This is a genomic window from Asticcacaulis sp. AC466, assembly GCF_000495815.1.
GTDB lineage: Bacteria > Pseudomonadota > Alphaproteobacteria > Caulobacterales > Caulobacteraceae > Asticcacaulis.
In genome coordinates, this window is the sequence record NZ_AWGE01000001.1 from 458,070 (window position 1) to 881,099 (window position 423,030).

393 protein-coding genes, 4 tRNA genes, 1 other RNA gene and 2 riboswitches (1 of these 400 cut by a window edge) are annotated in these 423,030 nt (G+C 59.8%); of the genes, 221 read left to right on the plus strand and 177 right to left on the minus strand.

The window, feature by feature from the left end; all coding sequences use genetic code 11:
- From sciP to flbD, 6 genes are all read left to right on the plus strand, one after another.
- Positions 1 to 27, plus strand: partial view of a CtrA inhibitor SciP gene (gene sciP / locus AEAC466_RS25145; protein WP_023456474.1) — the 3' end only. The gene continues 255 nt to the left of window position 1, outside the view; the window shows 27 of its 282 coding nt (coding positions 256-282); its start codon lies beyond the left edge, outside the window; the stop codon is at positions 25 to 27.
- A 324-nt stretch (positions 28 to 351) separates the two neighbouring features.
- Positions 352 to 2,040, plus strand: coding sequence for a flagellar basal-body MS-ring/collar protein FliF (fliF, locus tag AEAC466_RS25150; protein WP_023456475.1), 1,689 nt, complete (start codon positions 352 to 354; stop codon positions 2,038 to 2,040).
- Between the two features lie 11 nt (positions 2,041 to 2,051).
- Positions 2,052 to 3,074 carry a flagellar motor switch protein FliG gene (fliG, locus tag AEAC466_RS25155; protein ID WP_023456476.1) on the plus strand — a complete coding sequence of 341 codons (1,023 nt, stop codon included), beginning with the start codon at positions 2,052 to 2,054 and terminating at the stop codon, positions 3,072 to 3,074.
- Between the two features lie 78 nt (positions 3,075 to 3,152).
- Complete coding sequence (locus tag AEAC466_RS25160) at positions 3,153 to 3,800, plus strand: hypothetical protein (RefSeq protein WP_023456477.1); 648 nt, start codon at positions 3,153 to 3,155, stop codon at positions 3,798 to 3,800.
- Between the two features lie 12 nt (positions 3,801 to 3,812).
- The gene (fliN, locus tag AEAC466_RS25165) at positions 3,813 to 4,136 is read left to right on the plus strand and encodes a flagellar motor switch protein FliN (protein WP_023456478.1); all 324 of its coding nucleotides are present in this window, start codon (positions 3,813 to 3,815) and stop codon (positions 4,134 to 4,136) included.
- 3 nt (positions 4,137 to 4,139) lie between these two features.
- The gene (gene flbD / locus AEAC466_RS25170; protein WP_023456479.1) at positions 4,140 to 5,510 is read left to right on the plus strand and encodes a sigma-54-dependent transcriptional regulator FlbD; all 1,371 of its coding nucleotides are present in this window, start codon (positions 4,140 to 4,142) and stop codon (positions 5,508 to 5,510) included.
- An 11-nt stretch (positions 5,511 to 5,521) separates the two neighbouring features.
- Here the strand turns inward: flbD and AEAC466_RS0121900 are convergent, their stop codons facing one another.
- Positions 5,522 to 5,899: a ribosomal maturation YjgA family protein gene (locus tag AEAC466_RS0121900; protein WP_031238085.1), complete on the minus strand. Its 378-nt coding sequence runs from the start codon at positions 5,897 to 5,899 to the stop codon at positions 5,522 to 5,524.
- Positions 5,900 to 6,058: 159 nt separating this feature from the next.
- On the opposite strand from AEAC466_RS0121900, the gene AEAC466_RS25175 reads away from it, so the two are divergent.
- From AEAC466_RS25175 to AEAC466_RS25185, 4 genes are all read left to right on the plus strand, one after another.
- A complete protein-coding gene (locus AEAC466_RS25175) occupies positions 6,059 to 6,541 on the plus strand; it encodes a methylated-DNA--[protein]-cysteine S-methyltransferase (RefSeq protein WP_023456481.1) in 483 nt (160 codons plus the stop codon).
- Between the two features lie 211 nt (positions 6,542 to 6,752).
- Positions 6,753 to 8,840: a flagellar biosynthesis protein FlhA gene (gene flhA / locus AEAC466_RS25180; protein WP_023456482.1), complete on the plus strand. Its 2,088-nt coding sequence runs from the start codon at positions 6,753 to 6,755 to the stop codon at positions 8,838 to 8,840.
- A gap of 86 nt (positions 8,841 to 8,926) precedes the next feature.
- Entirely contained in the window at positions 8,927 to 9,427 is a 501-nt protein-coding gene (locus AEAC466_RS43545) for a DUF4262 domain-containing protein (RefSeq protein WP_023456483.1), read from the plus strand.
- A 118-nt stretch (positions 9,428 to 9,545) separates the two neighbouring features.
- Positions 9,546 to 10,058: a DUF4282 domain-containing protein gene (locus tag AEAC466_RS25185; RefSeq protein WP_023456484.1), complete on the plus strand. Its 513-nt coding sequence runs from the start codon at positions 9,546 to 9,548 to the stop codon at positions 10,056 to 10,058.
- A 57-nt stretch (positions 10,059 to 10,115) separates the two neighbouring features.
- Here the strand turns inward: AEAC466_RS25185 and AEAC466_RS25190 are convergent, their stop codons facing one another.
- From AEAC466_RS25190 to AEAC466_RS25205, 4 genes are all read right to left on the minus strand, one after another.
- Positions 10,116 to 11,168 carry an endo-1,4-beta-xylanase gene (locus AEAC466_RS25190; RefSeq protein WP_023456485.1) on the minus strand — a complete coding sequence of 351 codons (1,053 nt, stop codon included), beginning with the start codon at positions 11,166 to 11,168 and terminating at the stop codon, positions 10,116 to 10,118.
- Between the two features lie 2 nt (positions 11,169 to 11,170).
- Complete coding sequence (locus AEAC466_RS25195; protein ID WP_023456486.1) at positions 11,171 to 11,581, minus strand: flagellar FliJ family protein; 411 nt, start codon at positions 11,579 to 11,581, stop codon at positions 11,171 to 11,173.
- 77 nt (positions 11,582 to 11,658) lie between these two features.
- A complete protein-coding gene (gene fliI, locus AEAC466_RS25200) occupies positions 11,659 to 12,990 on the minus strand; it encodes a flagellar protein export ATPase FliI (protein ID WP_023456487.1) in 1,332 nt (443 codons plus the stop codon).
- Positions 12,991 to 13,048: 58 nt separating this feature from the next.
- Positions 13,049 to 13,936 carry a CmcJ/NvfI family oxidoreductase gene (locus AEAC466_RS25205; RefSeq protein ID WP_155913451.1) on the minus strand — a complete coding sequence of 296 codons (888 nt, stop codon included), beginning with the start codon at positions 13,934 to 13,936 and terminating at the stop codon, positions 13,049 to 13,051.
- A gap of 112 nt (positions 13,937 to 14,048) precedes the next feature.
- Here AEAC466_RS25205 and AEAC466_RS25210 point away from each other — a divergent pair, with 112 nt between their 5' ends.
- From AEAC466_RS25210 to AEAC466_RS43550, 7 genes are all read left to right on the plus strand, one after another.
- On the plus strand, positions 14,049 to 16,010 hold the full coding sequence (locus AEAC466_RS25210; protein WP_023456489.1) for a DUF2075 domain-containing protein: 1,962 nt from the start codon (positions 14,049 to 14,051) through the stop codon (positions 16,008 to 16,010).
- Positions 16,011 to 16,076: 66 nt separating this feature from the next.
- Positions 16,077 to 16,385 carry a hypothetical protein gene (locus AEAC466_RS25215; RefSeq protein WP_023456490.1) on the plus strand — a complete coding sequence of 103 codons (309 nt, stop codon included), beginning with the start codon at positions 16,077 to 16,079 and terminating at the stop codon, positions 16,383 to 16,385.
- Positions 16,386 to 16,697: 312 nt separating this feature from the next.
- Complete coding sequence (ctrA, locus tag AEAC466_RS25220) at positions 16,698 to 17,399, plus strand: response regulator transcription factor CtrA (RefSeq protein ID WP_023456491.1); 702 nt, start codon at positions 16,698 to 16,700, stop codon at positions 17,397 to 17,399.
- A gap of 193 nt (positions 17,400 to 17,592) precedes the next feature.
- The gene (locus tag AEAC466_RS25225) at positions 17,593 to 18,120 is read left to right on the plus strand and encodes an arsenate reductase/protein-tyrosine-phosphatase family protein (RefSeq protein ID WP_031238088.1); all 528 of its coding nucleotides are present in this window, start codon (positions 17,593 to 17,595) and stop codon (positions 18,118 to 18,120) included.
- Positions 18,121 to 18,246: 126 nt separating this feature from the next.
- A complete protein-coding gene (locus AEAC466_RS25230) occupies positions 18,247 to 18,612 on the plus strand; it encodes an ArsR/SmtB family transcription factor (RefSeq protein WP_023456493.1) in 366 nt (121 codons plus the stop codon).
- Complete coding sequence (arsC, locus tag AEAC466_RS25235) at positions 18,612 to 18,959, plus strand: arsenate reductase (glutaredoxin) (RefSeq protein WP_023456494.1); 348 nt, start codon at positions 18,612 to 18,614, stop codon at positions 18,957 to 18,959. The genes AEAC466_RS25230 and arsC overlap by 1 nt, the downstream gene beginning before the upstream one ends.
- A gap of 235 nt (positions 18,960 to 19,194) precedes the next feature.
- On the plus strand, positions 19,195 to 19,842 hold the full coding sequence (locus tag AEAC466_RS43550) for a DUF4142 domain-containing protein (protein ID WP_162148916.1): 648 nt from the start codon (positions 19,195 to 19,197) through the stop codon (positions 19,840 to 19,842).
- Positions 19,843 to 20,039: 197 nt separating this feature from the next.
- Here AEAC466_RS43550 and AEAC466_RS25240 read toward each other — a convergent pair whose 3' ends face one another.
- From AEAC466_RS25240 to chpT, 7 genes are all read right to left on the minus strand, one after another.
- Entirely contained in the window at positions 20,040 to 21,017 is a 978-nt protein-coding gene (locus AEAC466_RS25240) for an aldo/keto reductase (RefSeq protein WP_023456496.1), read from the minus strand.
- A 199-nt stretch (positions 21,018 to 21,216) separates the two neighbouring features.
- Positions 21,217 to 22,059, minus strand: a complete 843-nt coding sequence (locus tag AEAC466_RS25245; RefSeq protein WP_023456497.1) for a CheR family methyltransferase — start codon at positions 22,057 to 22,059, stop codon at positions 21,217 to 21,219.
- Positions 22,056 to 23,261, minus strand: a complete 1,206-nt coding sequence (locus AEAC466_RS25250; protein WP_023456498.1) for a protein-glutamate methylesterase/protein-glutamine glutaminase — start codon at positions 23,259 to 23,261, stop codon at positions 22,056 to 22,058. Before AEAC466_RS25250 ends, AEAC466_RS25245 begins: the two co-directional genes overlap by 4 nt.
- Before the next feature lie 102 nt (positions 23,262 to 23,363).
- Positions 23,364 to 23,729, minus strand: coding sequence for a response regulator (locus AEAC466_RS25255; protein ID WP_023456499.1), 366 nt, complete (start codon positions 23,727 to 23,729; stop codon positions 23,364 to 23,366).
- 27 nt (positions 23,730 to 23,756) lie between these two features.
- Positions 23,757 to 24,200, minus strand: a complete 444-nt coding sequence (locus AEAC466_RS25260; RefSeq protein ID WP_023456500.1) for a chemotaxis protein CheW — start codon at positions 24,198 to 24,200, stop codon at positions 23,757 to 23,759.
- Positions 24,197 to 26,644, minus strand: a complete 2,448-nt coding sequence (locus AEAC466_RS25265) for a chemotaxis protein CheA (protein ID WP_023456501.1) — start codon at positions 26,642 to 26,644, stop codon at positions 24,197 to 24,199. The genes AEAC466_RS25260 and AEAC466_RS25265 overlap by 4 nt, the downstream gene beginning before the upstream one ends.
- Before the next feature lie 287 nt (positions 26,645 to 26,931).
- The gene (gene chpT / locus AEAC466_RS25270; RefSeq protein WP_155913453.1) at positions 26,932 to 27,669 is read right to left on the minus strand and encodes a histidine phosphotransferase ChpT; all 738 of its coding nucleotides are present in this window, start codon (positions 27,667 to 27,669) and stop codon (positions 26,932 to 26,934) included.
- A 214-nt stretch (positions 27,670 to 27,883) separates the two neighbouring features.
- Here chpT and cysK point away from each other — a divergent pair, with 214 nt between their 5' ends.
- The 4 genes from cysK to mopJ all read left to right on the plus strand — a co-directional run bounded on the left by cysK (position 27,884) and on the right by mopJ (position 31,874).
- Positions 27,884 to 28,855 (plus strand): cysteine synthase A, encoded by a 972-nt coding sequence (gene cysK, locus AEAC466_RS25275; protein ID WP_023456503.1) that lies wholly within the window; start codon positions 27,884 to 27,886, stop codon positions 28,853 to 28,855.
- A gap of 108 nt (positions 28,856 to 28,963) precedes the next feature.
- Entirely contained in the window at positions 28,964 to 30,283 is a 1,320-nt protein-coding gene (locus AEAC466_RS25280; RefSeq protein WP_023456504.1) for a DUF2336 domain-containing protein, read from the plus strand.
- A 177-nt stretch (positions 30,284 to 30,460) separates the two neighbouring features.
- Positions 30,461 to 30,889 (plus strand): MucR family transcriptional regulator, encoded by a 429-nt coding sequence (locus AEAC466_RS25285; RefSeq protein WP_023456505.1) that lies wholly within the window; start codon positions 30,461 to 30,463, stop codon positions 30,887 to 30,889.
- A gap of 478 nt (positions 30,890 to 31,367) precedes the next feature.
- Entirely contained in the window at positions 31,368 to 31,874 is a 507-nt protein-coding gene (gene mopJ, locus AEAC466_RS25290) for a motility/cell cycle regulatory protein MopJ (RefSeq protein WP_023456506.1), read from the plus strand.
- A 35-nt stretch (positions 31,875 to 31,909) separates the two neighbouring features.
- Here the strand turns inward: mopJ and AEAC466_RS25295 are convergent, their stop codons facing one another.
- The 3 genes from AEAC466_RS25295 to AEAC466_RS25305 all read right to left on the minus strand — a co-directional run bounded on the left by AEAC466_RS25295 (position 31,910) and on the right by AEAC466_RS25305 (position 35,737).
- Entirely contained in the window at positions 31,910 to 32,623 is a 714-nt protein-coding gene (locus tag AEAC466_RS25295; RefSeq protein WP_023456507.1) for an ATP-binding cassette domain-containing protein, read from the minus strand.
- Positions 32,620 to 33,717, minus strand: a complete 1,098-nt coding sequence (locus tag AEAC466_RS44720) for a hypothetical protein (protein WP_162148917.1) — start codon at positions 33,715 to 33,717, stop codon at positions 32,620 to 32,622. Before AEAC466_RS44720 ends, AEAC466_RS25295 begins: the two co-directional genes overlap by 4 nt.
- A 208-nt stretch (positions 33,718 to 33,925) precedes the next feature.
- Positions 33,926 to 35,737 (minus strand): sensor histidine kinase, encoded by a 1,812-nt coding sequence (locus AEAC466_RS25305; RefSeq protein WP_031238090.1) that lies wholly within the window; start codon positions 35,735 to 35,737, stop codon positions 33,926 to 33,928.
- Between the two features lie 184 nt (positions 35,738 to 35,921).
- On the opposite strand from AEAC466_RS25305, the gene AEAC466_RS25310 reads away from it, so the two are divergent.
- Both AEAC466_RS25310 and AEAC466_RS25315 read left to right on the plus strand, forming a co-directional pair.
- Positions 35,922 to 36,698, plus strand: a complete 777-nt coding sequence (locus AEAC466_RS25310) for a sensor histidine kinase (protein WP_023456510.1) — start codon at positions 35,922 to 35,924, stop codon at positions 36,696 to 36,698.
- Between the two features lie 72 nt (positions 36,699 to 36,770).
- Positions 36,771 to 37,181: a SufE family protein gene (locus tag AEAC466_RS25315; protein WP_023456511.1), complete on the plus strand. Its 411-nt coding sequence runs from the start codon at positions 36,771 to 36,773 to the stop codon at positions 37,179 to 37,181.
- Here the strand turns inward: AEAC466_RS25315 and AEAC466_RS25320 are convergent.
- The gene (locus tag AEAC466_RS25320; RefSeq protein ID WP_023456512.1) at positions 37,178 to 38,206 is read right to left on the minus strand and encodes a hypothetical protein; all 1,029 of its coding nucleotides are present in this window, start codon (positions 38,204 to 38,206) and stop codon (positions 37,178 to 37,180) included. The genes AEAC466_RS25315 and AEAC466_RS25320 overlap by 4 nt on opposite strands.
- Before the next feature lie 92 nt (positions 38,207 to 38,298).
- Between AEAC466_RS25320 and AEAC466_RS25325 the strand changes: the two genes are divergently transcribed.
- The 3 genes from AEAC466_RS25325 to AEAC466_RS25335 all read left to right on the plus strand — a co-directional run bounded on the left by AEAC466_RS25325 (position 38,299) and on the right by AEAC466_RS25335 (position 40,325).
- The gene (locus tag AEAC466_RS25325) at positions 38,299 to 38,625 is read left to right on the plus strand and encodes a DUF1491 family protein (protein WP_023456513.1); all 327 of its coding nucleotides are present in this window, start codon (positions 38,299 to 38,301) and stop codon (positions 38,623 to 38,625) included.
- 113 nt (positions 38,626 to 38,738) lie between these two features.
- Positions 38,739 to 39,119, plus strand: coding sequence for a hypothetical protein (locus AEAC466_RS25330; protein WP_023456514.1), 381 nt, complete (start codon positions 38,739 to 38,741; stop codon positions 39,117 to 39,119).
- Positions 39,120 to 39,344: 225 nt separating this feature from the next.
- On the plus strand, positions 39,345 to 40,325 hold the full coding sequence (locus AEAC466_RS25335; RefSeq protein WP_023456515.1) for a cation diffusion facilitator family transporter: 981 nt from the start codon (positions 39,345 to 39,347) through the stop codon (positions 40,323 to 40,325).
- Here the strand turns inward: AEAC466_RS25335 and AEAC466_RS25340 are convergent.
- The gene (locus AEAC466_RS25340) at positions 40,322 to 41,497 is read right to left on the minus strand and encodes an MFS transporter (RefSeq protein WP_023456516.1); all 1,176 of its coding nucleotides are present in this window, start codon (positions 41,495 to 41,497) and stop codon (positions 40,322 to 40,324) included. The two genes, AEAC466_RS25335 and AEAC466_RS25340, sit on opposite strands and share 4 nt — an antisense overlap.
- Before the next feature lie 203 nt (positions 41,498 to 41,700).
- Between AEAC466_RS25340 and trhA the strand changes: the two genes are divergently transcribed.
- Positions 41,701 to 42,372, plus strand: coding sequence for a PAQR family membrane homeostasis protein TrhA (trhA, locus tag AEAC466_RS25345; protein ID WP_023456517.1), 672 nt, complete (start codon positions 41,701 to 41,703; stop codon positions 42,370 to 42,372).
- 91 nt (positions 42,373 to 42,463) lie between these two features.
- Complete coding sequence (locus AEAC466_RS25350) at positions 42,464 to 44,068, plus strand: peptide chain release factor 3 (RefSeq protein WP_031238094.1); 1,605 nt, start codon at positions 42,464 to 42,466, stop codon at positions 44,066 to 44,068.
- 134 nt (positions 44,069 to 44,202) lie between these two features.
- On the opposite strand, the gene AEAC466_RS25355 is transcribed toward AEAC466_RS25350, so the two are convergent.
- Together AEAC466_RS25355 and AEAC466_RS25360 are read right to left on the minus strand one after the other, a co-directional pair.
- Positions 44,203 to 44,622: an MAPEG family protein gene (locus AEAC466_RS25355; protein WP_023456519.1), complete on the minus strand. Its 420-nt coding sequence runs from the start codon at positions 44,620 to 44,622 to the stop codon at positions 44,203 to 44,205.
- A complete protein-coding gene (locus tag AEAC466_RS25360; RefSeq protein WP_023456520.1) occupies positions 44,619 to 44,930 on the minus strand; it encodes a CC_3452 family protein in 312 nt (103 codons plus the stop codon). The genes AEAC466_RS25355 and AEAC466_RS25360 overlap by 4 nt, the downstream gene beginning before the upstream one ends.
- 76 nt (positions 44,931 to 45,006) lie before the next feature.
- Here AEAC466_RS25360 and AEAC466_RS25365 point away from each other — a divergent pair, with 76 nt between their 5' ends.
- Complete coding sequence (locus AEAC466_RS25365) at positions 45,007 to 45,645, plus strand: TetR/AcrR family transcriptional regulator (RefSeq protein WP_023456521.1); 639 nt, start codon at positions 45,007 to 45,009, stop codon at positions 45,643 to 45,645.
- Here AEAC466_RS25365 and AEAC466_RS25370 read toward each other — a convergent pair.
- A complete protein-coding gene (locus AEAC466_RS25370) occupies positions 45,618 to 46,562 on the minus strand; it encodes a LysR family transcriptional regulator (RefSeq protein ID WP_023456522.1) in 945 nt (314 codons plus the stop codon). The genes AEAC466_RS25365 and AEAC466_RS25370 overlap by 28 nt on opposite strands.
- 106 nt (positions 46,563 to 46,668) lie before the next feature.
- On the opposite strand from AEAC466_RS25370, the gene AEAC466_RS25375 reads away from it, so the two are divergent.
- From AEAC466_RS25375 to AEAC466_RS25390, 4 genes are all read left to right on the plus strand, one after another.
- Positions 46,669 to 47,499 carry an oxidoreductase gene (locus AEAC466_RS25375; protein ID WP_023456523.1) on the plus strand — a complete coding sequence of 277 codons (831 nt, stop codon included), beginning with the start codon at positions 46,669 to 46,671 and terminating at the stop codon, positions 47,497 to 47,499.
- Between the two features lies 1 nt (position 47,500).
- Positions 47,501 to 48,340, plus strand: coding sequence for an aldo/keto reductase (locus tag AEAC466_RS25380; protein ID WP_023456524.1), 840 nt, complete (start codon positions 47,501 to 47,503; stop codon positions 48,338 to 48,340).
- Positions 48,341 to 48,471: 131 nt separating this feature from the next.
- A complete protein-coding gene (locus tag AEAC466_RS25385) occupies positions 48,472 to 49,812 on the plus strand; it encodes a hypothetical protein (RefSeq protein ID WP_023456525.1) in 1,341 nt (446 codons plus the stop codon).
- Between the two features lie 114 nt (positions 49,813 to 49,926).
- A complete protein-coding gene (locus tag AEAC466_RS25390) occupies positions 49,927 to 51,111 on the plus strand; it encodes a glycosidase (protein ID WP_052025050.1) in 1,185 nt (394 codons plus the stop codon).
- 9 nt (positions 51,112 to 51,120) lie between these two features.
- Here AEAC466_RS25390 and AEAC466_RS25395 read toward each other — a convergent pair whose 3' ends face one another.
- Both AEAC466_RS25395 and AEAC466_RS25400 read right to left on the minus strand, forming a co-directional pair.
- On the minus strand, positions 51,121 to 52,140 hold the full coding sequence (locus AEAC466_RS25395) for an SAM-dependent methyltransferase (RefSeq protein ID WP_023456527.1): 1,020 nt from the start codon (positions 52,138 to 52,140) through the stop codon (positions 51,121 to 51,123).
- Positions 52,137 to 52,934: a DUF1295 domain-containing protein gene (locus AEAC466_RS25400; protein ID WP_023456528.1), complete on the minus strand. Its 798-nt coding sequence runs from the start codon at positions 52,932 to 52,934 to the stop codon at positions 52,137 to 52,139. The genes AEAC466_RS25395 and AEAC466_RS25400 overlap by 4 nt, the downstream gene beginning before the upstream one ends.
- Positions 52,935 to 53,053: 119 nt before the next feature.
- Here AEAC466_RS25400 and AEAC466_RS25405 point away from each other — a divergent pair, with 119 nt between their 5' ends.
- Entirely contained in the window at positions 53,054 to 53,452 is a 399-nt protein-coding gene (locus tag AEAC466_RS25405; RefSeq protein WP_023456529.1) for a DUF2147 domain-containing protein, read from the plus strand.
- A 64-nt stretch (positions 53,453 to 53,516) separates the two neighbouring features.
- Here AEAC466_RS25405 and AEAC466_RS25410 read toward each other — a convergent pair whose 3' ends face one another.
- The gene (locus AEAC466_RS25410) at positions 53,517 to 54,527 is read right to left on the minus strand and encodes an AraC family transcriptional regulator (RefSeq protein ID WP_023456530.1); all 1,011 of its coding nucleotides are present in this window, start codon (positions 54,525 to 54,527) and stop codon (positions 53,517 to 53,519) included.
- Between the two features lie 125 nt (positions 54,528 to 54,652).
- Here AEAC466_RS25410 and AEAC466_RS25415 point away from each other — a divergent pair, with 125 nt between their 5' ends.
- The gene (locus AEAC466_RS25415) at positions 54,653 to 55,456 is read left to right on the plus strand and encodes a DUF2306 domain-containing protein (protein ID WP_031238103.1); all 804 of its coding nucleotides are present in this window, start codon (positions 54,653 to 54,655) and stop codon (positions 55,454 to 55,456) included.
- 286 nt (positions 55,457 to 55,742) lie between these two features.
- Here the strand turns inward: AEAC466_RS25415 and AEAC466_RS25420 are convergent, their stop codons facing one another.
- From AEAC466_RS25420 to AEAC466_RS25430, 3 genes are all read right to left on the minus strand, one after another.
- Positions 55,743 to 56,840: a DUF2336 domain-containing protein gene (locus AEAC466_RS25420; protein WP_023456532.1), complete on the minus strand. Its 1,098-nt coding sequence runs from the start codon at positions 56,838 to 56,840 to the stop codon at positions 55,743 to 55,745.
- A 5-nt stretch (positions 56,841 to 56,845) separates the two neighbouring features.
- Complete coding sequence (locus AEAC466_RS25425) at positions 56,846 to 58,111, minus strand: hypothetical protein (RefSeq protein WP_023456533.1); 1,266 nt, start codon at positions 58,109 to 58,111, stop codon at positions 56,846 to 56,848.
- Positions 58,112 to 58,243: 132 nt separating this feature from the next.
- Positions 58,244 to 60,061, minus strand: a complete 1,818-nt coding sequence (locus AEAC466_RS25430; protein ID WP_031238104.1) for an ABC-F family ATP-binding cassette domain-containing protein — start codon at positions 60,059 to 60,061, stop codon at positions 58,244 to 58,246.
- A 124-nt stretch (positions 60,062 to 60,185) separates the two neighbouring features.
- Here AEAC466_RS25430 and AEAC466_RS25435 point away from each other — a divergent pair, with 124 nt between their 5' ends.
- The 23 genes from AEAC466_RS25435 (at position 60,186) to AEAC466_RS25535 (ending at position 89,053) form a co-directional block, all read left to right on the plus strand.
- Positions 60,186 to 60,710, plus strand: coding sequence for a YcgN family cysteine cluster protein (locus AEAC466_RS25435; protein WP_031238106.1), 525 nt, complete (start codon positions 60,186 to 60,188; stop codon positions 60,708 to 60,710).
- Positions 60,711 to 60,826: 116 nt separating this feature from the next.
- A complete protein-coding gene (locus AEAC466_RS43555; protein ID WP_155913455.1) occupies positions 60,827 to 61,162 on the plus strand; it encodes a hypothetical protein in 336 nt (111 codons plus the stop codon).
- Positions 61,163 to 61,262: 100 nt separating this feature from the next.
- Positions 61,263 to 62,315, plus strand: a complete 1,053-nt coding sequence (locus AEAC466_RS25440; protein WP_031238110.1) for a LacI family DNA-binding transcriptional regulator — start codon at positions 61,263 to 61,265, stop codon at positions 62,313 to 62,315.
- Positions 62,316 to 62,641: 326 nt separating this feature from the next.
- Positions 62,642 to 65,527, plus strand: a complete 2,886-nt coding sequence (locus AEAC466_RS25445) for a TonB-dependent receptor (protein WP_023456538.1) — start codon at positions 62,642 to 62,644, stop codon at positions 65,525 to 65,527.
- Positions 65,528 to 65,705: 178 nt separating this feature from the next.
- Positions 65,706 to 67,646, plus strand: a complete 1,941-nt coding sequence (locus AEAC466_RS25450; RefSeq protein ID WP_023456539.1) for a glycoside hydrolase family 3 protein — start codon at positions 65,706 to 65,708, stop codon at positions 67,644 to 67,646.
- Complete coding sequence (locus tag AEAC466_RS25455) at positions 67,643 to 69,244, plus strand: tryptophan halogenase family protein (protein ID WP_023456540.1); 1,602 nt, start codon at positions 67,643 to 67,645, stop codon at positions 69,242 to 69,244. Before AEAC466_RS25450 ends, AEAC466_RS25455 begins: the two co-directional genes overlap by 4 nt.
- Positions 69,245 to 69,256: 12 nt before the next feature.
- Complete coding sequence (locus AEAC466_RS25460; protein ID WP_023456541.1) at positions 69,257 to 70,681, plus strand: glycoside hydrolase family 30 protein; 1,425 nt, start codon at positions 69,257 to 69,259, stop codon at positions 70,679 to 70,681.
- Positions 70,682 to 70,784: 103 nt separating this feature from the next.
- Complete coding sequence (locus AEAC466_RS25465) at positions 70,785 to 71,759, plus strand: DnaJ C-terminal domain-containing protein (protein WP_023456542.1); 975 nt, start codon at positions 70,785 to 70,787, stop codon at positions 71,757 to 71,759.
- A gap of 111 nt (positions 71,760 to 71,870) precedes the next feature.
- The gene (locus AEAC466_RS25470) at positions 71,871 to 72,302 is read left to right on the plus strand and encodes a hypothetical protein (protein WP_023456543.1); all 432 of its coding nucleotides are present in this window, start codon (positions 71,871 to 71,873) and stop codon (positions 72,300 to 72,302) included.
- A 1-nt stretch (position 72,303) separates the two neighbouring features.
- Positions 72,304 to 72,984, plus strand: coding sequence for a response regulator transcription factor (locus tag AEAC466_RS25475; protein WP_023456544.1), 681 nt, complete (start codon positions 72,304 to 72,306; stop codon positions 72,982 to 72,984).
- Entirely contained in the window at positions 72,981 to 74,453 is a 1,473-nt protein-coding gene (locus AEAC466_RS25480) for a sensor histidine kinase (protein ID WP_023456545.1), read from the plus strand. The genes AEAC466_RS25475 and AEAC466_RS25480 overlap by 4 nt, the downstream gene beginning before the upstream one ends.
- A 99-nt stretch (positions 74,454 to 74,552) precedes the next feature.
- Entirely contained in the window at positions 74,553 to 75,917 is a 1,365-nt protein-coding gene (locus AEAC466_RS25485; protein WP_023456546.1) for a hypothetical protein, read from the plus strand.
- A gap of 91 nt (positions 75,918 to 76,008) precedes the next feature.
- Positions 76,009 to 77,091, plus strand: a complete 1,083-nt coding sequence (gene ccmI, locus AEAC466_RS25490) for a c-type cytochrome biogenesis protein CcmI (protein ID WP_023456547.1) — start codon at positions 76,009 to 76,011, stop codon at positions 77,089 to 77,091.
- Positions 77,091 to 77,585 (plus strand): cytochrome c maturation protein CcmE, encoded by a 495-nt coding sequence (gene ccmE, locus AEAC466_RS25495; protein WP_023456548.1) that lies wholly within the window; start codon positions 77,091 to 77,093, stop codon positions 77,583 to 77,585. The genes ccmI and ccmE overlap by 1 nt, the downstream gene beginning before the upstream one ends.
- Complete coding sequence (locus AEAC466_RS25500; protein ID WP_023456549.1) at positions 77,582 to 79,573, plus strand: heme lyase CcmF/NrfE family subunit; 1,992 nt, start codon at positions 77,582 to 77,584, stop codon at positions 79,571 to 79,573. Before ccmE ends, AEAC466_RS25500 begins: the two co-directional genes overlap by 4 nt.
- Positions 79,570 to 80,046: a cytochrome c-type biogenesis protein gene (locus AEAC466_RS25505; RefSeq protein WP_023456550.1), complete on the plus strand. Its 477-nt coding sequence runs from the start codon at positions 79,570 to 79,572 to the stop codon at positions 80,044 to 80,046. Before AEAC466_RS25500 ends, AEAC466_RS25505 begins: the two co-directional genes overlap by 4 nt.
- 129 nt (positions 80,047 to 80,175) lie before the next feature.
- Positions 80,176 to 81,741, plus strand: a complete 1,566-nt coding sequence (locus AEAC466_RS25510) for a Do family serine endopeptidase (protein WP_031238116.1) — start codon at positions 80,176 to 80,178, stop codon at positions 81,739 to 81,741.
- A 178-nt stretch (positions 81,742 to 81,919) separates the two neighbouring features.
- Positions 81,920 to 82,591: a response regulator transcription factor gene (locus AEAC466_RS25515; RefSeq protein ID WP_023456552.1), complete on the plus strand. Its 672-nt coding sequence runs from the start codon at positions 81,920 to 81,922 to the stop codon at positions 82,589 to 82,591.
- Positions 82,592 to 82,684: 93 nt separating this feature from the next.
- A complete protein-coding gene (locus tag AEAC466_RS25520) occupies positions 82,685 to 84,205 on the plus strand; it encodes a sensor histidine kinase (protein WP_081714502.1) in 1,521 nt (506 codons plus the stop codon).
- Between the two features lie 131 nt (positions 84,206 to 84,336).
- Positions 84,337 to 87,279, plus strand: a complete 2,943-nt coding sequence (locus AEAC466_RS25525; RefSeq protein ID WP_023456554.1) for a bifunctional [glutamine synthetase] adenylyltransferase/[glutamine synthetase]-adenylyl-L-tyrosine phosphorylase — start codon at positions 84,337 to 84,339, stop codon at positions 87,277 to 87,279.
- 210 nt (positions 87,280 to 87,489) lie between these two features.
- On the plus strand, positions 87,490 to 88,068 hold the full coding sequence (locus AEAC466_RS0121925) for an RNA polymerase sigma factor (RefSeq protein ID WP_035429091.1): 579 nt from the start codon (positions 87,490 to 87,492) through the stop codon (positions 88,066 to 88,068).
- Positions 88,065 to 88,535: a hypothetical protein gene (locus AEAC466_RS25530; RefSeq protein ID WP_023456556.1), complete on the plus strand. Its 471-nt coding sequence runs from the start codon at positions 88,065 to 88,067 to the stop codon at positions 88,533 to 88,535. Before AEAC466_RS0121925 ends, AEAC466_RS25530 begins: the two co-directional genes overlap by 4 nt.
- Complete coding sequence (locus AEAC466_RS25535; RefSeq protein WP_023456557.1) at positions 88,535 to 89,053, plus strand: periplasmic heavy metal sensor; 519 nt, start codon at positions 88,535 to 88,537, stop codon at positions 89,051 to 89,053. Before AEAC466_RS25530 ends, AEAC466_RS25535 begins: the two co-directional genes overlap by 1 nt.
- 13 nt (positions 89,054 to 89,066) lie before the next feature.
- Here AEAC466_RS25535 and greA read toward each other — a convergent pair whose 3' ends face one another.
- The 5 genes from greA to AEAC466_RS25560 form a co-directional block, all read right to left on the minus strand.
- Positions 89,067 to 89,546: a transcription elongation factor GreA gene (gene greA, locus AEAC466_RS25540; RefSeq protein ID WP_023456558.1), complete on the minus strand. Its 480-nt coding sequence runs from the start codon at positions 89,544 to 89,546 to the stop codon at positions 89,067 to 89,069.
- Positions 89,547 to 89,605: 59 nt separating this feature from the next.
- A complete protein-coding gene (locus tag AEAC466_RS25545; protein WP_023456559.1) occupies positions 89,606 to 92,227 on the minus strand; it encodes a sensor histidine kinase in 2,622 nt (873 codons plus the stop codon).
- Between the two features lie 163 nt (positions 92,228 to 92,390).
- Positions 92,391 to 92,969, minus strand: a complete 579-nt coding sequence (locus AEAC466_RS25550; RefSeq protein WP_023456560.1) for a response regulator — start codon at positions 92,967 to 92,969, stop codon at positions 92,391 to 92,393.
- A gap of 91 nt (positions 92,970 to 93,060) precedes the next feature.
- Positions 93,061 to 95,685, minus strand: a complete 2,625-nt coding sequence (gene pepN / locus AEAC466_RS25555) for an aminopeptidase N (RefSeq protein WP_031238126.1) — start codon at positions 95,683 to 95,685, stop codon at positions 93,061 to 93,063.
- A 106-nt stretch (positions 95,686 to 95,791) separates the two neighbouring features.
- A complete protein-coding gene (locus AEAC466_RS25560; protein ID WP_023456562.1) occupies positions 95,792 to 96,346 on the minus strand; it encodes a hypothetical protein in 555 nt (184 codons plus the stop codon).
- A 396-nt stretch (positions 96,347 to 96,742) separates the two neighbouring features.
- Here AEAC466_RS25560 and ppc point away from each other — a divergent pair, with 396 nt between their 5' ends.
- The 14 genes from ppc (at position 96,743) to AEAC466_RS25630 (ending at position 118,970) form a co-directional block, all read left to right on the plus strand.
- Positions 96,743 to 99,418: a phosphoenolpyruvate carboxylase gene (gene ppc / locus AEAC466_RS25565; RefSeq protein WP_023456563.1), complete on the plus strand. Its 2,676-nt coding sequence runs from the start codon at positions 96,743 to 96,745 to the stop codon at positions 99,416 to 99,418.
- A gap of 241 nt (positions 99,419 to 99,659) precedes the next feature.
- The gene (zwf, locus tag AEAC466_RS25570; protein WP_023456564.1) at positions 99,660 to 101,147 is read left to right on the plus strand and encodes a glucose-6-phosphate dehydrogenase; all 1,488 of its coding nucleotides are present in this window, start codon (positions 99,660 to 99,662) and stop codon (positions 101,145 to 101,147) included.
- Positions 101,140 to 101,925 (plus strand): 6-phosphogluconolactonase, encoded by a 786-nt coding sequence (gene pgl, locus AEAC466_RS25575; protein WP_023456565.1) that lies wholly within the window; start codon positions 101,140 to 101,142, stop codon positions 101,923 to 101,925. Before zwf ends, pgl begins: the two co-directional genes overlap by 8 nt.
- Positions 101,926 to 101,935: 10 nt before the next feature.
- A complete protein-coding gene (gene edd, locus AEAC466_RS25580) occupies positions 101,936 to 103,765 on the plus strand; it encodes a phosphogluconate dehydratase (RefSeq protein WP_023456566.1) in 1,830 nt (609 codons plus the stop codon).
- A 4-nt stretch (positions 103,766 to 103,769) separates the two neighbouring features.
- Positions 103,770 to 104,780, plus strand: a complete 1,011-nt coding sequence (locus AEAC466_RS25585; RefSeq protein WP_023456567.1) for a glucokinase — start codon at positions 103,770 to 103,772, stop codon at positions 104,778 to 104,780.
- A gap of 75 nt (positions 104,781 to 104,855) precedes the next feature.
- Positions 104,856 to 105,488, plus strand: a complete 633-nt coding sequence (eda, locus tag AEAC466_RS25590) for a bifunctional 4-hydroxy-2-oxoglutarate aldolase/2-dehydro-3-deoxy-phosphogluconate aldolase (RefSeq protein ID WP_023456568.1) — start codon at positions 104,856 to 104,858, stop codon at positions 105,486 to 105,488.
- Positions 105,489 to 105,581: 93 nt separating this feature from the next.
- Complete coding sequence (locus AEAC466_RS25595) at positions 105,582 to 106,658, plus strand: LacI family DNA-binding transcriptional regulator (protein ID WP_023456569.1); 1,077 nt, start codon at positions 105,582 to 105,584, stop codon at positions 106,656 to 106,658.
- Between the two features lie 517 nt (positions 106,659 to 107,175).
- Positions 107,176 to 109,830, plus strand: coding sequence for a glycoside hydrolase family 3 protein (locus tag AEAC466_RS25600; protein WP_023456570.1), 2,655 nt, complete (start codon positions 107,176 to 107,178; stop codon positions 109,828 to 109,830).
- A 211-nt stretch (positions 109,831 to 110,041) separates the two neighbouring features.
- Positions 110,042 to 111,646, plus strand: a complete 1,605-nt coding sequence (locus tag AEAC466_RS25605; RefSeq protein WP_023456571.1) for a sodium:solute symporter family transporter — start codon at positions 110,042 to 110,044, stop codon at positions 111,644 to 111,646.
- 207 nt (positions 111,647 to 111,853) lie between these two features.
- Entirely contained in the window at positions 111,854 to 114,076 is a 2,223-nt protein-coding gene (locus AEAC466_RS25610; protein ID WP_031238134.1) for a TonB-dependent receptor domain-containing protein, read from the plus strand.
- Positions 114,077 to 114,303: 227 nt separating this feature from the next.
- Positions 114,304 to 115,818 (plus strand): MFS transporter, encoded by a 1,515-nt coding sequence (locus tag AEAC466_RS25615; protein ID WP_023456573.1) that lies wholly within the window; start codon positions 114,304 to 114,306, stop codon positions 115,816 to 115,818.
- Between the two features lie 15 nt (positions 115,819 to 115,833).
- Positions 115,834 to 116,931 carry a Gfo/Idh/MocA family protein gene (locus AEAC466_RS25620; protein WP_031238136.1) on the plus strand — a complete coding sequence of 366 codons (1,098 nt, stop codon included), beginning with the start codon at positions 115,834 to 115,836 and terminating at the stop codon, positions 116,929 to 116,931.
- A complete protein-coding gene (locus tag AEAC466_RS25625) occupies positions 116,928 to 117,980 on the plus strand; it encodes a sugar phosphate isomerase/epimerase family protein (protein WP_023456575.1) in 1,053 nt (350 codons plus the stop codon). Before AEAC466_RS25620 ends, AEAC466_RS25625 begins: the two co-directional genes overlap by 4 nt.
- A 3-nt stretch (positions 117,981 to 117,983) precedes the next feature.
- Entirely contained in the window at positions 117,984 to 118,970 is a 987-nt protein-coding gene (locus AEAC466_RS25630; RefSeq protein WP_023456576.1) for an alpha/beta hydrolase, read from the plus strand.
- 103 nt (positions 118,971 to 119,073) lie between these two features.
- On the opposite strand, the gene AEAC466_RS25635 is transcribed toward AEAC466_RS25630, so the two are convergent.
- Genes AEAC466_RS25635 through AEAC466_RS25650 form a run of 4 tightly spaced genes read right to left on the minus strand, consistent with a single transcriptional unit; the run spans position 119,074 to position 122,651 of the window.
- Positions 119,074 to 120,765 (minus strand): GMC oxidoreductase, encoded by a 1,692-nt coding sequence (locus tag AEAC466_RS25635; protein ID WP_023456577.1) that lies wholly within the window; start codon positions 120,763 to 120,765, stop codon positions 119,074 to 119,076.
- Between the two features lie 9 nt (positions 120,766 to 120,774).
- Positions 120,775 to 121,332: a gluconate 2-dehydrogenase subunit 3 family protein gene (locus AEAC466_RS25640; RefSeq protein WP_023456578.1), complete on the minus strand. Its 558-nt coding sequence runs from the start codon at positions 121,330 to 121,332 to the stop codon at positions 120,775 to 120,777.
- 20 nt (positions 121,333 to 121,352) lie between these two features.
- Positions 121,353 to 122,180: a 3-keto-disaccharide hydrolase gene (locus AEAC466_RS25645; protein ID WP_023456579.1), complete on the minus strand. Its 828-nt coding sequence runs from the start codon at positions 122,178 to 122,180 to the stop codon at positions 121,353 to 121,355.
- Between the two features lie 51 nt (positions 122,181 to 122,231).
- On the minus strand, positions 122,232 to 122,651 hold the full coding sequence (locus AEAC466_RS25650; protein ID WP_023456580.1) for a c-type cytochrome: 420 nt from the start codon (positions 122,649 to 122,651) through the stop codon (positions 122,232 to 122,234).
- Positions 122,652 to 122,827: 176 nt separating this feature from the next.
- Between AEAC466_RS25650 and AEAC466_RS25655 the strand changes: the two genes are divergently transcribed.
- Together AEAC466_RS25655 and AEAC466_RS43560 are read left to right on the plus strand one after the other, a co-directional pair.
- Positions 122,828 to 124,540 carry a GMC family oxidoreductase gene (locus AEAC466_RS25655; RefSeq protein ID WP_023456581.1) on the plus strand — a complete coding sequence of 571 codons (1,713 nt, stop codon included), beginning with the start codon at positions 122,828 to 122,830 and terminating at the stop codon, positions 124,538 to 124,540.
- A complete protein-coding gene (locus AEAC466_RS43560; protein WP_023456582.1) occupies positions 124,537 to 125,235 on the plus strand; it encodes a gluconate 2-dehydrogenase subunit 3 family protein in 699 nt (232 codons plus the stop codon). Before AEAC466_RS25655 ends, AEAC466_RS43560 begins: the two co-directional genes overlap by 4 nt.
- Here the strand turns inward: AEAC466_RS43560 and AEAC466_RS25660 are convergent.
- Positions 125,232 to 126,239 carry a LacI family DNA-binding transcriptional regulator gene (locus tag AEAC466_RS25660; RefSeq protein WP_023456583.1) on the minus strand — a complete coding sequence of 336 codons (1,008 nt, stop codon included), beginning with the start codon at positions 126,237 to 126,239 and terminating at the stop codon, positions 125,232 to 125,234. The two genes, AEAC466_RS43560 and AEAC466_RS25660, sit on opposite strands and share 4 nt — an antisense overlap.
- 99 nt (positions 126,240 to 126,338) lie before the next feature.
- Positions 126,339 to 126,494 (minus strand): hypothetical protein, encoded by a 156-nt coding sequence (locus tag AEAC466_RS44385; RefSeq protein WP_023456584.1) that lies wholly within the window; start codon positions 126,492 to 126,494, stop codon positions 126,339 to 126,341.
- An 83-nt stretch (positions 126,495 to 126,577) separates the two neighbouring features.
- Here AEAC466_RS44385 and AEAC466_RS25665 point away from each other — a divergent pair, with 83 nt between their 5' ends.
- The 4 genes from AEAC466_RS25665 to AEAC466_RS25680 all read left to right on the plus strand — a co-directional run bounded on the left by AEAC466_RS25665 (position 126,578) and on the right by AEAC466_RS25680 (position 131,490).
- Entirely contained in the window at positions 126,578 to 127,048 is a 471-nt protein-coding gene (locus AEAC466_RS25665; protein ID WP_023456585.1) for a hypothetical protein, read from the plus strand.
- 338 nt (positions 127,049 to 127,386) lie between these two features.
- Positions 127,387 to 128,973, plus strand: coding sequence for a hypothetical protein (locus AEAC466_RS25670; protein WP_035429103.1), 1,587 nt, complete (start codon positions 127,387 to 127,389; stop codon positions 128,971 to 128,973).
- 37 nt (positions 128,974 to 129,010) lie between these two features.
- The gene (locus tag AEAC466_RS25675) at positions 129,011 to 130,132 is read left to right on the plus strand and encodes an HlyD family secretion protein (RefSeq protein ID WP_023456588.1); all 1,122 of its coding nucleotides are present in this window, start codon (positions 129,011 to 129,013) and stop codon (positions 130,130 to 130,132) included.
- A complete protein-coding gene (locus tag AEAC466_RS25680) occupies positions 130,129 to 131,490 on the plus strand; it encodes an efflux transporter outer membrane subunit (RefSeq protein WP_023456589.1) in 1,362 nt (453 codons plus the stop codon). Before AEAC466_RS25675 ends, AEAC466_RS25680 begins: the two co-directional genes overlap by 4 nt.
- Here the strand turns inward: AEAC466_RS25680 and AEAC466_RS25685 are convergent.
- The gene (locus AEAC466_RS25685; RefSeq protein WP_023456590.1) at positions 131,481 to 134,684 is read right to left on the minus strand and encodes an autotransporter outer membrane beta-barrel domain-containing protein; all 3,204 of its coding nucleotides are present in this window, start codon (positions 134,682 to 134,684) and stop codon (positions 131,481 to 131,483) included. The genes AEAC466_RS25680 and AEAC466_RS25685 overlap by 10 nt on opposite strands.
- Before the next feature lie 411 nt (positions 134,685 to 135,095).
- Here AEAC466_RS25685 and AEAC466_RS25690 point away from each other — a divergent pair, with 411 nt between their 5' ends.
- Positions 135,096 to 136,856 (plus strand): ABC transporter permease, encoded by a 1,761-nt coding sequence (locus AEAC466_RS25690; RefSeq protein WP_023456591.1) that lies wholly within the window; start codon positions 135,096 to 135,098, stop codon positions 136,854 to 136,856.
- 20 nt (positions 136,857 to 136,876) lie between these two features.
- Positions 136,877 to 138,196, plus strand: a complete 1,320-nt coding sequence (locus AEAC466_RS25695; RefSeq protein WP_023456592.1) for an ABC transporter ATP-binding protein — start codon at positions 136,877 to 136,879, stop codon at positions 138,194 to 138,196.
- 18 nt (positions 138,197 to 138,214) lie between these two features.
- Here the strand turns inward: AEAC466_RS25695 and corA are convergent, their stop codons facing one another.
- The gene (gene corA, locus AEAC466_RS25700) at positions 138,215 to 139,183 is read right to left on the minus strand and encodes a magnesium/cobalt transporter CorA (protein WP_031238140.1); all 969 of its coding nucleotides are present in this window, start codon (positions 139,181 to 139,183) and stop codon (positions 138,215 to 138,217) included.
- Between the two features lie 333 nt (positions 139,184 to 139,516).
- Between corA and AEAC466_RS25705 the strand changes: the two genes are divergently transcribed.
- From AEAC466_RS25705 to dusA, 6 genes are all read left to right on the plus strand, one after another.
- Complete coding sequence (locus tag AEAC466_RS25705) at positions 139,517 to 140,809, plus strand: methyl-accepting chemotaxis protein (RefSeq protein WP_235074121.1); 1,293 nt, start codon at positions 139,517 to 139,519, stop codon at positions 140,807 to 140,809.
- Between the two features lie 545 nt (positions 140,810 to 141,354).
- On the plus strand, positions 141,355 to 141,837 hold the full coding sequence (locus tag AEAC466_RS25710; RefSeq protein ID WP_023456595.1) for a hemerythrin domain-containing protein: 483 nt from the start codon (positions 141,355 to 141,357) through the stop codon (positions 141,835 to 141,837).
- A 72-nt stretch (positions 141,838 to 141,909) separates the two neighbouring features.
- Positions 141,910 to 142,131 carry a hypothetical protein gene (locus AEAC466_RS25715; protein WP_155913457.1) on the plus strand — a complete coding sequence of 74 codons (222 nt, stop codon included), beginning with the start codon at positions 141,910 to 141,912 and terminating at the stop codon, positions 142,129 to 142,131.
- A gap of 294 nt (positions 142,132 to 142,425) precedes the next feature.
- Positions 142,426 to 144,558 (plus strand): catalase, encoded by a 2,133-nt coding sequence (locus AEAC466_RS25720; protein WP_023456597.1) that lies wholly within the window; start codon positions 142,426 to 142,428, stop codon positions 144,556 to 144,558.
- 27 nt (positions 144,559 to 144,585) lie between these two features.
- Entirely contained in the window at positions 144,586 to 144,957 is a 372-nt protein-coding gene (locus AEAC466_RS0121935; protein ID WP_081714503.1) for a response regulator, read from the plus strand.
- Positions 144,958 to 145,075: 118 nt separating this feature from the next.
- A complete protein-coding gene (gene dusA / locus AEAC466_RS25725; RefSeq protein ID WP_023456599.1) occupies positions 145,076 to 146,125 on the plus strand; it encodes a tRNA dihydrouridine(20/20a) synthase DusA in 1,050 nt (349 codons plus the stop codon).
- Here the strand turns inward: dusA and AEAC466_RS25730 are convergent.
- Positions 146,109 to 146,636, minus strand: coding sequence for a TIGR02281 family clan AA aspartic protease (locus tag AEAC466_RS25730; protein WP_023456600.1), 528 nt, complete (start codon positions 146,634 to 146,636; stop codon positions 146,109 to 146,111). The genes dusA and AEAC466_RS25730 overlap by 17 nt on opposite strands.
- 346 nt (positions 146,637 to 146,982) lie before the next feature.
- Between AEAC466_RS25730 and AEAC466_RS45100 the strand changes: the two genes are divergently transcribed.
- Positions 146,983 to 147,117, plus strand: coding sequence for a hypothetical protein (locus tag AEAC466_RS45100; RefSeq protein ID WP_255346288.1), 135 nt, complete (start codon positions 146,983 to 146,985; stop codon positions 147,115 to 147,117).
- Between the two features lie 163 nt (positions 147,118 to 147,280).
- Here the strand turns inward: AEAC466_RS45100 and AEAC466_RS25735 are convergent, their stop codons facing one another.
- The 4 genes from AEAC466_RS25735 to AEAC466_RS25750 form a co-directional block, all read right to left on the minus strand.
- Positions 147,281 to 147,655, minus strand: coding sequence for a hypothetical protein (locus AEAC466_RS25735; protein WP_023456602.1), 375 nt, complete (start codon positions 147,653 to 147,655; stop codon positions 147,281 to 147,283).
- A gap of 209 nt (positions 147,656 to 147,864) precedes the next feature.
- Positions 147,865 to 148,245, minus strand: a complete 381-nt coding sequence (locus tag AEAC466_RS25740; RefSeq protein ID WP_023456603.1) for a hypothetical protein — start codon at positions 148,243 to 148,245, stop codon at positions 147,865 to 147,867.
- Between the two features lie 225 nt (positions 148,246 to 148,470).
- Positions 148,471 to 150,195, minus strand: a complete 1,725-nt coding sequence (locus tag AEAC466_RS25745; protein WP_023456604.1) for a methyl-accepting chemotaxis protein — start codon at positions 150,193 to 150,195, stop codon at positions 148,471 to 148,473.
- Between the two features lie 273 nt (positions 150,196 to 150,468).
- Positions 150,469 to 151,620: a cell wall hydrolase gene (locus AEAC466_RS25750; protein WP_023456605.1), complete on the minus strand. Its 1,152-nt coding sequence runs from the start codon at positions 151,618 to 151,620 to the stop codon at positions 150,469 to 150,471.
- A gap of 623 nt (positions 151,621 to 152,243) precedes the next feature.
- Here AEAC466_RS25750 and uvrB point away from each other — a divergent pair.
- The 3 genes from uvrB (at position 152,244) to AEAC466_RS25765 (ending at position 156,001) form a co-directional block, all read left to right on the plus strand.
- Positions 152,244 to 154,400: an excinuclease ABC subunit UvrB gene (uvrB, locus tag AEAC466_RS25755; protein ID WP_023456606.1), complete on the plus strand. Its 2,157-nt coding sequence runs from the start codon at positions 152,244 to 152,246 to the stop codon at positions 154,398 to 154,400.
- A gap of 311 nt (positions 154,401 to 154,711) precedes the next feature.
- On the plus strand, positions 154,712 to 155,107 hold the full coding sequence (locus AEAC466_RS25760) for a hypothetical protein (protein ID WP_235074123.1): 396 nt from the start codon (positions 154,712 to 154,714) through the stop codon (positions 155,105 to 155,107).
- A gap of 222 nt (positions 155,108 to 155,329) precedes the next feature.
- Positions 155,330 to 156,001: a DUF3617 domain-containing protein gene (locus AEAC466_RS25765; RefSeq protein WP_052025034.1), complete on the plus strand. Its 672-nt coding sequence runs from the start codon at positions 155,330 to 155,332 to the stop codon at positions 155,999 to 156,001.
- Here AEAC466_RS25765 and AEAC466_RS25770 read toward each other — a convergent pair whose 3' ends face one another.
- From AEAC466_RS25770 to AEAC466_RS25805, 9 genes are all read right to left on the minus strand, one after another.
- Complete coding sequence (locus AEAC466_RS25770) at positions 156,002 to 156,427, minus strand: hypothetical protein (protein WP_023456609.1); 426 nt, start codon at positions 156,425 to 156,427, stop codon at positions 156,002 to 156,004.
- Positions 156,428 to 156,528: 101 nt separating this feature from the next.
- Positions 156,529 to 157,071 (minus strand): DinB family protein, encoded by a 543-nt coding sequence (locus AEAC466_RS25775; protein WP_023456610.1) that lies wholly within the window; start codon positions 157,069 to 157,071, stop codon positions 156,529 to 156,531.
- Between the two features lie 3 nt (positions 157,072 to 157,074).
- Positions 157,075 to 157,431 carry a dihydroneopterin aldolase gene (folB, locus tag AEAC466_RS25780; RefSeq protein ID WP_023456611.1) on the minus strand — a complete coding sequence of 119 codons (357 nt, stop codon included), beginning with the start codon at positions 157,429 to 157,431 and terminating at the stop codon, positions 157,075 to 157,077.
- Complete coding sequence (locus AEAC466_RS25785; protein ID WP_023456612.1) at positions 157,428 to 157,973, minus strand: 6-carboxytetrahydropterin synthase; 546 nt, start codon at positions 157,971 to 157,973, stop codon at positions 157,428 to 157,430. Before AEAC466_RS25785 ends, folB begins: the two co-directional genes overlap by 4 nt.
- Positions 157,974 to 158,117: 144 nt before the next feature.
- Positions 158,118 to 159,155, minus strand: coding sequence for a class II fructose-bisphosphate aldolase (gene fba, locus AEAC466_RS25790; RefSeq protein WP_023456613.1), 1,038 nt, complete (start codon positions 159,153 to 159,155; stop codon positions 158,118 to 158,120).
- A gap of 120 nt (positions 159,156 to 159,275) precedes the next feature.
- Positions 159,276 to 160,487: a phosphoglycerate kinase gene (locus AEAC466_RS25795; protein ID WP_023456614.1), complete on the minus strand. Its 1,212-nt coding sequence runs from the start codon at positions 160,485 to 160,487 to the stop codon at positions 159,276 to 159,278.
- 110 nt (positions 160,488 to 160,597) lie between these two features.
- A complete protein-coding gene (gene gap, locus AEAC466_RS25800) occupies positions 160,598 to 161,620 on the minus strand; it encodes a type I glyceraldehyde-3-phosphate dehydrogenase (protein ID WP_023456615.1) in 1,023 nt (340 codons plus the stop codon).
- Between the two features lie 213 nt (positions 161,621 to 161,833).
- Positions 161,834 to 163,459 carry a HAMP domain-containing sensor histidine kinase gene (locus tag AEAC466_RS43565; RefSeq protein WP_023456616.1) on the minus strand — a complete coding sequence of 542 codons (1,626 nt, stop codon included), beginning with the start codon at positions 163,457 to 163,459 and terminating at the stop codon, positions 161,834 to 161,836.
- Between the two features lie 3 nt (positions 163,460 to 163,462).
- Positions 163,463 to 164,194 carry a response regulator gene (locus AEAC466_RS25805; protein ID WP_023456617.1) on the minus strand — a complete coding sequence of 244 codons (732 nt, stop codon included), beginning with the start codon at positions 164,192 to 164,194 and terminating at the stop codon, positions 163,463 to 163,465.
- Between the two features lie 222 nt (positions 164,195 to 164,416).
- Here AEAC466_RS25805 and AEAC466_RS43570 point away from each other — a divergent pair, with 222 nt between their 5' ends.
- Together AEAC466_RS43570 and AEAC466_RS43575 are read left to right on the plus strand one after the other, a co-directional pair.
- On the plus strand, positions 164,417 to 164,821 hold the full coding sequence (locus AEAC466_RS43570; protein WP_023456618.1) for an EF-hand domain-containing protein: 405 nt from the start codon (positions 164,417 to 164,419) through the stop codon (positions 164,819 to 164,821).
- A gap of 180 nt (positions 164,822 to 165,001) precedes the next feature.
- Positions 165,002 to 165,538: an EF-hand domain-containing protein gene (locus AEAC466_RS43575; protein WP_023456619.1), complete on the plus strand. Its 537-nt coding sequence runs from the start codon at positions 165,002 to 165,004 to the stop codon at positions 165,536 to 165,538.
- Positions 165,539 to 165,808: 270 nt separating this feature from the next.
- Here the strand turns inward: AEAC466_RS43575 and tkt are convergent, their stop codons facing one another.
- Positions 165,809 to 167,791, minus strand: coding sequence for a transketolase (tkt, locus tag AEAC466_RS25810; RefSeq protein ID WP_023456620.1), 1,983 nt, complete (start codon positions 167,789 to 167,791; stop codon positions 165,809 to 165,811).
- Between the two features lie 149 nt (positions 167,792 to 167,940).
- Here tkt and AEAC466_RS25815 point away from each other — a divergent pair, with 149 nt between their 5' ends.
- Both AEAC466_RS25815 and AEAC466_RS25820 read left to right on the plus strand, forming a co-directional pair.
- On the plus strand, positions 167,941 to 168,237 hold the full coding sequence (locus AEAC466_RS25815) for a hypothetical protein (protein ID WP_023456621.1): 297 nt from the start codon (positions 167,941 to 167,943) through the stop codon (positions 168,235 to 168,237).
- Positions 168,237 to 168,563: a cell division protein ZapA gene (locus AEAC466_RS25820; protein WP_023456622.1), complete on the plus strand. Its 327-nt coding sequence runs from the start codon at positions 168,237 to 168,239 to the stop codon at positions 168,561 to 168,563. The genes AEAC466_RS25815 and AEAC466_RS25820 overlap by 1 nt, the downstream gene beginning before the upstream one ends.
- A gap of 31 nt (positions 168,564 to 168,594) precedes the next feature.
- On the opposite strand, the gene AEAC466_RS25825 is transcribed toward AEAC466_RS25820, so the two are convergent.
- Together AEAC466_RS25825 and AEAC466_RS25830 are read right to left on the minus strand one after the other, a co-directional pair.
- A complete protein-coding gene (locus tag AEAC466_RS25825; RefSeq protein WP_023456623.1) occupies positions 168,595 to 169,647 on the minus strand; it encodes an aminotransferase class V-fold PLP-dependent enzyme in 1,053 nt (350 codons plus the stop codon).
- Complete coding sequence (locus tag AEAC466_RS25830) at positions 169,644 to 170,384, minus strand: tryptophan 2,3-dioxygenase family protein (RefSeq protein WP_023456624.1); 741 nt, start codon at positions 170,382 to 170,384, stop codon at positions 169,644 to 169,646. Before AEAC466_RS25830 ends, AEAC466_RS25825 begins: the two co-directional genes overlap by 4 nt.
- Before the next feature lie 119 nt (positions 170,385 to 170,503).
- Here AEAC466_RS25830 and AEAC466_RS25835 point away from each other — a divergent pair, with 119 nt between their 5' ends.
- A complete protein-coding gene (locus AEAC466_RS25835; RefSeq protein WP_023456625.1) occupies positions 170,504 to 170,953 on the plus strand; it encodes an Lrp/AsnC family transcriptional regulator in 450 nt (149 codons plus the stop codon).
- 32 nt (positions 170,954 to 170,985) lie between these two features.
- Here the strand turns inward: AEAC466_RS25835 and AEAC466_RS25840 are convergent, their stop codons facing one another.
- The 3 genes from AEAC466_RS25840 to AEAC466_RS25850 form a co-directional block, all read right to left on the minus strand.
- Positions 170,986 to 171,414, minus strand: a complete 429-nt coding sequence (locus AEAC466_RS25840) for a GNAT family N-acetyltransferase (RefSeq protein ID WP_023456626.1) — start codon at positions 171,412 to 171,414, stop codon at positions 170,986 to 170,988.
- Positions 171,415 to 173,736 (minus strand): beta-glucosidase, encoded by a 2,322-nt coding sequence (locus AEAC466_RS25845; protein ID WP_023456627.1) that lies wholly within the window; start codon positions 173,734 to 173,736, stop codon positions 171,415 to 171,417.
- 190 nt (positions 173,737 to 173,926) lie between these two features.
- Positions 173,927 to 174,493: a hypothetical protein gene (locus AEAC466_RS25850; RefSeq protein WP_023456628.1), complete on the minus strand. Its 567-nt coding sequence runs from the start codon at positions 174,491 to 174,493 to the stop codon at positions 173,927 to 173,929.
- A 131-nt stretch (positions 174,494 to 174,624) separates the two neighbouring features.
- On the opposite strand from AEAC466_RS25850, the gene AEAC466_RS0121965 reads away from it, so the two are divergent.
- Complete coding sequence (locus tag AEAC466_RS0121965; protein ID WP_081714505.1) at positions 174,625 to 176,181, plus strand: MDR family MFS transporter; 1,557 nt, start codon at positions 174,625 to 174,627, stop codon at positions 176,179 to 176,181.
- A gap of 29 nt (positions 176,182 to 176,210) precedes the next feature.
- Here the strand turns inward: AEAC466_RS0121965 and AEAC466_RS25855 are convergent, their stop codons facing one another.
- Positions 176,211 to 176,489, minus strand: a complete 279-nt coding sequence (locus AEAC466_RS25855) for a 4Fe-4S dicluster domain-containing protein (RefSeq protein WP_023456630.1) — start codon at positions 176,487 to 176,489, stop codon at positions 176,211 to 176,213.
- Positions 176,490 to 176,625: 136 nt separating this feature from the next.
- Here AEAC466_RS25855 and AEAC466_RS25860 point away from each other — a divergent pair, with 136 nt between their 5' ends.
- The 6 genes from AEAC466_RS25860 (at position 176,626) to AEAC466_RS25885 (ending at position 181,555) form a co-directional block, all read left to right on the plus strand.
- Complete coding sequence (locus AEAC466_RS25860; protein WP_023456631.1) at positions 176,626 to 177,795, plus strand: hypothetical protein; 1,170 nt, start codon at positions 176,626 to 176,628, stop codon at positions 177,793 to 177,795.
- A gap of 382 nt (positions 177,796 to 178,177) precedes the next feature.
- A complete protein-coding gene (locus AEAC466_RS25865) occupies positions 178,178 to 178,780 on the plus strand; it encodes a 5-formyltetrahydrofolate cyclo-ligase (RefSeq protein ID WP_023456632.1) in 603 nt (200 codons plus the stop codon).
- A 36-nt stretch (positions 178,781 to 178,816) separates the two neighbouring features.
- On the plus strand, positions 178,817 to 179,665 hold the full coding sequence (locus tag AEAC466_RS25870; RefSeq protein ID WP_023456633.1) for a TIGR00282 family metallophosphoesterase: 849 nt from the start codon (positions 178,817 to 178,819) through the stop codon (positions 179,663 to 179,665).
- Between the two features lie 115 nt (positions 179,666 to 179,780).
- The gene (locus AEAC466_RS25875; protein ID WP_023456634.1) at positions 179,781 to 180,536 is read left to right on the plus strand and encodes a YebC/PmpR family DNA-binding transcriptional regulator; all 756 of its coding nucleotides are present in this window, start codon (positions 179,781 to 179,783) and stop codon (positions 180,534 to 180,536) included.
- A gap of 73 nt (positions 180,537 to 180,609) precedes the next feature.
- On the plus strand, positions 180,610 to 181,014 hold the full coding sequence (locus tag AEAC466_RS25880; protein ID WP_023456635.1) for a TM2 domain-containing protein: 405 nt from the start codon (positions 180,610 to 180,612) through the stop codon (positions 181,012 to 181,014).
- Between the two features lie 148 nt (positions 181,015 to 181,162).
- Positions 181,163 to 181,555, plus strand: coding sequence for a hypothetical protein (locus AEAC466_RS25885; RefSeq protein WP_023456636.1), 393 nt, complete (start codon positions 181,163 to 181,165; stop codon positions 181,553 to 181,555).
- 137 nt (positions 181,556 to 181,692) lie between these two features.
- Here AEAC466_RS25885 and AEAC466_RS25890 read toward each other — a convergent pair whose 3' ends face one another.
- Together AEAC466_RS25890 and AEAC466_RS25895 are read right to left on the minus strand one after the other, a co-directional pair.
- Entirely contained in the window at positions 181,693 to 183,075 is a 1,383-nt protein-coding gene (locus AEAC466_RS25890) for a hypothetical protein (RefSeq protein ID WP_023456637.1), read from the minus strand.
- A 151-nt stretch (positions 183,076 to 183,226) separates the two neighbouring features.
- Positions 183,227 to 184,615: a tetratricopeptide repeat protein gene (locus tag AEAC466_RS25895; RefSeq protein WP_023456638.1), complete on the minus strand. Its 1,389-nt coding sequence runs from the start codon at positions 184,613 to 184,615 to the stop codon at positions 183,227 to 183,229.
- 430 nt (positions 184,616 to 185,045) lie between these two features.
- Between AEAC466_RS25895 and AEAC466_RS0121970 the strand changes: the two genes are divergently transcribed.
- Both AEAC466_RS0121970 and ettA read left to right on the plus strand, forming a co-directional pair.
- Positions 185,046 to 185,555 carry a GAF domain-containing protein gene (locus AEAC466_RS0121970; protein ID WP_369794475.1) on the plus strand — a complete coding sequence of 170 codons (510 nt, stop codon included), beginning with the start codon at positions 185,046 to 185,048 and terminating at the stop codon, positions 185,553 to 185,555.
- Positions 185,556 to 185,699: 144 nt separating this feature from the next.
- A complete protein-coding gene (ettA, locus tag AEAC466_RS25900; RefSeq protein ID WP_023456640.1) occupies positions 185,700 to 187,367 on the plus strand; it encodes an energy-dependent translational throttle protein EttA in 1,668 nt (555 codons plus the stop codon).
- A gap of 73 nt (positions 187,368 to 187,440) precedes the next feature.
- On the opposite strand, the gene AEAC466_RS25905 is transcribed toward ettA, so the two are convergent.
- Positions 187,441 to 188,799 carry a S41 family peptidase gene (locus AEAC466_RS25905; protein ID WP_023456641.1) on the minus strand — a complete coding sequence of 453 codons (1,359 nt, stop codon included), beginning with the start codon at positions 188,797 to 188,799 and terminating at the stop codon, positions 187,441 to 187,443.
- A 145-nt stretch (positions 188,800 to 188,944) separates the two neighbouring features.
- Between AEAC466_RS25905 and AEAC466_RS25910 the strand changes: the two genes are divergently transcribed.
- Positions 188,945 to 189,403, plus strand: a complete 459-nt coding sequence (locus tag AEAC466_RS25910; protein WP_023456642.1) for an Lrp/AsnC family transcriptional regulator — start codon at positions 188,945 to 188,947, stop codon at positions 189,401 to 189,403.
- A 48-nt stretch (positions 189,404 to 189,451) separates the two neighbouring features.
- Here AEAC466_RS25910 and AEAC466_RS25915 read toward each other — a convergent pair whose 3' ends face one another.
- From AEAC466_RS25915 to AEAC466_RS43580, 4 genes are all read right to left on the minus strand, one after another.
- Complete coding sequence (locus AEAC466_RS25915; RefSeq protein ID WP_023456643.1) at positions 189,452 to 190,240, minus strand: GIN domain-containing protein; 789 nt, start codon at positions 190,238 to 190,240, stop codon at positions 189,452 to 189,454.
- A 10-nt stretch (positions 190,241 to 190,250) separates the two neighbouring features.
- Positions 190,251 to 190,811, minus strand: coding sequence for a DUF1700 domain-containing protein (locus AEAC466_RS25920; RefSeq protein WP_023456644.1), 561 nt, complete (start codon positions 190,809 to 190,811; stop codon positions 190,251 to 190,253).
- 3 nt (positions 190,812 to 190,814) lie between these two features.
- On the minus strand, positions 190,815 to 191,171 hold the full coding sequence (locus AEAC466_RS25925) for a PadR family transcriptional regulator (protein ID WP_023456645.1): 357 nt from the start codon (positions 191,169 to 191,171) through the stop codon (positions 190,815 to 190,817).
- A 273-nt stretch (positions 191,172 to 191,444) separates the two neighbouring features.
- Complete coding sequence (locus tag AEAC466_RS43580; protein WP_155913459.1) at positions 191,445 to 193,250, minus strand: hypothetical protein; 1,806 nt, start codon at positions 193,248 to 193,250, stop codon at positions 191,445 to 191,447.
- A 196-nt stretch (positions 193,251 to 193,446) separates the two neighbouring features.
- Between AEAC466_RS43580 and ruvC the strand changes: the two genes are divergently transcribed.
- The 3 genes from ruvC to ruvB are packed head-to-tail and all read left to right on the plus strand — an operon-like array spanning position 193,447 to position 195,612.
- Complete coding sequence (ruvC, locus tag AEAC466_RS25940; protein WP_023456647.1) at positions 193,447 to 193,956, plus strand: crossover junction endodeoxyribonuclease RuvC; 510 nt, start codon at positions 193,447 to 193,449, stop codon at positions 193,954 to 193,956.
- Positions 193,953 to 194,561, plus strand: coding sequence for a Holliday junction branch migration protein RuvA (gene ruvA / locus AEAC466_RS25945; RefSeq protein WP_023456648.1), 609 nt, complete (start codon positions 193,953 to 193,955; stop codon positions 194,559 to 194,561). The genes ruvC and ruvA overlap by 4 nt, the downstream gene beginning before the upstream one ends.
- Before the next feature lie 16 nt (positions 194,562 to 194,577).
- Positions 194,578 to 195,612 carry a Holliday junction branch migration DNA helicase RuvB gene (gene ruvB, locus AEAC466_RS25950; protein ID WP_023456649.1) on the plus strand — a complete coding sequence of 345 codons (1,035 nt, stop codon included), beginning with the start codon at positions 194,578 to 194,580 and terminating at the stop codon, positions 195,610 to 195,612.
- 209 nt (positions 195,613 to 195,821) lie between these two features.
- Here the strand turns inward: ruvB and AEAC466_RS25955 are convergent, their stop codons facing one another.
- From AEAC466_RS25955 to AEAC466_RS25970, 4 genes are all read right to left on the minus strand, one after another.
- Positions 195,822 to 197,060, minus strand: a complete 1,239-nt coding sequence (locus AEAC466_RS25955) for an ROK family transcriptional regulator (protein ID WP_023456651.1) — start codon at positions 197,058 to 197,060, stop codon at positions 195,822 to 195,824.
- Positions 197,061 to 197,390: 330 nt separating this feature from the next.
- Complete coding sequence (locus tag AEAC466_RS25960) at positions 197,391 to 198,326, minus strand: alpha-E domain-containing protein (protein ID WP_023456652.1); 936 nt, start codon at positions 198,324 to 198,326, stop codon at positions 197,391 to 197,393.
- Between the two features lies 1 nt (position 198,327).
- Positions 198,328 to 199,785: a circularly permuted type 2 ATP-grasp protein gene (locus tag AEAC466_RS25965; protein ID WP_023456653.1), complete on the minus strand. Its 1,458-nt coding sequence runs from the start codon at positions 199,783 to 199,785 to the stop codon at positions 198,328 to 198,330.
- 62 nt (positions 199,786 to 199,847) lie between these two features.
- Entirely contained in the window at positions 199,848 to 201,761 is a 1,914-nt protein-coding gene (locus tag AEAC466_RS25970; protein ID WP_023456654.1) for a class II glutamine amidotransferase, read from the minus strand.
- A 172-nt stretch (positions 201,762 to 201,933) separates the two neighbouring features.
- Here AEAC466_RS25970 and AEAC466_RS25975 point away from each other — a divergent pair, with 172 nt between their 5' ends.
- Together AEAC466_RS25975 and AEAC466_RS25980 are read left to right on the plus strand one after the other, a co-directional pair.
- A complete protein-coding gene (locus tag AEAC466_RS25975) occupies positions 201,934 to 205,215 on the plus strand; it encodes a transglutaminase family protein (RefSeq protein ID WP_023456655.1) in 3,282 nt (1,093 codons plus the stop codon).
- A 31-nt stretch (positions 205,216 to 205,246) separates the two neighbouring features.
- Positions 205,247 to 206,140, plus strand: coding sequence for a tetratricopeptide repeat protein (locus AEAC466_RS25980; protein WP_023456656.1), 894 nt, complete (start codon positions 205,247 to 205,249; stop codon positions 206,138 to 206,140).
- Positions 206,141 to 206,142: 2 nt separating this feature from the next.
- Here the strand turns inward: AEAC466_RS25980 and AEAC466_RS25985 are convergent, their stop codons facing one another.
- Positions 206,143 to 206,997: a tetratricopeptide repeat protein gene (locus AEAC466_RS25985; protein ID WP_023456657.1), complete on the minus strand. Its 855-nt coding sequence runs from the start codon at positions 206,995 to 206,997 to the stop codon at positions 206,143 to 206,145.
- A gap of 122 nt (positions 206,998 to 207,119) precedes the next feature.
- Between AEAC466_RS25985 and AEAC466_RS25990 the strand changes: the two genes are divergently transcribed.
- From AEAC466_RS25990 to AEAC466_RS26005, 4 genes are all read left to right on the plus strand, one after another.
- Positions 207,120 to 208,019: an SIMPL domain-containing protein gene (locus AEAC466_RS25990; RefSeq protein WP_023456658.1), complete on the plus strand. Its 900-nt coding sequence runs from the start codon at positions 207,120 to 207,122 to the stop codon at positions 208,017 to 208,019.
- Between the two features lie 62 nt (positions 208,020 to 208,081).
- Positions 208,082 to 209,254 (plus strand): patatin-like phospholipase family protein, encoded by a 1,173-nt coding sequence (locus tag AEAC466_RS25995; RefSeq protein ID WP_023456659.1) that lies wholly within the window; start codon positions 208,082 to 208,084, stop codon positions 209,252 to 209,254.
- A gap of 136 nt (positions 209,255 to 209,390) precedes the next feature.
- Positions 209,391 to 210,332, plus strand: coding sequence for a tetratricopeptide repeat protein (locus AEAC466_RS26000; RefSeq protein WP_162148919.1), 942 nt, complete (start codon positions 209,391 to 209,393; stop codon positions 210,330 to 210,332).
- A gap of 82 nt (positions 210,333 to 210,414) precedes the next feature.
- Positions 210,415 to 210,489 (plus strand) — tRNA-Val (locus AEAC466_RS26005).
- A 65-nt stretch (positions 210,490 to 210,554) separates the two neighbouring features.
- Here the strand turns inward: AEAC466_RS26005 and AEAC466_RS26010 are convergent.
- Together AEAC466_RS26010 and AEAC466_RS26015 are read right to left on the minus strand one after the other, a co-directional pair.
- The gene (locus AEAC466_RS26010; RefSeq protein WP_023456661.1) at positions 210,555 to 210,932 is read right to left on the minus strand and encodes a hypothetical protein; all 378 of its coding nucleotides are present in this window, start codon (positions 210,930 to 210,932) and stop codon (positions 210,555 to 210,557) included.
- A 2-nt stretch (positions 210,933 to 210,934) separates the two neighbouring features.
- Positions 210,935 to 211,291, minus strand: coding sequence for a response regulator (locus AEAC466_RS26015; RefSeq protein ID WP_031238159.1), 357 nt, complete (start codon positions 211,289 to 211,291; stop codon positions 210,935 to 210,937).
- Between the two features lie 128 nt (positions 211,292 to 211,419).
- Between AEAC466_RS26015 and AEAC466_RS26020 the strand changes: the two genes are divergently transcribed.
- On the plus strand, positions 211,420 to 212,295 hold the full coding sequence (locus AEAC466_RS26020; protein ID WP_023456663.1) for an N-formylglutamate amidohydrolase: 876 nt from the start codon (positions 211,420 to 211,422) through the stop codon (positions 212,293 to 212,295).
- Between the two features lie 260 nt (positions 212,296 to 212,555).
- On the opposite strand, the gene AEAC466_RS26025 is transcribed toward AEAC466_RS26020, so the two are convergent.
- Complete coding sequence (locus AEAC466_RS26025) at positions 212,556 to 213,377, minus strand: DUF599 domain-containing protein (protein ID WP_023456664.1); 822 nt, start codon at positions 213,375 to 213,377, stop codon at positions 212,556 to 212,558.
- Between the two features lie 216 nt (positions 213,378 to 213,593).
- Between AEAC466_RS26025 and ppa the strand changes: the two genes are divergently transcribed.
- Positions 213,594 to 214,130 (plus strand): inorganic diphosphatase, encoded by a 537-nt coding sequence (ppa, locus tag AEAC466_RS26030; RefSeq protein ID WP_023456665.1) that lies wholly within the window; start codon positions 213,594 to 213,596, stop codon positions 214,128 to 214,130.
- A gap of 500 nt (positions 214,131 to 214,630) precedes the next feature.
- Positions 214,631 to 214,906, plus strand: a complete 276-nt coding sequence (locus tag AEAC466_RS26035; protein WP_023456666.1) for a hypothetical protein — start codon at positions 214,631 to 214,633, stop codon at positions 214,904 to 214,906.
- Between the two features lie 104 nt (positions 214,907 to 215,010).
- Here the strand turns inward: AEAC466_RS26035 and AEAC466_RS26040 are convergent, their stop codons facing one another.
- On the minus strand, positions 215,011 to 215,190 hold the full coding sequence (locus AEAC466_RS26040) for a YegP family protein (protein ID WP_023456667.1): 180 nt from the start codon (positions 215,188 to 215,190) through the stop codon (positions 215,011 to 215,013).
- 106 nt (positions 215,191 to 215,296) lie between these two features.
- Positions 215,297 to 215,665 carry a DUF983 domain-containing protein gene (locus AEAC466_RS26045; RefSeq protein WP_023456668.1) on the minus strand — a complete coding sequence of 123 codons (369 nt, stop codon included), beginning with the start codon at positions 215,663 to 215,665 and terminating at the stop codon, positions 215,297 to 215,299.
- A gap of 138 nt (positions 215,666 to 215,803) precedes the next feature.
- Between AEAC466_RS26045 and AEAC466_RS26050 the strand changes: the two genes are divergently transcribed.
- From AEAC466_RS26050 to metH, 7 genes are all read left to right on the plus strand, one after another.
- Positions 215,804 to 216,760 carry an ArsR/SmtB family transcription factor gene (locus AEAC466_RS26050; protein ID WP_052025055.1) on the plus strand — a complete coding sequence of 319 codons (957 nt, stop codon included), beginning with the start codon at positions 215,804 to 215,806 and terminating at the stop codon, positions 216,758 to 216,760.
- Between the two features lie 16 nt (positions 216,761 to 216,776).
- A complete protein-coding gene (metF, locus tag AEAC466_RS26055; RefSeq protein ID WP_023456670.1) occupies positions 216,777 to 217,700 on the plus strand; it encodes a methylenetetrahydrofolate reductase [NAD(P)H] in 924 nt (307 codons plus the stop codon).
- 100 nt (positions 217,701 to 217,800) lie between these two features.
- Complete coding sequence (locus AEAC466_RS26060; RefSeq protein ID WP_023456671.1) at positions 217,801 to 218,865, plus strand: homocysteine S-methyltransferase family protein; 1,065 nt, start codon at positions 217,801 to 217,803, stop codon at positions 218,863 to 218,865.
- Positions 218,866 to 218,937: 72 nt separating this feature from the next.
- Entirely contained in the window at positions 218,938 to 219,615 is a 678-nt protein-coding gene (locus tag AEAC466_RS26065) for a type 1 glutamine amidotransferase domain-containing protein (protein ID WP_023456672.1), read from the plus strand.
- 119 nt (positions 219,616 to 219,734) lie between these two features.
- Positions 219,735 to 220,736: a D-alanine--D-alanine ligase family protein gene (locus AEAC466_RS26070; RefSeq protein ID WP_023456673.1), complete on the plus strand. Its 1,002-nt coding sequence runs from the start codon at positions 219,735 to 219,737 to the stop codon at positions 220,734 to 220,736.
- Positions 220,737 to 221,135, plus strand: a complete 399-nt coding sequence (locus AEAC466_RS26075) for a DUF4259 domain-containing protein (RefSeq protein ID WP_023456674.1) — start codon at positions 220,737 to 220,739, stop codon at positions 221,133 to 221,135.
- Positions 221,132 to 223,807 carry a methionine synthase gene (metH, locus tag AEAC466_RS26080; RefSeq protein WP_023456675.1) on the plus strand — a complete coding sequence of 892 codons (2,676 nt, stop codon included), beginning with the start codon at positions 221,132 to 221,134 and terminating at the stop codon, positions 223,805 to 223,807. The genes AEAC466_RS26075 and metH overlap by 4 nt, the downstream gene beginning before the upstream one ends.
- A gap of 30 nt (positions 223,808 to 223,837) precedes the next feature.
- Here the strand turns inward: metH and AEAC466_RS26085 are convergent, their stop codons facing one another.
- Both AEAC466_RS26085 and AEAC466_RS26090 read right to left on the minus strand, forming a co-directional pair.
- Entirely contained in the window at positions 223,838 to 224,029 is a 192-nt protein-coding gene (locus tag AEAC466_RS26085) for a hypothetical protein (RefSeq protein ID WP_023456676.1), read from the minus strand.
- A gap of 136 nt (positions 224,030 to 224,165) precedes the next feature.
- The gene (locus AEAC466_RS26090) at positions 224,166 to 225,053 is read right to left on the minus strand and encodes a hypothetical protein (RefSeq protein WP_023456677.1); all 888 of its coding nucleotides are present in this window, start codon (positions 225,051 to 225,053) and stop codon (positions 224,166 to 224,168) included.
- Between the two features lie 222 nt (positions 225,054 to 225,275).
- Between AEAC466_RS26090 and AEAC466_RS26095 the strand changes: the two genes are divergently transcribed.
- The 22 genes from AEAC466_RS26095 (at position 225,276) to AEAC466_RS26190 (ending at position 247,417) form a co-directional block, all read left to right on the plus strand.
- Positions 225,276 to 225,956 carry a TerB family tellurite resistance protein gene (locus tag AEAC466_RS26095; RefSeq protein ID WP_023456678.1) on the plus strand — a complete coding sequence of 227 codons (681 nt, stop codon included), beginning with the start codon at positions 225,276 to 225,278 and terminating at the stop codon, positions 225,954 to 225,956.
- Positions 225,957 to 226,141: 185 nt separating this feature from the next.
- Positions 226,142 to 226,456 (plus strand): hypothetical protein, encoded by a 315-nt coding sequence (locus tag AEAC466_RS26100; RefSeq protein WP_023456679.1) that lies wholly within the window; start codon positions 226,142 to 226,144, stop codon positions 226,454 to 226,456.
- A gap of 126 nt (positions 226,457 to 226,582) precedes the next feature.
- Positions 226,583 to 227,332 carry an N-acetylmuramoyl-L-alanine amidase gene (locus AEAC466_RS26105; protein WP_023456680.1) on the plus strand — a complete coding sequence of 250 codons (750 nt, stop codon included), beginning with the start codon at positions 226,583 to 226,585 and terminating at the stop codon, positions 227,330 to 227,332.
- The gene (locus AEAC466_RS26110) at positions 227,332 to 227,817 is read left to right on the plus strand and encodes a L,D-transpeptidase family protein (protein ID WP_023456681.1); all 486 of its coding nucleotides are present in this window, start codon (positions 227,332 to 227,334) and stop codon (positions 227,815 to 227,817) included. Before AEAC466_RS26105 ends, AEAC466_RS26110 begins: the two co-directional genes overlap by 1 nt.
- Before the next feature lie 90 nt (positions 227,818 to 227,907).
- Entirely contained in the window at positions 227,908 to 228,267 is a 360-nt protein-coding gene (locus tag AEAC466_RS26115; RefSeq protein ID WP_023456682.1) for a DUF423 domain-containing protein, read from the plus strand.
- 17 nt (positions 228,268 to 228,284) lie between these two features.
- An RNA gene (gene rnpB / locus AEAC466_RS43590) (RNase P RNA component class A) lies at positions 228,285 to 228,682 on the plus strand.
- Positions 228,683 to 229,128: 446 nt separating this feature from the next.
- Positions 229,129 to 229,587 (plus strand): division/cell wall cluster transcriptional repressor MraZ, encoded by a 459-nt coding sequence (locus AEAC466_RS0121975; RefSeq protein WP_035429126.1) that lies wholly within the window; start codon positions 229,129 to 229,131, stop codon positions 229,585 to 229,587.
- A complete protein-coding gene (gene rsmH / locus AEAC466_RS26120) occupies positions 229,584 to 230,564 on the plus strand; it encodes a 16S rRNA (cytosine(1402)-N(4))-methyltransferase RsmH (RefSeq protein ID WP_023456684.1) in 981 nt (326 codons plus the stop codon). Before AEAC466_RS0121975 ends, rsmH begins: the two co-directional genes overlap by 4 nt.
- Before the next feature lie 8 nt (positions 230,565 to 230,572).
- The gene (gene ftsL, locus AEAC466_RS26125) at positions 230,573 to 231,010 is read left to right on the plus strand and encodes a cell division protein FtsL (RefSeq protein ID WP_235074124.1); all 438 of its coding nucleotides are present in this window, start codon (positions 230,573 to 230,575) and stop codon (positions 231,008 to 231,010) included.
- Entirely contained in the window at positions 231,010 to 232,764 is a 1,755-nt protein-coding gene (locus tag AEAC466_RS26130) for a peptidoglycan D,D-transpeptidase FtsI family protein (protein ID WP_023456686.1), read from the plus strand. The genes ftsL and AEAC466_RS26130 overlap by 1 nt, the downstream gene beginning before the upstream one ends.
- Positions 232,765 to 234,231, plus strand: a complete 1,467-nt coding sequence (locus AEAC466_RS26135) for a UDP-N-acetylmuramoyl-L-alanyl-D-glutamate--2,6-diaminopimelate ligase (protein ID WP_023456687.1) — start codon at positions 232,765 to 232,767, stop codon at positions 234,229 to 234,231.
- A gap of 121 nt (positions 234,232 to 234,352) precedes the next feature.
- Positions 234,353 to 235,765 (plus strand): hypothetical protein, encoded by a 1,413-nt coding sequence (locus tag AEAC466_RS26140; protein ID WP_031238165.1) that lies wholly within the window; start codon positions 234,353 to 234,355, stop codon positions 235,763 to 235,765.
- Between the two features lie 219 nt (positions 235,766 to 235,984).
- A complete protein-coding gene (locus tag AEAC466_RS26145; protein WP_023456689.1) occupies positions 235,985 to 237,379 on the plus strand; it encodes a UDP-N-acetylmuramoyl-tripeptide--D-alanyl-D-alanine ligase in 1,395 nt (464 codons plus the stop codon).
- Positions 237,380 to 237,446: 67 nt separating this feature from the next.
- Positions 237,447 to 238,559, plus strand: a complete 1,113-nt coding sequence (gene mraY / locus AEAC466_RS26150; RefSeq protein ID WP_023456690.1) for a phospho-N-acetylmuramoyl-pentapeptide-transferase — start codon at positions 237,447 to 237,449, stop codon at positions 238,557 to 238,559.
- Positions 238,560 to 238,567: 8 nt separating this feature from the next.
- Positions 238,568 to 239,980 (plus strand): UDP-N-acetylmuramoyl-L-alanine--D-glutamate ligase, encoded by a 1,413-nt coding sequence (gene murD / locus AEAC466_RS26155; RefSeq protein ID WP_023456691.1) that lies wholly within the window; start codon positions 238,568 to 238,570, stop codon positions 239,978 to 239,980.
- Positions 239,981 to 240,161: 181 nt separating this feature from the next.
- Complete coding sequence (locus tag AEAC466_RS26160; protein WP_031238166.1) at positions 240,162 to 241,319, plus strand: peptidoglycan glycosyltransferase FtsW; 1,158 nt, start codon at positions 240,162 to 240,164, stop codon at positions 241,317 to 241,319.
- Positions 241,320 to 241,384: 65 nt separating this feature from the next.
- Positions 241,385 to 242,539, plus strand: coding sequence for an undecaprenyldiphospho-muramoylpentapeptide beta-N-acetylglucosaminyltransferase (gene murG, locus AEAC466_RS26165; RefSeq protein ID WP_255346289.1), 1,155 nt, complete (start codon positions 241,385 to 241,387; stop codon positions 242,537 to 242,539).
- Entirely contained in the window at positions 242,536 to 243,612 is a 1,077-nt protein-coding gene (locus tag AEAC466_RS26170; protein ID WP_023456694.1) for an AI-2E family transporter, read from the plus strand. The genes murG and AEAC466_RS26170 overlap by 4 nt, the downstream gene beginning before the upstream one ends.
- Before the next feature lie 66 nt (positions 243,613 to 243,678).
- Positions 243,679 to 245,115: a UDP-N-acetylmuramate--L-alanine ligase gene (gene murC / locus AEAC466_RS26175; protein ID WP_023456695.1), complete on the plus strand. Its 1,437-nt coding sequence runs from the start codon at positions 243,679 to 243,681 to the stop codon at positions 245,113 to 245,115.
- The gene (gene murB, locus AEAC466_RS26180; protein ID WP_023456696.1) at positions 245,112 to 246,017 is read left to right on the plus strand and encodes a UDP-N-acetylmuramate dehydrogenase; all 906 of its coding nucleotides are present in this window, start codon (positions 245,112 to 245,114) and stop codon (positions 246,015 to 246,017) included. Before murC ends, murB begins: the two co-directional genes overlap by 4 nt.
- Before the next feature lie 161 nt (positions 246,018 to 246,178).
- The gene (gene folP, locus AEAC466_RS26185) at positions 246,179 to 246,970 is read left to right on the plus strand and encodes a dihydropteroate synthase (protein WP_023456697.1); all 792 of its coding nucleotides are present in this window, start codon (positions 246,179 to 246,181) and stop codon (positions 246,968 to 246,970) included.
- A 129-nt stretch (positions 246,971 to 247,099) separates the two neighbouring features.
- The gene (locus AEAC466_RS26190) at positions 247,100 to 247,417 is read left to right on the plus strand and encodes a hypothetical protein (protein ID WP_023456698.1); all 318 of its coding nucleotides are present in this window, start codon (positions 247,100 to 247,102) and stop codon (positions 247,415 to 247,417) included.
- A gap of 120 nt (positions 247,418 to 247,537) precedes the next feature.
- Here AEAC466_RS26190 and AEAC466_RS26195 read toward each other — a convergent pair whose 3' ends face one another.
- Positions 247,538 to 247,888, minus strand: coding sequence for a hypothetical protein (locus AEAC466_RS26195; protein WP_023456700.1), 351 nt, complete (start codon positions 247,886 to 247,888; stop codon positions 247,538 to 247,540).
- Complete coding sequence (locus tag AEAC466_RS26200) at positions 247,885 to 248,151, minus strand: DUF1653 domain-containing protein (RefSeq protein ID WP_023456701.1); 267 nt, start codon at positions 248,149 to 248,151, stop codon at positions 247,885 to 247,887. The genes AEAC466_RS26195 and AEAC466_RS26200 overlap by 4 nt, the downstream gene beginning before the upstream one ends.
- A 64-nt stretch (positions 248,152 to 248,215) precedes the next feature.
- On the opposite strand from AEAC466_RS26200, the gene thiD reads away from it, so the two are divergent.
- The gene (gene thiD / locus AEAC466_RS26205; RefSeq protein ID WP_023456702.1) at positions 248,216 to 248,995 is read left to right on the plus strand and encodes a bifunctional hydroxymethylpyrimidine kinase/phosphomethylpyrimidine kinase; all 780 of its coding nucleotides are present in this window, start codon (positions 248,216 to 248,218) and stop codon (positions 248,993 to 248,995) included.
- A 103-nt stretch (positions 248,996 to 249,098) separates the two neighbouring features.
- Here thiD and AEAC466_RS26210 read toward each other — a convergent pair whose 3' ends face one another.
- Entirely contained in the window at positions 249,099 to 249,482 is a 384-nt protein-coding gene (locus tag AEAC466_RS26210) for a hypothetical protein (protein ID WP_023456703.1), read from the minus strand.
- Between the two features lie 399 nt (positions 249,483 to 249,881).
- Between AEAC466_RS26210 and AEAC466_RS26215 the strand changes: the two genes are divergently transcribed.
- The 3 genes from AEAC466_RS26215 to AEAC466_RS0121985 all read left to right on the plus strand — a co-directional run bounded on the left by AEAC466_RS26215 (position 249,882) and on the right by AEAC466_RS0121985 (position 253,468).
- A complete protein-coding gene (locus AEAC466_RS26215; RefSeq protein ID WP_031238169.1) occupies positions 249,882 to 251,081 on the plus strand; it encodes a phosphoserine transaminase in 1,200 nt (399 codons plus the stop codon).
- 160 nt (positions 251,082 to 251,241) lie between these two features.
- Positions 251,242 to 252,531, plus strand: a complete 1,290-nt coding sequence (locus AEAC466_RS26220; protein WP_023456705.1) for an adenylosuccinate synthase — start codon at positions 251,242 to 251,244, stop codon at positions 252,529 to 252,531.
- Between the two features lie 139 nt (positions 252,532 to 252,670).
- The gene (locus AEAC466_RS0121985; RefSeq protein WP_023456706.1) at positions 252,671 to 253,468 is read left to right on the plus strand and encodes a response regulator; all 798 of its coding nucleotides are present in this window, start codon (positions 252,671 to 252,673) and stop codon (positions 253,466 to 253,468) included.
- A 67-nt stretch (positions 253,469 to 253,535) separates the two neighbouring features.
- Here the strand turns inward: AEAC466_RS0121985 and rpoH are convergent, their stop codons facing one another.
- The 5 genes from rpoH to folE all read right to left on the minus strand — a co-directional run bounded on the left by rpoH (position 253,536) and on the right by folE (position 257,876).
- Positions 253,536 to 254,396: an RNA polymerase sigma factor RpoH gene (gene rpoH, locus AEAC466_RS26225; protein WP_031238171.1), complete on the minus strand. Its 861-nt coding sequence runs from the start codon at positions 254,394 to 254,396 to the stop codon at positions 253,536 to 253,538.
- 317 nt (positions 254,397 to 254,713) lie between these two features.
- On the minus strand, positions 254,714 to 255,751 hold the full coding sequence (locus tag AEAC466_RS26230) for an RluA family pseudouridine synthase (protein ID WP_023456708.1): 1,038 nt from the start codon (positions 255,749 to 255,751) through the stop codon (positions 254,714 to 254,716).
- Between the two features lie 95 nt (positions 255,752 to 255,846).
- A complete protein-coding gene (locus tag AEAC466_RS26235; protein ID WP_023456709.1) occupies positions 255,847 to 256,293 on the minus strand; it encodes a biopolymer transporter ExbD in 447 nt (148 codons plus the stop codon).
- Positions 256,294 to 256,588: 295 nt separating this feature from the next.
- Positions 256,589 to 257,023 (minus strand): ExbD/TolR family protein, encoded by a 435-nt coding sequence (locus tag AEAC466_RS26240; RefSeq protein ID WP_023456710.1) that lies wholly within the window; start codon positions 257,021 to 257,023, stop codon positions 256,589 to 256,591.
- Between the two features lie 190 nt (positions 257,024 to 257,213).
- Complete coding sequence (gene folE / locus AEAC466_RS26245; RefSeq protein WP_031238172.1) at positions 257,214 to 257,876, minus strand: GTP cyclohydrolase I FolE; 663 nt, start codon at positions 257,874 to 257,876, stop codon at positions 257,214 to 257,216.
- Positions 257,877 to 258,152: 276 nt separating this feature from the next.
- On the opposite strand from folE, the gene cysS reads away from it, so the two are divergent.
- The 6 genes from cysS to AEAC466_RS26270 all read left to right on the plus strand — a co-directional run bounded on the left by cysS (position 258,153) and on the right by AEAC466_RS26270 (position 264,015).
- Positions 258,153 to 259,562: a cysteine--tRNA ligase gene (gene cysS, locus AEAC466_RS26250; protein WP_023456712.1), complete on the plus strand. Its 1,410-nt coding sequence runs from the start codon at positions 258,153 to 258,155 to the stop codon at positions 259,560 to 259,562.
- Positions 259,562 to 260,116 (plus strand): SRPBCC domain-containing protein, encoded by a 555-nt coding sequence (locus AEAC466_RS26255; protein WP_023456713.1) that lies wholly within the window; start codon positions 259,562 to 259,564, stop codon positions 260,114 to 260,116. Before cysS ends, AEAC466_RS26255 begins: the two co-directional genes overlap by 1 nt.
- A 37-nt stretch (positions 260,117 to 260,153) precedes the next feature.
- Positions 260,154 to 260,582, plus strand: coding sequence for an iron-sulfur cluster assembly scaffold protein (locus AEAC466_RS26260; RefSeq protein WP_023456714.1), 429 nt, complete (start codon positions 260,154 to 260,156; stop codon positions 260,580 to 260,582).
- Positions 260,583 to 260,711: 129 nt separating this feature from the next.
- Positions 260,712 to 260,954: a membrane protein insertion efficiency factor YidD gene (gene yidD, locus AEAC466_RS44065; RefSeq protein ID WP_081714509.1), complete on the plus strand. Its 243-nt coding sequence runs from the start codon at positions 260,712 to 260,714 to the stop codon at positions 260,952 to 260,954.
- Positions 260,955 to 261,086: 132 nt separating this feature from the next.
- Complete coding sequence (gene thrS / locus AEAC466_RS26265; protein WP_023456715.1) at positions 261,087 to 263,015, plus strand: threonine--tRNA ligase; 1,929 nt, start codon at positions 261,087 to 261,089, stop codon at positions 263,013 to 263,015.
- Between the two features lie 4 nt (positions 263,016 to 263,019).
- A complete protein-coding gene (locus tag AEAC466_RS26270; protein ID WP_023456716.1) occupies positions 263,020 to 264,015 on the plus strand; it encodes a glycosyltransferase in 996 nt (331 codons plus the stop codon).
- A gap of 2 nt (positions 264,016 to 264,017) precedes the next feature.
- Here AEAC466_RS26270 and AEAC466_RS26275 read toward each other — a convergent pair whose 3' ends face one another.
- Positions 264,018 to 265,718, minus strand: a complete 1,701-nt coding sequence (locus AEAC466_RS26275; RefSeq protein WP_023456717.1) for an ArnT family glycosyltransferase — start codon at positions 265,716 to 265,718, stop codon at positions 264,018 to 264,020.
- Positions 265,719 to 265,841: 123 nt separating this feature from the next.
- On the opposite strand from AEAC466_RS26275, the gene AEAC466_RS26280 reads away from it, so the two are divergent.
- Both AEAC466_RS26280 and AEAC466_RS26285 read left to right on the plus strand, forming a co-directional pair.
- Positions 265,842 to 266,576 carry a glycosyltransferase family 2 protein gene (locus tag AEAC466_RS26280; RefSeq protein ID WP_031238175.1) on the plus strand — a complete coding sequence of 245 codons (735 nt, stop codon included), beginning with the start codon at positions 265,842 to 265,844 and terminating at the stop codon, positions 266,574 to 266,576.
- A gap of 126 nt (positions 266,577 to 266,702) precedes the next feature.
- Positions 266,703 to 267,215 (plus strand): hypothetical protein, encoded by a 513-nt coding sequence (locus AEAC466_RS26285; RefSeq protein ID WP_023456719.1) that lies wholly within the window; start codon positions 266,703 to 266,705, stop codon positions 267,213 to 267,215.
- Between the two features lie 326 nt (positions 267,216 to 267,541).
- Here the strand turns inward: AEAC466_RS26285 and AEAC466_RS26290 are convergent, their stop codons facing one another.
- Both AEAC466_RS26290 and phaR read right to left on the minus strand, forming a co-directional pair.
- Entirely contained in the window at positions 267,542 to 267,823 is a 282-nt protein-coding gene (locus tag AEAC466_RS26290; protein ID WP_023456721.1) for a hypothetical protein, read from the minus strand.
- 101 nt (positions 267,824 to 267,924) lie between these two features.
- Positions 267,925 to 268,572 (minus strand): polyhydroxyalkanoate synthesis repressor PhaR, encoded by a 648-nt coding sequence (phaR, locus tag AEAC466_RS26295; protein WP_023456722.1) that lies wholly within the window; start codon positions 268,570 to 268,572, stop codon positions 267,925 to 267,927.
- Positions 268,573 to 268,969: 397 nt separating this feature from the next.
- Here phaR and AEAC466_RS26300 point away from each other — a divergent pair, with 397 nt between their 5' ends.
- The 3 genes from AEAC466_RS26300 (at position 268,970) to AEAC466_RS26310 (ending at position 271,957) form a co-directional block, all read left to right on the plus strand.
- Positions 268,970 to 270,148, plus strand: coding sequence for an acetyl-CoA C-acetyltransferase (locus tag AEAC466_RS26300; RefSeq protein ID WP_023456724.1), 1,179 nt, complete (start codon positions 268,970 to 268,972; stop codon positions 270,146 to 270,148).
- 27 nt (positions 270,149 to 270,175) lie between these two features.
- The gene (gene phbB / locus AEAC466_RS26305; protein ID WP_031238178.1) at positions 270,176 to 270,898 is read left to right on the plus strand and encodes an acetoacetyl-CoA reductase; all 723 of its coding nucleotides are present in this window, start codon (positions 270,176 to 270,178) and stop codon (positions 270,896 to 270,898) included.
- A gap of 267 nt (positions 270,899 to 271,165) precedes the next feature.
- On the plus strand, positions 271,166 to 271,957 hold the full coding sequence (locus tag AEAC466_RS26310; RefSeq protein ID WP_235074126.1) for a DUF4908 domain-containing protein: 792 nt from the start codon (positions 271,166 to 271,168) through the stop codon (positions 271,955 to 271,957).
- A 13-nt stretch (positions 271,958 to 271,970) separates the two neighbouring features.
- Here the strand turns inward: AEAC466_RS26310 and gloB are convergent, their stop codons facing one another.
- Positions 271,971 to 272,738, minus strand: a complete 768-nt coding sequence (gene gloB / locus AEAC466_RS26315; protein WP_023456727.1) for a hydroxyacylglutathione hydrolase — start codon at positions 272,736 to 272,738, stop codon at positions 271,971 to 271,973.
- A gap of 71 nt (positions 272,739 to 272,809) precedes the next feature.
- Between gloB and AEAC466_RS26320 the strand changes: the two genes are divergently transcribed.
- The 3 genes from AEAC466_RS26320 to AEAC466_RS26330 all read left to right on the plus strand — a co-directional run bounded on the left by AEAC466_RS26320 (position 272,810) and on the right by AEAC466_RS26330 (position 275,195).
- Complete coding sequence (locus AEAC466_RS26320) at positions 272,810 to 273,571, plus strand: methyltransferase domain-containing protein (protein WP_023456728.1); 762 nt, start codon at positions 272,810 to 272,812, stop codon at positions 273,569 to 273,571.
- Positions 273,572 to 273,642: 71 nt separating this feature from the next.
- Complete coding sequence (locus AEAC466_RS26325; RefSeq protein WP_023456729.1) at positions 273,643 to 274,131, plus strand: SixA phosphatase family protein; 489 nt, start codon at positions 273,643 to 273,645, stop codon at positions 274,129 to 274,131.
- Entirely contained in the window at positions 274,131 to 275,195 is a 1,065-nt protein-coding gene (locus tag AEAC466_RS26330) for a quinone-dependent dihydroorotate dehydrogenase (RefSeq protein ID WP_023456730.1), read from the plus strand. The genes AEAC466_RS26325 and AEAC466_RS26330 overlap by 1 nt, the downstream gene beginning before the upstream one ends.
- Before the next feature lie 3 nt (positions 275,196 to 275,198).
- On the opposite strand, the gene AEAC466_RS26335 is transcribed toward AEAC466_RS26330, so the two are convergent.
- The 5 genes from AEAC466_RS26335 to flgF form a co-directional block, all read right to left on the minus strand.
- The gene (locus tag AEAC466_RS26335) at positions 275,199 to 276,506 is read right to left on the minus strand and encodes an O-antigen ligase family protein (RefSeq protein WP_023456731.1); all 1,308 of its coding nucleotides are present in this window, start codon (positions 276,504 to 276,506) and stop codon (positions 275,199 to 275,201) included.
- A gap of 108 nt (positions 276,507 to 276,614) precedes the next feature.
- Positions 276,615 to 277,349, minus strand: coding sequence for a flagellar basal body L-ring protein FlgH (gene flgH, locus AEAC466_RS26340; RefSeq protein WP_023456732.1), 735 nt, complete (start codon positions 277,347 to 277,349; stop codon positions 276,615 to 276,617).
- A gap of 51 nt (positions 277,350 to 277,400) precedes the next feature.
- Entirely contained in the window at positions 277,401 to 278,036 is a 636-nt protein-coding gene (locus tag AEAC466_RS26345) for a flagella basal body P-ring formation protein FlgA (protein ID WP_023456733.1), read from the minus strand.
- A 3-nt stretch (positions 278,037 to 278,039) separates the two neighbouring features.
- Positions 278,040 to 278,834, minus strand: a complete 795-nt coding sequence (gene flgG, locus AEAC466_RS26350; RefSeq protein ID WP_031238181.1) for a flagellar basal-body rod protein FlgG — start codon at positions 278,832 to 278,834, stop codon at positions 278,040 to 278,042.
- A gap of 20 nt (positions 278,835 to 278,854) precedes the next feature.
- A complete protein-coding gene (gene flgF / locus AEAC466_RS26355; protein WP_023456735.1) occupies positions 278,855 to 279,604 on the minus strand; it encodes a flagellar basal-body rod protein FlgF in 750 nt (249 codons plus the stop codon).
- 320 nt (positions 279,605 to 279,924) lie between these two features.
- Between flgF and AEAC466_RS26360 the strand changes: the two genes are divergently transcribed.
- From AEAC466_RS26360 to AEAC466_RS26395, 8 genes are all read left to right on the plus strand, one after another.
- A complete protein-coding gene (locus AEAC466_RS26360) occupies positions 279,925 to 280,590 on the plus strand; it encodes a flagellar basal body-associated FliL family protein (protein ID WP_031238182.1) in 666 nt (221 codons plus the stop codon).
- 1 nt (position 280,591) lies between these two features.
- A complete protein-coding gene (fliM, locus tag AEAC466_RS26365) occupies positions 280,592 to 281,773 on the plus strand; it encodes a flagellar motor switch protein FliM (protein ID WP_023456737.1) in 1,182 nt (393 codons plus the stop codon).
- 8 nt (positions 281,774 to 281,781) lie between these two features.
- The gene (locus AEAC466_RS43585) at positions 281,782 to 282,492 is read left to right on the plus strand and encodes a DUF6468 domain-containing protein (protein WP_023456738.1); all 711 of its coding nucleotides are present in this window, start codon (positions 281,782 to 281,784) and stop codon (positions 282,490 to 282,492) included.
- 72 nt (positions 282,493 to 282,564) lie between these two features.
- Positions 282,565 to 283,470 (plus strand): MotE family protein, encoded by a 906-nt coding sequence (locus AEAC466_RS26375; RefSeq protein WP_023456739.1) that lies wholly within the window; start codon positions 282,565 to 282,567, stop codon positions 283,468 to 283,470.
- 107 nt (positions 283,471 to 283,577) lie between these two features.
- On the plus strand, positions 283,578 to 284,030 hold the full coding sequence (locus AEAC466_RS26380) for an EF-hand domain-containing protein (RefSeq protein WP_023456740.1): 453 nt from the start codon (positions 283,578 to 283,580) through the stop codon (positions 284,028 to 284,030).
- Between the two features lie 112 nt (positions 284,031 to 284,142).
- Positions 284,143 to 287,211: a hypothetical protein gene (locus AEAC466_RS26385; RefSeq protein WP_031238184.1), complete on the plus strand. Its 3,069-nt coding sequence runs from the start codon at positions 284,143 to 284,145 to the stop codon at positions 287,209 to 287,211.
- A 139-nt stretch (positions 287,212 to 287,350) separates the two neighbouring features.
- Entirely contained in the window at positions 287,351 to 287,614 is a 264-nt protein-coding gene (locus AEAC466_RS26390; RefSeq protein ID WP_023456742.1) for a hypothetical protein, read from the plus strand.
- Positions 287,615 to 287,650: 36 nt separating this feature from the next.
- On the plus strand, positions 287,651 to 288,526 hold the full coding sequence (locus AEAC466_RS26395; protein ID WP_081714529.1) for an SPFH domain-containing protein: 876 nt from the start codon (positions 287,651 to 287,653) through the stop codon (positions 288,524 to 288,526).
- A gap of 81 nt (positions 288,527 to 288,607) precedes the next feature.
- Here the strand turns inward: AEAC466_RS26395 and fliP are convergent, their stop codons facing one another.
- Together fliP and AEAC466_RS26405 are read right to left on the minus strand one after the other, a co-directional pair.
- Entirely contained in the window at positions 288,608 to 289,366 is a 759-nt protein-coding gene (fliP, locus tag AEAC466_RS26400; protein WP_023456744.1) for a flagellar type III secretion system pore protein FliP, read from the minus strand.
- Positions 289,367 to 289,424: 58 nt separating this feature from the next.
- Positions 289,425 to 289,754: a FliO/MopB family protein gene (locus AEAC466_RS26405; protein ID WP_023456745.1), complete on the minus strand. Its 330-nt coding sequence runs from the start codon at positions 289,752 to 289,754 to the stop codon at positions 289,425 to 289,427.
- 136 nt (positions 289,755 to 289,890) lie between these two features.
- Between AEAC466_RS26405 and flgB the strand changes: the two genes are divergently transcribed.
- The 7 genes from flgB to cckA all read left to right on the plus strand — a co-directional run bounded on the left by flgB (position 289,891) and on the right by cckA (position 296,044).
- Entirely contained in the window at positions 289,891 to 290,304 is a 414-nt protein-coding gene (gene flgB / locus AEAC466_RS26410; protein WP_023456746.1) for a flagellar basal body rod protein FlgB, read from the plus strand.
- A 12-nt stretch (positions 290,305 to 290,316) separates the two neighbouring features.
- Positions 290,317 to 290,745: a flagellar basal body rod protein FlgC gene (gene flgC, locus AEAC466_RS26415; RefSeq protein ID WP_031238186.1), complete on the plus strand. Its 429-nt coding sequence runs from the start codon at positions 290,317 to 290,319 to the stop codon at positions 290,743 to 290,745.
- Positions 290,746 to 290,767: 22 nt separating this feature from the next.
- Positions 290,768 to 291,079: a flagellar hook-basal body complex protein FliE gene (locus tag AEAC466_RS26420; RefSeq protein ID WP_023456748.1), complete on the plus strand. Its 312-nt coding sequence runs from the start codon at positions 290,768 to 290,770 to the stop codon at positions 291,077 to 291,079.
- A gap of 314 nt (positions 291,080 to 291,393) precedes the next feature.
- The gene (fliQ, locus tag AEAC466_RS26425) at positions 291,394 to 291,657 is read left to right on the plus strand and encodes a flagellar biosynthesis protein FliQ (RefSeq protein ID WP_023456749.1); all 264 of its coding nucleotides are present in this window, start codon (positions 291,394 to 291,396) and stop codon (positions 291,655 to 291,657) included.
- Positions 291,658 to 291,659: 2 nt separating this feature from the next.
- Positions 291,660 to 292,490, plus strand: coding sequence for a flagellar biosynthetic protein FliR (gene fliR, locus AEAC466_RS26430; protein WP_023456750.1), 831 nt, complete (start codon positions 291,660 to 291,662; stop codon positions 292,488 to 292,490).
- 63 nt (positions 292,491 to 292,553) lie between these two features.
- Complete coding sequence (gene flhB, locus AEAC466_RS26435; RefSeq protein WP_023456751.1) at positions 292,554 to 293,630, plus strand: flagellar biosynthesis protein FlhB; 1,077 nt, start codon at positions 292,554 to 292,556, stop codon at positions 293,628 to 293,630.
- Between the two features lie 173 nt (positions 293,631 to 293,803).
- Positions 293,804 to 296,044 (plus strand): cell cycle histidine kinase CckA, encoded by a 2,241-nt coding sequence (cckA, locus tag AEAC466_RS26440; RefSeq protein WP_023456752.1) that lies wholly within the window; start codon positions 293,804 to 293,806, stop codon positions 296,042 to 296,044.
- Between the two features lie 34 nt (positions 296,045 to 296,078).
- Here cckA and AEAC466_RS26445 read toward each other — a convergent pair whose 3' ends face one another.
- The 4 genes from AEAC466_RS26445 to rpmE all read right to left on the minus strand — a co-directional run bounded on the left by AEAC466_RS26445 (position 296,079) and on the right by rpmE (position 298,383).
- Complete coding sequence (locus tag AEAC466_RS26445; protein ID WP_023456753.1) at positions 296,079 to 296,543, minus strand: hypothetical protein; 465 nt, start codon at positions 296,541 to 296,543, stop codon at positions 296,079 to 296,081.
- A 62-nt stretch (positions 296,544 to 296,605) separates the two neighbouring features.
- Positions 296,606 to 297,139 (minus strand): hypothetical protein, encoded by a 534-nt coding sequence (locus AEAC466_RS26450; RefSeq protein ID WP_155913461.1) that lies wholly within the window; start codon positions 297,137 to 297,139, stop codon positions 296,606 to 296,608.
- Between the two features lie 27 nt (positions 297,140 to 297,166).
- Positions 297,167 to 298,081 carry a heme-dependent oxidative N-demethylase family protein gene (locus AEAC466_RS26455; protein ID WP_023456755.1) on the minus strand — a complete coding sequence of 305 codons (915 nt, stop codon included), beginning with the start codon at positions 298,079 to 298,081 and terminating at the stop codon, positions 297,167 to 297,169.
- A 77-nt stretch (positions 298,082 to 298,158) separates the two neighbouring features.
- Complete coding sequence (gene rpmE / locus AEAC466_RS26460; protein ID WP_023456756.1) at positions 298,159 to 298,383, minus strand: 50S ribosomal protein L31; 225 nt, start codon at positions 298,381 to 298,383, stop codon at positions 298,159 to 298,161.
- 133 nt (positions 298,384 to 298,516) lie between these two features.
- Between rpmE and AEAC466_RS26465 the strand changes: the two genes are divergently transcribed.
- Entirely contained in the window at positions 298,517 to 300,352 is a 1,836-nt protein-coding gene (locus tag AEAC466_RS26465) for an ABC transporter transmembrane domain-containing protein (RefSeq protein ID WP_031238189.1), read from the plus strand.
- Here the strand turns inward: AEAC466_RS26465 and AEAC466_RS26470 are convergent, their stop codons facing one another.
- The 4 genes from AEAC466_RS26470 to thiE form a co-directional block, all read right to left on the minus strand.
- Positions 300,353 to 301,294: an SMP-30/gluconolactonase/LRE family protein gene (locus AEAC466_RS26470; protein ID WP_023456758.1), complete on the minus strand. Its 942-nt coding sequence runs from the start codon at positions 301,292 to 301,294 to the stop codon at positions 300,353 to 300,355. It abuts the gene before it with no gap.
- Positions 301,295 to 301,425: 131 nt separating this feature from the next.
- Positions 301,426 to 302,226 carry an inositol monophosphatase family protein gene (locus tag AEAC466_RS26475; RefSeq protein WP_023456759.1) on the minus strand — a complete coding sequence of 267 codons (801 nt, stop codon included), beginning with the start codon at positions 302,224 to 302,226 and terminating at the stop codon, positions 301,426 to 301,428.
- 87 nt (positions 302,227 to 302,313) lie between these two features.
- Positions 302,314 to 302,880, minus strand: coding sequence for an elongation factor P (gene efp, locus AEAC466_RS26480; RefSeq protein WP_023456760.1), 567 nt, complete (start codon positions 302,878 to 302,880; stop codon positions 302,314 to 302,316).
- Positions 302,881 to 303,059: 179 nt separating this feature from the next.
- Positions 303,060 to 303,689 (minus strand): thiamine phosphate synthase, encoded by a 630-nt coding sequence (gene thiE / locus AEAC466_RS26485; RefSeq protein WP_031238190.1) that lies wholly within the window; start codon positions 303,687 to 303,689, stop codon positions 303,060 to 303,062.
- A gap of 217 nt (positions 303,690 to 303,906) precedes the next feature.
- Between thiE and AEAC466_RS26490 the strand changes: the two genes are divergently transcribed.
- The 5 genes from AEAC466_RS26490 to AEAC466_RS26505 all read left to right on the plus strand — a co-directional run bounded on the left by AEAC466_RS26490 (position 303,907) and on the right by AEAC466_RS26505 (position 307,767).
- Positions 303,907 to 304,581 (plus strand): glycine zipper 2TM domain-containing protein, encoded by a 675-nt coding sequence (locus AEAC466_RS26490; protein WP_023456762.1) that lies wholly within the window; start codon positions 303,907 to 303,909, stop codon positions 304,579 to 304,581.
- Positions 304,582 to 304,729: 148 nt separating this feature from the next.
- Positions 304,730 to 304,915, plus strand: a complete 186-nt coding sequence (locus tag AEAC466_RS0122000) for a (2Fe-2S)-binding protein (RefSeq protein WP_031238192.1) — start codon at positions 304,730 to 304,732, stop codon at positions 304,913 to 304,915.
- Between the two features lie 143 nt (positions 304,916 to 305,058).
- Positions 305,059 to 305,544, plus strand: coding sequence for a bacterioferritin (bfr, locus tag AEAC466_RS26495; protein WP_023456764.1), 486 nt, complete (start codon positions 305,059 to 305,061; stop codon positions 305,542 to 305,544).
- Between the two features lie 113 nt (positions 305,545 to 305,657).
- The gene (locus AEAC466_RS26500; protein ID WP_052025036.1) at positions 305,658 to 306,590 is read left to right on the plus strand and encodes a class I SAM-dependent methyltransferase; all 933 of its coding nucleotides are present in this window, start codon (positions 305,658 to 305,660) and stop codon (positions 306,588 to 306,590) included.
- Positions 306,591 to 306,606: 16 nt separating this feature from the next.
- A complete protein-coding gene (locus AEAC466_RS26505; RefSeq protein WP_052025037.1) occupies positions 306,607 to 307,767 on the plus strand; it encodes an alpha/beta hydrolase in 1,161 nt (386 codons plus the stop codon).
- Positions 307,768 to 307,794: 27 nt separating this feature from the next.
- Here the strand turns inward: AEAC466_RS26505 and hisN are convergent, their stop codons facing one another.
- The 4 genes from hisN to AEAC466_RS26525 form a co-directional block, all read right to left on the minus strand.
- Positions 307,795 to 308,634 carry a histidinol-phosphatase gene (hisN, locus tag AEAC466_RS26510; RefSeq protein ID WP_052025059.1) on the minus strand — a complete coding sequence of 280 codons (840 nt, stop codon included), beginning with the start codon at positions 308,632 to 308,634 and terminating at the stop codon, positions 307,795 to 307,797.
- Positions 308,635 to 308,798: 164 nt separating this feature from the next.
- A complete protein-coding gene (locus AEAC466_RS26515; RefSeq protein ID WP_023456768.1) occupies positions 308,799 to 309,182 on the minus strand; it encodes a helix-turn-helix domain-containing protein in 384 nt (127 codons plus the stop codon).
- A 333-nt stretch (positions 309,183 to 309,515) separates the two neighbouring features.
- Entirely contained in the window at positions 309,516 to 310,040 is a 525-nt protein-coding gene (gene rcdA, locus AEAC466_RS26520) for a protease adaptor protein RcdA (protein ID WP_023456769.1), read from the minus strand.
- A gap of 148 nt (positions 310,041 to 310,188) precedes the next feature.
- Entirely contained in the window at positions 310,189 to 310,404 is a 216-nt protein-coding gene (locus AEAC466_RS26525; protein ID WP_023456770.1) for a DUF1192 domain-containing protein, read from the minus strand.
- A gap of 102 nt (positions 310,405 to 310,506) precedes the next feature.
- On the opposite strand from AEAC466_RS26525, the gene AEAC466_RS26530 reads away from it, so the two are divergent.
- Both AEAC466_RS26530 and AEAC466_RS44390 read left to right on the plus strand, forming a co-directional pair.
- Positions 310,507 to 311,493 carry an NAD(P)H-quinone oxidoreductase gene (locus AEAC466_RS26530; RefSeq protein ID WP_031238197.1) on the plus strand — a complete coding sequence of 329 codons (987 nt, stop codon included), beginning with the start codon at positions 310,507 to 310,509 and terminating at the stop codon, positions 311,491 to 311,493.
- A complete protein-coding gene (locus AEAC466_RS44390; RefSeq protein WP_023456772.1) occupies positions 311,490 to 311,633 on the plus strand; it encodes a hypothetical protein in 144 nt (47 codons plus the stop codon). The genes AEAC466_RS26530 and AEAC466_RS44390 overlap by 4 nt, the downstream gene beginning before the upstream one ends.
- Positions 311,634 to 311,642: 9 nt before the next feature.
- Here the strand turns inward: AEAC466_RS44390 and AEAC466_RS26535 are convergent, their stop codons facing one another.
- Positions 311,643 to 312,245, minus strand: a complete 603-nt coding sequence (locus AEAC466_RS26535) for a DUF6348 family protein (RefSeq protein ID WP_023456773.1) — start codon at positions 312,243 to 312,245, stop codon at positions 311,643 to 311,645.
- Between the two features lie 153 nt (positions 312,246 to 312,398).
- Here AEAC466_RS26535 and AEAC466_RS26540 point away from each other — a divergent pair, with 153 nt between their 5' ends.
- The gene (locus AEAC466_RS26540) at positions 312,399 to 313,112 is read left to right on the plus strand and encodes a DUF1013 domain-containing protein (RefSeq protein ID WP_023456774.1); all 714 of its coding nucleotides are present in this window, start codon (positions 312,399 to 312,401) and stop codon (positions 313,110 to 313,112) included.
- Positions 313,113 to 313,217: 105 nt separating this feature from the next.
- Positions 313,218 to 314,300: a glycosyltransferase family 4 protein gene (locus tag AEAC466_RS26545; RefSeq protein WP_023456775.1), complete on the plus strand. Its 1,083-nt coding sequence runs from the start codon at positions 313,218 to 313,220 to the stop codon at positions 314,298 to 314,300.
- 68 nt (positions 314,301 to 314,368) lie between these two features.
- Here the strand turns inward: AEAC466_RS26545 and AEAC466_RS26550 are convergent, their stop codons facing one another.
- From AEAC466_RS26550 to rpmI, 5 genes are all read right to left on the minus strand, one after another.
- Positions 314,369 to 314,584, minus strand: coding sequence for a flagellar basal body rod C-terminal domain-containing protein (locus tag AEAC466_RS26550; RefSeq protein ID WP_023456776.1), 216 nt, complete (start codon positions 314,582 to 314,584; stop codon positions 314,369 to 314,371).
- Between the two features lie 144 nt (positions 314,585 to 314,728).
- Positions 314,729 to 317,113: a phenylalanine--tRNA ligase subunit beta gene (gene pheT, locus AEAC466_RS26555; protein WP_023456777.1), complete on the minus strand. Its 2,385-nt coding sequence runs from the start codon at positions 317,111 to 317,113 to the stop codon at positions 314,729 to 314,731.
- 51 nt (positions 317,114 to 317,164) lie between these two features.
- Entirely contained in the window at positions 317,165 to 318,238 is a 1,074-nt protein-coding gene (gene pheS / locus AEAC466_RS26560; protein ID WP_023456778.1) for a phenylalanine--tRNA ligase subunit alpha, read from the minus strand.
- Positions 318,239 to 318,428: 190 nt separating this feature from the next.
- On the minus strand, positions 318,429 to 318,785 hold the full coding sequence (rplT, locus tag AEAC466_RS26565) for a 50S ribosomal protein L20 (RefSeq protein ID WP_023456779.1): 357 nt from the start codon (positions 318,783 to 318,785) through the stop codon (positions 318,429 to 318,431).
- 15 nt (positions 318,786 to 318,800) lie between these two features.
- Entirely contained in the window at positions 318,801 to 318,998 is a 198-nt protein-coding gene (gene rpmI / locus AEAC466_RS26570) for a 50S ribosomal protein L35 (RefSeq protein WP_023456780.1), read from the minus strand.
- Between the two features lie 223 nt (positions 318,999 to 319,221).
- Between rpmI and AEAC466_RS26575 the strand changes: the two genes are divergently transcribed.
- Entirely contained in the window at positions 319,222 to 319,689 is a 468-nt protein-coding gene (locus tag AEAC466_RS26575; RefSeq protein ID WP_031238198.1) for a GFA family protein, read from the plus strand.
- Here the strand turns inward: AEAC466_RS26575 and AEAC466_RS26580 are convergent, their stop codons facing one another.
- Positions 319,690 to 320,349, minus strand: a complete 660-nt coding sequence (locus AEAC466_RS26580) for a DUF3885 domain-containing protein (RefSeq protein ID WP_023456782.1) — start codon at positions 320,347 to 320,349, stop codon at positions 319,690 to 319,692.
- On the minus strand, positions 320,350 to 321,726 hold the full coding sequence (locus AEAC466_RS26585; protein ID WP_023456783.1) for an MFS transporter: 1,377 nt from the start codon (positions 321,724 to 321,726) through the stop codon (positions 320,350 to 320,352).
- Between the two features lie 240 nt (positions 321,727 to 321,966).
- Here AEAC466_RS26585 and AEAC466_RS26595 point away from each other — a divergent pair, with 240 nt between their 5' ends.
- The 4 genes from AEAC466_RS26595 (at position 321,967) to AEAC466_RS26610 (ending at position 325,482) form a co-directional block, all read left to right on the plus strand.
- Positions 321,967 to 322,860, plus strand: coding sequence for a DMT family transporter (locus tag AEAC466_RS26595; RefSeq protein ID WP_023456785.1), 894 nt, complete (start codon positions 321,967 to 321,969; stop codon positions 322,858 to 322,860).
- Between the two features lie 114 nt (positions 322,861 to 322,974).
- Entirely contained in the window at positions 322,975 to 323,796 is an 822-nt protein-coding gene (locus AEAC466_RS26600; protein WP_023456786.1) for a prolipoprotein diacylglyceryl transferase family protein, read from the plus strand.
- Positions 323,783 to 325,183 carry a radical SAM protein gene (locus tag AEAC466_RS26605; RefSeq protein ID WP_023456787.1) on the plus strand — a complete coding sequence of 467 codons (1,401 nt, stop codon included), beginning with the start codon at positions 323,783 to 323,785 and terminating at the stop codon, positions 325,181 to 325,183. Before AEAC466_RS26600 ends, AEAC466_RS26605 begins: the two co-directional genes overlap by 14 nt.
- On the plus strand, positions 325,180 to 325,482 hold the full coding sequence (locus AEAC466_RS26610; protein WP_023456788.1) for a hypothetical protein: 303 nt from the start codon (positions 325,180 to 325,182) through the stop codon (positions 325,480 to 325,482). The genes AEAC466_RS26605 and AEAC466_RS26610 overlap by 4 nt, the downstream gene beginning before the upstream one ends.
- Before the next feature lie 13 nt (positions 325,483 to 325,495).
- On the opposite strand, the gene AEAC466_RS26615 is transcribed toward AEAC466_RS26610, so the two are convergent.
- From AEAC466_RS26615 to AEAC466_RS26625, 3 genes are all read right to left on the minus strand, one after another.
- Positions 325,496 to 325,846 (minus strand): cupin domain-containing protein, encoded by a 351-nt coding sequence (locus AEAC466_RS26615; RefSeq protein WP_023456789.1) that lies wholly within the window; start codon positions 325,844 to 325,846, stop codon positions 325,496 to 325,498.
- Positions 325,847 to 325,905: 59 nt separating this feature from the next.
- Positions 325,906 to 326,427, minus strand: a complete 522-nt coding sequence (infC, locus tag AEAC466_RS26620) for a translation initiation factor IF-3 (protein WP_031238200.1) — start codon at positions 326,425 to 326,427, stop codon at positions 325,906 to 325,908.
- Between the two features lie 131 nt (positions 326,428 to 326,558).
- Positions 326,559 to 327,743, minus strand: coding sequence for a glycosyltransferase family 4 protein (locus tag AEAC466_RS26625; RefSeq protein WP_023456791.1), 1,185 nt, complete (start codon positions 327,741 to 327,743; stop codon positions 326,559 to 326,561).
- A 41-nt stretch (positions 327,744 to 327,784) separates the two neighbouring features.
- On the opposite strand from AEAC466_RS26625, the gene AEAC466_RS26630 reads away from it, so the two are divergent.
- Positions 327,785 to 328,546, plus strand: a complete 762-nt coding sequence (locus AEAC466_RS26630; protein WP_235074128.1) for an alpha/beta hydrolase family protein — start codon at positions 327,785 to 327,787, stop codon at positions 328,544 to 328,546.
- Positions 328,547 to 328,553: 7 nt separating this feature from the next.
- On the opposite strand, the gene AEAC466_RS26635 is transcribed toward AEAC466_RS26630, so the two are convergent.
- Genes AEAC466_RS26635 through AEAC466_RS26650 form a run of 4 tightly spaced genes read right to left on the minus strand, consistent with a single transcriptional unit; the run spans position 328,554 to position 332,120 of the window.
- A complete protein-coding gene (locus AEAC466_RS26635; RefSeq protein ID WP_023456793.1) occupies positions 328,554 to 330,131 on the minus strand; it encodes a GMC oxidoreductase in 1,578 nt (525 codons plus the stop codon).
- Positions 330,132 to 330,145: 14 nt separating this feature from the next.
- Entirely contained in the window at positions 330,146 to 330,943 is a 798-nt protein-coding gene (locus tag AEAC466_RS26640; RefSeq protein WP_031238202.1) for an SDR family NAD(P)-dependent oxidoreductase, read from the minus strand.
- A 28-nt stretch (positions 330,944 to 330,971) separates the two neighbouring features.
- Entirely contained in the window at positions 330,972 to 331,832 is an 861-nt protein-coding gene (locus tag AEAC466_RS26645; RefSeq protein WP_023456795.1) for a hypothetical protein, read from the minus strand.
- Between the two features lie 24 nt (positions 331,833 to 331,856).
- Positions 331,857 to 332,120, minus strand: a complete 264-nt coding sequence (locus tag AEAC466_RS26650; RefSeq protein WP_031238203.1) for a hypothetical protein — start codon at positions 332,118 to 332,120, stop codon at positions 331,857 to 331,859.
- 174 nt (positions 332,121 to 332,294) lie between these two features.
- Here AEAC466_RS26650 and clpB point away from each other — a divergent pair, with 174 nt between their 5' ends.
- Positions 332,295 to 334,877 (plus strand): ATP-dependent chaperone ClpB, encoded by a 2,583-nt coding sequence (clpB, locus tag AEAC466_RS26655; RefSeq protein WP_023456797.1) that lies wholly within the window; start codon positions 332,295 to 332,297, stop codon positions 334,875 to 334,877.
- 184 nt (positions 334,878 to 335,061) lie between these two features.
- On the opposite strand, the gene AEAC466_RS26660 is transcribed toward clpB, so the two are convergent.
- From AEAC466_RS26660 to rpmH, 10 genes are all read right to left on the minus strand, one after another.
- Positions 335,062 to 335,136 (minus strand) — tRNA-Glu (locus AEAC466_RS26660).
- 68 nt (positions 335,137 to 335,204) lie between these two features.
- Complete coding sequence (locus AEAC466_RS26665; RefSeq protein ID WP_023456798.1) at positions 335,205 to 335,705, minus strand: DinB family protein; 501 nt, start codon at positions 335,703 to 335,705, stop codon at positions 335,205 to 335,207.
- 1 nt (position 335,706) lies between these two features.
- On the minus strand, positions 335,707 to 336,555 hold the full coding sequence (dapD, locus tag AEAC466_RS26670) for a 2,3,4,5-tetrahydropyridine-2,6-dicarboxylate N-succinyltransferase (RefSeq protein WP_031238204.1): 849 nt from the start codon (positions 336,553 to 336,555) through the stop codon (positions 335,707 to 335,709).
- A gap of 76 nt (positions 336,556 to 336,631) precedes the next feature.
- The gene (locus AEAC466_RS26675) at positions 336,632 to 337,294 is read right to left on the minus strand and encodes a pyrimidine 5'-nucleotidase (protein WP_023456800.1); all 663 of its coding nucleotides are present in this window, start codon (positions 337,292 to 337,294) and stop codon (positions 336,632 to 336,634) included.
- 62 nt (positions 337,295 to 337,356) lie between these two features.
- A complete protein-coding gene (argB, locus tag AEAC466_RS26680; protein ID WP_023456801.1) occupies positions 337,357 to 338,292 on the minus strand; it encodes an acetylglutamate kinase in 936 nt (311 codons plus the stop codon).
- 39 nt (positions 338,293 to 338,331) lie between these two features.
- Positions 338,332 to 338,934: a DUF3052 family protein gene (locus AEAC466_RS26685; RefSeq protein ID WP_023456802.1), complete on the minus strand. Its 603-nt coding sequence runs from the start codon at positions 338,932 to 338,934 to the stop codon at positions 338,332 to 338,334.
- A 49-nt stretch (positions 338,935 to 338,983) separates the two neighbouring features.
- A complete protein-coding gene (gene yihA / locus AEAC466_RS26690) occupies positions 338,984 to 339,652 on the minus strand; it encodes a ribosome biogenesis GTP-binding protein YihA/YsxC (RefSeq protein ID WP_023456803.1) in 669 nt (222 codons plus the stop codon).
- The gene (gene yidC, locus AEAC466_RS26695; RefSeq protein ID WP_023456804.1) at positions 339,649 to 341,508 is read right to left on the minus strand and encodes a membrane protein insertase YidC; all 1,860 of its coding nucleotides are present in this window, start codon (positions 341,506 to 341,508) and stop codon (positions 339,649 to 339,651) included. Before yidC ends, yihA begins: the two co-directional genes overlap by 4 nt.
- Positions 341,509 to 341,604: 96 nt before the next feature.
- Positions 341,605 to 341,952, minus strand: coding sequence for a ribonuclease P protein component (gene rnpA, locus AEAC466_RS26700; protein ID WP_023456805.1), 348 nt, complete (start codon positions 341,950 to 341,952; stop codon positions 341,605 to 341,607).
- A gap of 145 nt (positions 341,953 to 342,097) precedes the next feature.
- Positions 342,098 to 342,238: a 50S ribosomal protein L34 gene (gene rpmH / locus AEAC466_RS26705; RefSeq protein ID WP_018080783.1), complete on the minus strand. Its 141-nt coding sequence runs from the start codon at positions 342,236 to 342,238 to the stop codon at positions 342,098 to 342,100.
- A gap of 201 nt (positions 342,239 to 342,439) precedes the next feature.
- On the opposite strand from rpmH, the gene AEAC466_RS26710 reads away from it, so the two are divergent.
- Together AEAC466_RS26710 and AEAC466_RS26715 are read left to right on the plus strand one after the other, a co-directional pair.
- The gene (locus tag AEAC466_RS26710) at positions 342,440 to 344,017 is read left to right on the plus strand and encodes a sensor histidine kinase (RefSeq protein WP_023456806.1); all 1,578 of its coding nucleotides are present in this window, start codon (positions 342,440 to 342,442) and stop codon (positions 344,015 to 344,017) included.
- 6 nt (positions 344,018 to 344,023) lie between these two features.
- Positions 344,024 to 344,545 (plus strand): hypothetical protein, encoded by a 522-nt coding sequence (locus tag AEAC466_RS26715; RefSeq protein ID WP_023456807.1) that lies wholly within the window; start codon positions 344,024 to 344,026, stop codon positions 344,543 to 344,545.
- Here AEAC466_RS26715 and AEAC466_RS26720 read toward each other — a convergent pair.
- Entirely contained in the window at positions 344,532 to 345,230 is a 699-nt protein-coding gene (locus AEAC466_RS26720) for an NAD-dependent deacylase (protein ID WP_235074143.1), read from the minus strand. The two genes, AEAC466_RS26715 and AEAC466_RS26720, sit on opposite strands and share 14 nt — an antisense overlap.
- Positions 345,231 to 345,248: 18 nt before the next feature.
- A complete protein-coding gene (locus AEAC466_RS26725; protein ID WP_023456809.1) occupies positions 345,249 to 347,057 on the minus strand; it encodes a gamma-glutamyltransferase family protein in 1,809 nt (602 codons plus the stop codon).
- 187 nt (positions 347,058 to 347,244) lie between these two features.
- Between AEAC466_RS26725 and AEAC466_RS26730 the strand changes: the two genes are divergently transcribed.
- Positions 347,245 to 347,321: transfer RNA gene (locus AEAC466_RS26730), tRNA-Arg, on the plus strand.
- Positions 347,322 to 347,654: 333 nt separating this feature from the next.
- The gene (locus AEAC466_RS26735; RefSeq protein WP_023456810.1) at positions 347,655 to 350,639 is read left to right on the plus strand and encodes a TonB-dependent receptor plug domain-containing protein; all 2,985 of its coding nucleotides are present in this window, start codon (positions 347,655 to 347,657) and stop codon (positions 350,637 to 350,639) included.
- Between the two features lie 489 nt (positions 350,640 to 351,128).
- Here AEAC466_RS26735 and AEAC466_RS26745 read toward each other — a convergent pair whose 3' ends face one another.
- The 3 genes from AEAC466_RS26745 to AEAC466_RS26755 all read right to left on the minus strand — a co-directional run bounded on the left by AEAC466_RS26745 (position 351,129) and on the right by AEAC466_RS26755 (position 352,376).
- Positions 351,129 to 351,554 carry an SRPBCC family protein gene (locus tag AEAC466_RS26745; protein WP_023456812.1) on the minus strand — a complete coding sequence of 142 codons (426 nt, stop codon included), beginning with the start codon at positions 351,552 to 351,554 and terminating at the stop codon, positions 351,129 to 351,131.
- Positions 351,554 to 351,976 (minus strand): DUF1801 domain-containing protein, encoded by a 423-nt coding sequence (locus AEAC466_RS26750; protein ID WP_023456813.1) that lies wholly within the window; start codon positions 351,974 to 351,976, stop codon positions 351,554 to 351,556. The genes AEAC466_RS26745 and AEAC466_RS26750 overlap by 1 nt, the downstream gene beginning before the upstream one ends.
- A gap of 73 nt (positions 351,977 to 352,049) precedes the next feature.
- Entirely contained in the window at positions 352,050 to 352,376 is a 327-nt protein-coding gene (locus AEAC466_RS26755) for an ArsR/SmtB family transcription factor (protein ID WP_235074134.1), read from the minus strand.
- Positions 352,377 to 352,526: 150 nt separating this feature from the next.
- Between AEAC466_RS26755 and AEAC466_RS26760 the strand changes: the two genes are divergently transcribed.
- Positions 352,527 to 355,394, plus strand: coding sequence for a M16 family metallopeptidase (locus AEAC466_RS26760; protein ID WP_023456815.1), 2,868 nt, complete (start codon positions 352,527 to 352,529; stop codon positions 355,392 to 355,394).
- 17 nt (positions 355,395 to 355,411) lie between these two features.
- Here the strand turns inward: AEAC466_RS26760 and AEAC466_RS26765 are convergent, their stop codons facing one another.
- A complete protein-coding gene (locus tag AEAC466_RS26765; RefSeq protein WP_031238208.1) occupies positions 355,412 to 357,418 on the minus strand; it encodes an O-linked N-acetylglucosamine transferase, SPINDLY family protein in 2,007 nt (668 codons plus the stop codon).
- Positions 357,419 to 357,682: 264 nt separating this feature from the next.
- Between AEAC466_RS26765 and AEAC466_RS26770 the strand changes: the two genes are divergently transcribed.
- Entirely contained in the window at positions 357,683 to 364,246 is a 6,564-nt protein-coding gene (locus AEAC466_RS26770) for a beta strand repeat-containing protein (RefSeq protein WP_023456817.1), read from the plus strand.
- A 108-nt stretch (positions 364,247 to 364,354) separates the two neighbouring features.
- Here the strand turns inward: AEAC466_RS26770 and AEAC466_RS26775 are convergent, their stop codons facing one another.
- The 5 genes from AEAC466_RS26775 to AEAC466_RS26795 are packed head-to-tail and all read right to left on the minus strand — an operon-like array spanning position 364,355 to position 371,185.
- Positions 364,355 to 366,028 (minus strand): thiamine pyrophosphate-binding protein, encoded by a 1,674-nt coding sequence (locus AEAC466_RS26775; protein WP_031238210.1) that lies wholly within the window; start codon positions 366,026 to 366,028, stop codon positions 364,355 to 364,357.
- Complete coding sequence (locus AEAC466_RS26780) at positions 366,028 to 367,176, minus strand: CaiB/BaiF CoA transferase family protein (RefSeq protein WP_023456819.1); 1,149 nt, start codon at positions 367,174 to 367,176, stop codon at positions 366,028 to 366,030. Before AEAC466_RS26780 ends, AEAC466_RS26775 begins: the two co-directional genes overlap by 1 nt.
- Before the next feature lie 15 nt (positions 367,177 to 367,191).
- On the minus strand, positions 367,192 to 368,361 hold the full coding sequence (locus AEAC466_RS26785) for an acyl-CoA dehydrogenase (protein ID WP_023456820.1): 1,170 nt from the start codon (positions 368,359 to 368,361) through the stop codon (positions 367,192 to 367,194).
- Positions 368,354 to 369,889: an L-piperidine-6-carboxylate dehydrogenase gene (gene amaB, locus AEAC466_RS26790; RefSeq protein WP_023456821.1), complete on the minus strand. Its 1,536-nt coding sequence runs from the start codon at positions 369,887 to 369,889 to the stop codon at positions 368,354 to 368,356. Before amaB ends, AEAC466_RS26785 begins: the two co-directional genes overlap by 8 nt.
- Positions 369,890 to 369,901: 12 nt before the next feature.
- Positions 369,902 to 371,185, minus strand: a complete 1,284-nt coding sequence (locus AEAC466_RS26795; RefSeq protein ID WP_023456822.1) for an NAD(P)/FAD-dependent oxidoreductase — start codon at positions 371,183 to 371,185, stop codon at positions 369,902 to 369,904.
- Positions 371,186 to 371,376: 191 nt separating this feature from the next.
- Between AEAC466_RS26795 and AEAC466_RS26800 the strand changes: the two genes are divergently transcribed.
- Both AEAC466_RS26800 and AEAC466_RS26805 read left to right on the plus strand, forming a co-directional pair.
- On the plus strand, positions 371,377 to 372,285 hold the full coding sequence (locus AEAC466_RS26800; RefSeq protein ID WP_023456823.1) for a LysR family transcriptional regulator: 909 nt from the start codon (positions 371,377 to 371,379) through the stop codon (positions 372,283 to 372,285).
- Positions 372,286 to 372,308: 23 nt separating this feature from the next.
- Positions 372,309 to 373,229: an ornithine cyclodeaminase family protein gene (locus tag AEAC466_RS26805; protein WP_023456824.1), complete on the plus strand. Its 921-nt coding sequence runs from the start codon at positions 372,309 to 372,311 to the stop codon at positions 373,227 to 373,229.
- 38 nt (positions 373,230 to 373,267) lie between these two features.
- Here AEAC466_RS26805 and tdh read toward each other — a convergent pair whose 3' ends face one another.
- From tdh to AEAC466_RS26830, 5 genes are all read right to left on the minus strand, one after another.
- The gene (gene tdh / locus AEAC466_RS26810) at positions 373,268 to 374,350 is read right to left on the minus strand and encodes an L-threonine 3-dehydrogenase (RefSeq protein WP_023456825.1); all 1,083 of its coding nucleotides are present in this window, start codon (positions 374,348 to 374,350) and stop codon (positions 373,268 to 373,270) included.
- 68 nt (positions 374,351 to 374,418) lie between these two features.
- On the minus strand, positions 374,419 to 375,609 hold the full coding sequence (gene kbl / locus AEAC466_RS26815) for a glycine C-acetyltransferase (protein ID WP_031238213.1): 1,191 nt from the start codon (positions 375,607 to 375,609) through the stop codon (positions 374,419 to 374,421).
- Between the two features lie 108 nt (positions 375,610 to 375,717).
- Complete coding sequence (locus tag AEAC466_RS26820) at positions 375,718 to 376,290, minus strand: XRE family transcriptional regulator (protein WP_023456827.1); 573 nt, start codon at positions 376,288 to 376,290, stop codon at positions 375,718 to 375,720.
- Positions 376,291 to 376,336: 46 nt separating this feature from the next.
- Positions 376,337 to 377,089 carry a 1,2-phenylacetyl-CoA epoxidase subunit PaaC gene (gene paaC, locus AEAC466_RS26825; RefSeq protein ID WP_023456828.1) on the minus strand — a complete coding sequence of 251 codons (753 nt, stop codon included), beginning with the start codon at positions 377,087 to 377,089 and terminating at the stop codon, positions 376,337 to 376,339.
- 370 nt (positions 377,090 to 377,459) lie between these two features.
- A complete protein-coding gene (locus AEAC466_RS26830) occupies positions 377,460 to 378,503 on the minus strand; it encodes a glycosyl hydrolase family 18 protein (RefSeq protein ID WP_023456829.1) in 1,044 nt (347 codons plus the stop codon).
- Between the two features lie 125 nt (positions 378,504 to 378,628).
- Positions 378,629 to 378,700, plus strand: a riboswitch (guanidine-III (ykkC-III) riboswitch).
- 15 nt (positions 378,701 to 378,715) lie between these two features.
- Here AEAC466_RS26830 and AEAC466_RS26835 point away from each other — a divergent pair.
- Complete coding sequence (locus AEAC466_RS26835; protein ID WP_023456830.1) at positions 378,716 to 379,585, plus strand: EamA family transporter; 870 nt, start codon at positions 378,716 to 378,718, stop codon at positions 379,583 to 379,585.
- Positions 379,586 to 379,591: 6 nt separating this feature from the next.
- Here AEAC466_RS26835 and AEAC466_RS26840 read toward each other — a convergent pair whose 3' ends face one another.
- From AEAC466_RS26840 to AEAC466_RS26865, 6 genes are all read right to left on the minus strand, one after another.
- The gene (locus AEAC466_RS26840; protein ID WP_023456831.1) at positions 379,592 to 379,948 is read right to left on the minus strand and encodes a Rieske (2Fe-2S) protein; all 357 of its coding nucleotides are present in this window, start codon (positions 379,946 to 379,948) and stop codon (positions 379,592 to 379,594) included.
- A complete protein-coding gene (maiA, locus tag AEAC466_RS26845) occupies positions 379,945 to 380,598 on the minus strand; it encodes a maleylacetoacetate isomerase (protein WP_023456832.1) in 654 nt (217 codons plus the stop codon). The genes AEAC466_RS26840 and maiA overlap by 4 nt, the downstream gene beginning before the upstream one ends.
- A gap of 9 nt (positions 380,599 to 380,607) precedes the next feature.
- Positions 380,608 to 381,879 carry a fumarylacetoacetase gene (gene fahA / locus AEAC466_RS26850; protein WP_155913463.1) on the minus strand — a complete coding sequence of 424 codons (1,272 nt, stop codon included), beginning with the start codon at positions 381,877 to 381,879 and terminating at the stop codon, positions 380,608 to 380,610.
- Between the two features lie 11 nt (positions 381,880 to 381,890).
- On the minus strand, positions 381,891 to 383,165 hold the full coding sequence (gene hmgA, locus AEAC466_RS26855) for a homogentisate 1,2-dioxygenase (RefSeq protein ID WP_031238214.1): 1,275 nt from the start codon (positions 383,163 to 383,165) through the stop codon (positions 381,891 to 381,893).
- 84 nt (positions 383,166 to 383,249) lie between these two features.
- A complete protein-coding gene (gene hppD, locus AEAC466_RS26860; RefSeq protein WP_023456835.1) occupies positions 383,250 to 384,293 on the minus strand; it encodes a 4-hydroxyphenylpyruvate dioxygenase in 1,044 nt (347 codons plus the stop codon).
- Between the two features lie 10 nt (positions 384,294 to 384,303).
- Positions 384,304 to 385,500 (minus strand): amino acid aminotransferase, encoded by a 1,197-nt coding sequence (locus AEAC466_RS26865; protein WP_023456836.1) that lies wholly within the window; start codon positions 385,498 to 385,500, stop codon positions 384,304 to 384,306.
- Positions 385,501 to 385,634: 134 nt separating this feature from the next.
- Here AEAC466_RS26865 and AEAC466_RS26870 point away from each other — a divergent pair, with 134 nt between their 5' ends.
- Together AEAC466_RS26870 and AEAC466_RS26875 are read left to right on the plus strand one after the other, a co-directional pair.
- A complete protein-coding gene (locus tag AEAC466_RS26870) occupies positions 385,635 to 385,985 on the plus strand; it encodes a hypothetical protein (RefSeq protein ID WP_023456837.1) in 351 nt (116 codons plus the stop codon).
- A gap of 158 nt (positions 385,986 to 386,143) precedes the next feature.
- Entirely contained in the window at positions 386,144 to 387,058 is a 915-nt protein-coding gene (locus AEAC466_RS26875; RefSeq protein ID WP_023456838.1) for a polysaccharide deacetylase family protein, read from the plus strand.
- Between the two features lie 4 nt (positions 387,059 to 387,062).
- Here AEAC466_RS26875 and AEAC466_RS26880 read toward each other — a convergent pair whose 3' ends face one another.
- From AEAC466_RS26880 to AEAC466_RS26905, 6 genes are all read right to left on the minus strand, one after another.
- Positions 387,063 to 388,241 carry a DUF1501 domain-containing protein gene (locus AEAC466_RS26880; protein ID WP_023456839.1) on the minus strand — a complete coding sequence of 393 codons (1,179 nt, stop codon included), beginning with the start codon at positions 388,239 to 388,241 and terminating at the stop codon, positions 387,063 to 387,065.
- Position 388,242: 1 nt separating this feature from the next.
- Positions 388,243 to 389,706 (minus strand): DUF1800 domain-containing protein, encoded by a 1,464-nt coding sequence (locus AEAC466_RS26885; protein ID WP_023456840.1) that lies wholly within the window; start codon positions 389,704 to 389,706, stop codon positions 388,243 to 388,245.
- A gap of 71 nt (positions 389,707 to 389,777) precedes the next feature.
- Entirely contained in the window at positions 389,778 to 390,641 is an 864-nt protein-coding gene (locus AEAC466_RS26890) for an isoaspartyl peptidase/L-asparaginase family protein (protein WP_023456841.1), read from the minus strand.
- Between the two features lie 69 nt (positions 390,642 to 390,710).
- The gene (locus AEAC466_RS26895) at positions 390,711 to 392,276 is read right to left on the minus strand and encodes a DHA2 family efflux MFS transporter permease subunit (protein ID WP_023456842.1); all 1,566 of its coding nucleotides are present in this window, start codon (positions 392,274 to 392,276) and stop codon (positions 390,711 to 390,713) included.
- Positions 392,277 to 392,368: 92 nt separating this feature from the next.
- Positions 392,369 to 393,565 carry an HlyD family efflux transporter periplasmic adaptor subunit gene (locus tag AEAC466_RS26900; protein ID WP_023456843.1) on the minus strand — a complete coding sequence of 399 codons (1,197 nt, stop codon included), beginning with the start codon at positions 393,563 to 393,565 and terminating at the stop codon, positions 392,369 to 392,371.
- Between the two features lie 21 nt (positions 393,566 to 393,586).
- Entirely contained in the window at positions 393,587 to 395,002 is a 1,416-nt protein-coding gene (locus AEAC466_RS26905) for an efflux transporter outer membrane subunit (RefSeq protein WP_023456844.1), read from the minus strand.
- Between the two features lie 124 nt (positions 395,003 to 395,126).
- Here AEAC466_RS26905 and AEAC466_RS26910 point away from each other — a divergent pair, with 124 nt between their 5' ends.
- On the plus strand, positions 395,127 to 395,804 hold the full coding sequence (locus AEAC466_RS26910) for a TetR/AcrR family transcriptional regulator (protein WP_023456845.1): 678 nt from the start codon (positions 395,127 to 395,129) through the stop codon (positions 395,802 to 395,804).
- Here the strand turns inward: AEAC466_RS26910 and AEAC466_RS26915 are convergent.
- Together AEAC466_RS26915 and cydD are read right to left on the minus strand one after the other, a co-directional pair.
- The gene (locus AEAC466_RS26915; RefSeq protein WP_023456846.1) at positions 395,791 to 397,338 is read right to left on the minus strand and encodes an amino acid ABC transporter ATP-binding/permease protein; all 1,548 of its coding nucleotides are present in this window, start codon (positions 397,336 to 397,338) and stop codon (positions 395,791 to 395,793) included. The genes AEAC466_RS26910 and AEAC466_RS26915 overlap by 14 nt on opposite strands.
- Complete coding sequence (gene cydD, locus AEAC466_RS26920; protein ID WP_235074137.1) at positions 397,338 to 399,005, minus strand: thiol reductant ABC exporter subunit CydD; 1,668 nt, start codon at positions 399,003 to 399,005, stop codon at positions 397,338 to 397,340. The genes AEAC466_RS26915 and cydD overlap by 1 nt, the downstream gene beginning before the upstream one ends.
- Positions 399,006 to 399,130: 125 nt before the next feature.
- Between cydD and AEAC466_RS26925 the strand changes: the two genes are divergently transcribed.
- The 3 genes from AEAC466_RS26925 to cydX are packed head-to-tail and all read left to right on the plus strand — an operon-like array spanning position 399,131 to position 402,071.
- Positions 399,131 to 400,723, plus strand: coding sequence for a cytochrome ubiquinol oxidase subunit I (locus AEAC466_RS26925; protein ID WP_023456848.1), 1,593 nt, complete (start codon positions 399,131 to 399,133; stop codon positions 400,721 to 400,723).
- Positions 400,724 to 400,735: 12 nt separating this feature from the next.
- Positions 400,736 to 401,896, plus strand: coding sequence for a cytochrome d ubiquinol oxidase subunit II (gene cydB, locus AEAC466_RS26930; protein WP_023456849.1), 1,161 nt, complete (start codon positions 400,736 to 400,738; stop codon positions 401,894 to 401,896).
- A gap of 52 nt (positions 401,897 to 401,948) precedes the next feature.
- Positions 401,949 to 402,071, plus strand: a complete 123-nt coding sequence (gene cydX, locus AEAC466_RS26935; RefSeq protein ID WP_023456850.1) for a cytochrome bd-I oxidase subunit CydX — start codon at positions 401,949 to 401,951, stop codon at positions 402,069 to 402,071.
- Between the two features lie 166 nt (positions 402,072 to 402,237).
- Here the strand turns inward: cydX and AEAC466_RS26940 are convergent, their stop codons facing one another.
- On the minus strand, positions 402,238 to 403,416 hold the full coding sequence (locus tag AEAC466_RS26940; RefSeq protein WP_023456851.1) for a polysaccharide biosynthesis protein: 1,179 nt from the start codon (positions 403,414 to 403,416) through the stop codon (positions 402,238 to 402,240).
- A 125-nt stretch (positions 403,417 to 403,541) separates the two neighbouring features.
- Between AEAC466_RS26940 and AEAC466_RS26945 the strand changes: the two genes are divergently transcribed.
- Genes AEAC466_RS26945 through moaC form a run of 3 tightly spaced genes read left to right on the plus strand, consistent with a single transcriptional unit; the run spans position 403,542 to position 404,699 of the window.
- Positions 403,542 to 403,772, plus strand: a complete 231-nt coding sequence (locus AEAC466_RS26945; protein ID WP_023456852.1) for a MoaD/ThiS family protein — start codon at positions 403,542 to 403,544, stop codon at positions 403,770 to 403,772.
- A gap of 4 nt (positions 403,773 to 403,776) precedes the next feature.
- Complete coding sequence (locus AEAC466_RS26950; protein ID WP_235074138.1) at positions 403,777 to 404,235, plus strand: molybdenum cofactor biosynthesis protein MoaE; 459 nt, start codon at positions 403,777 to 403,779, stop codon at positions 404,233 to 404,235.
- Positions 404,232 to 404,699 (plus strand): cyclic pyranopterin monophosphate synthase MoaC, encoded by a 468-nt coding sequence (moaC, locus tag AEAC466_RS26955; RefSeq protein ID WP_023456854.1) that lies wholly within the window; start codon positions 404,232 to 404,234, stop codon positions 404,697 to 404,699. Before AEAC466_RS26950 ends, moaC begins: the two co-directional genes overlap by 4 nt.
- A gap of 134 nt (positions 404,700 to 404,833) precedes the next feature.
- Here moaC and AEAC466_RS26960 read toward each other — a convergent pair whose 3' ends face one another.
- The 3 genes from AEAC466_RS26960 to AEAC466_RS26970 all read right to left on the minus strand — a co-directional run bounded on the left by AEAC466_RS26960 (position 404,834) and on the right by AEAC466_RS26970 (position 408,862).
- Positions 404,834 to 406,765, minus strand: coding sequence for a TonB-dependent receptor plug domain-containing protein (locus tag AEAC466_RS26960; protein ID WP_023456855.1), 1,932 nt, complete (start codon positions 406,763 to 406,765; stop codon positions 404,834 to 404,836).
- Between the two features lie 155 nt (positions 406,766 to 406,920).
- A riboswitch (cobalamin riboswitch) is annotated at positions 406,921 to 407,105 on the minus strand.
- An 80-nt stretch (positions 407,106 to 407,185) separates the two neighbouring features.
- The gene (locus tag AEAC466_RS26965; RefSeq protein ID WP_023456856.1) at positions 407,186 to 408,505 is read right to left on the minus strand and encodes a TadE/TadG family type IV pilus assembly protein; all 1,320 of its coding nucleotides are present in this window, start codon (positions 408,503 to 408,505) and stop codon (positions 407,186 to 407,188) included.
- A 75-nt stretch (positions 408,506 to 408,580) separates the two neighbouring features.
- The gene (locus AEAC466_RS26970) at positions 408,581 to 408,862 is read right to left on the minus strand and encodes a BolA family protein (RefSeq protein ID WP_023456857.1); all 282 of its coding nucleotides are present in this window, start codon (positions 408,860 to 408,862) and stop codon (positions 408,581 to 408,583) included.
- A gap of 71 nt (positions 408,863 to 408,933) precedes the next feature.
- On the opposite strand from AEAC466_RS26970, the gene AEAC466_RS26975 reads away from it, so the two are divergent.
- Positions 408,934 to 409,599 carry a J domain-containing protein gene (locus AEAC466_RS26975; protein WP_023456858.1) on the plus strand — a complete coding sequence of 222 codons (666 nt, stop codon included), beginning with the start codon at positions 408,934 to 408,936 and terminating at the stop codon, positions 409,597 to 409,599.
- 101 nt (positions 409,600 to 409,700) lie between these two features.
- On the opposite strand, the gene AEAC466_RS26980 is transcribed toward AEAC466_RS26975, so the two are convergent.
- Positions 409,701 to 410,414 (minus strand): GNAT family N-acetyltransferase, encoded by a 714-nt coding sequence (locus tag AEAC466_RS26980; protein WP_023456859.1) that lies wholly within the window; start codon positions 410,412 to 410,414, stop codon positions 409,701 to 409,703.
- A gap of 86 nt (positions 410,415 to 410,500) precedes the next feature.
- Here AEAC466_RS26980 and AEAC466_RS26985 point away from each other — a divergent pair, with 86 nt between their 5' ends.
- From AEAC466_RS26985 to AEAC466_RS27005, 5 genes are all read left to right on the plus strand, one after another.
- Positions 410,501 to 410,950 (plus strand): GFA family protein, encoded by a 450-nt coding sequence (locus AEAC466_RS26985; RefSeq protein ID WP_031238221.1) that lies wholly within the window; start codon positions 410,501 to 410,503, stop codon positions 410,948 to 410,950.
- Positions 410,951 to 411,064: 114 nt separating this feature from the next.
- A complete protein-coding gene (cobS, locus tag AEAC466_RS26990) occupies positions 411,065 to 412,066 on the plus strand; it encodes a cobaltochelatase subunit CobS (protein ID WP_023456861.1) in 1,002 nt (333 codons plus the stop codon).
- Between the two features lie 97 nt (positions 412,067 to 412,163).
- A complete protein-coding gene (gene cobT / locus AEAC466_RS26995; protein WP_023456862.1) occupies positions 412,164 to 414,011 on the plus strand; it encodes a cobaltochelatase subunit CobT in 1,848 nt (615 codons plus the stop codon).
- A gap of 1 nt (position 414,012) precedes the next feature.
- Entirely contained in the window at positions 414,013 to 414,999 is a 987-nt protein-coding gene (locus AEAC466_RS27000) for an esterase-like activity of phytase family protein (protein WP_023456863.1), read from the plus strand.
- A gap of 1 nt (position 415,000) precedes the next feature.
- On the plus strand, positions 415,001 to 416,011 hold the full coding sequence (locus AEAC466_RS27005) for a helix-turn-helix domain-containing protein (protein WP_031238222.1): 1,011 nt from the start codon (positions 415,001 to 415,003) through the stop codon (positions 416,009 to 416,011).
- A gap of 720 nt (positions 416,012 to 416,731) precedes the next feature.
- Here the strand turns inward: AEAC466_RS27005 and rpmB are convergent.
- The 7 genes from rpmB to AEAC466_RS27045 all read right to left on the minus strand — a co-directional run bounded on the left by rpmB (position 416,732) and on the right by AEAC466_RS27045 (position 422,624).
- A complete protein-coding gene (gene rpmB / locus AEAC466_RS27015) occupies positions 416,732 to 417,025 on the minus strand; it encodes a 50S ribosomal protein L28 (RefSeq protein WP_023456866.1) in 294 nt (97 codons plus the stop codon).
- A gap of 231 nt (positions 417,026 to 417,256) precedes the next feature.
- Positions 417,257 to 417,772 (minus strand): CarD family transcriptional regulator, encoded by a 516-nt coding sequence (locus AEAC466_RS27020; RefSeq protein ID WP_023456867.1) that lies wholly within the window; start codon positions 417,770 to 417,772, stop codon positions 417,257 to 417,259.
- Positions 417,773 to 418,156: 384 nt separating this feature from the next.
- A complete protein-coding gene (locus AEAC466_RS27025; protein WP_023456868.1) occupies positions 418,157 to 418,429 on the minus strand; it encodes a DUF1294 domain-containing protein in 273 nt (90 codons plus the stop codon).
- A 30-nt stretch (positions 418,430 to 418,459) separates the two neighbouring features.
- A complete protein-coding gene (gene fdxA / locus AEAC466_RS27030) occupies positions 418,460 to 418,798 on the minus strand; it encodes a ferredoxin FdxA (RefSeq protein WP_023456869.1) in 339 nt (112 codons plus the stop codon).
- Between the two features lie 93 nt (positions 418,799 to 418,891).
- On the minus strand, positions 418,892 to 419,206 hold the full coding sequence (locus tag AEAC466_RS27035) for an RNA-binding S4 domain-containing protein (protein ID WP_031238223.1): 315 nt from the start codon (positions 419,204 to 419,206) through the stop codon (positions 418,892 to 418,894).
- Between the two features lie 132 nt (positions 419,207 to 419,338).
- Positions 419,339 to 419,548, minus strand: coding sequence for a cold-shock protein (locus tag AEAC466_RS27040; protein WP_023456871.1), 210 nt, complete (start codon positions 419,546 to 419,548; stop codon positions 419,339 to 419,341).
- Between the two features lie 256 nt (positions 419,549 to 419,804).
- Positions 419,805 to 422,624, minus strand: coding sequence for a helicase-related protein (locus AEAC466_RS27045; RefSeq protein WP_023456872.1), 2,820 nt, complete (start codon positions 422,622 to 422,624; stop codon positions 419,805 to 419,807).
- A gap of 329 nt (positions 422,625 to 422,953) precedes the next feature.
- Between AEAC466_RS27045 and AEAC466_RS27050 the strand changes: the two genes are divergently transcribed.
- Positions 422,954 to 423,030, plus strand: a tRNA-Arg gene (locus AEAC466_RS27050).

Sequence of the window (423,030 nt, forward strand, 5' to 3'; positions counted from 1 at the left end):
ACGACCCGAATCCAGAGCTACCGTTAAATCAGGCGGTATATAAGAGATTTAGCAGCCACGCGTGGACTCCGCGCGTGGCTGTCATCTTATCAGGTTGTTGCCCAAGCGCGGCGCGGTCGCACCGAGCTGGATCTGGGCAACGCTAAGCGGGCTATATTTGTAAATCTTAACGATTTGTGGTAACGTCAAACCCAAGCCAATCAAGCGTTTTTGTCCACGCGCCTGATTAAATTCATAAAATTAACGCCACCAATTAACCCGCAATTAACCCAGCACTGGGAAATTACTGCCTAGTTCTAAGGCAGCGTGTGTTTGTGACGCCTGCCATAATGGTGATGGGGCGTATAACGCGTGGATTCGTTTTTCGCAGGCTTACAGAGGTTCGGTGTCGGACGGCTGACGGCGATCCTCGGCGCGGCGGGTGGGGCTGCGGCTGTTCTGGCCGCCATCTTTCTGCACTTGACCGCGCAACCCCAGGCGCTGCTCTATTCCAACCTCGATCTGAAAGAAGCCTCCCAGATCACCACCAATCTGGATCAGGCGGGTATCAAATACACCGCCCAGGGCGATGGGTCGACCATCATGGTCAATCGCGACGAAGTCGCACGGGCGCGGATGCTTCTGGCAGGCAAGGGGCTGCCGACGGCGGCTTCGGTCGGATATGAAATCTTCGACAATGCGCCGGCACTCGGTCAGACCGAGGCTGTGCAGAACCTCAATAACAAGCGCGCCCTGGAAGGCGAACTGGCCCGCACTATCACGACGCTGAAGGGTATTTCCTCGACGCGCGTCCATCTGGTTATGCCCAACCGTGAACTGTTCAGCGAAGTGGCGCAGTCTCCGACGGCCTCGGTCGTTGTTGGCCTGTCGGGTGCCGACCTTGGGGCTGATCAGGTCCGAGCCATCCGTAATCTGGTAGCGGGTGCGGTGCCCAATCTGAAGCCCGAAAACGTCACCCTGGTCGATGATCGCAACCATCTTTTGGCGGCGGGCGGCGAAGGCGAGGACAGCCTGGGTGGCATGGGGGCGATGCGGAAGAGCCAAATCGAGGATTCGTACCGTAAGCGCATCACCGACATTGTCGAGGGCGTTGTCGGCCCTGGCGCCGCGCGGGTTACGGTAACGGCGGATCTCGATCAGACCTCTACGACCAAGGAGCAGGTCGAATATAATCCGGATGGACAGGTTGTCCGCTCGACACGGACCGAAGAGTCGAAGGACAAGACGGCGGACCCCAACTCCAACGGCGCCGTAACGGCTTCGGCGAACATTCCCGGTGGTCAGCAAACGCCGGGCGGCTCGACTTCGACGAATGAGAGCGGCACGACGTCCGAGCTTACCAACTACGAAATTTCGACCACAAAGACGACATCTGTCAAAGCGCCAGGGGACATCAAAAAGCTGGCCGTCGCCGTCGTCGTTGATGGCACTCTGACTCCGTCCAAGGACGGCAAGGCGCCGCCGGCCTACGCTGCACGGTCGCCGGAAGACATGAAAAAAATCGAAGAGCTGGTACGCAACGCCGTGGGCATCGATGCCAATCGCGGTGACCAGATCGTGGTGACCAACCTGCGTTTCAATCACGGGGAAATAGACAGCGGCGCTGGCACACTGGCCAAGAAGTCGATGTTCGATTTCGACAAGAATGACATCATGCGGGCCGCCGAGGTTGCCGTGTTGTTTATTGTGGCCTTGCTGACCATCTTCCTGGTTGCCCGCCCGTTGCTCAAATATATCGGCTCCTCTCCGGCCACCTACCTGGCCGCCGCCAATGGCGGCGGTGCGCTGGCGGGGCCTGGCGGCATAGCCATGGCTGGCGCAGAACATGGACCGGGTATCCCGGGCCAATCCGGCGGCGCGCTGGACTTCAAGCCGGGACCCGGTGGGATGGTGCCCGTCGCCGCCGAAAACAGCAGTATCGACATCGCGCGCATCGAAGGACAGGTAAAGGCATCCTCGGTCAAGAAGGTTTCTGAATTCGTTGATCGCCACCCGGAGGAATCGGTATCGATCCTGCGGTCCTGGCTGCACGATAGTTAGGGGCCGGTCATATGAGCCGTAAAAATGCCATTGATGACCCCAAGCGTCTTTCCGGTGTGGAAAAGGCGGCCGTCGTCCTGTTGGCGTTGGGGGAGGACCACCTCCAGCTCTGGCAGGCGCTCGACGAGGAAGAGATCAAGGAAATCTCTCAGGCTATGTCATCGCTCGGCACGGTAGCCTCCCATGTGGTCGAAGACCTGCTGGTCGAATTCGTCTCGGGCATGAGCAATTCCGGCACCATCATGGGGTCGTTCGAGCAGACGCAGCGCTTGCTCGGCAACTTCCTGCCGCCGGAAAAAGTCGAATCCCTGATGGAAGAAATCCGGGGCCCGGCTGGCCGGACCATGTGGGACAAGCTCGGCAACGTCAACGAAGCTGTGCTGGCTAACTATCTCAAGAACGAATATCCGCAAACCGTTGCGGTCGTGCTGTCCAAGATCAAGGCCGATCACGCTGCCCGCGTGCTGTCATCCCTGCCTGAAGATTTCGCGCTCGAATGCGTGCAGCGGATGTTGCGCATGGAGCCGGTGCAGCGCGAAATCCTCGACAAGATCGAGCAGACATTGCGCGTCGAATTCATGTCCAACCTGGCGCGGACGTCGAAGCGCGACAGTCACGAATTGATGGCGGAAATCTTCAACAATTTCGATCGTCAGACCGAAAGCCGCTTTGTGGCCGCCCTGGAAGAACGCAACCGCGAATCCGCCGAACGCATTCGGGCGCTCATGTTCGTCTTCGAAGATCTATCGAAACTCGATCCCGGCGGGGTTCAGACCCTGCTGCGTGCTGTCGAAAAGGATCAGTTGGGGCTGGCGCTGAAAGGGGCCTCGGACAGTCTGCGCGATATGTTCATGTCCAACATGTCCGAACGCGCCGCCAAGATCATGCGCGACGATATGGAAAGCATGGGGCCTGTACGCCTGAAGGACGTCGACTCGGCGCAGATGGCTATGGTTCAGGTCGCCAAGGACCTTGCCGCCAAGGGTGAAATCATGCTGGCCGGTCAGGGAGGGGATGATGAACTTATTTATTAATCTGTGTTTACATCGCCTCTACCCTAACCCCTTCGTCGCGGCAGTTGTTGCGCGAGAGTGGATAATAGGAAGGGGCGCATGACCTTTCCCGTTCACAAAAAATTCGAGTTCGGCACCGTTTTCGGCGACAGCGGTGACGTTGTGGCGCGCGCGGCCCCGCCACCCAAGAAGTTCTTCACGCCTGAAGAGGTTGAGGATGTCCGCAGGACAGCCTATGCCGCCGGTGAAAGCTCGGCGACAGCACGGGCCCAGATGGCTCAGGCGGCTGCTTTGCAAACCTTTTCCGACGCGGCGCAGCAGGGATTGGGCGGGCTGACCGAAGTCATTCGCGAACATAAGGCGGCTGCGGTGCGTCTGGCCCTTGTCTGCGCGCAGAAAATCGCGGCCGAGGCGCTCGATCGTTTTCCCGGCGCCCCCCTCAAGGCGGCGCTCGACGCCTTGGGCCAGGAAATAGAGCCGGCGACGCGCCTGGTGCTGTTTACCAACAACGCCTCCGACGAGGTGAAGGTCGCCGCCGAGGAAGCCGCTATGATGGCGGGTTATCAGAACGGCGTGCAGTTCCGCGACAACCCCACCCTGCCCAAAGGTGCGTTCGAGGTGGTGTGGAGCGACGGCCGCGCCGAATACAATCCGAAATCCGTATTCGAGGTCCTCGAACGCGCACTCAACGAAGCCCTGGATGCCGAGTCCTATCACCAATCCCGCGCGCAAGCCGCGCATGAGTAAGGAATAACAGCCATGGCCGATTTAGGTCTGGAAGATTTTGGCGACGGTACTGGTCCGGCTGCCGATGAAGAAGGCGAAAAGTCTGCCGCCGATCTGGCGCCCGTCTTTGACGTGCCGGTCAACATCTCGGCCGTGCTGGGCAAGTCCTACATGTCGGTGTCGCAGTTGCTGAAACTGGGGCAGGGCAGCGTGCTGGAACTTGACCGCAAGGTCGGTGAGGCGATCGATATTTACGTAAACAACCGCTTGGTCGCGCGCGGTGAAGTGGTCGTGGTCGACGACCGCCTGGGCGTAACCATGACGGAAATTATTAAATCGGAAGATGCGGGTAACTAAGCCATGAGACTTCTCGTTGTTGGAAAACTGAGCGGCCAGCTCTCGGCCGCGGTCAAGATGGCCATGGAAACCGGCGCTAAGGTGGCGCACGTCGAAACCCCCACTCAGGCGACGGAAGCCCTGCGAAAAGGGCAGGGCGCGGATCTGTTGATGGTCGATTATGAACTCGACATCAAGACGTTGATCGAGGCGAACGAACGTGAACACATCTTCGTTACGGTCGTGGCCTGCGGCGTCAATCCCGACCCGCGCAAGGCGGCCTACGCCATTTCGCAGGGCGCCAAGGAATTTATTCCCCTGCCGCCCGATGCCGAACTGATCGCAGCCGTCCTCGCCGCCGTTTCCGACGATTCCCGCCCGCTGGTCACCAACGATCCGTCGATGCAGGCGGTGATAAAGCTGGCCGATCAGGTCGCTGCTTCGGATGCGTCGATCCTCATCACCGGGGAAAGCGGCGTCGGTAAGGAAGTCATGGCGCGCTACCTGCACGAAAAGTCGAAGCGATCGTCGCGGCCGTTCATTTCTGTCAACTGCGCCGCTATTCCGGACAATCTTTTGGAATCGGAGCTGTTCGGGCACGAAAAGGGCGCCTTTACCGGCGCCATGGCGCGGCGGATCGGAAAGTTTGAAGAGGCCGACGGCGGCACATTGCTGCTCGACGAAATCTCCGAAATGGATACGCGGCTACAGGCAAAGCTTCTGCGCGCGCTCCAGGAACGGGTGATCGACCGCGTTGGCGGGGCGCGTCCGGTGCCGGTCAATATCCGCATCCTGGCGACGTCGAACCGCAATCTGGCCCAGGCCGTCAAGGAAGGCGCGTTCCGCGAAGACCTGCTTTACCGCCTCAACGTCATTAATCTGGCCCTTCCGCCGCTGCGGGAGCGCCCGGCTGATATTCTGGCCCTATCGGAATATTTCGCCAAGAAGTATTCGGAAGCTAATGCCATTCCGCTCAAGCCGATCTCGCTGGAGGCCAAGCGTCGGTTGCAGGCCCATCCGTGGCCGGGCAATGTGCGTGAGCTGGAAAACGCCATGCATCGCGCCGTTCTATTGTCCGTTGGTACGGAAATCGACGCCGAAGCCATCCGTTTGCCGGACGGTCAGCCGCTGAATCCGGTCGCGCCTATTGGCTCCGATTACGTCGGCCGGGTTGCGCTGGCGGCGGAATCGGCAGCGCGATCCTTTGTGGGGTCTACGGTTGCGGAAGTCGAACAGAAGTTGATACTGGATACTTTGAGCCATTGTTTCGGCAATCGGACCCATGCCGCCAATATTCTCGGGATCTCGATTCGCACGCTGCGTAACAAGCTGAATGAATACTCGGCGGCTGGCGTATCTGTGCCAGCGCCGCAATCGGGCGCCAGTGCCGCTTAAGTTTAAACCTATTATATAAATCGCGATTTGCGGGCGGATTCGGCGATCACCACGCCGAGCCCGCCGGCGCCATAGGCGACAAAGTCTTTGGGATCGAAGCCCGTGCCAAGTACCACGCGGGCCAGGGCATTGTCATCCAAGCCCAACATGCCGACCAGGTTGTAAAACTGGCCGATTTCCACCGCCACGGCGATAATCAGGGTCAGAGCAACGGCAGGGATGACCGGCATCGGCGTGATTGCCCGGACTGTCAGGTAGATCAGCGCGACGACCAGGCTATCGCCGATATACGGACGCACCAGGCCATCATGCACGAAAACGGCGATCAATACCTCGATGAGGAAAACGGCCACCGCCGCGCCGGCATATCCGGGATGAAATCTGAGCATGGCCTGATTTACCGCGCACGGGCGGCGGAGGCGAGCCCCGTGCGGCGAAAAGCGCGGCCAGGTTTTGATGCGGCCAGGTTTTGATGCGGCCAGTCTTTGATTATGCGTCAGACGAAAAAAAGTATCCCTTTCACCACCGGGTGCGTTAAAAAACCGGACATGTCGCACGTCTTCAAATGGATGGATACGCCCGTCGGGCGCCTCAAACTGGTCGCCAGTCCCAAAGGTCTGGCTGCGGTCCTGTGGCCTGACGATTCTCCGCGCCGTGTGCCCTTGGGCGATGTGACTGAGGCGGTGGATCATCCGATCCTCGTCCACGCGGAGCGCGAACTGGCCGACTATTTTTCCGGACGCCGGACCGTCTTTTCCGTGCCGCTCGATTTCGCGGGCACAGCCTTCCAGACATCGGTGTGGCGGGCCTTGCTTACCATTCCGTTCGGCGAGACACGCAGCTATGGTCAGTTGGCGGCGCAACTGGGCAAGCCGTCGGCCAGCCGGGCGGTCGGTGCGGCCAATGGCAAAAACCCGATCTCAATTATCGCGCCCTGCCACCGCGTTATAGGTGCGTCGGGACACCTGACTGGCTTTGCGGGCGGACTGGAAACAAAGGCCTATCTGCTGCGTTTGGAAGGCGCGGTTTAGCCGGTCTACTTCTTTGTTTTTACGCGCTTTTTGATCCGAAAAGTGCATTACACTTTTCGGAAAGCGCTTTAAGACCCGCCTTAACGACTTGTTCACCATGGATCGGGTAATTTTTGCCTAGTCCGGACACCGGGCGTAAGCGCAATCCGAAGGAGCGGCCCGCCGCTGTCTGACAGATTACGCGCCCAATCCAAGTGCCCGGAGACCGCTTTTGGCTAATGCTGCGACGATACCTTTCAAGGCCTCCGAAATCGGCGGCTGGCTAAAGCGCGGCGAAGTCATCATGGCGGTCGGCGTGATCTCGATCATCGTGATCCTGATCGTGCCGATGCCGAGTTTCGTCCTCGACATCCTGTTGTCCCTGTCGATCACCTCGGCCATTCTGATCCTGATGACAGGCCTGTTCATCAAGAAGCCGCTGGAATTTTCGTCCTTCCCGACGGTGCTTCTGGTAACGACCCTGTTCCGACTGGCGCTTAACATCACCTCGATGCGCATCATCCTGACCCATGGCCAGGATGGGGGCGAGGCGGCGGGCGCGGTCATCCATGCCTTCGGCATGTTGATGACCCAGGGTAATTTCATTATCGGAGCGATCCTGTTCGCCATCCTGGTCCTCGTCAATTTCGTGGTCATCACCAAGGGCTCGGGTCGTATCGCCGAAGTCGCGGCGCGGTTCACCCTGGACTCGATGCCTGGCAAGCAGATGGCCATCGATGCTGACCTGTCGTCGGGCCTGATCGACCAAGAAGAAGCCAAGCTACGGCGCAAGGAGGTCGAACAGGAATCCGGCTTCTTTGGCGCCATGGACGGTGCGTCGAAATTCGTGCGCGGCGACGCCATCGCCGGTATCGTCATTACCCTGGTGAACATTGTCGGCGGTATCCTGATCGGTATCCTGCAACATGGCATGGATGCGGGCGAAGCCGCCAAGACCTACATGCTGCTGACCATCGGCGATGGTCTGGTGACGCAGATTCCAGCCCTGATCATCTCGATCGCCGCCGGCTTCCTGGTGTCCAAGGCGGGCGTCGATGGATCGGCCGACAAGGCCATCGTCCTGCAACTGGCCACTAATCCAGTGGCTTTGGGCGTCGTGTCGGCCGCATCGGGCGTCATGGGCCTTATCCCCGGCATGCCGATCCTGTTTTTCGGCGCCATCGCGCTGGGCACCGGAGCGCTGGCCTGGAAGATTGGCCGAAAGCTGCCACCGCCGACCAAGGCGGAACTCGCCGCCGCGGCCCAGAGTGCCGCCCCTCCGGAAGAAGAGCCGATTTCGGCGGCCCTGGCCATAGACGACGTGAAAATCGAGTTGGGCCTTGGCCTGCTCGGTCTTATCAACGATCTCGACGGCCGCAAGCTGACCGACCAGATCAAGGCGCTGCGCCGCACCTTGGCGCAGGAATACGGCTTCGTCATGCCGTCCGTGCGCATTCTCGACAATATGCGCCTGGCTAACCAGGGCTACACAGTACGTATCAAGGAAATGGAAGCGGGTACGGGCGAAGTGCGTATCGGCTCGCTCATGGCCATGGACCCAAGCGGGCGTCAGGTCGAATTGCCGGGCGAGCATATGAAGGAGCCTGCTTTCGGCCTGCCCGCGACGTGGATCGACGGTGCGCTGCGCGAAGAAGCCACCTTCCTCGGCTACACGATTGTCGATCCGGCCACAGTGATCACCACCCACCTGACCGAAATTCTCAAGGACAACATGGCCGACCTGTTGTCCTATGCGGAGCTGACGAAGCTGCTGCGCGACTTGCCTGCGGACGAAAAGAAGCTGGTCGAAGACCTTATCCCCGGCGTGGTGTCAACAGCCACCCTGCAACGGGTCCTCCAAGCCCTGCTCAAGGAGCGCGTGTCGATCCGCGATCTGCCGGCCATTCTGGAAGCCCTGGGGGAGGCGGCATCGCATACCAAGTCGATTACACAGATGGTCGAACATGTCCGTTCGCGTCTGGCGCGGCAACTGTGCTGGGCCAATCGCTCCGACGACGGGTCCCTGCCCATCGTTACCCTGTCGCACGATTGGGAAAACGCCTTTTCGTCGTCCCTGGTCGGTCAGGGTGAGGATCGCCAACTGACCATGGCGCCATCCGCGCTTCAGGACTTTATCCGCGCTGTGCGCGACACGTTCGAACGGGTGTCGATGAGCGGCGAAGTCGCCGTGCTCCTGACATCACCGACGATCCGGCCTTTTGTCCGCTCCATCGTGGAACGGTTCCGGGCCAATACGGTGGTGATGAGCCAGAACGAAATCCATCCGAAGGTGAAGCTGAAGACGGTTGGACAGGTATAGTAGGCCTGATGGTTCAGGCTTGAACGATGTTGTCACCGGCTTTACATCGGGGGGCTACGACCAGTTCAAGATATGGCGGCCCATTCATGACTTCCAATTCCAAGCCTGTGATATGGACGGCGCTCGATGCCGATGACCGGGAATTCACCCCGGCGGCGCGTGATTTTGTCGGCGCCATCCGCGCCCATGGCTGGACAGGCCATGATGATCACGACTGTAGCTATTCCATTGGGTTCCAGCGTGCCTTGGGCGTGCCGGAAATCGCCATTACCGGGCTTGATGCCGGCACGGCACGCGTTGTGCTGCGCGATGCCTGGCGGCTGATGGGGTCGGGAAAGCGCTACAAGATTGGCGTGCCATATGGCGACTTCCTGCACGATTGTCGCGTCGTTTTCCAGCCGGTCGCCAAGCGCCATTTCGAAAGCCAGCTTGGTTGGGCGCGCTGGTTTTATGCGGGTGACGACTTCGATTGCTGGCAAATGGTGCTACCGGACGGTGACGGACATTTTCCCTGGGAAGGCGGCTATGACGATAGCGAGACGCAGGCCGATCTGTCCGAAGGCGGGTGGAGCGGGCGGGTCCTTTAACCATACCTACCGACAGAACCACTTGACAACTCAGGGGTAAACGCCTTTTAGCTAAGGCGCGGACGACAAAATTCGCCTTTTCGGCGTTTTGTCGAATGAGTTTTTTTGGGGAAGTCGTATGCAGCGTACCATCAGACAGGTGTTCGGCACCACGCGCCCCCGGGACATCTGGAACGATCTCCTGACTTTCGACCGGCTTGTGTCGAAGCCCATTGTGCACATTGTTTACTGGTGCGGTCTGGGCCTATTGTTTATCTGCGCGCTCGGCTGGCTCGGCATAATGATCGGCACGGGGATAAAGGATGCCTCCGTCATGGGGTGGCTTCTGTCCTTTGGCCTGACCGTGGTTGGGTTTCTAGGCTTTCTGATCGGCGTCCTAGCCTGGCGGTCCGTATGCGAATTCTACCTGGCGGTCATGAACATTTCCGAAGATTTGCGCTACCTGCGCCAATTTCAGGAAAAGCTGACCCAGCCCGGCGCCAATCCGGCGCCAACGCCGGCCGGGGATACGACAACGGCAATGGATGTCGCTACAGCCGCCCCGCCGCCACCCGCGGCGCCGACCGATCCAGAAAAGAACCTGCTCGAAGATCCGTTCTTCCGTCCCCGCTTCGAAAAGCGCGAATTCTAACGCTTTCCGAGGCGTATGACACACGTTTCGGATCAAAAAGCGCGTAAAAACAAAAAATTAGAGCGTTACGGATTTGGCGAATATATGGGCGAGCGGCTTTGGCCGGCCTTGGCGGTCGAACAGGACCGGCTCATCCGGAAGCAGGTGTTGTCCGCCCTGCGGCGTATTCAGCCAGGAATCGGAATCGCGCAACGCCCACAGTGTCACGCCGTAGCGTTGCGTCGCGGGTATGTCGCCATAGGCGGTCAGAAGTTCTTCCAGCAGCCGCGCCTGTTTCAACCGGGGCTCGGCGATATTGGCGGTCAGATCGCCACGGACAGAAATATCCAGTTCGGACACGTGTACGATCAGGCCCAGCGAGGCGATATCGCGCAGGGCCTGGGTGATCAGGCCGGGCTGAAGATCGGCGGCGATGTGGGTCTGCGTGCCGATGCCGTGCAAAGGCGCACCGTCCTTCAATAGGCGTTCGCACAGCTTGAGGAAGGTCGTGCGCTTCTTTGGTGTGAATTCGAGATTATAGTCGTTAAGGAACAGGATGGCGCTCGGATCGGTGCGATGGGCGGCTTCGAAAGCCAGTCCGATATAGTCGTCGCCCAGCACCTTGCGCCACAGGCAGTCGCGCAGGCCACGGCCGTCATCCCATATGGGTTCGTTGACAACGTCCCAGCCGCGTATCCGCCCTTTGTAGCGTCCCATGACGTCGGAAATATAGGCGGCATAGGCATTGAGAAAGGCGTCAGGATTACCAGCCAGCGCCTGGAAATGTGTGCCGTCCTGAGCGTACCAGATCAGGGTGTGGCCATGCACGTCCATACGGTTTTGGGCGGCAAAGGCCATCAATGCATCGGCGCGGTCGAATTTCAGGCTGCCATCCGGCTGGAGGATATACTCCATCTTCATTTCCCATTCGGCGCTCAGCCGGGAGAAATGGGTCGTGGCGAGGTTTGCCCAAGCTGGGTCGGCCATGCGGCGCGCGGTCGTGGCGACGCCGAGCGGATAGGGGGCGATGGACTTAAGCGGTGGCACCTGACCATAGGGCGCGTCGGCGCAGGCGGTCATGGGCAAAACAGCGAGCGCGGCCGCGCCGGTTAACACGCCGCGACGATGCATAATCAGGCACGCTTCATACGCAGGGCCGCTTCGTCGAGCGCGGCGTTTTCAATACGCTTGTCGTTGGCGATGCGCTTGAGGTGGCTGAGTTCAGCAACGTGTTCGAACTTCTTCAGGTCTTCGAAGGCCATGCCAAGCGAATCGCGCACGCCTTCTTCTTCGCGCACGATCAGTTCAAGGTCGGCGCTGACGGCATCGCGGCGATGCTTGAAGCCCATCTTGTAAGCGCTCAGGCCGTGGCTGAGGCTGGCGTCCTGCGAGGCGCGGACACATTCCAACTCATATTCGGCGTCGAGAGTGGCGATTTTCATTTCCGCATGGGTGCGGCGGGTGACGACTTCAGCCAGACGTTTTTGCAGAGTTTCGACCTCAAATGTGGACAGGCGGATAAGAGACTTGGCCCACTTGGTCATAGGGAAACTCCGTTACATGTGTCTGGTGTTCAAGGCCGGCAGAGCCTTGCCGAAAGCGCGCTTCCGGCGGGTCGAAATTAACCCTTGCTAAGAATATCGGCCAAAAGAGTAAAGGACTCGTCAAGAGGTGTGTACTCTTCCTTACCTTGACGTAAAAATTGCTCGATGTCCGGGTTGAGAATAATGGCGCGATCGACGTCTGGATCGGCACCGGACCGGTAGGCGCCGATGCGGATCAATTCTTCCATATTGGCATAGCTGGACATCACCTTGCGCGCCTGACGCACCACTTCGCGTTCTGGTATCGATTGGCAGTCGGGCATGGTCCGGGAGATGGATTTAAGAACATCAATGGCCGGAAAGCGGCCACGTTCGGCTATGGTGCGGCTCATGACAATGTGCCCGTCCAGGATACCGCGCACCGCGTCCGCAATCGGCTCGTTATGATCGTCGCCATCCACCAGCACGGTGAACAGACCGGTGATGGGGCCGGTCTGGGTGCCGTCTTCCAGCATCGGGCCGGGGCCAGCGCGTTCGAGCAGCTTGGGCAATTCAGCGAAACAGGTCGGGGTGTAGCCCTTGGTCGTTGGCGGCTCGCCGGTGGCCAGGCCGATTTCACGCTGGGCCATGGCAAAGCGGGTGACTGAGTCCATCAGGCACAGGACTTCCAGGCCCTGATCACGCAGGAACTCCGACAGGGCGAGGGTCATATAGGCGGCTTGACGCCGCTTCAATGCCGGCTCATCCGAGGTGGCGACCACGACTATGGCCCGTTTCAGCCCTTCTGGGCCTAAGGTTTCTTCAATGAATTCGCGGACTTCCCGGCCCCGTTCACCGATCAGGCCGACGACGACGGCGTCGCAGGTGGCTTCGCGCGCCAGCATGGACAACAGGACGGATTTGCCGACGCCCGAGCCGGCAAAGACGCCGAGGCGCTGGCCGCGGCAACAGGTGGTGAAGACATCCATGGCGCGGACGCCCAGATTCAGGCGCTCACCCACCCGCGCGCGTTTATGCGCCGCCGGCGGTGCGGCCTTGAGCAAGTAGCCCTCCTTGCCCTGTGGCAGGGGGCCCAGGCTGTCGATCGGATCGCCGAAGCTATCGACGATGCGGCCAAGCCAGGCTATGGTCGGATAGACCTTGGCGCCTTCGGAGGAGATGCGGATTTCAGCGCCGGGCGTGACACCTTCGACCGGGCCGAACGGCATCATCAAGGCGCGGTCTTCGCGGAAGCCGACCACTTCGACGGGCAGGGGCGTGTCGTGACGGCGGATAATCTCGCAACGGGCGCCGACCTGCATGTAGCTCAAGCCGCCACGCGCCTCGATCAGCAGGCCGTTGACCACCGCCACGCGTCCGTAAACGCGCATGGGATCGATATTTTTCACCAGTTCGACAAGGTCTTGCATGGGATCGATTATGGTGAATGACGCCTTAAGAAAGGTTAACGCCACCAGCCATGCGCGGTCAGTCGTTCAGAATGAATATGCCGACCCGGTGTTCGCAGCTTTGCCGTTGGGGTGCATCCTGAGGGGTCTGAGGATCGGAAAAGGCTGTGTGAAAGCAGGTTTGCAGGCCCGTCCTGCGCCCATCCTTGAAATACTGGAAGACCTTGAAAGCCAGAACTTCCTTTGTTGTCATGGCGGGATAATAATACCAGGCCTGTTTGTCGCTATAGCGCAAGGACAGTTGGTTGGTGTCCTTGCCCGTTGGGCTAAAATCTACCAGAGCCGCCGGAACGAGGTCTTCCGCGGCGACCGAAGCGGGATCGCAGACCGCGAGCGGCATGTGCTGCAAGGGGGCGTCCATATAGACGGTGCGCCAGAAGTTAACCACGACGAAGCCTGCCACGTCCGGCCGGTCGAACCGCCGGCGCCACGACTGTGCAAACTCAGGCGAAGAGAAGGCTTCCAGGCTTTCCTGGTAGTCATCCGGTGTCAGGCCGTAGTCCTGGTGAACGCCCAGGGCATACGGGTTGTGGGTGCCCGGACCGCGCCGTACCAGCCCTGGGTACTGCACGATTTCCAATTTGAGGTCTGGCAACAGGGTTTGCCGGATTAGGGCATCGATTTCCGGCATGTAGATGCGTGCAATCTCGTTCTTGTACAGAGCGTCGGTTGTGCCGGAATCCCAGTCCGTGACCTGGCTATCATGACCAAGCAAGGCGAAGCCGTGTCGGTCAAGGCAGGTTTCGGGTGACAGCGCATCCTGTAAGTTGCGGGCATTATGGATAGAGATGGGAGCCGCCGCCGCCCACGGCATTACAGCCTCGGCAGGGCCGTTTATCCGGATTCTTAGGCGCCCATCCAACACCAGATCACGACGAATGAAGCCGTTCAGCATTGCCTCTGTCATATGGTCCTCGCGCGCGCCTGAATATGCCTGTTATTTGAAAATGGGTGGTGCTTATGTATTGACAAGACTTAAGGGCGCGTTTGATCGTCTGAGGACACGGGGGAGTAGCATAATGCGCGCCTACTATGCGGCGGATCGCGATAAATTTGTCGGCGATACGGACGACCATATTCTGGGCGAGCTGGCGCGCGGTCATAATTTCGCGCTGGAGCCTGCGCAACGCGACGCGTGGCGCCAACAGATCAATATTCTGCGCGGTGCGTTGAAGGATCAGGGCGGCTATACGTTATATTTTGAATTTTCTATTCCGCGCATGGGCAAACGCGCCGATGCGGTGCTGCTCATTGGCGATTGCCTGTTCGTGGTGGAATTCAAGGTCGGCAGCGCCGTCTTCGACCGCAGCGCCATCGATCAGGTTGAAGACTACGCCCTTGATCTGAAAAACTTCCATCAGGGCAGCCATGATTTGCCGATCGTGCCGATTTTGGTGGCGACGCAAGCCGCGGCCTCGCGCGACATTCAGCTTGAACTGGCGCTCGATCAGGTTGCGGCCCCTCTCTGCGTGGCGGTAACCGATCTCGGTGCGGTTATTCGCCTGATTGCGTCGCGTCATCGGACGGTGCTCGACGCCAAAGCCTGGGCGGCCAGTGGGTATCGGCCAACCCCTACAATCGTGGAGGCGGCCCGTGCCCTCTATGCCCGTCACGATGTGAAGGACATTGCACGGTCGGATGCGGACGCCATTAATCTGGGACGGACGCAGGACTTCATTGGCCAGGTCATAGACGGATCGAAGGCGAGGGGAAGGAAATCCGTTTGTTTTATCACCGGCGTGCCTGGTGCAGGCAAGACTCTGGCCGGTCTCAACATCGCCACCCAACGCAGCAACGCCCATGCCGACGAACATGCCGTCTTCCTGTCCGGGAACGGTCCCCTGGTCGATGTTCTGCGCGAAGCCCTTACGCGCGACCAGGCCGTCCGAACTAACCAGCCGAAAGCCCATGTCCAGCGTAAGGTGCGCACCTTTATTCAGAACATTCACGTCTTTCGCGATGAATATGTCAGCACCATCGACGCGCCCGTCGAACATGTGGTTGTCTTCGACGAAGCCCAACGTGCGTGGACCAAGGTGCAAGCGTCGAAATTCATGCAGCAAAAGCGCAGTGTCGCCGATTTCAATATGTCCGAGCCGGAATTTCTGCTCAGCGTCATGGATCGTCACACCGATTGGTGCACGGTGATTTGCCTGATCGGTGGTGGCCAGGAAATCAACACCGGCGAGGCTGGGCTTTCGGAATGGATGGCGGCGATCCGTGACCGCTTCCCCCACTGGGAGGTTTACGCCTCGGCGCAGATCGTTCAGCCCGACTACGACCTGAACCACGACGCCCGCGCCTTTATAGCCAAAGATCAGGTTACGCTGAGCGAAGACCTGCATCTGGGCGTCTCCATGCGATCGTTCCGCGCGGAGACCTTGTCCGATTTCATTTCTCATCTGCTCAATGGCGATGCCGTGGCCGCCCACGCCGCCCATGCCAAGCTCGACAAGTATCCTATATACCTGACGCGCGATCTCAATCAGGCCCGACACTGGTTGCGAAATAGGGCGCGCGGGTCCGAACGGTATGGTCTTATCGCCTCGTCCGGCGCTCTGCGGCTGAGGCCGGAAGGGGTGCATATCAAGGCGGCCATCGATCCGGCCAACTGGTTTCTCAATGATCGCTCCGATGTGCGCGCCTCGTTCTATCTGGAGGAGGTCGCCAGCGAATTCGACGTTCAGGGGCTGGAATTAGACTGGACCGGTGTGTGCTGGGACGCCGACCTGCGTTACGCCGATGGCGGCTGGCACGCCTACGCGTTCAAAGGGACGAAATGGCAGTCGGTTAATGACCGGTTTCGCCGGCTGTATCTGAAAAACGCTTACCGCGTCATTCTGACCCGCGCGCGTCAGGGCATGATCCTGTTCGTGCCGCACGGCGACGATGCAGACCCGACCCGGCCACGCCGTTTCTATGACGATACCTATCGCTTCCTTCAGGCGTGCGGGCTTGGCCCACTTATCCCAAATAGTTGATTATGGGGGTAAAAACACCAGTGATAGAATGGTCATCTGGGGTGGGCCTTGAACAGGAGTCCTGCCATGTTCTTTATGAAAGACGCCGCTCAACAGGCGCTTGATATCAATATCGGTCGCGTCCTTGAGATGCTCCGATCGGGTGTTCTTAGCCGTGACGCGGCGCGCGACGGGCTGCTGCGCTTTTTTGAAGGCGCCATCCGCCATGATGCCGGTGACCTTAATGCCTATCTGACGCGCATTCTGGAGCGGGTCGATACCGGCAGTCTGGATGTCAAGGACGCGCGCACCAAGCTGGTAAAGGCGGCGCTGGCGTCCGAAAAGAACGACCTGCGCTGCACTGACATTCTACACCGCATGGTGGAAGAGGTTTAAGCGTTTACCGCCCAAAATTGTCCGCGTTCATTTTTTTGTTCGAAAAATGGCGTGCAAACGACATAACGCGGGTGTGTGATTCAAATGACTCACGGTCAAAAAATGGCGGTAAAAATCCTGTGTATAAAGAGAATCGTTGACTCTCGACTCTTGCCCCCGATTCGCAAATCACCTTACCCCCTTACACTGAGTTTTCTAAACTGAGTTGTTAAGCTTAACGAATCTTAAGGGATTTCCTGTTTAGCATGAAGGTTAACGGCGTAGGCATGTGGCCTTCGCATCCTCGTTACCCACAAGCCGGGAGGGGCTTTTATGCGCGTACTACTGATTGAAGACGATAGCGCGACAGCGCAAAGCATCGAGTTGATGCTTAAGTCGGAAGGCTTTAACGTCTATACGACCGACCTCGGTGAAGAAGGCGTCGACCTGGGCAAGATCTATGATTACGATCTTATCCTGCTTGACCTGTCCCTGCCTGACATGTCGGGCTTGGAAGTCCTGCGCCAGCTGCGCGTCGGAAAAGTTAACACCCCGGTCATGATCCTGTCGGGTACGTCCGAAATCGACACCAAGGTCAAGACGCTCGGCGGTGGTGCCGACGACTATATGACCAAGCCTTTCCACAAGGACGAACTGATCGCCCGTATTCACGCGGTCGTCCGTCGGTCCAAGGGCCACGCCCAATCCGTCATCCGCACCGGCGACATCGTGGTTAACCTGGATGCCAAGACGGTCGAAGTGTCCGGCAACCGTGTTCACCTGACCGGCAAGGAATACGAAATGCTTGAGCTGTTGTCCCTGCGCAAGGGTACGACGCTTACCAAGGAAATGTTCCTCAACCACCTGTACGGCGGTATGGATGAGCCCGAACTGAAGATCATCGACGTGTTTATCTGCAAGCTACGTAAGAAGCTGGCTGTCGCCGCCGATGGCAATCACTACATCGAAACCGTGTGGGGCCGTGGCTATGTGCTGCGCGATCCGCATGAACAAGGGTCGATTGTCGCCGCTTAATCGCGACACCGAATGTATCAAGAAAGCCTGCCGACCTCTCTCGGCAGGCTTTTTTATTGTCCAATGCCGATGTGAATGTATGCGAACATTGTTCTTTCATTCACCTAATTCGTAAATTCTAGAATAAACAATCCGTAGTAGTGTCGGTAAACGGCCGGTTTGTAAGGCCGTTTCAGCTACTGGGGGCATGTATATGACGACGGCGTTTCGGATTTATAACGTTCTTTTCCTGGGCGTACACAATACGGCCAGATCCATTCTGGCGGAGGCGCTGCTTAATCGTCTGGGGGCCGGGCGTTTCGAAGCGCGATCTGCAGGTTTTGACCCTTCGCCGGTCATCAGTCCTTACGCCCTGGCCCTGCTGGAAAAGATCAATTACAAGGCCGACCGCCTGGCGACCAAATCGATGATGGCCGTGATGGGCGCCAATGATCCCGGCTACGATTTCATCATTCGCCTGTCCCCGGATCGCCGCGCCAACACCCTGGGCCGCGCGCCACAGTTTTTCGGTAAGCCTGTCTTCGTGGACTGGCATTTGCCGGACCCGTGCGACGTCATGGGGTCTTCCGGCGCAATCGCCGCCGCCTATTCCGATCTTTTCAACCACCTGGCAGCCCGTGTCGACGCCTTTGCCAACCTACCCGCAAGCGTATTGGAAGGCTGTGACATACAGGCGCGCCTGGAACATATGGGCGGTGAGTCTCTGCGCTTCGCGGCCTGATGGCCGTGCGGCGTCAATGAAAACCATACCGGTTTTTTGCAAAATCAGCCAACCTCGCCTTTATGTTTCCATAGTTTTGTAATAGTAGAACCCCGTCGATAATCAGTCGCTTACAAAGGCCCGAATATGATCAGTGATGACGCGGTGGTTAATCTGTTTGCTCTGGCGCACCCCGGTCGTCTCGCTGTTTTTCGCACCATTGTGAAGGCCGGGCCTGACGGCATGGCTGCCGGCAAGATTGCGTCGGCCAATGGTATTCCGGCCAATACGGCTTCCACCCATCTGTCTATCCTGACAGGTGCCGGCTTGCTCAGCGCCTATCGCGACGGCCGCTCGATTATTTATCGCGTCAACTTCTCGCACTATGCCGACCTGATGGGCTTCCTACTGGAAGACTGCACCGAAAATAACGCCGAGGCGGCGACCGCGCTTCATGAGTATTTCAAGGGTCATCCGGCAAGCGTGGCGCCTGTGCGTGCTGCGAAGGCCTAATGCCCGTTACCATATATCACAGGCCGCAATGTTCAACATCGCGGGCTGCGCTTGAATTGATCCGCAGCCGCGGCATCGAGCCAACCGTTGTTTTGTACGCCACGACGGGCTGGACACACACGCAGCTCATATCCCTGTTCGACGCCATGAAGGTCAGACCGCGTGACATGCTGCGTGTCAAGGGTACGCCAGCACAAGATCTGGGACTGACCGACATTACTGTCGGCGATGCGCGCATCCTGGCCGCAATGGTAGAACAGCCGATCCTAGTTGAACGCCCGATCGTGACAAGTTCAAAAGGGGCCGTCTTGGCGCGCCCCGTAGAGCGGCTGCTGGATATCTTATAGGCGTCGTCAGCTTAAAAGAAGATGACTAGACATAAATCGGCCTCGACCATGCCGTTTTTAAGACAAATTCAGGTTAAATTTATATAATCCAGATTAGATTCTTATTTTTTGACTAACATCAACACCTGCCGCCTTATCTAATTAGACACTTTTTGGCCGTTGCGTGTCATTATTGTCATCCATCTCGGATCGCACAGCTTTCCCCCTGTGCTCTTACTAAAGAAGGATGCTTATTATGAAGAAATTATCTTATAAGATCACGGGTGTTATAGCCGCCATCGCTGCTGCCACGGCTCTCAGTGCCGCCGCTCAGGACACCCAGGCTACTATGCCTCAGGACACAACGCCGCAAACGGCACCTGCCGCGCCGGCGACGACACCTGGTACGGCACCCCAGGCAACCGCGCCGACCGCAGCGGCACCCGTCGCCAGCACGGCGGCGGATGGTAATGCCGCCAAGGATTTCATGAAGGAAGCCTTCATGGCCAATGAATTCACGATCGCTGCATCGCAGCTCGCCGCCAGCCAGGGCGCCAGCGCCGAAGTCAAGGCGGCTGCCAAGACGGTACTGGACAACGGAATGAAGACGCGTGAAAGCATGATCGCCGCTATCCAGGGGTCGACATCGGATATGCACTTCGACCAGGGCTACACGCCGGAATATACCCAGAAACTGGGTGAACTCAAAGTCGCCAAGGGCGCCGATTTCGACACCAAATATGTCGCTGCCCAGGGTGAGGTGAACGATAAGGCGGAGACGGTATTCAAGGCCTATGCCGCGTCCGGTACGGACGAGTCGGTCAAGACCTTTGCCGCCAACACCCTGCCGATGCTGGATGCCAGCGGCAATGCGTTAGATCAGGTCTCGCAAGGTGGTCAATAGGCCTCTCTAGAGCGTGTCCCGGTCTGGATGAACCAGACCGGGACACGCTCTATTTCCTTGCTTTTACGCGCTTTTTTTCCGAAAAGTGCATCACACTTTTCGGAAAGCGCTTGCCCGAACCGGTCAGGTTCAGCCCTCCACCTGACTGCGGGTGAAAAAATCCCCTGGGAGTGATCCTGGGGGATTTTTTATGGAATTTACCGGTTGACCATTGCCAGGCTGGCCGCGGCATAGCGATCTCCGGCAAATCCGGTCTGAGCAATGACGTCTTCGATATCTTTCAGGTCGGTGGCCGTGAGATCAACCTCCGCCGACGCGATATTCTCCTGGAGCCTGTCGAGGTGCCGCGTGCCGGGAATGGGAACGATCCATGGCTTTTGTGCCAAAAGCCATGCCAATGCCAACTGGGCGGGTGTAACGCCCTTGGATTTGGCAAGTGCCTTAAGGGCATCGACGGCCCGGACATTTTGTGCTTTGGCATCACCGGTGAAGCGTGGGTTTTGAGCGCGGAAGTCGTTGTTCGCCAGTTCGCCCAAGGTGCCGGTCAGGAAGCCGCGGCCGAGCGGTGAATAGGGGACGAAGCCGATGCCCAGCTCTTCCAGGGTGGGCAGGATGTCTGCTTCTGGATCGCGCGTCCACAACGAATACTCGCTTTGCAAGGCCGTGACCTTTTGCACGGCGTGTGCCTTGCGGATCGTAACGGCGGACGCTTCGGATAGGCCGAAATGCTTGACCTTACCCGCCGTGATCAGGTCACCGACCGTGCCGGCGACATCTTCGATTGGGACCTCGGGATCGACGCGATGCTGATACAACAGATCGATCTCATCGATCTTCAGCCGCTTCAAGGACGCATCGACCACCTCACGGATATGGTCCGGGCGGGAATTGACCCCGGTCAGATGGCCGGGTTCCCCGAGCTTAAAGCCGAACTTGGTGGCTATGACCACCTGGTTGCGCACCGGCTTCAGGGCTTCGCCGACCAGTTCTTCATTGGTGAAGGGGCCATAGACTTCGGCGGTATCGAAGAAGGTGACGCCCAAATCCACGGCATCGCGCAGCAGTTTCAGGCATTGATCGCGGTCGGAAGGACCATAGGCCCAGCTCATGCCCATACAGCCAAGGCCGAGAGCGGAGACTTCGAGGCCAGACTGGCCGAGTGTACGTTTTTTCATGCGGAGGAGCCTTTCGCGGGTCGCCACCTATGTATGCTGCGAAGGTGGCGCGCAAAAGGGGCAGGTTTTCACATTCCGCGTGATATGACCCCGTAATATGGGCCGGGCGGCACGGTAAGTTGGCAGAGTGTCCCTGGAAAAATGACAAAACCCGCCAGCGTTAGCCGGCGGGTTAAGATTTTTGAGCGGGCAGAGCGCCTCAGGCGGTCTTGCGGATCGGCGCTTGAGCGCTGGCCGCATTTTTGATGTACAGACCTCGCATGCCGGGCATGGGCTTGAAGACATCCGTGATGCCAAGAACGGTTTCAGCAGCGCCCAGGAACAGGCAGCCATCATCGGCCAGCAGGTTGGCCATTTGCTCCAGCACGCGTTTCTTGGTTTCCAGGTCGAAGTAGATCAGCACATTACGGCAGTAGATGACGTCCTGCTTGCCGACCATGCGCAGGTCGTCGAGCAGGTTCATTTTCTTGTAGCGGACGGACGAGCGAATCTTTGGCGAAATACGCCACATTTCGTCGACCTTTTCGAAATGCTTGACCATCATGGTGATCGGCAGGCCGCGTTGCACTTCGAACTGAGTGTAGAGCCCAGCCTGTGCCTTTTCCAGACAGCGATCGGAAATGTCTGTGGCCAGGATGTCTAGCTTGATGCGCGGGAAAAGCATCTGCATCTCGTCCATCAGCATGACGAGGGAGTAGGGCTCCTGACCGGTCGAGCAGGCGGCGCACCACACCTTGATGTCGCCCGAAATGCGCGTCTTCGCCAGTGCGGGCAGGATGTCGCTCTTGAACTGGTCGAACGGCACCTTGTCGCGAAAGAAGAAGGTTTCGTTGGTGGTCATGGCGTCGGTAACGGCGACCATCAACTTTTCGTCACGCTTGGTGCGCAAGGCGGTCAGCAGGGCCGCCACATTAGCGAAACCTTCGCGGCGGGCGACAGGCGCCAGTCTCGATTCGATGAGATAGGTCTTGTCGGAGCCCAGGATCAGGCCCGAGCGGGTTTTGAGCGTGGCGGCAAGGTGTTCGATGTCTTCAGGTGTCATTGGTTTGGACGCTCCCCGCGCGCAAAAGCTTTACAGGCCGCGGACAGCCCTTCAATAGGTTTAATAAGTTCGGCCAGGCCGGCTTCGGCGACCGCGCCGGGCATACCCCACACGACGCTGGAGGCTTCGTCCTGGACCAGTACGGAGCCGTTGACGGCCACGAGCGCCGCCGCGCCGTCTCGGCCGTCATGGCCCATGCCCGTCAGCACCACCGCCAGGGCGTGGTTGCCGTAGATGTCGGCGGCAGATTTAAATAGGGGATCGACTGCCGGACGGCACCAATTGACCTGCGGCCCCTGGTCGAGCTTGATCTGCTTGACGATCGGGTCGTTCTTGATGGTCATGTGCCAGTCGCCGGGGGCGATGTAGATGTTGCGGCTTTCGATAAGCATGCCATCCTTGGCTTCCTGCACCTTTTGCGGCAGCGCCTTGTCGAGGTGCTCGGCCAGAATGGTGGTGAAGGTGGCGGGCATGTGCTGCACGATCAGCACGGGAATCTTCCAATCGGGTCCAAGCGCCATGAGGAAATTGCGCAGGGCCGGCGGGCCGCCCGTGGAGGCGCCGACAACAAGGCAGTCGATGCGCTTCGGTCCTGTGCCACCTGGGCGCAGGGTCGGTGCGGTTGGGGCATTGACCGGCTTGGACATGGGCCTGAAGCCGGACGCTGTGGCCGGCGCGGGGGATGAGGTGCGAGCTGTGGCGGCGGGGCGTGCCAGGGTCGACGGCGGTGGGACGCTGGTTGGCGAGGGGGGAACGGGCCATTGCCGAGTCCGGCCGCACAGGGCGCGAATCTTGGTCAGGAGTTCGGTGCGGAAACCGTCGGCGCCGCCTATCCGTGTTGAATCCGGCTTCGGGATGTAGTCAGCCGCGCCGAGTTCGAGCGCGCGCAGGGTGACATTGGCGCCCCGCGTTGTCAGGGTTGACGCCATCAGCACCTTGAGGCCCGGCTTGGCCGCCAGCAGTCTCGGGAGGGCTTCGAGGCCGCCCATATTGGGCATTTCAATGTCGAGTATAAGAACGTCCGGTTGAATTTCACGGACTTTTTCGATGCCCTTGGCGCCGTCAATCGCCAGTCCGGCCAGAACCATATCCGGTTCCTGCTCAAGCCAACGTGAAATCAACCCCCGCACGACCGCCGAATCGTCGACGATCATGATCTTCAGGGGCCGCAGGGACGCGGCGGTGGGGAGGTTCAATGACATAAAAAAACAGCCGAAAAAGGGAATACGCGATACGTTTTGTTGTGCGTCTCTCGGCCGGGAAAGTCAGAGTACGAGATAGGACTCCCCGGAAAGCACAATCGTTTACAGCAGGCCGACTTCCGAGAACTTGGCTTCAAGGATCTCGCCGTCGAACGGCTTCATGATGTATTCCGATGCGCCCTCGGTCAGGGCTTCGGTGATGTGCGCCAGATCGTTTTCGGTGGTGCAGAAAATGACGACCGGCGCCTTGCCGCCCTCTTCCTTACGCAACTGACGCAAGAAGGAAATGCCGTCCATGACGGGCATGTTCCAATCAAGCAATACAGCCGACGGCATTTTGTCTTTACAGGCTTTCAGCGCTTCCAGGCCATCATTGGCTTCGGTCACTTCGAACGACAGGTTCTCGAGGATGCGTCGGGCTACTTTTCGAATAACGCGGCTATCATCAACGACGAGACAGGTTTTCATACTGAAATTCCTATATTGGAGAAAAGGTTATGCGGCTTTGAGGTGCGCCGCATCCAATAGTGTGTGTGGATCCAACACTATCAGAAGTTCCTTTTCCAATTGATAAACGCCGACGATTATTTCTGCCCAGCGGGGCGGTAAATTTCCCGGCGCGGCATGGAATTTCTCATCGTCCAGCTTCAGAACTTCATCGACTGAATCGATGACCAGGCCGTAGCTGTCGCCATGTACTTCCAGACCTATCGCAAGGGGTTCGGGCGAGCCTTCCGGGCGCGGCGGCAGGCCAAGGCGGCGGCGCGCGCAAACAGCGGTCACGATGCGGCCGCGCAGGTTGAGCACGCCGGCGATTTCGGATCGCGACAGGGGAACGGGCGTCAGGCCGCGCGGATGGAAGACATCGTGGACGCGGGCGGCGTCGACGCCGAACAATTGGCCGCCGACTCGCAGGGTTACATAATCACGCAGGCTCATGCGACGGCCTTCTCTTGAGTTTGAGTGGCTGGGCGACGCTGGTGTTCAGCCAGGCCGCGCAGGTGGTAATGGTCAACATCGAGGATTTCGCAGGCGCGGCCAGCGATGATCGCGGTGCCGCGAACACCCGGACGGTCCGGCGACAGTTCTATGGTCATGCGGTCTTCGACCACATCGACGATTTCGTCGACGGCCAGACCCATGGCGTAGCCTTCGCCGGTAAAGACCAGGAGCGGCTGGATGTGTACGTCCTGCGCGTTCGACAACAGCAGACCGGAATAGTCGCCGTTGACGGTCAGGATCGGCATGAGTTTGCCGCGGTATTGCAGGGCCGCGCGTCCTTCCATGACTTCGATCTGCGACGATTCGACATGTTCCAGGCGCGTGATATGTTCCAGTTCGACCGCCTTGGGCGCGCCGTTGCCGGCTTTGAAGAGCAGCATGGCCACCTTTTCGGAAGCCGCCTGGTCGACGGTTTCCTCCGCGTCGGTCGCTTCTTTTTCTTCAAGCATGTTGCCGGCGCGTTCGCTCATGGCGTTCGGGTCAAGGATGAGTACGACCGAGCCGTCACCCAGAATGGTGGCGCCGGAGAAGACATCGACATCGCGCAGGATGGAGGCCAGCGGCTTGACGACAATTTCCTCAGTGTCGAGCACGTCATTGACGACAAGGCCGTAGCGGCGTTCCCCGACCTGGATAACCATGACGAAGGTGGCATCTTCATCCTTGGCAGTTTCGAGCAGGAGCGTCGGGCCGAGTTGGACCAGCGGGAGCAGCTTGTTGCGCAGACGCAGGACGAGCGCGTCATTGATCTTTTCGATACGATGTTCGGCATTGGCGCCGGTACGCACCAGTTCCATTACGGCCGTCTGCGGGACGGCGAACTTCTGGCCGCCGGCGCCGACGATCAGCGCGGACACAATGGCGAGGGTGAGCGGAATCTTGATCGTGAAAGTCGTGCCTTGACCCGGTACCGAGTTGAGATCGATCTGACCGCCGATCTGTTCGATATTGGTCCGCACCACGTCCATGCCGACGCCGCGGCCAGACAGGTTGGTAACCTTGGCCGCCGTGGAGAAGCCCGGCGCGAAGATGTAGCGGTGAATCTGCTGGTCGCTCAGGCTCTCGACTTCGGTCCGTGATGCCAGGCCCTTTTCGATGATCTTTTCGCGGATGCGGGCGGTATTCAGGCCGCGACCGTTGTCGGCGATGCGGATAACGATATAGCCGCCTTCGTGGAAGGCTGAGAGCTTGACCGTGCCGTTAGCCGGTTTGCCGAGCTGGATGCGTTCTTCGGTCGATTCCAGGCCATGGTCGGCCGAGTTGCGCACCATGTGGGTGAGCGGGTCGCGGATAAGCTCAAGTACTTGGCGGTCGAGTTCGGTGCCTTCGCCATCCATGACGAGGTCGATCTTCTTGCCCAGTTCATAGGACAAGTCACGCACCAGACGGGGCAGCTTCTTCCAAGCCGCGCCAATCGGCTGCATGCGGGTCTTCATCACGCTGTCCTGCAATTCCCCGGTCAGGGTGGACAGGCGCTGAAGCGGGGTTGCAAAGGCGGAATCTTCACGATTTCGGCTGATCTGGAGGAGCTGGTTGCGGGTAAGCACCATCTCGGAGACCAATGTCATCAGGCCTTCGAGCACGTCGACCGATACGCGGATGGACTGGGTGGTGGTGATGCCCTGGCCGTCCTCGCCGCCAAGTCCGGCCAAGGGTTCAGGTGCAGCCGCCGGGGCTTTTACCGCCGCCGCCTTTTCCGTCACCGGAGCCGCCGCGATGGGGGCGGGCGCTTCGATAGCCGCTGGGGCGGGTTCGTCGTTCATCCAGTCCGGCGCTTCGGCGGCTGCGAACGCCGCTTCCAGATCGGCTTCGGACACTTCGCCGGGACGCAGGACGCGACCGGTACCCGGATCGACTTCACCGGTTTGAAGGCCGGTGGCAGGGATGGAGGTGTCGACGGCAGCGGCTGACGGCGTGGGTATGTTGATTTCAGCTGGGTCAATTTCCGACCCGATCGGGCGAGCGGGGACTTCCATCGTCTGAACCGCGCTGAGGTCCACTTCCTGACCTTCAGCCATGGCTTCAAGCTGGAGGATCAGATCGTGATCGTCGCCGTCGGGTTCGTTGCCGGTGGCTTCCAGGCTGGCCAGGATTACCTTGATACGGTCGATCGAGTGCAGGACGAGGGTCACGGCCAGCGGCGTGACTTCCAGTTTGCCATCGCGGAAGCGGCCCAGCAGGGTTTCACCGGCGTGCGCTACGGCTTCGAGGCGCGACAGGCCAAGGAAGCCACAGGTGCCCTTCACCGTATGGACGAGGCGGAAAATATTATCGAGCGTCTTCCGTTCGGTCGGATTGGCTTCGAATTTGACCAGTTCGCTATCGACAACTTCAAGGCTCTCGGCGGTCTCGGTCAGGAATTCAGCAATTAAGTCGTCCACAGCTTACCCCGTTGTACTTTGCGGCCATGCCCAGCGTCGTTTTGACGGATTTCGAGCAGACCCTATCGGAGGTGATACTGAACAGCTTTGGTTAAGGGGCCGTTGCCAAAAGCTTACCAAAATCTGAATTTTCACGAATTTTCGTGAGATAGTTGTTTTTGTGGACTATTTAATCTCAACTTTGTGTCGTCTGCGACCATCTGGCGTAGAGCGCATACGTAAAACGGGCGCCGTCATGCGGCGCCCGTCTCAATATTTGTCTCAATTTTCGCCTCTGGGCGCCCGGTTCAGGCCGGCAGAATAATTTTAAATGAGAGGGCGTCTGTCTCGCTATGGAAGTCGAGCGTCCCGCCGGCGTCCTGGACGACACTATATAGCCAATGCGGCTGTATCCATTGGCCGTTCAGGCCATCGCCCAACGGCAGGCCGTTCAGGCCCTCTACGGCTTCGGGTTTTAACCGGGCGCGCGGGCCGCGCGCTTCGGCGGTCAGGACCAGTCCGTCATCGGTGGCGGTGGCTTCGAGTGTCGCCTTGCCGCCAGTCGGCAGAGAATTGCCTGCGAGAAGACCCAGATTTAGCAATGCGCGCGCCGCCGGCTTCTGAAATAACATGTTGGCAGGAATGGCGAAATCGAGCTCGGCGCGCATGGTTGTGTACATGTCCGACAGGATTTTTTCCAACTGGCCGCCATTGAACGCTTCGGAAGTCGTCGCGGCACCGAAGGCGACGCGGGCGAAATGGACCAGCGTCACCATCTTGGTGGCTGATGCCTTGATGAGGTTGAGCGCCTCCTGGCGCATATCCTGGGCGGACGGATCTTCGAGCAGGTCCAGGCCGGACATGATGGCGCCGGCAGGCGAAATGAAATCGTGGCACAGCTTTCCCACAAGTTGGGTGGCCAGGTCGTGCGCACGCAGTTCCAGCCCCTCCGGGGATGCAGGAGACGGGGCGGCGTCAGCCGTCACGGTATCCACATGCGTTTCCGCATTGGAAAGGTTAGGCGTTGACAGATCGTCCATGCTCATCTTGATATCCGGGGCTGTTTAGAAGGGCTGACCTTATATGTGAGGCGATTTGCCTTAACGGGGAAGCCCGGAGCGGCTAAAATCGGCCTCAAAGTAACGCCAAGATGTTTTAACAAGTCTTAACGAGGGGTTTACATAACCGCACGCGCGCGAGGCTCCCCGCTCACACCCTTTCAAAACAACAGACACAACAGACCGAACCCCGGAGATACCTATGGCCGATTCCGCCTCCCGTTACGCCCGCAAAGGCCGCGGCAAGATTTTTGATTCGATTCTCGATACCATGGGCGATACGCCGCTCGTGCGCCTGCCGCGCTTGTCGGCAGAATTCGGTGCCAAGGCAAACGTGTTGGCCAAGCTGGAATTCTTCAACCCGATGGCGTCCGTCAAGGATCGCATCGGTGTTTCCATGATTGAAGCCCTTGAAATTTCGGGCAAGCTGAAGCCCGGCGGCACCATCATCGAGCCAACATCCGGCAATACCGGCATCGCCCTGGCCTTCGTGGCCGCTGCCAAGGGATACAAGATCACTTTGGTCATGCCGGAATCGATGTCGATCGAGCGCCGCAAGATGCTTTTGCTGCTGGGTGCCAAGCTGGAACTGACGCCAGCGGAAAAGGGCATGCGTGGGGCGGTGAACCGCGCCCAGGAGCTGCTCGCCGAAACGCCGGGCGCCGTCATTCCGCAGCAGTTCGAAAACGAAGCCAACCCGCATATCCATGAAATTTCGACCGCCGAAGAAATCTGGAACGACAGCGACGGCGCGGTCGATGTAGTGGTCTCCGGCGTTGGTACGGGCGGTTCGATCACTGGTATCGGTCATGCGCTCAAGCGGAAGAAGCCGTCGGTAAAGATGATCGCCATCGAGCCGGAAGCCTCCCCCATCCTTTCGGGCGGCGAGCCGGGTCCGCACAAGATCCAGGGTATTGGGGCCGGTTTCGTGCCGGGCATCCTGGATCGTGGTGTCATCGATGGTATTGAAACCGTATCGAACGACGCCGCCTTCGCCATGGCGCGCAAATCCGCTCAGCTGGAAGGTCTGCCGGTTGGCATTTCGTCGGGCGCGGCGTTGGAAGTCGCCTTCCGACTGGCGGCGCGCGATGACTATGCCGGCAAGACGATCGTGGCCATTATTCCGTCCTTCGCCGAACGCTATCTGTCGACGGCGCTGTTCGAAGGGCTGTAAGCCTCTTCCTACTGAGCGCAGTTTGACGCCCGCCGGGACTTTGTACCGGCGGGCGTTGCTGTTTTCAGCCTATACAAAAGATTAACGGATCAGGGCCATTATGGCGGCATGTCGACCGCCAGCCTGCCCGCACATTCGCATAACGACGCCATGGCCATTGCCGAAAACGGCGCGGAAGGCAGAACCGTGCAGCCCACCGAATTGAGCAGCCTGGACGAAGTGTTCGATGACATGATTGTCCAGCCGACAGCGCCGAAATACCAGGCGCGGCATATTCTCCTCAAGCGTCTGGCCGATGTGGTCTGCCTGCCTGAATCGCGGGTCAATGCCTTCGAGCGTGCCGTGACCGCTGATCTTCTGGTCGAAATGTTGCGCGAATCCGCATTGCCGGACCGCATTCGCGTCGCCAAGCGTCTCACTATACTGGCTGAGGTCCCCAATTCGCTGATTCGCACCTTGATCACTGACGATGTGGACGTCGCCCGGCCCTTGATCGAGGATTGTGAAAGCCTGACCGATGCGGATCTGCATTATTGCGCCCGGCTTGGTACTCACCACCACCACATGCTTCTGGCCGGCCGCAAAGACCTGCCGGGCCTCTTATGTGAATTCCTGGTCGATACTGAAGATGTTCGTGTTGTCGAAGCACTGCTAAAAAATCAGCGCGCCCGTATTACTCAACCGGCACTTGAAGCTACTGTGGCGATGAGCCAAACGCATGTCCAGTTCATTCCGCTTATCCTCAAGCGTGTCGAATTGCGTCCGTCCTCGGCCTATGTGCTCTTCTGGTGGGCGGATACTGAGACGCGCCGCCAGATATTGACCCGATTTGGCGTCAATCGCGACATCATGCAGGACATGGCAGGCGATGTCTTCGCCATGATGGCCGCCGAAAAATGGCAGGATCCGCTGGCCCGCAAGGCCTTGCAGTTTATCGAGCGCCGCCAGCGCAACCGCGAAGCGCTTGAGCGCAGCGAATACACCTCTTTGGAGGCCGCGATCGCCGATGCGGCGCGCAATGGCATGACCCGCCATATGGCCGAAGAGATCTCCTATATGTGTGGCATCAAACCGGCGACGGGAGCGAAGCTGATGCGCGATCAGGGGGGGGAGGGGTTAGCTGTGTTATGCAAGGCCACGGGGCTGTCCAAGAAAGCCCTGCGTGCCTTGTGGAAAGCTTTGCGCCGTCCGTTGCGAACCGAACAGGGGGAGATGCATCCGCATCTGGCGGAGGTGCTGATCACTTATGACATTCTGGCCGTCGATCGCGCTCAAACCGTACTGCGCTATTGGAACTGGTCGCTGTCTTCGGCGCTGACCCATGTCATGTTACGGGCCATATCGAGTGGCGAAGACGTGGACCTCGAATCATTGACCGTTCCCCAGCGTGCAGCCATGCTGGCCTTTGCCGCCGATTTGAAGAGCTGACGCAGCGTATAGTAGATTATACGCATTGAAAACTTGGGCGAAGACATTCTAAATTCGCTTACGGGTAAGTATTTGCGTCGTCATAATTTGGGCACGGTGCATTTTTTTAGTGAATGAGGCTTGAATATTGCAAAGTCCTGGCTTAGGTAAAGCTCACAGTTTTCAAAGGACAATGTAATGGAAAGCAAGACGGATACCCTGGACATGACGGCAGATATCGTTTCTGCCTTTGTCGGCAATAATTCGGTACCTGCTAGTGAACTGCCAGCGCTAATTCAAAATGTCTATGCTGCATTGAACTCGATTTCTTCCGGCGAAGAGACGAAGGTCGAAGCACCTAAAGAACCGGCTGTTTCGGTCAAGAAGTCTATTTCTTCTGATTACATTGTCTGTCTGGAAGATGGTCGTAAGTTCAAGTCGCTCAAGCGCCACCTGCGTACCAAATACGGCATGAGCCCGGAAGATTACCGCGCCAAGTGGAACCTGCCCAAGGATTATCCGATGGTCGCGCCGAACTATGCAAAGGCACGCTCCGATCTGGCTAAGCAAATGGGCCTCGGTCAAGGCGGCCGTCAGGTGACACGCAAGACGCGCGTTAAGGCTTGATCTTGTGGCCTGATCTATATAAAATCTTCGAAGAAACCCCGGTCAAAAAGCCGGGGTTTTTTATTGCCGAAATTGAGTTACGGTCACGGATTTGAGGCCGATAGCGAAATATTACTAAACCCGCTCGATTTTTTACACCGACGCACGGCAATATTTTCCTGTGGCGAATTTGACTCAATTTGGTCTTATTCGATTACTTTTTACGCCGTGGCTGCACCAACTAACCCTTATTCATCCCCATGAATCAACGGATTAGACAGTTCTGGATAAAGTCTGCGTTAACCCTTTTTTGCTTGCCAAGGATTCACCAGTTAAGAGAAGGTGAATTCAGGTGATTCGCGAGCGCCTAAGATTTAATACCAGATTTGATTTAAGTGTTCGCGTCTTGTTCTCATTTTGATTTGTGTATGCGCGGCGCGGTTGCCTTGGAATTCCAGAACAATCGTAAGACCGCAAAGGGGCAAACGAACTTTTACTTATGGCTGGTTTAGCTTCCGAAATGTTGGCGGCCCTGCGCTCGCATGAGGACATTTTCCGTTACTGGAAAAGTTTGCGTAAACGTGGCCGCCTGCCATCCCGGCAGGACTTAGACCCGGCTGCCTTAAAACTCCGATTGCCGACCATCAGCCTTATAGACGTTCTGGATGGGCACCCGGCCAACAATCCGGGTTGTTTCCGTCAACGACTGGCGGGAACTGAATTGTTCAACGCTTACGGTGAAGAAATTACCGGCAAGATACTCGACAATATCTACACGCCGCCGGAAGCGCTATACTGGGCCGAACATCTGACCTTAGTTGTCGAAACCGGCAAACCGAATGTCGGGTTACATTCCATGGCCTGGCGAGGCGCCAAGGGGCTAAGTCTGTTCTGGCTGCGTCTGCCTTTGGCGTCGGATGGCAAGAATGTCGATATGATTCTTGGTCATGATGCTCTGATAGGCAAGGTTGACCTGTTGCAGAGCGGTATCCGTTCGGCCTCCTGACCTTACTCGCCTCAAAAGCGCTGGGTGGGTGAAAATTATCGCGGGAAAAGGTCGTATATCTGGGCTTCCATTTCGCCTACATTGCGGCGGCCGTCCGACATCTGTCCTTGATCAAAGACGCGCAGGATTTTTCCCTGATGGATCAATATGCCTTGGTCGCAGCGCGTCACAAAGGTTTCTACGTCGTGCAAAGCCGTCAAGACGCACCGGGAGGCGTCGGCATAGGCCCGTAGCTCCCGCTTCAGGTCATAGGCAGCCACGGGGTCAAGCCAATTGAACGGCTCGTCCAGCAAGACGACGTCAGGCGTACCCAGGAAAGCACAATAAAGGCTGACTCTTTGGCGCATCCCAGAGGACATGGAGCCGATAAGCGTGTCGCCAATGCGCGACAAGCCGAGTATGGTATAGATTGTGCTTGGTTCAAACGGGGAGACTTTTCTCAGATCGGCGAGTAATAAAATCAGCTCTTTTGCTGTCAGAGTTGGTGGCAATGAGTGAATATCTGGCGCGAAGCTAAATGTCTTTGCCCGTTCAGACAGATTGCCTGTGACGTCTTGGTCGTTATATTTAATTGTGCCTTCAGAGATAGGTAGGCGGGCGCACAAGGCCTTTAACAAGGTTGTCTTTCCGCTGCCATTGATGCCTAGAATGCCGAACCAACCGGGATGGATAGCAAAACTTAAATCCTTTAGGATTGGCCGCTTTTTTAGGTCCAATTTCAGGCCTAAGACCTCCAGTCGCGTCGTCATCCCGGTTCTTTCCATCTGCGTCGATCGAGCTTTAGATAGTTGAAGAATATTGTTCCAATCAACCACGCCAAGGCGAGACTGCTGGAAAGAAACGCGGCCTTTATCAGAGCGCCGAGAATAAGGTCGCGGATGGCGAAACCCACGGCACCGCCTTCCGATCGTGTCATGCCGTAAGCGTGCAAAAGAGCCAACCATACAAGTAAGGCGGCGAGAACGACGCCAAACGATAGTATCGCCAAGACTGCGGATAAGCCGGCGACGAACCCGGCCAGAAGACTCATCACCGCCGCCAGGCAGATGCGGAGCGCCGTCAGAGCCATAAGTATGCGTGATGCCTTCGCCGGCTGAAATGAGAGAAAGCGTAGCAAGCCAAGGTCAGGCCATGTCAGCGCTACGCCGCAGAGCAACCCGGCAACGCTGACCCCAATAAGGCTGATACGAATATCATTATTGTTGCTTGCCGACAGGCGTGAGGCGAAGGCGCATAGGGCCCAGAGTAATGGGATGGCGTATAAAGCGGGTATAGGTCCGATTTTGCGGCGCATTGCCAGCATACCACCAATCCATAAGGATACCGGTATGATCTTTGGACGTGCCGGTCGGACCTTCGGAAGACGAAATGACAGCTTCCTGCGGGTGCGATCGTTTTGGAAAAGTAAGCAGCTATAACGGATTATGGTGCCAAGTCCTGCCAACACTAATAACGCTGGGACATGCCGGATATGCGCCATTCCGACCGGGACCGAAATCAGGACAAGACTGCCTATTGTTAGCGTCAGGGCGCGCAATCGGCACCAGTTTTCAAGGTCTTGACCAAAGCCTATCCAAGGATAAAGCGGTCCTGAAAGCAGGTTCGCGCGCTGGGAGGCGTCCGGTGCGTGGTAGAAAGTGCCATACAGGCCAAATCCGACGACTATCGCGCAGATAGTCGCCACAATGGGGTGGGCAACCAGCCAGCCATCCAATTGATAGATGCCTACGGACGCAGCTAATATTACAGTTAGAATAGAAAGGCCGAACCAGAGATCGCTACCTGTCGCCAACGCGATATTGCGCCAAGTCAACAGTTCATAACGCGTTAGTGCGCCTCCCAAGCCCGTACGCCAACGTTGAAAAGCTTGCGACAACTGGAAGACTTTCAGAAAGGTATTATGCCTTTTTTCCGATCGAAAGTGAAAAAAGGGTCGAAGCGTCCGCAAAGCCCCTTGCGTTGGCGGGAAAGCACTTCGCGGTGTTGGACAAATGTCATCATACCCACCTCAAAATATCAAGCCTTCCGTTGAGCGCTTTAAGGCGCTTGGCTCAGCTCTTCGGCGGGCGAATAACGAAATCACTGAATTGGTTCAGACTCTCGGGCACCTGCGTGAGGTCTTCCAACGGATTGTGAAGGGGATTAAGCGCGGCGCGCGCAAAGGCTTCCAGCGACTGCACCACGCCTTGGGGTTCCGTCTGGACTGGGACAGGCATGGGCAATTCCGGCTGTTCGACCGATTGCATCACCGGCAGGCGTACCGTTACGGTCGTGCCTTCACCCAACTGGCTGGCCAGGGTCATGCTGCCGCCCAGCAGATGCGCCATGGCCTTAACGATAGACAGGCCGAGACCTGTGCCCATGGCCCGTTGTTCTGCCGGCCCGGATTGTTCATAGGGCTGGCCGATTCGGTTGAGATCGTCCGGCGCGATACCTATGCCGGTATCGGTGATAACGATATCGACCAGTTCCTCGGATTGGCTGAGATTTAGCGTAACGGTGCCGCCGTGCGGCGTGAATTTGACAGCGTTGGACAGCAGGTTGAGACAGATCTGCTTGACGGCGCGCTTGTCCGCCGTCACCGTCATAGCTGTCTGGGGCATGTGACTGACAATGTCGATGGCCTTTTCGTGCGCCTGTCCACGGATCAGCCGCAATGCGGCTGACACCGGTTCGCGCATGTCGAACCCTTCGAGCGTCAGTTCGTAGCGTTGGGCTTCGATCTTGGACATGTCGAGCACGTCGTTGATCATGTCCAGGACATGTTGGCCCGATTCCCAGATCAGTTGCGCGTATTCGGCATATTTCGGCGGCATCTCGCCGAACAACTGCAACCGCATGATGTCGGAGAAACCTATGACCGCGTTCAGGGGCGTGCGCAGTTCGTGGCTCATACTGGCCAGGAACTGAGTCTTGCCCTGATTGGCGCTTTCGGCATCGGCGCGCGCGGCCTCCAGGGCCGTTTCGTGGGCATGGGCGAGGGAGCCGTCGCTCATAACCCCGTAAAGCCGATTGTCGGTGCCTTTGCGCAGGCTGAGGAGGACGTAATGGTCCATGGCGGCGTGCGGCGTGAAGCCGAAGTCAGCGCGGCCGTCCATCATGGCCTGTTCCAACGCGGCCTTGACCCTCAGGCGGTCAGGCACGTGGGCCGATGCGGATAGCCCCAATTGCAGCAGGCTTTTCAGATCCAGTCCGGGGGGGGCTTCGCCATAGGCCGAAACGACGCGGCCATCTTCTTCCAGGCAGACCAGAAGGCTCGGTTGCTCGGTCAACATGCGTAACAGGCGTGCGCGGGCGTCTTCGGCCGCATCCACCCGTTCTACCCGAACCCGCAGTGCCGGCAGAACGGCCAGGCCGAAGCCGGCGACCATGGAGATATTGGCGATAATCGACAGCCAGAAGGATTCCTGTTCGTCGGGCAAGCGTATGCCGTGCCAGACGCCGATCAGAATGGCGAACAGGGCAACGCCGAAGGAGAGTGTGGCACCCAGAGAAATCAGTACGCGCTGGTTAAGGACGACGGCAGCCAGCAGCGGCAGGGCACACCAGGCCGCCAATGGTCCGGATATGCCGCCGGTCAGGCCTACGGCAATCAGGGCGCACAGGCCCCAAACCCACATAAGCAACTGGCGGGTGGCTGCACTGTCGCGGCTCAGCAGAAGGACGCATGCCGCACCGGGCACGGTGATCGCCACCATGGCGGAGAGCACGAACAGGCTGGCGGACAGAAATATAAGACCCAGCAGACCAGCCAATGTGAAGCTGGCCCAGCACAGATGCCAGACCATCACGCTTAACCGCAGACTCCTGACGCCCTCTTGGGCGGAAGGGGCTTCGTCCTGGAAGTAGGCTTTAAGCGGCACGCGGTTTCCCTGATTAGCAAGTCCTTGGATTTTAGACATAAACGGCTAAATAGCGAATGTCCTCGCCCTGAGAGCGAAGAATCACAGTCATCATGTCACAAAAGCGGCATTTTTTAACTATCACGCCACCTGTAACCGATACTTAACGGCGGCTGTATAGAGTTGGTTAGAAGGTTAGGTGTTCATGTCGTTGCCGCTCACTCAAACGGACGTAAAACCGGTCAGCGAAACGCCGGCCTGGAACCTGGAGGCCGCGCAACAGACGGCGGATCCGGGCGTGGCCAAGCGTGCCTTTCTGCGTATGGTCAGCCATGAACTGCGCACGCCGCTCAATTCCATTATCGGCTTTTCGGAAATCCTGCGTCAGGAATTGTATGGCCCGTTGGGGTCGCCGCAATATGTAGAATACGCCAATATCATCAAGGATAGCGGTTCAAAGCTGCTGGCCCTGTTCAACAATTTCATAGAAATTGTCCGGCTGGAGGGCGGCGGCGACTTGAAGCCCGCGCCGGAACCCGTCCTGCATGCCTTGGAAGATGCGGTCGCCAAGGTGCGTCCGCTGGCGACGACGCTTGGTATCCAGATTGAAATCCGCCTGCTGAACGATGAACTCCAGGCCATGTTCGATCCGCGTGGCCTAGCCTCTTGCCTGGATCAATTGCTGAAAAACGCCATCGATTTCACGGCGGAGTCTGGCACGATCGAAATCAATGCCCGTCCGGTCAATGACAAGGTCGATATCAGCGTCTTCAATCGTGGCAATGCACCGGATCAGGCGGACGTAGAGCGCCTGATGAAGCCGTTTGAGCAAGGCGACAATTCCGTCAATCGCAGCCATGAAGGCGCCGGTCTGGGCTGGGCGATTGTCCGGCTGAATGCGGAAGCCATGGGCGGCGCCTTCGGTGTCATTTCCCACCGTGGCGAGGCGCTAAAGGCGATTATACGTTTGACCCGGGCCTAGCCTTGTTTTGAGCCGGGCTTGAACCTGTGGGCCCAATCGACATATAGAGCGCATCCAACCGAAAGCGCGCCCATGTCCGAATTCCAGTCCCGCCTGACCGACCTGCTCGATGAATTCGAGCTGTTCGACGACTGGGAAGACCGTTATCGCTACATTATCGATCTGGGCAAGGACCTTACGCCGCTTGCCCCAGAAGAAAAAACTGACCGCAATAAGGTACTGGGTTGCGCGTCCCAGGTCTGGCTGGTCATTGATCCAGCACCGGAAGGCGTATTGCGTTTCCGCGGCGATTCAGATGCCTTTATCGTCAAGGGCTTGATTGCCGTGCTGGTGCGACTTCTAGACGGCCTGGCCTATAGCGAGATCCAGAATTTCTCCATTCGCGACACACTGGCAAAGCTCGGTCTTAACGAGGCTCTGTCGTCACAGAGAACCAACGGCCTGATGTCGATGGTCGAGCGTCTCAAAAAGGCGACGGCTTAACCTGCCGTATTGACGTGAATATTGGTGTAAGCCGATGGCAAGGCGACATAGGTTAGCCCGGTCACAAAATCGCCGACCTCGAAACGGCCATAGACGGGACCATCATCCGTACTGAATTCGACAACGATGTCTTCGCGCGGGTCCAGTTTGGCCATGGCAATCCAGGCGCGGCTGGGAAAATCGAATCGGATCGCGTCTTCGGCGGGGCGCGTGCCGGCATATTGGCCGGTGACGGTAAAGCCGGCTAGATTTGTTTTCACGCCCGGATGAAGGTCGGCCTGTAGATTGGTCATGCCGCTCGCCATAAAACTCAGGCTGCCGACGTCGGAAAAGCCGCGCGGCATCTGGCGGGTCAGGTCGTAGGGCGTGCGGTCAATGAGCCCGGTTGGCATCATGTCGGTGTTGCGCACCATGAGCCGGGCGGCGTAGGGGTGCGTTCCGTCCTTGAAATGCGCCATCAGGCTAAAACTATTGGTGTGCAGGCTGCCGAATACGCCCAGGGCCATGTCGGCCTTGTCGCTGTTCTGGTACTGGACGAGCCGCCAAACGACATCATCGCTATAGGCCCGGTTGGCGGCCCAGTCGGCACGGCCACTGTTCAGGTCAAGGTGCGGGACGGCCATGTAACGGCGAAAGCCGTTTTTCGCCGTTTCGACTTCGGTGGTCAGTTGCGGTGAATCGCACGCTGTACGGGCCGCCGCGTCGCGCGCCCGCGCTAGCCAGGGCGACAGATAGGACATGCTCAAACCGGCGCGCAAGGCGTCGTTGCGCGCCTGAAGGTAACCGGCCTTGAGCGCGCGACTGGTGGCCTCATCGAGAAGATGGCAGCGGGCGTCGGCCTGCACCATGAAATAGCGCTTCACCACCGGCAAGGTGTAGTTATCAGCGGTCTGCGCCACCAGCGGCCCCGCCAGCGCGGTCAGCCATACGGCTGCGCCCAGAGTGGCGCGACGAACCAGGGTGGCGCGACGAACCAGGGTGGCGCGACGAAGAAGAGGGGCGGCGGGACGCATTTTGGCGTTCATAAATCTGCTTTACGGGTGGTCTACAACAGCACTTTCAGGCAAGGTTATAGGCCAAAGCGCTTTAAACGGCGTTGCCAAGCAAGGTTAGCCAAATGTTACTTTCGGCGGATATCTGGGTCAGCGCCTTGTTGAGGCGCGTCGAACAGGCTGGCAGTTTCGCCTATATCGCCCGACGCGGTGACCGTAATTACGGTGCAGTGCTGGTCAAGGTCCTCAATTTGAGGTCCCGCGATGTTTATGTCCTGCGGGAGGCGCAAAAAGGGGAAACTACCGTATGGATGCGTCCGGTCGAAACCGTGACGGAGGCCGATCTCGATGACTGGATCGCGCGCCAGGTCAGGTACGATTCGGACCTGTGGGTGGTGGAAATAGAGGACGCAGAAGGCCGCCACTTCCTGACCGAACCCGTCGAGCTTTAAAATACTCACGCCGAAATCATATGGTGAATCAGAGATTTACCTTATTCTTCAACGGAAAGACAAAACCTTTGGAATAGTGTCCATCGCTTACCACTCTGACTAAAGGTAGCGTTTTGTATTTTCTTTTGAACGACATCATCCTTGATATCGAACCCGCGCGCATGATGCAGCCACTCGATGCTGAACGGTTTTCGGCGCTCAGCATCGATTACATCGCGCAACTGGGTAAGGAGATGTTTGCCGAAGACTCCCATGCGCATCGCCGCAATCCAGAACGCGCCCGCCGTCTGTGCTACCTCATTCATCTGAAGATGCCGCGCGTCAATGCCGCTCAGTTCTTCGCCACAATGCCAAACGGCCCTATCGAGAGCATCGATGCGTCTTTCAAGTCGCTCAACGAAATGGCCATGGCGCTGATGTACCAGCAACAGATGGCCGGCCAATTGGATGCCGCCAAGGTCGATTACGAAGTCTGGCACCGCATGGCGGCTTGATTGCCATTTGCTCCGCAAAATAGCGATCAAGCTCTTTTCCGGCAGAGGTTCGCGCAAACCTGCGCGACGCGCGGTCGCGCTTGCCAACGGCCAATTGGAAGAATTGGCCTTTGAGGGTGCTGTTCGGCGGATCTGTCGTTGAAATGTTATAATGTTAAATATTTCAGCTATTTATTTTTCAAACGGCCTCTAGCCGTATCCTCCAAAAACGCCTAGGTTCCGGCCATGGCACACGATCACGGCTCACATAATCACGGACATTCGCACGGTGACGACCATGGTCATGGCCCGGGCCATAATCATGCCCACGCAGGCGGTCATGGCCATTCGCACGCGCCAACCGATTTCGGGGCGCGTTTCCTGTGGGCGGCCGCGCTCAACACGGCCTTTATCATAGCCGAAGTCATTTTCGGGCTTAAGGCCAATTCACTGGCCCTGCTGGCTGATGCCGGTCACAATTTCAGCGACGCCATCTCTCTGGTCCTGTCCTGGGCCGCGTGGTGGCTGGCGAAACGCAAACCGGGCGGCAATTTCACCTACGGTTACCGCGGCGCCTCCATCATGGCGGCCTTGTTCAACGCGCTCCTGCTGATGGTGGCGGTCGGTGGCATTGTCTGGGAAGCCGTTCAGCGCTTCAATTCGGTACAGCCGGTGCAGGGCGACCTGGTCATGTGGGTGGCCGGCGCGGGCATTCTGGTCAACGGCTTTACCGCCTGGCTGTTCGCGCAGGGACAATCCGATCTCAACATCAAGGCGGCATTCGCTCACCTGGCCGCCGACGCGGTGGTGTCCGCCGCCGTGGTTGTCGCTGGTCTGGCTATGATCTTCACCGGCTGGGCCTGGCTCGATCCGGCGCTCAGCATAGTGGTGTCGTTGGTCATTGTCTGGGGCACCTGGGGCTTGCTGCGTGATAGCGTCCGCTTGTCCCTGCAAGGCGTGCCACCGCATATAAACGCCGCGAAGGTCAAGGCGTTCCTGGAGGGATTGGACGGCGTGTCCGGGGTTCACGACCTGCATATCTGGGGCATGAGCACGACGGAGGTGGCGCTGACCGCTCACCTGATCATGCCGGCAGGGCATCCGGGTGACGATTTCCTGCGGCATCTGGCTGAGGAACTGTCTCACCATCACGGCATCATCCACGCCACGGTTCAGATAGAGACCGGCGCCCACGCCTGCGCCCTTGAATCGGAAGACATGGTCTAGGCCGTCACGCGCCGTGGGCGGAATGCCAAGACCGCCAGCGCCAGCAAGGGCGCGCCCCCGCCGGCCAGGGCGATCCAGCTCCATCCGCCATTTTCATAAAGCAGGCTGGCGACGCTGGAGCCAATCGCACCGCCGGTGAATATGCCGGCCATGTAGATGCCGTTAATGCGCCCGCGGCTGAGGGGATCGAGGGCATAAATCGCACGCTGGCCCTGCACCATGTTCATCTGGACGCAGAAATCGAGGACGACGCCGAGCAAGGCCAAGGCGATGATGCCGCGCAGGCCGGGCAATAGCGTGATCAGCATGGCGGCCGCCGCGACTGCCAGGGCGGCGAAGGTAGCCTTGGTGGTATGGCCCGCGTCGGCCAGCCGCCCACTGAGCGGCGCGGCAAGAGCGCCGGTTGCGCCGACGAGGGCGAACAGGGCAATCTGGCTCTGGCTGAGGTGAAAGCGTTGCGCCAGTTCCAGTGGCGCCACCGTCCAGAACAGGGAAAAGGCGCAGAACATGCAGCCTTGCAGCAGGGTGCGCAGGCGAAGAGTCGGATATGACCGCCACAAAACGGCCAGGGACTGGATCAACGCCAGATAGGTCGTCTTGTGATCGGGCTGCCGCGACGGCAAAAGCCACGTCAGCAATCCGCCCATGACGATCATGAATGTCGCGCCGGTCCAGAACACGGCGCGCCAGCCGAAATGATCGGCGATCAGGCTGGATAGGGGCCGGGACAGCAGTATGCCCAAAACGAGGCCCGCCATGATATTGCCGACAACTCGGCCGCGCGTTTCGTCTGGCGCCATGTGCGCGGCCAGTGGAATTAGCACCTGGACAGCGACGGTGGCTATGCCGATCAGCAGGGAAACGATCAGGAAGACAGCGCCGTTCGTCGCCGTTGCCGCGAGAACCAGGCTCAGGCAGGCGGCGGCCAGCAATACAAGAATGAGGCGGCGGTTTTCCATCCGATCGCCGAGTGGCACAATGAACAGCAGCCCCAGCCCGTAACCGATCTGGGTCAGGGACACGATCAGCGAGGCGGCGTGGGCGTTCAGACCGATGTCCGGCGCGATCAGCGCGATGACCGGTTGACCATAGTAGAGATTGGCAACGATGACGCCGCAGGCGAAGGCGAACAGCCCGACAAGCGCGGGCGTCAGTGATTTGGAAGGGGGCATGGATATATCCGGCGGCGGGGAGGAGGATGCCACCGATATATAACCGCGATGGTTACAGACACAAGATATTGGTGATCACCCACGGCAAGCGAAGACTTTACTTTCGCCATATTTTTCGCTTACGTAAACGTAAGATACACTCCGGCTTCGCAAACGCAGAAATGTGATTGGGAAGGCTTACGCCAAACTCGTAAAATACACGCATGACCATCGAACAACTGACAGAAAAACTGGCCCACTACCCGACGCGCTGGGCACGCCATGCCGATCTTATCGTGCATATCGTGGCGCTCGCCTTTGCCTTGTTCGGCGGCGGCGTGGCCTTGGGGCTGGCCGTCAGCCATGGCCTGGTCGGGCGTATCGCCGCCATAACCATCTACGCGCTTGGCATGATCGCTATGCTGGCCTTTTCGCTGGCCTATAATTTTGCCCATCCCAACTGGCAGCCTTTCCTGCGTCGGCTCGACCATGCGGGCATTTTCCTGATGATCGCCGCCAGCTACACCCCCTTCACCACCCAGGCGCTTCAGGGCGGCTGGGCGCTGTGGATGAGCGTTTCGGTTTGGTCCCTTGCGGCCCTGGGTATCTTGGCGAAGCTGTTCCTGCCTGGTTTGGGCAAGGGTTACTGGGTATTTCTTTATTTGATCCTGGGTTGGCTGGTCGTCATCGCCATCAAGCCGATGGTGCGCGAAGTGTCTGCCCCCGCCATGATCCTACTGGCGCTCGGCGGCGTGGCCTATTCGGTCGGGACGATTTTTTACGCCATGAAGAGACTGAAATTCCGTCGCGCCATTTGGCATGGTCACGTGTTGACCGGCGCCGTATTGCATTATGTCGCCGTCCTGGTCGGTGTCGTGCTGGTCGGTCACGCCTGAGCGCTGGCGTCATCTCCACTGGCATCATCTCCAATGGCGTCATCTCCATCTGTCTTTGACTTTTCCCGGCCAAACGGCTAACGCCTGCGCCATGTCAAACACCCCCGAAACCGAAGCGCCGCGCCGGCGCACCTTCGCCATCATCTCGCACCCGGACGCCGGTAAGACGACCTTGACCGAACATCTGCTGCTGGCCGGGGGATCTATCCGTGCCGCCGGTCAGGTGCGCGCCCGGGGTGAAAACCGGCGGACCCGCTCCGACTGGATGAAGATCGAAAAGGAGCGCGGGATCTCGGTCTCGTCTTCGGTCATGACCTTTGAACACGACCGCAAGGTGTTCAACCTGCTTGATACACCGGGTCACGAAGACTTTTCGGAAGACACCTACCGCACCCTGACCGCCGCCGACGCCGCCGTCATGGTGCTTGATGCCGCCAAGGGGATCGAGCCACAGACGCTCAAGCTGTTCGAGGTCTGCCGCCTGCGTGACATCCCGATCATAACCTTCATCAACAAGATGGACCGTGAGGCAGAAGACGCCTTGGCCCTGCTCGATGAAGTGGCGGCGAAACTGCAACTGGATCCGAGCCCGCTCTATTGGCCGGCCGGGTCAGGCAATCGCTTCCGCGGTATGGTCGAATTGCAGACGGGGCTGTTTTACCCCTTCACCCGCCGCGACTCCGGCGCCGAATACGACCAGGGTCACGATGACGCCGCGCCGCTTGATACGGCAGTAGCCAAGGGGTGGCTTGACGCCACCGAGTTATCCGAGTTGCAGGACACCGCCGAACTGATCGAAGGCGGCTTCAAACCGTTCGACGAGGCGGCCTTTCTGGAAGGCCACATGACGCCGGTCATCTTCGGTTCGGCCTTGCGCCACTATGGTGTCAATCAGTTGCTCCAGGCCATCGGCGGGTTCGCGCCGCCGCCCAAGGTGGTTAAGGCTTCCAAGGCCGGTGTCGATACGGTGGTCGAGCCGACAGACAAGGAAGTCACAGGCTTCGTCTTCAAGGTCCAGGCCAATATGGACCCCAATCACCGCGACCGCATCGCCATGCTGAAGCTCACCTCGGGGCGGTTCCAGCGCGGTATGAAGTTGAAGGTACAGAACACGGGCAAGCAGTTGTCGGTCAATGCGCCGATCATGTTCTTCGCCTCTGATCGCGAACTGGCCGAAGACGCCTTTGGCGGCGACGTCATCGGCATTCCGAACCATGGCGTGCTGCGCGTTGGCGACAGCCTGTCGGAGTCCGGCGCCATCCGCTTTGCCGGTTTGCCCAACTTCGCGCCGGAAATTCTGCAACGCGTGCGCGTCAAGGATCCGCTTAAGGCCAAGCACCTCAAGAAGGCGCTTGAATCCCTGGCCGAGGAAGGCGTGACCCAGTTGTTCCGGCCATCGATCGGTTCTGATTTCATCGTCGGCGCGGTTGGGCAATTGCAGTTTGAAGTCATGGCCGACCGGCTGGCCAACGAATACGGTCTGGATGTCGTTTTCGAGCCGTCACCCTATGCCGAAGCGCGCTGGCTGGGCGGCGATGTGGCCAAGATCGAAGACTTCGCGGGGAAATACCGGTCTCAGATGGGCAGCGATATCGACGAAGCGCCGGTCTTCCTGGGCAAGTCGGGCTGGGAAATCAATTACGTGGCGGAACGCTTCCCCGACGTATCCTTCCAGCGCACCAAGGAGCGTGGTTAAACCTGTGACGACGCTTCGCCTGTTGTCAGGTGGCGGACGTCCCGGCGATAAAAAGACCCGGCAGGACAGACCTGCCGGGCCAGTCGACGCCCGCTAAGGGTAACGGACGCTAAAATCAAAGGCTGGCGCGCGTCCTAAATCAGCAGCCAGGCGCTGCGGGCGATCATGACCCCGAGCACCAGCCACGAGGCGCCGAACAGGACCACGCGCACGGCAATGATATTGATCAGGGCCTGCCATAGCGAATGCGCGATGCGCAGCAGGACGTATGTCCAGGCCAGCCCGACAAACAGCCTGTCCGCCTGACCGAGCAGGACGATGGTCAGGGTGACGGCGTAGAACAGCGGGGGCGCTTCGGTCAGGTTGTTGTAGTTGGCGGCCGGATTAAGCGCCCAATTGGGCAGTTTACGCATCGCCGCCCAAGTCGCGTTGTCATAGGTTATGCCCGCTTTTTTCATGGCGGTCAGGCGCGATACATACAGCCAGACCACCATGAAAAAGTGCAGGCCGCCCATGGCGAGGATGGATGAGAGCAGGGCAGTTGCCGGCGTCATTTGGCGCGCGTATTGCAGGTGGCGAGTTCGGCATCTGACAAGGTCTTGCCGCGCCAGGTAAAGGCCGTCACGGTGCCGGTCACGGACACGACACGCTGGCAGGATCGGCCGGCCGGCATATCGGCCACCACGGCGGCGTGACAGGCGTTGTCATGGCACGTCCATACGGCGCCGTCGATGATGAATTCAGCCTGGCGGCCCGGCGCGGACAATGTCAGTTCGGCGGATTGTACCTGAGGCGCGCGAGCCCCCGCAGGTGTGCCGACAAAAGTGGCTGCAACGGCTAACAGGATAAAGATGGGTTTCATGAACGGCTCCCTTGTAATTTTGTACTGACTTGCATAAATTAAAATCAACAGGCGTCTGTCAAGAGTTTTATGCAAAATGGTACAAAATAATTCTAAGCCGATCGCTCAGGCGCCGCGTCAGAAGGCACGGGGCCGTCCAAAGGCCTATGACCGCACGACCGCATTGAAGTCGATGCGGGATCTGTTCTGGGAGCAGGGCTATGCGGGAACATCACTTGACGACATGAGCGCGGTCACGGCCATGAACCGCCCCAGCCTGTATAACGCTTTCGGCGACAAGGCGTCCGCCTTCAAGGCGGTGCTGGAAGACTATGTCGATGATGTACGCCAGATGTATATGGCGGCCTTTGCGCCGGATGTGCCTGTGCGTGACGGCCTGACCCGTGTCTACGAAACGGCGATACATATCTATAATCGCGAAGATGGCGTCGGACGCGGGTGTTTCATGATCAGCGCGGCCCTGATCGACAGTGTCCGCGACCGGGACATCGCGGCCAAAGTGCTCGAAGCCCTGCACGAGATCGACCGCGCCTTCCGCTGGCGTCTCAAGGTCGCGCAGCAGGCGGGTGAGTTATCGCCCGATGCCGATATCGACACTCTGGGCATGGTGGCGTCGACAACCCACAACGCGGTGGCGGTACGTATGCGTGCCGGTGAGGACCTGGCGGTTGTCCGCCGGTTTGTCGCTCAGACGGTTGGATTGATCTGTGGATAGTCCGTAAGCGGACGATCTGGGTAAATCCGGTTGTTGCGAACAAAATCGATGAAAGTCCGCAGGCCCGCGCCCATCTGGCGATGCGGTGGATAATAGAGACGGAGGCCGGGATAGGCGGGCGTATAGTCGCTTAAGGCGCGCACGAGCCGGCCTTCGCGGATCAGACCGGTGACCGAGTGGTCGATAACATAGGCCAGGCCGTGGCCGGCCAGTGCCGCTTCGATCATCAGGTGGTCGCTGTTCAGAGTCAGGCGTCCCGGCACGTCGACGCTGATTTCCTCGCCGCGGACTTCGAATTCCCAACGGTACATAACCCCACTGGGCAAACGGCGGCGAATGCAGGCATGTGCGGTCAGGTCATGTGGCGCGGCGGGGGCCGGATGGGCGGCGAAATAGGCCGGCGACGCCACGACCGCCCAACTGTTTTCCGGCCCGAACGGTATGGCGATCATGTCCTGGGGGATTAGCTCAGCCAGGCGCACACCGATGTCGAAGCCTTCTGCGACGATGTCGATCGTTCGGCCTTCGACCACCAGATCGATGGCCATGTCGGGATATTGCTCCAGATAGGCCAGGACCAGCGGCGCCAGCCGCCGTGCCGCGCGCTCTGAGGCGTTTATCCGCAACAGGCCGGAGGGCGTATCGCGCAGGGCGTTGACATCTTCCATTGCGCCGGAAATTTCATGCAGGGCCGGCCGTATCCGCGCCAGGAACTGTTCACCGGCTTGGCTGAGCGACACGCTGCGGGTCGTGCGATGAAACAGCCTGACGCCGAGCCTCTGTTCAAGAGCGGAAATGGCGTGGCTGAGCGCTGACGGAGACAGGTTCAACTCAGCCGCGGCGCGGCGGAAATTGTTGTGCGTCGCCACGGTGACAACGGCGTGCAGCTCAAACAGACCGGAATTGCGAAATGCCATTGTGCGAAATCCTGCATCAGACTGTGTATGATAATACACCTTATGCCATCAATGTGCGGCGCCTATCTATGGGGCCAACTGATTTTGACGAAACAAGAGGCCAATCATGCGCAAAACCATTTTGATCACAGGCGTATCCACAGGCTTTGGTCGCGCGATAGCGCAGGCGGCGATCGCGGCCGGCCACACGGTCGTCGGCACAGTGCGCAAACCGCAGGACGCGGCGGATTTCGAGGCCCTGGGCGCATCCGCGGTGGCGCGCCAGCTCGATGTGACGGACACGGCGGCAATTGCACCCATGGTCGCCGATATTGAGGCCTCGGTCGGCCCTATCGATGTGCTGATCAACAATGCCGGTTACGGCAGCGAGGGTATATTGGAAGAATCCGCCCTTGACGAAGTGCGGCGTCAGTTCGACGTCAATGTCTTCGGTCCTGTCGCCATGATTCAGGCAGTCTTGCCCTACATGCGTGCGCGCCGCTCCGGCCGGATACTGAATATTACCTCCATGGGCGGCTTGGCCACCTTTCCTGGCATCAGTCTCTATCACGGCAGCAAGTTTGCCCTAGAGGGTATAGGCGAGTCGTTCGGCAAGGAGGTCGCGCCTCTGGGCATTCGGGTAACCAATGTCGAGCCGGGCGGTTTCCGTACCGACTGGGCAGGGCGGTCGATGACGCGAACGCCACGCTCCATTGCCGATTATGATGCGGTAATGGATGCGATCCGCGAGCGTCGCCAGGCCTATCACGGCCATCAGGTCGGCGATCCCGTCAAGCTTGGCCAGGCGATTGTCGATCTTATTGCCAATCCCGATCCGCCGGCGCATCTTCTGCTCGGAAGCGATGCCCTGCGGCTGGTGCGCGAAAAGCTGCACGGCCTGTTGGCGGAAATCGAAGCCAATGAACCGATCACCCTGTCCACAGATTACGAGGATTAAAATGAACGCGACCTTCAAGATTGGCGGCGATTTAGAGATCAACCGCCTGGGGTTTGGCGCCATGCGCATTGTCGGAAAAGGCGTCTGGGGTGAGCCCGAAGACCGTGCCGAAGCGTTGCGCACCTTGAAACGCCTGCCGGAATTGGGCGTCAATTTCATCGATACCGCCGATTCCTATGGTCCGGACGTGTCTGAACGCCTGATCCGCGAGGCGTTGTACCCCTATGACGGTCTTGTCATCGCCACCAAGGCGGGGTTCCAAAGGTCAGGGCCCGACCGTTGGACGATGAATGGCCGGCCGGAATACCTGACGGCGCAGGCGCATAAGAGCCGGGCGCAGCTCGGTGTCGATGTCATCGATCTCTGGCAACTGCATCGCATCGATCCGCGCGTCCCGGCGCATGAACAGTTCGACGCCGTCAGGTCGCTGATCGACGAGGGCGTTATTCGCCATGCGGGACTGAGCGAAGTGTCTGTGGGCGATATTGAGGCGGCGCGGCGCGTGTTTCCCGTGGCGACTGTGCAAAACCGCTACAATCTGGCGGACAGGGCGCATGAAGATGTGCTGACCTATTGCGAAGCGAACGGCATAGGCTTCATTCCCTGGTATCCGCTGGCAGCAGGCGATCTGGCAAAGCCCGGTGGTGTGCTGGATACCATCGCGCGCACCCACAATGCTACCCCGTCGCAGATTGCCCTGGCGTGGGTCTTGCGACGGTCGCCCGTCGTTCTGCCGATCCCCGGCACGGGTAAGGTAAAGCACCTGGAAGAAAACCTTGCCGCGCGCGATATCGTCCTGTCCGACGATGAATTCGCCTCGCTGGACCGCGCAGGGCGGTAAGCCAGCCGGGAAATGGTGGATAAGGCGAGGAGGGACTTAACCGCGGCCCCGGGCTTGCAAATGTCCGTTCACCCCCGAACCAGGCGTATCGTCCTGATACGTTTTGAGGCGTCGGGGCTGATGGACTCGCTATGTTTGAATTCGGCCGTGAACTGAGGCGTATCTTCCGTAACCAGGGGCGGATGGACGCCGACCCCAGCCTCTATGAACTGCTGAACCTGCAAATGCTGATCGCGCAGGGGCGTGAACTCGATATCGAGGGCGGGCGCGTGTCGACCAAGAACCGCTTCTCGCCGTACCTCGAAGCCTCTCAGGTGTGGCGTGAATATGCCAGGCGCACCGGTGATCCCGTTGCCTTGCGGCGCGCCGCTACGGCGGCTGAAAACGCCGGCAAGGAAGCGCGCAACGCGGTTGATGCCGCCATTGCCGCACTTGAACAGGCCCAAACCTGCATCCTCAGCTATGATCTATTCGAAACCGCTGAATTGCTGCCGTCCGCCGAGGATCTCCTGGCCGGTGGTCGCGCAGCGATCCAAGAGGATGAGGCGTTGCGGGCCCGCTTCAACCGCGTGGAGGCCCAACTGGCGGCCCGTCTTGCCGTGAAACAGGGCATTGGCGAAGACCTTGAACTGGCTATGCTGGCCATGTCCCATATCGATCGCGCTGTTGAGCGCGCCGACAAACGCGTTCAGCGCAGCCATTCGAATGCCGATAAGATCGAAGCCGCGCAGGCGCGCTTTGAACGCGGGGACCTGCTGATGATGGTCGGCCTTGACCGGTGCGATTCCTCTCTGATGCTGGCGGTTACCAAGGACTTCCAGGCCCTTAAGGACCGTCTCGATGCGGCGTATGAGCCGGTTACCTATTCGCGCGTACTGTTGCGACTGGCCATGGCCTATGTCTGGAAGGGCGAAATCGAAGGTCGCCCAGAGGTTATCAGCGAGGGTATCGCGCTCCTGTCCAACGACGACGAGCCGGTCGATTTCGAACATTCGCCGCTCGACTGGGTGGCGCACAAGCAGGCGCTCGCCATGGGGCTTCAGGCCTTGGGTGAACTGACGCTCAGTGAAGAGGTATATGAAAAGGCAATGCAGGTCTATGATCTGGCGCTGAAACGTCCATTGCAAAAAGGTTTGGCCCTGCGCGGTCAATTAATCAACAACCGTGCCGGATGTTTGGTCAAACATGCCGAGATAAAAGGCGACATGCGCACGCTCGACAAGGCTGAGACCGATTTCAAGGCGGAATTGCGTGTCTGCAAACCGGACGCCGACCCGGTCGGCTGGGCCGTACTGCAAACCAATCTGGCGCGGCTTTATGTGGCGCGCGGCGATATTTCCGGCTTCATGATGGAACGCACCGAAGCGGCCTATGCGCTGGAAGCCGCGGTGGAAATCTTCGAAGAGCAGGGCGTAAAGTCCCTGGCGCGGGCAGCCAAGGCTCAGCTTGACCGGGTTCGCGAAAAGGCGTGAGGCGCCGACCTGAAGATCGATGTCGTGTAATTTTGGTTGGCGACGTTTAAACCGCATTGTCTCTTGATGTCATACAGCGCCACCGTGCGCGGCATCTTCATCCGGAGCGACGTCATGGTCGATACTACAAAAACGGGTGTTCAGCCCTCCACGACCGCTTCGCCCTACGCGGTCGATACCCTGGTCGTGACGCCCGACGATATCGATCTGTCCAGATCGCCGCTTGCCGGACATCTTGGGGTGGAAACCTACGTGCTTGGCGCCTTCAACCCCGGCATGACCCGCCTACCCAACGGCAATCTCATTTTATTCGTCCGTGTCGCCGAAGCGCTGAAGACGCCTATCTTCGATGGACATGTTCATGCGATTCGGTGGGACGATTCCGGGCGTTATGTGCTGGATGCCTGGCCGTTGGAGCTGGCCAACACGGCGGACCCGCGTAAATTCCTTTTGAATGGTGGCGGCTGGAAGGTGATGGCGCTTACCTCCTTGTCGTGGATATTGCCGGTCGAATTGACACCGGATGGCCTGCAACGGGTGGCCATGCATTATGACAAGGTCATAGCGCCGCAGAACAGTTTGCAATGCTACGGCATTGAAGACCCGCGCGTATCGAAGGTAGACGACCGATGGCTGATGACCACCTGTTCGGTATCGCCGGAGCGGCATTCCACGACGCTTTACAGCTCGGATAACGGTTTGGACTGGACCTTCGAAGACATCGTCCTGGATCATCAGAACAAGGACATGCTAATCTTCGAAGGGCTTGTCGATGGCGAATATTGGGCGCAGACCCGTCCGCTGGGCGATCTGTATTTTGCCTATCCGCCGGGCAGTGAATGGCGCGCGGGTCCGTCGATAAATCTCGCTACGTCGCGCGACGGCCTGTACTGGAAGCCTTGTCGCAAGCCCGGTATCCGGCCCCATTCAGGCACCGTTGCCACAGCCCGCATCGGCGGCGGTACGCCTCCGATATTGACTGAGGATGGTTGGCTCAGCCTGTGGCACGGCGTTGAGCCGAAAGAGATTGTCGGTATCTACCGGACCTATTTTTCGATCATGGACAGGGATGACCCCAGTCGCGTCGTCCGTACACGGCATATACCGCTTATTGAAGCCAATCCTATGTTGACGCGCCCGCTTGAACATCAGATGTATATCCGCGATGTTGTCTTTACCACGGGCATAGCCGACGGTGGTCACTACTATGTCGTGGCGTCGGGCGAGGCAGATTTGGCATGCCGGATTACCCATATTCCGAAATCGGTGTTTGCCGATGATGACCTGCAAACACCCTGAAAGCGCCAATCAGGCTTGAGGTTTCAACAGGTAGTGACCTACGCCCCATTCTCGGCCGCCGTCATGACCCCAAAGCCCCGCTGTGGCCATGAAGAACAGCCGCCAGCGGCGACGCCACAGGCCGGCGCTCTTGCCGTAGACGCTTTTCAGAATGGGTTCGATCTGGGCCTGATGGTTGTCGAAGTTTTCCAGCCAGTCCATGGCGGTGCGGCGGTAATTTTCCCCTGACCACCGCCATTCGTTTTCGACTGTAAACAGGTCCGTGAAGCGGTGAGGCAGGTCGTGTGCTGGCATGATGCCGCCGGTGAAAAAATACTGCGCAATCCAGTCGTTTTTGTCCGTGTGATCGAAGCGATACGAATGAGTCTTGTGGGTGAAGACATGCAAAAACAGCCGCCCATCGGCCACCAGCCAGCTATGCGCGCGGGAGAGCAGTTCGCGCCAGTTTGACATATGTTCGAACATTTCAACACTCACGATACGGTCGAAGCGTTCCGGCGTCGAAAAGTCGTTCATATCGGCGGTGATGACGGTCAGGTTCTTCAGCCCCCGGCGTTTGGCCTCAGCCGTAATATATTCGCGCTGAGAATGGGAGTTCGACACTGACGTGATGCGTGACCTCGGATAGGTCTTAGCCATATGCAAGGACAGGGAGCCCCAGCCGCACCCGAGTTCCAGCACGGACTGACCGTCATGCAGATCGGCATGGCGACAGGTTTCGATCAGGGCGAGGGTTTCGGCTTCGTCCAGCGTCGTTGAATCGTCCGTATACAGACAGCAAGAGTATTTCCGCTGTGCGCCCAGGATATAGCTGAAAAATTCGTCTGGAATTTCATAATGTTGGGCGTTTGCCGCATCGGTTTGCACGGCGATCGGGTATCGGCTCATACTGTCGGCGAACGCCGCCTCTTCCATGGCGCTGCCACGCATGTGACGTTTCGATCTGCCCACCAGGAAATCGATGGCCGCCAGGGTCAGGCCATCGGGCAGGGGGGCGCGTTCGGCAAGGGCAGTGGCGAGCTGGCTCATAACTTTTCCTTTTTTGGGGGTAACGGAAAGAAGGCGGAGGTGCGCGCCTGATAGGCGCGGAAAGCATCGCCGCGGGTGTGCAGCATGTGGGTTTCGAGCGGTGGAATGCCTGAGATATGGACAAGCAGCCAGTACATCTGAAGCGGCGCCAGGCAGGCGACCAGACCCCATGGCAGATGCCACGCGACGATCGCCCAGCCGACCCAGCCCAGCCATTCGAAAAAGTAGTTGGGATGGCGCGACCAGCGCCACAGGCCGATATCGGCCACGCCACCCTTGTGCGTCTTGCCGAAGGTTCTCAACTGTGCGTCGGCAACGGCTTCGCCGATCAGCGCAATCAGAACCACGGCCACGCCCATGATGTCTGTCGCACTCGGAAAAGGTGCCGGATTGAGGACGGCGAACCGGACGGCGACGACCAGGACATAGGCGCACAGGGCCTGCATCTGGAGCATCCAGAACAGGTACCATGGCCAGTCGCGCGGGTGGTCGCGCTTGATGGCGGCGTAACGCGGATCGTCTTCACCCGAGTGGGTGCGTTGGGCGATATGCACACCCAGACGAAGGGCCCACACGGCGACGAGGCCGGCCACGACGAGGCGGCGTGTCTCATTGGCGCCGTCCGCAGGTAGCAGGGCGGCGGCGATTCCGCCCAGCCCGACAGCGGCGGTCCAGATGGTATCGATCCAACCGCTTTTCTTGGTGACCAGTTGCACGACCGTCGCACACATCATGACGACGCTGACGCCGATGGCGAGACCGATCAGAACGAGGGTATTGGTCGAGAGTTGCATGTTTCAGATACGGCGTCGGCTGTAATCTGGTTCACCAGGCAGCCAAATTGATCCGAAAATGGGCGGTCTGCGTACAAAGACCACAACGCCATTTTGCACCAGCCTGCTAGGAGAGTCCTATGAAGACGATAATTGTGGTGGCCATCGCGGTCATTGGGGCGGTTTCGGCGCCGTTGGCTCAGGCGGACAGGTTGGATCAAACGAATGAGGCATCCTCCCCGGAGGGGAACTGGTCGCGCGGTGATGGCAAGGCAAAGGTCCGTATAGCGCCTTGCGGCGATGATTTGTGCGCGGTCAATACCTGGATCAAGACGGGCGTAAAGGACGAAAAGGTTGGCGACAAGCTGGTCATGACCGTATCGCACAGCGGTGGCGGCCAATGGAGCGGCAAGGCCTATGATCCGCAACGCAAACTGACCTACCGCCTCAAGATGACGGTTGCCGCGGACACCATGAAGACATCCGGCTGCGTCCTGGGCGGGTTGATATGCAAAGGCGTGACCTGGAGCCGGATCTAGAACAGAATGCTCCTTTACGCGCTCTATCCGAACCCGCGTCACGCCTTTCGGATCCACAAGGGTATTAGCCCCGTCTGTGAGCGCGCGGGCTGGTTCCGGTCCATCGCTTGAACGCGCGAGAAAAGGCGCTCGGCTCGGAAAACCCGACCAGATAGGCCGTTTCGTTCACCGATAACTTTTCGCCGCTCAGGTAATGCACGGCCATCCGGTGGCGCAGGTCGTCCAGCACCTGCTCGAAGTTCGTCGCTTCGGCCGCCAGTTTGCGATACAGGGCCTGACGGCTCAACCCCATTCTTTCGGCGATGCTGTCCATGCCCAGGTCGCCGGTATGCAGATGAGGGATCATCAGGCTTTCGACGCGGCCGCGCACGGTTTTCGAGCTTTCCAGGCTTTTCATCAGCGCTTCGGCGTGTTCGCTGAAGATGCCGAAAACGTAGCGATTGGCTATATTTATTTCCAGTGACAACCAGGATGCGTCAATCTGCATGGCATTGCGCTCACTGTCGAAGGTCACGGGCACCTTGAGAATCCGTGCATATTCGGCAGCGTGGGCCGGCCGGGCATGGGTGACGTGGATTTGCTTGACGAACGGCGTGTCACCGTAGTGTCGGGCGACTTCGCAGATGAAACGTGAAAAGGCGGCTTCGGTCAGTTCCGGAAATGCATCGGCGGGGCGGCGATCTTCCAGCCACAGGCCGTCCGCACGCGGCGTCAGCTGAAAGCGGTCGCCATCGGTCAGGCCGTCGATTTCGATGACGAGCTTGTTAAAGCGATTGAGTTGCTTGAGCGCTTCTCCCATGGTCGGTGCGGACTGGCAAATCAGGCCAACAATGGAAAATGCCTCGAAGCGCGTACCTTCGCTGAATTGCAGGGCCAGGGCCGGGCTGTCGCACAGGACCTGGCCCGCGCGGACAAGGGCGATGAAGGCCGACAAGGGCAGGCGTTTATCCTGATCGTCGAGATCAGACGGCGCGATGCCGGCCCGTTCGAGCAGATGGCGTCGGCTGGCGCCTTTCGATATGGCGAAATCGAGCAGCGCCCGGGTGTAACCGGCTGATACCGTCGCGGCGCTCATGGTCTTTCCTCCTGTGGGCGGTCACTGTCGCAGGCCGTTACGCTAAGTCAACTTTTTGATCTGTGCGGTCATGGACCGTCAAGCCCCGGCATTGATAGCCTTGCAAATTAATAGGGGCCATGTTCATGATTCAAGCGTCATCCGCCGCGTCCAGAGCGCTCAAGATTTCGGCCATCGCCTGGTTCGTGGCGGCGGTGGCAGGGCTATGGCTATTCGGCTCTTACATCGTGGCGCTGTACGGCACCGGTGCCGTCACGGGAGACTGGCAGCGCTGGAACGCCGTGCTGCCCAAGGATCACGGGTATATGCCGGGCGACCTAGCAGGCAACATCGCCCTTGGCGGACACCTACTCATGGCGGCCATCCTGACTTTCGGCGGCGTTGTGCAACTTGTGCCCCATATCCGTGCCCACATTATGCCCCTTCATCGCTGGAACGGCCGGCTGTTCATACTGACGGCCATTCTGGTGGCGGCAACCGGGCTTGTCATCAACGCCTTGCGGGGCAATGTCGCCGGGCTGTACATGCAGATCGGCAACATTACTGACGGCTTGCTGGTCATCCTGTCCGCCGTCCTGACTTGGCGATACGCACGGGCGGGAAATATAAATCTGCACCAGCGTTGGGCCATGCGCACCTTCATACTGGTCAACGGGGTGTGGTTCTATCGCCTAGGCATGATGGTGTGGCTCATCGCCACTCAGGGTGCCGGTCATACAGATGCGTTCGACGGCCCTTTCGACCTGTTCATAGGCCTGGGGCATTTCCTGCTGCCTCTGGCGGTGCTGGAAATCTACATGCGGATACGGGACGGGGGCGGGAGTGGTGCGAAATGGATCATGACCTTGGTTATGGCACTCATCACGGTCATAACAGCGGCGGGCATTGTGGCGGCGACCCTGTTCATGTGGCTGCCCAATCTACGATAGTCCGTAGAAAAGGAGCGGTGAAAAAACCGTGACAGCGCTGTCATTTTTTGCTTGCGGTAGCGCTAACAGTTTGCTATTGAAACCGCCTAGGCTTTTTTCAAAGCCTTTGCCCTTCCTGGGCGTTTCCTCCCTGTAGACTTTAGGCCGGCGCTGACTAAGCCCGGCCTTTTTTTTGCCTGGAGCGGACTACAGGGGCCTCAAAATGAGTTGGAAAGCGCGATGGCGCCGCACAGGTTGCGCGCATACCTCGACAAAAGCTCAATCGCTATTGTCGAAGCAAAAGCGATTAAGCGGCATGGCCTTCGGCGCGACGCATACGCCAGAACCGAATGGTGCGTTCGGCTGTTTCCTTGGGCAGGTCCTGATACAGCTTGCCATATTCCGCTGCCTTGCCCATGGCGTTTTCCTGGTTGGCCAGCATGATCATGGCGTAGGTCAGGAACAGGGCCTTATCGAGACCGGCGGCCTTGCAGGCGATGGCCAGGGCGTCGACCTCCTTCTTGTCGACCAGATGGCGCGCGGTCAGGAAGTCGAGATCGGCCATTTGCGACAACGCGACCAGGAAATAGGTCGGATTTGGGTCGCGCATATATTTGGCCAGCAGTTGCGGCGTCAGGCGCGCACTCCGGCGCAGGGCTTCGACCTCGGCGAAGATTTTTTCGTAGTCTTCGGGGAAGCTGCCATAGGCCATGGCGACCTTGTTACGGCCTTTCGATAGGGCCAGTTCAAGGGCGGCGGGGTCCAGCTTTTCGTTTTCCTGCATAATGCGTTCGCGCAGCCGGGTTTCAACGACAAAATACATGTCGTTCATCAGATCTACCGGCATGTCGCGGCGATTGACGACGACCTCATGCAGGGCCGGGTTGGCTTGGGCGCGCTGAACGACCTGTTCGTTGGAAGCCCGCGACAGCCGTGCACCGTCGTTGCTGAGCAGGGTGTGCAAGGTGGTGTCGTCGCCGCGGTTGACGATGACGCCGGACACGCTTTCGGGCACCTCCTCACGCTTGGAGACGGCGCGCATGTGGTCCTGACCCTTGGTCGAGACGACATGCAGCAGGTCGCTTTCGGACAAGGCCTTGGAGCGGGTGAGAATCTGTTCGGCGACCTCGATGTCGTCGCTCGCCAGGCGGCGAAGCAGACCCAATGGGGCCGCGCGGGCCGAGGCGATCGTATTGGCGATTTCAGCGCGAACGACGGTTTCCATGTCAGCGGACAACTGACTCATGACTGTGTCGTACAAAGTCATTTCGGTGTCGCTGATCTCCTCTGGGTGCGCCATGAAGATGTTGGTGACCTGACGCAACAGTTCGCGACGGCGGCCGCTTGACGGTTCCTTGGCCAGTTCGATCAAATTAGTAAGTGAAGATGTTTGCACGCGCGACATGCGGGTTACCTTGGAGTTGAATCTGGCTGTTTAGGGGCGGAATCGGCGGAATCATGATCGTTGTTCGGGTCGCCGCCTTCAACGGCGTCGATGCCGTTAATCCCCAGAAGCGCGCCGGTGGCGTCATGATCGACGGTAATCGGATCGGGTTTTATGCCATATTGACGGTGCAGGCTGTAGAAGCGGGGTTCGTCCGAGGCGCCGGTGGCGCGCTCGCCCGGAATGAAGACGTGATCGGTTTCCTGGGACGCCAACGAGGCCGTCGGCTCCGGCGGCGTGGCCTGATCAGCGGGCTTCCCCTTTGGGGCTGCGGTTTTGGATGGACCGGATTTCGATTCCGTTCTGGCTTCGGGCTTTCCGGGCGCGGCGACGGGCTCGGTCTGCCGGGCTTGAGCTTGAGCTTTAGCCTCTGCCTGAGCCTGGGCCGCGCGGGCGGAGTCGATGCGGGCGGCATATTTGCTGGTGGCCGGCACCTGATAGGCACCGCTACGATCGGCGGGGCCGGGCGCGGGCGTCGTGGCCAGCACCGGCGCCGATTCTGCTGTTCGGGCATCCGCCTTTGAGGGTTCGACCTTGTGCGGCTCGCCTTTCGGAGCGGTGGCGTTGGCAACGGCGGTAGTCGGCGCGCCTGAGGCAGACGATCTTTTGGGCAGCAGGTCAGGTTGAACGGACGGTTGGGATACGGGTAGGGGGTGTGATACGGCCAGTTGTTGCGCGTGCGAGGTGGCTGGCGGCACCGTTGCCGGCGCGGGCGCGTCGGCCATGCCCGGATCATCGGCCAGCCCGGGATCTTCCGGTTGTGGCACTGCGACGACTTGCGGCGCGCGCGGCGCGGTCAAGGGAATGGGCGTCGATATGGACGCTACGCTATCGGCGTGAACCGGCGCCTGAGGCATGGGTTGGTAAGACGGCCGATAAGACGGTTCCGCGACAATCTGAGGCTGTTTTGGCGCCGCCATCTGGCTGGCGACTGGTGTGGGCTGTGCAGCGCCTGCTTTGGTGGGCCAGCGCAGGCTGCGGGCAAAGGGGTCGCCGACCTGCCCATAGGGTGACGCAGGCACCGGATAGCTGCCGTTTGAGGTATGAATGGCGTCGCTTGGAGGACTCACACGACCGTCAACGGTCTGTGCGGAGGCGCCTGGCTGCGGCTTGTTCGACCAGTTGAGGTAACCGCCTGCAGAAGCCGCCATCGATGCCGTGCACGTGGCGGCAGACGTCAGGACGACGACGCCGATCGACAGGCTGAGGACGAGGCGGGAGGGCTGTGGCATGATTCTCGGACGGTGGGACTAGATTGCAACGTCTTAACCCTAAGCGACCGAGTTTAATTAAGGCCTAATATGTCCGGCCGTTTTGAAATATGCGTTATCTTTAGCCGGCCAGATTTCTAACCCTCCACATCCCTAGCCTGCAAGGCTTTCGCGCTTTTCTTCCAGTTCCAGCCATTCCATTTCGCCATTTTCGAGATCGGTGCGCAGCGTTTCGAGCTTTTTCATGGTCGCGTCGAAGCCTTTCGGGTCACGGCTGTAGAGCGTCGAGTCTTCCAGTACCTTTTCCAACCGGACGATTTCGGCCTGCCATTGGGGCATCAGCTTGTCCAGGTCCTCCAGGCGCTTCTGGTCCTTGTAGCTTAGCTTTTTGGGCGCTGTCTTGACCGGTGATGGCGCGGCGGCCGCCGATTTCGCTTCGATCTTGGCGGCTTCCTTGCGCGAAATTTCCGCAAAGAAATCAGGGTTCTGTCGAATGAAGTCCTGCCAGCCGCCCGGCGTTTCCGCCGCTCCGCCCCGGCCGTTCAACGCCAGGGTAGAGGTTGCCAGCCGGTCGATGAAATCGCGGTCGTGGGATACCAGAATCAGCGTGCCGTCGTAATCGGCCAGCATATCTTCGAGCAGGTCGAGCGTATCCATGTCGAGATCGTTGGTCGGTTCGTCGAGGACAAGCAGATTGGTCGCCCGGGCCAGCGCGCGGGCCAGTTGCAGCCGGTTGCGTTCCCCGCCGGACAGGGATTTCACCGGCTGGCGCAACTGCTTTTCGCGGAACAGGAAATCCTTGGCATAGGCCGCGACGTGACGCGGCTGGCCCTGCACCATGATGGAGTCTGAGCCGGAATTGGCCAGCACATCCCACAGGGTTTCCTCACCCTTCAGGGCATCGCGGCCCTGGTCGAGATAGGCGATTTCCAAGGCGGTGCCGAGGCGGATATCGCCGCTGTCGGCCGGCATTTCGCCCAGCAGCAGTTTGACGAGCGTCGATTTTCCGGCACCGTTGGGGCCGACGATGGCCAGTCGGTCGCCGCGCATGATGCGGGTGGAAAAATCCTTCAGCAGAACCTTGTCTCCGAATGACTTGGAAATGCCTTTGACCTCGGCGACCAGCTTGCCCGAGGTCGAGCCCGAATCGATATTCATTTCCATCGGCCGGGTTGTCTGGCTCATGCGGAAGGCATGGTCGCGGCGCATGTCATCCAGACGGGCGGCGCGGCCTTCGTTGCGAGTGCGCTGGGCGGTGATCGATCTGTAGAAGGTATAGGTTTCGCGTTCGATCGCCTTTTCCAGACGGCGCAGGCTTTCGGCCGTTTCCGCCTCCATCTTGGCCTGCCATTCGTCGAAACCGGCATAGCCTTCGTCACGACGCAGGATGCGGCGTTCGTACAACCAGTAGCAGCGTTGGGTCACGCGTTCCAGGAAGGTCCGGTCGTGGGAGACAATCAGGGCTGCACCACGGAAGCCGCGCAAGCGGTCTTCCAGGGTTTCGATGGCGAAGATGTCAAGGTGGTTGGTTGGTTCGTCGAGGAAGATCAGATCGGGGGCTTCGGCGAAGGCCTTGGCCAGCGCGGCGCGGCGCTTTTCCCCGCCGGACATGCCGACGGTGGATTTGTGCGGATCGATGCTGAACGCATAAAGCTCAGCCTCGGCGGTGTAATGTTCCGCCCCGCCCGATGTCGCCCAGTCGAGGATGGTGTCGCCCACCGGTTCGGGTTCTTGCAGCACGAAAGAGTAGCGAACGCCTTGCTGGACATTGCGCTCGCCGGAATCCGGTTCGATGAGGCCTGCAAGCATGCGCATCAGGGTCGATTTCCCGGCGCCGTTGCGCCCGACCAGGCAGGCGCGCACCCCGCGTTCGAGCGCGATGTCGACACCGTCGAACAGGGGCGTGGGACCGTCCATCAGGCGGACGTCTTTCAGGGCGAGGAGCGGGGCTTTGGCAGGCGCTTTGGACATGCAGGGGGTGTAGTCGGCGTAGCGCCGATTTTCAAAGGATTTTTCGAAGCAAAGTACCAGGATGACCTTAGAAGCGCAGGAATCGGACGTGCAAACCGTTTCGGTTGCCTCTATATAGCCGCCGATGAACGATAATTCCGCGCAAAAGCCCTTTTGGGAAACCAAAACTCTCAACCAGATGAATCCGCAGGAATGGGAAAGCCTGTGCGACGGCTGCGGCCTGTGCTGCCTGGTCCGCTTCGAAGACGAGGAGACTTTGGAAGTCATTCCGACACGGGTCCATTGCAAGCTGTTCGATCCAGATAGCTGTTCCTGCTCCAACTATGTCAAGCGCAAGAAATATGTGCCCGACTGCATCAAGCTGACGCCGGGCAATATCGAGGATTTGCTATGGATGCCGTTGAGCTGCGCCTATCGCCGGCTGCATGAAGGCAAGACGTTGCCGGCTTGGCATCATCTGATTACGGGCGACCGCGAAACCGTTCACCGGGCCGGCGTGTCGATCCGCGCGCAGACCATATCGGAATTGGCACTGGGTGACCCGGAAGAAGCCCTCGACTTCGCAGCCTGGGACCTGAACGAGGATCGCTCAGATTGGCCGGCCGAAGATATAGATGTCGAAGAACGCGCTATGAAGCGGCCTGACTAAGGCTTGGTATGCAGAGTTACCTTATTAACTATTAACGAAGCCGCGCCAAATCCGGCTTTCGCCCTTACCGGATTTAGCTCACCAGTGTGGGTTATGATCTTGAAAAGGGCATGTCCATGAAACGCATCATTATCGCGGCGACCTTAGCGGCCAGCATCGGTCTGTCGGGCTGCGCCGGCTATTACGGCGGATACGATCGCGGCTATTATACCGACGGTTATGACGTCTATTACGACAACTATTACGGCGATGTCCGCGATGGGTACTGGAACAATGACGGCTGGTACTATTATCGTGATGCGCGTTCGCATGACTATCGTCGCGATGATGGACGCCATTTCCGCCGCGACGCCTACAATGGGTATCGCCAGTGGAAGATGTATGATCGACGTGACCGCGGGCACGAGAGAGAGCGAGGCAGAGGGCAAAACCGCCACTATCGTGATCATTAATTGAAAGCGCTTCCATTGCGGTGTCCAAAGGGGCTTGTGTCGCGCCGCGACTGGCCGCATAAAGCTGGCGATAGTAGTATATTGACTGGCGAGACGACTTTTGAGTGCAGGTAAACCGACTATTGATGATGTGGCGGCGCTGTCTGGGGTTGCGCGGGCGACGGTGTCGCGTGTGCTGAACGGAGGCCCTAATGTGCGCGAGGAGGTCCGCCAGCGGGTATTGAAGGCCGTGGATAAGCTTCAGTACAAGGTCAATATGCAGGCGCGCTTTCTGGCTGGCGGCAAGACTCAGGTGCTGGGTCTGGTTTATGCGTCGGACTTGGATTCGGAGCCGAACTCGTTTTATCATTCGGGCTTGGAATTGGGAGCGCTTCGCGCCTGTGCCGAGGCCGGATTTCAATTGCTCATGCATACCGTCAATCAGCATTCGTTAGGCAAGAACGAAAAGATCATCGATCAGTTGGTCGCAACACGGCGTTGCGACGGTCTGATCCTGACGCCGCCTTTCTCGGACGATACCCGCTTGCTGCACGAACTCGATGCCCGTAATTGTCCCGTAGTTTGCATTTCGCCTGGGCTTGAGGCGCAAAAGCTGGCGTCCGGCGTCGGGATAGACGACGAAGTGGCGGGCTACGAGATGACCCGCTATATGCTCTCGTTAGGCCATAAAAAATTCGGTTTTATCAAGGGATTGGAAGGACATTTATCCGCGGAGGAGCGCTATTCCGGGTTTCGCCGCGCCATTGCGGAGGCGGGGTTGGATGAGGGCGATATCGTGGTAATGCGCGGTAACTTCACCTTCCGGTCGGGTGTTGAAATGACAGCCGCCATCCTGGCCAACGCGAATCAACCGAGCGCCTTGATCTGCGCCAATGACGACATGGCCGTTGGCGCCCTGTTTTCGGCGCACAAGGTTGGCCTGAATATCCCACAGGACCTGTCCATTGTCGGGTTCGACGATACGCCGGTGTCGGAAATTATCTGGCCCCCCCTGACCACTGTGCACCAGCCTTTAAAAACTATAGGCTATCGTGCCGTCGAGATGATTGTCGAAAAAATCAAGGCGAACAAGACGACCGGCCCCGCGCCAGCAAAATATACGGTCGTGCCGCATAAGGTGGTTATGCGGGAGTCGGCCTCTGCGCCGAGATGACATGCTTCACCTGCGCCCGGTGACAGGCGCAGCTGCTTCCGCTCACCCGTCGTTCCGAACGTCTCCGAATGAGCTGCTGCATTTAGGCAAATTGGGAGCGCTCTCATTTTCCGTGTCTGCGGGGGACGGGGGCGAATTTGAACGTTGGCTCCGTGTCATATTCATCACAACCTGTGTGCAATGAGGCTATTTTAGGGGCATTTGTAACCGTTTTGACGCTGATGGCTTGACAGCTCAGTGCGCTTTGACGCAGGGATTGAGAGCGCTTCCAATTGCGGATCAACCGCAACTCAATAAGCACATAGATCTGACTGGGAGGATTTTAGATGAAATCTGTCAAACGGCGCGGCCATGCTGCGTCTATCAAAACTGCATTGATGACGACCGCCGCGTGCGCCATCGCCATGGGCGGTTTCGCTGTTTCGGTCCACGCTCAGGAGGCCACCGGCGCTGCGCCGGCCGAAGATTCGACCACTGTTGTCGTCACCGGCATCCGCCGTGGCCTCCAGGACTCGCTGGCCATCAAGAAGAAAAACACCTCGATCGTCGAAGCGGTGTCGGCCGAAGATATCGGCAAGTTGCCGGACGCTTCGATCGCAGAATCCCTTGCGCGGCTACCGGGCCTGGCTGCGCAACGCGTCGGGGGCCGCTCGCAGACCATTTCCATTCGGGGCTTGTCGGGTGATTTCTCGACCACCCTGCTGAACAACCGGATGCAGGTGTCCTCCGGCGACAACCGTGCGGCCGAATTCGACCAGTACCCATCGGAAATGGTTTCGTCGGCTGTCGTCTATAAAACGCCGGACGCCGGCATCACCGGTCAGGGCCTGTCGGGCACCGTCGTGCTCAACACGGTTCGTCCGCTCGATTATAAAAAGCGCGTCATCTCCGTCAACCTGCGCGGTTCGGTCAATACCAATGGTGAGGTCGTGCCGGGCTATAGCGCCAATGGCAACCGTTTCAGCCTGGCCTATATTGATCAATTCTTCGATGGCAAGCTGGGCGTGGCCTTCTCATACGCTCACCTCGACGATCCGTCGGAGTTGCAACATTCCAAGAGCTGGTGGTGGGACAAGCAGGGCAACGATTCGATCACCGGTCAGCCGCGGCTCGGCAATGCTGATGCGCTGGGCCTGCATGGCGTCGAAATCTGGTCAACGGCCCGTAAGCAGACGCGCGACGGTTATATGGCCGTGTTCGATTTCAAGCCGAACGACAATTTCCGCAGCGTCAATGACTTCTACTATTCTGTCTTCGATCAGAACGAAGTGACACATGGGGCGGAGTGGTATCAGACCCAGTGGACGGACGATATCCACTTCTCCAACGTGGTCCAGTCCGACCATGGCGGCACGCCGGTCGTCCAAAAGGCGACGATCAGCGGTATTGCCCCGATCATTCGTAATGACAATAATCTGCGCCGCGATGAAATGTTCAGCTTCGGTTCGAACAACCGGTTCAACATCGGCGCCTGGCGTTCGGTGGTCGATTTCGGCTATTCGCGTTCGGTGCGCAAGGAAAGCATCGCTGAAACCTATGCCGGCTACGGCACCAACCCGACTCCGCTCACCCGGACCTTCGATACTATTAACGAAGACATCGCCTATGGCGACTTCCCGCATCTGAGCCCGGGCCTCAACTACGCCGACGCCTCCAAGGTCTATCTCGGAGATGTGGCACCCTGGGGTGGCTGGGGCCATGATGGCGCCATCCGCACGCCGAAGGTTACCGATCAATTGGCAACTGTCCGTTTCAGCGGCGTACACGACGTCGACTGGTTCGGCTTCAAGAGCGTCGAACTGGGCGTTGATTACTCGCACCGCGTCAAGAACAAGGGGGTGCAGGAATGGGATCTGTGCCTGAAGGGCTGGGATCAGACTGCAAACGACTGCCACGGGACGCGCGTCGCGGTGGCGGCCGGCGACGTCCAGCAAGCCACGAACCTCGATTTTGCCGGGTTCGGTGGTGTCCTGTCCTACGATCTCGGCAATGTTGTCGGCAAATATTATGACCGTCGCGCCATCCTCAATGACGACAATCTGAACAAGTACTGGCAAGTAGATGAAGAACTGACCACCCTGTTCGCCAAGTTCAATATCGACACGGAAATGGGTGGCCACGGACTGCGCGGTAACCTGGGGCTGCAATATGTCGCGGCCAAGCAGACCGCCGGTGGGTACGATATCTACCAGCATTCCAGCGGCACTAGTCCCTCGCTCGGCAACTGGGTCAAGACCGGCTCCGACTACGGCGATTTCCTGCCCAGCCTGAACCTGATCTACGACATCAACGACAGCTCCGTCTTCCGGTTCGCAATGAGCCGCGCCATGGCCCGTCCGCGGATGGACGACATGCGCGGCACCCGTAACGCCAGCGTGCCGTTGCCGGGAGCCGGCACCACGACATATCAGCCGCACTGGAGCGGTTCAGGCGGTAACCCTAAGCTCAAGCCGTGGATCGCCGATGGTGTCGATTTCTCGTATGAGCGTTACTTCAACAAGACCAGCTATATCGGCGTCGCCGTCTTCCAGAAGGTTCTGCGCACCTATATCCGCAACGTCACCGATCCGCATTTCGACTTCGCCGCCAATGGTTTTGTCAACTACACCGGCGCGACGCCTGTGCCCTGGCCCGACAGCCTCACCTATCCCGGCGGCGCTCCGGCCAATATCGGCCCGTTCACGCAACCGCAAAACGGCCATGGCGGCAATGTCAGCGGCCTGGAACTCAGCGGCGCGCTTGACGGCAGCCTGGTGTGGAACAAGCTTAACGGCTTCGGCTTGATCGGCAGCTTCTCGCGCGGTTGGACCAATGTCCAGTCGGGCGATCCGATCGACCCGAGCAAGCTTCCGGGCTTCTCGGGAGACGTGGCCAACGTCACCGGCTATTACGAAAAGGGCGGCTTCTCGGCGCGCGTGAGCTACCGTTACCGCTCGGAATTCCTGGGTGAAGCCTATGCGCTGTACGCCAATCGTGCTGTCACGCGCATCTTGGCCGACAAGCAGGTCGATGGTCAGATCAGCTATCAGATGCAGGACGGCCCGCTCAAGGGCGTTACCTTCCTGCTTCAGGGCTACAACCTCGCCAACTCCAACTATCAGACCCAGTTGAAAGTGTCTGAAAATCGTGCCGCGGATGGCTCGTCCTTCCCGGAAAACTACGAAGAGTATGGCCGGACCATCCTGTTCGGAGTCAGCTACCGGTTCCAGTAAGTCCCGAGCTTCTGAACCTGGCGGTTCCCCGTATCTATGCGGGGGCCGTACCTGGCCATCCGGGAGGTTTGTCTCCCTTAACCTCCCGGATGGGCCTCAATATGTATTCGTGAGCGCAGGCAGTCTGTCCATCCTGACGGGTGACGATCAACGCCTGCCTCCGCGTTTAGGATTGCCAATGTCAAAGTCTTCCTTCCGCCGGGCGCTGCTCGGATCGATCTCCGCATGTCAAATTCTCGGTCTTTGCCTGGCGCCGATGGCGCGGGCCGAAGAGCTGAAACAATGGCCGCACATCCAATCGGCCATCCCTGAAGACGCCGCCATGGAAGCGAAGATCAAGGCGATGGTCGCAGGCATGACCCTGCGTCAGAAGATCGGCCAGATGACCCAGGCGGAAATCAAGGCGGTGACTCCTGACGACGTGCGCAAGAATTATCTCGGCTCGGTGCTCAATGGCGGCGGCTCCTGGCCGTACATGATGAAGCACGCCACCCTAAAAGACTGGGTTGCCATGTCCGACGGCTTTTACGATGCGTCCATGCGGACCGATATGAAGGTCAAGGTGCCGCTTCTATGGGGCACTGACGCGGTTCACGGCCATGGTAATGTTATCGGCGCCACCCTTTTCCCGCATAATATCGGTTTGGGCGCCGCGCACGATCCAGAACTGATCCGCGAAATTGGCGCCGCCACGGGTCGGGCGGTTCGCGCCACGGGGATCAACTGGGTTTTCGCGCCGACACTCGCAGTCGTCGAAGATCAGCGCTGGGGGCGGACCTATGAAGGCTTTTCCTCCGATCCCATGCTGGTCAGAGCCTATGCCACCACCTATGTCGAAGGGATGCAGGGCCATTTCTCGAAGGCGGAAAACGTCGTCGGCACCGCTAAGCACTATATCGGTGACGGCGGGACGCTGAACGGCAAGGATCAGGGCGTGAACATGTCGCCCGAATCCAAGCTGATGAATTACCACGCCCAGGGGTATTACGGCGCGCTCGGCGCCGGTGTTCAGACGGTGATGGCGTCCTACAGCTCGTGGACGGACGGCCCCGGCGGCAAGGCCTATGGCAAGATGCACGGCAACGAATATCTCCTGACCGAGGTACTTAAAGACAAGATGGGCTTCGACGGCTTCGTTATTTCGGACTGGAACGCGGTTGGTCAGATTCCGGGCTGCCTGAACTATCATTGCCCCCAGGCGATCAATGCGGGTATTGACATGATGATGGTGCCGCTGGAATGGGATAAGTTTATCGACGCGACCGTGGCCGATGTCGAAAGCGGCGCCATCCCGATGTCGCGCATCGATGACGCAGTGACGCGCATCCTGCGCGTTAAAGTGCGTGCCGGTATCTTCGGCAAGCGTCCCTCCAGCAATCCATATGCCGGCAAGGCATCGGCCATCCAGGCGCGTGACCTGGCCCGCCGGGCCGTGGCGGAATCGCTGGTTCTGCTTAAAAACAACGGCGCTTTGCCCCTCAAAAAGGGCGCGAAGATACTGGTTGTCGGCAAAAGCGCCGACAATCTCGGTAATCAGACGGGCGGCTGGACCATCACCTGGCAGGGGACAGACAACGCCAACAGTGATTTCCCCAATGCCGACAGCATCCTGACCGGGATCAAGGCCGAAGCCGGTGCGGCCAACGTGACCTACAGTGCCGACGCCTCGGGGGTGGATGTCTCCAAATATGATGCAGTCATCGCCGTAATCGGTGAAACGCCCTATGCCGAAACGGCCGGCGATATCACCAATCTGTCGCACACCGCTCGCCATCCCGAAGACGTGAAGGTGCTCCAGGCTGTGTCGGGCAAGGGCAAGCCGGTCATTACGGTGTTTGAGTCTGGCCGCACAGCCTATGCCAATGACCTGATCAACCTGTCCGACGCCTTTGTGGCGGCCTGGTTGCCCGGATCTGAAGGCAAGGGCGTGACCGATGTCCTGTTTGGCGCGAAGGATTTCAAAGGCACCTTGTCGTTCGACTGGCCATCGGCTGCTTGCCCCACCCAAAACTTGGCCAAAAATTCGGAGCCTCTGTTCGCATTGGGTTACGGCCTCAGCTATGCTAAATCGGGCGAGGTCGGGCCCTTGCCCGTGTCTAATCCCGATGGATGCCAATGACCCCTTTGAGAAAAGTCGTAATCGTCGGCGGCGGGACGGCCGGCTGGATGGCCGCTGCCCTGCTGTCGAAGCTGACGCGCCAAAAAGCCGGTCAGAAAAATGGCCAGGCGTATGAACGGGGGCTCGAGATTGAACTGGTGGAGTCCGAGGACATCGGCACCATCGGCGTCGGCGAGGCGACTATTCCAGCGATCAAGCGGTTCAACCACCTGCTCGAACTCGACGAAAACGACTTTATCCGCGCGACCCAGGCGACGTTCAAACTCGGGATCGAATTTACCGACTGGGGTCATGTCGGCAACAGCTATATCCATGGCTTCGGTAAGATCGGCCAGGATTTGGGCTGGTTGCGTATGCACCAGTACTGGCTGAAGATGCGCGGCACAGGCCAGGTATCCGATGTTTTCGCCGACTATTCGATCAATACCGCCGCGGCCTATGAAAACCGCTTCATGCGGGCGCGCGACGACATGAAGGCGTCGCCCTTCAACGACATTGCCTATGCCTACCATTTCGATGCCGGACTGTATGCGCGATACCTGCGCACCTATGCCGAAAAGCTGGGCGTAAAGCGAACCGAAGGGCGGATCGTTAGGGTCAATCAGCGTTCCACCGATGGGTTTATCGAAAGCGTCAGGCTGGAAAGCGGCGCTGTGGTGCCGGGCGACCTGTTCATCGATTGCTCGGGCATGCGCGCGCTGCTGATTGAAGAGACCCTCGGATCCGGCTTCGAGGATTGGAGCCATTGGCTGCCGTGCGACCGCGCCATCGCGGTGCCATGCGGGTTCAGGCCCGCGCAGGCTATTTCGCGCACGGGTTCTGACGCGCCTGCCCGCCTGCCGAATGCTGAATTGGCGTCCGGATTGACGCCTTATACGCGATCAATCGCCCGTCCGGCGGGCTGGCAGTGGCGCATCCCCTTGCAGCACCGCATTGGCAACGGCCACGTCTTTTCCTCACGTTTCATGAGCGAGGACGAAGCGACGGCGATCCTGATGGCCAATCTTGACGGCGACGCCTTGGCGGAGCCGCGCGTCATTCGTTTCAAGACAGGCAAGCGCCGCAAGGTTTGGCAAAAGAATGTCGTCGCGGTTGGGCTGGCGTCGGGGTTCATGGAGCCGCTGGAATCGACCTCGATCCAGATGGTGCAAAGCGCGCTGTTGCGCATCGTCGCCCTGTTTCCGGACATGTCGTTCGCCCAGACCCAGATCGATGCCTATAATACTCAATCCGATTTCGAATATACGCGCATCCGCGACTTCCTGATTGCGCACTACAAGGTGACGACGCGGGACGACACGGCCATGTGGCGGTTTTGCCGGGACATGGATGTGCCGGAGACGCTGCGGGCGCGGCTCGACCTGTGGCGCCGGGCGGGGCGCTATTTCAAGGACGCCGACGAGTTGTTCGCCGATGAAAGCTGGATACAGGTGCTCATCGGGCAGGGCCTGGTCCCGGACAGCTATGACCCTTTCGTCGATCTCAGGCCGGACGAAGAGGCCGTCAAATATCTCAACGACATAAAGACAGTGATCGCCAAATGTGTGGCGGTCATGCCGGCTCACGCCGACTACATAGAGGCCACCTGCAAGGCCTGATCGGAGGAAACCATGCGTCTGTATTCCAATCTCATGATGGCGGTAGCGATCATAGCCCTGCCGTTGGCATTGCATGCCGCGCCGGTGAAGGCTGGGCCCGTCAAGGTATGGGAAACCGACGCCGATCAGTCGAAGCTGCTGGCGCGCCAGCCGGATCTGACCTTCGCCCCAAAGGGCGGCCAAGTGGGCACGGATACGCTTATCGTAGTAGACAAATCGAAGTCGTTCCAGACCATGGTGGGGTTCGGCGCATCGATGACGGACGCGTCCGCCTATCTGTTGCAACAGAAGATGAAACCCGCCGACCGCGACGCCTTGATGGCCGATTTGTTCGGATCGAAGGGCCTAGGGTTCAGCTTTATGCGCCTGACTGTCGGCGCGTCGGATTTTTCGCGTGACCACTATTCCTATGACGACATGCCAAAGGGTGAAACCGATCCGACCTTGGCAAACTTCTCGATCGCGTATGCCAAGACTGACGTTATACCGAGTGTAAAACAGGCGCTGAAGCTCAATCCTCGGATGACGATCATGGCGTCGCCCTGGTCTGCACCCGGCTGGATGAAGACGACCGACAGCCTGGTCCAGGGCGCGCTGAAGCCGGAGGCCTATCCCTACTTTGCTGACTATCTGTCGAAATATCTGACCGCCATGCGCGGCGAAGGCATCAATATCGCCCTGCTGACGCTTCAGAACGAACCTGGGTTCGAACCGGATTCCTATCCCGGTATGCGTGTGGACCCGGCCTCGCGGGCCGCCTTCATCGGCGGTTTCCTGGGACCGAAACTGGCCGCTGACGGTGGGCGGACGAAAATTCTCGATTACGACCATAACTGGGACCTGCCATCGTCGCCCCTGACTGTTCTGGCCGATGCCAAGGCCAACCCCTATGTTGCCGGCGTTGCCTGGCATTGCTACGCCGGTGACGTGGCGGCGCAGGGGCCGGTTCATGACGCCTATCCGGACAAGGATGCCTATTTTACCGAATGTTCGGGTGGCCAGTGGGCGGCGGACTTCGCGCCGAACTTCGCCTGGACGGTCAAGAACCTGATCATCGGGTCGACGCGGCACTGGGCCAAGGGCGTGCTGATGTGGAATCTGGCGCTCGATGAAAATTATGGCCCGCACAAGGGCGGGTGCAGCGACTGCCGCGGTATTGTCACCATTAATTCCCAGACCGGTGCGGTGATCCGGAATATCGAATACTATGCGTTCGGCCACGCCTCGAAGTTCGTACGGCCAGGGGCGGTACGCGTCGCATCGACCGAAGCCGATGGGTTATCGAGCGTCGCCTTCCGCAATCCCGACGGTTCGGTGGCGCTGATCGTGCTGAACGGCAATGCGCAAACCAAGGCGTTTTCGGTCCGGACAGACCGAAAGACATTTGGCTATACGCTGCCGGCGTCGTCCGTCGCAACCTTCGTCTGGAAACCTTAAACCGATTTGGACATCGGCTTGGATATCGTAGGGGGTGAGCCGTACTTGCCTCTTGAAACAATTGGGTCTAGGACACACCTCTTGCGCGGAGGTATTATTAACAGTGGCAGGCGATCCGTATTCCGAATTGGGCGTCAAACGTGACGCCAGCGATGCTGAAATCCAGAAAGCGTTCCGTAAGCTGGCCAAGGAACTGCATCCCGACACCAACAAGGACAATAAGGTCGCCGAAGAGCGCTTCAAGCGCATAACGGCCGCCTACGACTTTCTCAAGGATGCCGACAAGCGCAAGAAGTTCGACCGCGGCGAAATCGATGCTGATGGTCGCGAGATCTTCCGGGGCGGCGGTGGTGCTGGACGCGCGGGTGGTTCGCCCTTTGGCGGCGGCGGGCGCAGTACGCACTTCGAAGGCATGGACATCGACGACATTATGGGCATGTTCGGTGGTGGCGCGCGCGGGGGCTCGCCGTTCGGCGGCGGCTTCGGCGGCGCGCGTGAACAGGCGCCGACCAAGGGCAGTGATGTCAAGATCAAGCTCGATATCGACCTGCTTGATACGATTATCGGCAATACGCGCCGCGTCCTGCTGTCCGACGGCCGCACCCTTGACGTCAATATCCCCAAGGGCTCTCGCGACGGTCAGACCCTGCGCCTGAAGGGCCAGGGATCGCCGTCGGCGTCCGGGCGCGGTCCTCACGGCGACGCCATGGTCGAGCTTCACCTGAAGCCACATCCTATTTTCCGGTTGGACGGCAATGACCTGCATATGGACCTGTTCGTCTCCCTGCCGGATGCGATCTTAGGGGGCAAGGTCCAGGCATCAACGCCTGATGGGCCGGTCAGCGTCAATCTGGCCAAAGGGTCCAATTCGGGGGCCATCCTTCGCTTGAAAGGCCGTGGCGCCTATGAAGCCAAGGGCGGTACGCGGGGCGATCTGTTTGCGCACGTTGTTCTGGCCATGCCGGACAAGGGCGTCGACGGGATACCGGCCGATCTGAAGGCGGATTTCACCGCCTTGATGGAACGTTGGCGCGATAAGGGCGGTTATACACCGACTGTGACGGCACGTCGCAAGTAGGCGCGGTAGAGACTACCGCGTTTGCGAAGAAATATTCGCGTGAAGCGATTATTTATGTCTTTGACCGGTTCGTTCAGGTAAGGTTCAGGTCTTCACGCCTATAAACGACTTATGAAACAGATTGTTCCCCTTCTTTGTCTGGCTGTTGCCGCCGCGCCCCTGGCGTCGGGGAGCGCATCGGCCCATGATCTGTTGGCCAGCCAAACTCCCGCGTCGCACCTGTCCTATCTGGCTCTGAGCGAGCCTGCAGTGGTGATAAAGGCGGGCTACGTCCCGCGCAAAGGCGATCGCCAGGACCAGGATGGCCGGCGCAACGGCGACGACAGTAGTTCTGACGGCCGTCGTAACGGTGGTGGCGACCGAGGTGAAAACCGCCGCGACGATCGCATGAGTGACGCCATTGCCGTAGCCTCACGCCGGGGCGACTATATCAATGCCTGGCCGGCTGGCGGATCGGTGTTTCGCGTTCGGGTATCCACTCCCCAGGGACGCAAGGACGTCTATGTCGACGTCAACTGTCGCTGCATAGTAAGGGAAGAATAACGTGCGAATCCTGCTTGCCGAAGATGATCCCGATCTGTCGCGTCAATTGAAGGCGTCGCTTTCCGACGCCGGTTACGTGGTTGATCACGCGCCCGATGGCGAGGAAGCACATTTTCTCGGCGATACGGAACCATACGACTGCATCATTCTCGATCTTGGCCTGCCCAAGATCGACGGCGTATCGGTTCTGGAGCGCTGGCGCCGGGAAGGCAAGACGACGCCTGTCCTGATCCTGACGGCGCGTGGCGCCTGGAGCGACAAGGTGTCGGGCTTCGATGCCGGGGCCGACGATTACCTCACTAAACCGTTCCATACCGAGGAACTCCTGGCCCGCCTGCGCGCCTTGGTTCGTCGCGCCGCCGGCCATGCCCAGCCGATGCTGGTATGCGGCGGCGTGCGTCTCGACCCTCGCGCGGCGCGGGCATCGGTCAATGGCGAACCTTTGCGGCTGACCTCGCTGGAATACCGTCTCCTGCATTACCTGATGATGCATCAGAACCGGGTCATTTCGCGCACGGAGCTGGTCGAACATCTGTACGATCAGGATTTTGACCGTGATTCCAACACCATTGAAGTCTTCATGGGACGCCTGCGCAAGAAGATAGGCAATGAGCGTATCGAGACCGTGCGCGGTCTGGGCTATCGCCTCAAACCGTTGCACGATGAGGTCAGCGATCTGTGACGGACGGGACGGGCGCGACCGATTCCCCTAAGACTGTCGCTCCCAAAGCCGGTGGCGGGTTTCTGCTGCGCCTGTTCCGTCGCCTCACGCGCAAGAATTCCCTTGTCGGCCGACTCATTCGCCTAGCCAGTGTCTGGTTTATCTTTTCGCTGGTTATAACCGGCATTGCTCTGACCGCCTATTTCCATCAGGCGGCGTTGCAACGCTTCCAATTGAATGTGAAGCAGATCGCCGACAACCTCTACGCCGACACCGATATTGACCATAGCGGCAAGGTGGTGACGCCACCCTTTTTCGATACGCGCACCACTCGTGTCTATTCCGGCCTGTACTGGCAGGTGAGCGAAATCGATGCCAAGGGCGCCATCAACGATGCCGCTCGGTCGCGTTCGCTGTGGAACGAACATATTCCCATTCCCGCGACGACGCTTGCCGATGCCAAGGCACGCATCGGCGAAGGGGTCTTCTATGACAGCATCGGGCCGGAAGACGAACCGTTGCGTGTCGCGGCGGTCTATTCCAAGATCGACGGCCGCGCCTTCGTCTTCCTGGCTGCCGAAGATCGCGCCCCGATGGACAAGGATGTTCGGCGGTTTGCCCTGATCACCGCCGCAGCTTTGATTGTACTTGCCCTGGGGTCGTTGGTCGCCATATTCATTCAGGTTCGCGTGGGCCTGCGTCCACTGTTCGATCTGACCGACGAAATTGCCCACATTCAGGGCGGCACCCAGCAGCGACTGCTCAAGTCCTATCCGGCTGAAATAACGCCCGTGGCAACGCAACTCAACGCCTTCCTGGATTATTCTCAGGAAGTGGTGGAGCGTCAGCGCATGCATGTCGGCAATTTGGCCCATGCTCTGAAAACGCCCCTGGCCGTGTTGATGGCCTCAGCCGGCAACCAAGAGGGGGAGTTGCCCGAAATCATGCGCAAGCAGGCCGAAACCATGCGCGCCCAGGTCGATCATCACCTGCGCCGCGCGCGGGCGGCAGCGCGATCGCAGGCCCTGGGCGAGCGCACGCCGGTGGAACCTGTACTGGATGAGCTGGCGGTCATGTTGGAGCAGGTGTTTCAGGATAAGGGCGTCATTATCGACTGGCGCGCGCCGGACGATCTGGCTTTCCGGGGCGAAAGGCAGGACCTGCAGGAAATCGCGGGCAACCTGCTCGAAAATGCCTCGATCTGGTGCCGCAAAAAAGTGCGTATCACTGCGGACTTCAACCCGGCCGACCAGTCAATGAGTCTGGCTATCGAAGATGACGGGCCTGGCCTGGACGAGGCGCGTTTCGACGAGGTTCTGAAGCGGGGCGCGCGACTGGATGAAAGTGTGCCGGGATCCGGCTTAGGGTTGTCGATTGTCGATGAACTGGTCCGCGCCTATGGCGGTACACTGACGTTCGGCAAGTCGCAAATTGGCGGTCTGAAGGTGTCGGCAAAGCTTCCCGCAAACCTCGACGGCGCCGCCGTCTGACCGGAGAGGGTGTTCGCATACCCGTCAGACAAAATTAACCAGATCATCCTTATGATCAACCCTCTCAAGTCGTTGTAGCTTAAGGTCTTCCAGACACTCATGTCCCTGATCGCCGATAACCGTCTGACGATGCTCAGAGGTCTGGTAAAGACCTTGCCGCAGACGGCGTTGCGGTCGCTGGAAACAGCGCTTGGACTGACCAATGACCAGAAGATGGTCGAGGTGCGTGAACTGATCTCCAGCGAGATGGAATGCAGGCACGTCAAGGATGCTGTTTTCGCTCCCTATCTGCCGATGTTTCAGGATCGGGCGGACGGTTTGGAGGGCGTGCAGTTCGATCGGTGGATACTGGACAATCTTTGGTCGGCGCTGGAGTCGCGGGAACCCGAACTGCATGCTGAGGCCCGCTACGTCCTGCGCGGCCTTCGTACCGAAGACCCGACGCCCATCGTTTTTTTTCGCCTCGTAAATGCCGCCGCCGGTATCATCCGCGAAATGCCTGAACTGGCGCTTCGCCGAAACGCCACGAATGACGACCGCGAAGAGCTGGCTGAATTTGCCAAATATCTCGATTTGCATCGCCTGTCGCGTCAGGTCCTGTCGCGTCTCTATGATTTCATGGGCCGCATCGATGCCGACAAGGCGGCGGCCCTGCGTGTCCTGTTTAAGGATGCAACGGAGATCGACGAAGAAGGGGGTTACAGGCTCCTCGAAATCATCTTCGCCAATCTGGAAGACGGCGCTCAGATTATCAAATTTGTGGCAACCGTATCCGATAGGCCGAACGACCGCTTTCTGGCCATGTCGGAGCTGGCGGATTTTGGCACACGGATTCTCGACCAAATCGAAGACAGCCTGGTGTCGCTTAAAGCTTTCATGGGCGCCCGCAATACGGCCTGTAATCTGGATGAGGCGGGCGATCGTGTCGCGCTTTGCCTGGCTCAGCTTCAGTCCTTCGGCCACTACATAGAACTGGCGCGGGGTGGCCCGTGGGGCCAACGTGTCGCCGAAGCGCACAAGATCATTTCCGAACTGGTCGAAAGCCAGTTGAAGACGGCCGAACGCTCGGTCGAAGACGTGCTGCCATTCCGCTCAGAACGCATCTATGGTCGCATCAAGAGAGAGGTTCCGGATTTCACCAAGACCTTGCCGCAGGAGACGGTGGCGAAGGCGCGTCAGACGCTCATCTTCATGCGCAAGATCCGTAACATAGCCAATGCCGGGGGGTTCGCTGCCCTGCATTCCAAGGTGGCGCAGGCCATCGAGGTGCGTCTTGATGCTTACTTCACCGAATTGTTGGCACTGGCCAATGGCGAGGACCCGTTCGATACCGAACAACTCTTCGGCCTTTTCGAACTGGTCTCCGATTTGATGCAGGCCCTGTGTGGTGAAGACAAGGGCGCCGTAGCGCGCCGACGCATGGCGTCATCCAACCTCTTCAATCCATCCCAATCCCCTGCGTGACAGCCGTTGCGGTCGTGTTGGGCTAAGTCATAACGTCGCGGCCGCCAAAACGCCCCTTCACTTTGGCCCGAAATGGTCTATGTGAAACGCAATGATCCTACTCGCCCTGACCTGCGTGCTAATCTGCGCCGTGCTGATCGCGCTGGCGGCGATATGGCAGCGCGTTCGCCGTGCACCGCCGCAATGGGCGCAGGAAAAGTCACTTTATGCCAGCTTCATGGCCGATGTTGACAGGCGCCTGGCGGCAGGAAACATCGACGCCGACCAGGCGCGCGAGGAACGCGCCGAAGCTGGTCGTGCCCTGCTGAAAGCCAGTGACCGGCCTGAGACCTCAGGCAATATGAAGCCACTGCATGGCTATATCGCTCTCGGCCTTGTGGCTGTGGCCAGCGCCTGGCTTTATCTGTTTGTCGGTCATCCTAAGCTGGCGGATCAGCCCTACAAGCAACGCCTCGCCGCCTGGACGCGTCTGGCGCAGAGCCAGCCCGACAGTTTGCCGCCCAAGGCCATGGCGGCCGTCCTGCGTCAGGGACAGCATGACCATGCCAAGGAGGTCGATTATTGGCTGTTCCTTGGCCGCATCGACATGCTGGCCGGTAATAATTACCAGGGAGCTCAGGACTATCAGAAGGCGCGGGAACTGGCGCCGCAAACCTTTACCGCCTGGTCGGAACTGGGCGAGGCCCTGACCTTTGTCGGCGGCGGTGTCAGCGGTCCCGATGCCAAGGCCGCGTTCCAGAACGCGCTTAAACTGAATGCTAAGGACCCGCGTGCTCACTATTATCTCGGCCAGCAGGCTATAAGCGACGGCGATTACGAAACCGCACGAACCCATCTCACGGCCGCTCTGTCAGCCATGGCACCGAACGATGTCAGCCGTCGGCAGGTTCAGGACGCATTGAACAGCATCGCCCCGGCCGAAGCGGCGGCTCAGGCGATGAATACGCGGATTTTAGGTATGGTGGCCGGCCTGGAAGGCCAGCTTCAAGCCAATCCAGAAAATCCCGATGGCTGGGCGCGGTTGCTGCGGTCATACGATGTGCTGGGCGATCGGCAAAAACGTGCGGCGGCTCAGGCGGCCATGCAGAGTCACTACGCCAGACGCCCCGACGTAATTGCCGATATTCTGACCCGGGCGCAGACGCGCGTCGGGTCGGAAGGGGAGGCGAAATAATGGGTTGGTTGCCAAAATCCGTCAAGGCGCGTCGCCGTCTCGTCATCTTCCTTATCGCCGCGCCAGTCCTTATCGCCGCCGTTGCGCTCAGCCTGTATGCGCTGAAGGGCACCGTCGTCTATTTTTACACCCCGGCCCAATGGGTCGAGGCGCGGGTGCCGGTTGGCAAAACCGTGCGTTTGGGCGGCCTGGTCAAGCCCGGTAGCGTCGTTAAGACGCCAGATGGGGCGACGACCTTCGTTGTCCAGGATAAGCTGAAAGAGGTTTCGGTGGTGTATCGCGGCAATCTGCCTGACCTGTTCCGCGAAGGGCAGGGTGTGGTGTGCGAAGGCGAGGTGACCGGCGTCACGACCCTGCGCGCCACTCAGGTCCTGGCCAAGCACGACGAAAAATACATTCCGAAGAACGTCCAGAAAGAACTGGAAAAACAGGGCGAATGGCGTCCGGACTCGGGCATGGACAAACCAAAGCCGGCGCAGAAACCTTTCGCATGACCCATATCGATGAAATCGGCAATTATTGTCTGGTTCTCGCCTTCTGCTTTTCGTTGGCGCAGGCCGGTTTTGTACTTGTTGGCCGCGGACGCGGGGGCATTGCCCGCTATGCCGAAGGCGCGTCTCTGGCTGCCGCCCTGGCCATTGCGCTTAGCTTCGCCATCCTGATTATCGCCTTTGTCCGTTCCGACTTTTCGGTGGTCAATGTCTATGAGCATTCCCACACAGACAAGCCTCTGCTGTACAAGATTTCCGGCGCATGGGGGTCTCATGAAGGCTCGATGCTGCTGTGGTGTACCATACTGCTGGTCTATGGCGCTGCCATTACCGTGAAGGGCCGCCATTTGCCGGAAAGCCTGAAGCTGAAAGCGCTGGGCGTGCAGGGGTTGCTGGGCGCCGCCTTTGTTGGTTTTACCTTGTTCAGTTCCAACCCCCTCGGACGGCTGGAAGACGCGCCACTGCAAGGGCAGTCGCTGAACCCGGCCTTGCAGGACCCGGCGCTGGCTTTCCATCCGCCGATGCTCTATCTCGGCTATGTCGGCATGTCGGTCGTCTTTTCGTTTGCCGTCGCGGCCCTGATCGAGGGGCGGTTAGACCGGGCGTGGGCGCGCTGGATAAGGCCATGGGTTCTGCTGGCTTGGAGTTGCCTGACCGTCGGGATTACGCTGGGCGCCTTCTGGGCCTATTATGAACTGGGCTGGGGCGGCTGGTGGGCCTGGGACCCTGTCGAAAACGCCTCATTCATGCCGTGGCTGGCGGCGACCGCCTTGCTGCATTCGGCCATCGTGATGGAAAAGCGCGACAGCCTGAAGGCGTGGACAGTGTTTCTTGGTCTGCTCGCCTTTACCTTCTCGATGATGGGGGCATTTCTGGTCCGTTCGGGGCTTCTCACCTCGGTTCATGCCTTTGCCGTCGATCCGCAGCGCGGCATATTGCTGGCGGCCATATTACTTGTCACGGCCGGCAGCGGTTTCACGCTGTTCGCCCTGCGCGCGCCGACCCTGGCCCCTGGCGGTCTGTTCGCCCCGGTGTCGCGCGAAGCCACCCTCGTGCTCAACAACCTCCTGATATCGGCGGCCTTGTGTTCGGTGTTCCTGGGCACGCTCTATCCTATCCTGATGCAGGCCCTGTTCGACAAGACCATGTCGGTCGGTGCACCCTATTACCTGCTGGTCTTCGGGCCGATCATGATCGCAGCCCTGCTGATCGTACCGATTTCCGGCCTCATGTCATGGAAGCGCGGCGACCTTAAGGGCGTATTGCAGCGGCTGGCCGTTGCGTTCGGTGTATCGGTTCTGGCGGCGGCAATCGGTCTCCTGTTCCACAAGGGGCCAACTGTCCTAAGCAGCGCGGAGTTCTTCGTGGGCCTGCTGGTCGGTTTCTGGCTGATCTTCGGCTCTTTCAAATTGCTGGCTGAACGGATCGAATTTACCTGGAAGGCGATGCCGAACTGGCGGCGTTTGGTCGGGTTGCCGCTGGCGACATGGGGCATGGTCTTGGCGCATGTTGGCTTGGGGGTCTTTGTGCTGGGCGCGGTGACGGAGACGCATCAAAAGCTAAGCATCATGCAATCGGTTTCACCAGGCGATACGCTGCACCTTGGTCGTTATGATATGACGTTTGCAGGCTTGTATACACAACCGGGCGCCAACTATGACGCCCAGGGCGGTGTTTTCGATATCACGTCGAACGGCCGCAAAGTGTGCGAAGCGCGCCCGCAGCGCCGCTTCTATCCGGCATCTAACCAGGTCCAGAGCAAGGTGGCTCTGTGCTTCACGCCCCTGGATGATCTGTATGTCGTCATGGCCGAGCCGCAACTTCAGCCGGATGGCAAGGCGTCGTGGCAGGTCCGGTTCTTTTATAATCCGTGGGTGCGGCTGATCTTCTTCGGCCCGTTGCTGATGGCGTTGGGCGGTATTTTGAGCCTGGGTGATCGCCGCCTGCGCCTCGGGATCGCGCAAAAGGCGGACAAGGCGGTTAAGGGATGACGCGGGCCGCGAACCGATATGGGCGCTTCGGCGCCACTTGCCTTTTGATCGCCGGGTTGTCGATGGGAGCGGCATTTGCGGCCCCTGTCGCCGAACCCGATCCCGCGCGTGAGGCCCGGGCCCATCGCCTGTTCACCGAAGTCCGCTGTGTTCAGTGCCAGAGCGAAAGTATTGCAGATTCTGATGCCGATATCGCGGGAGACATGCGCCGCGAAATCCGCGCCGACATTGCCGCCGGTAAAACGGATGCGCAGATTCGCCAGGAACTGTTCGATCACTATGGCGATTATGTTCTTTTTCGGCCAAGATTGTCTCTTGGTAATGTCGCTTTATGGCTAATTCCGCCACTAATTGTGCTGATTGGTGCCATTTTTCTCGTATTTTCGAATAAAAATCGTTCGAAATCAAAAGATTATGACTTAACTGACGAAGAAGAGAAGAAACTCAAAGCGTTGCTGAAAAAACGCGATTGATGTCACGATTTTGCCTCACGGGTTTGTTTACAATGGGACGAAGACAATATTTGGCGTTTCTTGTTGTATTCGGCGGATGATACGCTCAAATATCTGATGAACACGCTTTCTGAATTTAAAGGTAAAATTATGGGGAATTGGAATTTCAAGGCCTTGCTCAAGAACCGTTCCGCCATTGGTGGCGCAGTTGCAGGCCTGGTCCTGGGCGCGGGTGTCGCCGGCGCAGCCATCACCGGTTTCGGTGATCACCGAAACGGGTATGATGGCGCCTCTCTGATCAAGACGGCCGACTTGACTCCGGTCAAGCCTCCGGTTGGCGCGCCGATGTCGTTCGCCGATCTGATCCAGCGCGTATCGCCGGCTGTGGTTTCGATCGAAACCCGTGGCAAGATGAAGATCGATACAGGCATTCCGTCCTTGCCGGGATTCAGCTTCCCCGGTCAGGATGATGGTAAGCAGCGCGAGCAGGAAGTGCGCGGCGCGGGCTCCGGCTTCTTCGTGTCGGCAGACGGTTTCGTCGTCACAAACAATCACGTCATTGAAGGCGCCGATGAAATCATCGTCAAGCTGACCAATGACAAGGAACTGCCGGCCAAGGTCGTTGGCCGTGACATCGGCACCGACCTCGCGGTCCTGAAGGTCGAAGGCAACGATTTCCCGTTCGTGCGTTGGGAGCTTGAAAAGCAGCCGCGCGTCGGTGACTGGGTTATCGCCGTCGGCAACCCGTTTAACTTCTCCAACACAGCCACGGCGGGTATTGTTTCGGCCTATGGCCGCGACTTGCGCGATTCTGCGGGCGGCCCGGATTACACCGACTACTTGCAGATCGATGCGGCCATCAACAGAGGTAATTCCGGTGGACCGACCTTCGACCTCTACGGCAAGGTGATCGGCGTCAATACCGCCATCGTCACGCCGTCCGGCGCCAATGCCGGGGTCGGGTTCGCGATCCCGTCCGATGTGGCGTACAAGATCACCACCCAACTCATGAAGGGTCAGGCGATTGCGCGCGGCTATATCGGCATCCTGATCCAGCCCGTAACCAAGGAAAATGCCGAAGCGCTCGGGATTACCGATCTGACCGGCGCTTATGTCACCGAAACGACGCAAGGTGGACCCGCCGATAAGGCCGGACTCGATATCGGGGATATCGTCAAGTCGGTGAACGGCGCGTCCGTAAAAAGCCCGACTGAGCTCACCCGCCGTATTGCCGATGTCAAGGTCGGTGAAAAGGTCAAGCTGGGCGTGTTGCGCAACGGCAAGATCGTCGAAGTCACTGTGACCGCGGCACTACGTCCTTCGGAAGACGAACTCAACAAGAAGGGCCTCAACGGCTTGGGCGGTTCTGACGACAGCTCGTCCGGCAGTTCATCGAGCGGTACGCCGGTGATCGGTTTGTCGGTCAAGGCGATTACGCCCGACGTCCGCCGCGACTTCGGTATAGGCGCTGATGTCAAGGGTGTTGTGATCACCGATCTCGACGGCGATTCGGATGCGGCTCAAAAGGGCCTCAAGCCGGGTGATGTGATCGTGCGCGCCGATAACAAGCCGGTGACAACGCAAGGCGAATTTTCCGCGATCATTGATGGCTTCAAGAAGGCGGGACGACCCAGCATTCTGCTTATGGTCAACCGTGATGGTCGCAACGTGGCCCTTCCATTGTCGCTTAAGGATACCGCCGGAGCCAAGAAGTAAAATTCTGGACATACGACATAAGGCCCGCCAGAGATGGCGGGCTTTTTTGTTTTTGATATCGTCCGGGTTCGGTTGCGACCTGCTGTTGCCGGCTCCTCTTTTGATTGCCAATTTTTAAGAGGAAAAGGATAGTCGCGCGTGATATGACCTATCCATTGGAACCCAGCGAGAGTCGAGAATGAACGTCCTGATCGTCGAAGATGATGCCGAAGCCGCCCTCAACATGCAGCGCGGTCTGAAGGACGCGGGTATCGAGGCCCGACTGGCCGGCGATGGCGAGCAAGGCCTTAGGGCGGTTAAGGATGAGATGCCGGACGTCATCATCCTGGATCGCATGATGCCCGTCATGGATGGGGTCAGCATGCTGACGCAACTGCGGTCGGAAGGCGCGGATGTGCCGGTGCTTTTCCTGTCGGCGCTGGGTGAATTGGAAGACCGCGTGTCGGGTTTGCGCGCGGGCGCCGACGACTATCTGGTCAAACCCTATGCCCTGTCAGAATTGGTGGCCCGTGTCGAAGCGCTCAGCCGCCGCAAGGAAAAGGATCAGGTCGAAACCATCCTGCGGGTCGGCGATCTGGAAATGAATCTGATCTCGCGCGTCGTGAAGCGTCAAAGCAAGATCATCGACCTGCAACCGCGTGAGTTCCAGTTGCTCGAATTCCTCATGCGCCACGTTGGCCAAAGCGTTACCCGCACCATGTTGCTGGAAAAGGTCTGGGCCTATCATTTCGATCCTCAGACCAATGTGATCGACGTGCATATTTCGCGCCTGCGCTCCAAGCTGGACAAGGATTTCGACCGCCCCATGCTGCACACCGTGCGTGGCGAGGGGTATCAGTTGAAGGCCTGACCTTCGGTCAGGCCGTATGCGCGTTCAATCGCCACGCAGGCTTTCCTCGCAACGGCTCGGGCGCGCAGTCGCGCTTTGAAATGAGTGAACTTTATGAGTGACGAACCCGCGCGAGACCCCCGCAAGGACATGATCGACGCCATCTGGCGCCGGGTCGATGCGCTTGCCATCCTGCGTCCCAATTTCTTTCGCCAGACGCCGTTTCGCCTGACACTGGTCTTCCTGTGCGTCTATGTGTTCGTTGCCGCCCTGGTGTTCGGCTACATCTATCTGGCGACCTCGACGGAATCGCGGGCCTGGGGCAACAGCTCGATCGACGCGCGTATCAAGAGCCTTCAGGATCTCGACGCGCGCGAAGGTCATGCCGCCGTCGTCGCCAAGATTTTGGGGGACGACGCGGTAGAGTGGGTCTTCGCCAAAGGGGTGTTCGATGGCTCCGGCCAGGTGCTGGCGCAGAACACCCGCGCCCGCATGGAGGGGCGCAACCTGCCCGACACGGTGATCAAGGCGGGCCTGAAGGAGGTCAATTCGGGCAATCCGATCACCTCTCTCAATTTCTTTTCGCCGTCCCCGAATGACCCGAGCGGTTGTTGCCGGTTTCAGGGCCGAATCCTGCGCCTGGACGACAATTTCTTCATCTATGTCGCCATGGACATGTCATGGGCCGACCACGGCTTCCAGCAGGAAATCAAGGCCGTGGCGGGTGGCGGGCTTCTGGTCGTGATCCTCGGCCTGTTCGCCGGCACCCTCATAAACCAGGAGGTCACGCGTTCGGTGGCGCGGGTGACCAGCGTGCTGGAACGGGTACAGGAAGGCGACCTGCGCGCCCGCATCGTGGTGCGCGATTCAGGCGACGAATTCGATGCCCTGTCCATGCGCATCAACCAGACGCTTGACCGCATGGAAAAGACGATGGGCAATCTGAAATATGCCGGTGACGCCATCGCGCACGATCTGCGCTCACCGCTGTCGCGCCTGCGGACCAAGCTGGAAGTGTCTTTGCTGGACGTCGACAAGGACCCGTCCAAGGCGCACGACGCGCTGGTCAAGGCGCTCGAAGAAACAGGTCAGCTTTTGCGTACCTTCCAGACGGTGTTTTCCATGTCGCGCCTGCAGGCGCAGGGACAGGCGCCTGATCAGGTCGTTTTTTCCGCGACCGAACTGGCCGAGGATATGGCCGAGCTGTTCGAGGCCGTGGCATCGGACAAGGGGCTGGAGTTCGATTTCGAGATCGACAAGAATATCCGTGCCCTGGGCAATCGCGATTTTCTGGCCCAGGCGCTGTCCAACCTGCTCGACAATGCCATCAAATATACGCCTGTCCCCGGCGGCGTAACCTTCCGTATGCGCCATACCTCGCAGCGCGAAATCGAATTTTCGATCACCGACACGGGACCTGGCGTGCCGGAAAAAGACCGCGCCCGCATTTCCGAACGGTTCGTGCGCCTGGAAAATTCGCGCACCCTTCCGGGCGTCGGGCTGGGATTGGCTATGGTCGAAGCCGTTGCCGTGGCGCACAAGGGACGGCTGGTGATTTCAGAGGGGCCGGGCGTCTTCGACGGTCAGGGACCGGGGCTGCGTACCGCGCTTGTCCTGCCGCCGGTAGCCGGATAGGGCTCAAGACCGCTTTTCCCCAGCCGCATTCCCCCTACGGGCCTGCATAAACCCATTACCGGCTTTGTATTGTCGGCGATTCAGGGTTAAAGATGTAGGACAAAAGAGGCAGGGACTGTACTTCTACCCACATGGCTGACGTTTTATTCTCCTCACTGGTCGATCGGCTGCATCCGTGCGGACCGGTTCTGAACGCCGGCGCGGCGGATTATGTCTTCGAGACCCTTTATGAGGTCGCCAATGCCGAAGGCTGGCGCGACGTCCTGCAACAGGCCGAAGCCGCTTTGCGGCCCGTCGTGGCGGCCTCGCCCTATCTGGCAGGCCTTATGCGCCGAGATCCGCAACGCCTGCGCGAAACTCTGATCAGCGCGCCCGAAGCCCGCCTGAAGGCTATTCTCCTGGCTACCGAAGCCCTTGAGGCCCAGGCCGCGACTGTGGAGGTGCTGGACATTCCGGCGGCGAAGAAGGTCCTGCGCCATCTCAAGGCCGACACGCACCTGCTGACCGCCCTGGCCGACCTCGGCGGGGTCTGGTCGCTTGACCATGTCACCGCCGCCCTGACGCGCTTCGCCGACGCCGTGACCAGCGCGGCGCTGGCGCTCATGGTGCGCGAAGAGCGCGATAAGGGCCGTCTGACCGTCTACGCGCCGGGCGAGCGCGGAATCCTGCCGGGCCTTTTCGTCCTGGCCATGGGCAAGCACGGCGCCGGTGAACTGAACTATTCATCCGATATCGACATCACCTTCTTCTGCGATCTGGACCGGTTGCCGATCAACGATATTGTCGATCCGCAGACCTTTGCCGACCGTGTGGCGCGCGGCGTCTCCACCCTTCTCAGCGAACGCACAGGTGACGGCTATGTCTTTCGGGTCGATCTACGCCTGCGGCCCGATCCGTCCTCGACTCCGACCGTGGTCAGTGTGCCCTTCGCGCTCAACTATTATGAAAGCGTTGGTCAGAACTGGGAACGCGCCGCCTTTATCAAAGCCCGTCACGTCGCCGGCGATCCAGTCGAGGCCCGGCAGTTCATGCAGGACCTGTCACCCTTCATCTGGCGGCGCAGCCTGGATTATCCGGCCATAGCCGATGTCCATTCGATAAAACGCCAGATTCACGTTTACAAGGTCGATGACCGGCTTGACGCCGCCGGCGCCAACCTCAAGCTCGGCGCCGGCGGTATTCGCGAGATCGAATTTTTCGCCCAGACCCAGCAACTGATCCTCGGCGGGCGCGACCCGTCGTTGCGGTCGAAACGGACGCTTGATGCCCTCGATGCGCTTCGCCGCGCCGGCCATCTGGCCCCGGCCGTCGCCAAGGAATTGAAACAGGCCTATGTCCGCCTGCGCGATTGGGAACACCGCGTCCAGATGATCCAGGACGAGCAGACTCATGAATTGCCGGAAAACGAGGACGATCGCATGCGTGTGGCGGTGCTGTCCGGCTTCTCCAACCTGTCGCGCTTCGACTTGGCCGTGTCGCGGACCCTGCGTCTGGTCAACAGCCACTACGGCGAACTGTTTTCGGAATCCGAACCTTTGTCGTCCTCATTCGGTTCCCTGGTCTTTACGGGGGTGGAGGATGACCCGGAAACGATCAAGACCTTGCAGCGCATGGGATTTGAAAACCCGGAGCAGGTAGCCGCCACCATCCGGTCCTGGCACCATGGCCGTATTCCGGCCACGCGCTCGGAACGCGGCCGCGAACTCTTTACCCGACTGGTGCCACGTCTGCTCGAAGCCTTGAATGAAACGGGTACGCCGTCCATCGCGTTCAACCGCTTTGCCTCCTTCTTCGCCACCTTGAATGCCGGGGTGCAGATCCAGTCCCTGTTTCTGGCGAACCCGAAACTGTTCCATTCGATCGTCGAGATCATGGGGTTTTCCCCTCGGCTGGCTCAGATGCTGGCCCGCCATCCCACCTCCTTCGACGCCATGCTGGATGCGGGTTTCTTCGATCCGCTGGGCGAGGAACTGGATGAACTGGTACGCAGAGAGGTCGAACGTGTACCGGACGATCTCGAAGCGGTGATGAACGCCCTGCGCCGCATAGGCCGTGAGCAACAGTTCCGCATCGGCATGCAGATCCTCAATGGCCGTTTGTCGACCGAAGCCGCAGGGGCTGCCTATGCACGCCTGGCCGACGCCTGTGTCCGTCATCTGGCGCCTTTGGCGCACCAGGACATTGTCCGTCAGGCGGGGCGTCTCGACGGCCATGTGGCGATCCTGGCATTGGGTAAGCTTGGATCTCAGGAAATGACCGCGACCTCCGACCTGGATCTCATGGCCATCTACCTGCCGGAGGATCCCTCCGCGGTCTCAACGGTCAAGGGATGGGCGGCGGAGACCTGGTTTGGACGTTTTACCCAGAGATTGATTTCGGCTTTGTCGGCGCCGACGCACGAAGGCTCACTTTACGAAATCGACATGAAGCTGCGGCCGACCGGCGCAAAGGGACCTGTGGCGGTGTCGTTGGCCGCCTTCGAGAACTATTATACTAAGGACGCGGATACCTGGGAATTCCAAGCCCTGACGCGCGGCCGGGTCGTCTGGTCGTCATCCAGCGATTTTGCTGACCTGGTCAAGTTGAAGGTCGAAACCATTCTGCGCCGCCAGCGCTCGACGGCACAAACCGCGCTCGACGTTCTGGCCATGCGGGCCCTTATGGAAAAGGAGCGGCCCGCCAAGTCGTTTTGGGATTTCAAACTGTCGGTTGGCGGTCAGGTGGATGCTGAATTCGTCGCGCAATATCTGCAATTGATCCACGCTGAAGCGGGTGGGCCGCTGCGTGTCGGCACATTGGCCGCATTGTCGGCGATGTCGCGCGCCGGTTTGGCGCCTGCGGCGGAGATCGAGGCCTTGAGCGTTGCGTGGCGGGTTCAGCAGTCCCTGGCACAGGTCATGCGTGTATCCTTGACGGCCCAGGACGAGCCAAACCACGAGCCGGAAGCCTTTCAGCGCAAGCTGGCGCGCGCCGTTCACACGCGCAGGCTTGATACGCTGGAGAAAAAATTGCGCGATATTCGCAAACGGGCGCGTGCGGCTTTCGAGACAATCGTCAGGCCCAGCGACGGATAACGGATGGTTCTACGTGAAACTGTCATAGGTGAGCGGCGGGTCATCTGAACTTGTCACTGATCTGTGTTTGCAATTTCATATGAAGCCGACCTTAAATCCATCCAGTGTGCTAAAGGAACAAGACCTATGCGGCAGGTAAATGCGGCCAGGGTAGTGGATTTCGACGTTGAACGGCGGGCACGGGGTACGACTGCCCATTCGGGGACTCATGTGACGACACCGGACCCTGACGAGGTTTTGCTGGAACGGATAGGCCGTGGCGACATGGCGGCGGTGTCGGCGCTTGTCTCACGCAAGCTGCCGCGTCTACTCTCGCTCGGCCGCCGCATGCTTGGAGATGCCACAGAAGCCGAGGATGTTGCCCAGGAAACCCTGATGCGGACCTGGAAGCAGGCGGCGACGTGGGTGCCGGGCAAGGCGCGCATCGACACCTGGATGCATCGCGTGGCCCTGAACCTGTGCTATGACCGGTTGCGCCGCCGCCGTGACACCGTTTCTCCAGATGATGTCGATATCGTCGATGATGCCGTGGGGGCCGCCGTCCAGATCGAGCAGGCGCAGACGGCGCAAGCCTTGCAAAGGGCGCTGGCGCAACTGCCGGAACGTCAAAGGACGGCCATTACGCTGAACTATTTTCAGGAGATGTCGAACATTGAGGCCGCCGCAACCATGGGCGTCAGCATCGAGGCGATGGAAAGTCTTCTGGCGCGCGCCCGCCGTACTCTGCGTGGGCTGATGAGTGATGAGACACGTCGAGCAAAACCCGTTAAAACGGGAGGTAAGTCATGAGCAAGTCAATGAATGCGGATCGTTTCCACGCCCTGATCGATTCCTACGGCGCCTCGCCGGCGCGCTGGCCGGAGGCTGAACGCCAGGCGGCGCTCGATTTCCTGGCCGCCGATCCTGCGGCGCAGGCGCGGATAGATCAGGCGCGTGCACTGGACGCTATGCTGGACTGCGTTACAGCGGTCGATCATTTGCGCGCCGACCTGGATCAGCCGGCCTTCGAAGCGGCAATCAATCGTTATGCCGCAGACTTCATGCCGGCTAATAATGTCGTGCGTTTCCCGTCCGCCGCTCCACCACGCGCGCCGCGTCGGCGGATGTCGTGGGCTATAGTGTGGGGAACGAGTATAGGCCTGGCCGCTTGCCTTGCCGGTGCGGCGCTGGGCGTCAATCTCAGTCTGGCCGGCCTGAGCGATGTCCGCGCCCAGACCGTGCTTGAGCAGGTCGCCATGATCGATACGGGGGACTGATGAAACAAACGCACCTGAAATGGTTCCTGGCTGTCTCGCTGATCGTCAATATCTTCCTGATAGGCGCAGGCATCGGTGCAGGCATCGTGCTGAAGAAACATATGCGCGATTTCCGGCGGCCAATGGCGATGCAAAAAGACTGGAAGGACGCCACGACCGGCACCACTCAGGAACAGCGGCGCCACGTATATCTCCTGACGCGCGACGCAGCCCTGAGCGGCGAAGCGGATATGACCAAGGCGCGTGCGCTGCGCACTCGGGCGGCGGCTCTGGCGGCGAAGGACCCTTATGACGCCACGCAACTGGCCATTTTGTCGGAGCAGGCGCGTAATGCCGAAAACGACGCGCGGAGCAAGATCGAGAACGCCTTGATCCTCAACATGAAAGAGTTGCCGGTGCGCGAACGCAGCTTTGTCATACGCACCCTTCTGCGCCCAAGCGCCCGCTTCAATCGCTTCGTTCAGAAGGACGGTAGGCCGCCTGCCGAGGCTGTGGCCGACGCGTCCGCCAGCCGGTAGTCACGCGCGGGCACTACGCAATAGAAATAATTTCGACGGTGGTGCCGGCGACCTGGACTTCATCGCCGACTTCGCGGCCCAGCAAGGCCCGCGCCAGCGGTGACACATAGGATACGCTGCCGGCATTGGGGTCGGCTTCATCCTCTCCGACGATCCGGAAGATCTGTTCGCGGCCATCCTCACGGACTATGGTCACCGTGCAACCGAAGACGACGCGCTCTGCGGATGCGACCGGATCGATGCGCTGGGCAGAACCCAGGCGCGCCGTATAATAGCGCAGATCCCGTGTCGCCCGCGCCATGGCCGTCCGGTCAGCATGGATGAGGCCGGACGCCTGCGCGGCCGTATAGGCAGCCTTGGCATCGGCGAATGCCGCCTCCAGTTGGGCCAGGCCTTCCGGCGTTACAAGATTGGGATGGGGCGACAGCGGGCGATCCGGCAAATTGGCGGCGGCGGCTTCGTGGTCTTCGTCCCGGGTAAAGGCTACGCTCATAGGCTCATTCAAGAGTTTACAGAATAAGGAAGCAAGAGGAGAACGCCCTTCGGCGGTGATCAGGCGGCGTTAATACGCCGTCCCTCATCGTCTTCTGATGCGCCCGCGGCCGTCTGCACGATAGGCAGAATGACGGTGGCCGTCGTGCCTTGCCCCACTGTGCTATCGACCTCGAAGTGGCCACTATGCATCTCGATCAGCGACTTTGTAAGTGCCAGTCCGAGACCCGTGCCTTCCTTGGTTTTTGAGAATTGGTTCTCAATCTGCTCGAACGGTTTCGCTAAGCGATCCATGTCCTTTTCCGCAATTCCGATGCCGGTGTCAGCGACCCGTATATGGACGTTGCTATCGGTATGGGTCGCAGAAATGGTAATGGTGCCGCCTTGAGGCGTAAATTTGATGGCGTTGGTCAGCAGGTTCAGCAGCACCTGTTTCAGGGCGCGGAAGTCGGCTGATATTTCCGGCAGTTGCGGCAGATGGACACGGATCTTAAGCCCGGCCTTTTCAGCTTTCTGGCGCATAAGCCGAAGGGTGTCTTCGACGACCTCATCAATCACGACCGGTTCGAAGCGCAGGGTGAGTTTGCCGGCTTCGATCTTGGACATATCGAGAATGTCGTTGATCAGCGACAGCAGGTGCTGGCCGGAATTGAGGATGTCGTTGGAATATTCCTTGTACCGCGCATGGCCCAACGGCCCGAACATCTCGGATGCCATGATCTCGGAGAACCCGTTAATGGCATTGAGCGGTGTGCGCAATTCATGCGACATGTTGGCCAGGAATTCGGACTTGGCATGGTTGGCGGCCTCAGCGCGAATCTTGGCCATTTCGTATTTGCGCGCCAGGACGGTCTGCTGCTGGCGGCTTTGTTCCAGCTTGTCGACGAGTGCCTGCAACTGCTCTTCGTTTTCGCGGCTTTTTTCTTCCTGAAGCTTCACGGCCGTAATGTCGGCGCCGGTCAGGACGCGGCCGCCTTCCAGGGTGCGGCTTTCGGAAATCTGAATCCATTTGCCGTTGTTGAGCTCGGCTTCGATGACGCCTTCACGGGCGTCCGGCGCGGGCTGCTGGCGACGGATGGCGATTTGCATCACCTGGTCGATCAGTTCGCGCGGGGTGCCAGCTTTAAGGAAGCGCCTGTCGATATTGAAGGTTTCGCCGAAGGTAGAATTCCACATAAGCAGCCGGTTGCGCCGGTCCCACAACACGAAGGCATCGGATACGGAGCTGATGGCGTCGAGCAGACGGGCCTCGGCGCGTTGGGCGCGCAATTGGGCGATACGTTCTTCACTGACATCCAGCGCCACACCGGACAGGCGGTTGAAGCCGGCATGGCTGCGTTCGCCGACGCTTTGGCCGCGGGCATCAACCCAAATAGCCAGGCCATTTACGCCAGGAACGCGGAAGGACACATCGAAGGCGCCCTTGACACGTGCGGTTTCCAGCGCTTTGACGACGTCGCCCCTGTGTTCGGGCGCGATGCGATCCAGCACTTCGGACGTCGAGGCTACTCCGCCACCGCCCCAGCCGAGCATGACGCCGGTGACATCGGACATGTAGATCAGATCCTGATCCAGATCCCAGTCCCATATGCCGCAACGGGCTGATTCCACGGCCAGCCGGTAACGCTGCTCGCTGGCCTGAAACTGCTTGGCGTCGGCCTTGGTCTTGCGCGCCTGGAAGATCAGCAGCAGGCCAAAAAGGGCACCGATCAGCAAGGGGCCGCCGACGAAGATGATGCCCTTGATCAGGTTGTGCGAGGCAAAGAAGAAGCGTTTGGACGGCAACGCCTTGAGCAGGACGAGATTTTCCGCCTTGTCCTGCGGTACGGTCGCGATCTTGACGAAACCGCCCTCGGTCAGCGCGCCCTGAATAAGGTTGCCTGAGTCGGCGCGGGCTTTGAGCTGTCCGAAAGATACCGCCAGCGCCTTGTCGACATTTTGTCCGGTCAGTGTGTCGTCGGAGGCCAGGACAATCACGCCGTCCGCTCCGACCAAGGCGGCAACAGCGCCGTTGGTGGCTGTATCGTCCAGCAGCTTGGGATCGAGCCGTGCCACCAGGACAGGCGCGCTGGTGCTGCCTTTAAGGATCGCGTAGGTCCGGCGGGTCTGGCCGAGGCGGGACGTCAACGGGCGCAGCGAGAACGCGCTCTGCGCCTGTTTGGCGGCTTGTGTCATCAGATCGGCGTCGTCACTGCCGGCCAAAGCGAGGAGGGTGTCATCGCTTCCGATCATGGCAACGCTCAAAACGCTGTCGTGGCCGAGGCGCAAACCGGTTTCTGCGGCGGTCAGGGGAGCGTCGCGCTTTTCCAGCCACTGTGCCTGAGCGGCTTCCAGCGCCAGGCGCGCCGTCGCCAGATGGGCATCCAGACGTGCGGAACTGAGCCGGGTTTCGGTCAGCAGAGCCTGGCCCTCGGCATCCTTATCGGCAGACAGGTTGTTGCCGAGTTGCAAGGTAGACAGGCCCATAAATGTTACAAGGCCTAGGGTCAGACCGAGCGACCCCAGGCGAATCCACAGCGGCATACCTGCACCGACGTGTGACCCGACCAGACGCGACATCAATGACGATCGCGCGGCTGTACGGGGTGTTGCCACGGAGGCACGGACGCGGTCTTGCGAGCCGGTGGCCCGCCCCTTGGCGCCCAAGGCCTGAGAACGCAGATTTTGACGCGTCTCCGTCACAGACAGTCCTACGGTTTTCGGCGTGTACAGAGGCCGGCGAATTGGCAGCGCAGGTGATTCGGCGCGCACCCTAAGCGTAAACGTGGCGTTAACCTATTGTCGAGAGTCTTAAGGTTTTATAAATTCAAATAGTCGGGGACGGTTTTTCCGCTCTCGATGCGGCCTAGCTGGCCTGCGAGTCGTCTTCGGTCTCAAAGCTGCCGGAACCCGCGCCGCTCTTTTTCTTGACGCCATTGACGGGCGGTTTGTGATCCTCGCTCCACCCTTCGCGGCGTTCGGGACCTTGATATTTCGGGTCCTGTCTGCGCCGGCGATCTGGGCCGAAATAGTTGCCGGTTTTGATAAAGGGCCTCGGGAAATCGACGATGGCGACGATCTTGCGGCGCAATTCGATGGCTGTAATCGGCTTGCAGCAAAATTCATTGGCACCGGCATCGCGCGCAGCCGTTACCTTTGACCGCTCGGAGTGGGCGGTAAGCATGACGATCGGGACGTAACGGTTCGGGCTGTCGGACGAATTGCGAACCAGCTGAACGAATTCGACCCCGTCCAGGACCTCCATCTGGTAATCGGTAATACAGATATCGATGGAGTCGTGCTTCAGACGGTGGAAGGCTTCGGTAGCGTCCTTGGCTTCGAATATATGCACCGCGCCAAATCCGCGCAGGATCGTTTTGACAATATTGATCATGTGGGCGTTGTCGTCCACAACCAGGAACCTGACGCGTTCGAGGCCTGCCAATTTATCGTCTCCGGGAAAGCCGTACGTTACGGCACAGACTGTGCCGAAACGTCAGCTTATCCGCCGAAAGCTTCGGAGAGGTTAATGCGTATTAGCCGTGTTCTTCCGCCAGCGCCTTAGCCGCCAATTCCAAGACGTTTTTTGACAGATTGGGCGCGGTAGCAATGGTCTGAAGCGCTGTCTGCATGTCTTCGCGATAGGGTGACGTATAGAAGCGGTAGCGGCTCAGCGGTTCGACCAGTCGGGCCGCCGTCATGGGGTTGAAGGCATCTACGGCCAGGATTTGCTCGACCAGGAACTGATATCCGCCGCCACCGGGCGAATGGAAAACGCTCTGGTTGTTGGCAAACCCCTGAACCAGGGCGCGCCAGCGATTGGGTGTCTTGGCGTCGAAATCGGGGTGTCGGCTCAAGGCGCGCACGCGACCCAGGGTGTCGGGGTGCGCGGCGGCAGCCTGAAGCGAAAACCATTTATCGATGACCAAGGGTTCGTTGCGGAATCTGTCATAGAAGGTGTCGAGCGCGTTCTTGTAAGGCGTGCCCTGTACATATGTCAGTGCCAACAGGCCGCCGACCATATCGGTCATATTGGTCGCGCGGTTAAAATGACTTTCAGCCAAGGCGATCAAATTGTCTTTGTTTGCGGCATTATTGTACCCGGACAACATGAGATCCAACAGCGCGTTGCGGAAGGCGCGCCGCCCAGCCGATACGGAATCCGGGCTGAACGTATTCGGGGCCGGGATAGCATCGTAAAGGTCGCATAAGGTATCGAACAGACGCGCCGACAGAGCGGATTTTAGATTGTTCCTATTTTTGTGAATAAATGCCGGATCGATCGGCGACATGTGCTGTGCCAGGTCGGATTCGGTAGGTAGGCCCATGATCAGCGCCTTGAAGGCGTCGTCGAGGTTTTCGTCGCTAATACAGGCTTCTAGCCCTTGAGCAAACGCATCGATCAGGTCCGTATCCGGCCGCGCGGCCAGGATAATGCGCTTGGCCACACCCTGCGCCGACTCCCAGCGGTTGAACGAATCTGGATCGCCACGGAAGCGGGCGAACGCATCATTTCCGGATTCTTCGATGTGTAAAAGCACGGGCGCCGAAAAATGCCGAAGTACGGACAGGACAGGCGACGATTTAACCTCCGTAAGCACAATCGTCGTCTCGGCGTTACGCAGGATATACAGTGCTTCTGACGTCAGATGGCCATTGTGTCGGAACATCTGTTTATCGCCATCGCGGCTAAGCAAGCCGAAGCGGACGGGGATGGGCACAACGGCCTTTTGAGTCTGGCCCGGCGTGGCGGGTGTCGCCTGGGCAAAGGTCAGGGTGAGGGATTGCGCGGCGGCATCATAGGTGCTGGTCGCGCGCAGTTGCGGGGTGCCGGCCTGGGTGTACCACGCCATCCATGGCGAGAAGTCCTCACCCGTGACCGCTTCAAAGGCGGCCAGAAAATCTTCGAGCGTTGCCGCCGTTCCGTCATTGGTGGCGAAATAGTGATCGAGCGCCTGACGATAGACCTGCGGGCCGACATAGGTTTTTAGCATACCGACGATTTCGGCGCCTTTTTCATAGATGGTCGCCGTGTAGAAGTTGTCGATCTTGACGTAGGACGAGGGGCGGACCGGGTGGGCCAGGGGGCCGGAATCTTCCGGAAACTGTCGGGCGCGCAAAGCCTTGACGTCCTTGATGCGTGCCACGGCATGACCGCGCTGGTCGGCGCTGAAACCCTGGTCGCGGAAGACGGTCAGGCCTTCCTTGAGGCAGAGCTGGAACCAGTCCCGGCACGTGACGCGGTTGCCCGACCAGTTGTGAAAATATTCGTGGGCGATGACGCTTTCGATGCGTTCATAGTCGGCGTCGGTTGCCGTCGTCGGGTCGGCCAGCAGCAAGGACGCATTGAAGATGTTCAAGCCCTTGTTTTCCATGGCGCCGAAGTTGAAGTCACGCACGGCGACGATCATGAACAGGTCGAGATCGTATTCGCGACCGTACACCTCTTCGTCCCATTTCATCGACCGTTTCAAGGCATCCATGGCATAGGCGGCGCGCGCCTTCATGCCTGTATCGACATAGATTTTCAGATCGACCGTGCGGCCCGAAGCGGTTTCGATCGTGTCTTCGTAAACGTCGAGTTCGCCGGCGACGAGGGCGAACAGGTAGCAGGGCTTGAAGAACGGATCTTCCCACAGGGCATAGTGCCTGCCTTCCGCCAGATCGCCCTTTTCCAACAAGTTGCCGTTGGACAGAAGATGCGGAAAGCCCGACCGGGGAGCGGTGATGCGCACGCGGTATTTCGACAGGCTGTCCGGGCGGTCAAGATAGTAGGTGATCTTGCGGAAGCCCTCGGCCTCGCATTGGGTGCAATAACGGCCGGAAGACATGTAAAGTCCCTCCAGCGTCTTGTTATTGAGCGGATCGATCTCGACTTCAGTTTCCAGGACGAACCGGTCCGGCACCGAGGCGATAGTAAGGGTTTCCTCCGTCACAACCGGTTCGACGGGCTGGCCATCGATTCGGATACTGATCAGCCGCAGGCGTTCCCCCATCAGCACCAGAGGCGCATCGGCGGGTCCCTGGCGCGTGACCGTCAGCCGGGCCCTTACCCGGGTTGCTTCGGGCGCCAGGTCGAACTCCAGCTCCGTTGACGGGATCAGGAAGTCAGGGGCCGTGTAGTCGCTAAGCTTGATCGGCTGGGGCGTATCGGTGCGCATGAGGTCGTCCACAAAAATCGAGTGTCTCCCGACCATATGGGGCGTTCGCGCGGCCTGACAATATGTAAAGTGGGCAATACGAATGTCGCGCCCGGTATCCGGCGGCTCAGTCGGCGGCGCGGACCTTGCGTACTTCGGCGTCCGATTCGATGTGCTGACTCAACTGCTCCGCGCGCTTGGCCAGCGCAATCAGGTCGTCGTCCAGGTCGCCGGCATTATGGCGGGCATAATCCTTCAGGGCCTTGGCCAGGGTGAGCAGGCGCGGGGCGCTGACGATCAGGCGCGCCTGCATTTCGATCAAGGCGGGGTCACGTTCGTATTCGGCGCCGGGGACACGCCAGCCGCCCCAATCGTTTTCATCGGTGACGACGATGGGATAGGTGCCGGGGAAGGGGTGGTTGCGGCTTTCGTCGGGCGACTGCCACTTATTGCGGGCGCGCATCAGGCGCCAATGGCCCAATTGCTGACTGTCCGTCTTTTCGGTGTTTTCCGGCGTCAGTTCCTCGGCGGCGAAATCGCGCCCCAGGCCGCAATCATAGGTGACGCGGACAGGTTCGTCGAAGCCCTTGACCCAAACGGGATTGACCTTGTCGATGACAGCCCAGGTTCCAACCGGCTCGACATAGACTCTCTGGTGGCGATGATAGGTCGCTTTGGCCATGACACCCTCGTGCTTTTCTAAGCAATTTTATTCCGTCTGCTCAGCATACGTGAAAAGCTTTAATAATTTCCCTCAATAAAATAACGTCGTTATTATCGGGTGCAAGTCATTGTTTCCAATGAAACATTCGAGAATTTTGGCCGGCAGGAAATTTTATTAAATCAGACAATTGTGCGCAAATATCTGGAATCATTCAGACTATCAATTCGTCCAGTTCGGCGGCTGAAATTGTTATCTTGCGGCGCACAAAAATGGCGCTAAGCTAGCCGAAACATAACGATAAACCGGCTTGACCCAGCATTCGCGTCGTCGGAACAAACTTGACTTCAAGTCTTTGTTTATGTGGCGGAAATGAATGGTTGCGCCGATAACGGGCACCAAAAGAGATCAACATTCATGACCGATACCGTCCTAGACCACGTCAAGCAACATACCGCAATGCTCGATGGCTTCCTCAGCGACGCCGTGCAGGAGTTCGGCAAGGCCGAGGTCATGTCCAAGGTCGAGGCGCTGAAGGACAAGGGCTTTGATTTCGGTACGCTCAGCGAATCCGAAGCAGCCCACGCCGCCCGCATCATGACATGCCTGTCCATGTTGTCAGTCATTTCGGAGGATGTCGGCCAGTTGGGCCGCATCGATACCTTCCAGACCTCCGACGGGTCCATGCAGCCGATCAGCCTGGCCAATGCGGTTCAGTCGGCACGGCAGGAAGGCGTAAGCGCGGACGAGATCGACAAGACGCTCTCTGGCATTCTGGCCTCGCCGGTCTTCACCGCGCACCCGACCGAGATGCGGCGCGCGTCGATCGTGGAGCGCGAGCACGAGATTTCGACCCTGCTCCAGGCCTATGAAAAGGCGACGACGCGACCCGAAAAGACGCAGATCGAGGACGACCTGTTCCGCGCCGTGGCCTTGTTGTGGAACACGCGCCTCAACCGGCCGGAACGTATAACCGTCCAGGACGAGATCAACAATCTGATCGGGGCGGTCAAGCGCTCGATCCTGCCGGCAATGGTCACCCTATACAATGAATGGGGCCGCGATATCCCCCATGACGGTCAGTTACCCAATGTCCTGAAACTCGGCTCCTGGATCGGCGGCGATCGCGACGGTCACCCCCATGTCGATGAGGTCACCCTGAACTATGCGTTCAAGGAACAGGCGCGCGTCGCCTTCGCCTTCTACGTCAGCCAGATGGACAAGCTGGATTCGGAACTGACTATGTCCGATGAGGTGACGCCGGTCACCGACGCCCTGAACGATCTGGCGCGCAAGTCGCTGAATACCGACATCCACCGCGTCGATGAGCCCTATCGCCGCGCAATCGCCCACATCAAGCATCGACTGGCGCGGACGCGGGCGCAAATCCTGGGCGAACCTGTCACCAATGGCGCATCGGTGGCGCCGCCCTATGAAAGCTGCGACGCGTTTGCGCGCGATCTGCGGGTCATCCGCGACAGCCTGGCTGCCCACGGCGGACGCCGCCTGATCGGGCGTACGCTCAAGACGCTGATCCGCATCGCCCGGTCATGCGGTTTCCACCTGCTGGCGCTCGACCTGCGTCAAAATTCGGACGTGCACGAACGTGTCATTGCTGAACTGTTCACCCATTCGTCGGAACTGGTCGATTATCTCGGCATGTCGGAAAGCGAGCGCTGCTCCTTGCTGTTCGCCGAACTGGCCAATGACCGCGTGCTGCGCTGGGACTTCGCCAAATATTCCGACGAGACGCGCAAGGAGTTGCGTATTGTCGATGCGGCGGCCCAGATCGTGAAATCTTTCGGTCCGGAAGCCTTCGGCGCCTATGTCATTTCCAAGGCGGCTTCGGTATCGGATATCCTGGAACCGCTGGTGCTGATGAAACAGGCCGGTTTGGTGCGCGGCGGGCCTCAGCCCCACACCATGATCCGCGTCTCGCCGCTGTTTGAAACGATCGGCGACCTGGAAGCGGCGCCGGACATCATGAAAAAGTGGCTTGGCAACTTCGCCGTACGTTCCCTGATGGGCCGGCCGGCCATCCAGGAAGTGATGCTTGGCTATTCCGATTCCAACAAGGACGGCGGCTATACCTCGTCGCGCTGGTCGCTGCACAAGGCGTCGAAAGCCATCAAGGCGGTGTGCGACAAGGCGGGCGTGAAGCTGCGCCTGTTCCATGGCCGCGGCGGTTCGGTTGGCCGCGGCGGCGGTCCGTCCTTCGCTGCCATCCTGGCTCAGCCGGAGGGTACGGTCGGCGGACAGATCCGCGTCACCGAGCAGGGTGAAATGATCGCCCGCAAGTTCGGCAATGTCATCACGGCGCACAAAACGCTCGACACCTTCGCGGCGGCCACCTTCCTGGCCACCATCCCCAAGGATACGACGCGCAAGGCGTCCGAAGATGCGCGGCTGGAAGAAAAATACAGCCCGTTGATGGACAGGCTGCACGAAAAATCCTTCGCCGCTTATCGCGGCCTGGTCTATGACGATCCTCATTTCCTCGACTTCTTCCGCACGGTCACGCCGGTCGGCGAAGTGTCGGACCTCAAGATCGGCTCGCGACCGGCGTCGCGAACCGCGTCGGGCAAGATCGAAGACCTTCGCGCCATTCCTTGGGTGTTCGCCTGGTCGCAGTCGCGCTTCATGCTGCCGGGCTGGTATGGTTTCGCGGCAGCCGTTCGGGAGATGGAAATCGACGACGCCACGCTTCTGGAAATGATCCAGTGGGACTTCTTCGATGTTTTCATCGCCAATATGGAAATGGCCCTGGCCAAGACCGACATGGAGATCGCGCGCCTCTACGCCGATCTGGCGCGTGACCCGGAAGAGGGCGACCGTATATACGCCACCATCAAATCGGAATTCGACGACACGGTGGCGCTCATCCTGCGTATCCGCAACGCCAAATACCTGCTGTCTACGCATGAACGCCTGCGTAACCAGATCGAGCGGGCCAACCCGCTGCTGAACAGCCTGAATCGTTTGCAGGTTTATCTTCTGGGCGTCCGCCGTCATGGCAACCGGCACAAGTTGGTGCAGCTGGCGATGCAACTGACGGTCAACGGTATCGCCAGCGCGCTACGCAATACCGGCTGACAACCTCTCCGGCACGGGGGGAAACGGACCTATATGCGTCGTTGACGGATGTTTGATCGGTGCGTTTCCACCTTGTGCCCATAGGGCCGCATGTCCTATATGACGCGGGTGGGTCAGGCATTTGCGCCACCCGTTGACTTTCATGGTTGACCTCCCGAAAAACTGGGTTTATGACAACGCTGTCATGACTTAAGCCCCGTTGATAAGGGGCAGGGTCACAGGTTCGGAACGAAAAGGTCTCATGTCGGTATCTTCTGCAGGTAATGGCGCGCGCCAACAGGTATTTGTTCTGGTTGGCGGTACTGGCGATCTCGCCATGCGCATGTTGTGGCCTTCGCTGGCCATGCTCGATCAGGACGGGTTCCTGTCCGACGATCTGCGCATCATTTCGGTCGCGCGCGAAGATTGCGGCACGGAGGTCTGCGTTGATCGCATCGGCACCGCTGTCACCAAGCGGATCGGGGATGCGCTGGAGCCGGATACCCTGGCGCGTTTGCGCAAGCGCATTGTCCACGTCGCGCTTGATGCCGCCCATGACGATTGGGGCGCCAAGCTGAAGGCTGAGCTGGGCGATATCGACCGTCTGGACATCGTTTATTTCCTGTCGGTGTCGCCGTCGTTGTTCAAGCCAATCTGCGAGCACATCGAACGCGCGGGCCTCAATAAGGCGCCGAACCGCGTCATTATCGAAAAGCCGATCGGCCGCGACCTGGCGACGTCCAAGATCATCAACGATTCCGTGGCTCACGCCTTCGATGAAGCGCGTACCTTCCGTATCGATCACTATCTCGGTAAGGAAACGGTCCAGAACCTGATTGCCCTGCGCTTCGGCAACATCGTGTTCGAACCGCTGTGGAATGCCCAGTCGATCGACCACATCCAGATCACTATCGCCGAAACGGTCGGCGTTGGCGAACGCCTTGGCTATTACGACGAATACGGCGCCATCCGCGACATGCTGCAAAACCACCTGCTGCAATTGCTGTGCCTGCTGGCCATGGAGCCGCCGGCGGCCCTTTCGTCCGACGCCCTGCGCGATGAAAAGGTCAAGGTGTTGAAATCGCTCAAGCCGATCACCGCCGAAAACGTCCTGACGCATACGGCGCGCGGCCAGTACGGCCCGGGCTTCGCCGATGGTCATCCGGTGGCAGGGTACGAAGCGGAAAAAGGGTCTCCGTCGAATACCGAAACCTTCGTCGCCATCAAGGCGGAAATTGCCAACTGGCGGTGGGCTGGTACACCGATCTACATGCGTACGGGCAAGTGTCTGCCGTCACGGTCAACCGAGATCGTCGTTCAGTTCAAGCCGCTGCCGCACTCAATCTTCGGCCCCGAAGCGGTGGCGAATCGTCTGCTGATCCGGTTGCAGCCGGATGAAGATATTTCCCTGACCCTGATGAACAAGGCGCCGGGGCTGACGGCCGAAGGCATGCATCTGCAATCGCTCGACCTGTCCCTGTCCTTGGTCAAGGCCTTCGACAGCAATGGCGATAAGCCGCCGCGCCGCCGCATCGCTTATGAGCGCCTGATCCTCGATGCGCTTAATGGCAACAACGCTCAGTTCGTGCGCCGCGACGAAGTGGAGGCCGCCTGGAACTGGGTAGATGGCATCGTCAAGGCGTGGACTGACACGCACATGAAGCCGCAAATGTACCCGGCCGGCACCTTCGGACCGGTTAGCGGTTATCGCCTGATCGAACGCGACGAAGGCCGTACCTGGAATGACTAAGCTGGCCAATCATGTAACGGAAGACGTGCTGACCTGGTCCGCCCACGGTAAGACGGTCACCGTGCATTGTTTCGCATCGACCGCCGAGGCTGGCGTGCATATTTCCGGCCTGATCACCGATTCCCTGAGCCATGCCATCGATATGCGCGGTCGGGCGGTATGGATCGGATGCGGCGGCACGACGCCCCGGCCGATTTATCAGCATCTTATCTATGCCGATCTCGACTGGACACGCATTACTCTGGCCCAGGTTGATGAGCGCTTTGTGCCGACGGATGAAGCGGCGTCCAATACGCGCATGATGCGTGAGGCGCTGGCGCCCGTGCTGGCGAACAAGGCCCAGACGGGCATGGAATTCCTGACCCTGATCCAGGACATGTCTGACGCGCAGATCTGCGCTGAAAAGGCGGAAAAGACCCTGCGCGATCTGAACGACGGCGCGGCACCGCATTTCGATTTTGCCCTGATGGGGATGGGGCCGGATTCGCATTACGCATCGATCTTCCCCAATAATCCGGTCAATGCCGAGGTTTATAGCACTGAGCGGTTAGTTCTGCCGGTCGCGCCGCACGTCGATGGCTCGGAGCCGCAACTGCCGCGTATTACCCTGAGCGTGCCGGCTATCAACAATTCACGCCGCATCGTCTTCTACATTACCGGCCAGACCAAGCTGGATGTGTTGCGGACGGCGTCGCAAAATACCGACCCGTACGCATCGCCGATCGGCGCGTTCATCGCGCAATGTCCGGTCGATATCGATTTTGTGTGGGCGGCTTGAGGACCTAGTTATGACCACCGTGAAACCCGTTGCCCTGCATCCCGTAATTGCCGAAGTCACCGAACGCATAATCGAGCGTTCCAAGGATTTGCGGGCCGACTTCATGGCGCGCGCCGATCGTTTCAAGGCGGATGAGCCGCGCCGCAAAAAGCTGAGCTGCGCCAACTATGCCCACGTCGTCGCGGCTTCGACGCCCGATGAAAAATTGCAGGCTGCGCTTGATGCCGTGCCCAATATCGGCATCGTCACGGCCTATAATGACATGTTGTCGGCGCACCAGCCCTATCATGACTATCCGGAAAAGATTCGCACCATGGCCCGCAAGTTCGGCGCCACCAGCCAGGTCGCCGGCGGGGTGCCCGCCATGTGCGATGGCGTGACGCAAGGCCGCCCGGGTATGGAGTTGTCGCTATTCTCACGCGATGTCATTGCCATGGGCACGGCAATCGCGCTCAGCCATGACGCCTTCGACGCGGGTCTGATGCTGGGTATCTGCGACAAGATCGTGCCGGGCCTGGTCATGGGTGCCTTGTCGTTCGCCCACCTGCCGATCATCTTCGTGCCGTCGGGCCCGATGGGGTCGGGCTTGCCCAATCCGGAAAAAGCCAAGGTTCGGACCCAATACGCCCTGGGTCAGGTTGGTCGCGACGCACTTCTGGCCGCTGAAATGGCATCGTATCATTCGGCGGGCACCTGCACCTTCTACGGCACGGCCAATTCCAACCAGATGCTGATGGAAATGATGGGGCTGCATGTTCCAGGCGCCGCCTTTGTCCATCCGGGCACGCCGTTGCGCGACGCCCTGACCCAGGCTGCCGTCGAACGCGCCGCCAAGACGGCTGAAAATTCGAAAAATCCATCGCGTCTGGCGGATGTCATCGATGCCCGCGCCATCGTCAACGGTGTTGTTGGTTTGATGGCGACAGGTGGGTCGACCAATCATGCCCTGCACCTGCCAGCCATGGCGCGCGCCGCCGGCGTCATTCTGACGTGGCAAGACATGGACCAGATTTCGTCCGTCGTGCCGTTGCTGGCGCGTGTCTATCCCAATGGATCGGCCGACGTGAACCATTTCCATGCCGCAGGCGGGATGGCGTTCGTGATCAAGGAACTGCTCAATGCCGGCCTTATGCATGCCGACGTCCAAACCATCTGGGGCCAGGGTATGGCTGACTATGCCAAGGAACCGATTCTTGACGGCAATACCGTGATTTGGCGCGAAGCGCCGGATGCCAGTCTCGACGAAAACATCTTGCGACCGGTTTCGAACCCCTTCTCTCCGGAGGGGGGCTTGCGCGAAATCAAGGGCAATCTCGGGGTTGCTGTCGCCAAGGTATCGGCGGTCAAGGCGGAGCATCAGGTGGTCGAAGCGCCGTGTGTGGTATTCGACGATCAGGATGATTTCCTGGCCGCCTTCAAGGCCAAGCAACTCCCCGAAGGCGATTTCATTTGCGTTGTCCGTTTCCAGGGACCAAAAGCCAACGGGATGCCGGAACTGCATTCGCTGACGCCGTCCTTGTCGTCTATCCTCGATGCCGGGCGCAAGGTCGCGCTGGTATCGGATGGACGCATGTCGGGCGCGTCGGGCAAGGTGCCCGCGGTCATTCACCTGACGCCGGAAGCGGTTGACGGCGGCCCGATCGCGAAACTCAAGACCGGCGATCTGCTGCGCGTGGATTGCCAAAAAGGGACTATAGACTTTCTCGGACATGCCACCGAGTTTTCACAAAGAACAGATGCGGATCGGCCAAAAGAAGCCGACGGCATGGGACGGGAACTTTTTGCGCACATGCGTCGGGCGGTAGGACCCGCCGACCAAGGTGGCGCAGTTTTTTGGTAGACATATGACAGCGCATTTCGACAGCTCAGCGATCGCTTCCGGCCGTACCCTGCGGGGCTTGGTCGGCGATATCGGGGGCACCAACGCCCGTTTCGCCATCGCGGAACGCACCAATGGCAAGACCAAGCTTTCCAGCTTTAAATCGCTGGAAACGGCGGACCATAAGGACGTCTACGACGCCCTGACCGATTATTTTCGCCAGATCGGCGGCAAGCCGGAACTGGACTATACGGTGGTGGCCGTGGCGGGACCGGTCAAGAACGGACGCATCAAGTTCACCAATCTCGACTGGGAAGTCGAGGAGGGGCTTCTGGCGCGCCATGTCGGCGCCAAGACGGCGCGTCTGATCAACGACTATGCCGCCCTGGCGTTCGCTTTGCCGCATCTGGAAGATGCCGACACCAAGACCATTGGTACAGTCACCAAGGGGTTTGGCGATGTTCACGCCGTCATGGGTGCTGGCACTGGCTTCGGGGCATCGGTCCTGGTGGGGGGCGAATTCGGGCCCTACTGCCTGTCGACCGAAAGCGGCCATATCTCGTTCGCGCCGGTTAATGACTATGAGTCGGAAATCCTGCGTTTCCTGCGCAAGAAGCATGGCCGGGTTACCGTCGAAATGCTGCTGTCCGGTCCCGGTCTGGTCAATCTTTATCAGGCGATTTCTTCCATTCGCGGCGAACCGGCGCATGAATTGACGCCGGCCCAGATTACGCATCTCGATGGCGATGACGCCACGGGGTCACGCTACACCGTCGAAGCTTTTCTCGACATCATGGCCTCGGTGTGCGGCGATCTGGCGTTGGCGCACGGCGCTGTGTCTGGCATGTTTATCGCCGGGGGCATCGCCCCGCGTCTGATCAAGCACATCGACGAATTGCGCTTCCGCGCCCGCATGGAAGCCAAGGCGCCGCTGGCCGGATTGGTGGCGTCCATTCCGTCGCATATCATCATTCATCCCTACGCCGCATTGCTGGGTTCAGCCAATGCGCTGACCGACGTGCAGATTACCGCCTAGCCGGACACTGCCTGTCGTGCGAGCCAAGCGCATGCGCGCCGGAAGACCATAACGAATTAGACCAAGGAAACGACCATGTCCACGCATCCCGATATCCCGAAGTTCATGACCATGGGCCCTGTGCTGCCGGTCATGGTCATTCCGTCGCTCGACCAGGCCCTGCCGCTGGCTGACGCCTTGATCGCCGGTGGTATCAATGTGCTGGAAATCACGCTGCGCACCGATTGCGCACTGGATGCCATCAAGCTGATCGCCAAGGAACGGCCCGATGCTGTGGTGGGCGCCGGCACGGTCCTGACCCCAAAGGATGCCGAAAAGGCCGCCAAGGCGGGCGCCAAGTTCCTTGTTTCGCCTGGTCTGACCAAAACGCTCGCGCATCAGGACGCTTTGCCGTTGTTACCGGGCGTGGCAACCTCCTCCGAAGTCATGAAGGCCCTGGAATGGGGCTTCACGCACCTGAAGTTTTTCCCGGCCGTGCCGGCGGGCGGCGTGCCATACCTTAAGGGAATTGGCGGTCCCTTGCCCCAGGCACAATTCTGCCCGACCGGCGGCATCGACGCAAAAAATGCCGCAGACTTCCTGGCGCTCGACAATGTCCTGTGCTGCGGCGGTTCGTGGGTGGCGCCGGCCAAGGCGATGAACGACGGAAATTGGGCTGAAATCACCCGCCTGGCGGCCGAAGCGGTGGCGACCTTCAGCAAAAAGTAACGCGCTGAAAAGACTTGTCTCTTTGCAATTGACAAAGCAGTCATTGCGAACGCAATTAGATGAGACCAATTTCATGCAAGGGTTGTCATCGGGGTGACGCAAATCAAGGTTTCGGCCGATCGCGTAAAAGAGCTGGGGGGCGGCAACGCCGTCTCCACCATCAACGATGTTGCGCGCCTGGCGGGCGTATCGATAAAGACCGTCTCACGCGTCATGAACAATGAGCCGAACGTGCGCGAGGAGACCCGCACCAAGGTCAAGGATGCGGCCAACCTCTTGCATTATCGGCCCAATCTGCTGGCGCGCTCCCTGGCGGGGGCACGCAGCTTCCTCATCGGTCTGCTCTACGACAATCCATCGTCCAGCTATGTGATCGACCTGCAAAGCGGCGTCATCGCTCGATGCCGTGAAAGCGGGTATCACGTGCTCAGCGAACCTCAGGATAGTCTGGCACCCGATCTGGGCCGCGCGATCGCATCGCTTCTGGCCACAATTCGTCTCGACGGCGTGATCCTGACGCCGCCGCTGTGCGATATGGCGATGGTTCTGGAAGCTGTCGAAGCGGCCGGCGTGCCCTATGTTCGCGTCTCGCCCTATGCCTATCCCGGGCGCTCGGCTCAGGTCGAGATGGATGACAGCCTGGCCGCGTACAAGATGACTCAGCATCTGCTCAGTCTGGGGCATCGCGATATCGGGTTCGTGCGCGGTCACCCGGAGCATGGATCGTCGCATCGCCGTTATGACGGTTTCCTACAGGCGATGAGCGAGGCGGGTCTTACGCCGCGCCCGGACTGGATCAAGCAGGGGTTCAACAGCTTTGCCTCCGGCGTCGACGCTGCCAAGGCCTTGTTCGAGACGCCGACCGATTTGCCCACGGCCCTGTTCGCCTCCAACGATGAAATGGCGTTCGGTATAATGGCCTACGCCCAGCAGGTAGGGATCAAAATCCCCGATCAGGTGTCGGTTGTCGGTTTCGACGATACGCCCGGTTCGACGGTTATCTGGCCGCACCTGACCACGATCCGCCAGCCGGTCGTTGACCTGGCCTATGCTGCAGCGGATATTCTTCTGTCCCGCGCCAATGGTGATGACGATGCGCCGGTCCTGACCCGTGTCAGCCGCCTGTTGCCGTTCGAACTGGTTCAGCGCGACTCCGCCAAACCAATCTGATTTTTCAAAAAGCGGGCAAAAAAAACCCGACGGTGCACGAAGCGCCGTCGGGATATAAGGCCAGTGCCTTCCAAATAATGCCACATTTAAGAAGGCGCTTTAAAACCACGACAGCGAACCGGCTATGAAAAAGGGAAAGAAGCCGACACACCAATGGTTTTAAACACGAAACCCGACCGCCGAATCCATGGAAAATCCACAGACGCGACACACCGGGAAAACAGGGTGAGGTAGTGATACCAAATCTGACAACGCTGTCAAATAAATAATAAAAGCAAATGTGTTTTTGACGCGGTGCAGCATAAATCCGTTAGCCTATATCGCTTCGACATATGGGTTTCATGGCTTGACGCTGGCTGATAGCGCTGTCATTAAATTCTCGTCAGGCCCCATTCATCGTCACATGAAAACTACAGAGGGCCAGATCGTTAGCGTGTCAGGTGCGGTGCCTTTTTATCGCATCATCGCCATGTTAATGATCATAGAAAAACGTTGTGGAAGAACACCAAGGAGCATCATGTCGACTCTCAAATCCGAAGCCACCCCAAGGCTGGCGCGCAATTCCGGTGCCAAGCCGTCCCTGATGTTCGGTGTGGCACTTAGCGTCATCGCGGTTCTGTCGCTGGGGGGCTTCAGCCTCGCCGAGGCGAAAACCAAGCCCGCCGCACATAAGACCGTCAAGAAAAAAGTCGTCAAGCCGGCGGTAAAAAAGTCCGCCGCCCGAGAGGCCCTTATCGCCGTCGATCCGGCATGGCCGAAATTGGCGGATGCCGGGTTGATCGATGCGGCCACCGAGGCAAAGATCACCGAGATCATGAGCCGCATGACGCTGGAGGAAAAAGTTGGCCAGACGGTCCAGGCCGATATCGCCTACGTCACGCCGGACGACCTCAAGACCTATCCGCTGGGCTCTATTCTGGCGGGTGGCAATTCGTCTCCGGGCGGTAACGAACGCGCGACGCCCGATCAGTGGCTGAAACTGGCGGATGATTACTGGCGTGCGGCGCAGTCGCGTCCGACCCAGGCGCCGATACCATTGTTGTTTGGCATTGATGCGGTGCACGGCCATTCGAACCTGGTCGGCGCCACCATCTTTCCGCACAACGTCGGGCTGGGCGCTGCGCACGATCCCGACCTGATCGAAAAAATCGGTGAAGCCACCGCTGCGGAAATGGCGGCGGCGGGCGTCGATTGGACCTTTGCGCCGACGGTTGCCGTGGCCCGTGACAAGCGTTGGGGCCGCGCCTACGAATCCTATTCCGAAAATCCGGCCGATGTCGCCGCCTATTCCGGCCGCATGGTCGAAGGGCTGCAGGGTCTGAACGGTGGCCGTGACGGCATCAAGCCGGGCCACATCATGTCGACGGCCAAGCATTTCCTGGGCGATGGCGGCACCAAGGACGGTAAGGACCAAGGCAATGCCGAGATGTCCGAAGCCGATCTGGCCCGCATCCACAATGCCGGATATCCGCCCGCCATTCGCGCCGGCGTCTTGTCCGTCATGATTTCCTTCTCGTCGTGGAATGGCCAGAAGATGGCTGGCAACAAGCGCCTGATTACCGGCGCGCTGAAGCAACGCATGCACTTCGACGGTTTTACCGTCACTGACTGGAACGCCCATCGTCAGATCCCGGGCTGCGAACATGACGACTGCCCTCAGGCGATCAATGCCGGCGTTGACATGTACATGGCGCCCGATTCCTGGAAGGCCGTCTATGAAAACCTTGTCACCGACGTAAAGTCGGGTGAGGTGCCCATGTCGCGTCTCGACGACGCCGTACGCCGCATCCTGCGCGCCAAGATCAAGGGCGGCCTGTTTACGCTCGGCGCGCCGCTCGACCGGCCTCTGTCCGGGAAATGGGATCAGCTCAGCTCGCCCGCGCACAGGGCCATCGCGCGCCAGGCGGTGCAAGAGTCCCTGGTTCTTCTGAAAAACTCCAATCACATACTGCCGCTCGATCCGGGCGCACGCATCCTCGTGACCGGTTCCGGCGCCAATGATATAGGCAAGCAGTCCGGCGGTTGGACGATCACGTGGCAAGGCACCGGTAATTCGCGCGCCGACTTCCCGCACGGCCAGTCGATCTGGGAAGGATTGGTCGAGGCGACCGAAAAGGCGGGTGGCACGGCGACGCTTAGCGACAATGGTTTTTACAAGGAAAAGCCGGATGTCGCCGTGGTGGTCATTGGCGAAGATCCCTACGCGGAATTCCAGGGCGACCGCCCGAACCTCGACTATCAGCCGGGCGATCGCACTGACCTGGAGCTGATCCACAAGCTGAAAAAGCAGGGCATTCCCGTCGTCACCATCTTCCTGTCCGGACGCCCGCTATGGACCAATCCGGAAATCAACGCGTCCGATGCCTTTGTCGCGGCTTGGCTGCCAGGCACCGAGGGTGGCGGCATTGCCGACGTCATTGTCGGTGATCTGAACCGTCAACCGCGCCACGATTTCAAGGGCAAGCTGACCTTCTCCTGGCCCAAGACCGCCAATCAGGGGCCGCTCAATGTCGGCACGATTGGTTATGATCCCTTATTCCCGTATGGGTATGGCCTGACCTATGCCGATATCGGCGACTTGCCACAATTGTCGGAAGACTCCGGTCTGCGCGACGAAGCCGTCGTCAATGTCGATACCTATTTCGCGTCAGGCCGCATCAAGACGCCGTGGAAACTCAGCCTGATCGATGCGCAAGGAGCGAATACCGGCGACCAGTCCAGCTTCGGCAGCGCCTCGGGTGTTGTAACTCAGTCCGCCGTCGATGCCGATAACAAACAGGAAGGCGGGCGCGCGCTGGTCTTCAGCGGCAAGGGCGCGGGCGAGGCGGCGATCACCACTGACGCGCCGGTCGACCTGAGCCGCCAGACGACAGGCAAGATGACGCTAGGTGTCACCTACCGTCTCGATGCTCCGGTTACCGGTCCCGTGCTGCTCGGCATGGGCGCTGACCGGGCATCGGAGAAGACGATCGATATCGCCTCGGTCCTGAAGGCGCCGGTCGGCACCTGGGCCACGTTCAAGGTGACGCTCGACTGCTTCGTTGCGGCGGGTCTCGATCCGTCGAAGGTGGGCGTGCCGTTTGCCTTGAAGTCACAAACGCCGCTGTCAATCAGTTATTCGAGCATCCGCCTGGCCTCCGATGAGGGCGACGGGGTATGCCCGGCCAAATAAAACAGACCCCGCCTTTCCTTGGCGAAGGGCGGGGTAAAAAACTTAGATCGGCGAATCCATCGCCGGCGTCTGCCTGTTGGGACACGGCGCGTTCCGATCGAAAAGTGTCCGCACTTTCGCCGGGATGCGCGCTCGCCATTGATTCAGCCGTCAGGCTGTGTCAATTGTACTATAAATAACCATTCCGTTCCAACGGACCATGAGGGGAAACATGCCTGATTTAGCTCAGTACCTGCCTTCGGCCAATTTTCTGAAAAGCCTCGACATCTGGATCGTGCTTTTCTACGCCGTCTCCATTTTCATTCTGGCCCAGGTGGTGTCCCGCCGTAAGGCCAGCGAGGAAGTCTCCTCCAAAGGCTACTTCCTGGCCGGCAACACCCTGCCGTGGTGGGCCATCGGCGCGTCGTTGATCGCCGCCAACATCTCCGCTGAGCAGATCATCGGCATGTCGGGCTCCGGCTACCGCATCGGTCTGGCCATTGCCTCCTACGAATGGATGGCGGCCATTACCCTGATCATCGTCGGGAAGTACTTCCTGCCGGTCTTCCTGAAAAACGGCGTCATGACGATGCCGGGCTTTCTGCAGCAACGCTTTGGGCCGTCGGTAAAGTACCTGATGGCCATTTTCTGGCTGATCCTCTACGTCTTCGTCAATCTGACCTCCATCTTGTGGCTGGGCGGTACGGCGGTGACGACGGTGACGGGCCTGGATCCGGTCTACGTCCTGATCGCGCTAGGCGTTTTTGCCCTGCTGTATCAGATTTCCGGTGGCCTCAGAGCCGTGGCCCTGACCGATATCGTTCAGGTGACCCTGCTTGTCATCGGCGGCCTGATTATCGCAGGCCTGACCCTCTCCAAGATTGGCGGCGAACAGTCATTTGGTGGCTTTGTCGCCGGCTTCAACAAGCTGCGCGCCGGTTTCCCGGAGCACTTCCATATGATCCTCGACAAGACGTCACCTTTCTACAAGGACTTGCCGGGCATCGCTGTCCTAGTTGGCGGCATGTGGATCATGAACATCTCCTACTGGGGCTTCAATCAGTACATCATCCAGCGCGCTCTGGCCGCCAAGTCGTTGCCGGAAGCGCAGAAGGGCATCGCATTCGCCGCCTATCTTAAACTGCTCATGCCGCTGATCGTCGTCGTTCCCGGCATGGCCGCCTTGATCCTGTCGCCCAATCTGGCCGTCGCGGATCACGCCTATCCCGAAATGATGAAATTGCTGCCGACCGGTCTGCTCGGTCTCGTCTTCGTCGCTTTGACCTTCGCCGTCATTTCGTCCACGGCGTCCAAGATCAATTCGATCGCCACCATCTTTACGATCGATATCATCCAGCCGCTGAAGCCTGAACTGACTGAGAAGTCGCTGGTGACAGTTGGCCGGATCGCATCGGTCGTCGCGGTCGCTATTGCCATCGCCGTCGCGCAACCGCTGCTTGGTAAGACCGACCAGGCCTTCCAGTTCATCCAGAATTTCACCGGCTATTTCACGCCTGGCATCGTGGTTATCTTCGCGCTGGGTATGTTCTGGAAGCGTTGCTCGACGGCCGGTGCCTTCGCGGCCATTCTGGGTGGCGTGCTGATTTCGGCCATCTGGTCCTATATCGATCCCACTTACCCGTTCATGAACCGTGTCGGCTGGGTGTTCGTCGCCACCACGGCGCTGTGCGTGCTCGTGTCGTTGGTCGTGCCGAATAAGCGCGAGGTCTCGACCTTGACTCTGGAAGGCGTCAACTTCAAGACGACGATGAGTTTCAACGTCCTGGCTATCGGCGTTGTTGTTATCCTGATCGCGCTCTATTCGCTGTTCTGGTAAGGCTGGACACAAGATAACGGAACGGCGGGGGGAGACCCTCGCCGTTTTTTTGTATCTAACAGCGATTGGCCGTCCGTCACCGCGCCTCTGTGGTAAAATAGTCAGGATCGACGGAATTGTACGACCTTTGCGTTTGAGTTGTACTTCCGCCATGCAACGGTCATTTTCCATCGCTATGCGCCGGATGAAATCCATGGGGCATACTGTATGCGTTCGAAAACTTCGCTGAGAACCGGTCTTTCCACAACCCTCGCCGGGCTGATTCTGCTGGGGCACGCACCGGCTCAGGCACAGGACACGCCGCCGGCATCGCCACCGGCCACCGAGGCCGCGCCCGCTCAGACAGATCAGGCGATCACTAACGTCACGGTTACCGGAAAAAAGCCGCAAAACCGCATCGACCGTCAGGTTTACGACAATAAGGATCAGATCGATTCGACGTCCGGCACGGCGGCTGACGCCTTGTCCAAGGTGCCGTCGGTTAATGTCGATACCCAAGGCAATGTCACCCTGCGTGGCAATTCCAACGTCCAGGTCTATGTCGACGGCAAACCCTCGGCGATGATGCAGGGTGACAACCGTGCCGGCGCCTTGCAGTCGATGGCGTCCAGCGACATCGATTCGATCGAGGTCATGACAAATCCTGGCGCCGCCTTCTCGTCGGAAGGCTCCGGCGGGATCATCAATCTCGTAATGCGTAAGAACCGCAAGCCCGGCAATACCGGCGCCATAAACGCCAATGTCGGGGAGGATCGCTACAATGCCGCCATCACCGGGGCACGCAACGCAGGTAAGTACACGATTTCCGGCGGTTTGAACGTACGTCATGATACGCGGCCAGGCAATAATGGATCCGTATTGCAACGTCTCGACAGCGATGGCAATGTCGTCAGCCGCACTGACCAGGTCGGCCAGACCACCGGTACGAACGACAATGTGTCGGGGAATGCCGGCTACGATTATACCCTAAGCGACAAGGACAGCATTGGCATCCAGGTCAACGCTTCGCATCGCGAAAACGACAGCACCGGCGATTCCACCTATGCCATTTACGACCCTGCCGGGGCGGCGCTGAGCCGTTACGACCGCCATTCGGTCAGCGAGGGCCAGCGCGACGAAACCGGTTTGGGCCTGCGCTGGGATCACACCGGCAATCTGGCGGGGGAAACGTTGAAAACCGACCTGCGCCTTAGCCGGTCGATCGGTGGCAGCACATCGAACAGCCAGAATATCTACAGCCTTGGTGGTACGAACTCGACCGATGTCCGCACCAATAACAGTGACACCCGCAACGCCGTCCTCAGTGTCGATTACAACCGCCCCATCGGTCAGGCCCTGTTGACGACGGGCATACAGATTACGCGCGACGACAATAGCTTCAATAACATCGCCACCGGCGCCGGCTCTGCGGGACTGAGCAATATCTTTTCCTACGAACAGACGATCAGCGCTGCCTATGTCACCTGGCAGCAGGGCCTGGGGGAAAAGTGGACGGTGCAGGGCGGCTTGCGTGCCGAGGCGCTCGATCTCGACACTGACGCCATTTCGTCGAATACGACCAGCCATATCGCCTATACCAAGCTAAGCCCAAGCGCCTTTGCGACCTATGCGCTGAGCGATAGCCAGAAGCTGCGTTTTTCCTATTCGCACCGGTTGCAGCGGCCCAATCCGCAGGACCTCAACCCGTTCCGCGTTTACCAGGATCCGACCAATGTCAGCCAAGGCAATTCCGACCTGAAGCCTCAGGAGACGGATTCGTTCGAGGCCGGTTACGAGGTTACGGGCAAGTTCAATTACCAACTGCGTGGTTATTACCGCAAGACGACCGACACCATCACCAGCTACAGCTTTTTCGAACCGGCAACGACGCCGGGCGGTTCGCCTGTCCTGGTGACGACCAAGCGTAACTTCGGCGATGGCGAAGCCGGCGGCCTGGAATTCAATCTCCAGGGCAAGCTGACACCCAAGCTCAGCATCAATGCCAACGGCAATCTGGCCTATAACAAATTGACGACGGACATCGGCGGCACTCAGGACGGATCAACCCTGTCCGGCCGGATCATGCTCGACTACGCGGCGACGCTGAAAGACCGCATCCAACTAATGTACTTCTCGTCTGGCAAGCAGTTGACGGGGCAGGGTTATCGCGCGCCGTTCTCGTCCGGCAATCTATCCTATCGCCATCAATATACGCCGAAGGCCGCTCTGGTGGTCAATGTCCAGGACCCGTTCCATTCCGGCAAATTCAAGCAGATTACCGATACGTCGAGCGTCTATTCGGAAAGCTATGGCAGCCGACAGGGGCCGACCATCATGATTGGCCTGAGCTATACGCTCGGCGGTCCGTCGAGCTCCCAACAAAACCCATGGGACGGCCAGCGTCGCGGCCACGGCGGTGGTTGGGGTGGCCCGGGCGGCGGCCCGATGTAACCGCCACACCAAGGCGAGCTTTCCTTTCAGGCGCTTCGGGCGGATGTCCGGAGCGCCTGTGCGTTTAAGCCAGCGGGCCCGGCCGGCCGCGAAATTTTGCCGCGTCATACGGTTGGATACAACAAGACCATTTGCAATTTTTCTGTAATCGATTACACCTTGAGCCTATAGCAAGAGGCGGCGCGGGAGGCTCATCCGTGACTGACCGGACATTACAGGGGTTCTTCATGGATACGACGTCAGGAAAGGGAAACGGCTGGCTTTTCGCGACATCATTCGCCGCCATTACCGCCACCTCCTTCTGTTTCATTCTGCGTGCACTGGTCATCGACAGCTGGGGCGTCGATTTCGCCTTGTCGGAAACGCAGAAGGGCGAATTGCTCGGTGTCGGCCTGTGGCCGTTTTCCATCACCATCGTGCTCTTTTCCTTTTTCATTGACCGGATCGGTTTCCGGCTCACCCTGTGGTTTGCCGCTGTCTGCCACATCCTGGGTCTGGGCCTGTTGTTCACGGCGCACGGCTATTGGCAACTTTACGCCGGCACCTTCATCATGGCGCTCGGCAATGGCGCGGTCGAAGCCGCGGCCAATCCGCTGATCGCCACGCTTTTCTCGCACGACAAATCGAAATGGCTGAACCGGCTGCACGCCGCATGGCCGGGCGGCATGATTCTCGGTGGCTTGCTGGCTATGGGACTCGACACGGCCGGCGGGTTTGATTGGCGTGTCAAGGTGGGCCTAATGCTGGCTCCGGTCCTCGTCTATACGATCCTGCTGATCGGCCGTAAGTTCCCGGTGTCGGAACGCGTCGCGTCGGGTGTCGATTATCGTACCATGCTGGCCGAAGCCGGGTTCATTTCCGCCTTTATCCTGTCGGCGCTGATCATGCTCGAAGTCGGCCGGGTCTTTGCCCTCAGCACCTTTGTGTCGATGGGAATCGCGGTTGCTTTGACCATCCTTTACGCCGTCCTGTCGCGTCATCCGGGACGTCCGCTCTATATCATGCTCGTCCTGCTGATGATGCCGCTGGCGGTCACCGAATTGTCGACCGATAGCTGGATTTCCTCGCTGATGGGGCCGGAAATGGCCAAGTTGGGTCTCCAGGCCGGTTGGGTGCTGATCTATACCTCGGCGCTTGTGTTCGTTATCCGCATCTTCGCCGGCACCCTTATCAAATGGCTTAACCCCTTGGGTGTTCTGGCCATGGCCTCGGCCCTGGCGGCGGCTGGTCTGTTCATGATGTCTGGCGCCACCGGCATGGCCATCCTCGCCGCCGCCACCTTCTACGGTATCGGCAAAAGTTTCTTCTGGGGCACGGCGCTTGGGGTTGCGTCCGAACAATTCCCCAAAGGCGGCGCGGTCACCCTGAACATGCTGGCCGGTGGCGGTATGCTGGCGGCCGGTATTGTCGGCTCCGTGCTGCTCGGGGCCGCCCAGGACAATTCGACGCGCGAAGGACTGATCCGTCACGACGCCGCATACCAGACCCAACTGGTCGGCACCTATCTGACCGAGGAAAAGGTCAGCGTCTTTGGGCGCTACAAGGCGCTGGACGAAGCCAAGGTGGCCGCCGCGCCAGATGCCGACAAGGCCGTGCTGGACGGTCTGGCCAATGGCGCGCGCAAGGATGCGTTGAAGGAGGTGGCCCTGCTGCCCGTTCTGACCTTCATCGCCTTCCTCGGCATGATCCTCTACTTCCGCCGTAAGGGCGGCTATAAGCCGATCGTTATCGGCGGCCACTGACACATTCGGGATGATATGACGAAGCTTAGACTAGGCATGGCGGGCGGCGGACCGGGGGCGTTTATCGGTCCGGTCCATCTGATGGCGGCGCGGCTGGATGACCGCCTGACCCTGACCGCCGGCGCATTCAGCCGCGATGCGGCAAGGAACCGCCAGGCAGGCGAGGGCTATGGTCTGGCCCCGGACCGCGTTTACGCGAGCTGGCAGGACATGCTGGCGGCGGAGGCGAAGCGGGCGGATAAAATCGATATCCTGTCGATCGTTACGCCCAACGACACCCATTTCCCGATTGCCAAGGCGGCGCTGGAAGCGGGTTTCCATGTTCTGTGCGACAAGCCCGCGACGCTCAATCTTGAAGAAGCCTTACGCTTGCGCGATGTCGTGCGGGCGACGGGCCGTCACTATGCCCTGACCTATACCTACAGTGGCTATCCCCTGGTCCGCGAGGCACGCCGCCTCATCGGCGAAGGGCGACTAGGCGCGATCCGCAAGATCGTCGTCGAATACAGCCAGGGCTGGCTCTCGCAGCCGGTGCATAGCAAGCAGGCCGACTGGCGCGCCGATCCGGCACAGTCGGGCATTGGCGGGTGCATCGCCGATATCGGTGTGCATGCCTTTCATCTCAGCGAATTCGTCAGCGGTGCGCGGGTTGAGCGCCTGAGCGCTGACCTGGGTGTCGTCGTGCCCGGCCGCCGGCTCGACGATGACTGCAATATCCTGTTGCGCTATGCCAACGGGGCGCGCGGCGTGCTGGTGGCGTCTCAGATCGCCGCCGGCGACCGCAATGGCCTGCGTTTGCGCGTCTATGGCGAAAAAGGCGGGCTGGACTGGTCTCAGGAACAGCCGAATAGCCTGACCCTGAACTGGCACGACCAGCCAACGCAGGTTTTGCATGCCGGTATGCCATACTTGGCTTACGGCGCGCGCGTACCCGCAGGCCACCCCGAAGGCTATATCGAAGCCTTCGCCACCCTTTATAACGATTTTGCGCAGCAGGTTGCGACGGGTGAGCCGTCGCTTGTGCCGGGCATAGACGATGGTGTCCGCGGCATGGCTTTCGTGGCCACCGCCGTCGCCTCAAGTCAGAACCAGCGCTGGGAGCAGCTTTCATGAAAACCCTCAAAGGCCCGGCGATCTTCCTGGCTCAATTCCTTGGGGATACGGCCCCTTTCAACACGCTGGATAGCCTGGCGCAATGGGCGTCCGGCCTGGGCTATAAGGGGCTTCAGATTCCGACTTCTTCGCCGCATATCTTCGACCTGGAAAAGTGTGCCCAAAGTCAGACCTATGCCGACGAGATCAAAGGAATGCTCGATCAGTACGGGCTTCAGGTGACGGAACTATCGACCCATTTGCAAGGGCAACTGGTCGCCGTCCATCCGGCCTATGATACGCTGTTCGACGGCTTCGCGCCGCTGGCCCTGCATGGCAAGCCGAAGGAGCGTCAGGCGTGGGCGGTGGAGCAGGTCAAGCTTGGCGCCAAGGCGTCGCAACGGCTGGGCCTGAAGGCGCACGCCACCTTTTCCGGCGCCCTGGCATGGCCTTATTTTTATCCCTGGCCGCAACGTCCGTCCGGCCTGGTCGAGGAGGCCTTCGCCGAACTGGGGCGGCGCTGGAAACCGATCCTCAATGCGTTCGAAGACGCCGGGGTCGATTGTTGCTATGAAATTCATCCGGGCGAAGACCTGCATGATGGCACGACCTTCGAACGCTTCCTCGATGAGGTGGGCGGGCACAAACGCGCCAATATTCTCTTCGACCCCAGCCACTTCGTGCTGCAGCAACTGGATTATCTCAGCTATATCGACATCTACCATGACCGCATCAAGATGTTCCACGTCAAGGATGCTGAGTTCAATCCGTCGGGCCGCTCGGGCGTGTATGGCGGCTATCAGAACTGGATCGACCGGCCGGGGCGCTTTCGCTCGCTGGGCGATGGCCAGGTCGATTTCAAAGGCATCTTCTCCAAGCTGGCGCAGTATGATTACGATGGCTGGGCGGTGCTGGAATGGGAATGCTGCCTGAAACATCCCGAAGACGGCGCACGCGAAGGCGCAGCCTTTATCCGCGATCACATCATCCACGTCACCGAAAAAGCCTTTGACGACTTTGCCGGTTCCGGGGCATCAAAGGACGGCCTACGCAATTTGATGGGAATTTAAGAGATGGATCGCCGTTCGCTTCTGTTGACCCCCCTGGTTCTGGCTGCGGGGAGCGCCGTCGCGCAGACGCCCGCACCGGATGTGGCCACCAAGCGTGGCCTGGCCTGGCCGGAACCGATCGGCACCATCGACCTGTGGCCCAAGGTCACCGGCCAGTTGCGGCCTGACATGAAGGAGGTCGTCGAGGACGTATCGACCGACCCCAATATCAAGGTACGCCGCGTTCAAGGTATATCGAAGCCCCGCATAGCCATTTTTCCGGCCGCAAATCCCAATGGCGGGGCGATGCTGATCATCCCTGGCGGCGGCTTCAGCTGGAACTATTTCGACCACGAAGGTTATCAGCTGGCGGCCCATTTCAACCGCCAGGGCGTGACCTGTTTCGTCCTGTTCTATCGCCTGGCCAATGATGGGTGGGCCGGTAAGCCGGACCTGGCCACCGCCGACGCCCAGCGCGCCATGCGTCTTATCCGCGCCAATGCGGCGCGCTTCAAGATCGATCCCAAACGTGTGGGTGTCGCGGGTTTCAGCGCCGGCGGCTTCGTCACCGCGTCTTTGGCGACGCGACATGCGGTAAGAACTTATACGCCGGTCGATGCCGTCGATGAATTGGATGCGCGGCCCCTGATTGCTGCGCCGATCTATGCCGTGCAATCGCTTGATCCGGCCATCGCCTATTCTGGCACCATTCCGTCCCTCTTCGGCAAGGCCATATCCCCGCAACAGATCGCGCGCTATTCGCCCGACCATAATGTCGATGCCCACACGCCGCCGTGTTTCATGGTGCACGCCGAAGACGACAATACGGTGCCCGTGGCCAATACGACGACCTTCCGCGAGGTGCTAAAGGCCAAGGGCATTGTCGTTGAAACCCATCTGTTCGCAACCGGCGGCCATGGTTTCGGCATGAAGCCGGCGCCGAATGAGCCATATCATCTGTGGCCGGACCTGCTGGTTAATTTCACGCGCCGTCAGGGGCTTATGGCGTAACGTCACTATATAGGTGCCCGCCCATTACGGTGCGACCGTCATTGAGTTCACAATCGACCAGCGCAGAGGGCTGAGCTGGTGGATGCCTCTCGCATGTTTAGGCTCAGATCGCTCCCGCCTTCAATTGCTTGACCGCGTAATCGGCAGCCCGCGCTGTGAAGGCCATGAAGGTCAGGGACGGATTGACGCATGAGGTGGACGACATGGCCGAACCGTCGGTGACGAAGACATTATCCGCTTCATGCAGTTGGTTCCATTTGTTGGTGACGGAGGTACGCGGGTCCTTGCCCATGCACGCGCCGCCCATTTCATGGATGGAGTCTCCGGGAATGTGAGGCCTTTGCTCAGAAGAGACATCGACCAGGCCCGCCGCCCGCATCATCTTTTCACCCTGTACGGCGGCATCAGTCATCATCTTGTGTTCATTATCGCGGTAGGTGACGTTGAAAAGCGCCTGCGGGACACCGAAACGATCCACCTTATCCGGATGTAAGGTCACAGTATTGTCCGTGTACGGAAGGCATTCGCCAAACACGTTGAAGCCGATCGACCAGCGCCCGTATTTGCGCAGGCCTTCCTTCATGGCCGCCCCAAATCCGACGGCATTGGCGACGCCGCGGCTACCGCCGCCTTGGCAACCGTAGCCGCGCACGAAATCGGCGTCGGGGTCTTGGCCCTTAAGATTGCGGAAGCGCGGAATATAAACGCCGGTTGGCTTGCGCCCGTATTCGATAAGGTCAGAGTACGTGCCGTCCGGCAGATTGCCTGAAAACACGGTCAGCATGGGATGATCCATGATGTAGCGGCCAAGCAGACCGCTCGAATCGGCGAAGCTGCGCTGTGATCCGTCGAGGCGCGAATTCAGCAGAATCTGCACGCTGGCCATGGCCGAAGCGCAGACGAAAACAATGCGCGCCCGGTAGGTTTGGGCGGCACGTGTATTAGCGTCGATGGCGCGCACGCCGGTGACCTTCTTGGTCTTGGGGTCGTATTCCAGCGAGGTGACGACCTGATCCGACAGCAGGGTCAGGTTGCCTGTGGCGTTGGCGGCGGGCAGGGTGACGGCCTGGCTCGAAAAATAGGCGCCGAACGAACAGCCGCGATTGCATTGCGACCGGCTCTGGCAGCGCGAGCGCCCCTGTTCGGGTTTGTCCTCTGTCATGTTGGCCGCCCGCGTATGGATCAGCTTGCGCCCCGGTACGGCCTTTTCCAGCCGTTCCTTGACCCAGGTTTCGGCGACATTCATCTTGTGCGGCGGCTGGAATTCGCCGTCCGGCAGTTGCCACAAGCCTTCCTTTTGGCCGGCAATACCGGCATATTTTTCGACATAGGAATACCAGGGCGCTATGTCTTCGTAGCGCACCGGCCAGTCGGCGCCGTGGCCATCATGGGCATTGGCCTCGAAATCCTGCGGACCGAAACGCAGCGAGACGCGCCCCCACGTTACCGACTTTCCGCCCACTATACCCGGCCGCACCCAGCGAAATTCCGGTCCATCCTTGAAGGCATAGGGATTGAGACGGTCATTATTCATGAAATCCTTGACGGCCGTGCTGCCTGCGCCGCCGTAACGCGACGCGTAATAGTCGGTTTCGGTCAGGGCGGGCGGCGTCTGGCCGCGATAGGGCTGTTCCCATGGGCCCGTGCCTTCATAGGGGTAGTCGACGCTATGTTCGACCATGCGGCCGCGGTCGAGCAGCAGCACCTTAAGGCCCTTTTCGGTCAGTTCCTTGGCGGCCCAGCCACCGGAAACGCCGGAGCCAATGACGATGGCGTCAAAACGTGTATCGGACATGGCAAAACCTCAGGAGGAAAAGACGCGATTGACTTTGGCGTAGGGGTAGGCGCCGTCGTAGGTGCCGGGAACGGGCAGGTAGACGCGTTCGACCGTGGCACCGATCTCGGAGCTGTAGTAGCCGAATATCACCATCTGGCGCAGGTGTTCGAAACTGTCGGCGGGGGCACCGGCCAGGGTCTGATTCATGGCAAGGGTGAGCGTCGCATCCTGCTGAACGGGCGTCGCGGCGGCAAAGGGTTTGCCATAGGTGGTTTGGGTGTAGGCGTCGATGGCGGCCAGACCGCCCATGACCAGATCGCGTTCGGCGGGCCAATACCAGTCGGCCAGCATCATCTCGATAAAGCCCGGCACACCCGCCGCTATGGCGCCGGGCGTGTCGGTAGTCGGGAGGATACGCTCACTTACAGCGGCTGTCAGCTTGCGCTGAGTATCGGTCATGTATGGGGCCTGGACATCGAAGCCGGGGTTCATGCCGCCGGCCATGGCGCGGGCCATGGGTGCGACGACCGTGCCACCGATCATGGCGGCGATACCGGTGAGAAGTCGTCTGCGATCAAGTGTCATGTTTGCTTCCCCTTGTCTGATCAGTCTTCGGCGGGTTTTAATCTGCGCACCCAGATATTGCGATACGACACGGCCGCACCGTGATCCTGGAGCGTAAATGGTAATTCATCCGCATGCGGATGATATGTGGCCAGGGTTTTCCAATCTGTCTTGCCGAGGATCTGCTGGTGGTTCTGGGTCAGTACGCCGTTATGCAGCACGGTGACGTAGGCCGGTTTGACGACCTTACCGGAACTGTCGAAATGCGGACGTTCGAAAATGATGTCGTAGCTTTGCCATTCGCCGGGTTTGCGGGAGGCGTTTACCAGGGGCGGCTTCCACGCATAGATGGCCGAGGCCTGGCCGTCGGCATAGGTGACGTTGTCATAGGAATCAAGGACCTGAACCTCGTACTGGCCCATGATGATGACGCCGGAATTGCCTCGGTTCTGCGACGTGCCCGACACAGCCGCCGGTTCACGGAACTCCAGGTGCAACTGCATGTCGCCGAAGGCTTGCCGGGTCTTGAGATTGCCATCGCCATGAGGCCCTTCGCGATGCGGAACGGTCATGGCGCCATCAGCCAATGTCCAATCGGCAGGTTTGCCGTCGGCGGTGGTGAAGGCGTTCAAGGATGTGCCATCGAACAGCACTATGGCGTCAGACGGTGCATCGCTGGCGGTCCGGCCGGGCGTGACGATCGGTGGATGGGGCCGGGCGGGATCGTGCACGTGCCATTTCCCGCCCGGCAGCATTGGTGTGTCGGTGAAGCCGAGGTCGTCGGCGAACGCCGGGCTCAGTCCGGTCGGAACGACCGTCAAGGCAAACGCGAGTCCGAGCAGTCGCCCGGCCGATACAAAACGCTTCATTTCCTGCCCCTGTGGCTTTTATTTTTTTCGGGTACGCGGTTACGGGAAGGCTTACTTGGCCGACTTGGCCTTGATGTAATAGATCAGCGCCTTGCGCGTGGCGGGATCGGTAACGCCGCGATAGGCCATCTTGGTGCCGGGAACCGCCTTGGTCGGGCCGCTCAGGAAGGTGTCAAGAGTCGCATCATCCCAGGTCAGGCCAGATGCCTTCATAGCAGTGCTGTATTTGAAAGTGGCGGAATGGGCGCCGGCCTTGCTGCCGTAAACGCCGTATAGATTGGGGCCGACGCCGTCCTTGGCTGCGGCAGCCAGGTTATGGCAGGCCTTGCACTGAGCGAACGCTTTTTCTCCGGCGGCCATCTGGGCAGCATCAACCGGCGCCGCATGAGCAGTGGCGACGGGAACAAACCCAATAACCGCAAGGCTCATGACGCCAGAAACAAACGAAAGGCCACGCGAAAATTTCAGCAAAACAACTCTCCTGCACCTGATATCGGGGAGCGCCATCTCAGCACATTATCCCTCGTTTTCAAAATGCGTATCATGATCTGAAATCGATTACAATCCCGCTTGCCAACTTCATAAGGGCGTGAAATACATGACGCAAAAGCGCGGCAAATCGCGCAGGGAACGAACAGGGGCGGACCATGGCACAAACTGCCGTTGTCGATATAGATGTTATCATCGTGGGTTCCGGCGCGGGCGGCGCGATGTCGGCCTATGTCCTGACGCGCGCCGGGATTCGCTGCCTCATGCTCGAAGCCGGGCGCGATTATGATCCCGGGCAGGAGGTCAACATGTTTGGTGCCGACCAGGACGCACCCCTGCGCGGCACAGGCACACCGGACAAGCCTTTCGGCTATTACGACGCCACAATCGACGGAGGCTGGGAGGTGCCGGGCGAACCCTACACCAAGGCGACGGGCCAGGATTTCAAATGGTGGCGGTCGCGTATGCTGGGCGGGAGAACCAATCATTGGGCGCGTCATGTGCCGCGCTTTGGTCCTTACGATTTCAAGGGATTTTCAAGAGATGGCCAGGGCGTAGATTGGCCGATCGACTACGATACGGTTGCCCCCTTTTATGATCGCGTAGAGCAGTTGGTTGGGGTGTGCGGCGGGCCGCTCGGTCTTGAAAACCATCCGGATTCGCCGCCGGAAGTCCTTCACAAGGCGCCTAAGCCACGCGTGCCAGAATTGCTGATCGCGGCGGCGGCCAAGTCGCTTGGCATTCCATGCGTCGGGACGCACACGGCCGTGCTGACGCGCGACATGCCGGACGATGCCGCGCCGCGCAGCGCCTGCTACAACGCCACCGACTGCGGGCGCGGTTGCAACATTGGCGCCGCTTTCCAGACGACGACCTCGCTATTGCCAATGGCCAAGGCGACAGGACGGCTCAAGGTCGTCACGGACGCGATGGTGTCGCGTGTCGTCCTGTCCAATGACCGCAAAGCCGAAGGCGTGGAATATGTCGACCGCAAGACGGGACAGCGCCATATCGTGCGGGCCCGGGCGGTCATACTGGCGGCCTCGGCGTGCGAAACTGCGCGCCTGCTGCTCAATTCGAAAACGGCGGCTCACCCAAACGGCCTGGCCAATGGGTCCGGTCAGGTCGGTCGCAATCTGACCGACACGACGGGCGCGCACATCGAAGCCGTCATTCCCGGTCTGGCCGGACGTCCCTATTATAACGAATTCGGTATCAATTTTGCCCACATGTACATTCCGTGGTGGTTGTACAAGGCACAGCAGGCGGGGCAGCTCGACTTCCCGCGCGGCTATCATTTTGAAATCGGCGGCCGGTTCGGCACGCCCGGCATGGGTCAGGAAATCTGGAGCCTGCCACGTATGTACGGCGACGATCTCAAACGCGCAGTCCGCAATGTGAAGGGGACGACCCTGCACCTCAGCCTGCGCGGCGAAATGGTGCGCAACGACGGCTGCTACGCTGAAATCGATCCAACTGTGACTGACCGTTTCGGCATTCCGGTTCTGAAATTCCATTGGCAGTGGACACAGGCCGAATATAACCAGATCGCCCATGGCCAGCGCACGGCGCGCGCGATATTCAGCCGCCTGGGTGGCAGTGTTACCCAGCCTGACGAGCCACCTGAAACGGCGATCAAGGCGGGCGGCGAGATTATCCACGAAGCTGGCGTGGCGCGGATGGGTGTCGATCCGCACACCTCCGTGACCGATCAATGGCACCGGACCTGGGAGGTGCCAAACCTGCGCCTTCATGACGGCTCGGTCTTCGCGTCAAATCCACACAAGAACCTGACGCTCACCATCATGGCGCTGGCAATGCGGTCCAGCGAGCATCTGGCGGCGGAACTCAAGACGGGAGGTCTGGCATGATTTCGCGTCGCGACAGTCTGAAATGGATGATGGCGGCCAGCGCGTCGGGCCTGTTGGCCGATGCGGCGTTCGCCCAGGTGCCTGCCAATCTTGGGGCCACCGGCGCAAGCCTGGCGCAAGTGTCTCCCTGGCCGGTGGTAAAGCTGCCGCCGATTACCGGCCTAGGCTATGGCACCGATCCGGACACAATGAACCCGACCGCGCCATGGCCGCTGACCCTGACATCGGCGCACAGGCGGCTTATCAACGCGCTAGGTGACTGGTTGTTGCCGGCCGACGACGTGTCCAGAGGCGCAGGCGAATGTGATATCGCTGCTTTCTTTGACGAATGGATCAGCGCGCCTTACCCGGATCAGCAAAAGGACCGGCCGCAGCTTCTGTCTCTTCTATTGTGGCTCGATGCTCAAAGCCGACTGACCGGGGGAACGGATTTTGTGTCGTTGCTGCGCGCGGATCAGCAGCATCTTATCGAGGCGGTTCTTGCCTATGGCAATGTCCCGAAGGCGGCGGGCGATGCTTTTGGCTGGTTCCGGGTGATGACCATTTTCGGCTATTATTCGATGCCGGACAATCTGGCCGCGGCCGGAATGGCGCCTGAAAACCCCATCATAGGCGATTATCCCGGCCCGAGCGATGAGGCTATGGCGCACCTGAATGCCCTGCTGACCTCGTTGCAACTGGAACCCTACGCTTAAGGTTTGGGGGTTGCCGTGCTGTCGCGAATGATGAGCTTGTGATCCAGCGTTATATTGATCCGTTCGGTCACACCGTTTTCGATGATACCGATCAGCAGTTCCACGGTCCGGGCCCCAATTTCGCGCATCGGCTGGCGAATGGTGGTGAGCGTCGGCGCGCCGAACTGCGCCAGGCGGACGTCGTCGAATCCAACAACGGATACATCTCCGGGACAGTTCAGTCCGGCCTGGCGCAAGGCGTGCAGGGCGCCGAACGCCATGTCGTCCGAAAAGCAGAATATGGCCGTGGGGCGCGTCGCCAGCCCGGCCAACCGTGCCGCCAGTTCGACGCCGGATTCGATCGAATAGTCACCGGTCACGATGGTCAGGTCTGACGCCAGCCCATGGCTTCGCGCGCTTTCATTTACGCCTTGTAAGCGATCGCGGCTGATCGGGCTGCGCAAATCACCGGTGATGATGCCGATGCGGCGATGCCCAAGCGCGTAAAGGTAGTCCATGGCTTCGCGGGCGGCGCCGGCATTGTCGATATGGACGCTGGACACCGCCAGGTCGGCGCTGAATTCGCAGCCATTGACCACCGGGGCAGCAGCGCCTTTGCGAGCGATGAGGTCGTTCAACGACGCGGGCAGGGTGTGCCCCAGGAAGATCATACCGTCGGCTTCCTTACGGCGGAGCAACCCGGCATAGGCCTCTTCGCTGTCCGGGGTGGAGCCGACGTCGCCGAGCAGGACCGTATAGCCGGCGACCTGGGCGGCTTCTTCGACGCCGCGAATGATGTTGGCGAAGAACGGATTGGCGATGTCCGGTACGGTGACGATGATGCGGGACGTCTTCAACGTACGCAGCGACTTGGCCATCTGATTGGGTTCGTAGCCCAGTTGTTCAATGGCCCCCACAACCTTTTCCAGCACAGGCGGGGAGACGTGCGCATAGCCATTGAGCACACGCGAAACCGTCGCGGTTGATACACCCGCCAGTTTCGCGACATCCTGAATGGTTGACATGGCCTGTCCTGAAAAGAATCTATCACCTTGTCATTAAAGCGATATCACGTATCGTTCCAGCGGAAACGCCGATTTTGACGTCGGTTGTCGACTGTGAACTTAGGTGTTGGGCTTGGCCGGCAACCTCAAGGCGCTTCGCGCGTCTGCCATGATCTGGCGCACCCCGGTGCGCGTCAGGCCATCGCTGCGCATCATCAGATGAACCAAGGGGTCAGCCAGCAATTCGTCGAGCGTAGGTTCCGGAATTAACGTCATCGGTCGGCTTTCAAAACAGGATTGATACCGAGGCAATATAATGCTAATGAGAATTATTCGCAAATAATTCCTATGAGCCTGATATGTCTGATGTCGCACCGATCGATATACGCACCCTCAGCTACGCGGAACATTTCATCACCTGGGTCCTGCGGACAGCGGTCGCCTGTGCGCCGGAATGCCGTATGATCCACCGCGAATTCTGCCATGCCTTTGGCACGCGCCACGCGGAGGGCGCTCAGGCTTTCGAAGGCGTATTGCTGGCTTTGGCACGGGGAGGGCGGTCTATTGCCCTGGCCCGGCCGGGGCATATTCATCTGACGCACGATGAAACCAGTCTGATGGCATTGTTCGCGGCGGCCCAGGTACGTGACGAAGCCCGCTTTTGCGCTCACGCGCGCTGGGTGCTGGGCCATGACCGGACGGGGCCATTATATGACGCGGCGACCTGCCTGACGAGCTTGCTTTACCGCAACGGCCACGTATTTCGCACGCAGCCGCCGGAGCAGGCCATGGTTATTGACGTCCAGACCCGACGATTGCATGTCGTTTAGCCCGGCTGACCTGTCCTAAAAATCGAATGCCCCTGGATTTTTGGAATGATCACGAATTGCTGCAATATTCGTTAATATTGTTACAAGTCCGAGCCATTGTTCTCTTGAAATTTGTTGCGCTGCGTCATAAATTGCTGATGTTCGGTGCCTTCCTGGCGCTGATGCCCTTCCTGGGCGTTTCCTCCCTGTAAACTGGCCGCGCCGTAGAGCGCGGCTTTTTTTTGCCAAAATGCCAGGAACGTTTCTTATTTTTTATTTATCTTCGTCGCCTTAATCATCGGGTCTTGGTCAATCTGAGGAGGCCACCCTGTTTGTTTTCGCCTGTTGGGATGCGCCATATGCCGCCTGACGCAGCGCCGGCCTACGAATTTGCGTCCCATGAACGGCCTACCCTGCCTGGGTCGCCCTACTCGCCAGCGCATCCCACGGCCCGGCGTTTCGGCTACGCCGCGATAGCCGTAGTCATGGCGATGGCTGCTTCCCTCAGTAACGCTGCCATAAGTGTAAACGGCCCCTCTCTTGCCGGTACGCTTGGCGTTAGCCAGGTGGACATTTCCTGGCTGACCGTCGTCTATGTCGCCTTCAACGCCTCGTCGAACTTGTTGCTTATAAAGGCGCGTATGCGTTTCGGCGTTCAGCCGGTCATCCACGTTCTCCTGGCGCCCTATATCGCTCTGGTTTTCGCCCAGTTGTTCTGGCCGACCTTTACCATGGCGGTCATTTCCCGCGCCGCTGCGGGGTTCCTGGCGGCCGGTCTGTCCACCCTGACCATCTACAACCTCCTTCAGGCGTTTCCGGCGAAGATACGTCCACTGGCGCTCATCATCGCCGTCGGCTTACCGCAACTGGCAACGCCGCTTGCGCGCCTCATGCCGGTCGAAGCGCTCGGTCTCGACGGTATGCGGACCATACATCTGATGGAGCTGGGATTGGCCTTCCTGGCGCTGGCGGCGTCAAACCTATTGCCGCTGCCCCCGACGGATAAGGTCAAATCGTTCGAACCGCTCGACGTGCTGACCATGATCCTGTTTCTGCCGGCCATGTTGCTCCTGTCCGCCGTCCTTACGCTTGGCCGTTATCTGTGGTGGACCGATACGCCCTGGCTGGGCTGGGCGCTGGTGGCGGCCGTCATCCTGTTTGTCGGCGTCATCCTGACTGAGCACCTGCGTCGCAACCCGTTGCTGCAACTACGCTGGATCGGCAGTCTGGATATCTTCCGGTTTTGCATGGTGGCGATGCTGGTTCGGCTGGCCCTGTCTGAACAAACGTTCGGGTCGATCGGATTGCTGACCATCGGTGGGCTGAACAATGACCAACTGCACGGCCTGTTCTTTATTGTCCTTATTGCCATGGTCGCCGGTACGGTGGCTAGCGCGGTCCTGCTCAAGCCAAACCGGATTCCGTATCTGGTTATGTCGGCAGCCCTGATTATCGCCCTGGGAGCCTGGTTTGACAGCTTCGCCTCCTCCCTAACCCGGCCGCCGCAACTATACCTGTCCCAGGCCTTGCTGGCCTTCGGATCGACCTTCTTCATCGGGCCGGCGCTGCTATACGGGTTTGGCAAGGTCATCCGCCAGGGCGGAGGCTTCATCGTCAGTTTTTCTGTTATTTTCGGCCTGTCACAGAACATTGGCGGTCTGGCCGGTGCAGCACTGCTCGGCAGCTACCAGGTCATGCAGTCACGCGCCCATGCTATGGCGCTGGACAGCCACCTGCTGGCTGGAGACCCTCAGGTCGCGGCGCGCATTGCAGGTGGCGTCTCGTCGCTCAATGGTATTGTGACACGCGAAGCCAATATTGCCGCCTTCAATGACGTGTCGCGGCTGGTCATGGTGCTGGCGATCCTGACCGCCGCCTATATCGGTTATGCCATCATTTTCAATCGCGTGACCGGCCGCACGGGTGCCGGACAGCCCGCCTCCTGAGTATTTTCATGATGTTCCATATGCAGAAAGCCCAGGCATGAGTGATCAGACGTCCGCCCCGCCTGTCGTCGAAACGCCTCCCTCGGACGATACCGCAACGCCGCGCCCGATGTGGCGGCCGCCGCAGCGCGCAACCCTCTTCACCCTTGTGCTTGTCGCCCTGGGAGTTGCCGGCGTGCTCCTTATCCTGTGGGCATGGCACCTGCCGCCTTTCAGCAGCGGGAGCGAGGAGACGCAGAACGCCTATGTACGGGGACGAACTGTCATTATCGCGCCGCAGGTCAGCGGCTATGTCACCGACGTGCGCGTCAAAGACTACGAAACAGTACAGTCAGGGCAGATTCTGGCGCGTATCGACGACCGCATCTACAAGCAGCGTGTCGCGGCGGCGCGGGCCAATCTGGCGGCTGCCGAAGCCAGCCTGGCCAATTCGACCCAGGCGCGGGCGTCGCGTGGCGCGGCGTTGCAAGGGCAGGCGGCGGCCATCGCAGCCGCTCAGGCGCAACTGCTGCGGGCTCAGGCCGACATGCGCCGTGTTGACGAACTGGTAAGCGACGGATCGGTGTCAATCCGCGAGCGCGATTCGACCCTGGCCGCCCTGCGCGCCGCAGAAGCACAGGTCCGTCAGGCTCAGGCGGCACGCGAAATCGGACAGCAGGACGTGAAAACCGTAGAGGTCGGTCGTGGAGGGCTTCAGGCCCAGGTCGAGGCGGCGCGGGCGCAATTGCAACTGGCTGAGATCGATCTGGGTAATACCCTGATCCGCGCACCAGAAGCCGGACAGCTTGGCGAAATCGGCGTACGCAAAGGCCAGTATGTGACGAACGGCACGCAGTTGCTTGGATTGGTGCCGCCTGACCGCTGGGTCATTGCCAATTTCAAGGAAGCCCAGACGGCGCGCATGGCCATAGGTCAGCCGGCCAGTATGACGGTCGATGCCTTAGGGGGGCGGCGATTGACGGGGCATATCGAACGGCTGTCGCCGGCGGCGGGCTCCGAATTTGCCGTGATCCGTCCCGACAACGGCACCGGCAACTTCGTCAAGATTCCGCAGCGCATCGGCGTGCGCATCCGTATCGACCCCAATCAGGACTTGGCTCGCCGCCTGCGGCCCGGCATGTCGGTGGAGGCGCGTGTCAATACGCGTGCCAAATCGTGACGCGGCTGCCCCTTGTCCTGATCGCCCTGACGGTGGCCGGTTGCGCCGGGCCGCGTCAGGGCGCACCCCTCGCCGCATCGCTAACCCCTCCGGTGCAATGGCGCGGGCAGACCGGTGAAGGGATACTTTCGCCCGGCTGGTGGCGGAGCTTCAATGACCCGGTTCTCGACCGCCTGGTCGAAACGGCTCTTGCCAATAATACGGACATCGCTATAGCGGCGGCCCGCGTAGAAGAGGCGCGCGCCCAGTTCCGCGTCAGCGAAGGCGCGCTTTTGCCATCGATCGGGGCGAGCGCGGGCGGGGCACACGCCCGCGCCCTGAGTGCGGCGACCGGGTTGCCGGTCACCCAGACGTCGGGGCAGGTGGGGTTACAGGTGTCCTACGAGGTCGATCTGTTCGGCCGCCTGCGCAATGCCTCGGCGGCTGCCCGCGCCGCACTTGCGGGGTCTGAGGCCAACCGCGAAGCGGTGCGCCTGAGTGTCGCGGCGGCAACGGCCAGCGGATATGTCACTTTGCGCGCTCTGGATGCCCGCCTAACCCTGCTTAAAGATACGTTGGCGACACGGGAAAAGGCCCTGGCCTCGGCGCGTCATCGCGCCGAAACAGGCTACAGTCCACGGCTTGAGCTGGAACAGGCAGACGCCGAATATCAGGCAGCGGCCCAGTTGATTCCGGTTACCGAACTGGCCATCCGTCGTCAGGAAGACGCGCTTAGCCTTTTGTTGGGCGATAGCCCGCGGGCGATCGAACGTGGCGCGGCCTTTGATGCTTTGACTATACCCTCGGTTCCGCAGTCCCTGCCGTCGCAGCTGGTGCGTCGCCGGCCGGATATCGCTCAGTCAGAGGCACAACTGGCGGCGGCGGACCGGTCGCTGGACGTGGCGCGCGCGGCGTTTTTGCCGGTCTTCAATCTGACGGCATCGGGCGGGGTGGTGGGGTCCGACCTGCTGCCCCGCAACTACGATGTGTTTTCGCTCGGCGGCAGTGTCCTCCAACCGCTTTTCCAGGGCGGACGTTTGACGGCTAATGCCGACGCGGCCGCCTCGCGACGCGATCAGGCCGCCTTCGCCTATCGCAAGACGGCGCTCAATGCGTTTCGCGAAGTCGAGGACGGTTTGGCGGCGGTAGACGGACTGGGCCAACAGGAAACAGTGCTTGCCCGGCAGCGGGATGCCCTGGCGCAAACCTACAGCATGGCGCAAAAGCGCTTTGGCGCCGGCTATTCGCCCTACCTGGAGCAGATCGACGCCCAGCGCGCCCTGTTGCAAACCGAACTGCTGCTGATCCAGGCGCGTTCTGACCGTCTCAATGCCACCATTACTTTGTATCAGGCACTGGGCGGCGGTTATCAGAACTGAAACCGCGTCCGCAGGGATACAGAGGTGTTGGTATAGCTCGGCATCTGTTCGTATTGGGCTTCCAAAGCGAAATAGCTGTACGGGTTTTCCGTTGAGATGCGGAACCCGGCCACCGGGCCACCGCCCTGGATATGGCCGCCATTGAGGGTAAAGCTGTCGCCGCCGACAAAATTGGCGATGGTTTCAGGCAGATCGGCGGATATGTTCTGCTTGTAGCCGGCCCAGATCTCGGGCTTCAGGAAGGCGCCGTTATAGCTGACATTGACCAAGGCTGTGGAACTCAGCAAATGGCCACTACGCTTGGCGATATCGAGATCGAAATAGTCACCGCCACCGGTTTCCGAGTGGGAATTTTCGTTGAGCTGATAATAGTCGATCAAGGCCTGTGGTGTTATGCCCAGCTTGCCGAACCGAACATCGTAGGATGTTCCCGCACCCGCGCTCACAGAATATCCGTTCCACTTGGCCTTGGCGGTATGGCTGACCGTGGTGGCGACCAGGGTGCGCGTGCTGTCAAATTCGGTATAGCCCGCGCCGGCATGGGTCCACGCCTTGAGGCCGCCAGTCTTGATCCGCCAGTAGGCACCGATGGTCAGGTCGGAACTGCTCATGATGTCATCGCCGACCGAGAAGGTGTCGCGGGGGGACGAGCCGGTGAGCGACAGGTAGGTGCCGACCATCTGGTTGCCGTAGACCTGATGTTCGCGGCCACCGGCGAAGCTGAAGGCCGTCGATTTGAAACCGGCGGTTTCGCCATACTGGCGGTTGGTCGAGTAACCATATTCCTGCAGCCAGTATTGACCGCCATTATTGTCTGGGATGAAGGTCAGGTTGCTGAGCGAGCGGTTGATAGCAGCGGCACCCAGCGACAAGGTGATTATATTTTCGCCGGAGTAATCGGGCAGATATTGGTTATAAATCTGGTCGAAGCCCGTTTTGGTGGTCTGAGACAAAAGCGCTGACTGGGCGCCGGAGTCCTGAGCGACAACGGCCAGAACCGGTGACATGGCGGCGTATTGGTTGTCCGAATAGCCGGCTTCGGCCTGGGTCTTCACGCGGAAGTTGGCATAGAGGACGGTGTTGTTGTTATTCAGCACCAGGTCGGCATGATACAGATAGGGAATATAGCCTTCGAGCGTCGCTCCGGACAGGGTGCCGAGACTGATGCTCGACCCCGTCATGACGGTGAAGGCCGTCGGTGTGTTCAGCAATTTGTCGAGCGTCAGGTACAGCTTGGCGCCGTCGTCAAATACCGCCGTGCCCGAATTGGTGAGGATAGGCGAGGTCGGGGCATCGACGGACAGGGTCAGGGCCAGGCTGGCATCGCCACCGACGTGCAGGCTGGACAGCTTGGCCGAGCTGCCCGCCAGCAGTCCCGCGCTGGAACCGCTATCGACATTCATGGCGATATCGCCGGCCGAGGTCAGCTTGCCGAGAAAAGTCGCCTTGTCGGTCAAACTGAAACTGCCCGTGCCCGCCCCGAAGTCGATATTGCCGTAGATATAGCCGCCGGACGACGAGATGTGGTCCTCGCCCGATCCGAGCAGGATGTTGCCGTAGATATAGGGCGCGGCGATGGTGTCGTCGTTTGGTGCAGGATCTGTTTGGGTGAGTGTCAGGCCGACCGTATTCGTATGGGCATCTATGGCCGTGGCAGTGCCGGTAATGGCTTCGGTAGTGCCGTCGCCGTTATTGTCGGTGGCGGTGATCGTGGCGCTGATCTTGCCGGCATTGGTGATCGTGGTCAGGGTGTTGGAATTGTCGACGATCGCCGTGGCATTCGCCGTGGACCCCGTTGTGGTCGCGTAGAGGCCGGCCCCTTGCCCGACGGTTACCGTGGGCAGGCTGGCGCCGGATGCGATCGACAAGGCGGTCGCGGTGGTGCCGTCTCCCGCCGTGCTATAGGTTGTGACGTTGTTGGTCGTTGTCGATGTTGTGGCGGTACTGGTGCTGGCCGTGACCGTGCCGGTGACGTCCAGGCGCGGCGTCGTGGTTCCCGACAGCAGTGACAGGGCGGTGCTGTTGGCACCGTAGCCGCTGGCGTGGACCGTGCCGGAAATGCCGAAGCCATTGGCGATGTTGACGCCATAGCCGGTGCCGCCGATACGGATGGCGGTGGTGTCAACGCCGGAATAGACGCCGTACGCGGAGACGGACCCGCGGATCAGCAGGCCGTAATTGACGGCGGGCGGGCTGATGGCCGTGCTGGCGAAGGTCAGGCCGCCGATGGTGATGTCGCCGCTGGATGAGCCTAGGCTGAGCGCCGGTGCGCTGCCATACTGAGTCAGCGCAGCCGTGGTCTGGGTCGTATCGACCAGGCCGTTGCCGTCTTCGTCCGTGTTGCCGTCAACTGTGTCGGTTATGGCGGAACTGAACAGGATGCCGTTGGCAACGTTGCCTTCGATGCTGACGAGGGGGCCGGACTGGAGCAGGTTAAGCGACGGCGTCAGCGCCTCCAGCGCCGTCTGGGCCAACAAGGTGGTGGAGGCGTATCCGGTGCCGGTATAGGTGCCGTCGATGATAAGAGATCCGCCTATGGGGCCTTTTAGCGTAATGGCCGAGCTGTCCGCCCCCAAAACATTGACCGAGCCAGACAGGTAGACATTGCCGGTCACACCCTTATCCAGCGCGATTCCGGTCGACTGATCGCCAATCAGGGTCATGGGCGCGGCATAGGTGAAGGCCCCGTCGACCAGGTTTTCGAAGCGGATGCCGTAGGATTGGTTGCCTTCGACGTCGAAGGAAGCCGTGTTGGTGATGTCTATGTCGCCCTTGAACGGGGACGCCCCTATCGAATGCAGGCCATAGCGCGCCGTGCCTTCCGCCCAGGGCGCGTCGACTATGCCGTCGCCGGTCGTGTCCGAAGCGGTGTAATTGTCAGTTACAGTGATGGCGCCGGTAAGGGTAAGGCCCGCTGTGCGGTTCGGGACGTCGGTAATCAATATGCCGGTCGAATTTGAATCGGACCCGGACATGGAGATCTTGCCCTCGAAATCCAGCTTGTTGTTGCTGTCCACCGTTATCGCCGTACCGCTGGTCAGGGTAATGGTGCCGTCTGAGGTCACTGTCGTGTCGCCTGCCGTGCTTGTTGACAGGGGCGTGGTGGTGCCGCTTGAGACGGTTGTGTCGGCGAATGCGCTCCCGCTCATGACGATACCGATGGCCGTGGCGGTGAAAAGGGCGTGTTTGCGCATGAAGGGGTTCCGAATTGATGTGCGCGGACCATGAAAAATCACGTAGGCCCTATTAAGTCGCGCAAACGTCACCGCTGACATCTCACTACAAACTTGAAAGAATTGACCTGTGGTTCGCGAACAAACGGCGGTTCGACAAAATGGTCCGAAGGCGGAAAATTGGGCTTTTGCTGGGGTGTTTTTTCAGTAACGACAACGCCTTGACAGGGGCAATAACGAGGACTATGGAGCCGCTTGTGCACATAACTCGATCTGGCCTCGATCCTGTATGCGGACAATTTCAACGGAACCTCAACCCATGCCCAGCGACAGTAGTCGATCTAATTCGCCGCAACGGACGACCTGTCTGGCTTAAGGGTTCTTAGGCTTGCCTGAGTTGGCCGATGCGGCCTCAAAATCTCAAGGTGAGCCATGGTCTTCTTTTTCGAAGATGCCAAAGGCGCCCGTCCGCTCGTGCGCATGTTGCGCAGAGGCGGCGGACTGCCATGGGCCGATTTCGCGGCCTTCATCCTTCTGGCCGGACTGACCGTCATGGTCATCCACGGCACGGAGCAGATGGATGCGCCGCTGGCGCAATTGCATACAAATCCCGTCACCCTCGATGCGGCGCGGCTGCCGGAATATGCCCTGCGTACGACTCTTCGCATGTTCGCGGCGCTGGCCGCTTCATTGGTGTTCACCTTTTCAGTCGCGACGCTGGCGGCCAAGAGCCGCAAGGCCGAGCTGATTATCGTGCCGGCGCTCGACATCCTGCAATCGGTGCCGGTTCTCGGATTCTTGAGCTTCACCGTGACCATGTTCATGGGCTGGTTTCCGTTTAGCCAGCTCGGTGTCGAATGCGCGGCCATTTTCGCGATCTTCACCAGCCAGGCGTGGAACATGGCGTTCAGCTTCTACCAAAGCCTGCGCACCCTGCCGGCGGACCTTGATGAAGTGACGCGTCAGTTCGGGTTTTCACCCTGGCGGCGCTTTGTCCGGCTGGAACTGCCCTATGCCATTCCCGGTCTGATCTGGAACATGATGATGTCGATGTCAGGTGGCTGGTTTTTTGTCGTGGCCTCCGAAGCCATAACGGTTGGCAATACTACCGTCACCCTGCCGGGCATCGGGTCGTGGCTGTCTTTGGCCATCGCACGTGAAGACTTCAAAAGTGTTGGGCTCGGCGTGCTGGCCATGGGCGTGGTGATCGTGCTCTACGATCAGCTTGTCTTTCGCCCCATCGTGGCCTGGGCAGACAAGTTCCGTTTCGAGCAGACGGCGTCTCAGGCCGCGCCGAAATCCTGGGTGCACGACCTCATCCGGCGGACACGGTTTTTGCGTACCGGGGTCGATGTCGTGCTTTGGCCGTTGCGCAAGCTTGCCGCCCTTGAGTGGTCTAAGCTTCCTTCCGTGCCGCGGGTTCGCGTCACGCTCAGCCCGAGGACGGATCGTGCGCTCGATGCCGTCTGGATCGGTTTGGTTCTCGTCGCCTGCGGCTTCGCCCTCTGGCAACTGATCGGTTTCATTGCCCGGCACCTGACCTGGAGCGATGTCGTGACGACCTTCGGTCTTGGGATGGTGACTCTGGTGCGGGTGGTCATTCTGATTGCGCTGGCGACGCTCATCTGGGTGCCGATCGGGGTGTGGATCGGCTTGCGTCCCGCCTGGTCGCAACGCCTTCAGTCTATCGCCCAGTTTCTCGCTGCCTTTCCGGCCAACGTGCTGTTTCCTTTTGCCGTCATGGCCATTGTGGCCTTCCGGCTGGATCCGAATATCTGGCTGTCGCCGCTGATGATTTTGGGAACGCAATGGTACATTTTGTTTAACGTCATCGCTGGCGCCAGCGCCATTCCCGGCGACATGAAGGAGGTTGCTGGTATCTTCGGCATTCGGAACTGGCAATGGTGGCGTCAGATCGTCATACCCGCCATCTTCCCCTACTATGTGACCGGCGCCCTTACGGCATCCGGCGGATGCTGGAACGCCAGCATCGTCGCCGAGGTCGTGACATGGGGCAACCGCCACCTGGAAGCGGCCGGGCTCGGGGCCTTCATCGCCAATGCCACCAGCGCGGGCGATTACCCTCGCGTGGCGCTCGGCATCGCCGTGATGAGCCTGTTCGTTATCGCCTTCAACCGCTCCGTCTGGCGTCCGATGTACGCCTTTGCCGAGCGTCGCCTTCGTATCAATTAGTCGCGTTGAGGAGCCTCCCAATGGCTACTGTTAAATCTCTTCCCCGTACGAACAGCCCGCTTGTCGAAGTTCGCAACGTCCGTCACGTCTACGGTAAGACAGGCGCGGCTAGTCTCCTGGTCCTGGACAATGTCGATCTGACCTTGCAGGACAATGAAATCGTTGGGCTGCTCGGTCGGTCCGGCTCCGGCAAGTCAACCCTGCTGCGATCCATAGCCGGCCTGATCACGCCGACCGAAGGCACGGTGAGCTTTCCCCCTGTTCCCGATTGCGGACCGACGACAGTCAGCATGGTATTCCAGAGCTTTGCCCTGTTCCCCTGGCTGACCGTGCTTGAAAATGTCGAGGTCGGCCTGGAGGCCAAGCGTGTGCCGAAGGAGGAGCGCCGCAAGCGCGCCCTGGCGGCCATCGACCTGATCGGGCTCGACGGGTTCGAAAGCGCCTATCCGAAGGAATTGTCCGGTGGGATGCGCCAGCGGGTCGGCCTGGCGCGCGCCCTGGTGGTCGATCCGTCTATCCTGCTGATGGATGAGCCGTTTTCGGCGCTTGATGTTTTGACCGCTGAAACGTTGCGTACCGACCTGCTTGACCTGTGGTACGAAGGCCGGATGCCGATCCGTTCCATCCTGATCGTCACCCACAATATCGAAGAAGCGGTCCTGATGTGTGATCGCATCCTCGTCTTTTCGAGCAATCCCGGCCATGTCGTGGCGGAGATCAGCGTCACGCTGCCACAGCCGCGCAATCGCCAGTCGGCCGCTTTCCGTGCCTTGGTGGAGGACATCTATGCCCGCATGACCCAGCGCGCGACGCCGGATCAACCACGTGAAGGGCTGTTCCCGGGCATGGGTATCGGCATGGCTTTGCCGCGCACCTCGACCAACACCTTGGCCGGGTTGATGGAGGCCATTTCGGCCGATCCTTACAATGGCAAGGCCGACCTGCCGGAATTGGCCAGCGCGCTGCATTACGAAGCCGACGAACTGTTTCCGATTGCCGAAGTGCTGCAACTCATGCGTTTTGCCGAATTGGAAGGCGGCGATCTGAAGCTGTTGCCGGCCGGAAAACGCTATGTCGATTCCGATGTCGATCAGCGCAAAACCCTGTTCGCCAAGCATCTGCTCAACTATGTGCCCCTGGCGGCGCATATTCGTCGTGTACTTGACGACCGTCCGAGCCGCCAAGCGCCGGCCCGGCGCTTCCGGGATGAATTGGAAGACCTGATGTCGGAAGACTATGCCGACAAGACGCTGAAAACCGTTATCCAGTGGGGGCGATATGCCGAAGCCTTCGCCTATGACGAAAGCGCCGATCAATTCAGCCTGGAAAATCCGGAATAGGGCGACGGTATAGGGTGATCAGAGCCAGCGCAGCCGTTTGAAACGCGTATATAGAATGGCGCAACTGGCGAAGATCACCCCCAATACGACAAAATAGCCATACGGGGCTTTCAGTTCCGGCATATACACGAAATTCATGCCGTAGATGCCGGCAATGGCGGTGGGGACGGCCAGGATTGCCGCCCAGGCCGCCAGTTGCCGGGTAATGACGCCGGTGCGTTGCTGTTCCAGCAGGTTGCTGAACTCGAAGACGGAGGTCAGCACTTCGCGCAGATCGTCGACCATGGTTTGAACGCGTCGGACGTGGTCGAGTACGTCGTTGAAATAGGGTTTCGCCTCATCGTCGATACACGGCAGGTTGGCGCGCACCAGCTTGTTGGCGACTTCGCTCATCGGCACCAGTACGCGCTGAAACCGGATGAGTTCACGGCGAAGGGTAAAGATACGGGTGATCTCGCTGCGGCCAAGGAAATTATCGACCGTGTGCTGCTCCATGGCCAGCACCTCTTCTTCGATCGCCTCGACGATCGGCAGATAGCCGTCGACAATGAAATCCAGAATGGCGTGGAGGATGTAGTCGACGCCATGGGTCAGCAATGTCGGAACCGCTTCAAGGTCCTTGCGTAGGGTCGTATGCGCGCGGGCCGAACTGTTCCGGACACTGATTATATGGCTGTGACCTAGGAATATGGAGGTTTCACCATAGTCGATCTGCCCGTCTTCGAGGTGAGCCGTTCGCGCCACAACGAACAGCTGGTCGCCATAGATGTCTACCTTGGGAAGCTGATCGCCGTTCAGGGCATCTTCGATAGCCAGCGGGTGCAGGTCGTAGGTCGCCTTAAGGACGGCCATTTCGTCTTCGGTCGGGTCGGCGATGCCTATCCAGACAAATTCGGATTTGTCAGCGGCGCAGTCGACCTTTTCGTTGATGGCGATTTCGCGGACCCGCTGGCCGTTGCGGTATAGGTAGGCAGCTACGACGGTCATCTGGCCTCGGTCGAAAAAGGGCGACGTCAAGACGGGCGTCGCGTCGAGGCGTCTTATGCGCCAATTTGCGAGATTGGGCACGCATAATTTGGCCTTGGTGGCGGTATCGGACATCTAAATCCTCGCCAAATCGCCGTGCGGCAATAGGCGCTGATGTTGGCCAAACGCCAAGTCGGTGCTGGCAGCTGTAGCTCCCGGGGAATAGGGAGCGGACAAAGCGCGTTATCTCGTCATTAAGATTAACCGTGTTACGCGGGATTAATAATTTTTTCAAAGCCGTCAGCGGCAATGCGAAGCCCGGCCAAAGGCATTGGGAATAACATGGAGGGGTCAGTGTTCAATAAACGTTCTAAGGTCGATAGCAGTGAGCTAATGGATGTCCTGGGCAATTATTGCGGGGTCGGTCTGTGGGACGCGGTTCTTGTCAATGAAGATGCCCTTCACCCCAAAAGCCAATGGACGTGGACCAACGAGTTTCGTCGCCTCCTCGGCTATAGAAATGAGACGGACTTTCCAAATGTCTGCCAATCCTGGTCCGATAAGCTACACCCCGATGATGTCGCCCCGACGTTTGCCGCCTTTGGCAATGCCCTGAAAAAGACGTCTCAAAAGTCATTATATGACGTGACATACCGGCTGAAGATGGCGGATGGGAGCTATCGCTGGTTCCGCGCCACGGGTGGCGTTGTTCATAATAGCCAGGGCAAGGCTGTACGGGCCTGCGGTTCCCTCGTCGATATCCACGATTTCACGCTTGCGGCTGAGGTGGCGGCAAAGCGCGCGGAGGCGCTCACCGCCCTGACTGCCAAGTTCGACAAAGAGATGTCTGCAACGACGCAAACCGTAGCCGGTGCGGCCACGGAACTCGAAGCCACGGCACGTCTTCTGGCAAATTCGGCGGCTCAGACATCAAACCAGTCCCTGGCGGTATCGGAGGCATCCCAAAAGGCTGGACACCATGTGTCTTCCGTCGCCGGGTCTGCCGAAGAGCTGGGTGCCTCAGTGTCAGAAATCGGGCGCCAGGTGGAACAGTCGGCGATGATGTCGAAAAATGCTGTCATGGAAGCAGAGGCGACCGCGAAGATCGTCGCTCAGCTAAGCAGCGTGGCTGGCAGTATCGGCGAGGTCGTAGACCTGATTACCGGCCTTGCCAGCCAGACCAATCTGCTGGCTCTAAACGCGACGATTGAGGCCGCACGCGCTGGCGAAGCGGGCAGGGGATTTGCGGTTGTCGCTTCAGAGGTCAAGGCCCTTGCCAACCAGACGGCGAAGGCAACGACCGAGATTTCGACCAAGATTGCTGCGATACAGGCATCGACTGACAGTGCCGTGTCCGCCATTGGCGGTATTTCCCAAACGATTCGCCAAATAGACGATGCAGCCTCATCAATAGCTGCGGCTGTCGAACAACAGGGAGCGGCGACGCACAATATCGTCAATTCGGTCTCCGAAGCGTCCCGCGGCACCACGGAAGTAACATCCAACATCGGTGACGTTTCGCGCGCAGCCGAAGACACCGGTGCGGCCGCAAACCAGGTCTTGTCAGCCTCCTCCGAGTTATCTCAACAGGCTGAGCGTTTGCGAGCAGATGTGCAGACCTTCTTACAAAATGTCAGGTCTGCATAGGCTTCGCGACATTTGCAGGCGTAGACAGATCTTGCCTGTCTGCCCGCAGACGTCTTTTGACAGAGCCCGATGCAAAAAGGCCTGTCTACGGACCTGCATGGCCTCGGCCAGACGAGAGGCAATCCGATCCGGGAAGTCTACATCTCGCCCAGAAACCTGATCGCTAACTCCGATACTTCCTTCGTTCGCTCTCGTTGAAGCCAATGGCCCGCGTCTTGAAGAACATGGGGGCCTCGCAAGCCAGGAACCAGGTCTGGCATAGCAGCAATAATCTGATCCATTGGGAGCAGTTGGCCCGCCTGTCACGTGGGCTTTCTGCCTGTAGCGCATCTTGAGTACCTAAACGAAGGTAGATAAATGCCACGGCGAAGTGGCCATGCCGCAAAGAGGTGCCGGCCATTTAATCGGTACGATTTGCGAATAAAAGTCAATTTCATCAGTAGTTTATCGAGTCATTATGCTTTGCTTCGATTGCGGCATGTCAATCTTACGTGGCCTCAGCCAGGGTACTTGCAAGATCCACCACTTAAAAACATGAGGCTATTATGGACATCTACAAGTACCTGAAAAAAGACCACGACAAGGTTGCGGACCTGATGGAACAGGTTATCTCTACCAAGGACCTCAGCGAGCGTCAGGCTCTGTTCGAGACCATCAAGCTGGAGCTTTCGCTTCATGCCGATACCGAAGAGAAGACCTTCTACAAGGCCATCGATGACGCGACACGCAGCAAGGCGGTCGAGGAAAAGGTCGAGCACGCTAACGAAGAGCACGACGAAATTCGCGAGTATCTCGGCAAGTTGACGAAAACGCCGCTTACTGACGAACTCTGGATCGAGACCTTTGGCGAATTCAAGCACTCGGTCGCTCACCACGTCGAAGAGGAAGAGGGCGACATTTTCGAGAAGGCGAAGAAATATCTCAGCCAGGAAGAGGCCGTACAATTGGCTAAGGATATGGACGCGCTCAAAAAGCAGGCGAAAAAAGAGATGGCAGTCTCAGCGCCAGCACCGCTTCCGGCCGAATAGAGGTCGGATAACACAAAAAAGCCGGCACAGTGATGTGACGGCTTTTTTGTGTTCATACCGGCGGCGCAATGTATGCGCCGAACAGATAACCCGCACTTCGAGCGGCACATGTTCTATATGTCTGCGAAGGAGATAGCGGTGACGATCAGCCTGATTGCGCGGCCTGATCATCCGGGTTTTACGTCGGAGACGATGGCGGTCAAAAGGGATTTCAGTGAGGTTTTGCCGATCCTGGAAACCTTTAAACTTGGCGACCTCACGGTCGAAGCCACGCCGGGGCGCGACGCCCTATAGATTGTCGTGCGTCGTCCGGGGGCGGGGTGCCATCGCCCTGCGTACCAAGGGGAGGCGTCGGTATACGTAATGCGAAGGTGCTGACGAACTGGCGCGGCTTCTTACGGCATCCTTACGACGAAAAGGGTGAACGCCATATCTCGCTTATGCCGCTGGCCGCATCAATACCCCGCCGCGGGAGTTGTCGGGGCACCATCGTTACAGCCGAGAGCACATCAAGATGTCCGCCACCGAAGTGACCGGCATCCAAGGCGCCTGACCCATTCTCTTTTCATCCAAAGCCACGAGGCCCAAATGTCGAAGACCCAAAAATCTGCCGCCGATGCAGACGCCTTCAAAGCCGCCACCTTCGCCGACATCTCCGTGCCGCTAGGGAGTGGCGGAGAAACGCACCAGCAGGCAGGAGACGGTGTGCCGCAACTCACGACTCAGCAGGGCGCACCCGTATCGGACGATCAAAATTCACTCAAGGTCGGCGCACGGGGGCCAGTTGCCCTTGAAGACCATCACATGCGGGAAAAGATCTTCCATTTTGATCATGAACGCATTCCCGAACGCGTGGTGCACGCGCGCGGCTACGGTGCGCACGGCTTTTTCGAGACCTACGACTCTCTGGCGGATGTCACGGCCGCTGATCTGTTCCAACGGGCCGGCGAACAGACACCGGTGTTTGTTCGTTTTTCTACGGTCGCGGGCAATAAGGGTTCGTTCGATCTGGCCCGCGACGTCCGTGGTTTTGCCGTGAAGTTTTACACCCAGCAAGGCAATTGGGATTTGGTCGGCAATAACATCCCGGTCTTCTTTATTCAGGACGCCATCAAGTTTCCCGATCTGATCCATGCGGCCAAGCAAGAGCCCGATCGCGATTTCCCGCAGGCTCAGACGGCCCATGATAACTTCTGGGACTTCATTTCCCTCATGCCGGAATCGATGCACATGATCATGTGGACCATGTCAGACCGCGCCATTCCGCGCGGCTTTCGATTCATGGAAGGCTTCGGCGTTCACACCTTCCGGATGGTGGACGCCAATGGCAAATCGACCTTCGTCAAGTTTCACTGGAAGCCCAAGCTAGGTATGCAGTCTGTAGTGTGGAATGAAGCGGTCAAAATAAATGGCGCCGATCCGGATTTCCATCGCCGCGACCTATGGAATGCTATTCAGAGCGGGGATTTCCCTGAATGGGAACTCGGGCTGCAATTGTTCGACGAGGACTTCGCCAATGCCTTCGATTTCGACGTCCTGGACGCCACAAAACTGATCCCGGAGGAGATTTTGCCGGTCCGCATTGTCGGTCGTCTGGTTCTCAACCGCATGCCCGACAACTTCTTCGCCGAGACCGAGCAGGTTGCTTTCTGTACATCGAACATCGTCCCTGGAATCGATTTTACCAATGATCCGCTCCTCCAGGGGCGCAATTTTTCCTATCTCGACACGCAGTTGAAGCGCCTCGGCGGACCGAACTTTACACATATCCCAATCAACGCGCCGAAATGCCCTTTCCACAATTTCCAGCAGGATGGCCACATGGCGATGACCAATCCGAAGGGACGGGTCAATTTTGAGCCCAACTCGTACGGGTTGGATGAAGGCGGCCCGCGTGAAAGTGCCACCGGTTTCAGATCGTTCCCTGAACCGGCGGAAGACGGCGCCACCAAGTTGCGTATTCGTCCCGACAGTTTTGCTGATCATTACAGTCAGGCCCGTCAGTTCTATATCAGCCAGACGGAGGTCGAACAGAAGCACATCACGGATGCACTGGTGTTTGAACTGAGCCGTGTCGAGCGTCCGGCTATACGGGTGCGCGTCGTCTCCCATCTGCTTAACATCGATGAAGGACTGGCTGCTGGTGTTGCCGCTGGGCTCGGTCTGAAAGATTTGCCAGAGCCGGCTGACGCGGCGAAGCCGACCCGCGACGATCTGGCGCCATCCGATGCTCTGAGCATCCTTAAAAATCCACCGCCATCCCTTGGGGGTCGTAAGATCGGCGTGCTGTTGTCAGATGGTGCGAGCGCCGAGGTGTTCAATGCGGTAGCGGCGGCTGCCGACATGAACGGTGTCGTGGTTGAGGTTATTGCCCCTATGATCGACGGTGTCGAACTGGACAATGGCACCCGGGTCAAGGCCCATTACAAGATCGATGGTGGCCCCTCGGTCTTGTTCGATGCGGTCGTCGTCCTTCTTTCGGCCGAAGGCGCTGCTCTTCTCGATAAAAAGGCGGCCGCGCGGGACTTCGTCGCCGATGCGTTTGCGCATATGAAGTTCATTGGCTATTCGCCCGAGGCCCTGCCTCTTGTCGAGAAGTCAGTGGGCGCACGCGATGACGCCTGTCTGGAACTCGCAACCGCCGCCGCCGTGGATGCTTATTTCCAAGAATTGACGGCGTTGCGGTACTGGGCGCGTGAACCCATGGTCAACGCCATCTAGGGGCATGGCTACGTACCTTTCGGAGAGATAGCGCTTGCACCAAATGTTGATGTCAGATGGGTCGTTACTGCCGAAGACGGTTTGCGGGCCTTGGAAGAAGATCTACCATACGACCTGATCCTTCTCGACCTGAACTTGCCACGCATGACCGGCGCACAATTTGTCGCCGAGCTTGCTGGCGAGTCACGGGGTCGGAAAGTTCCGATCATGATTTTATCCGGTGCACCAGGCTCTCAGGTGATTGGGGTGCCGACGGGCGACCGGCCAGTCGGATATATTTTGAAGCCAAATGAATTAGATGGATACAAAGAGATCGCGCGCTTTGTGGCCAACGGTTGGAAAGCGTCCGACTGGTCGGCGCCGCCTAATCTAAAGATCCGCTATAAAGCCGCAACTTAGGTGATCGATGCAGTGGGCCGTGTAATCGTCGCATTTACGCCTTTGGGCCCGGAGGACGCAGTGATGGTATCGCCACTGCTAACTTGCCTGCGTCTTCCCCTTGCGGCATAAGGCGCGGATGAATAAGTCTCTTACTACAGCCGCCCAAGGCAAGGCGTTTCGGTTTTCCGTGGCCCCTATGATGGACTGGACCGATCGGCATTGTCGTGCGTTTCACCGTACGTTGTCGCGTCAGGCCCTGCTATACACGGAAATGGTAACGACCAAGGCGGTCATTCATGGCGATCGCGAACGCTTGCTTGGCTATTCTCCAGTCGAGCATCCGGTGGCTTTGCAACTGGGCGGGTCCGATCCGGAGGAATTGGCGCAATGTGCCCGGATCGCCGAAGAGTGGGGATATGACGAGGTCAATCTGAATTGCGGCTGCCCGTCCGACCGGGTGCAGTCCGGCGCGTTTGGCGCCTGCCTGATGCGGGAGCCGCAACTGGTCGCCGATTGCATGCGCGCCATGATCGAAGCCACTCGCCTGCCCGTCACCGTAAAGTGCCGTATCGGTGTCGACGATCAGGAGCCACGTGAGAGCCTGTTCGCCATGGTTGAGGCGTGTCAGGCCGCCGGTGTTACCTCTTTCGCCGTCCATGCCCGCAAGGCTTGGTTAAAAGGCTTATCACCGAAGGAGAACCGTGACGTGCCGCCGCTTGATTATGGGCTGGTCTACGACCTGAAGCGGGCGCATCCGGAGCTGACGATTGTGTTGAATGGTGGCATTGGATCTCTGGAAGCGGCGCAGGCGCACCTGTCGCATGTCGATGGCGTCATGCTGGGGCGTGTCGCCTATCATGAACCGGCCTTGCTCGGGCAAGTGGACCGTTTGTTTTTTGGCGGTGAAACGGATATCGGACCGTTCGAGGCGCTTGAGGCCTACCGTCCCTATATGGCGGCGCAATTGGCGGCGGGAACGCCCCTTAGCCACATGACGCGGCATATGTTGGGCGTGATGCATGGTTTACCCGGTGCGCGCGCTTTCCGCCGTATCCTGACAGTCGATTCTATTGGTCCGGGTGCCGGGCTGGACGTGCTTGACCGTGCAATCCTGGCGGTGCGTGACGCCCAGGCGGCGGTGGAAGCGCGTCGTGAAGCCTATGATTTATCTAGGGATGCAGGATGAGAGACGACCGGGTAGCTTCGATGCGCGACAGGCGTCCGAGATAGCTCATTCCGAGTAAGGAGGTCGTCAGTCCGTCCTTGATGACCATGGCTTCGACATTGTGGACAGTGCTTTGGCCAATTCCCACCGTGGTCAGATTGATGGCGGCCGCCATTGTCTTGCCGTTGGCCGTCGAGACTTCCCGATCATAAACCAGATTGCTGCTGCCAAAACCCAGGCGCTGGGCGTCGGCCGGGGTCAGGGCGACGACTGTCGCTCCGGTATCGACCAGAAGACGCACAGCACGGGAATTGACCGTGGCATTGGCCCAAAAGTGTCCGTCGCTGGCCTTCGGAATGGCAGTTACGTGTGTGTCGGTTGTCGTTGAGGCAATGTCGGCGGACGGCGTGGGGACGGAGAGGGTCTGGGCGGACTCCAGATGCGTCGAAGAATCGTCCAGGGACAATATACCGGTGCCGACCAGGACAGCGCAGAAAACGGCGCTGCCGAGAACGATAGCTGATTTTAGCATATGACATACTCCGTGGACCTCCGGCGGACGATCGCCGGCTGGGCTCTTTTTGAGCCTGACATCATCCTAACCGAATAGGGTTGCTTTAAAATGAATCTAGAGTGAGAAATTTTCTTGTAAAAAATCGAAAGTTGGCTCGACTGGAGTCGTAAAAAAATATATTTAAATCAACAAGATAAAATTTTTATCGAAAATTTTATGCTCCGGGTTCGGATTAATTCTTGCATTGCGTGAAAAATGTGGCACATTGTTCTCACGACGCGACGACGACTGAGAGGGTGAGAACCCCTGCGAGCTGCGCCGCGTCTTCTTGTCCGCATTGCATTTGGAAAAGGAGACGCAAACCATGCAAGATCAAGAAAAGAAGCAACACGCCATGACCTCTTTTGCTCTGTTCGGAGGCCTGTTCGGCAGTCCGCGCAGCCGTGAGGAGCGCGCTGTCAGTCGTCCGCAGGATTTTAAACCGATCCCCCGGAAATAGGCCTGTTCTGTCACCAATGAGGCCGTTGCCAACGAGTCTGTTGGTGCGTTGAACGTTACATGTAAAAGGCCCTCCGCGATCTCGTCGCGGAGGGCCTTTTTATTCCCTGATGTCACTCGGATAGGTGATCGGGCGAATATGTAGGAGGGTGTGTAAGTCCCAATCAGTTCGAGGCGAGCTTGACACCGGCCTTGGTTTCGGCCGCTGCCATGTTCGGGCTGGACCTGGTGACTTTGGCGGTCGCGCCTGAGCCGTCCGAATTGAACTTGGCGGACACTTCGACCCAGTACAGGCCGTCAGCGGCGAGGAAGTTGTATTTGTAGTCGACTTGGAAAGCGCCGGCGCGGAATTCGCAGCTTTCGATGTTGACCATCTGCTTGCCGGTGACGGCGATTACCTTGGACACGGCAGTCTTGCCGACGCCCGCGGCCAACATACCCGCTTGAGACTCCTGATCTTCCGAACAGGGAGCGGCGAAGGCGCTTGCGGCCGACAGGCCCATGATGGCGGCGGCGGCAAAAAGGGTTTTCTTGATCATTTGTTTCTCTCCTTGAGTTTCTTCAGGGTAGGAAGACAATAGCAAGGATAGAAAAATATTCGGTTAAATCAGACCGTAAGGCTTCCTTAAGGTCAATTAACGCGGTCGTCAGCTAGGCCTTGATCTTCACGGGTCAAATGTTAACGCAGGTAGGGCCGGCCAAATAGACACAAAAAAAGCGCGGAAATTTCTTCCCGCGCTCTTATTTTTTAGTTCGAGGCGAGCTTGACGCCGGCCTTGGCGGATGCCGCCGCCAGGTTCGGGCTCATGCCGCCGATCTTGACATCGGCCTTGCCGCCCACGACCTTGGCCGTGCCAGTGATCCAGTAGAGGCCATCGGCGCCGATGACATTGAACTTGAAGTCAGCGCTCATATTGCTGCCAGCGACTTCGCAGGTTTCCAAGTTGACCATCTGCTTCGACTGGCTCGGGACGACGGCCGAGATCTTGGCGCCGGCAGCAGCAGCGATGGCCTTGCCAACGACGGTTTCCTGGCCTTCATCGCAATCAGCGAAGGCTTGGCTGGAGACTACGGCGAAGGACAGGGCGAGGGCGCCGGCCAACAGGCGGGCTTTCGGAGAGGTGTGCATTTTGCAGACTTTCACTCAAAGAGTTACACATGGGGTCAATTGCAGCCAGCAAAGGGAGGTGGGCCGCTGACGTCGTTTTGCCAGTGAACTTTTAATTTCAAATGAATCAACGGTGCGTTGCGCAAAAAATAGTGCGTCGCAATAAAAAACGGAGATGCCATATGGGCACCTCCGTTTTTTGCTAATTAGACGACCCCGCGGGGCCGTACCAAACCGTCCGCGGATTTAGGCGGCGGTCAGTTCCGACAGGAAGCGGCGGATATTTTCGCTCATGGCGTCGGTCCGCTTGGTCAGTTGCTGGGCGGCGCCAAGCATTTCGGTTGACGCTTTTTCCGTATCGGCAGCCGATGCGGACAGTTCAGATACCGACGACGACGCCATGGAGGTGCCATCTGAGGCTTCGTTGACATTGCGAGCGATTTCATTCGTGGCATCGCCCTGTTGATGCACCGAATCGGCGATGGACGAAGCGATTTCGTTCATGTGCTTGATGGTTTCGCCAATGCCGCGGATGGCGTTGACGCCGTTTTGGGCGGCAGCCTGAATATCCTTGATGCGATCGCGGATTTCATCCGTGGCCTTGGCGGTTTGCTGGGCCAGCGACTTCACTTCCGAGGCCACGACCGCGAAGCCCTTACCCGCTTCACCGGCACGCGCCGATTCGATGGTGGCATTGAGCGCCAGCAGGTTGGTTTGTTGGGCGATAGCGTTGATGAGGTCGACGACTTCACCAATCTGATCGGCAGCGCGGCTCAGTTCGGCCATCGAGTCATTGGTGCGGTCCGCTTCCGAAACGGCTTCGGCGGCGATTTCGACGGAGCGGACGGCCTGGTCGCCAATCACGCCGATGGAGGCAGACAACTCGGTGGTGGCCGAAGCCACGTTTTGAACATTGTCGGCCGAATTGCGGATCGAGGAAACGGCCGATTGCGACCGGCGCTCGTTCTCCTGAGCGATGGTCAGCAAGGTACGACCATTGGCATCGAGATCCGAGGCGGCGGCGCCGAGGGCGTCGAGCATGTCTTGGGCTTCGTGACGGAAGCGTTCGGCCAGTTCCGACATCTGGCGTGCCCGTTCTTCGCGGGTCTTGGCCGTGGCGGCTTCCATGGCCGACAGGCGCTGCTTTTCTTCGGTATTGGCCTTGAAGACGTTCAGGCTGTCGACGACCGACTTCAGTTCGTCGCGACGGGCCAGGGCGTTGATATCGACATTGAGGTTGCCATTGGCCAGTTCCTCGGTCGTCTTGGCGATGCGATTGATGCCGGTGACGGTAATGCGGGAGAACAGATAGGCGATACCGCCCGAAATAACCGCCATGATGACGGCAAAGATGGTCAGGAAGCTGATGCCGGCGGTTTGCGCGGCCTTGGCGTCGGTGGCAGCTGTCTTGGCCGAGGCGACGGTATCGCCAATGATCTTGTCCGACAGTTCAGACATCTTGGCGTAGCCGGCATCGAACTGCGACATCATCGGTCCGACCGAGGTAAAGTCGACATCCATGACAGACCCTGCGAATTCGACGGCCTCCTTGTAGGTCTTCACTTCCTTGGCCAGGTCGGTCAGTTGCTTCTTTTGCGTGGCGTCCGTGGCCAGGTCGGCGTCCTTTTTGACACGAACGGCGATGTTCCCCAGGGTCTGAGCGACCTTATTGACGTCGGCCGATGCATTGGCGGTCGGATCGGTTGCCTTCATCGTCAGGGCGCGGAACAGACGACCGTTTTCTTCTTTGATCGCGGCCTTGATATCGGCGATTTCGACGATCTTGGGGATCGCATTCAAATTGATATCGTCGATCGTGCGGCCCTGACCGTTCATCACATAGATCGCACCTGCCGCCAGAATGGCCATCAGGGCGGTGGCGACCGCTGCCGGCGCCATGAATTTCGCGGTGAACGACCAGTTGGAAATCTGGAGTCCGCGGGAGGCGCCCGCGGCGGTAGTTTTCGTCATTATTGGCCCCTGACAACTTTTCAATAGGATATAACGGGTGAAGACATCCGTGCCGTTACATCGCAAGCGGTCGCCGGGCGTCGCTCGCGACTCACGGTTAGGATGAGCCTTAGGGGCAACCTGTCAGATTAAGGTTGTTGAAATCCTAACGCCGATCACGCCTTTGCAGAAAATATGATAAATGCTCTATCGAGCAAAAGAAAACGCGCCGGCGGACCGGCGCGTTCCTGTCGTTTCAGGCGAAGGGCCTTTTTCTCGTATTGCGAATACGCTTTATTGCGAAATACCCTTCGGCATCGCATTATCGGCCACGGCTGCCGGGGTCGGCTTTTGCGCGGGAAGGGCAACTTCGGCTACGATGTCCTGGGCGGAGCGACCGTGTATCTGCGCCGCCACCTGAACAGGCCGGGTGGATGTCGCAGCGGGCAAGGCATTCGCCTGGGCGCGTGACAGGGTGTTCAGCAAGGCGGTGGTTTGAACATCAGCCTTGATTTCGGTCGGTGTCGCGACCGGTGCTCTGGATTGCGGCACTTCGGACGATGGGGTCACGCCGTCGGCGTTATTGGCGATACGCGCACCGCGGCCATGAAATTGATAGAAGATGTGGGTGCCGATCTGAGTCACGCGTTCCATTGTTCCGGACCAGCCGGGATTGACGCCTGTGGTGTGGAAGCTGGTGGCGGTGCCGATCGTCTTCATGACGTAGCCGCCGAGGGCAGCATCGGCAACCTGCTGGGCGCGGCGCCAGGCCCAGCGCTCGACCGGTGCGCTCATGGCACCATTGCAGACGAAGCTGAACTGACAGGTCGCCTGACGCAGGCCTTGATACACAACGCCACAGATCGATTTCGGGTAGGCGGGGTGGCGGACACGATTCAGTATGACCTGGGCGACGGCACGCATACCGTCCGAACCTTCGCCACGCGCTTCATAATAGATGGCCTGGGTCAGGCAATCGGCGTCACTGCGTGTGGCGGCCTTGAAATTCATCGCGGCGGCGGCGTGAACGGACAGGGGGCTGCCCGGAAGCGGGTCGACGGGGGCTGTGCTCAGACTGGCTCGAACGATGCTTGCACCGTCAGGTAAGCCCTTCTGCTCGCGTACGTCATCTGAAATGCGCATTGTAGTCAGGTTCTGGGCCAAGGCACTATTGCCCGTTCCGTGACCGCCGAATTCGGAAAAACGCATCGAGATATTCCACGCACTCTGGTCGATCTGGCCGCCCGACGCGTCGAGCGCGGCCGTATTGATCGTTCCATCGCGACTTGCCATCATGAGGCGGGCGGCGTCTGCGCGCCGGCTGCCGTCGCGAGCCATGTGGCTACCTAGACAGGCTGCGCCGATCGACGCGCCAATCAACAAGCCAACAGAACTCGCCGCCATGAGGGCGCGCATGCGATAGCGCGCGATTAAGGTTGAAGCCAAGACTATCTGGTCCTCTGTGACAAGGGCGGAATGTGCCCTCCGAGAAGCTTTCCGGCATTGCGTTTGCGTAAGATTGTGCAAGTCGCAGGCCAGAAAACTGACGCCGGCAGGACAGATAGGACCGGCCGGGCAGGCCGCTGTCTAGGGGGCGAATGTGGCGGAAATGTGTCAAATATGGTGCATTGCTTTGGCGCTGTGAGTTGTTGCCGATTCCCGCAATGAAACATACAAGAATATGCCGCTTCTTACTGGCAGGTTAGAATCTTTTTATTGACAGGAAAAGCGAAGTATTCGTGATATCCATTATACGGCGCATTCAAACTTTATTATTTGCGATTTCTTTATAGTCAAATTCTTAGTCAGAAGATCATAATTTAAGGAAGCGTTAAGGCGGTCCTTTGACAGATTTTCGGCGAAGCTTCCGTGAACGTAAGGCGGCGGGCCGTTTTTAACCGGCTGAAATCAAACGGAGAATCCGTGCCGATTTTGGTGCTTCCTGACAGGTTTTGACCTTATAATGTGGCATAACGGCGGTCTTGTCGCGACGCGCGAACGATTTTTGCCGACGCGAAAAGTTTTTATCTCCCTCTTTCAAAAATCTCTCCTCTCCTTATGTTGTGTTCATGACACGTTCTCCCGACAATTCCGGCGTCTCCGACAATTCCAGCGCGTTTGTGGCCGATTTCGCCCCTATGGCGGCGACGTGGGTGCCGCACCGTCCCGACCGCCCGCAAAAGTCCGACGGGGGAAAGAAATTTCGCCTCGCCGCACCATACGAACCGGCGGGTGATCAGCCGACAGCCATTGCGGATCTTATGGAAGGTATCAAGGCGCGAGAGCACGACCAGGTGCTCCTGGGTGTCACCGGTTCAGGCAAGACCTTCACGATGGCCAAGATCATTGAGCAGACACAAAGGCCGGCCCTGATCCTAGCGCATAACAAGACCCTGGCCGCACAGCTCTATTCGGAGTTCAAGGCCTTCTTTCCAGATAATGCGGTCGAGTATTTCGTTTCCTACTACGACTATTACCAGCCCGAAGCCTACGTCCCGCGCACAGACACCTTCATCGAAAAGGATTCGTCGATCAATGAACAGATCGACCGCATGCGCCATTCGGCCACGCGCGCCATCCTGGAACGCGACGACGTGATCGTGGTGGCGTCGGTATCGTGCATTTATGGTATCGGCTCGGTCGAGACCTACACCGCCATGACGTTCGACCTGACGGTCGGCCAGACGCTCGACGAAGCGCAGTTGCGCGCCGATCTGGTCGCTTTGCAATACAAGCGCAACGATCAGGCTTTTGAGCGCGGCACGTTTCGCCGGCGCGGCGACGTTATCGAAATCTACCCCGCGCACTACGAGGATCGCGCTTGGCGCATCAACATGTTTGGCGACGAGATCGAGTCGATTCAGGAATTCGATCCATTGACCGGCAAAAAGATGCAGGAGCTGAAAGAGGTTCGGATCTACGCCGCGTCCCACTATGTCACGCCCCGTCCCACCCTCAATCAGGCGGTCTCGCGTATCAAGGTCGAGTTGAAGCAGCGTCTGGAGCAATTGCACGCAGAAGGCAAGCTGCTGGAAGCCCAGCGGCTGGAGCAACGCACCACGTTCGACATCGAGATGATGGAGGCGACGGGGGCGTGCGCCGGCATCGAAAACTACAGTCGCTATCTCACCGGTCGGGGACCGGGCGAGCCGCCGCCGACCTTTTTCGAATATATGCCCGACAATGCCCTGTTATTTGTCGACGAAAGCCATGTGTCGGTGCCGCAGATTGGCGGCATGTATCGTGGCGACTTCGCGCGCAAGTCGATTCTGGCGGAATATGGTTTCCGCCTGCCATCCTGCATGGATAACCGGCCGCTCAAGTTCGAGGAGTGGGACGCCATGCGCCCGCAGTCTATCTATGTGTCAGCGACACCGGGCCCGTGGGAGATGCAGCGCGCACAGGGTGTGTTTGCTGAGCAGGTTATTCGCCCCACCGGCCTGATCGACCCACCGGTCGAAATTCGTCCCGTGCATAAGGACAATTTCAGTCAGGTTGACGATGTCATCGCCGAGGTGCGCCTGGTGGCCAAACAGGGCTATCGCTCGCTGGTGACGGTTTTGACCAAGAAGATGGCCGAAAATCTGACCGACTATATGCATGAGCAGGGCATACGTGTCCGCTATATGCACTCGGACATCGACACGCTGGAACGCATCGAAATCATTCGCGATCTCCGCCTGGGTGCCTTCGATGTGCTGATCGGTATCAACCTGCTGCGGGAAGGGCTTGATATCCCGGAATGCGCCTTCGTCGCCATCCTGGATGCCGATAAGGAAGGTTTCCTGCGATCGGAAACGTCGCTTATTCAGACGATCGGCCGCGCGGCCCGGAATATTGACGGCCGCGTCATCCTGTACGCGGACCGGATAACCGGATCGATGGAACGGGCGCTGGCGGAAACAAGCCGTCGTCGTGAGAAGCAGATGGCTTATAATGCCGAGCATGGCATTACGCCGGAATCCGTGAAACGCGGTATCGCTGACATTCTGGATAGCCCTTATGAAAAGAGCGATCGCGTTCAGATTCCCATGGGCGTGGCTGAAAAGGACTCTAAGCCCTTCCTTGGGTCCAATTTCCAGGCGACGCTGCGCGATCTGGAGGCCAAGATGCGCGAAGCGGCGGGTAATCTGGAATTCGAGACGGCTGCGCGACTGCGTGACGAGATCAAACGCCTCAAGACGCTCGATCTCGAATTTGCCAAGGACATGCTCAGCGATGGATAGGTTCGCTGTTTGACACACAATCCAACCGCGCGACTGGCATCTCGTCCATTTTCTCCTAAGGTGGTGTTTTAGGGGCGCGATTAACCATCTAGTGTTATATCCGTCACACAGTTGTGGGCTAATCGGTGTTATTAGCCGCAATCACGCCACAATCACACTGGATTTTTATACGGTTTAGGGTGACCTTAGGTAGCGGATAGCACCTGCTCAGGACCGGGCTTTAACCCCGATCTAAATGGCTTATTAACCCTGAGGATGGATGCTTTTCGCACTTTCGTGATGCGTTCGTCAAAATTCGGGGTATGGCTGAAATGCGTAGGACAAGATTGAATGTGGTGCCGCCTGTCTCCAAGGAGATAGCCTTAGGCTCGAAAGAGATTGCACTCGGTCAGGTGATCGATGGCGACAAGGTCATGAGTCTGCCGACCCATGTCACCCATAAGGCCAATTTCATTGACGATTCGACGCCTCAGGTTCGCGAGAGCCGTACCCAGCGGGTACGGCGTCTTCAGGAAGAGGCGCGGGCGCTGGCCCGTGAACAGATCGCCGAATTCGAAGTCTTGCTGGATGCCACAGCGAAGGCCGCAATGGAAATCGCCGACGGTGGCGAGGTCTATTCCATTGGCGCCCGCGAAATCTGCCGACGCCTGGCCGATGAATTGCCGCGGACCTTGCAAACCCTTCAGGTTATTTCCAAAAAACGCTAAAATTTTCTCCGGATAGTGGACGTGCCGGTGGCTGTGCTGCCGGCATTTTTCGTGTCTGGCGGGAAAATTTTCGCCCTATTGCATTATAACACTGGTACAAATCCGCCACTTCCCTTATTCTTAAAGGGTTCTTGGGTCGTTATAACGTTTATATAAACGGTAAGCGATGCGAGTGTGGATCAGAAGTGATCGGTAGGGATAAATGTCCCAGGGGTACGGATTATGCCGTCTTTTGCAGGTAGCCTGTATTTTGCAGGTAGGCTGGGTCGTCTGGGGATGGTCGCCGCCGTCTTTATTGTGTCCGGGTGTCACAAGAAGCCGGAACCGCCGGTTGCGCCTGTACCGAAGCCTACCCCGGTTGTTACCTCTAAGCCCTCCGTCCCCCTGCCGGCCCGTCAGCCGGGATTATGGGAGACGCGCGTTACGGAACAGGGCAGTGCCGGGGGGGCGCAGATATTGCAGATTTGCATAGATGCCGATACGGACCGGCGTCTTGGCATCCTTGGCACGGACTTGTCCGGTGATACCTGTACGCGCCGCACCGTCAGCCTGGAAAACAACGGAAGCTGGGGTTTGCTGGCCGAATGCACTATGGTTCCCGGCGTGGTCACGGAATATTCGGGCGCTATCACCATCGGTTCAGACCAGACCTATGACATGAAGGTCCGAGCCCAAACCACCGGCGCCAATCAATTGAACCGTGTCACAAATTACGTGGTGACCTCCAAGCGCCTGGGAGGCTGTAAGGCGGGGCAGGCTCCCGGCGATATTGTCAATGATGGGGTGAAGATGAACCTGTTCGATATGGCAGGCGTCAAACGTGACCGTAAGTCGGCCGGACCGGTGGGTGACGCCGGGGCAGCAACCAAACCCGCAGACGACGTTGTGGACTGATCAGACCAACCAGGTCGTGGCGTTTGGTACAGGCCGGCTATGGAGAAGATGATTGAAGCCCATGATGGCGCGGCCCACGGTATAGCCGAGCGAGGCGAGCACCAGACCGAGAACCACGATGTTGATGACCGGGCTGGCGATGGCATGACGCTGGACGAAGGTGTAGGCCACCGCCGTTAACAGGACCGGGCCTATCGCATACCAAAAGGTGCGTTTTTGAAAGGTATAGTGACCTTTGAGCCAGTCCGGCGCCTTGTCTTCGACGAAGTTGGCGATCAGGAGGGCGACCATGGCGCTCAGCCCGAAGGTCATGACCGTGAACATCAGCAAGCCGTAGTTTACAAAGGCGATGAAACGTTCATCGGCCAAGAAGGCCTTGAAACCATTGCCTATATCCTTGGCGGTGACGGGTGGCTTGGTGGTCATGACTATATCCGTGTGACGATAGGATGAACCTAGCACAGGATTTCATGCTGCAAAGCAGTATTTACAAGCCTTGGAACCCGGCGGCCGGATGGCTAAGCGCCCTATGTCAGATCCGGCACCAGCGGCGCCAGGTCTGTGACCCCGATATCCAGTCCCATTTGACTGAGCAAGGTTGTGATCTGGCCGCGATGATGAGTCTGGTGATTGAAGACATGGCTGAGCACCAGGCCAAGCGTCCTGGTGAAGGGTTGGCCGCTGGCATTGCGGTAGGCGAGCGGTGCGGCTATGTCTGCGTCTGTAAGCTGGTCTATGAAGCGAATGAAGAGGGCGTCCAGTGTTTCACGGACGGGCGCCAACCCGGCAAGTGTCGGATAGAGCAGGTCGGCCAGTACCGCAGGCTTGGGCAGGGCATCCAGCGGCATAAGAACCTGGCCAAACGGGTGCGGGCGGAAGCGGTTGAGCCATATGAGGTCCGCGACGACCAAATGGTTGAGGGTTCCCAGCACCGAGCCGAAAAAGGCGCCACGCGCGGCCATGAGGTCCGCATCTGGCACCGGGGTGAGCAGCGCGATCAGCCGGGCGTTCATGACGCTGTTATACGTTGCCATCAGGCGCAGATGTTCTTTGTAGGCCAGTTCCGCCATGGTTTAATCCCTTGTGTGGATGACGCATACCCCAGCCTGGTCGGCGTCGTTGAGCGCCTCCGGCTTGACGATGGTGACTTCGACGCGTTGAACGTGCGGCAGCACAACCATTGTGCGCGCCATATCATCGGCCAGAGTCTCGACCAGCTTGATGTGACCGCGTGCGATGAAGTCGCGGGCTATATGGCCGACCATTTCATAGTTGAGCGTGTCTTTAAGGCTATTAATCGTATGGGTGTCGATGTCGAAAACGGCATCGATGATCAGTGGCTGTGTGCGGCCGTGTTCATGGTCGTAAATGCCGATAGCGGCCTCGACGCGCAGACCGCGAACGAAGACACGGCGGGACAACAGCGTCATTGGGCGCTCCAGGCTGAGGGCGGCAACAGGTCGTTCAGGCTGAGATCGGCGCGGTGGCACCATTCACCCAGCCGGATCGGGCAAGCGGCAATGTCGGCGGGTGTCAGGATCACGCTATTGGTCGGCGTTTCCTCAATTTCAAAGCGCACACACTCGAAATCGGGCAAATGGGCGGCCAATATAGCGTTCAACTTCATATAGAGGGCGGTCGCCACGGCTTCGGTCGTCGGATCGCCTGCGATGACGAGCAGGCGCGACAGCAATTCAGGTTCATGCTGCTGAAAATAGCCAAGCATGGGATCATCATGGCCCAGTTGAAATGCATGGTCGAGGCTGTCATCGACAAATCTATGCCACTGGCGTTTCAGATCGGCGAAACTGGCGGCATAGTTGGCGCCGCCCCACGCCACCTCACGGCCGGCCCTGGCTTGCAGGCTAACCGCGACGAATTCATTGTGGCCATGCGGCGTCATGCACTTCGAATTCTGGTCGAAGCGCAGGCGGTGGGCCATGGAAAAGCGGCGTTTAAACTGGATAAGCATGATGCCTGCGTTCAAGCGCAAACCGGACCGAGAGTCAAATTGTCTCTCACACGGCCTTCCTGGGACGCTGACCGGCCGACGATATATCCGCGACCGGGCCTTGTCCGCCACGATGTGACGGACAAGGCGGGAGGCAGAGAAGAGTTACAGGTAGAACTGCACCATGGTCGATAGACCGACCGGCTTGATCTTGGGGGCGTTGCCGGCGGCGCCGAACTGTTCGAAGCGGTCTTCACACACTTTCTGCATCATGGCGTAGGCCGGTTTGAAGTAGGTGCGCGGATCGAAAACCGACGGCGTCTTGGCAAAGGTTTCGCGGATGCCCGCCGTGATGGCCAGGCGCAGGTCGGTGTCGATATTGATCTTGCGTACGCCCATCTTGATCGCTTTTTGCAGCTCTTCGATCGGCACGCCCCAGGTTTGCGGAATTTCACCGCCGTACTGGTTGATGTGATCCTGCAATTCCTGCGGCACCGACGACGATCCGTGCATGACTAGGTGGGTATTGGGCAGGCGTTTGTGGATTTCGCTGATGACGTTCATGGCCAGCACTTCGCCGTCAGGCTTGCGGGTGAACTTGTAGGCGCCGTGCGACGTGCCCATGGCGATGGCCAGGGCGTCCACGCCGGTTTTGGCGACGAAATCGACGGCCTGATCCGGGTCGGTCAGCAATTGCGAATGGTCGAGCACGCCTTCGGCGCCATGCCCGTCCTCGGCTTCGCCCATGCCGGTTTCCAGCGAGCCCAGTACGCCCAGTTCACCTTCGACGGAGACGCCGCAGGCATGGGCCATTTCGACGACGCGACGGGTGACGTCGACATTGTAATCGTAATCGGCCGGTGTCTTGGCGTCAGCCTTCAGCGAGCCGTCCATCATCACCGAGGTAAAGCCGTGCTGGATGGCCGAGGCGCAGGTGCCGACACTGTTGCCGTGATCCTGGTGCATACACAACGGGATTTCCGGGTAGATTTCGACCAGGGCATTGATCATGCGCTTCAGCATCAGGTCGTTGGAATAGGCGCGCGCGCCGCGAGAGGCCTGGATAATGACGGGCGCCTGCGTCTTGCGCGCCGCCTCCATGATGGCGAGGCCCTGTTCCATATTGTTGATGTTGAAAGCCGGCATGCCGTAGCTGTTTTCGGCGGCATGATCGAGCAGTTGACGTAAGCTGATACGAGCCATGATTATTTTTCCCTCTTTCTCATTGGCTTTCGGGGTTTGGCCGGCCCACGTGGCTGGGCCGCTTTTTAAATCGCGCGGATGTGACCTTTTGGTCTTTTGTGCATCAGCGAAATGTAAATTTTAAATAGGCTTGTCTGTTTCCTCCAGAGCGGCGACGCCAGGCAAAACCTTACCTTCCATCCATTCGAGGAAGGCACCGCCCGCCGTAGAAACGAAGGTCATATCGTTGGCGACACCGGCGTGGTTCAGCGCGGCGACGGTGTCGCCACCGCCCGCTACCGCTACCAGCTTACCCGCTTTCGTTTGCGACGCAGCAAATTTCGCCGCTGCGACCGTCGCGGCGTCGAAAGGTGGCAATTCGAACACACCGAGCGGTCCGTTCCAGATCAGGGTTTTGGACTTCGCCATGACCTCGGTCAGGGCGGCGACCGTCTTCGGGCCGGCGTCGAAAATCTTGTCATCAGCCGACAGAGGCTCGCCCAGGTCCTGGGTGCGGTGGGCGGCATTGGCCTTGAATTCCTGCGCCACGACAACGTCGACGGGCAACAGGATACGGCAGCCCTTGGCCTCGGCTTCCTTGAGAATGTCCAGCGCCGTGTCCTTGAGATCTTTCTCGCACAGCGACCCGCCAACATCGTGGCCCTGGGCGAACAGGAAGGTGTTGGCCATGCCGCCGCCGATCGCCAGCGCATCGAGCTTGCCGACGAGGTTTTTCAACAGGTCCAGCTTGGTCGACACCTTGGAGCCGCCGACGATGCCGAGCGTCGGGCGCTGCGGATTGCCGAGTGCGGCATCCAGCGCCGTCAGTTCGCGGCGCATGCTTTCACCGGCATAGGCCGGGATGAGGCGCGCGAGCGCTTCTGTCGAAGCGTGGGCGCGGTGCGCGGCGGAGAAGGCGTCGTTGACATAGATGTCACCGAGCCGCGCCAGTTCGGCGGCGAATTCAGCATCATTGGTTTCTTCGCCGGGATGGAAGCGGACGTTTTCCAGCAGGATGACGCCACCGGCTGGCAAGGCGGCGATAGCGGCTTCGGTGGCATCGCCGACGGCATTGTCGGCGAATGCCATGGGCTTGCCCAGAAGGATCGCCAGGGCGGGTGCCACGAAGGCGAGGGACATGGATGGCACGACCTTGCCTTTCGGACGGTCGAAGTGTGCCAGCAAAGCGACCTTCGCGCCCTTGCCGATCAGCTTTTCGATGGTCGGCAGAGCGACCTTCAGACGCGTGTCGTCGGTGATGCGTCCGTCTTCGACAGGCACATTGAAATCGACACGGACCAGGGCGGTCTTGCCGGTAAGGTCGGAGAGGTCATCGAGGGTCTTGAAGGGCATGGATTATCTCACAGGTCGGAAGGGGCCGGCGTAACCGTCGCGGCGCGGGAGGCGTGTGGCCGCCCGAAACGAAAAACCCCGCCGGATTAGACCGGCGGGGTTCTAGTCTATTACAGGAATTTCGCGAAGGCGATGGCCGTGTCGGCCATGCGCGAAGAGAAGCCCCATTCGTTGTCATACCACGACAGGATGCGCACCAGCTTGCCTTCGATAACCTGGGTCTGGGCCAGGGCGAATGTCGAGGAGGCCGGCTCATGGTTGAAGTCATGCGACACCAGCGGTTCGTTGGTGTAGGCGAGCACGCCCTTCATCGGGCCATCGGCGGCAGCGACGATGGCGGCGTTGATTTCGTCCTTGGTCACCTCACGGCCGGCGTTGAAGACCAGATCGACCGCCGATACGTTCGGCGTCGGCACGCGGATCGAAGACCCATCCAGCTTGCCCTTCAGTTCCGGCAGGACGAGGCCGACGGCCTTGGCCGCGCCCGTCGAGGTCGGGATCATGCTCAGCGCGGCAGCGCGGGCGCGGTACAGATCTTTGTGCATCTGGTCGAGCGACGGCTGGTCGTTGGTGTAGGAATGGATCGTCGTCATATAGCCGTTGACGATGCCGCACAGGTCATTCAGCACCTTGGCGACCGGCGCCAGGCAGTTGGTGGTGCAGGACGCGTTGGAGATAACGCGGTCTTCGGCGGTCAGGCTGTCGTGGTTGACGCCATAGACGATGGTCTTGTCGGCGCCATCGGCGGGCGCGGAGACGATGACGCGCTTGGCGCCGGCTTCCAGGTGGGCGGCGGCCTTGTCGCGGGTGGTGAAGATGCCGGTGCATTCAAAGGCGATATCGACGCCTAAGTCCTTGTGCGGCAGTTCGGCCGGGTTCTTGATCGCCGTTACCTTGATCGGGGCGTAAGTCTTGCCATTGGCGACGATGACAATGCTGTCGCCTTCGACGGTGACCTTGGCTGGGAACCGGCCGTGGATCGAGTCGTAGCGTAGAAGGTGCGCATTGGTTTCCACCGGGCCCAGGTCGTTGATCGCGACCACTTCGATGTCCGTACGGCCATGCTCGATGATTGAGCGCAGGACAAGACGACCGATACGGCCAAAACCGTTGATGGCGACACGTAAAGCCATGTGGAAATCCTTTTCTGAATGAGCTGCGTCCCGGCGATCCGGACAGGCACCTGGACGCGCCGGTTCTTGAACCTTAAGACCTTGAAGTCAAGCCCTATTTAGCGTCTGAACCTATATGGTAACGCTATCACGCGAATTCCATATCGGCGCATTATGTTTACTGCCGGACCTGTCGATTTGTTGGTTTTTCCTGAAACCAACGGGTGGCGATGGTCAGCGCGTGCGCGAACGGGATTTGTCCAGCCGGGGCATGGTCATCAGCAGTTCAAGACCTACGATCCGCGCGCCTTCGTAACGGTTGATTGCCGTCAATGTGCCGCCTTGTGCCTCGGTCAGGGCGCGGGCGACCGACAGGCCGAGGCCAGTGCCGCCGGTATCGCGGTTGCGCGACGATTCCAACCGGTAGAAGGGTTCGAACACGGTCTCCAGCATGTCCGGCGGCAGGCCAGGACCGGCGTCGATAATCCGCAGCTCTGCGGTCTTGCCGCGCGCCGAAAGTTCGATGCGACATCCGCCGGCATAGCGGCCGGCGTTTTCGACCAGATTTGTGATAATGCGCTTCAATGCCACCCCGTCGCCCTTGACCATGATGTTTTCCTCGATAACGGCAGGCTCCAGGGCACAGATGGCGCTCAGGTCGTCGCCCAGGGATTCGACCAGGGACGAGAGGTCAAGCGCCCGCAGGATTTCGTTCATCTTGTGCGCGCTGGTGAAACTCATGGCGCTGCGGATGAGGCCGTCCATGTGGGCGATGTCGCCGTTAAGTTTGTCCCTTATGGCTGAGGGCAGGTCCTCGATACGCAGGCGCATCCGGGCCAGAGGCGTTTTCAGGTCGTGGGCGATCGCGCCCATAAGCGCCGTGCGGCTTTCGACCTGCTTGCGGATTCGCGTCTGCATATCGTTGAGCACCTGGGCGGCTGCGCGCACCTCACGCGGGCCGACGGCCAGGACCGGCGGGGCATTGTCTTCTACACTCAGCTTGGCGGCGGCTTCGGAGAAGGCAATAATCGGGCGCGACAACCGCTGCGACAGCCACCAAGCCAGTGGCAGGATGAGCAGAGCGGTCAGTCCGAAGCCTAGCAGCAGCCGTTCCTGCCAAGGCTCAATCAGGCTGCGCGGCGGACGCAGGACACGCCAGCTGCCGTCCTTGAGTTTCCAGGCGGCGCTGAAGGCCGGATAGACGACGTCGGCCCGGCTGTCCGTCGGGATATAGCCGCCCGGAAATGGCCCGGGCGTCATGTCCTGGCGCCCACTTGACGACGCGTCATGCGGAGGCCCTGGGTAAAATTCGTGCTCGGCCTCCTGTCTGTTCTGCGGCGCCGGGAAGTCGTGCTGGACGAATAGTCTGGAGCCTTGGCCTTCCGGCTCATTTGGCTGTCCATTTGCGCCGGCGCCGTTCCGTTCGCCGTAGGGGAGCGAGCCGCGATAGCTATCGAAACGACGCGACTCGTCGAAGGGATAGCGTGGGCGTATTTCGATGACGATGGTGTCGGCCGGCACCTTCAGATCGGCTGCCAGCCGCATGGCCAAGGTGTTTTGTAAGGCGAGACCGCGCGGCCCGTGCTGCCACCTTTTGGCGACGAAATCCGGCGTCGTTTTCAGGGTCTCGGCTTTCAAAACGCGCCCGTTGCGCAGCTTTACCACCCCACCTTTTAGTGCGGTTACGGCTTCCGGGAGGCTGTAGCCTGAAGGCGGCGGCTCCGGCGCTTTTAGAACGACTAGGGTATTGATACCCAACGACAGGATCAGCACAGCGAAGCTCAATCCCATGACCTGCCAGAAGATGGGCAGGGAGATCAGGTTCGAACGGGTAGGGGCGGTGGGCGCTGAATCGGGCAAGGATTACTTCGTGGGCTTGAACATATAGCCAATGCCGCGGATTGTGCGGATGATATCTTCGTTCGTGTCATCGGCCAGCTTGCGGCGCAGGCGTGAAATCTGCACGTCGATGGCGCGATCAAAGCTGTCGGTATTGGGGCCGTGCAGGTAGTCGAGGATCTGGTCGCGGGACAGAGCGCGGCCAGGCCGGTCGAGGAAGACGCGCAACAATTCGAATTCGGCGTTGGACAGGGCCACCTGCACGCCGTCCGGACGCAGCAGCGTCCGCTTGATATTATCGAGCTGCCAGCCGAAAAAATGCGATACGGGTGATTTTTCGCCGCTGTTGGTGCGGGCTTCGCGACGGCGCATTACAGCGCGGATTCGCGCCAGAAGTTCGCGCGGGTGAAACGGCTTGGCCATGTAATCGTCGGCACCGAGTTCCAGGCCGACGATACGGTCGATTTCCTCACCGCGCGCTGACAACATGATAACCGGCGGGCCAGATTGCTCGTTGAGGCGCTTGCAGATCGACAGGCCGTCTTCGCCCGGCATCATGTAGTCGAGTACGACCAGCGCGATATCGCCGCGCGCCAGTATCTTTTCCATGTCGCGGCCTTGCGCCGCGGTGTGAACGTCGAAACCGTTCTGACCGAGAAAATTGCTGATCAGTTCGCGCAGGTCGGCGTCATCGTCGACGACCAGAATACGCGGCTGGGGGGCAGGTTGCGGTTCGGTCAGGACAGGGTGTGCCATTGGGAGGTACTCACGGTGAGAGGGCCATAGAAAAGCATATTTCGGTGTGGCCTGGATGCCGCAGGCTTGCGGCTTTCCGATGTCGTCAGTGTAACATTAAATCTTGTTTTCGCCCAATTTCGCTTCTGCGTGACATTGCGGGGAAACAGCCGTCGCGCATCATGGCGGCCAGGGAAGGTCTCAGGCACAGAGGGCCTTTCGATTAAAAAAGAGGAAAAATAGATGTTTAAATCCGTAATATGGGCCGGTGCGCCGCTCATTCTGATTGCGGCGTTTACCCTGCCGGCGCTGGCCGACGGTCATGGCGGCCCTGATCGTAAGGGACCTCCGCCGCGACCGACGTTCAGCGATATCGATACGAACAAGGATGGCGTGATCAGTCAGGCCGAGTTTGATGCTTTCAGACCTAAGAAAGAAGAACGCCCGCGTGACGGCAGTTTTCACAGGCATGGCCCTCCCGACCTGAAGGGGCTGGACACCAATGGGGATGGCAAGGTGACATTCGAAGAATTCTCAGCGCCGATGAAGACCCGCTTCGACCGTCTCGACACCAACCATGACGGGGTTCTGTCCGCCGACGAATTGACGCCTGCGCGTGATGATGGCCCTCCGCCCCCGGCCACCTGAAACGTAACCTGAAAGGTAAGAGCTGCCGTGGATGGCATAACTGGCCGGGACCCTTGGGTTCCGGCCTCTTTTTTCGAGTTTGCGATTTATCCACAGTCAGCGACGGAAAGCAGCGGGCGTGCCGTTCGATAGATAACGGCACTTATGGGGACTGTTCCTTTCTTAGACAGGACAATCGATATGTCACGCAAACTGATGTTTATTTCTCTTCTGGCGCTTGCCGCGGCCTGTGGCGGCGCAATGGCCCAAACCGCGTCGCAAACGACGCCGGATACGACGATGAAGACTCCGACAGACCATCGCGGCGGCAACTGGGCGGGCAAGCGCGCGCAAAAATTCGACGCCATGGATGTCAATCATGATGGGGTCCTTGAAAAGTCGGAGGTCTCCGGCCATCTGGCGGCGCGCTTCGACGAGATTGACGCCAATCACGATGGCAAGATAACCCGCGACGAACTGCGGGCCGCCCATAAGGCTCATTCCGCTGACCGACGGGCCGATAGGCAGTCGAAGCGGATGGAGCGGGCCGATACCAATCACGATGGCAAGCTGTCGTGGGCGGAAGTCGAGGCCCAGGCGAAGGCACGGTTCGACAAGGCCGATACCAATCACGACGGCTTTCTGGATGCCTCCGAACAGGCAGCCGCCCATCACGGTTGGGGCCAAAAAGGTAGGCATCGTCACGCAGAGACATCTGGAAAAATGGCCGGGCAATAATTTTAAAAAAGTGCGACGGACGTTACGGGTTTATGCGTTTGACTGACGTAGCGTGCATCAATCGCCCTGATTGCTGCATCCTGGTTAGACTCTGACCGTGTCCGTATCTCCCCGGAGCGGACGCGGTTCGGACGGAGCCGTGGCGACCGCCGTTGCCACGGCTCTTTTTCTTTAAATGCTTGTTTTCTTGCTGTTTGTTTTCAATCTGCGAATACTAAAAACCCCCCGCCGGACAGCCGACAGGGGGTTATTTTTTGGCGCGCGGGTGGATTAGAGAGCGGCTTTTGCCTTGGCCGCGACGTTTTCCGCGGTAATGCCGAATTCCTTGTACAGGCGGTCAGCGGGAGCAGAGGCGCCGAAGCCGGTCATGCCGACGAAGATGCCTTCATTGCCGATGAACTTTTCCCAGCCCAGAGGGGCAGCGGCTTCGACGGCGACGCGTACCGGCGCTTTGCCGATAACGGAGGCCTTGTAGGCGGCGTCCTGCGCATCAAAGATATCCCAGGACGGCGTAGATACGACGCGGGTGGCGATGCCATCGGCTTCGAGCAGCTTTTGCGCCGCGATAGCCACGGAAACTTCGGTGCCGGACGCAAAGATCGACACCTTGGCGTCACCGGAGGCCGGGCTCAGTTCATAGGCGCCCTTGGCCGACAGGTCGCCGCCCTGGGTGCGGACAGCCGGGACCTTCTGGCGCGACAGGACCAGCATGGACGGACCCTTTGCAGTCAGCGCGGCCTTCCAGCATTCGGCGGCTTCCACCATGTCGGCGGGGCGGAAAACATGCAGACCTGGCATGGCGCGGTATGACGCCAGATGCTCGATCGGCTGGTGGGTCGGACCGTCTTCGCCGACGCCGATGGAATCGTGCGTCATGACGTGCACGACCTTTACCCCCATTAACGCGCCGAGGCGAATCGCGGGACGCGAATAGTCGGAGAAGACAAAGAAGGTGCCGGCATAAGGCAGGACGCCGCCATGCAGGGCCATGCCGTTCATAGCCGCGGCCATGCCGAATTCACGCACGCCGTAGTGGACATAGCGGCCGCCGTAATTGTCGGTATCGAAGGCTGTCATGCCCTTGACCAGTGTATTGACCGAACCGGTCAGGTCGGCCGAGCCGCCAACGAGGGTTTCGATGACTGGCGTCAGGGTGGCCAGCGCCTTGCCGGAGCAGGAACGGGTGGCGTCGGCGGGCTTGGTGGCGATGGCGTCGGCGATATGGGCGTCGAGCACTTCGAAGGCATTGGCCGGCAGCACGCCACTCATGGCGGCGGTCAGTTCGGCAAATTTCGGATTGGATTTCGCCTTGTCTTCCCAAGTTTTGCGCGCCTTCGTGCCCTTACGACCCGCAGCCAGCCAGGCCTTTTTGACGTTTTCCGGCAAGGTGAACGGCTCGTGCAGCCAGTCCATATGTTCGCGCGCGGCCTTGATTTCGTCGTCCATCAGGTTGTAGCCGTGGCCGTGTTTGTCGCCTTCCTTGGCGCCGGCGCGACGCGACACGGCGGTCTTGCAGGCGATCAGGACAGGCTTGGTCTGTTGAGTGGCCCAGCGCATGGCAGCGGCGATCTTGCTGTGGTCGTGGCCGTCGATGGCCTTGACAACCCAGCCGGCGGCCTTGAAACGCGCCAGTTGATCACCGGTTTCGGCCAGGGTGGCGTAGCCGTCGATGGTGACATTGTTGTCGTCGAACAGGACGATCAGGTTGTTCAGCTTGAGGCGGCCGGCCAGGGAAATGGCTTCGTGCGACACACCTTCCATCAGGCAGCCATCGCCGGCGATGACCCAGGTCTTGTGGTTGACTAGGTCGTCGCCAAAGCGGGCATTGAGATGACATTCGGCCATTGCCATGCCAACGGCGGTGGCCAAGCCCTGGCCGAGCGGGCCGGTCGTGCATTCGACTCCGGCGGTATGGCCGTATTCCGGGTGGCCGGCGGTGGTGGAGCCCCACTGGCGGAAATTCTTGATGTCTTCCATCGACACCGACTTAAAGCCGGTCAGGTGGAGCAGCGAATAGAGCAGCATCGAGCCATGGCCGGCCGACAGGACGAAGCGGTCGCGGTCGGCCCAGTCGGGTTGCTTCGGATCGTATTTCAGGAACTTGGTCCACAGAACCGTTGCCACGTCCGCCATGCCCATCGGCATGCCTTGGTGGCCTGATTTGGCGCGGTGCACGGCCTCCATCGACAGGACGCGGATCGCGTCGGCCATCAGGACACCGGACGGCTTCAGCGGAAGAAGGCTTGTGGACATGGGTGAGTCTCTATTAAAGTGTTAATGTGGCAGGAGTCGGTGAGCCTTTAACCGAACTTCTCCCCAAAGTGTAGGTTATTAATGCGTCCCGGCGCGATTCTTTGGTCCGCTATCGGACGGATCAGCCGGCAGGTTTAAGGAGATCGGTCATGGAAAACGCGCACGCCCATCCCGGCAGCAGTCTCAACATAGCGGTGGATCGGCTGGATCGCGCCCTTGAGGCGCTGGAATCCCGGGTTCGCGCCTTGCAGGCCGGAGAGCCCCTCCCGGAATATGCCAGTGATGGAACGGGCGGCGCCAATGAGGCCTATGACCGGGTTCTGGCCGAACTGGAAGAGGCGCGCATTTCCAATGCGCAACTGGCGCAGGCCGCCAACGCAGCGCATGAAGCGCTGGGCGCGGCTGCTGCCAATATTCGTCAACTCCTGGCCAGTGAGGCAGCGTAATGGGTGAGGTCACGGTTCGCGTCAACAACAAGTCCTATACGGTTGGCTGTGCCGACGGTCAGGAAGGGCGCGTTCAGGAATTGGCGCGGAAATTCGACGAGCATGTCGAGATGGTCGTGTCGGATGTCGGCGCAATCGGCGAGGTGCGTCTGTTCCTCATGGCGTCGCTATTGATGATCGACGAAATGCAGGACCTGCGGGCGCAATTGGACGAAGCCAATTCAGCCAATGCCCGCATGAATGCCGGCGCGCATGAAATGGAACGCAAGGCAGCCTTTGCGATTGCCGATGCCGCCGCCCGCCTGGAACGCCTGATGGGGGCGTAGGGCACGCCTCCCTGAATGTCTGTGAGTTAAATCAGGCCAGGCATTTCGCCACGATGTCGGCGTCTTCTGGCGTATTGTAGATATGGAATGATAGCCGCAAGGTGTCGCCACGCCGGTCGAAACGGCAGCCGGCGCGCGTCAGGGCGGTCATCGTCTTTTCGATATCGGTCGGGATGTGGCACAGGGTGCCGCCCTTGGCTGTGCGATCTTCCGCATCGATCCGCGCGATCAGGGCGCGGTTGTGCACCAGAACGGTATCTACGCCGATCGCGGCAATGGTTTTGATGCCGCCAGTAGCCAGGATATAGGGGGCGACTGAAGGCGTACCGCCCCAGAACCGTCGCGCATCTGTCGCATAGCGGAAATCGCGAATGTCGAAGGCAAACGGATCTTCATGCGAAAACCATCCGACGTTCAAGGGGGTCAGATCGTCCGGGCACCAGAGGAAGCCTGCGCCCGGACCGCCGCACAGCCATTTGATGCATGAGCCGACCAGCGCGTCCGCGCGCCACGCCGATACGTCGATAGGCAACAGGCCAGCAGATTGCGCCACATCCACGATGCTGAAAATACCACGCGCCCGCGCCATTTCGGCGATAGCGGCGACGGGCGAGACGATGCTGGTATTGGAATGCACATGCATGACCACGACCACGGCGACATCCGGCGCCAGGGCGGCCTCCCAGGTCGCCACGTCGGCTGGATCGCCATCTGTCAGGCGAAAGCGGAAGCCCAGGCGCTGCGCCTGTTGTGCGACGAATCCCAGCGACGGGAAGGCCTGGGACGACATCACTATGGTGTCGCGCCCGTCGCGCGGCGTCAGGCTGGACAGAAGGGCAAAAAGGCCAGCCGATACATTGGGCTGAGGGCAATAGTCGTTGGCGCGCCCGCCAAGCAGACCGGCCAGGGCGGTGCGAAAGTCATCGATGGCATCCAGCCACAAGGGCCAGCTTTCGCCCGGCTTTGCCGCCCAGGGCGTGAAAAATTTCGCTTCGAATTCACCGCGCGTTGCTACGGGCAACAGGCCGGCGGAATGGCTGAGCAGATAGGGGCCGCCGGGCGGTAGGTCGAATAGATCGCTCATTCGGCGGCGCCCAGGCTTTCGCGGACCTTGCCATATGCCTGGCCCCAGGCATCGGTCATTTCGGCGCGCACCGCCCATAATTCCGGAAAGAATCGGTGGCGTGCGCCGGCATCGAGTAGTTCTACCGGCCGACCTTTCAGCGAGGCAGCGCCCATGCCGATGGAACGCTGGATCAGGAAGATATGGTTGGCGCGGAACTTGCCCATGCGCTCATCGAATTCCATCAGACATTCGGCGATGACATAGGCGTCGTCGTGCCGGTACTGGGTGTCGTAAATGTCGCGCACGCTGAGGGCGCGGCCGGTCAGGTAGACCGTCTCGAACGTCTCCCACAGTTCGGGTGGCATTTTCATCAGTGTACGGAATCCGGGCGATTCCTGGCCCGACCCGTTGCCGAGCTGTAGCCGGATTTGCTGATAATCATGCGGCGACATGGTTTCCAGCAGGTCGAGTTGTTCGCTCATCAGCTTCATGATCATGTTGCAACGGGAAAACAGCGTCACCACCTTGTGCGCGTGCCCGTCGCGCATGTGATCGTCGATATCGAGCAGGGTATGGATCATCAGCTTCATCCACAATTCCTCGACCTGGTGCACGATCTGGAATTGCAGTTCGTCGGCATTGACCATGGCGGGCATGGGCTTCTGGCACGCCAAAAGGTTTCCGGTATCGAGGTAAAGCTCGTAGTCGAGCCGGGCGGGGGCGGAAAGCAGGTCGTAATAGTGCTGGCGGTTCATGGTGAGGCTCCCTGTTGAGCCACGATAACGCAGGCTGGCGCGAACATTGTTTCTATTGTATCTCAATATCGCGCCAGATTGGAAACAAATGGCGTACTATTAAGCTTGTGGGGAAACAAATGGATCGGTTCGATGAAGCCATACTGCGCGCGCTTGAGGTCGACGGCCGCCTGTCCTTCGCGGAACTGGGCGAGCGCTCGGGGCTATCGAAAGCGCCGTGCTGGAAGCGGGTTCAGGCGCTGGAATCATCCGGCGTCATTCGCGGCTACCGCGCCGACCTGGATCCGGTGGCGCTGGGCCTATCAACACTGGCCTTTGTGCAGGTGACCGTGGCTTTCGATCGGCATGAGGCCTTCGAGCAGGCGGTTGCGGCGCATCCCGCTGTGCTCGGCTGTCACGCGACGGTAGGTGCGACGGACTATCTGTTGCGGGTCGTCATGCCGTCGATGACGGCGCTCGATGACTTCCTGCGCCAGAGCCTGTGGCGATTGCCCGGTGTCGAGCGGTTCACGACTACCCTGGCCATGCGTACGATCAAAGAGAATGGCGCGCTTATGCCGAACCTGTAAGGCGGCTTCAATCGCCTGTTCAGCATACAGGCCTATCCGGTTTTATAGATGTCCGGACTATAGCGTTCCATCAGCGTTTCCGGAAACAGCGGTGGATGGAAGCCGAACTTTGCATAGAGCGGGTGTTTGTCGCGTGTCGCCAGGGTAAACCGGCGCAGCCCCTGCAAATCTGGGTGCGCGAACACCGCCGTCAGCAACCGCGTGGCGTAGCCGTTGCCGCGGAATTCCGGCACGGTGAAGACATCGACGAGATTGGCGAAGGTGGCGTAGTCGGAAATCACGCGCGCAAACGCGATTTGCTCACCTTCCAGAAGGCCGGCAAAGCAAAGGGCATTCCGCATTGCCCTGTCGAACAGGTCGCGCGGAATGCCCTGAGCCCAGTTGGATTGCGCGTTGAGGAAACGATAGACCGCGGCGAAATCGATTTTTGCCGGGTCCGTCGTGACCTCGAAACGCAGCATTTATTGGGCGTTCGCGAAATGGGTGCCGACACCGAAGGTCTGCGCGTCAAGGCGAACCTGGACGGTCTGGACGATATCGTTGGCCGAGGTCGCGAGCATGACCTTGTAATAGCCTTCCGCGACCTTCCAGCTTTTGCTGGCCGGGTCGTAGGTGGCGACCATGCGCGGATCGACGTTAAGCGTCACCGTGCGCGACTCGCCGGGTTTCAGGTCGACCTTGAGGAAGGTGGCCAGGCGCTTTGGCGCTTCCCAGCCGCTGTCTTCAACCGGCGACACATAGACCTGAGCGACTTCCTTGCCTTCGACCGCGCCGGTATTCTTGACGTTGAAGCTGGCGATGAAGGATTGGCCCTTGGCTTCGGCGACCAGGCTGCCGAGCTGGAAGGTGGTGTAGGACAGGCCATGGCCGAACGGGAAGAGTGGCTTCAGGCCTTTTTTGTCGAACCACTTATAGCCAACCGCGGCGCCATCGATGTTGTAGTCGCTCATCGGGTGCGAATCGGCATCCAGCTTAGGATCACCTTCCAGCTTCGGGCGCGGGGTCTGGTCGAGCGAAGCGGGGAAGGTGGCAGGCAGGTGACCGGACGGATTAACCTCGCCGGTCAGGACACGGGCGATGGCTTCGCCGCCTGATGTACCAGGGTACCAGGCTTCGACGACGGCGCCGACGTTTTTCAGCCACGGCATGACGACCGGGCCGCCGGTTTGCAGCACGACGACGGTCTTCTTGTTGGCCTTGGCGATGGCGGAGATCAGCGCATCCTGGCCGTTGGGCAGGTTCAGGTCCGGCACGTCGATCGATTCGCCGGTCCATTGTTCGCCGAAGACGATGACGACATCGGCCTTTTTGGCGGCAGCGGCGGCAGCTTTGACATCCTTGCCGTCAAGATAGGTGACGGTGGCCTTGGTGCGGGCCTGAATACCCTTCATCGGTGACGACGGGTAATAGGTCTTGGGACCGGGGAAGCCGTTCGGCGCGAATTCATCCGGCACCGGCGAGCCGCCGACCGGATAGACCTGGGAAGAACCGCCGCCTGACAGGACGCCGACATCGGCGTGCGAGCCGACGATCAGGATGGAACGAGCGGTTTTTGACAGGGGTAGCAGGCCTGGGGTGTTTTTCAGCAGAACGATCGATTCTTCGGCGTCGGCCTGGCTGATCTTGCCGTTCTTGACGAAGTCGATGCGTGAGGACTGATCCCCTTTCACCGGATTGTCGAACAGGCCGACCGAGAACATGCCCCACAGGATGCGGCGTGCCATATCGTTGGCCCGGGCTTCGGAAACGTAACCGTTGTTGACGGCTTCGCGCAGGGCGCCGTCGAAATAGGGCGAGCGGTCGAACGCCCAGCCTGATTGCTGGTCTAGGCCCTGATTAGCCGCCTGGGTGGTTGAATGGGTCGCGCCCCAGTCGGACATGACATAGCCCTTAAAGCCCCAGTCGGTCTTCAAGACGTCGTTGAGCAGCCAGTTGTTTTCGCAGGCGTAGAAGCCATTGACGCGATTATAGGCGCACATCACCGAAGCGGGCTGGCCGATTTCATTGGCGATCTGGAACGCCAGCAGATCGGACTCACGGGCCGCCTTGTCGGAAATCTGGTGGTCCATCTGGTTGCGGTTGGTTTCCTGACCGTTGAAAGCAAAGTGCTTCATGGTCGAGATGACGTTATTCGACTGGATGCCCTTGATTTCGTTGCCGGTGATGACGCCAGCCAGCAGCGGATCTTCGCCGCCATATTCGAAGTTACGACCGTTGCGCGCTTCACGCAGAAGGTTCATGCCGCCGGCCAGTTGCACGTTGAAGCCGGACAGGAAGGCTTCATTGCCGATCATGGCGCCGCCGGCATAGGCGACGGCAGGGTTCCATGTCGCGGCCGTGGCGATGCCGGACGGCAGGGCGGTGCGGCTGCGCGGATTGGGCGAACGCTGGGTGGCGACACCGACACCGGCGTCAGTCTGCCACTGATTGGGGATGCCCAAACGCGGAATGCCCGGAACGAAGCCTGCCGAATCGGGCAGGCCTTCCTTCGGGAAGACGTAATTCTTGATGGGGGTCACCTGCCAGGTCTGGTTGGTCGAGAAATAACCAAAGGTAAGCTGGAGCTTTTCGGCCAGCGTCATTTCCTTCAGGATCAGGTCGGCGCGCACGGACGGATCGAGGGTGGCGTCCATCCAGGGACGATCCTTTGGCACTTCCGTCTTGGCGGCTGCGACGGCCGGCGCGTTGTTGGTGGCCTGAGCGAAGGCGACAGGTGACAGGGCGAGGGCGCCGATAAGGGCGGTCGTTCCGGCGAGGTGCGCCAGAAAGCGGTATGAGGTCATAAAGGTATCTCCCAAGTATGTTGCGTCAGGGCGCCTTGGTGGCGCCGCGTATTATTGCGGCCTGAGGCCGTACTGGCTTGCGTCGTTTATAGACGAAAAGCGTCTCGGCCAAAGCAAAAAATACGCCGCACCGACACAGGCCGGAGCGGGAGCGGTTCCAGCGGTGCTTAATCCGGTCAGAGTTCGCGCGCTATGGAATATTGCGCGGCAGGTCCTTTAGGCTATAGCCCGGTCCGAAGTCGAGAATGAAGACGGGGCCGAGCGCCACCGTCTGTGCGCCGGTGGCCAGTTGCAGGCTGGCGCCCGCCGTCCCGGCCGGATAGTCCTGGGTCGCCGTTCCAGTGACATAATGTAGCCGCCAGTCGGAAGTGAGGGTCAGGGTCTGCGTACCGATCTTGGTATAGGGAGCGGCTGTTTGCTGAATGACCGCAGGCACGGTGACGGCGCCTGGTGTAACGGCCTTCGCCCACACGGCCAGAAGGATGACATCGCCTTTCTGGATCGGCTTTGAGGTCACCGCCCCCACCTGGATGTCCCATGGGTTGGCGCCGACGCCCGCCGACGATACCTGAAAGGCGGCTCCGCCGTTGACGGTTGTGTCCTTTACCATTTGATGCTTTTCGCCGGTGCCATAGACGCCCCATTGGTCGGCGGCGGGATGGTTGACCATCCGGCTGGCGATATCAACGGCGGCTTCGGCATGCGGCGCGGCCACAACGGCAAGGGCGGCTAGGGCGGCGGTCACAAAGCGCATCATCGGTCAGACTCCCGTTACGTCTCAACATGTCTTTTATTGCTCTATGTCCGATGAAACAGGCGCGTCGTCAAGTTCTTGCGCTTATCACGAAAAGGCATAGTCTGCGGCGCGAATTTAACGGAAGACTATGCATGACTGCTGCACATACCGCCGCTTCGCCCGCTCAGATAGCGAGCATGGACCCCAAGGATGTCCAGCGTATCATCATCGGGCTGATGATGGTGATGCTTCTGGCGGCGCTCGACCAGACTATTGTGTCCACCGCCATGCCCACGATCGGTCGCGAACTGGGCGATATCGAGCATCTGCCGTGGATTGTGACGGCCTATCTGTTGTCGTCCACGGTGGTGACGCCGCTTTATGGCAAGCTGGCGGATATCGTCGGTCGGCGGACGACCCTGCTGATGGCCATTGCTATATTCCTGGTCGGGTCGGCGCTGTGCGGCCTGGCGGACAACATGTATTTGCTGATCGCGGCACGCGCTGTGCAGGGGCTGGGCGGCGGCGGTCTGATGTCGCTGGTCCAGACCGTTATTTCAGATGTCGTGACCATGAAGGAGCGGGGGCGGCTGCAAGGCTATTTTGCGGCCGTCTTCACGGCTTCGAGCCTGGGGGGGCCGGTTCTGGGCGGTTTTATCGCCGAAAAATTCCACTGGTCAGCCATCTTCTGGATAAATCTGCCGGTTGGCGCCCTGGCACTGTGGATTGTGTTCAAGGCCCTCCTCAAGCTGCCGCGCTATGAACGTCCGCACAAACTGGACGTATTTGGCGCGGCATTGATGGCGGTTGCCGCCCTGTGCGTCATGCTGGCGCTCAATACGCATGGTGGCGCGATCTATGGCGTTCCCGTATGGGCCTTTTATATGGCGTCTGTTGTCTTCTGGCTGTTGTTCGCGCTTCGCCTGCGCCTGGCGCCGGAACCGCTGATCCCCACCGACGTGTTAAAGAACGGCATTGTCTTGCGCGCCACTCTTATGTCCACCCTCGCCATGGGCGTCATGATGGGCATCGGTATCTACCTGCCGATCTTTTTGCAGATCGTCTATCATCTGGGCGCGACCCAGACCGGACTGGCGCTTGTGCCGATGAGTCTGGGGGTCGTGGCCGGCTCAATCGGCGCAGGGCGCTATATTTCCTTCACCAAGGGGCAGAAATACAAGCTTATGCCGATGATTGGCCTGCCGCTTGCCGCCTGCGTCTATGCCGTCATGGCCGTTTTTCCCGACCGGCTGCCGCTTTGGGGATTCGAATGTCTGCTGGTGGCGGCCAGTGCCGGACTGGGCACCGTCATGTCCGTCAGCATCGTCGCCATCCAGAACGTGGTCGAACGTCACCAGATGGGCACCGCGACCGGCATGATGAATTTTTTCCGCTCCTTGGGCGGTGCGCTGTTGGTGGCGGCCTTTGGCGCCATACTGTTCGGGCAAGTCTTCGGGCTAATGGGCCGTGAGGCCATCGCGGGCCTTACCCCGCAAGTCCTGGACCATCTCAAGGTGGTCGATCAGGCAGCGCTGATTTTTCGGCCTCTGTTCGGTTGCGGTGCGGCGGGCCTCGCTCTGGCCGCCATTACCTTGTGGAGCATGGAGGAGCGGCCCATCAAGGGGCGCGAGCCGGACATGGCAAAAATTATCGAGGAATCGCTTCCCGAAGCCATTCTGGAAGACGCAGATTTTTCCAAAAGACCCTGATTGCGGCCAGGTGTCGGCCAGATGCCGGTTCAGCGCCGTACCAGGGTGATGGCTTTTTCCGGGCAGGCCGAGACGCACAGGCCGCACGCCCGACAGGCATCGGCATTAACGGCAAAGGCTTGTTTCCATCCGTGCATGAAGCCTTTTAGGCGTGCCATTGTTCCCAGGTCTGTCCGGTCTTCCGGCGGCAGGATATCCAGCTCAAAGACGTTGTAAGGGCAGATCACGACGCAATCGGCCTTGCCCTCGCAGCGTTTCCGATTGATCTGCGGTGTAAATACACCAGCATCCTGTTTGCATTTGTCCACGGAATAGCCATTTTGCGAAGGGTTTTTTTTCGAAATTTATATGCCTTTAATCGTTTCGCCGTACGGTCATTGGCAATCTACAGCGTACAGAGCTTAGGCAAAATGCCATAGCTTTTTTTGACTAGAAGGTTCGTTTATGAACGCGCGTACGGCGTCTTACGCCAAATCGAATAATCAAACCCAACGCGATGTTCGTAATCTCGCCAATCTCGGTGAAACGGCGTCTACCAGCCGCGTATTGAACCTGTCCCAGATTTTTAACGTCGCCGGCCGGACGCCAGGTTATATATCTGCGCCATTTTTCAGGAATTCTCAGCTCAACAAGGCCCTGCTGATCAAGCATACTCTGCGCGCCACGGAACGCGAGTTGTTCAGCCGTCCGCGGCGCACCGCAACCAAGATTATCATGCCGTTCGATGCCGGCGATCTGCGCCTGGGCGGTCGGTCGATCTTCGTCAACCAGATCGGGTTTAACGCGTTCGTCAACAGCTATTTTAACGGTTCGGACCTGACATCCAATACCGATCTGCAAATCCTTCAACATCTGGATGAAATTCCCTCCCTCGACCCGTTCCTGGTGCGGGAGCATCTCGCCCGGTTCAATTTTCGCCCTGATCCGTGCTATCTGAAAATCTCACCTCATGATCTGAATGAGATGATTGGCTTTGCCAATGCCGAGATTGAGCACCTGGTTATGACCGCATTTGGCAAGGGCATGGAACAGGCGGCGATGAAGCTGACCTCCAAGATATTGGCCAATAATCTCGACAGCGATCTTGAGCCCCTCAAACAGACCTTCCGTATGAACGACGAGGATTTTTCCGAAGGCATGTTCTCGTGGCGTGGCTTCTTGTATTTCAAATGGCGGCAGACCCAGCTTCAGGCCGATATCAAGCAGGTCGTGGATGGTCTGCATAGCTACAAGACCATCGGGCCGGCGGAAGCCGGAACGCGGGAATACCTGGCCGAGGTTAGGCCGCGTCTGGCCAAAAAGATCATCGCCTCTATCGTTTCGACGCGAAAGACATTACGCGTTTATGACGAAGCCTATGCCGCCCTGACGCAGGGCGCCGATCCGGCACCGTTTCGCAAGTTCTTGATGAATGGTCCCTCCATGTTCTTCGAACTGGGCGAGAGCATCGGCATATTATCGCATATCGGCTCATTCTGGAGCTACCGGATGGGCGCCCGCATGGCGCATCTGCGCCTTTCGCCGGCTGAGTTTGCCGATATTCTGGTCGATTTTGAGGACAGCCTGATAAATGTGGAACTGCCGTCGGCCGCTTCGACCGCATTGCAGCTCTAAATCCAAGCCCACAGGCTTTTGTGCTGTGAAGGTGAATATAGATGCGCGGAAAAGGGAATACGCCTTGAGTTAGGCGGTGTGCGGGCCTATTATAGAAAGCGGCGGGTCTTGCTGCGGCTCGCGTGGCGATCAACAATCCTTCTGACCTTAATCACTTAGAACGGGGACTGTCCCTGGACTGGACCGTGGTCCTAACTACATGGTTCCCACCTGACTAGTCAGGTCTGAGAGGATTTAAACGCATCGACACGGTTCTATTGCGGCGCCGCCACCCTATCCCTGCCGCCCAGGATATTTCTTCGGCCGGTTTTTTGCCTGCGCGATTCCGGATATGAATTTTACCCCGTCTTTGTTAAGACAGGGAGGTCGACCGGAGAGTTGAATGCTCATAGCCGAACAGAAGCCGTTGTTGCGGAATGAAATGAAGCGCCGCCGCGCGGCTCTGGCTCAAGGAGCTCCGTTGGCGGGCGATGTTCTGGCTGAAACGGCTTCAGACACCCTGGATGCCCATGCGGGATGGCCGGACCCTGATGCGGTTGTCGCAGGCTATTGGCCCATCCAAAGTGAGATGAATCCGTTTCCGTTGATGCAGGCCTATGAATCGCGTGGCTACGGGCTAGCCTTGCCCTGTTTGGTTCCGGATGGCGACGCCTATAACATGATCTTCCGCCGCTTCCGGCTGGGAGATACATTGGTCGCCGGTCCGTTCGATATTCATCAACCGGCAGACAGCGCCGACGAGATATTGCCGGATGTCGTGCTGCTGCCCCTGCTGGCGTTTGATGCTCAAGGCTGGCGTTTGGGCTATGGTGGGGGATATTACGACCGTGCCCTGGCGCGGTTGCGTGAGAAAAAGGATGTGAAAGGTTACGGAATCGCCTTTTCCGATCAGCAACTTGCCGAAATACCGTTTGAAGTGCATGATCAGCCGCTTGATGGTATTTTTACCGAAAAGGGCATAATTCAGGTATGCTCGACGGTTTAGCCTCCACCTTGAGCGGGGCTTAGATTTGGATTTTTTATGCGTTTTGCTTTTTTTGGTGACGTGGTGGGCCGCGCCGGGCGCGATGCTCTAAGCGAACACCTGCCGGGTCTGAAGCGCAGGCTTGACCTCGAATTTGTCATCGTCAATGCGGAAAATGCCTCGGCAGGCTTCGGCGTTTCGGAAAATTCGGCGCGTCAGCTGTTCGACGCCGGTGCCGATTGCCTGACACTTGGCAACCATTCCTGGGATCAGAAAGAGGCGCTGACCTATATCGTGCGCGAACCGCGGCTGATTCGCCCGGTCAATTATCCGCCCCTGGCCGATGCGCCGGGCCGCGGGGCCAATCTCTTCGAAACCGCGTCGGGCAAACGTATCCTGGTCATGAACGTCCTGGGCCTGGTTCATATGGCGTCCATGGACGATCCGTTTGGTGCGGTCGACAAACAGTTGGAGGCCTGTCCCCTTGGGCTCGCCGCTGACGCCATTGTCGTGGACATGCATGCGGAAGCGACGTCGGAAAAGATGGCCATGGGCCATTTCTGTGACGGCCGGGCCACCCTGGTCATCGGCACGCACACCCATGTGCCGACAGCTGACACGCAGATATTGCCGGCTGGCACCGCGTATCAGACCGATGCCGGCGCCTGTGCCGATTACGACAGCGTCATCGGCATGGACAAGGAGGAGCCGCTGCGTCGATTCACGACGCGGATAGGCAAGGAACGCTACAAGCCGGCCTCCGGTCCGGCGACGATTTGCGGTGTCTATGTCGAAAGCGACGACCGTACGGGATTGGCCACGCGTATCGAACCGATCCGCGTCGGGGGGCGGCTGAGCCAGGTCATACCGCGGTCTGTGCAAGAGGCCGCCTTGACGAGTCTTTGAACGGCACGTTAAAAGCCGCTCATCTGCCGTAAGCCTGTTTTACGGCGTATCTTATTGATCATGCAGGACGGTAGTATGGCCGCAGGCCGAAGACCTGACCTGTGAGGGAGTTTTCATGGCCGGCCATAGTAAATTCAAGAATATCATGCACAAGAAGGGCCGCGCCGACGCCGCGCGGTCCAAGTTGTTTTCCAAGCTTTCGCGTGACATCACCATCGCTGCGAAGATGGGCATGCCCGATCCGGCGATGAATTCGCGTCTGCGCCTGGCTGTGTCGATGGCCAAGGCCGAATCAATGCCGAAGGACAATATCGAACGCGCCATCAAGAAGGGGGCGTCCGGTGAAGCCGACAACATGGAAGAAATCCGCTATGAGGGGCGTGGCCCCGGTGGCATCGGCCTGATCGTCGAAACCCTGACCGACAATCGCAACCGGACCGCTGGTAATGTCCGCTCCTTCTTCAGCAAGTTCGGCGGTCAACTGTCGGATACCGGTTCGGTCAGCTTCATGTTCGACCACCTGGGCGAAATCAAGTATCCGCTAAAGGCTGGCGATGCCGACACCATCATGGAAGCAGCCATCGAGGCCGGCGCGCAGGACGTGGAGACGGATGACGATCCGGAAGATGGCGGTCACACCATCTATACCGCCTTCGAAGACCTCAATGAGGTGGCGGAAAGCCTGACCAAGTCTCTGGGCGATCCGAAATCGACCGGTTTCGTGTGGAAGCCTCAGGCTCTGACGCCGATCACAGGTGACCCGGTTCGCACCCTGATGAAGCTAATCGATGCGCTGAACGACGATGACGACGTCCAAAATGTCTATGGCAATTTCGACATCTCGGACGAAGATCTGGAAGCGTTGGGCTAGCTCTATAAAAAGTTGCGAAAAATATCCTGATTGTGTAGGCAGTCAGGGTATTCTTTTATTATGGGGGCACGACATGCAAGGTACCGTACTTACGTTTCAACCAGAGACCAATACCGGGTTGATCAGCGGCCATAACGGTGAGCGCTATACGTTCAGCCTGATTGAATGGCAATCGCGCGACAAGGCGCCGCGCGAAGGAATGATGGTTGATTTCGAGATCGACGACAAGAGCGCCAAGCAAATCATAGTTATGAAAACGGCGCGTACCGGCAATAAATCCCGTGTTACCGCACTTGTGCTCGCCTTCTTCCTCGGTGGCCTGGGCGCGCACAAATTCTACCTCGGTCAGACCGTGTGGGGCGTTATCTACCTGCTGTTCTTCTGGACCTGCGTTCCGGCGATCGTCGCCTTCGTCGAATTTCTTATCCTGGCGTTCAGCACCGACGCAGCGTTCGACGCCAAGTACAACAACACCTGATCGGATTGTTGTCTGTTGTGAGCGTGTCGGATGGGTAACGCGTACTCCGACATTGCTCGCGCGAACAGATTCAACACTTTGCTTATTCACGGGACTGTGCGATTATCGCCGTTAACCATGTATTAGCACCTGGAAGGTGGGGGACTAGATGAAACGGTCGATCGTTATTTTGGCGGGACTCGGCGTCATTGGCGTGAGTCTGAGCGGTTGCGAAAGCTATTACGGTCAACGCTATCGCACCAGCTATGTCGATGTCCGGACCCAAAAGGAAAAGGCCGACCAGTGCGTTGCCGCGTTTGAACCGGATGGCAAGGCGCCGCAGGTCATGACCTACGATTCAAACACCAAGACGGAAGTCCATGTCAATCAGGATGGCCGTCGCGTCGACGTTACCGCCCAGAATGCTCAGGACAATACGTCGCTTGGTATGGGCGGTAAGGTTGGCGGTAAAATTCCAGATGCCTGCACCGATGCCGATCCCAATGCTTTGCCGGCCATTCGCAAGCGTCCCGACTATCACCAGAGTTGGGATCACAATTAGACGCTTTTCTGACTGAGATATAGAAAACCCGGATGGCGACATCCGGGTTTTCGTTTTCCCGGGTTTTCGTTTTCATCGTACATAACAAGAAGCCCCGACAGCGTACCGTCGGGGCCTTTGATCTAAGCAGGTGTTTGTTACGGTTTCGCGGGATTGCCGGAATTAAGCGCTGTATAAGCCTTGGGCCCCTCGGCGGACGCGACATTGACGCGCGGCCAGTATTGATCGAACAGGTATTGATCCTCTGCATCGCCTGGCACATCGAATTCAGAGCCCTTGTACCAAGGCGTACAGGTCCGCTCCGACGGATCGATAGCACCCCATTTCAGCGTCGGGCACCCGGCACCGTTTGGATCGACCTGGTTATCGACGGCACGAACTTCACCGCGACTGGATGCCAGAATGCCCGCCGTGCGAACATTCGCGATCTTGTTGCGGCCGATAAAGGCCGTACCGCGATCGACATTGATGCCGATTTCACGGGAAATGATGGTGTTTTCGATGATCCGTGTGCGGTTCAGTGACGACTGGACGCCATGGTCGCTGCGGGAAATCAAGGTGTGAGAGAGCAGAGCCTCACCCGCGCCGTCAAGGTGGATACCTTCGGCGAAGTACAGCACCTTCATGTCGTTCATGGTCAGGATCGACCCGGCGCTGTCCAAGCGAATATCGAGGCCGACGGCGCCGTCACCCCGTTCAAAGCCATGCCAATCGGCGAGTTGCTGAACGCTGACGCCCAGAATGGAAGAATCGCCCGCCAGGACGGCGTACAGGCCGCCAGCCGTCGTAGCGATTTCCGAATTCTCAGCATAAAGGGCGGCATTATTGACCGCCACGGCGACCGAACGCGTCTTGGCGATGACATGGGTCGCCTCGATCAGGTTCAGACGGCCGCCGGATTGATGCACGGCGGCGTTATTGCCTTGATAGCGGATTTGCGAGTTCTGAATGGTCAGTTCACCGCCCGCACCTTCGACGCACGCGGCTTCTTCGCCGCGCGGGCTGGAGAAATAGACGTCTTTCAGAATCACCTTGTCAGCCTGGGGCGAAATGCGCAGGCAATTCTGACCGGTCGGGGCGACGAGGACGGGAATCTGCTGCGGTCCATACCCTTGCCCCACGATCGTGATCGAGCGCTTGATATCGAGGCTGGCGACGCAGGAGCGGTTCTTCGCCTTCAGATACAGCACGCCGCCGGACCGGATGCTGTCGGCCACGCGTTCGACATAGCCCGGGCTAGCGCGGTCGCAATCGATCACGGCATCATAGCGATTGCCGCGATAGCCATAGTAGCGGCCGTCGTTGCGATAGTGGCGTTGGCCGCCACAGGACCGCAATTGTGCGTCAAGCAGCATGCCGAAGCACGGACGAATGGTCGCGTTGACCCGGGCGGCATTATTGCTTTGATAGCCGTCGGCGGCTGCGGTTTGCGGCAGGACGACGGTCAGCAATAACGCCGCGAGGCCGAGACCGAGGGCCTCGCCTTTCGAATTGTCTTGGCGGTCTTTACGCATCCACATGCTTGTTTTCCTTGGACCCCGGACAGCCCTCAGGACGGCCCGACAAACTCTGCTTCCAGAACATTCCCGGTCGCTCTGACCGGAAGAACGCTTTAGACTTTTGTTTTATGCGCGTTTTCCGGAAAGCTTGTCGCGCCTTCCGGAAAACGCTTTAGCTTTCAGGCGTACGCGAAACCTGGGCGAGAACCGCCTGGAGGCGACCGGCCGACGGCTTGAATCCGGCCAGCGCCGCGTCAAGCTGCATCACCACCGCCTCTGCCTTGTCCTGATCAGCCACACCTTTAAGACCAAGGTCAAAATAGGTGGACATGGCGTAACGGGCTTCGGGCGATCCCTGTCTTTCGGCCTGCTGATACCAATAGAAGGCGCGGGCATAATCGACTTCGACGCCAACGCCTTCGGAATACATGACCGCCAGGACCAGTTGCGAGCGCGAATCCCCGTTGACCGCCGCCATTTGAATGGCGCGCAGGGCATCGGTATCCGTAAAGCGCTCGCCGCCTGGACGGCCCGTCATGTTACGCAGGCCGGCAATCGTCTGCTTCGGCACTTCGTCCGGTGACAGGCAGGCCTCATGCAGCAGGTTGAGATAGTCGAGAGCGCGTACGACATGAATGAAGGGGAGTTCGCGCAGTCGCGACAAGGCGTATGAGGCGCCATCGTCCGGACGACTTTCATCCGAATGCGGCACACCGCCCCCAGGCGCCTCTGGCGGATAAAATTCATATGGCGACACCCACCGGCGGGCCTTGGTTTCGACGAAGGAGGCGTAACGGGCGCGCGACGGTGCCGATTTTTCGAAATCCTTCAGCAAAACATAGGCGCCGACATCGCCGGTTTCCGAAGCCTTGTAATTGTAGAGATAGGCATCGACGTCCGACCGTTCGAACAAGGTGCGGACATTGGAGGCGCCGTAGCGCTGACCGCGCATCATCGCACGAATGGCCTGAGGGTTGTCGGCCGGTTCGCCCATCGGGCCATACTGATCGTCATACAGGCGACCCAGCGTACGGAAGCCTTCTGCCCCCAAGGTCGATTGAATATAGATCACCCGGTCGCGCACCTTGTCGCGTTCGCCGGAGTCCATCATCGACAGCTCATTGTCGAGCATACGGTAAGCGCGTTCCCGTTCGAAGGCGCGGCATTTGTCGTAACGCGACGCCAGCACGCCGCCGCGCGGGTCCATAGCGCGGCTCATGGGAGCGTAGCCCTGTTGATTGGCGAGCGCCATGACCAGCCAGACCGAAGATTCGATGTGGTCTTCCAGGTTCTTGTCGCTGGTGTCGGTTGCGGCATAGCGACTGGCCAGCTCAAGCTGTGCGAAGAAATCATTGGCGAAGGCAAGGTGGCGGTAATAGCGGACTTCGCGTTCCTGGCCGTTGAAGCCCTGTGTCTGGAAAGGCGCGGGGGGGCGAGGGCAGGCGTAATTGCCGTCGATCCCCGCTTTCCTGCCGTTCAGCCAGGGCCAGTCGCGAACATCGCAACCCGACAGGGATACTGCGGCGCAGAGACCAGCCGCCAGCGCCGTCCATGATCGCATGGACGCCTTCTGGCTTTTGAAGACCTTCCCAACAGCCCCCCCAAGGGTGCGCCAGGCGGATCTGGTCTGATCACATTCTGACATCAGGTATCGCTCCGACACTGTCGGCAAAAATATGGTTAATACGACTACTGTTAAGGATTATGAAGACTGTCAAGCTTTGGCCCCCCGAACACCTGCATGCAGAACTAAATCTCGATAAGCGTTGCCAGATTGTCGCGCCGAAACGCGAAAGCCCCTCGTAACCCGTACCCCGTGCCAATCGAACGCGCACGTTTGCATCATGCGTCAAAAGCAGTAGCTTGGCCAGAGAAAAGTGTTAATAAAGCCGCCCTTGCCGTCGCTTTCGCGCCCGTTTCTCGCTATGCGTGCCAAAGCGCGCACCATCGCCGGACAAATACGCCTGTTGGGCGAATATCAGGAGACAATAGTGAGCTATATGGTTAATTCATCCTCGACAATGCTGTCTAAAGGCGAAAAATATCAAGAAGTTATAAGGGATGTTCTGGCGGTTCTGGACGGTGAGCCTGATGTAACCGCCCGCATGGCCACTTGTGTCAGCCTGCTCAACCAGGCCTTCGACGCTTGGTTCTGGACCGGCTTCTATGTCGTGGACAAGGTTAAGAAGGCCGCCGGTATCGACGAATTGGTTGTCGGGCCTTACAATGGCACGCTGGGGTGTCTGCGCATCGCCTTCGGACGCGGGGTTTGCGGCGCTGCGGCAGCTACGCGGACAACGCAGGTCGTGCCCGATGTCCATCAGTTCAGCGATCATATTGCCTGCGATTCGCGGTCCAATTCCGAAATCGTCGTGCCGGTGTTTGACAAGAATGGCGAATTGATTGCGGTCTTCGATTCCGATTCCGAAAGCTTCGGCACCTATGACGACGAAGACGCGGCCAATCTCAAAAAGCTGATGGCGGCGGTTTTCTCTATCTGAATTCGGCGGCCCCATTAGGCCTGGTTGCGTAACGCCGGGCAAAACAATCGTGGCGCGCCGCCGTTTCGCCTTGAGCTTTTCCGGCTTAACGGCTAAACCCCTGCGACCTCAAGACATTGCATTTTATGAAGGGCGCACCTCTCCATGGCGCAACAGTACATTTTCCAGATGCAGGGCCTGACCAAGCATTACCCGGGCGGTAAGAAGGTCTTCGAAAATATCTGGCTCAGCTTCTATTCCGATGCCAAAATCGGCGTCGTCGGTGTCAACGGCTCGGGTAAGTCCACCCTGCTGAAGATCATGGCTGGCATCGACAAGGAGTTTTCGGGTGAGGCTAAGGCCGCCGAAGGCACCAAGATGGGCTATCTGGAGCAGGAGCCGCACCTCGACGACAGCCTGACCGTGTGGGAAAACGTCATCGCCTGGTGCGAGGAGAAAAAGACGTTCGACCGCTTCAATAAGGTGGCCGAACTGATGGGCGAGGAATATTCCGACGAGCTCATGGACGAAATGAACAGCCTGCAGGAAAAGATCGATGCGGGTGATTTGTGGGATATCGATAGCCGCATTGAAATGGCGATGGACGCTCTGCGCTGCCCGCCCAACGATGCCGGCGTAACCAAGCTGTCCGGCGGCGAAAAGCGTCGCGTCGCCCTGGCCCGCCTGCTGCTGTCGAAGCCCGACATGCTGCTGCTCGACGAACCGACCAACCACCTGGACGCGGAATCGGTTGCCTGGCTTCAGCACCACCTGGAAAATTTCCCGGGCTGCGTCATCCTCGTCACCCACGATCGTTACTTCCTCGATCAGGTTACCAAGTGGACCCTGGAACTCGACCGCGGCAAGGGCGTGCCCTACGAGGGCAACTATTCCGGCTGGCTGGAGCAGAAGCAAAAGCGCGTGGTTCAGGAACAATCCGAATCCGAAGCGCGCCAACGTGCCCTTACCAAGGAACTCGAATGGGTCCGCTCCGGTGCCAAGGCGCGTCAGGCCAAATCGAAGGCCCGTCTGGCGGCATATGATGACATGGTGCGCGAACAGGAAAATTCGCGCGCGGCGCAAAGCTTCGCCACCATCCAGATTCCGCCCGGGCCGCGCCTCGGCAACGTCGTCATGGAAGTGACCGGACTGGAAAAGGAATTCGGCGACAAGCTTCTGTTCAAGGATCTGAGCTTCCGCCTGCCGCCCAACGGCATCGTCGGCGTCATCGGGCCCAACGGCGCCGGCAAGTCGACCCTGTTCAAGCTGATCACCGGCCAGGAACAGCCCGACGCCGGCACGATCAAGCTCGGTGAAACGGTGAAGCTTGCCTATGTTGACCAGTCGCGCGACGATCTGAACCCGACCGACACGGTCTGGCAAGCCATTTCTGGCGGCACCGACATCATGATTGTCGGCAAGAAGGAAATCAATTCGCGCGCCTATGTCGGCGGTTTCAACTTCAAAGGCGGCGACCAGCAGAAGAAGGTGGGGCTGCTGTCCGGCGGTGAGCGCAACCGCGTGCACCTGGCCAAGACCCTGGCCGCCGGCGGCAATGTCATCCTGCTCGACGAACCGACCAACGACCTGGATATTGAAACACTTCAGGCCCTGGAAGAAGCGCTGGAAGAATTCGCCGGTTGCGCCGTCGTCATCTCCCACGACCGTTGGTTCCTTGACCGTCTGGCCACGCACATCCTGGCCTTCGAGGGCGATAGCCACGTCGAATGGTTCGAAGGTAACTTCGAAATGTACGAAGAAGACAAGAAGCGCCGCCTCGGCACGGATAGCTTGATCCCCCATCGGATCAAGTTCCAGAAGTTCACGCGCTGATCGCTGGCAATTGGTGCAAATAAAGCCGGGTCATTTACATGGCCCGGCTTTATTGTATCGGGATATCCGATGATTACTTAGCCAGAACTGGGGCGGGATCGACGCGGTCGATGCGGTCGAAGAGGGCTTGGAGGCTTTGGGCGTGACGGGCGAAATCCGGACCGTATACATCGACGGCGATATCTGGTGCGAATCCTGTGCCTTCCGCCCAGTAGCCGTCCGCGGTTTTGTAGATTTCCGCTGAAAGTGTGAAGCGCCAGCCGTCCCCCAGCGGCTTTTCGATCCGGTCGGAAAGTGCGCCACGGGTCGCGGTGCCGACCTGAACAACCTGGGGCAGGGCTTTCATATAGGCGGTGAAGGTCTCGCCGGAACTGACGGTGATGTCGCTGGTTACCAAATAAACGGGACCGAGATAGCGCGGACGATCCGATGGCGACAGATAAAAGGGTTGAGGCGCGGTTTGCGGGCTGCCCGCCGGCTGTTTTGTGTAACTCAGTGTTTTTTCGGAGGCAAACCGCTGGGCGATTACGCGGGCGATCGCGTCGTAGCCGCCGCGGTTGTTGGACACATCGACGACGACCGCCTTGGCGCCCGCGAACGCTTGCATGGCCTCGTCCAAGGTCGCGTTCAAGGCCTCGGTATCCCACGGCGCGGCCTTTTCGTCGAACCCACCCATGGTCAAAACATTCAGATAGCCGATATCGCCGACACGGCCCCAGAACAGGCGCGAATTGCCGGCCTGATGGCCCTTACCCTTGAGAAGATCTGTCAGGATGCCCGTGCGCCAAGCATTTAGCCAAACCTTGACGGCGGCGGGACCGGTCTTTCCGTCTAGCGTCAGAGCACCGACGGCCTTGAGCGTGCGCGCTTCGCCGGGGTCCAATTCCATCGGCTTGCCGTCCACCGTGCCATTCAGCTTGCTGTGCGGGTCGTCAAGCGCCGCGAAGATCCGTGACAGGCCGTCCCAGACCTGTGCGTCGGTATCAAAATGCGGATATACCTTACGCACGCCGGCGATCAGAGCTGGCCAATCGACGTTGCGCCGTTCGAATGAGGGATACCACGCCGTCAGAGTGGCGGTGGCGAACTGGAAGCGCATCTCTGGTGTCAGCGGCGTCTGATGGGCGCAGGCTGGAGGCAGGGCGTCGGTACGGCTGGCCATATCATACCACAGGCCGAACTGTTCGTCTGGATCCTCTTCGGGCCGCCCGTCGCGCAAGCACAGGCCGCCGGCTTCATGATAAAGGCTCAGGCGGGATGGCGTAATCGCCAGGATGTAGCCGTAGCCTTCCGAGCGCCAGATGCCGGTGATCTCCGCACTATAGCCCGCTTCCGTCTTAACAGGCTGAAACGTCGCGGGTGTTTCAGCGCAAACAGCGCCTGCGTCGAGGCAAAGGCTCAGCGCTACAATAAAAAGCGCGCGTCTGATCATGCTATCCCCCTTTAAAGCCCCTTTTCAAGGAAGCAGATTAACAGACTGTCCATTGTCATGTTCGGCGTTTTTCGTATCTGTAACGCACGAATACGCCATGATATATGACATTCATTGCGTATTTCGCCACATGGGAGTTCACTGCTTGGATGATTTTGACCGCAAGCTACTGGATGCCGTCCAGGTTGATTGCAGCTTGTCGCATGCCGAACTGGGCCGTCGCGTATCGCTGTCAGCGTCGGCCGTCCGCCGCCGACTGGCCGCGTTGAAATCCCAGGGTATTATCGCGGCGGAGGTGGCCGTGTTGGGCCAAGGCGCCGAAACGGGGATCACGGTTGTCGTCGCCGTCATTTTTCATCAGGAAACCGTTGAAGGCTATGCGGCCTTTCGCACTCGGATGCTTCAGGATGAGCGTGTGCTGCAATGTTATTCGGTGGCGGGCCAGTCCGATTTCATGCTGGTGGTGGCGGCCGCGAGCCCGCCCGACTATGAAGCCTGGGGTGAAAGGGTATTGATGGCCGACCCCGTCGTCCGGCGTTATGACAGCTTCGTGGTCTGGTCGACGACCAAGTTCATTACGCGACGGCCCTTGTTTGGCACATAAAAAAAGCGCCGATGTTGCCACCGGCGCCGATCTCGCGATGAAGCGGCCTCAGTTGTCGTCGCCATCCTGATCGACCGATCCGGAGCCCGAAATGGTCGTATCCAGCTTGGCCGGCTTGGTGGCCAGATCGACATTACCCGAGCCGGAAATATCGATCTTGGCATTGCCGGTGGCGAAAATGTCGGCATTGCCCGAGCCGCTGACCGTGACGGTCGCATCCTTGGCCTGCAGGGCGGCCAGGTCGGCATTGCCATAGCCCGACAAATTGACCTTTAAGGCGTTCGTCTTGCCCACGGCATCGATCGAGCCGCTGCCGGAGAGGATGACATCAAGGGTAGGCTGGTCGTAACCCCGGATGCGCAGGTTGGCGTTGCTGGTCAGTTCGAACCGCTTGACCGACGGTGTCGTGATGGTGATACGCGCCTCCTGGTCGTTGGACTGAGTGTCCCAGCCATCACGGGTCCAACTGACGCGCACGATTTCCTTATTGCTCTTGTCCAGTCGGGTCAGCCGACCGTTTTCCACCTTGATGCGATCGATTAGGGACTGCGGCCCGGAAATGCTGACCGAAGCGGTGGCGCCTTGGGTGTATACGACGTCGGCGGGAAAATCGACGGCGAGAAGATCACCGCCGGTCCATGGCAGATCACGTGTCACTGTCGGTTCGACCTTGGCGTCGGCACCATTGGTGTAGCGCATATGATGGCCATCCTTGATCATTGCCCAGGTCCAACCGGTGGTGTCGACCTGATGACGGATAAGGGCGGCGGCGGCGGCGATGCAGACCAGCGATGCAATAAGTGCCACGCCGGAAAAGAGGAAGAGTTTGCGGATCATGGTCGGTTCCTTAAGACTCGAGGGCGGGTTTGAGCACGCGGTAGTGCAGACGGGCGAACCAGACCAGGCCGTTGACCAGCCAGATGGTCAGGGCCAAAGCGAGCGCGCCGATGGCGGCAGACCCCAGCATCACGCCGCAGCCAGCCAGAAGTGAGGCGAATACGCCACCGGGCAGACCCATGAACGGACCCGCCGCGAAGAGGGTGCCGCCGGCGATAAAGGCGCCGATGGCGGCGGCGAAGATGCCGATCAAGGTCCCGAATACGCCGCCGGCCAGCGGCAGCAGCACCAGGATATCGAGAGCGCCTAAGCCCAGTATGCCGATAATGGCCGTGGCAGCGGAGGATGGCGTCTTGGCCTCGTCCCAGCTTTTTACGCCGGCTTCGGCGCGCAGTTCGCGGGCCAGGCGGGTCGGGTCGCCCAGGGCTTCGGCCACTTCGGATTCGTTACGTCCGGCCGCGGCGGCATCCTTGAAGTGCGCCTCGTAGTCGGCCATGATTTCCTTAAGGGTCGCCGGCGGCAGGCCTCTCAGGCCCTGGCACAGCTTGTCGAGAAATTCGATGCGGGTCATGGATCAGGCCTCTTCAACGGTTGTGGGCTGGGTTTGGGGGAGGGCATCGAGCAGGGCGTCCACCGCGCCGGCAAAGCCGCGCCATTCAGTGGCTTGGGCCGCCAGCGCGGTGCGACCCGCGTCGGTCAGTTTGTAATATTTGCGGCTGGGGCCGGCAGGGGATTCCACCATATAGGTGGCAACCAGACCATCCGACTGCATGCGGCGCATCAGCGGATAAATCGTGCCCTCACCCATCCCGATGGCTTCGGACAGGTGGCTGGCGATCTCATAGGCGTAGCTTTCGTTGCGCGCTAGCACCGCCAGCACGCATAGGCCGAGAACGCCTTTTTTGAGTTGAATATCAATGGTTTCAGGCATCTCGTTTCCTTTGACGCGCTTCGAATGTGTCGCGGCCGGGGAGGAGACCGCTTGCTTATTGAATATGGCAAGCTACCTTTCTATGCAAGGTATATATCATTAAATAGTAGTAAGGTTGCCGCAAGGCCTTTACCATAAGGGAGTCTGAAGACATGGCGACACCATCGCCAGACACAGAAGCTGTGCGGCGTCGCTGTCGCGTCATTCAGTCTTTGTAGGGGGCTCGGCGCGGTTAGCCCACGTGGAAGACGCAGTCGCCGCGCGATAAGTTTTTTAGGCCATATTGAAGCGCTGGGCGTCTTTCAAGGCGTTTTCTGCCATGGCGCGCAGACCCGCATGGTCCGGCTTCATGGCGGACAGGTCGGCGAAGACCTGCTGGGCCTTCTTGTACAGCGGACCGGCCTGATCGTAGGCCCCTTGCATCTCGCGGGCCTGGGCGAAGCGCGCCAAGGTAAGGGCGTAGGTCGATCGGACGCCGACATCGTCGGGCCGAAGATTGGCGTTGGTTTCGTGCAGACGGCTCAATTCTTCCAGAGCATCACCGGCCGCCTTGGCGTCCCCGGCCTTCAGCTTGAGGTCGGCATAGGGTGCCAGCAATTCGGCGCGTGTAGCCGGATCGCTAATAACGCCCAATGCCCGGCTGATGACGGGGGGCTGCTTTACCGTGTCGCCGGCCATCTGATAGCGGCGGGCGAGATAGAGGTGGATGTTGGCATCCGATGGATCGAGTTCCGACACATGCTCATAGGCAGCCATCGCCTTGGTGTCGTCGCGGCCCATATGCAAGGCGCCGGCAATCCGCCACAGCTCGGCGGCGCCAGCATGGTTGCCGGCAACGGCGAGTGCGTCGGCATGATTAGCCAGGGCTGTTGAGGCAGCAGACAGATCGCCCGACGCGATCAGCTGAAAGGCGCGGACAGCCTGGGGCGACTTGTCATAATAGAGATGCGATATCCGCGTGCGCAATTCATCGGCGGCGATAGCGCGCGTGGCGTCAGGCCAGACGGAAAGAGCTGTCTGGACGGCCTGTCGGATTTCGGCTTCGTCGTCGATGACGGCCGGTTCGGCAATTGCGGGCTGAGCGAAGGCCTCGGTGGGGATTGGCTCAGCGGGAGTAGGCATAGGGAAAGCCGTGGCCGGCATGACGTCGTCGACGACTTCCGGTGCAACGGGGGGAACGTCCGTGACCACTGGGTGGCCGGTTATATCGCTTTGCGGTGCGAAGCGCATGGCGGAATTGATGACCGCATTTATGTCGCCCGGTGGCGCCTGGGTGACCACGTCCGGCGTTTCACGCAGCAAGGCGGCTTCGAGCGGGTCGTGAGGGGCCTCAACGGCCGTCTCGGTACGCAGCGGGATGATTTGCGCCGTCGGTGAGGTGATCTGCAGGCCATGCGTTTCGGAAAGCGCGGCGGCGGAATCGAACATAGGCACTTCATCGAACCGGGGCGCTTCGTCTGGCGCGACCGTTTCAGGCTGACGGGTCATGAAAGTGTCAGAGGCGTTATCGGAAAACGCGGCATGATCGGTGAAAATGGCGGGTTCCAGAGATTGGACGCCGTGGACTTCGCTGTCATGGTGCTGAAGCGGCTGTACCGGAGTCTCGACCCCGGTATGGGTTTCCATAAATGGCGGTTCCGCCGCCATGGGGCGGGACTCCGCACCGTATGACTGCATGCCGATGGTTTCAGCCGTGAAGCGCAGATTGCCGCGGCCGTCGCTGGCGCGCGTGGCGGTCTGGATGTCGATGGCGGGCGCTGCCTCCAGCTCGATATCGGCCGGCAGGGAGGGCTGGCTGCGACGTTTGGGGGCACCGGCCGAAAATAGGCTGCGGAATGTGCCAATCAGGCCGATGACGAATAGGAAAATACCGGCGGCGAATAAAGCGGCCCACAGGGGCGAAATGCGTGCCTGGTCGATCCAGTCTTCGATATGCGGATCGTACAGGGGGGCATCACCCTTATAGAGGGCAAATGCGGCCAAGCCCATTGCCAGAACGGTCAACATCAGGAAACCGGCCGGGCCGGTTTTACGCCGCTCCACAACACCCTCTCCATAAGACGTAGTCGAACTGCTCATACGGCCCCCGCAACGCTAATCTTGACAAAACATTAACCTCAGCTTTCGCCTTATGGCAAATCTTTACTGGCAGACCTGTGCCAGAAAGGCGAAATTTGAGCGCTACAGCGGCGGTTGTGCAACTTTTCGGCCAAGGCGGTGCCGCGGCCGCGTGAAAGGCTTGCACGAGCAGAAGGTTGCGGATACAAGCGAACATATGAAGAACGTAGTGCGCATATTGGGGCTCGATCCCGGCCTGAGGCGGCTGGGATGGGGGGTGATCGACGTCGAAGGTGCGCGCCTGTCGTGGGTGGCGCACGGGGTCATAGAGCCGCCAACCGACCTCGATATGTCGGTGCGTTTGCTCCATCTCTTTGACGAATTGACCGCCGTCATCGCCGAATGGACGCCGGATGAAACGGCGATCGAAGAAACCTTCGTCAATATGAACCCGTCATCTACGCTGAAGCTGGGTCATGCACGGGCGGCCGCCATGCTGGCCGCGGCAAAATCTGGCTTGTCCGTGGCCGAATACGCGGCGCTTGACATCAAGAAGTCTGTGGTCGGTGCGGGACGGGCGGACAAGGATCAAATTCTTTTCATGATCAAGCGCTTGCTGCCCAAGGCGAGCGGTGTCATGAAGGCAGACGCGGCAGATGCCCTGGCCTGCGCCATAACTCATGCGCACAAACGAAAAATGAATAGCTTAAAGAGGGCCTTGGCGTGATAGGCAGACTGCGTGGCATATTGCTTGAAACCACGGACGAAGACGTTCTGATCGAATGTGCCGGCGTCGGCTATATTGTGCGATGCGGAGTGCGGACCATCGCGGCTCTGCCGGAATTGGGAGCCGAGGTTATCGTCCACATCGATAGCCAGACGCGCGAGGACGGCACCCGTCTTTATGGCTTTCTCAACAAGGACGAGCGCAAGGCGTTCGAGGCCTTGCAAAGTGTGCAGGGCGTGGGGCCAAAGGCGGCCCTGGCTGTGCTCGATGTCCTCACCCCGCAGCAACTCGCCCAAGCCGTCGCGCATGAGGACAAGACCGCCGTATCGCGGGCATCGGGCGTCGGACCCAAGCTGGCACAGCGCATCGTTATCGAACTGAAGGGCAAGGTGCTGATGAGCGCCGAATTTGGCCCGATCGTGACGGCGCCGGCGGGCGTGGCAGTCAGGACGACCGTAAATGGCGAAGCCGTGGCGGGCCTCATGGGGCTCGGGGTTTCGGAACAGCAATCGCGCATCGCCGTTGAATCGGCGGTGAAGCAATTGGGGCCAGAAGCGGAATTGGCGGCGGTTATTCGCGCCTCGCTGAAGGCTTTGGGCAAGTAGTGGGCGGGCAAGTAGCATGGCGCGATTGATTTCAGGCGAATCTGACAACGATTTCGAAGAGCGCGCCCAGGACCGCGCCCTGCGGCCGCAAACCTTCGACGACTTCGTCGGCCAGGCGCCGCTTAAGGCCAATCTGAAGGTGTTCGTCGCGGCGGCGGCGACGCGCAAGGAGGCGCTCGATCACGTCCTGTTCTACGGGCCGCCGGGATTGGGCAAGACGACATTGGCCCAGATCGTCGCCCGGGAATTGGGCGTCGGGTTTCGCGCCACGTCTGGGCCGGTCCTGGCGAAGGCGGGGGACCTGGCGGCGATCCTGTCGAACCTGGAGCCCAATGACGTCTTGTTTATCGACGAAATTCACCGCCTCAACCCGGCGGTGGAGGAAATCCTGTATCCGGCGATGGAGGACTATGTCCTCGATCTGATTATTGGCGACGGTCCTGCGGCGCGCACCGTACGTATCGATCTGGCGCCCTTCACCCTGGTGGGCGCGACGACGCGTGCGGGTCTGTTGTCCACGCCCTTACGGGATCGCTTCGGCATTCCGCTTAGGCTGGAATTTTACACTCCGGAGGAATTGGTGCGTGTCGTCATGGGCACCGGGCGCAAGATGGGCGCCGTTGTGTCCGAGGACGGCGCTCTGGAAATTGCGTCACGCTCGCGCGGCACGCCACGCGTGGCTGGCCGGTTGCTGCGTCGGGTACGGGACTTCGCCCACGCAGAAGGCGCTGAGATTATCGACCGGAAGGCGGCGGCCAAGGCGCTGGCCCGTCTGGAAGTCGATGCGGTCGGCCTCGATCATTCCGACCGTCGCTATCTGACAGCGCTAATTGAAAACTACGGCGGTGGTCCAGTCGGCCTGGAAACCCTGTCGGCCGCGATTGCGGAAGCCAAGGACGCGGTCGAGGACATGATCGAGCCGTATCTGCTCCAGCAAGGCTTTATCCAGCGTACCCAACGCGGTCGGACGGCCTGTGCGCGCGCCTATCTGCATCTGGGCCTGACGCCACCGGCGCAACCGCCGTCATCGCCGGACCTTTTTGACAGCTAGATTGCACAGATAATCGTGGCAAGACGCGCTTAAAAGCAAGGAAGTAGAGCGCCGATCAGATTCAGTCAGATCGGAATAGGCTCTAATGGGGCAGCATGCCTTTTTCGCCGCCGTTGAACATGAACCAGCTAACGGCCAGAATAATAGCCAGCAGGGTCAATGCGATAAGTCGCGTATAGCCGCTTTTCTTCATTGGCCAATCCCCCTTATCAGCCCGTCTTCATGAGCGCTTCGCGGATCGGCAGGAAGCGGTCGTTGAACGGAAGGATGCCGGCGCCGCGCGCCGCCGCATCGACGGCCAATTCGGCGCGTTTGACCGGCGATATCGTCTTGATGCGATGTTTGAAAGCATCGAACTTCGCATTCAGACGTGCGCACAGTTCTTCGATATAGGTCGCGGGCATGCGCCCCCCGATGAAATGCGCTTCTGGGTTGATAGCGCAGCTCATGACAAGGAAGGGCTCAAACAGGTGTTCGGCGGCGCGGTCCAGCCAGGCCTCGACCGTGGCCTGGGCGGCGGGCGACAGGGTTTCCAGGTCTTCGGGCGTCGATACCTCGAACCCGGCTTTGCGCAGGTAATCATAGAGCGAATAGAGCGACACCATGTCTTCGAGTGAATGGGCGTGACCGGTCTCGTCCTTGACGGGCAGGAAGCCGATTTCACCGGAGCGTCCGTCGGCTCCGCGGTAATAGTGGCCGTCGATGACCAGGCCGCCGCCCAGGCCGGCGCTGATGATGGTATAGATGAAACTGCGATGACGCAGGCCGTGGCCGAACTGCATTTCACCGATGGCCGCCGCCGCTGCGTCGTTTTCGACATAGACCGGTGCGGTTACAGGCAGGATATCGGCGAACAGGGACGCAATATCCACTTCGGACCAGATACGGTAGGCGTCGGGGCGGTTGGCGACCGGCACCCGGCCGAGATCCTCAGGAATACCGATGCCTATGCCGATCAGGCGGTCGAGATTGATCGCCTTGTCAGCGATGATCTTGTTCACTTCGGCCTTGAAGAAGGCGACCACTTCCTCAGGCATGGCGAAGTGCACTTCGCGGCAGGATCTGGCGCGCACATTGCCGAGAAAATCCAGGGCGACGATAGCGATGTGATCGCGATCGATATTCAGGCCGATCGAAAACGCGCCATCCGGATTGACCACCAGCTTGGTCGCCGGCTGGCCACGTCCGCCCAATTGACGGCCGGCCTTTAGAATCATGCCGTCATTGAGCAGGCGTTTGGTGATATTGGCTATGGCCGGGGCGGTGAGGCCCGTCAGATCGGCAATATCCGCGCGGGTAATGGGGGCACCCGCCGCGCGCACGGCCTGCAAGGTGACCCGTTGATTATGATCCCCCGCGCGCTCCAGATTTGTGCCTGACAATGAGTCACCCAGGGCATGGACCCTGGCTTCGGACCGATGGGCGCCTGTGCGTTCGTCAGCGGCCATGACACACCGCCCTGGGGTGAGCATATGCCTGCACCCCGTTGCAGGGCGACAGGGCTTGATTTACCGCAGTCCGACGCCCGAAAGGCGTACTGCCGGAGCGATGCCCGCCGCCGTATGACGGAGGGCTAAAGTAGAGCGTTTGGTGGCGCATATGGGTACGGCATTATTTTCTTTTTTATAAAACAAGCGGTTGCCTGTTCGGTATGCGCGCGTTCCCTTCAGGCCAATCCCTGCCATGGACAGAAGCGCGCCACACCCGTCATGTATAGGTCGAATTTCACGCGATTGTAAAATTTTATATTGTTAATTCCAGACGGATATAGGGCATCCTCATGTCTTGAAGTAGGTGTCGTAGATGGCTTCGTCGACCAGGTTCAGATTGGCCTGGAAGATATCGATGAATTCGTGCAGCCCTGCCGAAATGATGTGCGAGGCATCCGAATTGTGAATGGTCTTGCATAGAATGGCCATTTCCGCCGTCGCCTTGTTTTCCACGGTGCGGTCATAGGTCAGCATATCCAGTGCGGCCGAGGCATCTTCTAGACAGAATAGAACGCTGCGCGGAAAGGCTTTGGAAAACAGCAGGAACTGCGTGACGTCCTTGTAGTTGATGGTGTGGAACTGCTGGCGGTACATTTCCAGGGCATTGACCGATTTCAGCACGGCGCCCCATTGAACCGCGTCATAGGCGCTGTCGACATCGTCGGCACGCGGCAGCAACAGAAAGTATTTGACGTCGAGCAGACGTGCGGTTTTATCGGCCCGTTCCAGCATCTGGCCCAGGTGGGCGAACTGCCAGCCCATGTCGCGGCTCATGGTGTTGTGCATCAGGCCGGTGAACAGGTGGCCCATCTGGCGGACCTCTTTGTAATAGTCCTGAAGGTCGGCGACCGATCGTTTGCGGCTATGGGCCTGCGTCAGGTGGTACAGCTCATTGATCTTTTCCCACATTTCGACGGGTATGACCTCGCGCACCGTGCGGGCATTTTCCCGCGCCCTGAAGATCGAGGACAGGATCGAGTTCGGATTCTTCTCATCGAAGGTCATGAACTTGATGACGGCGCGCTCATCGGCGTGCGTATAGCGCTTGTTGAAGTCTTCGTCGTCGCCGGAGGTGGCGATCAACGGGTACCATTGCGCCGAATATTGATCCAGCGACAGGTCGAGCATCAGGTGCGTGTTGACGTCGATGAAGCGGGCGACGCAATCGGCGCGTTCGAGATAACGGGCCATCCAGTAGATGGAATTGGCGACACGGCTCAGCATGTTAGTTGCCCTCCGCCGCATTGTATTCCTCTTCCAGCACCCAGGTGTCCTTCGAACCGCCACCTTGGCTGGAATTCACAACGAGAGAGCCTTTCTTGATGGCGACGCGCGTCAGGCCGCCGGGTAGGGTGAAAATCTCTTCGCCGTAAAGCGAATAGGGACGAAAATCGACGTGCCGCCCTTCGATGCCGCCGCCGATGAGGGTTGGTGCGCGCGACAGGCTGAGCGTCGGTTGGGCAATGTATTCGCGCGGCTTGGCGCGGATAAGCTGGGCGAATTCCTTTTGCTCGGCCTTGGTGCTCTTGGGGCCGATCAGCATGCCATAGCCGCCGGACAGATTGACGGCCTTGACGACCAGCTTGTCGAGATTGTCCAGGACATAGGCGCGGTCCGTGTCGTCCTCGCAGATATAGGTCGGCACATTGTTGGATATGGCCTCTTCACCCAGATAGTATTTGATGATCCGCGGCACATAGGCATAGATGGCCTTGTCGTCGGCTATGCCGGTGCCGGGGGCATTGGCCAGGGCGACATTGCCGGTCTTGTAAGCTCGCATGATGCCGGGAATGCCAAGCAGCGATTCCTTGCGGAAGACTTCGGGATCGATGAATTCGTCGTCGATGCGGCGGTATATGACATCGACCCGTTGCAGGCCTTCGGTCGTGCGCATGTAGACAATATCGTCCTCGACCACCAAATCGCTGCCCTGGGCCAGGGGCACGCCCATCTGCTGAGCCAGGTAGGCATGCTCAAAATAGGCGGAGTTATAGATGCCGGGTGTCAGCACAATGATATTGGGATCTTCGCGGCCCGCCGGCGCGATATGTTTCAGGGTGCGGTAGAGGTGGTCGCCGTAATCCGAAACGGGACGGACCTTCATGGTATGAAAGGCTGCGGGCAGGATGCGTTTGAGGACGGCGCGATTTTCCAGGACGTAGGAAATACCCGACGGGCAACGCAGATTGTCTTCCAGAACGTAGAATTCGCCATCGCCGTCGCGCACGAAATCGGTGCCGGAAATGTGGGTCCATACCCCTTTGGGCGGTGACAAGCCCTCGCACGGCTTTAGATAGCAGGCCGATGAAAAGATCAGTTCGGAGGGAATGACCTTGTCCTTGAGAATCTTCTGCTCGTTGTAGATATCCTGGATGAACAGGTTGAGCGCGGTGATGCGCTGGGCGATGCCGCGCTCCAGCTTGGCCCAGTCGGCCGCCGAAACCATGCGCGGAATGATGTCGAAGGGGAGGATTTTTTCCGTACCCTTCTTGTCGCCATAAACGTTGAACGTATTGCCCGACTGGTACAGGATATCTTCGGCCAGCTTCTGCCGCCGCTTCAGTTCGGGGCGGCTCAGCGTGTCGATCTGTTCGACCAGAGGCCGGGCGCTGGGGTGCGCGACACCGTCATCGGCAAAAAGCTCGTCGTAAAATCCCTCGGTCTTATAGGTCTCAAGCGTCAATGTGGTGTGTCCAATTCAGTAGCTGCCTCATGGCCTGAAACGCGGACACGAGGCTCAAAATATCAGTTGAATACCTCGTTCATGGTGACCTGAACCCGTAGTGTTTCCTTGCCCCCGCCCCTGTAGATCGTACCGGATGTGGGCGTTGCATCCAGATAGTTGCGGCCGCAGGCGACACGGACATGGTCCTGCGTCACCAATATGCCGTTTGTCGGGTCGAAACCGCGCCAGCCCAGGTAGGGAATATAGATTTCCACCCAGGCGTGGCTGGCGTCGGATTGCATCTTGTTCTCGTAATTGGCGCCGGTGAAGACGTAACCCACCCGGTAGCGCGCCGGCACACCGAGCAGGCGCGCCAGGCAGATGAAGAGGTTGGAGAAGTCCTGGCAGACACCTTCGCGTGAGGCGTAAACGTTGAACGGTGTGGTTTTCAGCGAGGTCGAGCCCGGCACGTAGCGGAAGTCGCGATAGATGGTCTGGTTGATGTCGTTGAGCGTGTCCATCAGATGGCGGCCATTGCGTTCGGCGAAGCTCATCGCATAGACCAGCAGTTCCTGAATTTGCGTCTCCGGCAATTCCGGAGAGCGCAGATAGGGCTCCATCATCACCTGTTGCCACGGCATCAGGGCCAGAGGAATGAAATGCTGGCGCTTGTCCGGCGCCATGTCGTCGGGCGCCCGGCCGTAAATCTTGACCAGGGAGCGACACGACACGGTTAGTCGTTTGTACGGCTTGTTGATGCTGTAGTGGATGGTTTGATTGCCGAATACATCCTCGAAGCGCATGTCCTCGCCCTCGGCCGAAATGCTGAGAGTCGAATTGAGCACTTCCTGCGTGGAATCTTCCATGGGCATGAGCCGGAAACTATGGGTCGAATGCTCAACCTCGTTCTCGTAGGCATACTCAGTCGAATGGACGACGTCGTACAGACGATAGGTCAGGGGAGAGCCGTCCGGCGTATGGGTCAGGGAGCGCACATTGAGAATATTGTGCTGCACCGATTTCATCTGCTGGAGCGATTGCAGGATGCTGAGCTGCTGGGCCTGGGCCTGCTGGTCGGCAAAGGCGCCTCCCGGTGCCGCGCGACCACTGCCCGGCGGCACGACCATACCCTGAAGGTGGCCGTCCTGTTCATGCATCGGCTGCTGGGCAGGCGGGCGCTTGTCGTCTCGCTTGTTGCTCCAGACCAGGGCGCCGCGCCGGGCGATAACCAACTGGCCCTTTTGCATGGGCTTCCAGTCGCCTTCCTTGAATGGCGCCGAACAAAAGACCAGCGCGGTGCGGAAGGTGTCGCGCGGATTGTTAAGCGCAAACGAGGCCGGGGCGGAATGGTAGCCGGCTTCGCCATGTGGCGGCTTTAGACGCGAATAGTACATACGCGTTTCCGACTGGGAACCATAAAAGGCGGCAACCGTGGTGCCGTCCGATATGATCATGTCAGCGCTGCCCATGTCGTCGAGTTGCAGGAACCAGCTTAGCAAGACCTGATTATCGACGTCGGCCAGGGTGCGGGCGCCGTAATCCTGCACTTTACCGAGCAGGAAGCAGAAGGCCAGTTCCGAATCGGTCCGGCCAAGCGGCTCCAGGAAGATCGATTTGTTGAAATGCAGGCGCTGCATGGCGGTCTTGTCGAGATCGCCATTATGCATAAATACCCAGTCGTGGCCTGCGAAGCTGCGCGAAAAGGGCTGGGTTTCGAGATGCGTATAGCCCGATGCGGCGCCGCGCACCTTGCACATGAAGACGGTTGAGCGGAACGTATCCCAGTCGCCCATGGCGCCATGAAGGGATTTGGTGTCGCGTGCCGACGGGTCCTTGGCCACGACGGCGGCCTTGCTGTCGCCCGGATACCAGGTCAGGCCCCAGCCCAGCGTGTGCTCCCCCTTGACAGAGGCCTTGCGGAATTTGAGATCGATCGCCGGCGAACTCAAGCCGTCGAAACTAAACGCCAGGATATCACTCGAAATCGCGCTCAAAGATATTGCTTTCCATGCTGCCCTCCGTGAACAAACTCTTTTCACGGAATGTTGCGATGCAACTAGACTTTTTAAAAATGCGGTTGTCTAGTCCCAAGGGATAACGATGACACTTTTTTTGCGATTCCGTAAATGCATAGTTACGGACTAGAAGAGGTTTAAGGCGTTTAGAATGAGCATTTTGGCGGCCCTGCACCACGTTTCCGACTACACTTACGCCCGTCCCATCAGTTTGGGGCCTCAGGTTATCCGCCTGCGGCCCGCGCCACACACCAAGGCGCATGTACAATCCTATGCCCTGAAAATCGAACCGGCCAACCATTTCATCAATTGGCAGCAAGACCCCTTCGGCAACTATCTGGCGCGAATCGTTTTTCCGGAAAAGACCGCGCATTTCAGGGTCGAGGTCGACCTTGTGCTGGAAATCCGGGTGTTCAATCCCTTCGATTTCTTCCTGGAAGAGTCTGCGTCCACGTTTCCTTTCGTCTATGACGCGGCCCTGAAGGAGGAACTGGCGCCCTATCTGGAGATCAAGGAAAGCGACCCGGTCCTGATGGACTATGTCGCGTCGATTCCAGATGCGCCGACGCCCACGGTCGATTTTCTGGTCGCCTTCAATCAGAAGGTCAATCGCGACCTGGGGTACACCCTGCGCATGGAAGCGGGGGTGCAGACCTCCGCCGAAACGCTGAATCTGCTACAAGGCTCATGTCGCGACATGGCGTGGCTGGCTTGCCAGGTCCTGCGTCACAAAGGTTTGGCGACGCGATTTGTTTCCGGCTATTCGATCCAGTTGAAGGCCGATGTCGAGGCGCTGGATGGTCCGTCCGGCGTCGCGCAAGACGTTACCGACCTACATGCCTGGTACGAAGTCTATCTACCGGGCGCGGGCTGGATCGGGCTTGACCCCACCTCAGGCATGTTTACGGGCGAAGGGCATATTCCGTTGTGTTGCGCGCCTAACCCGACATCCGCCGCGCCGATCACCGGCGCGCATGAGCCCTGCGAATCGACCTTCGCACACGACATGTCGGTTACGCGGATATACGAAAGCCGTCGCGTGACCCGGCCCTATTCGGACAGCGAGTGGCGGGCTATCGATTCATTGGGCGACAAGGTAGACCAACGTCTTTTGGAACAGGATGTACGCTTGACGATGGGCGGCGAACCGACCTTCGTCAGCCTGGACGACCGGACGGGCGACGAATGGCATTTTTCGGCATTGTCGGAAAACAAGAAGCGTTTGGGTTACGATCTGTTTCAGCGCCTGTCGACACGGTTCGCAACGGGGGCCTTGGCGCAGCATGCCCAGGGTAAGTGGTATCCGGGCGAAATCCTGCCGCGCTGGGCGATGAACATGTTCTGGCGCAACGACGGTCAGCCGATCTGGCTGGAGCCATCGCTCCTGGCCGATCCGGAAGCGAAAGCGGCGCTGTCTCCTAAGGCCGCGGCGGATTTTCTCAGCAAGCTTGCCGATGCCTTGGACGTAGGCGCACCGTGCGTTCTGTCGGCCTATGAGGATATTCCCTACCTGCTCTGGAAGGAGCAGCGCATTCCGCTGGAAGGCGAGATGCTGAAGGCGGATATTTTCGAGGCTACGGAACGCAAGCGGCTGCAGGCCAAGCTCGATGACAATGTCGGTCATCCAACGGGCTATGTTCTGCCGCTGGCCTTTTCCGCCAAGACCGGCGGATGGGTCTCCAACGCCTGGAAGTTCCGCACCGAAAAGATGATGCTGATCCCCGGTGACTCGCCCATTGGGCTTCGTCTACCGCTCAACGCCCTGCCGGTCATCGACCAGGACCTGGCCGACGAACATTATTGGCCGCCGCGATCGCCGTTTGCCGAAACGGAGCCCTTGGCAAATAGTTCCCAAAAAGTGGAATTTTTTAAGAGCCAGCTCGCCTCGCAGGCGAGAGCGCCGGCGCCGAATACGCCCAATGGCCTCATCCGCTCTGCGCTCTGTGCCGAGGTGCGCCACGGTCGGCTGTTTCTGTTCCTGCCGCCGCTGACCTATATCGAGCATTATCTCGACCTGATCCACGCCGTCGAAGCCGTAGCCCAGACCCTGAAAATCGCGGTGGTGATCGAAGGCTATTCGCCGCCGCGCGATCATCGCATCGAAAGCCTGTCGGTGACCCCTGACCCCGGTGTGATCGAGGTCAATATCCAGCCCGCCAAATCGTGGCCCGAACTGAAATCGATCATCAGCACCGTTTATGAGGAAGCCACCCAGGCCCGTCTTGTCGCCGACAAGTTCATGATCGACGGCAAGCGCATCGGCACCGGCGGGGGCAACCACATTGTCATGGGGGCGCAAAAGCCGGAGGACAGCCCGTTCCTGCGCCGGCCCGATGTGCTGGGGTCCATGATCCGCTTCTGGCAAAACCATCCGTCGCTCAGCTACCTGTTTTCCGGCCTCTATATCGGGCCGACAAGCCAGGCGCCGCGGATAGACGAGGCGCGGCACGAAAGCCTGTACGAATTGGAAATCGCCCTGAAGAACCTGCCGGCGGGCGGTGAAGAGGCGGCGCCGTGGTTGGTCGATCGTCTGCTGCGCAATCTGTTGGTCGATCTGACCGGCAACACGCACCGCGCCGAATTTTGCATCGATAAGCTCTATTCGCCCGACAGCGATCGCGGGCGTCTCGGTTTGCTGGAAATGCGCGGATTTGAAATGTCGCCGCATCCGCAGATGAACTTGATCCAGTCGCTTCTGCTGCGCGCCCTGGTCGCCAGCTTCTGGAAAACCCCCTACACCTCGCCCCTGGTACGGTGGGGCACGCAATTGCATGACCGCTTCATGCTGGGCCATTTTGTTCAGGAAGATATTTCTGAAGTTTTGGAATATTTAGGTGTGCGCGGGTTTGCGTTCTCACCGGACTGGTTCATTCCTTTCTTCGATTTCCGTTTCCCGACCGTTGGCACGGTCCAGATCGGCGGTATCGGCCTTGAACTGAAAAACGCGCTGGAGCCCTGGCCGGTCATGGGCGAAGAGCCATCGGCGGGTGGCACGTCGCGTGGTGTCGATTCATCGGTCGAACGTATGGAAATCCGCCTGTCCGGCGCGGTCGGATCGCAGCACGTCGTCACCTGCAATGGCCTGCGCCTGCCGCTGACGCCAACGCGTGACGCCAACGTCCAGGTTGCTGGCGTGCGCTACAAGGCCTGGAACCCGTGGTCGAGCCTGCATCCCAACCTGCCTATCAACACGCCGTTGAAATTCGATGTGCTCGACACCCGGCTGGAACGCAGCCTTGGTGGATGCAAATATCATGTCATACATCCGGGCGGACGCAATTACGACACCCTGCCGCTCAACGCCAATGAGGCGGAAGGGCGCCGGTTGTCGCGATTTGAAGCGCCGACCCATACAGCCGGCCGGGTGAAGATTCCGCCTGTCATCATTAATCCGGACTATCCGCACACCCTCGACCTGCGCTGGAAACCTTGATATGACTGCCCCGCTGTAAGTGGGGGCTTAGATGGTCAAGCAGAAAAAGAAATCCGGCAATCCGTTCCTGGTGATCCTTCTGATCGTCGTGGTGGCGGCTGCGATTGCGTTTGGGCTTAGCCGGCACTGGCGGACGGGCGACGAGGCGGTGGCCGACCTGCGGAGTCTGTTTGAACAGGGCAGGGCCAACCTAAACGGCGGGGGCACGCCCTACGAGCGGGCCGTGAAGGCCGACAGCGATGAAACCGCTATTCCCTTGTTTGAGAAAGCAGCGGCCCAGGGCGATGCACGCGCCATGCTGGCGCTTGGCGATATCTACAACAAGTCCAAGACCGAGACGGACGGCGACAAGGCCGTCGCGTGGTACAAGAAGGCGTCGGATGCCGGCAATGTGGAAGCCAAGCGCAAGCTGGCGGCAGCCATTGGCATGGGACGCGGCAGCCGCGAGCCCGATATCGCGGAAGCCGACAAGCTGATGGGGGAGGCGGCCGCTGCCGGTGACGGCAAGGCGCAATTGATCTACGGCCGCAACCTGGCCGGCGCAGGGCAGGCGAAGGTCGCCGAACCGTGGCTGCTCAAGGCGGCGACGCAGAATGTTCCGGGAACCAGCGCCGCGCTCGGTAATCTCTATTACGACTGGCGCAGCGATGTGAAGGACTATGAAAAGGCGCGTCAGTGGTATGCCAAGGCGGCCGTTGAAGGCGATACCCAGTCCCAGCTTAACTACAGCTACATGTACTATTCCGGTCGCGGAGTCGAAAAGGACGATGCCGAGGCCTGGAAATGGCTGGCCATAGCCGATGGCGATCAGGACAAGGTGAAGATCGCGCGGGAATTTTTGAAGGACAAGATTTCGGCCGACGCCGTGGCGGAGGGCGACAAACGTGCCGCTGCTTGGCGTGCATCGCACCCTGCGGCTCGTTGAGCTTACCCCGGCACCCAGTCGCGCAACCGATCCTGAACATCGCGCAATTGCTTGGGTGTCCACTGTTCCTCCAGCCAGCGCAGTTTGTCGCGCGCGGCTTCGCGCCCCTTGCGCAGGGCGTGGGAATACCAGAAATAGGCCAGTTCCCGGCTGGTGTTTTCGCCGAGATTGCCGAAGTAGTTGTCGCCTACGCGCTCCAGCGATTCGACATCACCCTTCATCGCGGCCAGACGGTAGAGCTGGGCGGCCTTGACCGGATCCGGCTTGGCTTTGAAACCCATCGCATATAGATCGGCCAGGCTTTTGATTGATGGGGCGTGCCCGGCTCGTGCCGCGCCTTCGAGATAATGCGCTGCTTTTTCCAGGTCGGCGATAATGCCCAGACCGAAGCGGTACTGATAGCCGGCATAGGCCATGCCGTTCGGATCGCCATCTTCGGCCTGCTGAACGTGGATCTTCCAGGCGCGGTGATAGCAACGGTCAGCATTGTCGTCGATGCCTGGGCCCTTATGCGTGCTGTTGTAGATTTCCGCCATTTTCAGCCACGCCAGCCCGTCACCGTTGCGCGCCTTCGGGCGGTATATGTCCAGCGCCCGTTCGCGGTAGGTTTTGGCGAGATGCGGGTTGCGCGGCGCGCCGCCTGTCCCCTTTTCCAGCATCGCCGCACAATCGGCCCAGGCCTTGGCGTCGCCGCGTCTGGCCAGTCGGCGCGTCCATTGAAACTGGGTCAGGGGATGCGAATGCTGATACCGCTTCGGCCAGATATCGCGCAGACAGCACACGCTCATGACGACAAATATCGCGCTGACGATGATCAGTGCGATCAAAGACGAAGGGATGTCTAGTGAGCCGGCCATGCGGCAAGATGCGCACTGACCTTCGCAAAAAACGATGGGACAGATGTTCCAGAGAATAAGAAAGGTCTAAGTTTCGCCTTATGGCGATGGTGATATTGCCCAACACAACAGAGGAGGGACACATGCGTACCATTTTATCAGGCATTCTGGCCGCGGGCCTGCTGGTTTCCACCGCCAGTTCTGCATTCGCCCAGGCCGTGCCGGTCAATCCGTCGCCCTATGATCGGGCGCCCTGGTGGATGAAGGAAAGCGTCATCACCCAGACCGGGTTCGTGTTCACCGAGGTGCCGGCCAACCGCGCCTATTTTTCCGCTACCTTCCTGACCGTCGCCCCAACGGCGGAAAAGGCTCAGGCAAAGGCGATCGAACAAACCCGCGGCCTCAACCAGGCGCTGGCCAAGCTCGGCAATGACAAGGTGCGTGTCACGACCGGCTTTTCGATGCGGGCGCTTTATGAGCAATACAAGGACAAGAACGGCAACCGCATAGAAGACCAGCGCGGCGACAAGATTGAAAACTATCAGGTGTCCCTGAACATCAGTGTCGAAGTCCGTGACGTGGCCGTGCTGGAACGGGCCTATGCCCTGGTCCTCGCCGCTGCGCCGACCTCGTCTACGCCTGTCAATTTCAGCTTGCAGGCTGACAATGCCACCAATACCTGGCTCTATAACGAAGCTATAAAGGATGCGCGCGTGCGTGCGGGCAACGCGGCTGCATCCGCCGGCGGCAAATTGGGCGGCATCAAGGTCATCGATCCGACGGGACGCGCCTGCGAAACCGATATTCTGGCGCGCACGCCGGAGGGTAGCGGGGATCCGACCGCAGCCCAGGACGTTCAGTCTCGCAACTTCGAAGCGGGCTATGCCATGTCGCCACCTCCGCCAGCGCCCGTTATCGCAAGCGCGGGGGCCGTCGGTTCGGCCGAGTATCTCGAAGCCAAGGCCTTGCAGAACCCGTTCATTCAGACACCGCCCCTACAGCGGCTGGAAGCCAAGGCCTGCGTCGTCTACGGTGTGCAGTAGGCTTGAAAAAAGCCATATTGCGGTGCAATATAGTCCCGGTTTCGTCACCGGGATTATAGACCATGTCGTTTGAAACCTCGCCGTCTGCTGCCGCCATTACCGCCGCCTATGATCAGACCTGTCTGGTGCTCCAGGGTGGCGGGGCTTTGGGTGCTTACCAGGCGGGCGCTTATGAAGTTCTGCACGAGAACAAGGTCGAGCCCGACTGGGTCGCCGGTATTTCGATAGGCGCCATCAACGCGGCCATTATCGCCGGAAATGCGCCGGAAAACCGGGTGACACACTTACGTGCCTTTTGGGACGAAATCAGCACTGATGTGCCGGGGGGGCAGGTTGCCGCCCGGCATGATGTCAGCGATTTCAACTTCCGCCAGTTCAGTGGCCTGTGGGCGATTGTGGCGGGTGTAAAGGGCTTTTTCCGGCCATGGTTCCTCCTGCCCTGGTTCAACCGCGCCGGCACACCTGAGGCGACCAGCTTCTACGACACGGCGCCACTGCGCGAAACCTTGTTGCGCCACGTCGATTTCGACCGCATCAACGCAGGCGGTGTGCGGCTCAGCCTCGGCGCGGTCCATGTCAAATCCGGCAACTTCGTCTATTTCGACAGCCGGGATCGCCGGATAGGACCTGAGCATGTCATGGCCAGCGCGGCCCTGCCGCCCGGCTTTCCGGCGGTGTATGTCGATGGTGAGCCCTATTGGGACGGCGGGCTGGTCTCGAACACGCCCCTGTCCTACATCCTGGAAGCGGGAGTCGCCAAGGATACGCTCATCTTTCAGATCGACCTGTTCAGCGCCGAAGGCCCCGACCCCGCGACAATGGACGAGGTGCAGGAACGGATGAAGGACATCACCTATTCCAGTCGTACCCGTCTGAATACAGATGCCTTCCTGGAAAAATACCGGCTGCGTCATGCGATCCGCAAACTGGCTGAACATGTTCCCGCGAATGTTCTTGCCGATATATGCGGTGGTCAGGCGCCGGCGGATATATTCGACGGCCGCGTCAGCCTTGTCCACATCATCAACCGTCAGAACCGCCGCGAGATTCAGTCCAAGGATTACGAATTTTGGCGCGTCTCCATCGACGAGCATTGGCGCGACGGCAGGAACGATGCGCATGTGGCGGTCGCCGAAACCAGTTGGCGAACCTTCAGCGATCCGGATGCCGGCCTTGCGGTTTATGACTATATTCGTCCAAGTTCGCACAAACGATCCGAAAAACTGTGGCCCTGATGCCGCATATCTGGTGCAAATGTGCTGCATTGCGATAATGTAATCCGCTGACTACTGGCGGAAACTGACGCATAAGCCCATATACTCGGCATATTCATCCCCTAATGGACTGACTGTAATGGCCGGGAGGCATGTCGTGAAATCGTATCGTTCGGCTCGTATGCCTTTGACCGCCATCTTCATGGCGTTGGTGTTCATGGCCCTTGGCGCGCCTGCCGGGGCCCAGACTGGTATGTCGTCCGCGGAGGCCTTGGCCGACCAGCAACGTGTTGCTGAAACCATGGATATGGGTGTCCTTAAGCGTCAGGCCGAAGCCGGAGACGTCGCCTCGCAATTGCGGCTGGCCGACGACTATTTTGTCGGCAACGGCATCGGACAAGACTATACGCAGGCCTTGCACTGGTATCAGAAGGCAGCAGAGCAAGGGAGCGCAGAGGCGCAGACCGAGCTGGGTGTCGCCTATTACAAGGGCTACGGTGTCGCAGTCGATTACGACAAGGCGATCTATTGGGTGCGCAAGGCGGCGGACCAGGGCTATGTCGGCGCGCAGTACTATATGGGCCTGGCTTATGACAACGGTTTTGGGGTCAAGGCGGACCTGACCCAGGCCTTCGGCTGGTACAAGAAAGCCGCTGAGCAAGGGTACGATATCGCACAATTCAATGTCGCCACCCTGTATGAAGCCGGTGACGGCGTCGCTCAGAATTATGATCTGGCCGTTATGTGGTACGGAAAGGCCGCCGCGCAGGGCCATGCGCCGTCCAAATACAATCTCGGCAATCTCTATTTGACCGGTACTGGGGTCAAGGCGGACAGGTCGCGTGGTCTGGCGCTGATCCGCGAAGCGGCCGGCGCGGGCTTTGCCTTGGCGCAAAGCCGACTGGCCGGACTTTATTATGAAGGCGACATCCTGCCGCGCGACCCGGTGAAGGCCTACGGCTGGGCGCTTCTGGCGGCCAATGGCGGCGATCGCGTTGCCGCCGACCTTTTAGCCAGCATGGACAGCCAGCATGTGCTTGACGAAGCGGGCGTGCGTCAGGCGACGGAGCTGGCTAACAGCTACGCTTTACGGCAATAATTTTCTTTTCCCCGAAAAAAGTTGTTCAGGCGCTTGCCAAGGCCGAAACCGGTCGCTATACAGCCGCTCCTCTAGTGAAGATGGGCGCTTAGCTCAGCGGGAGAGCACTACCTTGACATGGTAGGGGTCACAGGTTCAATCCCTGTAGCGCCCACCATCTTCACTAACGAAAAAGCGCCGGATCGTCTCCGGCGCTTTTTGTTTGTCCGCTTTACTCATGACCTACATGGCCGGATATTTTGGGTCCTGCCGCACGACGCCATGTCGGCCGTTGACCGATTGATAGTCGCCATTGGGCGTTTGGGTGAGGTAAAAAGTATAGTCGGCGCCCACCGCCAGGTCGGGAATATTGTATTCGCGAGCGCCTTTGATCAAAACATTGATTTTCAGTCCGACAAAGCCTTTCAGCGCGGCATTGACGCTGACGACGGCGTGTTCGCTGCCATCGAAATCGTTATGGACCAGTTTTATAACACGCCCAACCACGACGGCTTCGGCAGCGCTGTATTTTCGCGCGGCGGAAAACGGCGGCTTGGTGCTTGCCAGGGTGCCGCTGGCGGACAGTAACAAGGCGGCAGATATGATGACCGCCCGCTTCATGATCAGGCCGCGATCAGCCGCTCGACTTCGGTTACGATCTCACGCAGATGTACCGGCTTTTCGAGCACCTTGGCGTTCGGTGACGCCTTTTGGGCGTTGAGCGCAACGGCGGCGAATCCGGTGATGAACATGATTTTCAGGTCAGGCTGGATTTGTGCGGCGCGCTTTGCGACCTCGATGCCGTCCGCGCCGGGCATGACGATATCCGTGAGCAGCAGGTCATATGGCCCTTGATCCAGCGCCAGGATGGCGGTGTCGCCATCGGGGCAACTAATCACCTCGTAGCCGGCGCGTTGCAAGGCGCGCGACAGAAAGCTGCGTACGGAATCTTCGTCTTCGGCGAGCAGAATCTTTTTCATCGGTTCAGTCATAAAATCCCCAAACGCTGACGCATCATATCCCGCTCTTCGCAGATGTCACTATCTTTGCAGCGGCGGCGTAAATTAGAGGTGAAGACGTGACAGGAATGTCCTACTAAAGTGCTAATATGACCGACCTGTCTCCCCCGCCCTGGCACCTTGTCCACACCGCCGATCTGGCCTGCCATACGGTTGCCCCGGCCGGGGGTATCAGTCGGGTTGTCTACAGTCTGCCGCACAGCGGGCGCTATTACCCGGACAGCTTCGTCGCCGAAGCCCGCCAAAGCCCGCTCGGCCTGCGCGCCAGCGAAGACGCATTTGTCGACGAACTTGTGGACTTGCGGCCTGAATTAGAGGTGCACGGCATCGTCTGCCGCTATGCCCGCGCCTTCTGCGACGTCAACCGTAGTCCGCTGGAACTCGATGCCCGCCTCATCCGCGGTGAATTGCCCAAGGCGGCTTTGTCGCTCAGCGCCCGCGTCAAGGCCGGCTTCGGGGTGATTGCCCGGCGACTGAACGCCGACCAGGACATATATAGCCATTCCCTTGACATGGCGGAGGTCAACCGCCGTCTCGATCTTATTCACCGGCCCTATCACACCGCACTTAGGCGCTTATTGACGGATGCAAAGCGGGCGGGGGCGCCTGCCATTTTGATCGACTGGCATTCCATGCCCAGCGCCGCGCTCAACCATTTCAAGGCGGGGGAGCTGCGGCCGGATATTGTGCTCGGCAACCGGCATGGCGAAACCTGTTCGCCGGACCTGGTGCGACGCGTAAAACGCGTGCTGGAAAACGCCGGTCTGCGGGTGGGACTCAATAGGCCGTTCGCCGGTGGCTATATCGTTGAAACCTACGGCCGCCCCGCAGGAGGTGTCGAGGCGTTGCAGATAGAGATCAATCGCGCGATCTATATGGATGAGATACGCGTCGAGCCGCTCGGCGATGCTTTGCGCCTAAGGGCGATTTTCGACGGCGTGAGGGACGAACTGACACGCGATTAATCTGGCCTTCTTGTGCCAGGTTCGCGCGACCGGCTTCGCCTTTGGGCGGAACTGGCATTCAAGCAAAAAAAAGCCGCGCTGCTCGAGCGCGGCTAAGTTTACAGGGAGGAAACGCCCAGGAAGGGCATCAGCGCTGAAAAGCGCCGAACGAGATTAATTTAGTTTGCGGTGCAAAAAATATCAAGCCAAAAATGTAACATAATATGATCACATATCATTACAGGCCCAGGCAGAGGTAGCATCTCGAGGGGCGGCCTAATTCAATAGCCGCCCTTCGCATTGTGCGATGCAATATTTTCGCTTGTTTTTTCCGCATCTGAAGCGACCGGAACGTTGATGGGGCGTGGCGGCGTCGGATAGGGGTGTTCTTCCAGAAGTTCACGCAATTGTTTCAGGCCTCGCGCCGATTGCGACCGGGATTGACGCCAGCCCAGCAGAAGAACCGCACCAATGCTGGCGACAGCCAGGTAAATGGGGCCAAGCAACCAGGCCGCTGCAGCGAGCGAAAAGTAGTAGGCGCGCACCCCCTGTGAAAAGCTGGACATGGCCGGTTCCAATATATTGGTCACGGCATTGGTGAATTTGGCCGCCGTGTCTTTGTCCATATTTTCTGGCAAAGAGCCCATGGCGGCGGCGCAGTAATTCATCTGGCGCAGAGACCAGATGAAGTCGAGCAGGCCCCGCGACAGGCAGACGACGACCAGGGCCAGCTTAATCTGGAACAGAACAACCGATGAGACGTCGAATCCAAGCGCCGACATCGATTTTATCGGCAGATGGCCGCCGAACAGGACACCGGCGACGGCGGCAATCAGCAACAGGTTGGCCGATGAAAAATTGGTGGCTGAATTGACCGCGTGCGCCATGAGGTTTGAATCGAACAGTTTGACCTCGCGCACGGTCATTTCCTTCATCCAGGCGCGGCGCACGACGCTTAGGTCCTTGGTAATCAGGCCCCGGCTTTTCGAAATACGTCTTAGGAATGGCTCATAACCGAGCCAGCAAAAGATGAAGATGACGAGACCTACAATATCTAGCGGGCTTTCCCGTGCGGAATCTATCAGGTTCGAGAGGAGGGACATGAGCTTTCCGGACGACCTCTTCAAGGCAAGAGTGGCGTATTATGCGACCTGTATAGGAGGCTTCGGCGGACTTCGTAACGGAATTTTGCCCAAAACGTCGCCTTTTTATAGTTCCTCGCTTGTGCGAAAGAAAAGCAGAGCCTATGAAAGCCCACCTTTAAGACCTAAACCACAGCTTTCCAAAGACAAACCCAAAGATAAGCCCAAAGACAAACAATGAATATCGACAAAATTTCCGTTGGTCCAAACGCGCCGTGGGATGTCCACGCCGTCATTGAAATCCCGCAGGGTGGGATGCCGGTGAAATACGAAATGGACAAGGACTCCGGCGCCCTGTTCGTTGACCGATTCCTGTACACCTCCATGTTCTATCCGGGCAATTACGGCTTCATTCCGCATACTCTGGCCGACGACGGCGATCCTTGCGATATTATGGTGGTCGGTCCGACGCCGGTCTATCCGGGCGTTGTCATCCGGTGCCGTCCGATCGGCGCCCTGGTGATGGAGGACGAGGCTGGTCGTGACGAAAAGATCTTGGCTGTGCCTGTTGACAAGTTGCACCCCTATTACACCAACATCCAGAGCTATCGTCAGATGCCGTCGATCCTGATCGACCAGATCACGCACTTCTTTGCGCACTACAAGGACCTGGAAAAGAATAAGATGACCAACGTTCTGGGTTGGGTCGAGCCGGAAGCGGCTGCGCAACTGATCCGAGACGGTCAGGAGCGCTTGGCCCAGAAAGTGGGCTAATCAGCTAACCAGAAGGCTCCTAACAGCTTTTCTGCCATTCTGTATTGAGCGCCGGTCCGCATCTGCGGCCGGCGCTTTCGTTTTCTGAAGGATTTCTCTCTGTGAAAGGCGTGTGACGTGCTACCCTCTTTCATGTGCCGCCTCTCGGGACAAGTTGTGCCTTAATTTGGCCATAATTTGCTCAAGCCCCGTTAGAGTGTAGAAAAAAAATCCCTAAACATCGTATAATTTATTAAATGGGACCGCTCTCATTAGATAATGTTGCTTATATCGGATAGTTTCGAAATTTTATCCGAGGTTGCCCTGAAATATTTTCATTATTACAATTAGATGGCAACTTTTGCGCGCAATGCGGTATGGGCGTATTGTCTGGTTTTTGTCACATTCATGACTATTATAAAGGGTAATAAAGCGTATGCCTTGTCTATGGCCCGGATGTGTCGTGTGTGTTTTTGCATCCTCTGGTTTCGGGCCCAGTTCCAAGAGTTTGTATTCACCCCATGTCCAAAAAGAAAATGATGCCTAATTCCTCCCCGAATGTGGCTTCACGTCTCTATGCCTTGGCTGTCGCTCGCGACACGGCCAATTTGGTTGACGTGGACGCTGCCCTGGCGCTGGCGCGCGCATCTACCCGTACGCTGATGGCCCTATCGCCTCAGGCGGCCTTGTTGATGCGCAGTTTTGCACAGGAAGAAATAGACCGCCTATCGATGGAGTGCACAGAAGAAGCGCAAGGATCTATCGCGCTTATTCAGGATGCACTAACAATGGCCTGACCCTGATCTGGACAGGCTAACACTGGTAGAATAAATGAAGGCGGTCTGCTTGGCAGGCCGCCTTCATTATTTTCGGCGCTGTGATCGCAGTCTCAGAAAGCGATCTAATCCGTCTGGTCGTCGATTTCGGCCGGGGGGCCATTTTTCTTGATCGACTCAATGGCGTTCTTGGCGGATGCCTTGGAACTGTACCCTTCGGTCCAGAAGATGCTTTCTCCATTGTAGGTAAAGTAGGCGACGAATTCGCCCGCCTTGTTCTTGCGGATTTCAAACTTGTGAGCCATTGGCGTGTCTCCTTGCCAGCGTAAACCGGATAGGTATTTCGCGCTGAAGGCGAACACCTGTCAAGCCCGATTGTGCGGCCGATTATGCGGTATGCCGCGCCTCTATCTATCGGGCCTGCTTCAGGCCGAGATACCACATCAGGCTGAGAAAGGCGCCCTTGACGAAAGGCAGCGCCGCCAGGGTGAGCAAGCCGATCGCGCCAACCATCACCGGCACAAGGACTTGCATCGGATAGGTATAGAAAATGCCGAACATGAACGCCGGCGCAATGACCAGATGTCCGATCAGAATCATGGTGATATAGGCCGGACCGTCATCGGTCGGATAGACGCTGAGGGGGGTCTGGCAGTTACGACAGGCATCGACAACCTTCAGATAGCCTCGGAACGCCGGAGCCTGGCCGCAGCATGGGCATTTACGCGTAACGCCGCGCATCAAGGCCGTTCCCAAGTCGACGCCGTCTCTCATAGCCATAACCTCACTGTTCTGAGTATATAGAATGGGGTATATCGTCTAAAATTACCATGCGCCATGCTGACGCATGAATTCTATGCCGTCGATCAGGTGCAGATTTTGCTTGCCAATCATATAAAGATATCTTTATATGATTATATGAGTAGCTCGCCGCCCATAAAAACGGATTTCAACACCCTTCTTGAGGCCTTAAAGGCCGCGGGTGAACCGACACGCCTGCGCCTCCTGCGTTTGCTGGCGCGGGAAGAGTTGTCGGTGATGGAGCTTGTCTCCATTCTCGATCAAAGCCAGCCGCGCGTCTCGCGTCACCTCAAGCTGATGACGGAGGCCGGCTTGATTGAGCGTTTTCCGGATGGGGCCTGGGTCTTTTATCGTCTGGCGTCTGCGCCTGCCATTCGTCCACTGCTCGACGCGATTCTGAATGCGCTCGATGAGTCCTATGCCGAAGATTTACGGCAATTGGAAGCGGTGCGTCTGTCGCGGCGCAAGTCGGCGGAAGGTTACTTCGAAACGATTGCGCCGAAATGGGATGAAATTCGCAGCCACTATGTGTCGGAAAGCGATGTCGAGCAGGCGATCCTGAAGGCTCTGTCGGGGTTTGCCTATGACCGTGTTGTCGATCTGGGCACCGGATCGGGCCGGATGCTGGAACTCCTGGCGCGCGACACCAGAACCGCCATTGGTATCGATCTGTCGCAGCACATGCTGAATATCGCGCGATCCAAGGCGTTCGACGCCGGGATTGACGGCGCGGATTTCCGCCACGGCGATATCTACGACACCCGCCTGCCCGCGAGTGCCGCAGATCTCGTTATCATCCATCAGGTGCTTCACTTCCTGGCCGACCCGGGCCGCGCGATAGCCGAGGCTGCGCGCCTGCTTAAGCCTGGCGGCCGGCTGTTGATCGTCGATTTCGATCATCACACCTTGGAAATCATGCGCGAGCAATATCAGCATCGCCGATTGGGTATGCTGGACGAAGACATGGCCCACTGGTTTGACGCTGCCGGCCTGACGCCGGTCAACGTCACCCAACTGCCGCCGAAGGCCGACGCTGGCCTCACCGTAAAAATCTGGCTGGTCCAGAAAGCCTGAACGGCAAGAGAGTATTATGAGCCCCACCTTAAATCCCGCCCTTAAGCCAGAGCTTGCCCCCATCGCCCGTTCGCTGGCTGCCGGTGGCCAGAATCTGAAGGTCTCCTTCGAATTTTTTCCGCCCAAGACAGAGGAAATGGAAACGACCCTGTGGGAGTCCATTCGTCGCCTGGCGCCGCTTAATCCGGACTTTGTGTCCGTCACCTATGGCGCCGGCGGGTCTACCCGCGAACGCACGCACAGGACGGTCAAGCGGATGCTTGACCAGACCGAGCTGAAACCGGCCGCGCACCTGACCTGCGTCGATGCGTCTCGCGACGAGGTCGATGAGGTGATCCGTGGCTATTGGGAGGCCGGTGTGCGCCACATCGTGGCCCTGCGTGGTGATCCGCCTTCTGGGTTTGGCGACTATGTGCCCCGCGCCGATGGATATCAGAACGCCACGGAGCTGACGGCGGCCATCCGCCGTATCGGTGATTTCGAGGTCAGCGTCGGGGTCTATCCGGAAAAGCACCCGCAATCGCCATCACTGGCCTTCGATCTCGATGTGTTGCGCCAGAAGGTTGACGCTGGGGCGACGCGAGGCATCAGCCAGTTCTTTTTCGAGCCGGCTACCTTTTTGCGTTTCCGCGATGCTGTTGCCGATGCAGGAATCCAGATCGACCTCACGCCGGGCATCATGCCGGTGACGAATTTCAAGGGCTTGCGCCGCATGGCGGCGGCCTGCGACGCGCACATTCCGGCTTGGCTGGCGGCTTTGTTCGACGGCCTGGACGATGATGCCGAAACGCGTAAGTTGCTGGCATCGGCGGTGGCGGTTGAGCTGTGTCTAGGCCTCGAACGCGAAGGCGTGGAAAATTTCCACTTCTATACGCTCAATCGGGCGGATCTTGTATTCGCGATCTGCCGTATCCTCGGAATAGCGGTGGCCGCGCCGTGACCCGTCTGGTCGTGCCATTGCTTGCGTCACGACCGTACACCCAACCCCAGGCGCATTCGCGCCGCCTACTGTCTCGATATGAGGCTCAGGAAAGACGACCATGACCCGTAAAGACCGTATCGCCGCCCTGAAACAGGCTGCAAGGGAACGCATCTTGATCCTTGACGGGTCCTGGGGCGTCATGATCCAGCGGCGTGAACTGGAGGAAGCCGATTTTCGGGGTGAGCGCTTCAGGGATCACATCGGGCAGATGAAGGGCAATAACGATATCCTGTGCCTGACGCGGCCGGACATCATTTCGGACCTGCACGATCAATACTATGCCGCCGGTGCGGATATTTCCGAAACCAACACCTTTTCGGCCACGACCATTGCCCAGGACGACTATCACCTCGACCTGCAAGCCTGTATCGACATCAATCGCGAAGGCGCCAAGATCGCCCGCGCCAAGGCGGACGAATGGACAGCCCGCGAGCCGCACAAGCCGCGCTTTGTCGCGGGCTCTATCGGCCCGCTGAACAAGATGCTGAGCATGTCGTCGGACGTCAATGATCCCGGCGCCCGTCTTGTCACCTTCGATCAGGTTTATCAGGCCTATCGCGAGCAGGTGGCCGCACTTTACGAAGGCGGCGTCGATCTCTACCTCATCGAAACCATTACCGATACGCTCAATTGCAAGGCGGCGATCAAGGCGATACTCGATCTGGAAGAAGAGGGGCAGGAGACACTGCCGATCTGGATTTCCGGTACGATTACCGATCGGTCGGGCCGCACCCTGTCCGGCCAGACCGCCGAAGCATTCTGGAACTCCGTCAAACATGCCAAGCCGTTCGCGGTCGGTTTTAACTGCGCCCTCGGGGCTGATCTGATGCGGCCGCACATCGCCGAAATGGCGCGGGTCGCCGATTGTCTGGTTGCCGCCTATCCCAATGCCGGCCTGCCGAATGCCATGGGGCAGTATGACGAACAGCCGCATGAAACGGCGCACGAATTGCACGAATGGGCCAAGGACGGCATCGTCAATATCCTGGGCGGGTGTTGCGGCACCACGCCCGATCACATCAAGCACGTGGCCGACGAAGTGGCCGGTGTCACGCCGCGCCAGATTCCCGATCGCCCCAAGGCCTTGCGTTTAGCCGGACTGGAACCGTTCGAACTTAGCTAGAGCTATTCAGGTTGCGCTGGCTGCCGACGTGCCCATTTTAGGGGCGGGTGGGGCTTTCAAAGGAAGACCTTCATGAAAATTCTTATGGTTCTGACCTCGCACGATCAATTGGGCGACACGGGCAAAAAAACCGGTTTCTGGCTCGAAGAATTCGCTGCGCCCTACTATGTGTTCCTGGATGCAGGCGCGCAGGTTACGGTCGCCTCGCCGAATGGCGGGCAGCCGCCGCTCGATCCGAAAAGTGACGAGCCGTCGGGGCAAACGGAAGCCACATTGCGGTTCAAAGCCGACGCTGCCGCGCAGGCCGTATTGGCTCGGACCGCGAAACTGTCAGAGGTCAAGGCGGAAGACTTCGACGCTGTTTTCTATCCCGGCGGGCACGGCCCCCTGTGGGATCTGGCCGAAGACAAGACCTCCATCGCCCTGATCGAAGCCTTCTATACGGCCGGTAAGCCGGTTGGCGCCGTATGTCATGCGCCGGGGGTGTTGCGCCACGTCAAAACTGGCGGCGAATACCTGGTCAAGGGCAAGCGCGTTACCGGGTTTACCAATTCGGAAGAGGCGGCTGTCGGCCTGACCGACGTGGTGCCGTTCCTTGTCGAGGACGAGCTCAAAGGCAAGGGCGGACTTTACGAAAAGGGGGCAGACTGGGGGCCCTATGTTATAACGGACGGGCATTTGGTCACGGGCCAAAATCCCGCTTCGTCCGAAGGCGGGGCCAAGGCTTTGCTGGAACTTCTTAAGGCATGAAGATTTTCGGTGCGGTGGGCGGGCCCACCGCACCGAAAGGGTGTTGCGTGCGGCGGGCTTTAGCGGCATTGAGCGTCGTAGCGGCGAAGATTGAAACTGATTTTTTTGAGACCTGACGGATGCGAACAACCATACTCTTTGGCGGCACAAGCCGCGAACGCCTTGTCTCTGTCGCGTCAGCGCAGGCCTTGACCCAGGCGTTGCCTGACGCCGACCTGTGGTTCTGGGACCTCGACGGCGCCGTGTTTGAAACGTCGCAAGACCGTTTACTGGGTCATGAAAAACCGTTCGAGGTCGCCTTTAAGGCTGACGGCGCGAAGCTGGGCCAAATGGCCGAAGCGCTCGACAAGGCCGCAGCCGAAGATCGGGTTCTGGTGCTTGGCCTCCATGGCGGAACGGCGGAGAACGGTCAGTTTCAAGTGCTGGCCGAAGCGCGCAATGTGCCCTTCACCGGCTCCGGTTCGGCCGCGTCGCATCTGGCGTTCGACAAGACGGCGGCCAAGTTGTTCGCAGGGTTAGCCGGAGTCTATTCGCCTTCGACCATATCGCTGGACGAAGCGGACGAAGCCTTGTCGCATTATGGCCGCCTGATCGCCAAGCCAGCCCAGGAAGGGTCGTCCTATGGCCTGATCTATGTCAATGCCTCGCAGGATATTGCCGCCGTTCGACGCGAATCGGCCAGCATGGCTTACCTGATCGAACCCTTCATCACAGGTCCCGAGGCGACCTGTGGCGTCCTGGAACAGGCTGATGGATCGGTCATCGCCTTGCCGCCGGTCGAAATCGTCCCCGGTGACGGCGCGTTCGACTATGCCGGCAAATATCTCAAATCGACGACCCAGGAAATCTGTCCCGCCCGCTTCGCGCCGGAGGTCAATGCCGAACTGCAACGACTGGCCGTCAAGGCGCACAAGGCGATGAGCTGCCGGGGCTATTCGCGGTCCGATTTCATTATTTCGGATGCAAAAACAAACAGCGGGCCGGTCTATCTTGAAACCAACACCTTGCCGGGCCTGACCAAGGCGTCGCTCTATCCGAAGTCGCTGAAGGCGCAAGGGATCGATTTTGTTGACTTTCTCAATGGCCAGATCGAACTGGCGGTAAAGCGGGCGGGAAAATAGATGGGTGCCTGGTCCAACGGACCCTTCGACAATGACGATGCCGCGGACTTCATGATGGAGCTGGAGGCGGCGCCGTCCTGGGACATGGTGCGCCTGGCATTTGACGATGTGCGCGCCAATAGTGAATATGTCGAATTGGCCGAGGGGGCGCGGGCCTATGCGGGCGCGGCCCTGATTACGGTGGCGACCGGAAAGAGCGACATTTCGGCTCAGGACTACTATATGACACTGGATGCCATGGGCTCCCCGCCGGACGATCTGATCCCTATGGCCCGGACTATTCTCAAGCGCCTGACGACGGGCGATTCCGAACTGCGTGAGCTGTATCTCGACAGCGGTAATTACAATGAATGGATCGGCATTGTCGCATCCGTCGATCAAGCACTGAAGACAGAATGACTCCAACATTTATCAATATCGGCGAACGTACCAACGTCACCGGTTCCGCCAAGTTCAAGAAGCTGATCGTCGAGGGCAACTACACCGAAGCTCTGGCCGTGGCGCGCCAGCAGGTCGAGGCCGGGGCTCAGATCATTGACGTCAATATGGACGAAGGTCTGCTGGATTCAGAAGTGGCCATGCGCACCTTCCTGAACCTTATGGCGGCCGAGCCAGATATCGCCCGCGTGCCGGTGATGATTGACAGCTCCAAATGGGAGGTCATCGAAGCGGGTCTTAAGTGCGTTCAGGGCAAGGCCATCGTCAACTCGATCTCGATGAAGGAGGGGGTCGAAAAGTTCAAGGAACAGGCGCGCGCCTGCCTGAAATACGGCGCCGCCGTGGTGGTCATGGCCTTCGATGAGGTCGGCCAGGCCGATACCGCCGAACGCAAGATCGAAATCTGTACCAAGGCCTACCGCGTGCTGGTGGACGAAGTCGGATTCCCGCCGGAAGACATCATCTTCGATCCGAATATCTTCGCGGTCGCCACCGGCATCGACGAGCACAACAACTACGCCGTGGACTTCATCGAAGGCACCCGCGCCATCAAGCGGACGCTGCCCTACGCACGGGTGTCCGGCGGCGTGTCGAACGTTTCCTTCTCCTTCCGCGGCAATGAACCGGTGCGCCGTGCGATCCACAGTGTCTTTCTCTACCACGCCATTCAGGCCGGCATGGACATGGGCATCGTCAACGCAGGCGATCTGCCCGTTTACGACGATATCGATGCCGAACTGCGTCAGGCGGTCGAGGATGTCATCCTCAACCGGCCGCAGCGTCACAACATTTCCAACACCGAATATCTGGTCGATCTGGCGCCGAAGTACAAAGGCGAAAAGGGTCAGGTGCAGGTGGCCAATCTGGCCTGGCGTGAGGGTTCCGTGGCTGAGCGCCTGAAACACGCCCTGGTGCATGGCATTACGGAGTTTATCGAGGCAGACACGGAAGAGGCGCGCCAGCAGGCCGATCGTCCGTTACACGTCATCGAAGGTCCGTTGATGGCCGGGATGAACGTGGTTGGCGACCTGTTCGGCGCCGGCAAGATGTTCCTGCCCCAGGTGGTCAAGTCCGCCCGGGTCATGAAGCAGTCGGTGGCCTATCTGATGCCCTTCATGGAAGCGGAAAAAGAGGCGCACGTCGCGGCCGGCGGCACCTATCAGGCGGCCGGCAAGGTCCTGATGGCGACGGTCAAGGGCGATGTCCACGACATTGGCAAGAACATTGTCGGCGTGGTCCTGCAATGCAATAATTATGAGGTTATCGATCTGGGCGTCATGGTGCCGGCCGATCGGATTCTGGCCGAGGCGAAGGCGCACAAGGTCGATATGATCGGCCTGTCCGGTCTGATCACGCCCAGCCTAGACGAAATGGTTTTCGTGGCGCGCGAGATGCAGCGTCAGGGCTTCGATATCCCCCTGCTGATCGGCGGGGCGACGACGTCGAAGACGCACACGGCGGTCAAGATCGAGCCGGGCTATGTCAATAACCAGGTGGTCTATGTGCTTGACGCCTCGCGTGCGGTCGGCGTGGTGTCCAACCTGTTGTCGGAAACCGAACGTGACGGTTTCGTCGCCGACACCAAGGCGGATTACGAAAAGGTTCGTCTGGCCTATGGCAAGGGCAATTCCCAGCCGCGGTCGTCCTTGATTGAGGCGCGGGCCAACAGATTCAAGATCGACTTCGCCGCGGAGCCGCCGGTGGCGCCATCTTTCCTGGGGCTGAAGACGTTCTCGCCCTATGATCTGCATGACCTGGCTGACCATATCGACTGGACGCCATTCTTTGCGACGTGGGAACTGGCGGGCAAGTTCCCCGCCATTCTCGAAGACGACATTGTCGGCGAAGCGGCGCGCAGCCTCTATGCTGACGCGCGGGCCATGCTGAAACAGATTCTCGACGAAAAGTGGTTTGAGGCGCGCGGCGTCGTCGGCTTCTGGCCGGCCAACGCCACGCCGGATGACGATATCGAAGTCTATAGCGACGAAAGCCGTGAGACGGTTGTCGCGCGCTTCCAGACTCTACGCCAGCAGATGAAAAAGACTCGGGAAGGCCAAAGCAACACGGCCTTGTCCGACTTCATCGCGCCCCATCCTTCGCTTCCGGGGGGCATGCCCGACTGGATCGGCGGATTCGCCGTCACTGCGGGGCATGGCGAGATGGAAGTCGCCAAGGCATTCAAGGCCAGGGGCGACGACTATAATGCCATTTTGGCGACCGCTCTGGCGGATCGCCTGGCCGAAGCGTTTGCCGAAGCCCTGCATGCTCGCGTCCGTCGGGAACTGTGGGGGTACGCTTCCGATGAAACCTTGTCGGTGGAAGAGCTGATTGCCGAAAAATACACCGGCATTCGTCCGGCACCGGGCTATCCGGCCCAGCCGGACCACACCGAAAAATGGACGCTGTTTGACCTGCTCGATGCGCGCGAACGCACGGGCATGGAACTAACGGAATCGCTCGCCATGACGCCGCCGGCCTCGGTTTCGGGCATGTATTTCGCCCATCCGAAGGCGCACTATTTCGGCGTCGGCAAGATCGAAAAGGATCAGGTGGCAGACTATGCTCGCCGCAAGGGCTGGACGGTCGACGAGGCCGAGCGCTGGCTGTCGCCGATTCTCAACTACGTGCCTTAGTCAGGTCCAACGGCGTGCCTGTTAAGCACTTCAGCCTTCGATTGCAGCCTTGGCTTCGTCCGAGAGGGTGATTGTCACGGCCGGACCGTCGCGTGTCGACGTGTCTTTCGGCTTCGGTGCCTTCATCTCATCGGCGCGGTAATATTCCGGCCGCATTGGATTGAAGACCTTGGCGGTCTGAAGAGGCGAGATACAGGCGCTTAACGATTCAATCGAGCTCATTTTGGACCGGCTTTCTACCGTAGACTGTTATACTCCTGAACTTTACACGTACAGGAGATAGACTATCCACAGTAGGTTAAGGCGCGGTTAACGGTGTTCGCGGTGCAGCATCACCAAAAGCGGTCGATGGTTACCGTCAGTTAACCTTCTTCTTCGGCGTATTGCTCCACCCCAGGCGGTAACCCAGGCCATCCGACCACTTACGTTTTTCGACGTGATTGGGATCGTTGGCCGTCTGGGTCGGCAGGGTGGTCTCCGCCGTGCCATCGCCCTGCGACTTTACATCGGGTACGGAGGGCAGGGTGCTGGAGGCCGTGACGCGGCGGGCCAGGGTGTTGCTGGATACCGGCGCGTCGCCATCGACCGGTGCGGACTGCGCCGTCAGGATCGGCTTGGGCAGTTCTTCGTAATTGTGCGGGCCGCCCGAACTGAGGGCTGCGGCGATGGCGGTGGCTTCCTCGTCCGTCGCCATTTCGGCGAACAGGTTGGGGTGGCCGGACAGGCGAACGGCGGCGTGTTCGCATTCACCCGGCAATTGCCAGTTGGCATAGGCGAAGGCGGCTTCCTTGGGCGGCGCGGCGCGGGTGGCGCTCCACTGATTATAGCCATAATCGCGCACCTGCTCGGCCTTCTTGTGCTGGGCTTCGTCCTTGCCGCGTCCTGAAAGTGTCAGGGCGGCTTCATAGGAGCGCAGGTAGGACATGCCGATCTTCTGGATCTGATCGTCGACCGGCGCGACGGAATCGATCATTTCGGCGATTTCCATATTGCCGGACAGTATGCCGTGGCACCAGGCGACTTTCAGGAAATCATCGGACGGCGCGTCTTCGAGAATGGGCGTACGCAGTGAGCCGTCGGTGTTTCGTCCGGTAACGGCCGGACTGTTTGCCGCAGGTATGACCTGAGCGGAGGCGGCCTTTTTTGCCGTTGTGGGCTGCGCCTTGGGTTTTGCCTCCGCCGATATGGCGGACAGGGCGAGGGCGCAAGCGCTCAAACAGAGCAGGGACGACTTCAACAGGCGCAAATGACACTCCGGACGTTCGATTTAGGGTCGCCACCGACCCTATAGAGATTGCGGCAAAAGCGCACAGGCGTTTTGGCCGAATAGCTTCCTTATACAGAAAACAAGGCATAAAATCGCCATTAGTAAAGTTTTTTACCGGGAAATTCATCCAATTAAGAAAAGTTAAGCACACATACCGCCGCATTTCGGCTAAGATCGGGGTTCATAAGTCTGCGAGTGAAGATGTCATTCTGGAAAAACCTGGCCCAGTTGGCGGTGCGCAAGTTCGATGCCGCCGAGTGCACGGAATGCCCGAAAGGGCCGCCGGGCGCCGATCCTGCCTTTGCAACGGCGGTGACGGCCTTGGGCGCCAAGCTGGCCATGGCCGACGGTCTGGCCCATGAGGTCGAGCAAACGGCGTTTCTTCATGTATTTCAGCCAGACCAGAAGGCGATGCGCGACGTCATGCGCCTCTACGATCTGGCGCGCCAAACCTCGCTCGGATTTGAATCCTATGCCCGTCGTCTGGCCAAGCGCTACAGCAACTGTCCGCAGATTCTGGAAGATGTGCTGGAAGGCCTTTTTCATATTGCGGTATCCGACGGACACCTCAGCCATCAGGAAGAAAATTACCTGGAAACCGTGGCTGAGTTGTTTGGCCTCAGCCAGGCGGCGTACCGCCGCGTGCGTGCCGGTTACGTGCCGCTGAGCGAGGAAGATCCTTATTATATTCTGGGCCTCACGCCCGACGCCAGCGATGACGATATCCGGGTGGCGCGGCGTTTGCGCCTCAACGACTTCCATCCTGATCGCATACGGGCGCGCGGTCTGCCTGACGACTTTGAGGCGCTCTATACTCAGAAAACGGCCCTGATCAACTCGGCATATGACCAAATTGTGAAGGAACGTGGCGCCGCAGCATAGGCGCGAATTTTTACAGGATTTTTAGGCATTTACAGTTACTTTGCCTGAAATAGCCGGTCGTTTGACACGGAAGAGGCTTAAAATTGATGCCTTTTGCACTGCAAGAGGTTGACGTAGGTCTTAATCGTGCCAATCTGTTGATATAAGAGACATGTATTGTCTTTCTTTGTAAGAGGCTTCAGTTCATGAACCAGCGTGAAACGTCGTTTGCCCGTTTTACCCGCAGCTATCAGCCGTGGGGCCAGGTCCGCCGCAAAAATCTGATTGCGCGTGTGGTGACTGGCCTGGCGATGGTTCTCGCAGGCGTGGCCGTAATGGCCGCTCTGGCCCTGCTGGTCGTGTTCGCGGCTTCGGTCGCCGTCGTTGGCGCGCTGGTTGTCGGTGGCATGGCGCTTATGGCGTTTTTGACCCGCAAGCCGGCCAAGGTTCACCTGCGTACCGATGATGGCAAGGGTGTCTATGAGGCCCGCAAGCATGGATCGACCTGGACCGTCTACTAGGCGTCCTTATTTCCGATGAGATTTCGAGCGCCGCCGTCGCATGATGGCGGCGTTTTTGTTTGCTGATGTCCTTGATTTGCGTATTTTTATTTGGTGGGAACCGAGGATGCCGGTAAGAAAGCAGCCATGATCGAAACGCCGTCCCCCAATTTTAATGAACGCAAAGGCCCGCCTGACATGGTGGTGCTGCATTACACCGGCATGATGACCGGTCAGGCCGCGCTGGAGCGCCTGTGCGATCCCGCAAGTCAGGTGTCCGCGCATTATCTGGTTGAAGAGGATGGGCGTGTCTTTCACCTGATCGCCGAGGAACGCCGGGCCTGGCATTCCGGTGTCAGCTTCTGGAAGGGCGAAACCGACATAAATGGCGCATCGATAGGCATAGAGATCGTCAATCCGGGTCACGAATTCGGTTACATCGACTTTTCACCGGCGCAGATCGACGCCGTCATCGGGCTGCTCGACCACATCCGGGAGCGCTGGGATATTCCCGATCACCGTATACTTGGGCATTCCGACGTCGCGCCGGGGCGCAAGATCGATCCGGGCGAACGCTTCCCCTGGCAGGAGCTGGCAGCGCACGGTCACGGGCTGTGGGTCCAGCCGGACATGCCGCCCGAAGGGGCGATGGGGCCGCCGTTAGGCGCGGGCGATGAAGGGCTTGGGGTATTTTCCCTGCAATCCGCGCTCGGTAAGCTGGGGTACAATATCCTGGCGGGCGGGCCGTATGACGCGGAGACCGCTACAGTTGTCACGGCGTTCCAGCGCCACTGGCTGCCCGATCAGATCGGCGGCGATCTGGAAGGTCGCGCCGATGCGAAACTACGCGTCACCTTGATGGCGTTGCTGCGCCATATCAGCCTGACGGATGCCTGATGCGGCGCCGTGACCTGATCTGTGTTCCGCTGGCGCTGGCATTGACCGGTGTTTCGGCCGCGCGGGTCGCGCGCATTGTGGTGTGGAAGGCGGCGCGCCGCCTATCAACCTTGGACGCGGCCGGTAATGTCCTGAAAACCTATCACATCGCGCTGGGGCCTCATCCCGCCGGTCACAAGACTGAAGAGGGTGACGGGCGCACACCGGAGGGCGCCTACGTGATTTCGGGACGCAATCGCGCCAGCGGCTATCACCGGTCTCTCAAAATCTCCTATCCCAATGCAACCGACCGGGCTCAGGCAAAGGCCCGCGGCGTTTCGCCCGGCGGCGACATCTTTATCCACGGTCAGCCGAATGGCACCTTGTCGGGTGGCCTTAAAATCCCCTATGACTGGACGGCGGGCTGTATCGCGGTCAGTAATAACGATATCGACGATCTATGGGCAAGTGTCGCGGACGGCACACCCATAGATATCAAGCCCTAGAGCGAATTGCTCTAGTTATTTGATTTTGCATCATGTTTATCCAAAAAGTGATGACCACCTTTTGGCATGGTGCCTTAAGGAGCGACGCGTATGACCGGACAACGCATTATCCTCGCCATTGCCGCCCTATGGGGCCTTGCCGGTGTTGCCATGCTGGCGTCCGGCTCCCATCCCCCGCAGGTCGGCTTGCTGGCCGTTGGGGGGCAGTTCTTGTTGTTTCATGCTGCCGCGTGCTTGGCCCTGGTCAATACCCAGCTTGTCAGCAACTGGCGCCGCGCCTTGCCGATCGCGCTGATGCTGACGGGGAGCGGTCTGTTCGCGCTTGAAATCCTCTTGCACGTCTCTACCGGCTTGGCTGCATTGGCCATGCTGGCGCCCATCGGTGGTGGCCTGACTATACTGGGCTGGCTGCTTCTCGTGATCGGCGCCTTGATCGAGCCGCGCAACTGAACTACAAGCGCCCTGGGCCAGATGACTGGGCGGTCGCTGTGGATGTGAGATCTCTCACGAAGCAGAGGAAAGTCCGGGCTCCACGGTAATATGGCGGCGGGTAACTCCCGCCGGGGGTGACCCCAGGGATAGCGCCACAGAGAGCAGACCGCCGGACTCCGGTTCGGCAAGGGTGAAAGGGTGCGGTAAGAGCGCACCGCGTTTCCGGCAACGGACACGGCATGGCAAGCCCCGTCAGGAGCAAGACCAAATAGGAACGGCGCGTCGTACCGGGCAACCGGCGACAGGGCATTACCGCCCCAGACCGTTCGGGTAGGTTGCGTGAGCCGTCCAGCAATGGCCGGCCAAGAGGAATGATCGCCCACGCGGAGGCAACTCCGCTGGACAGAACCCGGCTTACAGGTCATCTGGCCCATTTTTACAAAATTTTTGCCTGAGTGCCCGGTGTCAGGGCGTCCGCGCCCGGACGGCATGCATTTCGAAGCCGCGCGACTCGCCCGCGGCCGTTAACCATTAAGTCTGTATTAAATACTTACGCGTACAACCCCTGGTATCGCAAAAGCGGCGGGCAGGCCAATATTGGTTGGCGCCCCGTATGCCGGCCAAGGGGCCGATCCTCCTTGTTTAAATAGCGTTCAGTTAGCGTACAGGCGTAAGTATAAATGTTCCATGTTTGTTCTATACTTATCCACTATTGGGCCGGTTTATGCGCAGAATCCCCATTTGGTGTCATCCAGAGTCATTGCATCCCATTTAATCCCATGTTAACCCTATCTGGTCCCGAAGATGATCTGGCCGGGAGGGCCGGTTGGACGCTTCGAGGGATATCAGGGAGCAGGCCAAAACGGCCTGGACGGGGACGTGTTTCTCTCGACCCACGAGAAACAGCTGGATGCGAAGCGGCGCCTGTTGGTGCCGTCGGATTTCCGCGCCACGGCCTTGGCGGCGGTTCCCGGCATCGAGCCTTTCGAGGGGGTGTACTGTTTTCCCGCGATCAGTGCCGACTGCATCGAATGCGGTGGAGCGGCGTTTTTCGCCATGCAACGTGACGTGATCAATTCATACCCGCCAATGACCGCAACCCGCGCCGCCATGCAGACTCGCTTTTATGCCTCGATGCATAAGCTCGGCTTCGACACCGCCGGTCGCATCACCTTACCGGAAAAGCTGTGCCAGACGTTCGGTCTGACCGGCGACGTCGTCATTGCCGGCATGGGCGAAAGCTTCCAGATCTGGGAGCCGGCGGCCTACGCCAAATACCTGGCCGAACAGGATGCCCTGGTCGCCGCCGCCTTTGCCAAGCGCGAGGCGATGATATGAGCGAACAGGCGCACATTTCCGTTCTGCTCCCCGAAGTGCTGGACGCGCTGGGTGACGTGAACGGCAAGCTGGTGGTGGATGGCACATTCGGCGCCGGCGGCTATTCGCGCGCCATTCTGCAAAAGGGTGCGACCGTCATTGCGTTCGATCGCGATGCCCGCGTCAAACCCTATGTCGATGCCCTTGTCGCTGACTTTCCGGGCCGCTTCCACTGGGTCAATCGCTGTTTTTCCGAAATGCGGGAAGGCTTGGCGGATTTGGGTCACGACGCGTGCGATGCCATCGTGCTCGATATCGGCGTTTCCTCCATGCAGCTTGATGAAGCCGATCGCGGCTTCTCCTTCATGCGCGACGGTCCGCTGGATATGCGTATGAGCGTTACCGGCAAATCGGCCGCGGACATCGTCAATTTCGACGCCAAGGAAGATATCGCACACATTATCTGGCTGTACGGCGAAGAGCACAAGTCGCGCGGCATCGCTGCCGCCATTGTCAAACGCCGGGATGAGCGGCCCTTTGAACGTACGCTCGACCTGGCCGAAGTGGTCGAACGCGCCCTGGGCGGCCGCCGCGGTGCCGCCGTTCACCCGGCCACGCGCACCTTCCAGGCGTTGCGTATTGCCGTCAATGATGAACTGGGTGAGCTGGAACGCGCGCTGGATGTCGCGGAGACCCTGCTTCGGCCGGATGGCGTGCTGGCGGTGGTGACGTTCCATTCGCTGGAAGACCGTATCGTAAAGACCGTCTTCAATGAAAAGGCTGGCAAGGTCTCGGCCGGTTCGCGCTACGCCCCGCAAAAGATCGAAACCAAGCCTGCCATCTATACTTTGGTCACGGCCAAGGCGGTGCAGGCGTCCGACGCGGAAACCGCCGCCAATCCACGCGCCCGTTCGGCTAAGCTGCGTGCTGTGCGCCGGACTTCCGTACCACTTTCGCAATCTTCCACTCCGCCCCGTCAGCAAAAGGTTCGCTCATGAACGGCTTTATGCGACTTTTCGAACAACGCGTCCGCGGCATCCGGTTGATCGAACTGATCGGCCTGGTGCTGGTTTTCGGTCTGATTTTCTGGGTCTGTCTGTCGAAGGCGAAGGAAGGCGAAGACGTCCGCCGCATGAACGATCTCGACCGCCAGATCGCGACGGAGCAGGGGGCTGTAAACGATCTCAAGATCCAGGTGGCGCAACTCGAGCGTCCCGGCCGCCTTGAGGCCCTGGCCAAGCAGTATCTCGGCATGAAGGCGGTCGAACCCAATCACGAAGCGCGCCTGGAATCGCTCGGCGAAATTTCCCGCGCTACGTCTAAACCCGTCGCCCCGCCGACTCAGACGCCACCCGCACCCGTGGCGCCGGTGGCGACTCCTGCCCCGGCCAGTGAGCCGCACAGTGACCTGATCGCCGTAACCGCCAAGGCGGGAGCGCATTGATGAGCATCCGGTTCTTCGATTCGACCCAATCCGGCTTCCAATGGGTGGCCGACCGCGTGTGGAAAGTTGAACACGCTTTTGAGCGCGCCAATGCATCCGGGGTTAAGGCATCCAGCACGCGGATGCGCATCTTCTGTATTCTGGTCGGTATGACCGCAGCCTATGTACTGCTGGCCGGTTTCGCCATGCGCGCCTCACTGGCTGGCGGCGCTCAGGTGACGGCCCTGAGCGGCGAACCAAACGCGCGATCGCAACTGGTGGATCGGAACGGCCGGCTTCTGGCCACCGATGTCAACAATTACAGCATTTTTGTCGACCCGAAGGACATGACAGGCGAAGATCGCGCCCTGGTGCGACGGGCATTGCTGCAGATTTTCCCCGACCTGCCGCGCGATCAGATCGAAAAGCCGTTCAAGGCGAACAAGCGCCTGCTGCTGACCAATAACCTCAAGCCAGGCAAGCGCGACGAAATCCTGAATTACGGCCTGCCTGGCATAAGTTTTGAAGCCGAACGCGTGCGCGATTATCCGCTGGCCAATACGGGGTCGGCCTACATCGGCATGACCCAGCGCGGCGGCGAGGGGCTGTCCGGCGCCGAAAAGGCCTTGCAGGACCAGATTGCCGCCAGCGCGGTCAATGACGCGCCTGTGCAACTGGCCATGGATCTGCGCGTCCAGGGCGCGCTTGAAAACGAACTGCGGGCGATGGCGGAGGCTCAACGTGCTCAGGGGGCTATCGGGATTGTCACTAATGTCCGCACCGGCGAAGTGCTGGGTATGGCCAGCTGGCCCGATTTCGACCTGAACCGGCCCGGCGCGTTCAGTGATGCCGCAAAACGCAACCATGCAGCCGTGGACCGCTACGAACTGGGCTCGATCTTCAAGGTTATCTCCATCTCCGTCGGCCTGGATACCGGCACGGCATCGCTGAGTTCGGTTTATGACGGCCGTCAGCCGTTCAAGCTCGGGTCGCGGATCATCCATGACGATCACGAATCGACCGAGTTGATGAGCCTGACCGACGTTTTCATCAAATCGTCCAATATCGGCACGTCGCGGGTTGCCCTGGATGTCGGTGCCACCGCGATGACGCGCTATTACGAAGCGCTGGGCCTGTTCCGGTCCGCCGATATCGAATTGACCGAGCCTGCGTCGCCTTTGCTTCCGGGCCGGTGGTCGGACAGTTCCCTGGTGTCTTCGGCCTTCGGTCAGGGCATGGCCATTACCCCGCTCAGCTTCGTCGAAGCCGCTAATGCCGCGCTCAACGGCGGCTATCTGCGTCCCTTGACCATCCGCAAGTATGACGGCCATTCGCCGGTTGCCGGTTCGCAGGTTTTCTCAGCCGCGACGTCGCGCACCATGCTGGAACTGATGCGTGAAAACGTGCTCAAGGGCACGGGCACGCGTGCCAATGCGCCGGGACTTCGCGTCGGCGGCAAGACCGGCACCGCTCAGAAGCCAGTGAACGGGCGTTATACGGCCGATCGCGTGTCCTCCTTCTTTGCGGTCTTTCCGACCGACGGACCTGTGGATGGCGATCGCTATTCTGTTCTGGTTACTTTCGACTCGCCCCAGGGTGCCAAGGAAAGCAGCGGCGTAAAAACCGGTGCCTATGTGGCGGCGCCTGTCGCGGGCCACGTCATCGAACGTATCGCGCCCTTCCTCGGCGTGGGCCGCCACGAGGACAAGTTTACCGGACCGGAATGGGATAAGGCGCCCGTTCAGGCCGAAGATATAACCGGAGACGAACACTAAATGACGGCCCAAGTCTCCCTGCGTTTGTCCGATATACTGCGACGGGATCTCGATACCGATCCTCTGGTCACGGGTGTCACCGCCGACAGCCGTAAGGTGGGTGAGGGCGCCCTCTTCTGTGCCTTGCCCGGAAACGCTGTGGATGGCCGCCAGTTCATTTCCCAGGCACTCAAACAGGGTGCGGCTGCCATTCTGGCACCCGAAGGTACGCTGGCCGAAGCCGGGTCCGTTGTCGTCAACGTATCCGATGTGCGTCGCGCCTACGCTTTGGCAGCCAAAGCATTCTATGGCGCGCAACCCCGGACCTGCGTTGCCATTACCGGCACCAACGGCAAGACCAGCGTCGCTACCTTCTGTCGCCAGATTTTCAGTCGCCTGGGCCATAAATCGGCCAGCATGGGCACGTTGGGCGTGGTGACGCAGGATGTCGACGGCACGGAAGTCGCTCTGACCGGTCCGGGTCTTACCACGCCAGACGCCGCCGACCTGGCGCGGCACCTGGCGGAACTGGCGAGCAGCGGCGTCACACACCTGGCGCTGGAGGCCTCCTCGCACGGCATCGATCAGCGCCGGTTGGACGGGGTATCGCTTACGGCGGCCGGATTCACCAATCTGACCCAGGATCACCTCGATTATCACGCGACGATGGACGCCTATCGGACGGCCAAGTTGCGTCTTTTCGAGCAGCTTTTGCCGCGCGGCAAGACGGCGGTGCTGAACGCCGATTCCGAGAATTATAACGCCTTTGCCGCCATGTCTATCCTGTCGGGCGTGTCGGTGATGAGCGTCGGTGAACGGGGTGGGGCCTTGTGCATGACCGGGCGCGATCTGACCGTGGATGGCCAGATTCTCTATCTGGAGCATCAAGGCAAAAAATACGAAACCAAGTTGCCATTGGCCGGACTTTTCCAGGCGTCGAACGCGCTTGTCGCCGCCGGTCTGGCCATTGCCGCCGGTGAGGATGCGGGTGGCGTGATCGAGGCGCTGTCGCACCTCAAGGGCGCGCGCGGCCGCCTGGAACGCGCGGGCGCCAAATCGAACGGCGCCGAAGTCTATGTTGATTATGCCCATACGCCAGACGGCCTCGAAACCGTCCTCAAGGCCTTGCGTCCCCATACCCAGGGCAAGCTGGTCTGCGTTTTCGGATGCGGCGGCGATCGCGACCGCGGCAAGCGCCCGCAGATGGGTGCTATCGCCCAACGTCTGGCCGACCGCGCTATCGTGACCGATGATAATCCGCGCACGGAAGACCCGGCCGCCATTCGCGCCGATGTTCTTGCGGGAATGGATAAGGGCGCCGTTGAGATCGCCGATCGCCGGACCGCCATTTTTGAAGCGGTGGCTGCTCTGAAAGCGGGCGATGTGCTGGTTGTGGCAGGCAAGGGGCATGAACAAGGGCAGATCGTCGGCGCGACCGTCCTGCCGTTCGACGACGCCAGCGTCGTGCGTGAGGCGCTTTCAAAATAGGTTCGTTCAGCGCGGGTTCATCACCCTCCGCGCACTCTCCGACCACCGGCATAGGTTTGGGACCGCTTGATCGTGTCCCAGAATTGGCGGTATGAAGAGCCATATGGATCAGGGTGGGGCAATGACAAATATTCGAATTTGGGTGCCATTTTCAGTGGCACTTGCGGTTTTGCTGCCTGCGGCGGCTTTGGCGCAGAGGCCGCAGCCGGTGCTGGTCGAGCCCGCCCGCTTTGGCACGGTTCGGGCGGTCGAAGGCGCCGATCTTCAGCTTGCCGTGCCGCGCGCCGACTGTCCCGTGAAATACCAATCCATTGCGGGTGGCCCCTGCTTCGATAAGGTCAAGCTGAAACCGGCCGCTCAGGGAGAGACGCGCGTGCTCGGTTTGAACACACCGCCGCGCGGCACCTGGGTATCAGGCATCTATGGCCGTGACTATGCGGTGTACGACCTGTTTCCCACGGCCGAAGGGTTTCGGGCCCGTCGGATTGAATTCACGACCTCTGATGTTCGGGTCCCGCGCGACTGCTATGCGCTGGCGGGTGAGGCGGTCGAATATGCCCTTCATGATGGCGTGGCGACGGAAACCCAGGTGGTGACCTGTGGCGGCGGGCCGCGAACCCCCAATGGTCCCTTTACGCCTGACGGACCGCCCCTCCGGTCAGGGGGTGCGGATGCCTGGCACCGTACGGAAACGGTTCGTGCGGCGGGCCCGGCGCGGTATCTGGCCACCACCGGTAGCGATTGCGATCCGCAGTTCAGCCTGAGGACAAGCTGGTGCGCCGAACCGGCGATCCGCTATCTGCAAACCCACCCGGACGAAAAGGAAATGGATCTGATCGCCGCGCAACAGCCGGTCAAGGCCGGTGACGTGCTGTACGGCAAGGCGATCGATCAGTGGGTGCTGAAACGCAAGGGCGACCGAAAGTTCAAGGCCGATGCCCGCTGGTTCGACAAGGCTTACCTGAACAGCGCCGATGGCTGCCGGTTCGCTGAAGAGGTGGGCTGGTACGTCGAAGACAGGGCCGATGGTCTGTATGTCGTCGAAAAGGCCGTCAGCACCTGTGGCGCGCCACCAGCCCCCATACCGACCGAAATCTGGGAAGCCTATGGCGATGATCTGTTTCTGGTCGATTGCTCCGACCGCCGTAACTGGCGTGATGGTCGGCCACGCCACACATCGGATGGAAAGGATAGTCCACCGGAAGCCGCAGAATGCTTCGATCCGGCCAGAGACTATCTGCGTAGCCAAGGGCTGCGCCGCGCCACCGTCGTGGTCCTGAACAGCCGCGTCGTCGTCGATGATCGCCTGTATGACGGGAGTTATAATCGCTATGACGTGGCAGAGGTGAAGCTGAACGAGGACAAGAGCCTGTCGGTGCGGCGTCTCGATAGCTACCTGCCGTCGGACATCTATATGAGTCACTGCTCGCAAATGACCAGCGGCCCTTCGCAGTCCAAGGGATTTGTCGTCACGCGCTCCATGGGTATTCGTTGGGCGATGCCCTATCGTTGGATGGAATGCCCCGTTTATTGAGCGCTTAACCTCGTCGGGGCGGTCTGCAAAATCACGTCTGTCTCCGCTTCGCTGCTCACGTACTCAAGTACGCTGCGCGGCGATGCTTGACAGCCAATCGTTTTCGCGTCGCCCGGGACACGCCGACGGCGGCCGCCGGTGGGCGCGTTAACACACTCGCGCTTGCCTAAATCGCTGAGTCAGGTTCAATGGCGTTTTTACACTAGACGCACGTGAGCCATGGCCGATACCCCTCTCTGGACCTTTGACGAACTGGCCAAGGCCACAGGTGGGACCTTGACCGGAGCGGGAAGCGTTTCGGTGGCCACTGGCATCAATTTCGACAGCCGTGCCCTGATGCCGGGTGATATCTTCCTGGCGCTCAAGGGCGCGCGCGATGGCCACGATTTCGTGGCGCAGGCTTTTCAGTCTGGAGCGGCCATCGCCATTACCCGGCGTCCTGTCGAAGGTGGTCCCTGCCTGCTGGTGCCCGATGTCCAGGTTGCGCTCGAAAAGCTGGCGGTATTTGCGCGCAACCGGGCTGTGAATGCCCGCCGCGGTGCGGTTACCGGCTCGGTGGGCAAGACCAGCGTCACTCAGATAGTGATGCAGGGGCTGACACGCGCCGGGCGGGCCCATTCGGCGATCAAGAGCTTCAACAACCATATCGGCGTGCCACTGACCCTGGCGCGTATGCCGGCGAATACCGAACGCGCGGTCTTTGAAATCGGTATGAACCACGCCGACGAAATCACGCCCTTGTCGGAATTCGTTGCGCCGCACGCCGCCATTATTACAACGGTCGGCGGCGCACATACCGAGAATTTCCCCGACGGCGACGAAGGTGTGGCGCGCGCCAAGGCTGAAATCTTTGACGGACTGGTGCCCGGCGGCCTGGCCATCCTGAACGCCGACAATGTGTGGTTCGACTTTCTGCAACGCGAAGCGCGCGGCAGTGGTGCGCTTGTGGCCGCCTTCGGTGAGTCCGGTGGTACGGACGCGCAACTGTTGTCTCATATCATCGCTGGCAATCGCGCCGATATCACCGCACGCTTCCACGGTAAGGAGATCGCTTTTTCTCTGTCCCATACCGGCCGACATCAGGCGATGAACGCCATGGCTGTCCTTCTTATGTTAGAAGCCCTCGACGTCGATCTCGACACCTCGCTCGCGGCGTTGGAAGGGGCTGCGGCGCTGGACGGACGTGGCAAGGTCACGCAAAAGGCGTTCAAGGGCGGCGAGATAACCCTCATCGACGAAAGCTATAACGCAAACCCGGTATCGATGACCGCCACTCTGCAATCGCTCGGTACACGGCCGAAGGGGGCGGAATCACGCAAAATTGTCGTCCTTACCGACATGCTCGAACTGGGGCCGAAGGCCGCTCGCTTACATGCCGATTTGGCGCGGGTCATCGAGGCGCAGGACATTGACAGCGTTTATCTGGCAGGCCCTTTGATGAAGAACCTGTGGGAGGCCCTGCCGTCCGCATTGCGCGGCGGTTACGCCGAAACGGCGCAGGAATTGACCCCGGTTCTGATTGAGGGCTTGCAAGGGGGGGATGTGGTTATGGTAAAGGGCTCGAACGGCTCACGGGCCGGACTGATCGCGAAAGCACTGTTGTCGGCAGACTGAAGTCAAGAGGGGCGACGATGACGCCCTTAAGATAAGGCCCCGCATAGGATAAGGGCAAAGGAACTGTATGTTTTATCTGCTGTACGAACATTTTCAGGGCATGAATGAGCACTGGCCCCTGATCAATCTGATGAAGTACCAGACGGTGCGTATTTTCCTGGCCATGATCACGGCTATGGTCGTCGCCGTTGCCATGGGATCACGCTTTATCCGTTGGATGCGCGCCAAGCAGGGCCGAGGGCAGCCCATCCGTGAGGACGGCCCCTCGACACATTTGCTGACGAAAAAAGGTACGCCGACCATGGGCGGACTCATGATCCTGGCCGGGATCGCTGTCGGCACCATCCTGTGGGCCGATCCGCATTCGGCTTCGGCCTGGGTGGTCTTCGGCGTGACCATGGCATACGGCCTGCTGGGCTTCATCGACGATTACGCCAAGGTGACCAAGCAGACCTCGGCCGGCCTGACCTCTATCCAGAAGCTGATCGCCCAGATCGCCGTCGCTGTGGTCGCCGTCCTGGTACTCATCTACTATTCGCCAGTGCCGGTGGATGCGCCGCAACTGGGGACATCCCTGGTCGTGCCTGTCTTCAAGAATTTCATCTTCAATCTGGGCTATTTTTATGTCGTCTTCGGCGCCGTTGTCATTGTCGGGGCATCGAATGCGGTCAACCTGACCGATGGCCTGGATGGTCTGGCCATCGTGCCGGTGATGATCGCTGCGGGGGCCTTTTCCCTGATTGCCTATCTGGTCGGAAATATCAAGTTCGCCAACTATCTGATCATTCACTTCGTGCCGGGCTCCGGCGAAGTGGCGGTGATTCTGGCGGCTATTATCGGCGGCGGTATGGGCTTTTTGTGGTACAATGCGCCGCCGGCCAAGATTTTCATGGGCGATACCGGCTCACTTGCCCTCGGTGGCGGTCTCGGCGCGGTTGCCGTCGCTCTCAAACATGAAATCGTGCTCGCCATCATCGGTGGTCTGTTCGTCATGGAGGCCTTGTCGGTCATGATCCAGGTCGGTTATTTCAAGCTGACCAAAAAGCGCGTGTTCCTGATGGCGCCCATCCATCACCATTTCGAGAAGCTGGGCTGGCCGGAATCCACGGTCGTTATCCGCTTTTGGATCGTTGCCGCCATGCTGGCCATGATCGGGCTGGCCACGCTTAAAATACGTTAGGTTCGAGTATGATACCGGTTAAAGGCTTTGAGGGGAAACAGGTGGCGATCTTCGGTCTGGGGCGGTCCGGACTGAGTGCGGCGCGCGCCCTTAAGGCGGGAGGCGCGCAACCGATCCTGTGGGATGACAAGCCTTCCAATCTGCTTCCGGCCACGAAAGAAGGCTTCACGGTCGAGAACCTGAAGACCGCCGACTGGTCGGAGTTCGCCGCGCTCGTCCTGTCACCCGGCGTGCCCTTGACCCATCCAACGCCGCACTGGACCGTGGACATGGCCAAGGCGGCGGGTGTGCCGGTATTGGGCGATATCGAGCTGTTCGCGCGCACCCTGGCCATCCTGCCGGCGCACAAGCGTCCGCGTACTGTGGCGATCACCGGCACAAACGGCAAATCGACCACCACCGCCCTAATCGGCCATATCCTGAAATCGGCTGGTCGCGATGTGCATGTCGGCGGCAATATCGGCATCGGCATTCTCGACCTGCCCGAAATGCACGCTGGCGCCATCTATGTCATCGAAACCTCGTCCTATCAGCTGGACCTGACCCTCAGCTTCGCGCCGGATGTCAGCGTCCTGATGAATATCACGCCTGACCATCTCGACCGGCATGGCGGCATGGAAGGCTATATCAAGGCCAAGAAGCGCATCTTCATGGCGCAAAGCTCCAAGCAGACCGCTATCATCGGCGCGGACGACGATTATACCGCCGCCCTGATCAGCGATATGCGGGTCAATTCCCCGGTAAAGCTGATCTCGATTTCGGCCCGCCGCACATTGGGCCACGGCGTCTATGCCCTAAACGGCGTGTTATATGACGGCACGAGCGTCCGCGCCCGCCAGGTGATCGATCTCAAGGCCGTACGCACCCTGACCGGCCGCCATAACTGGCAGAATGCCGCCGCCGCCTATTCGGCGTGCAAGGCGCTCGGCCTCGAAATGGACGAAATCGTCAATGGCATGCGCACCTTCCCCGGACTGGCCCATCGCATGCAGGAAATCGGCCGGATCGGCCGGGTGCGTTTCATCAACGATTCCAAGGCGACAAATGCCGATGCCGCGCGTCAGGCCATGTCTTCGTTCGATCATTTTTACTGGATCGCGGGCGGCAAGGCCAAGGCCGGCGGGATCGAGGACTTACGCGACCTGTTCGACCGGGTAAAGCATGCCTACCTGATCGGTGAGGCGGCGGAACTGTTCGAAGCCACGGTCGGCAAAGCCGCCCCCTGCACGCAGTCGCGTCTTCTGTTCACCGCCGTGGCCCAGGCCTACGCCCAAGCGGAGAAAACCGGCCGTGAGGAGATTGTCCTGTTCTCTCCCGCGTGCGCGTCCTTCGATCAGTTCACGGATTTCGAAGCGCGCGGCGATGCCTTCCGCGATGCGGTCAGTGAAATCAAGATCGGCGTGACGGGCGAGAAGGTTTAGAGCTTTCGCGGCCCGATATCGGTGTCATCGGTCCTGCCGTCGCATCACTATCGGCCAAACCTGTCCAAACAATAAGAATCTGTTAGGAAAGGGTGGGGCGGTTAAGGCGATTTTAACCACGTTTTGTTGAATCCTGTTGGGCTATAGCCCCCAAGTCAATCTGTCCGGACGGGATGCGTTCATGACCCAAGCCTATGCCCATCCGTTTACGCGAACGGACCGATCGCCTACCGCCATCTGGTGGTGGACGCTGGACCGCGTCACCCTGACCCTGGCGCTGATCCTCCTGGTGCTCGGCTTCTTCTTTTCGTTCTCGTCCTCACCTGTCGCTGCGCCGCACGTCAGCAATTACGACACCTTTTATTACACCAAGCGTCACTTCTTTTTTGCCATCCTGACCGCCGGCGTGATGATCGCCATTTCCATGCTATCGCTCAAAGGCGTCAAGCGGGTCAGCCTGCTGGCCTATGGCGCGGCGATTACGATCATGGCCATGCTGCCGCTGATCGGCCACGCCGCGAAAGGCGGGCGGCGCTGGCTGGAGTTGGGGCCGATCGCCCTGCAACCTTCGGAATTTCTTAAACCGGCCCTGATCGTCCTGATCGCCTGGATGTTTTCAGAAGGGCAGAAGGGGAAGGGGGTGCCGGGCGTCACCGTCGCCTTCTGTCTTTACGCCTTGGCCATCGGCCTGCTGCTCATCCAGCCAGATGTGGGCCAGTCCATTCTGATCACTATCGCCTTTGGGGCTTGTTTCTTTATTTCCGGCGTGCCGTTCCGCTGGATTCTCGGCATGTTGGGCGTGGCGGTGACAGGGTTGGTCGGCCTGTTCTTTATCCAGCCGCACTTTCGCACCCGGATTATGGGCTTCATCGCGCCGGACGCCGATTCCGGTTTCCAGGTCGCCAAGGCCAAGGCGGCCATCGCTAATGGCGGCCTGTGGGGAGTCGGTCTTAACGAAGGCGTCATGAAACGCCATATTCCCGATCTTCATACCGACTTCATCTATTCGGTTGTTGCGGAAGAATACGGCCTTTGGCTCACCTTGATCCTGATCGGCATCTTCGGGTTCATCATCCTGCGCGGCCTTTTGAAGGCTATGGCGATGCAGGACCCGTTTCGCCAAATTGCGACGTCTGGCCTGTACATCATGCTGGGCATGCAGGTGCTCATAAACGTGTCGGTCAATCTGGGCTTGATCCCGCCCAAGGGCATGACCTTGCCGTTCATCTCCTATGGCGGGTCGTCCATGCTCGCCATGGGGCTGACGCTGGGCTTCATTCTGGCCTTGACGCGTAAGCGCCAGGAAGAGATTCCACAGGATGACCCGACCAAGTGGTAGAAAAGGCCTTAGCTTTTTATTTGTGAACCGTTATGGTTCGGCGAGACGATTTTCGGGGACGCGCCTTGGCTACGCCTAAAACACCAAAACCGCGCCGCAAGGCGTCTTCCTTTTCGCAAAAACCTTTAGCCGTCGTGGCCGCCGGCGGTACCGGCGGTCATATGTTTCCCGCCGAAGCGCTGGCGCGGGAACTGATCGACCGCGGCTGGGACATAGTGCTTGCCTCGGACAAGCGCGGCGCCGCCTATGCCGACGCGTTTCCCGCCATTGAGCGGCTATCGCTCGAAGCCGCCACCTTCAAAACCGGCGACCCGATCGGCATGGCGCGCGCCGCCTTCAAGATCGGCATGGGTATCTTGCAGGCGCGCAAGGCGTTCAGGCGTCTGAAGCCCTGGGCCGTCATCGGCTTCGGCGGCTATCCGTCCTATCCCGCCCTGATGGCGGCGCTGGGGCGCAAGGACATCACCCTCATTCATGAACAGAATTCGGTTCTCGGCCGTTCCAACCGGCAACTGGTCAAAAAGGTCGATGCCGTCGCCTGCGCCTTTCCGGTTTTGCGCCTGGCGCCGGACGAACTGGAAGGCAGGGTTCAGGTGGTCGGCAATCCGGTGCGGCCTGACATCCGCGCGCTTTACGATCAACCCTATCCGCCCACTGATGGTCTGATCCGCATCCTGGTCACAGGCGGCTCGCAAGGGGCGAAAATCCTCTCCGAAACTGTCCCGCAGGCGCTGGCCTTGTTGCCCATGTCGCTGCGCATGAATCTCTCGGTTGAACAGCAGGCGCGTGAAGAACAGGCGGAAATGGCGAAGACAACCTATGCCGCCGCTGAAATTCAGGCGGAGGTCGCTCCCTTTTTCAATAACATGGCCGAACGTCTGGGCCGTGCCCATATCGTAATCGGCCGAGCGGGGGCCTCTACGGTCTGCGAACTGGCGGTGGCCGGAAAGCCGTCGATCCTCATTCCACTCCGTATCGCGGCTGACGACCACCAGACCTATAATGCCGAGGTGCTGAAGGAGGCCAAGGCCGCCATCGTCATCCGTGAACAGGACTTCACAGCCGAACGACTGCGCGACGAAGTTCGCACCCTGCTGGAAGGCGCGTCGTTGCTGCCGATGCGGGCCGGGGCGGCGAAATCGGTGGCGCGTCCGGATGCGGCCCGTCTGTTGGCCGATCTGGTCGAACGGACGGTCAAAAGCGTAAGGGAGCCCTCATGACTCAAACCGGCAAGGCCCTGGACATGGGTTTCATTCAGCGTGTCCTTTTTGTCATTGTGGCCATTGCGGCCAGCCTGCTTGTTTTCAAGCTGCTTGGATTGTGGCTGCTGATTTTCGGCGCCATTGTGATTGCGACCGTCCTGCGCGCGCTCGCCGAGCCTTTGATCAAATATACGCCATTGAACGACACTCTGGCCGTGCTGACCGTACTTGTTGTCGTACTGGGTTTCATCGCCGTCACCTTTACCCTTTTCGGTTACGAACTGACCCAGCAGACACAAAATCTGACCAAGCAGTTGCCGGCCGCGTGGGAGGCTTTGCAGGCGCGTTTGAAGGTGCTGGGCCTCAATGACGAGGTGCAGCAACAGTTATCGGCCTTGGGGCAGCAGGCGGGGGGATTGACGTCCAAGATCCCGCTGATTGCGGGCAGCGTATTTTCCAGCTTGGCCAACCTGCTTGTGGCCACGATCGCCGGCATCATCCTCGCCATCAATCCCAACAAATACCGGGACGGCGTCGTGTTTCTCTTCTCGGCTGAACATAAGGAACGCGTTCGCGACGCCATGAATGTTGCAGGTCACGCTTTGCGGCTGTGGTTTGTCGGCCAGTTCATTTCCATGGTACTGGTCGGCACACTGACGGCGGTGGGCCTGTCCATACTGGGCGTACCCTCTGCGCTTGCCCTGGGCATGGTATCCGGCCTGGCGCAGTTCGTGCCGATCGTAGGGCCCGTGGTGTCGGCAGGGCCTGGTCTGTTGCTGGCGGCGGTTTCCGGCTGGCAGGTTTTTATCTGGGCGCTGGTCATCTATGTCGGCGTCTCACAACTGGAAAGCAATATCATCACCCCGGCGGTTCAGCGCCGCATTGCCTCCATCCCGGTTATCGTCACCCTGTTCGCCGTCATCGGCTTTGCCGGCCTGCTTGGGCCAATGGGTGTGCTGTTTGCGATGCCCCTGACCGTGATCATCTATACGTTGATCCGGCGGCTGTATGCCGGTGAGGACGTCACTGAACTCACGGACGAAAAGCCGCAACGGCCGGCGCGCAAACCCAGGACGCCAAAAGCCTCGTGACAGCCCGCGGCTGATCGTCTAAATCCTCTCGCTTTCCCTTTCCTGCCTGCCGCGTGAAAACACCCCATGACCCTGAACGCTAAACGCCCGACGCCTTTCGACCTTGGCCCCGTCCACTTCGTCGGTATCGGCGGCATCGGCATGAGCGGCATTGCCGAAATCATGATCAAGATCGGCTATAAGGTTCAGGGCTCCGATGCCAAGGCGTCGGCCAATACCGAGCGTCTGGAAAAGCTGGGTGCCCAGATATTCATTGGCCATGCACCGGAACATGTCACCGAAGGCGTCTGCGCCCTGGTTTATTCGACGGCGGTCAAGGCGGACAATCCCGAAATGGTCGAGGCGCGCCGTCGCCGCATTCCGCTGGTTCGCCGCGCCGAGATGCTGGCCGAACTGATGCGCCTGCAATTTTCCATCGCGGTGGGCGGTACGCACGGCAAGACGACCACCACGTCTATGGTGGCGGCGCTGCTCGATGCCGGCGGTAAGGACCCGACGGTGGTCAATGGCGGCATCATCAACAACTATGGCACCAATGCCAAGGTGGGGGATGGCGATTGGATCGTGGTCGAGGCCGACGAATCGGATGGCTCTTTCCTTCGTCTCAAATCGACCCTGGCGATTGTCACCAATATCGATGCTGAACATCTTGACCACTGGGGCGATTTCGATGCGGTCAAGAAGGGCTTCGTCGATTTCGTCGAGAATATTCCCTTCTACGGGTTCGCCGCCGTCTGTATCGACCATCCCGAAGTTCAGGCCCTGGCGGCCAAGATATCCAATCGCCGCCTGATCCCATATGGCGTCAGCCCTCAGGCTGAGGTTCGCTGCGCCAATATCGAATTCGGTCCGGAAGGCGCCTGTTTCGATGTTGTCTTCTCGCCGTCGGGCGTCGAGCCCTTCACCTGGGAAAAGCTGAAGCTGCCGATGACCGGCAACCACAATGTGTCCAACGCCACGGCCGCCATCGCGCTGGCCCGCGAGTTGGGCATAGGCGAGGCGGAAATCCGCAAGGGCCTGGCCGGTTTCGGCGGCGTCAAGCGGCGCTTTACGACGACGGGCGTGGTCAACGGTATACGGGTCATCGACGACTACGGCCATCATCCCGTCGAAATCGCGGCGGTGCTCAAGGCGGCCCGTCAGGTCGCCACGGGCAGAGTTATCGCCGTTGTCCAGCCACACCGCTATACCCGCCTGCGCGACCTGATGAACGAATTCTCGTCCTGTTTCCATGATGCCGACATGGTCATCGTGGCCGATGTCTACAGCGCGGGCGAAGCGCCGATCGAAGGCGTGGACAAGGCGCACCTGGTAGAAGGCCTGCATAATTTCGGCCACCGCCATGCCGTGGCGCTCGAAGCGCCCGCCGACCTGGCTGGACTTGTGGCCGCCGAAGCCAAGCCGGGCGACCTGGTCGTTCTGCTTGGTGCGGGCGACATCACGCAATGGGCTTATGCCCTGCCGGCGCAACTGGAAGCCCTGCAAGGCGGGCACGACGCATGAGCGACAAGGCCTGGATCGCCGACCTTCCGCCCGTTCGCGGCAAAATGATGTATGGCGCTGCCCTGTCGCCTTTTACCTGGTTTCGGGTCGGCGGTCCGGCTGACGTGGTCTTCCTGCCCGAAGACGTCGCCGACCTGTGTACCTTCCTGAAGGGACTGGACCCCTCCATTCCGGTTCTGGCTATCGGCGTCGGATCGAACCTGCTGGTCCGTGACGGCGGTGTCGATGGGGTGGTTATCCGTCTTGGTCGGAACTTTGCCGACGTGACAGCGCGTGACGATGCGCGCATTCTGGCCGGTGCGGCCGCGCTCGACGCCAATGTCGCCAAGGTGGCGGCGCAAAACGGTATCGCCGGACTGGAATTCTACCGCGGGGTTCCGGGCACCATCGGCGGTGCCCTGACCATGAATGCGGGCTGTTACGGTAGCGAAACCAAGGACATTCTGATCGAAGCCTATGCCGTCACGCGATTGGGTGATCAGGTCACGCTGTCCAACGCGGATATGGGGTTCCGCTATCGCCACTCCGAACCGCAAGGCCTGATCTATACCGGCGCTCTGTTCCAAGGCACGCCCGACGATGCGGCGGCGGTGACTGAGCGTATGGAGGCCATTACGGCGCGGCGTGAACACACCCAGCCTATCCGTGAAAAAACCGGCGGCTCGACGTTCAAGAACCCGGACGGCAAATCGGCCTGGCAGTGCGTCGATGAGGCGGGCTGGCGCGGCCGGCTGTTCGGTGCCGCCAAATTTTCGGAACTGCATTCCAATTTCATGATCAACACAGGCGATGCGACGGCTGCCGAACTGGAAGGCCTGGGGGAGGCGGTTCGCGCCGACGTCATGACCAAGCTCGGCATCGATCTGCATTGGGAAATCAAGCGGCTGGGCAAACCCGCCTAGGCGCCTTCCCAACACGCATGTTCCGACGCATTTCCCGGCATAGGGAATCATGCAAAGGCTCCAGAGTATTATTTACGCACTTTCATCTCGAAATGTGCGCTGCATGAAGGGACCGCTCCGTGCGCCTTAAGGATCTTTATGTATCGCAAGGCCCACTGATCATGGGGGTGGTCAATGTCACACCCGACAGTTTTTCCGATGGCGGACGTTTCATCGGCTTTCAGGCGGCGATGGCTCATGCAAAGCAACTGGTCGCCGATGGCGCTGACGTCCTGGATATCGGCGGGGAGTCGACGCGTCCGGGTGCACATCCAGTCACGATCGACGAAGAAATCAGCCGGGTTGTACCGCTGATCAACGCCTTGTGGAACGAAGTCGATGTGCCTATTTCCATTGACACCCTGAAGCCCGAGGTGGCCGAAGAGGCCTTCAAGGCGGGCGCAAGCGTTTGGAACGATGTCAGCGCCCTCGGCTATTCGCCGGACAGCCTGGGCATCGCCGCGCGGTCGGATGCCGATATCGTGCTGATGCACATGCAGGGCGAACCGCGCACCATGCAGTCATCTCCGTGGTACGAGGACGTGGTCGCCGAGGTCGAGTCTTACCTTCTGGAGCGGGCGCAGGCGGCGGTAGGCGCCGGAATTGCGCCGGAGCGCATCTGGATCGATCCCGGAATCGGCTTTGGCAAGACGCTCGATCATAACCTGGCCTTGATCCGCGCGACCGACCGGTTGGCCTCGCACGGTTTTCCCGTCCTCATGGCAGCGTCGCGCAAGCGCTTCATCGCGGCCCTGGAAGAACGGGAAGGCATTGAGCCCGCTCCACCTGAAGACCGTCTGGGCGGCACGGTGGCTGTGCATCTGCATGCGCTGAAAAATGGCGCCGCCATGGTCCGCGTGCACGACGTGCGCGCCATGAAGCAGGCCATGCGGGTCGTTCAAGCGCTAGGCTGACAGTCGTGGCACGCGATCTATGTATCTCAAAGCGCACACCGGTTTGACATTTTACATTAGAGCAAGTTCGGTATTGTCGGAAAAGCGGTATTATGTATACACCACGACCTTGAAAGGAAAAACGTGGCGATGACCTACCGGCGGCGCATGACGATCTATTTCGTGCTCCTGCTTGTGTGTTTCGTTGGGGCCGTCAGCGAAATCGCGCCTATGTTCTTTTCCTGCCTGTTTCTGGCCATTGCGGTTTCGCAATTTTTCTTTCTCTGTCCCCGCTGTGGCAAACACATCGATACCAAGGGCGCGGACAAGGGCAATTTCTTCTATGGCGTATTTGAAACCTATGAGCCGCATTGCCCGCGGTGCGATCGCACGCGAGAAAACGTTTGGCCTTTGCAATTCGTGATGAAGCGCGAACCCTGGGACGGCATACGCAAGGACGAGCGGTAGCGCGCAGCCCGAAAGGGAGTCAGTTCTTGCGGTTGGCTTTCTGTGCCCACATGAAGAGGGCGACGGCGACGAACAAACCGCCGCAGATCAGCAGAAATGGGTCGTGCAGCATTTTTTCGATCATGACGGCCGGTAAATGTCGAAGGCGCCGAGAAATGCCGGATCGTCTATGACCGTGCCGCACGACAGGAGGTAGCTGCCCGGCGCCTGCAAGGTGAAGGCGGCGGGGACTAGGGGCAGGAAAAGCAGTTCGCCCGACTTCTTTCCGACCAGGGACAGCACGAAGCCTTCCGACCGGTTGGCGCGAATCAGTTGCCCGGCCAGTATCTCATAGCTGAGCAGGGCGTCGTCCGCGCCAATCTGGTTCAGGCGCACCAGAATCAGCGTGCCGCGCATCGCTTTCAGGATCGGATGGTGAATGTCGGCGAAGGCCTCGGGGGCGAGTTCTTCCCAACGGTCTGAGTCTGTCACTGGGTCGGGTCCAACACGTCGGCGATGAATTCGAAACGCGGTACGGTCTTGCCATCAACCTCGACTGTTTCGGTGAACATGGCAAGGGGCCGCACCCACAGGCGCGCAATCCCCGCCTCCTGGCCCAAGGGCGCGTACAGCACCAGCTCTTCTTCGCTTTCCGAATGGGTGACGGTGCCGAACACCTTGTACAGCTTGTTTTTATAATGCCGATAGGTACCGCGTTTGATGTCGGTCCTATAAAACGAGGTTGTCAGGGGCATGGCTGCCTCCTATGTGGAGTCGTGGGGGCATATGCGCCGATTTGGCGCCCGAGGACAAGTCACGATGCATCGCGTACTGATCATTGCCGGTTCGGACCCCAGCGGCGGGGCAGGGATCCAGGCGGATATCAAAACGGTCACCTGCCTAGGCGGGTATGCCATGACGGCCATCACGGCCCTGACCGTGCAAAATACTCTGGGGGTCTCCGATGTCATGGCGGTGCCGCCGGCCTTTATTACGGCGCAGGCGCAGGCTTGCCTCGACGACATCGGTGCGGACGCCATCAAAACCGGTATGCTCGCCGATATAGCGGTCATGGAAGCTGTGTCGCTTATCGTCGAAGGGGCGCGCGTCTTTACCGTCGTCGATCCTGTGATGGTGGCGAAAGGCGGTCATGCCTTGATGAACCACCTGGCCGTCGATGCCATGAAGGCGCTAATGATCCCGCTGGCCGATCTGTTGACGCCCAATACGCTGGAAGCGACGGCATTGACCGGCATAGAGATTGCCGATGAGGATGACATGCGCAAGGCGGGCGCGGCGCTTTTGGCCATGGGCGCTCGCAATGTGCTGGTCAAGGGGGGGCATATTGACGGTCCTGAAGTGGTAGACCTGCTGATCACCCCGAAGGGGGAGCACCGCTTTGCCGCCGCGCGCATCGACACCCAGCATACGCACGGCACCGGATGTACGTTGGCGTCTGCCTGCGCCGCTCTGACGCGGGAGGCCCGGCCGCTTGAAGAGACGGTCGGACTGGCTAAGGACTATGTCGGTGGGGCTATCGCCACCGCGCCGCATCTGGGCCAGGGTCACGGGCCGTTGCGCCATAACTGGCTGCTTTAATCTCGAAAAAGTACCCAGAATGGCCAAGGGGCGCAGAACCGAAATCCTGCGCCCCGAGGGACAAGAGACGAGCGGCCAGGCTGATGGCCGTTGCCGTTAGATGTTACCGGCGATGATTGTCGCGGTCATTGCGCTCGTAGCGGATCATGCCTTGCAGACGATCCAGGCGGTTGTCGATCTTGGCGATCTCGGCGCGGCTCAGGCCCCGTCCGGTCCGTTCGAAACCGCGCTTTTGCGATACGATCGAGCGCAACTCGGCATCGAGGCGTCGGCCTTCGCGGACGCTGATGGCGCCGTTGCGGCGACCTTGGGAAATGCGATCGTCCAAGCGGTCGATACGGGCATTCAACTGTGCCGATGCGCGGAAATCATTGCGGTTGTCGACCACCACAATGGCGGCGCGTGGTTCGGCACTGGCAATGGCGGGGGCCGAAAGGGCCGTCAGGGTGGCGGCAGCGGCGGCAATGGCAATCAGGGTCTTTTTCATCGTCTTTCTCCTTTGTTCGTGCGTTCGCCTGTTCCTCAGGCGATGACCTATATAAACACGCGGCCTGTGAGCCCAAGCTGAACGGCGCGGTTCATATTGCATTCATCGTGCGGATATTTTTCTTTTTAAAAACAATTACTTAATATCTTTTTCCGGTGCGAAGCTACGTTTTTATTGGGAAAAATCCGATCCGGTTCTCCGCTTGGATACAGAGTGCTTTCCGAAAAGTGTGCTGCACTTTTCGGATAAAAAAGCACGTAAAAGCAAGGAAGTAGAGCGCCGATCTGATTCAGTCAGATCGGAATACGCTCTAAAGGACGGATCGGGCAAAAAAGGCTTGCCCTGACAGCGTTTGACGCGCAAAGAGCGGGGATTGATATCGTCCGTATGGGGGCCTGCATGTCGAATTTTCCCACCAATGAACCGACCCGCAAACCACCGCGCGCCCCTGAGCGCCCCTGGTTTTCCTCCGGTCCGACATCCAAGCGCCCCGGATGGAGCGTCCAGGCGCTTTCCGGTGCACCGGTTGGGCGGTCGAACCGATCGAAAGTGACGGTTGCACGCCTCAATCAGGCGATAGAGCTGACCCGATCCGTGCTGGCCATCCCTGCCGACTATCATGTGCTGGTCATGCCGGCGTCCGACACCGGCGCGTTCGAAGCGGCCATGTGGAACCTGCTGGGGCAGCGTAAGGTGCAATTGCTGGCATTCGAAAGTTTCGGTCAATTGTGGGCGGATGATGCCGTCAATCACCTGAAGCTCGATTGCGAAGTCCTGAACGCGCCTTACGGCCAGTTGCCAGACCTGTCGCGCATAGATCCCACGGCCGACCTGGTGTTTCCGTGGAATGGCACGACATCGGGCGTGCGGGTGCCCAATGCCGACTTCCTGAATGGCCGCGAAGGTGCGGACGCCGGACTCGTCCTGTGCGACGCCACTTCGGCGGCGTTTTGTATGGAGTTGCCGTGGCAAAAGCTGGACGTGGTCACCTTCTCCTTCCAGAAGGCGTTGGGGGGCGAAGCGGGCTTTGGCGTTCTCGTCCTGTCGCCCAAGGCAATCGATCGGCTCAACAGCTTCGATTCGGGGCGACCCATCCCGAAAGTTATCCGCCTGAAGGCCAAGGGCCAGGCCGATATGAAGATCATCGGCGGCGACGCGATCAATACCTATTCCTTCCTGGTCATCGAAGATTATCTCGATGCCCTGCGCTGGGCTTTGCTGGAAGGCGGGCTGGAGGGCCTGATCCGACGCTGCGACCGCAACTTCGCCACCCTGGCCGAATGGGTCGAGCGGACGTCGTGGATCGATTTCGTGGCGGAGATACCCGAAACGCGGTCCACCACTTCCGTCTGTCTCAAGTTTGTTGCGCCAGAGGTTGCGTCACTGGCCGAAGCGCTTCAGGCCAAGTTGGCCAGCAAGATCGGCTCGCTGCTGGAAATCGAGGGCGTGGCGTTTGACGTGGTCGGCTATCGTAACGCCCCGCCGGGCCTGCGTGTCTGGTGCGGATGCACGGTGGACGCGGACGACATCGATTCGTTGCTGCCGTGGCTGGAATGGGCCTATGCCGAGGCTTTGCAAGGCGTGATGGCTGCGGCTTGATGCGGTGTGCCGGCTCCGCCGGCGGGCAATAACACTGTCGGCGGCTACGATGCGATTGAGCAAAAAATAAAGGGTTACAAGCGCCGATTCCTGCTCTATAGGGTGCCACCGGTTAAAGCGCCCCTCTGCGCTGCAATAATCTTGGACCGGAGCAATCACCTTGGCAAACGTAACTGTAATTGGCGCCCAGTGGGGCGACGAAGGCAAAGGCAAGCTCGTCGACTGGCTTTCCAATCGCGCCGATGTTGTCGTGCGTTTTCAGGGCGGCCATAATGCCGGCCATACCCTGGTGGTCGATGGCAAGGTCTACAAGCTTTCCCTGCTGCCGTCCGGCGTCGTCCAGGGCAAGCTGTCCGTCGTTGGCAACGGCGTCGTCATCGATCCGTGGGCCCTGTTCGATGAAATCGCCCGCGTCGAAGCGCTCGGCCTGAGCATCACGCCCGAGCTGCTGGTCATTGCCGACAATGCCTGCCTGATTCTGCCCATCCACTCCGAACTCGATATCGCCCGCGAAAACGCCGCCGGCGCCAACAAGATCGGCACCACAGGCCGCGGTATCGGTCCCGCCTATGAAGACAAGGTCGGCCGCCGCGCCATCCGCGTCGCCGACCTGGCCGACCTCGACGCCCTGGAAAACAAGATTGACCGCCTGCTGACCCACCACAATGCGTTGCGCAAGGGCCTTGGTCTGCCGGATGTCGACGTCGCCGCCCTGGTGCAGAAGCTCAAAGATATTGCGCCGCGCCTGCTGCCGTTCATCAAGCCGGTCTGGTATGTGCTCGACAAGGCCAAGCACGAAGGCAAGCGTATCCTGTTTGAAGGCGCACAAGGCGCACTCCTCGACATCGACCACGGCACCTATCCCTTTGTCACTTCCTCCAATACGGTGGCCGGTCAGGCCGCCGCCGGGTCCGGCATGGGGCCTAAGTCGGTCGGTTACGTCCTGGGTATCCTGAAAGCCTACACCACGCGTGTCGGCTCCGGCCCATTCCCCACGGAACTGTTCGATGAGGTCGGGCAGGGCATCGCCACGCGCGGTCATGAATTCGGCACCGTTACCGGCCGGGCGCGCCGTGTCGGATGGCTGGATGCCGTCCTGGCCCGTCAATCGATTGCTATCAATGGCATCGACGGCATTGCCCTCACCAAGCTCGACATTCTGGATGGTATCGAAACGATCAAGGTTTGCGTCGGCTATAAGGTCGGCGACAAGGTGCTCGACTACCTGCCGGCCGGTTTCAAGGATCAGCAGGGCATTGAGCCGATCTATGAAGAAATCGAGGGCTGGAGCGAGAGCACCCAAGGCGCACGGTCGTGGAAGGACCTGCCGGGGAACGCCGTGAAATATGTCCGCCGCATCGAGGAATTGATCGGTGCGCCTGTCGCCTTGCTGTCAACCTCGCCGGAACGCGACGACACGATCCTGATGCGTGATCCATTCCAGGACTAAAGCTGGCCAGGACTGAATCTGGCCAGGATTGCGTCGGCTCACAATTAAGTTTGCAGCGACGGCTTTTTTTTGCGGTGCCAGATAAATTAATTTTTACGAATACGGCATATGCTCGCGGCAGACCTTGCGAGAATATGCCGTGTTATCCATTGATCCCAAGCTGGAAGCGAAGCTCAAACCGCATTTGAAACGGGTGCTTGTTATGGAAAGCAATCCCGCCTATGCGCGCATTCTGGTCGACATGTTGCGGGTTATTGGCGCAGAGCAGGTGCATCTGGAAACGGATGACCGCCGTGGCGAAATGATGTGTGAAGACTTCGACCCTCAGGTGATTTTCTGCGATCTCAAGGGACCGACCATTCACGGTGCGCGCTTTGTTACCGCGTTGCGTCGATCGAACATGAAATGCCGCAAGATTCCGGTGATCATGATGGCGTCGAATGAGGAGCCTGAGACGATCAAGGACGCGCGCGACTGTGGCAGCGACGAGATCATGAAAAAGCCCTTTGCCGCCAATGATCTTATCCAGCGCCTGGACCACGTCTTCAACAAGGCATCGCCTTGGATCGAGGCTATAATGTATGTCGGGCCGGATCGCCGCCGCTTCAATTCGGGGGGCGGACCTAGCACACGCGCACCGGAAACCATGTCTGACGGCATGAAGCGTATAGAACAGAGCGTTCGCATTCTGCGCGCCGCCAGCCTGCAATTCGATACCGATCGCAAGCAGGCCAAGCGCGCCATCACCGCCCAACTGGAAGTTCTGGTGCCGGCGTGCAAGTCCATTACCCATCCCGAATTCAAGAGCGCGGTGGCCGAAATTTTCCAGGCTTACAAATCATCGAATCTGAGTGGCGAAATGCTCAAGGCACCGGTCGCGGTACTGGCAAGATTATTCAAAATAGATGAAGCGCCCAAAGCCGGCCAAGCCGCCTGATCGGCGCAAAAAAGCCCGGTATATAAACCGGGCTTTTTTGTTTGTTGCCGTCTTACCTGTGCGTGTCTCAGGCCGCTTGCGAGGCGGAAATCATTGCCTTTTGCAGCTTTTCGAAGGCGCGGACCTCGATCTGGCGAACGCGTTCGCGCGACACACCGAAGCGTTCAGCCAGGTCTTCCAGCGTGGTCGGGTTGTCCTTGAGGCGGCGCTCGGTCAGGATTTCCTTTTCCCGATCGTTCAATTCGCCCATGGCGGCGCGCATCAGGGTCATGCGCTGGTCGTATTCTTCAGAATCGGCCAGCACGGTTTCTTGCGATTGCTGCGTGTCATCAACCAACCAGTCCTGCCATTCCGATTCACCTTCGGAGGCACGTAAGGGGGCGTTTAGCGACGAATCCGGCGACGACATGCGACGGTTCATGCTGATGACGTCGGCTTCGGATACGCCCAGCTTCGTGGCGATCTGTTCGACCTGATCGTGCTTAAGGTCGCCTTCTTCAAGGGCGGAAATTTCCGACTTCACCTTGCGCAGGTTGAAGAAAAGCTTCTTTTGCGCCGCGGTTGTCCCCATCTTGACGAGCGACCACGAACGCAGGACGTATTCCTGAATAGAGGCCTTGATCCACCACATGGCGTAGGTAGCCAGGCGGAAACCGCGATCGGGATCGAACTTCTTGACCGCCTGCATCAGACCGACATTGCCTTCGCTGATCACTTCGCCGACCGGCAGGCCGTAGCCGCGGTAGCCCATGGCGATCTTAGCGACGAGACGCAGGTGCGACGTTACCAGCCGGTGCGCGGCCTTCGGGTCCTGGTGCTCCGCCCAGCGCTTGGCCAGCATGAATTCCTCATCCTTGGCCAGCATTGGAAACTTGCGGATTTCCGAGAGATAACGATTCAGGCCGCCATCGGGCGACAGGGCCGGCATAACGTTGGCCACGTTCGAGGTAAGGGCAAGCGAGCTGCTCATAGGTGCATCACTTTCTGGTCGGGAATCTGACGAGCGGTCAGGATGGGAGGGTGTGTCAGACATGAGACCAAGGCCTTATCCTGCGAGGGGGGACACAGGACGGCGAGCCCCATGCCTGACACCTGTGAGAGTATTTAGGAAGCCTTTTTGCGAAAAAAAGACCTCCTGGCCCCTCAATTGCGAATTTGTTGCATAAAAGTACCATACGGAAGGGGAAGGCTTCGTTCACAAACAGGTGAGTGCAGCGCAGCACGATGTCGCAAGCCTTTTCCCGCCTAATACATTTCCGCCAGCGCCTCGACCAGGGCCTGCATGTCGTCGGGCATACTCGCCCGGAATTTCAGTTTTTCGCCGGTGATGGGATGCACGAAACCAAGCAGGCCGGCGTGCAGGGCCTGACGGTTGAAGTCCAGCGCCTTCAGGACCTCCTGTACGGCCTTGGCGGGTGCGCCAGAGCCGTAAACCGGGTCGCCCAGGCAGGGACAGCCCAGATGTGCCATATGGACGCGAATTTGATGGGTGCGGCCGGTTTCGAGGCGACAAGCCAGGAGGGCGGCCAAGGGTTTGTCGTCCCCGAACACTTCCTCGAGCCTGTAGTGCGTGACTGCCTGACGCCCGCCCGCGCGCAAGACGGCCATCTTCTTGCGGTCGTGATGAGAGCGGCCGATCTGGGTGGTGACGGTGCCTGACATGTATCGGGGCGCGCCGCGCACAATCGCCTTGTACTCGCGGTCAATATCGTGCGTGGCGAACAGCTCAGACAACGCCCGATGGGCGACGTCCGACTTGGCTGCGACCAGAATGCCCGACGTGTCCTTGTCCAGGCGGTGAACGATACCGGGGCGCACGACGCCGCCTATGCCGGACAGCGAGTCGCCGCAATGATACAACAAGGCATTGACGAGCGTCCCGTCGCGCGTGCCGGGCGCCGGGTGAGCGGCCATACCGACCGCCTTGTTGACCACGATCAGGTGTGCGTCTTCATACAGGATGTCGAGCGGGATATTCTGTGGCTCCGGCGTGGCGCTGATGGGGGCCGGAATGCTTAGCGTATATTCCCCGACATGGGCCTTGTGCTTGCCGTCCGTAATCCGTGTGCCGTTAAGGCTCAGGCGGCCCTCGGCAATGAGGGCTTGCAGACGCGCGCGCGACAGGTCGGGAAAATGCGGCGCCAGAACGCGATCGAGGCGATCGCCGGTATCGTCCGGACCGAGGGTGGCGGTCAGGCTTAGTATTTCGTCCGCGTCGAGCGCGTCGTCTTCGTCGATATCTTCTACCAAGTCTTCGGGCAGCTTTTCGGGTATTCGGGTCATGCGCCTATCTGCCCGCCACGCTTACGGAAAGCAAGCGGCAATAAAAAACCCCGGCGAATACCCGCCGGGGTTTTTAAAGAAGGTATTGGAGAAACCTATTCCATATCTTCGTTGATCAGGCCGATCTTGAGATAACCGTTTTGTTGCAGCTCGTTGATCACCTTGACGAAGTCAGCGTACTGAATGTCCTTGTCGCCACGGACGAGGATACGTTGTTCAGCCAGTGGCGTGTTCGGATCGTTGACGCGAAGGGCGGCAGCAACGTCAGCAATCAGGGTCGGCATGCTGGTCTTTTGTGGCCCGATATAGATATCGTCGGGGCCCATGATCGAGATGAACACCGGATCAGGGCGCTTGACGTTCGTGGGGGGCGCCTTGGCGGGCGGCAAGTCCAGCTTGATCGAGACAGTGGCGGCCGGGATGGACACCATGAAGATGATCAGCAGAACGAGCATGACGTCAACGAAAGGCGTGACGTTGATGTCGGCGTTCTGTGCAATGGTATAACGGCCACCGCCGCCGCCACCGAGCTTTGCACCCATAATTTAACTCCCTAAAGGCCGCCCTGAATCCTTGTGATCCAGGAGGCAAACATTTTGCCATCGGTTTACACAACGGGCATGACTATGCGCCGCCTTTCGACCGGTCGTCTGCGATTTAGGACAACTCATAGTCAAAAGTAAAGTGCGAAAGGCGGCGATATAGCTAAGAGATTAAGAATATTTCATGTCTGCCGGCGCTTAGTCTCTCTGCGGGCGAACTTTTCGGGCGGCGGCCACCAACCCTGCGACCGCAGGTACGTGGCCAGGCGTATCAATCGGGCGAATCGTATCGTCGTTATTCGACGTCTTCGTTGATCAGGCCGATATGAGTATAGCCGTTTTGCTGCAATTCGTTGAGTACGCGAACGAAGTCGGCATATTCGACATCCTTGTCGCCGCGGACGAGGACACGTTGTTCAGCCAGCGGCGTATTCGGATCGATGGCGCGCAGTGCGGCGGCAACGGTCACTGCGAGTGTGCCGAGGCTGGTCTTGCGGTCGGCGACGTAGATGTCGTCGGGGCCCATGACCGAAATAAAGACGGGATCAGCTTTTTTGATGTGCCCGTCCGCCGGTGGCATGTCCAACTTGATTGAGGTGGTCGCTACCGGGATGGAGACCATGAAAATGATCAGCAGAACCAGCATGACATCGACGAATGGCGTGACATTGATGTCGGCGTTTTGCGCGATGGTGTAGCGGCCGCCCGACGGTGTGAGTTTGGCGCCCATGATAATCCTCCTGAGTGTGGATATTGCATGACATTAATTTATGCCTTACATTATACTTTGTAAAGCAAGGTATATAAAAATGTTTCGGGAGGAGCCGGTGACGACAATGAAGACGATAATGAAAAAGCGGTCCCGCGCGAACGGAACCGCCTATATCAAAAGGTCTGTTTGTCCGCCGAAGCGGCGTCGATTACTTGCGGGGCTGGGCCAGGCGCAGGAAGCGTTCCTGCAGCGACAGGTCGGTCTTGAACACGCCGGTGAAGCGCGTGGTGACCGTGGTAACGTTCTTATGGTGAACGCCGCGCGTCGACATGCACTGGTGCTCCGCATCGATCAGGACCGCAACGCCCAGGGGCGCCAGGCTTTCTTCGAGCGCATCGGCCACCTGCTTGGTCATGGTTTCCTGGGTTTGCAGGCGCTTGGCGAAGATTTCGACCACGCGGGCGATCTTGGAAATGCCGACAACCTTATCGGTCGGCATATAGGCCACCCAGGCCTTGCCGAGGAACGGCGCCATATGGTGTTCGCAATGCGACTCGACATCGATTTCCCGCAGCATGACCATATCGTCATAGCCTTGGACGTCCTCGAAGGTGCGCGACAATTCCTTTTTCGGGTCGGCGGCGTAGCCCTGGAACCATTCTTCGTAGGCATCGACAACGCGCTTGGGCGTATCGATCAGGCCTTCACGTTCGGGGTCGTCACCGGCCCAGGCCAGCAGAGTCTTGACGGCCTTCATAGCCTCTTCCCGCGACGGACGATTGGTGTAGGTGACCACGCTCTTCGGCTTGGAGGTATTGAGCAGGTTATGTTCAGAAGACGTCAAAGTGGCCTTGCTGTCGAGACTATCCATAAATTTCCCCTTGAGGGCCGAGTAGCGCCGGAACGACGGTTCCGGAATGACGCGTGACATCCCTCAAATACAAAACACCTGGGCACCGTATGCGCCCCGGCGGGTCGATTTCTGTCAGTGCCATATTCAGGCGGTCAAGAAATCTAACGCGCCCTTATACCTCATTTCCGCGCGAATTGGATCATCGTGGCAAGAAATTACGTGGTGTTGGAGCGTCCCGGCGTCTATATGGGAGGAAGAGCTTTGATTACAACTGAAAATCGCCAAAAACCGTCTATGAAACTGCATATTCACGACACGCTGAAGCGTGAAAAAGTCGAATTCGTCCCGAAAAACCCTGAGCGCGTCACCCTGTATGTCTGCGGGCCCACGGTTTATTCCTACGCCCATATCGGCAATGCCAGGCCGGTTGTCGTCTTCGATGTGCTGTTCCGTCTGCTGCGTAATCTCTATGGTGAAGCGCACGTCGTCTATGCCCGCAACATCACCGACGTTGATGACAAGATCAACAAGGCGGCGTCGGATCAGGGCGTTGACATCAGCGTCATCACCAATCGTTTTGCCGACATATATAATGCCGACATGCGGGCGCTGGGCGCGCTCGAGCCCACGCTTCAGCCACGCGTGACGCATAATATGCAGGCCATTGTCCGCCAGATTCAGGCGATCATGGACAATGGCCACGCCTATGCCGCCGAAGGTCATGTCCTGTTCGACGTCGAAAGCTACCGCGCCTACGGCGCCTTGTCGAACCGCTCCCTTGACGACATGATCGCCGGTGCGCGCGTCGAAGTGGCGCCCTACAAGAAAAATCCGCAGGACTTCGTGCTGTGGAAGCCATCCAAGGAAAACGAGCCGGAATGGCAGGCCCCATGGGGTGCGGGCCGTCCGGGCTGGCACATTGAATGTTCGGCAATGATCGAGGCCAATCTGGGCTTGCCAATCGACATTCATGGCGGCGGACACGACCTGATCTTCCCGCACCACGAAAACGAAATCGCCCAAGGCGTCTGCGCCCAGCACAGTCATGGCGTGCAAGGTCACAACCCAGCCGAATACGCGCGTTACTGGATGCACAACGGTTTCCTCAACTTCGGCACCGAAAAGATGTCGAAAAGCCTGGGTAATGTGAAACTGGTCCACGAAATGATCAAGGAGACGCCGGGCGAGGTGTTGCGTCTGGCCCTGTTGTCGGCACATTACCGTGCGCCGCTGGATTGGAACGGCGATCTGCTGGACCAGACGCGTGCCCGTCTCGATGGGCTATATGGCACTCTGCGTAAATTCGCCGATGTGGCGGTGCGCGAGGTCGTCACGCCGGCCGGCGTCCTGGAAGCCCTTTGCGACGATCTCAACACGCCGCGCGCCCTGGCGGAGTTGTCTGCCTTGGCCCGTGTGCTGGAAACCGCCGAAACCGAAGCCGCCCGCATCATGGCCAAATCCGACCTATTGGCGGCCGGTCTGGCGTTGGGCATCCTTCAGGGCGACGCTGATGCCTGGTTTAAGGCCGGCGCCAGCGAAGACCTGACGGCGACGGTCGAAGGTTTGTTGGCCGAACGTGCGGCGGCGCGGGCGGCCAAGAACTGGGCCGAATCCGATCGTATCCGCGATGCGCTTAACGCGCTTAATGTCGAAGTGATGGACGGACCGGGCGGCGCTAGCTGGAAGCTGAAGGTGGGGGCCTAATGTCACTCAAGATCGAACACCGCGTCGGCATTGCCGCGCCCATTGACGACGTTTACGACATTATCGCCGATATCGCCGCCTGGCCGGAATGGAGCCCCATTCACAAAAAGGCGGAAGCTGTTTTGCGGTTCGGTGCGTCGATTCATCTCGAGGAATATTATGAAGGGCTGGGCACGTGGGAAACCGACGGCATCATTGCCGACTGGACGCCGCTGTCGCATATCCATGTCACCGTCCCCAAGCCCTTCTATGCCGGAAAGCTGATACGCTATTTCGAATTCGACGCGCTGTCCGAAGCGGGGACCAGCTTTTCTCTCGGCGCGCTATTCGACGGCTATCTGTCTGAGCGCGAGGGGCGGGCCTATCGCCGCTTCATTCGCACCGGGTTCGAAGCCTTCAGCGAGGCCTTGAAGGCCAAGGCGGAGGCCAGCTTTGCTGCGCATCCCGACCGTATTGCCTCCATCATCGCCAAGCCGGACGAGGTGCCCAAGCCGCGGCATAAATCGCCTCAGAAATGGTTGCAGACCCAGTTTTGGGGCAAGAAAAACAAATAGGCTTGCGGACCGTCCAGACCTCAACCATTTAACTGATATGATCGACGACCTGTATTCACGCGAAATCCTGCGCCGCACGACCCAGCTTCAGCATGTCGGTCACCTCGACGAACCGCAGGCGGCGGTGGACAAGACGGCCAAGCTATGCGGCTCGACCATTCATATCGAACTGAATGTCCATGGCGATGTCGTGACCGATTTTGCTCAACAGGTTCAGGCGTGCGCCTTGGGGCAGGCGGCAGCGGCCATACTAAGCCAGCATGTTGTCGGTGCGACGACGGCTGAGGTCATTGCCGCGCGAGACGCTCTTAGGGGATTGCTGAAGGGGGAGGCGGCTGAATTTCCCGATCGTTTCGCCGATCTGGCAATCCTGGCCTCGGTCAGGGATTTCCCGGCGCGTCACGCCTCAACCTTACTCGCCCTAGAGGCGACGAGTGAGGCAATTTCATCACTAAATCAATTCTGACTGGTATTTTTTCGCTTTTCGCCTTGCCAGCCTGCGGTAACGGCTTGTAGTGTGTCGTTGTTGCAATGCGATGGGGGCTTCGCGTGCAGGGGGTTGACGCGGCAATGCTTTTTCTCCATTCGATTGTGCATGACCGCTCTTTACGAACGTTCGGTGCGCGCGGCATTGCGGGCCTATAAGGTCACCTTGTCGCCCTATATCGGGCAGGGTTGCCGGTTTCGACCGACCTGCTCCGAATATATGGCCGAATCCCTTATCCGTCACGGACCTGTCATGGGTGCGTGGTTGGGTGTAAAGCGGATCTGCCGTTGTCGTCCGGGGGGAGGGCACGGTTTCGACCCGGTTCCGCCGAAAGCGGAACATAAACAGTAGCCTGCTGCAGAAATGCGTCAGGAGACAAGGTTCGGCCTGGCCTTTTGAAAAGCCGCATCGAATCTTTACAAAAATTATTGCGCGATGAAGCCCGCCGTAAGGGCTACAGGTCGCCAGAGAGAAGTGACTAAGATGACGATAGACTTGACGTTCCCCGATGGCGCCGTTCGCAGCTTTGACAGGGGGACAACCGGCAGAACCATAGCCGAAAGCCTGTCGAAGTCATTGGCGAAGAAGGCTGTCCTTATCAAGCTCGATGGCGAGCTGCTCGACCTGGACCGGCCGCTTGAGCAGGGGGGGGCTTTGGAAATCTTGACGCGCGAAGCGCCCGAAGCGCTTGATGTGATTCGTCACGACACCGCCCATATCCTGGCCGAAGCGGTTCAGGAGCTGTTTCCCAGCACCCAAGTGACCATCGGTCCGTCGATCGAAGACGGCTTCTATTACGATTTCGCGCGCGAAGAGCCGTTTTCGACGGACGATTTCGCCAAGATCGAAGCGAAGATGAAGGAAATCGTCGATCGCGACGAGAAGATCACGCGTGAAGTGTGGGACCGCGAAGACGCCATCCGTCATTTTGAGGAGATCGGCGAAAAATATAAGGCCGAGATCATCCGCGATCTGCCGGCGGGCGAGACCATTACTGTTTATCGCCATGGCGATAAGTGGAAGGACCTGTGCCGCGGGCCGCACCTGCCGACGTCGAAGTTCATTGGCAAGGCTTTCAAGCTGACCAAGCTGGCCGGTGCCTATTGGCGTGGCGACCACAATAATGCCCAGCTGCAACGCATCTACGGCACGGCTTGGGCCAGCGAAGCCGACCTGGAAGCCTATATCCTGCGCATCGAGGAGGCCGAGAAGCGCGATCACCGTCGCATCGGCCGCCAGATGGACCTCTTCCATATGCAGGAAGAAGGCCGTGGCATGGTGTTCTGGCACCCGAAAGGCTGGGTCTTGTGGCGGGTTCTGGAGGCCTATATGCGCCGCCGCCTCGATACCGCCGGCTATGTCGAGGTCAAGACGCCTCAGGTGCTCGATCGCTCCTTCTGGGAAAAGTCGGGTCATTGGGAAAAATACCGTCCGAACATGTTCGTCTGTGAAACGGTCGAAGGCGAAACCCTGTCGCTCAAGCCGATGAACTGTCCAGGCCACGTTCAGATCTTCAAGGTTGGCCTGCGGTCCTACAAGGAATTGCCGATGCGCATGGCCGAATTCGGCGCCTGCCACCGCTACGAGCCCTCCGGTTCGCTGCATGGCCTGATGCGCGTGCGTGGCTTTACGCAAGACGATGCACATATTTTCTGCCGCGAAGATCAGATCGTCGAGGAAACGGAAAAGTTCGTCCGCCTGACCAAAATGATCCACGCCGATCTTGGCATGGAAACTGCCTACATCAACCTGGCGACGCGCCCGGATGTTCGCGCCGGCAGCGACGAATTCTGGGACAAGGCCGAAGGCATGTTGGCCGAAGCCGCCCGTGCCGCCGGTGTCGAGCCCGTCATTGCCGAAGGCGACGGCGCCTTCTATGCGCCCAAACTCGATTTCATCGTCAAGGACGCCATTGGTCGCGAATGGACCTGCGGCACGCTTCAGCTCGACTATGTCCTGCCTGAACGCCTCGACGCCGAATATGTCGCCGAAGACGGCTCACGCCAGCGGCCAGTTATGCTCCACCGCGCCATCCTGGGCTCGTTCGAGCGCTTTATCGGCATCATGATCGAAAACTATGCTGGCAAGTTCCCGATGTGGCTGGCCCCGGTTCAGGTCGTGGTGGCGCCGATTACCTCCGATGCCAATCCCTACGCTGAAACGGTTGTGGAGGCTCTGCGCAAGGCCGGCCTGCGAGTCGAAGCCGATCTGCGTAATGAAAAGATCAATTACAAGGTCCGCGAGCATTCGCTTGCCAAGGTGCCGGTTATCGCCGTCGTCGGCCGCAAGGAGGCCGAAACCGGTGAGGTCGCCCTGCGTTTCCTCGGTTCCGAAGGCCAGACCATTCTCAGCATTGCTGATGCTGTGACACGCCTGGCTGGCGAAGCCACGCCTCCTGATTTAAAGGCATAGTTTGATGACACACCTGCCGCCATCCATCATCGAGATTCTGAAGGAACGCAAGCTGGCCACCAGCGAGGCGCAGTATTTCCTCCAGCCGCTCGGACCGTATGACCGTATGGTGGATGGCGTCACGGTTGTGATGATCGTTTTCCACACCGGAAAAATCCTGTTCGACAGCATCAACCGCGTGCTCAACGATCCTCAGGTCAATCAGTTCATCATCATCGACAACGGTTCGACGCCGTCGGTCGAAAAGAAATTACGCGATCTGAAGGATGAGCATGACCATGTCCTGCTGGTGCAAGGCCACGGCAATATCGGGTTTGGCCGTGCGGCCAATCTCGGGGCCACACTGGCTACCCAGCCGTGGCTTGTGTTCCTGAATCCGGACGCCTTGCTGCAACCTGATTGCATCCGCAGGCTGGTCAAGGCGGCGCAGGCCCAACCCAATCCGTGCATTGTCGGCGCCCGCCTGCTCAATCCGGATTTAACGGAACAACGGGGCGCCAGACGTGGCGAGGTTACGCCGTTCACGACCCTGGTTTCACTGACGCGTCTGCACCGCTGGTTGCCCGGCCTGCGCAAATATGAAATCCACCTGGAAAGCGAAGCCCTGCCGGAAGCCCCTGCGCCGGTGGCGACGATTTCCGGCGCTTGCTTTCTCGCCTCCAAGCATGACTTCGCCTTGCTCAGAGGCTTTGACACTAAGTTTTTCCTTCATGTCGAAGACGTCGATCTGTGCTGGCGCGCCCGTCGCATGGGTGGAACGGTTCTGTTCCATCCTCAGGCAGAGGTGGTTCACGAAGGCCATACGTCGCGGGTCGAGCCCTTGTTCGTCGAATGGAAGAAGGGCCGCGGCCTGGTCTATTACTTCAACAAACGCGCCGATACCCTATGGCGCAAACTGTATGTCTGGGCATTGACCCCGGTCATATTGGGCGTGTCGCTGGCGCGAGCTGCCACGCGCGAACGGCTTCGCAACGACGAAGACGAAATCGCCGGCCAATAGCCTCAGTTATTATACAGTGTCAGCACCTGGTCATGGCCGTTATAGTTATGGCCCTTGACCTGGCTTACAGCGTGCGGCGTGATGCCTGCCGCCTTGGCTTGCGCCTGGAAGGCCGGTTCGAAATCCCTTTCGACGAAGAGCGGCCGCCCATCCTGAAGCGCCTCCACCGCGCCCTTGGCATCGTCGTTCAGCAACTGGGTTTTCGTGCCCATGGCGAAGACGAAGCTGGGTTCCGAATAGCCCAGAATAGCCACCGGGCCCGGAGCGATGCCCTGACGCGGATCGAGGTGAGCCGTCACCAGCGCCTTCTCGAGCGCGCGCGAAATCCACAGGGGACTCAGTGTCGATAATTCGCTGACGAAGGTCAGGTGGGCCAGAATGCCGGATGCCAGAAGGAAGGCGAAGCCCGTACGTTTCAGACCGCGCCACATGAGGAAGCCACCCAGCCCCCCCAGGACCAAAGCCGAGGCCACGACGCCGAATACAAACAACAGGCTGAGACTGTTGCCGTACAAGGCATAACCCGCCACCGCCAGCACGCTCAGGACAAGGCCGCCAATTACGCCGGCCACGACGTTCACGATTTTTGCCCACAGCTTCAACGGCAGGTTCAAGGATACGGCGCACAGCCACGCCAGCGCCCCGAAGGTCGGTAGCGGGTAGTGTGGCAATTTGGTGGGGGACAGCTCGAAGATCAAGAAGGCGGGCACCAGCCAGCAGATGGCAAAACGGATGGCGGCTTCGTGACGACGGACGATAGCGGTCTGTACTGCGCCCCCGAGCAGCCAGGCAGCGGGAAAGAAGGTTATGGGCAGCAAAGCCAGGTGATAGCCCGGCCACATGAAATGTCCCTCCGACCCGCCGCTCAGCTTGGAAGCGAAATCATGACCGATCGCGCCGACCCAGAACTTGCCGTCAGTGGCGACGGTAATGGCTACGATCCACGGGCCGCAGATCAGGGCGACCCCAATCAGACCCCAGCCCCAGCTAAGATATTTGGCCCAGCCGATGCGGCGGTCCCAGCCCCACAGCGCCAGAAGCGTCGTGGCCAGGATCATGGGGCCGATGATGAACTTGATCATGATGGTGCCGGCCAAGGCCAGCCAGAAGACGGTTTTCAGCCAGAATAGCCGCGGGGCAGGCGCATCCCGGCCGAGATCGCGCGTTCGCAGATATATCTGCGCCAAGGCAGCCATCATCAGGGTAATCAGCCCGCATTGCATGGCGTCGGTCTTGGCGATGAAGGCTTCCGTCGACAACATGAAGCCGACGGCCATGAGCAGGCCAGCCTTGGCGCCGACGCGCGTACCAAAGGCCTTGGCGGCCCCCCACGCGCAGGCGAAGGCCGCCAGGGCGGCGCCAAGCAGGGACGGCCATCGGAAGGCCAGGATATCGCGCTTGGCGACATTGGAGGTCAGCTTTACGGCCGCAACCTGGAGCCAGTGAATGCCGACAGGCTTCTTGTAACGCGGTACATCCTGGACGTTGATGTTGATATAGTCGCGCGTTTCCATCATCTGGGCCGAGGCCTGGACGAAGCGGGATTCGTCGCGGTCCAGCGGCGGGATCATCATGGCGCAGGGCAGCCCCACCATGAAGGCCAGGAGTGCCGCAATCAGCGGACCGCGGCGGCCTTTCGAGGCCATCCGGACAAAGGTGCCCTGGATAAAGTGGACTACCGTCTGGAACGTCATACCGGCCATGGAACCCCTTATGGCCCGCAGGACGCGCGGGCGATCACTATTTACGGCTGAGGGTAAAGCAGGTAAGAGGCTTAAAACCCAATGGGTTTCAATCCCTTGTTTCGCCTGTCATACGAGCGCCAAATGCCTGTAACCGTTTCTGCCGTGGTGCCCGTCTATAACGAAGAAGGGGCGGCCGTACAAGTCGCGCGGGAAATCGCGACCGAGTTTTCAAAACGGTTCGGCAGTGGCTTCGAAATCCTCTTCATCGACGATGCATCGACGGACGATACGCACGGACGACTGGTCGCGGCGCAGGCCGACATTCCCGGCCTTCGCGTCCTGCGTCACCAGAATAATGTCGGCAAGAGCGGTGCCATGCGGACCGGTTTTTTTGCTGCGCGTGGCGATGTCGTGGTGACGCTGGACGGCGATGGTCAGAATCCGGCTGCGGATGCCGCCCGGATGGTGGAAATTCTAAAGGGTGCCCCGGCCGATGTCGGCATGGTCGCCGGACAACGCCGCAATCGCCAGGATTCGGCCTCGAAGAAATGGGCGTCGCGGTGGGCAAACGGCATTCGCAAGGCCATGCTAAATGACAAGGCGGATGACACGGGCTGCGGCCTCAAGGCCCTGCGCCGCGATGTCTTTTTGCGACTGCCCTATTTCGACCAGATGCATCGCTACCTGCCATCACTGGTGACGCGAGAAGGCTTTGAAATTTTATTTGAACCCGTCGATGATCGCCTGCGTACCACAGGTCATTCGAAATATACCAATATCGGCCGTTTAGCCGTGGCGCTTTCCGACCTTCCGGGTGTAATGTGGTTAAACCGCCGTTTACGTCAGCCAGGTAAGGTGAGCGAAAGCGGCCACTAGAGTTCGCTTGCCCTCATATCGGACGCGGCTCTGGACTTTTCGTTTGCGCAACTTTCGACCGGGAAGTTGCTTTACAGTTTGGAAAGTGCTCCAGCCGTCGCCATGGGCGACAGGAGAGGTGCTCATATGGCTATCGACCGCGATCTGATTGCAAAGGAAGCGGCCATCGGGATGTACGACAGGCAGCCCGTGGCCGAAGAGAAGAGGGGGTTCAGCATGCTTACGGCGTTTCCACTATTGGCCATACCGTTCCTGGTCTACAATATTCTGGCGCTGTTTACGCTGTTCGGCGGCGCCGACAATGCGGCTTATAGCGCCGTCAGCCAGATTTTGTTCAGTCTGCCCATGCCTTCCAATGGCACACATTGGGAGGTCAGCGTCGGCGATGTGATCCTGCTGGGCTCCTTGATCTGCCTGTTCTTCGAGCTGCTCAAATCGACCAAGTCTGACAAGGTAGCGATCGTCAACCATTCGCTGTCCATGGTTGTCTTCATTGTTTGTTTGGTGGAATTCCTGTTGTTCCGCCCGTTCGCGACCTCGACCTTTTTCCTGCTGACCTTCATGACCCTGATGGACGTGCTGGCCGGCTTTATTGTCACCGCCGTCTCGGCCCGGAAAGATATCGATTTCGGACACTAATGATACATGCTGTCTAAACACAGCAGGCCCGCCGGATCATCGGCGGGCTTTTTCTTTGTTTGGCTTTAGGTCAGCCGAATACTGAAAAAATCAGGGCGACGGCAAATATATCGAAGGCACGGGTGGCGAAACGCGTCCAGTGAGAGCGCGGTTTGCGAGCATTGGCTAAGGACAGCAAGACAGGCTCCGGGTACGAGGAACCCATGCCAATGCAAGTCGCGTGCCGCGTGATAAATGCCATGGCCGTAACCGGGCGCGTTTGCCGATTTAGGCTTTAAGGACCTGTTTTTGTTGTGTATGGTATCGATAAGGGGAGCGATTTGGATCTAGATTTCGGTCTTTGTGACGCGCCCCGGTTGGGGGCGGCGGTCGTTCGGGCCGGAATATTCCGACTTCAGATAGGTCGATTTTGCCCGCTCAAGCGTCTCTGGGCCACCGCGAAGGCCGCGCTTTTCGCCACCACTCAGCAATTGTGCGGCATAGACGGCGTCTTCGCTATCGCCGTTGGTTGCGGCACGTCGCTTACGGCCACGCGGCGCGTAACCCGGCTGATGTTCGACAACGGGACCGGCAGGCACAGGCAAATTGGGATCGGCGTTTTCGCTCATGGTCCCAGACTACAGCATTTTTGCTAAAACAACATGTGGAACGGCGACCTGCGCATCAAAATTTATCGATATCGCGATATCGACAGGCCGCCGTGTCCAATCTAGGCCTTGGATGCCAGTTGGTCGATCTGGGCCTTCATGGCTTCCATCTGCTGACGCAATTCACGGACCTGATCTGTTTCGGGCTTAGCGGCAGGGGCGCCACCCGTTGTAGGTTCCGGTGCTTCGGGCGCGATACCGCCTGTCTGGCCCGTATTTGCCGCCGTATTGGCAAACGAGAACGGCGAGAACATCCGCATGGCGCGGTCAAACATGGCCAGGTTTTGCGACACCTGTTCGTCGAAGAAACCCAAACCAGGCGTGCCGCCGAAGGCTTGCGAAAACTGCGAACGGAAGCGCTCCTGCTGCTTGGCGAAGCCGTCCAGCGACATTTCGAGGTAGGTCGGCAACAGATTCTGCATGCTGTCGCCATAGAAACCGATCAACTGGCGCAGGAACTGGATGGGCAGAAGGTTTTGGCCGCGGCTTTCTTCTTCGAAGATGATCTGGGCCAGCACGCCTCGCGTTATGTCATCGCCGGTCTTGGCGTCAAACACCACGAAATCGACGCCCTGGCGGACCATGTCGCTGAGATTGTCGAGGGTGACATATGAGCTGGTGGCGGTGTTATACAGCCGGCGGTTCGCGTACTTCTTGATGACGACGCGATCGCCTTCGCCGCGTTTTGCCCGTGTCTTGGTTTCAACCATGAAAGCCTCCTGGGACTCTACCTGAGATAATTGTTGCGCTTGCGGACTCCGCCGCATTCCATTTCGCACTCACAACATAAGCCTTTTTTTGCTTATGCGTAAAGAGGGCGTGTGAAAACGAAGAAAATCCTTATTGCGCAAGGTTTCGATTATTGTGTGTCGCGCAATTCGCAAGAGAATCATATTGCAGATCGTTGTGCGCACAAAAAGTTGAATGGCATGTCCTAAAACGGATGATTTTACAGGTGACGCCGTGTTCACGATCGGGCACCAATGCGGTCATAAAATGAAATGACTGTTCAAGCCACTGGAGAACGGCGTAACTTGATTTCGCTTTTCACGTGCCTTAAGTGCCGGATTGAGCAGTCTTTTCCACAGGTGCTAAAGGAAACCCCGCATGTCCAATGAAGTCGTTATCGTCTCCGCCGCGCGTACGCCGGTCGGCTCTTTCCTCGGGTCATTCGGTGCCGTCCCGGCGCATGACCTGGGCGCCCATGCTATTAAGGCAGCCGTTGAACGCGCTGGGCTTCAGGCGGCTGACATCAACGAAGTTATTCTGGGTCAGGTGCTCCAGGCCGCGCAAGGTCAGGGACCGGCGCGCCAGGCCTCGGTAAAGGCCGGCATTCCCTACGAATCCCCGGCTTGGTCTATCAACCAGATCTGTGGCTCCGGCCTGCGCGCCGTGGCGCTGGGCGCCCAGCAGGTGGCCTTGGGTGAAAGCGCAATCGTCGTTGCCGGTGGCCAGGAAAGCATGTCCATGGCGACGTACGCTGCCTATATTCGCGCCGGTCAGAAGATGGGCGACCTCTCGCTGGTCGATACCATGATCAAGGACGGTCTGTGGGACGCCTTCAACAATTACCACATGGGCCAGACAGCCGAAAATGTCGCCACCAAGTTCGGCATCTCGCGTCAGGAACAGGACGAATTCGCCGTCGCATCGCAAAACAAGGCCGAGGCGGCACAGAAGGCCGGCAAGTTCAGCACCGAAATCGCGCCCTATACGATCAAGGGCCGCAAGGGCGACACCGTCGTCGACAGCGATGAATTCATTCGCCATGGTGTGACGATCGACAGCATTTCCGGCTTGCGTCCGGCCTTTGCCAAGGATGGCACGGTGACCGCGGCCAATGCGTCTGGCCTCAATGATGGCGCGGCCGCGGTCGTTCTTATGTCGCGGGCCGAAGCCGACGAGCGCGGCCTGAAGCCATTGGCGCGCATTGTGTCGAGCGGCATTTCCGGCGTCGATCCGGCGATCATGGGCACCGGTCCAATTCAGGCAACGCTGAAGGCGCTGGCCAAGGCGGGCTGGTCGGTGAATGATCTCGACCTTATTGAAGCCAACGAAGCCTTCGCCGCCCAGGCGATCAGCGTCAACCGTGAACTGGGCTGGGACACGGCCAAGGTCAATGTCAATGGCGGGGCGATCGCCATCGGCCACCCGATTGGTGCGTCTGGCGCTCGCGTGCTGGTCACGCTGTTGCACGAAATGCAGCGCTCGGGCGCCCGTAAGGGCTTGGCCACACTGTGCATTGGTGGGGGCATGGGCGTCGCCCTGGCCGTCGAAGCCGTATAAAACATACTTACAGAGAGGGATTTACATATGGGTAGAGTCGCATTGGTTACCGGCGGTACGCGCGGTATCGGCAAGGCTATTGTCAAGCGTCTGAAAGATGCTGGCCTTACAGTCGCGGCCGGTTACGCCGGCAATGAAGAGAACGCCAAAAAGGTCGCCGAAGAACTGGGTGTGATGATCGTCAAGGGCAGCGTCGACAAGTTCGAGGACTGCGCCCGCGCCGTCCAGGAAGTCGAAGCGGCGCTCGGCCCCATCGAAGTTCTAGTCAATAATGCCGGCATCACGCGTGACGGCTTCTTCCACAAGATGTCAAAAGACCAGTGGCAGGAAGTCATTCACACAAATATGGACAGCGTCTTCAACATGACGCGCCAGGTGATCGAAGGCATGCGTGAGCGTAATTACGGCCGCATTATCAACATCTCCTCGATCAATGGCCAAAAGGGCCAGGCCGGCCAGACCAACTATTCGGCGGCCAAGGCCGGCATGATCGGCTTCACCAAGGCGCTGGCCATGGAGTCGGCCAGCAAGGGCATTACCGTAAACTGCGTAGCACCCGGCTACACGTCGACCGAGATGGTCGCCGCCATACCGCAACCTGTGCTCGACAAGATTGTCGGCGGTATCCCCGTCGGCCGCCTCGGTACACCCGAAGAAGTGGCTGAAATCTGCGCCTTCCTCGCCTCGGACATGGCGTCGTTCATCACCGGCGCGACCATAGCCGTCAACGGCGGCCAACACATGCTGTAGTGGCCATGGACCGCCCTGGGGGCCTGCAAATCGTCATCTTCCGAGCTTCCGGTGCTCACGTACGATATGTACGCTCTGCTCTGGGTCTCGAAAGCTAACGATTTTCGCAACGCCAGAGCGGCCCGTGCCTGATTAAAGTGTAAAATTGAAGGGGCGCGGATGGCATATCCGTGCCCCTTTTTCGTATCGGCCTGCCTTAATTTATTTCCTTCCGCGTCTTAAATTGGCCCAAGTCGAACCCTAGTAATCCGGGTAATGACAAAGAATTTGGCACATTCCTGGGTCCGTATCCTAAGCGCGTTTTTGCTGCTGCTGTGCGCCGCAGAGGCTGGTCATGCCTTTGCCGAAGGGCCGCGATCTCTCAAGGAAGCCATGTTCGGCAAGAAGTCCGATCCGGGACAGACGCCGGAACGGCCCCCTGTGGCGCATTTTCGGTCCGAAGACGGTGAAAGCTTCGTCATGGATGAGACCAGCGGCCATACGCTTGTCCGGTTCGATGGCGACGACGAGGTCTGGCTCCTGACCCCGACCCAGGGTCCCAAGGGCGATATCATTTATAAAAACGATGTCGGTGAGCCGGTATTGAAGGCGACCCGCTGGGGCGGGATGATCCTGTTCAGCGACGACCGCCCAACGGGTGATCCTGTGGCGGTTAGCGGCCGCGCCGAGGCGTTCCAGCCGGGCCGCATGTCGCCCAGTCTGTTGTTCCAGTCTCTGGTCCACGCCAGCCGCCGCGTCAGCCTGGCCATTGGGCGTAATTTCGGCTTTGATGCGCCCGACGTCACGCCGGGTACGGATTATCTATATGCCGACGCCGCCGATGTCACGGCCGACGCCCTGATCCGCGTTTCTGCCCAAAGCCGTGGCAAGCAGATTCTCGCTCCGATCCAGTCCGTACAGTTCATCGAAGGCCGTCCACCCAGTGCCTCCATTCAGAACGGCGTCCTGGTTTTGAAGCTGGATATTTCGCGCGGCTATTGGGGCGGCCGTCCGTCATCCAAGCGCATATTCAACCTGATCGTCACGACCTATCCGGTCGGCAACACAGCCCGCCGGTAAATCGCAGCAGGCTTTAAAAGCGGTCCTTGGCCCGGCGCAATTCGCCAAATTTCGCGGCCTGGGCGTTGAAATCCTCTTCCTGCAAAGGATAGACGAAAAAGGGGTTGGTTGCTTTTTCTTCAGCGAGCGTCGAAGGTACGGTCGGTTCCCCCGCCGCGCGTTTGGCGCGGATGATATTGGCCCGGGCGGCCAGAGCGGGATGAATAGGAATATCACCGGCCAGATGTTCGGCGAATTTCAAATTGGACAGCGAATATTCGTGGGCACTGTAGAGCCGCGTCTCGTCGGGCAGGTCCGCGATACGTTTTAGTGCACCCCACATCTGCGCCGGTGTGCCTTCGAACAAGCGGCCGCAGCCGAGGGGGAAGATCGTATCGGCGACGAAGGCGTTGCCACCCGCCCTGTCGATATATCCGATATGGCCGAGCGTGTGTCCGCCAAGGTCGATGACGTCAAGGCGTGTCTCACCCAAGTGGAAAACATCGCCGGGATCAAGTACATGGTCGAGCGGTGCGATGCGGCGCACCTCCGCCGGACCGTAGATAACCGCGCCATATCGCTTCTGGATGAGGACATTGCCGCCGGTGTGGTCGGGATGCCAATGCGTATTGAGAATATAGCCCAGCCCGACGCCCCAGGCCTCCAGCCGTGCGGTGATGGCGCGCGGTTCCGGCGCATCGATAATGGCGGTCTTGCCTGTCGCCCGGTCCTGAATCAGGAAGCCGTAATTGTCTTGGAGCGCGGGGAAGACCTCTATCTTTAGATTAGGCTTTAGGGACATGTTAGGGGTCGCCGTGACAGGGTTGATACGGTATCCTATATAAGAACCCGCGAAGCTTAAGGAAACGCCGTTTGCGCCGTCCGGTCGAAGACCTCAACAGTTTCTATCTGTCGCCGGAAGGGCAGGTGGCGCGCCGCCTTATCGGACGCAAGCTGGGCGAAGCGTGGCCGGACGTGCGCGGGCTCGATGTATTGGGCATCGGTTATTGCAGTCCGTATCTCGACCAGTTCGCCGAAGGACGTCGCGTTCTGGCCGCCATGCCAGCGGGACAGGGGGCGGAAATCTGGCCTGCCGATATGCGCGTGCGCACGGTTTTGATTGACGAACAAGCGCTGCCTTTCCCGACGGGGCTTTTCGACCGCATAGTGATCATCCACGCCCTGGAGGAATCGCCGACACCTCAGGGACTGCTGCTTGAAGCCGCCCGGCTTCTGGCGCCGAATGGAAAACTGATCATCGGTGTGGCGGCGCGGGGCGGTTTCTGGGCGCACGCCGAACGCACGCCCTTCGGCTATGGTCAGCCCTATAGCCGCCTGCAACTCGAAGCGGCGCTGCGTGACGCCGATCTCGAACCCCTGGCCTGGTCCTACGCCCTTTATGCGCCGCCGTTAACGTCATTGTTGCGTTGGGCCGGTGCGCTGGAGAAGATATTGCCGCGCATATGGCCCCTGACGGGCGGGCTGATTCTGATGGAGGCGGGGCGCCGGCCGTTCGTCGCCCATACGCCGCGTCCGCAAAAGTCGATCATGGACGAACTGCGCGGGGTCCTCGTACCACCGCAACCGGTGCCGACCTCGCGCGAGCTGGAGCCGGTATCGCGCGACCTGGGCTAAGCGGGCGCAGACCTTGCATTCCGGCCGGCTTGTGCTTGACCGTGGGGCAGATTCTGAGCATAGCAAGAGGCATGAAACAGCTTATCATCATGCGCCATGCCAAGGCGGAAAAAGACGCAGACTCCGGCGAGGATTTCGACCGCGTGCTGGCGCCGCGCGGACGCGAAGAAGCGCAACATGTGGCCCGCGCCCTGCAGGCATACGGCTTGAAACCCGATTTCGCCCTGGTTTCCGCCGCCGCGCGGACCCAAGGCACGTTCGAAGAGGTCAAGAGCGTACTCGGCGATATCCCGGCCCTGATCTCGGACGACTTTTACAATGCCGGATCGGAGGCGCTGCGCCAGGCGATCGAGCGTCACGAAGACGAGGGTCAATGCCTTCTGGTCGTCGCGCACAATCCGGGCGTCCAGTATCTTGTGGCGGAATATCTGTTCGAAGGCGCCGCCGGACCGGAAATCACCGACAAGGTGCGCGGCAACTACCCGACCGCTACGGCGACCGTGTTCGAGGTCGATGTCGCAGGCCGCCCCGTCTATGACGGCATTTACCTGGCCAAGTGATGTATAAACTCGCCACCCGCGCCCTGCATCTTCTGGCTGCCGAAGAGGCGCACAATCTGACGATTAAGCTCCTTAAGTTGGGATTGGGGCCAGTGTCGTCTTTACAAACGCCGGAACTGGCGGTGGACGTGTCGTTCGATGGTGGCGTTCTGCGGTTTGCGAACTGTGTCGGGCTAGCGGCGGGTTTCGACAAGAACGCCGAAGTGCCGCTCGCCATGGTGCGCGCCGGTTTTGGCTTTGCCGAATGTGGTACGGTGACGCCCCTGCCGCAGGTTGGCAATCCGAAGCCGCGCCTGTTCCGCCTGACCGAAGACGCAGCGGTCATAAATCGCATGGGCTTCAACAATGCCGGGCTGGACATTTTTGCCGGGCATCTGGAACACATCAATGCGCATCGCAACGGCGCGGTCGTCGGGCTGAACATCGGCGCCAACAAGGATGCGACCGACCGCATGGCCGACTACATCACTGGTCTTAAACGGTTATGGGGACTGGGCAGCTATTTCACTATCAACATCTCATCGCCCAATACGCCGGGCCTGCGCGCGCTTCAGGGCAAGTCGCATCTTGATGACCTGCTGGCCCAGATCGCCGAAACCCGTTCAGCCCTGATGAAGGCAACGGATGTCAACTGCCCCATCTTTCTCAAAATCGCGCCGGACCTGAGTGACGGGGAGATCGAGGATACGGTGTCTTCCACCATAGATCATGCCTTGGACGGGTTGATCGTGTCCAACACCACCTTGTCGCGCGAAGGGCTCAAATCGCCATATGCCGGTGAATCCGGCGGTTTGTCGGGGGCGCCGCTGTTCGAATTGTCGACGCGGGCGTTGAAGGTGGCCGCCACGGCGGCGGCTGGCCGCCTGACCCTGATCGGCGCGGGCGGTATCGCATCGGGGGCACAGGCCTACGCCAAGATCCGGGCGGGGGCGAGCCTTGTGCAACTCTATTCGGCCATGGTCTATCACGGGCCGGGACTCGCCGATGCGGTGCGCCGCGACCTTGTCATGCGTCTAAAGGCCGACGGTTTCCGCTCGGTCTCGGAGGCGGTGGGGCAGGCCTAAAGCCTATTCCTCGACCGCATTGGCGGTCAGTCGCGCCAGAGCGCAGACGAACAAAGCCCATATCAGGGAATTTTGAGACAGGATAAAGCTTTCCGACAGGATCAGGAAACTGAAGAGCATCAGGATCAGCACGGAGAAAAAGCCGTCCCTGACCCTGGCAAAGCGGAACAGAGCGCAGAAAAAGCCGGCGGCCAGCACGAAGCCGAACAGGGCGACACCGATCCAGCCCAACTGAATCAGCAGGTCCAGCCAGCCATTATGCGCCGATGGCACCTCCCAATGGGTTTCGGCCCGCACCACCGCCGCCGGTACGGAATCCGGCGTCCAGAAGGCCTTGTAACCATAGCCCAGCCATGGATGCTTATCGGACAAACGCATCAGCGAGGCCCATATTTCGGTGCGTCCAGTCAGCGTCGGGTCCTTACCCAGCAGTTTCAGGATCTGGTCGGGCATGATGTAGAAGAGCGCCGCACCGGTCATGGCGGCGGTGGCGGCCAGCCAGGTAAAGATGATGCTCAACACGCCGCCCCGTTGCAGTGCCAGCAGTAGGGGAATGGCGGCGGCGCTGCCCATGCAGGCGAGCAGCGAGGTTTTAGACCGTGACAGCACGACCAGCAGGAAGATCATGACGGCGACGCCGATCCATGCCTTGCGGCGTTCTGGCGCCACATAAGCCGAAGCGCAGGCGGCGATAAAGCCCAGAACCATCATGGCCGCCATCTGGTTCTTCTCGTACCACAGGCCTTTCCAGGCTCCGGCATTGATGTCGGTGTGGATGCCTAGGCTGGGAACGGCGATACAAACGAAATAGGATCCGATGGCCAAAACGGCGAAGCTGCCTGCGACGATCTGGACCAGGTCTTCGCCGCGCCAGCGGCTTGCCAGGTAGAGGCCGAACAGGGTGGTGAAGGCGAGGGCGATGGTGCGGCGAATGGTTATGTCGGGCGCAATCGACCAGTAGTTGGAGGCAAAGCACAGCCCGACCAGAAGCCCGGTCATGAACAGGCCAGGCAGGATGCGCATCAAGCGGGTGGCCCGTATGGCAACCAGGGCCACGGTAACGGCATAGACCGGCAGCCACATGACGCGAAGAATGGCGGAATCGCTTTCCGACACGCCGGTCACGTCGTTCTGCGGGGCGAAGACCGGGCCGATCAAGGCATTTGAAAACATCAGAATGCAGAAGACCGTCAGGGCCAACTCGGCATAGATGAGCCACAGGGCCAGGCCCTCCGGCCCGGTCTTCGCGCGCACGTCGGCGGTTTCGCGGCGCGCGAAATCGGCAGAACGGGCAGATGAGCGTGCGGACATGGGACCTGGGGGCAGCGGTTCCGGTCTGGAACCGCTGCCAGTCTAGGCCAAAAGTCTCAAAATTGAGTCAAAGCCTGTCAAGACGTAGGCGCTCACAATTTTCCGGCTTTAGAACGGGGAATATTTTTCCATAAGGGCCTGCGCGGCGGGCGGACCCTGCATGTTGGTGATGTCGCCGCGACCACCGTAAGAGATGCGCGCTTCGGCCAGTTGCGTATGACGGATGGTATTGGTCGACGAAATGTCTTCCGGACGGGCAATGCCGGCTACGGTCAGAACCCGCACTTCGCGGTTGGTACGCACTTCCTGTGTCCCCTGGATGACCAGATTGCCGTTCGGCAGCACGCCGGTGACCGTTGCGGCGATGGTGACGGAAATTTTTTCCGCCCGTTTCACGGTGCCGGCGCCGTTCGACGTCGAAGACGACGAATCGGCCAGCGCCTTGGCAGGATTGTAGGCATTGGGGAGAATTTTGCCGAGTGACGATTCTATACCCAGAATGGTCGGGGTGGCGGCGTTGAAGTTGTTCGTGCGTGAACGGTCCGTTGTATTACTGGTTTGGGCCGAATCGTCGATCTCGACCTGTACGGTCAGGATATCGCCGACACCGCGGGCGCGCTGATCGTTGAAAAAGGTTCGCGCGCCGACACGCCATAGTGAGTTCGACGATGCGGGCGCGTTGTTTTGCTGAGGATAAATCACGGGCTGCTGTTGCGGAACCAGCGCCGCCGGATAGGACATGGCGCTCAGTTGCGGTCCGGCGACGGTGTCGTGGATCGATCCGCAACCGGACAAGGCGGTCAGGGCAGCGAGAGCAGCGGTGGCGAGAACAATCTGTTTCATGACGGGACCTTAAGTACTGACTTTGGCTTCAACGCCCTGTTGGAAAAGGGCTTAACGCGAAGAAACCAGGGTTTGACTGCGAATCTGTAGGGCGGCCTGGCCAGCGACCGCCGTGCCGGGACCGGTAATCACTGCATCGATAAGCTTCTTGGACGTGGGGTTCATGATCTGGACCGCATCGCCAATGCCGGCATCTTTTTGCACCTGGCCAGACAGGGTCAGGCTGAGTCCGTTTTGCGTCCAGGTGACGGCGACCATTTCGGAACGCCTGACAACGATCGGGCCGGCCGGACCGGCGACGGGGGCCTGAACGCCCCAGCCCGCGTAGTTTTGCGCGCCCGTAATGGCCGTGCGTTGCGGCGTGGGCGTGGAGGATGTTTCGGGGCCGGCAGCGACGATGATTCTGCGCAGACCGCGGGGATTGTCCCAGACCACGCCGTTGCGCGCAGCGATCTGCTGCACGACGGCGGCGTCAAGTACGGCCGTGGCATCCTGGCGGTAGCCGAGCACGACACCGGACGCCGCACCGGCATTTTCGAACACATCCCCCAATGTGATGCGGCCATCGCCGTCGGTGACGCTGGACTTGAGCACCAGATATTGCGGTGCGGTCTGGGCAGCTGCGGTCTGGACGTGTCCAGCTAAGGGGGCGAACAGCAAGGTGGCGAAGAGCAATACGCGTTTCATGACTTAGCCTCTGGCCAGTTGGCTGGTGGTTTGCAGCATTTCGTCAGCGGTGGTTATGACCTTGGAGTTCATCTCGTAGGCGCGCTGAGCCACGATCAGCGCGGTGATTTCCGAGACCGCGTCGACGTTCGACGATTCGGTGTAGTTCTGAAGGATCGTGCCAAAGCCGACATCGCCGGGCGTAGACACATTGGGGGCGCCCGATGCGCCTGACTGCATGAACAGATTGTCGCCCTGAGCGTCGAGGCCGGCTTCGTTATAGAAGGTGGCCAACTGGAGCTGGCCCACCACCACAGGCGGGGCCGATGAGCCGAGCGTCGTCACCTGGACCTGGCCGGTCTTGGAGATGGTGACGTTGGTCGAGCCCTGCGGTATATTGATGTTGGGCTGGACCAGATAGCCTTCGGTGGTGACCAGTCGGCCCTGGTCATCGACCTCGAAATTGCCGGCGCGGGTATAGGCGGTTTCGCCGGATGGCAATAAGACCTGGAAATAGCCCTTGCCCTGGATTGTCATGTCGTAAGGGTTGCCGGTCAAGGTTGGCGTGCCCTGTTCCATGATGCGATAAACCGCCGCGGTGCGCACACCCGAACCGATCTGAATACCCGTTGGGACGACCGTGCCAGACGCTGAGGACTGGGACCCCATCCGCTCGATGTTCTGATAGAGCAGGTCTTGGAATTCGGCACGCTGCTTCTTGAAGCCGACGGTATTCATGTTGGCGATGTTGTTGGAGATGACTTCAACGTTCATCTGCTGGGCGGCCATGCCCGTTGTAGCGGTTCTTAATGCACGCATTTTTGACTAAATTCCTTACCTTAAGCCACGCGGCCGAGGCGCTCTACGGCGCTTCGGTTCAATTGGCTGTTCTGGTCGATAATGGCGGAGAGCGTGGAATAGGCACGGTTGATGCGCACCAGATTGGTGATTTCAACCATCGGATTGACGTTGGACGATTCAAGGAACCCTTGCTGAATGCGCGCATCGACGGCAGGGATGGCGGCAGCATTGCTGGTCAGGCTGAAGGTGCCGTCGCCGTTTTTTTGCAGATCGCTCATATTGGCGATGCTGACCACATTAAGTTTGCCGACGCGTTCGGTTTGGCCTTGTGACATCTGAGAAATGATGCCGTCCGCCGAAATGGTCGGCTCACCTTTCTTTGGGTCGAGCACGATCGGACCGCCGTCGCCCTGGACGACATAGCCCTGCTGCGTCATCAAGGTGCCGTCGGCCCCCAGCGTAAAGGCGCCGTTACGCGTATAGGCCTCGCCCTTAGGTGTGTTGACGACGAAGAAGGTGCCGTCACCGTTAAGCGCAACATCGTAGGGTGCGCCTGTCTGATTGAGCGTGCCTTGCGTGAAATTACGCCCAACGCCGTTGTCATAGGCAAAATTGGCCGGTGTACGAATCGGCATATTGACGGCCGGCGCGCCCGGTTCGGCATTAACCAGCAGTTCCTCGAACTTGTAGCCCGTCGTATTCATGTTGGCGAGGTTGTTGGCGCTGATATCCAGCTCTCTTTGCAGGGTGATCTGACGCGACAAGGCGACGTAATTGGTATTTTCCATGTCCGCATGTCCTGCAAGAGGGTTGATCCGCGGTCACCGCGTCATTGCGTTAACCATGTTTTCGAACGTGCAAGCGCCGTGCCAGAGGTTGATGATTTCGATAAATGATTGAAATTAAAAGAATTGTGCAGTTTTGAGCTAAAAACGGGCTGCGCGATACCGGCAAAAAATGCCGCCCTGACCGGCCTTAACAAGCAATCGTTAACCATGTTTGAGCATAGTGGCGTTAATGCCTTACGTCAGGCGGTTAGGGTTTGTTTAAGAGTTGGGCCTAAACTCCAGGTATCCGGCTTCACGTTTGTTTTTAGCGGGTGGGCATTTTGGCCAAGAAAGAAAAGAAACCTAAGGACGCGGAAGCGCCTCCGGTTGACGGTGCCGAGGGCGGCGAAGGCGACGCCCCGGCGAAAAAGAAATTTCCCTTGCTGATCGTTATCATCGCTGCAGCTGTGCTGCTGCTGGGCGGGGGCGGTGCTGCGGCCTATTTCCTGTTCCTCAAACCGAAGCCGCCTGTCGAGGCAGGCAAGGACGGCGCGCACGGCGATGCCAAGAAGGAAGAGAAAGGCGGCCACGGCGAAAAGAAGGACGCCAAGAAGGACAAGAAGAAGGAAGGCGGCGAACATGGCGGCGGTGCGGAAAAGGTCGATCCCGCGACGCAGCCGGTCATCACCGAAGGGCCCAATGGCACGACCTATTTCGCCATGCCGACGACGGTCGCCAATATTCAGTCGCCGGACGGCCGCGCCTCCTACCTCAAGCTCAAAATGACCTTCGAATGTGCTGACCAGGACACGGTAGACGCCCTCAATGAAAACATGCCCCGCATAAATGACGTGCTCCAGGGCTTCATTCGTGAACTGCGCCCCGACGACCTGAGCGGCTCGGAAGGCAATTACCAGCTGCGCCTGGAAATCCTTCGTCGCATCAATCTGGTATTGGCGCCGCACAAGGTCAATGCCGTTCTAATCACCGAGATGCTGGTAACCTGACATGGCCGCGGATGAAGTAGATCAGGAAGCCATGATGGCGGCTTGGGAGGCGGAACTCGCCGCCGAAGCCGATGCGGCCACCGGTGGTGGTGGTGGTGGCGGTGGCGGGGACGGCGGAGATCTGGCGGCCGAGTGGGAAGCCATGGTCGGCGGTGGCGGGGGAATGGGCGAGCGTTTCAATATGCCCGCCGGCGCCGAACGCATCCTCAATCAGGATGAAATCGACAGCCTGCTCGGCTTCGACCTGTCGGAAGACGATTACAATGAACGTTCGGGCATCCGGGCGATCATCAATTCGGCGATGGTGTCCTACGAACGCCTGCCAATGCTGGAAATCGTCTTCGACCGTCTGGTTCGCCTGATGACGACGTCCTTGCGTAACTTCACCTCAGACAACGTCGAAGTGTCGCTCGACAATATTTCATCGATCCGGTTCGGCGATTACCTAAACTCCATCCCTCTGCCTGCTATCCTGGCCGTGTTTCGCGCCGAAGAATTGGACAATTACGGCCTGCTCACGGTCGATTCCAACCTGATCTATTCTATCGTCGATGTGCTCCTGGGCGGGCGTCGTGGTACGGCGGCGCTGCGTATCGAAGGCCGTCCCTATACCACCATCGAACGCGTTCTGGTCCAGCGCATGGTCGAGGTCATCCTGAACGATGCCCGTGCCGCCTTCGAACCCCTGACACCCGTCAACTTCAATCTGGATCGCCTGGAAACCAATCCGCGCTTCGCCGCCATCGCGCGGCCGGCCAATGCCGCCATCCTGGTCAAGCTGCGCATCGACATGGAAGATCGCGGCGGGCGCGTCGAGCTTCTGCTGCCCTATGCCACGCTGGAACCGATCCGCAAGATGCTGCTCCAGCAGTTCATGGGGGAAAAGTTCGGCCGCGACAATATCTGGGAAAGCCATTTGGCGACCGAATTGTGGACGACCCAGATGGAAGTGCGCGCCGTTCTGGATGAACAGCAGATTCCCTTGTCCAAAGTGTTGAATTTACAGGTCGGACAAACCATCATGCTCAACGCCAATGGCGATTCTCCGGTGCAGTTGAAATGCGGCAATATCCCGCTGACCATCGGCCGCATGGGGCGCAAGGGACATTCGATCGCGGTGCGCGTCGACAGCCCGCTGGCGGCGTCAACAAAACGGCGCCTGACGCAGTTGCCGAAGAAGTAGGGCGGGGTATGGACGTAAACCTGGTTATGAACGGTATCCTGATGGTGCTTCTGGTCACCGTCCTGTGGTATGGCGTGGGGCTTAACAAGCGCCTCAAGGCCCTGCGCGCCGCTCATGAAGGGTTTGCCAAGGCGGTTGGCGAACTGGACGACGCTGCGATCCGGGCACACACTGCGCTTAAGGAACTGCGGGCCAATGCCGACGATTCGCAGGAGCTGCTGCACGGCCGTATTCTGGCCGCCCGCGATGTCCTGCAAAAGCTCGACCTTCAGGTGACGCGCGCCGAACGGGTGCAAAAGGACATCGACAAGGGCCTGGCCAGTTTCGAAACCCTGCGCGCTCAGCCGGCCCCGCGAACAGACGCACGGCCAGAATCGCGCCCCGAAACGACACGCCCCGAAGTTATCCGGCCCGCCCACTACGAACCGACGCGTGAAGCGGCGCCGGCACGGCATCCGTTCCTCAACGACATGGTTCGGCCGCGGGAAAGCCGACCCAAGGACGTTCCCCTCAATCAGACGCCCTATGCGCGAAAAGGGCGGAGCCTGTTGCCCGATATTCCGCCGCAAGATGACAGCGAAATGGTCGATGCCGTCCAGATGTCGGAACTGGTTGTCGCCAATCTCAACGAAATGATTCGCACGCTCAACCTGCCGACACGGCAGGTTATGTCCGTTGAGGACGATCTGTTCGGCGGCAATGCGCCAAAGAACCGATAAGACGTGAAATAAATAATCCGTCGCCATATCCTGAACCGGAGATGGCCGTGGCTTTTGTGAAAGAGTTTTTGAATGGCCTTGCCTCGACTTTTGCCGCTTGTCGCCGTCGCCGTGACCGGTGTTTTGGCTCTGAAGGTGATCACCAGCCTCGACGTCATGCCGGATCTGTTCCACCAGAATGAGGCCGTCGCCGCGGAAAAGAAGGCCGCGCCTGAAAAGCCGGCAAAAAAGGCCAAGGCGGGTGCTGCGGGTGAGGTGACCAAGTCGGATGATCCCACGCAAAGCTACGGCGTCGATCCTACCGTGATGGCGGCCGACGCCGCGTCGCAGGCCAAGGATGCGGCCGCTACGGCGCCGGCCGCGCCGATATGCGCCACCAGCGTCGAACAGTTGGCGCAACAGGCTGGCATGTCGCCGAGCGAACTGACCATTCTGCAAAGCCTGCGGACGCGCAGCGCGCAACTCGATCAGCGCGAACAACAACTGAATTCGCGCGGCCAACTCGTCCAGGCCGCCGATTCCAAGCTGGACGCGCGCATCGCCCAGCTGTCCGACCTGAAAAATCAAATTCAGGCCCTCCTGGACCAGGCGACAAAGGTCTCGGATGACGACACCAATCGTCTGGTTGCCGTCTATTCGGCCATGAAGCCCAAGGATGCGGCCGCGGTCCTTACGACCATGAGCGATGAGGTTCGCCTGCCGATCGCCGCGAAAATGAAGGACCGCGCTCTGGCCGCCGTCCTGGGCGCTATGACGCCAGATGCGGCCCGCGACCTTACTGAAAAGTTGGCCAAGCGCATGCAGCGCGCCGACGGTTTGCAGCAGCAGTTGAATAAGGCCACGGCCGGTGGTCCGTCCGCTGCCGGAGCGCCGCCGACCACTGCGAACGCCAATGCCAATGCTAAGGCACCTGCCAAGCCGGGCGCCGCTACGCCCGCCGCTAAACCCGCTCAGCCCCCGGTTCCGGCGAAGAAGTAGGCCTCGCCGCCTGTGGAAAAAATGATCGATGCGGCGACGGAAGCGATGGCCTGACAACGTACAAGTGAAGGAACAGCTGGGTCGGCACACAGAGAGACAGGCAACACATGTCACGCATTTCTCGTTTTTCTTCCGCGCTCATTGCGGGCGTTTTCGCCCTTACGGCCATCGCCGCCCACGCCCAAACCGGAGAGGGGCGCGGCGGTCGTGGTGGTATGCTGGAGCGCTATGACACTGACAAAGACGGCAAGGTCAGTCTGGCTGAGTACGAAGCCGGCCGGCAAAACCAGTTCCGCCGTATCGATACCGATGGCAATGGGGCGCTTTCCTTCGCCGAAATCGACGCAGCGGGTGCCGAAGCGGCTCAGCGCGGAGGCGGCATGGCGCAGATGATGCAGCAGCGTCTGGCGGCACTGAAGGCAGCCGATACAAATGGCGACAGCAGCGTTTCGGCTGCGGAATACAAGGCCTATGTCGATGCGGCCTTCAAGGCGCTGGACAAGAATAATGACGGCTTCGTTACGGCAGATGAATTCCAGGCGGCAATGCCAGGACGCTAAAGCGCGGCTTCGGCGCGAAGTGAGCTACTGCTTTGCTCATTTCGCTTCGATCCGGCATAATCTGGTTTCGCGTTAACTGTGGTTAAACTCCGTTCAGGCAAGTTAACGCTTGATGAGTCGAGATCGTAAACCGTCTGTTAACAGCACCGAACCGCCCGTGCGGCCGATGGACCGTGCCCGGATGTTGCTCGATACGCCAAAGGCAGCCAAACGGTCGTTGAATCTTTCTTTGCGAACCTCGGCAATCGTCGCCGTCACCGTCGGGATGGGCATGGCGGGCCTGGCCTTCGGTGATCCAGCCCTGATCCCTCAGATAGCGCCGCGGTCGGAAATCGACATTCGGGTTGGCCGCAACAAACAGTCCGGGCGGGTGGAAATTTATGGTGCGATCGGGTCGCGTGCTTCGGTCCGCCGTGACAATGGACAGGTCGTCGTACGATTACCCGGGCAGATGCGGCCCGACCTGGGCGACATTCGCGCCAATCCGCCTGCCGGCGTCAAGTCGGTCGATCTCAAATCGGATGCCCGCGCCAGCGAACTGTGGCTTACCATAGCCGATGGCTTCGAAACCCATTTCGGGCGGGAAGACGGTGCGGTCTTCGTGCAGATCGATCCAAAGGCTGTCGACGACCAAAGGCCCGATGACGGCAAGAGCGATGGCAAGGTCGTCGTCAATTTGCAGGATCTCGCCAAGGACGCGCCGAAGCCGGCATCCAAGCCCACAGACCTCGCAAACCCGTCGCGTGTCAATCGCGCACCCACTGCCCCGGTCGTGGCGCTCGATGTCGCCAGCGTCGATGGCGGCGTGGATATTTCCTTTCCGTTTGAGGGACCGGCTGCGGCGGCCATATTCCGGCGCGGCGACTCCGTGTGGGTCGTCTTCGACCAAGAGGTAGACCTGCGCCTGCCTGGCAACCTGAAAGACGGTATGATCATTCAGGATGCCCAATGGACACGCAATGACGGTTTCACGGCTTTGCGCCTGAAAGCGCCCACGGCCGGTTCGCTGTCCGCCGTCAACGATGGGCTGGTCTGGTGTGTACGTGTTGGCGGCAAACCGTTTGACGGGCATGTCGCAGAAGTCAATGTCGTCCGCGACGATTCGAGCGGCGTTCCGGGGCTGAACATAAACCTGGCCGGTGCCACACGTGTCGCGTGGATACGCGATCCGTCGGTTGGCGATCGCATGGCGATTGTGCCCGCCCGCGGCCCGATCAAGAACCTGTCCACCTCGCGCACGACGCTGGAGGCCACTCTGGCATCGACCGCGCAGGGCGCGGCGATTGTGCACATGACGCCGGATGTCAAGGTCAAGGTCGATGGCGACCTGATTGAGATTTCGCGGCCTGGCGGACTTACACTGTCCAAATCCGGCAGTGGCCTGTCGCCCTCGGACGCGGCTCTGGCCTACAAGAATGCCCTCTACCCAGGCCTGATGAATCCGGACTGGTCGGCCACGCCGCCGGAAGGCTTCCTCTCGCGCTATAATGCTTTGCAGGCGGCAGCGGCCGACGAAGGCAATCTCGGTTCGGCGGCGCCGACCAAGGCCCGCCTGGCGCTGGCTCGCTTCCTTGTTGGACAAGGGCTGAACTACGAAGCCCAAGGCGTACTCGATCTGCTGGTCAAGACCAGCCCGCGCGGTCAGGATGACCCGCAGGTGCGCGGCCTGCGCGTTCTCGCGCGCATGCTGACGGGACGGTTTGCTGCCGCCACGGGTGATCTGGCGTCTTCGCAATTGATCAATGATCCCGCATCGCGGCTCTGGTCGGGCTATTCGGAAATGAAGGCGGGCCGTTATGCCGACGCCGTAAAGGACTTTAAATTTGGCCTGAGGGCATTGGACCAGTTTCCGCTGGAATGGCGAGCCCGGATCGGCAGCGCCTATGCGTTCGCCGCCTTGCAACAAAACGATCTGGTGACGGCCCAGGCCATGATCACCTACGCTATCGGCCAGGCGCAGAGCTCGCTCGACAAACTCGGCGCCTATCTGGTCGATGCTCAGATCATCGAAGCCCAAGGGGACAAGGCGCGGGCCCTGAAAGTATATCAGGCAGTCGCTCGCGCATCGGACGACGGTATCGCGACGCCGGCAGCCATGCATGCGGCCGTGTTGGCCTACGATCTGAAGAAGGCCACATCCGCCCAGACTCTGGCCGCCCTCGACAGCCTGCGGTTCCGTTGGCGCGGTGACGACACCGAATTGCAATTGATCGGCAGTATGGGCCAGATCTATCTCAGCGAAGGCCGCTACCGCGAAGCGCTTATGGTCATGAAGAGCGGCGGTCAGTCGTTCGCCGGCCAGCCACAAGCGACGCAGATCCAGGCGTCGATGAACCAGACCTTCCGCGCCCTGTTCCTTGGCGGCATGGCCGACGGCCTGCAGCCGATCGAAGCCCTGGCGCTGTTCAACGATTTCAAAAAGGACCTGACGCCCATTGGCGCCGACGGCGACGAAATGGTGCGTCGCATCGTACGCCGTCTGGTTGATGTCGATCTGCTGGACCAGGCCGCCGAGCTGCTGGATTACCAGGTAAATCACCGGCTGGATGGCGTCGCCAGATCATCGGTCGCCTCGGATCTGGCGGCCATCTACCTGATGAACCATAATCCGCAGAAGGCTTTGCAGGCCTTGTGGAATACCCGCACGACGCTTCTGCCCAAGGCGGTCATGGCGGAGCGGCGGATTTTGGAAGCGCGGGCGCTCAATGAACTGAACGAACCGGACAAGGCGCTTGATGTGTTGAGCAGTGACAACTCGCCGGACGCCGACGATGTGCGCGCCGATGTGTACTGGAACAAGCAGGACTATGCCCGGGCCGGGGCCATATTGGAACGTCGGCTAGGAGATATATGGAAAAAGGGTGGGCCCTTGGCGCAAGGCGATGAAGGCCGGCTGATCCGCGCCGCCGTTGCCTACAGCCTGCAAAAGGACCAGCCGTCTCTGACGCGTCTGTCTACGCGTTTCGGCAAGTTCGCCGATACGGCGTCGGCGCCGGACGCCGTGCGGGTCGCCTTGGCCCCGCTCGACGGCGGTACATTGAGCGCCAAGGATTTCGCGGCGTCGGCGGCGGCCAATGACAGCTTTGCCGGCTGGGTATCCGGTATGAAGAAGAAGTTCCGCCAAAAGGATGATGCTGCCGCCAAGGCGGCGAGCGCTGTACCTCCGGCCAAGACCGCCTGATTTGCCAGCCTCACTGGGCCGCCTCATTGGGCCCGCTCGTGGTCACGTTTACGTGACCTGTGTCGTGTTTCGCTTTATGGCTTTCGAGGCGCCATGTAATATATCTGCGTTCCCAAGTGATATGGGGGAACGCTGCTAAATGAAGGATCGAGAGCTTAAGTTAAAAAGGCACAGCCGCAAGCACACTGCGCGGCATCAAAATTCCGGTGAAGAGGTCTGGCTTGTCAAAACCTGTACCCAACCGCCCGAAGTCGAAATCTCGGCACCAGCCCATATTTGCTTTACTCGCGATCAAGCCCCCGAAACCAAGACGATTTTGACCTTCCTAAAGGAAGGCGCGCGGTTGCTTGCCGATAGCTTCATCACCCTCAACAACGAAAGGTCGGGGGACTGCGCCGCGTAAAGTTCAGGCCGCAGACCGCGAAACAAGCACATGGTTATGAACAATATCCGCCCCAACGGGGTATCCATTCCGGGCCGTCTCAAGGTCCTCGGGTCGGCTGCCGTAGTCGGCGTCATTCTGCTGGGCACGCTTGTGTCCTGCGGTCAGACGATCCAGCCGGGTAATGTCGGCGTCAAGATCCGCACGCTCGGACCCAATGCCGGTGTCGACAAGACGCCGCTGCCGTCGGGCTGGCACATCAACCTGCCGGGCGAACGTATCGCGGAATTCCCGGTCATACAGCGCACCTATACGTACACGCGTGAAAAGGACGAGCGCGGCCCGGAGAACGAGGAGGTCACCTTCTCGGACAATAATGCCCTGCCGATGACGGCCGATGTGCAACTGGTCATGCGCATCGATCCATCGAAGGCGCCGGCGCTGTATACACGTTATCGCCTGACCTTCGACCAGTTGTTCGAAGGTCCGATCCGTAACGACGTCCGCTCTGCCATTGCGGCTGAAACCGAACTGGTCAGCGTCGAATATCTCTATCGCGGCGGCCGCCAGCAGGTGATCCAGAAGGCGCTGGCGCGGGTCAACCGCAAGTGGGAGGCGCAGGGCGTCAACATTAGCCAGCTCGACTGGATCGGCACGATCCGCTACCCGCAGGTGATCCTCGATTCGATCCAGGCCAAGACTAAGGCAGACGCCGACGCCTCCGCGGCCCAGGCGCAGGTGGCGGTCGCCAAGGCCCAGGCCGACGCTCAGATCGAACAGGCGCGCGGTCAGGCGGAGGCGAACCGATTGCTAGCCCAATCCGTCGCCTCGTCCCCGGAGGTGGTGAAACTGCGCGCCATTGAAAAGTGGGACGGCCATCTGCCGACAACGACGGGCGGCGCGGTGCCTTTCATCGACGTCGGCAATCGCTAAGGTACGCGTGAACATAGAAGACGCTCTGGGCGAAGGCCCGGAGCGTCTTTAAATTTAAAACAAGGGGCGCTTTTAGCCGGGCTACCCTCCGCCGGTGATCACGGGATGGAAGCTGCGGACGAGTGAACCCGCAACGAGTTGCCAGCCGTCAACCAGCACGAAGAAGATCAGCTTGAAGGGCAGGGAAATGACGGCGGGCGGCAGCATCATCATGCCCATCGACATCAGCACCGATGCCACGACCAAATCGATGACGAGGAAGGGCAGGAACAGGTAGAAGCCGATCTCGAACGCCTTTTTCAGTTCTGAAATCATGAAGGCGGGCGTGACGATGCGCACCGGCAACTCCATGCGGTCCTTCGGCATTTCGACCTTTGACAGGTTGGCGAACAGGGCCAGGTCCTTGGCATCGACCTGGGCCAGCATAAAGGCTTTCACCGGTTGCGAGGCCGCATCGAAGGCCTGCGGCAACTCCATTTCCTGATCCATCAGCGGGCGTATACCGGCGGAATAGGCGGCCTCGTAGGTCGGCGCCATGACAATGGCCGACAGGAAGAGGGCCAGTGAGATAATGACGGCGTTGGGCGGACTTTGTTGCAGACCGAGCGCCGTCCGCAACAGGGACAGCACCACCACGATGCGGATGAAGGAGGTCGACATGATGACGATCGACGGCGCCAGCGACAGCACCGTCATCAGGCCGATCAGTTGCACCACGCGCGCCGACAGCGATCCGCCTTTGCCAAGGTCCACGTTTAGCGACTGCGCCACCGCGGCATAGGGGAAGATCATCATCGTGAAGCCGAAGATGAAGGTGCACAGGACGATGAGGTTCATCATCTTGGCATTTCTTGAGGCGCTTACAGGCTCTGGTGTCTTCGCGTCGGCGGGTGCCGGCTTAGAACAGGTCATCGTTCGGGTCATTGTTCGGGGCCACCGGGATACGCGGTTCAATATGTCTGGCCGGGGAGCGGCCCGGTGAATCAAGTTCGCGGCCTTCGCCAAGCAGGATCAGGCGTTCCTGATCGTCGAGGCGTACCAGAACCAGGCGGCGCGCCGGATCGAGTACCAGGGTTTCGACTACGGTCAACCGGCGGGCGCCGCGCTGGGCCTGCATCCTGGCCATCAGGGCCGGTGCATACCGCCGCAGCACATAGGCCAGGCCCATGATCAGGCCGATCACTATAGCCAGTGCGAATACCGCCTTCAGGGTACTTAAGATATCCATTTCGTCCTTTTGCGCCGATCCCGGTTAACGCCGCGTTTACTTAAAGCCTTCGTTAACCAAAAGGTGGGCATAATTTGCCCCATATGCGCGAAGTCTTTCATTAGGTTGAGTCGCGCGAATTGGGAAAGGGTAGGTCATGGCCGCTCAGGATATCGGTTTCATGTCGGCGCTGACGTCGCGTATGCACTGGTTGAACGATCGTCAGAAGGTGGTGGCGCAAAATGTCGCCAATGCCTCGACACCGGGATTTAAGCCGCACGACCTCACGCCGCAGGATTTCAGCGCCCTGATGGCGGGCGAAAATTCCGGCGGTGGGCTAGGCTTGACCCTGACCAGCGCCATGCACATGGCGCCCGAAGGCGGCGCTTCCGCCCGCAGCAACGAAGTGGTGTCGCTCGATTCCGAAACCACCATGGACGGCAACAGTGTCGTGCTGGAAGAGCAGATGCTGAAAATGGCCGAAAGCCGGACCCAGTTTCAGGCAGCGGTATCCTTCTATGAAAAGTCCCTGTCTATGGTGCGGATGGCCGCCCGGGCGCCGGGCAAGTAGGCGAGGTAGAAAATGATCAATAATAACAAACCTCCGATACAATCCAGCCAGACAATGGCCGTCGCGGCCAGCGCGCTCAAGGCGCAGCAGGCGCGTATGCGCGTCATTGCCGAAAACATCGCTAATGCCGATTCGACGGGTAAGACGGCAGGCGCCGATCCGTATCGCCGCCAAACCCCGGTCTTCACGTCTGCGAAAGTGGATGGCGCGACCGGCGTAAAGCTGGCGGCTGTGACGCCGGACATGAAGCCGTTCCAGTCAGTGTACGACCCAAGCCATCCGGCAGCCGACGCTCAAGGCTACGTCAAGAAGCCGAACGTCGATCCGCTGATTGAAACCATGGACATGCGTGAGGCCCAGCGGGCCTATGAAGCCAACATCAATGTCATCGAAACCTCCCGCTCCATGACGCAAAAGGTGCTGGACATATTGCAGAAGTAGCTGGCCGAGAAAGACCTGAACCATGGACCCGTTATCCGCCGCTCGCGCCTATGGCGCCGCCGTAAAGCAGATGCAGAACGCCACGCGTCAAACCGACGAGGGGCAGGCCGTCAGTGCGCCCGACTTCGGCAAGATGCTTCAGGGTGCGCTCGAGCAGACGATGAAAACGACGCAAGGCGCCGAGGACATGATGGTCCAGCAGCAGCAGGGCAAGGTTGAACTGATCGACGCTGTGACCGCCGTGGCCAGCGCTGAAACCTCCTTGCAGAGCGTCATTGCCATCCGTGACCAGGTGATCAGCGCCTACCAGGAAATCATGCGGATGCCGATCTGAAAATCGCGGTCTTTGGCCGAAGTGTTGCGCAGTCTACGCTTGCAGGTACGTAAGCGTACCTGCGGCGCTTGCCGGCTACCACTCTACTCAAATCTCACGATTTTCACCCATATCAACACAATGGGTTATTGCGAATGCCGGTCGGGATGCGGGCCGGATTGACGGTGTTTTGTTGTTCTCAACGAAGAAAACTCTGGCGGCGGCCCTCAGAATCTCTCCATAGCTTAAGCCGAAATTAACCGTTCACACGGCAAATATGACCCGGTAATCCGGCAAAATTTGCCGGGCGTTTGGTGATATTAACGGATAGACGAATGAACGGTGCCGAGGTTTTGACGATTGGGCGTGACGCCATCTGGCTGACCATCCAACTGTGTACCCCGATTCTACTCGTGGGCCTGGTGGTCGGCGTGGCAATCGGCCTGTTCCAGGCGTTGACGCAGATTCAGGAAGCCACGCTTATCTATGCACCCAAGATCATCGCCGTGTTTCTGGCGCTGCTGCTCCTGTTGCCTTTGATGGGCAGCCTGTTGTCCGGCTTCATGCACGAAATCGTCAACAAGATCGCGATGATGTAACCATGCTGCTGCAGGCCGCTGCCCAGATACGCACAGGTCTGTCCGACGCGGGCGGCGGAGACCTGAGCTCGTTCTTCGGCACGTCGGCGCAGGTGTGGGCGGTCGGCCTGATCTTCCTGCGCCTGGCCAGTATTGTGATGCTGGTGCCGGGCCTGGGCGACCCCGCCGTTCCGGCGCGTGCGCGTATCGGCTTCGCGCTCCTGCTGGCGATCATCATCACCCCGACCGTCAGCCCCAGCCTGCCGCCCTTACCAGCAGGGTTGGGCGACATGACGGGGATTGTCCTTCATGAGGTCATAATAGGCCTCATGCTCGGTACGCTGATGCGCGTCCTGCTTTTTACCCTTATCACTACCGGCGAGATTCTGTCCTTGCAGACTACCTTGTCCTTCGCCCAGACAGCCAATCCCACAGAAGCCCAGTCGAGCACATCGCTTGGCGCCTTTCTGGCCGTCTTCGGCATGGTGATGATCTGGGCGACGAATACCCATCATCTGTTCATCCGCGCCATGGTCGACAGTTATCAGATATTTTCGCCGGTCAAGCGCGTCATGATCGGCGATGCCGGTACGCTTATGATTCGCACCTTGACCGAAAGCTTTGTGTTGGCCCTGCAATTGTCGGCGCCGGTCATCGTTTTCGCGTTGGTCTTCAATATCGCCACGGGTTTCGTCGGTCGCATGATGCCCAATTTCCCGATCTTTTTCGCCGCTACGCCGCTCAGCGTTCTGGCTGGCCTTACCATTCTGGCCCTGTCGCTTGGCACTATGGGCGTTGTCTTCATCGACCATTACCAGGACCTGCTGGGCATCTTCATTGCGAGGCCGCGATGAAGACCTGCCTTAACGTCTGCACCCGCCTGCCGGGTCTTTGGACGCTATCCGGAGTGACGGATAATGGCTGAAGAAGCGGATGGCGAAGACAAAACAGAAGACGCCTCGGGGCGGAAACTCCAGCAGGCCCGGGAAAAAGGCGATGTCGGTAAATCCGGAGACCTGCCGCAAGCTCTGTCCCTGATCGGCGCCTGCGCCGTCGTGGCCCTGAAGGGGCCTGACATCTGCAAGTCCCTGACGGCCAATCTCATACCGTTTATCGACCATCCCGACCAAATGCTGGGGGCGCTGGACGGTGATGGCGGCATGGGGATTGCCCGCGCTGTCATACTGAATATCGTCCCTATCTTGCTGATGATCATGGGGGCATCCATGTTCATGGGCATAGCGGGCAATGTGCTGCAAACCGGTCTGATGTTCACGCCGTCGAAGCTGGCGCCTGATTTCACCAAGCTCAACCCCATGACGGGTTTCAAGCGACTGTTCGGCGTTGACGCCTTTATTCAATTTGGCAAGACGCTGCTGAAGCTGGTTGTCACGGGCATCATCGTGTGGATGGTGGTGAAGAACCGTCTGCCGGGCATTGTCGGCTTGGCGGCGGCATCGCCGATGATGATCCTACCCTATGTGAAGGAAGCCGCCATCGCCCTGGCGCTGGCCGTTTGCCTGTTTCTGTTTATCGAAGGGGTAGGGGATTTCGCCCTGCAAAAGTTCCGCTTCCTGCAACGCATGAAAATGTCGAAGCAGGAACAGAAGGAAGAATACAAACAGACCGAAGGGGATCCGCACATCAAGGCCCGCCTGCGTCAGTTGCGCATGGAAAAGGGGCGGCGCCGCATGATGTCCAATGTCAAGAATGCCACCGTGGTCGTCACAAACCCGACCCACTATGCGGTCGCCTTGCAATACGAACCCGGTGAGATGGCCGCGCCCGTCTGCGTGGCGAAGGGCATGGACGCTGTTGCGTTGAAAATTCGTGAGGAAGCGGGAAAGCATACGGTGCCGATCGTAGAAGACCCGCCCCTGGCGCGCGCGCTCTACGCCGCTATCGAAATCGATGACACCATCCCCGAAGAACATTTCGCCGCTGTGGCGAAGCTGATCAGCTTCGTGATGGCCAAGAAGAAGCGCGGCTTCTGACGATCAACAGCTTTTCCACAGGCCTGCCACCGCCCTTCTCCTTCTAACACGTTGTCGTGCTTGGACTTTTGCAAGATTCTGCACACAAATCAAAATCGGCTACACTGAGGGAAGTGATTCGCTTATGCGTTGAGCGATTCCTCCCGCGTCCAGTCCCCTGAAAGGTTCCGCCTTTGTCCGCAAACTCGTTTACCGCGCAGATTCGTGCGAAGAAAGACGCATCGCAAGAGGAGAGCCCGCCGGCCTCGGGTAAGCTAGGTCCGGAAAGACTGGGACAGGAACAGTCGGCGAAGGCCGATACCGCGTCTGTTGGAAAGTCTCGGCGTGCGCCTAGCCTGACCAAGGCGCTGAACCCGATGACCGTTGGTATTGTCGCGGCCGTGGTGGTTTGCGCCTGCCTGGCCGTTTGGCTGGTGGCGGGCCGTCTGCCGGCCGGTGTTGTGATCGGAATCATCATCGCCGCCTTTGCCGGTGTCATCTTCATGGGCATGTTCGCCTTTTCGTCGGACGAGGAAATCCTCAGCGCAGAAGGGTTCAAGGCGGGCGATATCGTGCGCGCCTTGAGTGAGCCCGCCGCAGTCTCCGCTTTCGACGGTCATGTGCTGGCCGTCAATCCAGCCTGGAGCGATGCCGGCGGCGGTAAGCGTCGGCTGCCGCATGGCGACGACGCGCCCGCCCTGTTTGTCGCCCTGCGTGAAGCCAAGGCGCAAGGCGTTGGCCGTGCTCTGGTGCGGTTGGGTGGGTTCGACTACGAAATGGTTGTGTCGCGTCTGGGCGAAGACCTGGTTCTCGTTCGTGCGGCATCGCAAGGTGTGCTCGGCAATGGCCTGATGCTTAAGCACGAAAATCCACATGCGGTCGAGGAAGCGGGTTTCTTGCCGGATGAACCGGAAATCAAGCCCGACCTGCCGGCCGCCGTTATGGACGCCTTCGCCGAAGCGGCACCGTTCGGTGCGGCCCTGATTGTCGGGGACGATGTGTTTTCGGCCCGCATCAAGGACTTCAATACGGTGTTCGCCGCCTTGACCGAGCAGGTGCCAGACCGTCTGACCGGCATGGCCTTTGGCGAACTGGTCACCGAAAATTCACGCGCCGCGTTGGAAGAACGCCTGGCATCGGGCAAGAGCGGCCCATTCGACATCGCCCTGAGCGTCAAGTCCCAGCGCGCCTTGCATATCTATGTCTCGCAGGTGTCGGGCGGCTATAGCCTCTATCTGTTCGATGTCTCCGAGCAGAAGAAGCTGGAGCAGACCCTGGTCCAGTCGCAAAAGATGCAGGCCATTGGCCAGGTCGCCGGCGGCATGGCGCACGATTTCAACAATCTGCTGACCGGGTTCAAGTTCCGCAACGACCAGCTGCTGCTCAATCACCCGCTCGGCGATCCGTCCTATGAGGACCTGAACGGTATCCGCCAGATCATTGCCCGTGCCGAAGACCTGGTGCGCAACCTGCTGGCCTTCGCGCGCAAGCAGACGGTCAAGCGCGTTACGCTCAACGTCGGTGAGATGGTCTCCGAAGCCGAGGTTCTGCTGCGCCGTTTGGTGCGCGAAGACGTCAAGCTGGAAACCGCCTATGGCCGCAACCTGCCCAATGTCCATGTCGACAAGGGCCAGATGGAAATGGTCATGATGAACCTGGTCGTCAATGCCCGTGACGCCATGCGCGCCCAGGGCGGCGGCAAGGTGAATATCCGCGCCGCCAGCATGACCCAGGACGAAGCCAAGGCCTATGGCTGGCCCGATGCGCCGGCCCAAGGGGCGGCGCTGATCGAGGTCAGCGACACCGGGCCCGGCATTCCGCCGGAAATCGCCGCCCAGGTGTTCGAGCCCTTCTTTACTACCAAGCCGCTGGGTGAAGGAACAGGCCTCGGCCTGTCCACGGTTCACGGCATTATCGCCCAGGCGGGCGGGCACATCCTGATCGTGTCGCCGCCGGGAAAAGGCGCCAGCTTCCTTATCTTCCTGCCCGTATGGATCGAGGTCGAAAAGCCTGCCGATGCCCCGAAGCCCGAGGTCGCCGCCAAGCCGGTGCCCAAGGACCTGTCCGGTGTCGGTCGCATCCTCTTTGTCGAGGATGAGCAGATTGTGCGCGGTATCGCCGCACACCTGTTGCGCCAACGCGGCTACGAAGTGCTGGAAGCCGAGGACGGCGAACAGGCCCTGGAAATCATCGAGGCCGAAGGCGGCAAGTTCGACCTTCTTATCTCCGACGTCATCATGCCGGGCATGGACGGCCCGTCCATGCTCAAACTGGCCCGACCCATTCTGGGCGACGTCCCGGTCATGTTCATCTCGGGCTATGCGGAGTCGGAATTCTCAGACCTGCTGGAAGAAGAGCAAAACATCTCCTTCTTGCCGAAGCCGCTCGATATCAAGACCCTGGCGGAGCGCGTGAAGGCGCAGTTGGCGGCGTAAAAATCGAGGTCTTTGGCCGGTGGCGCCGTCGTGATCACGGCGCATCGATACAGTTGCGCGCGCCTGCGATGGGAATGCGCTGAGTGCCGCCTTTGTAGGTGACGATCAGTTCGCCGGTGACCGCGCGGACCTGCTGCCCGGGTGCGGCTTCCTTGATGTCGTACGATTCAACGACCGATAGCTGCTTAGCAGCGTCGCTGAAACTGCGGACGCTATGACTGGGGTCCGCGCCGCCATGGACCATGGTGACTTTGGTCAGATGCCCGCCGATGCGGATATAGCCGTTGGCGCCGCCTTGCAGAGAATCTTCGGTGAATATTCGTGATCCGTCCGTTCGCCCGGCGCGGGCGACATTGGTGAGGCAGCCCGTCAGATCGTTTCCGTCACTCGCCAGGAGATCGCTTACGGTAAAGGCGGCAGCAGCGCGCTCTTCGGCCGTCGGTTGGTGGCAGCCCATCAGGGCGATGAAACATACAAACGGCACAGGTGTCTTCGTCATGCAGTCCTCGCGTGGGCCTGAACGACGCTATCACGGCAATTTATAAGCAAACAATGCGACTGTCAGCAGGCCGTGCCGCCAGCGAAGGCCACGGATTGCGTAACGCCGTCCCAGGTGACGGTCAGATTGCCTGTCATTTCCACGCTGTCCGATTCCTGATGGGCGGCGCCGACGACATAGGCTTCCTTGACCGTCAGGCGACCGGTAGCGTCGCTGAACAAACGTGTGCCGGTACTGTCATTGTCACGGCTTATGCCTGTCAGATCGACACGCATCAGTTTGCCGTCAATGCGCAGGAATCCCTTGGCGCCACTGTCGACGCCGTCTTCGCGAAAGATATCGCGGCCGCCGGAAGCCCGGGTTAGCATGGTCGTGCATCCCATGATGTCGCCGTCATCGTCGTTCAGTTCGTTTATGACGAAGGTTTTGGCGGCGGGCTTTTGGGCTGCGAGGCTTGGGGCTGTGAGGTTTGGGGCGGTGGCCGACGAGGCGTCGGCCTGCGCGCTGGGATGGGTTACGGTCTGCGCCGGTTTGCATGCGGTGAGGCTGAGCAGAGCCGCCAGGATGATTGTCACCCGTCTTGGTGTCGATGTCATATGTTTCCCCCGAATGTCGTCAGGCTATCACGACGCGCAATCGCCCGCAATCTGAGACAGGCGGGCGATCAACCGTTCGCGCTCCACCGTCAGGCCCTTGTAGTCCAGTTGTGCGGCGCTGTAGGCCTGCAATTGGGCGATCAATGCCTGCGCCAGCGCAGCGGCGTTGGGCTGGCGCTCCATTTCGTGCAGGGGATCAAGGTAGATGCGGATGGTGAACAGGATATCGCCGCTGACAGGTAGCTTGCGCAGGGTCTGGCGTTCCAGGCGGAAGTACAGATTGTCGATCTGTTCATCGCCGAGTCGACGCGAAAACCGCCATTGCCCGGCCGAATGCGGGTGGTGCAGGGCATTGTCGGCGTGAAGCGACCAGTTCCAGCGCATCACCGGCTGTTCCGGGCGCAGGTTATCAAACATACGCTCGATGATGGTGGCGTTTCGCGTCTCCCGCCCGAAGTCAGGCACGGGGGCGTGAATCTCCTGAAGCGCCTTGCCAAATTTTTCATGCAGCCGCCAGGACGATGGAAAACACAGGTGCCCCGCCGCCAATCGCCAACCGTCCTCGCCCCGGCGCATCAACACAAGATCTTCCTGCACCAGACCGCCGGCAACAAGCAGGGGCGGATAGGGCGTATCGAGACGCAAGCGCCGGAAGGCGGGAAGGATGTCTATCTGTGGTCCCAGCCGCTGATATATGTCCGGAAACCGCTGCGGTAGATGATCGGCCAGCAGGTGCAGCACTTCGGTCTGGGCGGCTTCGGTTCCCGGCTCCATGACGAAGATCGCGTCCGGCGCGCGTTCGGCCAGCCGGTCCTTTTCGTCGAGATAGCCGAGCAGGTTTTCGTCGGCATCGATCCAGTCCGCCGCATCGAGCGGCCTCACACCGATGGTGAACAGTTTGTGTGACCCGTCATAGGGCGTATGGAAAGCGCGATCCGTCATTCAGCCTGGATAGCACAAAAGAAAAATCCGGCCCAGTTGCCCGGGCCGGATTTTGATATTCGCATAATAAGCCAGGCTTACTTCTTGAGGAAGCCAGCGAACTTGTTGTTGAAGCGCGAAACGCGGCCGCCGCGGTCGAGCAGCTGGCCCGTGCCGCCGGTCCAAGCCGGGTGCGTGCGCGGATCGATGTCGAGGTTCAGAACGGCGTCCGGCTTGCCATAGGTCGAGCGGGTCTTGTAGCTCGTGCCGTCGGTCAGGGTAACCGTGATCCAGTGATAGTCGGGGTGACCTTCTTTTTTCATCGTCATCTATCCTTTATACGTCCGGCCAGCAGCGTGCGGACGCGATAAAAAGCGTGGGGCATAATTGCCGAAGGAGCGGCTTCTACAGGAAGCTTCCTTGCCGCGCAAGCCTTTCGTGTATAAAGCAGGCAATATGTCCGACTCCCAAACCGATACTCCCGACGGCCGCCCCAGCTCCGGTGCCGAACTGGCCGCCAGCATGCATCAAGCCGCAGGGCAACGCGGCAAAACCAAGAATTTGCGGCCGCTGCGCCGTCTTGTCCCCTATCTCTGGAAGCAAAAGGCGATTGGCCTGGCCATGATCGTCTTTCTGCTGATATCGGCCTCGGCGACGCCGTCCATGACCTTTGTCGCCAAGCAGTTGATCGACCGCGGATTCGGATCGGGTAATGTGGCGGAACTCAACAAATGGTTCATTGTCCTGGGCGCTGTTGCCCTGGTCCTGGCCCTGTCCACGGCCTTGCGCTACTATTTCATCACGCGCATGGGGGAGCGCGTCGTCGCCGACCTGCGCGAAGATGTCTTTGCCCATATTCTTGGGCTCGATCCGGCTTATTTCCTGAAAATACGTACAGGCGAAGTCATTTCGCGCCTGACCGCCGACATCCAGATCATCGAGACCCTGGTTTCGTCGTCCATCTCGATAGCCCTGCGCAATCTGCTTACCTTCGTGGCGGGACTTGTCATGATGATGGTGGTCAGCCCGAAACTCACCTTGATGGTATTCGGTGTCTTTCCGTTTGTGCTGGTTCCCCTGATCACCTTCGGACGTCAGGTCGGCCGCGCCACGCGCGACACGCAGGACGCGTTCGCCCGCGCGGTTGGCTTCGCGTCGGAATCGCTGGACGCGCTGGAAACCGTCCAGGCCTTCGTTCGCGAAAGCTTTACGCGCAAACGGTTCGATGCGGGCGTGGAAGACACCTACCGCATGTCGGTGGGGCGTATGGCCACGCGCGCCACCATGACGGCCATGGTCATCACGCTTGTGTTCGGCGGTATCGCCTTCGTGCTCTGGCTGGGCGCACAGGATGTGCTGAACGGGCGGATGTCCAATGGCACACTGGTGCAATTCGTCATGCTCGCCATTCTGACCGGCGGGTCGGTGGCCAACCTCAACGAAACCTGGGGCGATGTGCAAAAGGCGGCGGGCGCCATGACACGGATCGACGAACTGCTCGATTCGAAGCCGAATATCGTGGCACCGGCGCAGCCTTTGGCATTGCCTGAGCCGGCGCGCGGGGACATCCGTTTCCAGGATATCCGCTTTGCCTATCCGTCACGCCCGGACCAAATCATTCTCGATGGCTTTTCGCTGATCGTAAAGCCCGGCGAAACCGTCGCCCTCGTCGGGCCATCGGGGGCCGGGAAATCGACGGTCTTCAAGCTGCTGCTGCGCTATTACGACTACGATCACGGCGTCATTCAGATGGATGGGATCGACATCCGTCAGGCCGACCCGAAGGCGGTCCGCGAGCGTTTGTCCCTGGTCGCCCAGGACACGGCTTTGTTTTCGGGGTCGCCGGAAGACAATATCCGTTTTGGTCGCGAAGACGCTACCGACACGGAAGTTCGCGTCGCCGCCGAAAAGGCCCAGGCGCGGGCCTTTATCGAAGCCCTGCCGCAAGGCTTCAAGCAGCCGCTGGGCGAACGCGCCAAATCCCTTTCCGGTGGTCAAAAACAACGCCTGTCGATTGCGCGCGCCTTGGTGCGCAACGCGCCGGTCCTGTTGCTCGACGAAGCGACCTCCGCGCTTGACGCGGAAAATGAACGTCTGGTGCAGGCTGCGCTCAACGAAGCCATGAGCGAACGCACGACCCTTGTCATCGCGCACCGCCTGGCCACCGTTCTGCGGGCCGACCGCATCGTGGTCATGGAGGCCGGCAAGGTGGTCGATGTCGGCACCCATGACGAACTGGTGTCGCGCGGCGGCCTGTACGCCCGTCTAGCGCAATTGCAATTCAGCAGCTGATCAGCCGGCAAAGGCGTTGGTCGGTAGCCCTGTGTGACCGCGCAGCAGCGATTTTGGCACTTCCCAAAGCGTGCCCGCGTGCCGATCGTCGGCATCGACGGGGGGCTGCGCCGCTGAGGTGACGAACAGCCTGTCGAGACCGGCACCGGCGAAGGTCAGGCTGGTCACCTGTTTCGCGGGTATGGTGATATCGAAATCAAGCTTGCCGTCCGGCGTATAGCGGCTGATGCGGCCGCCATTATAGTGGGCGACCCAGACGCCATCGTCGGCGTCGACGGTCAGTCCGTCGGGTGAACCGACACCCGGCGCGAAATGGGCGAAGACGCGTTTGCCCGACAAGGCGCCATCGGGTGCGAGATCGAAAACATAGACCAGATTTTCAGCGGTTTCGTTGTGATACATCCGGCGGCCGTCACGCGAAAAGGCTGGACCGTTGGTGCACAGATAGGGGGCGTCCATGCGGTGCAGGCTTAGATCGGCGTCGATACGATAGAGCGCGGCCGTCTTCTTGTTGAAAGGCATATGCATGGTGCCGGTCCACAGGCGGCCGGCGGCATCGACCTTGGCGTCATTGAGCCGGTTTTCAGTCTGGTCCGCTTCGACGGTCAGGAGTGGCGTCAGGGTGAATGGATCGAGCGTCAAGGCGTGGACCGTGCGCAATATCCCGACCAGGAAGCCGCCTGACCGGCGTGGCACGATCCAGTTGATCAGATCGGGCATGTCCCAGCTTTGGGCGCTATTGTCGGCGAGCCGCAGCGCGTTGAGCTTTTTGCCCCGGATATCGACCCAGTAGACGGTATTGTCGGGCGCCGACCATAGGGGGCCTTCGCCGAGTATCGCCCCGCCGGGACTGCGGGCAATCGGCGTTTCAGCGGCGCGCGCTAAGGCGGGTATCGTCATGGCGGCCGCGCTGATAAGCGCGGTGCGGCGGGTCAGGGTCATGGCGTCTTCTCCGGTTTTTGTTTTCCGGAGAGTAACGACTCGATTGTCCTTGTCGTCAAGCCGTTTCAGTGTTGGGCGACGCGCACAAAAAAGCCCGCGTCGCTGCGGGCTTTCTGTATCGTGTGAGGGGCCTATTTCGCCAGGTGAAGCTTTTCCAACAGCAGCGGATAGAGCTCCATATTGCCACAGATCAGATCGCCGGTGACGAGGGGAGAGGCGTCGCTGTCGATCGAGCCGAACTTACCGCCCGCCTCATGGATGAACAGCAGGCCCGCCGCCATGTCCCACGGCTTCAGGCCGCGTTCCCAGAAGGCGTCGAGCTGGCCGGCGGCCACATAGGCGAGGTCAAGCGAGCAGGCGCCGTTGCGGCGGATGCCGACGGTGCGTTGCATGATCTGGTGTAGTTCCTTCAACGCCTGGGCATGGCCGGACTTGCCGATGAAGGGCAGGCCGGTGCCGATCAGCGAATCGTCGAGCGTCTTGCGCGAAGAGACGCGCAGGCGGCGGTCGTTGTGATAGACGCCCTTGCCCTTTTCCGCCCAATACAGATCGTTGGTGACGGGGTTGAATGTCACGCCGGCGACGATTTCGTTGTCGCGCTCAAGCGCGATGGTGCAGGCGAAATGCGGAATGCCGTGCATGAAATTGGTCGTGCCGTCGATGGGATCGACGATCCAGCGGTGCGTCTTGTCGGTGCCGATCGTTTCGCCGGTCTCTTCGCCCAGAAAGCCGTAGCCGGGGCGAACGCGGGTCAATTCTTCCAGCAGGGCGGCTTCGACGCGCTTATCGGCGGCGGTGACGAAATCGCCCGGTCCCTTGCGCGAGACCTGAAGTTCGGAGATTTCCCCGAAGTCGCGGGCCACGCCCTTGCACGCCTTGCGTACGGCGCCGACCATGACCTGGATGAGAGAAGATTGAAGAACCGTGACCATGGGGAGGGGCCTTTGAAACTGGATTTACAATGTAGGCGGGGCGAACCCGTTAAACGTCCCCTTCCGTTGCCGGAAGGGGAGAGCGCATTAGTCGGCGCGCTTCATATATTCGCCGTCGAGGGTCGATACGACGATGCGTTCACCCACACCCATGAACGGCGGGATCATGACGCGCATGCCGTTGGAGGCCTTGGCGGGCTTGTAGGAGGATGAAGCCGTCTGACCCTTGATGGTCGGCTCGGTTTCGACGACTTCCAGGATCACGGTATCGGGCAGGGTGATCGAAATCGGGCGTTCGTCGTGGAATTCCAGGGTAACGATCATGCCGTCGTGCAGATACTGAATCTGGTCTTCGCCGACCCAGTCTTCATGCAGGCTGATCTGTTCGTAGTTTTCCTGATCCATGAACACCAGCATGTCGCCTTCGGTGTAGAGGTAGAGGTGTTCTTTTTGCTCCAGTGTGACGCGCTCGACCGTATCTTCGGAGCGCAGGCGTTCGTTGAGCTTGGTGCCAGTGATGAGGTTCTTCAGCTCGACCTGAGCGAAGGCGCCGCCCTTGCCGGGCTTTACGTGGTGCGACTTGACGACGGACCAAAGGCCCTTCTGATATTCGAGCACCATGCCGGGCTTGATCTGGTTGGCATTGATTTTCATGGATACAACTTGTCAAAGAGAGGGGTTAGTTGGCGGCGTTCCTACTCGGAATGGCCGCGAAACGCAAGGGGGACGGCGGAGGAAGCCATTGGCAGGGCAACACGGCAACAGCCGCCGAGGCTATGTTCCGACAAAAACGATGCCGGGCGCGAGACATACCAAGTGTATTTGAATCGTCTCTATTTGCCGGAAATGGCGGCGATCAGCGCCTTGACACCGGCGGCGGCACCGTCAGGATGGTTCCATACCGCGCCCGAGACCGCGATGAAGTCGGCGCCGGCCTGCGCCACTTCGCCGGCGGTTTCGGCCGTTATGCCGCCGATGGCGACACACGGTATTTCCATGCTTTCCTGCCAGATGCTCAGGGTTTCCAGTTCGGCCATGTGCTCGACCGCCTTGGTTTGGGTCGGGAAGAACGCGCCGAATGCGACATAGTCCGCGCTGTTTTCCGCCGCTTCCATGGCCAGATGCCGGCTATTATGGCAGGTGACCCCAATCATGGCATCGGGCCCGAGCGTGGCGCGCGCCTCTTTCAACGACATGTCGGACTGGCCGATGTGCACGCCGTCGAGGCGCAGGGATTTCACCAGTTGCACCCGGTCGTTCATGAGTACGGCCAACCCGCGCGCCTGGGCGATTGGGGCAATGATCTTGGTGACCGCGATCAGGTCGTAATCATTGAGGTCCTTGAGACGAATCTGCAAGGCGGCGACATCTCCGGCGTCCAGGGCGGCTTCCAGCTCGCGAGCGAAAGCGGCGACATCGGGTATCGCGGGAGGGGTGATCAGGTAAAGGCGGCATTTGGACATGCGGGTCATTTGCCCGAAATGCGGCGTGTGGGCAAGCCGGAAGTGTGTAAATCCTTTGGCATCACAAGGATTTCCTAAGGAAGAGTCCTTACCGGCATTTTACCTGGCGGGCCTTGATTCGCATAGCCCGCTACATATCCCTGACTACAATGCAAACAACATACCGGCTCCAGCTTTGTCTGGATGCCTGTTCGCATGAATAAAAGGAGATATCTCTATGGCCCTTAACACCAAGACATTAGCAGCCGGTGCCGCCGCTATGCTGGCTCTCTCGATGGGCGTCCCCATGGTCGCTCATGCGCAAAGCGGCAACTATGACGGCTATTGCTATGCCAAGAAGGGCAGCAAGACGACGGGGACTGTCGTTGGTGCCGTAGCCGGTGGGGCGCTCGGCAGCCAAATATCAAAGAACGAACGCGGCCTGGGCACAGTTGCCGGGGCTGTCCTGGGCGGTGTCATCGGCAACAAGGTCGCGGGTGCGAATGAGAAATGCCTGAACGGTGAATATTATTCGTATCAGTCCGGTTATTATAGCCCGCTTGCCGCGCCGGACGGCTATGATGTCATCTATTTCAAGGATCGTCCGGACACCAAGATGTACGACGTCGTCTATTACGACACCCGTCGCAGCACCAGCCCGCGTTACGCCAATAACAACAACGGCTATAATAATGGCGGCTATAACAATGGCAATTACTCCAATACCAATTCGGGCGTAAAGGGATGGCGGGACGACCGCGGTGTCTGGCGCACCGAACAGCCTGTCGCCTTCGGCTGGAAGGATTCCAAGGGCAGGTGGCATGAAGGCCAGGTCCAGGCCTATGGCTATCGCGAATCCAACGGCACGTGGCGCGAAACCAATGCCCCTAATGTTGGCTACAACAATCGCTAATCGCGATTAACGGTCTGCGCACCCTCCGGCTCACGTCGGAGGGTTTTTTATTGTGTCGATCAAGGTTTGTGATGCGAATGACTTGCAATCAAATAGCGCCTATGTTATTTGCGATGTATTCGCATTGTCATCCAGCCCTGAGTTGTCCGTGTACGTCTGTAACTGCAACGCCATCCGTGAACGTGATGCCCTAGCCGCCATCGATGCCGGCGCCGCCACGGTGAAGGCGGTTTTCACCCACTGCCAGACCCGGCCGCAATGCGCTAAATGTGTGTGCGATATCCGCCAGATGATCGATGACGCTCAGGTGTCCCTGGCGATGGCCGCAGAATAGCTAAATCGCATCTTGCTCTTGATCTTGCGAATTTCTCTTATTGTCATTTGCACAACAATTTGATTTTATTTGAAAAAGTGGCTTCACACGCGGCTGTGTCCGAACTATGCTTTTTGTTACGACACTCAACAAAGGAGCACGCCATGAAGGGCCAACCCGAAGTTATCAAGTTGCTGAATACGGTGCTCACCAATGAGTTGACGGCGGTCAATCAGTATTTTCTGCACGCCCGCATGATCGAAAACTGGGGCATGTATCACCTCGGCCGCATCGTCTACAAAGAGTCGATCGAGGAGATGAAGCACGCCGATTTGCTCATCAAGCGCATCCTGTTCCTCGATGGCCTGCCCAACCTGCAAGACCTGAATAAGCTGCGTATCGGCGAGACCATCACCGAATGCCTGGAGTCGGACCTGCGCGTGGAAATGAGCGGCCGGGAAACCTTGGTGCCAGGCGTCAAGTTCTGCGAAGATCACATGGATTATGTCAGCCGCGAACTGATGCGTCGCATTCTGGAAGATACCGAACACCATATCGATTTCCTCGAAACCCAGCTCGGCCTGATCAAGCTGATGGGCGAAGCGAATTATATCCAAAGCGCCATGAAGGAAATCGAAGGCGAGGGCTGAACCTTGCCGAAGCCATATAGATAAGAGGCGAAATCCTCTTTGACCTTTACTGGCGAACACCCTAACCTGCCCGGACCGTTGCACCATATGACCACGGCAGGGGTTCAGGCGTTTTGAGTATCGTAAATCGCAGAGAGTTTGCCCGACTGGGGCTTGGGGGCGCCGCGCTCCTTGGCCTTGGTGTCTCCGTGAGCGCCTGTGGCCGTAAGCCTGGTAACGATCCGGCTGTCGACCCCGACGCGGACGAATCGGAACAGATCAATCCCAAACTGGCGCAGCAGGAAGGCACCCTGGAATGGGCGGTCAGCGGCAATTGGCGCAACAGCGTCGATAAGGCGCGTGACAAATATCGCCATCCCATCGAAATGCTCACCTTTTTTGAGGTCAAGCCGCGTGACACGGTGATAGATATGTGGCCAGGCGCCGGCTATATGACCGAAATCCTGGCTCCCTACCTGGCGCGCGGCAAGGGCCGCTACGTTGCCGCCATGTTTGAAGCTGGCGCTACCGATACGGCCTCCACTGCCTTGGGCGACAAATACAAAGCCCACTTTGACGATAACAAAAAACTTTACGGGCAACTCGGGTACGCCGAATTTGGGGCCAACAGCACGGCCTTGCTGGAGGCGGACACGGCAGATTGCGTTCTGATGCTGCTTGTCATCCAGGACTGGATCGCCCAGGGGGTCGCCGAAAAGGCCTTTACGGATGCCTTCCAAGCGTTACGACCGGGCGGCATATTGGGTGTAGAGCAACATCGCGCCGACATCGGCAATGTTCAGGACCCAGGGGCGACCAATGGCTACGTCCAGGAACCGTTCGTCAAGCAACTGGCCGCTGAGGCCGGGTTCCAGTTTGTCGCCGCCAGCGAGATCAATGCGAATCCAAAGGATGACAAGGATCACCCTTTCGGAGTATGGACGTTACCGCCGCAACGGTTAACTGCGCCGCGCGGACAGCCGCCCAATCCGGAATTTGACGGAACGCTTTACGAATCAATCGGAGAGAGCGACCGTATGACCTTGAAATTCCGGAAGCCGCAGTAATGGGGACTAAAATTCAGTGAGCCGTATAGCCGCCCTCTCGACCAGCGCGCCTCTGATGTTCACGCCGGAATCGCGCGTGCCCGAAGGCGGCACCGGTGAATGGTTCCGTGGCGCCGGGGGGTTGCGCCTCCGCCTCGGCTTCTGGCAGCCGCCGCGTACGCCGCGCGGCACCGTCTTCGTATCGCCGGGACGTTCGGAGCCGATTGAAAAATACTATGAAGTCGTCAATGACCTTCTGGCGCGCGATTTTTGCGTGGTGGTTCATGACTGGCGCGGTCAGGGGCTATCTGCGCGCCTCTTGCCCGATCGCCTGAAGTGCCATGCCAGGTCGGCGGATGAATTTCTTGATGACTATCAACGTCTGCTCGACACGTTCGAAGAGCGCGCACCCAAGCCCTGGATCATGCTGGGGCATTCCATGGGCGCCGCGCTTAATATCGCCACCCTGGTGAAGGGGGAGCAACGCATCGCCGGGGCCTATCTGGTCAACCCGATGCTGCGTGTGAAGACCGGCCGGCATTCGCTGTGGTCGGTGAATTTCCAGACCAACTGGCAAGTCAATCACGGCCGAGGCACGGACTATGTGCCGGAGCTGTTCGACGATCCGTTCGAGCATACGTTCGAAAACGATGCCCTGACCCACGATCGCGAGCGGTATTCTATCTGGCATGAGCAACTGTTTGCCTGTCCGCACCTGGCGGTGGGGTCTCCGACGTGGGGGTGGCTGCAATTCGCCCTTCGGCTTGGTGAGACCCTGTTGAAAGACAAGAACAAGCTGCTCAAGAAGCTCAAGACCCCGATCAGCATCGTCTGTTCCGGCGACGATCATGTAATCAACAAGCAGCCGTCCAAGGCCTTCGCCAAACGGCTGGGCAAGGCGACCTACGTCGAAATTCCCAATGCGGAACATGAGGTCCTGATCGAACTGGATCAGTATCGCGACCTTGCCATGGCGGAATTCGATGAACTGGCGGAATTCGTCGCCTCCCGGTCGTTGCCTCAGGGGAATACGGAGTCCCTCGCCGATATGGACATATCGGCGTCGTTGACAAGCTTCACGGCCGACCTCGCCGAGGTGGCGTCCGAGCTGCCGGAGGATATTTCCCCTGAAGCCCTGATTCCGGAAGAGGATCATATGGCGGCACTGGACGAAAGCGGCAACCGCAGAGGGCATTGAGCCGCCTCATGGCTCTCATTTTTTGCTCTAATCCGCCGCGACGCCGAGATGTGTCAAGGCTTCATCAGCCACGGCCTGCGATCCGGCGGCCAGCACCTGGCCGGCTTCGGGACCGACCGGTCGGCCATGCCAGTTTACGACCACACCGCCAGCGTTTTCAATCACGGGGATAATCGCTTCGATATCCCAAGGCTTCAGTCCGGTTTCCAAGGCGATATCCATCGTTCCTGCCGCCACCATGGCGAAGGCATAGGCGTCGCAGCCATAGCGGACCAGCTTGCTGGCCGTACGCAGGGCGGCGTAGGCATCGACCTCCAACCCGCTGTAGAGGTGCGGGTCGGTGGTGGCGATGACGGCATCGTTTAAAGACGCGCAGCCCCGCACCGACAGGGGCGTGCTGCCGGTGGGCGTGATCAGGCGTGAGCCCAGGGGCGATCCGAGATAGATTTCCTGCAAGACGGGCTGAGCGATGACGCCCAGGACCGGGCGGCCCTTGAAACGCAAACCGATCAACGTCGTCCACACCGGCAGCCCGGAAATGAAGGCGCGGGTGCCATCGACCGGGTCGAGGACCCAGACATAGTCGGCGTCTGGCTTTTCTGTACCGTATTCCTCACCGATTATGCCGTGGTCGGGATAGCGCTTGTTGATCAGGGCGCGGATGGCGCGCTCGGCGCCTTTATCGGCTTCGGTGACGGGGTCGAAATGGACATCGGCGCGGCTGGCATTGCCCTTGTTGATCTCGCCCAGGCCCTTCAGGCGGAACAGGGGGAGGGCGGCTTCGGCGGCGGCGGCGGACAACTCCAGCGCGAAGGATTCCAGGACAGTATAGTCGGGCGCGGCGTGGTCGGGGATGTATTCTGACATGACAACCCGCATAGCCGTATCGGCCATGCGGGTCCAGAGGTTTGTCGTCGGCCTTGGGTTTGGACCTCCAAGGTTCTTAAGGAACCTTGGCAAGGGCGACCGCCCGCCGCGCACGTTTGCGCGTAATCTCTTACGAAAGATGGCAAGCGGTGTAAGCCCTTGGCTTACGCCGCTTGCTCGCTTTCACCATTGAGCGACTTGGCCAAGTCGAGGAGACGACGACGGGGGCGCTCCGACAGGCGGTAATAGGCCTGGATGAGGTCGAGGGTTTCCTTGCGCGAGAACACTTCGATACCTTCGTTGTTGACGGCGGCAACTTCGGTCTTCTCATCGGTCAGGCCGTCGTAGAAATAGTTGATCGGGGTTTCCAACGCCTTGGCCAGTTGGAACAGACGGGCGGCCGAAATACGGTTGGCGCCGCATTCATATTTTTGAATCTGCTGGAAGCGGATGCCGACAGCCAGGGCGAGTTGTTGTTGTGTCAGGCCGAGCAGACGACGGCGACGACGCAGACGCTTACCCAGGTGCAGATCGATATCGGTAGCCATGATTTCAAACCCCAAAAAGTTCGTGTGTGGCGCTGTTCCAAAGTGAAACGGCTCGCCTTACAGGTTTCAAATGGCGTGCCACACGGTGTTATCTGGGGCGTCGGGTTCGCTCAACAGGTGAAAAAATCAGGGTTATAGGGCAAAAATGGACCTGTGACAGTTACAATGCACCTCGGGGCACCGCCGGTTCAAAATCGGGATTCGATGCAAAATGACCCACGGCTCCGTTCGCGTGACAGGCGAAGAGTGCCGCCATGATCAAAATGACTAGGTGCGCGGGCACAAAAAAGGCGTGCATCGACTGCACGCCTTTTTCAAATCGACGGAAAATGCTTAGGCGTCGAGGCTGGGCTGACCGGCAAAGGCGTTTTGCAGCATGGCCATCTGGCTCATCACGGCATTGACCTTAGGGGTGTCGCCTTCGCCGTCGATGAACATGCGCTTGTCCATATGCGAAATGCGTTCATAAAGGCGGTTGGAGCGGTCGAGCAGGCTGAGCAGGCCGCCCGGCATGGTCATGGCGCCGTCGGCGGCGTCGGCCTTGAGCGGGGCGATACGATATTTGTCGTCGCAGGCGTCGGAGGGATCCATATCGCCTTCGCGAACGGCGCGCTGAACCAGAAGCCAGGACGCGATCTGCATCAGGCGCGTCGTCAGACGCATGCTTTCGCCGGCATAGACCAGGGCATCTTCGCGGGACAAGAGACGGGAGTCACGGCGGCCGTCACCGTCGAGGTAGGCGGCGGTCTCTTCGACCAAAGCCATGCCTTCCTTGAAGGTGCGATCGAACAGATCGGAAGAGGCGAAATCACGCACAATGCCTACACGGGCATTCAGAACGGGTGCGGTATCGGACATATGTAAGCCTTATGCTGAGAACTGTGGCGCAGGTCTCTTCTGACCCGCCTGTTTGCCCCGCCGGGCGTAGGTGTCATCATGAAGACCTTGGGGGCTGGCACTGCAACGCCTGTGCCATCGACCGGGAACGCATGACGATCAGTTATCGTTAATGATCCTTAAAAGAGAATAAAGCGTCGGCGGCGGACCGGCGATTTATTTTGCGATCCATGGCAGAGCGGGCGCGGGCGATTTCGCTTTCCAGGGTTTCGATGCGGGCTTCCAGGTCCTCGACGCTGTAAGGATCGAGGTCCTCGCGCACAAGGGCAGTCAAGGGTCCGGCATTCAATCGGGCCAGCGACTCGTTTTCATCCATTATCGCCATGTTTGGTGTCTCCCGTATGGACTTTTACGCCAATTTTGCGTCATCGTCCCACCTGAGATGAAACGCCTCTTGCGCGAAGAAATCAAGGAAAACGAATCAGTCATGAAAGCCATTTTGATCTCCGGCGATGGTCAGAACCCGTCGGATTTGTACGTCGGTGAGACGCCGCGGCCCGATCTGGCACCGGGACATGTGTTAATTCGAACCAGATTTGCCGGCGTGAACCGGCCGGATATCCTGCAAAGACGCGGCGTCTACCCGCCGCCGCCGGGTGCGTCGCCCATTCTGGGACTGGAAGTTTCGGGCATCATAGATGCCATCAACCTGCCTGAGCCCTATGGCGACGACATCGGCTGGGCCGTGGGGGACGAGGTGTGCGCCCTGGTCAACGGCGGCGGTTACGCCGAATTTGTCGCCGTCGATATCCGTCATCTTTTACCGGTTCCGAAAGGCCTGTCCCTGGCGCAGGCGGCGTCCCTGCCGGAAACCGTGCTTACCGTCTACGCCAACCTGATGGAACATGGCAGCCTTCAGGTGGGAGAAACGGTTCTGGTCCACGGTGGCAATTCGGGTATTGGCGCCATGACCATATTGTTGGGCAAGGCGTTCGGCGCGCGGGTAATCGCGACGGCGCGCGGTGCAGCCAAGTGCGCCTTTGCCCGCGATCTGGGGGCTGATCTGGTGATCGACAGCGATGCCGAAGATTTCGTGGCCGCGGTCAAGGCCGCCGGTGGCGCAGATGTCGTGCTCGACATCGTGGCGGGAGATTTCTTCGGCAAGAATCTCGCCTGTCTCAATATGCGCGGACGTATCGTCCAGGTCGGATTTGGCAAGGAATCGACGGTGGAACTCGACCTGCGCCGTATCATTGCCAAATTCGCCATATTGACTGGGTCCATGTTGCGGCCGCGCTCGCCGGATGAAAAGGCGCGTCTGACCGCCAAGGTGCATGAACGGGTCTGGCCACTGATCGAGGACGGCAAAATCCGGACCGTGGTGGACAGGACTTTCGATTTTGCGGACGCGCCAGCCGCCCATGCCTATATGGATTCCGGCGCGCATACGGGTAAGGTGGTACTTAAGCTATGAAGAGACTGTGGATCTGGGTTCTGGTGATTGCCGTGATTGGTATTGGGGCGATCATTGGCGGCGGGGCCTATGTGTTCGATCCGAAGAAGGCCTGCCGTGACAGTGGCGGGCAATGGGTCAAGATGCACTGCGAATACTGACCGCGCGCTTTATGCCCGGGTCAGGACAAGGGTGTTGCGGACCGTGTAGTCCCGCCCATCATGGAGCCAGTCCAGCGCGCTTACCGCGGCTTCCAGGGCCGGTTGACGCGCGCCATCCAGGCGAATGTCGGCGGCCGGGCCGTCACTGTCCACCGCTACGCCGGTCGACAGCCAATGCAGGTCACTGGATAGGGGCCTATCGTGCAAAAACGCCTGAACCGTTTCGAACAGGCGATAGGGCAGGGGCGGCCGTTCCTCGGTCGCGACGTGACGCAGGTAGCGTCCTGTAAACACACGCCAGGGGCCATCGGGCCGACGGATAACCTGGGTCAGCACGATGTTTGGATCGTGGCTCTGCCAGAAGGCGCTGCGCAGGACGGGAAAGCTGCCGTCTCGAAACAGGTCCAGACCCGCGTCGAGCGGGTAGAGTTCGGTGATCACGCGATGCGCGTCCAGTGCGATTTCAACTGTCAGAAGGCGCCCCGTCGCATGGGCGCGAACGGCGGGAAACGCGTCATCGAGCAACAGCCAGTTGCCCCGGGTTTCCGGCACAAGGTCATGGTCGGTGAAAAGCGTCGTCAGTTCGGGGTGCATGGCATGAAAATCAGTCATGGGTCTGACATAGGCACGCGGGCGGTGGTGATCCAGAGGCGGCCATGAAACGGGCTTCCCTTTCGCGAAAAATCGCTCTATACACTCACCCACACCCCCTGCGCCCGGCCGAAAAGGCCGGGCGTAGCCATTTCTGGATAAAGGAAAATTCCCATGGCCGACATCCTGATGCCCAAGGCCACCGCTGTTTGGCTCGTCGACAACACGTCCTTGTCGTTCGACCAGATCGCTGAATTCTGTGGCCTCCACCCGCTTGAAGTCAAAGGCATTGCCGATGGCGAAGTGGCGCGCGATATCCGCGGCGCCGATCCCATCGCCAACGGCCAGTTGACGCGCGAAGAACTGACCAAGGCGGAAGAAAAAGACACCTATCGCATGAAGGCGCTGGTCTCGCGCCACGCCGAATTGTTGAAGCCGTCCAAGAAGGCGCCGCGCTACACTCCGGTGTCCCGCCGCCAGGACCGCCCCGACGCCATCCTGTGGTTCGTCAAGAATCACCCGGAAGTCACGGATGCGCAGATTTCCAAGCTGCTGGGCACCACCAAGTCGACCATCGAGCAGGTGCGTTCGCGCACGCACTGGAATTCGTCCAACATCAAACCGGTGGACCCAGTAACCTTGGGCCTGATCGGCCAGATCGAACTGGACGCTGCGGTCCGTAAGGCAGCCGACGTCAAGCGCAAGCACGCCGAAAAGCACGGTCTTCCGCTCGAAGATCCGTCGCTGAAGCCCGCGCAGACGATTCAGCCCGCGTTCGAGGAAGAAGACGACAGCCCCTATTCCAAGAAGACGGATTTATCGCTCGAGGACGTTTTCGGCGCCGGTGGCGGCAAGCGTTCGGAACCGGAAGAAGACGAGGACTATTGAGTCCAATCCCGCAAGGGTGGCCGGTCGATACAGATCGGTCACAATTGCGGTGTAGCGGACATATGCTGCGATACCAGGTAGCGTGTGAAAGGGTGAGCAGGTTTTATGAAAATCGCCATCGTGCTGCCGCCGGGGTTCCTGTTCGACATCCATGCCCCGAATTCGATCGAAACGGTCGTGCGCACCTTACATGCCGGGGGTGATTTTGGGCACGAGGTAAAGGTTTTCTGCGATGCGGGCGCGCGTGACCATGGCGATATGAGCGTGGTCACCGTCCGGCCGGGGGGCGGGCGGAATCGAGCGGTCATTGCTGCGATACGCGCCTTTGGACCGGACTATATCGAATTTCAGCAGAACATGGTGCGCCTCTATCCCATAGCGGCTGCTTTTCCTGAGATTCCCAACAGCATATATCGCCACAACTACGTCAAGCCGCGGCGATCCGTGACGGGGCGCTTGCGCCGTTGGTGGTACGGCCGTCCGTTCGGCGCCTATATCTTCGTCAGCAGCGCCGCCCGCGACGATTTCCTGGCGCAGAGCCCACAATGGGCTGACCTGAGCTTCGCCGTTCCCAATCCCATCGATGCCGCCCTATGGTATGCCGATCCGCAAAGCCGCGATCCGGTCGTCGTATTCTGCGGCCGCGCGGCGCCGGAAAAGGGGTTTGAGCCCTTCTGCCATGCCTTGGCCGCCGTTCTGACGGCGCGTCCGGCCTGGCGGGGGCAGTTGCTGATGAACAACAGTGTCACGCATCCAGCGTTCGTCGCCACGCAGTTGCGCCTGCTGGAGCCCTTCGGGTCGCGCGTGCGCCTGATGACCGATCTGCCGCTGAGCGACGTTCGCCGTGAAATGAAGCGGGCCGGGATAGCGGTTGTCCCGTCCTTGTGGGAGGAGGCCTTCGGCCTGACGGCGCTGGAAGCGCACGCAGCGGGTGCCGCAGTGGTCTCATCGGGCCGGGGCGGTCTTAAGGAAGTCAGCGGTTCGCACGCGGTTTACGTAAACGAGGTCACGGGTGAGACCCTGGCGGCGGCGATTATCGGCCTGATCGATGATGCCCCGCGACGTACGGCCATGGCAGCGGACGGGCAAGCCTATGTCGCCAAGGCCCATACGGCAACTCAGCGTGCGAACGAATTGAATGTGGCACGTTTATATATCCAGGCTAAGGGGCACCCCCGCTCCAGATAAAAAGATGCCCGCCGTGGGGTGGCGGGCATGTAGGTTTAGGGGAACAAGAAACACTCAGAAATGGATATCTACGCCTTGATATCAAGCAGGCGTCCCATCATCTCGTCGGCGGTCTTGGCGACGGAAATGCTGGCCTCGAAGGCTGTCCGGGACTCGATCTGGCCGACCACATCGCTGACGATATCGCCGCCGCTTGAGGCATCGCGGACCGTGTTGGCGGCGGCGGCTTCGAAGCGCTGGTTGGCGGCATAAACGCCGGAATAGGCTGAACTGATCGCGGACATGTGGATAACTATGTGCGCGAAAGTTTAAGGTTGTTTTTAAGGACGCAGTTAATGGGTGTTAAGCCAGATACTGGGATTGGAGTGCGTTCAGCGACCGAGACTGGCGAGTGGCGCGATCTATCGCCGCCACCCGCGAGATCACTTTCAGCTACGGAGCGCGGCGCCGGTCTTTTGCGCGGCGGCGATAATCCGGGCCGACACGGCTTCGATTTCCGGCTCTGTAAGCGTCTTGTCTACCGGTGTTAGGGTAACCATGACGGCAAGCGATTTCTGACCGTCAGGTACACCAGCACCCGTATAGACGTCGAAGACCTGAGCATCGCTGATCAGTGTCTTTTCAGCGCCCTTGATCGCACGGACCAGATCACCAGAAGCGGCGGTGTCGGGGACAAGGAAGGCGAAGTCGCGCGTCAGCGGCATGAACGGCGACAGAGTCAGTGCCCCTTTTGACTTGCCACCCTTCGACTTCGGCAAGGGCAGGTTGTCGATGCGGATTTCGAATCCAAGATAGGCGCCATCAAGGTCCATCGCCTTCAGCACGGCAGGATGTAGTTCGCCGAATTCAGCCACGATCTGTTTTGGCCCCAATTGCAGGCGCGCTGAGCGACCGGGATGCCAGTAGCCACTGTTCTGGCCCTGGGCCAGTTGCAACGACGCCACCGGCGCGCCCATGTCTTCGAGCAGGCGCATCAGATCGCCTTTCAGCGCGAACAGGGCGGTCTCGCCCGTGTTCTGCCAGTGACGTGTCTTGTCGGGCGCCTTGATGGCGGTGATGGTCGTCTTCTGGTCGTTGGGTTCCAGGCCCTGATAGATCGGCCCGATTTCGAACAGTTGCACCCCGGCGAAGCCGCGCGATGCATTGCGGCCAGCGGCTTCCAGAAGGTTCGGCAAGGCGGACGGGCGCATGCAGTTCAGTTCCGAGGCGATCGGATTGGCGAGCAGCAGCTTGTCGTCTCCGCCGCCGAACAGCTTGGCCCATTCCTGGCGCATGAAGGACCAGGTGACCGCTTCCGAATAGCCATAGGCAGCGAGGGCGCGACGCGCGACGCGGGCCTTTGCCTGCGGGGCGGTCAGAACACCGCCGGGGCGGGGATTGACGACGGGCAGCGGCGTGGCCGGCAGGTTTTTGAAGCCATGGATACGGGCGACTTCCTCGACCAGATCCGCCTTGCCTTCGACGTCGCGGCGCCATGACGGCACGGAGACGTCATAGGCGTTGCCGTCATTTGCGATACCGAAGCCGAGTGCGCCGAGGATGCGCTTTATCTCATCATTGCCGACGGACAGGCCGGTCAGCTTGCCGACATAAGCGGGATCAAAGCGGACATTGGGGCGCCGTGCCGGCAATTCACCGGCCGCCACGATTTCCGAGGCTTCCCCGCCGCACAGGTCAAGGATCAGTTGCGTGGCCAGCTCAAGGCCCGGCACGGTGAATTCCGGATCGACGCCGCGCGCGAAGCGATATTGCGCGTCCGAGGTAATGGTGGTCGTGCGGCCGGTCTGGGCGGTGCGGATCGGGTCGAACCAGGCGGATTCGAGGAAGACATCGGTCGTTTCGTCCGAAACGCCGGTGCTTTCGCCCCCCATGATGCCGCCCAGGCCAATGACGCCGGACGCATCCATGATCGCGCACATTTCCGGCGTAACGGAATATGTTTTCCCGTCGAGGGCTAAAAATTCCGAATTTTCGGAAGGGATTCCCGCAACAAGCGAAGGGCCGGACAGCTTGGCGGCATCATAGACATGCAGTGGCCGCGCGCGGTCGTAGGACAGGTAGTTGGTGATATCGACCAGGGTGCTGATCGGTTTCAGCCCGATACTGGTCAGACGGGTTTGCAGCCATTCCGGCGACGGCCCATTCTTCACGCCGCGGATCAGGCGGCCGGAAAAGAAGCGGCAGGCATCGCCATCAACGCTGACCGAAATGGGCGAGGGGAAGGCGCCGGTCACAGGCGTGACGGCTTTGTCTTCGAAAATGCCAAGACCAGTAGCGGCCAGATCGCGGGCGATGCCATTGACGCCCAGCCAGTCGGGGCGGTTGGGGGTGACTTCGAAATCGATCACCGGCTCGGCGCCGAAAACCTGGGCGGCTGGTGTGCCGACGGCGAGATCGTCGGGCAGGTCCAGAATGCCGTCGGACTCTTCGGACAGCTGAAGCTCGGCGGCGGAACACATCATGCCGTTGGAAACGACGCCGCGCACCGGCTTTTCAACCAGTGTCACGTCAAGGCCGGGCACGTAGGCGCCGATAGGGGCATAGATGGTGGTCATGCCAGCGCGGGCATTGGGCGCGCCGCAGACGATTTCCTTCAGGCCGTCAACCGTGTCCACCTGCAGGACCTGCAACTTGTCCGCATTTGGGTGCTTGGCGGCGGAAACGACCTTGGCGACCGAAAACGGCTTGAGCGCCTTGGTGGCATCGATAACGTCTTCGACTTCGAGGCCGGCCATGGTCATGGCGGCGGCCACGTCTTCGATGGAGGCGTCGGTCTTGAGGTGGTCTTTCAACCAGGAGAGCGAGAATTTCATGGCTATATCTTTATTTCGGCGCCGGGGCGGCGTGCCGCCCGGCAATAAGCGTTAGGAGAGACCGGAGGCGCTGTTCGGGGCGGTGAAGCCGCTAAAACCATAGTGGCCAAGCCAGCGGGTATCGGCGGCGAACATGTCGCGCAGGTCCGGCACGCCGTATTTCAGCATGGCCAGGCGATCGACGCCCATGCCCCAGGCAAAGCCCTGATATGCGTCCGGATCAATGCCGCACGCTTTCAGCACGTTCGGGTGAACCATGCCGCAGCCCAGGATTTCCAGCCACGAGTCGCCGGTGCCGACCTTCAGTTCGCCCTTTTCCCACGAGCAGCGCACGTCCATTTCGGCGGACGGCTCGGTGAAGGGGAAGTGGTGGGGACGGAACTGGGTCGTGACGTCGTTGGTTTCGAAGAAGCGAGAAATGAATGTTTCCAGCACCCATTTCAGATGCCCCATATGCGCCGTCTGGTCGATGACCAGGCCTTCGATCTGGTGGAACATCGGCGTGTGGGTCTGATCGGAGTCGCAGCGGAAGACGCGACCCGGCACGATCAGGCGGAAGGGCGGCTTGCCCGACACCATCGAACGGATCTGGACCGGTGAGGTATGGGTGCGCAATAGCTTGCGCACGCCGTTTTCATCGGGATTGAAGAAGAAGGTGTCGTGCATTTCGCGCGCCGGATGCTTCTCGGGGAAGTTCAGGGCGGTGAAGTTGTGGAAGTCGTCTTCGATGTCCGGTCCTTCGGCGACCTCGAAGCCCATTTCGGCGAAGATGGCGATCATCTCATCCATGACCTGGAGGGTCGGGTGGACGCCGCCCTTCGGACGTGGCGCGGACGGCAGGGACAGGTCAATACGTTCGTTTTGCAGCCGCTGGGCCAGATGCGCAGCCTCAAGCGTGTCCTTGCGGGCATCCAGCTGTGTCTGGATGGCGTCACGCACGGCGTTGATGGCGGCGCCGGTCGTCTTGCGCTCTTCCGGCGGCAGGGCGCCCAGTGTCTTGAGCAGGCCCGAAATGCGGCCGGTCTTGCCCAGCGCCGAAACGCGCACGGCATCCAGCGCGCCCAGGTCGGCGGCGGCGGCGATTTCGCCTTCGATTTCACTTTGCAGGTCGGTGTAGGCGGTCATTTTCGTATCTTTTAGAGAAGAAGTGCCAAGAGGCGATGGGCTGGTTTAGAGCGCTTCCTGCCAAAATGTAAGCATTTTCGACAAGAGGCGCGGTTGGAATGGCGCGATGAAACCGGCGGGTTGCGAAAGCACAAAAAACCCCGCGACCGGTAAAGGTGCGGGGTTCTTATGTTCAGGTCTGATCAGAAAATCAGGCCAGAGCCGAGCGCACCTTGTCCGCAATGGCCTTAAAGCCATTCAGGTCATGCATGGCGACGTCGGACAGAACCTTACGGTCCATGTCGATGCCGGCCAGGTTCAGACCGTGGATAAATTGCGAATAGGTGAAGCCTTCCAGGCGGGCAGCGGCATTGATGCGCTGGATCCACAGGGCACGGAAGTTACGCTTGTTGACCTTACGGTCACGGTAAGCGTATTGGCCGGCCTTGTCGACGGCGGCCTTGGCGGTGCGGATGGTGTTCTTGCGGCGGCCGTAGAAGCCCTTGGCAAGTTTCAGAACTTTTTTGTGACGGGCGTGGGAAACTACGCCTCTTTTAACGCGAGCCATATGTGTCTGCTCCTCTTAGGCGTAAGGCATGTAGGATTTGATCTTCACGATGTCCGGCGCGGACATCACTTCGGTACCCCGGTTTTGACGGATGTACTTCGAATTGTGCGAGATCAAACGGTGGCGCTTACCGGCGACGCCGGCCTTTACCTTGCCTGAAGCAGTGATACGGAAACGCTTTTTAGCGCCCGACTTGGTCTTCAACTTGGGCATTTCATGTACGGCTGTGTTAAAGCCGCCCTCTATAGGAATTAAAACCCGCCAAGGCATGCCTTTTGGCCCGTCGGGTCGGAAGTGTGTCAAGCGGCGCGGCGGACCACGCGCAAGAACGGCGGGTGTTACAGGAAAAGGACGGCGAAGGCAAGCGGAGTCTCAGGGTTGCATGCATTGCCGCGAAATGCCGTATAGTCGGGCGACTCTATAACATGGAGAGCCGATGTCGTTGCAACTTCCCCAGTTTCCCGTTTTCGGCGGGTGCCAGTGTGGCCATGTGCGTTACAGGCTGAAGGCCGTGCCGATCGTCTTTTATCTGTGCCACTGCACCCATTGCCAGAAGCAGTCGTCTTCGGCCTTCGGCGAGTCGGTCAAGGTGCGCGCCGTCGATGTCGAGGTATCGGGTGAACCGGCGATATTCGAAATTGCCGCGGACAGCGGCAAGATTAAAACCTGTGAGTTTTGTCCCCGGTGTGGCATTCGCTTGTTCCACGGTCGTACCGCGGGCGCCGAGACATTCAATATCAAGGGCGGGACACTGGATGACGCAACGTGGCTGCGTCCGGCGGGGCACATCTGGACCCGCTCCAAGCAGGCCTTCTATGTCATAGGCCCTGACGAGATCGATTACCCGGCCGATCCCGACTACGCCGTCCTGAGACGCAAATGGCAGGACATGATCGGCGGCTGACTATTTGGTCTGAGCGGCGATCACGCGCTGAATCGCTTCGGCGCAGGGCTTGGTCACCTGGAACCGGGCCGTCGCCATCTGGGCCTGGTTGAAATTGATAAAGCCCATACCGCCCGTGGGCAGCCAGCCGTAGAAGGTGGAAATCCGCGCGATCAGATCGTTCGGCGTCGGCTGGGAAATGTCTGCGCCAGCGTCGTAGGGGCGGAAGATGGCGCCTGTCTCGCGGTTCATCCACATGATGTCCCAGAAATCGGTTTGGTAAATATGCAGCAGCAGACGGTTGAAGCCGTTGGTGGTCCACGTCACCTCGCCGGCGCATACAATATAGCTCAACTGGTCCGAGGTTGAATGAAATTCCCAACCGGGGGTGAGTCCATAGCGCCGCTTGAGACGTTCCATGCGGGCGCGATGGCGTTTATCCTGGTTGGGCGATTGCAGCGCGACCAGATGACAGGGCGCGCCTTCGCCCAAAGCCGCCGTGGCCACCGTATTGAAGCGGTCGAGCAGGGCGCGCAGTTCAGCATGGTCGTGCGCGGCCTTGCGATTGTCCGGCAGCAGATGAAACCGCGTCAGGTTCCAGCCGTCGGCTTGGCGCAGCAAATGCCCGACCGGGTGCGTGTTAGGGTGGAAGCGATGCCAGTCAGCCTGAAAACGATCCATCTATATCTGCCCCTGTTCCTGGCCGGTCTGAAGCTTTGCCTGCTGTTTACGCAACTTGCCGACCTGCAGGGCCAGCAATGCGGCCGGCAAGGTCATGCCCGCCCCCATCCATAAGGACGCGTCTGGGCCTAACACCGAGAAGAAGAAGCCGGCGAACATTGGTCCGCTGATGCGGGCAATCGCGCCGGTCGACATGTTAAGCCCCAGCATGGCACCTTGCTTGTCCGGTGGTGTCGACAGGGAAATGATGGCGCAGATGGACGAAAAAATAACGGCTTGTCCCAGGGCGCCCAACATGACGATCGGTACGATCAGCCAGTTGATGCTGTTTACACCTTGCAACACGAAGCTCAGGCCGAAAACGAACAGCCCGGTCGCTAGCACCCTGCTCTCGCCATAGCGGCGGACCAGAGGGCGCATGAAGACCATCTGCATCAGGGCGGCGGCGATGCCGAGCGGCAGGAAAATGGCGCCGATTTCCTTTGGCCCCCAGTGAAAGCGCGCCTCGGCCCACAGACCGAAGGTCGATTCCAGGCCGGCGAAGGCGGCCATGTAGCACAGGGTCGCCAGGATGACGCGCAGGATGACCGGGTTGCGTACGGCTTCCTGAGCCGTCTTTAAAATATTGGGCTGGGCGGCTTCGGCCTTGGTGCGGCGCTGACGGCTTTCGCGAATGAACAGCATGACCCCGAAACTGGCGATGGCCGACAGGATAGCCGCGCCTACGAGCGGCAACTGGAACTGGTTGCCGCCGGCGGCGGTTTCGTGGCTCAGCATGCCGCCGATGAACGGACCGATGATGAAGCCGAGCGAAAAGGCGCCGCCAATCAGGCTCATGCGGCCGGACCGTTTTTCCGGCGGCGAGACATCGGAGACATAGCCCTGGATCGTCGAGATATTGCCGGAACTCAGGCCGCTGAAAAACCGGACGAGAATGGCGACCCAAATATTGGGCGAAAAGGCGAGGAGGATATAGAACAGTACGCTCAGGGCGGTTGTGACGATCAGGATGGGCTTGCGCCCGATGCGGTCACTAAGGCGGCCGAAATAGGGTTCTGCGAAGAACTGGCCCAAGGAGTAGGTGGTGAACATAAGTGTCACCTGCCAGGCCTGCGCCTTCAGGCTTTGGGCGAAAAAGGGCATCAGGGGCACGACAATGCCGAAACCGACCAGGTTGACGAAGACCACGGCGAACATGGCCGCCAGGGGGCCATTTTCCTTCAGGGCGTTGCGGATGTTTCGCAGCAATCGCGACCGGAAAAAAGTGCGGTCGTTGCGGTCATCGTCATCTTCGTTTTCAGGGGGAGGGACCGCAGATGCCGGCTCGGACACGGTCAGATCGTCCGTGGACGCAACACTGGTATCGGGTTTTGACATTCGTGCGGTTATAAATGATTTGCACGCCATTGCGACAGTTTCTTTATCGCAAGTGCGTGATATCCAGTGGGCGGCGCGCGCATGCCCATACCGTTCACCAGCGCCAGGATCGCCATTTCGGACAGAATCCGCCAATCGGCGTAACGATTCTGACAAACCCACTGTGACCGCAAGAAGTGGAGCGACGACGCGCCCATCTGTGGCTATAGACCCTGCCCTGTGCTGAAAAAGGAGATCGTCATGCCTGCCGCCAGTCTTATCAAACTGATCCTATTGGGCGCCATCTGGGGCGGATCCTTCCTGTTCATGCATATCGCCGCGCCCGTCCTGGGGCCCGTGCTTCTGATCCAGTCGCGCGTTCTGCTGGGGGCGGTCTTTCTTCTGGCGCTGGCAGTCCTATGGAAAAAGCCGCTCGATATCAGGGCACACTGGAAGCATTTCGCGATCCTCGGCTTTTTCAATACCGCCCTGCCATTCCTGCTGTTCGCCTGGGCGTCGCGCCTTCTGCCGGCATCGATGTTATCGGTTCTGAATGCCACGGTGCCCATCTGGGGCGCCATTTTCGGAGCGATATGGCTCCGGACCGCGCTGTCGATTAAGACGGTCGCCGGGCTGGCGCTCGGTGTGGCCGGGGTTGCTATACTGGTCGGCTTTGATGGTGCCCGTCTGACGCCTGGCATGATGCTGGGTGTGGCCGCCGGTCTGACTGCCGCCGCCTGCTACGCCATAGCCGCGCTCTATTCGAAGGTTGCCAGGAGCGTTGATGCCTTTTCAAATGCCCACGGCAGCATGTGGGCCGCAACGGTTCTCATCGCTCCGGCTACGCCCTTCTTCCCTGCTGCCACCATGCCCGATCCGTGGGTGATGCTGTGCGTACTGGCCCTGGGCATCGCGTGCAGCGGGATCGCCTATGTCCTCTATTTCAAACTGATCGATGAAGTTGGCGCCGCATCGGCCACGACCGTGACTTTTCTGGTGCCGGTGTTCGGCATGTTGTGGGGCGCCCTGGTGCTGCATGAACATATCGGTTTGATGGGGCTGGGCGGCGCAGGCCTGATCATTGTCGGTGTGGCGCTGATCACCGGCTTTTCACCGGCGGCTCTGGTCCGTCGCAAGGCCGTGACGACAGAATGATCGCAAGGGCTTCAGAAAAAGCCGCCGTTTTCAAAACATCTCAAATCAATAGTCGCCAGGTACCGTACCGAAGGGCTTGCTGATGTGCGGAAAATACCGGCATGTGTCCAGACCATGCATTTTCCCGTCGTGTTTGATCTGTTCGGTATGGCCCTGCCGGCGCATCTCGTTTTCGAGACCTTGGCCTATGCGGTGGGCTTTCGCCTCTATCTCTGGCTGAGGCGCGCCCAAGCCGACACCATTGGCGACAAGACACGTATCACCGTTTTGCTGGGGGCTGTGGTCGGTGCGGCGCTCGGATCAAAGCTACTGGGTTTTGCGGAACATCCCGACCTATGGCGGCAGGGCCTGCATGATCCGCTCTATTTTTTCGCCGCAAAGACCATTTTGGGGGGACTGCTGGGCGGGCTGATCGGCGTTGAAATGGTTAAGGCGGCCACAGGCATAAGGCGGTCCACCGGCGACATCTACGTCTTTCCTCTTCTGATCGCCATTTTTATCGGCCGCATCGGTTGCCTTCTGACTGGCGTCAGCGATGGCACATGGGGGGACGCTACCCACCTGGTCCTAGGCTTCGACGCCGGTGATGGAGTTATCCGTCACCCGACACCGGGGTACGAAATGCTGTTCCTGGCTGGGCTGGGGCTGGCTTTGTTTATAGTGCGCCAACGCGTGAAGCTCCGCGAGGGCGATCTGTTCAAGATTTTTATCGTGGCCTACTGTGCCTGGCGTTTCCTGATAGAATTTATCAAGCCCGTTACAACCTATAGCTTGGCAAGCGGGTTGAACATTGTTCAAAATGTCGCTACGGAAGACGCCTTATGGGCCGTGCCGGGGCTGTCCATGCTTCAGGTCAGCGCCTTGGCTGCATTGGGTTACTACGCCGTCTATTTTGTCCGGCGAGTCTTGGGGGAGGTTCGAAATGGCCACGCGTGACTACATCTTTTTCGAGCTGACGAACTCCATCTGTTCAACCTGTTATCGAAAGCTGGAAGCCAAGATTATTTTCCAGAATGATCGCGTCTATATGCTTAAGACCTGCCCGGATCACGGTAAGGAAAAGGTGCTGATTTCCACCGATATCGCCTATTACAAAAAGACTCGCGACTTTAACAAGCCGGGGGATATGCCGCGCAAGTTCGGTATGAAGGTCGAACGCGGCTGCCCCTATGATTGCGGTTTGTGCAGCGACCACGAACAGCATTCCTGCGTGTCGATCATCGAACTGACTGACCGCTGCAACTTGACGTGTCCGACCTGCTACGCTGCGTCGAGCCCCAGTCACGGCCGCCACCGCACCCTGGCCGAAATCGAGACAATGCTCGACATCGTTGTCGCCAGCGAAGGTGAACCCGACGTGGTGCAACTGTCAGGGGGCGAACCGACCCTGCATCCTGACTTCTTCACCGTCATGGACATGGCCAAGGCGCGCCCGATCCGCCATCTTATGATCAATACCAACGGAATCCGGATCGCCAAGGATCGCGGCTTCGTTGAGCGTCTGAGCACCTACATGCCCGGCATCGAAATCTATCTACAGTTCGATTCATTCGATGCCGAAGCCCTGATCTCGCTGCGCGGTGAAGATCTGCGCGCGAGCCGCCAGCAAGCCATAGAGCATCTCAATGCGTTCAATATCTCGACGACCCTTGTCGTCACCTTGCAAAAAGGTCTGAACGACCACGAAATTGGCGACATATTGCGCTTTGCTCGCAATCAGGCGTGCGTGCGCGGCGTCACCTTCCAGCCGACACAGGCAGCCGGACGAACCGAACATTTTAACCCGGCCACTGATCGCATCACCCTGTCCGAAGTGCGCCAGGCGATCCTCGACCAGAGCGACATCTTTGTGCCGGAAGATCTGGTGCCCGTGCCGTGCCATCCAGATGCGATCATGATGGGGTACGCGCTGAAGCTGGGCGACGACATCGTGCCTTTGACCCGCTATTTCAGCCCGGAAGAATTACTGGGCACATCGCGCAATACGGTCAATTTCGAAACCATGCCGGAGGTCCAGGCCAAGCTGATCAAGCTATTCTCGACCGGTAATTCGCCGGCCGACTGCACCGATACCATCGCCGATATCATGTGCTGCCTGCCGCAGGTTGAAACGGAAACGGCGTTTGGAGCGCTGACCTATTCCAATCTGTTCCGCGTCATTGTCATGAAGTTTTACGATGCGCACGATTTCGATGTGCGTGGTGTCAAAAAAGCCTGTGTCCATATTGTCCATAAGGACGGACGCATTATTCCCTTTGATACGATGAACCTGTTTTACCGCGATCCTGCAGTCGAACAGCGTCTGATGGAGGCTGTGCGATGAAAATGACTCCGTTGAAAATCGTGGTCATCGCTAACGCGGTGATATGGGGACTAACCTTGATCGTTGACTGCCTGCCAATTCATAACGGTGCCGCAAAAGGCGGGGCACTGATGTGGCCGTTCATCCTATCCATGATCGACTTAGTTCTCGGATTTATCTGTTTAATAATCATGGGTTTAACGAAAAATTCGTTTGGGCGCGCCCTTGCCGATAGCTTCATGCAGGGCTTTATGATCTCGTTTGCAATCATGCTGCTGGTAGCGGTCCCAACCTGCTTTTGGGCAATCGGCGTAAGGTAATATGCGCCGCGCGTTAAGGCAGGATGATCACAAAGGTCTTCAGAACCGGTTCGATAACCTGCCACTGGCCCTGATAGCCTGAGCGGAAGACGATGTGGTCGCCGGGGATGAGTGTTACCGGTGGCTGGCCGTCTTCGGTGACGATCGCCAGGCCTTCCAAAAGGGTGCAATATTCCCATTCGTCGTAGCTGACCCGCCATGTGCCGGGTGTTGCCGCCCAGTATCCGGCATAGGTTCTTTCATCGGGCGATGTTTCCAGCAGCCAGGTAGTAAACTGCGGGTCACCGTCTATGACGCGTTCCGGCGCGGGACGGTCCTGTTCCGGCGTTACGTCAGCACGGTCGAATTTGAGAAACTGGGACATGGTGCGCCTTAACAAAAAAGCCCCGCTTGCGCAGGGCTTTATCGGGATGGATCGGACGTCTATTTCGGCGCCAGGATCATGATCATCTGCTTGCCTTCCATCTTCGGTTCGTATTCGACCTTGGTGGTGGGCTCGAAGTCCGCCTTGACCTTCTGGAGCAGCTTCATGCCGAGCTCCGGGTGGGCCATTTCGCGGCCACGGAAGCGCAGCGTTACCTTGACCTTGTCGCCTTCTTCGAAGAAGCGCGTCATTGCCTTGGCCTTCACCTCATAATCGTGGATATCGATATTCGGGCGAAGTTTGATTTCCTTGATTTCGACGACCTTCTGCTTCTTGCGCGCTTCGGCCTTCTTCTTCTGCTCCTGGAAACGGTACTTGCCGTAATCAAGGATCTTGCAGACGGGGGGATCGGCGGTGGGAGAGACCTCGACGAGATCCAGACCAGCTTCTTCAGCGGCTTCCAGGGCGGCGGAGGTCGGCATGATGCCTTGCTTTTCGCCGGTGGCGTCGATCAACAGAACACGGGGAACCTTGATCTCATTGTTGATGCGGGGGCCGTCTTTGGGGGGCGGTGCTTGAATCGGGCGACGAATAGGTCGTTCTCCTTGAGTCTGTAAATGGTGCGCGGGATTATGCCGAAACAGGGGTTAACTATCAACCCCCATAGCCTCAATAGGTTAAATTTTCAGGAATTTAGCCCTGTGCAGAGGCATTAAAGGCGATATGTCCGCGTGTTCAAGATAAGAAGCGCCCTGTAAACGTCAAGTGTGCGTTCGCACATTAGCGGCAGGCTGTACTGATCACGGACATGGGCGCGCGCCCGCCGGCCCATTTCGAACCGGTCAGCCTCCGGCATCTGGATGGCCGCTTTCATCGCGTCGGCCCAGGCCTGGGCATCGCCGGGCGTGACCAGCCAGCCCGTTTCGCCGGGCATGACCGTCTCCACGGTGGCGCCATGGGCAGCGGCCAGGGGGGGGCGCTGCATCGCTTGGGGCTCCACGGCGGTGCGGCCGAAGGCTTCCGGGTCGAGCGAGGGGGCGAGGGCGAAATGGCAGGCTGTGTAGGCTGATGGCATGTCCGAGACATGTCCGACCAGCCTTATCTGTTCGCTCAGGCCATAGCTGGCAATGCGGTCGCGCAGGCCTTGCGTGTATTCGCCGCGTCCCTGATCGTCACCGGCCATGACTACGGCGAATGTGTCGATATCCTGCAATCGCAACAGATTGGCGGCCTCGATGATCAGTTCCTGGCCTTTCCAGCGCGTCAGCCGTCCGGCCAGCAGAAAGCGGATGCGGCCATCGCCGGCGGTCAGGCCCCAGTCTTCTTCGAGCGCCATGATCTTGCGCACGTCGAAGCCTTCCGGGTCGAAACGTTTCATGTCGATGCCGCGCGGAATGCTGATCACCCGTTCCGGCGGCACCTTGGGGTAAGTGGTCAGGATGTGGGTGCGGGTATAGTCCGAATTGGCTATGGTCATGTCGGCGCGCGTCATCAGGCTGTTATACCAGCGCTTGATCGCCGACTTGGCGTTGTAGATGCCGTGATAGGTCGCGACCGATCGTACGCCTGAGGCCTTTGCCGCCCGGATGGCGGCCAGCGCGGGGGCGCGTGACCGCACATGGACGATATCGATGCCTTCGGCGCGGATCAGGCGGCGCAGGGCATGGTAGTTCTTGAGCTGGACAAGCGGATGCTTGCTGTGCACCGGCATGTGGACCACGGTGGCGCCCTGGCGTGTCAGCTGCGATTCCAGCCGCCCGCCCTTGGTGGCGACGATGGAGCGCCCGCCCGCGGCAATGATCGCCGCACTGACATCGACCACGGTCTGTTCGACGCCCCCGGTGTCAAGTTCGGGAACGACCTGCAGGACGCAGCCGGTGAAGGAGGGGTTCGTCATGGTGCCTTGTGCGCGGGCGAAGGGATGGCTATGCAATGACCATGGAAAACATGCCAAATCAAGAGCCCGCCGCCTTTCTGGATGCTTCGGACCGCATCGCCTACCGTCATGTGACGGGCGAGGGGCCGACCATTTTGTGGCTGGGTGGCTTCCTGTCGGATATGAATGGCAGCAAGATTACCCGTCTGACGGCCGAAGCGAAGACGTGCGGCTGGGATTTTCTCTGTTTCGACTATTTCGCCCATGGGGAAACCGGAGGCGATTTCAGCGAAGCCAGGGTCGGCCGCTGGTTCGATAATGTGCTGGCCGTCACCGATCGACTGACCCAGGGGCGCCTGGTCTGCGTCGGGTCATCCATGGGCGGCCACATGCTGTCGCTGCTCATCAAGGCGCGCCCGGACCGCGTCGCGGCCGCCGGTTTCCTGGCCCCCGCCGCCGATTTCGCGACGGCGTTGATGCTGGCTTCCCTGTCGCCGGAGGATCGTCGACAGCTTGAGGTCTCAGGTGTCTACATGATGCCGGGCTATGATCGTCCGGTGCCCTTGTCGCAGGCCTTTTTCGATGAGGCGGCGGCGCATGAGGTGCTAAACACTGCCCTTGCGTTCGCCGGCCCGGCGCGCATCCTGCACGGCATGGGCGACGACGTCGTGCCATGGCAGCACGGATTGCGGCTGCTCAACACGTTGACGACGCCTGACGCCCACATGCATCTGATCAAGGATGGCGATCATAGGCTATCGCGGCCTCAGGACCTGGACCTGCTGGTCGAGATGGTGGCGGTTCTGCGCGCCCGGGTCGCCTGACAGGATTCTAGCGCATGCGTTCCGCCAGATGCTGACCGACCCGTAAGGCGTTGGCGACGATGGTCAGTGTCGGGTTGACCGCTGAGCTGGACACGAAGAAGGACGAATCCACCACGTAGAGGTTATCCAGGTCATGCGCCTTGCAATTGATGTCGAGCACGCTGCGTGACGGGTCCTTGCCGAACCGGATCGTGCCGCATTGATGGGCGGTGCCGTAGAGCGGCAACAGGCTGTCGATGCGGAAATTGGGTTCAAAAAGCGTGTGCTGACGCAGGCTGAAGGTGCGCAGGGCGTGTTCCAGCTTTCGGGTCAGGCGCGTATGCGCTTCCAGATTGTTCGGCGTGTAGGTCAGCTTGATCTGGCCACTGTCGGTCAGTGTCACGCGGTTTTCCTCACGCGGCAGGTCTTCGCTCATGGTCAAGAAGGCGACCATGTGACGCGCCAGGTCGTTGCTCAGGACGTCGGGCACGAGCCCGGGTGGGATGATGTCGGAAATCTGACCTTCCAGGGTCTGGCCCGACATGTATTCCAGAAGCTGAATCTGACCCATCGGATACGGGTAATCGGGCTCGCCGAAATAGAAGTCGTTGACGGCGAAGGTCTTGGGGAAGCTCGAATCGAACCGGTCGGGCAGAATGCAGATCACCGCCGAGGTTGTGTGGAACATGTAGTTGCGCCCCACCAGTCCGGAACTGTTGGCCAGGCCGTCCTGATGCGAGGCAGAATGCGATTGCAACAGGATGGCTGCGCTGTTGGCGGCGCCGGCCGCCAGAGCGTATAGATCGGCGCGGAAGGTCTGCACCGTGCCCTGGGCCGTCTCGGTCACGACCCCGGTTACGCTTGAACCGGTCGATTCGATACGCAGCACCTTGTGACCGGGCAGGATGGTGACATTGGGCAGGTCGCGGATGGGATCGAGCACAATGGAGCGAGCGTCGGATTTCGCCTTCAACATGCAGGGATAGCCGCCACAGGTGTTACAACGCACGCATTTCGAGGTGAGGGGCTTGGCGTCGTCGCGCTTGACGCCAAGCGGCAGCGACGACGGGTGCCAGCCCTGGGCCTGAAAATGGCTTTTCAACCGAGCGACGCCTGGATCATCGATCAGCGGCGGAAAGGGATAGGGCGGATCGTCGGGCTGGTCGTTCGGATCGGTGCCGCGCTGACCGTGAACCTGCCACAGGGCCTCGGCCTGGGTATACCATGGCGCATAGTCGTCATAATCGAGCGGCCAGGCGGGCGACAAGCCGTCGCTGTGTTCCACCGCTTCGAAATCGCGCCGCTTCATGCGCATCAAGGCGGCACCATAGAATGTGGTGTTGCCGCCGACCCAGTAATTGGTGTTGGGCGTGAACGGACGATTGTCCTTGTCCACCCATTGTTCCTTGGTGCGATAGCGGTGATCGATAAAAACCGCCTTGGGGTCCCAGTTTTGCGGCTCGACGGGGAGTTCTTCGCCGCGTTCGATGATCAGGATGGACTTGCCCGTATTGGCCAGGGCGTAGGCAAGGGTGCCGCCGCCCGCGCCGGAGCCTATGATAATCAGGTCGTAATGGGTGGTTTCGGCGGTGGGCGCATCGCTCATCTTAAACTCGTCTTCTATAGTTGATATTTTTTGGCGCCCCAGCGGATCAGCGGCGTCACCAGACCGTCCGGCAGGCAGGTCATCAGGACGACCGCCAGCTTGTTTATCAGGCCAGTTACGGTGACTTCGCGACCGGCTTCGTTGGCGTGGATGGCGGCTTCGACCACCGCTTCGGCCGACTGGACGAAGCGCGACGGGGATGTACCGACAGCAGCGGCCATGCCGTTGGCGGTCTGGAATTCGGACTCGGTCGATCCGGGACACAGGGCGGTGACGTTTACGCCCTTTTCGGCAACTTCCGCCGCCAGAGATCGCGAGAATTTCAGCATATAGGCCTTGGCGGCCGGGTAGAGGGTATGCCCCGCCGCACCGGGTGAAAAGGCGACCATGGACGACACATTGATGATGCGGCCGAACCCGCGGGCCAGCATGGGATCCAGAAATTCACGCGCCAGATAGGTGGGTGTCATGACGCAGACCTCGACAAAATCCATCTGCTGCTGCGTGGTCGTGCTGGCGAAGGTGTGGGCCAGGGAATAGCCGGCATTATTGATCAGCCCATCCGGGGATAGATTTATCTCCCTTATACGCGCGACCAGGGCCTTTACCTGCGCGCGGTCGCTCAGATCGGCATCGAGACAGGTAACGGTTATGCCATGCTTCGCCGTCAACTCCGCCGCCAGGTCCTGCAAGCGGTTGAGGCGGCGGGCGACGAGGATCAGATTGCAGCCGCGTTGGGCGTAGGCGCGGGCGAATTGCGCACCGATACCGGAGGAGGCGCCGGTAATCAGAAAGGTCCTGGTGTCGGCCATGGCGCGCTCCATTGAGTCGCCGCTGAGGCTAGTCCTTTTTGTCCGTTTGTATAGCCGTGAAAATGGCGGTCAGGCCTTCCCGATAGGTGGGATAGCGCGGCCGCCAGCCGAGTTCGGCCTTGGCGCGGGCATTCGATACGCGTTTGTTGTCAGAATAGAAGCGCTGCATCGTCGGGCTAAAGGCGGCAGGTTCCCAGGCGACGCGCGGCGGCAGAGGCAGGCCGGTCAGGGTGGCGGCATATTCCAGCACCGTATCGGCCGGGGCGGGTTCGTCGTCGCACAGATTATATACCGCACCGGGACGGGGATGGTTGAGGCTGGCCATCAGGGCGGCGGCGCAGTCGTCGTGATGCAGGCGGGAGAAAACATGGCAGGGCTTATGGATACGGCGCGCCGTTCCGTCACGCAGGCGGTCGATTACGTTGCGGCCGTGTCCATATAGGCCCGGCAGGCGAAAGACCTGCGCCCCGATGCTCAACCATTGGGTTTCTGCCAGAATGCGCCGGCGGCCTTCGACGGCGGTGGCTTCGAGCGGCGAGTCTTCGAAGACCCAGCCGCCATCGCGATTGCCGTAGACGCCGGTGGTGGACAGGTAGCCGATCCATTTTCCTGATAAGTCATTTGCAGGCAGACCGTTTGCGCCGAGCTGGGCAAAGGCGGGGCACCCGTCGTCGCCGGGAGGCGGTGTAATCAGTATCCCGGAAGCGGCCGCCACGGCCCGTGCCATTTCAGTGCGGTCTTCGACAGACACGGCGTCGATGCCCATCCGGTCCAGGGCTTCACGGCGATGGGGTGAGCGGATGGTGGCGACAACGGTATGGCCCGCGGCGCGGGCGGCATCAGCAAAGGCCGCGCCGATAAAGCCGTAGCCGAAGATCAGCAGGCTCACTGGACTGGGCTCACTAGACTGGGCTCACTGGTCGGCGCTGCTGTCGGCCAGGCTGGCCGCTGCTGCGCTGGCATTGGCGGCTTCCTGCGCGTCGCGCGCCTTGTCTTCAGCCTGCTTTTTCAAGCGTGCATCGCGCTCCCGGACCATGCGGAAATAGTCGGGCTTCTCGATGGCGTGCCCGAACGGCGCCGGCGAGCGCTGGCCTTGGCCTTGCGGCCAGACGAAGCTCAGCGCAATCATGAGGATCGCGATCAGGGCGGCGGCGGGATAGAAGATCTTGGCGTTCATGACCGCGTTTATAGGCATTTTGGTGCCGATGCGCCAGCCCCTTTAGGGCGCCGAAATATTGCCATAAAGCCCCCTTGTGTAGCCCAAATGCCACACCATATCGTGACTATCGCATCGTTGCTTGTGACGAGGACGGAGCGAAATCCAATCCGCCGAAACGGGGAACGAATAGACATGAATATCGAAAAATATTCCGAAAAAACTCAAAAGCTTATCCAAAGCGCGCAAGGTATAGCCCAGGCGCGCAACCATCAATATTTCACGCCGCTCCATGTGCTAAAGGCCTTGACCGAGGACAAGGAGTCGCTTGGCCCGCAGTTGATTAGCCTGGCCGGCGGCAATGCCGCCACGTTCAGCGCCGCCGTCGATACCGCCCTGGGTAAATTACCGGCCGTGACCGGGGGCGCTCAGCTCTATATGCACAACGATACCGCCAAGCTGTTCCGCGACGCGGAGGCCGACGCCAATAAGGCGGGCGATTCCTTCGTGACCGCCGATCGCCTGCTTGTCGCCGCCGTGGACAATACGGAAGGTGCCGCCGTGCTCAAGGCTGCGGGCATGTCGCTCGGCAAGCTGAAGGACGCACAGGCAGCCTTCCGAAAGGGCAAGCCGGCTGACAGCGCCTCCGCCGAAAGCGGCTTCGACGCTCTGAAAAAATATGCCCGCGACCTGACCCAGGCCGCGCTCGATGGCAAGATCGATCCGGTCATCGGCCGTGACGAGGAAATCCGCCGCACGATCCAGGTCCTGGCCCGCCGGACCAAGAACAATCCTGTGCTGATCGGTGAACCCGGCGTCGGCAAGACCGCCATCGTCGAAGGCTTGGCTCAGCGCATCATCAATGGCGACGTGCCGGAATCGCTCAAGGACAAGAAGCTCCTGTCGCTCGATATGGGCGCGCTGATTGCGGGCGCCAAATATCGCGGTGAGTTCGAGGAGCGCCTAAAGGCGGTGCTTAACGAAGTGACCCAAGCCGAAGGCCAGATCGTGCTGTTCATCGATGAGATGCACACCCTGGTCGGCGCGGGCAAGTCTGACGGCGCCATGGATGCCTCCAACCTGCTCAAACCCGCCCTGGCACGGGGGGAATTGCACTGCGTCGGCGCCACCACGCTCGATGAATTTCGCAAGCATGTTGAAAAGGACCCGGCCCTGGCCCGGCGCTTCCAGCCGGTGTTCGTCAGCGAACCCACGGTCGAGGATACGATTTCCATCCTGCGCGGCCTGAAGGAAAAGTACGAAATCCACCACGGCGTACGCATTTCCGACAGCGCCATCGTTTCGGCGGCCACCCTGTCGAACCGCTACATCGCCGACCGTTTCTTGCCGGACAAGGCCATCGACCTCATCGACGAAGCGGCGTCCCGCGTTCGTATGGCGGTCGATTCCAAGCCCGAGGAACTGGACGAACTGGACCGCCGCATCGTGCAGCTCAAGATCGAGCGCGAAGCCCTGCAAAAGGAAACCGACGCCGGATCGCGGACGCGTCTGGAGCGCCTGTCCGAGGAGCTTGAAGACCTGGAAGGCAAGTCGATGGCCTTGACCAGCCGCTGGAAGGCGGAAAAGGACAAGGTCGGTTCGGCCGCCCGGTCGCGTGAAGCCCTGGACCGTGCGCGCATCGACCTGGCCAATGCCCAGCGTGCCGGCGACCTGCAAAAGGCCTCCGAGATCATGTACGGCATCATCCCGGCTCTGGAAAAGGCGTTGCAACGGGCCGAAACCGCTCAGCCTGACGCGGCCTCACCCCTGACGCCGGAAGTGGTCGATTCGGCCCAGATTGCTCAGGTGGTATCGCGCTGGACCGGCATTCCGGTCGACAAGATGCTGGAAGGCGAACGCGACAAGCTTTTGCGCATGGAAGATGTGCTGAGGTCCCGCGTGGTCGGTCAGGACGAAGCCCTGACCGCCGTTGCGGACGCTGTGCGCCGCGCACGCGCGGGGTTGAAGGACCCGAACCGTCCCATCGGTTCGTTCCTGTTCTTAGGCCCGACGGGGGTCGGCAAGACGGAGCTCAACAAGGCGCTGGCTGAATTCCTGTTCGACGATGAAACGGCGATCACGCGTCTCGACATGTCGGAATACATGGAAAAGCACTCGGTCTCTCGCATCATCGGTGCGCCTCCGGGCTATGTCGGTTACGATGAAGGCGGTGCGTTGACGGAAGCCGTGCGCCGGCGTCCCTATCAGGTCGTCCTGTTCGACGAAGTCGAAAAGGCGCATCCGGATGTCTTCAATATCCTGCTCCAGGTTCTTGATGACGGGCGCCTGACGGACGGGCAGGGGCGTGTGGTCGATTTCCGCAACACCCTGATCGTCATGACATCCAATCTGGGCTCGGATGTTCTCGTCAATATCGATGACAACACATCGGTAGATACCGTGCGGCCGCTGGTCATGGATGTGGTGCGCCGGCATTTCCGTCCGGAATTCCTCAACCGGATCGACGAGATGATCCTGTTCCACCGCCTCGACCGGGCGCACATGCACGATATTGTCCGCATCCAGCTCAAGGGCCTGGAAAAGCTGATGAAGGATCGCGACATGACCCTTTCGATCGACGACGCGGCGCTGACCTATCTGGCGGACAAGGGTTACGATCCTGCCTATGGGGCGCGGCCGTTAAAGCGAGTGATCCAGAAGCTGTTGGTTGACGAAATCGCCCGCAAGATCCTCAGCGGGTCGGTGACGGACGGTGACGTCATCCACGTCGGTTTCGACGGCGAAAACCTGACTGTCGGCAAGCCGACTGTAAACTAAAGGCCGATAATGCGGCGTCATGACTTTTGACTCATGACGCTTAGCTAAGACATGACGTCCTCTCCTGGTTTCAGGGGAGGACGTTTTAAATTGTTGACCGGGTGCGCCGAAACATAGCGACCCCAAGCCGGGCAGGTCTTGCGCAGCTATTCGTTTTAATATGATTTTGGGGGGATATTCTGATTGGCAGTCCCTAGGGGAGTCGAACCCCTCTTTTCAGGTTGAAAACCTGACGTCCTAACCGATAGACGAAGGGACCGCGATCAGAAGAAGCGCGCTTTTGACCGATCGCGACGATCCGGTCAAGTCCTTGCGTGTAATTTTTTCTCAATTAGCTCTATCGAGCGCGTCGATCTTGCCGGCCAGCCATTGCAATCCGGCCAGATGCTGCTGGTCGTGGCTGCACAGAAAATGCATCAGGCTGCGCACGGTGACGCGTCCATAGTCCTCGAACTCGGCGATGCGGCTCAACTGATCGCTCGACAGGTTGGCCAGCAGAATCAGGGTGTCTTCCCGGGCGCGGCGGAACTGGGCCAGCACATTCGGTCCATGGCAATCGGCATAGGCGCGCTCGATGCGCAGACGGTCGCCGTCGATGCCGGGCAGAAAGGGATGGTCTTCCTTCAGCGTCCGCACAAACCGCACATGGTAGCCGTCGATTTCGATGTCGCGCACGTGACAGAGTTGTTCGAGGGCGGACAGGTGCTCGCTGGGGCAGCCGTCCCAGGCGGGCGGCGACCACAGCCGGTAGGCGTCGGGAATGGCGCCATAGTGCGCCTCCAGCTGCGCCGGAAAGGCCGCCAGGGCGTCAAGTGTCGCCTTGTCCATCCTAGTCCCGGAGCAAGTCGTTGATGCCGGTCTTGGCGCGGGTCTGGGCGTCGACGCGCTTGACGATGACGGCGCAATAGAGGGACGGGCCGCCCTTCGGGTCAGGCAGCGAGCCTGGCACGACGACGGAATAGCTTGGCACGCGGCCGCGGAAGATTTCGCCGGTGGCGCGGTCGATGATCTTGGTCGAGGCCGACAGGTAGACGCCCATGGCGAGCACCGACCCTTGTTCGACGATGACGCCTTCGGCGACTTCCGAGCGGGCGCCGATGAAGCAGTCGTCTTCGATGATGGTCGGGTTGGCCTGGAGCGGTTCCAGCACGCCGCCGATGCCGACGCCGCCCGACAGGTGGACGTTCTTGCCGATCTGGGCGCAGGAGCCCACCGTCGACCAGCCGTCAACCATGGTGCCTTCATCGACATAGGCGCCGATATTGACGAAAGATGGCATGAGCACGACGTTCTTGGCGATATAGGCACCGGCGCGGACAATGGCGCCCGGTACGGCGCGGAAGCCGGCCGCATTGAAATGATCCGCCGTCCAGCCGGCCATCTTGTTCGGCACCTTGTCCCAGTAAGGGCCCAGGGGTGCTTGTTCGAACAGGCCGCTCGAAATGTGCATGAGCGAATTGCCGTTGAGGCGGAATGACAGGAGCACGGCCTTTTTCAGCCATTCGTGGGTTATCCACACGCCATCCTTTTTTTCCGCGACGCGGAAACGGCCGTTATCAAGCAGGGACAGGGCGCCTGCGACCGCGTGGCGGTAAGGGCCGTTATAGGCGGGATTGAGCGTATCGCGCGCCTCCCAGGCGGCTTCGATATCATCCTTGAAGGCGGCCAGATCGGACATGTGCGTGCTCATTCGTCAGTGTTGCAAAGATGGCATCGGCTTAAGGCGGCACGGTCCGCGGATCAAGTCAGAAATGCTAAATCCGGTCGAGAAACGCCTTGAGCGATGTGTCGCGGAAGTCGACATGCGCATCGGCATTGTCGATGGCCTTCGGCCCGACCAGAATGGTCTTCATGCCCAGTTCGTGCGCCGGTTTGAGGTTTTTTGGACTGTCCTCGAAAAAGGCGGCGGTTGCCGGCGTGACCGAATGGTTGGCCATCATGCGCTCGAACGTTGCCATGTTCGGCTTGGGTATCAGGTCGGCGTGCCCCAGGTGAAAGACGCCATCGAACAGGTCGCGCATGTCCAGCCGGTCGAGAATGCGGAAGGCGTGACGTTCATCGCCGTTGGTGAAGACCAGCTTACGGCCGGGCAGGGCGGTAATGCGGGCATTGAGGTCCAGGTCGGCATACAGAGTGTCCAGCGACACGTCATGCACTTCGTTGAGGAAGGCATAGGGATCGATATCGTGATTGGCCATCAGGCCCGCCAGCGTCGTGCCGTGCTCGCTGAGATAGGATTTCTGCAATTCGTAGGCGTCGGGGTGGCTGAGCCCGGTTTGGCGGGCGACGAAGGCCGTCATCTTACCTTCTATCAACGCCATGACCTCCGCCTCATGTGGATACAGGGTCTGGTCCAGATCGAAGATCCAGGTGTCGATATGGGCAAGCTCTGGATGGGCAAGGTCAGGCAGGTTCATAGGCATTCCTAATCTGGCGACTTCCCGCCGCGCAAGTTCGCGCGTAGGCCTTGCGGCGACGTTTAGTCCGCCGTTATGAGGGTCCCGGCGCCGTGTTCGGTAAATAGTTCGACCAGCATGGCGTGCGGGCGGCGGCCATCGAGAATGACCACGGCTTCGACCCCGGCCTCGACCGCCATTATGGCCGTTTCCAGCTTCGGGATCATGCCGCCGATGGCGACGCCTGAGTCGATCAGGCCCTTCGCTTCGGAGATCGTCATCTGGCGGATGAGGTTCTTGTTTTCGTCGAGCACGCCGGAAATATCGGTCAGCAGCAGCATGCGCTTGGCCGACAGCTTGCCCGCCACAGCGCCGGCAACCGTATCGGCGTTGATATTGTAGGTATGGCCTTCTTCCGACACGCCGATCGGGGCGATGACGGGCACGTAGTCATGGTTGGGATCGTCGATCAGGGTGCGCAGCAGTTTGTCATCGACCATCTTGGGTTCGCCGACGAACCCCAGATCGACAACCTGTTCGATCATCGAATCCGGGTCCCTCTTGGTTCGGGTCGCCTTTTCGACTGTGATCAGTCCGGCATCCTTGCCGGACAGACCGACGCCACGCACATCGGCTTCGCGTCCGGCCTGGGTGATCCAGTTGGCGATCTCCTTGTTGACCGCGCCCGACAGCACCATTTCCGCGATTTCCATCGTCGCTTCGTCGGTGACGCGCAGGCCATCAACGAAGGTCGATTTGACACCGGCACGACCCAGCATGCTCGAGATTTGGGGACCGCCGCCATGGACCACGACCGGGTGGATGCCGAGCAGTTTGAGCAGGACGATATCCGACGCGAAGATTTTCGCCGTTTCCGCCTCACCCATGGCGTGGCCGCCATACTTGATCGTCACGATCTCACGATCGTAGATCTGGATATAGGGTAAGGCTTCGGCCAGGGTCTTGGCGTTGGCCCAGCCCTTTTCTTCGAGGGAGTCGATTTCGGTCTGAATAATCATGCGGGCGCCATAGCGGATAAGTGTGGCGCTGTCATGAATTTATTCGTCCTTGCGTAAAGAAAACCGCGTGGCGGTCAAGGCGTCGGATACCCGGCACGACTTGGTGTCTATGAGGCCAGCCGTGCGCATGTGCACCCGGATCGTCGCCTCCGGCAAGGGGGATTTGGGTCCCTTCGGATATATCACCCAGATAGGGGCCGACGGCAGGCGCTGGCTTAGCTCAGCCAGGGCGGCGTTCAGATGATCATGGCTATGCGCCACGGCAATGGCGATAACGGCCTGTTGTGGATCGGTGGTGGTGGCGTTGACGAGCGCCGCCTTCAGGTCCGGATCATCGATATGGCCCCAGATCAGTGCCTTATGACCGCTATCAACACCCAGCTTCTGCGCCAGGTCGGGCGGCGGGGTTGTCATCTTCTTGAGCCATTTTACGGCATGGCCGTCGGGCAGGCGCAAGGCATAGGCCAGACCGTTATGGTCGAACAGCAATTCTTGATCGATGACGTGCGGTTCCACCAATTCGGCAATGGCGAGGGTGCGTCGAAACGGCCCGCGTATAATAAGTTCATGGCTTTCCAGCACAAGCTTGCCGGTGGCGCTTTGCGTGCCGATGCGCACCTGTCCTTCGACCTCGAGTCCCATATTGACCTCCGGTTGTCAGGATACCACGTCGGCAGCAACCCGCAATCGACTAAAGCGTGACTTCGCAGGTCCGCATGATTTCGAGCCGCAGTTCCGGAATGCCAAAGCCGGTTTCGGAAGAGGTCGACAACACGATCGGGTGTGCGGCGGGGCGCTTGCGGATGGCGTCCTGGGTCGCGGCGACGACCTGGGCCAGTTCGGCGGGCTTTATCTTGTCGGCCTTGGTCAGGATGATCTGGTAGCTGACGGCGGCCTTGTCCAGGGCGTCCATCGGCTCCTTGTCCACGTCTTTGAGGCCATGCCGGGCGTCGATAAGCAGATAGGCGCGTTTCAGGTTGGGGCGTCCGCGCAGATAGTCGCGCCCCAGGTTCTGGAACTTCTTGACCGCGACCTTCGACGCCTTGGCCCAGCCATAACCAGGCAGATCGACCATGTGCAGGGCGTCATTGAGCAGGAAGAAATTCAGTTCCCGCGTCCGGCCCGGTTCGTTCGAGGCGCGTGCCAGATATTTCTGGCCGACGAGGGCATTGATCAGCGATGACTTGCCGACATTGGATCGGCCGGCGAAGGCGACTTCCGGCAGTTCGTCAGACGGCAGCTGCGTTACGGCAACCGCGCCCATGACGAAAGAGACCGGGCGGGCAAACAATACCCGCGCGGCTTCCAGCTGTTCAGCGTGCTGGGTTTCTTCGTCCTCGTTCAGGCTTTCTGGTGTCACGCTTTTTTGGGCTCTTTCTTGGTGATCTTGCCGATGAAGGTGTCGATCGGGTTTTCAACCTTCAGGCGGTGCATGATCGAATATTGCTGGAGGATGGTGAGGATGTTGCTCCAGATCCAGTAGATGATCAGGCCGACAGCGACGTGGGCCATGAAGAAGGTCAGCATGACGGGCATGAAGGACATCATCTTCTTTTGCATCGGATCGACGCCGGTCATCGGGGTCATTTGCTGGCTCAGCCACATCGAGCAACCATAGAGAATCGCGATGACGCCGATATGGAGCGGGCCGTCCAGGACGCCGCCGATCATCGGCACGTCGGCCGGATGGAAGGGCAGCAGCCCGAACAGGTTGACGATGGTGGTCGTATCCGGCGCCGACAGGTCCTTGATCCAGCCGAAGAAGGGCGCATGACGCATTTCGATGGCCAGGGTCAGAACCTTATACAGAGCCCAGAAGACCGGGATTTGCAGCAGCATGGGCAGACAGCCGCCCAGGCCGGCCATCGGATTGACCTTTTCCTCCTGATAGAGGGCCATGGTCGCTTCCTGCTGCTTTTGCGCATCGTCCGGGAAACGCTTCTTGATGGCGTCAAGCTTCGGCTTCAGGCGTTCCTGAACCTGCTTCATCTTGGTCATCGACTCGTAGGAGCGGTGCGCCAGCGGGTAGAAGACGAGCTTGACCAGAACCGTAAGGGCCAGGATGGACAGGCCGAAATTGCCGATCAGGCCGTACAGCTTGTCGAGCAGCCAATACATCGGATAGGTGATGAAGCCCATCATCGCGCCCCAGTCGATGGCGTAGCCAAAGCGCGGGATCTTCATGTCCTTTTCGTAGGCTTGAAGCTGGGGCTTCAGCTTGGCGCCGGCGAAGACGTGCGATTGCGACTTCCAGGTCTGGCCGGGCGCCAGGGTCACGGCGCTGTCGACATAGCCGGTGCGGAAGGTCGGGATATTGTTGTTGAGGTCGGCCTTGGCGGTGAAGGTCACGCTCTGGCCCTGGTTCGGGATGACGGCCGCCATCCAGTACTTGTCGGTGATGCCGTACCAGCCGCCGACGGACGACTGTTTCTCGATCGCCTTGGCGTCCTTCGGCTTGGCCATGTCCTTGTACTTCAAGGAACGGGTGCGGTAGTCGCTCGGCTTGGGTGCGGTCATGACGCTGGAATAGGTGGCGATGGCGCCTTCGTGGACGACGGCTTCCTTGCCGGCATGTTCCGGCATACCGGTGCGCACGACCATGGCGTAGGGCGCGAAGGCCACGGCCTGGGGCGTCGCATTGCTGACCGCATCGTCTTCCGTGATCATGTAGTTTTCGTCGATGCTCAGCGTGCGCGTAAAGGTCAATCCCGCGCCGTTGTTGTAGCTGAGGACAACCGGCTTTCCGACGCTGAGCGAGGTGCCGCCGGTTTGCGTCCAGACCGTGTCGTCGGTCGGCGCGCCGGGGATATTCTGGAAATTATAGCCTGAGGTGACGTAATAGGCGGTAGCGACCCCCTTGGGGGTCAGCAACTCGACCGGATCGTTTTTCTTGTCTACGGTCTTGTTGTACTTGATAAGGTAGAGGTCGTCGATCAGGGCGCCCTTCAGCGCGATCGAGCCTTTCAACGACGGCGTGTCGATGGCGACGCGCGGCGATTGCGCCAGAGCCTGCGGTCGGGTGACGACCGGCGCGGCGGCGCCGAGCGGCAGACCAGCAGCTACGGCGGCGCTGGACGAGGAGGCGGCCGCTGCGGCCTGGGCCTTGGCGCGCTCCTTCTGCTGCGGACCGAAGACGAAGAACTGGTAAAACGCCAGCACAGCCATGCTGATGACCAGGAAATAGATCATATTCCGGTTGTCGGTATTGTTATTCATCGAACGGTCTTTGTTTCCTGTTTGAGCTCAATCGCCGCATGGCTCCTCGCGGTAGCGCGGGCGGGCGGTTGCCCCTGCCGCGCTGCCGCGAAGAGGTCACGGCGTCGCGGCGTTTGGTTTAGGGCGCGCCAGCCTTATCAGGGCGGCTTTGACATCGTCAAGTAAAGCCTGCCAGTCGCAGGTGTGCGTATCGGCCCGGGCGATCAGGACGTAGTCGTGTCCCGGCAGGCCAAATTGCGGAATTATAACCTCTGCGGCTTCGCGCAGGCGGCGTTTGGCGCGGTTCCTGACAACGGCGTTACCGACCTTTTTCGTGGCGGTGAACCCGACCTTGATTATGTCGTCGTCGCGCGGTTTGGCCTGCACCACGACTCGGGGGCGGGCCTGCCACGCCGCCTTGGCGGCGGCCAGATATTCCGGGCGAACTTTTAAGCGGGGAATCATGCGCGAGACTTCGCCTGGCCAGACGTTAAATTGCGGGACGATGAGCGGCCCGCCGCTATAGATGAGGCGCCCGGCCTGAAATGCAAGAAGAGTCCTTAAGTGACTTAAGGACTCTTCTCAAATTCACAGCAATAGCTGAAAGCGATTAAGCGGTCAGACGCTTGCGGCCCTTGGCACGGCGACGGGCAACAATCTTTTGGCCGTTCTTGGTCGCCATACGGGTGCGATAGCCATGACGGCGCTTGCGGACAAGGCGGCTCGGCTGATAGGTACGTTTCGTTCCCATAGGGGGCTCCGATTGGTGTAACAGGGCCCCACAGGAGGCCGGAATTGCGTAAAGAGGCGCGTGGATAGTCCAGCAGCCGGCCCTTGTCAATGAATTTGACGGGGATTTTGTTGGAAATTTCCCGTTGCTTCGCGAATTTGCAGCGGTTGCGCCGCATTTCTGCTATATATACAACAATGACTCGTCAGACCAAAGGCTTACGTGTTCGACCAGGGTAAATCAGACGCGAAACTCGTGGAGCGGGGCAAGCCTTCGCCGTTAACGCGGCGGGAAGGCTTCTATGCCCAGCGGCTGACCCGTGCCCTGAGCCTGGTCGCCAGCCTGTCGCTCAAATATGGCTTGCAGGGCGCCGATATGGCGCGCCGCTTCGTGCTTAGCCTCTCCGGACAACTGGTTATCTTCACGGCTGTCTTCGTCATAGTTGTCGAAGCCGTCATTGTGATTCCGTCTCTTGCGTCCGATCATGAGCGCTGGTTGCTCGATCGCGTCCGTCAGGCCGAAATCGCGTCGCAATCGATTGATGTCGCGCAGAACAACGCCGTGTCCAAGGAAGTGTCGAACCAACTGCGCAAAAGTGCCGGCGTGCTTTACCTGGCTGTCGAAATCAACGGCGAAACCTATCGGCTTTACGATTCGAAGGTGGCGGTGCCCGATGAAATCCTCGATCTGCGCCAGTCCCACAAGGACGTTTTCCACGACATCGCTTATCTCTGGGCACCATGGAAGACCTTCACCTCGCGCCCAGACCGCCTGATTCATATCGTCGCCCAACCCAAGGTGCGGGGAGGGCAGGAAATTGAGATCGTGGTCAAGGCAGAACCGCTCAAGACCTATCTGAAATCCAGTCTGGCCAGCATGTTGCGGGTCAGCCTGAGCATCTCCTTTCTGGCGGGCTTTCTCATCTTCGTCGGTCTCTCGGTCTTTATCGTTAGGCCGGTGCGACAATTGACGAAGGGTATTGTGCGCTTCAAGGCCAATCCCGAAGACGCCAGCGCTACCTATCGGCCGTCCGACCGGCCCGATGAAATCGGCCAGATCGAGCGGGAAATCGCTTCGATGCAGGAAGAGGTGCGTCAGTCGCTGCGGTCACGCGCTCGTTTGGCCGCTCTGGGGCAGGCGGTGTCCAAGATCAATCACGACCTGCGCAACATGCTGACCGCCGCCCAGATGGCGTCGGATCGCCTGGCCAATTCGGCCGATCCGACGGTGGCCAAGGCATTGCCCCGGCTGGAACGTGCGCTCGACCGGGCCTTGTCTCTGGCTACCAATGTGCTCACCTACGGCAAGTCGGATGAGCAGACGCCGCAGATCCAGATCGTCCGGTTGCGTGACCTGTCCGAAGCTGCCGCCGAGGACGCGGGTCTGAGCATCGGACCGCACGGTCCCGAAACCGTCCGCTACAGTTGCAAGATTGCCAAGGGCTTTTTCCTGGAGGCCGATCCGGAGCAATTGCACCGCCTGCTGGTCAATCTGATGCGCAATGCCCGCCAGGCGATCGAGTTGCAGCCGAATCGCAAGGCGCGCGGCCGCGTCACGCTGACGGCCATCAAGACGACCGAAGATGTCTTTCTTATCGTCAGCGACAATGGCCCCGGTATTCCCGAAAAGCTGCGCGAAAAACTGTTCCAGCCGTTTACCTCATCGACCACCCCGGGCGGCTCTGGCCTGGGTCTTGCCATCGCCCGCGAATTGGCGCAACTGCACGGCGGAGATGTCCGGCTTGTCAGTTCCGGCGCCGAAGGTACGACGTTCGAGGTGCGTCTCCCGCTAAAAGGATAGAGTTCTGTGGAATTTGAAGAATTGATTGAGCTGGCCCGCGAAAGCTATATGGGGCAGTTCGTGACTTTTGCAGACATGCAGGCCAAGACCCACATAAAAGGCAAGGCCGAGGTGAAGTTCGTCCTGGAAGACAGTGACCTTTATCGCAATTATTACTGCGCCGATTATGCCAGTTCCGAAGACGGTAATATCACTGAACTGATGCCCGACGAAGAGGTCAGCTTCGACCCCATCGAGGTCAGTCTGGAAGATATGGACATGCGGGTGGAGCGCCTGCAATGGAACGACATCAATATCAAGTCAGAGCCACCTTTGACCGATGCGGAGCTTGCCGACTGGTTCGAAACCTGGTTCGATCCGGATGACAAAACCTTCGATCCCGACACGCGTTTTTCAGGCAACATCCACTCTCTGACCATCGATGGCGAAGGCATCCATGTCGATATGGGCACCGCGCCGCTCGACGCCTTTGTCGAACTGCTCGTCCTGTATCAGGGGCTGGGATATTCGGAAATCAGGCTGACCTGAGCAGGGCGTCGATATAGTCCGGCACGACCTGGGTGGCTGGGCCGAGGATTTTCTCGTCGAACAAACTATGGCCGAGCGATGGCTCCAGGTTAAGTTCCACCGTATGCGCCCCGGCGTGGCGGGCGGCGGAGACAAACCCCGCCGCCGGATAGACATTGCCCGATGTGCCGATCGACAGGAATAGATCGCACTCCGACAGCGCCCGTTCGATGCGGTCCATTTCCAGTGGCATTTCTCCAAACCAGACAATGTGCGGGCGAAGCGCGCCATCGACGGGCAGGTCGGTGTGCCAGTCCGTCACCTTACCGGTTTCGACATGACGTGCTTTCAGAAGCTCGCCATGCATATGGATGATGCGATTGCGTGGCACGCCCGCCGCGTCATAAGCCCGATCATGCAGATCATCGACATTCTGGGTGACCAGAAGCACCTGACCCTTATGTGCTGCCGCCAGCCGCGCGATAGCGTGGTGCGCGGCATTGGGCGCGACTTCGGCCAGTTGACGACGGCGCTGGTTATAGAAATCCTGCACCAGGGCCGGATCGGCGGCATAGCCTTCCGGCGTCGCCACCGCCTCGACACGATGGCCGCACCATAATCCGTCCGAGGCGCGGAAGGTGGGAACGCCTGATTCCGCCGATATGCCGGCGCCGGTCAGAATGACGATGTTTTTCATGGCTTTTATGTCCGGGGTCAGATGGCGCTATTTGACCACTACGCCTTCACGGCGTGGATCGCTGCCGCCATCGAAGCTGCCGTCGGATTTTTTAAGGATGCCGTTCAGGCCTGATTCCTCACCCGACACCGGCGTCAGCTTGTAGCCCATGGCGACCAGGCCGTCCCAAACCGCCGGCTCCATCCGGCCCTGTTCGATGCGGATGCTGTCGCCGCGCGATACGACGTTGGGCAGGTTAATGGCGTCCTGCATCGGCAGTCCCCAGTCGAGAATGCCGAACAGGACTTTCAGGTTGTAGGACAGGATGGACGTGCCGCCGGGGGAACCGACCGCGGCGACCACCGTCTTGCCCGTGGCGTCGAAAACGATGACCGGCGCCATGGAAGAGCGCGGATGCTTGCCGCCGGCGACGCTGTTGGCGATGGGCAGGCCATCGGCGGTGCTCGGGCTGAACGAAAAATCGGTCAACTGGTTATTGAGGAAGAAGCCGCCGACCATGCGGCCGGTGCCGAAAAAGCTTTCGACGGTCGTCGTCATGCTGACCACATTGCCGTAACTGTCCCGGATGACGAAATGGGTGGTGCCGCCCGGTTCGATGGTCTGGTCCATCGCCACCTTCATCGGCAGCACGCCTGCTTTTGGCGGCAGGTTGGCCTGGCCGATTCGGATCAGATCGGCGCGCGCCTTGAGATAGGCCGGGTCGAGATAGGCATTGCTTTGCGAGCGGAACAGGTCGGTATCTGCGACGTACTGATCACGGTCAGCATACATCAGCCGCTCGGTTTCAATCAGCGCCTGCCAGGCGCGCGGATCGTGCACGCCCCATTGGCCGATAGGTTGGGATTCGGCGATCTTCAACCCCTGCAACAAGGCGATGCCGCCGGAGGGCGCGTTGTTGGAGCAGACAATATAGATGCGATAGGTGATGCAGACCGCCCGGTTCTGGTAGTCGCCCGCTGTGGAATATGGCTGGGTTGTCGTCGCCTTTACCGAATAGGTTTTGAGGTCGGCCATGGTCATGCCGCCGGGCAGCGGCGCGTCATGCGTCTTTGCGACGATGGCCTCGGCGATCGGGCCGGAGCGAAAGACCTCGCCGCGCTGTTTGGCAAAGGCGCGCAGGGTTTCGGCATAGGCCGGGTTCTTGATGGTGTCGCCGGTCTTGCGATAACCGCCTTTGCCATCACCGAGATAGGCGACGAAATCGGGCGTATGCTTTTGTGGGAAGTCGACGTTCTGAAGGTAGTTGCCGAGGCGGCGTGTAACGGTGAAGCCGTTGTCAGCAAGGGATTCGGCGGTGGTGAACAGGCTAGCCCAGTCCTGATTTCCGTGCTCGCGCTGGGCGCGGTCAAGCATATGCATGGCGCCCGGCACGCCCGTGGCGCGTCCTGACACAACGGCGTCGCGGAAGGCCAGGGGCTTACCGTCGGCACCGATGAACATATCCGGCGTGGCTGCGGCCGGAGCGGTTTCACGGCCGTTATAGTCGGTGATCTGGCCGGTCTTCGCATCATAATAGAGCATGAAGCTGCCGCCACCGAGGCCGGAGCTTTGCGGCTCGACCAGGCCCAGAACGGTCTGCACCGCGACGGCGGCGTCGGCGGCGGTGCCGCCGCGCTTCAATACGGCCATGCCGGCCTCGGCCGCCTCGGGTTCGGCCGCGACGACTATGGGCGTGTAGCGCGGGGCTGTAGTCGGGGACGTGTGTGAAGGGGGCGTTTGGGCGACCGCGCTTTGGGTGTGCGGCGCAGCGCCGGGCAGGGTGGCACAGCCCGCGCCCCCCAGACACCCAATGATTAGCCCTGTCACGAGAATGGATGTCAGGGGCAATCGGATCATGGGGCACTCCTTCGGCAGCAGACGCACGGTCAATATGGGATCAGTGCCCGGCCTCGCGAGGGCTATCAACAAAAAATCATCAAAAGCGTGGAAAAAGTGCCAATCTGGCCTTGCCTTTGCCGCGAAGCTCAACTAAATGTCCGCCCCTCGCCGGAGGGCATCGCTCATCCGGTTGTTTGTAAGGCATGCACTCGTAGCTCAGCTGGATAGAGCATCAGACTACGAATCTGAGGGTCGGGCGTTCGAATCGCTCCGAGTGCGCCATTCAAGAGATTAAATAGCCTCCCTTCGGGGAGGTTTTTTATTGCCCTTTTTCTTGATATGCGTCCGAAATAAGACGGTTTTTCCATGGTTTATTTGGAGAGGCGTTCTCACGTCGCAAGGAGGCGGTGCCTAAAGGCATTAGATCGCTTTCGAAACGTAATGCACTCGAGTTCCTGGCTTTTGCAGCGCAATAAGATAGCGATGTTTTTCGCTGTTGCAAAATAGAAACAAACACCCCAGATGTTTTGTATACGATATAAATTATTTTGACGTTTGGCGCATTCGTGTCCTTATTGTGTCGGGTCTGTTTAATTTTGGGGACTGATGACTAAGATGCGCACTAAGAATACCAAGACATTTCTGCTCGCCGCCAGCGGACTTATGGTGGCGATGATATGCGCGCCGGCACTGGCGCAAGATACCGGCGACAGTTCGACGACAGCCAAGAAAAAGGAACAGGCGGCCGAAGAAACCACGGTTGTCGTCACCGGTTCGCGCATTCGCCATAAGGGCGCGGCCAGCGCCACGCCGACCACCGTCATCAATTCCGATACCATCCGTAAAACGGGCACGCGTCAGATCGCCGACCTGGTCAACCAGATGCCGGCGCTCGTCATCAGCCAGAGCGACCAGACCTCAAACGCCAACCGTGACAAAGACTCCATGGATCAGGGCCATCCCGGCCTGAACGCCCTCGACCTGCGCGGCCTGGGGACCAAGCGCACCCTTGTCCTGGTGAATGGTCGCCGCCACGTGCCGGGGGCACCCGGCAGCGCCGCAGTCGATGTCAGCACCGTGCCGTCCGGCCTGGTGGAGCGCGTCGAAATCGTCACCGGCGGCGCCTCGGCGCAATATGGCGCCGATGCCGTGGCCGGTGTGGCCAACTTTATTCTGAAGAAGAACTATCAAGGCGTCGACGCCAATATCCGCTACGGCAATTCGAACTATAACGACATGCCGAACTATGCGGCGGATCTGTTGTGGGGCAAAAATTTCAACGACGGTCGAGGCAATGTCACCCTGTTCGCCAGCTACGACCAATCCAATGGCACGGTTGGCGGTCAGGATCGTCCGTCAACCTCGCGCGGTAACCCGTGGTGGTATCGCGCGACTAAGACGGGGCCCTATACCGTGCTCGACGACCAGCACCTCCTGCAATATTCGCCGCGCGCCGTGGTGCTCCTGGGCAGCAAGCCCTACGTCTTCAATGATGACGGCACTATGCGCGCCCCGATTCTGGGTACGGAGGGGCTGATCTCGAACCTTTCGCCTACGGATATGGCCAAGAACTCCAGCGTCGCGTCTCTGATCACCAACAGTGGCGGTGAATTCGGCGGCCGGTACGACAACTGGCTGTTGTCCGTGCCCAGCCAGCGCTTCATCACCCACGGCAGCTTCGGCTATCAGCTCAGCGAACATGCCCGCTATTTCTTCGAAGCGGACTTCGCCACCAACAAATCGCACGGTGAATATGGTCTGTGGTGGGAAGGCGGCACGAACAAGCTGCAGGACGGCAATCCGTTTATAACGCCAGAAATGATCGCGGCCAATGGCGGCGGCTTCCCTGATGGCCTGTCCTTCGTGCGTAACTACCCGGAATTTGGGAAGTCGCGGTCGAACTACCAGCGCGACATGTACCAGTTCGTCACCGGCTTTGAGGGGGACCTGCCTGCCCTGTTCCGCGGCCATGACTGGGCGTGGTCAACCTATGTTTCCTACGGCAAAACCAAGGAAACTATCCAGGATTTTAACAGCACCTCAAATGACCGCTATATGCGTGCGCTGGACGCCGTCACCGGTCCGGGGGGCACGCCGATCTGTGCCGTCAATGCCGATGCTGACACCACCAACGATGACCCCGCTTGTAAACCGCTCAATCCGTTCAAACCGGTTACGCAGGATGTCATCGCCTATCTGAATTATAATAGTAGTAAGTCCAGGACCTCGCTCGAACAATATGTCTGGTCCGGATATGTTACGGGTGGCATTTTCACTTTGCCGGCCGGTGACGTGCAGGTGGCTTTGGGCGCTGAATACCGTCGCGAGGCGAACAATATCGGCGCGCGTGATGAATATAACCCCGATAGCCCGAAATTTGTGCCTGATTACGGTGTGTCCGAGACGCCGCTGAAGGGGGAATTCGACGTCAAGGAAGTCTTTGCCGAATTGAGTGTACCGATCCTCAAAGATCTGCCGTTTGCGTACCGCCTGACGGCTGACGCCGCCGTTCGTACCGCCGACTATTCGACCGCTGGCAAGACGACGGCTGAGAAGTATGGCCTGCAGTGGGCGCCGGTGAAGGATATCCGTTTCCGCGGCACCTACGGCACAGCCGTGCGTGCCCCGAATATCAGCGAAGTCTTTACCGCCTCGTCGATTAGCGGCCAGTGGCTGAGCGACCCGTGCAACTACTACAATCTGCCGAACCGTGTCGACAAGACACAGTATACCGCCGCCAACTGCGCCGCCGCCATGCCCGCCAATAAGAACGACTATTGGCTGTGGCTGGATGTCATCAAGAAAGGCAATTCGGATCTCAAGGTCGAGACGGCCAAGACCCTGACCGCGGGTGTGGTGCTGCAACCCCGCTTCATGAAGAATTTCACGGCGACCATCGACTATTACGACATCAAGATGAGCAATGTCATTTCGTCGATCGAGCCGCAGCAGATCATCAACAAGTGCATGGACGCGCCAACGCTCGACAACGCCTATTGCGGCATGATCGTTCGCGATCCCGTGACCCACAACCTCGTCTCCGTGGTCAAGCAGAACATCAATCTTGCCAAACGCACGACCAGCGGTATCGATATGGAATTCGATTATTCCGTCGATCTCGCCTCATGGGGTTGGGGCGCCAATGCCGGTCGTTTAGGCGTCAACAGCGTCTTCACACGCCTGTTCGAGAACAAATACACCGCCGATCCGGATCATCCGGAAGTGATTACCGATACGGTCGGTATCTTCGGCTTCCCGAAATTGAAGGGGCGCACTGCCTTCACCTACAGTCACGACAAGCTGTGGGTCGGCTGGACCAGCCGCTTCTATTCGGGCATGCGTCAGACCGTGACCATTACACCGGACGCATATGCGCCCTATAAGACGAAACCGATCGCCTATGATGACGTGTATGTGTCGTACTGGCTGAAGCCCAATGTGAACCTCAGCGCGGGCTTGTCCAACGCCTTCAACAAGCAGCCGCCCCGCTATCCGGGCGCGGAAGCCGGTGGGGCCTACTTCGGTGACGAGGGTTGGCAGTCAGGCGTGTTCGACGTGATCGGCCGTACAGGCTGGATCAATCTGCGCTTCACGCGCTAGTCAATTCGGGCTCCGCACTGACCTGCGGAGCCCGTCTTGCGTTCACTGTCCTCGCGCGTTACTCTTTGAACATGTTTTTCAGCACGCTATGCGAGTGCAGAATTATCTCCTGCACAGGCGAGATCACTAGACAGGGATGCCGTTATGGTCCTCAAATATTTCCAGCGCCGAGGCGCCTTGTCCATGGTTCTGGTCTTGGCAGCGGGCGGCCTTTTGGCGGGGTGCGCGCCGGTTAGGCTCGGGTCTTTCACAGATTTATCTCAGCCGCCGTGGCCATCAGATGGGAAAGGCGAGGGCCCCCGTCCCACGGTGGTGCGGAAATCAAAAGGCGTGATTGCGAAGGGCGAAACGTCTGGACGCGTGGGAAACGACACCTATGTGTGTATGGATAAAGCGTGCAAGGAAGCTATTAAGGTCGAATAGAGGCCAACTACTTGGTGGGCGAGCGAAACCTCCGCCGATAGGCTTTTCCCCCATACCGTAGCGGGGTCAGAGATCGCGGCCCACAACCGCTTCCAGTTTGGACAGGAAACCATCCCAGCCATGCATGGCGCCGCCGAAGGCTTGCTTTTGATCGGTTCGGAAACCGGCCTGTTCTACGCGCAGGTGCGTACCCGTCGTCGTCGGTGTCAAGGTGAAGGTCACCACGCTACGCAAATCGTAGGCCGCATTATCATTGACGTGATCCCAGGTGAAAGACAGACGCTTGCCGGCGTCGAGGATCAGCACCTCACACTCCAACACGCCGCCCCAGTCCCCGCGCAGGTTGAACCTGTGGCCGACAGTGGGCAGGAAGTCGTTTCTCATCAGCCACTCCGCCATCAGGTGCGGCTGGCTGAGGGCGCGCCACAGTTTTTCCGGCGGATGGGGAAAATCGCGTTCGACAATGACAGAGCGGGTTTCGGGCGTGGTCATCAGGACTTGGCCTTCTTTTTAGGGGCGTTAGCCTTGGCGGAGATATTCAGGGCGACGGCAGCCTGGATCAAGGCCATGAAAGCCGCCTCGTTGATCGGCTCGCCCTCACGGAAATCGATAGCGCGTCGCGTGGCACCCTCCAGGCTGGAATTGAACAGGCCCTCCGGATCGGGGACCGAGGCGCCCTTTGCGAAGGTCGTTTTTACTGCGGCCTTATAGGTCTCGCCGGTGCATACAATACCGTCGTGTGACCATACCGGAATGTTCCATTTCCACTCCTCAACGATCTCGGGATCGGCCTGTTTGATCAAGCTGCGCAGCCGGTTAAGCGTGTCACCACGCCAATCGGCATATTCCCGGATGGCGTCGTCGATAAGCTGCGCGGCCGGGATACCTTCGGTACTTTTCAAAGGTTTTTTCATGCGTTTCCTTCTCTACGATTGAGGCCCCGACAATCTGGACGCAGTGGCATTGCTGTATCCCCATTTGTCGCAGTCATTGATCCATCCGCTTCAGTACGTCTTCGAGATCATCCATGCGGCTTTCCCAGAAGCCGGCCATTTCATGTGTCCAGTCGACGAGGGGGGCCAGGGCCTTGAGTTGTGCGCTATAATGAGTCTGGCGTCCGGCAGGGCGGTCGCGGACCAGGCCGGCTAGCTTCAGGACCGCCAGGTGTTTGGACACGACCGGTTGAGACACGCCGGCTTGCGCGGTCAAGGCCGCGACGGTTTGCTCGCCGTCGCGGCACAGGCGCTCGAATATCGCCCGTCGCGTTGGGTCGGACAGGGACCGGAACAAGATATCGTTTGGCGTTTCGGACACGGGCATTAAATCCATACCTGAATGGCTATGGGTTATTCATAGCTATTCGGGTATGAATGTCAAGCGGCGCCGTCATCTAACATTTTCGTAACTTTACAGTTTAGTTCCATATGAAATAGTCGCGGCCTTAACCGATGAGAGGGCTGCGCCATGACGAACTCCTTTAAATTCAAGCCGAGCCGCTTTAGCCTGGCGTTCGCGACCGGTCTTCTGGCACTGGCGCCGATGGCCGGGTCGCCTGTTCAGGCCGCCGCACCGACCAAGTCGGCATTGACCAAAGCTGCGCCCATCACCGTGCCGCCGATCGTCTATAAGACGCGCACCCTGCCGAACGGCATGAAGTTGCTCTATTCCCGCGACACCACCACGCCGAACGTCACGGTTCAGGTCTGGTATAGTGTCGGTTCAAAGGACGATCCCAACGGTCGTTCGGGCTTTGCGCACCTGTTCGAGCATTTGATGTTCAAGGCAACGCAGGACATGCCGTCGGAAACCTTTGATCGCCTGACCGAAGATGTTGGCGGTTTTAACAATGCCTCGACCTGGGATGATTTCACCAACTATTACGAGGTCGTTCCTGCCGCCAGCCTGGAACGCCTGATCTGGGCTGAATCGGAGCGCCTGGGGGCGTTGGTCGTCGATGAGGACATCTTCAAGTCGGAACGCGACGTGGTGAAAGAAGAACTGCGCCAGCGCATCCTGGCCCAGCCCTATGGCCGCCTGTTCGGTCTTTATATTGCGCAAAATTCGTACACCACCCACCCGTATAAGCGGCCGGGCATCGGATCGATCGAGGAACTGAACCTCGCCACGATCGACGACGTGCGCGCCTTCCATGCCACCTATTACCGGCCGGATAATGCCGCCCTGATCGTTGTCGGCAATTTCGACGAAGCGCAGCTTAATGCCTATGTCGACAAGTATATGGGGCCGTTGAAAACGCCCACGTCGCCCTTGCCGCGCGTCACGGCCGTCGAGCCGCCGCATACGGTGGCTAAGACGGTCACGACCTATGGACCGAACGTCCCCTTGCCGGCTGTCGCCTTGACCTGGATGGGCCCCAAGGCGTCCGACTCCGACGCCGCAGCGACGAAGGTGCTTGATGCCATCCTGACCAGCGGTAAGTCGTCGCGTCTTTACAACAGCCTGGTGTATGACACCCAGGTCGCCACCAGCGTCTTTTCGAATGCCGATCTACCCGCCCAGCCGGGGCTGATCTATGTCGGTGCCATCATGGCAGATGGAAAGCCTCTGGCAGAGGGCGAAGCCCAATTGCTGGCTCAGATCGCCCGCCTGCGCGACGCACCGGTCAGCGCGGCCGAACTTAGCGAGGCCAAGACCGAACTGATCGCCAATGCGGTGCGCCAACGTGAAACCATCGATAACCGGGCCTTCGCCCTGGGCTATGCCTTGGTGACGCAAGGCAATGCCGAAAAGGCCAACAGCGAGGTCGCCGAATTGTCGGCGGTGACAGCGGCCGACGTTCAGGCCGTCGCGCGCAAATATCTCACCACCAATGGCATGACGACCATCCGCTATGTTGCGGAATCCGAACGCAAGGACGCTGCCCCGGCCGTCGCCACCGTGCCGCCCGCCGCCAGCGCCACCTTCACCGGCCCGATCTATACATTGCGTCCGGAAGGCGAGCGAACGCCGTTGCCGCCTCTGGGCGCCGCCGTTAATCCGACCCTGCCAGCGCCGGCTGAGACGACCCTGCCTAACGGTCTGAAGGTCGTGGTGGCGAAAAGCTCGGACCTGCCGCTGGTCGCGGTTCGGCTGACGGTGAAAGCCGGTGCGTCGTCCGATCCAGCGGGCAAGGCTGGCGCGGCCAGCCTGATGTCGGATGTCATCACAGAAGGCACAGCGACGCGCACGGCGCAGCAGATCGCTGCCGAAAGCGAGGCCTTGGGCACGGAAATTTCGGCCGGTTCCGATTGGGAATATTCCGCGCTCAGCATGAATGTGGTGAAGGGCAACCTGTCGCCGGCCATGGCCATCCTGTCCGACGTTGCTCTGCATCCGGCGTTCAAGGCCGATGAGATCGAGCGTATGCGCAGCCAGACGCTCGACGGGCTGAAAGTCAATTACCAGCAGCCCGGCGCCCTCTCCGGTTACATGACGGCGCCCCTGATCTATGGCGGTACGCCGATGGGCCATGTGGCGAGCGGTACGCCGCACTCCCTGCCCGGCATTACGCGTGAGGATCTGGTGGCGCTGCACACGGGGGCCTGGCGGCCGGATAATGCCATCCTGGTGCTGACGGGCGACATAACGCCTCAGGAAGGCTTTGCCCTGGCCCAGGCCGCCTTCGGAGCCTGGAAGGCGCCGGCAGGCAAGCCATTGACCGCGCCCGCCGTGACCCCGGCGGCACCGCCGCGCGATGTGATCGTCGATCTTCCCGGTACGGGGCAGGCGGCGGTTCGGGTGGTCAAGACGGCCATTGCCCGGTCATCGCCCGACTACTATCCCGGCATCGTGGCCACTACGGTATTGGGTGGTGGCTATTCGGCACGTCTCAATCAGGAAATCCGCATCAAACGCGGCCTGAGTTACGGTGCGAACGCCAGCCTGTCTACGCGTCTGACGACCGGCGCCTTTACTGGTCAGGCCCAGACCAAGAATGAATCGGCGGCTCAGGTCGTCGGTCTTATCAAGACCGAAATGACGCGTCTGGCGGCAGAACCGGTAAGCGCAGACGAATTGACCGCACGCAAATCGGTGCTGATCGGCAATTACGGGCGAAACCTGGAACGGGCCGACGGTCTGGCCAATGTGCTGGGCGACCTGGCCTTCTACCGCATCGATCTGAAGGAAATTCAGCAATATACGGCCAAGGTGACCGCCGTGACGCCGCAACAGGTCAGCGCCTTCGCCGGAACCCAGCTCGATCCCGCGACGTCCAGCGTGATCGTTGTGGGGGACCGCAGTCAGATGGGCGACGCGATTACCGCCGCCCTGCCCAAGGCTGAGGTTATCTCCGTGACCGACCTTAACCTGGATAAGTCCGGATTGAAGTAGGATAAGTTGGTCCGGCGTCAGTCCTGTCGGGGCCAAAGTCTCCCATCACGGGGGATAGGCCGCCAGGCATGACGCCGGATCAGTTTTTCCCGCCAGAAGGCGCTGTAGTCGGCGATGGCCTGAACTTCCGTAGCTTCATGGTCGTGGTGCAGCCCCATCTCGAAATAGATGTCCAGGTTGGTCAGGTCGGGCTGCGGTAGCCTGCCGTCCAGGCAGTCGGCCCACATGCCGGCATAGAGGGTTTCGAGATGCGCCACCAGTTTGGTGGTGTCGAACAGGGTGCAGGTCAAGCGGTTAGCCAATAAGTGTTCGCGCCAGGCCTTGAGGTCGCCATGTCCGCGCCCCAGCGCCACGGCCTGATCGACATAGTCTTCGATCCGGGTACAGACAAGCGAGTCCGGCAGTCCGGCCGATTTGACGAGCGACCCGCAGACGCGCGACGCGAAGCTGCGCCCCGACAGGGTCAGCACCGGCACCCCCATCCACAGGGCGTCCGAGCAGGTGGTATGCGCGCCATAGGGCGTGGTGTCGAGGAACAGATCGGCCAGCGGATAGCGCGCCAGATGGTGGGCGTTGGCCATCTTGTCGGCAAAAATGATGCGGTCCGGGTCAATGCCCTTTTCCTCAGCGTAGGCTTTGAGACGGGTGTGCGAGGTTTCCGCGCCGGACAGCAGCCACAATACGGCATTGGGCACGCGGGCCAGGATTTCCAGCCAGCGATCTAAGGTAAAGCGCGTGATCTTATGCGTGCCGTTGAAGCAACAATAGACGAAGGCGTCTTCCGGCAGACCGGCTTCGGCGCGTGTCGGTGTATGGTCCGCGACGACGCGCAGACGATTGTTCGGCTGATAGCAGGGCAGGCGGGTGACCTGCTCCGAGTAGTAGATTTCGTCGCCTGCCGGTATGATCCAGGGATCGGCGATGATGTAATTGTGATAGGGGCTGGCCAGGCTGCCCGGAAAGCCCAGCCAGTTGACGATGACCGGGGCGGGGCGCAGGGACAGAAGTTTGGTGCGGCCGTCGCGGGTATAGCCGTTGACGTCGATGAGGATCTGAATGCCGTCGTCGGCGATACGCCGGGCCGCGGTGGCGTCATCCATCTTCGTGATGTCGATGAAATGATCGGCCGTTGCTTTGTAATGGGCATGGATCGGATCGGTCGAGGGAATGCCGCAATAATAGGCGAAGACCTCGACCTTCGACCGATCATGCAGGCCCAGCACTTCGTACATCAGGTGGCCGATGGCGTGCTCACGCAGATCTGACGACAGGTAGCCTATGCGGATGGGCTTGTCCTTCGGCCTGTTCATCGCCGCCCAATGCGTCGTCAGCCGGTCGCCGGGCATGCCGACATCGCGCAGATTGTAGGTGTAGCTGACCGCCAGTTGGAAGATCGGATCGTCGGTATAGGCGTCAATCGACAGCGGCGAAATGCCGGACAGCAGATGATCGCGCGTCATGTTTTCGAAGGGAAGCACAACTGGCCAGGCGCACTGACGCTGACGCAGGGCGATGAAATGCTGCATCGCTTCGCGCTGGTGCGGATCGAGTTCCAGGCTGATCCGCAGGGCGGTTTCGGCGGGCTCGTCCTGGTGCGCGCCTTCCAGCACACGGGCGGCCTGATTGAGCGCCATGGTTTTGTGCCGGACGGCGGAGCCGGTCAGTTGGTCGAGCCGGCTGGCGAGCGTGTTCCAGGTGATGACGGCCTGGGCGTTATTTCCCAGGCCTTCGTGGATGCGGCCAAGGTTGATATAGACGCTGTGGAAGTCCGGATTGAGGTCCACCACCCGCTCCATGACGTCGCGGGCCTGGGCCAGATCCCCGGCGTCGGTCAGGATGACGCCGAGGTTGAACAGCAGGGCATAGAGGAGCGGGTGATCGGGATTTTGCGCCAGGAACTGATTGTAGAGGGCGATGGCTCCAGCCTCCTGGCCGGCGGCTTTCAGTGCTTCGGCCGATTGAATCAGCTCCATCACCGTCATAGGTTTGCCTCCGTGTGCGACCTGACCGTACGTATCCGCCATTTAAACTTTCCGATTCGCCTCGCGTCAAACTTAACGGCGCTCAGCCGATTGTCAAAAATCAACGGCTGTTTCCGCAAAAAGGCCGGTTATAGCCGCGACTCATGTAAAACAGGTATTGGCCAAGGCTATAAACGGACGGCGGGTTAATTTTACCATTTCGACATGAGGCGATAATGCAGCCACCAGTCGAAATTAATCAAAAGTTTACCGTAAATTTTAATAACTGGTTCATTAATCTAGACTGACGAACACAAGGGCAGGACCGTGTCTTCCATATCAGGACTGTCAGCGGCGCAAATATCCAAGCTGAGTACGACGTACATCGAAAGCTTGTCGACGTCGGACCTGGCCGAACTGAAGACGACGCAGATCAGTGCCTTGTCCACGTCTGCGGTCTCGATTCTGTCCACGACCCAGATTGGGGCGCTGTCCACGACCCAGGTCACGGCGCTGACGACCAATCAGGTCAAGGCGCTGACGACCGACCAAATGGCCTTTCTGGCCACTGGCGCGGTTGCTTTCACCCGTGACCAGCTTGCCGTATTGCTGACAGCCCAGTTGGAGACCTTTTCCACCACCGCTATTGCGGCCCTCGATACGGCCCAATTGGCCGGTCTGACCGTCGCCGAAATCAGCCATCTATCACCGACGCAATTTGCGGCCCTGACACCTGAGCAGGTGGGCCGGTTCACCACCGGGCAAATTCGCGGCCTGACGACGAGCGAAGTCTCGTCGCTGACGACCACGCAACTGACCGGCCTGACGCCCTTGCAGTTGACCGCTTTCACCGCCACCAGCATCGCTGCTCTGGGGGCTACATCCCTGCTGTCCTTGACCTCCACTCAGGTGCAGGGATTGTCGACATCCGCTGTCTTTGGCCTGACACGCACCACGTTCGCAGACATTGCCACGACATTTCTGTCGGAACTGAGTGCGACACAACTCAAGTCGGTCTCCGCTGCCAATCTGAACAGCCTGTCAACCTCGGCGGTCGCCGCGCTTGAAACACGCCTTGTCGCAAGCCTGACGAGCACGCAGATCGCCGATCTCAACGCAACCACGATCAGTGCCTTGACGACAACCCAGGCCATGATCCTGTCCGGTGCGCAACTGGCCGCCATTAGCACCTCAGCCTTGGCGGGGCTTACGACGACGGATACCGCCGTCCTTACGCCTACCCAGACTGCCGCCCTGACCGCCGTCCAGGTCGCTTATTTTTCGACCAGCCAGCTTGCGGCGCTCACAACAGGCCAGCTTAACTCTGTGTCTACGACTGCGATCGCGGCGATCAAGTCCAATCAGGCGGCGGGCCTGACGACGACCCAGATTTCGGGACTGGACACCACGCATTTGCAGGCAATGACGACAAGTCTGCTGGCGGCACTGACCCCGTCCCAGATCGATTCCCTGACGCCCGACCAGGTCGCCCAGCTAAAGACAATTCAGTTGAATGCCATCAACGGCACCGCATTCACCGAACTCTCGACCGGCGATTTAGGCAGCCTGACGACGCTTCAGATGGCGGGGTTGGATTCGACCCATGTCGAGCGCCTGACGGCGACCCAGGTCGCATCGCTGTCCTCAGCCCAACTCGGCGCCATTTCGGCGGCCAGCATTCCCACTTTCTCGGCCGACGATATCGCAGCCCTCAGCACCGGCCAGTTGGCGGGGCTTACCTCGGCCCAGGTGGGGCGCCTGACAAGCACGCAATTGACCACTTTGACCGCGACCCAGTTTGCGGCCCTGACGCCCACGGCACTGGCCGGATTGACGCCCGCCCAGATCGGTAGCGTCACGACCGACCGACTGGTCGCGCTCGGCGCCGATCAAATAAACGGCCTGAGCAACGGAGCACTCGCCGCCATGAAGGCCACCCAAGCGGCGGCCCTCACGGCAAGCCAGGTGAGCGGACTAAGCGAAACCAAAATCGGCGCCATTTCGGCCGCCGCACTCGGTGGCCTGACGACGACGAACGTAGCACTTTTATCCGCCACGCAGGTGAGCAAGCTGACCTCCATCCAGATCGGTGCCCTCGGTCCCACCAATCTGGCCGCCCTGACCGCCACGGCGTTAGGCGCGCTGACCAGTACGCAATTGCCGGGCGTCACCGCCACAGAAGTTGCCGGCCTCAGCTCGACACAAGTGGCGTCTCTGACCTCAAGCCAGCTCAATGCCCTGACAACGGCGGCGATAAAGGCTTTGACGGCCGATCAGGCGGGAGCGCTAGGGCCAGCGGCAGTGTCGGGATTGTCGGTTACGCGCATCGCCGCCCTGAGCACCGCCGCCGTCAACGCCCTGACGCCCGAGACGATCGGTGGCCTCAGTTCGACCCAGGCGCTTGGCTTGTCGAGTGCGCAGGTCGCAGCGTTTACGGCAAACCAGATCGTGGCCATGGGTACAGAGCAGCTCAATAAGCTCACCACGGCCGCTGCCTTCGGCCTTAATGCCACACTGGCCGCAGCCCTGACTACAAGCCAGATGTCGGCGCTTGCCACAACCCTCTTGGCGGCCTTGTCCTCCAGCGCCATCAGCGGGCTTAACCAAACCCAGGTCGCTACGCTCAACACCTCTCAGATGCAGGCCTTGAAGGCGGCGCAATTGAACGCCCTGACGGCTTCGGCGCTTAACGGGCTGACGACGACGGAACTGGACGCCCTGACCTCGACGCAACTGGCCAGCCTGTCGACGGGCCAGATCGCCATTTTCGGCAGCACGCACATCGCCAATCTGGAGACCACCCAGCTTACCGGACTGACGGGTGTACAACTGGGCAGCTTCACAACGGATCAGCTTGCGGCGCTGTCGGCCACCCAACTCAACAGTCTGACTGCCACCACGCTGGGTGCGCTCAAGGCGAGCCAGGCGGCGGGCCTGACGACCACCCAGATCGCGGGGCTCGACACGACCCGAGTTCAGGCGTTGAACTCCAGCATACTTGGTGCGCTCAACGCCACTCAAGTCGAGGCCCTGACCTCAACCCAGATGACGCAGCTTCAGCCGGGCCAGCTCAATGCCATCAACGCCACGGCCTTCGCCGATCTGACCACGACCGACGTTGGCGTCCTGACGGCGACGCAGCTTGCCGGATTGAATTCGACCCAGGTGGAGCGCTTGACCCAGACCCAGATTGCGGCGCTTGGGGCATCGCAGCTTGGTGCTCTGGCGCCGGCGACAATTGCTACCTTTTCCACCGCTGAGATCGCCGCTCTTACGACGGCGCAACTGGCCGGTATCACCTCCGCTCAAGCGGGCAAGCTGACGGCTGCTCAGTTGTCGAACCTGAGCGCGACGCAGTATGCGGCCCTGACATCGACGGCCTTGTCTGGGCTGACGGCGGCGCAGATTGCCGGCATATCCCCCGACGCCCTTGCTGCGGTAGGTGTCGGCCAACTGAACAGCCTGACGGCGGCAGCCCTCGGCGGGATTACGGCCACCCAGTCGGCCAGGCTGACGACGACCCAGATTGCCGGGTTGACTGACACCAAGTTGGCTTCGCTTTCCGTGACCGCCCTGAGCGGTCTTACGACAACCGATACCGCGATGTTGTCGACGACCCAAATGGCCAGGCTCAGTTCCGCCCAGATCGCCGGGCTTGGCGCGGCCAATCTGGCCGCTGTCAACGCGACGCTGTTTGGGACTTTGTCGGTCACGCAATTGAGTGGCCTCACCTCGGCCCAGGTCGCGGCCCTCAGTCCGGGACAGACCGCCGCACTGAGTGCCGCTCAGTTGAACGCGCTCACCACGACGGCGCTGAGATCGCTCACGGCGGACCAGGCCGCGGCCCTTTCAGCCACAGCCTTGTCGGGGCTTGCGGTGACTCGCATCGGCGTGCTGACAACCTCCGCTGTTAGCGCCTTGACGACGACGGCCCTGACCGGCCTGACCTCGACCCAGGCGCTCGGCCTCACCAGCACACACGTTGCCAATCTCACCTCGACCCAGCTTGCCGCCTTGACGACGGAGAAGCTCAACAAGCTGACGGTAAGCGCCGTTGCCGGGCTCACCGCTACCCTCGCTGGTGCGCTGTCAACCACCCAACTGGCCGGGCTGGCGACCACCATTTTAAGCGCCCTGTCGACCACGGCCATCGCGGCTTTGAACCAAACTCAAATCGCCGCGCTTGACGCCTCACAGATTCAATCGCTGAAGGCCGCACAACTGAATGCCTTGACCGCGGCGGCCGTCGGCGGCTTGACGACGACCGAGCTGGCCGGGCTGACGACGACGCAAATCGCCGGACTTTCGACAACCCAGATCGCCAATCTCGGCACGAGCAGCATCACCAGTCTCAAGACATCACAGATTGTCGGCCTCACCCCCGCCCAGGTCATGAGCTTTTCAGCAGACCAGCTGAAAGCGATGACGACGACGCAGCTCAACAGCCTGACGATCGGCGCGATTGGCACGCTGCGGTCGACGCAGGCCACAGGTTTAACCGCGTCCCAGCTTTCAGGACTGGACACAACGCATCTTCAGGCCCTCAACACCTCTATCCTGGCAGCGCTTGACGATAGCCAACTCGGGGCGCTGAGTGCCACGCAATTCGCCACACTGAAAACGACGCAGTTGAATGCGATCAACGGTACGGCATTTACAGATCTGACAACGACCGATATCGCGGCCCTGACGACCACCCAACTGGTCGGTCTGACGGCCACCCAGGCCGAACGTTTGACGCAGACGCAGATCGCCGGATTGACATCCACTCAGATCGCCGCTGTGACGGCCGCGAACCTAGCGACCTTCACGACCACCGAAATCGGCGCCTTGACCTCCACGCAACTGGGCGGCCTGACCGCCGCGCAGGTCAGCCGGCTGGCGACATCACAATTGACCAGCCTCAGCGTTACTCAATTGACGGCGATGACGACAACGGCTTTGTCCGGTCTGACGGCGACGCAAGTCGGTGCCATCGACGTCACGACCATAGCTGCCTTGCCCGCCGATCGGCTTAATGTCCTTACACCGTCCGCGCTTGCCGGTCTTTCGGCGGCTCAGCTTGGCGGCCTGACAACCACGCAGATTTCCGGCCTGGCGGAAACCAAACTGGCCGCATTGACCGCCACCGCGCTTGGCGGCCTTACGCCGCTCGAAGTCGCCGCCTTATCCACCACGCAGATCGGAAAGCTTAGTGCGAGCCAGATCGCCGGGCTTGGCGCCACGAATTTCGCGACCCTGACGGCGACGACCCTGGCAAGCTTGACTTCGACGCAATTGGCCGGGGTAACGGCTTCTGAACTGACAGCCCTGTCTTCGACCCAGGTCGCGGCATTGGCCTCGACGCAACTGAATGCGTTGACGACCACGGCGATATCCGCGCTGACCGGCGATCAGGCCTCGGCTCTAAGTTCGACGGCCCTGTCCGGTTTGGCGGTCACTCGCATCGGCGCCTTGACGACATCGGCGGCTACGGCGCTGACGCCAACGGCATTGGATGGATTGACGACGACCCAGGCTTTGGGGCTCACCAGCGCGCAGGTTGGTAATCTGACAGCCACGCAGCTGACGTCGCTGTCCACCGATCAGCTTAACAAACTCACCGTTACCGCCGCGGGCGGCCTGACGAGCACTCAGGCCGCCGCCCTGACGACAACACAGGTCGGCAGCCTGGCCAACACTGTCCTGTCCGCCTTGACCACGGATGTCATCGCCGCATTGAATTTGACGCAGGTCGCCGCGCTGTCGATAACTCAGATTGCGGCCTTGAAGACCACCCAACTGAATGCATTGACATCGACTGCCTGGAGCGGGTTAGCGCCTGCGGCCATTACCAGCCTGACGACGACCCAGATCGCCGGGTTGGGCACCACGCAGATTTCCGGTTTGACGACGGCCCAGATTGGGGGGCTGCTGTCGACGCAGTTGGCCGCACTATCGACGACCAGCGTGGCCATGCTCAACGAAACCGCGATTGGTACGCTCACCTCGACGCAATTGGCGGGCCTTGGCGCGCTCCAGATCGGCGCGCTGACCGTAACCGCTTTTGCCGGTATGGATACGACAAAGATCGGCGCCCTGACTGCGGCCCAGATGGCGGGAGTTACGGCATCCGATCTGGTCGCGCTCACCCCAACCCAGTTGGGCGGGTTTGCGTCTACCCAGATAGGGTGTCTGTCGACGCGCAGCCTGTCGGCCCTGACGCAAACCGTCATTGGCAATCTGAGCACCACGCAGATGGCCGGCCTGAGCCAGACCCAGATGGCGTCATTGACGGCAGATGCTCTGAATGGCCTGACCTCGACCCAGCTTGCCAATCTGACGACGACGCAATTAAGCGGGTTCAATTCGAGCCAGTTGGCGTCCTTGACCACAGATCAGTTGAACGGCTTGTCGGCCACCCAGTTCAGCGCATTGACCAATACCGCGATCTCCGGGTTCAATGAAACCCAGGCGAATAACCTGTCGTCGGATCAGATCAATGCCCTGTCAAGCGCGCAACTGGCTGGTCTGACGACGACGATCTTTGGTAATCTCTCGACAACAGCAATCGCTGCCTTGGGTACGACCCAGCTTTCCGCCTTGACCGCCACAGAACTGACGGCAATGAGCCCGGTTCAGATGACCGTGGTGAATCAAACCCAGATCGGGGGCCTGACCACAACGACCCTGACGGGGCTGACCGCGACGCAGCTATCGTCGCTGTCGACGACGCAAATGTCCCTGCTTGGCACCGGACAGATTGGCGCGCTTACCCTGTCGGCCATAACCGGCCTGACGACCAGCCAAATCGCGGCCTTTACCTCAACCCAGGTGAGCGGCCTGACCGGCGTGCAAAGAAACGCCTTCTCCGCCGACCAACTCAATGCCCTGCGATTGAAACTGGGGTAGAGCGTGTCCCGATCTGACGGCCTCAGATCGGCGCTCCAATTCCATATTTTGACGCGCCTTTTTATCCGAAAAGTGCGTCACACTTTTCGGAAAGCGCTTTAGCCCGGCTCAGGCCTTTTCGGCAGAGATCTGGTCTAGCGTTTTGGCCGGTGTGATGGCTTGCGGATCGATATAGCAATGGAGAATGGCTGGCTTGCCGCTGGCCTGGGCGCGCAGGAAGGCGGGGGCGAACTCCGCAGTGGTGCGTACGGTTTCGCCGTGACCGCCGAAGGCCGTGGCATAGGCGGCGAAATCCGGATTTTTCAAATCGGTTCCGACGACGCGATGCGGATAGTTGCGTTCCTGGTGCATGCGGATCGTGCCGTACATGCCGTTATCGATAACGATGACAATGACCGGAATGTCGTACTGAACCGCCGTGGCGAATTCGTTGCCATGCATCAGGAAGCAGCCGTCGCCGGCGAAGACGACCACGGTCTTTTCGGGGCATTGGCGTTTGGCCATGATGCCAGCGGGCACACTATAGCCGACGCTGCCGGAGGTCGGTGCGATCTGCGTGCGCGGCTGGGTATGCCGCCAGTAGCGATGCAGCCAGATGGCGTAATTGCCGGCGCCGTTGCAGGTGATGGTATCGGCGGGCAGGTTTTCACGCAGCCACACCATGACGTCGCCATATTGAAACTCACCGGGAAGTTTCGCCGGCGTGGTTGTCCACATCAGGAAGTCCATGTGGGCGTTCTGGGGCTGCTCCGCCCAGGGCGCGTCGATGGGTGTATCCATCTCGGACAGGGCCAGCGCGAATTCATCCGGGGCGCAGACGATGCCGAGGTTGGGCTGATAGACCTTGCCGATTTCGCCCGCGTCCGGGAAGATATGGATCACGGTCTGCTTCGGCTGGGGCACGTCGATCAGGGTGTAGCTGGCCGAGGGCACCTCCGCCATGCGCGCGCCGAGCAGGATCAGCAGGTCGGCGTCCTTTACGCGGGCGCTCAGTTTGGGGTTCTGACCGAAGCCGAGATCGCCGGCATAGCTGGGATGATCGGCCGGGAAGAGGGCGGAGCGGCGGAATTCGGTGGCGACCGGAATCTGAAAGCGCGTGGCGAAATCAGCGATGGCTTTACAGCCGTCTATACTCCAGTTGCTGCCGCCCAGAATGATCAGCGGTCGTTTGGACGTCTGTAGTTGTGCTTCGAATTGCTTAAGTATTTCAACAGATAGCGTTGGTTTTACGTATGTAATAACGGACGCGTCCCCAACGGCCTCAACATCCGTCAGCACGTCTTCCGGAAGGGAGATAACCACCGGTCCCGGGCGTCCCTGCATCGCCACACAAAAGGCGCGGGCGATGATCTCAGGTATGCGGCGCGCGTCGGTGATTTCGACAACCCATTTCGCCGTGCTGCCAAAGACGGCCTGATAGTCCATTTCCTGGAACGCGCCGCGCCCCAGCATTGCCCGCTCGACCTGGCCGATGAACAGGATCATCGGCGTTGAATCGTGCTGAGCGATATGGACGCCATGAGCGGCATTCATTGCGCCCGGACCTCGTGTGACGAAGCATATCCCGGGGCGGGCTGTCAGTTTGCCATAGGCTTCGGCCATGATGGCCGCGCCGCCTTCGTGACGGCAGATCAGCACGTCGATGTCGGCGTCATACATGGCGTCCAGGGCCGCCAGATAGCTTTCGCCGGGGACGCACGTGATGCGGTCGACGCCCTGAATCTTCAGTTGGTCGACGAGAATCTGACCACCGGTGCGCGGCGTGTGGGAAGAAGCAGACATCAGGATTTCCATTCAGGGTGGCCGGTGCCCAGCATGGGCGACGGTGACAGGGCGGACATGCGTTCGCCATTGATGACAATAGGGGAGGCGACGCCGGCGACGCGTGAGCCGTCCGGCGCGGTGAGATCGAGCCTCAGGCCGCGATGGACGATCTGCGGGTCGTTGAAAACGTCTTCGATGCGATTGATCGGACCGGCCGGTACGCCGTGATCCTCGAGCAGGGCCAGCAGGCCCGCGCGCGTCCATGACGCGAGGTAGGGTTCCAGTTCTGCTTGCAATCGGGCCCGCTGGCCGACGCGCTGGGCATTGGTCTGGTAGTCCGGGTTCAGCAGGATATCACCGGCGTCCAGGGCGACGCAGAACTTGCGGAATTGGCCGTCATTGCCCACCGCGACAATGACGTGGCCATCTTTCACGCGGAACACCTGATAGGGGGCGATATTGGGATGGGCATTGCCCAGGCGCGACGGCGATTTGCCAGAGACAAGATAGTTGCTGGCCTGATTGGCCAGTATGGATGTCGCCGTATCGAACAGCGACATATCGATGTGGCAGCCTTCGCCGCTGGTGTGGCGGCCATTCAGGGCGGCGAGTATGGCCGTCGCCGTATAGACACCGGTAAAGATGTCCACAACGGCGACACCGACCTTCTGCGGTTCGCGATCGGGCTCGCCGGTAATGTCCATCAGGCCGCTCATGCCCTGGATGATGTAATCATAACCGGCGCGGGCGGCGTAGGGGCCGTCCTGACCGAAGCCGGTGATCGAGGCGTAGATCAGGCGCGGATTGACGGCCTTCAGACTGGCGTAATCGAGCCCGTACTTTTTCAGGCCTCCGACCTTGAAGTTCTCAATGACGATATCCGCCTCGGCGGCCAGCTTGCGGATGACGGCCTGGCCGTCCGGCGTTTCGAAGGCGACGGCGACCGACGACTTGCCGCGATTGCAGCTATGGAAGTAGGCGGCGCCCCAGGCGCTACCGGCGGCATCCGTCACGAAGGGCGGCCCCCAGGTGCGCGTGTCGTCGCCGGTTTCCGGCCGTTCTATCTTGATGACCTCGGCGCCCAGGTCGGCAAGCAATTGCCCGCACCACGGGCCGGCCAGGATACGGGCGAGTTCGAGAACCTTAAGACCGGCCAACGGTTTCATGTCGATCCTTGGGATTTAGAAAAACGCCTGCAATCCGGTTTGCGCCCGTCCCAGGATGAGGGCATGGACATCGTGCGTGCCTTCATAGGTATTGACGGTTTCGAGGTTCTGGGCATGGCGCATGACGTGGAATTCCTCATGGATACCATTGCCGCCGTGCATGTCCCGCGCCTGGCGGGCGACATCGAGCGCCTTGCCGCAATTGTTGCGCTTGATCAGCGAGATCATCTCCGGCGCCATCTGGCCGGCGTCGAACAATTGCCCGACGCGCAAGGCTGCCTGGAGCCCCAGGGTGATTTCGGTCTGCATGTCGGCCAGCTTCTTCTGGAACAACTGCATCTGGGCCAAAGGCTTGCCGAACTGCTTGCGGTCCAGGCCATATTGGCGTGCGCGGTGCCAGCAGTCTTCGGCCGCGCCCATGACGCCCCAGGCAATGCCGTAGCGGGCGCGGTTGAGGCAGCCGAACGGGCCTTTCAGGCCGCTGATATTGGGCAGAAGCGCGTCTTCGCCGACCTCGACGCCCTCCATGACGATCTCACCGGTGATCGAGGCGCGTAAGGACAGTTTGCCGTGAATTTTTGGGGCGCTCAGGCCCTTCATACCTTTCTCAAGGACGAATCCGCGAATGACGTCGTCGAGCTTGGCCCACACCACAAAGACATCGGCGATGGGGGAATTGGAAATCCACATCTTGGTGCCGGTCAGCCGGTAGCCGCCATCGATCTTTTCGGCTTTGGCGCGCATGGCGCCGGGATCGGATCCGGCGTCAGGCTCGGTCAGCCCGAAGCAGCCGACCCATTCGCCCGAGGCCAGTTTCGGCAGGTATTTCTGGCGCTGGGCTTCGCTGCCATAGGCGTAAATGGGGTACATGACCAGGGACGACTGGACGCTCATCATCGAACGGTAACCGGAATCGACACGTTCGACTTCGCGCGCCACCAGGCCGTAGGCGACGTAGGATGCGCCCGCGCCGCCATAGGTTTCGGGCAGGGTGACGCCAAGCAGGCCCAGTTCACCCATCTCATTGAAGATATGGCGGTCGGTATATTCCTCGCCATAGGCCTTCAGCACGCGCGGCTGAAGGGAACCTTGGGCGTAGGCGTGAGCCGCATCGCGGATCATCCGCTCATCGTCGCTCAGTTGTGCGTCGAGCAGAAAGGGGTCATTCCATTGAAAATCAGACATCGAATACCACACCCTGGGCCAGCGGCAGAGTGCTGCCGTAATTGATGGTGTTGGTGGCGCGGCGCATATAGGCGCGCCAGGCATCGGAGCCGGATTCACGGCCGCCGCCTGTTTCCTTTTCCCCACCGAAGGCGCCGCCGATTTCCGCGCCGGAGGTGCCGATATTGACATTGGCAATGCCGCAATCCGAACCCGCGGCTGACATGAACAGCTCGGCCTCACGCACATCGTTGGTGAAGACGGAGGACGACAGACCCGCGCCGACCGCGTTTTGCATGGCTATGGCATCGGCAATGTCGGAATAGCGCACGACATAGAGGATGGGTGCAAAGGTTTCGCGCAGCATCGGGCCGTCGTGACGCGGCATTTCGACGATGGCCGGACGAACATAATAGCTGTTGTCACCGGCGATCTTGACGCGATCGCCGCCTTCAACCTGACCGCCCGCGGCCTTCGCTTCGGCGAGGGCTTTTTCGAAGCCGTCGAAGGCGGCCTTGTCGATAAGGGGGCCGACCAGCGTGCCGTCTTCCATCGGGTTGCCGATCTTGACAGAGGCATAGGCCTTCTTCAGACGCGGGACGAGGGTGTCGTAGATGCTGTCGTGAACGAACAGGCGTCGCAGAGTCGTACAGCGCTGACCGGCTGTGCCCATGGCGGCGAAGGCGATGCCGCGCAGGGCCAGGTCAAGGTCGGCTGTCGGAGCGATGATGGCGGCGTTGTTGCCGCCCAGTTCGAGGATGGAGCGGGCAAAGCGGGCGGCCAGCTTGGGACCGACGGCGCGACCCATGGCGGTCGAGCCAGTCGCCGAGACCAGCGCCACCTTTTCATGATCGACCATGGCCTCACCGATGTCGCGCGCGCCGATAATCAGGGCGGACAGACCGGCCGGGGCATCGTAGCCTTCGTCGACATAGCGCTTAAGGGCGCGCTCGAACAGGGCGTGGGTCGCCAGGCCGGTGAGCGGTGATTTTTCCGACGGCTTCCAGACGATGGCGTTGCCGCAGACCAGGGCCAGGGCGGCGTTCCAGGCCCAGACGGCGACGGGGAAGTTGAAGGCGGAAATGATGCCGACAACGCCCAGCGGATGCCAGGTTTCCATCATGCGGTGGTGGCTGCGTTCGGTGGCAATGGTCAGGCCATACAGCTGGCGCGAGAGGCCGACGGCGAAATCGCAGATGTCGATCATTTCCTGAACTTCGCCCAGGCCTTCTGAGGTCACCTTACCTACTTCGATGGAGACAAGCTTGCCCAGTTCGGCCTTGTGTGCGCGCAGTTCTTCGCCGAACAGGCGGACCAGTTCGCCACGCTTGGGCGCTGGCACGATGCGCCAGTCGAGAAATGCCTTGTGCGCCGCGTCGATGGCCCGGGTGGCGTCGGCAGCCGAGGTTTCGACGACATCGGCGATCCGGTCACCGGTTACGGGTGAGGTGACGGCCAGGCTGCCGCCGGTATAGGTCCTGGCATCGACGCCGAGGGCTTTCAGCAGGTCCGCCACATCGGCGGAAAATCGGGTGGTTTCAGTGATCATGGTGTGAACCTTCTAAAAACGGGAATCGGTCAAATGGGCGGCCTGGGCGCCGACCTCGTAAAAAACTTCCTTGATCGCGCGCATCTTTGCGTCTGCGGGCGTGGTAATGGGTAGCGGCAGGTCATCGTCGCTCAGATCGCCCGCGATCCGTTCGGCCAGGGTGCGGCCCATGACCGTGCCGGGGGCGATTCCGCGGCCATTATAGCCGCTGATGCCGATGACATTGGGCGCGAAAGCGTGGAAACGCGGCAGGTTGTCGTCGGTCATGCCAATCTGGCCATACCATTCGGCTTCGAACCGGACCTTGCCGATCTGAGGGAATATCTTGTGCAGGGCGCGTAGGGCCCAGCTGCGGTGGATGACTTCGCCCGCGCCACGCAACGCGCCGACGCTGCCGAAGATCAGCCGGCCGCGATTATCCATACGGAAGGAGGACAGGACCTCTTTGGTGTCCCATACCCCTTCGTTGCCAGGAAGGAGTGTGGCACGAATAGGATCGGGCAAGGGCTCGGTGGCCAGGTTGAAATAGGGCAGGTGCACCTGTTCGCGGCGGATGATTTCCCATGGACCTTGCGTATAGGCGTCGGTGGCCATGATCACCCAGTCGGCGGTGACGGAACCGCCGGGCGTGCGGACGCGCCAGCGGGCGCCGTCGGCCACGACTTCCAGGGCCGGAGACCCGGTATAGATCGCGGCCCCTTCCTTAAGTGCCGCCCCCGCCAGGCCACGCACATAGGCCAGCGGCTGAATGGTGCCGGCGCGCAGGTCAAGGAGCGATCCTGTATAGGCGTGGCTGCCGACGCGGCGCGCCGTCTCTTCGGCGGACAGCAGGCGAACGGGGGCGCCCCTCGCCTGCCACTGCGTTTCGCGCTGGCGCAATTCGTCAAGCCCCGCCTGACCGACGGCGCAATGCAGGGTGCCGTGCTTTTGCAATTGGCAATCAATGCGATAGGCCTCGACAATCTCGAACACGGCGGCCGGTGCGTCACCGAGCAGTTTCAGCAGGCGAGCGCCATGAACCTCACCCAGCACGTTGGGCAGTTCGTCGGGCATGACCCACATGCCGGCATTGACCAGGCCGACATTGCGCCCGGCGCCGCCGAAACCAATCTCCCTGGCTTCCAGAACGACCGATTCGATGCCTTTTTTCGCCAGATGCAGCGCGGCGGAATTGCCGGTATAGCCGCCGCCAACGATACAGACCTGCGTGCGCACATCGCCGGTCAACCCCTTGGTGGCGGGTGCGGCGGGCGCAGTGGTTTCCCAAAGGCCGTGTGTCTTGGTATCGTTCTGCATGTCATTCCGTATCTGTATGGACTTATCCCTTATACGCGCTAATATGACCCATATCCATTGCCATTTCGGTAATACATCATTCTCAAATGGAATGACTTAAGTGCTTCGAATGCGGATAATGGTGTGGATTTTTGCCCCGGCGCGTTTTTTCATCCGAAAAGCTCGTTAGATGTTATGGGAAAGTGCTCAGGATGTTGACGCCCCGCCGTTTCCTTCCGCCGATTGCGCATTTGCAGGCCTTTGAGGCCGCCGCGCGCATGAGCAGCATCACGACCGCGGCGCGGGAACTAAACCTGACGCAAAGCGCGGTCAGCCGCCAGATAAAAGCTTTGGAAGATTTGCTGGAAGTCGAGTTGTTCTACCGCGAACGCCAGACCATCCGCCTGACGCCGGGAGGTGAAGCCTATGCGCGGGAGGTGCGTGACGCGCTCAAGAAGATCAGCACCGCCTCTCTGAACCTGCGGGCCAACCCGTTCGGCGGTACGCTGAACCTGGCCGTTCTGCCGACCTTTGGCGCGCGCTGGCTGGCGCCGCGCCTGCCATCGTTTCTGGCGCAGCATCCCGGCACCACGCTTAATCTGGTGACGCGGCTGACGGCGTTCGATTTCCGGCTGGAAGCCATGGACGCCGCCATCTATCACGGCACGGGCGATTGGCCGGGCGCGCAGACCCATAGGCTGCGTGACGAATATGTCGTGCCGGCATGTAGCCCGGCGCTATTGGAACGCTATCGTTTCGAGGCGCCGGCCGATCTGCGTAAGGCGCCGCTATTGCACATCACCACGCGCCCCGACGCGTGGGAGCGTTGGCTGCGGTTGCACAACGCCCCGGCGGAGCAGGTCCAAGGCATGCTGTTCGACCAGTTTTCCACCCTGGCCCAGGTGGCGCGGGCCGGGCTGGGCGTCGCCCTCTTGCCGGCTTTCCTGATCGAGGAAGAGCTGCGCACCGGTCAACTTGTCCGCGCACTCGACCTGCCGATGCAGACCGCCGAAGCCTATTACCTGGCCTGGCCGGAAGACCGGGCCGATCATCCCCCTCTGACAGCGTTCCGCGACTGGATAGACGCTGAAATTTCTGCAGACACCAATATTCATAACTAGCCCATACTCATAAGGAGGCCGCCGTGCTGAACCTGACCGCCCATGATCTGATCGAACGCCTGTCCTACGATGTGCTGACGCGGCAATTGCCGAAATTGCTCCAGGTTGAAACCGAAAGCCCGCAGCGTCACGTCCATACCTTGCGCAATCAGGGCGAGCCGGACGCGACCCTGCTTCTGATGCCGGCCTGGGCCGAAGGGATGGGCGGCGTCAAACTGGTCAATGTCACCCCTGGCAATCTGAAACGGGGCTTGCCCGCCGTGACGGCCAGCTATTTGTTGTTCGACGCGATTACCGGCGAACATCTGGCCCTGCTCGACGGGGGTGAGCTGACGGCGCGGCGCACGGCAGCGGTCGCGGCCATCGCGGCGGACCGGCTGGCGTCCGCGCAGGCGCATGACTTGCTGCTGGTCGGATCGGGCCGCATCGCCTCGGAGCTGGCCTTCGCCTACCGGGCCGTGCGCGATATCCGCTCGGTCGAGGTCCATAGCCAGACGCCCGCCAATGCGGAAAAGCTGGCCCATCACCTGCGCGACAATGGCTTCAACGCCCATGCGTCGCAAGACCTGCAAGCCAGTACGGCCAAGGCGGACATCATCGCGTGCGCCACCTTGTCGAAGGAACCGTTGATCAAAGGGGAATGGGTTCGTGCCGGTCAGCACGTGGCCCTGATCGGGGGGTATCTCAAAGACATGCGCGAAGGCGACGACCTTCTGATGACGGAAGGGCAGGTCTGGGTCGACAGCTATGCCGCCATGAGCGAGGCCGGGGACCTGACGCAACCGATCGCCGCCGGTTTGCTGCATCACGAAGCCATTCGTGGCACATTGGCGGACCTGTGCCGGGTCGCGACCGTCGCTGGACGCGATGAGATCGTGACGGTGTTCAAGAGCGTCGGCGACGCGGCGCAGGATCTGGCGGCGGCCACGCTGGCCGTGGGTTGAGGCCTTGGGTTAGAGTAGGGCGCCTTTCGGGCAGCGCTCTATATCCCTTGCCAGTCCAGGACGATCTTGCCGGACTGACCGGCGCGCATGATGTCGAAGCCCTGCTGGAACTCACCCACCGGCAGGCGATGGGTGATGATGCGTTCCAGCGGGAAGCCGGCTTCGATCAGGCCCAGCATCTTGCGCCAGGTTTCGAACATTTCGCGGCCGTAGACGCCGCGGACGGTCAGGGCCTTCATGATGATGTCGTTCCAGTTGACCGTGCTTTCACTGGCCGGAATCCCCAGCAAGGTCAGGGCCCCGCCCATGCGCAGATGTTCGATGGCCTGAGGGATGGCGGGCTTGGCCCCGCTCATTTCCATGCAGACGTCATAGCCGTTGGCGATGCCCAGTTCATGGCGGACGTCGTTCAGGTCTTCGCGGGTGACATCGACCGTGCGCATATCGGCCACCGTCGCCGCCAGACTGAGGCGGTAGGGATTGATGTCGGTGAGGGTTACGCTGCGTGCGCCGACGAATTTGGCCACGGCCGCGGCCATGATGCCGATGGGGCCCGCACCGGTCACCAGAACATTGGCGCCGACCATATCGGTCTGTTGCACCGTATGGACGGCATTGCCGAAGGGGTCGAGCACGGCGCCCAGTTCGTTCGATACACGGTCGGGCAGTGGAACGACGTTAAAGGCGGGCAGGACGAGATATTGCGCGAAGGCGCCGGGGCGGTTGACGCCTATGCCCTGGGTATCCGGATCGAGGTGGAAGCGGCCCATGCGGGCGGCGTCGCTATCCATGTTGATGACGTGACCTTCGCCGGAGACCCGCTGGCCGATCTTGAGCGGACGCGTGACGCGTGCGCCAATGGCGACGATCTCACCGGCGAATTCGTGGCCCACGACCATCGGCACCGGAATGGTCTTTTGCGCCCACTGGTCCCAGTTATAGATGTGAATATCCGTTCCGCAGATGGCGGTGTGGGTGATACGGACCAGCACGTCGTCCGGGCCGCAGTCGGGCACGGGCGCCGTGGTTTGCCAGATGCCGGGTTCGGCTTTCAGCTTGGCCAGGGCGGTCATGGTGGTGGGCAGGGTGCGGGCGGTGGTGAGGGGGCGCAGATCGTCCATAGAAGGCACTTTCCGAAAGTGACGCACCTTTCGCAAAAAGCGCGCAGACACAAAATTCTGATTTTTGACTAGCCGATAATGCCGAGTTCGCGCCCGATCTTGGTAAAGGCGGCGATGGCGGTATCGATCTGGTCAAAGGTGTGGGCGGCGGAAATCTGCGTCCGGATACGCGCCTGACCGTCCGGCACGACGGGGAAGGAGAAGCCGATGACGTAGATGCCTTCGTCGAGCAGCTTCGCGGCCATTTGCTGCGCCCGTTTCGCGTCGTACAGCATGACGGGTATGATCGGGTGCGAGCCGGGCAGAAGGTCGAAACCGGCGGCGGTCAGACCGGCGCGGAACCGTTCAGCATTTTGCTGGATACGGTCGCGCAAATCATCGCCGGCTTCGGCCAGCTCGATGGCCTTGAGGCTTGACGCCGTGATCGCCGGGGCCAAAGCGTTGGAGAAGAGGTAGGGGCGGGCGCGCTGACGCAGCAGGTCGATGACCGGCTTTTTCGCGGCGATATAGCCGCCCATCGCGCCGCCCAGGGCCTTGCCGAAGGTGCCGGTCAGGATGTCGACCTTGACGCCGGCGCGGGCGGGTGTGCCGGCGCCCTTCGGCCCGGTGAAGCCGGTGGCGTGGCAGTCGTCGACCATGACCAGGGCGTCATAGTGTTCGGCCAGACGGGCAATACCTTCGAGCGGCGCATAATAGCCGTCCATCGAGAAGACGCCGTCCGTGGCGATGAGTATGGTGCGGGCGCCATTGTCGCGCGCGGCCTTGAGCTGGGTTTCCAGATCGGCCAGATCGGCATTCTTGAAGCGGTACTTCTTCGCCTTGCACAGGCGCACGCCGTCAATGATTGACGCGTGATTGAGGCTGTCAGACACGATGGCGTCTTCGTCGGTCAGCAGGGGCTCGAACACGCCGCCATTCGCATCGAAACAGGCGGCGAACAATATGGCGTCCTCCATGCCGACATAGGCGGCGATCTTGGCTTCCAGCGTCTTATGCAGGTCCTGCGTGCCGCAGATGAAGCGGACGCTGGCCATGCCGGAGCCATATTTGAGCAGGGCGTCGCGGCCGGCTTCGATAACTTCGGGATGATCGGCCAGGCCAAGGTAATTATTGGCGCAGAAGTTTATGACCTCGCTGCCGTCATTCAAACGCAGGGCGGGACGTTGCGGTGAAGAAATAACGTGCTCCGGCTTTTTCAGGCCGCGTGCGTCGATATCAGTAAGGGTGGCTTCGACGCGATCATAAAAGGCGGCACGCATGCAGGAGGCTCCAAATTCCATTATATTGACGCAATGTACAATATGATGGTTGGGGCTGCAATTTAAATTCCATCATATCGAAATAAAGTTCGGTATGATGGAATTGCGCTATCCGGGAATGACGACCAGGAGCGCTTCCAGCTTACCCGTGCCGGTATTGCTGATGCTGTGCGGCACGTCGGCGCGATATCGCAATGTGCTGCCCGCCGCCGCCTTCTGCTGCGCTTCGGACGAAATCACCAGGGCTTCTCCGGCCAGAAGAGTCAGGTGTTCGCGCGCGCCGGCAGCGTGCGGTTGCGAAGTCAGGGACGCGCCCGGCTCGATTTCGAGGCGATACCATTCGACGTCCCCGGTGGTTTCGGGCGGGCTGAGGATTTGCAGCAGGCAGTGACCGTCGGCTGAATGGATGCGGGGAATGTTATGCGCTTCGACCAACTCGATGGCCTGTTCGCTTTCGTCGGCCGCTTCGCCGATCAGGGTGGCGATATCGATCCCAAGCGCCTGGGTCAGCGCCCACAGGGTCGCAAAGGTCGGGTTCGCCAGGCCCCGTTCGACCTGGCTCAGCATCGAGCGCGAAATCTTGCTGCGTACGGCCATGTCGTCGAGGGACAGGCCCTGCTGCTTGCGCAGGGCCTGGAGGCGGGAGCCTATTTCCGGTGGCTTTTTGAGTTTGTCCGTCATGCGCCCCTGTTTAAGCGCAAACGGATTTAAGCGCAAACCGATCTGCTTACCAGTGCGTCTCGCGGCCGTCGTGCGGCGGAATTTGCATGTCGTGAAGCAGGTGCGCGACATGTTCGCTGTCATGGCCCTTGCGACCCAATATGACCGAGCGGTTAGTTTTGGGCGGGGTCAGTCCCGCTTCGTGCAGGACAGCGGCGATGCGGGCGTCGAATTCAGGCCGCAAAGCTGCTTTGCTGATGGAAATGCCCTTGGGCAGCAAGGTCTCATCGACCTCATCCATCAGGAACAGCTCATCGACGAAATGGTACATATAGTCCAGGCTTTTGACCAGGCGTTGGTGGCTGAGGCAGGCGCCGTCGCCTAAGCGAATCATCCAGTCGCGCGTAAAGGCGACGTGGTGGGTGACGTCGCGAACGCTCTTTTCGGCAATGTCCGCCAAGCCTTTGTGCGCAGAGGTGCTCAGGGCTTCCAGGAACAAAAGCTGGTAGTTGGAAAACAGGAATTGGCGCGCCAGGGTCTGGGCGAAATCGCCGTTGTTCTGTTCGACCAGAAGGCAGTTGTGAAAGTCATGGGCGTCGCGATGAAAGGCCAGGGTGTCGGCATCGCGGCCCTTGGGGTCATTCTGCGCCGCTAGTTCCAGCCAGAACGTCGCCTGGCCGACCAGGTCGAGCGCCAGGCTGGAGAGGCCGAGATCGACCTCCAGACTGGGGGCGTGGCCGCACCAGGCGCTCAGGCGCTGGCCCAGGACAAGGGCATCATCGCCCAGACGGAGAATGTAGTCGAAAATCGGATCTCGCATAGGAGGTTCCTGCCTGTACTATTGCTTATCGTTATCAACGGTAGGAGCGGGCGCGACGCCTTGATACAAAAAATGCTGCATACCTTTCGGCTGCAGCATTCTGAGTCGTGGGCGGGACGATAGGTGCACAGATTGACGGATCGCCGGAGCGGTGAGCTGATCCGGAGTAGTGATCCGGTTGGCGTGAGTAAGCGGCGATACGTGCATCTGTGCGGTCTTGTGGCGTTTTCTCTTATCGTTGAAAAGACGCTACAAAATTCCGGACCTAGGGTCAATTTCAAAAATTGACATTTCTGTCAAATTTGGAAATTTGCCTGAAATTTCGCAAAATTTCCCACGCTTTAGCGCAATCAATAGAAATTATGCTGCGCTATTGTGCAGCCGGATTCAAAGAGTCGTATAGCGCGTCAAGCAGGCTATTCGGGCCGGGTTGATCGCCGGTCAGTTCCCAGATCATGACACCGGCGCCGACCTGACGCGCCAGTTCGGCCTTGGCGCGGATGGTGGGGCGGCCATTGTAGGTGACGTAGTCGCAGCCGCTGCACGGCTTTCCGATGATGTCATTGGCGGCAACCGTATCGCCGTAGGTCGCCAGCAGGCCCTTGTAGTCAAGCATTCCGTTGGCATAGGTGCCGAAGGCGTGACCGTAGAAGGGGACACCCAGGACCAGTTGCGCCTTGGTGACGCCGCGCGCCTGCCAGACGGCGATATCGCGCCTGGCCATGGCCAGGCTGGAATGCTCTTGCCCAGCCGTACCCCAGCTCGGGCCTACGCCGTCATAGGACATGATGTTCACATAGTCGAAATATGGGACACTTTCGACGGGGACCATGCCGCCCTCAGCCGAAGCGGTGGCGCAGGTCAGAAGTTTATGGCGCGCCTTCAAGCCCGCGCTAAGCTCGCGGATAAAGGGGGTGTATTCGCCAGCCTTGTCGATGGTCGTCAACACCTGCCACTCCAGATCGACGTCCAGCCCGTCCAGTCCGGTTTCGTCCACGAATGCCAGCAGGTTTTGCACCAGAGCCGCGCGGTTTTCGGTCTTGAGAAGGGTAGGCCAGTCACCCGAACAGGCCGGAATGATACCGCCTCCGAGGGAGACGAGTACTTTTACGCCGGATGCATGGGCGCGGGCGATCACGGCCTTGACATCGGCCAGAGGGGTCGGACCGTGGCCATGTGTATCCATGCATGCCATCTGGGCGTCGGTGACGATCCGCCCCTGCGCGTCGGGATTCACGAAGGAGAGGTTGATATGGGTGACCTTGCTTAAATCGATGGTGTCCATGTGCGGCAGCATGGGCCCCTTGAAGGCGGGCAGATAGCCGATCACGACTGGCTTCGGCACCGGTTTGGCGGCCACCGGTAGGGCCAGAAGGGCCGACAGGCACAAGGCGGCGGCAATCAGATATTTCATGGCGACGTTCCCTCTGGTTTTATCCACTCTATGGTTTTATCGAAAGTGGCATTGTTATTGGTCATAATCAACAAGACCAATTTTATTTTTCTACCACGATTGCCTCTCATTGAGAAACCGGGCGGGACGCGGTATGACGTGACTAGATATTCTCCGGACGAGGTGCGCCGTACCCGGTCAAGACAAGACGACGCCACTACCGGAGTCGTATCATGTCCAAAACCAATACCAAACTTTGGGCGATTGTCGCCATCTTGATCTCCATCGTTTCGGTGCAACTGGGGGCGACCCTGGGCAAGCACCTGTTTCCCGTGATCGGGGCCGCCGGTACGACGGCTGTGCGTCAGTTCTTCGCCACCGCTGCGTTGTTGATTGTCTTCCGTCCGTGGCAGGGCGGTCCTGAACGCAGGCACTGGCCCGTCCTGGGGCTTTACGGCGCCATTCTCGGCATCATGAACCTCGTCTTCTATATGTCTCTGGCGCGTATCCCGCTTGGCATCGCCGTGGCGCTCGAGTTTTCAGGTCCTCTGGCGGTGGCGATTTTCGGGTCGCGCAAATGGAGCGATTTCATCTGGGTCGGTTGTGCCGTTGCCGGCCTTTTGATCCTTCTGCCCTGGACGCAGGGCGCCGGTGCGCTCGATCCGCTTGGTGTCGCCTTGGCTCTGGTCGCGGGGGTGTGCTGGGCCGCCTATATCATTGTCGGCCAGAAGGTCGGCGATCGCGTACATGGTGGCAAGGCCGTGGCGCTTGGCATGGCGTTTTCCATGCTGTTCACCGTCCCGGTCGGGGTTGTCGCCGCCGGCGCGTCCTTGTGGTCGTGGAGCCTTTTGCCCTACGGTATTGGCATAGGCATCCTGGCCAGCGCGATTCCGTACAGTCTGGAGATGATCGCGCTCAAAGCCATGCCAGCCAAAACCTTCGGACTGATGATGAGCCTGGAACCCGCCGTCGCCGCCGTGCTTGGGCTGGTCATCCTTCACGAATTGCTGACGCCCCTGCAATGGCTGGCCGTCGCCCTGATTATAATCGCATCGGCGGGGTCGAGCCTGACGTCGAAGCGGCCGCCGGCGGAACCGGTCTGATTTCGATCACGCCGTTACTATAAATCCATCCTCTATGCGGACGGGCCAGGGCGTCAGGGACTGGCCGGCGCAGGGGCCGCCGACGCATAGCCCCGATGAAATCTGAAACAGGGCGCCGTGCCAGCTGCACGAAATCAGGTCGGCGCGTGGTGTCAGGTAATTGTCAAGTTCCTGCGCCAAGGGCAGGCCGGCGTGTGGGCAGCGATCGACATAGCCGTAATAGGCGTCCGCCTTGCGCACTACAAAGCCATGGAAAAAGGCCTCACCGATTTGCAGGACGAAATTGCGTGCGGTGTCCGGACTGATCAGATCCTTTGCCCCGAGTTTGACCCCGGCGGGCGTGGCGTAGACGCGTGTCGTCACCGATTGGAATCCACCGTATCGGCGTCGGGCTGATGGCGCGGATGGGCGCGCACGAAGGCCGTGTGCTCATCGCACCGTTCGTTAACGGCGCGGATGTGGGGGTAGGGATCGAGGCTGACATTGAAGCGCTGGGCCGAAAAAACCTGCGGCACCAGGAAGCAGTCGGCCAGGGTCGGCACGTCGCCAAAGCAGTAGCCACGGCCGTGGTGGGCAATCAGGCTTTCCAGAGCGGTAAAGCCTTCGGCAATCCACCCGGTCGCCCATATCTTGGTGCGCGTGTCGTCCGCGCCCAGTTCTGATTTCAGTTCGCGCAGCACGCGCAGATTGTTGAGCGGGTGGATGTCGCACGCGACCAGCGCCGCCATGGACCTGACGACTGCACGGTCGGCCGCCGCCTGCGGCAGAAGGGGGGGCTGCGGACAGGTGTCTTCCAGCCATTCGATAATGGCGGAGCTCTGAGTCAAGACTTGGCCGCCGATGTCGAGCGCCGGAACGAGACCTTGCGGGTTCAAAGCCTTATAGGCTGGGTCATGATGCGCATTGGTTCGCAGGTCATGGCCGATGGCCGTGTAGTCCAGGCCTTTCAGATTGAGCGCGATCCGAACACGGTAGGCGGCGCTGGAGCGCCAGTAGTCATGCAGCTTGAGCATTTCCAGTCCTTATCTCGCGGGTAAAATGACCCCGCGGCAATCGCCGAAACCGAGCGAAGCAAAGCCGTCCGCTTCGGCGTTTGCCCGCAAGATAAGCTCATCGCCGTCCTCAAGAAAGGTTCGCGTCTCATTTGACGGTAAAGTCACGGGCTTTTTACCGCCTTCGGAGATTTCGAGCAGGCTGCCCGCGCTGTCCGGCGTCGGGCCGGAAATGGTGCCGGTGCCGAGAAGATCGCCCGGTTGCAGGTTACAGCCGTTCGAGGCGTGGTGCGTGAGCAGTTGCGCCACGGTCCAGTACATGTGCCGCGCCTCGCTGTGGCTCAGAGCATAGGCCGGAAGGTTCTGGGCACGCATTTCCTGGGTGCGCAGGGTGACTTCGAGTTTCAGGTTCAACGCGCCGCTGGCCTGGTCGGCATCGCCCCACAGGTAAGGCAGGGGACGCGGGTCGCCGTCCGGCCGGGCGGGCTGGGCCAGACGGAAGGGGGCCAGGGCTTCGGGCGTGACAATCCACGGTGAGATAGTGGTCATGAAGTTCTTGGCCAGGAATGGCCCCAGCGGCTGATATTCCCACGCCTGGAAATCGCGTGCCGACCAGTCGTTGAGCAGGCAGAAGCCCGCGATGTGTGTTGCGGCGTCGGCAATGTCGATGGGGGTGCCCAGCGCATTCCCCGGCCCGACCCAGACGCCCAGTTCGAGTTCGAAATCCAGACGCTTGCTGGGGCCGAATACGGGCGATTCGGCATCCGGCGCGCGGGTCTGCCCCTTCGGGCGGACAACCGGTTCACCTGACGGCCGGATAGACGAGGCGCGGCCATGATAACCGATGGGGACGTGTTTGTAGTTGGGCAGCAGGGGATTGTCCGGCCGAAACAGCTTGCCGACGCTGACCGCGTGATGAATCCCGGCGTAGAAATCGGTGTAGTCGCCGATCCGTGTCGGCAGGTGCACGGTGCAGTCGCTGGCGGCATGCAGATAGGGTTGTGCCGTGTCGATGTAGCGCTCATCGCTGAGCAGGCGCGACATCTGGGTGCGGACCGATTTGCGCAAGGCGGGTGTGGCCAGAATGGCATCGAGTGTAATGGGGTCATGCATCAGCCCGGCGGCGACGAGCGCCTGAAGATCAATGATTGATTCCCCAATGGCAACGGCGGCGCGTGGCGCCTCATTCGGCGGGCTGACCAATCCATAGGGTAGATTTTGGATGGGAAAGTCGGCGTGGCCGTTGGCACTGCTTACCCATGAGGTTTGTTTCGGATCGTGCGTATTGTCGATGGCGGTCATGGGCATTCGTGTCATGGGCATTCGGGTAATTCGGCCTTCTTGAAATCGTCCCAGCACTGGTCGTAGTCGGCTTGCAACAGCGGCGAGGCGAGGGCCGCCGCGCTCGGAACCAAAGGCAGTTGGCTTTCGAACATGAAGGCCATGGTGCCGTCTATCTTATGCGGCGCCAGATCGGCGGCGATAGCTGTTTCATAGCTGGCGCGGTCGGGGCCATGGCCGTTCATACAGTTGTGTAAACTGGCGCCGCCCGGTGCGAAGCCACCTGCCTTTGCATCATAAGTGCCAGTTATCAAGCCCATGAATTCGCTCATGATATTCCTATGGAACCATGGAGGTCTGAACGTATGTTCGGCCACCATCCAGCGCGGCGGAAAGATAACAAAATCGCAGTTGGCGGTGCCTGGACACTCCGATGGCGATGTGAGGACGGTGAAGATCGACGGGTCGGGATGATCGAAGCTGACCGTATTGAGGGTGTTGAAACGGCGCAGGTCGTAGCGGTACGGCGCCAGATTGCCATGCCAGGCGACCACGTCCAGCGGCGAATGATCGATGGCGGTTGTCCATAGTCTGCCGCAGAATTTTTGTAGAAGTTCGCAAGGCGCATCGATGTCTTCGAAGGCGGCAACGGGGCTTTCGAAGTCGCGAGGGTTGGCCAGGCCGTTGGCACCGATGGGGCCCAGGTCCGGTAGGCGGAACGGCTTGCCATAGTTTTCGCAGACATAGCCGGTGGCATGGCCTTCCGGCAGGGTGACGCGAAATTTCACACCGCGCGGAATGACGGCGATCTGCAATGGCTCGAGCTTCAGAACGCCCATTTCGGTAAAGATGACCAGCCGCCCCGATTGCGGGACGATCAGCAGTTCGCCGTCGGCATTAAAGAAAACCCGGCCGTGCATGGACCGGTTGGCGGCGTAAAGGTAGATGCTGATGCCCGCTTGCGCGGCCGGATCTCCGTTGCCGGCATACGGCATAAGGCCGTCCACGAAATCGGCAGGTGCTGTGGGAGGCACGACCGGTGACCAGCGTAAGCGGTTGGGCGTGGGTTCGCCCCGCGCTGTGGCGTCGCGGTACGGGGTGAACGGCGCGTGACTGGCGGATGGGCGCAGGCGGTAAAGCCAGGTGCGCCGGTTTTCATGACGCGGGGCTGTAAAGGCAGACCCCGAAAGCTGTTCGGCATAGAGGCCGAACGGCACCTTTTGCGGCGAGTTCTGGCCGATGGGCAAGGCTCCGGGCACGGCCTCGGTCGAAAAGTGGTTGCCGAAACCGGTCATGTACTCTGACATCTGCGAACCTCCCGTTCTTGTCCTTATAGGAAGTCAGGCGTGCGGCTACCACGCACATATGCGTGCGCGGCGTCGGTGGCCGGTCTACGCGACCTTGATAACGCCACGCCGGATCTGGTCCAGTTCAATCGATTCGAACAGGGCCTGGAAATTGCCATTGCCGAAACCCTGATTGCCTTTGCGTTGAATGACTTCGAAGAAGATCGGACCGAATGTGTTTTCGGTAAAGATTTGCAACAGGATGCCGTCTTCGCCGACGTCGCCGTCAATCAGGATGCGATTGGCTTTCAGGCGTTCCAGATCCTCGCCGTGGCCGGGCACGCGTTTATCGACCAGATCGTAATAGGTGAGGATGGTGTCTTGCAGGTTGACGCCGCGGGCGCGCAGTTTTTCGACCGTCTCATAAATGTTTTCGGTCGTAAGGGCGATATGTTGAATGCCTTCGCCATTGTACTGACGCAGGAATTCCTCGATCTGACTGGTGTCGTCCTGGCTTTCGTTGAGCGGAATGCGGATATGACCGTCGGGCGCGATCATGGCCTGGCTGAATAGTCCGGTCGCCTGGCCCTTGATGTCGAAATACTTCTGTTCCTCGAATCCGAAGATCTGGGCATAGAAGCTGGACCAGGTGCGCATCTGGCCACGTTTGACGTTGTGGGTGAGGTGGTCGAGAATTTCGAAACCGACCGTGTTGGCGGCTTCGGCTTCTGCCGCGCCGGCAACCGCGTCCCAGTCGGCATAGATGTCATGGTCGACGAGATACAGCAGCGAACCGCCGATGCCTTTCAGCACATAGCTATCGGCACCAAGCGCACCCTGCGCTGCATCGACGGGCTGGGCGCCGTTTTCAAGGGCCAGGTTATAGGCGGCCCTGGCGTCGGCGACGCGGAACGCCATGCCATTGGCCGACGGGCCATGGTGATCGGCGAAATCGCGCGCCTGGGCGGACCCGCCGGTATTGAGCAAAAAGTTGATGTGACCCTGCTTGTAGCGCACGATGTCGCGGGTCTTGTGGCGGGAGGCGGCGACGAAACCCATCATCTCCAGCTGAGCGGCCATGGTGGCGGTATCGGGGCCGGTAAATTCGACAAATTCGAAGCCGTTCAGTCCTAAAGGATTATCGCGCATGTATGTCTCCTTACAGATAGGGTTCGAGGGCAGCGGCGAAACGCGGCAGGTTGTCCGATTGCAGGCCGGCGATATTGATGCGGCCTGAGTTGAGCATGTAGATGCCATGCTGTTCGCGCAGGGCGACGACCTGATCACGTTCCAGCGGCAGAAGCGCAAACATGCCGGTCTGGCTGGCAATAGCCGACAGGGCGGGAAGGGCAACGGCCAGGGCCGCGCGCATCGAATTCAGGCGTGCGCGCATCTCATCGAGTTCGGCGCGCCACAGGTGGGTCAGGGTGGGGGATTCCAGTATGGTGCGCACAACGGACGCCCCATGGTCGGGGGGCATGGACCACATGGTACGAGCAGTCAGGATCAGGTTTGCGCGGGCGCGCAGGGCGGTTTGGGCGGTCTCGGCTTTTACCCACAAGGCACCGATCCGTTCGCGGTACAGACCGAAGTTTTTGGAGCACGAGGCGGCGACAATCGCTTCCGGTACTTTGTCCAGAACGGTTCGCATGCCCGCCGCGTCGGCCTCCATGCCGTGGCCGAGCCCCTGATAGGCGATGTCGATGAGCGGGACCAGGCCCTTGCGCGCGCACAGGTCGCCAATAAGGTTCCATTGGTCCGGCGTGAACTCCGCGCCCGTCGGATTGTGACAACAGGCGTGCAGCAGCAGCACGTCTCCGCTGCGTGCGGTTTCCAGAACGCTCATCATGGCGTCGAAGGTGACGGCCTGGGTGGCCTTGTCGAAGAAGGGATGCTCCAGCACCTGTAGGCCAGCCGCCTGCATCAACCCGCGATGATTGACCCAGGTCGGGGTGCCCAGCCAAACACGGGCTTCGGGATTGGCGCGGGCGATTAGTTCGGCGGCCAGGCGCAGGGCGCCCGTGCCGCCCGGTGTTTGCAGGCCACAAAACCGGTCATCGCGGGCGCGGCTGTCGCCGAGCACCAGCGGCGCCAGCGCGGCGACGAAGCCCGCATCGCCTTCGGCGGCGACATAGGTCTTGGTGGTCTGGTGCTGGTGCAGATGCGCCTCGGCCTGCTTGACGGCGCGCATGACCGGGGTCTGGCCGGTTTCATCGCCATAAACGCCGATGCCGAGATCTATCTTGCCTTCGCGCGGATCGCTGCGCAGGCGATGAAGGAGGGTTAGCATGGCGTCAAGCGGCTGATCGTCCAGCGTCGCGAAGAGGCCCGGTTTGGTCAGCAGATCGGTGGTCATGATCGTTTCCAATACAATAGTATCTAATGAAACTATGCGTGTTAACGCTCCGTGGCAATCCTTTTTTTGGTTTTTGCCGCTATGACGGTGTCACGACGCCGTGAGAGCGTCATAGCTGCAAGGAAAAGGCATAGATGGCTGATATGTACCCGCTTTATATTTCTCTACGCGACCTGATGGTGCGTGCCGCTCCCACGATGAAGATCGGTAAGGAAGTACAAGGCGAAATGACCCTCAATGTACCGACCAACGTGATGCAATCCCGGGACCCGGCGTGGTTCGGGACGGTCCGCCTCAGCGGTAATACGGTGTCCTACTATCTGCCGCCGCTGGCTATGCGCCAGGGGCGGGATTTGACGGTGCCTGACGCGCTCAAGAAACACGCCCAGAGCAAGACGTGCTTCGTGTTTCAAGACGTGGCGCCGGAGCGTTTCGCGGAACTGGAAGATCTGACGCAACAGGCGGCCCAGGCATTCGCCGCCTGAGACTAAAAATGGCCATTCGCCGCCTGAGACTAAAAATGGCCATTCGCCGGTCTCGCAATGGCTTGTCTGCCTAAACCGCAATCCCGCTTGTCGTCGTCCCGGATTTGACGCATGGTTGGCCAACGGCTGACGACAAGCCGACCGATTGGGAGATAGGCATGAAGCGGATTTTAACAGGCGTGGCGGCGGTTCTTGCCCTGGTGGCGTTCGGCGCGAAAGCAGAGCCGTTCAAGGTGGCGATCACGGTCGACGACTTGCCGGCGCATGGCAGCCCGGTCCCTGGCCATAGCCGCGAAGAGGTTGCGCGCGACTACCTGGCCGCGCTTAAGGCGCACAAGGTGCCGGGTGTCTATGGCTTTATCAATGCCGTTGCGCTGGAACGCGAACCGGGCACCAAGGCGGTTCTGAAGCTGTGGCGCGACGCCGGCTATCCGCTTGGCAATCATACGTACACCCACATGAATATCAATACGGGCGGGTTGACAGCGTTCGAAGGCGACATTGAGAAAAATGAGCCGGTTTTGAAGGAATTGATGGCTGGTCAGGATTGGCGCGTACTGCGCTTCCCGTTCCTAAATGCCGGCACCGATCCCGCTTTGCATAAGGGCATAATGGACTATCTGGCCACCAAGGGATATCGCATAGCCGACGTGACCATCAGCTTCAATGATTGGGCCTATACCGAAACCTATAACCGGTGTCTGACCAAAGGGGATGCGGCGACGATTGACGCCATGAAGGTGCAGTATATGCAGGGCGTCAAGGCATCGATTGCCCGATCCACCTATGGATCGCAAAAGCTTTACGGACGCCAGATTTCTCATGTCCTGCTGATCCACGAAGGGGCGTTCACGGCCCTGATGCTGCCGCAGGTCCTGAGCGAATTCGAAGCCGAAGGCGCGACCTTCGTTTCGCTCGACGAGGCCCAGGGCGATCCCGTCTATAGCGCGGTCAGCGCCCATCGCGGCGAAGGCCTGCTGATTGAGCGTCAGGCCAGGGAAAAAGGTGCGGATATATGGGCCGGTGCGCCGGCGGATGTCGATATCGCCAATCTCGATACGCTCTGCCGGTGAGCCCTTAGGCGATCAGGCCGCTCATAGGCCGCACGCCTGCTGAGTCCGGGAAGACGTCGCGCGACAGGGCGCTTTCCGGCACGGCGTAGAGGTCGGCCATGATCCCTTTCATGACGCCGCGCAGGTCGGTGGTTGGTTTCAAGTCGCGTGCTTCATACAGCTGCCCCGTTTTGAGTCCGGGCCAGTCGGCAATGACGCGCCCACCCTTCACCGCACCGCCGGCCATGAAGGCCGCCGCCGCTGTGCCGTGATCCGTACCGCCGGTGCCGTTAACCGCAGCGGTTCGGCCAAATTCGGTGATGACCAGAATGGCCGTGTCGCGCCATGCCGGTCCCAATCCGGTTTCGAAGGCGGCCAAAGCGCCATCAAGTCCACCCAGCAAGTTCGCGAGCCGCTGTTTTTCCTGAGCGTGGGTGTCCCACCCTTCGAAGGCAAGGGCGGCAATGCGCGGGCCGTCGGGTTGGGCCAACAGCTTTGCCGCCCCTTCGGCCATGGCGATCATCGTTTTCGGATCGCCCGGACCGCCGCCCGCCTTTACCATGCCTTTTTCCGCCCCGACGATCTTGCCGGTGGCGATGGCTTCGGTAAGGGTGCTGGCAAGCAAAGGATCGGTGGCCTGATAGAGGCTGAGCAGACGCGGCGGCAGGTCGGCATCGACGGGTTTCAGCGTCGCGGGCGCCCAGCCCAGGACCGGTGCCTGACCGCGCATGACCAGCGGCGTGACACCCCCGACGCCCAGACCGCGTAAGCTGGCCGTCTGTGCCCCCGGCAATGTGCGCAGAAAGCGGTTCATCCAGCCTGAGTCCGTGTGGCCGGGCGCCGTCATACCCGATTCCAGCACGTCCTGGCCGTCGAAGTGGGACCGTTCGCGATAGGGCGATGCGGCGGCATGGATCACAAGAGCCTGTCCTGCCTTATATTGTCGGGCGAAGGCATTCATCGACGGGTGCAGGCTGAAGGTCGAGTCGAGCGGTATCGCCCCTTCTACCGGCAGATCGCCGCGAAGCGCCGCGTAATCCGGATCGCCCGCCGGCGGTACGGCGGTCAGGCCATCGAGCGCCCCGCGAAGAATGATGGTGACAAAGCGCGGATCGCGCCCGCCCGCCGCCGAACTCAAGCGCGGGATGAAGGCGGAAAAAGCGGCGGTGGCGCCGAGGGTGAGCAGTTGGCGGCGGTTGGTCATGTCAGCGCCTCATGAATTCGGGGGAAAGCAGGGCCAGACTCAGGCCCTGCGCCTGGGTTTCGGCCCGGGCAATAGCCTGGGCTGTGTGATCGCTGAGCAGGGGGCCGAGATGGCTAGTGGCGAAGGTGCGTGGATCGACGGTTTTATCGGCCGCGCCGGCCAATGCGTTGGCAAAATCCATACGTGTGCTCAGGCCTTCGGGCGATGCCCAGGCGGCGACGGTGTCGGGAAAACCGTTCGGTCCGGCCGGTTGCCACCACGGTTGACCCATGGCGTTGAGCGCTTGCGTAATGGCTTGAGGGCGCAGGGTTGCACCGGTGGCGCGTAGGGCGGCGGCGATATATTCCAGCGGCGACCGCATCTTGGTCAGGCGCGGCGTCCAGGCCTCGGGCGCTTCGATCAGGGTGGTTGACACAGCCGCCAGGTCGCCGTCGCTATCGAGAAAAGTGCGGCTGAGCCGGTCGACGAGGGCCGGCGGTGGATCGTCGGCGACGAAGTGGCGGGCCAGTTTCGTTGCGATATGGTGAGCGGTGGCCGGATGACGGGCCAGATCGGCCAGCACAGCCTGGCCCTGGGCCAGGCCAGCTTGCGCGTAGCGCTTGCCCATGATGGTTTGTACGCCAGGTTCATGGGCGCGGGCATTGAATAGGAAGGTGCCCGGTGCCTCTTGTTTTTCGGTACGGCTCACCGACCAGCCGGTGATTACCTTGGCGAAGCTGGTGACATCGGCCTGAGTGTAGCCGGACCCGACGCCTAGGGTATGCAACTCCATGATCTCACGTGCCAGATTTTCATTCAGGCCGCGCTTGCCGTTATTGCGCGCAGGCGAATCCGGACCGACCGACTGGGTGTTGTCGAGATACAGCAACATGCAGGGATGGGTTTCGACGGCCAGAAGCAGGTCGTGGAAGCGGCCGAAAACATGCGGCCGGATGGCTTCGCGTTCGTATGCGCCGGAAATGGCGGCGACCGGCTGGCTTTTCTTGGTCGAAATGGCGAAATGGTTGGTCCAGAACATGACCATTCGTTCGTTGAAACCGATGTCTGGTGTTATCAGGGTGTCATTGAAACGCGCGCGAAGTTCGGCCAGTTCGGCATCGCGGATTGGATTGGGTCCGGTCATCGTCTTGGCATCAGGCATCATCTTGGCGCCGCGCTTTTGCACCATCGACTGTTCTGGCATCTGTTCTGGGGCCATGCCGCCTTTTGGCATGGCGGCGGATGTGTCGTTGGCGCGCTCGGCCTTACGCGCCGCGGCCTTTTCCTTCTGGTAGTCGTAGGTCTCAGCCAGCAGGGTTGGCGTATCGCGCAGATCGCCTGCCCTGGGCTGGGGCGCGCCCGCCCTTATTTCCGCTTTCAGCCGCTCTCGGACATTACCAGTCAGGGCGGAGATGCCGTTTTCACCACTCCCCAAGCCGAAGCGGGACAGGGCCAGCGCGGTTTCATAGTCAGGGTCTAACGCCATGGTCTGAGCCTCACCGTTATCGGTTACAGACCTTATACGCGCCGATTACGGCGAAACTGTCGCGGCGATTTCTAGAAGGCTTCGGAATGGATGTCGCCGTCGCCTGAGAACCAGGCGCGTTTCATCCCCTGGGACCGGAAAGGAGTGATCACTTGGCCTTGAGCATTGAGGGCGATCAGTCCGCCTTCGCCGCCCATGTCCACGATCTGCTGCAAGGTAGCGTCGGCCGCCTCGGCCAGACCCTGACCGCCCCTGTGCCGGAAGGCCAGTTGCGCCGATGCGTTGACGCGAATGAAATATTCGCCCTGACCGGTACAGGAAATGGCGGTCTGGCCGTCGGCCCATGTGCCCGCCCCGATCAGTGGCGTATCGCCGACGCGTCCGGCCAGCTTGCCGAAAACGCCGGCGGTCGATGTCGCGGCGGCCAGTTGACCATGGCGGTCCAGACAGACGGCGCCGACCGTGCCGTGGGCCAGCGTGCCGGGAGGATGGTTGGATTCGAACCGTCCGGCGCGGGTGAAATATTCGGCTTCGTCGGCAATGGGGTCGAAGCCCTGTTCGTGAGCAAACAAGGCCGCACCTTCGCCGGCCAGCATGACGTGCGGTGTGTGTTCCATGACCGCGCGGGCCACCAGCACCGGATTGGCAAAGCCCTGCAGGGCGGTAACCGCGCCGCAGGTCTGATCGGCGCCATTCATCAGGCTGGCGTCCAGTTCATAATTGCCGGCCATATTGGGCGACGCCCCCTTGCCCGCGACATAGAGGCCGGAGTCTTCGAGTTGCCGCACGGCTTCGGTAACGACGTCGAAGGCGCGGGCGCCGGTTTCGAGCGAGGCGCGGGCAAATTCAGCGATATCGCGCATATTGGCGATTTCGACGCTGTAGTCGCGTCCCTGTTTGGCGCCGGCGCCGCCGTGCAAGGCAAAGGCGATCATGTGAGTCTCCCGATGGTTTCGGATGCACCTATGATCGCCCGCGCCGCCAAGGGCAAGTCCAAAAGCGGATCAGTCGGCCGCGTGTGTAACGGGCCCCTGCACCAAGGTCTTGCGGCACAGCCAGACCGTAGGCACAAGCATCAGGATGACGATGGCGGAGATGCGGAAAAGATCGACCGTCGCCAGCAGGAAGGCCTGGCTGGAGACCTGGCGCATGATGACGCCCGCACTTTGGCTCGCCGTCAACCCGAACTGGGTCGCCTGGTTGAGGGCGCCGGTCATGGCGTCACTCATCCCGCCGGGCCCGCCCATGATCTCGGCCAGGCGCGTCTGGTGCTGGCTTTCGCTGCGTTCCCACATGGTCGTGACCAGTGAGGCGGCAAACGATCCGGCGACGATCCGTGCGAAGTTCGACAGGCCGGAGGCGGCGGGCACGCGTTCGGGCGGCACGCCGTTGAGGCCGATACTGATGAAGGCGATGAAGAACATACTCATCGCCGCCCCCATGACCAGCATGGGCAGCATCAGTACGAAGAAGCTGGCGTCCGTGGTGAACAGGGACCGCATATAGAACGAGGCGGCGAACAGCAGCAACGAGACCGTACCGAGAATGCGGGCATCATACCTGTTCAGCATCCGTGCGGCGAACGGCGTGAGAATGACGGCGACGACGCCCGATGGCGCGGCCACCAGCCCCGCCCAGGTGGCGATGTAGCCCATATTGGTTTGCAGCCACAGGGGCATGAGCAGGTTGGCGCCGAAGAAGATTGCGTAGGCTACGCATAGGACCAGGGTCCCGAAGGCAAAGTTGCGCGTCTTGAAGAAGGACAGGTCAACCATAGGATTCTTGTCGTTCAGTTCCCAGATGACCCAGGCGATGAAGCCAATGACGGCGACAAGGGTTTCGACGACAATGGCCGGGGAATTGAACCAGTCGGCTTCCTTACCGGTATCGAGCATGACCTGAAGCGCACCGACCCAGACGACCAGCAGGGCAAAACCTGTGCGATCGATTGGCCGCTGGAAGGTCGGGGTTTCACGATCGGACATGCCGCGCCAGCAGAAGAAGGCGCAGAAGGCGCCGACCGGGATATTTATGAAGAAAATCCAAGGCCAGGTGAAATTGTCGGAAATATAGCCGCCGAGTATGGGGCCGCAGATCGGCGCCACCAGGGTGGTCATCGACCAGATCGCCAGGGCCGTTCCGCGCTTATTGGGCGGGAAGATCATCATGAGCAGGGCCTGGGAGCCCGGAATCATCGGGCCGGACACCGCGCCCTGAAGGATACGGAAAAAGATCAGCGAGTCGATATTCCACGCCACACCGCACAGGAAGGAGGCGATGGTGAACAGCAGCACCGAGGCGGTGAAGGTCTTGACGACGCCGTAACGCCCCATCAGCCAGCCGGTGAGGGGTACGGAAATGCCGTTGGAAACGGCAAAGGAGGTGATGACCCACGTGCCCTGAGATGTCGAGACGCCCAGGTCGCCGGCAATGGTGGGCACGGAGACATTGGCGATGGTGCCGTCGAGCACCTGCATGAAGGTGCCGAGCGCCAGGGCAAGGGCCGTAACGGCCAGGATCCCGCCGGTGAGGGGCGCGGGACCGGCCGGGGCCGGAGCGGAGGAGGACATGGAGCGCCTCTCTGGATAAACAAATCAGATAAAAAGGGCCCCGCGCCTTAGGGGGAGAAGCAGCGCGGGACCAGTGACGGGGGCCAGTGACGCTAGTTGCGGGTATCGATCTTGGCGTCCATCGACAGACCGACGCGCAAGGGGTGGGCGGCCACTTCCTTGGGGTCCAGATCGATACGGACAGGCAGGCGTTGAACCACCTTGATCCAGTTACCGGAGGCGTTCTGGGCGGGGATCAGGGAGAAGGCTGATCCGGTCCCGCCGGAAATGCCGCGAACGGTGCCATGATAGGTGACGCTCTTGCCGTAGAGGTCCGAATGGAGTTCGACCTTCTGGCCCGGAACGACCTTGCGCAGCTGGCCTTCCTTGAAATTGGCGTCGACATAGGCGCGCGCGGTCGGGACCACGGTCATAAGGGGCGTTCCAACGCCGACCTGCTGGCCGACCTGAACGGCCTTCTTGGACACGATGCCATCGGTGGGCGCGCGTATGACGGTGCGTTCCAGGGCCAGCTTGGCGGCGTCCAGCTTGGCCTGGGCGGCCAGAACTTCGGGGTTCTGGGCTGGCGAAACGCCGGAAAACTGTGTCGCGTTGGTGGCGCGCTGCCCGCCGGCGGCTTCCACGCCAGCCAGGGCCTGGGCACGGGCGGCCTGAGCCGTATTGAGCGCGGCCTGGGCCTGGGTATAGGCGTTCTGCGCCGTTGTGAGTTCTTCCTGCGACACCGCGCCGGACTGGGCCAGGTTCTGGCGGCGGGTCAGTTCGGTCTTGGCGTTGCTGAGATTGGCTTCGGCTGCTGCGATCTGGGCATTGGCGCTGGCCACATCGGCCTGGCGGGCGCTGAGCTGGCCAGCCAGGGCGGCATCGCTGGCGTAATAGCCCTGAACGTGGCGTTGAGCCAGGGCCAGGGCGGCCTCTGCCTGGGCGACAGCGATCTTGGCGTCGGCATCGTCAATGGTCAAAAGAACATCGCCGGACTTGACGGCTTGCGTTTCCGAAACGGCGATTGAGGCGACCGGTCCGGCGACCAGGGCGTTCACCTGCGCTGTATCGGTGCCAACATAGGCGTTGTCGGTCGAGACATAGTGCGAGGCAACCAGCATGTACCAGGCGCCATAGGCCACGGCGCCAACGGCAACGGCGACGCCAAGATAGGTCAGCAGTCGTTTGCGCTTGGCGTTACCTGCGGCATTGGCGACCGGCGGTTTGGAAGGGGCGGCGGCCTTAGGGCGCGCGCCGTAGGCTTCGGCGGCTTCTTCTAACTTTTCAGCGGGAGAGGCGGTGTCGGGCATGATGAAATCTCTCTGATTTCTTTAGTTGTTTACGGTGTATTGGCCGCCCAGCGACTTTATCAGGGCGATATCTAGGGTCAGGGCGCGGCTGCGGAGATCGGCCACCACGCGGCGCTGATTGATCAGGCTTTGTTCAGCGACCAGAAGCGAGGTGTAATCAGATAGGCCGCCGTCGTAGCGCAACTTGCTCAGGCGATAAGCGTCTTCGTAAGCAGTCAGGGCCTGTTCGGACGTGGTGAGGCGTGATTGCAGGGCGCGCTGGCTGGTCAAGGTGTCGGCGACCTGCTGCATGGCGACCAGAACGTCCTGATTATAACTGGCGATTGCGAGGGCGTGCTCGCTTTCCGCCGATTTCAGGTTGGCTTTGAGTGCGCCACCGTCGAACAGTGGCAGGCTCAGCGCCGGACCGAATTGGCCCATGTCCGAGCCATTGGCGAACAACTTGTCCAGTTTCAGCGACTGAAAGCCGGCAAAGGCCGCCAGGTTGATATTCGGATAGAAGGCCGCGTGCGCCTGCTTGATACGGGCCGACGCCGATTCCGCGCGCCAGCGGGCTGCGATGATATCCGGACGGCGGCCGATGAGATTGAGGTCGATCTGGCCAGGAACGGCGCCGAAGGCCTGCGAGCTGGGCGTCATCGCCGGGCGTTGCAGGGTATCCGCGAAATCGGGCGAGGCCCCTGTCAACATGGCGATCATATGTTTGTTGATATCGATCTGTTCATCGATCGCAGCCAGGTCGGCCTGTGCGGCATAGATGCCGGCCTTGGCCTGTTCGTTCTGCGCTTTATTGCTGACGCCGTTGTCGAGCTTCTGCTGCACCAGCTTGGCGCTGTCGGCACGAATGGCGACGGCGCGCTCAGCCAGGTCACGCGTCTGGTAGAGGCGGTCGAGATCGACATAGGCGCTGGCTATGGCGGTGGACAGGATGAGACGTGCCTGCGCGGCGTCGGCCTGGGCAGCCTGGGCCAGGGTAGAGGCGGCATCGATGGCCGCGCGGTTGCGGCCCCAGAAGTCCAGTTCCCAGTTGAAATTCAGCGTCACCTGGCCCTGGTCGATGTATTTATGCGGAATAAGACCCGGCGGAAACAGATAATTATCGCTTTGCAGCGCCTCTGACGCGGCGGCGTTCACCGACACATTCGGGCGGTCGGCCGCCCGATATTGCGATACGGCGGCCTGGGCCTGATTTAGGCGCGCTTCCGCAATGGCCAGAGACGGCGAATTGTTAAGCGCCTGATTCATCAGGCGCTGCAACTGCGGGTCGCCAAGGTCGCTCCACCAATTCTGTTCGTTAACCGCCTGTATAGGATTGACTTTCTTAGCCTGGCTGGGCTCGGATGCGAAAGGCGCACTTTGGGGAATCGTAGTGCAGGCGCTTAATGCGGTTGTGGCCAGAAGGGCGGCAACCAGGGTGGAAACACGAATATAGTTCATGGGGGACTCTTGGGGGGCGACTCTTGAAATAACCGTACGGTATGGTCATATTAACTGGACATATAGACCGTGATGCGGTATCTGTCAAGCTGACCATACTGTACGGTTGAGGAATATTTTTGCGATGCAAACACAAAATGTGACGGCGTTGAAACCGCATGAACCCAAGGGACGCATGAGCAGTGAGGAGCGCCGCGAAGCGATCCTGGATGTCGCGACCGAGATTTTCATGGAAGAAGGCTATGCCAGCGCGTCGATGTCGACCATCGCCGCGCGCCTCGGCGGGTCGAAGGGTACGCTTTATAATTATTTCAAAAGCAAGGAAGAACTGTTCACCGCCTATGTCCAGCGCCATTGCATCTTCCATCGCAGCCAGACGACCGCGCTGCTGAACGAAGAAGGTGAGGCGCGCAAGGTTCTGAAAAATTATGCGACGCGTTATCTGCGATCATTCACTTCGGAACAGGCGTTACAAAACTGGCGCATCATTTCAGCGGAATCGCAGAAGTCGCCCGAGATTGGCCGTCTGTTCTACGAAAGCGGTCCGCTGAGCGGCGTGCGCATTCTGGCGAGCTATTTCGAAAAGGCCAAGGCGCGTGGCGAACTGAGTTTTCCCAATGCCAAACAGGTGGCGCACCAGTTTGTGTCGCTCATCCATGGTCGCATGATCAAGGCGCGCATGTTGAACTATATCCCCGAGCCGACGGACGAAGACATCGCTGCGGAAGTTGACGCCGCATTGTTCGTCTTCTTTGCCGCCTATGGCGTCAGCAAGCCGACCGACCCCGTCAATGTGGCGTAAGGTCCAGCACCTGGTTGGCCAGCCCATGGGGCGCCTGGCGATGACTGATCAGGATCAATGACCGGTTTTCATCCGCCAGGTGACGTTCAAGCCGGGCAACGACTTCTGCTTCCGTCGATAAATCGAGGCCTTCGGTCGATTCATCGAGTATAAGCACCGGTGCTGGCCGCAACAGGCTGCGCGCCAGGGCCAGCCGCTTGCGCTCCCCGCCGGACAAGGTTACGCCCCCATCCCCGATCCAGGTATCCAGCCCTTTCGGCATGGCGGATACGCGGTTTTTCAATTGGGCGATCTCCAGAGCGTTCCACATCTCCGTTTCGCTACCGCCTGCCATGGACAGATTTTCGCGCAGGGTGCCGGTGAGGGGTGTGGCGTCCTGCGGGCACAGTGAAAAGAGATCGCGTCCGGCATTTGTGGCAAAGCCATCGAGTGACCGCAGTCCCATCAAGGCTTCGGCGAGACGCGTCTTGCCGCATCCCGATGGCCCTGCGATGCGAAGCCTAAGGCCGGTGAGGCCGTACGTGTGATTTCCATAGGTGAATACCGGGTCGGCCTCCGTGCGGCGGATAATGACCTGCGATTGGTCGTAAATGGCCGCGACGCGATGCTCGGCTTCGCGGAAACCGGCTGTTTGCCCCAGCGCGCGCAGCAGGATTCCCATCGATTCGAATCCCATGCTGCTGGCGAGAAGGGCGAGTGCCATAAGCGGCAACGCGGCGTGCATGCTGGCTACGGCGACGGTGGCCAGGCATAGGCCGGTCAGCAGGGTGGTGATCGCTCCGGTGATCGCGTCCTTACTGACGACGCGGGTGCGGGATGACAACAACTGCGCCTCCAGTACCTGCAATTCGGCCAACAGGGGTTGTTGGAGATCGTAGGTCCGAATATCGGGCAAAACCGTCATCAGGCTATAGAACCGCGCCTTCAACTCCCCCATGGCGGCCTGTTCCGAAAGGGCGGTGTCCTCAGGCAGGCGGCGGTGAATATACCACCCCGCCAGCAGGGCCAGGCCGATGAAGCCCGCCAAAGCTAGCGCGGCCCACAGGCAGGCGAACGCGGTCAGAACCAGGGCGGCGACCACGCCGGATATGCCCGCAGCGGGGGCGCTGCGCATGACGAGCGCGGTTTCAAGCGTCGTTACATCCTGAATGAACCGGCTGGAGGCGTCGCCGCGGCTAATGCGCAACGTCTTTTCTGGATTGGCTTTGAACACACGTTCCAACAGGGCCGGGCGTAATTCCGCCATGGCGCGCAGGGCCGCATCATGCCCCATGTAGCGTTCGCCATAGCGCAACACGGTGCGGGCTATGGCGAAGAAGCGGATAGCGGCGCTGGGCAGAAGATAGTTAAATGCCTGGGCCGCGATCGGTCCCGCTGCGCCGGCGACGGCAGCACCCGTCAGGAACCAGCCGGAAATGCCGAGCAGACTGACCGCCGATACGCTGACGCCGGCGGCAAAAACCGCAGTCAGGAACAGGCGTGTCCCGAAATGATCTTTAAGGGCTTTTAAAAAGCTTGCGAAATTACCGGCCATCACAATTCCACCACGCGGTCTGCCAGGGCGCACAACGCTGGCGAATGACTGGACAGGATGACGGTCCGTCCCTTGAACAGATCTGGCAGCCGAGCGATCAGGTCGGCTTCGGCGGCTGGGTCGAGGTCGGCCGTCGGTTCGTCGAGCACCCATAGCGGCGCGGCCTTGAGCGCGGCGCGCGCCAGGCCGATCTTGCGCCGCTCACCGCCGGACAGGCCGGACCCGCGTTCGTCCAATGCTGCCGACAACGCGCTTTCGCGCGTTATAACGAGTGTGTTAAGGCCAAATTTCTCAATAACTTCATTCGGATCGGCTTGTCGGTTGGCGAGGGTCAGATTGTCGGCCAGGCTGCCCGCCAGAATCGGCGGATTTTGAGATACCCAGGCGATACTGCGACTGAGGTCGGTGAGGGGCTGACCGTTGACCCTTATGGCCCCCTCATACCGGCCGTGACCGAGGAGCAGGCGCAGCAGGGTCGTCTTCCCCGAACCGGTTGGCCCTCTCACGGCAATCACTTCACCGGGACGAGCCGTGAAGCTGACCGGGCCGATACGGAAGTCGGGATCGTCGGGGAAGGTGCAGGCTACGGCCTCATAGGTGACTTCCGGCGCGTCCTTAAGGACCGTTTGCGCGGCTATGTCCGGGCGGATCTCCAGCGCCATCAGACGCTGAGCCGCCGCCATGGCGGTTTGCTGGTCGTGGTAGGCGGCCGCCAGGCGGCGCATGGGGGCATAGACTTCCGGCGCCAGGGCCAGAACGAAGAAGGCCTTGGCGAGCGTCAGGACCTCCGGCACGGGGAAGGGTAACTGGCCCAATAGATAGAAGCCGCAATAGATGGCGATCAGCGCGACGCTCAAGGCGCTGAAGAATTCCAGCACGGCGGAGGTTACGAACGCGATCTTGAGCACGCGCAAGGTGCGTTCGGCGACATCGCGGGCGGCGCGTCCGACAATTCCGACCTGACGTGGCCCCGCATCGAAGCTCAGAATCAAGGGCAGGGCGCGGATACGATCGACAAACAGGTTCGAAAGGCGCGACAGCGCATCCAGTTGCCGTTTCGATTCGTCGGCGCTGGTCATGCCCAGAATGGCCATCAGTGCGACAAACGGAAGCAGGGTCAATAACAATATGCCGGCGCTGACCGGGCTGACCATGGCCATGACCGCGATAAAGATCAGGGGGAGGACGCGGGCAGACAGGTCGGCCTGACGGAAGCGCGCATAGTAGCCTTCCAGACTTTCGGTGTCCTCGAACAGGGCGTTAAGCCGCGCCTGATGGCGGGCGGAATCCACGCGGCCGGCGAGGGCCTTTTCCATGATGTCAAGCCGGATGCGGCTGACGATATGGCGCGCCGTTTCCATGCCAAGCTTTTGATTATAAAGACCGATTATCGCGCGCCCCGCCAGTGCAACCACCGTCAAGGTGAGGGCGGGCCACAAATAAATCAATGATTGATTTTTATGAAACAGGTCGCTGACCATATGGCTTAGGCCCCAAGCAAAGCCGGCAACGCACAGTCCGTCCAACAGCCCAAGCCAGCTCCCCCGTCGCAGGCCATGCGCATCCCATGAGGCCCATGCCTGCAACTGGCGGCGGATGGCCTTGGTATTGGGAATGGGGCCGGGTGCGGCGTCCGGGTGCGACATTGTGCGTGTTGAAGGGGGCAAGCTTAAGCCTTACAATTTCTATGGTTTTAGCGATGTTTATCTCTTATGAGTAGATACCGTCATTGCTAATGGCTGATTTTGGGTGTCTTCTTCGCCGGAGACGCGAACTTTCCCGGGGAAATCCGATGGACCTAAGTACCGTAGAACTGTCGAGGCTGCAATTCGCCTTGACCGCCATGTATCACTTCCTATTTGTCCCGCTGACGCTCGGTCTGAGCTTCATGCTGGTCATCATGGAGAGCGTGTATGTCCTTACACGAAAAGAGGTTTGGCGTACCATAACGCGCTTCTGGGGCCTATTGTTCGGTATCAACTTCGTTCTGGGTGTGGCAACAGGTCTCACCATGGAATTCGAGTTCGGTATGAACTGGTCCTATTACTCCCACTATGTTGGCGACATTTTCGGTGCGCCCCTGGCGATAGAAGGCTTGATGGCCTTCTTCCTTGAGGCCACTTTCGTCGGGTTGATGTTCTTCGGTTGGGACAAGCTGTCCAAACCGGCCCATTTGATGGTCACCTTTCTGGTGGCGCTCGGCACCAACCTGTCCGCCTTGTGGATTCTTGTCGCCAACGGCTGGATGCAGCATCCCGCCGGCGCTGAATTCAACCCGGCAACCATGCGCATGGAAGTGACCAACTTTATGGAGGTCATATTCAACCCTGTCGCTCAGGCCAAGTTTGTCCATACGGTCAGTGCGGGCTACGTGCTGGCGGCTGTGTTCGTCATGGGGATTTCGGCCATATATCTGATCAATGGCAAATGGACCAGCGTCGCCAAGCGGTCGATGGCTGTCGCCGCCGCCTTTGGCCTGGCCTCCGCTTTGTCGGTTGTCGTTCTGGGTGATGAGTCGGGTTATGCACTCACCGATAACCAGAAGATGAAGCTGGCCGCATTGGAATCCATGTGGCACACCGAAAAGGCGCCCGCGGGCATCTCCATCTTCGGCATCCCCAACGTTAAGGAGCAACGCACCGATCTCGATGTGAAGATCCCTTACGTCCTGGGCCTGATCGCCACGCGCAGCGTCGATCAACCTGTGATCGGTATTCTGGACCTAGTTGAAAAGGACGAAGGCCGCATCCGCTCCGGTATCATCGCCTATGATGGTGTCGAGAAGCTGAAGGTCAATGCAGACGATCCTGCTGCCCGGGCGCAGTTCGAAGCGCATAAGGCCGACCTGGGTTACGCCCTGCTGCTCAAGAAATATGTCGATGATCCGCGCAAGGCTGACGAAGCGACCATCACCAAGGCCGCCATGGACACCATTCCCAACGTGCCGGTGATGTTCTGGGCCTTCCGGGCCATGGCAGGCCTGGGTTTCGCCTTCATCGCGCTGTTCGCCACCGCCTTCCTGATGGTGACGTTCAATAAACACAACAACAAGCTCTTCCTGCTGGCCTGCATCGTCGCCATCCCCTTCCCGTGGATCGCCATCGAAGCCGGCTGGCTGCTGGCCGAAATCGGCCGCCAGCCCTGGGCAGTGGACGGCGTGCTACCGACCTTCATGGGCGCGTCCAGCCTGAACAAACCCCAGATCTGGGCGACCATAGCCGGCTTTACCCTGATGTATGGGGTGATGGCGGTCATCGAAATCCAGCTCATGATCAAGACCATCAAAAAGGGACCGTATGAAGCCAAGTTCGGCCGCATGCACAACGATCCCGAAGTCAGTGCCACTGACAATCCGGCCCTGCCCGTTGTCGGCCCGGCTGAGTAAGGAGACAGACCAATGGAACTTCCTCTCGATTATCCGACGCTTCGCGTCATCTGGTGGGGCCTCATGGGTGTCCTGCTCATCGGCTTCGCCATCATGGACGGCTTCGACATGGGGGTGGCGGCCCTGCTGCCCTTCGTCGCAAAAAATGACGGTGAGCGCCGTGCCGTCATCAATACGGTCGGTGCGACCTGGGAAGGCAACCAGGTATGGTTCATCCTTGGCGGCGGCGCCATCTTCGCGGCCTGGCCCTTCGTCTACGCCGCCAGTTTCTCCGGCTTCTACCTGGCCATGTTCCTGGTGCTGATGGCGCTTATCCTGCGTCCGGTCGGCTTCAAGTACCGCTCCAAGCGGCCCGGCAAGGCCTGGCGTCGCAATTGGGACTGGGCGCTGTTCGTTGGCGGCTTCATTCCCGCCCTGGTCTTCGGCGTCGCCATCGGCAACGTCCTGCAAGGCGCACCGATCCATTATGATGGCGACCTGCGGGTCACCTATCAGGATCAGTTCCTGGGTGGACTTTTGGGCTTGTTCACGCCCTTCACCCTTCTGTGCGGTCTGACCTCTGTCGCCATGCTGGTGCTGCAAGGCTCTACATGGTTGGCCATGAAGATCGAAAAAGGGGTCGTACGTGACAGGGCTGTTCGTTTCGGCGCGATTTCGGCCATCGCTTTGATTGTCTTCTTCGCCATCGGGTATGTGTTCATTCGCTTCTCCGGCATGGGTTTCAGCGTCGTTACGGCGGTGTCCCCCGACGGTGCGTCGAATCCCACCCGGGCCGAAGTGATCCCGGCCGCAGGCGCCTGGCTGACCAATTTCAGCAAGTACCCGTGGATGTGGGCGGCGCCTTTACTGGGCTTTGTTGGTCCGTTGCTGGCACTCCTGAGCCTGCGTTTGCGCAGTGACTGGCTGTCCTTCATAGGCTCTTCGCTGGCCATAGTCGGCATCATCGGCACAGTCGGGTGCGCCATGTTCCCGATCATTCTGCCCAGCACGGTCGATGCCCATTCCAGCCTGCTCGTCTGGACGGCTTCCAGCTCGCACATGACCCTGTTCATCATGCTGCTGGTGACGGTGTTGTTCCTGCCGATAGTGCTGCTCTACACCGCCTGGGTTTACAAGGTGCTGTTCGGACGGATCAGCACCGAACACCTCAAGACCAATCCCGATCTGTATTAGACACGGCCGGGGAGGCTAAAGTCTCCCCTAGGCCCTTCGTTAGGAGTGCAACATGTGGTATTTTTCATGGATCCTGGGTGTCGGCCTGGCTGTCGCCGTCGGTATTCTCAACGGCATCTGGTATGAGTTTCATACCGCCGACGATCCGGATGCCGAAGATCCCTACAACAACTAGAGCGGAATGATTTTAAATGGCATCATTGTTTCGCTCTAGATATATGATTTTGCATCATGTTTTTCCAAAAAGTGGCGTCCACTTTTTGGCATGATGCTCTAAAAAAGGCGCTCCCATCGGGGCGCCTTTTGTTTTGACTGCTTGCTTTTGACCGCTTGCGATGAGGTTATTCGCGCAGGGACTTCACCAGATTGAACACCATGGTCTTCGCGGGATCGTCATGGCCTTCCTGCGCCAAATTGTAGAGGGTCTGCATGACTTCCTCAGCGATTGGCTCGACATGAGCCTGATTGACCACTTCGAAAATACCCGGCAGCACCAGCTCGCGAATTTCGTTGTCGTCGACCAGGGCTTCGGTGATCTTTTCACCCTCGCGCAGGCCGGTGAAGCTGATCTTGATGTCCTTGTCCGGTCGCAGGCCGTATAGACGGATCATGCGAGTGGCCAGGTCATATATCTTGACTGGCTTGCCCATTTCCAGAATGTACAGGCCGGATTTATGCTCTGGCGTGCGCGCGTTGTTCATGGCCGCCGTCAGCACCAGCTGGACGGCCTCGAAGATGGTCATGAAATAGCGTTCGACTTCGCGGTCGGTCAGGGTGATCGGTCCGCCGCGCTCGATCTGCGATTTGAACAGAGGCACGACGGAGCCGGTCGAGCCCAGCACATTGCCGAAGCGCACGACGCAAGCCTGATGCGTATCGGAAATCTGGGTGCGGATCAGGTGCTCGGCCAGCCGCTTGGTGGCGCCCATCAGCGACGACGGCGCGACCGCCTTGTCCGACGAAATCAGGACCAGTTGCTGTACGCCCGCCGCCTTGGCGGCGTCGATGACATATTGCGTGCCCAGTACATTGGTCAGCACGCTTTCGCTCGGATTCATCTCGACCATCGGCACATGCTTCAGGGCAGCGGCGTGGAAGATGACGTCGGGCTTTTGTGCTGCGACCAAGGCAGCAATACGTTCCTTGCGGCGGACGCTGCACAGGAACGGGCGGGCACGGTCGCCGGCGCCGTTTTTGGGAAAGGTCTCGCGGATGGCGCGGTCGATTTCGTACAGCGCTAATTCGGAATGGTCGATCAGCGAAACGTGCGCCGCGCCAAGCGTCAACACCTGCTTGCAAATTTCAGATCCGATCGAACCGCCGGCGCCGGTAACCAGAATACGTTTACCGGCATAGAAGTTTTTCAAGCCCTGCGTGTCCAGTTCAACCTGCGGACGGTGAAGGAGCACCTTGAAAGAGGCGGGATCGCTTGGGTCAGGCAGAGGGAGGCTGTTCGGCTTTTTGCCAAAGGCGGCAAGGCGTGACAGGAACCTTAGAAGCCGATAGTTGGACAGACTCATTGATATTCCGACAAGCAGATAAGACGCACGTATTGAGCGTGTTATGGTTGTTTTAGCAAGCGCAAACGCGCACCGTTTGAAAAATTTCACAACTCTTGGCGCGTCATGATGTTAAGACTATGACCATGATCGATATTTTATTCTTTGGCCGGATCGCGGACATAATGGGCAGGCGTCGCCTGAGTCTCGACCTGCCGGAGGGTGGGTTATCATTGCTGGCCTTACGTGCGCAACTGTTTACCCCCCATGGTGATGTGACGCCGCTGATGAGCGTCAACCAGCAGGTCGAAAGTGGCGACCGGCCATTGAGCGATGGTGACGAGGTGGCCTTCTTTTCGGTATTTTCCGGTGGATAAGTCGGTGTGCGATATTCGTTTGATCGATGGACCCTTCGAGCCTGCGCAGGTCCATACCGACTTCCTGGCACGCTTTGGTGCTTACGGCGCCGTAACCGCCTTCACCGGCGTTGTGCGAGGCGACGCGACCGGCCAGGCTGTCGATTATCTTTATCTCGACTGGTATCCTGGTATGACGGAAGCGTCGCTTCTGGCCATAGGCGAGGCGGCGGCAGCGCGGTTCGAGGTACGTGCGCTCTGTATTCATCATCGCTGCGGGCGGATTGATGCGGGCGAGCCGGTTGTCTTCGTGGCTGCGGCCGCGGCCCATCGGCGCGCGACGTTCGAGGCTGCCGACTACATGATGGACCGCTTGAAATCGGAAGCGGCCTTCTGGAAGCGGGAAGTCGGGGAAACGGTTGATCGCTGGGTGGAGCCGACCGCGCGCGACGCAGAGGATCTTAAACGTTGGAGCAAGACATGAGCGAACTGAGTCACCTGGATGATGCCGGACGGGCGCGCATGGTCGATGTGTCGGACAAGGCGGTCACCGCGAGGGTTGCCCGAGCCGAGGGCTGTTTGATCTGCGCGGCTGCCACAGTGGATATGGTCGTCGCGGGCACGACGCCGAAAGGTGCGGTGATATCTACGGCTGAATTGGCGGGCATCATGGCAGCCAAACAGACGGCGAACCTGATTCCTCTATGCCACCCCTTGGCGCTAAGCCAAGTGGCCGTTACCATCACGGTCGATCATGCCTTACCGGGCTTCAGGATCGCCTCCGAGGTCAAGACGACGTCGCAGACCGGCGTGGAAATGGAGGCGCTGATGGCGGTGAGCATCGCTGCGCTGACGCTTTATGACATGCTGAAGGCGGTCGATAGGGGTATGCGCATCGAAGGTATCGCCGTTACTGCCAAGCAGGGCGGCAAATCCAACTGGGTTTAGGCTCTACGGGGCAAAAAGAAACGCAGAGACCATAGGTCCTTGTGGTCCTTGGCCTCTGCGTTGAGGTATAGCTCGAATAGCTGCGGTTTAGCCAATTTGCTGCGCCGCACAAAATCAAACCTGCTGTAATGTTCTTAAAACAAACGTGTGTGGATACCGATCCAGACGCGGCGGCCGACCTGACCGTAGTTGGCGGCGGTTTCATAGCGGGTATCGCCGACGTTTTCGATACGGCCGTAGAGGCTGATCCGCTCATTGAGCGCATAGTCGGCGCGCAGATCGATTAGGCCATAGCTCTTGAGAAGGGTGGCATTGTAGACATCGTCGAACCGGTCGCTGGCATAGCGCGCGCCGGCGCTGAGGCTCAGCTGCGCGGTAGCGATCCAGGTCATATCGATGCTGCCCAATTGCCGGGGTATACGCGGCAGGCGATTGCCAAGGAACCCGGCCGAGCGGTTTTCCGTATGCAGGAAGCTGTAATTGCCACGCAGGGATAGGGTCTCGCTAAAGGCATATGCGCCTTCCAGCTCGATACCGCGTGCCTCGGTCCGGGCGATATTGGCATAGTAGCCATAAGGGCGGGTGGGGCACAGGCCGATGGTCGGGTCGGCATAACAGCCGGAGAAGAAGTCGATCTGGTCATCGACCCGGCGTGTGAAGGCGGTAACGCCGAACTGTCCCTTTTCGAAAGTGTAATCGACGCCGGCGTCCAGGGTGACGGCAGTTTCCGGCTTGAGGTCGGTGTTGCCGTAATCGCTGTAAAGTTGATACAGGCTTGGCACCTTTACACCCTGGCCAGCGCTGGCGTGCAGACGGACCTGGTCGGTGACTGGCACGCTGACGCTCAACTGGGCTATATCCTGGCCGCCAAAGCTGGAGGCGTCGTCGTGACGCAGGCTCAGGGCCGTCGAAACCGCGCCAAAATCGTGGCTGAGCTGACCGTAGAGGCTCGACAGGTTGGACGACGCCTTTTGCGGCGTGGGGTTGGGGTCCCAAGAGGCCGGCGAGGCAGTCTGCATGGTATCGCGCTCATACCTTAGGCCGCCGAGCAGGCGGGTCTGCGGCGTCAGGCGATAGGTGACGTGATAGTCGGCCGACTGGATATGACCGGTGGCGACAAAGTTTGCCGTATGATCCGGATTGAAATCGTGGCGATCATTGTCGGTCTCGCTGATCGACAGGGTCTGCTCCCCAGCGGCGAAGCGATGGGTGATGGCCAAAACGTTCATTGTGGTGTCGGTCTTGCCGAAATCGCCGGTATCGGCGAAGGCGTAGAGCGGCGCGGGGAAACCATCATAGTCGTTTCGGCTGTGGACCTTACTGGAGAAGGCCTTCACGGTCAGGGTATCGGTCAGGGCATAGCTCAGCTTGCCGCTGAGGGTGGTCTGGCCGAAGCCGTCCTTTTCCGTGCCGCCGGCGAAGGCGGAAACGCCACGATCGTTTTGAGTGCTGCCATAGACGCGCCATGACAATTTGCCGACCTGGCCGCCGAGGCCGAGGCGGGCCGTACCATATTCATCGAACCCTTCCACGCGCAGATCGCCTTCCAGGGCTTGTGACGGCGCGCGGCTGGTGATGCTGACCACGCCGCCAAGGGCACCGGATCCCCAAAGGGTGGATAGAGGGCCGCGCAGGACTTCGATACGGGCGGCGTCGTCTGTACTGAGCAGGCCCAGATTGGTGCCGCCACCGACTTGAGAGGGGTCATTGAGGCGTACGCCGTCAAGCAGGTACAGGGTATGATCGCCGCCGGCGCCGCGGATGGAAGTCGTGGCCGCCTGGCCCGGACCGCCATTGCGCGACAGGCTGAGGTCGGTGGTGCGCGCCAGCAGGTCGGAAATTTGCAGGGATTGATAGGTGCGAATATCCGAATCCGTCAGCACATCGACGCTTTGACCCAATTTTGACACGGGGAGGTTTTCCCGTGTGATGGAGACGACGACTTCGGTAGGCGCTTCATCGGCAAGGGCCAGGCCAGGAAACATAAGGCTCGGAAGTGTCAGGCCGGGTATGGTCAGGACAAACACAGAAGCCTTGATCAGCAAAAGGTTTTTGCGGTTTAACATACGTAAAACAGTCTTTCGGTCAGAAACGAAAGCCGCAAGCGCACACGACAAAGCCTGCGCCTTCACGGCTCACAAAGCATCGTCTCTCGGGGGGTAGACGCCACCGTGCGGGCACGGGGCTTCGATCTCCGCTCGCGCTGCACTTCCCGGCCACGCAAAGGACGACAGCCAAGGCAGGTCTCCTGACTCGCGCCTCTGACGCTCGCAACGTCTTCCCGGCGGACCAGTGACATCTGTTGCAAAGCTCGGCGCTTACAGTTGCGGGGACAGTTCGGGAGTTACACCCGATTCCCTATTATCCCGCGGATCAGCGCGGGCACCTTTGGCACGCGGCGGGATTAGGGCGTATGTTGCGGCGCGTCAAGCTTTTAGGCGAAGCCATGGGCAGATAGCCCTGAGGTAGGACGCTGCGCATCGGCCTTAGCCGTTGAGGCGGACAACCGTGACGACCTTGTTGAACAGGGCTTGCATGGCTTCGGAAATGCCCTGACTGGGGCTGACTTCGAAATACAGGCCGGGTGAGGCGCAGGCCTGCATCTGGGTCGCCAGTTGGGATGGTGCCGCTACATATTTGGCCAACCAACTGTTGTAAAAGCTGTTGGTCGGCAGCGGAAGGTAAGTGGTGTACAGCACGGCGATGCGTATGCCGCGTGCCTTTATCGCCGCGCATTGGGTGGTGTCAAGCGGCGTGATGCGACGGCAGGTGTTGCCATTTGTATAATTGCAATCGTACGAATCATTGGCCCCATCGCTCACCATGAACAGGACTTTTTGCGGTGCAGCAGCCGTTAAACCGTCACCAGGCGCGGGAATAAGGTTATTCATGCTGGTCAGGGTCGATTTGAAATTCGTCTGACGATCGGAATTATATCCCGCATAGGGCATGACCATAAGGTCGATCTTGGCGGCGTTGCTGGCCGATTGAACCAGATCGGTGGTCAGGGCGCTGACTTGATAGGCTGTGGGATTTTGCGCGTCTATGGTGTCGGCCGACAGACCGAAATCATAGATGGCCATGCGGAACTGATTGGCCATTGTTTGGTTCTGTCCCGCCTTGGTCATCAGGTTTTGAGTCGCCTGGCGCACCACGTCGATGCGCGTTGTGACGCCCAGCTTCTTCGCCTTTGTGTAATAATCCTTGCCCTCCATGTCCTTCTGATGGCAGGCGAAGGCGCACTTGTCGGACGTATTGGCGACCATCTTATTGATGTCGGCGGTCGTAGCGCCGACGCCCATGGACGGGCTGTTGTCGAGGAGGAGATAGAAATCGATATAGGGCGGGATGGTTGTGATCGATTTGGATGTGACGGCAATGGGCAAGGCGCTAAAACCTAAGACGCCGAGCATTAAAGGTTTGAAAGTGCCTGTCGCCGTTACGGTGGACGTCAGGGTATTGGTCGTCTTGATGACGGTGGCGCTGGCCATCATCCCGGTCAGATCAGTCGTGTTTTGCATGCCGGACTTGAACATAGTGATTGCCTGCGTTTCACCGACGGCGATTTCACCCGAACCGATCTGAGTGCTGGCTTTGAAAGCCATGGAATTGATGGCGACCGCGCCGACGCTCGCCACGTCGGCGGCGTCCTGCATTTCATTGCGCAGTTGCAGCATACGGTTGAAATCAATCGCGCCGCCCACGGACAGGACGATAACAGGTATCGCGAAAGCGACGATGATGGCCACATTGCCTCTGACATTGCGCCAGATATCGCCCTGGATGGAAAATCGTCTTCCGAACATGTGAATGCCTGACTGAAATGCAAACTTTCCAGACACTCTCTCACAACAGGCTTAATCGCCCGCTAATCGCCGGCACTATTTTTGCGTGGCTTCCTGCGGTGTAAGGGTCTGCAGGCTGAGGGCGTGGACGGGGCCGGCGAGTTCGTCCGCCAGAGCCGTATTTATCAATCGTTGACGGGCGACGCGATTAAGCCCGATAAAGGCTTCGGACACGATGCGCACGGAAAAATGACTTTCTCCCTCTTCACGCGCGCCCGCATGTCCACTATGTTTGGCGCTGTCGTCGTTGATATCCAATTGCTGCGGGGCGAAAGCCTGGTTGAGCTTCGCTTTCAGGCGGTCGGCTACGATTCCCATATTCTGCCTCACTTGTTGGGTATGGAATGGATATCAGCTTCTTTTAAGATTTAGGGATCATATTTCAAGGTATGAGCGAAGGATTTAAGTACAAGCCGCGTCTCGGCATGGATATGCGCATTCGTCCGCCAAAGGAAGGCGAGGAGAAAACGCGCCGTCCGGAGGACGATGTCCTGCATCTCAAGCCTGGCGAAAAGCCTTGCGAATGGCCGGAGTGCCACAAGGCCGCGACGGCCCGCGCGCCCAAATCGCGCGAGATGATGAATGAATATTATAATTTCTGCCTCAACCATGCGGCCGAATATAACAAGAACTGGAATTTCTTTTCCGGCATGAGCGAAGGCGAGGCCAAGCGTCATCGCGAATCCATCGCCACAGGCGACCGCCCGACCTGGGCGTTTCGTGCCTCGCGCGTTAGTCGTGAAGCGGCGAACTTTGCCACCAAGGGCACAAAGGCCGGCGGGTTCTACGATCCGCACAGCGTTTTTGGTGCCGGTGCGGCGCCCATCCGCGAGAAGGGGGAGCCCAGCACGCGCCAGTACGGAAAGATCGAGCGCGCGGCGTTTGCCGACCTCGACCTGGAAGTTGGAGCGACGGCGGAACAGATTCGCGTCCGCTACACTGAAATGCTCAAACGCTGCCATCCCGACAATAACGGGGGCGATCGTTCGGCCGAGGACAAGCTCCAGCGTGTGATCAAGGCCTATAAGGTCCTCAAAAAGATGTCCATCGCCTAAAATTTGGTATTTGGACCGACAGTGTGTCATGCGCGGCTTGTATGAATGCAGGCCGCGCTTATCTTTTTGCTATCCCTCTGGTCACGATTGAGGCGCTCTGACTAAAGGTTGCTGAAAAAGGCGTCCGGTGCCGCATCGCCACCCGGACGGCGCAGCAGATGAACCTGCATCAGGCGGCGCGGGCGAAACCCCAAACTCTCATAAAGGGTGATGGCAGGCCGGTTGTCAGGCAGAACGTTGAGAAACGGCACCTTGCCGTCAGCGACAATGCGGCGGCCCATAATCGAGGTGAGGCGTCGCGCGTGCCCTTGGCCCTGATTGTCGGGATGGACGCAAATCGCGCTGATTTCTGTAAATCCTTCCGGCTTCATCCTTTCGCCCGCCAAGGCGGCGAGGCGCCCGTCTGCGCGCACACCGATATAGCTGCCCATTTCCACTGTTCGCCGTGCGAACGGGCCGGGCTTGGTCAGGCTTGTCAGGGCGATCATGTCGTCGACGTCGTCCAGCGTCATAGCCGATGCGTCATCGCCGACATCGGCCGGGTGGAAATCGAAGGCCGCCATTTGCAGGCAGGGAAAGCGCACCACCAGGTCGAGTCCGGGCGGCGCGTCCAACGCGTCCGGCGACCACAAGACGGCCGTATCCCCGTCACTCATGCGCGAAGCCAACACGGGCAGGGCGGAGGGCGCCTCCAGCGCGGCGAACGGCGAGACCTCGGCCGGGTAGCGCAGGACTGGGCCATCACCAATGGCGAGGGCGGCATGGCGGCCCGTCAGGGCGGACCAGGCGGGATTATCGAGTGCGGAGATGTCCATGCCGCGCCCTTTAGCAGAAAGGTTTCGACTCTGCTGCCGGAATCTGGCTCAACAGGCGGGTTGATTGCACCCAAAGGGAGGACATGATGACGCAGGTTCTGAAGGGCGGATGCCAGTGCGGCGCCATCCGTTTCGAAGTCACCGGGCCGCTCGCGGATGCGTCTATTTGTCATTGCCGGATGTGCCAGAAGGCCTTTGGCAATTTTTTCGCGCCGCTGGTCTCGGTTCGCGGCACCGACTTCCGATGGACCCTGGCCGAGCCGGCGCGTTTCCAGAGCTCCAATCTGGTGCAGCGTGGCTTTTGCCCGGCCTGCGGCACGCCCCTGACCTACGAAGCGCCGGACGGCATGGCTGTCGCCATTGGTGCTTTCGATCATCCCGAACGCCTTGAGCCGATCATCCAGTACGGGATTGAAGGCCGTTTGTCCTATCTTGACCGGCTCAATGACTGGCCGCGCCGTACAACGCTTGAGGATATCGAGGCCGCGCCCTTTCTCGACAAGCTGGTCAGCTATCAGTATCCGGACGAAGCCTAGATCCAAGGGCGTCGACAAAAAACTTTGCTATGGGCGAAATTACGGGTTGTTTCGCCTGCGCTAAAGTCTTAGCTGAAAAGCCTGATTGTCCGTCGCTGAAAGCCTGAAAATCTCATGCCTGCCGAGCTTGAATATCCCGATCCCCTGCTGTCCCTCGCGCCCGATACGAAGGTCAATGCCCGCGATGTATTCGACATCGACATCGATATGCAGGTGCCGGCCTTCACGCATCGCGACGCGCACGTGCCGGATATCGATCCGGCCTATCGTTTCGATCCTCAGACGACCCAGGCCATCTGCGCCGGTTTCGCCCATGACCGCCGCGTCATGGTCCAGGGGTTCCACGGCACCGGAAAGTCGACCCATATCGAACAGATCGCCGCGCGTCTTAACTGGCCGCTGGTGCGGGTCAACCTCGACAGCCACGTATCGCGCATCGACCTGATCGGCAAGGATGCCATCGTGTTGAAGGACGGCCAGCAGGTCACCGAATTCCGCGAAGGTATATTGCCTTGGGCCCTGCAACGCCCTGTCGCCCTGGTGTTCGATGAATATGACGCGGGCCGTCCTGACGTGATGTTCGTCATCCAGCGCGTTCTGGAGGCGCAGGGCCGTTTGACTCTGTTGGATCAGAACAAGGTCATCAAGCCCCATCCGTTCTTCCGCCTGTTCTCGACGACCAACACCATCGGGCTGGGTGATACGACCGGGCTTTACCACGGCACGCAGCAGATCAACCAGGGCCAGATGGACCGCTGGTCGCTGGTGACGACGCTCAACTATCTGTCGCACGAAGCGGAGGTCGAGATCGTTCTGGCCAAGGTGCCGGAATTCAATACGCCGGAGCGCAAGTCCATCATCGACGCCATGGTGCGCGTCGCCGACATGTCGCGCTCGGCGTTCGCCAATGGCGATATTTCGACCGTCATGTCGCCGCGGACGGTCATCACCTGGGCGCAGAACACCCTGATCTTCAATAACGACCCTGAACTGGCCTTCCGCCTGTCGTTCCTAAACAAGAGCGATGAACTGGAACGTCACACCCTGGCGGAGTTTTATCAGCGCGCCTTCGGCACCGACGTCAAGGAATCGGCGCTGAAGGTAAAGGTCATCTAGTTTCAGGATGCGCCTTGCGCGCCGTCCTGGCCCCTATCGGCAAGCCTGAGGTCCGGAGCGGTCTTCGTTCCGGCCCGGCTTTTTAAGTTAGACATTCATGGCCCAAAAGCCGACCATCCTGTCCGAACCGTTCAAGAAGGCGCTGATCCATTCGACCCGCGCCCTGGCGGAGGATGCCGAACTCGAAGTCGTGTTCGGTTCGGATGGACCGCGTCTGGATGGCAACAAGATCATCCTCCCGCATCCGCCGCGTGACCTGGCGCCGAAACTGGCTCAGCGCGTGCGCGGCCAGGCTGACCGGCTGGCGCTGAAGGTGGCTCACCACGACGATAGCCTGCATGCGCGTGCGCGACCACGCGACGACATCAGTGCGGACGCCTTTGACGCCTTGGAAGAGGCGCGGCTGGAGGCTATTGGCGCCAGAGCCATGGCAGGGGTGCGCGTCAATCTTCTGGCGGCACAGGAAAACGATCTGGAGCGCTCAGGCCTGTATCGCAAGGAAGATAAGGCGGACATCGGTCTGCCGGAAATCCTGGGCTTGATGGCGCGCGAAGTGGTCACCGGCGATCCGATTCCGAACTCGGTTCAGCGGGTGGTCAACCTTCTGCGGGCAGAGATCGAGGAAAAAACAGGTGACGGTCTCGAAAAGCTGGCCGGCCTTATTCATGATCAGAAGGCTTTCAACCGCCAGGCGCGCTATATCCTGACGGCGCTCGACCTGAAGGACGACAGTCAGGACGCCGAGGACGAAAAGAAGGACGAAGGCGAAGAGGGCGAAAGCGAAGGCGACAGCCCCAAGGAGGACGCGCCCGACACTGACCAGCCCGACGACGGCCAGTCGCAGCAGGACGAACCGGAAGAACAAACGGGACAGGACCAGCCGCAGGAGGGTGAGGACGACTACACCCAGATGCAGGGCGATCCGCAGATGTCGTCCGAATCCTCGACCGACGAAACGCCCGACGGCGAGGCCGGTGAGGCGGAACGTCGCGACATGGACGTGCCCGAGCCCAACGTCAAAAAGGATTATGACGTCTACACCCGCCAGTTCGACGAGATCATTACCGCCGAAGAATTGTGCGACCCTGAGGAACTGGAACGCCTGCGCGGCTTCCTGAACGCGCAATTGGCCAATATGGCCAGTGTGGTGTCGCGTCTGGCCAACCGGTTGCAACGCAAGCTTCTGGCGCAGCAAAGCCGCTCTTGGTCGTTCGATCTTGAGGAAGGCGTGCTCGACGCGTCACGCCTGACCCGCGTCATAATCGACGCCAGCGCGCCGCTCAGCTTCAAGCAGGAAAAGGACACCGAATTCCGCGATACGGTGGTGACCCTTCTGCTCGACAATTCCGGCTCCATGCGCGGGCGACCGATCATGGTGGCCGCCATCTGCGCCGATGTGCTGGCGCGCACCCTTGAACGCTGCGGCGTCAAGGTCGAAATCCTGGGCTTCACCACCAAGGCGTGGAAAGGCGGGCAATCGCGCGAACAGTGGGTGCGATCGGGCAAACCGGCCAATCCCGGGCGCCTCAATGACCTGCGCCACATCATCTACAAGGCGGCGGACAATCCGTGGCGGCGGACGCACAAGAATCTCGGCCTGATGATGCGCGAAGGGCTGCTGAAGGAAAACATCGACGGCGAGGCCTTGCAATGGGCCTATTCGCGTCTCGTCCACCGCCCCGAACAGCGCAAGATTTTGATGGTCATATCGGATGGTGCGCCGGTTGACGATTCGACCCTGTCGGTGAACAGCGGCCATTACCTCGAAAACCACCTGCGCAAGGTGATCGACGACATTCAGACTCAGGCGCGTGTGCAACTGGTGGCCATTGGCATCGGCCACGATGTGACGCGCTATTATAAACGCGCCCTGACCCTGATCGATGTCGAACATTTGGCCGGCGGCCTGATGGACAAGCTGACTGAGCTTTTTGAGGAAAAATGACGTGCAGATAGGGCGCAAGCCATTGGTGGCCATGGTTTCCGGTGTGCTTTTGAGCCTGGTGAGCGCCGCTGTCCAGGCTGAACCGCGGCCTTACCTGGAAAGCCCCACTGTGGCGTTCCGGCCCCTGACGGACGGCGATGTCCGACCGCTGAACCCCAAGGTGCGCTATGTCGGCGCCTATGAATTGGTGGCGACGGGGACGTCTGGGCTGGTCGGACTGTCCGATATTCAGGTGTTCCCTACGGCCGATGGCGTGCAGGCCGAGGCCGTCAGCGATTTCGGTGCCGTCGCCCGCTTTACCCTCAAAGCCGACGGCAAGGGGGGATATCTCGATAGCCCCCTCGAAATTGATCCGTTACGCGATGCGGATGGCAAGACGTTCGACAACAAGTCACTCGCCGATTCGGAGGATCTGGCTTACGATCCGGCGACGGGGCGGCGCTTCGTCTCCTTCGAAGGCGTTCAGCGCGTCATGGCCTATTCGGATTGGCGCGGCCCCGGTGAAACCCTGCCCTTGTCTGGCCTGGCGCTGTTTCCCTCCAATTTCGGTATGGAAGGGCTGACCTATCTGCCTGACGCCAAGGCAGGTGACGCCCTGCTGATCGGCGTCGAGGCGGGGGGATTCTGGCGCTGCGAACTGGCTTCCGATGCCTGCGCGCCCGTCACCGGTCCGGCCGCGCCCGGATTTTTGTACATGCTGACCTCGCTTGCCGTGGTCGATTACGCCGATCCAGTGCGCCGGCATGAGATTTTGGCCCTGTACCGCTACTTCGATCCGCTGACCGGCCCGCGCAACATCTTGCGTCTACTGAAGTATGAGAATAGGGCGCTGACGGTTATTACCGATCTGGTCCGCCCAAAGCCGTACGACAATTATGAAGGCGTGGCCGCCCAGAAAACCGGCGACGGCTACCGTCTCTACCTGATCAGTGACAGTTTGAAGGAAAACGGACGCTCCAAACTGCTTGTCTACGACTGGACACCCTGACGTGTTGGCCGTGCTCGCTCCCGCGGTCGCGGCCGCCCTGGTTATTATGGCGGTTCTGGCGTGGCAGCAGCCGCGTTTGCCTGGGCGGCGCGACATGTCTCTGTGCATGCTGATCGGTGCGGCTTTCTTCCTATACAAGGCCTTTCCCGATGCTCTGGCCTTCGGATTGCCCGTGGTGCTGGTCGGGCCCCTGGTCAGCAATCGCGCCTATCGCGCGGCGTTCGAGACGCGGGCGCGCCCGATGACAATCGACCTGGGGCTTCTTATGGTCATGCTGGTTATGGGGTTCTTAGCCTATGCCGGGCCCCACTGGATGTGGGCGCAATGGGGATTCAGCCTGATCAGTCTATACCTCTTCCTTGAATTGCCGGTGATGGTGTGGCGCGGGCTGCCGGATGATCTGGTCGAAGCGCGCCGTAATGCGCGCCTGTGGATGCTGGGTCTCGGCGCTGTGATCGGGGCGCTGGTCTGTGTCGGAGCCGTCGTGGGGCAGTCGACGACCGCTGTGTCGCTGGGCGCCGCCGCGACCCTGGCTTTGTGCGTTGCTGTGGCGGGCTTCGGTAAGTCCATAGTGGCGACGCTTGCGCCGGTGCAGGCCGAGCCACAGGCGCTTGACGATCGCGAACGCCAGGTGCTGCGGCGGCTGCGGCATCTGATGCGGGAAGAGCAGATATTCCGCGATCCGGGGCTGAGCCTGTCGCGACTGGCGCAGACGCTGGATGTCCCGGAACATCGCCTGCGTCGCGTCATTCATATCGGCGAAGACCAGCGCAATTTCAGCGCCTACCTGAACGCGCTGCGCATTGTGGCCGTTAAGGTCCGGCTCGACTCGGACGAAACTATTCTCGCCCTGGCGCTTGAGGCCGGCTATACCTCGTTGTCGGTTTTCAATCGTGCGTTCAAAGCGACCGAGGGCGTAACGCCGACGGCCTTTCGCGCGGCTCTTACAGCCAGGACCACCCCCAACACCGCAAAGACGGCGGCGGCGGACAGTGAGGCCGGCAAGGCATAGGCTTTGAGGACGGTGCCGAAGGCGACGGACACAAGGGAACCGATCAGGCTGGTCATCTTGTAGGCATGTTCGGCGGGGTTCAGCGCGATGCGCCAGGACAGCGGCCATAGGGTGCGCAGGACGTCCCAGCCACCGTAGGCAACGAGGGCGCCGGCAGAGGGATAGACGAGGCCCGCCGGCCAGTGATAGTGGCCTTCTCCCGCTGCGTACAACATCGCCACGGCTGCTCCGAGCGCCAATATGCCGGTGGCGGGAACCAGATCGGCAGGGCGCCGGCCGCGCGCCTTTAATCTCAGACTGCGCACCCCCGACCAGATATGATAGGTGACCAGAAGGCTGACGCCGATCAGATCGATCCGGCCGCGAAAGACGAAAGCGCCGATCAAGGCACCACCAACGCAAATGCCGACAAAGATGAGGGCTATTCTGCCCACCGCCCGATGCCAGGGCGTGCCTTTAGGCCGGCTGAGTACGGCCAGTCCAATGATGATGGCCAGGCACCCGGCGGTAACATGGACAAGGATGTTCAAGGTATGAAGGTTTGTCATGGGAGGTCTCCTGTGGAGCTTCCCGCATGACAATCCTTATCGCGCCTGTCCGGTGGATTTCAGAAATCCGTCAGGCCTCGCCCCATCTTGGGCCTGATTTTGGGCCCGATTTTTTGCAATAAAAAACCCGGCACGCGGCCGGGTTTTTCATGTGTTCGGATTTAAAGCTGGATTAGGCAGCGGCTTGAGCCAGCTTGTCCTTGATCTGCTTCTTGAGGCGACGGGCGCGGATCGACAGATCGGCATCGTCAGCCTTGATCAGGAAGGCATCAAGGCCGCCACGGAAGTCGAGCGTACGCAGGGCGGCGTTCGAAATCTTCAAGCGGAAGGATTGGCCCAGAGCATCGGACTGCAGGGCGGTTTGACGCAGGCTCGGCAGGAAGCGGCGCTTCGTCTTGATGTTAGAGTGGCTCACGCTGTGGCCGACCATGGGACCGACACCGGTGAGTTCGCAACGACGCGACATGGGATGTACCTTCGGTTAAAACAAATAGGGGAGCGCGTCCGAACGCCTGTCCGTCGCGCGAGAGGCGGTTCTATAGGCAAATGAGGCGACAAGGTCAAGGGCAAAACGGCATTTTTTGCCCCATTCCGCTATCGGTCCAATGTCTTTCGAACCAAGTGCAGGCACGGCGCCCGCATATAAAAAGAGCCTCCCGGCGAAACCGGGAGGCTCTTGATTTCAAACCGTCAGGGCTTAGGCGGCCTTGGTCAGGTTCTTGTTCAGAATGGCGACGGCCGAATCGCGGTCGATCTTTTCGATGGCGGCGACTTCACGAGCCATGCGATCCAGAGCCGATTCGTACAGTTGGCGTTCCGAATAGGATTGTTCCGGCTGGCTTTCCGAACGGTACAGGTCACGAACGACCTCGGCCAGGGAGACCAGGCAACCGGAGTTGATCTTGGCTTCATATTCCTGGGCGCGGCGCGACCACATGGTGCGCTTGATGCGCGCGCGGCCCTTGAGGGTTACGAGCGCTTGCGACATGACGGCTTCCTGGGCGAGGTGACGCAAGCCGGCAACCTTGGCCTTCTTGGTCGGGACGCGCAGGGTCATTTTTTCATGATCAAAGGTAACGACATAGACTTCCAGGGTATAACCGGCCACTTCCTGGGTTTCGATCGCGGCGACCTGGCCCACACCGTGGGCAGGATAAACGACCTTGTCGCCTACGGTGAATTCGTGGCGGGAGGCGGTGAGGGTATCGGACATGGCGAACCTTTCGAGCGGTTAGGGCAGCCCCGGCGGCACTGTCATCCAATAGGCGTCAAGCAGGCTGTCTTCAAACCGGGGAGGGTTGAAGGTAACCAATAAAACGCACGAAATCGTCCGCAAAGAGAAGCTCTCAGGGAAGGAAAAAGTGCGTGTTTCTCAACTAGGACAAGGGTGTCATCCGACCTGCGTCGATGGTGCAAACAAACCCGCCAGAACAGCGGACCTGGAGCACATAAAAACAAACGAAGATTTGCGCGGATCGTGTGGTCTGGGTTCGTCCAAATTGGACAAGAAGCGGGCCGTGCGACTCTTGCAATATGACGTCTATATCACAAATTTACGGCAAAATAAAGGGTGGGTGCGCCGGATCGTTAACACGCCCTACCAAATCAGTCCTATAAGGCAGACAATTGCGGCGTGGAAGGCCGTCACGACATAAAGCTTGTGCATAAAGGCTTTTTTACTGCACTTGTGACGAAAGACCTGGCTGGCCACCAGTCCCAGAGGCCAACCGCCAGCGGCGCATAGCCACAAAAGTGTGGTTTCGCGTATGCGGCGTTTGCCGGCAAGGGCATATTTTTTATCCATCGCCCAGGCATGCCAAGTGGCGAGGTTAACGAGGCATAGGAAGGCGAGCGCGAACAGCCAAAACATGGCCGAAGCAGACAGCCAATCGCTTAAGGGCTACTTACCGTCGCCGGGCTTTTCCGAGAAATATTTCTCGAACTTGCCGGTTTCGCGCTCGAAATCCTCACGGTCGGCGGGCGGCGTGCCTTTTTCGGAGATGTTCGGCCACACGGCGGCGTACTTGGTGTTGATCTCCAGCCACTTGGTGCCTTCGTCCTCGGTGTCCGGCTTGATGGCGTCAACGGGGCACTCCGGTTCGCAAACACCGCAATCGATGCATTCGTCCGGATTGATGACCAGGAAGTTTTCGCCTTCGTAGAAGCAGTCGACCGGACACACTTCCACGCAATCCATGAACTTGCACTTCACGCACGGGTCCATAACGATGTAGGTCATAACGGTCTCAGCCTCGATTACAAACTAGATGTGCGTCATGCTCAGATAAGGCCGCCGTGTCAAGAGTCCGCCGCCGGCGAAACCCGATTTGTTCTAATTCGAGGCATTAGCTGTGGTGTCGGACGTGGCATTGACTGCGCGATAGAGGCTTTGCGCTTCCGAGGCGGGGCCGCGACGGTCGCCTGTATCAACCACGACGATGTCGAAAAGGCGCGTGCCGATGGCGAAGATCAGGTGGTCGTCCGGGCGGATCGCTGCCGATGCCTTTTCGACGCGGCCGACCTTGCCGAACCGTTCCAGGCGGATATGGCCGCTTTCACATGCCTTGGCCGACAGGGCGCGCGTCTTGAAAAAGCGTGCCCGCCACAGCCAGACATCGAGCCGGCAGGAAGAAGAGTCTGTGTGCATGGCGACAGATATTGGAAAGCGGCCGCGAAATGTCAAATGCCTGTTTATGAGCACCACCAGACGATAGGCCATCGGCAACGAAAAAGGGCCGGCCCCTTGCGGAGCCGGCCCTGATTTCAAATCCTTGCGGATTTAGACGTTGGCGAGTTGCTCAGCCGACATCTTACCCGAACGCTGGTCGCGGGCCATCTCGTAAGAGACCTTTTGACCTTCGTTGAGGCTGCGCATGCCTGCGCGCTCAACGGCGCTGATGTGAACGAAAACGTCTTGGCCGCCGTCGCTCGGCTCGATGAAACCAAAACCCTTAGTCGGATTAAACCATTTAACTGTGCCGGTGCTCATAAGTGAACCCTTTCAATGACATATGTATACGCATCCAAACAACATATCCGGATGCCTCTCGCTAAACTTTTGAATGGGATCGCTCGGTGCTCTTTTGGAAAAAGGGCGAAACAAAACGGCAGACAATCATAAATCGATAAGCTCAATATAGAGCCTTTATTGAAAATAGCAAGTTATATTGCGACACCTGAATTTAGGTGCCGCAATATAGAGATATACTATTTTTATTTATACCGCCGCAGTCGTTTGGTAGCCGTCAGTTCTGGCTGCCGAATTTTTCACGCAATACGGCGAAAGGTGAGTAGGGGTTGACGTAGGGCTCGCGCGGCTTCGGCTCATGCGTGGCTTTGTTCGAACGGAATTTACCTTCGCCTTTGCCAGGCCCCGGTTTGCCATGCGCCTTGCCGTCGCGTCGTCCCTTTTCGCCGCGTGGCCGGCCGGACCGCTGCTCGGGCGGCGTGCCTTCGCCCTCTTCGCCTGCCGCCGCAGCTTTCACCGCGCGCGGTTTTTCCCGGCGCGTGTGCCGGGGCGGACGCGGTTCGAACGATTTCTGTCGCCAGCCCACAAGCATTTTCGGCGTGGTCTCTGCGCCGGCATCCGGCACAGCCTCTTCCACCGCGACTTCGGGCTCTTCGGCCGTGACCTCGGCCTGCACATGAGTCTCGGCCACTGGCTCAGTCGGTTGCGATGTTTCGGCGCCTGTAGCCAGGAGTATTTCGGTCCCGGCGCCTTCGGCTGCCTCGACAATTGTTTCGGCGGACGTCTCCGCCGGCGGTTGGCCGGTGGTCTTGGGCGCGGGCGCTTCGATCGGCGGCATCTTCACAAAGCCAAGCGCCTGAAGCAGTTTGTCGCGTTGCTTTTCACCGAGCGACAGGGGCGCGAAGGCGGTTTCGGGCAGGTAGGTCGCGCCCTTCTGCCACAATCCGGCACCCATGATCTTGTCCAGTTGCGACAGGGTTTTCAGCGCGACGGCGCCGTACTCTTCGAGCAGCAACTGACCGCGTTGGCTGTGCTTGCGCTGCCCTTCTCCGGCGCCGAACGCCTGGATCAGGGGACGCAGACGGGGGCTTTGCAGGTCGGGCAGGAACCAGGCGTAGCGGTGACCGGCAACGCCCAGGGCCTTCAGGGCCGCCTTGTCTTCCGGCGTCAATTTCAACGTGTCGTCGCGACGCAGCACGCCGCCATTTTCATAAAGCTGGAACGCGATGGCGCGGACGGCGGGCGATACGGTTTCGGCTTCCGATGCCTGCTTGACCTTGTACAGACTCTTCAGGCCCGATTGCGCCGATTGGCGCACATAGTCGGTCAGGCGTTTGACGGCCCGTTCCGCCAGGGCGGGATGATCGGGGGCGTCGATCAGCTTGAGGCGCGGCGCGAACCAGTCGCTGGGCTCGATGCGCGCTACGGGTTCTTTCTGCCACAGGATATCGTGTCCTTTGATCTGAAAGGCCTTGGACGCACTGTTGCCGAGGTCGCGCAACCGGTCGATCAGGATCGGTTTGACGGCGCGATTGGCCGCCTGGCGCAGCGCCTTGTCGGCGATCAGGCTTTCGCTGCTGCTCGGGCGGAAGCTTAGGCCCTTAATTTCGCCGACCGTGTGGCCTTCGATGATGACGTGGCCTTCGGGGGTAACTTCCGGGCGCGGCACCTCTTCGGCATCGAGCGCCTTCAAAAGGGCGCTGGTCCGGGCATCAACGAAACGCTGCATCAGGGCTTCGTGCAGTTTGTCCGACAGGCGCTCTTCCAGATCGCGCGTGACATCGCGCCAGTGCTCAGTGCGCGCCAGCCAGGCGCCGCGGTTGGCGATGTAGCTCAAGGTGCGCACGCCCGACAGGCGCGACGACAGAGTGTCGATGTCGCCATCCATGTGGTCCAGATCGCGAAGCGCGGTTTCGAACCACTCTTCTTCGATGAAGCCGTCCGGCCGCAGCCGCGACCAGAACAGGTGGGACACCAGTTTCAGATGCTCATCGAAGCCGATCTTGCGGAAGTCCGGCAACTGGCAGGCCTCCCAAAGGGTACGCAGGGTGACCGGATTGCGGATCTTGGCGGAAATCTCTTCGTCCTGGCTCAGCGCGCGCAGGGCTTTTTCGTCCAGCGCCTCCTTGGCCAGGTGCAGGCCGATGACCTGCGATGGCTGGCTCAGGCTTTTCAGCAGGGCTTCCAGCGTCGAAAAATCGAGCTTGTGGTTGCGCCATTGCGCGGCATCAAGCGGTTCGAAGATGTGGTTTTCGACCGCGTGGACCAGGTCTTCGTCCAGTTCATGGCATTCGCCGGTCACGCCGAACGTGCCGTCATTCATGTGTCGTCCGGCGCGGCCGGCGATCTGGCCGATTTCCTGAGCCGTCAGATGGCGGGTATGTTTGCCGTCGAACTTGGTCAGGCCGGAAAAGGCGACATGCTGGATATCCATGTTCAGACCCATGCCGATGGCATCAGTGGCGACCAGGAAGTCAACCTCGCCCTTCTGGAACAGTTCGACCTGGGCATTTCGGGTCTTGGGCGACAGGCTGCCCATGACGACCGCGGCACCACCGCGCTGACGCCGGATCAATTCGGCGATGGCGTAGACCTTTTCGGTCGAAAACGCGACAATGGCGGTGCGCTTGGGCAGACGGGTCAGCTTCTTCGGGCCGGAATAGGTGAGGGCCGACAGCCGCTCACGCATCATCACTTCGGCGCCGGGGAAAAGACGGTGGAACAGGGGCGCGAAGGTCTTGGCCCCCAGGAACAGGGTCTCGAACCGGCCACGCGCATGCAGCAGGCGGTCGGTGAAGACATAGCCACGTTCCGTATCGCCGCAGAGCTGAATTTCATCGACGCACAGGAAATCGACCTGCCGTTCCAACGGCATGGCTTCGACCGTGCAGATGAAATAGGCCGGCAGGCGCGGAATGATCTTTTCCTCGCCGGTGATCAGGGCGACCGCGTTCGGCCCCTTGATCGCCACGACCCGCTCATAGATTTCGCGCGCCAACAGGCGCAGCGGCAGGCCCATCATGCCGGAGCCGTAGGCGCACATGCGTTCGATGGCATAGTGCGTCTTGCCGGTATTGGTCGGGCCGAGCACAGCCATCAGCTTTGCGTCGCTGAGGGTGTGGATGACGGGGCGGGGCGGGGTGGGGGCAGGGTTTGACACGCCGCATAGATAGGCGCGCGGGCGCCGTTTGCAAAGCGCAAATCTCAGTTATGAACGAGGTGTTACCGAAGTGCCGAACGGCGGGGAAACAAACCATGTCCGAATCACTGACATAGCGCGATACCGCTTTTGTTCTCTACCAGATGTGGTGGCCCATTTGTCGATTAACCATATGGGCAAGGTCGATGTGGGCTTATGCACGAAAAAATCTGCGCTGTGCTTCTCATCGCGGGAAGCATTGTGTAAGAGGAGCATATGGCGCAGATGGCCCCTTAGCTCAGCCGGATAGAGCAAGGCTTTCCTAAAGCAGAGGTCGGGGGTTCGAGTCCCTCAGGGGTCGCCA

Coding starts and splice junctions, on each gene's coding strand:
- AEAC466_RS25340 (WP_023456516.1), bottom strand. CDS start 41,497: ATGCCCCCTTCCAAATCACTGACGCCCGCGCTTGTCGGGCTGTTCGCC.
- AEAC466_RS26200 (WP_023456701.1), bottom strand. CDS start 248,151: ATGCCCCTGACAACCTCGTTTTATAGGACCGACATCAAACGCGGTACC.
- AEAC466_RS26870 (WP_023456837.1), top strand. CDS start 385,635: ATGGCTGATATGTACCCGCTTTATATTTCTCTACGCGACCTGATGGTG.
- greA (WP_023456558.1), bottom strand. CDS start 89,546: ATGAGCGTAGCCTTTACCCGGGACGAAGACCACGAAGCCGCCGCCGCC.
- AEAC466_RS25980 (WP_023456656.1), top strand. CDS start 205,247: ATGGTCAAGCAGAAAAAGAAATCCGGCAATCCGTTCCTGGTGATCCTT.
- AEAC466_RS25695 (WP_023456592.1), top strand. CDS start 136,877: ATGGCTACTGTTAAATCTCTTCCCCGTACGAACAGCCCGCTTGTCGAA.
- AEAC466_RS25710 (WP_023456595.1), top strand. CDS start 141,355: ATGGACATCTACAAGTACCTGAAAAAAGACCACGACAAGGTTGCGGAC.
- rcdA (WP_023456769.1), bottom strand. CDS start 310,040: ATGTCCGATACCGCACCCGTTCTGAATGCCCGTGTAGGCATTGTGCGT.
- maiA (WP_023456832.1), bottom strand. CDS start 380,598: ATGCTCAAGCTGCATGACTACTGGCGCTCCAGCGCCGCCTACCGTGTT.
- AEAC466_RS26335 (WP_023456731.1), bottom strand. CDS start 276,506: ATGTCCGCACGCTCATCTGCCCGTTCTGCCGATTTCGCGCGCCGCGAA.
- fba (WP_023456613.1), bottom strand. CDS start 159,155: ATGGCTCGTATCAGCTTACGTCAACTGCTCGATCATGCCGCCGAAAAC.
- AEAC466_RS25610 (WP_031238134.1), top strand. CDS start 111,854: ATGCGTTCGAAAACTTCGCTGAGAACCGGTCTTTCCACAACCCTCGCC.
- AEAC466_RS25255 (WP_023456499.1), bottom strand. CDS start 23,729: ATGAAAACCTGTCTCGTCGTTGATGATAGCCGCGTTATTCGAAAAGTA.
- AEAC466_RS26900 (WP_023456843.1), bottom strand. CDS start 393,565: ATGCCCGACACCGCCTCTCCCGCTGAAAAGTTAGAAGAAGCCGCCGAA.
- ftsL (WP_235074124.1), top strand. CDS start 230,573: ATGCGACTTTTCGAACAACGCGTCCGCGGCATCCGGTTGATCGAACTG.
- AEAC466_RS25375 (WP_023456523.1), top strand. CDS start 46,669: ATGCGCAAAACCATTTTGATCACAGGCGTATCCACAGGCTTTGGTCGC.
- AEAC466_RS26380 (WP_023456740.1), top strand. CDS start 283,578: ATGTCACGCATTTCTCGTTTTTCTTCCGCGCTCATTGCGGGCGTTTTC.
- AEAC466_RS25325 (WP_023456513.1), top strand. CDS start 38,299: ATGTTACTTTCGGCGGATATCTGGGTCAGCGCCTTGTTGAGGCGCGTC.
- AEAC466_RS26405 (WP_023456745.1), bottom strand. CDS start 289,754: ATGGATATCTTAAGTACCCTGAAGGCGGTATTCGCACTGGCTATAGTG.
- thiD (WP_023456702.1), top strand. CDS start 248,216: ATGCATCGCGTACTGATCATTGCCGGTTCGGACCCCAGCGGCGGGGCA.
- AEAC466_RS25410 (WP_023456530.1), bottom strand. CDS start 54,527: ATGAGCGCCGCGACGGTATCAGCCGGTTACACCCGGGCGCTGCTCGAT.
- AEAC466_RS25635 (WP_023456577.1), bottom strand. CDS start 120,765: ATGTCCGATACACGTTTTGACGCCATCGTCATTGGCTCCGGCGTTTCC.
- fdxA (WP_023456869.1), bottom strand. CDS start 418,798: ATGACCTACATCGTTATGGACCCGTGCGTGAAGTGCAAGTTCATGGAT.
- AEAC466_RS25455 (WP_023456540.1), top strand. CDS start 67,643: ATGACCCCTTTGAGAAAAGTCGTAATCGTCGGCGGCGGGACGGCCGGC.
- AEAC466_RS25415 (WP_031238103.1), top strand. CDS start 54,653: ATGATTCAAGCGTCATCCGCCGCGTCCAGAGCGCTCAAGATTTCGGCC.
- fliN (WP_023456478.1), top strand. CDS start 3,813: ATGGCCGATTTAGGTCTGGAAGATTTTGGCGACGGTACTGGTCCGGCT.
- AEAC466_RS25315 (WP_023456511.1), top strand. CDS start 36,771: ATGTCCGAATTCCAGTCCCGCCTGACCGACCTGCTCGATGAATTCGAG.
- AEAC466_RS26885 (WP_023456840.1), bottom strand. CDS start 389,706: ATGGCGTTAGACCCTGACTATGAAACCGCGCTGGCCCTGTCCCGCTTC.
- AEAC466_RS25875 (WP_023456634.1), top strand. CDS start 179,781: ATGGCCGGCCATAGTAAATTCAAGAATATCATGCACAAGAAGGGCCGC.
- AEAC466_RS26260 (WP_023456714.1), top strand. CDS start 260,154: ATGATCGACGACCTGTATTCACGCGAAATCCTGCGCCGCACGACCCAG.
- AEAC466_RS26475 (WP_023456759.1), bottom strand. CDS start 302,226: ATGGTCACGGTTCTTCAATCTTCTCTCATCCAGGTCATGGTCGGCGCC.
- AEAC466_RS25560 (WP_023456562.1), bottom strand. CDS start 96,346: ATGGCCAAAGCGACCTATCATCGCCACCAGAGAGTCTATGTCGAGCCG.
- AEAC466_RS26600 (WP_023456786.1), top strand. CDS start 322,975: ATGCATTTTCCCGTCGTGTTTGATCTGTTCGGTATGGCCCTGCCGGCG.
- AEAC466_RS25625 (WP_023456575.1), top strand. CDS start 116,928: ATGAAAACCCTCAAAGGCCCGGCGATCTTCCTGGCTCAATTCCTTGGG.
- AEAC466_RS26395 (WP_081714529.1), top strand. CDS start 287,651: ATGAACAATATCCGCCCCAACGGGGTATCCATTCCGGGCCGTCTCAAG.
- AEAC466_RS26775 (WP_031238210.1), bottom strand. CDS start 366,028: ATGTCTGCTTCTTCCCACACGCCGCGCACCGGTGGTCAGATTCTCGTC.
- AEAC466_RS26545 (WP_023456775.1), top strand. CDS start 313,218: ATGAAAATCGCCATCGTGCTGCCGCCGGGGTTCCTGTTCGACATCCAT.
- rpmB (WP_023456866.1), bottom strand. CDS start 417,025: ATGTCGCGTCGTTGCGAACTCACCGGTGTCGGTCCCATGGTCGGCCAC.
- mopJ (WP_023456506.1), top strand. CDS start 31,368: ATGGCTGGTTTAGCTTCCGAAATGTTGGCGGCCCTGCGCTCGCATGAG.
- AEAC466_RS25825 (WP_023456623.1), bottom strand. CDS start 169,647: ATGAGCGATCTATTCGACCTACCGCCCGGCGGCCCCTATCTGCTCAGC.
- AEAC466_RS25395 (WP_023456527.1), bottom strand. CDS start 52,140: ATGAGCCAGCTCGCCACTGCCCTTGCCGAACGCGCCCCCCTGCCCGAT.
- AEAC466_RS25860 (WP_023456631.1), top strand. CDS start 176,626: ATGAACGCGCGTACGGCGTCTTACGCCAAATCGAATAATCAAACCCAA.
- AEAC466_RS26050 (WP_052025055.1), top strand. CDS start 215,804: ATGAGTAGCTCGCCGCCCATAAAAACGGATTTCAACACCCTTCTTGAG.
- AEAC466_RS26970 (WP_023456857.1), bottom strand. CDS start 408,862: ATGGGAATCGTAGCCGACCGCCTGAAAGCGAAGCTCAACCAGGCTTTC.
- AEAC466_RS26110 (WP_023456681.1), top strand. CDS start 227,332: ATGCGGCGCCGTGACCTGATCTGTGTTCCGCTGGCGCTGGCATTGACC.
- AEAC466_RS27040 (WP_023456871.1), bottom strand. CDS start 419,548: ATGAGCACCGGCACAGTTAAATGGTTTAATCCGACTAAGGGTTTTGGT.
- murC (WP_023456695.1), top strand. CDS start 243,679: ATGACCCTGAACGCTAAACGCCCGACGCCTTTCGACCTTGGCCCCGTC.
- AEAC466_RS25795 (WP_023456614.1), bottom strand. CDS start 160,487: ATGCCCTTCAAGACCCTCGATGACCTCTCCGACCTTACCGGCAAGACC.
- AEAC466_RS25880 (WP_023456635.1), top strand. CDS start 180,610: ATGCAAGGTACCGTACTTACGTTTCAACCAGAGACCAATACCGGGTTG.
- AEAC466_RS26960 (WP_023456855.1), bottom strand. CDS start 406,765: ATGTTAAACCGCAAAAACCTTTTGCTGATCAAGGCTTCTGTGTTTGTC.
- fliI (WP_023456487.1), bottom strand. CDS start 12,990: ATGCAAGACCTTGTCGAACTGGTGAAAAATATCGATCCCATGCGCGTT.
- AEAC466_RS43570 (WP_023456618.1), top strand. CDS start 164,417: ATGTTTAAATCCGTAATATGGGCCGGTGCGCCGCTCATTCTGATTGCG.
- AEAC466_RS25585 (WP_023456567.1), top strand. CDS start 103,770: ATGACAGCGCATTTCGACAGCTCAGCGATCGCTTCCGGCCGTACCCTG.
- flbD (WP_023456479.1), top strand. CDS start 4,140: ATGAGACTTCTCGTTGTTGGAAAACTGAGCGGCCAGCTCTCGGCCGCG.
- AEAC466_RS25620 (WP_031238136.1), top strand. CDS start 115,834: ATGACGAAGCTTAGACTAGGCATGGCGGGCGGCGGACCGGGGGCGTTT.
- AEAC466_RS25295 (WP_023456507.1), bottom strand. CDS start 32,623: ATGACGACGCGACTGGAGGTCTTAGGCCTGAAATTGGACCTAAAAAAG.
- AEAC466_RS26095 (WP_023456678.1), top strand. CDS start 225,276: ATGTCATTCTGGAAAAACCTGGCCCAGTTGGCGGTGCGCAAGTTCGAT.
- AEAC466_RS25380 (WP_023456524.1), top strand. CDS start 47,501: ATGAACGCGACCTTCAAGATTGGCGGCGATTTAGAGATCAACCGCCTG.
- AEAC466_RS26470 (WP_023456758.1), bottom strand. CDS start 301,294: ATGACCCTGACCCGCCGCACCGCGCTTATCAGCGCGGCCGCCATGACG.
- AEAC466_RS25905 (WP_023456641.1), bottom strand. CDS start 188,799: ATGATCAGACGCGCGCTTTTTATTGTAGCGCTGAGCCTTTGCCTCGAC.
- cobS (WP_023456861.1), top strand. CDS start 411,065: ATGCCTGCCGAGCTTGAATATCCCGATCCCCTGCTGTCCCTCGCGCCC.
- AEAC466_RS26750 (WP_023456813.1), bottom strand. CDS start 351,976: ATGAAAAAACCTTTGAAAAGTACCGAAGGTATCCCGGCCGCGCAGCTT.
- AEAC466_RS25645 (WP_023456579.1), bottom strand. CDS start 122,180: ATGAAGCGTTTTGTATCGGCCGGGCGACTGCTCGGACTCGCGTTTGCC.
- AEAC466_RS25175 (WP_023456481.1), top strand. CDS start 6,059: ATGTCGCACGTCTTCAAATGGATGGATACGCCCGTCGGGCGCCTCAAA.
- cydB (WP_023456849.1), top strand. CDS start 400,736: ATGGAACTTCCTCTCGATTATCCGACGCTTCGCGTCATCTGGTGGGGC.
- AEAC466_RS26795 (WP_023456822.1), bottom strand. CDS start 371,185: ATGCAGAACGATACCAAGACACACGGCCTTTGGGAAACCACTGCGCCC.
- folP (WP_023456697.1), top strand. CDS start 246,179: ATGGGGGTGGTCAATGTCACACCCGACAGTTTTTCCGATGGCGGACGT.
- AEAC466_RS26780 (WP_023456819.1), bottom strand. CDS start 367,176: ATGAAACCGTTGGCCGGTCTTAAGGTTCTCGAACTCGCCCGTATCCTG.
- ettA (WP_023456640.1), top strand. CDS start 185,700: ATGGCGCAACAGTACATTTTCCAGATGCAGGGCCTGACCAAGCATTAC.
- AEAC466_RS26665 (WP_023456798.1), bottom strand. CDS start 335,705: ATGGACAAGGCGACACTTGACGCCCTGGCGGCCTTTCCGGCGCAGCTG.
- AEAC466_RS26230 (WP_023456708.1), bottom strand. CDS start 255,751: ATGACCCGAATACCCGAAAAGCTGCCCGAAGACTTGGTAGAAGATATC.
- AEAC466_RS25400 (WP_023456528.1), bottom strand. CDS start 52,934: ATGCAACTCTCGACCAATACCCTCGTTCTGATCGGTCTCGCCATCGGC.
- AEAC466_RS25285 (WP_023456505.1), top strand. CDS start 30,461: ATGGAAAGCAAGACGGATACCCTGGACATGACGGCAGATATCGTTTCT.
- folB (WP_023456611.1), bottom strand. CDS start 157,431: ATGACGCTGTTGTCCCGCCGTGTCTTCGTTCGCGGTCTGCGCGTCGAG.
- AEAC466_RS26390 (WP_023456742.1), top strand. CDS start 287,351: ATGAAGGATCGAGAGCTTAAGTTAAAAAGGCACAGCCGCAAGCACACT.
- AEAC466_RS25835 (WP_023456625.1), top strand. CDS start 170,504: ATGGATCGGTTCGATGAAGCCATACTGCGCGCGCTTGAGGTCGACGGC.
- AEAC466_RS25600 (WP_023456570.1), top strand. CDS start 107,176: ATGTCGACTCTCAAATCCGAAGCCACCCCAAGGCTGGCGCGCAATTCC.
- AEAC466_RS26820 (WP_023456827.1), bottom strand. CDS start 376,290: ATGACGGACAAACTCAAAAAGCCACCGGAAATAGGCTCCCGCCTCCAG.
- AEAC466_RS26075 (WP_023456674.1), top strand. CDS start 220,737: ATGGGTGCCTGGTCCAACGGACCCTTCGACAATGACGATGCCGCGGAC.
- AEAC466_RS25885 (WP_023456636.1), top strand. CDS start 181,163: ATGAAACGGTCGATCGTTATTTTGGCGGGACTCGGCGTCATTGGCGTG.
- AEAC466_RS26015 (WP_031238159.1), bottom strand. CDS start 211,291: ATGAAAAAGATTCTGCTCGCCGAAGACGAAGATTCCGTACGCAGCTTT.
- AEAC466_RS25335 (WP_023456515.1), top strand. CDS start 39,345: ATGGCACACGATCACGGCTCACATAATCACGGACATTCGCACGGTGAC.
- ccmE (WP_023456548.1), top strand. CDS start 77,091: ATGGGTTGGTTGCCAAAATCCGTCAAGGCGCGTCGCCGTCTCGTCATC.
- AEAC466_RS26535 (WP_023456773.1), bottom strand. CDS start 312,245: ATGACTGATTTTCATGCCATGCACCCCGAACTGACGACGCTTTTCACC.
- zwf (WP_023456564.1), top strand. CDS start 99,660: ATGTCGGTATCTTCTGCAGGTAATGGCGCGCGCCAACAGGTATTTGTT.
- AEAC466_RS25760 (WP_235074123.1), top strand. CDS start 154,712: ATGCGTAGGACAAGATTGAATGTGGTGCCGCCTGTCTCCAAGGAGATA.
- AEAC466_RS26020 (WP_023456663.1), top strand. CDS start 211,420: ATGACCGACCTGTCTCCCCCGCCCTGGCACCTTGTCCACACCGCCGAT.
- AEAC466_RS26455 (WP_023456755.1), bottom strand. CDS start 298,081: ATGACGGATCGCGCTTTCCATACGCCCTATGACGGGTCACACAAACTG.
- AEAC466_RS26945 (WP_023456852.1), top strand. CDS start 403,542: ATGATCGATATTTTATTCTTTGGCCGGATCGCGGACATAATGGGCAGG.
- flhB (WP_023456751.1), top strand. CDS start 292,554: ATGGCTGAAGAAGCGGATGGCGAAGACAAAACAGAAGACGCCTCGGGG.
- AEAC466_RS25765 (WP_052025034.1), top strand. CDS start 155,330: ATGCCGTCTTTTGCAGGTAGCCTGTATTTTGCAGGTAGGCTGGGTCGT.
- AEAC466_RS25630 (WP_023456576.1), top strand. CDS start 117,984: ATGGATCGCCGTTCGCTTCTGTTGACCCCCCTGGTTCTGGCTGCGGGG.
- AEAC466_RS25360 (WP_023456520.1), bottom strand. CDS start 44,930: ATGAAACCCATCTTTATCCTGTTAGCCGTTGCAGCCACTTTTGTCGGC.
- AEAC466_RS26735 (WP_023456810.1), top strand. CDS start 347,655: ATGCGCACTAAGAATACCAAGACATTTCTGCTCGCCGCCAGCGGACTT.
- fliQ (WP_023456749.1), top strand. CDS start 291,394: ATGAACGGTGCCGAGGTTTTGACGATTGGGCGTGACGCCATCTGGCTG.
- AEAC466_RS26895 (WP_023456842.1), bottom strand. CDS start 392,276: ATGTCCTCCTCCGCTCCGGCCCCGGCCGGTCCCGCGCCCCTCACCGGC.
- AEAC466_RS25720 (WP_023456597.1), top strand. CDS start 142,426: ATGTCGAAGACCCAAAAATCTGCCGCCGATGCAGACGCCTTCAAAGCC.
- ruvC (WP_023456647.1), top strand. CDS start 193,447: ATGAAGAACGTAGTGCGCATATTGGGGCTCGATCCCGGCCTGAGGCGG.
- dapD (WP_031238204.1), bottom strand. CDS start 336,555: ATGTCCGATCTGGCCGCCTTCAAGGATGATATCGAAGCCGCCTGGGAG.
- AEAC466_RS25955 (WP_023456651.1), bottom strand. CDS start 197,060: ATGGCCGCTGACGAACGCACAGGCGCCCATCGGTCCGAAGCCAGGGTC.
- AEAC466_RS25420 (WP_023456532.1), bottom strand. CDS start 56,840: ATGTCGCGCGTGCAAACATCTTCACTTACTAATTTGATCGAACTGGCC.
- dusA (WP_023456599.1), top strand. CDS start 145,076: ATGAATAAGTCTCTTACTACAGCCGCCCAAGGCAAGGCGTTTCGGTTT.
- phaR (WP_023456722.1), bottom strand. CDS start 268,572: ATGGTTGAAACCAAGACACGGGCAAAACGCGGCGAAGGCGATCGCGTC.
- flgB (WP_023456746.1), top strand. CDS start 289,891: ATGGCCGCTCAGGATATCGGTTTCATGTCGGCGCTGACGTCGCGTATG.
- AEAC466_RS26060 (WP_023456671.1), top strand. CDS start 217,801: ATGACCCGTAAAGACCGTATCGCCGCCCTGAAACAGGCTGCAAGGGAA.
- AEAC466_RS25830 (WP_023456624.1), bottom strand. CDS start 170,384: ATGAACCGCCAGCACTATTACGACCTGCTTTCCGCCCCCGCCCGGCTC.
- pepN (WP_031238126.1), bottom strand. CDS start 95,685: ATGCGCACCGATACGCCCCAGCCGATCAAGCTTAGCGACTACACGGCC.
- AEAC466_RS26915 (WP_023456846.1), bottom strand. CDS start 397,338: ATGGCCGGTAATTTCGCAAGCTTTTTAAAAGCCCTTAAAGATCATTTC.
- AEAC466_RS25450 (WP_023456539.1), top strand. CDS start 65,706: ATGTCAAAGTCTTCCTTCCGCCGGGCGCTGCTCGGATCGATCTCCGCA.
- AEAC466_RS26760 (WP_023456815.1), top strand. CDS start 352,527: ATGACGAACTCCTTTAAATTCAAGCCGAGCCGCTTTAGCCTGGCGTTC.
- AEAC466_RS26210 (WP_023456703.1), bottom strand. CDS start 249,482: ATGAAAAAGACCCTGATTGCCATTGCCGCCGCTGCCGCCACCCTGACG.
- AEAC466_RS26445 (WP_023456753.1), bottom strand. CDS start 296,543: ATGACGAAGACACCTGTGCCGTTTGTATGTTTCATCGCCCTGATGGGC.
- AEAC466_RS25840 (WP_023456626.1), bottom strand. CDS start 171,414: ATGCTGCGTTTCGAGGTCACGACGGACCCGGCAAAAATCGATTTCGCC.
- ppc (WP_023456563.1), top strand. CDS start 96,743: ATGACCGATACCGTCCTAGACCACGTCAAGCAACATACCGCAATGCTC.
- AEAC466_RS25260 (WP_023456500.1), bottom strand. CDS start 24,200: ATGAGCCTGCGTGATTATGTAACCCTGCGAGTCGGCGGCCAATTGTTC.
- AEAC466_RS26635 (WP_023456793.1), bottom strand. CDS start 330,131: ATGAGCGATGCGCCCACCGCCGAAACCACCCATTACGACCTGATTATC.
- AEAC466_RS26450 (WP_155913461.1), bottom strand. CDS start 297,139: ATGACATCGACACCAAGACGGGTGACAATCATCCTGGCGGCTCTGCTC.
- AEAC466_RS25385 (WP_023456525.1), top strand. CDS start 48,472: ATGTTTGAATTCGGCCGTGAACTGAGGCGTATCTTCCGTAACCAGGGG.
- AEAC466_RS25660 (WP_023456583.1), bottom strand. CDS start 126,239: ATGTCAACCATTCAGGATGTCGCGAAACTGGCGGGTGTATCAACCGCG.
- AEAC466_RS26625 (WP_023456791.1), bottom strand. CDS start 327,743: ATGACGAACCCCTCCTTCACCGGCTGCGTCCTGCAGGTCGTTCCCGAA.
- tdh (WP_023456825.1), bottom strand. CDS start 374,350: ATGGACGATCTGCGCCCCCTCACCACCGCCCGCACCCTGCCCACCACC.
- gloB (WP_023456727.1), bottom strand. CDS start 272,738: ATGTCCCTAAAGCCTAATCTAAAGATAGAGGTCTTCCCCGCGCTCCAA.
- metH (WP_023456675.1), top strand. CDS start 221,132: ATGACTCCAACATTTATCAATATCGGCGAACGTACCAACGTCACCGGT.
- AEAC466_RS25205 (WP_155913451.1), bottom strand. CDS start 13,936: ATGACAGAGGCAATGCTGAACGGCTTCATTCGTCGTGATCTGGTGTTG.
- AEAC466_RS26725 (WP_023456809.1), bottom strand. CDS start 347,057: ATGATCCGATTGCCCCTGACATCCATTCTCGTGACAGGGCTAATCATT.
- AEAC466_RS25690 (WP_023456591.1), top strand. CDS start 135,096: ATGGTCTTCTTTTTCGAAGATGCCAAAGGCGCCCGTCCGCTCGTGCGC.
- AEAC466_RS43560 (WP_023456582.1), top strand. CDS start 124,537: ATGATTTCGCGTCGCGACAGTCTGAAATGGATGATGGCGGCCAGCGCG.
- AEAC466_RS26650 (WP_031238203.1), bottom strand. CDS start 332,120: ATGAACGCCAAGATCTTCTATCCCGCCGCCGCCCTGATCGCGATCCTC.
- AEAC466_RS43555 (WP_155913455.1), top strand. CDS start 60,827: ATGAAACGCATCATTATCGCGGCGACCTTAGCGGCCAGCATCGGTCTG.
- AEAC466_RS26980 (WP_023456859.1), bottom strand. CDS start 410,414: ATGGACATCTCCGCACTCGATAATCCCGCCTGGTCCGCCCTGACGGGC.
- AEAC466_RS25785 (WP_023456612.1), bottom strand. CDS start 157,973: ATGCTTATCCAGTTTAAACGCCGCTTTTCCATGGCCCACCGCCTGCGC.
- AEAC466_RS43580 (WP_155913459.1), bottom strand. CDS start 193,250: ATGAGCAGTTCGACTACGTCTTATGGAGAGGGTGTTGTGGAGCGGCGT.
- AEAC466_RS26215 (WP_031238169.1), top strand. CDS start 249,882: ATGTCGAATTTTCCCACCAATGAACCGACCCGCAAACCACCGCGCGCC.
- AEAC466_RS25210 (WP_023456489.1), top strand. CDS start 14,049: ATGCGCGCCTACTATGCGGCGGATCGCGATAAATTTGTCGGCGATACG.
- kbl (WP_031238213.1), bottom strand. CDS start 375,609: ATGCGTGCCGCCTTTTATGATCGCGTCGAAGCCACCCTTACTGATATC.
- AEAC466_RS25740 (WP_023456603.1), bottom strand. CDS start 148,245: ATGCACACCTCTCCGAAAGCCCGCCTGTTGGCCGGCGCCCTCGCCCTG.
- AEAC466_RS25665 (WP_023456585.1), top strand. CDS start 126,578: ATGTCTGATGTCGCACCGATCGATATACGCACCCTCAGCTACGCGGAA.
- AEAC466_RS26595 (WP_023456785.1), top strand. CDS start 321,967: ATGCCTGCCGCCAGTCTTATCAAACTGATCCTATTGGGCGCCATCTGG.
- AEAC466_RS26890 (WP_023456841.1), bottom strand. CDS start 390,641: ATGATCGCCTTTGCCTTGCACGGCGGCGCCGGCGCCAAACAGGGACGC.
- AEAC466_RS26640 (WP_031238202.1), bottom strand. CDS start 330,943: ATGGCCGACACCAGGACCTTTCTGATTACCGGCGCCTCCTCCGGTATC.
- AEAC466_RS26765 (WP_031238208.1), bottom strand. CDS start 357,418: ATGGCGGATACGTACGGTCAGGTCGCACACGGAGGCAAACCTATGACG.
- AEAC466_RS25320 (WP_023456512.1), bottom strand. CDS start 38,206: ATGAACGCCAAAATGCGTCCCGCCGCCCCTCTTCTTCGTCGCGCCACC.
- AEAC466_RS26610 (WP_023456788.1), top strand. CDS start 325,180: ATGAAAATGACTCCGTTGAAAATCGTGGTCATCGCTAACGCGGTGATA.
- AEAC466_RS25530 (WP_023456556.1), top strand. CDS start 88,065: ATGAGCAAGTCAATGAATGCGGATCGTTTCCACGCCCTGATCGATTCC.
- fliG (WP_023456476.1), top strand. CDS start 2,052: ATGAGCCGTAAAAATGCCATTGATGACCCCAAGCGTCTTTCCGGTGTG.
- argB (WP_023456801.1), bottom strand. CDS start 338,292: ATGATTATTCAGACCGAAATCGACTCCCTCGAAGAAAAGGGCTGGGCC.
- mraY (WP_023456690.1), top strand. CDS start 237,447: ATGTTTTATCTGCTGTACGAACATTTTCAGGGCATGAATGAGCACTGG.
- AEAC466_RS25370 (WP_023456522.1), bottom strand. CDS start 46,562: ATGGCATTTCGCAATTCCGGTCTGTTTGAGCTGCACGCCGTTGTCACC.
- trhA (WP_023456517.1), top strand. CDS start 41,701: ATGACCATCGAACAACTGACAGAAAAACTGGCCCACTACCCGACGCGC.
- AEAC466_RS26330 (WP_023456730.1), top strand. CDS start 274,131: ATGTATAAACTCGCCACCCGCGCCCTGCATCTTCTGGCTGCCGAAGAG.
- AEAC466_RS25820 (WP_023456622.1), top strand. CDS start 168,237: ATGGGTGAGGTCACGGTTCGCGTCAACAACAAGTCCTATACGGTTGGC.
- AEAC466_RS26160 (WP_031238166.1), top strand. CDS start 240,162: ATGACCCAAGCCTATGCCCATCCGTTTACGCGAACGGACCGATCGCCT.
- AEAC466_RS25195 (WP_023456486.1), bottom strand. CDS start 11,581: ATGACCAAGTGGGCCAAGTCTCTTATCCGCCTGTCCACATTTGAGGTC.
- gap (WP_023456615.1), bottom strand. CDS start 161,620: ATGGCTTTACGTGTCGCCATCAACGGTTTTGGCCGTATCGGTCGTCTT.
- AEAC466_RS26345 (WP_023456733.1), bottom strand. CDS start 278,036: ATGAAACGCGTATTGCTCTTCGCCACCTTGCTGTTCGCCCCCTTAGCT.
- arsC (WP_023456494.1), top strand. CDS start 18,612: ATGCCCGTTACCATATATCACAGGCCGCAATGTTCAACATCGCGGGCT.
- AEAC466_RS25365 (WP_023456521.1), top strand. CDS start 45,007: ATGGTACAAAATAATTCTAAGCCGATCGCTCAGGCGCCGCGTCAGAAG.
- AEAC466_RS25245 (WP_023456497.1), bottom strand. CDS start 22,059: ATGACACCTGAAGACATCGAACACCTTGCCGCCACGCTCAAAACCCGC.
- pheS (WP_023456778.1), bottom strand. CDS start 318,238: ATGACCGCCTACACCGACCTGCAAAGTGAAATCGAAGGCGAAATCGCC.
- AEAC466_RS26170 (WP_023456694.1), top strand. CDS start 242,536: ATGACTCAAACCGGCAAGGCCCTGGACATGGGTTTCATTCAGCGTGTC.
- AEAC466_RS26615 (WP_023456789.1), bottom strand. CDS start 325,846: ATGTCCCAGTTTCTCAAATTCGACCGTGCTGACGTAACGCCGGAACAG.
- AEAC466_RS26270 (WP_023456716.1), top strand. CDS start 263,020: ATGACACACCTGCCGCCATCCATCATCGAGATTCTGAAGGAACGCAAG.
- AEAC466_RS26045 (WP_023456668.1), bottom strand. CDS start 215,665: ATGGCTATGAGAGACGGCGTCGACTTGGGAACGGCCTTGATGCGCGGC.
- AEAC466_RS25675 (WP_023456588.1), top strand. CDS start 129,011: ATGAGTGATCAGACGTCCGCCCCGCCTGTCGTCGAAACGCCTCCCTCG.
- cysS (WP_023456712.1), top strand. CDS start 258,153: ATGAAACTGCATATTCACGACACGCTGAAGCGTGAAAAAGTCGAATTC.
- AEAC466_RS25715 (WP_155913457.1), top strand. CDS start 141,910: ATGCGCCGAACAGATAACCCGCACTTCGAGCGGCACATGTTCTATATG.
- cobT (WP_023456862.1), top strand. CDS start 412,164: ATGGCCCAAAAGCCGACCATCCTGTCCGAACCGTTCAAGAAGGCGCTG.
- AEAC466_RS26300 (WP_023456724.1), top strand. CDS start 268,970: ATGTCCAATGAAGTCGTTATCGTCTCCGCCGCGCGTACGCCGGTCGGC.
- AEAC466_RS25815 (WP_023456621.1), top strand. CDS start 167,941: ATGGAAAACGCGCACGCCCATCCCGGCAGCAGTCTCAACATAGCGGTG.
- efp (WP_023456760.1), bottom strand. CDS start 302,880: ATGAAAATCAATGCCAACCAGATCAAGCCCGGCATGGTGCTCGAATAT.
- AEAC466_RS25895 (WP_023456638.1), bottom strand. CDS start 184,615: ATGCGATCATGGACGGCGCTGGCGGCTGGTCTCTGCGCCGCAGTATCC.
- ppa (WP_023456665.1), top strand. CDS start 213,594: ATGAATATCGACAAAATTTCCGTTGGTCCAAACGCGCCGTGGGATGTC.
- AEAC466_RS26100 (WP_023456679.1), top strand. CDS start 226,142: ATGAACCAGCGTGAAACGTCGTTTGCCCGTTTTACCCGCAGCTATCAG.
- paaC (WP_023456828.1), bottom strand. CDS start 377,089: ATGCGAGATCCGATTTTCGACTACATTCTCCGTCTGGGCGATGATGCC.
- AEAC466_RS26925 (WP_023456848.1), top strand. CDS start 399,131: ATGGACCTAAGTACCGTAGAACTGTCGAGGCTGCAATTCGCCTTGACC.
- AEAC466_RS26800 (WP_023456823.1), top strand. CDS start 371,377: ATGTTGACGCCCCGCCGTTTCCTTCCGCCGATTGCGCATTTGCAGGCC.
- AEAC466_RS25435 (WP_031238106.1), top strand. CDS start 60,186: ATGAACGATAATTCCGCGCAAAAGCCCTTTTGGGAAACCAAAACTCTC.
- AEAC466_RS43550 (WP_162148916.1), top strand. CDS start 19,195: ATGAAGAAATTATCTTATAAGATCACGGGTGTTATAGCCGCCATCGCT.
- AEAC466_RS25735 (WP_023456602.1), bottom strand. CDS start 147,655: ATGATCAAGAAAACCCTTTTTGCCGCCGCCGCCATCATGGGCCTGTCG.
- AEAC466_RS25915 (WP_023456643.1), bottom strand. CDS start 190,240: ATGATCCGCAAACTCTTCCTCTTTTCCGGCGTGGCACTTATTGCATCG.
- AEAC466_RS25975 (WP_023456655.1), top strand. CDS start 201,934: ATGAGCATTTTGGCGGCCCTGCACCACGTTTCCGACTACACTTACGCC.
- moaC (WP_023456854.1), top strand. CDS start 404,232: ATGAGCGAACTGAGTCACCTGGATGATGCCGGACGGGCGCGCATGGTC.
- cydX (WP_023456850.1), top strand. CDS start 401,949: ATGTGGTATTTTTCATGGATCCTGGGTGTCGGCCTGGCTGTCGCCGTC.
- AEAC466_RS26745 (WP_023456812.1), bottom strand. CDS start 351,554: ATGACCACGCCCGAAACCCGCTCTGTCATTGTCGAACGCGATTTTCCC.
- AEAC466_RS27035 (WP_031238223.1), bottom strand. CDS start 419,206: ATGCACACAGACTCTTCTTCCTGCCGGCTCGATGTCTGGCTGTGGCGG.
- AEAC466_RS25850 (WP_023456628.1), bottom strand. CDS start 174,493: ATGATGCGCTTTGTGACCGCCGCCCTAGCCGCCCTTGCCGTTGTGGCC.
- AEAC466_RS0121900 (WP_031238085.1), bottom strand. CDS start 5,899: ATGCTCAGATTTCATCCCGGATATGCCGGCGCGGCGGTGGCCGTTTTC.
- AEAC466_RS26540 (WP_023456774.1), top strand. CDS start 312,399: ATGGCCGACATCCTGATGCCCAAGGCCACCGCTGTTTGGCTCGTCGAC.
- AEAC466_RS43575 (WP_023456619.1), top strand. CDS start 165,002: ATGTCACGCAAACTGATGTTTATTTCTCTTCTGGCGCTTGCCGCGGCC.
- AEAC466_RS25865 (WP_023456632.1), top strand. CDS start 178,178: ATGCTCATAGCCGAACAGAAGCCGTTGTTGCGGAATGAAATGAAGCGC.
- rpmH (WP_018080783.1), bottom strand. CDS start 342,238: ATGGGAACGAAACGTACCTATCAGCCGAGCCGCCTTGTCCGCAAGCGC.
- chpT (WP_155913453.1), bottom strand. CDS start 27,669: ATGAGCATGGACGATCTGTCAACGCCTAACCTTTCCAATGCGGAAACG.
- AEAC466_RS26905 (WP_023456844.1), bottom strand. CDS start 395,002: ATGAACTATATTCGTGTTTCCACCCTGGTTGCCGCCCTTCTGGCCACA.
- fliR (WP_023456750.1), top strand. CDS start 291,660: ATGCTGCTGCAGGCCGCTGCCCAGATACGCACAGGTCTGTCCGACGCG.
- AEAC466_RS25640 (WP_023456578.1), bottom strand. CDS start 121,332: ATGACACTTGATCGCAGACGACTTCTCACCGGTATCGCCGCCATGATC.
- pheT (WP_023456777.1), bottom strand. CDS start 317,113: ATGAAATTCTCGCTCTCCTGGTTGAAAGACCACCTCAAGACCGACGCC.
- AEAC466_RS25845 (WP_023456627.1), bottom strand. CDS start 173,736: ATGACCTCATACCGCTTTCTGGCGCACCTCGCCGGAACGACCGCCCTT.
- flgH (WP_023456732.1), bottom strand. CDS start 277,349: ATGAAACAGATTGTTCTCGCCACCGCTGCTCTCGCTGCCCTGACCGCC.
- AEAC466_RS25240 (WP_023456496.1), bottom strand. CDS start 21,017: ATGAAAAAACGTACACTCGGCCAGTCTGGCCTCGAAGTCTCCGCTCTC.
- cysK (WP_023456503.1), top strand. CDS start 27,884: ATGGCCGATTCCGCCTCCCGTTACGCCCGCAAAGGCCGCGGCAAGATT.
- AEAC466_RS26940 (WP_023456851.1), bottom strand. CDS start 403,416: ATGAGTCTGTCCAACTATCGGCTTCTAAGGTTCCTGTCACGCCTTGCC.
- AEAC466_RS25470 (WP_023456543.1), top strand. CDS start 71,871: ATGAAACAGATTGTTCCCCTTCTTTGTCTGGCTGTTGCCGCCGCGCCC.
- thrS (WP_023456715.1), top strand. CDS start 261,087: ATGACGATAGACTTGACGTTCCCCGATGGCGCCGTTCGCAGCTTTGAC.
- AEAC466_RS26040 (WP_023456667.1), bottom strand. CDS start 215,190: ATGGCTCACAAGTTTGAAATCCGCAAGAACAAGGCGGGCGAATTCGTC.
- AEAC466_RS26530 (WP_031238197.1), top strand. CDS start 310,507: ATGAAAGCCATTTTGATCTCCGGCGATGGTCAGAACCCGTCGGATTTG.
- hisN (WP_052025059.1), bottom strand. CDS start 308,634: ATGTCAGAATACATCCCCGACCACGCCGCGCCCGACTATACTGTCCTG.
- AEAC466_RS26145 (WP_023456689.1), top strand. CDS start 235,985: ATGGCCGATACCCCTCTCTGGACCTTTGACGAACTGGCCAAGGCCACA.
- AEAC466_RS26325 (WP_023456729.1), top strand. CDS start 273,643: ATGAAACAGCTTATCATCATGCGCCATGCCAAGGCGGAAAAAGACGCA.
- AEAC466_RS25890 (WP_023456637.1), bottom strand. CDS start 183,075: ATGTGGATGCGTAAAGACCGCCAAGACAATTCGAAAGGCGAGGCCCTC.
- ctrA (WP_023456491.1), top strand. CDS start 16,698: ATGCGCGTACTACTGATTGAAGACGATAGCGCGACAGCGCAAAGCATC.
- AEAC466_RS25995 (WP_023456659.1), top strand. CDS start 208,082: ATGTCGTTTGAAACCTCGCCGTCTGCTGCCGCCATTACCGCCGCCTAT.
- yidC (WP_023456804.1), bottom strand. CDS start 341,508: ATGAATAACAATACCGACAACCGGAATATGATCTATTTCCTGGTCATC.
- AEAC466_RS26010 (WP_023456661.1), bottom strand. CDS start 210,932: ATGAAGCGGGCGGTCATCATATCTGCCGCCTTGTTACTGTCCGCCAGC.
- AEAC466_RS25225 (WP_031238088.1), top strand. CDS start 17,593: ATGACGACGGCGTTTCGGATTTATAACGTTCTTTTCCTGGGCGTACAC.
- fahA (WP_155913463.1), bottom strand. CDS start 381,879: ATGACCGCCATCGACAATACGCACGATCCGAAACAAACCTCATGGGTA.
- clpB (WP_023456797.1), top strand. CDS start 332,295: ATGAATATCGAAAAATATTCCGAAAAAACTCAAAAGCTTATCCAAAGC.
- AEAC466_RS26880 (WP_023456839.1), bottom strand. CDS start 388,241: ATGACCAACCGCCGCCAACTGCTCACCCTCGGCGCCACCGCCGCTTTT.
- AEAC466_RS25350 (WP_031238094.1), top strand. CDS start 42,464: ATGTCAAACACCCCCGAAACCGAAGCGCCGCGCCGGCGCACCTTCGCC.
- AEAC466_RS25525 (WP_023456554.1), top strand. CDS start 84,337: ATGGCTGACGTTTTATTCTCCTCACTGGTCGATCGGCTGCATCCGTGC.
- AEAC466_RS26105 (WP_023456680.1), top strand. CDS start 226,583: ATGATCGAAACGCCGTCCCCCAATTTTAATGAACGCAAAGGCCCGCCT.
- AEAC466_RS25185 (WP_023456484.1), top strand. CDS start 9,546: ATGCAGCGTACCATCAGACAGGTGTTCGGCACCACGCGCCCCCGGGAC.
- AEAC466_RS25160 (WP_023456477.1), top strand. CDS start 3,153: ATGACCTTTCCCGTTCACAAAAAATTCGAGTTCGGCACCGTTTTCGGC.
- AEAC466_RS27020 (WP_023456867.1), bottom strand. CDS start 417,772: ATGTCCGATACCCTCACCGCCTCCCGCCACGAATTCACCGTAGGCGAC.
- AEAC466_RS26580 (WP_023456782.1), bottom strand. CDS start 320,349: ATGGATCGTTTTCAGGCTGACTGGCATCGCTTCCACCCTAACACGCAC.
- yidD (WP_081714509.1), top strand. CDS start 260,712: ATGACCGCTCTTTACGAACGTTCGGTGCGCGCGGCATTGCGGGCCTAT.
- AEAC466_RS25745 (WP_023456604.1), bottom strand. CDS start 150,195: ATGACGAAAACTACCGCCGCGGGCGCCTCCCGCGGACTCCAGATTTCC.
- AEAC466_RS25250 (WP_023456498.1), bottom strand. CDS start 23,261: ATGTCATTGAACCTCCCCACCGCCGCGTCCCTGCGGCCCCTGAAGATC.
- AEAC466_RS26135 (WP_023456687.1), top strand. CDS start 232,765: ATGACGGCCCAAGTCTCCCTGCGTTTGTCCGATATACTGCGACGGGAT.
- AEAC466_RS25230 (WP_023456493.1), top strand. CDS start 18,247: ATGATCAGTGATGACGCGGTGGTTAATCTGTTTGCTCTGGCGCACCCC.
- rpmI (WP_023456780.1), bottom strand. CDS start 318,998: ATGCCCAAGTTGAAGACCAAGTCGGGCGCTAAAAAGCGTTTCCGTATC.
- fliM (WP_023456737.1), top strand. CDS start 280,592: ATGGCCGCGGATGAAGTAGATCAGGAAGCCATGATGGCGGCTTGGGAG.
- AEAC466_RS25505 (WP_023456550.1), top strand. CDS start 79,570: ATGACGCGGGCCGCGAACCGATATGGGCGCTTCGGCGCCACTTGCCTT.
- AEAC466_RS26280 (WP_031238175.1), top strand. CDS start 265,842: ATGCCTGTAACCGTTTCTGCCGTGGTGCCCGTCTATAACGAAGAAGGG.
- AEAC466_RS26420 (WP_023456748.1), top strand. CDS start 290,768: ATGGACCCGTTATCCGCCGCTCGCGCCTATGGCGCCGCCGTAAAGCAG.
- hppD (WP_023456835.1), bottom strand. CDS start 384,293: ATGCGCGATAATCCTTTAGGACTGAACGGCTTCGAATTTGTCGAATTT.
- AEAC466_RS26235 (WP_023456709.1), bottom strand. CDS start 256,293: ATGGGTGCAAAGCTCGGTGGCGGCGGCGGTGGCCGTTATACCATTGCA.
- AEAC466_RS26465 (WP_031238189.1), top strand. CDS start 298,517: ATGTCCGACTCCCAAACCGATACTCCCGACGGCCGCCCCAGCTCCGGT.
- flgC (WP_031238186.1), top strand. CDS start 290,317: ATGATCAATAATAACAAACCTCCGATACAATCCAGCCAGACAATGGCC.
- rsmH (WP_023456684.1), top strand. CDS start 229,584: ATGAGCGAACAGGCGCACATTTCCGTTCTGCTCCCCGAAGTGCTGGAC.
- AEAC466_RS25215 (WP_023456490.1), top strand. CDS start 16,077: ATGTTCTTTATGAAAGACGCCGCTCAACAGGCGCTTGATATCAATATC.
- AEAC466_RS26070 (WP_023456673.1), top strand. CDS start 219,735: ATGCGAACAACCATACTCTTTGGCGGCACAAGCCGCGAACGCCTTGTC.
- AEAC466_RS25280 (WP_023456504.1), top strand. CDS start 28,964: ATGTCGACCGCCAGCCTGCCCGCACATTCGCATAACGACGCCATGGCC.
- AEAC466_RS26875 (WP_023456838.1), top strand. CDS start 386,144: ATGAAGCGGATTTTAACAGGCGTGGCGGCGGTTCTTGCCCTGGTGGCG.
- AEAC466_RS25445 (WP_023456538.1), top strand. CDS start 62,642: ATGAAATCTGTCAAACGGCGCGGCCATGCTGCGTCTATCAAAACTGCA.
- AEAC466_RS45100 (WP_255346288.1), top strand. CDS start 146,983: ATGCAAGATCAAGAAAAGAAGCAACACGCCATGACCTCTTTTGCTCTG.
- AEAC466_RS27045 (WP_023456872.1), bottom strand. CDS start 422,624: ATGGCTGTGCTCGGCCCGACCAATACCGGCAAGACGCACTATGCCATC.
- thiE (WP_031238190.1), bottom strand. CDS start 303,689: ATGTCCAAATGCCGCCTTTACCTGATCACCCCTCCCGCGATACCCGAT.
- AEAC466_RS25515 (WP_023456552.1), top strand. CDS start 81,920: ATGAACGTCCTGATCGTCGAAGATGATGCCGAAGCCGCCCTCAACATG.
- AEAC466_RS25425 (WP_023456533.1), bottom strand. CDS start 58,111: ATGCCACAGCCCTCCCGCCTCGTCCTCAGCCTGTCGATCGGCGTCGTC.
- AEAC466_RS26025 (WP_023456664.1), bottom strand. CDS start 213,377: ATGTCCCTCCTCTCGAACCTGATAGATTCCGCACGGGAAAGCCCGCTA.
- AEAC466_RS26975 (WP_023456858.1), top strand. CDS start 408,934: ATGAGCGAAGGATTTAAGTACAAGCCGCGTCTCGGCATGGATATGCGC.
- bfr (WP_023456764.1), top strand. CDS start 305,059: ATGAAGGGCCAACCCGAAGTTATCAAGTTGCTGAATACGGTGCTCACC.
- tkt (WP_023456620.1), bottom strand. CDS start 167,791: ATGTCCACAAGCCTTCTTCCGCTGAAGCCGTCCGGTGTCCTGATGGCC.
- AEAC466_RS25355 (WP_023456519.1), bottom strand. CDS start 44,622: ATGACGCCGGCAACTGCCCTGCTCTCATCCATCCTCGCCATGGGCGGC.
- amaB (WP_023456821.1), bottom strand. CDS start 369,889: ATGATCACTGAAACCACCCGATTTTCCGCCGATGTGGCGGACCTGCTG.
- AEAC466_RS26685 (WP_023456802.1), bottom strand. CDS start 338,934: ATGGGACTCGAGGTCGAAGGACAGGTGCGCATCGGCACGCAAAGCGCC.
- AEAC466_RS26630 (WP_235074128.1), top strand. CDS start 327,785: ATGGAAAACATGCCAAATCAAGAGCCCGCCGCCTTTCTGGATGCTTCG.
- rplT (WP_023456779.1), bottom strand. CDS start 318,785: ATGGCTCGCGTTAAAAGAGGCGTAGTTTCCCACGCCCGTCACAAAAAA.
- AEAC466_RS43545 (WP_023456483.1), top strand. CDS start 8,927: ATGACTTCCAATTCCAAGCCTGTGATATGGACGGCGCTCGATGCCGAT.
- AEAC466_RS26605 (WP_023456787.1), top strand. CDS start 323,783: ATGGCCACGCGTGACTACATCTTTTTCGAGCTGACGAACTCCATCTGT.
- AEAC466_RS26285 (WP_023456719.1), top strand. CDS start 266,703: ATGGCTATCGACCGCGATCTGATTGCAAAGGAAGCGGCCATCGGGATG.
- AEAC466_RS25535 (WP_023456557.1), top strand. CDS start 88,535: ATGAAACAAACGCACCTGAAATGGTTCCTGGCTGTCTCGCTGATCGTC.
- AEAC466_RS25485 (WP_023456546.1), top strand. CDS start 74,553: ATGTCCCTGATCGCCGATAACCGTCTGACGATGCTCAGAGGTCTGGTA.
- AEAC466_RS26115 (WP_023456682.1), top strand. CDS start 227,908: ATGACCGGACAACGCATTATCCTCGCCATTGCCGCCCTATGGGGCCTT.
- AEAC466_RS26835 (WP_023456830.1), top strand. CDS start 378,716: ATGTCCAAAACCAATACCAAACTTTGGGCGATTGTCGCCATCTTGATC.
- AEAC466_RS25500 (WP_023456549.1), top strand. CDS start 77,582: ATGACCCATATCGATGAAATCGGCAATTATTGTCTGGTTCTCGCCTTC.
- AEAC466_RS25920 (WP_023456644.1), bottom strand. CDS start 190,811: ATGACCCGCATCGAATTTCTCGACAAGCTGTGCCAGGGCCTGAGAGGC.
- AEAC466_RS25520 (WP_081714502.1), top strand. CDS start 82,685: ATGAGTGACGAACCCGCGCGAGACCCCCGCAAGGACATGATCGACGCC.
- AEAC466_RS25430 (WP_031238104.1), bottom strand. CDS start 60,061: ATGTCCAAAGCGCCTGCCAAAGCCCCGCTCCTCGCCCTGAAAGACGTC.
- AEAC466_RS25615 (WP_023456573.1), top strand. CDS start 114,304: ATGGATACGACGTCAGGAAAGGGAAACGGCTGGCTTTTCGCGACATCA.
- fliP (WP_023456744.1), bottom strand. CDS start 289,366: ATGATGAACCTCATCGTCCTGTGCACCTTCATCTTCGGCTTCACGATG.
- AEAC466_RS25390 (WP_052025050.1), top strand. CDS start 49,927: ATGGTCGATACTACAAAAACGGGTGTTCAGCCCTCCACGACCGCTTCG.
- folE (WP_031238172.1), bottom strand. CDS start 257,876: ATGGATAGTCTCGACAGCAAGGCCACTTTGACGTCTTCTGAACATAAC.
- flgG (WP_031238181.1), bottom strand. CDS start 278,834: ATGCGTGCATTAAGAACCGCTACAACGGGCATGGCCGCCCAGCAGATG.
- flgF (WP_023456735.1), bottom strand. CDS start 279,604: ATGGAAAATACCAATTACGTCGCCTTGTCGCGTCAGATCACCCTGCAA.
- AEAC466_RS26085 (WP_023456676.1), bottom strand. CDS start 224,029: ATGAGCTCGATTGAATCGTTAAGCGCCTGTATCTCGCCTCTTCAGACC.
- AEAC466_RS25805 (WP_023456617.1), bottom strand. CDS start 164,194: ATGGCACACCCTGTCCTGACCGAACCGCAACCTGCCCCCCAGCCGCGT.
- AEAC466_RS25405 (WP_023456529.1), top strand. CDS start 53,054: ATGAAGACGATAATTGTGGTGGCCATCGCGGTCATTGGGGCGGTTTCG.
- rpoH (WP_031238171.1), bottom strand. CDS start 254,396: ATGCCGGCCCTGTCGCCCGATGGCGGCCTGAATCGTTATCTCTCGGAA.
- AEAC466_RS25985 (WP_023456657.1), bottom strand. CDS start 206,997: ATGGCCGGCTCACTAGACATCCCTTCGTCTTTGATCGCACTGATCATC.
- AEAC466_RS25605 (WP_023456571.1), top strand. CDS start 110,042: ATGCCTGATTTAGCTCAGTACCTGCCTTCGGCCAATTTTCTGAAAAGC.
- AEAC466_RS25655 (WP_023456581.1), top strand. CDS start 122,828: ATGGCACAAACTGCCGTTGTCGATATAGATGTTATCATCGTGGGTTCC.
- AEAC466_RS26275 (WP_023456717.1), bottom strand. CDS start 265,718: ATGGCCGGTATGACGTTCCAGACGGTAGTCCACTTTATCCAGGGCACC.
- AEAC466_RS26065 (WP_023456672.1), top strand. CDS start 218,938: ATGAAAATTCTTATGGTTCTGACCTCGCACGATCAATTGGGCGACACG.
- AEAC466_RS26290 (WP_023456721.1), bottom strand. CDS start 267,823: ATGAGCGAAAACGCCGATCCCAATTTGCCTGTGCCTGCCGGTCCCGTT.
- AEAC466_RS26785 (WP_023456820.1), bottom strand. CDS start 368,361: ATGTCTGATTTTCAATGGAATGACCCCTTTCTGCTCGACGCACAACTG.
- AEAC466_RS44385 (WP_023456584.1), bottom strand. CDS start 126,494: ATGACGTTAATTCCGGAACCTACGCTCGACGAATTGCTGGCTGACCCC.
- murB (WP_023456696.1), top strand. CDS start 245,112: ATGAGCGACAAGGCCTGGATCGCCGACCTTCCGCCCGTTCGCGGCAAA.
- AEAC466_RS25685 (WP_023456590.1), bottom strand. CDS start 134,684: ATGCGCAAACACGCCCTTTTCACCGCCACGGCCATCGGTATCGTCATG.
- AEAC466_RS26550 (WP_023456776.1), bottom strand. CDS start 314,584: ATGTCCGCGATCAGTTCAGCCTATTCCGGCGTTTATGCCGCCAACCAG.
- AEAC466_RS26575 (WP_031238198.1), top strand. CDS start 319,222: ATGTCGTTGCAACTTCCCCAGTTTCCCGTTTTCGGCGGGTGCCAGTGT.
- AEAC466_RS26675 (WP_023456800.1), bottom strand. CDS start 337,294: ATGAACCTGCCTGACCTTGCCCATCCAGAGCTTGCCCATATCGACACC.
- AEAC466_RS0121965 (WP_081714505.1), top strand. CDS start 174,625: ATGACTGCTGCACATACCGCCGCTTCGCCCGCTCAGATAGCGAGCATG.
- AEAC466_RS25960 (WP_023456652.1), bottom strand. CDS start 198,326: ATGCTGAGCCGTGTCGCCAATTCCATCTACTGGATGGCCCGTTATCTC.
- AEAC466_RS26035 (WP_023456666.1), top strand. CDS start 214,631: ATGTCCAAAAAGAAAATGATGCCTAATTCCTCCCCGAATGTGGCTTCA.
- AEAC466_RS26515 (WP_023456768.1), bottom strand. CDS start 309,182: ATGGCTACCGATATCGATCTGCACCTGGGTAAGCGTCTGCGTCGTCGC.
- AEAC466_RS26830 (WP_023456829.1), bottom strand. CDS start 378,503: ATGAAATATCTGATTGCCGCCGCCTTGTGCCTGTCGGCCCTTCTGGCC.
- AEAC466_RS25460 (WP_023456541.1), top strand. CDS start 69,257: ATGCGTCTGTATTCCAATCTCATGATGGCGGTAGCGATCATAGCCCTG.
- AEAC466_RS43585 (WP_023456738.1), top strand. CDS start 281,782: ATGGACGTAAACCTGGTTATGAACGGTATCCTGATGGTGCTTCTGGTC.
- AEAC466_RS26985 (WP_031238221.1), top strand. CDS start 410,501: ATGACGCAGGTTCTGAAGGGCGGATGCCAGTGCGGCGCCATCCGTTTC.
- AEAC466_RS26585 (WP_023456783.1), bottom strand. CDS start 321,726: ATGTCAAAACCCGATACCAGTGTTGCGTCCACGGACGATCTGACCGTG.
- AEAC466_RS25770 (WP_023456609.1), bottom strand. CDS start 156,427: ATGACCACCAAGCCACCCGTCACCGCCAAGGATATAGGCAATGGTTTC.
- uvrB (WP_023456606.1), top strand. CDS start 152,244: ATGACACGTTCTCCCGACAATTCCGGCGTCTCCGACAATTCCAGCGCG.
- AEAC466_RS25510 (WP_031238116.1), top strand. CDS start 80,176: ATGGGGAATTGGAATTTCAAGGCCTTGCTCAAGAACCGTTCCGCCATT.
- AEAC466_RS26910 (WP_023456845.1), top strand. CDS start 395,127: ATGCAAACACAAAATGTGACGGCGTTGAAACCGCATGAACCCAAGGGA.
- rpmE (WP_023456756.1), bottom strand. CDS start 298,383: ATGAAAAAAGAAGGTCACCCCGACTATCACTGGATCACGGTTACCCTG.
- metF (WP_023456670.1), top strand. CDS start 216,777: ATGAGCCCCACCTTAAATCCCGCCCTTAAGCCAGAGCTTGCCCCCATC.
- AEAC466_RS25730 (WP_023456600.1), bottom strand. CDS start 146,636: ATGCTAAAATCAGCTATCGTTCTCGGCAGCGCCGTTTTCTGCGCTGTC.
- AEAC466_RS26490 (WP_023456762.1), top strand. CDS start 303,907: ATGGCCCTTAACACCAAGACATTAGCAGCCGGTGCCGCCGCTATGCTG.
- AEAC466_RS25775 (WP_023456610.1), bottom strand. CDS start 157,071: ATGGCGGAACTGGCCTACAAAGAACATCTGCGCCTGATGGCAACGTAT.
- AEAC466_RS26140 (WP_031238165.1), top strand. CDS start 234,353: ATGACAAATATTCGAATTTGGGTGCCATTTTCAGTGGCACTTGCGGTT.
- ruvB (WP_023456649.1), top strand. CDS start 194,578: ATGGCGCGATTGATTTCAGGCGAATCTGACAACGATTTCGAAGAGCGC.
- hmgA (WP_031238214.1), bottom strand. CDS start 383,165: ATGTCAGAGTACATGACCGGTTTCGGCAACCACTTTTCGACCGAGGCC.
- AEAC466_RS44390 (WP_023456772.1), top strand. CDS start 311,490: ATGAAGAGACTGTGGATCTGGGTTCTGGTGATTGCCGTGATTGGTATT.
- murD (WP_023456691.1), top strand. CDS start 238,568: ATGATACCGGTTAAAGGCTTTGAGGGGAAACAGGTGGCGATCTTCGGT.
- AEAC466_RS25870 (WP_023456633.1), top strand. CDS start 178,817: ATGCGTTTTGCTTTTTTTGGTGACGTGGTGGGCCGCGCCGGGCGCGAT.
- pgl (WP_023456565.1), top strand. CDS start 101,140: ATGACTAAGCTGGCCAATCATGTAACGGAAGACGTGCTGACCTGGTCC.
- AEAC466_RS26130 (WP_023456686.1), top strand. CDS start 231,010: ATGAGCATCCGGTTCTTCGATTCGACCCAATCCGGCTTCCAATGGGTG.
- rnpA (WP_023456805.1), bottom strand. CDS start 341,952: ATGATTCCCCGCTTAAAAGTTCGCCCGGAATATCTGGCCGCCGCCAAG.
- AEAC466_RS26525 (WP_023456770.1), bottom strand. CDS start 310,404: ATGGCGATAATGGATGAAAACGAGTCGCTGGCCCGATTGAATGCCGGA.
- corA (WP_031238140.1), bottom strand. CDS start 139,183: ATGACCGTCGTAGCTGCCTACCTATACCGCAACGGCCAGCGGGTCCGC.
- AEAC466_RS25925 (WP_023456645.1), bottom strand. CDS start 191,171: ATGCCTGAAACCATTGATATTCAACTCAAAAAAGGCGTTCTCGGCCTA.
- edd (WP_023456566.1), top strand. CDS start 101,936: ATGACCACCGTGAAACCCGTTGCCCTGCATCCCGTAATTGCCGAAGTC.
- AEAC466_RS26190 (WP_023456698.1), top strand. CDS start 247,100: ATGACCTACCGGCGGCGCATGACGATCTATTTCGTGCTCCTGCTTGTG.
- eda (WP_023456568.1), top strand. CDS start 104,856: ATGTCCACGCATCCCGATATCCCGAAGTTCATGACCATGGGCCCTGTG.
- ccmI (WP_023456547.1), top strand. CDS start 76,009: ATGATCCTACTCGCCCTGACCTGCGTGCTAATCTGCGCCGTGCTGATC.
- AEAC466_RS25990 (WP_023456658.1), top strand. CDS start 207,120: ATGCGTACCATTTTATCAGGCATTCTGGCCGCGGGCCTGCTGGTTTCC.
- AEAC466_RS26255 (WP_023456713.1), top strand. CDS start 259,562: ATGTCACTCAAGATCGAACACCGCGTCGGCATTGCCGCGCCCATTGAC.
- AEAC466_RS26865 (WP_023456836.1), bottom strand. CDS start 385,500: ATGACCACCGATCTGCTGACCAAACCGGGCCTCTTCGCGACGCTGGAC.
- AEAC466_RS26965 (WP_023456856.1), bottom strand. CDS start 408,505: ATGTTCGGAAGACGATTTTCCATCCAGGGCGATATCTGGCGCAATGTC.
- AEAC466_RS27025 (WP_023456868.1), bottom strand. CDS start 418,429: ATGTTTTGGCTGTTCGCGCTCGCCTTCCTATGCCTCGTTAACCTCGCC.
- phbB (WP_031238178.1), top strand. CDS start 270,176: ATGGGTAGAGTCGCATTGGTTACCGGCGGTACGCGCGGTATCGGCAAG.
- AEAC466_RS25190 (WP_023456485.1), bottom strand. CDS start 11,168: ATGCATCGTCGCGGCGTGTTAACCGGCGCGGCCGCGCTCGCTGTTTTG.
- AEAC466_RS25310 (WP_023456510.1), top strand. CDS start 35,922: ATGTCGTTGCCGCTCACTCAAACGGACGTAAAACCGGTCAGCGAAACG.
- AEAC466_RS26385 (WP_031238184.1), top strand. CDS start 284,143: ATGAGTCGAGATCGTAAACCGTCTGTTAACAGCACCGAACCGCCCGTG.
- AEAC466_RS25670 (WP_035429103.1), top strand. CDS start 127,387: ATGCCGCCTGACGCAGCGCCGGCCTACGAATTTGCGTCCCATGAACGG.
- AEAC466_RS26375 (WP_023456739.1), top strand. CDS start 282,565: ATGGCCTTGCCTCGACTTTTGCCGCTTGTCGCCGTCGCCGTGACCGGT.
- AEAC466_RS26240 (WP_023456710.1), bottom strand. CDS start 257,023: ATGGGCGCCAAACTCACACCGTCGGGCGGCCGCTACACCATCGCGCAA.